At 55.2% G+C, this 461373-nt stretch carries 350 protein-coding genes and 1 tRNA gene (2 of these 351 only partly in view); 133 read left to right on the top strand and 218 right to left on the bottom strand.

Going from position 1 to position 461373, the window contains the following annotated elements:
- The 5 genes from ACQKLP_RS05845 to ACQKLP_RS05825 form a co-directional block, all read left to right on the top strand.
- On the top strand, positions 1-50 hold the 3' portion of the coding sequence (locus ACQKLP_RS05845; RefSeq protein ID WP_427320949.1) for an aminotransferase class IV. Its footprint begins 769 nt before the window's first position; 50 of the gene's 819 nt are visible here — the last part of the coding sequence; the start codon falls outside the window, past its left edge; it ends in the stop codon at positions 48-50.
- A 44-nt stretch (positions 51-94) separates the two neighbouring features.
- Positions 95-712, top strand: a complete 618-nt coding sequence (locus tag ACQKLP_RS05840) for an RNA polymerase sigma factor (protein ID WP_427320947.1) — start codon at positions 95-97, stop codon at positions 710-712.
- Between the two features lie 53 nt (positions 713-765).
- Positions 766-1995 (top strand): FecR domain-containing protein, encoded by a 1230-nt coding sequence (locus ACQKLP_RS05835; RefSeq protein WP_427320945.1) that lies wholly within the window; start codon positions 766-768, stop codon positions 1993-1995.
- 308 nt (positions 1996-2303) lie between these two features.
- Positions 2304-5576, top strand: coding sequence for a SusC/RagA family TonB-linked outer membrane protein (locus ACQKLP_RS05830; RefSeq protein WP_427320943.1), 3273 nt, complete (start codon positions 2304-2306; stop codon positions 5574-5576).
- Positions 5577-5600: 24 nt separating this feature from the next.
- On the top strand, positions 5601-7193 hold the full coding sequence (locus ACQKLP_RS05825) for a RagB/SusD family nutrient uptake outer membrane protein (protein WP_427320941.1): 1593 nt from the start codon (positions 5601-5603) through the stop codon (positions 7191-7193).
- Positions 7194-7243: 50 nt separating this feature from the next.
- Here ACQKLP_RS05825 and ACQKLP_RS05820 read toward each other — a convergent pair whose 3' ends face one another.
- Both ACQKLP_RS05820 and ACQKLP_RS05815 read right to left on the bottom strand, forming a co-directional pair.
- Entirely contained in the window at positions 7244-8080 is an 837-nt protein-coding gene (locus ACQKLP_RS05820) for a tetratricopeptide repeat protein (protein WP_427320939.1), read from the bottom strand.
- Positions 8081-8095: 15 nt separating this feature from the next.
- Positions 8096-9379, bottom strand: a complete 1284-nt coding sequence (locus tag ACQKLP_RS05815) for a hypothetical protein (protein WP_427320937.1) — start codon at positions 9377-9379, stop codon at positions 8096-8098.
- Positions 9380-9799: 420 nt separating this feature from the next.
- On the opposite strand from ACQKLP_RS05815, the gene ACQKLP_RS05810 reads away from it, so the two are divergent.
- The 4 genes from ACQKLP_RS05810 to ACQKLP_RS05795 are packed head-to-tail and all read left to right on the top strand — an operon-like array spanning position 9800 to position 18188.
- Entirely contained in the window at positions 9800-12814 is a 3015-nt protein-coding gene (locus ACQKLP_RS05810) for a SusC/RagA family TonB-linked outer membrane protein (RefSeq protein ID WP_427320935.1), read from the top strand.
- A gap of 22 nt (positions 12815-12836) precedes the next feature.
- Positions 12837-14519, top strand: a complete 1683-nt coding sequence (locus ACQKLP_RS05805; RefSeq protein ID WP_427320934.1) for a RagB/SusD family nutrient uptake outer membrane protein — start codon at positions 12837-12839, stop codon at positions 14517-14519.
- A gap of 41 nt (positions 14520-14560) precedes the next feature.
- Positions 14561-16939, top strand: a complete 2379-nt coding sequence (locus ACQKLP_RS05800) for a hypothetical protein (RefSeq protein WP_427320932.1) — start codon at positions 14561-14563, stop codon at positions 16937-16939.
- Between the two features lie 13 nt (positions 16940-16952).
- Entirely contained in the window at positions 16953-18188 is a 1236-nt protein-coding gene (locus tag ACQKLP_RS05795; RefSeq protein ID WP_427320930.1) for an MFS transporter, read from the top strand.
- A 40-nt stretch (positions 18189-18228) separates the two neighbouring features.
- Here ACQKLP_RS05795 and ACQKLP_RS05790 read toward each other — a convergent pair whose 3' ends face one another.
- Positions 18229-18597, bottom strand: coding sequence for a hypothetical protein (locus tag ACQKLP_RS05790; protein ID WP_427320928.1), 369 nt, complete (start codon positions 18595-18597; stop codon positions 18229-18231).
- 1 nt (position 18598) lies between these two features.
- Entirely contained in the window at positions 18599-18790 is a 192-nt protein-coding gene (locus ACQKLP_RS05785; RefSeq protein WP_341843108.1) for a hypothetical protein, read from the bottom strand.
- An 89-nt stretch (positions 18791-18879) separates the two neighbouring features.
- On the opposite strand from ACQKLP_RS05785, the gene ACQKLP_RS05780 reads away from it, so the two are divergent.
- On the top strand, positions 18880-19488 hold the full coding sequence (locus ACQKLP_RS05780) for a TetR/AcrR family transcriptional regulator (RefSeq protein ID WP_427320926.1): 609 nt from the start codon (positions 18880-18882) through the stop codon (positions 19486-19488).
- Here ACQKLP_RS05780 and ACQKLP_RS05775 read toward each other — a convergent pair.
- The 3 genes from ACQKLP_RS05775 to ACQKLP_RS05765 are packed head-to-tail and all read right to left on the bottom strand — an operon-like array spanning position 19480 to position 24059.
- Complete coding sequence (locus ACQKLP_RS05775) at positions 19480-20370, bottom strand: alpha/beta hydrolase (RefSeq protein WP_427320924.1); 891 nt, start codon at positions 20368-20370, stop codon at positions 19480-19482. The two genes, ACQKLP_RS05780 and ACQKLP_RS05775, sit on opposite strands and share 9 nt — an antisense overlap.
- A 20-nt stretch (positions 20371-20390) precedes the next feature.
- Positions 20391-23120: a family 78 glycoside hydrolase catalytic domain gene (locus ACQKLP_RS05770; RefSeq protein WP_427320922.1), complete on the bottom strand. Its 2730-nt coding sequence runs from the start codon at positions 23118-23120 to the stop codon at positions 20391-20393.
- A gap of 3 nt (positions 23121-23123) precedes the next feature.
- Complete coding sequence (locus ACQKLP_RS05765; protein ID WP_427320920.1) at positions 23124-24059, bottom strand: glycoside hydrolase family 43 protein; 936 nt, start codon at positions 24057-24059, stop codon at positions 23124-23126.
- 220 nt (positions 24060-24279) lie between these two features.
- Here ACQKLP_RS05765 and ACQKLP_RS05760 point away from each other — a divergent pair, with 220 nt between their 5' ends.
- Positions 24280-26118, top strand: coding sequence for a UbiD family decarboxylase (locus tag ACQKLP_RS05760; RefSeq protein WP_427320918.1), 1839 nt, complete (start codon positions 24280-24282; stop codon positions 26116-26118).
- 76 nt (positions 26119-26194) lie between these two features.
- Here ACQKLP_RS05760 and ACQKLP_RS05755 read toward each other — a convergent pair whose 3' ends face one another.
- The 5 genes from ACQKLP_RS05755 to ACQKLP_RS05735 are packed head-to-tail and all read right to left on the bottom strand — an operon-like array spanning position 26195 to position 33793.
- Complete coding sequence (locus tag ACQKLP_RS05755) at positions 26195-26809, bottom strand: hypothetical protein (protein WP_427320916.1); 615 nt, start codon at positions 26807-26809, stop codon at positions 26195-26197.
- 52 nt (positions 26810-26861) lie between these two features.
- Positions 26862-28139, bottom strand: a complete 1278-nt coding sequence (locus ACQKLP_RS05750; protein ID WP_427320914.1) for a DUF4302 domain-containing protein — start codon at positions 28137-28139, stop codon at positions 26862-26864.
- An 11-nt stretch (positions 28140-28150) separates the two neighbouring features.
- A complete protein-coding gene (locus ACQKLP_RS05745; protein WP_427320912.1) occupies positions 28151-29050 on the bottom strand; it encodes a zinc-binding metallopeptidase in 900 nt (299 codons plus the stop codon).
- 31 nt (positions 29051-29081) lie between these two features.
- A complete protein-coding gene (locus ACQKLP_RS05740; protein WP_427320911.1) occupies positions 29082-30539 on the bottom strand; it encodes a RagB/SusD family nutrient uptake outer membrane protein in 1458 nt (485 codons plus the stop codon).
- Positions 30540-30550: 11 nt separating this feature from the next.
- Entirely contained in the window at positions 30551-33793 is a 3243-nt protein-coding gene (locus ACQKLP_RS05735) for a SusC/RagA family TonB-linked outer membrane protein (protein ID WP_427320909.1), read from the bottom strand.
- Positions 33794-34407: 614 nt separating this feature from the next.
- Here ACQKLP_RS05735 and ACQKLP_RS05730 point away from each other — a divergent pair.
- Both ACQKLP_RS05730 and yiaA read left to right on the top strand, forming a co-directional pair.
- Positions 34408-34971, top strand: a complete 564-nt coding sequence (locus tag ACQKLP_RS05730; protein ID WP_427320907.1) for a Crp/Fnr family transcriptional regulator — start codon at positions 34408-34410, stop codon at positions 34969-34971.
- 82 nt (positions 34972-35053) lie between these two features.
- The gene (gene yiaA / locus ACQKLP_RS05725; protein ID WP_427320905.1) at positions 35054-35476 is read left to right on the top strand and encodes an inner membrane protein YiaA; all 423 of its coding nucleotides are present in this window, start codon (positions 35054-35056) and stop codon (positions 35474-35476) included.
- A 104-nt stretch (positions 35477-35580) separates the two neighbouring features.
- On the opposite strand, the gene ACQKLP_RS05720 is transcribed toward yiaA, so the two are convergent.
- The 6 genes from ACQKLP_RS05720 to ACQKLP_RS05695 all read right to left on the bottom strand — a co-directional run bounded on the left by ACQKLP_RS05720 (position 35581) and on the right by ACQKLP_RS05695 (position 45237).
- Positions 35581-37092, bottom strand: coding sequence for a redoxin domain-containing protein (locus ACQKLP_RS05720; protein ID WP_427320903.1), 1512 nt, complete (start codon positions 37090-37092; stop codon positions 35581-35583).
- Between the two features lie 37 nt (positions 37093-37129).
- Entirely contained in the window at positions 37130-38662 is a 1533-nt protein-coding gene (locus ACQKLP_RS05715) for a RagB/SusD family nutrient uptake outer membrane protein (protein WP_427320901.1), read from the bottom strand.
- A 31-nt stretch (positions 38663-38693) separates the two neighbouring features.
- Entirely contained in the window at positions 38694-42149 is a 3456-nt protein-coding gene (locus tag ACQKLP_RS05710; protein WP_427320899.1) for a SusC/RagA family TonB-linked outer membrane protein, read from the bottom strand.
- Positions 42150-42375: 226 nt separating this feature from the next.
- Positions 42376-43494, bottom strand: a complete 1119-nt coding sequence (locus tag ACQKLP_RS05705; RefSeq protein WP_427320897.1) for a FecR domain-containing protein — start codon at positions 43492-43494, stop codon at positions 42376-42378.
- A gap of 68 nt (positions 43495-43562) precedes the next feature.
- Positions 43563-44180 (bottom strand): RNA polymerase sigma factor, encoded by a 618-nt coding sequence (locus ACQKLP_RS05700; RefSeq protein WP_427320895.1) that lies wholly within the window; start codon positions 44178-44180, stop codon positions 43563-43565.
- Positions 44181-44340: 160 nt separating this feature from the next.
- Complete coding sequence (locus ACQKLP_RS05695; RefSeq protein WP_427320893.1) at positions 44341-45237, bottom strand: OmpA family protein; 897 nt, start codon at positions 45235-45237, stop codon at positions 44341-44343.
- Positions 45238-45423: 186 nt separating this feature from the next.
- On the opposite strand from ACQKLP_RS05695, the gene ACQKLP_RS05690 reads away from it, so the two are divergent.
- Positions 45424-45978, top strand: a complete 555-nt coding sequence (locus ACQKLP_RS05690) for an alpha-ketoglutarate-dependent dioxygenase AlkB (protein WP_427320891.1) — start codon at positions 45424-45426, stop codon at positions 45976-45978.
- Between the two features lie 5 nt (positions 45979-45983).
- Here ACQKLP_RS05690 and ACQKLP_RS05685 read toward each other — a convergent pair whose 3' ends face one another.
- The 7 genes from ACQKLP_RS05685 to ACQKLP_RS05655 all read right to left on the bottom strand — a co-directional run bounded on the left by ACQKLP_RS05685 (position 45984) and on the right by ACQKLP_RS05655 (position 54051).
- Positions 45984-46364: an STAS/SEC14 domain-containing protein gene (locus tag ACQKLP_RS05685; RefSeq protein WP_427320889.1), complete on the bottom strand. Its 381-nt coding sequence runs from the start codon at positions 46362-46364 to the stop codon at positions 45984-45986.
- Between the two features lie 255 nt (positions 46365-46619).
- Positions 46620-47420, bottom strand: a complete 801-nt coding sequence (locus ACQKLP_RS05680) for a hypothetical protein (RefSeq protein ID WP_427320887.1) — start codon at positions 47418-47420, stop codon at positions 46620-46622.
- An 11-nt stretch (positions 47421-47431) separates the two neighbouring features.
- Positions 47432-48211 carry a hypothetical protein gene (locus ACQKLP_RS05675; RefSeq protein ID WP_427320885.1) on the bottom strand — a complete coding sequence of 260 codons (780 nt, stop codon included), beginning with the start codon at positions 48209-48211 and terminating at the stop codon, positions 47432-47434.
- A 26-nt stretch (positions 48212-48237) separates the two neighbouring features.
- Positions 48238-51684, bottom strand: coding sequence for a TonB-dependent receptor domain-containing protein (locus tag ACQKLP_RS05670; RefSeq protein ID WP_427320883.1), 3447 nt, complete (start codon positions 51682-51684; stop codon positions 48238-48240).
- Positions 51685-51843: 159 nt separating this feature from the next.
- Positions 51844-52776, bottom strand: a complete 933-nt coding sequence (locus ACQKLP_RS05665; RefSeq protein ID WP_427320881.1) for a FecR family protein — start codon at positions 52774-52776, stop codon at positions 51844-51846.
- 80 nt (positions 52777-52856) lie between these two features.
- A complete protein-coding gene (locus ACQKLP_RS05660; protein ID WP_427320879.1) occupies positions 52857-53429 on the bottom strand; it encodes an RNA polymerase sigma factor in 573 nt (190 codons plus the stop codon).
- Positions 53430-53568: 139 nt separating this feature from the next.
- The gene (locus ACQKLP_RS05655) at positions 53569-54051 is read right to left on the bottom strand and encodes an LIC11966 family surface protein (protein WP_427320877.1); all 483 of its coding nucleotides are present in this window, start codon (positions 54049-54051) and stop codon (positions 53569-53571) included.
- Between the two features lie 123 nt (positions 54052-54174).
- On the opposite strand from ACQKLP_RS05655, the gene ACQKLP_RS05650 reads away from it, so the two are divergent.
- The 7 genes from ACQKLP_RS05650 to ACQKLP_RS05620 all read left to right on the top strand — a co-directional run bounded on the left by ACQKLP_RS05650 (position 54175) and on the right by ACQKLP_RS05620 (position 59670).
- On the top strand, positions 54175-56403 hold the full coding sequence (locus ACQKLP_RS05650; protein WP_427320875.1) for a sensor histidine kinase: 2229 nt from the start codon (positions 54175-54177) through the stop codon (positions 56401-56403).
- A gap of 4 nt (positions 56404-56407) precedes the next feature.
- Complete coding sequence (locus tag ACQKLP_RS05645; RefSeq protein WP_427320873.1) at positions 56408-57031, top strand: response regulator; 624 nt, start codon at positions 56408-56410, stop codon at positions 57029-57031.
- Between the two features lie 96 nt (positions 57032-57127).
- Positions 57128-57463: a DUF4870 domain-containing protein gene (locus ACQKLP_RS05640; RefSeq protein ID WP_427320871.1), complete on the top strand. Its 336-nt coding sequence runs from the start codon at positions 57128-57130 to the stop codon at positions 57461-57463.
- A 31-nt stretch (positions 57464-57494) separates the two neighbouring features.
- Complete coding sequence (locus ACQKLP_RS05635) at positions 57495-57686, top strand: hypothetical protein (RefSeq protein WP_341843079.1); 192 nt, start codon at positions 57495-57497, stop codon at positions 57684-57686.
- Positions 57687-57816: 130 nt separating this feature from the next.
- The gene (locus ACQKLP_RS05630) at positions 57817-58311 is read left to right on the top strand and encodes a MarR family winged helix-turn-helix transcriptional regulator (protein WP_427320869.1); all 495 of its coding nucleotides are present in this window, start codon (positions 57817-57819) and stop codon (positions 58309-58311) included.
- Positions 58308-59069 carry a hypothetical protein gene (locus ACQKLP_RS05625; protein ID WP_427320867.1) on the top strand — a complete coding sequence of 254 codons (762 nt, stop codon included), beginning with the start codon at positions 58308-58310 and terminating at the stop codon, positions 59067-59069. Before ACQKLP_RS05630 ends, ACQKLP_RS05625 begins: the two co-directional genes overlap by 4 nt.
- Positions 59070-59169: 100 nt before the next feature.
- Positions 59170-59670 carry a CPCC family cysteine-rich protein gene (locus ACQKLP_RS05620; RefSeq protein ID WP_427320865.1) on the top strand — a complete coding sequence of 167 codons (501 nt, stop codon included), beginning with the start codon at positions 59170-59172 and terminating at the stop codon, positions 59668-59670.
- A gap of 115 nt (positions 59671-59785) precedes the next feature.
- On the opposite strand, the gene ACQKLP_RS05615 is transcribed toward ACQKLP_RS05620, so the two are convergent.
- The 6 genes from ACQKLP_RS05615 to ACQKLP_RS05590 are packed head-to-tail and all read right to left on the bottom strand — an operon-like array spanning position 59786 to position 69550.
- A complete protein-coding gene (locus ACQKLP_RS05615; protein WP_427320863.1) occupies positions 59786-60634 on the bottom strand; it encodes an ROK family protein in 849 nt (282 codons plus the stop codon).
- A 10-nt stretch (positions 60635-60644) separates the two neighbouring features.
- Positions 60645-61973 (bottom strand): hypothetical protein, encoded by a 1329-nt coding sequence (locus tag ACQKLP_RS05610; RefSeq protein WP_427320861.1) that lies wholly within the window; start codon positions 61971-61973, stop codon positions 60645-60647.
- A gap of 48 nt (positions 61974-62021) precedes the next feature.
- Positions 62022-63218, bottom strand: a complete 1197-nt coding sequence (locus ACQKLP_RS05605) for a DUF4998 domain-containing protein (RefSeq protein ID WP_427320859.1) — start codon at positions 63216-63218, stop codon at positions 62022-62024.
- A gap of 25 nt (positions 63219-63243) precedes the next feature.
- Complete coding sequence (locus ACQKLP_RS05600) at positions 63244-64410, bottom strand: DUF5000 domain-containing lipoprotein (protein ID WP_427320857.1); 1167 nt, start codon at positions 64408-64410, stop codon at positions 63244-63246.
- 47 nt (positions 64411-64457) lie between these two features.
- On the bottom strand, positions 64458-66365 hold the full coding sequence (locus tag ACQKLP_RS05595; protein ID WP_427320855.1) for a RagB/SusD family nutrient uptake outer membrane protein: 1908 nt from the start codon (positions 66363-66365) through the stop codon (positions 64458-64460).
- A 44-nt stretch (positions 66366-66409) separates the two neighbouring features.
- Positions 66410-69550 carry a SusC/RagA family TonB-linked outer membrane protein gene (locus tag ACQKLP_RS05590; protein WP_427320853.1) on the bottom strand — a complete coding sequence of 1047 codons (3141 nt, stop codon included), beginning with the start codon at positions 69548-69550 and terminating at the stop codon, positions 66410-66412.
- A 256-nt stretch (positions 69551-69806) separates the two neighbouring features.
- Here ACQKLP_RS05590 and ACQKLP_RS05585 point away from each other — a divergent pair, with 256 nt between their 5' ends.
- The 3 genes from ACQKLP_RS05585 to ACQKLP_RS05575 all read left to right on the top strand — a co-directional run bounded on the left by ACQKLP_RS05585 (position 69807) and on the right by ACQKLP_RS05575 (position 73780).
- Entirely contained in the window at positions 69807-70541 is a 735-nt protein-coding gene (locus ACQKLP_RS05585; RefSeq protein ID WP_427320852.1) for a GntR family transcriptional regulator, read from the top strand.
- Between the two features lie 73 nt (positions 70542-70614).
- Entirely contained in the window at positions 70615-72420 is a 1806-nt protein-coding gene (locus ACQKLP_RS05580) for a class I mannose-6-phosphate isomerase (RefSeq protein ID WP_427320850.1), read from the top strand.
- A gap of 16 nt (positions 72421-72436) precedes the next feature.
- Positions 72437-73780 carry a sugar porter family MFS transporter gene (locus tag ACQKLP_RS05575; RefSeq protein WP_427320848.1) on the top strand — a complete coding sequence of 448 codons (1344 nt, stop codon included), beginning with the start codon at positions 72437-72439 and terminating at the stop codon, positions 73778-73780.
- Positions 73781-73878: 98 nt separating this feature from the next.
- Here ACQKLP_RS05575 and ACQKLP_RS05570 read toward each other — a convergent pair whose 3' ends face one another.
- On the bottom strand, positions 73879-75099 hold the full coding sequence (locus ACQKLP_RS05570) for a glycosyltransferase (RefSeq protein WP_427320846.1): 1221 nt from the start codon (positions 75097-75099) through the stop codon (positions 73879-73881).
- 376 nt (positions 75100-75475) lie between these two features.
- Here ACQKLP_RS05570 and ACQKLP_RS05565 point away from each other — a divergent pair, with 376 nt between their 5' ends.
- Positions 75476-77755, top strand: coding sequence for a hypothetical protein (locus ACQKLP_RS05565; protein WP_427320844.1), 2280 nt, complete (start codon positions 75476-75478; stop codon positions 77753-77755).
- Positions 77756-78061: 306 nt separating this feature from the next.
- Here ACQKLP_RS05565 and ACQKLP_RS05560 read toward each other — a convergent pair whose 3' ends face one another.
- Positions 78062-78331: a barstar family protein gene (locus ACQKLP_RS05560; RefSeq protein WP_427320842.1), complete on the bottom strand. Its 270-nt coding sequence runs from the start codon at positions 78329-78331 to the stop codon at positions 78062-78064.
- Between the two features lie 425 nt (positions 78332-78756).
- On the opposite strand from ACQKLP_RS05560, the gene ACQKLP_RS05555 reads away from it, so the two are divergent.
- Positions 78757-79332 (top strand): cupin domain-containing protein, encoded by a 576-nt coding sequence (locus tag ACQKLP_RS05555; protein WP_427320840.1) that lies wholly within the window; start codon positions 78757-78759, stop codon positions 79330-79332.
- A gap of 224 nt (positions 79333-79556) precedes the next feature.
- Here the strand turns inward: ACQKLP_RS05555 and ACQKLP_RS05550 are convergent, their stop codons facing one another.
- Positions 79557-80180 (bottom strand): response regulator, encoded by a 624-nt coding sequence (locus ACQKLP_RS05550; protein WP_427320838.1) that lies wholly within the window; start codon positions 80178-80180, stop codon positions 79557-79559.
- Positions 80181-80209: 29 nt separating this feature from the next.
- Positions 80210-82183 carry a tetratricopeptide repeat-containing sensor histidine kinase gene (locus tag ACQKLP_RS05545; protein WP_427320836.1) on the bottom strand — a complete coding sequence of 658 codons (1974 nt, stop codon included), beginning with the start codon at positions 82181-82183 and terminating at the stop codon, positions 80210-80212.
- A 269-nt stretch (positions 82184-82452) separates the two neighbouring features.
- Between ACQKLP_RS05545 and ACQKLP_RS05540 the strand changes: the two genes are divergently transcribed.
- The 10 genes from ACQKLP_RS05540 to ACQKLP_RS05495 all read left to right on the top strand — a co-directional run bounded on the left by ACQKLP_RS05540 (position 82453) and on the right by ACQKLP_RS05495 (position 91907).
- The gene (locus tag ACQKLP_RS05540; RefSeq protein WP_427320834.1) at positions 82453-84612 is read left to right on the top strand and encodes a hypothetical protein; all 2160 of its coding nucleotides are present in this window, start codon (positions 82453-82455) and stop codon (positions 84610-84612) included.
- 17 nt (positions 84613-84629) lie between these two features.
- The gene (locus tag ACQKLP_RS05535) at positions 84630-85934 is read left to right on the top strand and encodes a hypothetical protein (RefSeq protein ID WP_427320832.1); all 1305 of its coding nucleotides are present in this window, start codon (positions 84630-84632) and stop codon (positions 85932-85934) included.
- A gap of 53 nt (positions 85935-85987) precedes the next feature.
- On the top strand, positions 85988-87031 hold the full coding sequence (locus ACQKLP_RS05530) for a hypothetical protein (RefSeq protein WP_427320830.1): 1044 nt from the start codon (positions 85988-85990) through the stop codon (positions 87029-87031).
- Positions 87032-87402: 371 nt separating this feature from the next.
- Positions 87403-87915 carry a hypothetical protein gene (locus ACQKLP_RS05525; RefSeq protein ID WP_427320828.1) on the top strand — a complete coding sequence of 171 codons (513 nt, stop codon included), beginning with the start codon at positions 87403-87405 and terminating at the stop codon, positions 87913-87915.
- Positions 87916-87985: 70 nt separating this feature from the next.
- Positions 87986-88471, top strand: a complete 486-nt coding sequence (locus ACQKLP_RS05520) for a hypothetical protein (protein ID WP_427320827.1) — start codon at positions 87986-87988, stop codon at positions 88469-88471.
- 27 nt (positions 88472-88498) lie between these two features.
- On the top strand, positions 88499-89272 hold the full coding sequence (locus tag ACQKLP_RS05515; RefSeq protein WP_427320825.1) for a hypothetical protein: 774 nt from the start codon (positions 88499-88501) through the stop codon (positions 89270-89272).
- 481 nt (positions 89273-89753) lie between these two features.
- Entirely contained in the window at positions 89754-90209 is a 456-nt protein-coding gene (locus ACQKLP_RS05510; protein WP_427320823.1) for a hypothetical protein, read from the top strand.
- Entirely contained in the window at positions 90199-90993 is a 795-nt protein-coding gene (locus ACQKLP_RS05505) for an FRG domain-containing protein (RefSeq protein ID WP_427320821.1), read from the top strand. The genes ACQKLP_RS05510 and ACQKLP_RS05505 overlap by 11 nt, the downstream gene beginning before the upstream one ends.
- A gap of 58 nt (positions 90994-91051) precedes the next feature.
- Positions 91052-91612 (top strand): hypothetical protein, encoded by a 561-nt coding sequence (locus ACQKLP_RS05500; protein WP_427320819.1) that lies wholly within the window; start codon positions 91052-91054, stop codon positions 91610-91612.
- Positions 91613-91664: 52 nt separating this feature from the next.
- On the top strand, positions 91665-91907 hold the full coding sequence (locus ACQKLP_RS05495) for a hypothetical protein (RefSeq protein ID WP_427320817.1): 243 nt from the start codon (positions 91665-91667) through the stop codon (positions 91905-91907).
- 227 nt (positions 91908-92134) lie between these two features.
- Here the strand turns inward: ACQKLP_RS05495 and ACQKLP_RS05490 are convergent.
- Positions 92135-92208: transfer RNA gene (locus tag ACQKLP_RS05490), tRNA-Asp, on the bottom strand.
- A gap of 140 nt (positions 92209-92348) precedes the next feature.
- On the opposite strand from ACQKLP_RS05490, the gene ACQKLP_RS05485 reads away from it, so the two are divergent.
- From ACQKLP_RS05485 to ACQKLP_RS05470, 4 genes are all read left to right on the top strand, one after another.
- Positions 92349-92861, top strand: a complete 513-nt coding sequence (locus tag ACQKLP_RS05485; protein ID WP_427320815.1) for a hypothetical protein — start codon at positions 92349-92351, stop codon at positions 92859-92861.
- Between the two features lie 20 nt (positions 92862-92881).
- Complete coding sequence (locus tag ACQKLP_RS05480) at positions 92882-93397, top strand: class I SAM-dependent methyltransferase (protein WP_427320813.1); 516 nt, start codon at positions 92882-92884, stop codon at positions 93395-93397.
- A gap of 104 nt (positions 93398-93501) precedes the next feature.
- The gene (locus ACQKLP_RS05475) at positions 93502-94524 is read left to right on the top strand and encodes a hypothetical protein (protein ID WP_427320811.1); all 1023 of its coding nucleotides are present in this window, start codon (positions 93502-93504) and stop codon (positions 94522-94524) included.
- Complete coding sequence (locus tag ACQKLP_RS05470) at positions 94490-96823, top strand: hypothetical protein (protein WP_427320809.1); 2334 nt, start codon at positions 94490-94492, stop codon at positions 96821-96823. The genes ACQKLP_RS05475 and ACQKLP_RS05470 overlap by 35 nt, the downstream gene beginning before the upstream one ends.
- A 179-nt stretch (positions 96824-97002) precedes the next feature.
- Here the strand turns inward: ACQKLP_RS05470 and ACQKLP_RS05465 are convergent, their stop codons facing one another.
- Together ACQKLP_RS05465 and ACQKLP_RS05460 are read right to left on the bottom strand one after the other, a co-directional pair.
- Complete coding sequence (locus tag ACQKLP_RS05465) at positions 97003-98253, bottom strand: DUF2264 domain-containing protein (protein ID WP_427320807.1); 1251 nt, start codon at positions 98251-98253, stop codon at positions 97003-97005.
- Positions 98254-99441, bottom strand: coding sequence for a glycoside hydrolase family 88 protein (locus ACQKLP_RS05460; RefSeq protein ID WP_427320805.1), 1188 nt, complete (start codon positions 99439-99441; stop codon positions 98254-98256).
- A 209-nt stretch (positions 99442-99650) separates the two neighbouring features.
- Here ACQKLP_RS05460 and ACQKLP_RS05455 point away from each other — a divergent pair, with 209 nt between their 5' ends.
- Entirely contained in the window at positions 99651-100037 is a 387-nt protein-coding gene (locus ACQKLP_RS05455; RefSeq protein ID WP_427320803.1) for a thermonuclease family protein, read from the top strand.
- Between the two features lie 3 nt (positions 100038-100040).
- Positions 100041-100517, top strand: a complete 477-nt coding sequence (locus ACQKLP_RS05450; protein ID WP_427320801.1) for an acyl-CoA thioesterase — start codon at positions 100041-100043, stop codon at positions 100515-100517.
- Positions 100518-100520: 3 nt separating this feature from the next.
- On the opposite strand, the gene ACQKLP_RS05445 is transcribed toward ACQKLP_RS05450, so the two are convergent.
- Both ACQKLP_RS05445 and ACQKLP_RS05440 read right to left on the bottom strand, forming a co-directional pair.
- Positions 100521-101144: a redoxin domain-containing protein gene (locus tag ACQKLP_RS05445; RefSeq protein WP_427320799.1), complete on the bottom strand. Its 624-nt coding sequence runs from the start codon at positions 101142-101144 to the stop codon at positions 100521-100523.
- A gap of 150 nt (positions 101145-101294) precedes the next feature.
- On the bottom strand, positions 101295-101867 hold the full coding sequence (locus tag ACQKLP_RS05440) for a YceI family protein (protein WP_427320797.1): 573 nt from the start codon (positions 101865-101867) through the stop codon (positions 101295-101297).
- A 142-nt stretch (positions 101868-102009) separates the two neighbouring features.
- Between ACQKLP_RS05440 and ACQKLP_RS05435 the strand changes: the two genes are divergently transcribed.
- Positions 102010-102381, top strand: a complete 372-nt coding sequence (locus ACQKLP_RS05435; RefSeq protein WP_109693981.1) for a winged helix-turn-helix transcriptional regulator — start codon at positions 102010-102012, stop codon at positions 102379-102381.
- Here the strand turns inward: ACQKLP_RS05435 and ACQKLP_RS05430 are convergent.
- The gene (locus tag ACQKLP_RS05430) at positions 102378-102974 is read right to left on the bottom strand and encodes a hypothetical protein (RefSeq protein WP_427320795.1); all 597 of its coding nucleotides are present in this window, start codon (positions 102972-102974) and stop codon (positions 102378-102380) included. The two genes, ACQKLP_RS05435 and ACQKLP_RS05430, sit on opposite strands and share 4 nt — an antisense overlap.
- Before the next feature lie 582 nt (positions 102975-103556).
- Between ACQKLP_RS05430 and ACQKLP_RS05425 the strand changes: the two genes are divergently transcribed.
- The 3 genes from ACQKLP_RS05425 to ACQKLP_RS05415 all read left to right on the top strand — a co-directional run bounded on the left by ACQKLP_RS05425 (position 103557) and on the right by ACQKLP_RS05415 (position 105668).
- Positions 103557-104498, top strand: a complete 942-nt coding sequence (locus ACQKLP_RS05425) for a helix-turn-helix domain-containing protein (RefSeq protein ID WP_427320793.1) — start codon at positions 103557-103559, stop codon at positions 104496-104498.
- 194 nt (positions 104499-104692) lie between these two features.
- Complete coding sequence (locus ACQKLP_RS05420; protein ID WP_427320791.1) at positions 104693-105139, top strand: MauE/DoxX family redox-associated membrane protein; 447 nt, start codon at positions 104693-104695, stop codon at positions 105137-105139.
- 256 nt (positions 105140-105395) lie between these two features.
- Positions 105396-105668 carry a hypothetical protein gene (locus ACQKLP_RS05415; protein ID WP_427320789.1) on the top strand — a complete coding sequence of 91 codons (273 nt, stop codon included), beginning with the start codon at positions 105396-105398 and terminating at the stop codon, positions 105666-105668.
- Position 105669: 1 nt separating this feature from the next.
- Here ACQKLP_RS05415 and ACQKLP_RS05410 read toward each other — a convergent pair whose 3' ends face one another.
- The 5 genes from ACQKLP_RS05410 to ACQKLP_RS05390 form a co-directional block, all read right to left on the bottom strand.
- Positions 105670-107031 carry a RagB/SusD family nutrient uptake outer membrane protein gene (locus ACQKLP_RS05410; protein WP_427320787.1) on the bottom strand — a complete coding sequence of 454 codons (1362 nt, stop codon included), beginning with the start codon at positions 107029-107031 and terminating at the stop codon, positions 105670-105672.
- A 24-nt stretch (positions 107032-107055) separates the two neighbouring features.
- The gene (locus ACQKLP_RS05405) at positions 107056-110640 is read right to left on the bottom strand and encodes a SusC/RagA family TonB-linked outer membrane protein (protein WP_427320785.1); all 3585 of its coding nucleotides are present in this window, start codon (positions 110638-110640) and stop codon (positions 107056-107058) included.
- Positions 110641-110847: 207 nt separating this feature from the next.
- On the bottom strand, positions 110848-111321 hold the full coding sequence (locus tag ACQKLP_RS05400) for an RNA polymerase sigma factor (protein WP_427320783.1): 474 nt from the start codon (positions 111319-111321) through the stop codon (positions 110848-110850).
- A gap of 324 nt (positions 111322-111645) precedes the next feature.
- Entirely contained in the window at positions 111646-111849 is a 204-nt protein-coding gene (locus ACQKLP_RS05395; RefSeq protein ID WP_126245188.1) for a hypothetical protein, read from the bottom strand.
- 42 nt (positions 111850-111891) lie between these two features.
- Positions 111892-113040: a FecR family protein gene (locus tag ACQKLP_RS05390; protein ID WP_427320780.1), complete on the bottom strand. Its 1149-nt coding sequence runs from the start codon at positions 113038-113040 to the stop codon at positions 111892-111894.
- A 129-nt stretch (positions 113041-113169) separates the two neighbouring features.
- Here ACQKLP_RS05390 and ACQKLP_RS05385 point away from each other — a divergent pair, with 129 nt between their 5' ends.
- On the top strand, positions 113170-115488 hold the full coding sequence (locus ACQKLP_RS05385) for a GH92 family glycosyl hydrolase (protein WP_427320778.1): 2319 nt from the start codon (positions 113170-113172) through the stop codon (positions 115486-115488).
- An 88-nt stretch (positions 115489-115576) separates the two neighbouring features.
- On the opposite strand, the gene ACQKLP_RS05380 is transcribed toward ACQKLP_RS05385, so the two are convergent.
- The 14 genes from ACQKLP_RS05380 to kduI form a co-directional block, all read right to left on the bottom strand.
- Complete coding sequence (locus ACQKLP_RS05380) at positions 115577-117868, bottom strand: GH92 family glycosyl hydrolase (RefSeq protein ID WP_427320776.1); 2292 nt, start codon at positions 117866-117868, stop codon at positions 115577-115579.
- Positions 117869-117973: 105 nt separating this feature from the next.
- On the bottom strand, positions 117974-119608 hold the full coding sequence (locus tag ACQKLP_RS05375; RefSeq protein ID WP_427320774.1) for a RagB/SusD family nutrient uptake outer membrane protein: 1635 nt from the start codon (positions 119606-119608) through the stop codon (positions 117974-117976).
- Between the two features lie 23 nt (positions 119609-119631).
- Positions 119632-122562 (bottom strand): SusC/RagA family TonB-linked outer membrane protein, encoded by a 2931-nt coding sequence (locus ACQKLP_RS05370; protein WP_427320772.1) that lies wholly within the window; start codon positions 122560-122562, stop codon positions 119632-119634.
- Positions 122563-124068: 1506 nt separating this feature from the next.
- Positions 124069-125109, bottom strand: a complete 1041-nt coding sequence (locus tag ACQKLP_RS05365) for a LacI family DNA-binding transcriptional regulator (protein ID WP_427320770.1) — start codon at positions 125107-125109, stop codon at positions 124069-124071.
- Between the two features lie 151 nt (positions 125110-125260).
- A complete protein-coding gene (locus tag ACQKLP_RS05360; protein ID WP_341843036.1) occupies positions 125261-125506 on the bottom strand; it encodes a hypothetical protein in 246 nt (81 codons plus the stop codon).
- Positions 125507-125698: 192 nt separating this feature from the next.
- Positions 125699-126205, bottom strand: a complete 507-nt coding sequence (locus ACQKLP_RS05355; RefSeq protein WP_427320768.1) for a hypothetical protein — start codon at positions 126203-126205, stop codon at positions 125699-125701.
- A gap of 173 nt (positions 126206-126378) precedes the next feature.
- On the bottom strand, positions 126379-126588 hold the full coding sequence (locus ACQKLP_RS05350; RefSeq protein ID WP_341843034.1) for a heavy-metal-associated domain-containing protein: 210 nt from the start codon (positions 126586-126588) through the stop codon (positions 126379-126381).
- Positions 126589-126611: 23 nt separating this feature from the next.
- Complete coding sequence (locus ACQKLP_RS05345; RefSeq protein WP_427320765.1) at positions 126612-128828, bottom strand: heavy metal translocating P-type ATPase; 2217 nt, start codon at positions 128826-128828, stop codon at positions 126612-126614.
- An 84-nt stretch (positions 128829-128912) separates the two neighbouring features.
- Entirely contained in the window at positions 128913-131147 is a 2235-nt protein-coding gene (locus ACQKLP_RS05340) for a cation:proton antiporter (RefSeq protein WP_427320763.1), read from the bottom strand.
- A gap of 148 nt (positions 131148-131295) precedes the next feature.
- On the bottom strand, positions 131296-132483 hold the full coding sequence (locus tag ACQKLP_RS05335) for a glucuronyl hydrolase (RefSeq protein ID WP_427320761.1): 1188 nt from the start codon (positions 132481-132483) through the stop codon (positions 131296-131298).
- Between the two features lie 7 nt (positions 132484-132490).
- On the bottom strand, positions 132491-133534 hold the full coding sequence (locus tag ACQKLP_RS05330) for a LacI family DNA-binding transcriptional regulator (RefSeq protein ID WP_427320759.1): 1044 nt from the start codon (positions 133532-133534) through the stop codon (positions 132491-132493).
- Positions 133535-133547: 13 nt separating this feature from the next.
- On the bottom strand, positions 133548-134318 hold the full coding sequence (locus ACQKLP_RS05325; protein ID WP_427320757.1) for an SDR family oxidoreductase: 771 nt from the start codon (positions 134316-134318) through the stop codon (positions 133548-133550).
- A gap of 17 nt (positions 134319-134335) precedes the next feature.
- The gene (locus tag ACQKLP_RS05320) at positions 134336-136507 is read right to left on the bottom strand and encodes a glycoside hydrolase family 88 protein (RefSeq protein ID WP_427320755.1); all 2172 of its coding nucleotides are present in this window, start codon (positions 136505-136507) and stop codon (positions 134336-134338) included.
- A gap of 7 nt (positions 136508-136514) precedes the next feature.
- Positions 136515-137357 (bottom strand): 5-dehydro-4-deoxy-D-glucuronate isomerase, encoded by an 843-nt coding sequence (gene kduI / locus ACQKLP_RS05315; RefSeq protein WP_427320753.1) that lies wholly within the window; start codon positions 137355-137357, stop codon positions 136515-136517.
- Positions 137358-137591: 234 nt separating this feature from the next.
- Here kduI and ACQKLP_RS05310 point away from each other — a divergent pair, with 234 nt between their 5' ends.
- Positions 137592-139238: a UxaA family hydrolase gene (locus ACQKLP_RS05310; RefSeq protein ID WP_427320751.1), complete on the top strand. Its 1647-nt coding sequence runs from the start codon at positions 137592-137594 to the stop codon at positions 139236-139238.
- 77 nt (positions 139239-139315) lie between these two features.
- On the opposite strand, the gene ACQKLP_RS05305 is transcribed toward ACQKLP_RS05310, so the two are convergent.
- The 6 genes from ACQKLP_RS05305 to ACQKLP_RS05280 all read right to left on the bottom strand — a co-directional run bounded on the left by ACQKLP_RS05305 (position 139316) and on the right by ACQKLP_RS05280 (position 150189).
- On the bottom strand, positions 139316-144145 hold the full coding sequence (locus tag ACQKLP_RS05305) for a PKD domain-containing protein (RefSeq protein WP_427320749.1): 4830 nt from the start codon (positions 144143-144145) through the stop codon (positions 139316-139318).
- Positions 144146-144326: 181 nt separating this feature from the next.
- Positions 144327-145619 (bottom strand): MFS transporter, encoded by a 1293-nt coding sequence (locus ACQKLP_RS05300; protein WP_427320747.1) that lies wholly within the window; start codon positions 145617-145619, stop codon positions 144327-144329.
- Between the two features lie 35 nt (positions 145620-145654).
- The gene (gene eda / locus ACQKLP_RS05295) at positions 145655-146317 is read right to left on the bottom strand and encodes a bifunctional 4-hydroxy-2-oxoglutarate aldolase/2-dehydro-3-deoxy-phosphogluconate aldolase (protein ID WP_427320745.1); all 663 of its coding nucleotides are present in this window, start codon (positions 146315-146317) and stop codon (positions 145655-145657) included.
- A gap of 3 nt (positions 146318-146320) precedes the next feature.
- Entirely contained in the window at positions 146321-147319 is a 999-nt protein-coding gene (locus ACQKLP_RS05290; protein WP_427320743.1) for a PfkB family carbohydrate kinase, read from the bottom strand.
- Positions 147319-148713, bottom strand: coding sequence for a glucuronate isomerase (uxaC, locus tag ACQKLP_RS05285; protein WP_427320741.1), 1395 nt, complete (start codon positions 148711-148713; stop codon positions 147319-147321). The genes ACQKLP_RS05290 and uxaC overlap by 1 nt, the downstream gene beginning before the upstream one ends.
- A gap of 6 nt (positions 148714-148719) precedes the next feature.
- Positions 148720-150189: a tagaturonate reductase gene (locus ACQKLP_RS05280; protein WP_427320739.1), complete on the bottom strand. Its 1470-nt coding sequence runs from the start codon at positions 150187-150189 to the stop codon at positions 148720-148722.
- A gap of 276 nt (positions 150190-150465) precedes the next feature.
- Between ACQKLP_RS05280 and mnmA the strand changes: the two genes are divergently transcribed.
- Entirely contained in the window at positions 150466-151557 is a 1092-nt protein-coding gene (gene mnmA, locus ACQKLP_RS05275) for a tRNA 2-thiouridine(34) synthase MnmA (RefSeq protein WP_341843019.1), read from the top strand.
- Between the two features lie 55 nt (positions 151558-151612).
- Here the strand turns inward: mnmA and ACQKLP_RS05270 are convergent, their stop codons facing one another.
- Entirely contained in the window at positions 151613-152776 is a 1164-nt protein-coding gene (locus tag ACQKLP_RS05270) for an Fmu (Sun) domain-containing protein (RefSeq protein WP_427320737.1), read from the bottom strand.
- Positions 152777-152893: 117 nt separating this feature from the next.
- Here ACQKLP_RS05270 and ACQKLP_RS05265 point away from each other — a divergent pair, with 117 nt between their 5' ends.
- Entirely contained in the window at positions 152894-154303 is a 1410-nt protein-coding gene (locus ACQKLP_RS05265; protein WP_427320735.1) for a serine hydrolase domain-containing protein, read from the top strand.
- 166 nt (positions 154304-154469) lie between these two features.
- Positions 154470-155885, top strand: a complete 1416-nt coding sequence (locus ACQKLP_RS05260; RefSeq protein WP_427320733.1) for a serine hydrolase domain-containing protein — start codon at positions 154470-154472, stop codon at positions 155883-155885.
- A 58-nt stretch (positions 155886-155943) separates the two neighbouring features.
- Here the strand turns inward: ACQKLP_RS05260 and odhB are convergent, their stop codons facing one another.
- The gene (gene odhB / locus ACQKLP_RS05255) at positions 155944-157512 is read right to left on the bottom strand and encodes a 2-oxoglutarate dehydrogenase complex dihydrolipoyllysine-residue succinyltransferase (RefSeq protein WP_427320731.1); all 1569 of its coding nucleotides are present in this window, start codon (positions 157510-157512) and stop codon (positions 155944-155946) included.
- A 95-nt stretch (positions 157513-157607) separates the two neighbouring features.
- Positions 157608-160355: a 2-oxoglutarate dehydrogenase E1 component gene (locus ACQKLP_RS05250; protein ID WP_427320729.1), complete on the bottom strand. Its 2748-nt coding sequence runs from the start codon at positions 160353-160355 to the stop codon at positions 157608-157610.
- A gap of 274 nt (positions 160356-160629) precedes the next feature.
- Between ACQKLP_RS05250 and rpsT the strand changes: the two genes are divergently transcribed.
- The 4 genes from rpsT (at position 160630) to ACQKLP_RS05230 (ending at position 163756) form a co-directional block, all read left to right on the top strand.
- Positions 160630-160884, top strand: a complete 255-nt coding sequence (gene rpsT / locus ACQKLP_RS05245) for a 30S ribosomal protein S20 (RefSeq protein ID WP_126245164.1) — start codon at positions 160630-160632, stop codon at positions 160882-160884.
- 168 nt (positions 160885-161052) lie between these two features.
- Complete coding sequence (locus ACQKLP_RS05240) at positions 161053-162810, top strand: M14 family metallopeptidase (protein ID WP_427320726.1); 1758 nt, start codon at positions 161053-161055, stop codon at positions 162808-162810.
- 109 nt (positions 162811-162919) lie between these two features.
- Positions 162920-163294, top strand: a complete 375-nt coding sequence (locus ACQKLP_RS05235) for a hypothetical protein (RefSeq protein ID WP_427320724.1) — start codon at positions 162920-162922, stop codon at positions 163292-163294.
- Positions 163295-163495: 201 nt separating this feature from the next.
- Positions 163496-163756 (top strand): hypothetical protein, encoded by a 261-nt coding sequence (locus tag ACQKLP_RS05230; protein ID WP_427320722.1) that lies wholly within the window; start codon positions 163496-163498, stop codon positions 163754-163756.
- 199 nt (positions 163757-163955) lie between these two features.
- Here ACQKLP_RS05230 and ACQKLP_RS05225 read toward each other — a convergent pair whose 3' ends face one another.
- The 10 genes from ACQKLP_RS05225 to ACQKLP_RS05180 all read right to left on the bottom strand — a co-directional run bounded on the left by ACQKLP_RS05225 (position 163956) and on the right by ACQKLP_RS05180 (position 173086).
- Positions 163956-164972, bottom strand: a complete 1017-nt coding sequence (locus tag ACQKLP_RS05225) for a beta-ketoacyl synthase chain length factor (protein ID WP_427320720.1) — start codon at positions 164970-164972, stop codon at positions 163956-163958.
- Positions 164962-166176 (bottom strand): beta-ketoacyl-[acyl-carrier-protein] synthase family protein, encoded by a 1215-nt coding sequence (locus ACQKLP_RS05220; RefSeq protein WP_427320718.1) that lies wholly within the window; start codon positions 166174-166176, stop codon positions 164962-164964. The genes ACQKLP_RS05225 and ACQKLP_RS05220 overlap by 11 nt, the downstream gene beginning before the upstream one ends.
- Before the next feature lie 15 nt (positions 166177-166191).
- Positions 166192-166479 (bottom strand): phosphopantetheine-binding protein, encoded by a 288-nt coding sequence (locus ACQKLP_RS05215; RefSeq protein WP_262707067.1) that lies wholly within the window; start codon positions 166477-166479, stop codon positions 166192-166194.
- A 48-nt stretch (positions 166480-166527) separates the two neighbouring features.
- Positions 166528-167820 carry an ABC transporter permease gene (locus tag ACQKLP_RS05210; RefSeq protein WP_427320716.1) on the bottom strand — a complete coding sequence of 431 codons (1293 nt, stop codon included), beginning with the start codon at positions 167818-167820 and terminating at the stop codon, positions 166528-166530.
- A 12-nt stretch (positions 167821-167832) separates the two neighbouring features.
- Positions 167833-168579 carry an ABC transporter ATP-binding protein gene (locus tag ACQKLP_RS05205; protein ID WP_427320714.1) on the bottom strand — a complete coding sequence of 249 codons (747 nt, stop codon included), beginning with the start codon at positions 168577-168579 and terminating at the stop codon, positions 167833-167835.
- Positions 168580-168590: 11 nt separating this feature from the next.
- Positions 168591-169589 (bottom strand): BtrH N-terminal domain-containing protein, encoded by a 999-nt coding sequence (locus ACQKLP_RS05200; RefSeq protein ID WP_427320712.1) that lies wholly within the window; start codon positions 169587-169589, stop codon positions 168591-168593.
- Between the two features lie 9 nt (positions 169590-169598).
- Complete coding sequence (locus tag ACQKLP_RS05195) at positions 169599-170021, bottom strand: hypothetical protein (RefSeq protein WP_427320710.1); 423 nt, start codon at positions 170019-170021, stop codon at positions 169599-169601.
- 121 nt (positions 170022-170142) lie between these two features.
- Positions 170143-171279 (bottom strand): beta-ketoacyl-ACP synthase III, encoded by a 1137-nt coding sequence (locus ACQKLP_RS05190; protein WP_427320708.1) that lies wholly within the window; start codon positions 171277-171279, stop codon positions 170143-170145.
- A gap of 109 nt (positions 171280-171388) precedes the next feature.
- The gene (locus tag ACQKLP_RS05185) at positions 171389-172315 is read right to left on the bottom strand and encodes a hypothetical protein (protein ID WP_427320706.1); all 927 of its coding nucleotides are present in this window, start codon (positions 172313-172315) and stop codon (positions 171389-171391) included.
- A 57-nt stretch (positions 172316-172372) separates the two neighbouring features.
- On the bottom strand, positions 172373-173086 hold the full coding sequence (locus ACQKLP_RS05180; protein ID WP_427320704.1) for a head GIN domain-containing protein: 714 nt from the start codon (positions 173084-173086) through the stop codon (positions 172373-172375).
- Positions 173087-173221: 135 nt separating this feature from the next.
- Between ACQKLP_RS05180 and guaA the strand changes: the two genes are divergently transcribed.
- The 5 genes from guaA to ACQKLP_RS05155 all read left to right on the top strand — a co-directional run bounded on the left by guaA (position 173222) and on the right by ACQKLP_RS05155 (position 179967).
- Positions 173222-174760 (top strand): glutamine-hydrolyzing GMP synthase, encoded by a 1539-nt coding sequence (guaA, locus tag ACQKLP_RS05175; RefSeq protein WP_427320702.1) that lies wholly within the window; start codon positions 173222-173224, stop codon positions 174758-174760.
- A gap of 105 nt (positions 174761-174865) precedes the next feature.
- Complete coding sequence (locus ACQKLP_RS05170) at positions 174866-176191, top strand: ABC transporter substrate-binding protein (protein WP_427320700.1); 1326 nt, start codon at positions 174866-174868, stop codon at positions 176189-176191.
- Between the two features lie 104 nt (positions 176192-176295).
- Positions 176296-177303: a ligase-associated DNA damage response exonuclease gene (locus tag ACQKLP_RS05165; RefSeq protein ID WP_427320698.1), complete on the top strand. Its 1008-nt coding sequence runs from the start codon at positions 176296-176298 to the stop codon at positions 177301-177303.
- On the top strand, positions 177303-178901 hold the full coding sequence (locus tag ACQKLP_RS05160) for an ATP-dependent DNA ligase (protein ID WP_427320696.1): 1599 nt from the start codon (positions 177303-177305) through the stop codon (positions 178899-178901). Before ACQKLP_RS05165 ends, ACQKLP_RS05160 begins: the two co-directional genes overlap by 1 nt.
- Before the next feature lie 250 nt (positions 178902-179151).
- Complete coding sequence (locus ACQKLP_RS05155) at positions 179152-179967, top strand: sulfite exporter TauE/SafE family protein (RefSeq protein WP_427320694.1); 816 nt, start codon at positions 179152-179154, stop codon at positions 179965-179967.
- A 1052-nt stretch (positions 179968-181019) separates the two neighbouring features.
- Here the strand turns inward: ACQKLP_RS05155 and ACQKLP_RS05150 are convergent.
- Positions 181020-182339: an NCS2 family permease gene (locus ACQKLP_RS05150; protein ID WP_427320692.1), complete on the bottom strand. Its 1320-nt coding sequence runs from the start codon at positions 182337-182339 to the stop codon at positions 181020-181022.
- A 47-nt stretch (positions 182340-182386) separates the two neighbouring features.
- On the opposite strand from ACQKLP_RS05150, the gene ACQKLP_RS05145 reads away from it, so the two are divergent.
- Together ACQKLP_RS05145 and pdeM are read left to right on the top strand one after the other, a co-directional pair.
- The gene (locus ACQKLP_RS05145) at positions 182387-184831 is read left to right on the top strand and encodes a ligase-associated DNA damage response DEXH box helicase (protein WP_427320690.1); all 2445 of its coding nucleotides are present in this window, start codon (positions 182387-182389) and stop codon (positions 184829-184831) included.
- Between the two features lie 140 nt (positions 184832-184971).
- Positions 184972-185622: a ligase-associated DNA damage response endonuclease PdeM gene (gene pdeM, locus ACQKLP_RS05140; RefSeq protein ID WP_427320688.1), complete on the top strand. Its 651-nt coding sequence runs from the start codon at positions 184972-184974 to the stop codon at positions 185620-185622.
- Here the strand turns inward: pdeM and ACQKLP_RS05135 are convergent.
- Together ACQKLP_RS05135 and ACQKLP_RS05130 are read right to left on the bottom strand one after the other, a co-directional pair.
- The gene (locus ACQKLP_RS05135; RefSeq protein WP_427320686.1) at positions 185612-185995 is read right to left on the bottom strand and encodes a VOC family protein; all 384 of its coding nucleotides are present in this window, start codon (positions 185993-185995) and stop codon (positions 185612-185614) included. The genes pdeM and ACQKLP_RS05135 overlap by 11 nt on opposite strands.
- A gap of 647 nt (positions 185996-186642) precedes the next feature.
- On the bottom strand, positions 186643-187398 hold the full coding sequence (locus tag ACQKLP_RS05130; RefSeq protein ID WP_341842990.1) for an XRE family transcriptional regulator: 756 nt from the start codon (positions 187396-187398) through the stop codon (positions 186643-186645).
- A gap of 111 nt (positions 187399-187509) precedes the next feature.
- Here ACQKLP_RS05130 and ACQKLP_RS05125 point away from each other — a divergent pair, with 111 nt between their 5' ends.
- Positions 187510-187974, top strand: coding sequence for a hypothetical protein (locus ACQKLP_RS05125; RefSeq protein ID WP_427320684.1), 465 nt, complete (start codon positions 187510-187512; stop codon positions 187972-187974).
- Between the two features lie 98 nt (positions 187975-188072).
- Here the strand turns inward: ACQKLP_RS05125 and ACQKLP_RS05120 are convergent, their stop codons facing one another.
- Entirely contained in the window at positions 188073-188747 is a 675-nt protein-coding gene (locus tag ACQKLP_RS05120) for an SdpI family protein (protein ID WP_427320682.1), read from the bottom strand.
- A 128-nt stretch (positions 188748-188875) separates the two neighbouring features.
- Between ACQKLP_RS05120 and dinB the strand changes: the two genes are divergently transcribed.
- Both dinB and ACQKLP_RS05110 read left to right on the top strand, forming a co-directional pair.
- Entirely contained in the window at positions 188876-190102 is a 1227-nt protein-coding gene (dinB, locus tag ACQKLP_RS05115; RefSeq protein ID WP_427320680.1) for a DNA polymerase IV, read from the top strand.
- A gap of 1 nt (position 190103) precedes the next feature.
- On the top strand, positions 190104-193079 hold the full coding sequence (locus ACQKLP_RS05110; protein ID WP_427320678.1) for a DNA polymerase III subunit alpha: 2976 nt from the start codon (positions 190104-190106) through the stop codon (positions 193077-193079).
- A 239-nt stretch (positions 193080-193318) separates the two neighbouring features.
- Here ACQKLP_RS05110 and ACQKLP_RS05105 read toward each other — a convergent pair whose 3' ends face one another.
- From ACQKLP_RS05105 to trpS, 10 genes are all read right to left on the bottom strand, one after another.
- On the bottom strand, positions 193319-194641 hold the full coding sequence (locus ACQKLP_RS05105; RefSeq protein ID WP_427320676.1) for an aspartate kinase: 1323 nt from the start codon (positions 194639-194641) through the stop codon (positions 193319-193321).
- 20 nt (positions 194642-194661) lie between these two features.
- A complete protein-coding gene (locus ACQKLP_RS05100) occupies positions 194662-195738 on the bottom strand; it encodes an Ldh family oxidoreductase (RefSeq protein ID WP_126245139.1) in 1077 nt (358 codons plus the stop codon).
- A gap of 13 nt (positions 195739-195751) precedes the next feature.
- The gene (locus ACQKLP_RS05095) at positions 195752-196063 is read right to left on the bottom strand and encodes a DUF3467 domain-containing protein (protein WP_341842983.1); all 312 of its coding nucleotides are present in this window, start codon (positions 196061-196063) and stop codon (positions 195752-195754) included.
- 86 nt (positions 196064-196149) lie between these two features.
- A complete protein-coding gene (locus ACQKLP_RS05090; RefSeq protein ID WP_427320673.1) occupies positions 196150-197016 on the bottom strand; it encodes a BT_3044 domain-containing protein in 867 nt (288 codons plus the stop codon).
- A gap of 26 nt (positions 197017-197042) precedes the next feature.
- Positions 197043-198530, bottom strand: a complete 1488-nt coding sequence (locus ACQKLP_RS05085) for a SusD/RagB family nutrient-binding outer membrane lipoprotein (RefSeq protein WP_427320671.1) — start codon at positions 198528-198530, stop codon at positions 197043-197045.
- A gap of 11 nt (positions 198531-198541) precedes the next feature.
- A complete protein-coding gene (locus ACQKLP_RS05080) occupies positions 198542-201748 on the bottom strand; it encodes a SusC/RagA family TonB-linked outer membrane protein (protein ID WP_427320669.1) in 3207 nt (1068 codons plus the stop codon).
- Between the two features lie 430 nt (positions 201749-202178).
- Positions 202179-204179 carry a ComEA family DNA-binding protein gene (locus ACQKLP_RS05075; RefSeq protein ID WP_427320667.1) on the bottom strand — a complete coding sequence of 667 codons (2001 nt, stop codon included), beginning with the start codon at positions 204177-204179 and terminating at the stop codon, positions 202179-202181.
- Between the two features lie 1333 nt (positions 204180-205512).
- A complete protein-coding gene (locus ACQKLP_RS05070) occupies positions 205513-206223 on the bottom strand; it encodes a hypothetical protein (RefSeq protein ID WP_427320665.1) in 711 nt (236 codons plus the stop codon).
- Positions 206224-206346: 123 nt separating this feature from the next.
- Positions 206347-206979, bottom strand: a complete 633-nt coding sequence (locus ACQKLP_RS05065; protein ID WP_341842977.1) for a deoxynucleoside kinase — start codon at positions 206977-206979, stop codon at positions 206347-206349.
- Between the two features lie 33 nt (positions 206980-207012).
- The gene (trpS, locus tag ACQKLP_RS05060) at positions 207013-208017 is read right to left on the bottom strand and encodes a tryptophan--tRNA ligase (protein WP_427320663.1); all 1005 of its coding nucleotides are present in this window, start codon (positions 208015-208017) and stop codon (positions 207013-207015) included.
- Between the two features lie 148 nt (positions 208018-208165).
- Here trpS and gatC point away from each other — a divergent pair, with 148 nt between their 5' ends.
- The 4 genes from gatC (at position 208166) to tyrS (ending at position 211155) form a co-directional block, all read left to right on the top strand.
- Positions 208166-208456 carry an Asp-tRNA(Asn)/Glu-tRNA(Gln) amidotransferase subunit GatC gene (gene gatC, locus ACQKLP_RS05055; protein WP_341842975.1) on the top strand — a complete coding sequence of 97 codons (291 nt, stop codon included), beginning with the start codon at positions 208166-208168 and terminating at the stop codon, positions 208454-208456.
- 1 nt (position 208457) lies between these two features.
- Positions 208458-209168 carry an ABC transporter ATP-binding protein gene (locus ACQKLP_RS05050; protein ID WP_427320661.1) on the top strand — a complete coding sequence of 237 codons (711 nt, stop codon included), beginning with the start codon at positions 208458-208460 and terminating at the stop codon, positions 209166-209168.
- An 86-nt stretch (positions 209169-209254) separates the two neighbouring features.
- A complete protein-coding gene (locus tag ACQKLP_RS05045; RefSeq protein WP_427320659.1) occupies positions 209255-209815 on the top strand; it encodes a cob(I)yrinic acid a,c-diamide adenosyltransferase in 561 nt (186 codons plus the stop codon).
- Between the two features lie 59 nt (positions 209816-209874).
- A complete protein-coding gene (gene tyrS / locus ACQKLP_RS05040; RefSeq protein ID WP_427320657.1) occupies positions 209875-211155 on the top strand; it encodes a tyrosine--tRNA ligase in 1281 nt (426 codons plus the stop codon).
- Between the two features lie 67 nt (positions 211156-211222).
- On the opposite strand, the gene ACQKLP_RS05035 is transcribed toward tyrS, so the two are convergent.
- The 5 genes from ACQKLP_RS05035 to ACQKLP_RS05015 all read right to left on the bottom strand — a co-directional run bounded on the left by ACQKLP_RS05035 (position 211223) and on the right by ACQKLP_RS05015 (position 217117).
- A complete protein-coding gene (locus ACQKLP_RS05035; RefSeq protein WP_427320655.1) occupies positions 211223-211897 on the bottom strand; it encodes a hypothetical protein in 675 nt (224 codons plus the stop codon).
- Between the two features lie 35 nt (positions 211898-211932).
- Positions 211933-212172 carry a hypothetical protein gene (locus ACQKLP_RS05030; RefSeq protein WP_427320653.1) on the bottom strand — a complete coding sequence of 80 codons (240 nt, stop codon included), beginning with the start codon at positions 212170-212172 and terminating at the stop codon, positions 211933-211935.
- A 50-nt stretch (positions 212173-212222) separates the two neighbouring features.
- Positions 212223-212576 (bottom strand): rhodanese-like domain-containing protein, encoded by a 354-nt coding sequence (locus ACQKLP_RS05025; protein ID WP_427320651.1) that lies wholly within the window; start codon positions 212574-212576, stop codon positions 212223-212225.
- A gap of 127 nt (positions 212577-212703) precedes the next feature.
- Positions 212704-214008, bottom strand: coding sequence for an amidohydrolase family protein (locus tag ACQKLP_RS05020; RefSeq protein WP_427320649.1), 1305 nt, complete (start codon positions 214006-214008; stop codon positions 212704-212706).
- A gap of 1 nt (position 214009) precedes the next feature.
- Positions 214010-217117 carry an amidohydrolase family protein gene (locus tag ACQKLP_RS05015; protein ID WP_427320647.1) on the bottom strand — a complete coding sequence of 1036 codons (3108 nt, stop codon included), beginning with the start codon at positions 217115-217117 and terminating at the stop codon, positions 214010-214012.
- Positions 217118-217318: 201 nt separating this feature from the next.
- Here ACQKLP_RS05015 and ACQKLP_RS05010 point away from each other — a divergent pair, with 201 nt between their 5' ends.
- The 3 genes from ACQKLP_RS05010 (at position 217319) to uxuA (ending at position 220250) form a co-directional block, all read left to right on the top strand.
- Positions 217319-217744, top strand: coding sequence for a hypothetical protein (locus ACQKLP_RS05010; protein ID WP_427320645.1), 426 nt, complete (start codon positions 217319-217321; stop codon positions 217742-217744).
- A complete protein-coding gene (locus ACQKLP_RS05005) occupies positions 217741-219012 on the top strand; it encodes a glycerate kinase type-2 family protein (protein ID WP_427320643.1) in 1272 nt (423 codons plus the stop codon). Before ACQKLP_RS05010 ends, ACQKLP_RS05005 begins: the two co-directional genes overlap by 4 nt.
- Positions 219013-219086: 74 nt before the next feature.
- Positions 219087-220250 carry a mannonate dehydratase gene (gene uxuA / locus ACQKLP_RS05000; RefSeq protein ID WP_427320641.1) on the top strand — a complete coding sequence of 388 codons (1164 nt, stop codon included), beginning with the start codon at positions 219087-219089 and terminating at the stop codon, positions 220248-220250.
- 98 nt (positions 220251-220348) lie between these two features.
- Here uxuA and ACQKLP_RS04995 read toward each other — a convergent pair whose 3' ends face one another.
- Genes ACQKLP_RS04995 through ACQKLP_RS04985 form a run of 3 tightly spaced genes read right to left on the bottom strand, consistent with a single transcriptional unit; the run spans position 220349 to position 224271 of the window.
- Entirely contained in the window at positions 220349-221623 is a 1275-nt protein-coding gene (locus ACQKLP_RS04995; RefSeq protein ID WP_427320639.1) for a TolC family protein, read from the bottom strand.
- Positions 221624-221642: 19 nt separating this feature from the next.
- Positions 221643-223223 carry an MDR family MFS transporter gene (locus ACQKLP_RS04990; RefSeq protein ID WP_427320637.1) on the bottom strand — a complete coding sequence of 527 codons (1581 nt, stop codon included), beginning with the start codon at positions 223221-223223 and terminating at the stop codon, positions 221643-221645.
- Positions 223224-223227: 4 nt separating this feature from the next.
- On the bottom strand, positions 223228-224271 hold the full coding sequence (locus ACQKLP_RS04985) for an HlyD family secretion protein (protein WP_427320635.1): 1044 nt from the start codon (positions 224269-224271) through the stop codon (positions 223228-223230).
- Positions 224272-224414: 143 nt separating this feature from the next.
- On the opposite strand from ACQKLP_RS04985, the gene ACQKLP_RS04980 reads away from it, so the two are divergent.
- From ACQKLP_RS04980 to ACQKLP_RS04970, 3 genes are all read left to right on the top strand, one after another.
- A complete protein-coding gene (locus ACQKLP_RS04980) occupies positions 224415-224906 on the top strand; it encodes a MarR family winged helix-turn-helix transcriptional regulator (protein WP_427320633.1) in 492 nt (163 codons plus the stop codon).
- Between the two features lie 50 nt (positions 224907-224956).
- Positions 224957-225448 (top strand): tetratricopeptide repeat protein, encoded by a 492-nt coding sequence (locus ACQKLP_RS04975; protein ID WP_427320631.1) that lies wholly within the window; start codon positions 224957-224959, stop codon positions 225446-225448.
- 324 nt (positions 225449-225772) lie between these two features.
- Positions 225773-226216, top strand: a complete 444-nt coding sequence (locus ACQKLP_RS04970; RefSeq protein WP_427320629.1) for an Hsp20/alpha crystallin family protein — start codon at positions 225773-225775, stop codon at positions 226214-226216.
- A 444-nt stretch (positions 226217-226660) separates the two neighbouring features.
- On the opposite strand, the gene ACQKLP_RS04965 is transcribed toward ACQKLP_RS04970, so the two are convergent.
- The 8 genes from ACQKLP_RS04965 to ACQKLP_RS04930 all read right to left on the bottom strand — a co-directional run bounded on the left by ACQKLP_RS04965 (position 226661) and on the right by ACQKLP_RS04930 (position 241613).
- Positions 226661-227833, bottom strand: a complete 1173-nt coding sequence (locus ACQKLP_RS04965) for an alginate lyase family protein (protein ID WP_427320627.1) — start codon at positions 227831-227833, stop codon at positions 226661-226663.
- 38 nt (positions 227834-227871) lie between these two features.
- Positions 227872-229692 carry an alpha-L-fucosidase gene (locus ACQKLP_RS04960; protein ID WP_427320625.1) on the bottom strand — a complete coding sequence of 607 codons (1821 nt, stop codon included), beginning with the start codon at positions 229690-229692 and terminating at the stop codon, positions 227872-227874.
- Positions 229693-229715: 23 nt separating this feature from the next.
- Positions 229716-232265 (bottom strand): glycoside hydrolase family 95 protein, encoded by a 2550-nt coding sequence (locus ACQKLP_RS04955; protein ID WP_427320623.1) that lies wholly within the window; start codon positions 232263-232265, stop codon positions 229716-229718.
- 329 nt (positions 232266-232594) lie between these two features.
- Complete coding sequence (locus tag ACQKLP_RS04950; RefSeq protein WP_427320621.1) at positions 232595-233908, bottom strand: glucoamylase family protein; 1314 nt, start codon at positions 233906-233908, stop codon at positions 232595-232597.
- A 15-nt stretch (positions 233909-233923) separates the two neighbouring features.
- Positions 233924-235426 (bottom strand): RagB/SusD family nutrient uptake outer membrane protein, encoded by a 1503-nt coding sequence (locus tag ACQKLP_RS04945; RefSeq protein WP_427320619.1) that lies wholly within the window; start codon positions 235424-235426, stop codon positions 233924-233926.
- A 10-nt stretch (positions 235427-235436) separates the two neighbouring features.
- The gene (locus ACQKLP_RS04940; protein ID WP_427320617.1) at positions 235437-238478 is read right to left on the bottom strand and encodes a SusC/RagA family TonB-linked outer membrane protein; all 3042 of its coding nucleotides are present in this window, start codon (positions 238476-238478) and stop codon (positions 235437-235439) included.
- A gap of 209 nt (positions 238479-238687) precedes the next feature.
- On the bottom strand, positions 238688-240154 hold the full coding sequence (locus tag ACQKLP_RS04935) for a sulfatase family protein (protein ID WP_427320615.1): 1467 nt from the start codon (positions 240152-240154) through the stop codon (positions 238688-238690).
- An 85-nt stretch (positions 240155-240239) separates the two neighbouring features.
- The gene (locus ACQKLP_RS04930) at positions 240240-241613 is read right to left on the bottom strand and encodes an alpha-L-fucosidase (RefSeq protein WP_427320613.1); all 1374 of its coding nucleotides are present in this window, start codon (positions 241611-241613) and stop codon (positions 240240-240242) included.
- Positions 241614-242498: 885 nt separating this feature from the next.
- Between ACQKLP_RS04930 and ACQKLP_RS04925 the strand changes: the two genes are divergently transcribed.
- Positions 242499-242786, top strand: coding sequence for an HTH domain-containing protein (locus ACQKLP_RS04925; protein ID WP_341842951.1), 288 nt, complete (start codon positions 242499-242501; stop codon positions 242784-242786).
- Positions 242787-243134: 348 nt separating this feature from the next.
- Here the strand turns inward: ACQKLP_RS04925 and ACQKLP_RS04920 are convergent, their stop codons facing one another.
- Positions 243135-243707: a hypothetical protein gene (locus tag ACQKLP_RS04920; protein ID WP_427320611.1), complete on the bottom strand. Its 573-nt coding sequence runs from the start codon at positions 243705-243707 to the stop codon at positions 243135-243137.
- A 70-nt stretch (positions 243708-243777) separates the two neighbouring features.
- On the opposite strand from ACQKLP_RS04920, the gene ACQKLP_RS04915 reads away from it, so the two are divergent.
- The 8 genes from ACQKLP_RS04915 to ACQKLP_RS04880 all read left to right on the top strand — a co-directional run bounded on the left by ACQKLP_RS04915 (position 243778) and on the right by ACQKLP_RS04880 (position 254026).
- On the top strand, positions 243778-246201 hold the full coding sequence (locus tag ACQKLP_RS04915; protein ID WP_427320609.1) for a glycosyl hydrolase family 95 catalytic domain-containing protein: 2424 nt from the start codon (positions 243778-243780) through the stop codon (positions 246199-246201).
- A gap of 148 nt (positions 246202-246349) precedes the next feature.
- Positions 246350-247414, top strand: a complete 1065-nt coding sequence (locus ACQKLP_RS04910; protein ID WP_427320606.1) for a sensor histidine kinase — start codon at positions 246350-246352, stop codon at positions 247412-247414.
- A complete protein-coding gene (locus ACQKLP_RS04905) occupies positions 247411-248121 on the top strand; it encodes a LytR/AlgR family response regulator transcription factor (RefSeq protein ID WP_427320604.1) in 711 nt (236 codons plus the stop codon). Before ACQKLP_RS04910 ends, ACQKLP_RS04905 begins: the two co-directional genes overlap by 4 nt.
- Positions 248122-248151: 30 nt before the next feature.
- Entirely contained in the window at positions 248152-249351 is a 1200-nt protein-coding gene (locus tag ACQKLP_RS04900; RefSeq protein ID WP_427320602.1) for an erythromycin esterase family protein, read from the top strand.
- Between the two features lie 41 nt (positions 249352-249392).
- The gene (locus ACQKLP_RS04895) at positions 249393-250943 is read left to right on the top strand and encodes a mechanosensitive ion channel family protein (RefSeq protein ID WP_427320600.1); all 1551 of its coding nucleotides are present in this window, start codon (positions 249393-249395) and stop codon (positions 250941-250943) included.
- A 29-nt stretch (positions 250944-250972) separates the two neighbouring features.
- Positions 250973-251791, top strand: coding sequence for a prolyl oligopeptidase family serine peptidase (locus ACQKLP_RS04890; protein WP_427320598.1), 819 nt, complete (start codon positions 250973-250975; stop codon positions 251789-251791).
- A gap of 40 nt (positions 251792-251831) precedes the next feature.
- Positions 251832-252965 (top strand): sensor histidine kinase, encoded by a 1134-nt coding sequence (locus ACQKLP_RS04885; RefSeq protein ID WP_427320596.1) that lies wholly within the window; start codon positions 251832-251834, stop codon positions 252963-252965.
- Positions 252962-254026 carry a response regulator gene (locus ACQKLP_RS04880; RefSeq protein ID WP_427320594.1) on the top strand — a complete coding sequence of 355 codons (1065 nt, stop codon included), beginning with the start codon at positions 252962-252964 and terminating at the stop codon, positions 254024-254026. The genes ACQKLP_RS04885 and ACQKLP_RS04880 overlap by 4 nt, the downstream gene beginning before the upstream one ends.
- Here the strand turns inward: ACQKLP_RS04880 and bglX are convergent, their stop codons facing one another.
- The 6 genes from bglX to ACQKLP_RS04850 all read right to left on the bottom strand — a co-directional run bounded on the left by bglX (position 254027) and on the right by ACQKLP_RS04850 (position 264435).
- On the bottom strand, positions 254027-256246 hold the full coding sequence (gene bglX / locus ACQKLP_RS04875) for a beta-glucosidase BglX (protein WP_427320592.1): 2220 nt from the start codon (positions 256244-256246) through the stop codon (positions 254027-254029).
- Between the two features lie 85 nt (positions 256247-256331).
- On the bottom strand, positions 256332-257723 hold the full coding sequence (locus ACQKLP_RS04870; RefSeq protein ID WP_427320590.1) for a sialate O-acetylesterase: 1392 nt from the start codon (positions 257721-257723) through the stop codon (positions 256332-256334).
- Positions 257724-257873: 150 nt separating this feature from the next.
- Positions 257874-258785: a metallophosphoesterase family protein gene (locus ACQKLP_RS04865; protein WP_427320588.1), complete on the bottom strand. Its 912-nt coding sequence runs from the start codon at positions 258783-258785 to the stop codon at positions 257874-257876.
- 126 nt (positions 258786-258911) lie between these two features.
- Positions 258912-259298 carry a hypothetical protein gene (locus ACQKLP_RS04860; protein ID WP_427320586.1) on the bottom strand — a complete coding sequence of 129 codons (387 nt, stop codon included), beginning with the start codon at positions 259296-259298 and terminating at the stop codon, positions 258912-258914.
- Between the two features lie 34 nt (positions 259299-259332).
- Complete coding sequence (locus ACQKLP_RS04855) at positions 259333-261126, bottom strand: RagB/SusD family nutrient uptake outer membrane protein (RefSeq protein ID WP_427320584.1); 1794 nt, start codon at positions 261124-261126, stop codon at positions 259333-259335.
- A gap of 27 nt (positions 261127-261153) precedes the next feature.
- Positions 261154-264435 (bottom strand): SusC/RagA family TonB-linked outer membrane protein, encoded by a 3282-nt coding sequence (locus ACQKLP_RS04850; protein ID WP_427320582.1) that lies wholly within the window; start codon positions 264433-264435, stop codon positions 261154-261156.
- Positions 264436-265058: 623 nt separating this feature from the next.
- Here ACQKLP_RS04850 and ACQKLP_RS04845 point away from each other — a divergent pair.
- Positions 265059-265643 carry a TetR family transcriptional regulator gene (locus ACQKLP_RS04845; protein WP_427320580.1) on the top strand — a complete coding sequence of 195 codons (585 nt, stop codon included), beginning with the start codon at positions 265059-265061 and terminating at the stop codon, positions 265641-265643.
- On the opposite strand, the gene ACQKLP_RS04840 is transcribed toward ACQKLP_RS04845, so the two are convergent.
- The 4 genes from ACQKLP_RS04840 to ACQKLP_RS04825 form a co-directional block, all read right to left on the bottom strand.
- Positions 265627-266046 carry a CBU_0592 family membrane protein gene (locus ACQKLP_RS04840; protein WP_427320578.1) on the bottom strand — a complete coding sequence of 140 codons (420 nt, stop codon included), beginning with the start codon at positions 266044-266046 and terminating at the stop codon, positions 265627-265629. The two genes, ACQKLP_RS04845 and ACQKLP_RS04840, sit on opposite strands and share 17 nt — an antisense overlap.
- Before the next feature lie 103 nt (positions 266047-266149).
- A complete protein-coding gene (locus tag ACQKLP_RS04835; RefSeq protein ID WP_427320576.1) occupies positions 266150-267979 on the bottom strand; it encodes a hypothetical protein in 1830 nt (609 codons plus the stop codon).
- A gap of 191 nt (positions 267980-268170) precedes the next feature.
- On the bottom strand, positions 268171-270693 hold the full coding sequence (locus ACQKLP_RS04830) for a family 20 glycosylhydrolase (protein ID WP_427320574.1): 2523 nt from the start codon (positions 270691-270693) through the stop codon (positions 268171-268173).
- Between the two features lie 22 nt (positions 270694-270715).
- Entirely contained in the window at positions 270716-271858 is a 1143-nt protein-coding gene (locus ACQKLP_RS04825) for a glycoside hydrolase family 18 protein (protein ID WP_427320572.1), read from the bottom strand.
- 38 nt (positions 271859-271896) lie between these two features.
- Between ACQKLP_RS04825 and ACQKLP_RS04820 the strand changes: the two genes are divergently transcribed.
- Together ACQKLP_RS04820 and ACQKLP_RS04815 are read left to right on the top strand one after the other, a co-directional pair.
- Positions 271897-272616 (top strand): hypothetical protein, encoded by a 720-nt coding sequence (locus tag ACQKLP_RS04820; protein ID WP_427320570.1) that lies wholly within the window; start codon positions 271897-271899, stop codon positions 272614-272616.
- The gene (locus tag ACQKLP_RS04815) at positions 272613-273263 is read left to right on the top strand and encodes a DUF2306 domain-containing protein (RefSeq protein WP_427320568.1); all 651 of its coding nucleotides are present in this window, start codon (positions 272613-272615) and stop codon (positions 273261-273263) included. The genes ACQKLP_RS04820 and ACQKLP_RS04815 overlap by 4 nt, the downstream gene beginning before the upstream one ends.
- On the opposite strand, the gene ACQKLP_RS04810 is transcribed toward ACQKLP_RS04815, so the two are convergent.
- Positions 273229-274380: a TPR end-of-group domain-containing protein gene (locus tag ACQKLP_RS04810; protein WP_427320566.1), complete on the bottom strand. Its 1152-nt coding sequence runs from the start codon at positions 274378-274380 to the stop codon at positions 273229-273231. The genes ACQKLP_RS04815 and ACQKLP_RS04810 overlap by 35 nt on opposite strands.
- Before the next feature lie 107 nt (positions 274381-274487).
- Positions 274488-275318, bottom strand: a complete 831-nt coding sequence (locus ACQKLP_RS04805) for an energy transducer TonB (protein ID WP_427320564.1) — start codon at positions 275316-275318, stop codon at positions 274488-274490.
- Between the two features lie 144 nt (positions 275319-275462).
- Here ACQKLP_RS04805 and ACQKLP_RS04800 point away from each other — a divergent pair, with 144 nt between their 5' ends.
- The 3 genes from ACQKLP_RS04800 to ACQKLP_RS04790 are packed head-to-tail and all read left to right on the top strand — an operon-like array spanning position 275463 to position 281123.
- Positions 275463-276824: a TolC family protein gene (locus ACQKLP_RS04800; RefSeq protein ID WP_427320562.1), complete on the top strand. Its 1362-nt coding sequence runs from the start codon at positions 275463-275465 to the stop codon at positions 276822-276824.
- 10 nt (positions 276825-276834) lie between these two features.
- Complete coding sequence (locus tag ACQKLP_RS04795) at positions 276835-277935, top strand: efflux RND transporter periplasmic adaptor subunit (protein ID WP_427320560.1); 1101 nt, start codon at positions 276835-276837, stop codon at positions 277933-277935.
- An 8-nt stretch (positions 277936-277943) separates the two neighbouring features.
- Positions 277944-281123, top strand: a complete 3180-nt coding sequence (locus ACQKLP_RS04790) for an efflux RND transporter permease subunit (protein ID WP_427320558.1) — start codon at positions 277944-277946, stop codon at positions 281121-281123.
- Here ACQKLP_RS04790 and ACQKLP_RS04785 read toward each other — a convergent pair.
- The 7 genes from ACQKLP_RS04785 to ACQKLP_RS04755 form a co-directional block, all read right to left on the bottom strand.
- Positions 281120-282985 carry a monovalent cation:proton antiporter-2 (CPA2) family protein gene (locus ACQKLP_RS04785; protein ID WP_427320556.1) on the bottom strand — a complete coding sequence of 622 codons (1866 nt, stop codon included), beginning with the start codon at positions 282983-282985 and terminating at the stop codon, positions 281120-281122. The two genes, ACQKLP_RS04790 and ACQKLP_RS04785, sit on opposite strands and share 4 nt — an antisense overlap.
- An 18-nt stretch (positions 282986-283003) precedes the next feature.
- The gene (locus ACQKLP_RS04780) at positions 283004-283618 is read right to left on the bottom strand and encodes an NAD(P)H-dependent oxidoreductase (RefSeq protein WP_427320554.1); all 615 of its coding nucleotides are present in this window, start codon (positions 283616-283618) and stop codon (positions 283004-283006) included.
- 78 nt (positions 283619-283696) lie between these two features.
- Entirely contained in the window at positions 283697-284422 is a 726-nt protein-coding gene (pgl, locus tag ACQKLP_RS04775; RefSeq protein ID WP_427320552.1) for a 6-phosphogluconolactonase, read from the bottom strand.
- A 3-nt stretch (positions 284423-284425) separates the two neighbouring features.
- Positions 284426-285934, bottom strand: coding sequence for a glucose-6-phosphate dehydrogenase (zwf, locus tag ACQKLP_RS04770; protein ID WP_427320550.1), 1509 nt, complete (start codon positions 285932-285934; stop codon positions 284426-284428).
- Positions 285935-285949: 15 nt separating this feature from the next.
- Positions 285950-287365 carry an NADP-dependent phosphogluconate dehydrogenase gene (gndA, locus tag ACQKLP_RS04765; RefSeq protein WP_341842920.1) on the bottom strand — a complete coding sequence of 472 codons (1416 nt, stop codon included), beginning with the start codon at positions 287363-287365 and terminating at the stop codon, positions 285950-285952.
- A gap of 52 nt (positions 287366-287417) precedes the next feature.
- Positions 287418-287975: an NADPH-dependent FMN reductase gene (locus tag ACQKLP_RS04760; protein WP_126245084.1), complete on the bottom strand. Its 558-nt coding sequence runs from the start codon at positions 287973-287975 to the stop codon at positions 287418-287420.
- Between the two features lie 149 nt (positions 287976-288124).
- Positions 288125-288814 carry a DUF4397 domain-containing protein gene (locus ACQKLP_RS04755; protein WP_427320548.1) on the bottom strand — a complete coding sequence of 230 codons (690 nt, stop codon included), beginning with the start codon at positions 288812-288814 and terminating at the stop codon, positions 288125-288127.
- Between the two features lie 96 nt (positions 288815-288910).
- Between ACQKLP_RS04755 and ACQKLP_RS04750 the strand changes: the two genes are divergently transcribed.
- Complete coding sequence (locus tag ACQKLP_RS04750; protein WP_427320546.1) at positions 288911-289360, top strand: VOC family protein; 450 nt, start codon at positions 288911-288913, stop codon at positions 289358-289360.
- Between the two features lie 10 nt (positions 289361-289370).
- Here ACQKLP_RS04750 and ACQKLP_RS04745 read toward each other — a convergent pair whose 3' ends face one another.
- The 3 genes from ACQKLP_RS04745 to ACQKLP_RS04735 all read right to left on the bottom strand — a co-directional run bounded on the left by ACQKLP_RS04745 (position 289371) and on the right by ACQKLP_RS04735 (position 292290).
- Positions 289371-290696: an SGNH/GDSL hydrolase family protein gene (locus ACQKLP_RS04745; RefSeq protein WP_427320544.1), complete on the bottom strand. Its 1326-nt coding sequence runs from the start codon at positions 290694-290696 to the stop codon at positions 289371-289373.
- Between the two features lie 50 nt (positions 290697-290746).
- Positions 290747-291625 (bottom strand): alpha/beta fold hydrolase, encoded by an 879-nt coding sequence (locus tag ACQKLP_RS04740; RefSeq protein WP_427320542.1) that lies wholly within the window; start codon positions 291623-291625, stop codon positions 290747-290749.
- Between the two features lie 80 nt (positions 291626-291705).
- Positions 291706-292290, bottom strand: a complete 585-nt coding sequence (locus ACQKLP_RS04735; RefSeq protein ID WP_427320540.1) for a TetR/AcrR family transcriptional regulator — start codon at positions 292288-292290, stop codon at positions 291706-291708.
- A gap of 274 nt (positions 292291-292564) precedes the next feature.
- On the opposite strand from ACQKLP_RS04735, the gene ACQKLP_RS04730 reads away from it, so the two are divergent.
- Positions 292565-293698, top strand: a complete 1134-nt coding sequence (locus ACQKLP_RS04730; protein ID WP_427320538.1) for a glycoside hydrolase family 88/105 protein — start codon at positions 292565-292567, stop codon at positions 293696-293698.
- A gap of 136 nt (positions 293699-293834) precedes the next feature.
- On the opposite strand, the gene ACQKLP_RS04725 is transcribed toward ACQKLP_RS04730, so the two are convergent.
- Positions 293835-294551 carry a DUF4198 domain-containing protein gene (locus tag ACQKLP_RS04725; protein ID WP_427320536.1) on the bottom strand — a complete coding sequence of 239 codons (717 nt, stop codon included), beginning with the start codon at positions 294549-294551 and terminating at the stop codon, positions 293835-293837.
- A gap of 183 nt (positions 294552-294734) precedes the next feature.
- Between ACQKLP_RS04725 and ACQKLP_RS04720 the strand changes: the two genes are divergently transcribed.
- Complete coding sequence (locus tag ACQKLP_RS04720) at positions 294735-295835, top strand: hypothetical protein (protein WP_427320534.1); 1101 nt, start codon at positions 294735-294737, stop codon at positions 295833-295835.
- A 31-nt stretch (positions 295836-295866) separates the two neighbouring features.
- A complete protein-coding gene (locus ACQKLP_RS04715; RefSeq protein ID WP_427320532.1) occupies positions 295867-297249 on the top strand; it encodes a chloride channel protein in 1383 nt (460 codons plus the stop codon).
- A 67-nt stretch (positions 297250-297316) separates the two neighbouring features.
- Here ACQKLP_RS04715 and ACQKLP_RS04710 read toward each other — a convergent pair whose 3' ends face one another.
- The 21 genes from ACQKLP_RS04710 to ACQKLP_RS04610 all read right to left on the bottom strand — a co-directional run bounded on the left by ACQKLP_RS04710 (position 297317) and on the right by ACQKLP_RS04610 (position 335146).
- Positions 297317-303955 (bottom strand): LamG-like jellyroll fold domain-containing protein, encoded by a 6639-nt coding sequence (locus ACQKLP_RS04710; RefSeq protein WP_427320530.1) that lies wholly within the window; start codon positions 303953-303955, stop codon positions 297317-297319.
- A 374-nt stretch (positions 303956-304329) separates the two neighbouring features.
- The gene (locus ACQKLP_RS04705; protein ID WP_427320528.1) at positions 304330-305133 is read right to left on the bottom strand and encodes an NHL repeat-containing protein; all 804 of its coding nucleotides are present in this window, start codon (positions 305131-305133) and stop codon (positions 304330-304332) included.
- Positions 305134-305142: 9 nt separating this feature from the next.
- On the bottom strand, positions 305143-305643 hold the full coding sequence (locus ACQKLP_RS04700; RefSeq protein WP_427320526.1) for an IPT/TIG domain-containing protein: 501 nt from the start codon (positions 305641-305643) through the stop codon (positions 305143-305145).
- Between the two features lie 18 nt (positions 305644-305661).
- The gene (locus tag ACQKLP_RS04695; protein WP_427320524.1) at positions 305662-306573 is read right to left on the bottom strand and encodes a phosphodiester glycosidase family protein; all 912 of its coding nucleotides are present in this window, start codon (positions 306571-306573) and stop codon (positions 305662-305664) included.
- Between the two features lie 18 nt (positions 306574-306591).
- Positions 306592-307878: a RagB/SusD family nutrient uptake outer membrane protein gene (locus tag ACQKLP_RS04690; RefSeq protein ID WP_427320522.1), complete on the bottom strand. Its 1287-nt coding sequence runs from the start codon at positions 307876-307878 to the stop codon at positions 306592-306594.
- A gap of 21 nt (positions 307879-307899) precedes the next feature.
- The gene (locus ACQKLP_RS04685; RefSeq protein WP_427320520.1) at positions 307900-311268 is read right to left on the bottom strand and encodes a TonB-dependent receptor; all 3369 of its coding nucleotides are present in this window, start codon (positions 311266-311268) and stop codon (positions 307900-307902) included.
- 105 nt (positions 311269-311373) lie between these two features.
- A complete protein-coding gene (locus ACQKLP_RS04680) occupies positions 311374-312534 on the bottom strand; it encodes a FecR family protein (RefSeq protein ID WP_427320518.1) in 1161 nt (386 codons plus the stop codon).
- Positions 312535-312600: 66 nt separating this feature from the next.
- The gene (locus ACQKLP_RS04675) at positions 312601-313197 is read right to left on the bottom strand and encodes a sigma-70 family RNA polymerase sigma factor (protein WP_427320516.1); all 597 of its coding nucleotides are present in this window, start codon (positions 313195-313197) and stop codon (positions 312601-312603) included.
- 123 nt (positions 313198-313320) lie between these two features.
- Positions 313321-314676 carry an AraC family transcriptional regulator ligand-binding domain-containing protein gene (locus ACQKLP_RS04670; RefSeq protein ID WP_427320514.1) on the bottom strand — a complete coding sequence of 452 codons (1356 nt, stop codon included), beginning with the start codon at positions 314674-314676 and terminating at the stop codon, positions 313321-313323.
- Positions 314677-314828: 152 nt separating this feature from the next.
- Positions 314829-315197 (bottom strand): hypothetical protein, encoded by a 369-nt coding sequence (locus ACQKLP_RS04665; RefSeq protein ID WP_427320512.1) that lies wholly within the window; start codon positions 315195-315197, stop codon positions 314829-314831.
- 323 nt (positions 315198-315520) lie between these two features.
- On the bottom strand, positions 315521-316639 hold the full coding sequence (locus tag ACQKLP_RS04660) for an AAA family ATPase (RefSeq protein ID WP_427320510.1): 1119 nt from the start codon (positions 316637-316639) through the stop codon (positions 315521-315523).
- Positions 316623-317330: an RNA ligase family protein gene (locus ACQKLP_RS04655; protein ID WP_427320508.1), complete on the bottom strand. Its 708-nt coding sequence runs from the start codon at positions 317328-317330 to the stop codon at positions 316623-316625. The genes ACQKLP_RS04660 and ACQKLP_RS04655 overlap by 17 nt, the downstream gene beginning before the upstream one ends.
- Positions 317331-317557: 227 nt before the next feature.
- The gene (gene amaB, locus ACQKLP_RS04650; protein ID WP_427320506.1) at positions 317558-319081 is read right to left on the bottom strand and encodes an L-piperidine-6-carboxylate dehydrogenase; all 1524 of its coding nucleotides are present in this window, start codon (positions 319079-319081) and stop codon (positions 317558-317560) included.
- A complete protein-coding gene (locus ACQKLP_RS04645) occupies positions 319081-319974 on the bottom strand; it encodes a DUF1338 domain-containing protein (protein WP_427320504.1) in 894 nt (297 codons plus the stop codon). Before ACQKLP_RS04645 ends, amaB begins: the two co-directional genes overlap by 1 nt.
- An 11-nt stretch (positions 319975-319985) precedes the next feature.
- Positions 319986-322283, bottom strand: coding sequence for an aminotransferase class III-fold pyridoxal phosphate-dependent enzyme (locus ACQKLP_RS04640; RefSeq protein WP_427320502.1), 2298 nt, complete (start codon positions 322281-322283; stop codon positions 319986-319988).
- A 5-nt stretch (positions 322284-322288) separates the two neighbouring features.
- Positions 322289-324184 (bottom strand): MGH1-like glycoside hydrolase domain-containing protein, encoded by a 1896-nt coding sequence (locus ACQKLP_RS04635; RefSeq protein ID WP_427320500.1) that lies wholly within the window; start codon positions 324182-324184, stop codon positions 322289-322291.
- Positions 324181-327252, bottom strand: coding sequence for a glycoside hydrolase family 2 TIM barrel-domain containing protein (locus ACQKLP_RS04630; protein ID WP_427320498.1), 3072 nt, complete (start codon positions 327250-327252; stop codon positions 324181-324183). Before ACQKLP_RS04630 ends, ACQKLP_RS04635 begins: the two co-directional genes overlap by 4 nt.
- Positions 327253-327314: 62 nt before the next feature.
- Positions 327315-328838, bottom strand: a complete 1524-nt coding sequence (locus ACQKLP_RS04625; protein ID WP_427320496.1) for a RagB/SusD family nutrient uptake outer membrane protein — start codon at positions 328836-328838, stop codon at positions 327315-327317.
- A 21-nt stretch (positions 328839-328859) separates the two neighbouring features.
- Positions 328860-331940 (bottom strand): SusC/RagA family TonB-linked outer membrane protein, encoded by a 3081-nt coding sequence (locus ACQKLP_RS04620; RefSeq protein ID WP_427320494.1) that lies wholly within the window; start codon positions 331938-331940, stop codon positions 328860-328862.
- Positions 331941-332164: 224 nt separating this feature from the next.
- Complete coding sequence (locus ACQKLP_RS04615; protein WP_427320492.1) at positions 332165-333823, bottom strand: tetratricopeptide repeat protein; 1659 nt, start codon at positions 333821-333823, stop codon at positions 332165-332167.
- 138 nt (positions 333824-333961) lie between these two features.
- Complete coding sequence (locus tag ACQKLP_RS04610; protein ID WP_427320490.1) at positions 333962-335146, bottom strand: ROK family protein; 1185 nt, start codon at positions 335144-335146, stop codon at positions 333962-333964.
- Positions 335147-335243: 97 nt separating this feature from the next.
- Between ACQKLP_RS04610 and ACQKLP_RS04605 the strand changes: the two genes are divergently transcribed.
- The 4 genes from ACQKLP_RS04605 (at position 335244) to ACQKLP_RS04590 (ending at position 339679) form a co-directional block, all read left to right on the top strand.
- Positions 335244-335429 carry a hypothetical protein gene (locus ACQKLP_RS04605; RefSeq protein ID WP_427320488.1) on the top strand — a complete coding sequence of 62 codons (186 nt, stop codon included), beginning with the start codon at positions 335244-335246 and terminating at the stop codon, positions 335427-335429.
- Positions 335430-335513: 84 nt separating this feature from the next.
- Positions 335514-336575, top strand: a complete 1062-nt coding sequence (locus ACQKLP_RS04600) for a helix-turn-helix domain-containing protein (protein WP_427320486.1) — start codon at positions 335514-335516, stop codon at positions 336573-336575.
- A gap of 81 nt (positions 336576-336656) precedes the next feature.
- On the top strand, positions 336657-339047 hold the full coding sequence (locus tag ACQKLP_RS04595; RefSeq protein WP_427320484.1) for an outer membrane beta-barrel protein: 2391 nt from the start codon (positions 336657-336659) through the stop codon (positions 339045-339047).
- A 125-nt stretch (positions 339048-339172) separates the two neighbouring features.
- Positions 339173-339679, top strand: a complete 507-nt coding sequence (locus tag ACQKLP_RS04590; RefSeq protein ID WP_427320482.1) for a DinB family protein — start codon at positions 339173-339175, stop codon at positions 339677-339679.
- Between the two features lie 136 nt (positions 339680-339815).
- On the opposite strand, the gene ACQKLP_RS04585 is transcribed toward ACQKLP_RS04590, so the two are convergent.
- Positions 339816-340925 carry an acyltransferase family protein gene (locus ACQKLP_RS04585; RefSeq protein ID WP_427320480.1) on the bottom strand — a complete coding sequence of 370 codons (1110 nt, stop codon included), beginning with the start codon at positions 340923-340925 and terminating at the stop codon, positions 339816-339818.
- A gap of 126 nt (positions 340926-341051) precedes the next feature.
- Entirely contained in the window at positions 341052-341498 is a 447-nt protein-coding gene (locus ACQKLP_RS04580) for a hypothetical protein (RefSeq protein ID WP_427320478.1), read from the bottom strand.
- A 71-nt stretch (positions 341499-341569) separates the two neighbouring features.
- Between ACQKLP_RS04580 and ACQKLP_RS04575 the strand changes: the two genes are divergently transcribed.
- Positions 341570-342748 carry a prolyl oligopeptidase family serine peptidase gene (locus tag ACQKLP_RS04575; RefSeq protein ID WP_427320476.1) on the top strand — a complete coding sequence of 393 codons (1179 nt, stop codon included), beginning with the start codon at positions 341570-341572 and terminating at the stop codon, positions 342746-342748.
- A 6-nt stretch (positions 342749-342754) separates the two neighbouring features.
- The gene (locus ACQKLP_RS04570; protein ID WP_427320474.1) at positions 342755-344287 is read left to right on the top strand and encodes an ADP-ribosylglycohydrolase family protein; all 1533 of its coding nucleotides are present in this window, start codon (positions 342755-342757) and stop codon (positions 344285-344287) included.
- 35 nt (positions 344288-344322) lie between these two features.
- Here the strand turns inward: ACQKLP_RS04570 and ACQKLP_RS04565 are convergent, their stop codons facing one another.
- The 8 genes from ACQKLP_RS04565 to ACQKLP_RS04530 all read right to left on the bottom strand — a co-directional run bounded on the left by ACQKLP_RS04565 (position 344323) and on the right by ACQKLP_RS04530 (position 357178).
- Positions 344323-345057 carry a YggS family pyridoxal phosphate-dependent enzyme gene (locus ACQKLP_RS04565; RefSeq protein ID WP_427320472.1) on the bottom strand — a complete coding sequence of 245 codons (735 nt, stop codon included), beginning with the start codon at positions 345055-345057 and terminating at the stop codon, positions 344323-344325.
- Positions 345058-345443: 386 nt separating this feature from the next.
- Positions 345444-346685 carry a DUF4374 domain-containing protein gene (locus ACQKLP_RS04560; RefSeq protein ID WP_427320470.1) on the bottom strand — a complete coding sequence of 414 codons (1242 nt, stop codon included), beginning with the start codon at positions 346683-346685 and terminating at the stop codon, positions 345444-345446.
- Between the two features lie 23 nt (positions 346686-346708).
- Positions 346709-349102 carry a TonB-dependent receptor gene (locus ACQKLP_RS04555; protein WP_427320468.1) on the bottom strand — a complete coding sequence of 798 codons (2394 nt, stop codon included), beginning with the start codon at positions 349100-349102 and terminating at the stop codon, positions 346709-346711.
- A 235-nt stretch (positions 349103-349337) separates the two neighbouring features.
- Entirely contained in the window at positions 349338-350786 is a 1449-nt protein-coding gene (locus ACQKLP_RS04550; RefSeq protein WP_427320466.1) for a sulfatase-like hydrolase/transferase, read from the bottom strand.
- 144 nt (positions 350787-350930) lie between these two features.
- Positions 350931-352358, bottom strand: coding sequence for a TolC family protein (locus tag ACQKLP_RS04545; RefSeq protein ID WP_427320464.1), 1428 nt, complete (start codon positions 352356-352358; stop codon positions 350931-350933).
- Entirely contained in the window at positions 352351-355515 is a 3165-nt protein-coding gene (locus tag ACQKLP_RS04540) for an efflux RND transporter permease subunit (RefSeq protein WP_427320462.1), read from the bottom strand. The genes ACQKLP_RS04545 and ACQKLP_RS04540 overlap by 8 nt, the downstream gene beginning before the upstream one ends.
- A gap of 28 nt (positions 355516-355543) precedes the next feature.
- A complete protein-coding gene (locus tag ACQKLP_RS04535; protein WP_427320460.1) occupies positions 355544-356626 on the bottom strand; it encodes an efflux RND transporter periplasmic adaptor subunit in 1083 nt (360 codons plus the stop codon).
- Between the two features lie 141 nt (positions 356627-356767).
- Positions 356768-357178 carry a hypothetical protein gene (locus ACQKLP_RS04530; RefSeq protein WP_427320458.1) on the bottom strand — a complete coding sequence of 137 codons (411 nt, stop codon included), beginning with the start codon at positions 357176-357178 and terminating at the stop codon, positions 356768-356770.
- A gap of 273 nt (positions 357179-357451) precedes the next feature.
- Between ACQKLP_RS04530 and ACQKLP_RS04525 the strand changes: the two genes are divergently transcribed.
- A complete protein-coding gene (locus tag ACQKLP_RS04525; protein ID WP_427320456.1) occupies positions 357452-358648 on the top strand; it encodes a right-handed parallel beta-helix repeat-containing protein in 1197 nt (398 codons plus the stop codon).
- 69 nt (positions 358649-358717) lie between these two features.
- A complete protein-coding gene (locus ACQKLP_RS04520) occupies positions 358718-359074 on the top strand; it encodes a hypothetical protein (RefSeq protein ID WP_427320454.1) in 357 nt (118 codons plus the stop codon).
- Between the two features lie 64 nt (positions 359075-359138).
- Here ACQKLP_RS04520 and ACQKLP_RS04515 read toward each other — a convergent pair whose 3' ends face one another.
- Both ACQKLP_RS04515 and ACQKLP_RS04510 read right to left on the bottom strand, forming a co-directional pair.
- Positions 359139-359885, bottom strand: a complete 747-nt coding sequence (locus tag ACQKLP_RS04515) for a LytR/AlgR family response regulator transcription factor (RefSeq protein ID WP_427320452.1) — start codon at positions 359883-359885, stop codon at positions 359139-359141.
- A gap of 17 nt (positions 359886-359902) precedes the next feature.
- On the bottom strand, positions 359903-361765 hold the full coding sequence (locus tag ACQKLP_RS04510) for a histidine kinase (protein ID WP_427320450.1): 1863 nt from the start codon (positions 361763-361765) through the stop codon (positions 359903-359905).
- A gap of 332 nt (positions 361766-362097) precedes the next feature.
- Here ACQKLP_RS04510 and ACQKLP_RS04505 point away from each other — a divergent pair, with 332 nt between their 5' ends.
- Both ACQKLP_RS04505 and ACQKLP_RS04500 read left to right on the top strand, forming a co-directional pair.
- Positions 362098-362943, top strand: coding sequence for a GLPGLI family protein (locus tag ACQKLP_RS04505; protein WP_427320448.1), 846 nt, complete (start codon positions 362098-362100; stop codon positions 362941-362943).
- A 10-nt stretch (positions 362944-362953) separates the two neighbouring features.
- On the top strand, positions 362954-365629 hold the full coding sequence (locus tag ACQKLP_RS04500; protein ID WP_427320446.1) for a carboxypeptidase regulatory-like domain-containing protein: 2676 nt from the start codon (positions 362954-362956) through the stop codon (positions 365627-365629).
- Between the two features lie 4 nt (positions 365630-365633).
- On the opposite strand, the gene ACQKLP_RS04495 is transcribed toward ACQKLP_RS04500, so the two are convergent.
- Both ACQKLP_RS04495 and ACQKLP_RS04490 read right to left on the bottom strand, forming a co-directional pair.
- Entirely contained in the window at positions 365634-368012 is a 2379-nt protein-coding gene (locus ACQKLP_RS04495) for an ABC transporter permease (protein ID WP_427320444.1), read from the bottom strand.
- A gap of 232 nt (positions 368013-368244) precedes the next feature.
- A complete protein-coding gene (locus tag ACQKLP_RS04490) occupies positions 368245-368562 on the bottom strand; it encodes a hypothetical protein (protein WP_427320442.1) in 318 nt (105 codons plus the stop codon).
- Positions 368563-368875: 313 nt separating this feature from the next.
- On the opposite strand from ACQKLP_RS04490, the gene ACQKLP_RS04485 reads away from it, so the two are divergent.
- Positions 368876-369283: a DoxX family protein gene (locus ACQKLP_RS04485; RefSeq protein WP_427320440.1), complete on the top strand. Its 408-nt coding sequence runs from the start codon at positions 368876-368878 to the stop codon at positions 369281-369283.
- A gap of 94 nt (positions 369284-369377) precedes the next feature.
- Here the strand turns inward: ACQKLP_RS04485 and ACQKLP_RS04480 are convergent, their stop codons facing one another.
- The 11 genes from ACQKLP_RS04480 to ACQKLP_RS04430 all read right to left on the bottom strand — a co-directional run bounded on the left by ACQKLP_RS04480 (position 369378) and on the right by ACQKLP_RS04430 (position 383114).
- The gene (locus tag ACQKLP_RS04480) at positions 369378-369956 is read right to left on the bottom strand and encodes a hypothetical protein (RefSeq protein ID WP_427320438.1); all 579 of its coding nucleotides are present in this window, start codon (positions 369954-369956) and stop codon (positions 369378-369380) included.
- A 29-nt stretch (positions 369957-369985) separates the two neighbouring features.
- Positions 369986-372052, bottom strand: a complete 2067-nt coding sequence (locus tag ACQKLP_RS04475) for a hypothetical protein (protein ID WP_427320437.1) — start codon at positions 372050-372052, stop codon at positions 369986-369988.
- Between the two features lie 75 nt (positions 372053-372127).
- Complete coding sequence (locus ACQKLP_RS04470) at positions 372128-372907, bottom strand: LuxR C-terminal-related transcriptional regulator (RefSeq protein WP_427320435.1); 780 nt, start codon at positions 372905-372907, stop codon at positions 372128-372130.
- Between the two features lie 302 nt (positions 372908-373209).
- The gene (locus ACQKLP_RS04465) at positions 373210-373617 is read right to left on the bottom strand and encodes a hypothetical protein (protein WP_427320433.1); all 408 of its coding nucleotides are present in this window, start codon (positions 373615-373617) and stop codon (positions 373210-373212) included.
- A 609-nt stretch (positions 373618-374226) separates the two neighbouring features.
- Positions 374227-375450: an MFS transporter gene (locus ACQKLP_RS04460; protein ID WP_427320431.1), complete on the bottom strand. Its 1224-nt coding sequence runs from the start codon at positions 375448-375450 to the stop codon at positions 374227-374229.
- Positions 375451-375483: 33 nt separating this feature from the next.
- On the bottom strand, positions 375484-378699 hold the full coding sequence (locus ACQKLP_RS04455; protein ID WP_427320429.1) for a PVC-type heme-binding CxxCH protein: 3216 nt from the start codon (positions 378697-378699) through the stop codon (positions 375484-375486).
- 18 nt (positions 378700-378717) lie between these two features.
- A complete protein-coding gene (locus ACQKLP_RS04450; RefSeq protein ID WP_427320427.1) occupies positions 378718-379572 on the bottom strand; it encodes a ThuA domain-containing protein in 855 nt (284 codons plus the stop codon).
- A gap of 21 nt (positions 379573-379593) precedes the next feature.
- Positions 379594-380544 (bottom strand): 2-hydroxyacid dehydrogenase, encoded by a 951-nt coding sequence (locus ACQKLP_RS04445; RefSeq protein WP_427320425.1) that lies wholly within the window; start codon positions 380542-380544, stop codon positions 379594-379596.
- The gene (locus ACQKLP_RS04440; RefSeq protein ID WP_126245025.1) at positions 380541-381032 is read right to left on the bottom strand and encodes a VOC family protein; all 492 of its coding nucleotides are present in this window, start codon (positions 381030-381032) and stop codon (positions 380541-380543) included. Before ACQKLP_RS04440 ends, ACQKLP_RS04445 begins: the two co-directional genes overlap by 4 nt.
- A gap of 11 nt (positions 381033-381043) precedes the next feature.
- Complete coding sequence (locus tag ACQKLP_RS04435; RefSeq protein WP_427320423.1) at positions 381044-382210, bottom strand: mandelate racemase/muconate lactonizing enzyme family protein; 1167 nt, start codon at positions 382208-382210, stop codon at positions 381044-381046.
- A gap of 19 nt (positions 382211-382229) precedes the next feature.
- Positions 382230-383114 (bottom strand): sugar phosphate isomerase/epimerase family protein, encoded by an 885-nt coding sequence (locus ACQKLP_RS04430; protein WP_427320421.1) that lies wholly within the window; start codon positions 383112-383114, stop codon positions 382230-382232.
- A 195-nt stretch (positions 383115-383309) separates the two neighbouring features.
- Between ACQKLP_RS04430 and ACQKLP_RS04425 the strand changes: the two genes are divergently transcribed.
- A complete protein-coding gene (locus tag ACQKLP_RS04425) occupies positions 383310-384209 on the top strand; it encodes an AraC family transcriptional regulator (protein ID WP_427320419.1) in 900 nt (299 codons plus the stop codon).
- A 47-nt stretch (positions 384210-384256) separates the two neighbouring features.
- On the opposite strand, the gene rsgA is transcribed toward ACQKLP_RS04425, so the two are convergent.
- The 6 genes from rsgA to ACQKLP_RS04395 all read right to left on the bottom strand — a co-directional run bounded on the left by rsgA (position 384257) and on the right by ACQKLP_RS04395 (position 390365).
- Positions 384257-385318, bottom strand: coding sequence for a ribosome small subunit-dependent GTPase A (rsgA, locus tag ACQKLP_RS04420; RefSeq protein ID WP_427320417.1), 1062 nt, complete (start codon positions 385316-385318; stop codon positions 384257-384259).
- A 440-nt stretch (positions 385319-385758) separates the two neighbouring features.
- The gene (gene mnmE / locus ACQKLP_RS04415) at positions 385759-387141 is read right to left on the bottom strand and encodes a tRNA uridine-5-carboxymethylaminomethyl(34) synthesis GTPase MnmE (RefSeq protein ID WP_427320415.1); all 1383 of its coding nucleotides are present in this window, start codon (positions 387139-387141) and stop codon (positions 385759-385761) included.
- A gap of 115 nt (positions 387142-387256) precedes the next feature.
- Positions 387257-388093 carry a TonB family protein gene (locus tag ACQKLP_RS04410; RefSeq protein WP_341842838.1) on the bottom strand — a complete coding sequence of 279 codons (837 nt, stop codon included), beginning with the start codon at positions 388091-388093 and terminating at the stop codon, positions 387257-387259.
- A 45-nt stretch (positions 388094-388138) separates the two neighbouring features.
- Positions 388139-388720: an ExbD/TolR family protein gene (locus ACQKLP_RS04405; protein WP_427324356.1), complete on the bottom strand. Its 582-nt coding sequence runs from the start codon at positions 388718-388720 to the stop codon at positions 388139-388141.
- A 60-nt stretch (positions 388721-388780) separates the two neighbouring features.
- Complete coding sequence (locus ACQKLP_RS04400; protein ID WP_427320413.1) at positions 388781-389425, bottom strand: ExbD/TolR family protein; 645 nt, start codon at positions 389423-389425, stop codon at positions 388781-388783.
- Positions 389426-389510: 85 nt separating this feature from the next.
- A complete protein-coding gene (locus ACQKLP_RS04395; protein WP_427320411.1) occupies positions 389511-390365 on the bottom strand; it encodes a MotA/TolQ/ExbB proton channel family protein in 855 nt (284 codons plus the stop codon).
- A gap of 578 nt (positions 390366-390943) precedes the next feature.
- Between ACQKLP_RS04395 and ACQKLP_RS04390 the strand changes: the two genes are divergently transcribed.
- Positions 390944-393502, top strand: a complete 2559-nt coding sequence (locus ACQKLP_RS04390; protein WP_427320409.1) for a zinc-dependent metalloprotease — start codon at positions 390944-390946, stop codon at positions 393500-393502.
- A 177-nt stretch (positions 393503-393679) separates the two neighbouring features.
- Here ACQKLP_RS04390 and ACQKLP_RS04385 read toward each other — a convergent pair whose 3' ends face one another.
- Positions 393680-394243: an HPP family protein gene (locus tag ACQKLP_RS04385; protein ID WP_427320407.1), complete on the bottom strand. Its 564-nt coding sequence runs from the start codon at positions 394241-394243 to the stop codon at positions 393680-393682.
- Between the two features lie 63 nt (positions 394244-394306).
- Here ACQKLP_RS04385 and ACQKLP_RS04380 point away from each other — a divergent pair, with 63 nt between their 5' ends.
- The 4 genes from ACQKLP_RS04380 to ACQKLP_RS04365 all read left to right on the top strand — a co-directional run bounded on the left by ACQKLP_RS04380 (position 394307) and on the right by ACQKLP_RS04365 (position 397323).
- The gene (locus ACQKLP_RS04380; protein WP_427320405.1) at positions 394307-395338 is read left to right on the top strand and encodes a LacI family DNA-binding transcriptional regulator; all 1032 of its coding nucleotides are present in this window, start codon (positions 394307-394309) and stop codon (positions 395336-395338) included.
- 53 nt (positions 395339-395391) lie between these two features.
- Positions 395392-396195 carry a hypothetical protein gene (locus ACQKLP_RS04375; protein ID WP_427320403.1) on the top strand — a complete coding sequence of 268 codons (804 nt, stop codon included), beginning with the start codon at positions 395392-395394 and terminating at the stop codon, positions 396193-396195.
- 384 nt (positions 396196-396579) lie between these two features.
- Positions 396580-397089, top strand: a complete 510-nt coding sequence (locus ACQKLP_RS04370) for a DUF6934 family protein (protein ID WP_427320401.1) — start codon at positions 396580-396582, stop codon at positions 397087-397089.
- Positions 397090-397092: 3 nt separating this feature from the next.
- Complete coding sequence (locus ACQKLP_RS04365) at positions 397093-397323, top strand: hypothetical protein (protein WP_427320399.1); 231 nt, start codon at positions 397093-397095, stop codon at positions 397321-397323.
- Positions 397324-397359: 36 nt separating this feature from the next.
- On the opposite strand, the gene ACQKLP_RS04360 is transcribed toward ACQKLP_RS04365, so the two are convergent.
- Entirely contained in the window at positions 397360-398772 is a 1413-nt protein-coding gene (locus ACQKLP_RS04360) for an alpha-L-fucosidase (RefSeq protein WP_427320397.1), read from the bottom strand.
- 37 nt (positions 398773-398809) lie between these two features.
- Positions 398810-401359, bottom strand: coding sequence for a beta-mannosidase (locus ACQKLP_RS04355; protein ID WP_427320395.1), 2550 nt, complete (start codon positions 401357-401359; stop codon positions 398810-398812).
- Positions 401360-401438: 79 nt separating this feature from the next.
- Between ACQKLP_RS04355 and ACQKLP_RS04350 the strand changes: the two genes are divergently transcribed.
- A complete protein-coding gene (locus tag ACQKLP_RS04350; protein WP_427320393.1) occupies positions 401439-401615 on the top strand; it encodes a DUF6728 family protein in 177 nt (58 codons plus the stop codon).
- A gap of 858 nt (positions 401616-402473) precedes the next feature.
- Here ACQKLP_RS04350 and lpxB read toward each other — a convergent pair.
- The 7 genes from lpxB to metG all read right to left on the bottom strand — a co-directional run bounded on the left by lpxB (position 402474) and on the right by metG (position 411049).
- Positions 402474-403580, bottom strand: a complete 1107-nt coding sequence (lpxB, locus tag ACQKLP_RS04345) for a lipid-A-disaccharide synthase (protein ID WP_427320391.1) — start codon at positions 403578-403580, stop codon at positions 402474-402476.
- A 9-nt stretch (positions 403581-403589) separates the two neighbouring features.
- Positions 403590-403886 carry a hypothetical protein gene (locus tag ACQKLP_RS04340; protein WP_341842827.1) on the bottom strand — a complete coding sequence of 99 codons (297 nt, stop codon included), beginning with the start codon at positions 403884-403886 and terminating at the stop codon, positions 403590-403592.
- Between the two features lie 10 nt (positions 403887-403896).
- A complete protein-coding gene (gene surE, locus ACQKLP_RS04335; RefSeq protein WP_427320389.1) occupies positions 403897-404670 on the bottom strand; it encodes a 5'/3'-nucleotidase SurE in 774 nt (257 codons plus the stop codon).
- 75 nt (positions 404671-404745) lie between these two features.
- A complete protein-coding gene (locus ACQKLP_RS04330) occupies positions 404746-405525 on the bottom strand; it encodes an ABC transporter permease (protein WP_427320387.1) in 780 nt (259 codons plus the stop codon).
- A 9-nt stretch (positions 405526-405534) separates the two neighbouring features.
- Entirely contained in the window at positions 405535-406428 is an 894-nt protein-coding gene (locus ACQKLP_RS04325; protein ID WP_341842824.1) for an ABC transporter ATP-binding protein, read from the bottom strand.
- Positions 406429-406459: 31 nt separating this feature from the next.
- The gene (locus tag ACQKLP_RS04320) at positions 406460-408859 is read right to left on the bottom strand and encodes a 3-hydroxyacyl-CoA dehydrogenase/enoyl-CoA hydratase family protein (RefSeq protein WP_427320385.1); all 2400 of its coding nucleotides are present in this window, start codon (positions 408857-408859) and stop codon (positions 406460-406462) included.
- Positions 408860-408967: 108 nt separating this feature from the next.
- On the bottom strand, positions 408968-411049 hold the full coding sequence (gene metG, locus ACQKLP_RS04315) for a methionine--tRNA ligase (protein WP_427320383.1): 2082 nt from the start codon (positions 411047-411049) through the stop codon (positions 408968-408970).
- A gap of 109 nt (positions 411050-411158) precedes the next feature.
- On the opposite strand from metG, the gene ACQKLP_RS04310 reads away from it, so the two are divergent.
- A complete protein-coding gene (locus tag ACQKLP_RS04310) occupies positions 411159-412070 on the top strand; it encodes a S66 peptidase family protein (protein WP_427320381.1) in 912 nt (303 codons plus the stop codon).
- A 16-nt stretch (positions 412071-412086) separates the two neighbouring features.
- On the opposite strand, the gene ACQKLP_RS04305 is transcribed toward ACQKLP_RS04310, so the two are convergent.
- From ACQKLP_RS04305 to ACQKLP_RS04290, 4 genes are read right to left on the bottom strand one after another with little or no spacing between them, the layout of a single operon-like run.
- Positions 412087-412908: an alpha/beta hydrolase gene (locus ACQKLP_RS04305; RefSeq protein WP_427320379.1), complete on the bottom strand. Its 822-nt coding sequence runs from the start codon at positions 412906-412908 to the stop codon at positions 412087-412089.
- 12 nt (positions 412909-412920) lie between these two features.
- Positions 412921-413700 (bottom strand): alpha/beta hydrolase, encoded by a 780-nt coding sequence (locus ACQKLP_RS04300; protein ID WP_427320377.1) that lies wholly within the window; start codon positions 413698-413700, stop codon positions 412921-412923.
- A gap of 29 nt (positions 413701-413729) precedes the next feature.
- Complete coding sequence (locus ACQKLP_RS04295; RefSeq protein WP_427320375.1) at positions 413730-414536, bottom strand: HesA/MoeB/ThiF family protein; 807 nt, start codon at positions 414534-414536, stop codon at positions 413730-413732.
- A 36-nt stretch (positions 414537-414572) separates the two neighbouring features.
- On the bottom strand, positions 414573-415796 hold the full coding sequence (locus ACQKLP_RS04290; protein WP_427320373.1) for a sensor histidine kinase: 1224 nt from the start codon (positions 415794-415796) through the stop codon (positions 414573-414575).
- Positions 415797-416615: 819 nt separating this feature from the next.
- Here ACQKLP_RS04290 and ACQKLP_RS04285 point away from each other — a divergent pair.
- Both ACQKLP_RS04285 and ACQKLP_RS04280 read left to right on the top strand, forming a co-directional pair.
- Positions 416616-416900 (top strand): hypothetical protein, encoded by a 285-nt coding sequence (locus ACQKLP_RS04285; protein ID WP_427320371.1) that lies wholly within the window; start codon positions 416616-416618, stop codon positions 416898-416900.
- Positions 416901-416998: 98 nt separating this feature from the next.
- Positions 416999-417364, top strand: coding sequence for a hypothetical protein (locus tag ACQKLP_RS04280; RefSeq protein ID WP_427320369.1), 366 nt, complete (start codon positions 416999-417001; stop codon positions 417362-417364).
- Positions 417365-417527: 163 nt separating this feature from the next.
- On the opposite strand, the gene ACQKLP_RS04275 is transcribed toward ACQKLP_RS04280, so the two are convergent.
- The gene (locus ACQKLP_RS04275) at positions 417528-418346 is read right to left on the bottom strand and encodes an iron chaperone (RefSeq protein WP_427320368.1); all 819 of its coding nucleotides are present in this window, start codon (positions 418344-418346) and stop codon (positions 417528-417530) included.
- 180 nt (positions 418347-418526) lie between these two features.
- Here ACQKLP_RS04275 and ACQKLP_RS04270 point away from each other — a divergent pair, with 180 nt between their 5' ends.
- Complete coding sequence (locus ACQKLP_RS04270) at positions 418527-419078, top strand: YqgE/AlgH family protein (RefSeq protein WP_341842814.1); 552 nt, start codon at positions 418527-418529, stop codon at positions 419076-419078.
- A gap of 80 nt (positions 419079-419158) precedes the next feature.
- Here ACQKLP_RS04270 and atpC read toward each other — a convergent pair whose 3' ends face one another.
- Positions 419159-419410 carry an ATP synthase F1 subunit epsilon gene (atpC, locus tag ACQKLP_RS04265; protein ID WP_126244974.1) on the bottom strand — a complete coding sequence of 84 codons (252 nt, stop codon included), beginning with the start codon at positions 419408-419410 and terminating at the stop codon, positions 419159-419161.
- A 26-nt stretch (positions 419411-419436) separates the two neighbouring features.
- Positions 419437-420936: a F0F1 ATP synthase subunit beta gene (gene atpD, locus ACQKLP_RS04260; RefSeq protein WP_126244973.1), complete on the bottom strand. Its 1500-nt coding sequence runs from the start codon at positions 420934-420936 to the stop codon at positions 419437-419439.
- Between the two features lie 218 nt (positions 420937-421154).
- Between atpD and ACQKLP_RS04255 the strand changes: the two genes are divergently transcribed.
- Positions 421155-422396 carry a metallophosphoesterase gene (locus tag ACQKLP_RS04255; RefSeq protein WP_427320365.1) on the top strand — a complete coding sequence of 414 codons (1242 nt, stop codon included), beginning with the start codon at positions 421155-421157 and terminating at the stop codon, positions 422394-422396.
- A gap of 62 nt (positions 422397-422458) precedes the next feature.
- Here the strand turns inward: ACQKLP_RS04255 and ACQKLP_RS04250 are convergent, their stop codons facing one another.
- The 4 genes from ACQKLP_RS04250 to ACQKLP_RS04235 all read right to left on the bottom strand — a co-directional run bounded on the left by ACQKLP_RS04250 (position 422459) and on the right by ACQKLP_RS04235 (position 427227).
- Complete coding sequence (locus ACQKLP_RS04250) at positions 422459-423070, bottom strand: hypothetical protein (RefSeq protein WP_427320363.1); 612 nt, start codon at positions 423068-423070, stop codon at positions 422459-422461.
- A 94-nt stretch (positions 423071-423164) separates the two neighbouring features.
- Positions 423165-424634, bottom strand: coding sequence for a TolC family protein (locus ACQKLP_RS04245; protein ID WP_427320361.1), 1470 nt, complete (start codon positions 424632-424634; stop codon positions 423165-423167).
- A complete protein-coding gene (locus tag ACQKLP_RS04240) occupies positions 424627-425961 on the bottom strand; it encodes an ABC transporter permease (RefSeq protein WP_427320359.1) in 1335 nt (444 codons plus the stop codon). Before ACQKLP_RS04240 ends, ACQKLP_RS04245 begins: the two co-directional genes overlap by 8 nt.
- 18 nt (positions 425962-425979) lie before the next feature.
- A complete protein-coding gene (locus ACQKLP_RS04235) occupies positions 425980-427227 on the bottom strand; it encodes an efflux RND transporter periplasmic adaptor subunit (RefSeq protein WP_427320357.1) in 1248 nt (415 codons plus the stop codon).
- A gap of 278 nt (positions 427228-427505) precedes the next feature.
- On the opposite strand from ACQKLP_RS04235, the gene ACQKLP_RS04230 reads away from it, so the two are divergent.
- The 7 genes from ACQKLP_RS04230 to ACQKLP_RS04200 all read left to right on the top strand — a co-directional run bounded on the left by ACQKLP_RS04230 (position 427506) and on the right by ACQKLP_RS04200 (position 435183).
- Positions 427506-428681, top strand: coding sequence for a hypothetical protein (locus tag ACQKLP_RS04230; RefSeq protein ID WP_427320355.1), 1176 nt, complete (start codon positions 427506-427508; stop codon positions 428679-428681).
- A gap of 107 nt (positions 428682-428788) precedes the next feature.
- On the top strand, positions 428789-430651 hold the full coding sequence (locus tag ACQKLP_RS04225) for a DNA polymerase III subunit gamma/tau (protein WP_427320353.1): 1863 nt from the start codon (positions 428789-428791) through the stop codon (positions 430649-430651).
- A 106-nt stretch (positions 430652-430757) separates the two neighbouring features.
- Complete coding sequence (locus ACQKLP_RS04220; protein WP_427320351.1) at positions 430758-432401, top strand: pyruvate dehydrogenase complex dihydrolipoamide acetyltransferase; 1644 nt, start codon at positions 430758-430760, stop codon at positions 432399-432401.
- Between the two features lie 183 nt (positions 432402-432584).
- Positions 432585-433091 carry a GbsR/MarR family transcriptional regulator gene (locus ACQKLP_RS04215; protein WP_341842796.1) on the top strand — a complete coding sequence of 169 codons (507 nt, stop codon included), beginning with the start codon at positions 432585-432587 and terminating at the stop codon, positions 433089-433091.
- Positions 433092-433164: 73 nt separating this feature from the next.
- A complete protein-coding gene (locus ACQKLP_RS04210) occupies positions 433165-434115 on the top strand; it encodes a TIGR01777 family oxidoreductase (RefSeq protein WP_427320349.1) in 951 nt (316 codons plus the stop codon).
- Positions 434116-434164: 49 nt separating this feature from the next.
- Positions 434165-434533, top strand: a complete 369-nt coding sequence (locus tag ACQKLP_RS04205) for a CoA-binding protein (RefSeq protein WP_427320347.1) — start codon at positions 434165-434167, stop codon at positions 434531-434533.
- 176 nt (positions 434534-434709) lie between these two features.
- A complete protein-coding gene (locus ACQKLP_RS04200; protein WP_126244957.1) occupies positions 434710-435183 on the top strand; it encodes a ribonuclease H-like YkuK family protein in 474 nt (157 codons plus the stop codon).
- Here the strand turns inward: ACQKLP_RS04200 and yihA are convergent.
- A complete protein-coding gene (gene yihA / locus ACQKLP_RS04195) occupies positions 435180-435788 on the bottom strand; it encodes a ribosome biogenesis GTP-binding protein YihA/YsxC (RefSeq protein WP_427320345.1) in 609 nt (202 codons plus the stop codon). The genes ACQKLP_RS04200 and yihA overlap by 4 nt on opposite strands.
- Positions 435789-435829: 41 nt before the next feature.
- Between yihA and ubiE the strand changes: the two genes are divergently transcribed.
- The 5 genes from ubiE to ACQKLP_RS04170 all read left to right on the top strand — a co-directional run bounded on the left by ubiE (position 435830) and on the right by ACQKLP_RS04170 (position 441669).
- Positions 435830-436573: a bifunctional demethylmenaquinone methyltransferase/2-methoxy-6-polyprenyl-1,4-benzoquinol methylase UbiE gene (gene ubiE / locus ACQKLP_RS04190; protein ID WP_423736572.1), complete on the top strand. Its 744-nt coding sequence runs from the start codon at positions 435830-435832 to the stop codon at positions 436571-436573.
- Positions 436522-437241, top strand: a complete 720-nt coding sequence (locus ACQKLP_RS04185; RefSeq protein WP_427320342.1) for a porin family protein — start codon at positions 436522-436524, stop codon at positions 437239-437241. The genes ubiE and ACQKLP_RS04185 overlap by 52 nt, the downstream gene beginning before the upstream one ends.
- Positions 437242-437260: 19 nt before the next feature.
- The gene (locus ACQKLP_RS04180) at positions 437261-438598 is read left to right on the top strand and encodes a dihydroorotase (RefSeq protein WP_427320340.1); all 1338 of its coding nucleotides are present in this window, start codon (positions 437261-437263) and stop codon (positions 438596-438598) included.
- A 126-nt stretch (positions 438599-438724) separates the two neighbouring features.
- Positions 438725-440059, top strand: a complete 1335-nt coding sequence (locus ACQKLP_RS04175; RefSeq protein WP_427320338.1) for a MutS-related protein — start codon at positions 438725-438727, stop codon at positions 440057-440059.
- A 38-nt stretch (positions 440060-440097) separates the two neighbouring features.
- On the top strand, positions 440098-441669 hold the full coding sequence (locus ACQKLP_RS04170; protein WP_427320336.1) for a YifB family Mg chelatase-like AAA ATPase: 1572 nt from the start codon (positions 440098-440100) through the stop codon (positions 441667-441669).
- Between the two features lie 83 nt (positions 441670-441752).
- Here the strand turns inward: ACQKLP_RS04170 and ACQKLP_RS04165 are convergent, their stop codons facing one another.
- On the bottom strand, positions 441753-443891 hold the full coding sequence (locus ACQKLP_RS04165; protein ID WP_427320334.1) for an elongation factor G: 2139 nt from the start codon (positions 443889-443891) through the stop codon (positions 441753-441755).
- A gap of 210 nt (positions 443892-444101) precedes the next feature.
- Here ACQKLP_RS04165 and ACQKLP_RS04160 point away from each other — a divergent pair, with 210 nt between their 5' ends.
- The 3 genes from ACQKLP_RS04160 (at position 444102) to ACQKLP_RS04150 (ending at position 447894) form a co-directional block, all read left to right on the top strand.
- Positions 444102-445901, top strand: coding sequence for an ABC transporter ATP-binding protein (locus ACQKLP_RS04160; RefSeq protein ID WP_427320332.1), 1800 nt, complete (start codon positions 444102-444104; stop codon positions 445899-445901).
- Between the two features lie 24 nt (positions 445902-445925).
- Positions 445926-446363 (top strand): DUF983 domain-containing protein, encoded by a 438-nt coding sequence (locus ACQKLP_RS04155; protein WP_427320330.1) that lies wholly within the window; start codon positions 445926-445928, stop codon positions 446361-446363.
- 325 nt (positions 446364-446688) lie between these two features.
- Entirely contained in the window at positions 446689-447894 is a 1206-nt protein-coding gene (locus ACQKLP_RS04150; protein ID WP_427320328.1) for a YncE family protein, read from the top strand.
- Between the two features lie 75 nt (positions 447895-447969).
- On the opposite strand, the gene ACQKLP_RS04145 is transcribed toward ACQKLP_RS04150, so the two are convergent.
- From ACQKLP_RS04145 to ACQKLP_RS04100, 10 genes are all read right to left on the bottom strand, one after another.
- Positions 447970-448572 (bottom strand): hypothetical protein, encoded by a 603-nt coding sequence (locus ACQKLP_RS04145; protein WP_427320326.1) that lies wholly within the window; start codon positions 448570-448572, stop codon positions 447970-447972.
- A gap of 6 nt (positions 448573-448578) precedes the next feature.
- Positions 448579-450927, bottom strand: coding sequence for a TonB-dependent receptor (locus ACQKLP_RS04140; RefSeq protein ID WP_427320324.1), 2349 nt, complete (start codon positions 450925-450927; stop codon positions 448579-448581).
- A 79-nt stretch (positions 450928-451006) separates the two neighbouring features.
- Positions 451007-451342, bottom strand: a complete 336-nt coding sequence (locus ACQKLP_RS04135) for a hypothetical protein (RefSeq protein ID WP_427320322.1) — start codon at positions 451340-451342, stop codon at positions 451007-451009.
- Between the two features lie 61 nt (positions 451343-451403).
- Positions 451404-452981 (bottom strand): DUF1501 domain-containing protein, encoded by a 1578-nt coding sequence (locus ACQKLP_RS04130; protein ID WP_427320320.1) that lies wholly within the window; start codon positions 452979-452981, stop codon positions 451404-451406.
- A 19-nt stretch (positions 452982-453000) separates the two neighbouring features.
- The gene (locus tag ACQKLP_RS04125; RefSeq protein ID WP_427320318.1) at positions 453001-454653 is read right to left on the bottom strand and encodes a DUF1800 domain-containing protein; all 1653 of its coding nucleotides are present in this window, start codon (positions 454651-454653) and stop codon (positions 453001-453003) included.
- Positions 454654-454918: 265 nt separating this feature from the next.
- Positions 454919-456097: an acetyl-CoA C-acyltransferase gene (locus ACQKLP_RS04120; RefSeq protein ID WP_427320316.1), complete on the bottom strand. Its 1179-nt coding sequence runs from the start codon at positions 456095-456097 to the stop codon at positions 454919-454921.
- A gap of 48 nt (positions 456098-456145) precedes the next feature.
- Positions 456146-456991, bottom strand: coding sequence for a DUF4249 domain-containing protein (locus tag ACQKLP_RS04115; RefSeq protein WP_427320314.1), 846 nt, complete (start codon positions 456989-456991; stop codon positions 456146-456148).
- 1 nt (position 456992) lies between these two features.
- Entirely contained in the window at positions 456993-459647 is a 2655-nt protein-coding gene (locus ACQKLP_RS04110) for a TonB-dependent receptor domain-containing protein (protein ID WP_427320312.1), read from the bottom strand.
- A gap of 30 nt (positions 459648-459677) precedes the next feature.
- Entirely contained in the window at positions 459678-460637 is a 960-nt protein-coding gene (locus ACQKLP_RS04105; protein WP_427320310.1) for a FecR family protein, read from the bottom strand.
- Between the two features lie 67 nt (positions 460638-460704).
- Positions 460705-461211 (bottom strand): RNA polymerase sigma-70 factor, encoded by a 507-nt coding sequence (locus tag ACQKLP_RS04100; RefSeq protein ID WP_427320308.1) that lies wholly within the window; start codon positions 461209-461211, stop codon positions 460705-460707.
- An 82-nt stretch (positions 461212-461293) separates the two neighbouring features.
- On the opposite strand from ACQKLP_RS04100, the gene ACQKLP_RS04095 reads away from it, so the two are divergent.
- Positions 461294-461373, top strand: the 5' end (the start) of a protein-coding gene (locus ACQKLP_RS04095) for a quinone-dependent dihydroorotate dehydrogenase (protein ID WP_427320306.1). 952 nt of this gene lie beyond the right edge of the window; the window shows 80 of its 1032 coding nt (coding positions 1-80); the start codon lies at positions 461294-461296; the stop codon falls past the right edge of the window.

The following is a 461373-nucleotide window of genomic DNA, read 5'->3' as shown; positions in this document are numbered from 1 at the left end:
CCAAAGCCATTTTCGACCGGCTGCTGGGCATGCGGGGCGGGTATGAGTAGTTTCCAAAATATTACTACCTTTCCGCATCATCAGACTACTTTCCATGTTATCCGGACGTACCGACAGTGAACACCTTTCTCCCGGCGATGAGCGCACTTTGCTGCAACTGGCCACTGCCGGGGATATGGATGCGTTTACCCAACTGTACGTTCACTTTTACCCACGCCTTTACCGTTTTCTCTTTTTCATCACCCGACAGCACGAAGACGCGGAAGAGATCGTGCAGGACGTGTTCCTCAAAGTCTGGGACCGCCGCGAAAGCCTGGGCACCGTGCGCTCGCTGGAAGATTACCTTTTCCGGATGGCGAAAAACCGGACGACCGACCTCCTCCGCAGGAATAAAACCGGCATGAAGGTGATCCACAACCTCCAGCAGAAAGACCTTCCGCTGGACAGCCCTACCGAATCCGCCGTTGCCTACCGCGAATATCACCGCCTGGCCCGCGAGGCCATCACACAACTGCCGGAGCGCCGGCGCGAAGTGTTTCTCCTGAGCACCGAAGGCGGCCTTTCGCTGGACGAGATCGCCGCCACGCTGGGCATTTCCCGGTCGGCCGTCAAAAAGCACCTGGGCCTGGCCACCACGCAGGTAAAAGCGTACCTGCGGCAGCATGCGGAGTGGACGGCAGGGATGCTGGCGCTGATTTTTCTTTCCCGATAAAATTTTTTTGGTGGACGGGGTGTCCTTTTTTCCCGGTCGTTCGTCTTTAGCGCATGACAAGGGAAGCTATCATCTCCAGCCTGGAAAAATATGCCGCCGGCACGTTGACGCCGGAGGAGGAACGATCATTGTTCGCCTGGCTGGAAACGGCCCCGTCCCACGAGTTCCACGCCCTGCTCGATGCAGCCGGCGTTCCGGACGCCCTCAAATCGTACCCTATGCCTGCATCCGCCTCCGTGGCGGATTTCCGGCGGAAATTGGAACTGCGGAAGCCGGTGCCCGAGCGTACTTTCTGGCAAAAACTGACCGGAAAAGCGGCCTTTCATCGCCCGTTTGAACCCACCGAACCTGTACCTGCGCACCGCCTGCGCCCCACCTGGCGGAAGATCGCCGCTGCCGCAGCCGTGTTGCTGCTGGCCGGCGGAAGTTATTGGATGTTCACATCCACCCGCCAGCCCGGGAAAAACCACGTTGTTCAGCATGCCGTACCGCAGCCGGGCGGCAACAAAGCCACGCTCACCCTGGGCGACGGTTCCATCATTGCCCTCGACGACGCAGGTGCCGGCGCCCTTTCCCGGCAAGGCAATACGAAGATCGTGAAGCTGCAGGGCGGGCGGATCGTGTACGACCCGCAGGCGGATGGCGGAGAGCCTGTGTTCAACACTATCTCCACGCCAAAGGGCGGGCAATACCAGGTACAGCTGCCGGATGGAACGGTGGTATGGATGAATGCCGCGTCATCGCTGCGGTTCCCGTCTGCTTTTACAGGGAGCGAGCGCCTGGTGGAGCTTACAGGGGAAGGGTATTTTGAAGTGGCCGCCGATGTGGAAAAGCCGTTCAGGGTAGCGGTGAAAGACGTACGGGTGGAGGTGTTGGGCACGAAATTCAATATCAACGCATATCCGGAAGAATCCCAGGCAAGGGCGGCTTTGCTGGAAGGGTCGGTACGCGTGCGGAGGAAAGACGATGCGGTGAAGTTGGCGCCCGGTCAGGAAGCGCGCATCGGCCAGGAAGGGAAGATCGCCGTTTCGCCGGCAGACCTGGAGCAGGTGCTCGCCTGGAAGAACGGGTATTTCCAGTTCGAAGGGGCCACGCTGCCGGTGCTGCTGCGCCAGATCGGGCGGTGGTACGATGTGGAAGTGGTTTGGAAAGGCGAAGTGCCGGAGAAGGAATTTGCCGGACGGATCTCGCGGGAAGTATCGCTCCAGGCCATGGTGGAAGCCCTCCGGAGCAGCGGCGTGAACTGCAAAATAACGGGACGGACGCTCGAAGTGGCGCCGTAACTCATTCATACAACCTGACTATCAGATCAATATAACAATATCAACATAACTTGAGGTATCCAGACATTCAGAACGAACATCAAACCAAAATCGAAACATGAAAACGACCAGCTAATCGGATCGGTTAGCCCGTAAACAAAGCCAGGAGTGCGTCAACACTCCCGGCGGGATTGTTCGGGTTGGCCGGAAAAGCGCGCTTAAACACTATTTACATCACCAAACCCAAACTGTACAAAAGTATGAAACTACTTGTGTCCGGCAAAGCCATGCCACGTTTTCGGCTATTGCCCGCTAAATTATTACTCGTTATGAAATTAACGGCCATTTTGATGCTTGCCGCAGCCTTGCATGTAAGCGCCGCCGGATTCTCACAAACCATCACCCTCAGCCGCAAGAACGCGCCGCTGGGGCGGATTTTCAGTGAGATCCAGAAGCAGAGCGGCTATTCCCTGCTGTACGATATGAAACTCATCCGCAGCGCGGGCCCCGTGAGTATCGACGTGCAGAACGCCTCCGTGGCCGAAGTCCTGGAAAAATGCCTCCAGGGCCATAACCTCACCTTTGTGATCAATAACAATATCATCGTCATCCGTGAAAAAGCCGCCACTGCAGCCGTTCCTATGGCCGCTGTCATGACCGGTTCCGTGACCGACGATGCCGGCGCCCCCATCCCCGGCGCCTCCGTAGAACTGCGCGACCTCCGCAAAGGGACCGTCACCGACGCACAGGGCCGCTTCCGCTTCGCCGACGTTCCCGCCGGCCAGCACAGCCTGCGCGTGAGCTTCATCGGCTACGAAACCCTCGACACCGCCGTGCAAACCGGCAACGAAGCCTTCAACATCGCCATCGTCCTCAAACCGGCTGTGAACAAACTGAAAGAGCTGGTAGTGGTTACGGCCCTGGGGATCAGGAAACAGGCCCGCAGCGTTACCTACAACGTGCAGACCGTTTCCGGCGCCGAGCTGAACAACGTCAAAGACCCCAGCCTCGTCAACACCCTCGCCGGCAAAGTGGCCGGCATGGCCGTGAGCAATAGCTCCTCCGGCCCGGGAGGCGCCACCAAAGTGGTAATGCGCGGCAACAAATCGATTTATGGCAACAACAACGCGCTGTTCGTGGTAGATGGCATCCCCTTACCTGACCTCTTTACCCAACAAAAAACCGACGGATTTTCCGTGCCCGGCGGAAGCGACGGCATCGCCAACATCAACCCGGACGATATCGAAAGCGTTACCGCGCTCACCGGCGCATCGTCTGCCGCGCTTTACGGCAGCCAGGCCGCCAACGGCGTGATCCTGCTCACCACCAAAAAAGGCCGGTCGGGCAAACCCTCCGTCAACTATTCCTTCAACGCCAATTACAGCAAGCCCCTCCTGCTACCGGACTTCCAGAGCAGCTACGGCGCCACGCCCACGGCGGGATCTTTTTACAGCTGGGGCGATAAACAGGCCGCCAACGCGGATAACAAAAGCTTCTTCCAAACCGGGGACGCCTATACGCACGCCGTCAACGTGACCGCCGGTAACGACCATAGCCAGAACTATTTCTCCGCCGCCGCAGTGAACGCCAACGGCATCGTTCCCAAAAACAGCTACGCACGCTATAACTTCAACGCCCGCAACACCACCAGCCTCCTCAACGATCGCCTGAGCCTCGACGTGAACGCGCAATATGTGAACATGGAGCAGGACAATGTGCCTGTACAGGGACAATATTACAACCCGCTGGTGGGCGTTTACCTCTTTCCCCGGGAGCATGACTTCAACAGTTTCCGCCAGTTCGAACAGTACGACGTCAACCGTAACTTCAGCACCCAACGCTGGCCGTATTCCGACCCGGGCATGATGCTCCAGAACCCTTTCTGGGTGGTGAACCGCAACACCAACTCACTGCAGCGCAACCGCTTCATCGGCTCGGTGGCCGCCAAATACACGATCACGCCATGGCTCAGCGTTACCGGCCGCGCGAAGCAGGACAGGACCAACGATGTGTATGAAGCGCGCAGCTATGCGTCTACGCCCAAATTCCTCGCCGGCGACAATGGCCGGTACGACAAAACGCGTACTTCCATCCGGCAGACCTATGCAGACATCATGTTCACGGCGCAACAGCGGTTCGGGCAATTTTCGCTGCAAGCCAACGTGGGCAGCAGCATCCAGGATGTAGTGGATAACACGACGGGCTGGGCGAACGGGTATCTCCTGCAATTCGCCAACTTCTTTTCCTTCGCCAATATCGACTTTACACGATTCGCGCCGTTCGAGAAAAACGACCGGCTGCAAACCCAGGCCGTTTTCGGGACCGCACAGCTCGGTTTCCGCGATATGCTGTATGTAGACGTGACGGCCAGGAACGAATGGTCGTCGGCCCTGGCGTTCACGAAAAACCCTTCGTACTTCTATCCCTCCGTGGGCCTGTCGGCCGTGCTGAGCGAAATGGTGAAATTCCCCGAAGCCATATCCTTCGCGAAGCTGCGGGCGTCTTACAGTGAAGTGGCCAACTCCATCCCCATCTACATTTCCATGCCTACCATTACGCTGACCAATGGCGGTTCCATCCAGGCTATCCACGCCAAACCTTTCTCGGAAATGCAGCCCGAGCGCACCCGCTCTTTCGAAGTGGGCCTGGATTCCCGGTTCCTGAACGATAAACTTTCCTTCAACCTGACTTACTACAAATCTTCCACGCTGCATCAGTATTTCAAAGTGGAAGTTTCTCCGTCGGTGGGGTATAACGCCTATTACGTGAACGCCGGCAACATAGAAAACCGCGGCATCGAAGCGAGTTTGGGATATAACGGGAAGATCGGCCAGGTACAGTGGACGTCTACACTCAACTATGGGTTGAACAGAAATAAAGTGGTGGAAATGATGGATTATTCCGATCCGTTTACCGGCACGAGGAGAACGCAGGAAGAATTTGTGGTGTCCGACTTCGCGGGGTACCGGCTCATCGTGCGCAAGGGCGGCAGCTACGGCGACATCTACGCCAAAGACGTGAAACGCACGGCAGACGGCAGTGTTGCGCTGAACAACAAGGGCGTGCCCGAGATCGGCGATTACAAGAAAGTGGGGAACGCCAATCCGCGCTACCTCATGGGATGGAACAACAGCTTCAACTGGAAACAGTTCCAACTGTCTTTCCTGGTAGATGCGCGCATCGGTGGCGAAGTGGTGTCTACGACGGAAGCGATCATGGATAATTTCGGCGTGTCGCAACGCACCGCCGAAGCCCGCAATAACGGCGGCGTGAAGGTGGGCGACAAAACCGTTCCGGCGAAAGATTACTACCAGAGCATTACCGGCGCCACTTCTTCCGCCCTGGCACTGTACACTTACAGCGCCACGAACGTCCGCCTGCGCGAGCTTTCCCTCGGGTACAGCATTCCCGCGAAAGCACTGGGCAACAAGGTGCGGCAGCTGCAGGTTTCCCTGGTAGGGCGCAATCTCTGGCTGATCCACAAAAAAGCGCCGTACGATCCGGAAATCACAGCCTTTACGACGAACCAGTTCCAGGGGTACGACTATTTCGGCCTCCCCAGCCAGCGCAACCTCGGCGTAAACGTGAAAGTCACCTTCTAATGCTCACCGAAAACGGACATCAACATGAAAAAAATCACTTCCATATATAAACTCATCCCCGCAGCCGCGCTCACCCTGGCCATCGCCGGGCAAACCGCCTGCACGAAGAATTTCGAGTCGTTCAACACCAATCCCAACGAACTGACGGACTCGCTGCTGAAATACGATTACAAGTACGTAGGCGCCTTCATCCCTGGCATGCTCACCAGTATTTACAGCACGGTAGACTGGCAATACCAGCTCCAGCAAAACCTCAACGCCGACATTTATTCCGGGTTCATGGGCATCCCCACACCGTTCAACAGCGGGAAAAACAATTCCAATTATTTCATGATGGACTGGAACAACTGGGTGTTCAAGGTGCCGTACGATAATATCATGAGCGGATGGAAGCTCGTGCAGGAACGCGGCGCCAAAACGCGGCCCGACCTCTTTGCCGTGGCCACGATCGTGAAAGTGACGGCCATGCACCGCGTTACCGATGTGTTTGGCCCCATCCCCTACAGCAAATTCGGTGCGGGCGGCTTTTCCACGCCGTACGACAGCCAGGAGAGCGTGTACAACGCCTTCTTCACCGAGCTCGACCAGGCCATCGCCTCGCTCACCACGTTCGATAAAACGAACCCCGGCGGCAAGGCGCAGCTCAAACCCTTCGACCTCGTATACGGCGGAGAATACGCCAACTGGATCCGGCTCGCCAATTCGCTGAAACTGCGCCTGGCCGTGCGGCTCGCTTACATCAAGCCCGCACTGGCGAAGCAAAAGGCGGAAGAAGCCGTAGCCAACGAATACGGCGTTTTCACGAGCAACGCCCAAAACGCGACCGTCCATTCCGGCAACGGTATTACGGTGAGCAATTCCCTGTACGTGATCAGCCAGGAATACAACGATATCCGGATGGGCGCCACCATGGAATCGTTCCTCAAAGGGTACAACGATCCGCGGCTGCCGAAATATTTCCGCGCAGCTGCGCTCGCCGGGGGCGGATTCAAAGGCGTCCGCAACGGGATCGATATCAAGGTGAAAACCGATTACGAAACTTTCTCGCCCCTCAACATCGACCGCAGCACGCCCATCCGCGTGATGTCTGCTTCGGAAATGTACTTCCTGCGGGCGGAAGGCGCCATTCGCGGGTGGGACATGAAAGGGACGGCGAAAACACTGTATGAGGAAGGCATCCGCACATCGTTCGCGCAGTTCGACGCTGGAGATGCATCCGCCTATATCGCCAACGGCACCGCCAAACCCGCCACCTACACCGATCCCGTGAACGCAGACAACAACGTCACGGCGGCAGACAGCTACCTCAGCACCATGACCATCGCGTGGAACGAAGGAGACGGTTTTGAAAAGAAACTGGAAAGGATCGTGACCCAGAAATGGATCAGCCTGTTCCCCGATGGACAGGAAGCCTGGTCGGAGTTCCGGCGCACGGGGTACCCCAGGCTCTGGCCTGTGGTGGTGAACCTCAGCGGCGGTACGGTGACAGGCTTCATCAACCGCCTGCCTTTCCCGCCGGATGAATATAAAAACAACAAAGACGAAACCACCAAAGCCGCGGCCCTCCTGGGCGGACCGGATAACCCCGGCACCAAGCTCTGGTGGCAACGCCCATAATATGATCATGCTTGTGAAAACCCGAAGGAGCCGGCGAAAGCCGGCTTTTTTTATTGGCAATATTGACGGATGTAGTGCTCCGTCATATTCAGCCCTCCTTTATCTTTAGCCATTCGAAAAGCCTCACAGGCAAGGCCTTTCTTATCCTGTTTCAACAACAAAATACCTTTATTGCACCATGCGTAGGGGTTTTCGGGACGCAACCGCAGACTGGAATCGATATGCTGCATTCCTGTTTCCATATCTCCCGACATCCCCATGGAGTAGCCCATATTATTCAATAATGACGCCCTTATCTGCTCCTCTTTTACTTTTGCCAGGCCTTGCTTTGCATATTTAATTGCATCACTGTACATCCCCAATTCACCACAACTATAAGATAGGTTCACCAACGCCCCGCTATCCCCTGGCGCAACCTCCAACAGGCGAAGAGAATAACTGACTGCCAATTCATTTTCATTCGAAATGGCGGCGATATATCCCAAATTCTGTAAAGCGATGATACTTTTCGGGTTGATGGCCAGTGCGGAATCCAGGTCTTTTGCAGCCTGAACGAAATCTTGATTGTCCACATACTCCTGAGAGCGACAAATAAGCAACTCGGCATACATCGGATCGGATTTTTCCGTTACTGCAAATCCTTTCTGCAAAAAGCGCTTGATTTCTTCTTCCTTATGCAAGCGACCGGCAAGAAAAATAGCCTTAAAGCAATCCACAGGTGTAGGATGATCTTGTTGCATCCGGGCGCTGGCGGCAGGCCAGGATTGTTCGAAACCTGTTTTGGTCAGCTCTTCAATGATCGCTTCGGGCGTTAATTGATGTACGGAATGACGGGAACAACCGATCAGTGCAAGAAGAAGACTACACTTGAAAAAGAGGTATTTCATTGTATCAGGGTTTAATTATTTACTTCCATCCTCGAACACCACCGTACCATCGGGCTTCTTCAGGGATATTTGCTGGATGGAGCCGATGCCGGCGAAGTTAAAACGGATGCCGTACAACTTACCCACAGGCTCGTTGTAACCGATATCGTAAAGCGCCTTGCCGTTGATGGTAAGCCAGGCATGTTTGTCTTGTACGCGCAAGTGCACAGTGCCGCCGGATGTGAGGTCGGTACCCACGGGACTGAGGTCCGTTCTGCTGCCATGAATCCCCTTTTCAGAAAAAACGAGGTAAGCCCACGACACGCATCCCGGCTTCAGCAGCAACATTTCATGCTGCGATTTTTCGCCGTAGAGCGTGATCATCACCTGCGAACAGCGGATCCCCGGCCGCAGGCGCGAGGTGGTCAGCCGGGCCGTCAGCTCGATATCGTCGCCCGTAGCGTCCCACTCCTGCGTATTCACGAAATCCACATAAAACGTATGCAAGGTGTCTACTCCCGTTGCGTACACTTCTTTTGGCGTTACCAACATTCCTGTAGCACCAAATGCCGGCGTTTCCAGGGGATAAACGCGCGTGGTGTCCAGCTGAGAGTTGGCCGTGGCCGTCCACCCGTTGGTTTTCAGGTAAATGGGAAGGGTATCGACAGGTTGCGAATCGTATAATAGTTTAGCGTAAAAACGGCCGGGTTTTTCATAATAATGCGTGAGCACCGCGCCGGGAGAAATGGGCAAATCCCTTTCTCCATCGCCGAAAACGATGACGAATTTACTGCTGTCGCCCCGGAATCGGTCTGGCAGCAGCACACGGAAAACGGCGGAATGCGGGTTATCGCCCACAGGATTGGAACAGACGAGCTTTGCGCCGGCGGGGCGTTCCGGCGGGCGGTCGATATGTTTCAGCCATTGCCAGGCGAAGATAGCACAGGCGCCGGCCATTAAAATCAATGCGGGCCACCAGCTGATGCGCGGCGCTTTGGGCTGGGGGATTTTGGTGAGCGGGCCGGGCGCTTCGGTGGCCGCTGCGTCTCGGGGTTTCGCGGGGCGGGGGTGTTTGTCCACGAAATCGTCCCAATCCGCGAACCCCGCATATCGGGCGAGGCCGTCGCGGGTCGCTTTCTGGGGATAATAGCGCTCGGTCGTTTTCAACTTGCCGAAAATCCGCTTGAGCGTGCTCGGGCTCAGCTGGATTTCGGACGCGCGGCTCAATATCCCGCTCAGCCGGAGGTAATCGCCATTCGTCCACGAAGCGATTTCCGGATTGCCGAAGTTGCCGGCAACATACCGGCATACCAGGTCCAAATGATAAAATGATTCCTTGTTTTCGTGTTGTTCCATCCCGTTAGGTAGCCTCAGAAGACTTGCTGGTTACAGTTGGTTGATGGGCCGTGGCGCGCCCGTTGCGGCCAAAGATAATCCACTTTTCCAAAAATGGAACCTACCCCAAACTTAAATCGATTGTAATCGGCAGGCATGTGACAATGTTGCCGGCGATACATAATAATATATATGTGAAAAAGGGAAAACAATTGTTCATCTCAGGTGGATGGGCATTCACTACAAATTGACTATCAAACTATTAACCTGTTCAAACTTTTGGTCGGCGATTGATCAGCCCTAAACTTGGCGACGGGATGCCGTTGCTTTTACATTTGTTTCGATCGCTCAACCACGACTTTTCCGCCCGATGCGGAAATCACCAAAATCATTTATTCCAGGATTATGAAAAAGCAACTACTCTTCCTTTGCGCCGTGATGTTGCTGGCCGTAAGGCTGGCAGGCCAGGACCGGCAGGTCAAAGGCACGGTGACCGACGCCGCCGGCAAAACGCCGCTGCCGGGGGCCACCGTCTCCGTTCCGGGTACACCGGCCGGCACTACCACAGACAACAACGGTCATTTTACCCTCCGCCTTCCCACCGGCGCAGGCAAGATCACCGTTTCGATGCTCAACTATGCCTCCCAAACGCTGGATGTTACGCCCGGCCAGCCGGTCGAAGTTTCCCTCGTTACCAACACCCGCGAGCTGGATGAAACGGTGGTGGTGGGTTACGGCCGGCAAAAGAAAAAAGACCTCACCGGCGCGGTGGCCACCATCAGCGCCAAAGACGTGGGCGGCCGGCAGACGCTGAAAGTCTCCGATGCCCTGCAGGGCGCTATGGCCGGCGTGTCCGTCACCCGCAGCAGTGGCTCCCCCGGTGGAGGTTCCTCCATCCTCATCCGCGGCATCACTACCATCGGAACGAACGGCCCGCTGGTGATCGTAGACGGTGTGCCCGTTTCCAGCGTAGACAACGTAAACCCCAACGACGTGGAAAGCCTCTCTGTCCTCAAAGACGCGGCCTCCGCCTCCATCTACGGCTCCCGCGGCGCGGCCGGCGTGATCCTCATCACCACCAAACGCGCCGGCAACGGGCGCCCCAGCCTCGAATACAACTACGAATACGGTGCCCAGAAAGCGACGGCCATGCCCAAATACGTGGGCCCTCAGGATTATATGCGCTACTTCAATGAACAGGCCGTGAACGACGGCGCCGCTTCCGGCGCTTATGCACAGCCGTTCATCGATGCTTATCTCGACAGCAATCGCGTCAACCCGGACGAATTCCCCGTGACCGATTGGGAGAAAACGCTCCTTCGCCACCGCACTGCACCGCGGCAGCGCCATGAAGTCATTTTCACGTCGGGGACAGACAAACTCAAGACCAAAGCCTCCCTCAGCTACTCAAAAGCAGGCGCGTTTTACGACAACTATGATTTCGAAAGGTATTTGCTGCGCGTCAACAACGACCTGCAGATCAATTCGAAGCTTTCCGCCGGACTGGACATTTTCTACAAACGGACGGAAGAGAATTCCCCCAACACCGATCCCATCTACCTGAGCCGCATCATGCCCGGCATATACGACGATTATTACAGCGATGGGCGTTTCGCCATTTCCAAAGACGGCCGCAACCCCGTGGCGCAACTCTATGGCGGCGGGTCCAACCGCGACCGCTACAACCAGATCGGCGGGCGACTTCTGTTCAATTTCCGGCCGGTGGAAGGATTGACACTTACGGCCCAGGTGGCGCCAACGTTCGACATGGATAAATTCAAGAACTTTTCCGCCCAGATCAAATTCACGAACCCGAACGGCTCTCCCAGCACCGTGGTGAACCAGCCACGCACCACGCTCGGCGAATCGCGGAACGAAAACATTTCCATCAACGGGCAACTCCTCGCCAATTACGCCCGCAGTTTGCGCGGCGGCCACGACATCGATGTACTGGCGGGTTACGAAGAGAACTACAATAACTACGAATCACTGAGCGCGGGCCGCAGCGGGTTTCCGCTGACAGGGTACCCCTATCTCAACGCGGGGTCCATTGAGCTGCGCACGAATTCCGGCTCGGCCTCGGAATCTGCGCTCCGCTCGTTTTTCGGCAGGCTGAAATATGCGTATAAAGGGAAGTACCTGGTGCAGGGGAACCTCCGCTACGATAAATCATCCCGCTTCGGCAAAGCCTACCGCGGCGCGGTTTTCCCTTCCGTTTCGGCAGGATGGACGGTTTCCGAAGAATCGTTCCTGAAGGGCGCCAGCTGGCTGTCGTTCCTGAAAGTGCGCGGTAGCTGGGGCGAAGCCGGCAATGAAAGGATCGGCAATTACCCCTACCAGGCCACACTCGATTTCACAAACGCCCTTTTCTACCAAAACGGCGGCGTGGTGCCGCTGAGTGGCGCAGGCCAGCAGGTATATGCCGTCGAGAATATTTCCTGGGAAACCACCCGCACCTCAGACCTCGGTATCGACGCGGCGTTCCTCGACAGCCGGCTCAACGTTTCAGCTGGCTACTTCAAAAAATCGACTTTCGATATCCTCCTTCCGCTCGACATTCCTTTATACCTCGGCTACGACAAGCCCAATCAGAACGCCGGCACCCTGCATGTAAAAGGCTGGGAACTGGATGTGAACTGGAGAGACCTGATCGGGAAAGTCCGCTATTCCATCGGCGCCAACTTCTCCGACGCCCGCTCGCGCATCGGCGACCTGAAAGGCACCGAGTTCCGCGGCGATCAGATCATCCGCAACGGCTCGGAGTATAACGAGTGGTTCGGATATGTGTCGAACGGACTGTTCCAAACCGCGGAAGAAGTGACGGCCGGCCCCGTGATGGGCGCCAACACCAAACCCGGCGACGTTAGATATATAGACATGAACAAAGACGGGGTGATTACGCCGGACGACAAGATCCTTCTCGGCGGCGCGCTGCCCCGTTATCTCTATGGCGGCAACGTGCGGGCGGACTATATGGGTTTCGACGCGGGGCTTTCGTTCCAGGGCGTAGGGAAAAAACTGAGCCGTTTGGGGACAGATATCGTGCAACCGTTCGCAGAAGCTTTCGGGAACGTGCCGCAGGAAATGGTCGGCAAGTTCTGGAGCAAAAACAATACGGCGGAGCAAAACCTCCAGGCCACATATCCCCGCCTGTCGAGAACGTCTAACGGGAATAATTACACGCTGTCTGATTACTGGCTGAAAAGCGGCGCCTACTTCCGCCTGAAAAACGCGACGCTGGGCTACACTTTGCGGGAACATTTGCTGAAGACGGTTGGGGTGCAGTCGCTACGGGTGTACCTGTCCGCCAACGATTTCCTTTCCTTCAGCAAATTGCCCAAATACCTCGATCCCGAGGCCGGCAGTTACAGCTATCCCATAGTGGCCACATTTATGGTGGGCGCCATCGTCAAATTCTAAGTTCAACCAAAAAAGATTTCACGTGAAAAAGACATTATCCATCATATGCCTGGCCGCGGGGCTCGCATCCTGCGCCAAACTGGACCTTACACCACCGTCGGAACCCTCTACCGGCGGGTTCTATTCCAACCAGACCGAGCTGGAACTGGCCGTGAACGACCTGTATCGCCTGCCGTTCTGGGGGAACGACAATGAGCTGTTTACCGACAACGACTGGCACCGCGCGCAACTGACCAACGCCGTGATCGGCGGCACCATGAACGCGGAAGACGCCAGCGTGCAAACGTACTGGCTGAATGCCTACAAAGCCATCGCCCGGGCCAATTCCTACCTGGCGAATATGCAGCGCGCCGCCGCCACCACGCCCGCTGCGGTGATGACGCGGCTCGAAGCCGAAATGCGCCTCATCCGGGCTTATCAATACGCACGCCTCATCGCCAGGTTCGGTGACGTTCCGTTCATTACGAAGCCGCTGACGCTGGAGGAATCCGGCGGCATTACGCGCACTTCGCAAAATACCGTGCTCGATTTCGTGTTCGCGGAGCTGGATTGGGCGGCCGACAATCTGCCCGCCACATACGGAGCGGGCGAAGTGAAACGCCTGACGAAGGGCGCCGCGCTGGCCATCAAAGCCCGTACGGCATTGTATGCAGGGAAATGGGCAGAAGCGAAAACCGCGGCATACAAGGTGATGCAACTCGCCAATGCCGGTGTGTACACGCTGGAAGGGAAATACGACCAGCTTTTCCTGAAAGCCGGGGAAACCAGCAAAGAGATCATCCTTAGCATTCCCCGCGATGAAAAGCAGCAAGTATTCAACGGCGCGGGGTTCGTCCAGGATTATATCTGCCGGAATGCCGGCGGCTTCGGCGCATGGCTCCCCACACGAGACATCGTAGACGCTTATGAATGTACAGACGGCAAACCCATCGACGAATCGGCCTCCTATGATCCGCAGCATCCCTTCCAAAACCGCGATCCCCGGCTTACGATGACCATCGTCGAATTCGGGACGCCCTGGCTAGGGTTCTCCTATCAGCCGCACCCGGATTCACTTACGACCCGCAATTTCAAAACCGGCGGCATGGTCCCCAATTTCGACAACCGCGCCGTACGCCCCTTCGCCAGCTACACCGGCTTCCTCTGGAAAAAAGGGATCGATCAGACCTGGGCAGACAGGCTGGTGGAAGATAACGACGCCATCATTATCCGTTTCGCCGAAATACTGCTGACCTATGCAGAAGCCAAAATCGAGCTCGGCGAAGGCGACGCATCCGTCCGCGAGGCGATCAACCGCGTGAGGGCACGGGCTTACAGTGTAGCCGTTACCGATATATCGAACTATCCTTCCGTTACCACCGCCGATCTTGTAGAACTGAAAAAAATCGTGCGCAGGGAAAGAAGGGTGGAGCTGGTGAAGGAAGGCCTTCGCTACATGGACCTCATCCGCTGGCGGCTGGCGGAAAAAGTCCTGACCAGGCCGGTGATCGGCCTCCCCGATCCCGCCAATCAAAACCGCGCCAAATGGCCCTTCCCTGGCGTAACCCCGCTCGATAACGACGGAATCGCCGACTATTCCTCTTTTGGGGCAGACGTGAAAATACTGGTGGAAAGGAAATTCGATAAATCGAAACAATACCTCTGGCCCATACCCGCCGTAGAAAGACGCGTGAACCCGGCCATCACCCAGAACGAGCATTACTGATAAAAGTGAATATGAGACACATGAAGATATCAACAGTTTGTATGATGACAGTCCTCGCCGCGGGGCTCACCAACCTAGCGGCGGCCCAATCCGATAACGGCGGGGGGAAACCGCTGCAGATCAGCGGCGTGTACCCCCACCTCACCGTCTTCAACGAAGGCGGCGGCTATCCCTGCAAGGGCGACGGCGCAGAAGGTGGCATTGGCGCCATCACGCCCTGGGCGGGCCAGTTATGGATGGTAACCTATTCCCCGCATTGCCCCAACGGCAGTTCGGACAAGCTGTACAGCATCAGCAAAGACCTCCGCCTCACCACCCATCCGGAAAGCGTGGGCGGCACACCGGCCAACCGGCTCATCCACCGCGAATCCAACCAACTGATCACCGGTTCGTACTTCATAGACAGCAAGGGAAAAGTGCGCGTGATCCCGCTTTCGACCATGCCCGGCCGCATGACGGCCACGGCGCGCCACCTCACCGACCCCGCCAACAGCGTATATTTCTACGACATGGAAGGGATGGTGTATGAAGCGAATGTGCACACCCTGGCCGTGAAGAAACTCTTCCACAAGCCCGTTCCCGGATGGCACGGCAAAGGCGCCTACACCGCGCAGGGCCGGTTCATCATCGCCAACAACGGCGAGCACAAGGTTTTCGACATCAAAGCGACCGATCTCCAAACCGGCAGCGCACCGAAAAACAACGACGAAAAAGGCGTGCTGGCCGAATGGGACGGGAAGAAATGGACGATCGTGGAGCGGAAACAATTCACCGACATTACCGGCCCCGGCGGCATTTACGGTTCGCCCGACGATAAGGCGCCGGCCTGGAGCATCGGTTGGGACAAGCGCTCCGTCATCCTCAAACTCCTCGACAACGGGCAATGGTACACCTACCGTTTGCCCAAAGCTGCCCGCACCTACGACCATTGGGGCGGCTGGTATACCGAATGGCCGCGCATCCGCGAGATCGGGAACGGTAAAATGCTCATGGATATGCACGGTATGTTCTATGATTTCCCCAAAACCTTCACCAGGGCCAATAGCGGCGGCATTGCGCCCATCGGCAGCCACCTGCGCTACATTCCGGACTTCTGCGAATGGAACGGGCAGCTGGTCCTTTCGACAGACGAAACCACCATCCTCGAAAACCCTTACGCCGGACGGTCGCAGTCTAACCTCTGGTTCGGCACGCCCGAAGATTTGAAAACCTGGGGCCCCGCCTCTGGCTGGGGTGGCCCCTGGATGGGCGACTCCGTGAAAGCCGGTGTTCCCTCCGATCCCTACCTCGCTTCCGGAACGGGGAAGAAAGTGCTGCATCTCAGCCATGGAAACGGATCGCCGGTGGTTTTCACCATTGAAACGGACGAAAAAGGAAACAACGAATGGTCGGCTTATAAGAAAATAACGACCGGCAAAAACGGCTATGCTTTCTTCATTTTTCCGGACAGCTTCAACGCCAGCTGGGTGCGCATCCGGGCAAATAAAAACTGCGTGGCGACGGCTTTCTTCCACTACGGCGGCCAATTGCACGAGCAGGCCGATCCCATATTCGCTTCGCTGGCGGGCATCGAAGAAGACGGTGTATCCGGCGCACAGTTGATCCGGCCTTCGGCGGGGAACAAAAACCTGCAGGTATTGAACATCGAAGGTGGGAAAAAGCGGTACGCGGAGATCGGGGAAACCTTGCAGAATGTAGCTTCCGTGGGCGACAGTTCGGCTCAGATGGAAAAGATACTGGCGCTTGAACGGGATTTCGAGGTGGATGACGCCTCCGTGATCGTGACCGACAAAACCGGTACGTTCCGCCTGCCGAAAACTTCCGCGCGGTACGATCAGCCGATGGCATTCGGTTGGCCCCGCGGCGCGAGGGAACTGGAATCGGAAAGATACATGCTGAACGCGCATGGAACGTTTTATGAAATCGGCCGGGAGTCAGGACTCGCATCCATCCGTCCCGTTTCCACCCACAAAAGAAAGATCGCGGATTACTGCACCTGGCGTGGATTGCTGGTGATCAGCGGCACCCGCGGCGGCGCATCGCCCGACGGGCAATACTTCGATACCCAGGGGCCGGCCGGAGGATTATGGTTCGGCGCCATCGACGATCTCTGGAAACTAGGTAAGCCCGTGGGCGAAGGCGGCATGTGGAAAAACACAGCGGTAAAGGCGAACGATCCCTCCCTGCCGTTCCTCATGACGGGGTACGACAAAAAATCGGTAACCCTCCGATCCGACAAAACCGTGCAGATCACGCTGCAGGTGAATACCGACCTTACCGGCTGGCATACTTACAAAAACATCCGCGTTCCCGCCGGGCAAACCGTTCGCCACGTATTCCCCGAAGGCTACAATGCCCACTGGATAAGGGCTGTATCCGACAAAGACTGTACCGCCACCGTGTGGATGAAATATGAATAAAATGACGCAAACCATGCAAACAGAAAAACCTGCCCTCCGCGCGCTGTTTTCCGCACCCGTGATCGTAGCGGCGCTGGGATATTTCGTGGACATTTACGACCTGCTGCTGTTCGGCATTGTGCGCATCCCGAGCCTGCGCGACCTGGGGCTGAGCGAAGCCGCCATTTCCGGAGAAGGCGCATCCATCCTCAATTGGCAGATGACCGGGCTGCTGCTCGGCGGCATTCTCTGGGGTGTGCTCGGCGACCGGAAAGGCCGGCTGTCGGTGCTTTTCGGGTCGATCATCACCTATTCGCTGGCCAATTTCGCCTGCGGTTTTGTGCAGGACATACCGCAATACAAAATCCTCCGGTTCATTGCCGGTGTGGGATTGGCCGGAGAGCTCGGGGCGGGCATCACGCTCGTGTCCGAAAGCCTGCCGAAGCACCTGCGCGCACTGGGCGCTTCGCTGGTGGCGGGTGTGGGCCTACTTGGCGCAGTGGCAGCCTACTTTACCGTGGAGCTGTTCAGCTGGCGTAACGCGTATTTCGCAGGCGGTGCGCTCGGGGCGATGTTGTTGCTCCTGCGCATCGGGGTGTTCGAATCCGGTTTGTATGTGAACATGAAAGACATGACGGGCGTGCGGAAAGGGAGCTTCCTGTCGTTTTTCACGCGGAAAGACAGGCTGGTACGCTATCTGAAATGCATCGGGATCGGGTTGCCCACCTGGTACGTGATCGGCATACTTTCGACCTTCAGCAATGAATTCGGAAAAGCCCTTGGCATCGTGGAAGAAGTGAAACCGGGGCTGGCCGTAATGTGGTGTTACGTAGGCCTCGCCGGCGGCGACCTGCTCAGTGGCTACATTAGCTACCGGATGCAATCGCGGCGGAAAGCGGTGATGCTGTTGATGGGTTTTACTTTCGCGGGAAGCGTGATCTTCCTCTACGCCGGTATTAATACCGCCGCCATGCTCTACTTTGCCACGCTATGGCTGGGTTTCGGGATCGGGTACTGGGCGATGTTCGTGACCATCGGGGCGGAACAATTCGGCACCAATATTCGCGCTACGGCCGCCACCACCATTCCCAACATGGTACGGGGCACCGTTGTGGCGATGACCTTATCCTACGGATTCCTCAAACCGCTGGTGCATGAAGTGAACGCCGCGGCCATCGTGGGCGCCGTCTGCTTTGCGATCGGATTTTATTCCATCTTTACGATCGATGAAACCCATCACCGCGACCTCGATTTCGTGGAAGAACATTAATACGTTGACAGATATCGATACGATCCCACCGGGAGCCGGCTTATACCGGCTCCCCTTTATTTCTGGCAAAAACGGTTTTCCTTTTCATCCACAACTGGTAGCAAACCCCTCCCGCGAAATAAGCCGCCACATCGCCCCAATCTCCCGTATACCGCGGCGAAAACGCCGGCGCCAACACTTCCATCACCAAAGACACGTACGCCGCCACGAAAAGCACCCAGCCAAAAGGGAAAACGAAACCCGGATCGCGGGCCACGGTGCGCCGGATGATGAGCAACGCCAGATGCGCCATGGCAGGAACGGCCAGGAAATCGGTCAGGTAGCCGTTGAGAAAGGGCAACGGATGCCCGATGCCGCGGAAAAAGTGGATAAACGCCCATGCCGTGGCGAAACCGATCAGCAACCGCATGTCAGACCACCATTAAAATCACCCCCGCCAACGATACGCTGATGATCAGCGCCAGGGTGCCGAAGAGGTAAAATGCACTGTCTTTCAGGGTCCGGACCACCGGCCCATCGCCCGGCTTCAGAGGAAGGAACATCGCCCGGATGCCCTGGAACCAATTTTCATGCTGCTTTTGCTGTAAGCCGTCCTGTTCCATACATATCGATTTAGAACAAATGTACTAATCAATTAGAACAAAAGACCTAATTAAAATCAGTTTTCCGCAATAGCGGCTTATATTTGGGTATGGACACCAAATCCAGGATCCTCGAAACAGCACTGGCGCTGTATAACGAACAGGGCATACAAAGCGTCACCAGCAGGCACATTGCCGCGGAAATGGGCATCAGTCCGGGTAACCTGCATTATCATTTCCGGCACACGGACGATATCATCGTGGCCCTCTACGAGGCGCTTACTACGCAAATGGACGCGCTGGTACTTGAAATGGAGCGGATCGAAAACGCCAGGCCGGAAGCTTTGCTGGATTTCGCGGAGCGTACGTTCCCGGTGGTTTTCAAGTATCGCTTCATCTTCCTGCACTTCCCGGAAATCGGGCTGCGCGTGCCCTCCGTCAAGCAGCAATACACGGAACTGGTAAAACGCAGGGAAAAGGAGTTTTTATCGTTTTTCAAGGCCTGGCAGGAAAAAGGCATCTTCCGGAAAGACGTGCCCCCTCATATCCTGCAAACGCTCGTCACCCAGATATTTCTCGCGGGAGATTACTGGCTTTCCCATAACGAGCTCACCGCCCGGCTCAAAGGCAAAGAGGCCGCCAGGGCTTACCGGCAGGTTTTCGCGGGCCTGTTCTGGCCCTATCTCACCGAAAAAGGAAGGAAGAAATTCTCAATGTAACCAACCCGCCTGCCGCATCCAGAACAGGCAACGGCCGAACCATTCGTCGAACGGCGGTTCCTGCAGGAACCCATGTTCCCCTTTCTGGTAAATATGCAGCGATGCCGGGATTTTGTGCGCCCGGAGCGCCAGGTAAAACTGAATACTGTTCTGCTCGCCGACCACGGAATCGTCGCCCGCATGTACGAGAAACGCGGGCGGGGTGAGCCCATCCACCTGCAACTCATTCGAAAAGCTCTCTACCAAAGCGTTTGCCGGTGCATCGCCAAGCAAATTCCGCCGCGATCCGGCATGGCCGATACTATCCGTAAAACTGATGACAGGGTTCACGAGCAGCATGAAATCCGGCCGGACATTCACCGCATTCCCCTTGAAATGCGTACCCGCTGTGGCCGCTAAATGTCCACCGGCGGAAAAACCCATGATCCCGATCCTGGCGGGGTCGATCTTCCAATCCGCCGCCTTCGACCGAACGATGCGGATGGCTTCCTGCGCGTCCTGTAATGGCGCCTGCGCGGGCTCGGCGATGAGTTGGGCGCTGGGCAACCGGTATTTGAGCACGAATGCCGTGACACCCGCTTTCACAAAAGCCCTGGCCACATCGCGGCCTTCGCGGCCGAGCAGCAAGACGCCGTATCCGCCGCCCGGACAAATAATCACCGCCGTGCCGTTGGCTTTCCCTTTTTCCGGGGCAAATATTTCCAGCGACGGCCGGGTGATATTGGAAACGAGCAGTCCTACCGTTTTATCGGTTCGCACGTCCTCTTTCGCTGTTGCGGCGGCCGGCAGCATCCCGGGCACTTTTCCGCCGTAGAGCAAAATCGTTTCCTGGGCGGAAACCGTGCCGGTCAGCAGCGTCAGTCCCAAAGCCAACTTGAGCATACGTCAACTTTTTATGCATATTATTTCGATACCGTGAAAACATAATTCCCGGAACCCGTCGTGAATACGGCGTACCCGTTTTCCGTCCGTACCGGTTGCAGGGGCTTTCCGCTTTCCTTCACCACTGTTCCGAATTGCTGCGGGAGGTATACTTCTGCCGATGTATTCCCGGGAATCGTCGTTTTGAGGGTATAAACACCGTTCCTGATATTCCACTCACTGGCGATCTTTCCGTACATACTTTGGATATGCCCTTTCGCGAAAGTCAGATTCCCGGCGGGTTGCGGCTTGATGACGATCTTCCTGAAACCGGGCGCCGCGGCGTTGATCCCCAGCAGCGAACGGTAAAACCATTCGCCGATGGAGCCGAACATCGGATGGTTTTGGGAATAGGTATTGTCTGAATATTTCCAGGTTTCCCACAGCGTGGTAGCGCCGTTTTCGATCATATGCCCCCACCCCGGGAATGTTCGCTGGTCGGCGATTTTGTAGGCCACATCGTTCAAATCCCGCTCCCGCAGCACGTCGAACATCATCTTGGTACCGAAGATGCCGGTGGAAAGATGGAAATCCTTGTTTTCGATGGCCCGCAACAGCGCCTGTTGCGTTTTTCCATCGTCATCGCCCTGCGGAATACCCGCCCATAGCGCCATCGACTGGGCCGTCTGCGTTCCTTTCCGGAATTCTCCGGTAGCAGAATTAAAGAATTTCGACTGGATGGCCGATCGGATATCGTCGCGGAGTTTTGCGTATTCGGCGGCATCCTCCGTTTTGTTGAGCACGGCCGCGAATTCCGTCATCATTTTGGCGGTCAGATAGTAGAAAATGGATGCGGTGAGCGGCACCTCCCGGTCGTCGAGCCCTTCATGATCGCCGAGGTCTTCCTTCTCGAAAAGGTTCCCGATGGCACGTTCCCGGAGGAATTCGAGCTGCTTTTTCATCGCCGGGTAGCTTTCTTCCACGATCCCTTTATCGCCATAATGCTCGTACATTCTTTTGATGAGGAACGGAAAACCGGCCTGCCAGCCCATCGGGCCGGAACCGTCGCCGGGACCTGCGTCTGCGATGCCGACATAGGGCGCGGTTTCCGGAATGCCGCCCATCGGCCGCTGCGCGTCGATATGGTCGCGGATGGTTTTGACGTAAAAAGCGGGCATCCCGAAATGATGCATGAACGAACCCGCACTGCAAAGGATGTCGCCGGAATACGCGAGTTTTTCCCGCGCAGGGCAATCGGATTGAATGCTGAACACATTGCTGAGGAACGTCCACCGGATCACTTCATCCAGCCTGTCCAGCATTTTATTGGACGAGCTGAAACTCCCTGTAGCCGGGAGGTCGGCGCTCATCCGCAGTCCGTCGATATCCCCTGTCCCTGGTTTCCCCGGCCATCCGGAAATTTCCACGTACCTGAAGCCGTGGAAGGTAAACCGCGGGTGCCAGGTTTCGCGGCCGCCGCCTTTCAAAATGTAGCTGTCTTCCTGCCAGGCGATATGCGGCGCCCCGGGGCCGCCGTTCCCTCCCTTGATCTGGCCGGCAACAGCGGTCATCACGTTCAGTTGCCCATCTTTCAGAGTATCTTCCCCATACCGCAAAACGATCTCTTTCCCCGCAGGCCCCTGCACGCGCAGGCGCACGGCGCCGGCGAAATTCTGTCCCATGTCTGCGAGAAAAACGCCGGGCTTCACTTCTTTTATGCGGACGGGTTTCAGGATTTTCGTGATGCGGATGGGCGGCTGCCCCTGGGCTTCCATCCTGCCTTGCGGCCCGGTTGCCGGCACTGCGGCCTTCCAGGTCCCTGCGGGATTTAATGCCGCCCAGTTCCTGATTTCGCGGCGGGCATCGTACTGCTCCCCGAGGTATACATTGTTGCGGACCACGGGCCCGGGTGCGGTTTTCCAGGAGCCGTCGGTACCGATGGTCTCGGTTTTACCGTTCGCGTAGGTGATGCGGAGCATGGCGTTGGCGACAGGGCGGCCGGTCTGTAAAAAATCCCGCCAGTTCCGGGAGCCCCACATCCGCAGTGGCAGCGGATTGTACCATCCGTTGCCCAGCATGATGCCCATGACGTTTTCGCCGGACCGCAGCATCGGCGTAACGTCGTGCACGGCATAGAGGATTCGTTTGTTGTAGGTCGTCCATCCCGGATCGAGCAGCTGGTCGCCGACTCTCTTTCCGTTGACATAGGCTTCATAATAGCCAAGGCCCGTGATGTACAACCTGGCTGAAACGATTTTCCCGGATGCGGTGAATTGTTTTCTCAACAGCGGCATGGGATCTTCGGCGTAAAAATCCCGCGGATTTTCGGGAACGCCGCTGCCGTCCCCGATCCAGCTGGCCGACCAATCTTCCGGCCGCATCGCCGCCGTTTCGAACCAGGCCGGCTGGCTCCATGCGGATGCGCGGCCTTTGTCATCGAACACCCTTACTTTCCACCAATACCGCGTGAAGCTTCGCAAAGGCGCGCCTGCATAGAGGATATGGATGTTTTCGGTGGAAATGATTTTGCCGGAGCGCCATGCATCGCCATTTCCCTGCATATTCGTACTGACGATGATCTCATAAGCCGACTGCCGCAGATCGCGGCCATTCCCGCCGATCATCCAGCTCAGCCGGGGAGCGGGCGCGTCTATGCCGAGGGGATTGCTGCGGTATTCGCAACTCAGTTCCACGGCCGAAACCGCGGCAGATTGCGCGAACGTGATTTGGGCGCATAGCATCAGCGCCAGGAACATCCATTTCGATTGCATGGGCTATTGTATGATTTTCAGTTTTCCGTTTTCTTCCGTCACTTTATAGATCCTGACGCGCGTATGCGGCGCGCCGTTGGGAGCATGATAGGAAATGCGCAACTGGCCGCTGAAATCGCGGAACAGCATGGCATGGCCGCCGTCGTCGGCATTCAGCGGTCCGGGATCGTGTTTCCACGGGCCTTTCAGCTCGCCGCTCGCAGAGCGGGCAACGCCGATCGCATATTTCCCCGACTTCGTGAAACTGCTCCAGATCATGATCATTTCTCCGTTTTGCATCCGGTGGAAGAAAGGCCCGTCCGTCACGATGCCAGTCTTCCCTTCACCACTTACCGGGCCCGTCCATGGCGCATCTCCAGCCCGGGTCAACTCAATAGGCTTACCAACGGCGGATTTCAGGTCGCGGGAAAGGCGTTGGGCCATGATGCGCCCGTCTCCCACTTCCAGCCACTCCCAACACCAAACCAGCCAGGGCTTCCCGTCTTTTCCGGTATAGATGATCCCGTCGAGGCACATATTGGAATCCGGCGTGGACGGACCGTTTTTCAGCGGCGCGAAAGGCCCTGCGGGATGATCACCCACGAGGATGGAGGTGCCGCGCTTGCGGCCCGGTGCGCTGAAAGTGGCGAGCATATAAAATTTACCACGGTATTTGTAGACGTCCGGCGCCCAAAAGTCTTTCGTTCCCCAAAATCCGGCCGGCGGGTCGAAGGCGATGCCGGCTTTCTCCCAATTTTCGAGGTCCCGGCTTTTGTAGACCGCGATGCGCGGGTTTTCGTTGGCGTAGAGATAATAGGTACTGTCGGCCAGATTCGGGAACACGAACGGATCGCGTATGCGGAGGTCGGCCGTTTTGACCTGCGCCACCGCCAGCTGCGCGGCCATCAGCATGATCCCCACAAAAAATCGCCCGCATCGGGACGCGTTCTTTCTCAACATGGTTTTCTGATTTATGGCTGATCGATGTTCGACGGGATTTTCTTCATAACGTTCGTTCCGGGCAACGGGCTTCTTTCAAAAGTAGGCATGCCCCGGCGAAAATCCCAACAATGAAAAGGAATTTCGCCGTCAGAACTGTCCTGCCCCATCCTGACCGCCGGCCCGATTCTCCCCAAACTTGTTTAATTTTGGCGGGATTCAACATTACCGGCAATTACCAATGGGATATAAAAGTTTACAAGACTGCATTACGGACCTGGAAAAGCACGGGCATCTCGTGCGCATCAAACAGGAGGTGGACCCTTACCTCGAAATGGCCGCCATCCACCTGCGGGTATACGAGCACCAGGGGCCGGCATTGCTGTTCGAGAACATCAAAGGCAGCAAATTCCCCGCGGTATCCAACCTGTTCGGCACCCTCGACCGGTCGAAGTTCATGTTCCGCGACACGCTGGAAAAGATCAAAACGCTGGTAGATATCAAGGGAGACCCGATCAAAGCCGTCAAACATCCTTTCAGTTACCTGAACGTAGCCGCCACGGCGCTTTCCGCGCTGCCCATGAAAACCGGTAGCCGTGCGCCCATCAACTTCGGCCGCACCACCATCGGCGAATTGCCGCAGATCGTGAACTGGCCGATGGACGGCGGGCCTTTCGTGACCATGCCGCAAGTGTATACCGAAGACGCCGACAAGCCCGGCATCATGGGCGCCAACCTTGGCATGTACCGCATCCAGATGGGCGGGAACGAATATATCCAGGACAAGGAGATCGGGTTGCATTACCAGTTGCACCGCGGCATCGGGATCCACCAGGCCAAGGCCAACGCGAAAGGGCAACCGCTGAAAGTGAGCATTTTCGTGGGCGGACCGCCGGCTCACCCCCTTTCCGCCGTGATGCCGCTGCCCGAGGGATTGTCGGAAATGACGTTCGCCGGCGCACTGGGGAACCGCCGTTTCCGGTATTTCTACGACGATGAAGGCTATTGCATTTCCGCCGACGCGGACTTCGTCATCACGGGAACGGTGATGCCGCTGGAAAACAAGCCCGAAGGGCCTTTCGGCGACCACCTCGGTTACTACAGCCTTACCCATCCTTTTCCGCTCATGAAAGTGAGCCGCGTATATCACCGGAAAAACCCGGTTTGGTCGTTTACCGTTGTAGGCCGTCCTCCGCAGGAAGATACCAGCTTCGGTGCGCTGATCCACGAGATCACCGGTAATGCCATTCCAAAAGAGATTCCCGGTGTTCATGAAATCCATGCCGTAGATGCGGCGGGCGTACATCCGCTGTTGTTCGCCATCGGCAGCGAGCGGTATACGCCCTACCTGAAGGAACGCAAGCCCCAGGAAATCCTCACCATCGCCAACCACATCCTGGGCAGCAACCAGCTGAGCCTGGCCAAGTTCCTGTTCATTTGCGCGAAGGAAGACGATCCGCAGCTGCATACGCACGACATCGAGAAGTTCCTCCTGCATATGCTGGAGCGCATCGATCCCGCGCGCGACCTGCATTTTTATACCAACACCACCATCGATACGCTCGACTATACCGGCAGCGATCTCAACGCCGGCAGCAAGGTAGCCATCGCCGCGGCGGGCGAAAAACGCCGGGAGCTCTGGCGCGAACTGCCTGCAGGGTTCGATTTGCCACGCCCGTTCACGCAATTCAAAATGGCATTGCCGGGCGTACTGGCAGTGGAAGCGCCCGCTTTTACCGACGAGCACGAAACGGCGAAACAGATCGCCCAGCTCGACGAACATCTCAAAAACCGGCAGCTGGACGGCCTTCCGCTGATCGTGCTGTGCGACGATGCGGGCTTTACGGCGGAGAACATCAACAACTTCGTGTGGGTAACATTCACGCGGAGCAATCCCTCCCACGACGTGCATGGCATCAACCCCTTCATCCGGCACAAGCACTGGGGATGCACCGGCCCGCTTATCATCGACGCGCGCATCAAGCCGCATCACGCACCACCGCTCATTAAAGATGCTGCCGTGGAAGCGAAAGTGGACGAGCTGGGGAAGAAAGGCGGCGTACTGCACGGCATTATCTGATCACCCATCCCACGAAAAATAAAAAAACGGCTGATGCGCAACGCACCAGCCGTTTCCATTTGTATCCGGGTGAAGGTTAGTCTTTCAGGTTGAGGTACTTCTGCACGGATTTGTAATTGTTCCAGTCCACATCCGCACCGGCTGCTTTCCGCGCCGCAACGCCACCGGGGATGAGGATATACCGGTATTGCCAGACTTTCTCGTTCTGCGCGTTCAAACCGGTACCGGCATCGATATTGGAAACCAGGTTAACAGCGCCTACCGTGAACAATGGCGTGATGTTCACAAAAATGCCGAAAAACGCAAAATCCGCCACAGGCAAAGGCATCACCAGTGGATTGGCGGCCGTCCTGAAGTTGATGTATACTTTGATATCGCCTTTGGCAAGCATATCCGCGTCGATTTTCGGCGCATTCATACCACCATAGAAAGTAAAGATGGTGTCGCCTACTGCCACCACGTTCGTATCTATTTCGGGGAACCCGACGTCGAGCCAGTCCGAATAAATGACGTTGGCCGTTCCGGGATCGCCTTTCGGGCCGGCGGGGCCACCCGGGCCAGCGGCGCCACCAGGGCCGGCAGGACCTGCAGGGCCCGCGGGGCCCGGGTCTCCGTCTTTACCGCATGCGGCCACAAATAGCGCCAGTAAAAGCAATGGGACATATAAAACGCGGGGCATGTTCGTTTTCATAAAATCAGATTTTAGGTTATAAAATAGTTGCGTGATTGTAACGATTCAAAGCTTAGTACCAAACCATGTACGAAGTGGCGTCTGTTGCGTCTACCATGTCGAACTGGTGCGGGCCCGTCTGGATGAACCACCATCCGTCCGGGTTGATGAATTTGACGGCGGTTTTCAGGTACGCGTCCATCGCTTCCGGCGGTACATCGCCGAGCTCACCGAGCAGCGGAAAGACGGTTTTTCCACCAGTGAAATTGGGCGTATCGGTACCGAGCCCGAAATTCAATGCGAGGCCGCCCGATTCGAGGAAAACGAAACCGAAAACATCGTATTGGGAGCCGTATTGGAAGATGAGGAAGGCAAAATTCTCCAGCTTCCACAAACCGTAGGTATCCCACACGCCTTTGATGTTGAATGCCGTCCCGCGCCAGTAGGTTTGCTGGGAAGCCTGGTACCAGCGTCTTCCCGCGTTAACGTCTATCACCAGCGGAGCGATGGCCCCGGAGATGCTGCCTGCCGTAGCGCCGTTGACGCTCAGGTTGAGCGTGGTGCCGTTCCACGTCATGCCCGACAGCCGGGAAATGGTATTGGCACCGTCTTGCAGGGGCTCGGTGAGGACCAATCCATCTGCGGAGTAATTGTATTCCGTGGTGTGCGACTGCGGGTTTCCGCCGCCATCGCGCCAGGTGAAGGTGATGGTATGGAAGCTGGGATCGATGCGCACTTCGTATTGCCGGCCGCCGATGGTGAGGCGTTTGAAGTAGTTGAGGATCTTTTTCGAAAGGTCCGCGATCCGTGCGCCGCCTGCCCATTTACCGGATTGCCAGGCGTCCAGGTCGGCTGCGGAGGCCTTGCGCAGGGTCATTTTGGCGCCCTGCTGCCGGCCCGTCAGTTTGATGACGTCTGCCGTCACAGAATCCATCGAAAATTCGAAATCACCGTTCAGGCCCACGCCTTCCGGCCCGCCGGAAATCGAATCTGCCGGATCGGAGAGGATGTGGATATAGGAATAGCTGTCGAACAGGAGCGACGGCTGCTGCAACGCTTTGAGGCGGAAGCTGCTTTCCTTCCGTACGGACGATGACGTGCCGTCGAAATCGGAGAACATCTTCACGCGGTTGGCGTTGTCGAAGCTGAAGTGGAACCGGTAGGTGACGTTATTCTTGGTGGTCATTTCGCCATTCCAGCCATTGGCCGAAGCGGCGAGGGTAGCCTGGTATTCGTTTAGCACGCGGTTGATGCGCTGGTCGGCCGTTTCCGAAAAAACCGGGTCCGGTTCTTTCCGGCAGGCGGCGAGCGTAATGGCGGCCAGTATGATACAGGAGAAAATTCTCTTCATGACAGTTCTTTTTATTTGATCAAAGCTACCAGTGCCGCGCGGGTCCGGGATTGCAGGTTATAGAAATTGACGCCCCAGCTGTTGCGGTAATATTCCACCACCATGGCTTCCTTCTGGCGGAGCAGTGCGCGCGCCGCTGCGGGCTGGGTACCGTCGCCCCCGGCCACGGTCACGTTATTGACGAGCCGGTCGAAGCCGCTGCGGCCTTCCGTGAGCATCGTGGCTACGATTTCCACGAAATCCTCGTCGGGGCCGGACATGGAATAGGCGGTGATGAACCCGCGGCGGCGGGCTTCGTTATCCGTATAATTCACCCAGTTGGCGGTGTATTTGCCTACGGTGATGCGCTTGTAGTCGGGCGAGTAGGAAACCGTCTGGTTCAGGATATGCCCGAATTCGTGCTGGATGGTGTGGAACATCTGTTTCACATTGGCGGAGTCGCCCGGAACGAACCCCGGCATCCAGTTCACCCGGAAATCGTTCAGGGTATACAGTTCGATGGTGCGGCCGCCTTCGGCGGTACCGAGGGTGATGGTGCCGTCCATATTATATTGGGAACTGCCGACGAGCACGAAGTACTTGGGTGTATAGCGCTTCACGAACAGTGCGCCCATTTCATCTTCGAACGGCTTGATCCATCCGCGGCGGATGGTGCTGAGCACGGGGATGATCTTGGCTTCGTGCGGGGGCACCAGCGCCTTGGTAGGGTCCAGTTCGCCCTGTTCCCATTTATATTTCACGGTCATGTTGTAGGGCGTGGTCATGCTATCGATGATCCAGGTGTCTACGGGGCCTTTCGCCCAGTCGTCGCCCCCCAGCCCGGGGATGTTATCAACGTTGCCCGGGTCGTCGTCTTTCCGGCAACCGGCGAACAAGGCGAGCAACAGCAGTGATATCGTTAAATGCTTCATTTGCATAATGGTTCGGGATTGAATGATTTGGTTAACGGGGATTTTGCGGAACGCCCGATTCTCCGGCCGATTGCGGTATCTGGAACAACCTGCGGGGATCGTTGGCGGTCAGTCTATACGTTTTACCGTCGATCGTTTCGTGCACAACGGGGATGCGGTACCGGAGGATGTCGAACCAGCGCATGCCTTCCTGCATGAATTCCGCCTGTTTGAAATCCAGTACGGTCAAAATGATGCCATCGCGGTCGGAGACATTTCCGTAATAATTCTTGATTTTCGGTATGGTGAGCGCATCGGCCCCCGGATTGTAATTGTCGAAACGGGTGCTGCTGTAGGCGTTAAGGTCTTGCAGCGCACTGGCGGTATTATTGAGATACGCGTTCGCTTCTGCGCGGTTGAAGAGCACTTCTTCCGTCGTAAAAAGCGGCACCATCACATAACCCGAGCCGATTTCCGCGTTCACGCTCTGGCGCACGAAGTACTCGCTCACTTTCGGGAAAAAGACGCTGGTAGTGCCCCCGCTGCCGAGGTACGCCTGGTTCAGGAACGACCAGTCTGCCCCTACCACATTGAAGTTGAAGTAATAAGAGAACAGGTTACGGCTCAAGCCATACCGGCTGCTGCGAATGCCCCGTGCGTACCACGACGCCGTTTCGCACAACAGCAGGTTGGCAGCTTCGGTAGCCTTGGCATAGGTTACCATCATTTCCTGCGCGGTTAACTGCAGGTAGCGGGAATTCCAGGGCCGCAGCTTATCCACCACCGTTCCGTCCGAAAAAACGGCATTGGCGTGTTGCACCACTTTGGCGTAATCTTTCTTAAAGAGATAGAACCGTGCCGCGAAAGCATTGGCGGCCGCTTTGTTGAAATGGTAGCGGGGTACGGAATATGTTTTTTCATCGATCAGCGGCAATCCTGCCAGCAGGTCCTTTTCGATCATTTCATATACATACGCCACCGTTTTACGGTCGTATTGTTTCACCACTTCCTTTTCCGGTTCGGTTACGTACGGTATACCAGCTTTGGTCGCGGCGGTAGCGGGGTCGTAAATCTCGGAGAAGAAAGTCACCAGCATGAAGTGCGCATAGGCGCGGCAAAGGAGCGCTTCGCCTTTCTGGGCCATGTAGGCCGAGGGGTTCGGAGCCTTTTCGCAAACCTGTAATGCTTCGTTCGCCGCAGCGATGGCGGTATAGCAGGCATCCCAGTAAAATTCGGGGGAATCCTGCTGATCGCTGCGGACATCCGCAAAAGTAAACGGATCGAGAAATTCGTTATCCGTGCTTCCACCTCCCCTGTCGGTCACATTGTCTGACGACAATTCGGCAAACACGACGTAGCTCGCGCCGGGGTAAGCCGTGGCGAGGAGACGAGACACCTGTTCCGGCGTGTTCAGTACCGCCCGGTTATCCGGCGGCTGTTCCAGGAACTTCTTGCAGCCTGTTGTGGAGAGCAGGGCGAGGAGTGCGTATATTTTTAAATGCTTTTGCATGGTCATTTCTTTTAGATCCCAACTTTCAGGGAGAGCGTAAATTGTTTCTGCACGGGCTGCGCAACGCCGCCTGCGTTAAAGAATTCCGGGTCCTGGCCTCTCAGCTTCGGATCGGCGTAGATGAGCCAGGGGTTGATGGCAGCGGCGGTGACGCTGGCGCTGTTGAGGCCGAGGCGGTTCAGCAGCGAAGGGCTCACCTGGTAGGAAAGCGACACCGTTTTCAGCCGGACCATGTCTCCTTTGGCCACGCGCTCCGTGGAATAGTTGTAGTTATTATAAGGATACTCGCCGATCAGCTGGCTTTTTTCGAAGGCCCCGAGGATGGATGGCACCCGGGTATACTTCTCGTCGCCCGGCATCACCCAGCGGTCTTTGAACTCTTTCGGGGTGGCCGTAAGGTCTGAATAGTTTTCGCTGAATGCGGGGTACAGGCGGATGGTGTTGCCGGCCTGGTACGTCAGGAAGATGTTCAGCGATAACGATTTGTAGTTAAAGGTGTTGGAGAAACCGCCGGCGATGGTGGGGTCTACAGGCCCTTCATACTTCAGGAACCCGACGTTGTAATCCTGCAGGTAAACGGCTCCGGACACTTCGCCTTTTTCGTTGTTGAAAGTGGGCTTTCCTGTCCGCGGGTCGAGGCCGGCGAATGGGATGGAGAAGAGCCCCCGCGCAGGGTACCCTTCCTTCGCCCCGCCTTCCGCCACTACCAGGCCGAAGATATTGGGCCGGTTGCGCAGCCGTGTGATTTTCGTGGTGTTATATCCGAAGGTCAGATTCGTTTTCCAACCCCAATCCTGCTTCTTGATCACTTGTCCGCCGATGAGGAACTCGATCCCTTTCGCATCCATGTCTGCGTAGTTGGCCGCTTTGAGCGACTGCCCGCCGATGCCGGAAGTGCGTACGATACTGATCAGGTCGAAGCTCTGGCGCATATATGCATCGATGCTCACGTTCACTTTATTTTTGAACAGGCCGAAATCGAGCCCTGCGTTGGTGGTGTAAGCTTTCTCCCAGGTCAGGTCTTCGTTCTCCAGTTCCGCCAGCACGATCACCGATTCCATTTCGTTCAGGTAAGGCCGGTTGGTATTGATATTGCGCAGCACGATGGTGGAGTTGGTAGCCGGGCCCATACTCGCCGTAAGACCGTAAGAGGCGCGCACCGTCAGGTAATCGAGCCAGGTCACCTCTTTCATGAACGGCTCTGCGTCCGCGTTCCAGGAACCAGCCACGCTCCAGGTGGGGAGCCAGCGGGCGCGGGAGGAACTGCCCAGGCGGTTGGAGCCGTCGTACCGGCCGGTGGCCGTCAGGTTATATTTCTGGCGGTAGGAATAGCCGCCCGAGCCGTAGAATGCCACGAATCGGTCGTAATCCCTGCTCATACCATAATACGGGAAATTCGCCTCCAGGGTTTGCTTCACGATGCGATAGTCTACGAACGGCACCCCGCCGTTACCATATTGATAACCGAACCCGGTATTGCTGGCGTTCTGACGGTCGGTGGATTTCACCTGCATACCTGCCAGGAGATTCAGGGAATGCTTTTCGTTGATCGTTTTGATGTAGTTCAGGCTGGGACGGATGTCGTAGTTGACCATCTGGTCTTCCGTCCGGTTGTAAAAACCACCGTACGGCAGCACGACCACCGGTTCCGCTTCCGGATCTGCCGGGTCGCGGTAAAGGAATTTATTGTTGTTCCGGATAACGGAGGTGCTGGCGGCGCGATAGGCGTTGGCCATGTTCGAATTTTCCTTGATCTGGTGCTCCATCGACGATTTTACGTACCGCAGCGCACCCACGAAGTCCAGTTTCAGATCGTCGGTGATCTTGAAGGAAAAATCTCCCTGCAGCCGGAGGTCGGCCACGTTGATGTCGAGATAGTTGTTCTCCAGTTCGGTAAGGATATTGAATGGCGCGTAGTTCCGCTGGAAGTATTCCCGCTCGCCGTTCTCGTCGTACGGGGTCATCGTACGGCTGGCGTTGAGGGCGAAGCTGAACGGGTTGATGTCGAAATCGCGGTCCATCTGCCCCTGCACGGGGTTCGGATTGCGTTTGAGCGACCCCGGCGCGCGCTGCTGGCGAACGGAGGCCAGTGTGGAGAAGCCGACGGAAAAGCGGTCAGACAGTTTATAGTTGTTCCGGAAGTTCAGGGTGTAGCGGCTCACGCGGTCAGCGATCGTCCAGCCGTTGTCTCCATAATAACTGGTGGAGAAATACGACTGCGAGCGGTCGGTACCGAAGGAGATGCTGAGGGAATGCTCCTGGAGAAAATTATTCTTGAACAGTTCGTCGTACCAATCGGTATTGGCGGAAGCGTATCTTTTCAGGAAGTTCCGCCGGCCTTCGACGGTGTTGGGTACCTTGAAGTTCCCGTTGGCGTCGGCTTGCAGGCCCTGGTACATTTTCCCGTATACGCCCCAGTTGGCATCGTTGAGGCGCCCCACGTTCAGGAATCCTTTCCTTTCCAGTTCGGCCAGTACGGACATCTGGTCGCCGGAGTTCATGATACTGTATTCCCCATAAGAAGGCACGAGCTGCGTGCTGAAGTTGCCGGTGTAATTCACAACGGGCTTGCCGATGCGGCCTTTCTTCGTCGTGATCACCACAACCCCGTTCATGGCGCGGGCGCCGTACAGGGCGGTGGCCGCGGCGTCTTTCAGGATGGCGTAGCTTTCGATATCGTTCGGGTTGAGCCCAGCCACGGCGGAGCCGAGGAGCGTTGTGGGGTCGCCGGAAGAGAGCTGGTCGTTCGAGATATTCACCACATCTTCCAGTACCACGCCGTCTACCACCCAGAGCGGTTTGTTGTCGCCGTTGATGGAAGTGGCGCCGCGCACGCGGATTTTGGGAGCGGAACCGAAGGTGCTGGAAACGTTCTGGATGGTTACGCCTGCGGCGCGGCCTTCGAGCATTCGGCTGAGGTCGGCCACGCCCTCGATCTTCACGTCATCTGCTTTGAGCGTGGTGGCGGCGCCGGCGAACTTGCGCTTTTCCAGGTCCTGGAAACCGGTTACCACCACTTCGGAGAGCTGGCCTTCTTGTTTGCGAAGGCTGATATTTAGCGCCTGTCCACGGAAAATTGCTACCAGCGGCCGTTTGCCGAGGAAGGTAAACCGTAGGCTGTCGCCGTTGCGGGCGGCGAGCGCATAATAACCGTTGACATCGGAAAGCGTGCCCCTCCGGCTGACGAGGTTTTCGACGGTGACGCCGGGGAGGGGAAAATTTTCTTCCGCGTCCAGGACGCGGCCACGGGCCATGGGAATGGAGTCCTGGAAGAAGGACGAACACGGCGCGGCTTCAGCAGGTCTTGGTGCGACGGCTAGTAAAGGTAAAAGGAGAACTGCCGGGGACTTTTTCAGCCAATCCCGGACAATTGTATAGGAGTCCATCATATGCATGGGTGTACATGATTTTAAAAAATTTCGATCTGGTTGATATGTCAGTCGCTCAAATTTCTATCTGCCCGGGGTGCTTCGACACAATGAGTTTAACAGACAATCAGGGGCGGTACTACATCATTGCAGACATAAGTTACGCAAATATTGTCAGGAAACGGGAAAATGCGGCGGCTTTTTTAGCCCCCGGAAACGGAGCACGACACGTTATTTTATTTCAACATATAACTTATGGCCAGCGATGGGCGAAAGCCAGGGGGATCATACGTGAAACATGGTACCACGGAGGTATCGGGCGGGTTTTGCGAGGGACCGGGGACGGGATTTCTGCCATAGGGAATAATGGTTTAGGCGTGCAAGTTAGTGCCAAATGTCTGCCATGCAAAGCATCCATCGGAAAAATCGTTTTTGCATAAGCGGTGCATCGCTGTAATTTTATCGAGCCTGACCTTCGGCAGGTGTAAAATTGTATTTCGATGGAACAGTTATTCGCGCATCTTTCCCAGTACCACCCTATCAGCGACGCGGCCCGCCAGGCAGCGGCGGACTGCTTCCGGGAAGACGTTTACGCTAAAAACGACATGCTCATCACCCAGGGGCAAGTCTGCCGCCGGTTGTATTTCGTGGAAAAGGGCTGCCTGCGCGGGTATTACCATCTGGAAGACAAGGAAGTGACGCACTGGTTCGGCTTCGAGCGCGACTTTGTGACGTCGTTCCACAGTTTCACGACCGGCCAGCCTGCGGTGGAGAACATCCAGCTGATGGAGGGGGCGGTGCTTTGGTCGGTTTCGCGGGAAGACCTCCTGCGGCTGCTCGACACTTTCCACGAACTGGAGCGGCTGGTGCGCATTGCGTATGAAAAATACTACCTCCGGCTGGAAGAGCGCTATGTAAATTCGCAGTTCCGCACGGCGGCGGAGCGTTACGAGCAGCTGCTGGAACAGGCGCCCCACATCCTGGAGCGCGCGCCGCTGAGGTATGTGGCCTCTTACCTGGGCATTTCGCAGGAAACGCTGAGCCGGGTGCGGGGGCGCATTTAACATTTCCCGTGCCGTTTTTTGACGGATGTCAAAAGTCTGCCGGAACGGGCTCCTTACCTTGGTACCATAAATCAACACCTTTATGGAAACTAAACAACAACAGCCCTCCTCCGCATTCGTAGCCGCATCCTGGATAGCCCTGCTCGCCGGCATGGTAGCCTACAACATCGGTTTGTGGAATGCCGCCACCATGCAGCTCAACGAAAAAGGGTATTACTTCACCGTGCTGATGTTCGGCCTGTTCGCCGCCGTTTCCGTGCAAAAATCCGTGCGCGACCAAATGGAAGGCGTCCCCGTAACCGCGATATACTATGGCCTTTCGTGGTTCAGCACCATCCTTTGCATCGTGCTGCTGACCGTTGGGCTGTGGAACGCCGATCTCACCAAAAGCGAAAAAGGCTTCTACGCCATGTCTTTCGTACTGGCGGTTTTTGGCGCCATCGCCGTGCAGAAAAACACCCGCGACGCGAAGTTATTCCGCAATGAAGAAGAACCGAAACATTGATTGTTAATCCATATACACGGAAACCCGGTCTGAGACCGGGTTTCCTGCTACGTACGTTATAAGAATCAAAAAGCCTCCCGGTCCGGGAGGCTTTCTTAAGCTTGTTATTTATCCAGCAATTCGTTGATCATCAGTTCCAGCGTCCGGTGGTTGTGCTCGTCTGTCCGGAAGTTTGAGAAAACAATGTTCCCTTCCTTGTCGATGAGGTAATTCGTCGGAGCGCCGCGGGCCACGAGGTTTCCGCGTTTGGTGGGCTCGTCGCGCACGGGCGTGAACGAATAGCCGCTTTGATTGATGAAAGGCACCACGTAAGGGTCCTGCTCATGAGCGATGTTGATCCCGATGTACGCCAGCTGGTCTTTCCCGTATTTCCGGACTACCGCTTCGAAATGCGGGAATTCTCCGCGGCAGGGGCCGCATCCGGGGAACCAATACGTTACCAGCACCACTTTCCCTTTCAGATCGGCCAGCGAAGTTTTGCCGGCGGTCATGTAATTGTCCAGCGAAAAAGCGGTGGCGGGTTGGGCGGCCGACTTGCGCACCTTCCAGACGTCTGCCTGGATGGCGTCGTTGTTTTTGCCGATTTTGCCGCCGTACTTTTTCATGAGGGCGTAGATTTCGTCGGTCGGGTCAACGGCGTAATTTTTCAGCAGGCTGTCGTACGACCCGGCCGTATTGCCCATGGCGTCGTTGGCGAGGGCGATCTCCTTCAGCAGCACGGTTTGCGAACTGCTGTAGCGGATTTTCGGCGCGGCACTCAGCATTTCGATGGCTTCCGCGTAGTTCTTTTTGGCCATGAGTATGCGGCCTGCGAGAATTTTCTCGGCGACGGACCGGGCCTGCAGCCATTGTTTGTTTTCACGCAGGGAGTCGTTCTGCAGCATTTCGTTCGCCAGCTGCTGTGCCTTTTGCGCATCAATGGGAAGGAGATAGCTGAAGTAGCCGTTCATGGCGCCGGATGTCCAGGACGATTTCCCGGGATCATATTGTCGCCTGGATTTCTCCCATACCTGCATTTTCACGGCAGGGTTGGTGGAGCGCTGGGCCAGCCAGTAGAGCGCCTGTGCGCCTCTTTCGGTCCCGGGGAAACGGTCGGGCATGGACAGCATCAGGTCGTGATGTTTTGCTGAATCCACGTCTTCATGGGAGCTGGCGTAATAAAACGCGTAATTCGCGTTTTTGGGGTCCGATTCGGTGGCTTTGCGCAGGTATTCGCGGCCGGCGGCGAAATCGCCCCATCTTTCGGCGTCGATCCAAAGCATCTGATAAGCTTCCCCGTTTTTCGGATCGAGCTGGATGACTTTTTCGAGATAGGGTTTGGCGGCGGGGAGTTCCCCGTTATAAAGCGCCTGGGCAAAGGCAAAGGGGATTTCCACGGATTTCGGGTGCGATTTGATCCATTTGTCGTACTGTGCCTTCACTTCGGGGCTTTCCACGCCGGCGAGGTAGATGTATTCTTCATGTGCCTTCGCGTTTTTGAAATCCTTTTCCACTGCTTTCCGTGCTGCGGCGATTTCCGCGGGGGTGCCTTTCCCTTTTTTTACGATAGGCCCCTGGGCTTGTGCGTTGATGGTTTGAAGTCCGGCGATAGCCAGGAGGAGCAATAATTTTTTCATGATGATCGTGTTAGACCAGTTATGCAAAACGATAAGTTCAATATGTATTTTGTTGGATAACGCCGTTGCTGGAGATGATTTCCGTAGTCGGCACGGGCGCGGCGAACCGGCGGGAGCCTTTGGGCAGCGAATACGTTTTCACGGCCCCGCTGGTTTGCACAACGGCGGAATTATACGGGTAAAACTCGCGGCTGAGCGACACGTCATCGCCCGGATAGTCGTTATTGTTATACCGGCGTACATCGAACCAGCGCTGCGAGAAGGGCATTTCCCGGCGTCGCTCCTGCAGCACTTTGGCAATGGCATCGTCGTTGGACGTGGCGGCCAGGTTCACCCAGGCGCCAGGCTCCATCCGCTTGGCGCGCAACTGGTTCAGTGTGGCCATCGCATCTGCGGCCTTGCCCGTACGCGCCAGGCATTCGGCCTTGATCAGCAACATTTCGGCCACTGTGGGGCCGGAGGGAAGGCGATCTTTAAAGAAAAAGATATACCCGGGATGATCGAAACCGGGATTGATCATCCCCCTGTCATACGAATATCCTTCCACCATGTGGTACCGGAACCGGAGGTCATGGTCTTTATCATACAGCGCCAGCAGTTCCGCGCTCGGGACGTACCACCAACTGCTGTGGCTCAGCATCCTGTAGTACAGAAATTCCTTCCAGCCTACCATGTCGGTCTGATCGGTCTGGTTATCGTGGGTGTAAGGGTACTGCAGCACTACAGTTTTAACGTCCGGGGTGCCGGGGTTCACTACCAAGCTTTGCGAGCGGCCATAGCGCATGCCGGTATTGTAATCGACGAGGGTGCTGTATTCGTTCAGCGCGTTTTCCGCAAACTTCAGCGCTTCGGCGTAATTGCCGCGCGTGAGGTAATAACGCGCCGCGAAGCCGTTTACCGCCGCAGAGTTGGCGCGCCAGTGGCGGGCTACGCCGTTCTGCACCAGCGGCAGCTTGATTTTGAGCGCTTCGGCCAGGTCTGCTTCTATGCGTTGGTACACTTTTTCAAGGGACGCCCTTTCCATCGGCTCGTCGAACCGGATGGAGAGCTTGATAGGCACGCCGGGCTCGTTCCTGGTGGATGGGTTATACGGGAGGGCGTAAGTATTCACCAGCTGGAAATAACTGTACGCCCGCACGAAATAGGCGTCTGCCGTGAGGGCGGATTTCTGCTCCGCAGTGCCCGACACGGTACCTACCTGGCTCAGCACCATGTTGGCGGTAAAGATCTTCCTGTATTCGTTGGACCAGAACGTTTCGCTGACGTCGTCTGCCAGGTATTGCGCGTCCCAGGTGGCGAACTGGATGCCGGAAAGCACGAACGGAGTGGGTGTGGATTTGTACATCGCCGGGGTAATGCCGTAATCGTCCGTGCTGTATATCGCCGATCGGTTGGTTTCGGTGGCGAAGACGTTGATGTTGTTCAGGAGCGCTTCCAGTTGCGCCGCAGTAGTCACCTCCAGCGCGGAAGTCTTGCTGGGGCGCTCGTCCAAGAACTTATCGCAGGAAGCAAGGGCCAGTGTGCCGCACAGCAGCGCGGAACGGAATATATATTTGAATTGGATCGTCATGAAAAAAAAGTTTTGACTGGAAAAAACCGGGTTAGAGACTGCACTTGATGCCGAAGGTGACCGTGGGCTGCGGGCGCAAGCTATTCATCGGATATTCGGGATCTTCCTTGAAATCGTTGGCGTACACCGTAAACAGGTTGTTCCCCTGCGCAAATACCTGCACTTGCTGGAAGCCGATTTTCGCCAGCTTCGCCTTGTCGAGGTTGTAGGTAAGGTTTACTTCCTGCATGCGGATGTGATTGGCGCTCTCCACGAGGTAAGACATGTATTGGTGGAACCTGTCCCAAAAATAATAACGGTCTTCGACGTTGTTTTGCGGAAGCGGGATGATTTGCTGCATATCCCCGTTCAGCACTTCAGACAACCGGGCGTTTGGCAACACGCGCGTTGTCCACGTAGGCGGGTAATTGAAGCCCATGCGCTGGAAGACATGGCCGAACTTGCCGGTCACGATGAAAGAAAGATCGAAGTCATGCACCCGGAAGGTGTTCATGAAACCCAGCGTATAAGGCGCCACGGTGGTACCCATGTTTTGCAGGTAGTTCCGGCCGTCGCCGGGAGTGAAAGTAAAGAAGTTGTACAACTGTCCTTTTTCCCCATATACCATCGGCTGGCCATCGTGAACGCCGGCATAACGGTAACGCCATATGTCATTGGCGTTCGCACCCTGCACATACGAAGCGGAGCCGCCGCTCGTCAGCGAAGACGCGGCATAATTGGCCACGAACAGCTTTTCGATACGGTTCCTGTTGTAGGCGAAATTCACGTTCCCCTGCCAACTGATCCTGTGGGCGATGCGCTGCTGCGTACCGATTTCCAGCTCTATACCACGGTTGCTGATCTCCGCATTGTTGAGCTTTTGCGAAGTGGTGCCGTTAATGGCCGGGATGGATACCTGCGCGATCTGGTCTTTCCCGTATTTGCTATACAGGTCGATCTTGCCGAACAACACGTTGCCGAAAAGGCCGTAGTCTACCCCGATGTTCCAGGTGGCAGTTTTCTCCCATCGCAGCGACGGGTTGCCGAAGCTGGAAATGGTGGCGGTATTGTCGTTCGTGTAAGCATTCGGGACGGCGGAAACGGCGATCAGGGGCATGAAAGAGGTGGTACGGTCTTCGTTGCCGTTATACCCGTAAGTAGCACGCAGGTTCAGGCGGTTCAGGAAAGATGCGTTCCGGAGAAAGTCTTCGCGGTGCGCCGCCCAGGCCAGGCCTGCCGACCAGAACGGCGAATAGCGGTATTTGGGATCGTTGGCGATGATATTGGACGCATCCGTCCGGAAGCTTCCAGACGCGGTGTATTTACCCCGCCAGGTATAGGCCAGGTTGGCGAACGATGAAAAATAGCGGTTGGTCCGGTAGGCAAAAGTGTTGCCGTAAGGGATGAGAAAGTTGTTGCCCTGCCAGTCCTGGATCGTCTTGAACGTCCCGCCGGGGCCGTTGGGGAATATCCCTGAAGTGAGGGCTTCGTCGTTATACCCGTACGTGACCGGGCTGCCGAAGAATTCCAGCACCTGGTTAGCGATTTCCACCCCTGCGATCAAATTCACTTCGTGTTGGCGGCGGAAGATATTGTTGTAGCTCACCGAGTTACGCCAATTGTACCCCTGCGTACGATAGCGGTTCTGCTCCAGGATGCTGCCTTTGGGAATGTTGGGTAGCAACATGCCTGTAGTTTGGTTCCAGGAGGTCGCTTCGTTCACCCGCCTGCGCACGTAAAATGAATTTTCGTCGTAAAGCCCACGGATGAAGTTGTTGAAAAACTCGTACTGGAACTTGCTGTCCAGCGAAAGACCTTTCATCAGCTTGACCGTAAGCCCCGCCATCACCCGCGCGTTGAGCTGTGTACGGGTCAGCTTCCGGCTGTTTATTTCGCGGGCGGGATTGTATGTCCAGTCGGCGTACGGGAACCTGGCGGTGGGGACGGACCGCTTCAGGATGGGTACGTAATACTGCTGAATGTCAGTGAACGAACCGTCGGGGTTTTGCAGCATGTCGTACGGCGAAAGGCCCTGGATGTCGGCCAGCGTTATGCCGCTGCTGTCTGCCTTGTGGTAATTCAACATCCCGCCGATATTCAGGTCCAGCCATTTGGTGACGTTGGCGACAGATCGGAAGTTGAGAAGATATTTTTCGTAGCCCGTGTTTTTGAAGTTGGATTTGTTCTTTTCGAACAGCAGCGAAACCATATTGGTCATCCGACCGGAGGAGCCCGACAGGCTGAGGTTATACTGTTGCGTGGCGGGTTTGTTAAGCAGGAGGTCGCGGATCTGCTGCTTGTTGCTTTGGCGGCTTAAACCTGCGAGTACCGCATCTTTTTCCGCCGCGGTCATATATCCCAGGAAGTGTTCACTGAGAGCCACGGTGGCCGACGACCAGGCGTACTGGGAATACGGTATCGAACCGGGATTGGTGCGCGCGCTCCATTTGTTGAAGGAGCGCGTCTCGTAATCCACCGTTTCGGCCGAAGTGGCCCGCGGGTTTACGTAATCCAGGTCCATTTTGCCGCCCATTTTGGTGAAAGCGGAAAAATCGATCCGGAGCGGGGTGTTGCGTTGTCCTCTTTTCGTTACCACCACGATGACGCCGTTGGCGGAACGCGCACCCCAGATAGATGCGGCGGCCGCGTCTTTGAGGACGGTGATGCTTTCCACGTCGTTGGGGTTAATGGTGGAGAAATCGCCGTTGATGGGGAAACCGTCTACCACCACCAGCGGGGCTGCCGTGGCATAGAGGCTCGATTTGCCGCGGATCTCGAACGTGGGGTTGCCGTCTACGTCCAGCTTGGCCTGCACACCGGCCGTGGTGCCGATGATGCGGCTGCCGATGTTGGTGGAAGGCCGGGCCAGTTGTTCCTTGTCGATATACCCGAACGATCCCGTCGCACGTTCCTTGTTCAGTTGCTGGAAGCCGGTGTTCACCACGGTTACGGTACCCAACGTCCGCGCGCCTTTCATCACGACGCTGATCGTTTTGCGGCCGTTTACCGGTACCACCTGCGTTTCCAGGCCCACATAACTGAACACGAGATCCGAATTGCCGCTGGGAACGTTGAGGGCGAATTCACCGTTCCGACCGCTGAAAGTGCCACCGCTGGAACCTTTGACGGAAATGCTCACCCCTTCGAGCGGCTCCCCGGAAGCGTCTGTGACACGCCCTTCCACGCGGACCATCTGGCTGATCGCACGCCGGTCTGCCACCACGATCATATCGTTTTCCAGCATCCTGAAATCGAGCAGGGTACGGCCCAGCGCATGGCTCAACACTTCAGACACGGCAGTGTTCTGCACATCTATGCTAACCCGGTAATTGCGGGGAATGACGTCGTTCGAAAAAACGAACCGGTAATCCGTTTTCTTCTCGATCGAATTGAACAGTTGCTGAACGGAAACATCATTCAGTCTCAAAGTCACTTTAGTGTCCTGCGAATAAGTGTTCGCACTTACGTGAAGGCAAGCCATCACCATAAGGATAATGGTTAGTTTCATACACATCAACAATTTGACGGGGACCCATGGCGCCCCCTTTCCCCAGCCTGGAAGTTGGTTTTTTTGCATACTTTCGTACAGGTTTAAAGTGAATAAACAGGAAACAGGTTACCGCGTCAACAGTGTGCCTGTCTCCCAGCTTTTACCGGGGGGAATGCGTCACCATTCCCCTTTTTTTATGTCTTGATGCAGGGCAGCAGCGCGTCACCGCTCCTGACCTTCCATCCTATGGTTGCAATACCACGGTATGGTCGTCTTCGAACCGGAACCGGAAACCCCTCGATAACTGCAGCACTTCGAGCACCCGCTGCAGGGTTTCCTTGTTGAAATGCCCCGTGAAGTGGTACCCGCGCAGTTCTTCGGATTCGAACCGGATCTGCACGCCGTACCAGCGTTCCAGCTTCCGGGCGATGTCCCCGAAAGTGTCGTCGGCAAAAATCAGCCGGTTGTCGACCCATGATAGTTCAACAATTGCGCTGTCGTGTGGAATGTGTGTGAGAGAGTCGATAAGATAGTGGCTCCCGGCTTTCTTCATGTCTGCCTGCCGGGGCGTTAATGGTTGAATGTCCTGTATCTCCTTGTTCCTGGCGATCACCAGTTTTTCTTTCGGTTGGAGGTACACCTGGTGGCCGGCGCGCGTGTCTATCCGCACCCGCCCCCTGATCAGTGAAGTCTCCACCGTCTCGTCGTCTTTGTATGCTTTTACGTTAAAAGCCGTGCCCAGCACGGTAATATCCATGTCTTCGGTATGGATCACGAATGGCGAAGACGCGTCTTGCGCGATGTCGAAATACGCTTCGCCGTCCAGCGTGAGCGTGCGCTTCCCTTTCTGGAAACCATCGTCCAGCCACAGGGTACTGGCGGCATTGAGCACAACCTTCGTACCGTCCGGCAACTGGAAAGCCTTTCGCTCGCCGGGCTTGCTGGCGTAGGTAGCCGTTTTCCCGTCTGCCGCTCCCGCCGAAGGGGCAACTTTCCCGGCCTGCATCCACACCATCGTCAGCACCAGCCCCGTGAGCGTGGCCGCCACGGCGAGCGTGTACCACTTCCAGCCGTTGGCCCTGGTTACCGGCCGCAGCTGCGGCGCCTGCATCCCCGGCCTGATCCCTTCCGCCAGCAAGGCTTCCGTGAACCGGCGGTGATGGCCGGCGAATGTTTCCGCATCCAGCCCGCCGTTCAATCGCAAATAAATCACTTTGGCGGCCTGCACCAGCTCCCGCTTCTCGGGATGCGCGGCCAGCCACTGCTCCCAAAACCGCACTGCTGCCGGGTTCGTACCGGTGCAATACTGCTGGAAAGACTCATCCATCACCAGATCTTCCGCCTTATGCCGCAAGTAATTCATTCCGCTCTTTATCCTATAGAGAAGCAGATCACATCGATTTACTATGAAAATGTTAAATTTTTTTTCCGCTATTGCAAAATCAGCAGCATTGCCGCGGAAATGAGGGCTTCAATGGGCAACCCCGATTGCTGTACATGCCCCTTCAGCTCGTTTTTCAACTGCTTGAGGGCATCGTGTATAATATTATAGGCGGTCCGTTTCGTAATGCCGCAGGTGAGGGCGATGTGGTCGTAGTCGAGGTCTTCGAAGAATTTCATCCGCAAGAGCTGCTGCTGGCGCTGCGTGAGCCGGCGGAAAGCGTGGGAAAATGCCTGGGTGAACGCATCGTTCCCTTCGATGGCCGTGAGGTAATCTTCATGCGACCATTCGGGCTCCTGACCATCCGGAACGGCCAGGTGGCGCTCCTGCCGCTTCTTCCCGGAAGCGATCTCGTGCATGATCCGGCGATGCAGGCAGGTAATGAGGTAAGCACGCACATTGGCGACCTCAGGCAGCGTGTGGCGCTTTTCCCAAAGGTCGAGCAGCACGGCGGTAAAGCAATCGTTGGCGAGATCGCGGTCGCCGGTGAGTTTCACCCCGTAATTGATCAGTCCTATGTAATGCAGCTGGTATAAAGCGGACAATGCATCCGTGCTCCCGTCCCGTAGCTGGTTCCAGTACTCCTGCGTGTGCAAATTCCCATTCATGCTCGTTAGTTGGTTGATAAGGGGCGGATGAATCGCTTCGAAAAAGATGTTACCAAGGTAAGGCATTATGCCGGATTTTGCAACCGGGCCGCCGCCTGGCGCACGGAAATAAAAAAGCCCGCGCCATTGCGCGGGCCTGTAAAATGTTCGTTTACCGGGATCAGGAACCCGTTACCGGTTGGCCGGTCGGTGATACCGAATCCGCTTTTTCCGGCGCCTTGTCGATCAGCTCCATGAACTGGTCGAGCTTCGGCGTGATGATGATCTGGGTGCGGCGGTTGCGGGAACGTCCGTCTTCCGAGTCGTTAGACGCGATCGGGTTGTACTCGCCGCGGCCACCTGCGGTCAGCCGTTTGGGGTCTACACCATAAGTGGTCTGGAGTGCCTGTACAACGGACGAAGCGCGCAGGGCGCTGAGGTCCCAGTTGTTGCGGATGTTTTTCTGACTGATGGGCACATTGTCCGTATTACCCTCGATCAGCACTTCGTAATCGCGGTAATCGGTGATGATTTTCGCGATTTTGCTGAGCGTTTCGCCGGCGGCGGGAGAAATTTCGTAGCTGCCGGAGCGGTAAAGCATTTTGTCGGACAGTGAAATGTACACGACGCCTTTCAGCACCTGCACGTCCACATCACGCATTTCTTCGCGGCTGAGGGAGCGGGTCAGGTTGTTGGTGAGCACCATGTTGAGAGAGTCGCTCTTGTTCTTGGAGTTCACCAGCTGCTGGATGTAGCGGTTGGATGCGTTGATCTCGTCTACCAGTTTGGAGATATTCACATTCCCCTGGCTGGAGGAGTTCAGACATTTGTTCAGCGCATCCTGCAGGGAGCGCAGGCCGGCGCGCTGCTGCGCGATCTGCTCTTCCAGGCTGCGCACACGGGTGGTGGAGCCTGACATTTCGCGCTGGCAATCCTGGTACTTGTCGTTCAGTGCCTTGTAGTCGTTCTGTAATTCGCCGTAAGTGCCTTGCAATGCGGCGAACTTCTTGTTGCTGACGCAACTGCTGCCGAAGATGGCGATCGCCACGACCGCCGTCGATATTCCTATAATTTTCATACAAAAGGATTAAGATTCATATTGTTACAAAGGTTGTACCATACTCGCAGCAACCGCACACTTCACTAACAATCAGCCTGCAAGAAATATTCGACAGGCATAATGTGTTAGAAAACCGCGATATGTAGCCCCGGTTTCCGGGGTTTCGGCAAGGGCCGGTTGGCACGCGATTCGCCCCGAAAAAGCATGACAACCTTGTTCGACATACCGCCGTCGTTCCCGCCCGGCTTTTATTATTACCCTGAATTTTTAACGGGGGAAGAAGAAACGGGCTTGCTTGAAACAGTGCAACAGATCAACGTGTCGGATTTCACTTTCGAAGGGTACAAGGCAAAACGGAGAACGGCCAGTTTCGGGTTCGATTATCATTTCGACAGCGGTGAACTGACGGAAGGCCTGCCTATTCCGTCCGCCTTCCGGGCGCTGACTGAAAAAGTGAGCGGCCTTGCCGGCGTAAACCCGGACGATTTCAAGGAGCTGCTCGTAACCCAATATCCGCCGGGCTCGGTCATCAACTGGCACCGCGATGCGTCGCCGTTCCGGCTGATAGCGGGCGTATCGCTGCAGGCGGGCTGCAGGTTCCGGCTGCGGCCGTATGGTGCGCGTAAGCCCTTGCTCACTTTCCCGGTGGAGCAGCGCTCGCTGTACGTGATGGAGGGAGAAGTGCGGAGCGCGTGGCAGCATAGCATCCTGCCCGTTGCGTCGGAACGGTATTCCATTACTTTGAGAACGTTGTATTAACCTATTCAGTCACCCGTTTTCATTGGGCCGCTTACCCAGGCCTTTGCCTCCAGGAAACCGGTCAGCGGGTATGTCCTGATTTCGCCGTGCACCAGCGAACTGAGGATCTTGTACGCCGTACGTACCCACTTTTCATCGGTCACGATGGCCATCCGCTCCCATTTCAGAAAATGTTCGAAGCTCACCTTGAGGTATTCGAGAAACGCCCCGATGCTATAATTCCCCATATCGGTTTCGAGGCGGACGAGGAAGTTGATATGGCCATAACGCTTCGCCACTTCATCTACCCTACGCATCACCACCGAGCGATATTCCTCCTTGCTCACGGCTCCGCGCGCGGCGTATGCGGCCACATGGCCGGGGAAATCATTCAACAGCTCTACCATGGTCCTTTTCCTGAAAACGGTGCCATTATTGTGCCGGTAATACGGCCGTTTCAAAAATCCTCCGCGACCGCGAATCGGGCTTCATCATGCGTGCGCATTATCTGAAAATTTATGCGTGATCCAGTTCAATGCCAATCATGGCCGCACTTAATACCAATGCGGCTTCATCCAAACATAATCAAATCCACATTCGCTGCTTTCCAACAAAAAAAGCCGCCTCGCGGCGGCTCCTTTCGGGATATATAGGAAACAGTGTTACCGGGTCCTGTCCGGGACGAAAAACATCCGCGAAACCTCCAGCGCCCACGGTCCCGGGGTGAAGAAATACTGCTGCACCAGGCCTTTTTCGCCGGCCAGCGGCAGAAACAGCCCCGCGGCGCCCACGCGGCTCCGGGTTTCATCGTTTTGGAAGGCCCACTGGTCGGTGGTGCCGGCTTTCGCGAAACAAATGAACGCCTTGTCGTGCATACCTTTGGTGGTAAACTGCTCCGCCGCCAGGTAATCGACGTACGTCCAGCTATTGGGCCGCACGTTTTTAGCGAGGTAGGCGCGGTGCTCGGTACCGCCCTCTTCCACCCGGTAGAGGAAGATGTCGATCGGCTCGTTACTGCCCGGGTTGCGCGCGAAGAAACCCAGTTTGTTGGTGTTGGGATCGGCCGCAGGCGGTTGCGAAGGCACTTCCTTCCCGTCGATATACACGAAATTGAAATGCGCCCTGGAGCCGGACTCGGGAAGCACCTGGCGGAAGATCACCGCTTTCGTCACGGTATCCGTGATCACGAGGGTTTTGTTCTTCCGGCGCAGCGGATAGTTGTACATCGCGTAGAAATGCAGCAAGGAAGCGGGTTTAACGATATAATCGCCATTTTTGACGCTCACGTCGAAAACGGTGGTGTCAATGGAAAACTGCAAGGCATGGTCAGACCCGTTGTACCCCGTCACCATGACCTGCATGGCCCTTTCCATTTCCATATCGTCTTTGTTGCAGGAAGCCATCGCAAATGGCGCCAATGCCAGTAGCAGGACGAAAATTCTATTCTTGATTAACGTTTGCATGATGTTCGGTTTTATATTTCCAGGTTCTTCACGAATGCCATGAGCGCGCCTGACGGGTTCTCCGAGAAAATGTACATCCTCGACGAAGCCACGTTGGCGGCGGGTTTCGGCGCGGTAGTGGTAATGCTCCAATTATATCCGGTACCGTTTGTATAAAACTCATTGGTACCGGCTTTGTAGATGTAGATGACGAACAGCACCGGGGTGGGCTGCCCGTTGTAGGTTTGCCCCGCTGTCGGGAAGGGATCGATGGAGATCGTTTCACAGAATTCGCCTGGCTTTACGTTTTTCACACGGGCCAGCTCTTCGAACACTTTCGGTATGAAATACAATTTGCCCACGGCGATGTCTACCGGGCCGGTATATTTCGTCTGTATCGGCATCCACATGTACTTCAGCTTGATTTTCCCTTCTTCGAACGGCGGCGGCGAGGGCATGTCGCCCACCTGTCCGTTCAGGTAAAAGAAACTGAGCCTGAAAGTGCCCTCTTCTTTCTTCACTTCCTTTTCCAGTACCACTTTCCCTGTCTTCTCCCTCACCGTCATATGCACGGTACTTTTACCTTCAGGAAACGTATAAGCCGCATTGGCATTGAATTTCCCGTTGGAGAGATAAAACTTTTTCTGGAGGGTGTCGATCTGTACTTCGAGCTCCTGGCCGCTGCCGTTGTAGCCAGACAAGGCGAAAGACAGCATTTCTTCCTTGTACAGAAAATCGTCCCCTTTATCACAGGCCGCCGCAAAGACCGCCATGGCCGCCAGCAGGATAAAACCGATATATTTCGTTTTCATGATTTGCGTTTTGTTGCGCGAAAAAATTAGAATGTATAGCCGACAGACAGGCTGAACGAGGTGCCCACTTTCCGGATGAAAGTGTCCTGGTCGCCGATCCTCCGTTTCCGCTTTCCGTCTTCCGTCATTTCCAGGTAGCCGGCTTCATATTTCTGCGAGAAGCCGTATTTCCATTCATAGATCTCGTTCCAATCGGTGGCGTTGATGGCCGAGACGGGCATGCCCTTCCATTTGTCGAGAAACTTGTAGGTATCGTCGCTATTGATGTAAAAACGGTACGCGCTGTTGGTAAGGTTGCTCATATTGAGCCTTACCATCAGTTTTTTGTTTTTGAGGAAGGCGTAGCTCACTTGCGCGTCCAGCTGGTCGCGGGGGCGTTCGTACTCCACGATATTAGGGGTAATCCCGGTGGTGAAGGTTTTGTAGCCCATGTGGTTAAAGGCCAGGTTGGCGCCGAGGCGTTTGCCTGCGTATTGCATGGCGATGTTGTAGAGGACGGGCACCTGGCCGTAAAGCGGCCGTTTCTCCTTCAGTTGCTGCTTGGTGCGGTAGCGGTATTCGTAGCCGTATTTGTTGGTAATGAGGGATTGTCCACCGAATTGTGCCGCCTGCACGGTAGAGTTTTGCAGCGTGAAATTGCCGCTGAGGTAAAAATCCTGGAGGAATTTCCATTGCGGGTACACGAACCCGAGGCTCTTGCGGATATCGAATTCCCAGCCGTGCACTTTGGCCCATTCGGAGTTGTTGGTTTTGACATAAATCCGGCCGGTAGCGTCGGGCTGGTCGCGGTAGATTTCCACGGGCTTGTCGAAATATTTATAGAAATAGCCGAAGGAAATCACTTCGCCGGGCCTGGGGTACCATTCGAGGCGGAGGTCGTAGTGGTCGATGAGGGTCGACAAAACACCTTCGTTCATGCGATAGGCCGCGACGGCGGGGTCGTAGCGGACCATGCGGGAGTTTTCGATCAGCGAGGGGCGCACCACCGTTTGCGCGTATGCGGCGCGGATGTTGAAATCCCTGGTGGGGTTGATCGTCAGGCTGGCCGACGGCAGATATCGCCAGGCTTTTTCTTCGTTGACAGGATCGGCGAAGGCGCTTACGACTTTACCGGTTTCGGGGTCGATGTACCGCACCCTTTCCCCTTCGAGGATGAGGTTGTTGATCTGCTGGTCGTTAGCCCCGTTCCTGATCCTTTCGTAATTATAATATTCTGCGCGCAGCCCCCATACCAGGCGCATCCAGTCCGTAAACCGGTTATCGAGCATGAGGTAACCGGCCTTATTGGTGTTCTTGCCCTCGTAACCGCTGCGCGAGAACGCGGCGGGGTAATACAGCAGATCGTTCAGCGGGTCTTTGTATTCCAGGAACCTGTTCCATTCCTGCACGGGCGCATAGGCATACAGTCCGTTGGACGACTGCAGCGCGCCGATGGGCAACACCATCCAGTCATAATAACCATGCCTGTCCATATATTGCACACCTGCCTTTGCGATCTGCTTCTGGCCGAACAGTTGGGTCTGATAGCTGAGGGCGCCTTCGGCGATGCGGTTGGTTTCTTCGTAGAGATATTGCGCGCGGTTGAAGGTGCCGGTCCCCGGGTTCGTGATAGCCGTGGGCAGTACATTGTACATCATCCCGTTGAGGGTGTGGATGGGCTTGAGCCAGGCTTCCACCGCGTCTTTCTCGCGGTTGGTGACCTTATTGCGCGCTACGTTCCATTCAAACCGGAATTTCCCGAAGTTATGGTCGCCGTTGATGCGCTGCTGTACCATATCGAGGAACTTCGGTCTATCGTACTCCCTTACCGCAGGCAGCTCGCCGTACCCGATCTCGTTCCCCCAGCCCACGAGCCGGGAAAACTGATTATTGAACACGCGTGAGTAGAAATTGCGCACCGTGATCTTGTGGTGCTTCGCGCTCCAACCGGCATTCAGCAACGCGCCCCAGGCCGTGCTGAAATTGTAGTAGTGCGCATAGGTAGGCTCTTCTTCCTCACCGGTAACGGCATTGTACACCCGGTTGTTCAATTTCTCCCAGTTCCCCCGCTCGAAGTGGGAAACATCGTCGATCGACTGCTCATTGCGGTAGCTCACGGAGCCCACGAACCCGATGCGGCTGTTCTTCACGTTATAGCTCCGCCCTAAACTGAACTGGTATTGTTGTCCCGGAGCGGCAGTGTATTTGCGGGTGCCCAGGCGCTCCAGGCCTCCGATCCTTTTGTTCTGCTCGGCCACCATAGCCGGTGTAATGAGCGTTACTCCGGGCGCCGGCGTGGCGTTGGGGTTGGCGGGGTCGTAATTCCGGCCGTCGAACAGGATCATGTTGTCGGGGAAGTGCTCGCGGCTGCCGTCGTCGAAGCCGAGATAATCGTTTTTCCCGCGGCCGTACCCGAGAAATTCCTTCCCGGTAACGCCGGAGATGTATTTGCTGCCGATGCTGACCGTCGTGAAATTCTCGTGGGGAATGGCGAAGGTATTGATCTGCACCAGTCCGCCACCGAACCCGAAGCTCATGTCCGGCGTCGCGGTTTTGGAAACAACGACGTTATCGATGAGGTTGCTGGGAATGATGTCGAACTCGAAATCCCGGATCTGCACGTCTGTACTGGGAAGAATGGCGCCGTCCATCATCGCCAGGTTGTACCGTTCCGCGATGCCGCGGATCACCACCCGTCGGTTGTCGTTGGTGCTGACGCCGGAAATGCGTTTCAACGTTTCGCCGACGTTCTTGTCTGGCAGCGCCGAAATCTGCTCCCGGCTCATCCCGTTCGAAATACCGGCTTCGTTCTTCTGCCGCGCGTACAGCGACGCTACGGATTCCTTTCCCGCGGAAGATGTTACCACCACCCCGCTCAGCGTGCTTTTCTGGCGTTTCAGCGTGGCGTTCAGCTCGAAGGTTTGTCCATCCTTCACTTCGATCCCCGTTACGCGCTTGGTGCCGTACCCGATGGAGGAAATCTCCACTTCGTATGTTCCCGGGGGCAGGCTGAGCACGAAGGAACCGTCGATTTTGGTGGTTGTCCCTTTGCTGCCGATGCGTACCGTCACGAAAGGCAAGGGCTCACCGTTCGACTCGTCGATGATCTTCCCGGAAATGCGCCCGTCTGCCCGAACCGCCGCGGCCGCAGATGCCGGCGTTTCAGGAAGCGCACCGGGCCGGAGGATCACGGCGCCCATGTCGCTGGTGCTATGCGTAATGCCCAGCGTGGTTTGCAGGGTTTGGAGGACTTCCTTCACCGAAGGGCTCGCACTGCGGAAATGGACAGGTTTCTCCAGCCGCCCGCTCACTTCCTTCCCGAACGTGAACTGTACGGATTCGGACCGCTCGATCAGGGCGATCACTTCCCGCCCTTTCAATTCCTGCTTCGGAAGCGGGATCAGTTTGGCCATATCCTGGGCCCGGAGCTGGGAATTGCCAGGAAATATCAAAGGGATAATAAATGCAGCGATACAAAGTATCCTGTTTTGCATAATTTTATGGATTAAATGTTGCAGACTCATGTTAGTACTGTGCGTTTAGCCGCTGTACGGGTGGTGAGATACCCTTGCGGCATGGACCGGACTGTTCGCGCAGGCCGGTTTTTTCTTTGGTAGATGTTAAAGCATGCGGTTGATCGGTGTTTTGAGCGGTTAGTAAATGATGATCCTGTCGTTTTCGTTTTTATACCGGAAGCCCAGCGTTTCGGACAGCAGGGCGATGGCTTCCGTGCAGGTCTGGCGGCGGATGCGGATGGTGACGGTTTCCTGCTGCCAGCGGGCGTTGCGGATTTCCACCGGAACGTTGTACCAGTCGGAAATCGACTGTACGACTTCGGCGAGCGGCGCCTGGTTGAACACCATCCCCCGGTCCCACCATTCACACAGCAGAGCCGCGTCTACCGTATCCACCGCAAAATCGCGCTGCTGAGTATTGTAGCGCAAACGCTTGCCGGGCGTGAGGTTGGCCAGGTGCTTGCCGTCGAATGCCACGCCCACCTTCCCCGTGCGTACGATCACGGAAGCGGAGCCGCTGTCGGTCGATTTCACTTCGAAAGAGGTGCCCAGCACCTGCGTGGTGAGTTTACCCGCCCGCACGAAAAACGGCCGGGAAGGGTTTTCCTTCACTTCGAAGAAGCCCCTTCCGCTCAGCGCAATGCGGCGGTCTGTTGCATTATAGTTATCGGGTATGGTGAGCGTGGCGCCGGGAAAGAGGTGCGCAACGCTGCTATCGGGCAGGTACACGGTTTTGGGCGAACCGGGCTGGGTGATGATCGTTTGGACGAATGCGGCGGGAGGCGCTTGCCTGGACAGCAGCATCCAGGTACCGCAGGCTAACAGCAAAGCCACGGCTGCGGCGTATGCCAGCCATTTCCGGGAATTGCCGGCGTGGCGGAGCGGGAGGTCCGCTTTCCGGGAAACGGATTGCCAAAGGGCGGCCTGGACCGCCCGCCGGTGACGGGGCTCCAGGGCATGGTGGTCTTCCGGCCGCTCCTGCAGCCACTTCCCGATCCATTCCCTTTCTTCCGCCGATGCCGTACCGGCGAGGTACCTTTCAAACGCTGCTCCGAGTTGTTCTACGTTCATATCGTTACGGGAATTTTCCGTCCCCAACTATATGCGTATCCAACCATCGATTTCAACCATCATGGAATGTTACCAAATTATTACCAAAGGAAAATGGCGCTGAGGATGGCCTCCCTGAGCTGTTTGCGGAGTTTCTGGTAGCTGGTGTTCAGCTGGTTGCGGACGGTTTGTTCCGACACGCCTAGCATGCCGGCGATCTCTTTCACCGAATAATGTTCTTCCTGCCGCAGGCGGTACACCTGCCGCATTTTTTCCGGCAGCCGTGCGATCTCCTGTTGCGCCAGCGCCTGGAGCTCTTTATACCGCAATGGATCGGCAAAGGCGGCGATGTCCGGCAAAATGCTTTGTTCCAGTTCGCTGTTGCGCCCCGCGGTTTTGGCCGCGCGGGCCACCTGTGCGATGGTCTCGTATTGGACGGCCGCGTGGAGATAGGCCGCCAGTGTGGTTTCTATGGCAATGGAAGCACGGCGCGTCCAGACACGGACCATCACATCCTGCACCACGTCCTGCGCGTCGGCTTCAGACTTGATCCGGTTGAGGGCATACACGTAGAGGCGCTCCCAGTAACGGTCGAACAGCTGCCTGAACGCCGCACCATCGTCTTGCCTGACCCGGCCCCATAATTCCATATCCGTGAGTTCGCATGTTTCCATTGAGCAAGGGCATGGACGCCCGGTGTAAAATTAAGCGGGTTTGCGGGATGCGGGGGTTATGGTTTCTTTAATTTTTGACGGCACGAAAAAAGGGAGCCATGGCGGCTCCCCTGTTCTAACCTATAGGGACATGGCTGTACTACTGCTTGTTCACCTGCTTCTCGAACGCGTCGGATGCCTTGTTGATATTGCCGCCGATGGTTTCGAAAGTAGTATTGATCTTGTCGAGCGTGGTCTGGATCTGCGCCTGCACGGTGGTATCGCCGCCTTTTTCCTTCGTGCGCAGTTCGATGAGCTGTTTGTAGGATTCATCGGCGATCTGTTTGTATCCTTTCAAACCTTCGGTTACCGCGGTTTTCAGTCCGCCGTCTTCTTTAATGGCGCCCAGTTTCTCCACTTCGCCGATCGATTTGCCGAGTTGTTCCGACCAGGTTTTGCGGACGGTTTCGGCTTTGGCGTAATCGTCGCCGGTCATGGCCGCGTTCATGGCGTTCATGTGTTTTTCGTTTTCGTTCATCACGGTCATCAGTTTGTTGTTGTATTCAACGGGGTTGGGAGTGCTGCCGCAGCTGGCGAAAAAGAGCGATCCGAAAAGGGCCATCATTGTCGTGAGTTTTTTCATGTTCCGGTTTTTTTTCGTGATTTGATAGCACAAAAGTAGCCGCGGAAGCTCCCTGGGAATATCCCTGAAACCAGCCATTTTTAAACCGCATACTATAGTAAATTTGCACCTGAACCCGGAACCATGCGATTTTTATACAATATCATATATACTTTGCTACTCACCGTGCTGTCTGCCGCCGGATACGCGCAGGTGGTGGAAGACTCGCTGCGGAAGATCGTTTCGCAGCCCCGCCTGCCGCTGGAGCAGCGGATAGACGCCATGGACCGCCTCGGCCAGGTGGTATTTTTCAATAAGGGATGGAACGAAGGACTGGAAGTGCTGCGCAACTCCATCGCCCTGTCTGCCCCCATGAAAGACGGCCGCTACCGCGCGCGCACCTACGGCATGATGGCCGCATCCTGCTTCATCGCCGGAGAATCGCAGGCCGCATACCGGTATCTGGACAGCGCGCAGTTGTACATCCGCCGGTCGAACAGCGGCCTCATCAAAGGCTATGTGCTCTATATGAAAGGCTGGATGGAAAGCCGGGACCATAAGGAAACCGACGCCATCCGCACCCTCCAACAGGCGCTCGACGTATTGGAAAAAGAACCCGAAGGACTGAAATACCGCCAGGCCGTATACTCCGAACTGGCCGGCGTGTACTTCAAATGGTACGATCTGCTGAACGTGGAGAAGTATACGAGATTGTCGCTGGAAGCGGCCCTCCGGATGAAAGAGCTCGAGAAAATGATCAGCGCCACACAGGAACGGGGAGGGTATTTCCTGAATCTTTACCGGACAGATGAGTCCCGCAAACCCGCCCTCGATTCCGCCCTCTTCTACATGCAGCATTCCCTGAACCTGGCGCGCAGCAACCGAGACAGGCTCGTCACGCCCAGTAATATCCCCTTTTCCGCCATCGGCATCGCCAACATCTTCCTCGATCATTTCCCCGCAACGGCGGCCAATAAAGACAGCGTTAATTATTACAACAACATCGCGCTGGAAGAAAGCCGCAAAACACGGCAGTTCACCGTGGAAGCGGGCGTGTACAACACCCTGGCCAATATCGCCATGGACCGGGGCGACTATAACGATGCCATCGCGCACCTCCACAGCGCCATCGCTACCAGCATGAAAGACCCCCTGTTCGACAAATTCAATCTTTCCCAGTCGTACCTCGTGCTGGCAAACGCGTACGAGCTGAAACGAGATACCGCTATGGCCCTGTTCAATTACAAGCAGTACATGGACCTCTACCGCGAACTGTTCGAAGTCGAAAAGATGAACAAAGCCAAAGACCTGGAAGCCCGGTACGAAATGGCCCACAAAGAGCGAGCGCTGCTGGAAGTAAAGCTGCTGGCCGAACAGCGGAACCGCGAGCTCATCCAGGCCAGGTACCTTTCCGGCATTAAAGACAAACAGCTGCTGGAAGCGCAATACGCCGCCGTCGTGAAAGATAAAGCCCTGCTCAACGCGAAATACGCATCCGAAGTACAGCAAAAAGCCCTCGACAGTGCCAATTTCAAAACCACGCAACGCGAACAGGAGCTTAAGACCATCGGCGAACGTTTCGCCTACAACCGCAAACTGAATAAAATCTACGCCGTGCTCACGGTGGCGCTGCTGCTGGCGGCCGCTTTCCTGTACTACGCTTTCCAGCAACGGTCGAAAGCCCTGCGGCAACGGCAGCAACTGCATAACCTGGAGCTGGACCGCATCAGCCAGGAACACCGGATGACCGTGCTTTCCGCCATGCTCGAAGGCCAGGAACAGGAACGCACGCGACTGGCGCGCGATTTGCACGACGGGCTCGGCGGACTGCTGTCTGGCGTGAAGATCGAGCTGTCTGCCATCCATCAACCTGCCACTACCACGCCGCAGCAGGCGGTGGTCCAAAAAACGATGGGGCATCTCGATAACGCCGTGGAAGAGCTCCGCCGCATCGCCAGGAGCATGATGCCGGAGGTGTTGCTGAACTACGGCCTGGGAGAAGCGATCCGGGAATTCTGCAACGGACTGAAAAAATCCGGCGTGCCCGTTTCCTGCCAGGTGTTTAATTACCGTGACGACATGAGCCCCAGCCGGCAGGTGACGTTGTACCGCATCATGCAGGAATTGGTCAACAACGCCGTGAAACACGCCGCGGCTAAGGAAATCCTCGTCCAGCTGCAGCAGCGCGGCAACCGGATTTTCCTGGTGGTGGAAGACGATGGGAAAGGGTTCGACACCGCGCAAATGCATGCGCTCAAAGGCGCGGGACTGGCCAATATACAGTCGCGCGTGGAAATATTACAGGGAACTTTGGAAGTGGAATCCTCACCCGGCACGGGTTCCACTTTTACGATAGAATGTGCCGTAAACTGATGATATGATACAAGTTTTGTTGATAGACGATCACCCGATCGTCATGGAAGGATTGAAGAACCTGCTTTCCCGGCAGGAAGATTTTACCATCGCCGGATGTTGCGCCACCGGGCAGGAAGGCCTTGCCGCTATTTCGGAACTCTCGCCAGACGTGGTGTTGCTGGACATTAACCTGCCAGACGTAAGCGGCATCGATATCTGCCGGCAGGTCCGCAAGCAAGACAAAGACATCCGCATCATCGCGCTGAGCGTGCATAACGAACGGCCCGTGATCAAAAACCTCCTGGCCAGCGGTGCCAACGGGTATGTGCTGAAGAATTCGGTAGGGGAAGAAATCATCACTGCCATCAATTCCGCGCTGAACGGAGAAACCTACCTCTGCCGCGCCGCGCGCGATATCCTCAGCACCATCCAGGAAGGCGAACTGGCGGAAATCCCCAAGATCACGCGGCGGGAAAAGGAGATCATGCTGCTTGTGAGCAAGGGGCTGACGACCACGCAGATCGCCGAGCAATTGTTCATCAGCTCCCATACCGTAGAAAGCCACCGGAAAAACCTCATCGAAAAATTCGACGCAGGCACGATGACGGCCGTCATCAAACTGGCGACCCAATACGGTTTGATGTAAGCCCGGGTAAAAAATGGCGGTTTTCAGGGATATCGGCCCCCTGCTCCCCGGCGTAGTTTTGTGGAAACAAATATTCACCATCAAAACGAAACCAGTATGGACAGAAAAACCGTCGCGATCATTTCCTACATCAGCATCATCGGCTGGCTCATCGCGTATTTCCAGTACAAAGACAAGCCCCGCGATCCTTTCGTGGCCTATCATCTGAAGCAGGCATTGGGCATCGCGGTCATCAGCATCATCCTGGGCGTGGCCATCAATGTGGTGGTGCGGATCGTGCCGGCACTGTCTGTAGTCGTATATGCCAACATCGCGATCCTCGTGCTGTGGGTGCTGGGCATCATCAACGCCGGGAACGGCCTGCAGAAGCCCGTTCCCGTTGTGGGCGCGATGTTCGAGCGGCAATTCCCCTTCCTCGATGCTAAAGCGTAACCCCTTCCATCAACTCCCAAACATAAATTTTATGCAAAAAATCGGCTCCTTCCTCGTCATTATCGGCCTTTTATCCATTGCCGCCGGCTACTTCGACCGTGTTCCCAAAATCCTCATGTGGATCTACCAGTGGGGCGATGTGGTGGCCTGGTCCATCAAGATCGGCATCGTTGTACTGGGCGCGGCGCTGTTCCTGCTCGCTCCCAGGAAGCAAACTACCTAGTGTTTTGTACGCCCGGATAGAAAAAAGGTCTCCTTGTCATGAGGAGGCCTTTTTCATTCTTAAAATTTTTATATAGACAACTATATAATTAACTATATAGTTGTACATTCGCTGATAAACAGGCAAAGCCATGCAGATGGATTTCATAAAAGAACTGGGTTACAAGGCGCTGGACAGCCGGCTGAAGCGCATCAGCGACCGCATCGCGCACGATGTCAGGAAGTTCTACAAGGAACAGGGGCTGGACATCGAACCGAACTGGTACCTCGTGTTCATGCTGCTACGCCACGGTGAAGCGGTCCCTATCGCCGCTATCGCCGAACGGTTGGGATATGCGCACCCGTCGGTCGTGGTCCTGGTACGGAAAATGGCGGAAAAGAAATACCTGCAGGTGAAGCAGGACAGCAAAGACAGGCGCCAGCAGCTGGTTTCCCTATCCCCCAAAGCCATAAAACTGCTCCCGCAGCTGGAAATGATCTGGAACAGCTGCGAAAAAGCCATCCTGCAGGTGCTGTCAGACGATCTCGCCATCCTCCGCCACCTCGACCGGATCGACGCTGCATTGAAAACACGGTCTTTCCACGACCGCTTCCAGCAAGCTTACTTAGATTCCAATATATCATGAAGACACTTACATTATTTTTTGCACTGCTCCTGCCCTTCGCGGCTTCCGCCATCGAAACCAAAGTGATGGTGCGGGCCAAAGCGCGGGACGCCAAATTCATCGGCAGCTCCCTCGGCGGCGCTTACATTATTATCCGCAACAAGGCCAACCAGCGCATCCTCGCTGAAGGGAAAACCACCGGTACGCCCGGGAACACGCAGCTGATCATGAAAAAACCCGTGGCCAGGGGTACCGCTATCAGCGACGATCAAACGGCGGGATTCTTAGCGACCATCGATATCGACGAGCCCACGTTCGTCAACATCGAAGTGATCGCACCGTTCAACCAGAAGCAGGCCCAAACGATCGTCAGCACGGAGCGCTGGCTCCTTCCCGGCAAAAACGTGCTGGGCGACGGCATCATCCTCGAAATCCCCGGGTTTATCGTAGACATCCTCAGGCCCCGCACACATCAGTTCATTTCGTTGAAAACCGTGAAAGACAAACCCTTCCAGTTCCAGGCGAACATCGTCATGATGTGCGGGTGCGTGATCGACAAGGGCGGGCTCTGGAATTCCGATGAAATGGAAGTGAAAGGCGTACTGAAGAAAGACGGGAAAGTGATTCGGGAAGTAAATTTTACGCTCGTTTCGCCGAACCTTTTCGAAGGGGATTGCCCCATCACGCAAACCGGGAATTACGAACTGGTGCTGTATGCATGGCATGAAAAAACCGGGAATGCAGGGGTCGACAAGATGAATTTTGTGCTGTACGAATAAAAACCATTCTTCTCCGATCGAATGAAAAACCCGTGCGCCGCGCGGGTTTTTCGCTTTTCCGGGAAACCTCCGTTCCGGATATTTATGGTATTTTTAAGGGATGGACGACGTAGAGATCATAGCGGCTTTCCGTGCCCGCAGGGCACATTACGACACCTGGCTGCAGGCGAACGATGTTCCCTTTTGTACCTGTCCGGGCTGTGGGTTCCCGACGCTGCAAGAACGCTGCGACTTCGAGATCTGCGCCGTGTGTAATTGGGAAGACGACGGGCAGGACGACCATTCCGGCAGCATCCTGGACGAATTGCAGGTTTCGGGCATCAAGGTTTCCGGCCCCAACGGCCACCTTACCCTCACGGAAAACCGGATCAACATCGGCCGGAAAATTGAAGTGTATGCCGATTTGATACAGGGCGAAGTGGATACCGATACCGGCCGCGTGATCCAGAAAATCGCATTTTACCGGCAACGTAAATCCGACATTGCAGACCGGATGACGGGCGACGAGCACATCCAGGACCATATCTGGATCGAATGGAAAGAAGTTTCCAAAGACCTGCTGATGGAATTGATGGTGCCGAAGGAAACCGGTCCCGAATAAGAAAAAAGAAACCCGCGGCAGGCGCGGGTCTCTTAAAAATCCACGGGCCCAGAAGGGCCCGTGCGTACCAAATCAAGATTTGCTTGAACTAACCAAGATCTTTATAGCCATTTTCTTATCGTTCCGAACCTACCGGCTCCTTCTCCAGCAAAGCGGCCGCGCCCAGCAAAATGCCTTCTTCGCCGAGTGCGGACACCTGGAACCGGTATTGCCGCTTAGCCGCGGCCAGTCCCGCTTCCAGCGCATCCCCGAACAAGGGGTACGCCCTGGCGATATTGCCGCCCAGCAGGATGGTATCTACTTCCGGCGCGGCTTCCGACAGAAAACCTGCCAGGTTCGCGCCGAATTTCCGGAACACTTCGCCGCTGTTTTCGCGGGTAGCCAGTTCCCACACCGAAGTCAGCTTTTCTCCGCCCTGCGCCGCGAATGCATGCAGGAGCCAGCGGGAAGAAAAGTAATCGTCGGCCAGGGAGTCCCCGAAAGACCGGCACCAGTAATCCGGCGAAAAATATCCTTCACCAGACCGGACCACCGATCCAAAACCCGTTCCCAGCGTCAGTCCCAATACGTTTTCGTTTTCCTGGAAACAACCCGCGAAGTAATGTCCGCGCAGGAAACAGGTGGCGTCGTTATCGAATTGGATGTTACCGGCATCGATCTGTAATCTTTCCGCCAGCGCGTCCTTGACATTCACACCGTAGAGTGCGTCGAACTTCGACTGGCCGCGGACCCGGCAAACGCCCGACGCGTAATCGAACGGCCCCGGCATTGCCACCGCGAACTGCGTCCCCCCATGCGTTTCCGCGCACCGGGCGATGGCGGCGGCCCAGCAATCGAGGATTTCGCCTGCCGGGCTCCGGGAATCCACCAGCATCCGGGAACCTCCGTTGCATGTCCTGCTTTCCATATCCACGGCCGCTACGGTAATGTGCGAGCCGCCAATGTCCACCGCTGTGATCTTCATTTTCTTTTAATTATTGGTTTTTTGCCGCCCATTTGCGCAGCAGCTGGATCGCATCATACAATACGCCCGCTTCTCCCCGGAAATCGCCGGAGCCGGAAGGTTTACCGGAACGCACTTCGTACCACTCGTGGAACCCGTGCTGGATCACACGGTCGAGCATGGGGCTCACTTCTGCGTAGGCCTCATTGTTGAAGCCATTGAGGTGCAGCGCATGGATCATGCGGCCGCCGAACCAGGTCCAGTCGCCGGCGTTCTGGTAATGGTACGCCGCCATGTTGGGAAATACTTCCACCGGGTAGGGCGGGTACACCGTCATCCCGATGGTCGCGAATTTCTCTTTCTCCGCCGCGCTCAGGAACTGGTCGTTGATGGCGCGGATCTCGGATTTGGAGTGCAGCCCGGCCAGGATCGCGCAGGCGGTACCGCCGGTATAGAGGATCTCGTTTTCGTTGAAATCCGCTGGGAAGGGGCTTCCGTCGAGATAAATATGCGGGATGTACTTTTTCTTTTCCGCGTCCCAGAGGTGCTTGCGGACGTTCTTTTTAATATCGCCGGCCGTCTGTTCCCATTTTTTACGCATGTCCCCTTTCGGCAACAAGCTCATGAAATCGTTCAGGGCGATGATGAACATCGCGTTGTCATAGATATCGATGGTCCATTTGGTTTTATCGTTGAGCGCAACGCCCCAGCCTTTTTCGGGCTGCACATCCCCCCAGTCGATGGTGGTGGCGCCTTTGATGAGGCCGTAATCCGCGGCCCAGCGTTCCTTCAGGAGAAAGTTCATCGCGGCTTCCATGCGGAGGAGCACGGTTTGCGCGCCCACTTTTTCATCGAGGATGGATTTATCGCCGGTGGCGTCGATGTATTTGCGGACGGCCTGGATGAGGGAGGTTTCCTGGTCGGTTTCCACGGTATTCTTGTGGCTCGCCCATCCCGGGGCGAGATCGGTGCTGGCGTATTTGTAAGCCAGCGCGGCATCTTTCTTGGCGATGGCGCCGTCGGGGATGTTGCCGTCTGCCCCCTGGAGCTTGAAGAACAGGAGCAGCGCCTCTTTCACGTCCTTTTTATCGCGCACCTGGAGCGAGCCGGTGATGAAGGTATTGAGGTCGCGGATCCAGATCTCTCCGTATCCGTTACCGGCGTTGAACCCGTTGAGGATCCGCAGGGCGCGGGTTTCCACGGTATCCAGCCGGCTGTCGCTCAATATCTGCCTGGCCAATGCGCGCTTCCCGATGCTTTCTTCTATCCTTCCCGGATAAGACACCAGTTTCAAATCCCCCGTCTGCGCAAATGATGCCGCCGAAGTGAATAAAAAGCTTAAAAAAATCAAACGTTTCATGCTACTTGTTTGTGGTTCCTGTTGATTGTTGCTATATCCAGACCGGCATTACCGGTCGTGCGTGAATAACGATATTTCTCCCATGGTAAAAAATGCACTGTTCCCCCAGTTGGTGAGCAGTTTAAAGCGGTAATACCGGAATTTGGCGGTGCCTGCAGCAACGGCGAAATCTTCTCCCGCCAGCGCGTAATCCACGTCTTCCTGCGTATTCTCCCCGACCGGCTTGCCCGACGGCTTTACCGACGCGAAGGAACCGATTTTGGTCCAGCTGTCCCAACTGCCGTCGCCCGCCGGACTGTTGCTCCCGTAAACCTCGAACGTTTTCACGTTCTCGATCCTGTACAGCCTGTCCGTAGCCTGCCAGTATTTGATGCGGCTCAGCGCGGCCGATTGCCCCGCGTCGATGGTGAACCACGCCGGTACCTGGTTGGCCGTGGCGAAGCCTGAATTGATGTTGCCATCCCACAGGTAAGGCATCAGCCAGCCGTGATTGCTTTTGATATCGGTCGGCAGTTCCAGCACACTGAACCCGGATTTCGCCAGTTGCCGCTCAAAAACGGGCAGCGTGGCGGAAGAAAGGGGCGGATAGAAAAACTCGAACGCCATGGTATCGGGCTTGTATTGCGAACGGTACGTCAATTGCGAACGGCTTTCGTAATCTGGCAATGTGGTCACCGATTCGGTAGCCGGAACGGTGATGGTCTTTTCCACCCCGTCGGCGCCTTTATATTTCACTTCCGTGCCCAGTTCCCCGCCGGCCGGTTCTCCCCAGTTCAGGAGCACCTGGCTCCCGTCGGCCGACTGCTCCACCGAGCGCAGCGTACGGTTTACCAGCGAACTGGTGTAATTCTGCCCGTATGCCACGCCAAAAGCGTTGACCATGATGGAAACATGACCTTCATCGTCGTACGTATACACGGCGAAGTTATAATTCCCTTCCTTCAGGTTTGGCACCAGCACGTCGATGGTATCAATACCGGAAGTGCGTTTTACGGGCACAGTGACCGAATCGGCGTTATTGCTCCAGAACACGCGCAGCTGGCTCACCAGCGGATCGTTCCCCAAAACTACGGACAATTTGATCCGGTTGAGGCCCGGTTTCACGAGCACGGTATCTGCACGGCCGGGATAGATGATTTCCCCGCCTTTCATAAAGTCTTTGTATGCGTCGCGCTTGTCTTTGGAGCAGGATGCGGCGGCCAGAACGATCATCCCGATTAACAGTGAAATGCGTAAATCTTTCATGATTTTGATTGGTTAATGGGATGGATTAATGCGTATCTCCGTACATTTTGATCTCGTGGAAATTCACGTACGTACCGTTCGACCAGTTCTTCAGCGTTTTGAAGCGGATGTACCGCACTTTCGGCGAATTGACCGGGAAGGTGACGGTGTGCCCCAGCAGCGCGGCTTCCTGGTCGGCCTGGGAAAGCTGGCCTTCGGGCAGGCCGGAAGGTTTGGTCTGCGTAGACCGGGCCAGCAGCACCCAGCTATCGTCGAAGCTGCCGTTGGGATTGGGGTTGTTGCTGCCCCAGATCTCCACTTCCTTCGGGTTGTGCAGGCTGAAGAAGAACCCCGGGCGCATGAACCACACCAGCCGGCTCAGTTTGGCGGTAACGCCCATGTCGTAGGTGAACCATTGCGGCATCCGCGCATCGTCTGACGAGTGATAGAAACCAGCCTGCGTGTTGCCGTCGAACAGGCCGGCGATGGAGCCGAGGTGCCCGATGGGCGCATCTCCGGGCAATACCACCCCGTTCATTTTCGTACGGTCGAGCTGCTCTTCGAAAAGCGGGGTGAGCTCGGTGAGGAGGGTGTCTGACAGGTTGCCCCAGCGGTCGCGTACGTATACGCCGAACCGGGTGGGCTTGTTGGGCATGTTCCGGGTGGAGAAATCGCCTTTCTTCAGTTTGGTATATTGTGTGGCGCGGGGCGAAAACTGGCCCAGCGAATCGATCGACAAAACCACGATGGCGAGATCTTTCTCTTCTTCGTTTTCAAAGGAAACGTTCACGCCGCCGAAGTCGGGAATAATCCCCAGCGATCTGCGGACGATCCGGACAGGCGGCTCCAGGGGCTTGACGGTGATTTCCGTTGGTGCGGAAACGTTCTCGCTCTTGTCTACCGCAAACAGCGTAACGGTGTAGGCATTCGTATCGCCGAACCCTTCCATGAGGAGGCTCCGGTTGAAACGGCTCACGCGGGTTTCGCGCACCGTGCCTCCCGGGGCGGTGTAGCGGGCTTTGATGTACTGGAGGTCTTTATCCCCGGGCAATTCGAAGCTGATCCTTGCCGCGCCGTGGAGGTTTTCCACGGTGAGGTTGCGGACGGCGCCCGGAGGCGTTCCGTCCTTTTCCACAGGGCCGGCCTCGTCCCTTTTGCAGGCGCCCGCCGCCAGTAAAACGGCCAATGCGGCGAGGGTGAATTTGTTTGGCATACCGATATTTTTAAACTGCTTTCGCAAATGTTATCATGAATTTTTCGTTACCATCCGGGGTTTTGCACCAGGTTGGGATTGATCTGCAGGTTCCCTTCGGCGATGGGCCAGAAGTAATCGCGCGGGGCGATGAACTGCGGGCTGTACAGGAGCACGCGGCGGTTGTAGTCTTCGTAAGTGGTCTGAATAATATCCCAACCGTAAATCGCTTTGCTCAGTTCCTGCGGCGCGGTTTTCCAGCGGCGGAGGTCCCAGAACCGGCTGCCTTCGAACGCCATTTCGATGGTGCGCTCCTGGCGTACGATCTCCCGCAGACCGGCTTGGGTAGTGTATTTGGCAGGATTGGTGGAATAGGTGGCCCAGGCGCTTTCCACGGATTTCAAGCCGGCCCTTTCGCGGACCATGTTCAGGTAGCGCAGCGCGCCGGCAGCATCACCGGTTTCGTTCAGCGCTTCGGCATACAGCAGGTACAGATCGGTGAGGCGGATAACCGGCCAGGGATAAGACTCAACGGTAAGACTGGTTTTGTCGAACACGAGGTTCCAGTTCACGATTTTTTTCGTGTAATAGCCAGTGATGGAGTAAATACGGCTTTGCTTTTTGCCGGCCCATTGTTCGGATTTGCTCTGGATCTTGAATTCCCCGTTGCGCATGAACCATTTGGAACCGTCGAAAGCGATGTCTGCATAGAAACGGGGCTCGCGGTCGAAATGAAGCCCTACCGACTTATACCCTTCCTGGATACCGGAATCGAGCGCGGTGGCCGTGCGCAGTTTGAAACGATTGGCGTGGTCCCAGGTTTTGTCTTCGGTGATGGGCACGCCGTTCTTCGTGTAGAACAGCTCCGCGATCTTCATGGGCGGGGCCAGTTTTGCTTTCAGGGCAATGTTGAAGTTGTTGGGATCGAGCTGGGGGCAGGCATAGGTCTGGAGCCAGTAGGTAGGCGCTCCGCCGGAAGTGTTCCCCCAGATCAGCTCGCTGTTCCATTTCTCGCCAACGGCGTTGCGGATATTGAGCTCCGTGCGGGTGAAATTATTGACTTCCACCACGGCCGAATTGAAATAATACAACTTCAGGCCCGCTGCCGCAGCCATGTCGATAGCCGCTTTGCAGGCCTCGCGCGCACGCACCCATTTCTGATCGTCGGCCTGCGCGTTGAACAGCAACTGCCCGTTATTGTTCTTGAAATTTGCAAAATCGTTATTGCCATTGAACAAAGGACTGGCGGCCGTAACGAGTACCCGCGCCTTTACGGCCAGGGCGGCTGCTTTGGTAACGCGCCCCAGTTCGGTGGTAACGCTGGTAATTTTCATGGGCAACGCTTCGCCGGCGGCGGCATCGTCGAGCGTCTGCACGATATAGTTCACGACGGAATCGACCGGCTGGCGGTACACTTTCATGGCTGCCGGCGGCGCATCGATCGGGAGGTTTTTATCCATGATGGGGATAGGCCCGTACATCCGGAAAAGGTACCAGTGCATGTAAGCCTTCAGGAACTTGGCTTCCGCGATCCAGCGGTCCCTTTCGTAAGGCTGCAGATCGTACACCTTGCCCACGTTCTCCAGGAAGATATTGCAAATGCGGATTCCCTGCCAGAGCGACTTCCCATCGTACCCGTCCCAATAATTCATATACGGCGAAGCCTTTTGCTGGTTGCCGCGGGCGATGTTGTAGGGATCGAGGTAAAAGTAATCTTCCTGCATGGGCCAATACGTCCACGCCTCGTCTCCGCCGCTGAAAGCGGGATTCTTGTCGGGATGGCCTTCCTGCGGAAGAAAGGAATAGCAGGTGAAAAGATATTTTTCGGCTTCGAGACGGTTGGCGAAAGCGTGGTCCAGCGTGGGCACGTTGTCTGGCACCATATCGAGGAACCCTTTCATACAGGACCCCAGCATCGCCGCAACTCCCAGCAGCACCACGGCCACCATCCGGCCCTTTAATATTCTGACTGACATGTAATTATAATGTTTCAGGTGATTGAAATGTATGGCGCGGGCGATTACAACTGTACGTTGATGCCCATGTTGAACGTCCGCTGGACGGGGTATCCCAGCCCGTTGCCGCCTTGTTCGGGATCCCAGAGCTTGAAGGCGCTGATCACGAAAAGGTTGACGGCGTTCGCATAAATGCGCAGCCCGTTGATGCGGTATCTTTTCAAACCCTTGTCGCCGATGTTGTACCCGATCTCGGCGCTTTTCATCCGGAGGAAAGCGCCGTCGCGCATCCACCAGCTCGACACCTTATTATTATTGGCGTTCTGCGTCATTCCCAACCTTGGCCAGAAAGCGTAGATATTGCGGTTGTCTTCAGACCAGTGGTCGTCTGCGATCGCTTTGAGCAAACCGTTTTCGTTGGGCCCGTCGGCCACGAAAGGCGAGATCTTGGCCGGGTCGATGTAGAACGAAGAACGCGCCGATCCCTGGAAGAAAGTGCTGATGTCGAAATTTTTGTAGCCGAACGAGAAACCGAACCCGTAAATGATTTCCGGGGTAACGGGATAGCTCAGCCCGTTGATCATGTCCAGGTCGGTGATCTGGCCGTCGCCGTTCAGGTCGCGGTATTTGATATCGCCGCCGCGGGTTTCGCCGAAATGCTGCTTGGGGGAGTTTTTCACGTCTTCATCGTCTACGAACAATCTTTCCGCCACCAAACCGTAAGCGAGGCCAACCGAGTGGCCCACGCGGGAGAGGTACTTCATGTTGGCCGCATATTCCGGCTCTTCGTTCACCAGGATTTCGCTGGTGGCGTAGGTGAACGTACCGCGGGCCTGCAGCCAGGCTTTCCCGAAGGTTTTGTTGTAATCGGCCTGCAGCTCAAACCCGCGCCCTTCGGCCACGCCCACATTGGCAGACACCGGCGCCGTTAAGCCCATGGTGGTGGGAACGTAAGCCCGTTGCATGAGGATGCTGTTGCGGCGCTCCTTGTAAGCGTCTATGGTAAAGTTCACCGAGTTCCAGAGGCTGAGGTCCATGCCCACGTTCGCCTTGAGCGCACGTTCCCAGGTGATCAGCTCGTTGGGATAGCGGGAGATCAGTACCCCCGGCCGGCCATACCCGTAATTCTCGCCAAACGTTGCCCCGTAAGGATTGTAGTTCAGGTTCACGTTGGAAAGGTAGAAGAACCGGTCTTCCGCCCGCCCGATCTGGTCGTTGCCGGCCAGACCATACGTGGCGCGGAGTTTCAGGCGGGAAACGGTGTTGGATAAATCGGAAAAGAAATCCTCGCTGCTCACGTTCCAGGCCACGCCCACAGAGGGAAAGAACCCGAACCGGTTCCTTTTCGCGAAACGCTCGGAACCATTGTAACCGAAATTGCCTTCAAACATGTAGCGGTCGTCGTACCCGTAAGTCACGCGCCCGGAAACGCCCTGGTTGCGGAAAGGGAGCGATTGCTGCAGGTCGGTGGAATTGCCGTTCAGATAGTTCCGGCGGATACCGATCAGCAAACCGCCGACATTGTGCACCTTATTGAACGTGCGGTTGTACATGACGGCCGCTTCCGCGTAGGTGGTGGTGTTGACGATCTTGGCGCCGGGGTTGTAGCTGAGGTACTCCGTCCCGGTTTTCTCGTTCAGGAGCGACAGCGTATAACCGCCTGGTGCCTCGAGCGAGGGGTTGGCGGAATAATAGAACGGTGAGAACTGGCGCGACAGGCTGAAGCTCGAATACCGTTTCGTATAGATCATCATGCGGGCCGTGAGGCCGGGCGTCAGGAAGTTGAAGTCCTGCTTCAGCTCCAGCTGCACGTTCAGCGTGGAGGTATTGTATTGCTGGAATCCGGAGACCATGTTGGCGTAAGGGTTCGTGTACACTTCGCCGTCGGTGCCGCGGGCGGCGTTGCCGAAAAGCGGGTGCTTTACCTGCGGGCGGTCGCTGGCCGGGAAAATGGCGGGGAAGCGGACGGGGTTGGCGTTGAGTACGCTGCCGAAGATGGCGCCGCCGCCGCCGATGGGGCCGTTATAGTCGTCGAAGTTGCCCGTGGTACGGAAAATGGCTTCTGTGGTTTTGGTGAGTTGGAGGTTCACGTTGGAGCGCACCTCGTAGCTGCGCAGCTTGATGTTGCTGTTGAAGCCGCTGCCGCTTTGGGATTTGAGGATACCGTTGTCCTGGTTCACGGTGGCGGCCACGTAATACTGTGCTTTGGGGGTGCCGCCGCTGAGGTTGAGATTGAGCCGCTGGTTGTTCGTGTTCTTTTTGATCATTTGCTCTATCCAGTTGTTGTTCGGATAGAGGTAAGGATTGTCGCCCGCCACGGTGTGGTCGATCTTGTTCTGCGAATACGGGAGCACGCCGAGCGGGTCGCGGGTGAGCATGGCTTCGTTGGCCAGGCGCATGTAGGTGATATTGTCTGCCAGCTTGAAGTTGCGGGTGTTCGACGTCATGGAGTTCTCCAGCCGCACGTTCATTTTGGTAGCGCCGCTTTTCCCGGATTTGGTGTTGACGAGGATCACCCCGTTGGCGCCGCGGGCGCCGTAGAGCGACGATGCGGCGGCGTCTTTGAGCACGGAAAACCCTGCGATATCGTCGGGCTGGATGCGCGCCAGTTCGGTAGCCGTGGATTCCATGCCGTCGATGAGGATGAGCGGGTCGATTTTACCGGACCCGAAAGAGGTGATGCCGCGGATGAAGAACTGGGCGTTGTCTGCCCCGGGCTCGCCGCTGCGCTGGTAGGAGATCATGCCGGAAATACGGCCGGCGAGCATGGTAGTCAGGTTACTGGTGGGGCCTTTCAGCTCTTTGGGGTTGATGGTGGTGATGGAGCTCACCATGCTTTGTTTTTTCTGATGGCCGTAAGCTACGATCACCACATCGTCGAGATCATTTTTATCCTCCAGCAGGGTTACGTTGACGGTGCTCCGGACGCCGGGCACGATTTCCTGGGACTGGAATCCGACGAAGGAGAACACGAGTGTGTCTGCGGCGGATTTCAGCTGGAGGGTAAATTTGCCGTCGGGCGTGGTGACGGTGCCGGACTGGGTGTGTTTGATGCGAATGTTTACGCCGGGAATGGCTTGTCCTTTCGTATCGGTCACACTGCCGGATATTTTCGGTGCCTGTCCGACGGCTGCGTTGGCGAGCAACAGGAGCAGCCACAGGAAGAGGTACCGCTTTCTACATAACATCGGGTAGTTCTTCTTCATAGTGAACGGGAATGTGAATATGTTTTAATTGTGTGTACATATTTACATATAAACCCGGGAAACTACAAACATTTTGACCGGAAAAATTTTAACATTTTCATAATGATTTGATAATATGAACATTACGAATGATTATTCATTCTGTTGAATGATGCTTTATTTGCATCATTCAGACATTCGGGAGGAATCTGCCGGTGGGATGGGGTGGCTACGGATTTTATTTTCTAATTTGCAGGTAAGTTATGTTTATACATGTATGCGATTAAAGATTGACCATCAAAGTGCCGTTCCGCTGCATATCCAGGCGGAGAACCTGTTACGGGAGCTTATCAAGCAGCCCGAGTACCAGGCCGGAAAGCTGTTGCCCAACGAAGTAGAGCTCGCCAAACGGCTGGCCATATCCCGCACCACCTTGCGCCAGGCCATCAACAAGCTGGTGTATGAAGAACTGCTGGTGCGCAAGAAACGCCTCGGCACCAAAGTGGCCAACGCCAAGATGAGCTCCAAATCCATGAACTGGCTTAGCTTTTCGCAGGAAATGCAGGCCCGGGGGATCGTCATCAAAAACTACGAGCTCCACATCAGCTGGGTGTTCCCCGATGAAACCGTGGCCGGCTTCTTCGATATCAAAACCGACCAGAAAGTCCTCAAGCTCGAACGCCTGAGAGGCAATACCCAGGAGCCTTTCGTCTACTTCATCTCCTACTTCCACCCACGGGTGGGGCTCACCGGCGACGAAGACTTCAAAATGCCCCTCTACGAAATGCTTGAACAGGAACACTTCGTCATCGCCACCCTGTCCAAGGAAGAAATCAGCGCCCGGCTCGCCGATAAGCTCATCGCCCAAAAGCTGGAAGTGGATGTAGACAGCGCCATCCTCCTCCGGAAACGCTTCGTGTTCGACCAGGCCGACCGCCCCATCGAATACAACCTCGGCTATTACAAAGCCGAAAGCTTCATCTACACCGTCGAAAGCCGGCGCTCTTCCTGATCCATCCTTCCCCCTGGTTTGGAATTTAATTTGATTTGGTATATGTTTGTACATTACTACATTTATATACCTTATGTCTACCATTAATCCAGCACAAACCCAACAGCAACACCGGTTCAGGGCCACAGAACAATTCCTGGCGCCCCCTACCAAGGAAAAACGGGAACAGGCAGGCTATGACATTTATCCCTGCTTCACCGCAACAGGCCCCATCCACGCAGGGTTCGACTCCCTCCTCACCTGGATCCTCCAACGCCGCGCCAACATCATCATCGACGGATACGTAGGCGTTCAATGGGAAGATTTCATTTCCGCCCTCCAAACCCGCCTCGCCGCCCTTCAAACCAATGCCCGCTTCGTCAACGTCAACACCGCACTCATCCCCGCTGCAGACCGCGATGCGCTCGTTGCGTCCAGCCTCGGCAACGGCGATCCCCTCTTCGGAAAAGTCTTCGACGGCCAGCTGAGCGATTTCTTTTCCCCGGAAAAACTCCGCGACATCCGGCCCGAAAACGGCCAGTTGAATATCCTCTACGGCTGCGGCGCCTCGCTGTGTGGCTGGGACGGCGCACTCCTCTATATCGATCTCCCCAAAAACGAGATCCAGTTCCGGTCCCGCGCAGGACAAGTCTGCAACATCGGCCACCACAGCATTTCCGGCGATGCGCGCCAGCAATACAAATCGTTCTATTTCGTAGACTGGCCCGTGCTGAACCGCCATAAAAAAGCCCTGCTGCCTTCCGTAGAACTGTTCATCGACGAGCAGCGCCTCAGCGAGATCACCTGGTGCGAAGGCGATACGCTCCGCAATACGCTCCGCGAAATGTCGCGCAACATGTTCCGCGCGCGGCCCTGGTTCGAGCCGGGCGTATGGGGCGGCCACTGGATCCGGGAAAACATCGCGGAGCTTAATCCCAACGTCGTGAATTATGCCTGGTCGTTCGAACTGATCGCACCGGAAAACGGCATCCTTCTCGAACATGAAGGCCTGCTCCAGGAAATTTCGCTGGATACGATGCTCATGCTCGATAACACCGCCGTGCTCGGCAAAGCCGCGCCCCGCTTCGGCAACACCTTCCCCATCCGTTTCGATTTCCTCGATACGTTCGACGGCGGCAACCTCTCCATCCAGTGCCACCCCAGCGTTCCCTATACCCGCGACAATTTCGGTGAGCCGTTCACGCAAGACGAAACCTATTACATCCTCGACGCCAAACCCGGCGCCAAAGTATATCTCGGCTTCCGGGACGATATCGATGCCACCGCTTTCAGAAGCGCGCTCGAAAACAGTGTGGAACAACACCAGGCCGTCGACATCGAAAAATTCGTTCAGGTATTCCCGTCCCATCGCCACGACCTTTTCCTCATTCCCAACGGTACCGTGCATAGTTCCGGGAAAGACAACCTGGTACTGGAAATCAGCGCCACGCCCTACATATACACCTTCAAAATGTACGACTGGATGCGCACCGACCTCAACGGCCGGCCGCGTACCCTGAACATCGCACGGGCGTTCGAGAACCTTGATTTTGACCGGAAGGGCGATGTGGTAAGGGAAACCCTGCTGTCGGCCCCGGTTACCATCCAACAGGGGCCCGACTGGCGCCTGCTCCACCTGCCCACCCATCCCCAGCATTTCTACCGCATCGAGCGGGTGGAATTTTCATCCGCCGTTCAGCTCGAAACCGGCAACCAATGCCATGTGCTGAGCCTCGTGGAAGGCGAGCGCATCCGCGTGCTGACGAACGGCCGGGAGCAGGTGGTGCATTATGCGGAAACCTTCATCATCCCCGCCGCCGCCGGCGCTTATACGCTCCTCAACGACAGCGGCGAGGAAGTGAAAGTTGTCAGGGCTTTCGTGAAAGAAGAATGCTGCTAATCTCTATACCGATAATATGGATCAATCCGCAAAGTATGTAGGTCTTGCCACTTTTACCGCCGCGCTCGGCGGGCTCCTTTTCGGCTTCGACATGGCCGTTATTTCAGGGGCGCTGCTTTTCGTCAAAGACCAGTTCCAGTTGACAGATGCCGTTCAGGGCTGGTTCGTATCGTCTGCCCTCGTGGGTTGCATTGCCGGCGTCGCGTTTTCCGGCGTGCTGAGCGACCGTTTGGGAAGAAAGAAGATGCTCGCCGCCGCGGCGGTGCTGTTTCTGCTGTCGGCCGCCGTCAGCGCGCTTTCCCCGGGCTTTACGATTTTGGTGCTGGCGCGCATCGCAGGTGGCGTGGGCGTGGGCATCGCGTCTATCGTGGCGCCATTGTACATTTCAGAGATCGCGCCGGCGCATATCCGCGGGCGGCTGGTTACATTGTACCAGCTGGCCATCACCGCGGGCATCCTCCTCGCGTATCTGACGAACGCGGCCGTTCTCCAATATGCGCAAAAGGCGCCTGCCGCCCATTGGCTCGTTGCCGAGCCATGGCGCGCCATGATCGGCATCGGTGGTATTCCTTCGCTGCTGTTTATCATCTGTATCGCGTTTATCCCGGAAAGTCCGCGCTGGTTGCTGCAAACGGGGCGTACGGCCGAAGGGATGGCCATCCTGCAGAAAATGAACACCAGCATAGACGTTGCCGCCGCGCCCGCCGTGGCTTCCCGGGGCTCTTTCCGGGAGCTGTTTTCGCCAGCGTTGCGCAAACCCATGCTGATCGGCATTTTGCTGCCTTTGTTTTCCCAGTTCAGCGGCATCAACGCAGTGATTTATTACGGCCCCCGCATCCTGAACGAAGCAGGGATCAATATTTCGAACGCATTGCTGAGCCAGACGATTTTCGGGATCGCCAATTTCGTGTTCACGCTCATCGCTATCTGGAAGGTAGACAGTATGGGACGGCGTCCACTGTATATGGTGGGATCGCTGGGTGCCGCCGCCAGCCTCCTTTTCGCCGGATATTGCACGCATACCGGGGCTACGGGGAACCTGGCGCTGGTAGTGGCGATCATCCTGTTTCTCGCCTGCTTCGCGTTTTCGCTGGGGCCACTGAAGTTCGTCATCGCCGCGGAAATTTACCCCACGCATATCCGCGGCCAGGCCATGGCCGTGAGCCTGATGACCATGTGGGTCGCAGATTCCATCGTGGGGCAGCTCACGCCGGTGTTGCTGGGGAGATTCGGGGGCGCAACCACTTTCTGGTTCTTCGCCTGCTGTTGCCTCCTCGCCTTCTGGACCGTTCTGCGGATGGTCCCGGAAACAAAGGGGCGCTCGCTGGAAGCGATGGACGACGTTTTCAAGGCGCACTGATCCGCCGCTATTTATCCTCTCCCGATGCCATTCGGAACATATGCCAGATGAAAAGGCTTCCTCCCGGGGAAGCCTTTTTTCTTTTCCGGCGCCTGCCGTTACGGGTGCTGCCAGTTCCGGTCGAACAGTACATTGTCCACGCCCGTTTTATGATGCGGTGTATGAATGAACGCGCTGTTGGCTTTCCGGTTCCTGAAAACGAGCACCAGCATGAGGAACATAGCCCAGGGGAGGTACAAGACCGCCCGCAACAGGAAGCGGGTGTAGAACTTCACCGGCAATGGCAGCAACAGGCTGCCGCAGCACATGCTCAGTAACGCGATCCAGCAATGGTAGGGAATAGCCAGATAAGCGTTAAAAAGCAGGTAGATCACGGAAAGCAATAGGGTGGCCGCCAGCAACAGGAGCCGTGGCAGCAGGAGGTTCTGCCATATGGAAATATACCAGTAATCGATGTTCCCGTTCAGCAGCTCCAGGTTCCCTTTCCACCAGTTTTGCCGCAGGCAGTACAGCTGGCCGAACAGCCAGCGTTTCCGCTGGTTTTCGAACGCGCGGGCGTTGGAGACCTTTTCATCATAGATCAGCGCCTCTTCCAGGTAATGGATGCGGTGCCCTCTTTCCACGATCAATTGTTGCAGCACTTTATCTTCCCCGAACCCGCCGATGGCAACGGCCTGCTGCATCGTTTCCCGGATGAGCCGAAATTCGGCCGCAATGCCAGAACCCGCCAGGGACGCGGAAAGCCGGAATGCATTAGCGCCCTTGCGGTGGATGTGGTTGGCGATCATCTCGTTGGCCGCATCCAATATCGCAAACGGCATATCCAGGTTCTTTGCTACCCGCTGCGCCTGGATGACCGGGTGGCCCTGGCGGAAAGCACGATTCACTTTCAGGAGAAAATCCCTTTCCAACACGTTATCCGCATCACAAACCAGCGCGATATCATACACCGGCGGCAGGCGCTCCAATGCCGCATGCAGGGCTTTCGCTTTCGTGCTCACGGTGAATTGTACCGGCAGCACGTACAGGCCTTCCTGCAACAGCTTCGAAATCGTTCCGGGCTGTAGCGAATCGGCGATCACCACCACATCATAGCTCGCCCGCGGATAATTCAGGCTATCGTAGCTTTTCGCTGTATTTACGATTACGTTGTCTTCCTTGTAAGCCGGTATTAATACCACGATGCGGCAACAGGGCGCTCCTTCGTCCAGCCCCGCGGCGGGCGCGGCAGCCCAAAAACGGCCGGCCACCGAAAAGGCGAAGTTGTAGCAGACGCATGCAGCCAGGTAGACGATGACGAGTAGTTCAGCAACGATCATGGTAACCATTTTTGAGGAATTCGGGATGTATAGGTACTTTGGGCAATTTCAGGTATGATCATCATTACAACGGTACGGGATAGTGTTATCGCGTTGAAGTTAAATACTGATGGGCTTTACTAAAATCGGCCGGTCCGTATGAAATAAGGTAGCAGTGGCGGGCCGGAGGCTGCAAATAAAGCATTACAAAAGATCAATTTACCGGTTGCAGTCCCCTGATATTTCATGAAAATTTACCGTTCCGGAATTCCGGCACCGGATGTCGTCCGCAGGACCGGGTTATGGACATGGACGATCATTCGGGGCAAATTCGTAAATTAAAACATGCGGCACCCGGCCAGGCGATCTGCCGGCGGGGCCGCTTCGCATCATTTATATGAGAACGATAATCAAAAAAAGTATTTTCCTGCTCCTGGCTACCGTGTTGGCCGGCGGCGTACGCGCGCAGCACGATTTCCAAACGGATTATTTCAGGATCCACATCAATAACAAGGGGTGGATCACCAGCATGAAAAACATCACCGTTCAGCCGAACCGTGAATTCAGTCCGAAAGACAAGCCATCGCCCCTCCTGAGCCTGTACGACAGTAAAAAGAAGCAGTATTACCAGCCTGTAAAGGCCACCTATGCGAAAGGGAACAATACCCTGGCGCTGCAGTACCCGAACGGCTCGGTGGCTACCATCAGCATCCAGCCGCAGCAGCGGTACTTCAGGCTCGTGTTGCGCTCCCTTTCTCCCCGCAAAGGGATAGACGCGGTGCAATGGGGCTCCATCCACACCAATATCACCAACCTCATGGGCGAGATCATCGGCGTGAGCCGCGATACCAGCGATGCGGTCAATTTTGCGATCGGGATGCTGGCGCTGAACGATAATACCCTCGGCGGAACGGCCGAAACCATCGGCGACGCCGCCCCCTTCCAGTACATCATTCACACGCCGGACGCGAAGCGGTTCCCCTTACCGGATTCCCTTCACGAAGGACAGGTTTTCACCCTCGGCGGCAATGGCATCAGCGATGTGGCGTTTTACGCGCATAAGGAGCCATGGTTCCGGATCATGTACGGAAATGCCGCCATGGTAGACGCAAAAGGCAGGATATCCATCGCCTACCAATCCCGCGACCGGACGATCGAACGGGAAGTCTACTTTTCCCTCATTCCCAACATGGCCGCCAACACGCCTAACCATTTGCAGGTACAACCCTTGCCCGGCGTGGATTACATCGGCTCCTCCGTGGCGTTGTGGGGCAGCCCTGACAGCACCGCGCTGCTGGACGTTATCCAAAAAATCGTTCTGGCAGAAAAGCTGCCCTACCCGACCATCAACGGCAAATGGGTGAAAGACCCCTCCGCCTACGTTCCCGACGCCATCACCGCGGGCGGGTTGTACGACAGCATTATTTCCTATACGGCGAGGCTCGGATTCAAAACGATCAGCCTGTACGACCAGGGGTTCCTGCGGCCCGACAGGGGAAATGCAGGTTACATCGACGGAAGGAACTTCGAGCATAAGCCCCTCAAGCTCACGAGCGGGAACCTGTCGCATAAAGAATTCGCCGATATCGCCGCCCGGCAAGGCATTACCATCGGCCGGACGCCCATCACCAACTCCCTCGCCCCGGGCACCCTCGATGCCAGCCCGGTGCCCAGCGACAGCCTCTGCTACCAGCAAAAGCGCCTGCTGACCAAAGGCATCGGCGCCACAGATACCATTATCCTCGTAGACGATCCCAGGTACCTGGAAGAGATCGCCAGTTGGGAAGGGCATTGCGCCAATCTGAACATGATAAAAATCGGCAAGGAGCTCATTCATTACATGGGCGTTTCCACCACGAAGCCTTACCGGCTCCTGCAGGTAAAACGCGGTTACTGGAAAACCACGCCGGCGGCACATGCTGCCGGGGATGTGATTTACAAGTTACAGGTAACGGTGAATTACGGGTACGACGGGCTCATCCCGAACATGGAGCTGCAAGACGAAATCGCCGCGCACTACGCGGATGTGTGCGCCATCAACGGACTTCGCTATTACGATTTCGACGGGCAGGAATTCCTCTTCAACAACGGGCATGGCTATTATTCCGCCAAGCGTTTCTTCCGGAAGATGTTCGAGAGGGCGGAACGGTCGGGCGTTGGTACGATCCGGTTTACGGGGGCTACCCTGTCTGAGGGCTCGTGGCATTACCAGAGCATCTGGAACGTGGGCGGCGGGAAAAACCTCTACGATACCGACACCCGGGAATGGGGAAGCGCCACCAGCCAGGGAAAAGACCTCCGCGACGTCACCTATGCCAACTTCTTCCCGGTGGGCATGGGCGGCAATTTCCCCATCAAGGCGAATTCGAAAGCTACCGACTACGAGCATGTGCAGGCCATATCGGTGGGCGTGGGCACAACCTATAGCCTCACGCTGAATCAAAAGGACGTGGAAAGCTGTCCGGAGAAGGAAAAGATCTTCACCGTTATCAGGACCTGGGAGAACGCAAGGGCGGCCAACGCTTTCCCGCGGTGGGTAAAAAAAGAACTGATGGACGCAACGCAGTCGTTCCACCTGGAAGAAACAGACGGCAACAACTGGAACCTATACAAGACAAACCGCGATGGCTCGGCGCCGCGGTTGTTCGTGAAATTGAGCAGCGGCATGGGGAAGTGACGGGAGATATCCTATAAAGAACCACAAAAAGGGGACGATCATTTGTAAAATGATGTCCCCTTTTTTAGTTTCCATGAGTTTAGCGGTAATTGGCTGGATTCATCTTTTAATGTAAATAAGCGTGCTGTTGGGTTAAACATTGCAATCTGCCAGAAAGAAAGCACGTTAAAATTTCCGGCAGGGATTGGGCGGGATGATAATAGGTGTTTAAAGAATCTTGACAGTCCAGCTCGACTAAAACATCCCCGTATATTACGGGTCTCTGAACAATTGTGCGGCCTGTGAGGGACGATTATCGATTTGTATTTAACTACATTCAAACTTAAACCCCTCAAGCACCTTCACTGTTTCATCAAATATCAGCTTAGCCTTAACCGCAAATTCCCCTAAGTACATTTTACTGAATTCAAAATCTCTCCAAATAACCTTGGCAGGTGGATCTATCCATCCCGTCATACAATCCCAAAGCGCGTCAAGATTGTTTCCATAGTAGACCGGAAACTTCAATTGCTGACTGATTGCTTTGTGAAAATCTTCAACTGTCCTTAATGCAGTCCCTTCCAATACTGCTATCATCTTAGTTTAATATTATTTGTGTAAATGATTCATAATGAAACAATGCTTCCTGGTTCAATCTGTCTTTGGAGCAAATGCAAGACACCAGACAAAAATAGAATTTATATCAAAATATCTATGGCTGATCAACAGAGCGGTCATTGAATGCATATTTTCAATTCAGGCAGAATTGGTACCTTTAGGCAAGCCCAATAGTCATATTCATGCTGCATCAGGCTTATTTGCGCTGAAGAAATCGTACGGAATTGCAATAATGCCGGCAAAGTTAATTTAGCATACAGAAAAGAATTCCGATAATCCCGCCAATAATTCCTCTTATTCAGCCATTGTTTGACATCAGCGGATTGCTTTAATAGGAAACATCAATTGGATAACTGATCCAGACAGCTCAACTTCTTATATTCCTGAACTCCAAAACAGATACTATGAAACGCAGTACTTTCTTAAAGCTTGGGGCTGTTATGGGAGCCCTGTTTGCTGTTCCATTCAACCTGCTTGCAAAATTAAGTTCAAAACCCGGGAATGAAAAAGGCTTTAAGGTTGAAGCCGGGAAAGATCGCGCCGGAAAAAGTATCTCTCCGTTTGAAGGAGACGTTTTTTATACAAAAGTCTCGGCTAAAGACACCGATGGCGGGATGTATGTTTTCGAATCTACCCGTATCAAAGAAGGCGGGCCCATCCTGCATACGCATTATGAAACTGATGAATGGTGGTATGTGCTGCAGGGTGAGTTCCTTATCAGAGTGGGCGACACAACTTACAATGCCAAAGCAGGCGATTTGGTATTTGGGCCCCGGATGGTGCCTCACACTTTCGCAAAAATCGGAAACGGCGAAGCCAGGGTCATGATAACCCACCAGCCCGCGGGAAAAATGGAAGCGTACTTCAGGAAACTCAGTGAAGGCGTAGCCAGAAATATGACGGAGGAAGAAAGGAATGAACTTAGAAAAGCGCACGGATTCGAGAAGGTAGGCCCGCCGATAACTTATTTGAAGCAGTGAAGCGCACGTTTTTTTTACGGAAATGTGAACCGGCCAAATACCAAAAATGGGTCAATTAGTTTTTAGACGCTATAATGCATTCAGCGCCGCTTTATTTCCGCTACCTACTTCTATAGAACGCCGGTCGAAGAAAAAAACTACCCGCTGTGAAACCCATGTAAAGAATTGATGGTAAATTAAGGGTGTCATTTTAAAGCACTTGGGGGAAGGAGGCAATCGCCTCCCTACTCCACATTAATCAGCCCCATCTTCGCAGCCTTTCCAATTAGGATCGCTGTATTCTTTGCGTTAAACTTTTCGAGCAGGCTTTTGCGGTGCGTATTGACCGTAGGTATGCTGATAAACAGTTTTTCTGCGATGGCCGCATTGGTAAGGCCGGCGGCGATAAGTTTCAGTATTTCATTTTCCCTTCGGGTGATGACGGGGATTTGATGGGCAGAATCTTTCAAACTGGTGCTGGCTTCGTGGCTCATATAGGTTTTACCCCTGGCGGCGAGTTGAATGGCTTCCATCAGCTCCTGCTTGCCGGCGTTCTTTAGGAGATAACCGGAAGCGCCGTTGTCGATCATATCCCGGATAACCGCGTGCTGGTTGAATGTACTTAGACCGAGCACATTGCAGCCGGGATACTTGCTCCGTACTTCCCGGCAAAGCTCGATGCCGCTCTTGTCGGGCAGATTGATGTCCATCAAAATCACGTCGGGCTGCTGCTGTGCTAAAAAACTGATACAGCTCGCCGCGTTGGTAGCATGCCCCAGCCACTCTATCGAAGGCTCCTGCTGCAAGAGCGAACGGATGCCTTCAATTACCATGTAATGGTCGTCTACGATAAACAGTTTAATTTTCATGCAAGCCTTGAATTAAGCCAGCGGTGGCGCTAAACATTTATTTCTATCAATACCGATGTGCCTTTGCCGGGCCCGGTGCTGATATCTATTCTTCCCTTCAAAAAATCGACCCGGTTCTGGATATTATGCCATCCCATGCCCCTGGCACTCTTCAGCGACTGTACATCAAAACCGCGGCCATCGTCTTCCACCGTTAGCGCAAAAAGTCTATCCTGCAATGCAAAGTTGGTTTGCACCAGCAGGTTTTGCGCATTCCCATGCTTCACGGCGTTGCCGATCAGCTCCTGGGCGATACGGTAAATGGTCACGGCCGTGGTATGATCTGCCGAAAAACCGGTCATGCCGATGGATTGATAGTTGACCTTCAAGACCCCGCTGTTGTCTATTTCGCTGCAGTAATCTTTAAGCGCCGTGTCCAGCCCATACTTCACCAAAATTTCAGGCATCATATTGTGCGCCACCCTTCTCATTTCGCTGATAGACGAGTCGAGCATATCGAGACTGCGCTCAAATGCCCGGGCATTTTCGGGTGTCATTATTAAGTTCCCTCTCATACTGCTTAATGAATGTTTAATGCCGCTGAGCATGCCCCCCAACCCATCATGGAGGTCTTTGGCAAGGCGGCTTCGCTCCTGTTCTTCTCCTTTCAGCACAGCTTCGGTAGCGGTGAGTTGTTTTTCGGTTTCGAGTTCATCGATCTTCGCCTGCTGCAGTTTCTGCCGGTTACGGTAATTCCGGTAGCCAAGGCTGGAAATCGCCAATAAAGCCGCAGTGCCGGCAATAAGCATGTAATTGAGGATATTTTTCTGGCGAAGCTGAAGATTATGGATCTCCCTTTCTTTTTGTAGCGATTGAATCTCCCGGTCTTTCCCGGCAACCTTAAAGCGGGTTTCCATCATCGCGGTTTGCGCCTTCATTTCATCCGACATGATGGTGTCTGACAACAGCAGTTTCTTATTCAGGTATTCGTTCGCGCTTTTCCAATCCGAATTATTCTGATGCCAGGCAGCCAGCAAACTGTAAGCGTCCAACCTGTAGGTCTTCATTTGGTAGGAGATCGATTTGTCCAGCAGCGTATCCATATACCGCTTGGCCTCCGCCAGCTGTCCTGCGTCCTGGAGGCATTGCGCCAGTGGGCCGAGTATGACAAGCTGCTGGTACTTGTCGTCGATCGCCAGCGCAATTTCCCTGGCTTGCTTGAGGTAGGAGACCGCTTCCACGAATAGTTTCCTTTCCTGATAAATCATCCCTTTGCTTTCATAAAAAAGGAAAAGGTGGATAGGCTTGTTGTTATTCCTGACAACGGGCTCGATTTTGTTCAATAACGCCTCTGCCTCGCCGAATTGTTTATTGCCGAGCAGCCGGGTGATATAGTTCAGGCTTCTGCCGGCCACCGCGGTTTGCACACCGGACTTTTCGGCGGAAGCGATGGCTTTTTTATCATATTCCACCGACTTTTCGTGTTGCGATATTTTATAATACACTTCCGCCATGCCATCGTATACGACAGATACCACCTGGGGTTTATAGACCTCCAAAACCGCGGCGGCCTCCGTATAATGATGGATGGCCTGGTCATAGTCGCCGATCTTGAAGCAATCCATACCCACGTTATGGTGGAGAAATGCCTTTTCGATGATCGCTGCCCGGGAGGTGTCTCCCTGAAAGGCCAGGAACGCGGAGTCGGCGTATAAAAAAGCCATGGGAAAATCGCCCCGGTCGGCATAGTAGATCTCCTGGGTGCTATAAGCGATTTGCAGTCCCCTTTGATATTGCCTTTCCTTGCTGATATCGATCATTTCGGCGATATAGGGCAGCAGCAGGGTAGTATTCTCGTTAACAGCGTTCTGCGTGTATTGATGGATGAGGCGGACGCGCGTGGTATCCCTGGCCGGATGCTTGTCGATTTCCGACCGCAGGCTGTCCAGATATCGGGTCTGCGCCAATAACCCGGCACCGCACGAAGCTTGCAAAGCAATCAGTATCAGTAGAAATTTTCCCATACGCCCAATTTACATTATTCCGTAGCTACAAATAACGGAAAAGGAAAATAGTTGCCGCTCGTCCTTTTTAATGATTTTTTGACGGCTGGCAAAATCATGCTTTTTAATGATAAGGGGAACCGCCATCCGAAGCTACTTTTATATCGCAAAAACGCCAATCGTTTAACAAAATGCCGCAGTATGAACGTGCTTTCACGCCGATCCCTGCCGGGCACCCCGAAGCTGAATGTCCTTGACCGGTATAACATCTACAACCTCAAACGCGCATTATGAAATACAAAAAGCAATTCCTGATCCTGCAACTGGCCCTGTTCGCAAGTATTGCGGCCATGGCGCAGCGGCCATCCAAAGCGCAGATGGAAGCCGACAAAAAGCAACTGGCGGAAGCGAAGAAAAACCTCGCCGACCAATTGGCCAAAATGGACCCCGCCGCCAAAAAAGGCTACGATAGCATATTGAGCGTATTCGGCGCAGGTACGAAAATGAATGACGCCCTGCAGCAGGTAGAAAATAATGCGGCAACGGCAGGTAAACCGTCCGGGCTCGCGCTGGACAAAAGCAATACATCGAAAGCCCCCATCGCCGCCACCCCTGCTACCGCCGGCATGCGCGCCTTTATAAGCACCGGCAACAAAGCCGTATTCTCCGCGATGTTGCCCGCCGCAAAAAACAAGGCCGGCGAAATCTACAAAGCATTGCAACAAAAAGGCGCCGACAACGATGAAATCGGCAATGCGGCAACGGCTTTGTGGATGACGGGCCGCACCCAAACAGCGCTATGCCTCATGGCGCAGGCTTGCAGCAACGACGCCAACAACATAGACAACCTCAGCAATTACGCCTCCATGCTCACCATGTCTGGAGCCCCCGAGATAGCCATCCCCATTTTAAACAACCTGAACGGCAGGTTCAGGAAAAATACCACCATACTGAACAATCTCGGGCAGGCCTGGTTTGCGGTTGGCGATATGGATAAAGCCAATAAATACCTCGACAGCACGCTGGCACTGAACGCCGGCCATGCGCAGGCCAACGAAACCAAATGCCTGATCCTTGCCGGGAAAGGCAATAAAACCGCCGCAGTGGCACATGCCAAAGCCGCGTTCAAACAGGGTGCCACCCAGGAGCGGAAAGATAATTTAAAGCAACTGGGCTACGCCGTTTCCGGGAACGACTACAACAATTTCCCACCCTCCAATCAAAGCGACGACCTCCTGCAGCTGGGCGGCTTCTCCATGCCGCCGTTCCCGAAATCGGTCGCGGAAAGCAAGGCCCTGGAGCCGGTTTGGAAGCAATTCAGGAAAGACATCGATCTACAAATCAAACCCCTGCAGCAACTAACGGAAGAATCCAACAAGCTGATGGTCAAGCAACTGGAAGCACAGCAAAAGCAATTCATGAAGGCCATGAGCAGCGCCGTGAGCAATCCCGGATCAGTAAGCCAGAGCGGAGCCCTCGCCATTGCCGGGGTACCTATGTTTGCCGAAGAAATGAATGCGCGGCAAAACATCGTGTTGCAGCACCTCCAAAAGAAAAAGCAGGTGGTATTAAAAAAGATGTCGGAGTTCGTGAACGGCGAAGGCGCGGCCATGCGGAAAAAGTACCAGGAGGCCATGAACAAAATAAACGAGCAGTGGAAAGATGTGGGACAGGGCGGCTCGGCCAACAGCGAAGTACTTTGCAGCAATGCCGTCAAAGCGTCCAACGAATTCCTGCTGCCTTACAACGGCAAAATGGAGGAACTGTACAAGGAATATCTGGCGGCCGACAAGCAGTTGCTGAACGAGCTGTCTTATTCCGCGCTGTATACATCCTATCCCGAAATGATACCGGGCGTGAATGCCGGGTTGAAAATGCAGTGGCTGCGGGATTTGTCACTTACCTTGAACGGTTTCAATTTTGAATCCGTTACCCAGTACGATTGTGTAGATGCGGGCGACGGCAAAGGCGGCAAACTGACGGCGTTCAAAGATCCCCGTTGCAATATCAACAGCGAATTCAGCCGGTCGCTGGGCATCGCGAACCTGGGATTCAGTATCAAGCTCGACTGCAGCGGCCTCAGCACTTCGATCAGCCTGCTGGCGATCGGGGTTACCCTCAACCAGGACCTGGACCATGCCGGATTCGGCGACTCATTTAAAAGCTGCACGGTAAGCATTGGCCCCAAAGTAAGCGCCGGTAGCAAAATCGGGCCGCTGGAAGCCAGTGCGAACGTGGGCGGCGGCGTCGACGTAGAAATAGACAGGACCGGCGTAAAAGACGTAATCGTAAAAGCCGGCGCAGAAATCGAGTCGGGCCTGCATAATCCCGGGATTCCCGAAACCGGGGCGTTGGGTACGGCGGCCTCGGGGTCTGTTGGCGTGGAGGGGCGGGTTAGCCTTAATACCGGTGCGGGATCTATCCAGGGAACAGGCATGTTGGGCAAATAAATGAACCAATCACTATTATGAGCATACATCCACTGAAATTATTGGCAATTCTTTATGCGTTCCTGATGGGATGCCAGTACGCATCCGCGCAGAACAGGCCGAAGCTGACGGCGCCGCAAGTACCTTGCAACGGAACGGCAGACGCGGTTGCGGGGATTTATACAGACCATACCCAGACAAAGTACCCCCTCACGATAAAAGGTACGGCGGCCGAAAAGGCGATGATCATGAAAAATATGATCGCCATCGAAAAGCTTGAGGAATCCAGCCGCTCGGGCTTCAAGCTCACAGGATGCGCCGCCAGGGTAAGTTTTGCCAGGTTTGGCACCAGCGAGTATGGAAAAATCAAGGCCGTCAGGTACGGTTATCAGCTAGGCGTGTATAAATATGCTTGCCATGTTACCGAGCATGTTCCCAAAATCGTAGATGAGTACAGGACCGTTTTCCGGGTGGATATCAACCCTTACATTTTTAAAGGAGCCAAAGCCGGTGGTACCGGCGATTTTTCCGTCACCGGTAATTTAAGTTACGAAATTCCGATAGAAGCCAGGAATGGGCCCGATTTCGATCAAGAAAGCAAGAACAGACCCAGCAAAGTTTCTCAATATATTACGGAAGCAACCATGCTTACCAACCGATCGAACGATTACAGGAACAAGCACGCCGAATTCCTTAAAATCATCAACGGAGAAGGTTACACGGAAAACTGGATGAGTGGCGACAGGTACGATCAACGCAGGCCGGACAGTTACAAATGGATAGACCGGCACTACATGATTACCCGGCCCGGCGTGCCGCTGCTGGTCCCTGTCAGCAGAAAGCAATACCTGGAAGATATGCTGGAGTACCTGGAGATAGAAAAGTTCAACTTCGACTACAGCCATGCCGCCAAGCTGAAGGATATTGCAAACGAGAATGCCGATTGGGCGAAGAAGCAGCGCGCTGTTTTGGAAGCGGACAAACTTGCCTATCCCAACATCTACGAAGCCAAAAAGGCAAAGCTGCAAGCACTGCTCGCTACCCAAAAAGCCGATTGGCTGCAAAAGCCTGCTGTAGTAGACAACAACAACAAAACCTACAATGCCGGCAAGCGCCTGGAGAGCCTTGGGAAGTTCTATGATGCCGAAGACGAATACATGTCCGCTTTGTACATCTTAAATCCTGCGTACTTCAATTCCGGCAATGCGCCATTAACGAAACCGATATTCATGGAAGTACAGTTTCGCTATGAACTCGGGAATGACGTGGGTTTTTCCACAAGGATCTTCCAGAATTTCCTGGAAAATTTCGATATGGCAGCGTTGCGGAAAATGCTCGAGTAAGCGGAAACCATGCTGCAGGTACATATTATTCTTTATTCTACAAAACAAAACATATGAGAAAGGCGCTCGTTTTTACAATGATCATACTCACTTGCACAAGGGTTGTTGCACAACAACAAAGTTTTGACGTGGTCTCCTACACGGCTCCCCAGGGTTGGCAGCAACAGCGGACCGAAGGTGGCGTTCAACTATCTGTTTCAGACAAGCAATCTGGCGCCTATGCGGTCGCAGTTATCGTGAAAGCTAAGGATGCTGATGCGGACCCAAAATCAAATTTCGACATCGAGTGGGCGAAACTGGTGAAAGGCACGGTACAGGTGAATGAAGCGCCTGCCATGTTGAGCCCGGAAAAAGAAAAGGGCTGGGAAATCATTTCCGGAACGGCACATTACACTGACGGCGGCCAAAAGGGCCTGGTTACGTTAATGACGGCAACCGGCGGCGGGAAAATGGCCAGTGTGGTATTAATGACAAATACAGACCGGTATCAGGATGAATTACTTGCGTTTCTTCATTCATTAGGTCTTTCCGACATTCCCCAAAACGGGGCCGCAGTAAATGAGCAAGGGAGCAACGGCGCTTCCATTGCGGGATTGTGGGTCCGCTATACGATTGAAACAAGCGGTTATGCCAATGGATTCCCGCAGCCGTCGGGCGGCTATTTCAGGAAAGAATATGCTTTTTATGACGATGGCACTTATTTGTTCCGGATGAAGAATTGGGCGGTGTATGTAAAAGAGATACAGTATGTATATGAATCCGGCACCTGGAGACTGAATGGCAATCAACTAACTATTACGCCCCGGGAAGGAAATGGCGGCTGGTGGGCCAAGGCGAAAAGCGGGAAAACCAGCGGATGGGGAGGCCTGGCCCAAAGCGGCAGCTGGAAACTGGAGCCGGTAACTTACACGATTGACCTGCATTACTATTCAGGATCGAACGAAACGCACCTGGTCCTTCAATCCCCTTCGCCAACCGAAAGGGAAGGCAAGTTGGAAGATAATAAAGAAACTTATAGTCCGCGTGCGATCGGCCATTCATTGATTGATAATCCACCGGGGATCAGAACGGGGTTTGAGGGCAAGGGGATGAGGTAGTTTTATGGATGGGATCGGGGAACGGTGGAACGAGGGGCTACAGCGGGATGTGGCAGAAAACGAAAAAGGGGACAATCACTTTTTACATGATTTGTCCCCTTCTGCGGGCTGGGAGGGACGATTATCGAACTTACTTATTACCTGAAAACAATATGGATACCCAATCCAGTTAATTTTTACAAAATTACGTCACGCATTAATTCGCCCTTTTCGGGAAATAACATATCTTAATTTTAGCAATTGCGTCAAACAACATTTTACACAATATCAATATATGATAGAAGTGAACGAACAATTCGGCTTTTCTTCAAATCAAGAGCTAACTGTAACCGTATCAAAATTAGCCTTTGAATACCCTTAATTTAGTCATCATGAAATTAAAGTTCGTAATTATTGTTAGTGTAATAGTGATTGCTATATTACTCTATTTATTCTCTATGAAATGCTACAAAAAACTACCCGAAGTAACAAGCTATAGAATTGTTAGCAACACTGGTCAATCAATACCCGCAAAATTATATTTAAGAACTAAAACAGATAATAAAGAGCAGGTTATTAACGAACTAATTCTATGTTTTAATGATTCCATTGTCTCAAGTGAATTGAACATATCAGGTGAAGATGCAGTTTATAAATATCTCGTTATCGTTCCTGATTATAAGTTGATTGGATTGGTAGAACAAATGGGATCCCTCGAAGAAAAGGAGGGATATATCTGTCAAACAAACGATGCTGCAAATAAAATTACTCCAATCAACAACAATTTTGTTTTTTTTACTAATCCACCAATAAAGGATGCAAGTTTTACTGCTAAAAATACCACATTTAATACATACGGCATTTTAAAACAATTTGGAGATAGTGTAATTATTGAGGTGAAATAAAAATGTTTCGTCAACAGGTTCGTGACGCTGGATTGGTAAAACAGCGCCATTGAGAAATCCAGGCTCATGTATGTCTACACCCGCATTCGTTCTTATATTAATTTGTACGGCCCAAGTTTCACTTGCCCAAAACGCTATCCGTCTTGATGTCCTCAAGAAATCGCAAATTGGAAAGAAATATTGTTATGACTCTACCACTAGCGACAATCAAGGAAACAAAGTTTACATTACATATCTTGGGAGAATTACTTCCAATTCGGGAGATGTTATTAAGGTACTTACGTGGTCAAGAGTATGGGGCCCAAACAACCATACGACCGGGACTATTTACCTTTTTGACAAGTTCAATAAATATCGTGGGAAATATGAGCTAGGTGATCAATGGGATCTACCAACGAAAATTGAAAAACAGCAATTGGTTTTTATCCGTAAGAATAGCAATTGTACTCCAGGGCTTACTTCAAAAGCTGATTTTAGTCAAGGAATACCTAGAAAGTTATTTATTCGGTGTAAAGGTGAAAGTGGGGATTTATATAATTACTCTACAAGAAAATGAATGATGATGTCGCAAAAATAAAAGGAAATGTGGACTCCTCCGAAATTAGCAATTATTCTGTCAATCACTATTTTCTGTACTGCATGCAGTATCAGCTCCCAAAAACGAACAAAGGTAATACCGATAGTAAGGAACCCGGTACTTGACTCGCTATACAAAGATGCTAAATTATATGGCGTCGAATTTATTTCAGCTTTTAACTGTTCTAACGAATTCAAAAAAGCAACAAATCAAATCACAACGAATTGCGTTAGCACTATTCGCGGCAATACATTCGGTTATTCTATCAAAATGACGGATACGACCAACAATTTTGATAGTGCCGATTACACGCCTACTGATCAATTTAGGTTTGATAGTGCCTATATCCACTTTAATTCAAAAGTTGCTAATATTACGCTTCTGCCATATTTTAATACTGAGGAGCAATCTGCTCCAGTCATCGTATGGCATGAACGTTCATTTGGTCCCTGTGCACAATTTTATCAATTATCCGACAGAAAAGTATTGCTCGTCCGAGGCCTAAATTTCTATTGTAATGGATCTAATTGTACAAACTTCAAAATCATTTTGATCCAAGAAACAAAAGGAATGGAAACATCGGCTGCAATTCTGGATTTCCCTGGATTATACCCATTTGATTTCGAGAACATTCGTCTTTTTGGCCATAAATTATACGAATCGCCGTCAATATACATTGTAAAAAGAGGAATGAACGGTATTCAAACAAGCGATTTTGAAATTATAAAACTTGATGATTTATTTGCCAATTCTAGAAAAATCTTGAAACTATATGAGTAAGTTAATGTTAAAATACCAAACAACCCGTACTTAGGACTGGCAAGGAGAGTGCTGTCGGAAGGTATTATTAAATTTTAATTGCTCACATGTCTGTTTACGGTCACGACCTGTACACAATCTACTAATGATCTAGTCGATTGTAGATACATATGGAAAAGGCTGTTAAAGCTATTCAACCCATAGACTAACGAAATTTTCCAGCGAACCATTGTCGGTAAATCATTCATTTCTCAAAGGTCTGGTTAAGCCAATGGGCATTTTATTACTTAATTAGATTGCTTGCCCTTATTTATGAAAATGCCAGGTAACAATATCGAACCTGGAAGAGAAGGTAAAATCAGTGGTTGAATTTTGCTCCAGATTGCCTACCACATGGCTTTAGTTAAGTAAAAATAAAGCAATTCAAGTTTTGTTGACAAACCGTTAACCACCAAATTAGATCTATTTCAATATTTTTATATACAGACCAGATATAATGCATATGTTGCCAATAAAAAAACACTATAAGATAAGACACAAAATTCTTGAGACATTGTACTTACTTGATAACGAGACTACTTGTGCAAAGGAGATTCACTTTAATGAAATCTACAAAAGATTACCTCACACGGATAAAATATACTTGTTAGATAATTTGCAATTTCTTATTGATGCTAAGGAAATAACCTGTAACAAAAAATATGATGACTCTTTATTTCTAATACTAGGTAATGGAAGAAGCGCCTTCATAGAAAGAAAGTACTTAATCGAAGGACGAAAAAAAAGCTTGGAACATATTTACGACAACCTAAAAGTAGTAAGTACTGCAGTACTTTTGATAATTGCGGTAAGTACATTCCTTGTTAATATAATGCAAACTCAAGAAAATAAAAACCAAATTAATCAAGTAAAAACCCGTATTGATTCCCTTAAAATGAATTTCGACAATGGAAAATAATATTGCATTAGAAAGGCAAATGAAAACGCGTGAAGTCAATACGCTAAGCGAATTTTTAGACCTTTGCATATCAAATTATAACTGTGGTCATTATGTTTTTCGAGGTGTTACAAACAAAGATGAACACAAACTAATTCCAACAATCGCACGAGCATACTCGATAGATCACGAAGAAAATATTAGTCAATTTGAAGAAGAAATATTTAGTAGATTTAAACTTCGAGCAAGGTCTGAATTGAATTTTACGCCTGCGAACGACTGGGAATGGCTTGCTTTAGCTCAACACTATGGACTACCTACTAGGTTGCTTGATTGGACCACCTCTCCATTGGTAGCCGCTTACTTCGCAACTAAACCCCAATTATCTAGCTCAGGAAAGTTAAATCCATGTAATGATTCTGGTGCGGCAATATATGTAATGCATACATGCAATTATGTGAATATCGCTGAAGCTGACTCTCCACTTAAATATGAATGCCACGGGCTGTTCTATCCACCACATGTTAGCCCTAGAATTTCCGGCCAGTTCGGGCTATTCTCAATACAGCCAGATCCCAAGAATGAATTTCAGATTGGTTTTCTTGATTCTGCTTATGAAGCAAATGAGCTTTATAAAATAGAGTTTTCTGCAAGTGTCGCGCAAGAGATACAAAGGGCTTTATTTCTACTGGGAGTAAGGCATGAGAGTATCTTTCCAGATCTAGACGGTTTCTCATTTGATTTGAAAGTAAAGTTTAATCTGGCATCGAATCACACATGCGAAATCGCAAGGATGAAAAGTTGATTATAAAAATCGGCTGCGGGCCTAAGTATTATTAATTTATACATAAATTTCCGATATCATGGATTACATTCCTGAAAGGGCAAGAAGATTTTTACAAACATACTTTAGGGATATCGATAATCACGAATCGATTATCTCCGCAATCTCAGAGGAACTGGAAGTTATATTTGAAAAATCAGAAAAGGTAAAGTTCATCAATCTTATACTCGAAGAAAACAATTCCAAGTATGTCGCCCATAAATCAGTATGTAAAAAACCAGACACTTGTGTATTGAATTATAGTCATGAAAGTATTAATTATTTCTTGACAGGTCGCCTTCGTAGCTTGGATATTCAAATACCAGAAGATGCATTCACTGTAAAAGAGAAGCATGCTGCCGAGGATAGGTTAGATTATATTTTAGAAGATCTAAGTAAGATTAAAGCAGGTCAACAAGTATTATATGAAGAGTTCAAAAAAGAAATTGAAGAATTGCGGGGCTTGTTTTATTTGGGTAAAAAGAATTGGCGACAACTGTTATTAGGAAAAAGTATGGAAATGGTTGCGGGCGGAATAATTAGCGAGACGGTGTCAAAACAAGTTATCGAATCATTTAGTGACTGCATATTATTAATTTAACACAAGTCGAAAAACGATCTACGAAATTTATTTTTCTTATAAAATTCGAATTATGTATAACTATTTTTCTAGAACTATTCAGTCTCCAGAAGGTGAGAAAAACGCCACGTTCTCACCTACTTATTATGGTGATGTATTGTATTATTCAGTAAAGATTGATAATGTTGACCAATTTAGAATGACTCGCGATGATAGCTCTCAGTGGAAAATTGCCGCACAAGTGCTTCCTATTTGGGTACATGAAAAGGAGTTAGAACTACATGATATGATCGAGGAGGAAGCTGAAAATAGTTGAGGTTTTGCCAGTTTAACCATGAGATGTTCAAAATTGCTACGCGATCGCGAAATTCACCTTAGCATATTAAAGCATCAATTCACCTTGGATAGGTTTAAAATATCCATTAAATTGAATACTAGGCGTGTTAACCTCCATAATGATCATTGAAAACAAAAGGGAACTCGACTAAATACTCGACTAAAAACAGAAAACCCGCGCCTAGCGCGGGTCTCTTCTAAATCGTGCGGACCGGACGGGACTCGAACCCGCGACCTCCGCCGTGACAGGGCGGCATTCTAACCGACTGAACTACCGATCCATTCCCTACAAAAAAACCCGAAGGCTGTTCCGTTTTGGGATTGCAAAGATAAGGACAAAATTCCCATAAACGCAAATCTTTTCCCTGAATTTTTTTTCGGCCGGAATTAGCTAATTTCATTCATGCTCAACCCGTGATATATGAAAAACCTCCTCCCCATAACCCTCCTCGCCATTTTCACGTCCTGCAACCAGGCCGTAAAGCCCCCCGCACAAGACTCCTCCATCGTCGATGACGTCAAAGACCTCGTGCCCGTGGCCCCTCCCCCTTCCATCAACGTCACCACCGCCCAAATACAAGCACCCGACTCCGTGTTCGACGACGGCTCCGTCCCCTCCAGCTGGGAAACCGCCGGGTTCGACGACCCCGCAGATTTCAAACTATTTATCGCCCGGTTTAAATCCTGGGTACAAAAAGACCAGGCAGACAGCATCGCCGCCGTCATCCGGTTCCCCCTGCGCCTCTACCCCTCCTCCACCGATTTCATCTCCCAATATCAACAGGTTTTCGACCCCTCCCTCAAAAAAGCCATCGACACCCTCCGGCTCGACCGCATCTTCCGCAACTCCCAGGGCGCCATGATCGCCGGCGGACGCATCTGGTTCGCACCCCTCCCCGAAGGCTACCGCATCATCGCCATCAATCCGAAATAACCCTTCCACCCAACGCCAACATGACCGCTGAAGAAGCCCTCCGTCTCATCCGGCTCCCATTTCCCGCCACCAGCGCACCACAAACCTGGGCCGACCTCGGCGCCGGACAAGGCCTGTTTTCCCGGGCCCTCCTCCGCCAACTCCCCGCCAACAGCCAGGTATACGCCGTAGACCGCGACACCACGCCGCCAACATCTCCCGGCATCGTGCCGCACATCTTGGATTTCGTGACCGGAGAATGGCCCTTCCCGCCCCTCAACGGCATCCTCATAGCCAATTCACTGCATTTCGTACAAGACCAGCATGCGTTTCTCCGTCGCGCGGCGGAGCATTTGCTGCCGGGAGGCATTTTCCTCTTCGTGGAATACGATACCGATACGCCCAATCCCTGGGTGCCCTTTCCCCTCAGTTTCTCCTCCTTGCAGGCGCTGCTGCGTGATCTGGACATGCATCCACTGCAAAAAATCCACACCATGCCGTCGAAATTCGGGCGGGCACAACTGTACTCGGCCTGGCATGAATACGCCCGCCAATAATCCCAAACGCCAAAACTCAACCGCTTCCCATTGAGCGCACGATTACAGAATATCCCTGATCCCACTGATTTTATTCTATGGCTGTTTTCCGATATTTGCAGCTGATGCCGATACACCGATATATATGGTTGCCCCTACTGATCGCAGCCCTCGCCTGCCATCAACCCCGCGAAACGCACCGCGCGTTCTATCACTGGAAACAGCGGTACGAGCCCGCCCCCGGCGAATCGCAGGCGTTGCAAAAACTCGGCGTTACCAGGCTGTATGTGAAATGCTTCGACATCGACCGGCAAGCGGATAACGCCGTGCCGGTGGCCATCACGGACCTTCGCACCCCGTTTCCGGACAGCGCGCTCATCATCCCCGTCGTGTTTATCATGAACGAAGTCTGGCAACGGCAAGACAGTAGCTGGACCACCGAAATCGCGCGGCGGACCGCGGAGCTTCTCGAACAGGTATGCCGCAACATCCCGCAGGATCGCATCCCGGAAATCCAGCTCGATTGCGACTGGACCCGCAGCACCCGCGAGCCGTATTTCGCTTTCCTGCGCGCCATCCGCCGGGAACCTTTCTTCCGGAACCGCCTGCTGTCGGCCACCATCCGCCTCCACCAGGTGAAATACTCCACCGGCAGCGGAGTGCCGCCTGCAGATAAAGGCTTGCTGATGTGCTACAACATGGGCGACCTCCGCAAACCCGGCGACCATAACTCCATCATCGATCTCAACAACTTACGCGCCTATACCGGTAAAGACCGCATCTCCACCTATCCGCTGCCGCTCGACTTCGCGCTGCCGCTTTTCGAATGGGACGTGCTTTTCCGGAAAGGGCAATACGCCGGTCTCACGCGCAACATGCCCCTGCAAAACGAACAGGTGTTCCGGCCCGCGGGCAACTTCAGCTACACCGTTGTGAAAGACACGGCCATCGGCGGCGTACGGTTGCATCCCGGCGATGTGGTGAGGCACGAAGACAGTCCGCCGGATGTATTGAAAAAGGCCGCCAGGCAGCTATCTGACCAGCGCCAGCCCGGCGTGCCCACCATCATATTCTATCATCTCGAACCTGGAATTCTCAAAAAATATGACCTCCATGAACTGGAAACGATTTACCGTCTATTCGGGTAGCGCCCTGGCGATGACGCTGGCTGGCGCGGCCTATGTATGGTCGTGCGGCGGAGAAGCCGACCCCTACGATTACTACACCTCGATGTTCAACCCCAACCTGGCGGAAAAGCCGGGCTTCGAGCCATTTTATTACACGGCGCTCACGGATTATTATTCCGCGGAAACACCGGAACAAACACTGAACCTGCAGGAATGGGGAACGTTTTTCAACGGGAAAGTCTCGAAAGACGACCTGACGGAATTCATCTACACCTATTCCCGGCCGCAGATGAGCACGCTGTACAACCACATCGAAAAAAATCAGCCCCTGCAACTGCCGGACAGCGTACAGAAAAACGGGCTGACGAAATATTTCCTGGAATCGAAAGACCGCGAAACGCTCGGCTACTTCATGTACGCCAAGCAATGTGAAGCCAATTCCGGTTCCGACAACCCCTGGGAAGAGCCCAAGCGCGACTCCGCCGCCATGCTGCGCCTGGCGAAGAACGGGATGCAATTATACCGCGCCGCGCAAAACCCGCAGATCCGCGAGCGATACGCTTTCCAATCGGTGCGCATGGCCCACTTCGCGAAGAACTACAGCCAGGCGCTCCAATATTACGATTCCCTCGCAGCCCCGCTGAAAAGCGAATCGCTCATCCATTACCGCACCCTGGCCCTGAAAGCCGGCGCCCTCATGCGCACGGGCAAGAAAGCGCAGAGCGCCTACCTCTTTTCCCAGATTTTCGACAAAGTGCCGAGCCAGCGCAGGCTTGCGTTCCTGAACATGAAATGGGCCGGCGTCTACGAAAACAGCGTGCTGCAACTTTGCAAAACCCCGTACGAAAGAGGCACCGTCACAGCCATTTACGCCATGCGGCAAACGGATTATTATCCGCAGGGATTGGAACAAACCTACGCCCACGACCCGAAACACCCGCTGCTGGACGTGCTCCTCAGCCGGGAGATCGCGAAGCTGGAAGAGAATTACCTGACCGCCGCCCTCGGCAAGGAAAGCGGTATGTTCCAAAACTATTATGAATCGTCCGAATACGCCCCCGATAAAGTGGAAAACCTCCGCGACGTAGTAAACCGCATCGCGAAAGAAGGTAAAGTGAAGGAAACCTCGCTGTACCATATTTCCAGCGCGTACCTGTCTTACATCATGCACGATTACAAATCGGCCCGCGCCAGCCTCGCCACCGCACAAAGCCTGCCGGCGCGGCCTGCGGTGAAAGATCAGTTCGAAGTGGTGAAACTGTTGCTGACCATCGCGGAACAACCCAGGCTGGATGCGCCCTTTGAGCAGGCCCTCCTCCCTTCCCTCCGCTGGCTCGATACCAAACTGCCCAAACAAACCGATCGCGAATACTGGTACGACCCCGCGCCCGAATCGCTCGACGGTGATTTCTATTCCCGGCTGTACCGCAACCTGATGGACTTCATCATCGCCCCGCGATACGCCAAACAGGGCGACCCCGTCCGCCAGGCACTCGCCCTTTCCGTCCGCGACCGCGTGAAACAATATCAATACTACTGGACGTTCGTTTCCGCCAAAAGCTATATCACAGACAGCCTCAGCACCAACGCCATGATTTCGCTATACAATGGCCGGAAAGCCAGGAACCAGTCGCCCTACGAAGCGTATCTCTACCAAAGCCTGAAACTGTCGGAAAAGGAGCTCGGCGAAGCCATCGCCATCAGCTATGTGCGCAACCACCAGTTCTCCGACGCGGTAGAATGGTTCAAACGCAGCGGCAGCAGCCGGAAAACGGAACTGACGCTCCGCCCGCAGTTGCAGGATTATGGCTACACGGACCCGGATTCGCTGGCAGCGCCTGTAACGGAATTGCAGTTCGCGGAAAAAATGGTGTCGCTGGAAAAGGAGATGAAGAAATCGAAAGTCAACCCCGAAACGTATTTCGAATACGCCAACGGACTGTTCAGCTTCTCCTACTACGGCGCAGCATACCACCTTGCCGCGGATTACCGCCCCAGCACCGACTGGTGGCAGCCGGAGTACGACAAAACGCCCTGGCTGAAAGAATATTACGGTTGCTACCGCGCGGAAGAATATTATAAAAAAGCGGCAGACGCGTCAAACGATCCGGAATTCAAGGCGAAGGCCCTGTTCCTGGCCGCCCGCTGCGCCCAAAAGCACCTGCCTTATTCCGAGCAGCTGGAATGGCATATGCAGGCCATCCGCCAAAATCCGTATTTCCCCGCATTGCAGGCAGATTACAGGAACACGCGCTTCTACCAGGACATCATCAAGGAATGCGGCTACCTCCGCGATTTCGCGAAAGCCCAAAAGCCATGATCATCCTGATAATCAACACATAAAAAAGGGGCTGGTATGAAAATACCAGCCCTAGTTTTTTTTCATCATTACTACTAAATAAACAATGCAAAACGGCGGCACGATGAGGCGCTCGCCATTCTACACCCAATATAACACATTTCAGCCATTAAAAGTTTCGATTAGGCGTAACCGTGACATTAAAAATTTATGGCGTGATCGATCCCGAACGCTTCGCCCTTCCAGGCCTTGCGCATCGTCCAGTCAGCGAAAGGTGCCGCCCAGAACGGGTGGCTCGCCGGAAGCCCTAAAGGCAAAAGCGCCACCGCAGCCAGGTACATGCTTCCAGAGTTGGAATAATAATCCGCCACGCCCGGCTGATGGCCGATCACGCCCAACGTGAGCCAGCCTTTCCGGTCGAAGGTGCCCGGGTGGTTGAACTGGCGCTTCATCACCGCCGTCATACCGCAGCGTACCTGCGCAGGCGTTAGCTCCTCCGGCAGTTCGCCCGTGAGCGCGAGCTGCGCCAGCGGCTGAAAAACCGCCGCCCGGTATGTGGCAGAACGGCCCACGATCGGGTAAGTGCCCTCCGGGGAAATCTGGCGCTCCAGGATCACGGCGTACCGCTGCATCCGGCGAAGCGCCAGGTCGTACGCCTTGCCGTAAGCCTCGTCTTTACCGGCCATCACCTTCAAAATATCCACATACATCGGCTGGATCACGAACGCGTTGTAATAATCGAAGTGGAAAGACGGGCCGTCGCCGTACTGGCTGTCGCCCTTGTACCACGACGCCGTTTTGTCCAGCGCCTCATCGATCCGGTCTTTCCGGTATGCTTCCCCGATATGGCACAAAAACGCCTCCACAATACCCGCAAACAAAGTCCAGTTATTTTTGAACCCTCCCAGGCGGCGGAACTGCTGTAATTCCTTCACGAACCTTGCCTTTGTGGTGGCAGAAAGCGGCTCCCACAGGGCTTTTGGCGCGCGCAGGAAACCATGGACGAGGAACGCGGCGTCTACCAGCGGTTGCCCGCCGACGGACCAGTTCATGTAATCCGGGCTGGAGGGGTCTACGCAGTGGTCGAGGCTTTGGAGCATTTGCGCGCGCAGGGCGCTGCGCAGTTTGCCTTCGGCGGATGCATCGTCCGGAAGGGCGAGCCATGGCGCAATCCCGGCCGTCAGCCGGCCGAACGCCTCCAGCCAGGCGGATGATTTTTCACGGTCGCCCCATTGCGGCGCGTATTCCATCTCCCAGTTCTTGCGGAGCGTTCCTGCGCTGAGGTTCCCCAGCACCGGCACCGCCATCTTCCGCAGCAGCTCCACCCAAAAAGCACGATCGCCTGCCGGTGCCGGTGATAATTCGGGCGCAATGCCCATGGCCGCAGCACCCGGCACAGCGGCCGCCGCACCGAAAAGCGATGTCCACTTCAAAAAATTCCTTCTCTCCATTTACAAATACCATTTTTTATAGCGCAAAAGGCCTTCCACAAAATAATAATCCGCGTATGTCAGCGGCACGTCCACTTCCCCGTTGGCGAGGAAATGCCCGACGCTGTTCTTCAAAATGAATCCCCCGTTTTCGCCCAGCTTCGCCCGGTAGGCCGGCGACGCGAGCGACCGCAGCATCGTGGCCGCCGCGGCAACATATTCCTGTTGTTCCTTCTTATCGACATACTGGCCCAGTTCCAGCAGCGCGGATGCGGCGATGGCGCCGGCGGAAGCATCGCGGGAAGTAGGGATCTGCGGCGCGTTGTAGTCCCAGTACGGGATTTTATCGGCCGGCAGGTTGGGGTGATGCAGGATGAACTTCGCCACATGGCGCGCCTGCTCGAGATATTTTTGGTCCCGGGTAAAACGGTACATGATCGTCCAGCCATACAATCCCCAGGCCTGGCCGCGGCTCCAGGCAGAGGTGTCGTGCGCGCCCTGGCCATTCACTTTCTGGATCACTGTGCCTTTCTCCAGGTCATAATCCACGATGTGGAACGTGCTATGGTCTGGGCGGTAGTGGTTTTGCAGCGTGGTGTTGGCGTGGGTGACGGCGATGTCGGCAAAACGTTTGTCGCCGCCCTGTTGCGATACCCAGAGCAATTGTTCGAGGTTCATCATGTTGTCGATGATCACCGGACAGTTGAGGCGCTTGCTTTTGTTCCACGACTGGATAGACCGGATGGAAGGGCGATAGCGGGTGATCTGATAAACCGCCGCCGTGTCTACCACGTCTTTATATTTTTTATCGCCGGTGATGCGATAGGCATTGCCGAAGGAGCAGAAGATCATGAAGCCGATGTCGTGATTGCCGGTGTAGCGTTTTTCCTTTTCGAGGATGGCGAGGCGGCGTTCGGCTTCGGCCTTCACTTTGGCGTCTTTGGAATATTCGTACAGGTACCAGAGCGTGCCGGGATAAAAACCGCTGCACCACCATTCGGTGTCGGAGGTGACGGAGCGGCCGTGCTGAAAGGTGCGCGGCATGCGGTCTGCCGGTGTACTGTCTTGCAGCACCCGGTACTGTTGAACGGCGAAGTCGAGATTATCGGCGATGAGCCGGCGCATGTCGTTTTTCGACTGGGCGGCAACGGCGGCGGGCATAACGAGGAATGCCAGTGCGGAGGCCCATTTCCCAAAGGTGGAAATCATGGATAACAATTTAAACTGTAAACGCGTAAACGGATCTGAAAACGTGCAAACGTTTGCATAAAAATAGCAAGCCATCCGGATTATCCAAGGATTTTTTACATATTGCATCCATGCGATTTGTTTTATTATTCTTTTTAATATTTACTGGCTGCGCAACCAACGCACAAACGGGGAAAGTAATTTCGGTAAAGGATGGCGATACGATTGAAATGCTGATAAACGGCAAGGCGGTGCGCATCCGGCTTTTTGGGGTGGATGCGCCGGAGAAGGGGCAGCCTTTCGGGGAGAAATCGCGGCAATACACGGCCGGTCTTTGTTTCGGGAAAACCGTACGTATGGAGAGGAAAGATAAGGACCAGTACGGGAGGATCGTGGCGGAAATTTACCTGCCAGATGGCACTTCGCTGAACCATCGCCTCGTGGCGGCGGGGTTTGCCTGGCATTATGCCCAGTTCAGCAAAAACCCCGACCTGGCGCGCGCCCAGCAAAAAGCGCGGACCGAACGGAAAGGGCTCTGGGCAGAGCCCCAGCCCATGGCCCCCTGGAACTGGCGGAAGCAACACCGCCGCACATCACAGTTTCACGCTCAATTATAATATATGGAAACATCATCCCCCCACACCGTAACCCTCCGCTTCCTCGCCGAGCCCTCCGATGTCAACTTCGGCGGCAAAGTGCACGGGGGTTCCGTGATGAAATGGATCGACCAGGCCGGGTTCACCTGCGCCGCCAACTGGAGCGGACAATACTGCGTGACCGTTTACGTGGGCGGCATCCGGTTCTACAAGCCCATCGCCATCGGCGACCTCGTAGAGATCGATGCCTCCATCATCTACACCGGCAACACCAGCATGCATATTTCCATTCATGTGTATGCCGGCAGCCCGCGTCAAAAGGAAAAAGTAAAAACGACCCATTGCATCATGGTGTTCGCCGCGATCGACGAAAAGGGCCAGACCGTGCAAGTCCCGAAATGGACGCCGCGCACGGAGCAAGAGAAAAGTATGGAGGAATACGCCCACCGGCTGATGAACCTCCGCAAGAACATCGAAGATGAAATGAAACCCTACCTCTAGGCCTTACGCGATGGCCCGGCTGAGCGCCTGGGCCTGGCCGGCGGTATAAACGGCCGTGAGCAGTTCGCGGCGGGGAATGCGCTGGTCGAACAGGGGGTCGGTAAACGCCCAGGCGATGCGCTGGCTCTGGCCGAGCACGTAAGTTGCCGGCAAAGGCGCATTTTCCTCGAAACCGGACAGGCGCGCCCACAGCGGGTCCGTTTCCGCATAAATCCCCGCGCTCTTCGCGATGGCGTAATCTTTGTCGTACGCCAGCGGGAACTTGGCGCCAAGGGCTTTCAGCTCTTCCACCGCATCACCCGAAACTACCAGCAACTGCCCTCCCATCACCTGGATATCCGCATACAAATCTTCCAACTGCCGTACAAAATCAGGCGCATACCCGTTCCAGTGGCGGGAATAAAAAGCCAGCACGAGCGGCTGGTTCAGCAGTTCGCTGCCCGGAACGTAAGCGCCTTCCGCGCCCAGGAACGAAAATGGTACGATGAAATCTTCCCGCTGCAAATGGGAAAGCGGCACAACCGATCCTTCGGATGCGGGCTGGATGGGGGTACGGTCTTTGGGACGGGTCGAAATGATCTCGTAACGGAAGGGGAGCAAATCTGCATAGCGGTTGGTGGTGTACATAATCGTAGGTTGGTTTTTGATGCTGATTTTCTGATGACGATACAAAGATAGGGAGAAAATCTATTAGTCGACCACATTTGTAGACTTTTATTTTAGAAAAAAGAAAACCCGCCGTAGTGGCGGGTTTTGAATATCTGGAAGGGAAATTCCTTATTGTTTTACGAATTCGCCGTCGGCATAGATGGCGATATCGTCGCTCAGCATTTGTGCGGGGAATTTGGCGCCGATGCCGAAATCGCTGCGTTTGATGCTGCCGGTTACGCGGAAACCTGCGGTGGGCTTCTTGCTCATCGGGTTTTCGATGGTGCCGCGGTACCAGAGCTCGAGGGTCACGGGTTTGGTCACGCCATGGAGGGTGAGGTCGCCGGTGATGGTATATTTATTATTACCCGCGCTTTTCAGGGAAGTGCTCTTGAAAGTGAGGGTGGTGTTGGTAGCTGCGTCGAAGAAATCGGGGGATTTCAGGTGGTTGTCGCGCTGTTCGATGCCGGTATTGATAGAACCCGTTTCTGCGGTGAGGGTGAATTGTCCATCGCTGAAATCCGCTTTGGATGCGGTAACAGCTGCTTCGAACTTGGTGAAGGAACCGGATACGGTGGAGAGGCCCAGGTGCTGCACATCGAATTTCAGTTGGGAGTGCGCTGCGTCGGATTTCCAGGTGGATTGTGCGAAGGCGCCAACAGATACGGTGACTGCCAGCAGGAGGCTCATTACTTTTTTCATATTGTGTGCTGTTTGGTTATTAACAGGATTGCAAACTTATGTACATTTGCTTTCAACTTGTTAGTAGTTACCTAAAGGTAAGTGGTTACTTTGAGGTAAGTTCGACAATGTTACCCGATTAGATATAAAGATCAACCCGGTTATGTTAAAGTTACAAACAATTTCGGCAGAATGGGAAACCTGTACGGCTTTATCGGCGGTGCAGGATGCGTTGTACGTGTTGCACGGAAAATGGAAGCTGCCGATCATCGTGGCCCTCAGTTCGGGCAACAAGCGTTTCAACGAGTTGCAGAAAACCGTACCGGGCATTGCGGCGAAAGTGCTCTCCCACGAATTGAAAGAGCTGGAACTGAACGGGTTCGTGACCCGGCGGGTCCACGATACCACGCCCGTACTGGTAGAATACTGCATCACCGACTACAGCAATACCCTCGGCGAAGTGGTGGACGCCCTTCGCAAATGGGGCACCCAGCACAAGGAAAACATCCGCCGGCAGTTGAAGAAAGCCGATTAGTCGAGCCGCTGGCGGAGGTAATTCCCCAGCTCCTTCCCTGCTTTGGCATAGGCCGCACCGATCCGGGGGCCGCCGGTACCATTATCTTCCTTATTGCTTTCGCCCGAGGCTTCGTCGATCTGGATTTTCACAAGCGGTTTGGCCGGGTTTTGGGTATCGATGACGGTGATGGTGCCTTTCAGTTTGGCCGATTTCCGGATGAGGCCGCTTTGGCCCGGCTCGATGTAGGTGGAGCTGAGCACCAGTTGGTAGCGGGTGCCGGGATGGTCGCCGATCTCTTTTTCCGAGAATTTCCGGATGGCTTCCAGGAACTGGGGCTCGTAATATTTCGACCGGTCGCCGATCCACATTTCTTCCCAGGCGTACCCGCTGCCGGGGGCCCTTTTTTCGGCATCGGCCTTCTTCTTCCGGATATAATTCGATTCTCTCCCTAAATCCCCCACCATCAGTTTATCGTATTTATATATGATCTGAAAAGTATCGATGCCTTTCAGCGCTTCGATCTTGCCGGAGGAAACGTCTATTTTCTGGGCGGAAGCAAGGGCGCTCAGCGCCAGGAGCGGGAACAGGAAAAATAAAGTACGGGATCTCATGGTTTTCGGTTATGCCGATAAATATAAATCTTTTCGATCAGCTGCCGCATGAAAAAAGGGCATCCCCGAAGGATGCCCCATATGGCTGCTTTTTTGCGAATGTGTCGGTTGATTTTCGTTTACGTGAACGGGTGTTTCGCCCGTCCGAACAATATAGTGTAGCATCTTACGGCTTTGGGCCTTTGCGGGTTTTCACTATAGATCGGATAGCTTCGCACAAGATACTCACCACCGGAAGCAACGCGAACGGCTTCCGCAGAAATCTGAACAGCGGATGACATTGCGCCGCCGGCCGGAAGCGGTCCATCCGCCGGAAATGAACAAATCCACCTTTACAGCCTTCATCAGGCCAGCTTTTTGAACACACCGCAGCGGAAAACAGGAGAACCCGGGCAGAAAGGCCCCGCTCCGGCTGACGAACCAATGACATACTAATTTGGGTCAAGACACAACATTTCCCACTGCGGTATTGTTTCAGTAGAAGTTTCATCCATCGCTCCAAAAAAACGATCAAGCTATCTGTCGCGCACAACCATATCACGACACCTATTTCATTACCAAAAAGTACATTTTTCCATGCCAATGAAAACAACCGCAGGCATCCTGCACGGGGCCAACTATGATTTTACCATGCAGATTCCGCCGAACTACCGTGAATGCCTCATCGAAGAAGCCATCGCCAATCACAACAGCAACGCAGGCGGAGAGATCCTCACCCAGTATTTTTCAGACCAGTACCTGCATACGTGGGTATACGAAACCCGGCAGTCGGAAACCCAAATGCTGTCGGTCCTCCTTGCCACTACCGCCACCGTGGCCATGTACAACCTCAACGGTACCGCGTGGCTGCATACCCGTGGCCGGGGCGCGCTGGAACTGGAGCCCGACAGCTTCCAGATCTTCAACCTGCAGCCCGGCACGCACCAGCTGGAATTGCCCGAAGGCGCACATCGTTTTCTTTTCCTGTTCTTTTCACCGGCCATGCAATCGCTCGTGAATGAAGAATCCATCGCGCTGCCGCACGAGGGGCCAGACCGCGTGCTCCTCGGGCCATCAGACCTGGAGCAGCTCCAGGGCCTTTACCAGCGCGGGATGGAGGGTAATATCTGGCGATTGAAGCGCCAGGTGCTGCTGCTCGACCTGTTGTTCCGTTCGCTCGGCAAGGCGGGTGTTAGTTTCCGGGCGGAAGATCTGGCGGTATACCATCGCGATTACCAAACGCTTAACAAAGTGAAGCGCTACATCGCCGAGAACATCGATAAGAAGTTGTCGATACAGCACCTGGCAAAGCGTTTCGAGATTCAGCCCACGCAATTGCGGCGTGGATATTACAAAGTGTTCCACCAGCATTTGTGCGATTACATCCGTGACTTGCGGTTAGACAAGGCACGCAAATTGCTGACGCAGACGGGGCTTCCGGTCCAGGAGATCGCGTGGGAAGTGGGATATGAGTCAGCAGCGGGGTTTTCGCGGGTGTTCGCGCATTATTATCAGCAGCCGCCGATGAATGTTCGAAAGGAATAAAAATCGAACGATTGAAAAAAATGCAAAGAAATCCGTCAATTTGGTAGTTGGAAAATAAAATTAGTAGAGTAGATTTACATTAGAAGCATGAACGACATGAGAATGCACAACAGACCAACACGATTCATGCTCCGCTAAATAATGTCTACACAAGAGGGAACTAGCATCTGATAACCGTCGTTAATTACGTATCTATGAAGCACAAGAGGCTGCTTGAGGGTATTATATTTTTCCTGTTTTTATTCTGGATATATGCCGCCGTGGTGAAATTGGCGGACATTAGTTTATGGAGGTTCCGGTTACTGGAACAGCCGTTCAGCGATGCGTTCGCGGAGCCGCTGGCCTGGGGGCTGCCTTTGCTCGAATTTGTTATTGCCGCGTTAATGATTTCCGGAAGAACGGTGAAGTGGGGTTTGTACGCCGGAGCCGGGCTGCTGGCTGTTTTCAGCGGGTATATCGGAATGATTTTGTTAAATGTGTTTTCGCACGTACCTTGCAGCTGTGCCGGCATTGTGAAGCGCTTCGGCTGGACGGACCATCTCATTTTCAACATTGCCATCTTGACAGTTACTATATATACCATCTTTCAGGTTAACAAGCCGCAAAGTGATATAACTTCTTCGGAGGTACAGCTATCCTGAAGCTACACACATTTTCTCCTTTCTGTTTTCGCCAACTTTCCCCTTCCCTTTAACATTTTATCGCAGCGTCTGAAGCTGACAGACTATGACAATGGTCTGCGCTTTTAGTATCGTTTTTCTGTTACTTAATGATTCTTGACTCTTGTTTAATCGCGTAATGTTAATTGTCTCTTTTCTTAATCACGTATTGTATTGTCTTTTATTACTAGCATCTAAATTTTAAAAAATCGTATTGATCTCACAAAACCGTTTTATTATGAAAAAGCTCAAAATTGGCTTAATTGCAATTGCGTTATTAATTGGTGGTGTTCAGGCTTATGGGGGAAGGTATAGTCAAACTTATTATTGCCTTGCGGGTACGGGTCTTGATGCATCAAGCTTTCAAGTAGCAGCGACGAGCCCTGCTTTCTCTTGCTTCGGGGGACAAGTGGCTCCTTATGTTTGCACATTCAGCGCTGCTAACGGGCTTCCCAATGGATATAATGTTATTGCCGCACAGGCTAATATTCTCACAACATATAGTAATTGATTTATCTTGGATTTTGATCAATTCCCGATAATTCTATTTCATCTTGCGGAAACGGATATACATATTTAGGATCGTTAGGTTGTAAGTATATTATTCTTTCCGCAATTTTTCTTATTAGAATCGTACTCCGTTTATTATCCAGATTCAGTCTCTTCAAATCCTGCCATCTTAGTTGTCCAGTCATTGGGAATTCTTTCCTTCTTTCCAATAATATCATATTGAGTAGCGAATCTGCATCCGTCACATCAATTGGATTGAACTTACCCTTTTTAAAACGCTTCACCAAAATTGAATTTAAGGTACTTAAAGCGCCCTCCACCTCACCCAATCTGGCCATGCATTCGGCTTTAATAAAATACACTTCATTCAAGCCAATTCCAGCAAAATTTGTAGCGTTCCCTGTGTAACTCCCCAAAAACTTAATAGTATTCGAATAAAGCTCAGAGTAGAAGAATAATTTCCTTAGGTCCTCATTATGATAAGTTCTATAAAGGCTTGTATCTACTAGCCCATAATTTGGATTATCATTTGGCGCTAACAATGCATATCTTGTTCCTTGACCATAAAACAAAATTTCTCGGTTGCCCGCTTTAAAATCGGGAAATCGGAATGTCAATGTAAGTTTAGGCTCTATGTTAAAATCTATCAATTCACTCCTCTTTTCCAAGACCGAATCTGCGAAATCCTTAGCTCTTTTATAATCTCCCATATTTAATGCAATCCTTGCAATAAATGCGAAAAGCGCGATTCTATTTGGCTGAGTGGAAAAATTGGAAGTTAGGGGCAATAAATCTTTTGCTTTATAAGCATCTTGCATTATTCTATCATAGGTTTCCTGCAGCGACGATCGTTTTACAATTGCATTAATGTCTGCGCCTAATTTTAAACAGAGTCCTCTTTCGGCATTTGCGCTGCTTTTTTCATATTGTTTGCAATAAATACTGGCCAGCTCATGAAAGTAATATGCCCTAAAAAACAATGCCTGGCCTATTATGTTCATCTTCAATTCATGCTCATATGGTTTAATTTCAATACCATCTATGAGTTCCAATATAACGTTTGAATAATTTATTGCTTGATAAGCAAAGAGATACTCAGGAGAACTTTTACTATCATAAATATTCTTTTCCCATAAATATGCGTTTTTCTCAACGGCGGTCACTTTGCTTAAATTAGCGTCTTTTACATAATAGTTATCAGTACCAAGTTGCCCAACCATCGGGAAGGTTTGATTAAAAACCTTAGTGTTGTTTAACAAGTCCTGGAAATCCTTCAACGACTCTAATTGCAAATCGTTCTTGGACTTGGGAACATCTAACCAATCATTTTGCTTTTTACAGCTAATTGCTAAGAAGATTGCCAATATTAGTATTGAAGACCGCATGAGTTACAATTTTAACATTACACCTCCAGAAATAGAAAATGGAATGGGATACGCATCGAATATGGTTGCATGGCTTACATCTGGATCAATTCCCTCTCTATTGGCCCGCCACAGTATCCCCAGGTTTGTCATATAAACATAGAATTCACAAAACTTAACCGATTTTTTCTCACGCGGTTTATCTATCAGGGCATATGAAACTCTGACATCCTGCATTCGAACATGATCGCCTCTTAACACCATGATTTCTGATTTCTGATAAAATTGATTCCGAAAATCGTTGCTGGGATATACTATGGACGGCACTGAAGTCTTCAATTCGTCTTCCGGGCTTTGCCACCGTAAATTGTAATCTTTATGCATTCTGTAGGTCAACAACTCCGCATAATTAGTTGATACGCCATTTTTTCTAAAAAAATAGCCCAATTTAAATCCAATAGTTGCCGATAAAGTAAGTCTCTTATAAACCAAGTCATTTCTGATAGAGCCGAAATAAGTTGGCACCGCCGAGCCGTGGTAAACCAGACTATCAGGATGAAAAGTGTTTAGTATCGCACTGTAATCCTTACTTATCGCACCGTTTAAGTAGCCTTGAGGATCTCCCGTTTTAGGATCGAGACCAGACCATTTATAGCTGAAAATGCCCTTCAATGAATATCCAGGCACTCGAAGTTGATCAAAATATGGATTAGTCAATATAATCGTTTGTCGGCTTGGCTTTGGATCATACTTATTCAATCTGTCCTTGAGATGATTCAAAACTAACCGACTCCCCCACTTTATCTTGTTAAATTTAAAACTGCTATTTAACGTTAGCTCGTAACCTCTTGTCTGGCTTTCTGCAGAGTTTGTCATGGCATTCAAGTAGCCTGTCTGAGGTGCAACATTAGTTCTTTGCACTAAATCCAGGCTCTTCTTGAAGAAATAGTCAACAGTACCTGATATGCGATAATTAAGGATCGCGAAGTCCATCCCTACATTAGACATCCGGATACGCTCCCATTTCAGATCCTTATTGGGAGCATTGGAAATAGAATTACTCGGTAATCCTGTGAGTGGGTCTATATCTCTAAAGATCGTCAAATATGCCGATCCAAAATATACGTTACCATTTTCTCCTAATGAGGTCCGCAGCTTTAACGTATTTACCCATGGAACCTTAAAAAATTCTTCCTTGTATATCGACCATCCGGCCCCAATCGACCAAAATGGAGAAAACGTTCTATTGGTGGCGATTCCAAATAAGTTCGCACCATCCCTTCTTGCACTGAGACTCATTTCATACTTCCCCATATAATTATAATCTAGAATAGAGAAATAAGAAATGTATCGATTAACCAGTCCTACCGGCGCTCCATTTAACCCTATTTTTTCACTTAGACGGGATTCTCCAAATGGAATTGTGGGGTAGAGGATATTAGGATTTATGTTGGTTACAGGAACCCCGTTGATGTTCTCATAACCAACTGATGCTTTTTCAATCCCGTCAGCCGTTAAATCCCGAGCTTCACCACCCAGCAGCATTCTTGCGCTATGATCCTTTATCTTCCGCTCATAGCTTACAGTTGTCCTTAAGTTGTTCGCCTTCCAATCATAGTCGCCAATGTTCATAATGCCGCCTACTGGGAGGTTATTGGTAAGTTTTCCGGTGACTGGATTGTACGTCGTAAAGGTATTGACCAAATCTCGAGCATAATACGAATCCTTAGACCAGAACATCTTACTATAAATAATCTGTCTTTGATTTTGATAGTTCACTTCAACCGTCCAGTTCTTAAAGAACTTATATTTAATAGCTAATCTCAATATTAGATTCTGGAAGGATGTGCTATTAACCTTACTTCCTATTTCGTCCAAAGGCCGGAATTTCCAGTCCAGATACCCAAGCCGGTTTAAACTGTCCGTATAATTGGCACTTAAGTCTTTAGCTATGGGAACTGGATTTCCATTATTATCAGTAAATCTGGCATAGGGATATAAGTCTGTAAACTTACCAGCTCTGCTTTGAATCCCTCTAAAGACCATTTCATTCCCCTCATCAGTATTTTGTAGTGCATAGTTGATAAAGCCATTAATCTCCATATTCTTCAATGGTGAAAAAGTGCTCGATGATATCAACGTTGTGCGTGTTCGGCCATTTCTTACTGTTTCAGATTGATTTCGGTCATGCCCTAACGACAAATAGTAACCCAGATCTTTAGTTCCGCCCCGGATACTAACAGCATATTGCTGATTCACAGAATTTCGATAGGAGTATTTACTTAAATCCCTCCTGACATCATTTTGGGCCAATTCCTTTAACTGTTCGTTTAAATATTCCTCAGAAATTGACCCTTTCTTACGTTTATTCAATAAATCTACAACTGGGGATATTGGAGGGTAAGAAAATCGATCATTTATATCATTTTCAAAATAGCCGAGATCAAACAGTTTTCTTTCAACATCAATATAATCGGAGGCTTCCAGGAAATTGGGATCATAGAACAAGTTGGGTTTTAACCCTACCGTTAAACTTGAATTGACGTCAATTCTCATTTTCTCATTGTACCGCCCCTTCTTTGTAGTCATTACAATTACGCCATTTCCACTTCTGGCACCCCAGATACTGGAGGAGGCGGCATCTTTTAGAACGGTAATCGTTTCTATATCGTTCGGATTAATATTTTTCGGATCTCCCTCGTACGGAAAATTATCAAGTACTATTAAGGGATTGGGATTAACTCTGTTTGGCGAGACCGAACTAAATCCCCTGATATAAAATCCATAGTCGACTCCATCCGGCATCTTTGAAATATACCTGATCGCGCCTTGGGATCTAAATGCTAACAAGCCTCCCGTAACCCCTTCAAGTCTATCCAAGATATTGGGAGTTACCGGCCGGTTTATCAAAGCACTATCAATCACCACCACCGCCCCGGGCGTCTCCTTCTTCTTCAGCACCTGGTACCCCGTGTTCGCAGTTATCTCCACCGGCTCGATCTGCGAAACCGCCGGTTCCAGGATGAACGTCACTTTCCGCTCGCCGTCTAACCGGTACTGCCGGCTCAGGAACCCGATGGAATTGATCACCAATGTGGATTTCGGCAACACCTTCTCGATCCGGAACCGCCCTTCCCCGTTAGTTACCCCGCCCTTCTGTTCCCCCTTTACCATGATCGTGACGCCCGGCAACACCACCCCGTCCTTATCCATCACGAGCCCCGTCACGGTGATGGTCTCCTCCTTCAACCGGACCGGGTTGGCGCTGGGGAATAACACAATATCGAGCCCGGTGATCATCCAGTCGATGGGCAGATCCCCCAATACTTTATCCATCACCTCGCGGATAGACGTACTGCGGAAATGCACCGTCAGCTTCCGGGTGAAATCGATGATGGCATGATTGCGGTTGACGTAAATATTGGTCTGCCGGTGCAACTGGTCGAAAATCTCCCCGACGGTAAAGGTGCCCGATAACGTGAAGGTCAGCTCTTTGGGAACGTCTTGCGGGGGCGGAGGCGGCACCTGTTGGGCGCGTGACGGACTGCCCACGCTCAAAAACATGGTAATGAATAAGGTGTGGACCAGAATCGCTGCAATTTTCCCCATGCGAATCATTTACAAATTTTGGTTGTTTGTACTTCGTTCGTTCTGGCAGCAGACTCCGGGGTACTGAACATGGAGATGGGCCATGTGGGAAACCGGGGGTTGTCTCATAATATGAACAAAAATCCTATTGTCAAAAATAGGATTTTTGTTTTTGTCCAAGCATGCTAACAAGTTTGTGTAGATGATAGGCCCAACCATAAGGGCGATTTATCGCAGGTGTTTGAGGCGATCGCGCAGGTTTTTCAACGCGATCTTGATGTGGCTTTTCACCGTTTCCAGTTTCAGCTCCATTTCTATGGCCACTTGCCGGTGCGGTTTCCCCTCCAGGTACGTTTTCTCGAACGCCAACCGCCTTTGCTCCGGTAATGCTTTCACCGCGTCGCGTAAACGCTGACGCGTATCCCAGGCCTCCAGCATCTCGCCGGGCTCAAACCTGGGCTCCGTTTCCTCGAAACGGTCTTTCTTCCGCTTATCCGCCACCGCCTTCCGCTGCGTGCTCAAACAATTGTTGCGCACCGCACGGTACAGGTAAGCATGGTATTTATCCGGCTCCACCTTGCTCAGGTGGCCGCCTTTCAATATCACTTCGAACGTATCCTGCACCACATCTTCCGCCTCCCAGATATTTTTCAGGATAAGCGTAGCCTCCACAATCAACGCCTTACGGTGTTGTGCGAACAAATCACGGACCAATGCCAGCATTGCTCCAGACGCATGATCCTGATGTGATGAGAACGATTCTTCCGGCATATTAATTACGCATCTATGTTTTTGGTCTGTTAAAAACCACCCGCCCGTATCCCCGAACATCTATTTTCCGGGAATCGCCGCAGATGTATCAATCATATGCTTATACGGAAAATTTCTTCACTGAAGTTAGTGAAAAAACAGCATGCTAAAAAAAGCGAAAATGTTAATCTCGCGTTAATGGACACCGGTCATGTCTAACATGCACCCCCGTAAAACAAATATAATGGTTAACTCAGGGAATAACTAACAATCAGGTCAGAGAATATGCTCATTGTTCTTGATGATCTCCAGGTGGTAGCCGATCCTGGACAATAACTCGCTGGACTCCTCCAGCAAATCCAGCAGCTCCTCCCGCAAGTTCGAACCATTCTCCCCCGCACGATGTACGAAATCGTCCCAACTGAGGTTATCCGTCAGGAAAATGTACTGCAATCGGTTCGTCAAATATGAATTTTCCATAATGAAAAAATTAATATATGGTCGTGATTCGCGTGAAATACATTAGAAAATGTGCAGCTCCTTCCCCTCGATCCGGTAATCCAACCCGTTCATGACCTTCAAAATGTTCATGAACTCATCGATCGATTTGTTTTTATCCATCCTGACATCGAACTTCAGCGCCGCCAGCTCCGGTTTATCCACCACCAGCTCCAGCTTATACCAACGCTCCACCATCTTGGCGATCTCCCCGAAATCAGCCGCCTTGAAATAATACACCCCCTGCATCCACGACAGCTTGTCCCGCTGCTCGAACCGCACCACTTCCAGGGGTTTATTCTCCGTCCACACCGCTTCCTGCCCCGGCTTCAAAACAGCCGTACCGCCGTGCCCCGCCGCGCGAACGCTTCCGCTCACCAGCGAAGTCACCACCTTACCGGGCTCATAGGTGTTCACGTTGAAACTCGTTCCCAATACCTGCACTTCCCCCTGCGGCGTCAGCACCACGAATGGCTTGCCGGCATCTGGGGATACATTGAAATATGCCTCGCCCGTTACCTCCACTTCCCGCCTGTTGCCGGTAAACGTGAACGGAAAACGGATCGAGCTCCGGGAATTCAGCCACACTTCAGTGCCGTCAGACAGCACCAGCCTGCAATCCAGCCGCTGTGGCACCTCCAGCTGGTTCCAGCCGTCGGCCTGCCCGGTCGGGTCTTCATATTTGATGGATTTGTCGCCCTCCATCCGCAATTTCACCCGCGACACCAGGCGCGACGAATTGGGGGACAAGGGTATCCGGTCGCCGCCGGCCATTTTGATCGTCACCTCATCGGAAGCGTATTCCGGGGAGAGGCGGGCCATTTCCCGGATTTCGGGCTGCGGATGATGGATGTACCGGGTATAAACGACCGCCCCGATCATCAGCACAACGGAAGCCGCGGCCACGTACCGGAAAATCCGGATCGTCCGCCCGGCACGCCCGGCGCTTTCCATCGCCTGCGCCGCCAGCTCGTCCCACCGCTTATTGGTGGGCCGCTCCCGTAACAGCTCCCTCATTTCGGGCGACTCATAGAGTTCGTCCAGCTCGTCGCACATTTTCCGGATCCGGGGATCGGTCAATGCCGCGGCCAGTTCGGCATCCTCACTTTCGGTGGTAGCTCCTGCCAGTTTCTGGAGGTACAACTGCCTTATATGATCTAAATTTTCTGCCATAGACTCAGTGGTGTTACATTAATAGATGGAATTTGCATCCCCGCAGGGTGTATCGTCCGAAAAAAAAATTCAACCGGTAATCTAACAAAACATCTGCAATCCGCATGAATTATCGGTGCAAAAACGATTTTGTTATCTTTGGCTACAATAATCAATCCTTCCTTACTCATGCGTTTATTCATTACCAGCCTGGCATTGCTGGCCCCCACGCTCCTGCCTGCGCAGGACCCGGCCCGGTACGTCAGGCCCATTATCGGGACCGCCAAAATGGGGCACACCTATCCCGGCGCCACCGTCCCCTTCGGCATGGTGCAGCTCAGCCCGGACACAGACACCATCCCGTACGAAATGAACGGGAAATACAACCCGGACGTGTACCGTTATTGTGCCGGCTACCAGTACCAGGACCCTACCATCACCGGGTTTTCCCACACCCATTTCAGCGGCACCGGCCATTCCGACCTGGGCGATTTCCTCATCATGCCCGCCAACGGCCCCGTACAGCTCAATCCCGGAACGGCAGACCATCCTGAAAACGGCTACCGGTCGAGGTTCTCCCATCAAAACGAAACCGCCGGACCGGCTTACTACAAAGTGCTGCTCGACGAAAGCCGCATCACCGCCGAGCTCACCGCCACCAACCGCACCGGCATGCACCGGTACACCTTTGCGTCGGGCGATAACCCGCATATCGTGCTCGACCTCATGGCCAACCTCTACAACTACTCAAACAAGAATGTGTGGACGTTCGTACGGGTGGAAAACGACACCCTCGTGACCGGTTACCGCCAAACCAACGGCTGGGCCCGCACGCGGACGCTCTATTTCGCCATGACCTTTTCCAAACCCATCCGCCGCTACGGTCATCAAAACCTGGCCAGCGACGTATACAAAGGGTTCTGGCGCAAATTCAACCAGACGGAGAACTTCCCCGAAATGGCCGGCCGCCAGATCCGCGCCTGGTTCGGGTTCGACGCGCAGCCCGGCGAAGCGGTGACCGTGAAAATGGCCCTTTCGCCCGTGAGCACGGAAGGTGCGCTGAACAACCTCCACGCGGAGAATCCCGGCTGGGACTTTGACGCCGTTCGCCGCCAGGGCCGCGACGCCTGGAACCGCGAGCTGTCCAAAGTGAAGGCAGACATGCTGAAGGAAGACGATCTCGTCAACTTTTACACCGCATTGTACCATACGTATCTCGGTCCTACCACTTACGCCGACGCAGACGGCACCTACCGCGGCATCGACCAGAACAACCATCGCGCCGAGGGCTGGACGAACTACAGTACTTTCTCGCTGTGGGACACCTATCGCGCCCTTCATCCCCTTTTCAACATCCTTCAACCCGGCCGGAATGCCGACATGGTGAAATCGATGCTGGAACATTATAACCAAAGTGTGCACAAAATGTTGCCCGTCTGGAGCCACCAGGGCAACGAAAACTGGTGCATGATCGGTTATCACAGCGTTTCGGTGATCGCGGATGCCATCATGAAAGGCAATATCAAAGGGTACGACGCCCTGCAGGCGCTCGAAGCCTGCGCCGCCACCGCCCGCTACAAACCTTACGACGGCATCGGTTATTATATGGAACTGGGCTATGTACCGGAGGATAAGAACAGCTCTTCCGTTTCCAAAACCCTCGAATATGCGTACGACGACTGGTGCATTGCACAGGTCGCGAAAAAACTCGGCCGGAACGACCTTTACACGGAATTCTCCAAACGCGCGGAAAATTACCGCAACGTGTTCGACGGCACCACCGGCTTCATGCGCCCGCGCCTCAGCAACGGCACGTTCCGCAAGGATTTCGACGTACTGAGCACCCACGGGCAAGGCTATATCGAAGGGAACGCCTGGAACTACAGTCTGTATGTACCGCATGCGCCCGCCACGATGATCGATATGATGGGCGGGAAGAAACAGTTCACCGGCCACCTCGACTCGCTGTTCACCATGCACCTGCCCGACGCGTTCTTCGCCGAAACGGAAGACATTACCCGCGAGGGTATTATCGGCAACTACGTTCACGGCAACGAGCCCGCCCATCACGCGGCCTATCTGTACAACTGGACGGACGCGCCATGGAAAACGCAGGAACGCGTGCGGATGATCATCGAAAAAATGTACAAACCCGCGCCAGACGGCCTTGGCGGCAACGACGACTGCGGGCAGATGAGCGCCTGGTACCTCTTCACCGCGCTGGGCTTCTACCCTGTTTGCCCCGGCTCCACGGAATACGCACTGGGCAGCCCGACCGTTGTTTCCGCGGAGATCCGACTGGAAAACGGCCGCACTTTCAACGTCAAAACCGTTAACCAGGGCGCGAAAAACGTGTACGTGAAGAAAGCCGAACTGAACGGCAAAGTGTTGGACCGCTTTATCTCCCACGACGACATCATGAACGGCGGCACGCTGGTGTTCCACATGAGCGCGAAACCGGCGAAGTAGGGACAAAAAAAACATCCCGGAGAACCGGGATGCGAAATTTACAGTGAACAATGAAATAGCATAGATTGCTACTATTCCAGGATCTTGATTATTTTCCAGTTGTTGTGAACGAATAAGGATAGGCAGACTCGTTTGTGCCCCGTTGTTTATTAGGGCTGGCCCCCATCGACACTTTCATCACGCCGCCCTGCTGGATCGCCGAATGGCTGATCCAGTTGGCGTTGAGCGGTTTCCCGTTCAGCGTAACGTTTTGGGCATACACGTTCGTTTTGCTGTTGCCCGGCGCTTCGATCACGAATTTCTTACCGTTTTGCAGCGTTACCGTCATTTTCGGGAACAGGGGCGCGCCTAACACGTACTGGTCTGTTCCGGGACATACGGGATAGAAGCCCATTGCCGAGAACACGTACCAGGCGGATGTTTGACCGTTGTCTTCATCGCCACAGTAGCCATCGGCGCCGGAATGGTAGAGGCGGTCCATCACCTGGCGCACCCAGTACTGGGTTTTCCAGGGTTGGCCGGCGTAGTTGTAGAGGTAGATCATGTGCTGGATGGGCTGGTTGCCGTGAGCGTACTGGCCCATGTTGGCGATCTGCATTTCGCGGATTTCGTGGATCACGGAGCCATAGTAGCTTTCATCGTAGACCGGCGCCATCACGAACACGGAGTCGAGCATCTGCGCAAATTGCGGGCGGCCGCCCATAAGGCGCGCGAGGCCTTCCACGTCGTGGAACACGGACCAGGTGTAGTGCCAGCTGTTGCCTTCGGTGAAGGCGTCGCCCCATTTGAAGGGGTTGAAAGGCGCCTGGAACTTCCCGTCCTGGTTCTTCCCGCGCATGAGTCTGGTTTCGGGATCGAAGAGGTTACGGTAGTTCTGGCTGCGTTTTTTGAACCGTTCGATCTCTTCCTGCGGGCGTTTCAGGGCTACGGCGAGTTTATAGATGGCGAAATCGTCGTACGCATATTCGAGCGTGCGGGCGGCGTTTTCGTTGACGTCTACGTCGTAGGGCACATATCCCAGGCTGTTATAGTATTTCACGCCTTTGCGGCCTACGGAGCTGAGGGGGCCTTCGTTCTCGGAATTCTTCAGCAGCGCCTGGTACAGCGTTTCGATGTCGTACCCGCGGATGCCTTTGAGATAGCTGTCGGCGATGAGGGATGCCGAGTTGGAGCCGATCATGCAGTCGCGATGCCCGGGGCTGGCCCATTCCGGCAGCCAACCGCTTTCCTTATAGGTGTTGGCGAGGCCTTCCATGATCTGGCCGTTCAGTTCCGGGTACATGAGGGTGAAGAAGGGGAATACGGCGCGGAAGGTGTCCCAGAACCCGTTGTCGGTGAACATGTAGCCGGGGAGTACCTGGCCGTTGTACGGGCTGTAATGTACGATCTGGTTTTTTGCGTCGAATTCGTAGAATTTGCGGGGGAAGAGCAGGGTGCGGTAGAGGCAGGAATAGAAGGTGCGCACCTGGTCGGAGGTGCCTCCTTCCGGAACGATACGGCCCAGTTCCTTGTTCCATGCCTGTTTGGCTTTCTGTTTGGTGGCCTCGAAGCTGTCTGCCCCTACTTCGCGCTGGAGGTTGAGGGCGGCCTGTTCGTGGCTGATGAAGGAGGAGGCGGCTTTTACGTGCACTTTTTCCCCTTTCGAGGTGGCGAAGCCGATGATGGCGCCGGCGTTGCCAGCTTTGAGCTCGAGCGTGTCTTTGGCCAGGCGGTTGCCGTCCCAGGTGTGGGCGAGGGCAAAGGGCTTATCGAACACGAGCACGAAATAATTTTTAAAATTCTCCGGAACGCCGCCGCTGTTACGGGTGGAGTAACCGATAATTTTCTTTTCGGAGGGGATGATCTTGATATAGCTGCCCCGGTCGAAAGCGTCTACCACGATGAAAGCGCTATCGGTTTTGGGGAAGGTGAACCGGAATTGCGCGGCTCTTTCGGTGGGGGCGATCTCGGTGGTGACGTCGGCGTCGGCGAGATAAACGCTATAATAATAAGGTTTGGCGGTTTCCGCTTTGTGGGAGAACCAGCTGGCGCGTTCGTCTTGCGAGAATTTCATGCGGCCGGTGACGGGCATGAGGGAGAACTGGCCATAATCGTTGATCCAGGGGGAGGGCTGATGGGTTTGTTTGAACCCGCGGATTTTGTCGGCGCTGTATTGATAGGCCCATCCGTTCCCGTTCTGGTTGGTTTGCGGCATCCAGAAGTTCATGCCCCAGGGGGTGGCGATGGCGGGATAGGTGTTACCGTTAGACAGGCTGCCTTTCGAATCTGTGCCCATGAGGGGGTTGACCCACTCCACGGGATCTGTGATCTTTGTTACGGTCTGAGCGTTTGCGTGAAAGCCTGCACATAATGCGACAAGGCACCAGCGAAATGTATTCATGTTGCAAAATCGATTTTGTAAAAGAAAGGGGCCGGCCCAGGAATGGGCCAGCCGTTAGATGCTACTCTTTATTGTTTGTATGATAAGCACATATTCATTCAACGCCTATTTGTAGCCTTCATGTTGTTCCAGATTGGGGTTTAGCCTGATCTGGCGGCCCGGTATCGGAAATAATTCGGCTTTGGCGCTCGTCGCAGCATGGTCCCACCACGTTGCGGTCGTAAATTTACCAAACCTAATCAAATCTTGGCGTCTTTTCCCTTCAAAAATAAATTCCCTTCCGCGTTCTGCCAAAAGTTCGTCCAAAGTTAATGTTGCGGTTGTATAAGCCGCTGAAGGCCAATCAGTTGCCGTAAACGCTCTTTGACGCACCGAATTCACCAGCGCCACAGCCTCCGCATTTGCGGCCCCGCCGTTCTTCCGCATGATGGCTTCCGCCTTGTTCAAAATGATCTCCGCCAGGCGGTACAGCACGAAATCGTTGTTCCAGTATTCGGCGTCGTCTTTGGCGCCGGGAAGGTATTTCGAGAAGCGCGCACCGCTGTTCTCCTCCCCTCTCGTCATGCCACCGGCGCCGGTTTCGCCTTCCGAATTGCGGCGGATCTCCTTGACGAACACCAGCGGCTTGTTTTTATACTCTTCTGTCGCCATCACCACCGAATCCGCTACGTTGGCGCGCACAGACGGGTGTTTCTTCAGCGTGTCGATCAACATCCACTGCTTTTTCCGGAGGTCGTTATCCGCAAACGCGTCGAACGCCGTAGGGATCACCACAATGCCGTTATTCCCCCGCTCGGTGGCGTTGTATGCCTGCCGCTGCTCGTAATGCCAAAGGTCGCCGTTCCAACCGAAACGGAATTTGCCGACTGTAAAGTTATAGGCAATCTGGAATAGGTTTTCGGGTGAATTGTGATTGACATTATTGAAAGGTTTCATGATATCGGTCTCCAGTGCAGGCGCCGCACCTTTCAGGCTGCCCCCGTCCCCATTGAGGATTTTGTTGCAGACGGCCACACATTCGTCCCACTTCGTTACTCCCGCCCATTTCTCCGCGTTCAGGTACAATTCCGCCAGCATGGCGTATCCAGCGGCCTTGCTCACCCGTCCTACCATCGAAGGCCCCAGCGGCTGCAGCTGCTCCACGTTTTCCCGGATCTCCTTTTCGATGAACGCCCAGACTTCCTTCCGCGGCGCCACTTTCGGCTGAGCCGGCACGCCCACTTCCGTCACAATGGGAATGTTCCCGTAAAGGTCCATGAGGCGGAGGTAATGCCAGGCGCGCAGCACTTTCGTTTCCGCGATGATCGACACTTTGTCTGCCTCCGTCATGCCGATCTTGGTGAAATCGACTTTCTGCAGGTCGCCGATGGTGCTGTTGCAAAACCCGAGCCCCCAGTACATGAGCCGCCAGGGGTTCCAAACCACATCGTCGTCTACCGTCCAGGTATGATTATGAAGCCGGATCCATTGCCCGCCGTCGAACCCATGGATACCTTTCTGCGGCCAGGCCAGCTGGTCGCCGGAAAGCTCGCTCACGCGCCAGTACCCTACCTGCCCCGTGGGCGAGGCCCAGGCATTGGCGTGGGTGAATGGGCGCAGCACGGCGGTCATTACTTCGGTGCGGTTTTTATAGTAATTGTCCGCAACCAGCTCGGAATATACTTTTTCGTCGAGGTTGGTGCAGGAAGCCGCTCCGCACAACAGCGCGGTCAGCCCCAGCACGATATGTTTCTTTTGCATAAGATTTCTTCGGTTTCGGTGAATTAAAAGCCCAGGTTAAGGCCGACGGTGAACGAACGGGTGCGCGGATAGAACCCGCGGTTGTCGATACCGGTGGTCATCCCGTTGTCTTGCAGCTCGGGGTCGAGGCCGGAATATTTGGTGATGGTTGCCAGGTTCCTGCCGGAAACATATGCCCTGAGTTGGCGGATCACGCCGGATTTCACGGGGAATTTGTAACCGATGGTGACGTTGTCGAGCTTCACGAACCCGCCCGGTTCCAGGTAATAATCGGAATATTGCGGGGGTACTTTCACCTGTGCATGTTTCGTCAGCGCTACCATGAGCAGGTTATTCGGCAGCCAGCTGCGGTTGCCGAAGTACATGTCTTGCAGGTTCAGCAGGTCCACGCCCAGCTTCCCACGCCAGAATATGGTGAGGTCCCAGTTCTTGTAACGGAGGTTGTTGTTCCAGGAGATCATCATCTTCGGAACACCGTTCCCGATCACGGAAAGGTCTTCTTCCTTGATATCGCCCGCCTTGCCGGTGGAGCCGTCTTTTTTGTAGAAGAGGAAGTCCCCTTCGGCGGTGAACCCGGCGAAACGTTTTCCGTAGAAATTGCCCAAGGCACTGCCTTCCACCACGCGGATCGCAGGCCCGAGGTTACCCGGAGAGGGCAATCCCCCGAAAGTCAGCATTTCGATCCGGTAACCAGGGCCTGAAATTTTGGTCATGGTGTTGTTCTGCCGGTTGAACGTGATGTCGGTACTGTAAGTGAAATTCTTTTTCTGCACCGGAACGGCGTTCAACACGATCTCGAAACCCTTGTTCCGGATACTGCCCAGGTTATACCACATTTTATCGTTCACGTTGGAGGGCAACGGCACGTCGTAGTTGCCGAGCAGCGCGCCGGTCGTTCTCCTGTACACGTCGAACGAGCCGCCCAGCCTGTTATCGAAGAGTGAGAAATCGAGCCCGAAGTTCCATTCCGCCTTCGTTTCCCAGCCCAGCTTCGGGTTGGGGTTGCGGGAAAGGCCAACGGTTTCAGGATAACGCCCGTCCAGCGGATAAGCGCCGCCGGTGCTCATCAGCGTCAGCGAATTGTAGTTCGCGAAGCCGGAGTTGCCCGTTTCACCATATCCCACACGCAGTTTCAGCTGGTCCACCCAGCCGGCCGTTTTAATAAAATCTTCTTCATGCAGGTTCCAACCGGCAGAAATGGAGGGGAACTTCGCCCATTTGTTGTCTTTCCCGAAACGGGTAGACCCCTCATACCGGAAAATGGCCTGCGCGAAATATTTATCGTTGAAAGCGTAGTTGGCGCGGGCAAAGAACGCCACCAGCGAATGTTCGGCCTTGTAGCTGCCCATTCCGGCCTTGCCTTCGCGGAGGAAGAGGCCGTTGCCCATGTTCCAGTCCTGGAAACCGTCTGTCAGGAAACCAGAGTTGTTCATGTTGAACGTTTCGTAAGTGCTGTTGAAGTAGCTGTAACCCGCTACTGCCGTCACCTGGTGCTTGTCGATCCGCTTGAAGTAGTCGAGCGTCACGTCCAGGGTTTTGTCTAGCGACAGGTAATTGCCTTTATAAGCATACCCGCGGCCTTCGTAGGAGTCTACGGACGACTTCGAGTCTTTGGTACGGAACTGCCGGTCGTTGTAGGTGTTGCGGGAAATGCCGCCGAACACGCTGGCGCGGAGGTCCTTGATCACTTCGAAGCTCAGTTTGGCATCGCCCTGCAGCGTTTGCTGGTCGCGGTAATACAGTTCCTGTTCCAGCCGCGCGATGGGGTTGTATACGTTGAAACCGTTCGGGTTAACGTATTTGCCGTCTTTCATGAGCGGGGAAGTTGGATTACGTTGCACGGCCTGTTCGAAGTCGCCGTTGTTACCGCCGAGAAGGTCGGCTTTGTTGAAGTTCACGGAGAGGTTCGATTGCAGGACCAGCCTGCCGTTGACGCCCGTCTGGTTGACGTTGATACGGCCGCCGTATTGGTCGCGGTAGTTGCGTTTGGCGATGCCTTCTCCTTTGTTGTAATACACGGCCGCGCGGTAGTTGGACTTTTCATTGCCGCCGGTGGCGCTGAGCGTGTAATACTGCGAAAGGTTGTCTTTGTTGAGGAGCATGTCGTACACATCGGTGCTTCCGCCTTCATCGGCATTCGGCGCGATTTTGCGGAATTCGTCGGCGGTGAGGAAGCGGGGCTTTTTGGCTACGTAGTCGCGCTGTACGAAGGTGGCCAGGTTGAACTGGGGAGCGCCGCCGCGGCCTTTTTTGGTGGTAATGAGGATCACGCCGCCATTGCCGCGGGTGCCGTAGATAGCGGCGGCGGAGCCGTCGCGGAGCACGTCTACGGAGGCGATGTCTTCCTGTTGGAGAAGGTCGAGGTTACCGCCGGGGACGCCGTCGATAACGATGAGGGGTTCCTGGGAACCGTTGAGGGAGGTGATGCCGCGCATCTGGAAAGTGGCGCCACCGTTGGGGTTGGTGCCGTTGGCGCGGGTGATGGAAAGCCCGGGCACTTTACCCTGGATAAGATCGAGCGGGCTGCGGGCCACGCCGGCGTTAAAGTTTTCGGGTCTGAGGGATGTAACGGCGTTGGTGATTTCCTTTTTCTTGAGGGTGCCGTATCCGACCACCACTACGTCTTCCAGGTTTTTGGAAGAAAGGGGGAGCCCTACGTCGAGGGTGCCGCTGGCGCCGGCGGGGAGGGTGAGCGTTTCATAGCCGATGAAGCTGAATTCCAGCCGCGAGCTGGCGGAGGGAACGGAGATGGAATAGGTGCCATCTGTGCCGGTGACCGTTCCGGCGGCGGCGTTGACGATTTTCACGGTAACGCCGGGGAGCGGCGTGTTGTCCCTGGCGTCTGTCACTTTCCCCCTGATGGTACGGGATTGGGAGAAAGCCACGGAGCAGACGAGCGCGAGCAAGACGCTCATCCAACCTACACGCCTGGAAAACGTGGATGCGGTGTTCATTGCAAATTATTGATTTGGTTAAGAAAATACAGGCATAGGATGTCCTGGCCCCTGCGGACAGGGATTTTTACTTTTGCTAAATGATCGGTGTGCGCGGGCTTGCGGCCCGGGCGGTCTGTTTATCGCCTTGCAGGCTTTCTGTCACGGCAAATGCTACAACTATTTACGGGCCTGCCTTCGGGCAGAAAGTTCGTCACATTATTATGCATGTTTCCAGTCACTACATTCAAGACAAATTCTACCATGCAGGATGCTCATCGTTGCAATTCACTACCGGTCATGCTTTCAGTCGCTGCAATCACCACAACTCTTTCCCGGTAATACTTTGCGCCAGAATCATCATCACTTCGACGCTACATTCGTCACAATTCATTACCGCACAATCCTCCGTCGATGCCATCATTGCAGGTCATTACCGGCCATGTTTTCTGACGCTGCAATCACCGCAACGCTATACCGTTATGACTTTGGGCCGGAACGATCATCACTTCGGCATTACATTCTTCACAATTCATTTACCATGCAGGGTTCCAACGAGCCATTCTTTGCGATTCATTACCGGTCATGCTTTCAGCAGCTGCAATCACCGCAACGCTATGCCGGTATGACTTTTGGCCGGAACCATCATCACTTCGGCAATACATTCATCACAATTCATTTCCCATGCAGGATTCTCATCATTTCAACTCACTACTGGCTTTACTTTCAGTCGCTGTAAACCCTGCAACTATTCACCGGTTAGAAATTCCATCGAAACTGAAAGGCAATAAAAACCCAGGCCCCGGCATTTCGTCGAAGCGGTAAAGGCAATAGTGTTCCGTATGCGGACGATCCGTCGAAGCGGGCAAGGGCAAAAAATTCCTGTGCGCAGACTTCCGGTCCGAACAAATTGGGCAGCAAACCGCCATGCTCCTGGCGCTCGGCCAGACGCAAAATCGATTTAGCTAAATGGTTTTAAAAGGCGTCTTGGTTTTTGGGAAGGCATCCTGGATGCCGTTGGCTAGTTCGTCATCGATAAGTGTAATTGAGTTTTACAATGGGAGATCGCCCTGGATGTGTGTAGCAAATCTTCCTGTGTGTTACAAAAAATCAAGCTGTTTTTCGATAAAAGCTTTTCCTTGTCAGCAAATGTTTACGGACAGGCATCGCCCATCCCTTCATAACCGATCGTAGAATTTGGTACGGGAATAAAGCGGTATAGCACTCCATCCCCCGACTGTTACATTCATTGTCAGGTCCCACCCCGCCATCTCCGCTCCTTCTAACTCATTGCTAAACAGCAAAATCGATTTAGCAAAGGGTTTAAAAAAAAGCCTTGATGAAGAGGCGTGACGTAAATGTAGAATTAATTTATCGATTCCAAAAATTTTTGGAAGGAAAAATGACGAACGGGAACTGCTGCCAGACAGCAGCGAAATTGTTACGTCCGCCTGATCATTTAATCCGTTACATCGTAACAGAAAGATGTAACGGTATCAGCATTTCAAATATAGAAAGCAGTCACTATCAGGTAGATCCCCGCTTGATGAACTTGCCCGGCAATTCCAGCTTTGTTTTCCGCAGCGCACGCTGACTTTTATCTAACTGGTTCATCAGCAACTGCATCGCCGTTTTCGCGATCTCCTCTATCGGCTGCTGCACCACCGTAATGCCAGGCGGGTACAGCCGGAAAATATCGTGATCGTCGAAACACACCACCGCTATATCATCGGGAATTTTCAGGTTCAGTCCTGCCAGGGCTTCCAACCCAAGAATCCCCAGGTAGTTCGTCGCGAAAAACAACGCATCGATCCCCTTGTTCGATTGAATGAACTGGCGGATCCTGCGGACGGATTCGTCTTTATCGCCATTATAGGGCAGCTCCAGCACGAGCTTGTTCTTCACGGGGATCCCATGATTGCGCAGCGTTTCGCGGTAGCCTTTGATGCGCTCCTGCATCTGCACCAGTTCCATGTCCACCGTCACGAAACCGATCTGCTTCGCGCCACGGTCTACCAGGTGCTCGATGCCCTGCTTCACACCGGCATAATTATCGATCAACACATGCGGCGCCTGCACTTCGGGGAAGTAGCTGTCCATCAACACAAGCGGCCGTTTGTGGGCGATCAGTTGCTGGATGTCTTTCTCCATGCCGGCGGCGGGCGTGATCAGGTAGCCGTCTACCTGCTGACGACTGAGCATTTTGATCAGCTCTCCGCCTTTCTGCGCATTATTTTCCGTACTGCAATACACGATATGATAGCCGTAGCGGTCGGCTTCCGACTCGATGACCCGGGCCAGGGCGGCGAAGAAGCTTCCGGAGATGCTTTCCACCATCAGACCGAGGGTTTTGGACTGGCCTGTCCGGAGGTTGACGGCCACGGAATGGGGTTGATAGCCGGTCTTTTTCACCACAGCCATCACTTTTTCGGCCAGTTCTTCGCTGATGCGCATCTGCCGGGCCTTTCCGTTGAGAACGAACGACACGGTAGAAGGAGCAACGCCCGCCATGCGCGCCACATCTTTCAGGGATAATCTTTTCATTTCCTGGCCTTTCTGTTCTTTCATTTTTTAGTGCGGTTTGACCGGGTAACCATCCGGCAAGAGGTTGATAATATGCTTACAGCTGGGAAATTAAGGTAAAAAGCGGATTTCCGTATCAGATTCATGACAATTCCGTGCCGGCAGGGCCGGCGACGCCAGGAAAGGAGGGGAAGGGCTATATGCCCACCGAGTTATCGACCCGGCGATAGTTCATCCGCCACAGGATGTTGGCGAGCCTGCGGGCGGTGTTGGTGATAAAGGTTTCGCTTTTTTCGGGAAAATATACGTGCAAAGATTCGTGGAGGGCCACTTCGAGATGTTTGCGCCCCTTCAGCCTGCTGTCTATCACAATCGTATTTGAGCCGTAGTCCGAAAGACCGAAAGCCTTTTCGCGCCCCAGTTTCTTATATATGACTTTCATACGCCCGTAATTTGATGGAATTAAAGATACGAAGATGCCCGGCGCCCTTACGGCACTACGTGTACCCGTTGCCTGCGGCGGATTTCCCGTCAAAACGCCCCAAAAGGAACCACCAGCCCGCGTTCCCCGCTGCAATTCCCGGAGAAGCGCCATGACGGAGATTCCAGGCCTGAAATCCCCCATCGAACGGCCCTATGCCTCCCCGTTAACGGAAAAACGGTACAACCGGCCGTTATCCACATCCACCCAAACCTGCCAGTATAAATTCCCCCCATCCTTCATCCCGGTCCATCCCTTATCTCCCGGCTGATCGTCCCACACGGCGTTGATGTGCAGGTGCAAATGGCCGTCGTTATCCCGGAAACCTTTGTATTGCCGGACGTACCGGTGCAACTTCCAGCGAACGGGAGGCGCCGGATAAGTGATTACCGTATCCAGCAAAGGCAGCTGCGTACGGAGGATGTGTTCCGCCATCAACACGTCTGTCAACAGCAAATTCGTTGCCTGGGACTCTATCCCCGCCGGATATACGAAGCCCTTCAGCCCGGGGGCCGTTACTTTCCATATGCCATTTTCCGCCTCGTATTCGGCGACCCGGCGGTTCCAGGTGTCTATTTTCCGTTGCATCCGCCAGTCGGCGATCTTGCCACAGGAGCAGCATAAAAGCGTAACCCCCAACAGGGCCGGCCGTGCAATCAAATCCATCCATTTTATCATAGCGTGATCATCATGGTTCTCGCTGTAAGATGCGGCTAAGATCGGATTTCCATATCCATCGCCTGCAAAATGCGGTCCTTTCCACAAAACGAAAACCGGCTACGGCCCGAAGGCCGCAACCGGTCTGATGTCACACTATACACTAAGCGTTTCCGTTAGATCTTCTCTGCTTTAAATCCTGCCTTTTTCACCGTTTCTTCCACTTCTTCCGCCGTAAGCGTGCTGGTGGAAACGGTCAGTATTTTATCGGGATTGTTGGTATCTACTTCCCAGTGTGCGATTTCCTTTTCGCCGTTCAGCGCAGGGCTAACACCTTTAACACAGCCACTGCAATTGATATTCGTCTTGAATTTGAGCGTTTGCATGATTCGATCAATTTATTGTTTGATTAAATAGTTGATAATTTAAGCCGGAGACTGTTGCTCACTACCGATACGGAACTCAGTGCCATGGCCGCTCCGGCCAGCATGGGATCGAGCGCGAATCCGGTAATCGGGATGAGGACGCCTGCCGCCACCGGGATGCCGATGACGTTGTAAATGAAGGCCCAGAAAAGGTTCTGGCGGATGGTGCGCACCGTTTTCCGCGAGAGGCGGACCGCTTTCGGGATCTGCCGGAGGTCGGAAGAGATGAGCGTCATCATGGCCACGTCCATCGCGATGTCTGTCCCTTTTCCCATGGCGATGCTCACATCGGCCTGCGCCAGGGCGTGACTGTCGTTGATCCCGTCTCCCACCATCGCTACTACTTTGCTCTGCCGTTGCAGTTCCTGGACGAAGGCGGCCTTTCCATCGGGCATGAGCCCGGCCTTCACGTTGCGGATCCCGGTCTGTGCGGCCACTGCGGCGGCGGTGCGGGCATTGTCGCCCGTGAGCATGTATACTTCGATGCCCATGTCCTGCAACTGTCGGATGGCTTCGGGCGAGCCGTCTTTTATTTTATCGGCGATGGCGATCACGGCCAGTGCTTTCTGTGTGTCGGCGAACCAGATCACGGTGTAAGCGGCGTTCAGCCATTCGTCGGATTTTTCTTTGAGGGCACCGGCGATGCGGATGCCGTTTTCTTCCAGGAGTTGCTGGTTGCCGGCGAAGAACCCTTTGCCCAGGGCGCTTCCTTTCACGCCACGCCCGGTAATGCTTTCGAAGTGCTGCAGCTTTTCCGGCGTGATGCCCTGCAACTGTTTCACTACTGCTTCGGCCAGCGGATGTTCGGATTCGCGCTCCAGCGCCAGGAAAGCGCCGGAATACATGAGACGGTCCTCTTCCGACAGCCAGGCTTCTCCGGTTACCGCGGGTTTCCCTTCGGTAATGGTGCCGGTCTTGTCGAGGATCAGCGCCTGGATGCGATAGGCTTTTTCGAGGCTTTCCGCGTCTTTGATAAGAATCCCGTTTTCAGCGCCTTTGCCCATGCCTACCATGATGGCGGTCGGCGTTGCGAGCCCCAGCGCACAGGGGCATGCGATCACCAGAACGGTCACCAGCGCCAGGAGGCCCTGGGTCAGCCCGTTGGCCCCGCCCCAGATGAGCCACGAAGCGAAGGCCAGCAATGCGATGCCGATCACCACCGGTACGAAGATCCCGGCTACTTTGTCGACGAGCTTCTGCACGGGGGCTTTCGATCCCTGGGCTTCCTGCACCTTGCGGATGATCTGCGCCAGCAATGTGGCGCCGCCTACCTGCGCGGCTTCCAGCCGGAAACTGCCTTTCTGGTTCAACGTACCCGCAAACACCTCGGAACCGGGCTCTTTCGCTACGGCCACCGGCTCGCCGGTGATCATGCTTTCGTCTACATAAGATTTTCCGCCCACCAGTTTTCCATCTACCGGCACCTGCTCCCCGGGCTTCACGAGCAGCACGTCGCCCACCTGCACTTCGGCGAGGGGCACTACGGTTTCCCGTCCGTCGGCGGCGATGCGCACTACGGTGTTGGGTTGCAGGCCCATGAGTTTTTTGATGGCAGACGAAGTGGAGGCTTTGGCCCTTTCTTCGAGGAGCTTGCCGAGAAGGATGAATGCGATCACCACTGCGGCGGCCTCGAAATACACGTGGGGGTGCAGGCCGCGGCTATGCCAGAATCCGGGGTTTAAAGTATTGAAGACGCTGAAAGCATAAGCGATCCCGGTACTGAGTGCCACCAGGGTATCCATGTTGGCCTTGCCGTTGCGGGCCTGCTTCCAGGCGTTGATGAAGAAATGACGGCCGAGCACGAGCACCACGGGCGTGGAAAGGGCCCACATGATCCAGTTGGCGTAGGGCATGTTCATGAAAAACATCCCGATCACCACCAGGGGCACGGAGAACAGTACGGCCCAGATGGTGCGTTTTTTCAGTTGTGCGTAATGGGCGCGCTGGTGATCTTCCAGCCCGGTTTCCATATTTTCGGTGAGGAGGTCGTACCCTACCGACTGGATCGCTTTTTTCCATTCGGCCGGGTTGGCTTTACCGGGAGCGTATTCCACCAGCACGGAACTGCTGGCGAAGTTGACGGCAGCGGAGATAATGTCCGGCTGCGCCTGCAGCATGCTTTCCACGGAACCGGCGCAAGCTGCGCAGCTCATGCCGGTTACCGGGAAGTTCGTTTTTACCGTTTGTTCCAATGTTTCCATCTTGTGTTTCCTTTGAGGATACAAAGATCAGCAGGAACGGCCGGCGGGGCATTATAGAATTCAGGGAAAGATTTACATCATTTGCTAGGCCTTCTGTTTTTCGCCTTTTACGCGGAAAAGGGCGGTGGTGCGGCGAGGGTCTCCCACGATCCAGACTACGTCCCCGGTTACCAGCCGCATATCGGAAATGGGGTTGAGGATGCGCTCTTCCCCTCTTTCCACCCCAACTACCATGCTATGCGCCATTTCGCGGATGCCGGATTCGCGGATGGATTTTCCGTTAACGCCTGATCCGTCCAGCACTTCGTACCGCCGGAGCTGGACCTGCGACCGCGAAAACTGGGGATGCGGCTCGTGGTGCTCGATGAAATGGCGGAACGCTTCGATCTGCTGGTCGGTCCCGATCACCTGGAGCCGGTCTCCCGGGAACAGGCGCTCGCTTTTCGCCGGAATGGGGATCAGCCGTTCGCCCCTTTCGATCACCGCGATGTTGACCCCGTACTTTTCCCGGAGGCCCAGCTGCTCGAGGGTTTTGCCCACGCCATCCCAGTCGGCATGCACATGGAACGCGGCCAGGTGGGCATCCCAGGGCGCCAGCACGGGGCGGCGGGCGGCTTCGGCGGTTTCGCGGGCATTGTAATTAGACAGGAAGCGCGCTTCCAGGCGGTCGTAAAACGTCTGTATTTTCCGGTTCAGCAGTAGCAGGATGCCGGTAATGAGCACCGTAGCCGTGAGCGCCACGGTGAAGGAGAAAAAACGGTCGAGCATGAAACCCACCAGGAACACGGCCAGCGCGATGCGGACGGTCCGGAACAGCGTCAGCGGCCCCTTATAACGGTTTTGCGCCCAGAGATTGGCGAAGGCTTTCGGCTGGATTTGCCGTACGGCCAACGCCCAGAGGAAAGGCAGCATGAAAAGGAAAGTGAGCGCCGCGGTCACGATCTTGCCCCATTTATCGCCGATGAGATCGTCAATGAAAGGCAATACATATATGTTCGACAGCAAACCCAACGCAACGACGATCACACTGAAAACCACCGCGTTCAACACATATCCCTTGAACAGCACCTGCCAGTCGGACGCCTGCGAGATCGTCTGCGCGCCGCTGCTGTATCGGTCGAGCGAATTTTTCCATTTCTGGGGGATGTATTTATCGAGCCAGTTGTAAAACGGATCGGCTACTTTGATCATGTATGGCGTGGTGAAGGTAGTGACGGCCGACACCGCCACGGCGATGGGGTACAGGAAATCGCTCGTCACTTTCAGATCGCGGCCGAGAATGGCGATGATGAACGAGAACTCCCCGATCTGCGCCAGGCTCATCCCCGCTTTCACGGAAGTTTTCAGGGGCTGGCCGGAAATCACCGCGCCGAGGGTGGTACTGAATGTTTTACCGAATACCGTCAACAGCGTGATGATCACTACCGGAACGATATAGATCTGGAGCATTTTCGGATCGATGAGCATGCCGATCGAAACGAAGAAAATAGCGCCGAACAGGTCTTTTACGGATTTCACGAGATGTTCGATCTTTTCAGCCTGGGTCGTTTCCGCGAGGATCGAGCCCATGATGAAAGCGCCCAAAGCCGGGGAGAACCCTACTTTCACGGCCAACACTACCATGAGCAGGCACAGCGCGATGGAGGTCACGAGGAGCGTCTCCTCCCCCATGAGCTTCTTCGTTTTCTTCAGTAAAGTCGGGATGAAAAAGATACCGCCGATGAACCACAGCACCAGGAAGAACACGAGCTTCACCACGGCCATCAGCATTTCCGTTCCGGCGAACTGCTGGCTTACCGCGAGGGTAGACAGCAATACCAGCAGCACAATGGCGATCAAATCCTCCACCACCAAAATCCCGAACACCAATCCCGCGAACTTCTGTCCCTTCACGCCCAGTTCCTCGAACGCACGGATGATGATGGTGGTCGACGAAACGGACAATACGCCGCCGAGGAAGATGGAATCCATGGTGCTCCAGCCCATGAACTGGCCGGCCACGTACCCGAACCCGAGCATGACGGCCACTTCCACCACCGCCGTGATCCCTGCGCTGCCGCCCACTTTCATGAGTTTCTTGAAACTGAATTCAAGCCCCAGGCTGAACAGGAGGAAGATCACCCCGATTTCCGACCAAACCTTGATGTTGCCTTCTTCCTGCACCGTGGGGAAGAGGTGGAAGTACGGCCCCACGAGGATCCCGGCGATGAGGTACCCCAGCACCAGTGGCTGCTTCAAAGCTTTGAAAATTAATGTCGTTACCGCCGCAGCTCCCAATATCAAGGCCAGGTCTACAATCAGGTTCGGAAAATGCCCCATACGCTCAGTCTTATGTTAGTTTCTTTTGTTATTCGATTATGGCTAAAATAAGTAAAAAAGACGGCAGTTCGGGGCGAAATGGAACGGGGAACGCGCCGCTATGGCCACATTCCCCGTCCAGAAAAGGATTTCACCAACAAAATTAATATCAGCGGCCGCTCCACTTTTTATACCGGAGCAGCGCCTCGAGATAGTAATAGTCGGCGTACGACAACGGCACATCGATTTCCGAATTGCCCGGCATCGAGCCTGTGCTGTGCATGAGGATAAAATGATTATTGGCGCCTTCCTTTGCGCGGTAAGCATCGCCGCTGAGGCTGGCGAGGGCGTCTGCGCCGGCGTTCCAGTATTTTTTCGCTTCGGTTTTATCGACATACCGGCTCAGTTCCAGCAGCGCGGAAGCCATCACCGCCCCCGCCGATGCATCGCGGATGGCGTTGGGGATTTCCGGCGCGTCGTAATCATAATACGGAACGAGATCGGCCGGCATGTTGGGATGATTGAGCATGAACTCCGCGATATGGCGCGCCTGGTCGAGGTACGTGCGGTCTTTAGTTTCGCGGTACATCATGGTATAACCGTACAGTCCCCAGGCCTGCCCGCGGCTCCATGCCGAAGCGTCGGAATGGCCCTGGTGGGTCTTTTTAGCGAGCACCTGCCCGGTTGCGGTATCGTAATCGATCACATGGTAGGAGCTGTAATCGTCGCGGAAATGATTTTTGATAGTGGTATTGGCGTGGTTGACGGCGATCTTCGCGAATTGGGGGTCTTTGCTTTCCCTGGCTGCCCACATGAGCATTTCGAGGTTCATCATGTTGTCGATAATGACGGGGCATTTCCAGCCGGCGTGGTCCCAGGAACGGATGGCGCCGATAGTGGGCTTATACCGTTTGATGAGCGATGCCGAGCTGGTGAGCAGGATGCGGCGGGCGGCGGTATCGCCGGTCAGTCGGAGATCGTTGCCGAAGCTGCAGTACATGAGGAACCCGAGGTCGTGCGTGTTGGTCCGGAATTGATTAGGCAGCAGGTTCCCCTGGCGTTTTTCGGCTTCCGTGCGGAAAGCGGGGTCTCCCGTGGCTTCGAAGAGGTACCAGCAGGAGCCGGGGTAAAAGCCGGCGGTCCACCAGTTGAACTTCGCGGTCATAAGGCTGCCGTCTTTGTTGGTGGAACGGGGGAAAAGGGAGTCCGGCACTGCGGTCATCATCCCTTTATATTGCCGCGCGGAGAATGCGAGGCTTTCGGCCACGAGGGCCTTCATGTCCTTTTTGCTCAGTTTCGTTTGTGCGAAAGTGGCCGTGGAAGCGGACAGAAGTAATGCTAAGACAAGTCGTTTCATAAGTGGATCATTTTTTCTTTTTCGGCGATCCCGCGCTGGAATCCCGTACCACGAGCTGTGTGGGCACAATTTCCTGCGGGTGCCGGTAACCGGCGGGATGCCGGGTCTGGATAAGGTCCATCAGCGCGGAAACCACCCTTTCGCCCATAGTGGCGGGGAACTGGTCGACCGAAGTGATGGAGGGCGTCACGATTTCGGTGCGCGGATCGTTGGAATAGCCGACGATCTTTACATCTTCCGGCACGCGGATCCCGTGTTCGCGGCAATATTGCAGGAGCGTGATGGCCGTGGTGTCGTTGGTGGCGAAAATCCCGTCGGGGTAAGGCTGCTGGGCGAAGATCTTTTCGGCCGTGGCCAGTGCGTTCTCGCGCGTAAGCTCATGGAAAAAGACGCGTTGTTTTTTAAACGGGACCTTATGTTGCTGGAGGGCGCTTTTGTATCCGGCGAGCCTTTCCACATACAGGTTACAGGTCAGCGGACCGGAAATATGCACGATATCCCGGCAGCCCTGTTCGATGAGGTGCTCCGTAGCGGTGAGCCCGCCCACGAAATCGTCTCCCTTGATCACTTTCGCCTGGTAATCTTTGGGCGTACGGTCGAAGAAAACGACGGGGATATTGTGCTGTTTGAAGATGTCGAAATGGGAGAAGTCCGTCGTGGAAAGCGTGGCGGAAACGGCCAGTCCGTCTACCCGGGCGGAGTACAGCGTGTTGACCAGCTGTTGTTCCTGTTCGAGGGAGTCGTTGCTCTGGCAGATGATGAGGTGGTACCCGTATTCCTGGAGTTTATTCTGGACCACGGTGGTGATGGCGGCGGGGAAGAACATGGAAATCCTCGGGATGATGAGCCCGATGGTCTTGCTTTTGTTGTTCCGCAAACCGGCTGCCATGGCGTTAGGTCGGTAGCCGAGCTTCCGGGCCATTTTCCTCACTTTTTCCTTCGTCTTGGCGCTGATGTTGGGATGATCGTTGAGCGCGCGGGAAACGGTGGACACGGAGAGCCCCAGCTCTTCGGCGATATCCACGATTGTTTTTTCAGAACGTACGGACATAATTTGTATTGGTTTATCGGCCCATCCAGCCCCCGTCTACCGTCATCACCGTTCCGTGCATATAGGCGGAAGCGGCGGATGCCAGGAAAACGACGGGCCCCTTGAAATCTTCCGGTTCGCCCCAGCGGCCGGCGGGGATGCGTTCCAGGATGCCCTGGCTGCGCTTCTCGTCTGCCCGCAACGCGGCGGTATTATCGGTGGAAATATACCCCGGCGCAATGGCGTTCACATTCACGCCACGGCCGGCCCACTCGTTGGCGAACGCTTTCGTCAGCTGCCCCACCGCGCCCTTGCTGGCCGCATATCCCGGCACGTTGATGCCGCCCTGGAAAGTGAGGAGCGATGCGGTGAAGATCACCTTTCCGCTGCCCCGCTCCAGCATTTGCTTGCCGATCTCCCGCGTGAGGATGAATTGCGCCGTCTGGTTGATGGCGATCACTTCGTCCCAAAACGCGTCGGGATGCTCGGCTGCCGGCTTGCGCATGATGGTGCCTGCATTGTTCACGAGTATGTCGATAACCGGGAAATCCTGCTGGACTGCCGCAATAAATGTATACAAAGCCGCGCGGTTCCCAAAATCGCATTGGTAAGCCTTGAATTTCCGGCCGGTGGCGGTCACTGCTTTTTCCACCTCGCTGCCCGAAAGCTCCAGCGAAGCCGATACGCCGATCACGTCTGCGCCCGCTTCCGCCAGCGCCTCGGCCATCGCCTTCCCGATCCCGCGCTTGCAGCCCGTTACGAGGGCCGTTTTGCCTTTGAGGCTGAATTTGTCGAATATGGACATAAATCTGTATTTCGAAATTAGTAAATCCTTACCTGGACAGGCTTTCGCAGCTTCTGCGCTTCCTGCCGGAGATAATTGAACCACTCGCCGGAGTTGGTGATCAGGCCCGCCTTGTCCCAGGCGCCGCCGGTATAATACACCACTTTATTGCCTTCGGCCGTGGGAACGATAGACAGCAGATGCCCCTTTTCCATGGCCATTTCCTTTACGGGCGTCACCATTACCACGCCGATGCCGGTGGTACCGTCTTTCGGCGAAGCGGGCTCCCAGTAGCCCATCACCCCGTCCTGCTCCCCGAAATATTCCGTACCGGGCGCGTTGCGCTTCACGATCCCCACGGCGGCCGTGAGCGGCGCGGTGTAGGTGATTTCCATGCGGGAAAGCTGGCTGTGCGCATCGATCGACACGCGTTTTACCACGCTCACCTGTTTGCCATCCGCGTTCCAGGGCTCGTATTGCAGCTCGAAGGTGGTGCGGAGCGCGCCGCTGTCGAGCATGCGGTGGCCGGTGTAATTGCGGGAGTACCAGATGCTGTCTTTCGTGTACGGCGCAATGCCGCCCGCGCCCAGCGTGAAACCTACGCTGTAACCGTCCAGTCCCTCGCCTTCGTCTTTATGATAATTGGTGCGTTTGTACCAACTGTTGACGATCATTTTTTCGGTCCGTTTGTTCCAGAAATCCACGCCATACGCATTATGCTTGGGTTGCGATTCCAGCGCGCGGCCGTACATGCGGAACGCCACGCGGTCGTTTTCCCAGGCGTAATCGTCGAGCCGCTCGGCGATGTACCGGCCGTAAGTTTTCGGCTCCACGGGCGCGGGAACGCCTTCCGCGAAAGTGAGGACCGCGCGACCGCCGGGCGCCAGGGGCGCGTCGACCAGGATTTTAACCGGTTGTTTGCCGCCTTCGGTGATCAGCTGGTAAGCCACTTCCTTGCCGGTAACTGTGTTGATGATTTTGTATGGACCCTTGCGCAGGGGTTTCCATTTGGCGGCCACCGCGGCGTAATCCAGCTCGGAAAGCGGGGCTACGGCGCCTGCAGGATTATATACCTCAACAGTGACCGGGAATTGCTGTTCGGCCAGGGCCATTTTCAGCAATTCGGTGCCGGCGAGGAGAAACGCCCCTACACCATATACCTCCGTATCGTCGAACGTGGTTTTGCCGGGCGAATCGGCGATCTTCTGCACGAATCCCAGCTTGCCGTCTGCATGCACGCTCTGCTGCAGCGCGTTCCAGCCTTTGACGAGCACGGGCCGGAAGTCTTTCTTCGGCAGCAAGCCATTATTGACGCCCCATGCCATAGCATAAATGAAAAAGCCCGTGCCGCTGGTTTCTTTGGAAGGGTAACTGTCCATATCCAGCAAAGCCGCGTGCCAGGTGCCGTCTGCATACTGCAAACCCGCCAGCCGCGTGGCCATTTCTTTAAACTGCTTTTCGAACGCGGGGCGCGACGGGTGATTGGCCGGCATGTTGGCGAGCATCCTCACCAATCCGCCCATTACCCAGCCATTTCCGCGGCTCCAGAATACGTTGGCGCCGTTGCTTTCCTTTTTGTCGAAATAACGGGCGTCGCGGTAATAGAGGCGTTCGGATTTGTTGTAGAGGAAATCGGAGGTTTTCCACCATAGTTTCACGGCCGTTTCCAGGTAAGATGGGTCGTTGGTGGCGGTGGAAAGGTACGCCAGCGCCGGGGGGCCCATGAACAGGGCATCGCACCAGGCCCATTCGCGCATGTGGATACCGTTCTTCCAGTCGAGCGGCTCATCGTGCGGTAATTTGCCGATACTGTCCGCCAGCGAGCGCCAGCGGCGGATCATGGGCTCTTCTCCGTATACGCGGTACAGTTGGGAGTAGAGCTGGCCCACGCAGTAATCGTCCGCGAAAAGCCTCCGTGGCCCTGTGTTCCAGCCGTTGTCTTCCGAAATCCGCAGCAGCCGTTCGAAGTTCGCCGGATCATTGGCGATCTCGGCGTAAGCGTAGGCGCCGGCATACAGGGCGCCGTTCGTCCAGTCCCATTTTTGCCAGGTCCAGCCTTTGCGTTCCAGGTTTTTGAACTGCCAGTCGTTCACCTTTTTCATATAGGTGAAAATCGTGTCGGCTTGCAGCCGTTCCTGTGCCGTGGCGGGCAGCGCCAGCGATGCGGCGGCGATGCCTGCGAGGCACCATTTTTTCCAAGTATAGAACATATGCAGACTATCTTAAATCGGTGATGGCGCAATGGTCCATGTCGCCGTAATCGAGGTTTTCGCCGGCCATGCCCCAGATAAAGGTGTAGTTGCTGGTGCCGGATCCGGAGTGGATAGACCAGGGCGGGGAAATGACGGCCTGGTTGTTTTGCATCCAGATGTGCCGGGTTTCCTGCGGCTGGCCCCAGAAGTGGCAAACCGATTGGCCCTGGGGCACTTCGAAATAGAAATAAACTTCCATGCGGCGGTCGTGCGTATGCGCCGGCATGGTGTTCCAGGTGTTGCCGGGCTTGAGTTCCGTCATGCCCATCTGGAGTTGGCAGGTGGGGATGACGGAGTTGACGAGCAACTTGTTGATCGTCCGGTGATTGGCGGTTTCCTGGGCGCCGAGGGTTACCACTTCCGCTTCGGCTTTGGTGACGCGGCGGGTGGGGTAGGTCATGTGCGCGGGGGTGGAATTGAGATAGAACATCGCCGGAGCGGCTGCGCTGGCGGATGCGAAAGTTACGCTGCGCTTGCCTTTGCCGATATAGAGCGCTTCCTTGTGCCCCAGTTCGAACGCTTCGCCGTCTACGGTTACGGTGCCGGGGGCGCCCACGTTGATGATGCCCAGTTCGCGGCGCTCGAGGAAGCATTCAGCCTTGAGGGCGTCGGGTGCCTCGAGGGTGAGCGTGCCGGCTACGGGCATGGCGCCGCCGGTGATGAACCGGTCGTAATGACTGTATACGAGGCGAACGGCGTCTGCCTCGAAGAGCGACGGTATCAGCAGGGCTTCACGGGCCTGGGCGGTGTCCCAGGATTTGGCTTCGGCCGGACTGCTTGCGTACCTGGTTTCGATATGCGTGCTCATCAATTAGGATGTTTTTTTAGATGTATGCGAAATGGTAATGAAATAATACCGTGGAACGGGAGCCGGAAGTTATAAATAATCAACGAAATCTGCAAACGTTTGCATAAAGATTAACAGGCCATTGGCGCGCGATGGCGGGAGGAATCGGTAACTTTGCGGGTGCGTTAATATTAAATCATGAATACAGTGGATAGTATTAACGCAACTTCAGCAAATGGTCTATTTTAGCATATCATGAACACCTTTCTTCAGATTCACCCGAAAGACAATGTGCTGGTGGCTTTACAGGATCTTCCGGCAGGCCGGCAGATCGAGTTCAACGGCACTTCGATCCAATTGACGCACAACGTTCCCGCCAAACATAAATTTCCGTTCGCGCCCCTTCATTCCGGCGATCCCGTGCTGATGTACGGCGTTCTGGTAGGGAAAGCCGTGACAGACATCGCCGCCGGCGAGCCCATCACCGTAAAGAACCTCCAGCACGACGCCGACGCTTTCCATGAAAAAGATGCCTCCATCCAATGGCAGGCACCCGACGTGAGCAAATGGAAGGACAAGACTTTCAACGGTTTCCACCGGGCAGACGGGCAAGTGGGCACCCGCAATTACTGGCTCGTGATACCGATGGTATTTTGCGAGAACAGGAACGTGGGCGTGATCAAAACCGCCTTCGAAAAAGGGCTCGGCTTCGCGCCGCCCGAAGTATATAACCAACAGGTGAACGACCTGGTAAGCCTCTACAAATCCGGGGACCTCGACGCCATTAAGAATTATAAAGCAGCGGAAGCCGATCAGACAAGCACCCGCAGCACCATCTTCCCGAATATCGACGGCGTGAAATTCCTCATCCACGAAGGCGGATGCGGCGGCACCCGGCAAGATTCCGACGCGCTCTGCGCCCTCCTTGCCGGTTACATCCACCATCCCAACGTGGCCGGCGCCACCGTGCTCAGCCTCGGCTGCCAGCACGCGCAGGTATCCATCCTCCAGGAATCGCTCAAAAAACTGAATCCCGATTTCAATAAGCCCGTCCTCGTTTACGAACAGCAAACCAGCGGCTCGGAATTCAATATGCTCAGCAACGCCATCCGCGACACCTTCCTCGCACTCGTGGAAGCCAATAAACAGGAACGCAAACCCGCGCCCCTGTCCAAAATCACGATCGGCCTGGAATGCGGCGGCTCCGACGGCTTCAGCGGCATTTCCGCCAACCCGGCCATCGGCCATACGTCCGACCTCCTGGTCGCACTCGGCGGCACCACCATCCTTTCCGAATTCCCCGAGCTGTGCGGGGTGGAACAGGAACTGATCAACCGTTGCGAAGAAGAAGCGACCGCAGATAAGTTCATCACCATCATGCGCGCATACGAGAACCAGGCGCAATCCGTTGGTTCCGGGTTCTACATGAACCCTTCGCCGGGCAATATCAAAGACGGCCTCATCACCGACGCCATCAAATCGGCCGGCGCAGCCAAAAAAGGCGGCACCTCCCCCGTCCGCGATGTACTGGACTATACGGAATATGTGACCAAACCGGGCCTCAACCTGCTTTGCACTCCAGGCAACGACGTAGAGTCTACCTCTGCGGAAGTGGGCTCCGGCGCGAATGTGGTCCTCTTCACCACCGGCCTCGGCACGCCTACCGGCAACCCCATCGCGCCTGTCGTGAAACTGGCTACCAACAGCCGCCTCGCACAGCGCATGCCCGACATTATCGACATCGATACCGGCAGCATCATCAGCGGACAAAAAACCATCGAACAAATGGGTGAAGATATCCTCGATTACGTGATCAGACTGGCCAGCGGCGAAGAGATCACCAAAGCGGAACGCCTCCACCAGGACGATTTCATTCCCTGGAAACGCGGCGTGAGCCTTTAATCACAAAAAATGTAGATGAAAAATAGAAAAGCGGCGGAGCAAGTGCTTCGCCGCTTTCATTTTATGGATAAGTTAGCTTACCGGATCACGGTCACCGTTCCCCGGAAAATGAATGTGCTGCCATCTTCGCACACGGTTTCGATCGCGTAGACGTACGTTCCGTAAGGCGAGGTTTTGTTTTTCCAGCTACCGTTCCAGCCCGCCGCCGGATCGTTCAGCTGGAAGTGCGCGTTCTCGAATACCAGTCCACCCCATCTGTCGTAAATCCGCATCCAGCTTACTTCCTTGATGCCGCGCCCTTTGGGATAGAACCATTCGTTGATGCCGTCTTTATTGGGGGTGATGGCGTTAGGCATGAAAACGCTGCCCTGGTCGCAGCCTACCGTCACCAGCACATCGTCGATCGCTTTGCACCCGAACCGGTTTTCCACTTCCAGTTTATAACGGGTGGTAAGGTCGGGAAGCGCGCTAGGAGCGGGACAGGTAGGGCAATCCAGGTATTTTGGCGGCGTCCAGGTCCATTTAACGATGTCGGAGCTGCCCTGTCCGCCCAGCACCACCGGGATCCCGGACATCACCACGCGATCGGGCCCTGCGTTGCTTGTAGGCGCGGGATGCACGTCTACCCGAACGGTGGCATCGTCCGTGAAACATCCGTCGGCATCGAAGCCGGTTACTTCATACGTGTAATTGCCGGTGGATTTGATGGTGGCGCGCGGAAGGGGAACATCCGTCTTATCCAGCCCCTCCCCTTTCCACAGATAATGGTCTGCACCGGAAACCCGCAGCGGAAGCACGTGCCCCAGGCACAAAGTGGTATCGGGCATGGTTTGGATATGGAACGGCTGCGCTACGCGAATGCTGACTTCGTCAGAATTGGTGCATCCGTTGGCGTCCGTCACCGTCACCTTATAATCTGTGTTTACGTCAGGAGCCGCCACCGGCGTGGGAGACGAAGGATCGTCCAGCCCTTCCACCGGCGCCCACCGGTAGCTGATGCCTCCGCCTGCGCTCAGCGCCGTGCTGTTGCCAAGGCAAACGAAAGACGCAGCGGATGCGGCATTCACCACCGGCGTTGGCGTGATATTGATCTGATGGACGGCGGTATCGTTACATCCGTCTTTGCTGGAAACGATGAGTTGCACGTCCGTGAGCCCGGGCCTTGAAAACGCCTGTCCGCCGGGTTGTTGTGCGGTGCTGGAACTTCCGTTGGCGAAGTCCCATTTCCAGGTCACATCGTTTACCACGCTTACCGCGCCGCTGAACGTTACCTGCGCGTCCTGGCAAGCCTGCAGCGGCGCCGTGATGGCCGAAACCGGCCGGGGGAACACGTGTACGGTCTTGTTCACTGTTTGGGAACATCCGTAAGCGGTGGTGGTGGTAAGAGTGAAAGTGAAATCCTTCTGCTGATCGAGGTAGAAACGGGGCTGGGCGGTGGTTTCGTCCTGAACGGTCAGTCCCGCGTCGAACGTCCATTTGTAATCCGCCGCTTCTTTTAGCTCGTCGATGGAATAGCTGTTGAATTCAGGCTTGAAATCGATCCAGCCATTATCGCACAGGAAATCCGGCGTGGTGTTCAGTTTTACGTCCAGTTTATCGATCACGATCGGATCTTTGAGGAATGCGGTGCCTTTGCATCCGGCCTGGTCAGACAGGATGAGGCGCGGTTTGTACACACCTGGATCTTTAAAGGTATGCTTGATGGAAGCGGCCGTTGTTTCCGTTACTTCCCCGTCCGTAAAATCCCATGCAAAATTCACGGCATTCACCGCATCCACCTTAAACTCGATCTCTTTCGTGAGGCAACCGCCCGTGGCGGAAGTGGTGATCGTGGCATAGGGACCTTTCACTTCCACTTCCTGTTCAAATTCGTCTTCCGTTCCCGCATCACCCACTACTTTCAGTTTCACTTTGTATTTGCCGGCGTAGGTGTAGGTGTGGGAAGGATTATCCAGCGTGGAGAAGCTTCCGTCGCCAAAATCCCAATACGAGCTGCTGTAATTGAGCGAAACATTCGTGAATTTGGCAATCACCGGTGGGCAGCCGCTGTTGTTGACGAACGTAGTCGTAAATGTAAAATCCGCGCTCACGCTCGACACCTTGATCTGTTTTTTTATACTGTCGGTACACCCGTTATTATCCCTTACCAGCAGCTTCACGGTATATAAACCTTTGTCGGGGTACATTTTGTTCGGGCTGTAATCGGTGGAAGTGGTCCCGTCCCCGAAATCCCACTCATACGTTGCATAGCCGCCCGTTTCGCTGGTATTGTTATAGAACCAGACATCGCCGCCCGGCCGGATCAGGTTGGCGCTGGGCGTAAAATCGGCGTTGGGGCCGTTTACCTGGAGGTAGCTCCCGTCTGCCGAATTGCTGCATCCGTCTTCGTCGGTAACGGTCAGCCTCGGATAGAAGTACCCGGATTTATGGTAGGTATATTTGAACGGGGGCGCCGTGAATATTTTGGGCCCGGAACCGTCGCCGAAGTCCCAGGACCAGGTCTTGATGGGTTTGCCTTTCGAGATATCGGTCTGGTCAACGAAATTCAGTTCCGTTCCGCGGCATTCCAGCACGTCGGGTGATTTGAATTTGGCCAGCGGGCCGCGCACGTTCACTTCCACTTTGTTACTGGAATCGAGGCATCCCTGGTGGTTGACCGCCAGGAAGTGGATGGTATTTTTACCGGGCTTCAGGTTGGTGTAGCTTACCTTTTCGTAGTTGTAGTTGTCCCACTGCGGCGAGGAGCCTTCCGAAGAAATCCAGCTGTAATAGTAATAGGAATAATACAGCGACCGGTCGATGGTCAGCAGCGTGGCTTTGAGGGTTTCGTTGCCGCAAAGGTCCGATTTATCGGCGCTGATGGTGATGGTGCCCGGCGCGTATACGTCGATGGTGGCGGAATCGGTGCTGGTGCAGGTGCCGTCGGAAACGGTGAGTTTCACGAGATATTGGCCGGTTTTGTCGTATTTATGGGAAGGATGGGTTTTGGTGGTAAAGGCATCTTCCTTTCCATCGCCCCAGCTCCACTTCCAGCTGGTGATCGTTCCGATGGATTGATCTTCGAAGCTGATGGTTGTCCGGTTATTGCAGTCGATATCTTTCCTGGCGAACCTGGGGAAAGGGTTGACGGCTTTGATGAAGGCCGTTTTGGTGATGGTGGTCGCACATCCATTGTTAGACACGGTCAGCGACACGTCGTACGTTCCGGGCTCGCGATAGCTGTGTTGCGTATGTTGGCTGGAGCCGCCGTAATAATCCCCGAAGTTCCAGCTGAAGGAAGTGCCCACATCCGTAGTGGCGTTGAATGTCACCCAATTGTTCCCGCAGATCTGTGGGGCCTGAGGAGAAGTGAAATCCGGCGTTGGTTTTTTATACACGCTGATCTGGTAGAAGGAATACAAGCTTGCGGTGCCTTTGCAGCCGTTGGCCGTGGTATAATTCAGTTTTACGACGTAGTTGCCGGCTTTGTTGTAAGTGTGTGTGGGCGTGGCTTCGGAGGATTTGGGGCTCCCGTCCCCGAAATCCCATTCATAGCTTGCGATATCGTCTCCGGTGGTACTGCTGGCGCTGAATGCAGGGGAAATCCCTTCACAGCCCGCCGCAATGTTGGTGTAGGCGTAGATTTCCGGTTTCTGGACATGGATGTACCGTTCCGCAGTGCTGGAGCAGCCCTGTGCATTGGTGGCGGTCTGTTTGATCCAGTAATATCCCAGGCTGGTGTAGGTGACGGTGGGGTTCCGCTGCGTGGAGGTTTGGCCATCCCCGAAAGTCCAGCTCCAGCTCGTAGCGCCGGTCGAATTATCGGTCAGTTTCACGGTGGCGGGCACGTCGCAGATCGCCGCCTGATCGATAGAGAAACCGGCCTGTGGCGCGGGTTTCACCACATAGTCTTTGGTAATGGTTTCGCGGCAGGTGCCGTAATCGGCCGTCATGGTCACTTTTACGGTACCGGCGCCGGCGGGCGAATAATAAGCGGAGCCGCCCCAGTAACTGATATATCCCTTATCGACGCTCCAGGTCACGTTATCGGCCTGCGGCGAATTGCTGGCGGTGAAATTGGTGCTGCTGTTTTCACAAATGCTGGCGGGCAGATCGAAGTTCGTTTTATAATTGGCGACGTTGATCTCTTCCGAAGTTTTGGACGCCACGCATCCCCTGTCGTTGGATACGGTGAGGGTGATTTTATACACACCTCTCGCGGTGTACGTATGCGAGCCCGGATTGGCGCCGGTAGCGGTTTTCCCGTCGCCGAAGTCCCATTTGTAAGTGAGGGCTCCCGGGCCGGAGGAGGCGTTGGTGATCGTCACCGTTCCCGGAGCCGAACAAATAAACCGGTCAGACACGCTGAAATCGGCCGTGAGCGTGGCACCGGCATCCACGATGTTGGAGATGACCTTAGACGCCGTACATCCGTTGCTGTTGGTGACGGTAAGGGTCACGGCGGCTTTCAGGACGTTGTTGTAGGTGTGGACCGGGCTGCTGCCGGAGCCGGTGGTGCCGTCGCCGAAATCCCAGCTTTGTGTGCTGATGGTGCCGTTGACGGGATTGGATTTGTCGGTAAAGGTAACGTCGAACGGGATGCAGCCTTTCACCGGACTGGCCGCGAAATCGGGTTTGGGATTGGCCCAGACGGTGACGGTCTTTTCGGTGGAATGAGTATTGCCGGCGGCGTCTTTCACCGTGAGCGTCACTTTGTAAGTGCCGGGCGAAGTGTAGGACGCGCTGGGGCTTTGGGCCGTTGATACGGACCCGTTGCCGAGGTTCCACTGCCAGGAAACGGGGTTCCCGGTAGAATTGTCGTTGAATTTAGTGATGAGGCTTTCGCAATCGCTGGATTTACTGGGTGTGAAATCGGCCCTCAGCTGCGCTTTGGCGGAAATGCCAGCCCAACTGAGCAGGATAAACAAAATGGTACAGGTTACTGCAAGTTTCGGGATAACCCTGGTGATTAGGGACATATGCTGCTGTTGGCCCGAAAATTACGCAAAATTACTTATATCAGTAGGGTAGCACGGAACTGGCTGGTTATCAAAAAGAAACGGCGCAACCGGTGAAAGTTGCGCCGTAAACTATGATACATCGTAAAATCTATGCTGCTGCAATTTCCACCTGCTCCATTTTAGGAGCGAAGATGTGCATCATGATCCAGGCGAGCAGGTACATCACGCCGCAGATCAGGAAAAGGATATTGTATCCCGCATTGATGTTGCCCAGGGCTTTGTAGTGGTCGAGCAGCGCGCCGACCACGATGGGGAACAGCATCCCGCCCAGCGAACCGGCCATACCGCCGATCCCTACCACGGAGCTCAACGCGAACCGCGGGAACATGTCGGACGCGGTGGTGAAGATATTGGCAGACCAGGCCTGGTGCGCAGCCGCAGCCAGACTGATGAGCGCCACCGCTACCCACATATTATCGGTAAATCTCGCCGTCATGATCGGCAATACACAGATCGCGAAGATGAACATGGCGGTTTTGCGCGCTTTGAATACCGGCATACCGCGCTTGATGAACCAGCTCGACAGGTATCCGCCGCCAATGCTGCCAACGGTTGTAGCCGTGTACACGATGATCAGCGGCAAGCCGAGGTTTTTCATATCGAGTTTGAAAGTGGTCGAGAAGTAGGAAGGCAGCCAGAAGAGGAAAAACCACCAGATCGGGTCTGTCAGCAGCTTTCCGAACACGAAAGCCCAGGTTTGGCGGATGCCGAACAGTTTCAGCCAGGGCACTTTCTGCTTGGTGCCAGAATCGTCTACCTGGTCGCTGTGAATGTATTCATATTCCGCTTTGGTGATTTTCTTGTGGCGGGCGGGGATTTCGTACATCACGATCCAGAAGATCAGCCAGATGAAGCCTACAACGCCCGTCCAGATAAACGCTTCCTGCCAGCCGTACGCGTTGGCGAGCCAGGGCACAACTGCCGGCGCCAGTACGGCCCCGATGTTTGCGCCGGAGTTAAAAATCCCCGTTGCGAAAGCGCGCTCCTTCTTCGGGAACCATTCCGCAACGGATTTGATCGCCACGGGAAAATTCCCCGCTTCGCCCAATCCCAAAACTGCACGGGCAGCGCCGAAACCGAAGGTGGATTTCGCCAGGGCATGTGCCATGGCGGCTATGCTCCAGATAATGATCGACACACTGTAACCTACTTTGGTGCCTACCTTGTCCACAAACCGCCCGAATATGAGCAGGCCGAATGCATAACAGGCGGAAAAAACCATTACGATCTCGCCATATTGGCTCTCCGTCCAGTTAAACTCTTTCTCCAGTACGGGTTTTAAAATACCGATGACCTGCCGGTCGATGTAGTTGATAGTGGTAGCAAAAAACAACAAGGCGCATATTCGCCAGCGGTACCGGCCAATTACAGTGGAATTCATGTCAGTTGAGTTGTTTAAGGTATGATCATTACAAATTACTGCAATGACCGCAATAATGCAAACGTTTGCTTAATTTTCTCTCCGAGGCTTTCCCAATCGCGGTTTGCAAGGATTTCTTTTGGTATCAGATTGGAACCCATCCCTACGCAGGCCACACCGGCGCCGAACCACGCTTTCAGGTTGGCGGCCTCCGGTTCCACGCCGCCGGTGGGCATGAACTTCAGTCCGGGGAACAGCGGTTTGATGGCTTTTACGAATTCGGGGCCGAGGGCGCTCCCGGGAAAGAGCTTCACCAAAGCCGCACCGTTCTTCTCCGCCACGGATATTTCCGTAGGCGTCATACAGCCCGGGATCCAAAGGATGCCGGCCCTTTGGCAATACGTCGCCGTTTCGGGGTCCACCACGGGGCATACGATGAAATCGGCCCCCATATCGGTGAATGTACGCGCATCGGCCACGTTCTTGATGGTACCGATGCCCAACTGCATATCGGGCATGGACGCGGCTTTCAGATCGCGCAGGTGAGCAAAGTTCTGCCGGGCCTGCTCTCCGCGGTTGGTAAATTCGAAAACGCGGATGCCGCCTGCATAACAGGCTTTCATCACTTCGGCGCACACTTCCGGATCTTCATGATAAAAAACCGGGATCACTTTCGTGCTTTCGAATGCTTGTAAGATTATTGCTGGTTGCGTTGTCATTTGCTACATCATTTGGGTGATCGTTTCGCGGGGCGTGAGGTTGAAATCCCCCGTCCTGAAAAGCTTCGTATAAGCCGATGCGGCGGCAAAACCGATGGTCTGCTGCGGATCGAGCCCATGCAGGTTCGCATGTATCAATCCCGCCATAAAACTATCGCCGCTGCCTACACGGTCTATCACATCGTTCGTTTCATATTGCCGGCTCACGTACAGCTCGCCCCCGGTATAATACACGGCATAATACAAATTGTGCGTGGGCCCGTCCGAAAACCGGAACGTAAATGCCACCCGGTCGCATTTCGGGAATTGCGCGGTGATGGCCGCCGCAGATGCGCGCGCTGCCTGCAAATACCCGTCTTTCGTATTCCCGGCAATAGCTTCCTGGTTGATGGGCACGCCCAGCATCATGTCTGCCGCCCAGATATTGCCCATGATCACATGGCAATATTGCGCGAGCGCCGGCATAACGTCCCGCGGCGATTTGCCGTATTGCCACAGTTTGCTGCGGTAATTGAGGTCGGTGGAAATGGTCATCCCCTTCCGGGTAGCCGCTTCCAATACTTCCCGGCAAATCTCCGCCGCGTTGGCGTTGAGCGCGGGCGAGATGGCGCTCCAGTGGAACCAGTCCGCCCCGTCCAGCAGCGCGTCCCAATCCACCGTTCCCGGCACGATCTCACTGAAGCTGGAATATTTCCGGTCGTACACCACTTCGGCGTTTTTCAGATCGGCGCCCTGCTGCAGGTAATACGCCCCGATGCGGTCACCTCCCCAAAGCATCCTGTCTGTCCGGATGTTCGCGGCTTCCAGCTGTGCCATGGCCTGGCGGCTGAGCCCGTTGTCGGGCGCTTTGCTGATATACGCCACGCTATCGCCCCAGGTGCCCAGGGCGGCGGCTACATTGGCTTCTGCGCCGCCCACGTACATGGCCGCGCGGTGGTTGGCCCATTCGGGCGAAAGCCGGAATAATATTTCTCCGAAAGTGATGACTGATACTGGTTGCATTAAAAATTAAAATACGCCTTGGCGTTGTTATAGCATATATCCTGCACCATTTTGCCCATCCAGGGAATGTCGGCGGGCAATTCTCCGTTCTCTGCGTCGTTGCCGAACAAATTACACAATATTCTCCTGAAATACTCATGGCGGCTATACGACAAAAAGCTGCGCGAATCGGTCAGCATGCCCACGAACCGGCTGATGAGGCCCATATTGCTGAGCGCGTTCATCTGTTTTTCCATGCCGTCTTTCTGATCGAGGAACCACCATCCGGAGCCGAACTGCATTTTACCAGCTACGCTTCCGTCCTGGAAATTGCCCACCATGGTGGCGAAAACTTCGTTGTAGGAAGGGTTCAGGTTATACACGATCGTTTTGGCCAGCTGATCGTTGGCGTCCAGCCGGTCGAAGAACCTGCTCATCGCTTCTGCCATGGCCCAATCGCCGATGGAGTCCACGCCTGCGTCTGCCCCCAGTTTTTTCAGCAGCCGGCTGTTGTTGTTCCGGATCGCGCCAACATGGAATTGCTGCGCCCAGCCTTTCTCGTGGTTCCACTGGCAGATGAAGTGCAGCGTCGCGGATTTGAACATCGCGGTGGCGGCGGCATCCAGCTGGCGCCCGGAGAATACTTGCTGGAAAGCCTTTTCCAGCGCGGATTCCGTAAAATCGCTGTAAATGAAGTAATTCAGGCCGTGGTCAGACAGGCGGCCTCCCGCTTCATGGAAGTAATCGTGCCGTTTTTTCAGCGCCTCGATGAGGGAATGGTAGCTGTGGATCTCGATCCCCGCAGCGGCGCCCAGCTTGTCCAGGTAGGCTTTGAATGCCTGTGGGTCTTCCACCGCCATGGCCTTGTCTGGCCGGAAAGTGGGCAGCACCTTGACACCGAAGCCCTCGGCCGCCAAAGCCTTGTGATGCTCCAGCGGGTCCGCCGGATCGTCGGTGGTGCAGAGCGCCTTCACGTTGAAATGCTGCAACAGGCTGCGGGTGGAATATTGCGGAAGCTGTGCGTTACAGGTTTCATAAATCTTCGCGGCATTGTTGCCGTTGAGCGTTTCGCGGATGCCGAACGGGTTCGCCAGTTCCATGGCGCTCCAGTGGTAGAGCGGGTTCCGGGCGGTGAAGGGCACGGTTTCCGCCCACATGCGGAACTTCGTGAAATCGTCTGCCCCGCCGGTAATGAGGTCTTCGGATACACCGTTGGCCCGCATGGCGCGCCATTTATAGTGGTCGCCCTTCAGCCAAACCTCCGTCATGTTCGCGAAGGTCTTGTTCTGCGCGATCTCGTCGGGCGGCAGGTGGTTATGATAATCGATCACCGGCATGTCTTTCGCATAATCGAAATACAGGCGACGGGCCGTTTCGGTTTGCAACAGGAAGTCTTCGGACAGAAATTGTTTCATATGCGATTATAAAACCTTGGAATGGTGGATGATATATTCCTTTACCCCGTTCTGCATCATGCCGATCAAATGATCGGTAACGGTATCGGCGAAGCCGGGCAGTTGATTGAGATCGGTTTGCCAGAGGCGGTCGTCCCCGCAAATTTCGCGCACCATGGCGGATATTTCGGGATACCCCATTTTCGCAACCGATTTCCAGTAGGCAGCGAAAATAGCGGCGTTCTCGTCGGTGATATCGTAGAACTGATCGCCGCGCTGGCCCTGGAATTTACCGTCGTGCTCGCGCGCGGGCTTCAGGAAAAGCAGGGTGCACGCGAACCCGAGCAGCATCATTTCCGGCAGCAATCCTTTGCTTTCGCGGTAGCGGAGCATGGTCTGCACGTTCCGCGCGTTCATTTTGCTGCTTTGCTGGAAAGTGATGGAAATAAGTTTGTGCTCGATAGACGGGTTGTCGAACCGGTCGAGCACGTCGGCGGCGAATGTGGCCACCTGGGGACCGAGGTTTTCGAGCGTGGGGAGGATTTCGGCCTTCACCACGGTTTCGAAGAACCGCCGCATATGAGGGTCTTGCATGCACTCGTAGACGGTGTTCAGCCCGGAAAGGTAGCCGAGGGTCACTGCGGCGGTGTGACTGCCGTTGAGGATGCGGAGCTTTTGTTCGCGGTACGGGGTAATGCTGGGGGCAATGAGCATGCGGTCGTCTGTCTGGTGAAAAGCCAGTTTCTGCGCCACGCCCGCGTCTCCTTCGATGGCCCAGAGGAGGAAGGGTTCCGAATCGATCCAGAGCTCATCTTCATATCCGGCTTCTTTCCAGCAATCGGCCAGGTTTTTCGGGCGGCCGGGCACGATACGGTCTACCAGCGAACTGCAAAAGCGGTTGCCCTGGCTGATCCATTGGATGAACTGTTCCGGCATTTGGTTGAATGCCGCCAGTTTGAGGACGATCGAACGGAGCAGTTCCCCGTTATCCACCACCAGTTCGGTAGGGATGATGACGAAGCCAGGGAGCTTCCTGCGGTAGCGCTCGAACAGGATGGCGAGCAGCTTGCCGGGGAAAGACGCGGGCACCCCGGCGCCCACGTTCTCTTCCACATATTGTATCCCCACTTCCGTCGTATTCGAAACGATGATCTCCATGGAAGGCTGACATGCCGCCTCCAGCACCGCCTCCCAATCTGCATTCGATTGCAATACACGGCTAACAGAAGCGTTGATGAGGTATTGATCGATGGGCTTGCCCTGCGATACGCCTTTGATGTGGGTGGTAAACAGTCCATCCTGCGCGTGGAACGCTCCCGCGTCTCCACCGTCGGTGCTTTTCACGATGGCGATGCGCCCGTTGAACACGCCCTGTTTGTTGGCGTTATCCACGAGGTAGTCCACCAGCCCGCGCAACAGCACGCCGGTCCCGAACTGCAATATTTTTTCCGGTAACTGAAAATGGTCCGATGTAATGCCCCACTCGGGGTGATTCATAACGTGTGGCCTATTCAAACGAGGTAGCATGCATTCAAATTTTATAATATGTCAGGCTAATTTCCGATAAATATAAAATTAGCCGGTGACTTTTTTGACGAATAGTTAAAGAATTTAGACAAAAATGGGATATCAATCGTTGTAAATCCCTCGATATTGAATTTTTTCCATCCGGCGGCATCGGGCTTCCGCCTATGGGCTATCAGCGATATCTATAGGCCCGGCCCCCTCGTTCCGGGGATTTTCAGTAATTTTGCACGCTAAACCGTTAGGAAAATGAGCAAGCATGGAAAAGTGCTGGTAGCCATGAGCGGTGGGATCGACAGTACCGTGACCGCCCTTATGCTCCATGAGCAGGGATACGAAGTAGTGGGCATCACCATGAAAACCTGGGATTACGCTTCCGCCGGAACTTCCAAAAAGGAAACCGGCTGCTGCAACCTGGATTCTTTCAACGACGCCCGCGCCGCCGCCGTGCACCATGGCTTCCCGCACTTCATACTCGATATACGCGACGAATTCGGCGATTTCGTCATCAATAATTTCGTGGACGAATACCTCGCAGGCCGCACCCCCAACCCCTGCGTGCTATGCAATACCCACATCAAATGGCGCGCCCTCATGAAACGGGCAGACGCCATGGACTGCGCCTTCATCGCCACCGGCCACTACGGCCGCATCCGCGAGGAAAACGGCCGCGGCGTCATCAGCAAGGGGGTAGACGAAACCAAAGACCAAAGCTACGTGCTCTGGGGCCTGGAGCAAGACGTGATCAAACGCACACTCCTCCCCCTCGGCGGCTACCGTAAAACGGAAATCCGCCAGATGGCATTCGATTTCGGGTACCCGGAACTGGCCAAAAAAGCGGAAAGCTATGAAATCTGCTTCGTGCCCGACAACGATTACCGCGGGTTCCTCAAACGCAAGGTGGAAGGGCTCGAAGAACGGGTAGACGGCGGCAATTTCGTGCTGGCAGACGGCACCATCGTCGGCAAGCACAAAGGCTATCCCTTCTACACCATCGGCCAGCGCAAAGGGCTCGACATCGCCCTCGGACGCCCCATCTTCGTCACCGAGATCATCCCCGAAACCAATACCGTGGTGCTGGGCGACGAAGTGGAGCTCAACCGTTCGGAAATGAATGTGGGCGGCATCAACCTCGTGAAATACGACCAGCTTTCCGAAGGCATGGAAGCTGTCGTAAAGGTGCGGTATAAAGACAAGGGCACCCTCGCCAACCTCTATCAGGGCGAGGACGGCCTTACCAAAGTGCATTTCTACGAACAGGTGAAAGGCATCGCGCCCGGACAAAGCGCCGTTTTCTATGAAGGGGACGATGTGCTGGGAGGCGGTATCATCCGCAGATAAGGAAAAAACTTCCGTAAAATATGAGGCCCCTCCGAGCGGAGGGGCCTTTTTATTATCATTTGTCCCGTTGCGCCACGGTCACGAACATGGAATCCGCGAACCGCCGGAACCCTTCCACCACCGTACTTTCCACGATCCGGAGCCCGCAATCCCGCGCCAGGAAAGCGGCCGCGTCTTCGTTCTCTTCCTGGAACACCGAACAGGTAATGTAAACAAGCGTTCCACCCGGCGCCAGGAACTTCGACACGTTCTTCGCGATCTTCTTCTGCAATGCAGCGTACTCCGCGATTTTCGCCGCTTCGAAAAAATACAGGTTCTCCGGAGACCGGCCCCAGGTACCGGAACCGGTACACGGCGCATCGAGGATGATACCGTTGAAAGATGTATGCGGCAAATGGCCGCCCAGCCCGGGACTGGTAAGATCGAGCGTGCGCGACGCATAATCCCGAATACCCGCTTCAGCAAAGCGTTTGCGGAGGTTATCGAGGATTGAAGAACGGACGTCGCTCACCAGCAGGCGGATATCCGGCTCCTGATCGTGCAGGAGGATGGATTTGCCCCCGCTGGCGGCACAGCAGTCCCACCAATATTCTTTCGCTTTGGGATGGAACCGCAGCCCGGTTTCCTGGGAAGAGAGGTCCTGTATCTCGTACCAGCTTTTCTCCGGCAGGATAGCTTCGGTTTTGGTACCGTTGGGAAGGGCGATGGCGTCTGTCCCGACGGTCGCGTATACGACGCCGGCCTGTTCCAACTGTTTGATGATCGCTTTCTTTTTACCGGGGCGTGCGCGGATGAAGAGGCGGGGTTGCTGGAAGAAGGATCGGGTGAATGCATCTGCCTCTATGGAAGGCGACAAGTGAGCCTGGAAGGGGAATACGGCGGCGGGGTCCCAGTCCAGCTGCGCGATGGCCAGTTTTTCGGCCAATGGCGACGAAATGTGTTTGGCGAATTCCGGGCGCAGGGATTCCAGCATGGCGTCTGGGGCCGTTTCACAGAGGAAGGTGGCCAGCAGGAGGCGGTCTTCCACCGGCATATCCGTTTGCCAGCGGCCCAGGCGGTAATAGCGGTAAACCAGCTGCTGGACGGTTTTACGGTCGCGGCTACCCATTTGGGGCCTCGATTTGAAGAATTGCTTCAGAAAATGGTGCAGCGGCACGCTGCCATCGTATTCTTCCAGCACGGCTGCGGCCGACCGGAGGTAATTTTCCCATCGCGTCATGGGCGCAAAGATAAACCTATCCCGCGAAAGCCGCATTTCGAAACCGCCCTTCTCCGGTTGATCACACTGCCGTCATTCGTATAGTGAAAACCGTAATTTTAGGAAAAATCCCCTTCCATGCAACTTTTCAAAACCCTGCTTTGCCTCCTGCTTCCCCTGGGCGCATTTGCGCAAAACGCCCGGGAAAACCAGCGTCGGGTAGAAAACAACCTCATGCCCTGGGTACGGTTCGAAGGCCGGGCACCCATGCGATTCAACATCGAAGAAAGATTGAAGGCGCTCGAAATCGTCGGCGTAAGCATCGCCGTAATCCGGAATTATAAAGTGGAATGGGCGAAAGGATATGGATATGCCGACAAGGAAGAAAATCGCCCCGTCACCACCGAAACCCTTTTCCAGGCCGCTTCCATCAGCAAATCCGTGAACGCCGTCGGCCAGCTGAAACTGGTACAGCAAGGGAAAGTGGACCTGGACGAAGATATCAACGTTTACCTGAAAACCTGGCACCCGGATACCAGCCGCGGAAAGATCACCCTGGCGCACCTCCTGAGCCACACCGCCGGCCTCAGCGTACACGGTTTCCCCGGATATGAAGCCGGCCAGCCACGGCCTACGGTGGAACAGATTTTACAGGGCAAAGCGCCCGCCAACACGCAAAAAGTAACGCCGCTGTTCGCACCTGGCGAGAAACTCGAGTATTCCGGCGGAGGTACCACCGTTTCCCAACTCATCCTCACCACCGTTACCGGCGAACCGTACGACCAATTCATGCAGCGCGAAGTGCTGGACCCCATGGGTATGACATCCAGCACCTACCGCCAGCCGCCTGGCCCGGAAAAGGCGAAACAATTGTCCAGCGGCTATTACCGCGACCGCAAACGTGTTCCGGGAAAATATCATATCTACCCCGAACAGGCCGCCGCTGGCTTGTGGACCAACCCGCTCGACCTGTCCAGATTCATCATCGAAACCCAATTGTCGAAAGAAGGAAAATCGGCTAAAGTATTATCGCAGGCCATGACGCAAAAGCGCCTGACGCCGTACCTCAATGAAGAAGGGGCGCTCGGCGTTTTTTATACGCCGGAAAAGAAGTGGTTCGCGCACTCCGGCGATAACGAAGGCTTTTCCTGCACTTACTATGGCAGCGTGGAAGGCGGGAACGGACTCGTGATCATGACCAATTCCGACAATTCGCTCATTATCGACGAGATCGTCCGCAGCATCGGGGAGGTGTATGGCTGGACGGACCTTATGCCGCATGAAACCCTACAACCAGCCGTGCCTTCAGACAGTGTAAAAACCTCCTGCCCTGGAACTTATAAAATGAACGACCAACAACTGAAGATCCAGCCGTCCGGTGATGGGCTCGTCATTACGTTCGAGCAAAGCCCGGCCTGCAAAATCTATTTTACCTCGCCCAACACTTTTGTCATCACTGAATTGCCGGCCATGTTCGTGGTGGAGAAAGACGCCGTGGTCCTGAAGTTCCGGGGGCGCGAATTCCGGCACGTCCGCCAGAAAGATTGATCCGTATGCTCAGAAATATAGGAAGGGCGGCCGTTTGTGCCGCCCTTTTTGATGTACACTCAGAACAAGCCCCAGGCATCCCGCTTCCCTTCCTCACCTTATCAAGCGGATCAAACTGCGGCCGATCGTGTAATGAAAACCGTAATTTCAAGGAAAATCCCCCATCATGCAATTCCTCAAAACCCTGTTATGTCTCCTGCCGTTGGGCGCATTCGCACAAAGCGCACAGGAAAACCAGCGCCGCGTGGAAAACAGCCTCAGCCCCTGGGTTACGTTCGAAGGCCAGCAACCCTTGCGGTTCAATATCGAAGACCGGCTCAAAGCCCTCGAAATCCCCGGTGTCAGCGTCGCTGTCATCAGAAACTACAAAGTGGAATGGGCAAAGGGATATGGATATGCCGACAAGGAAGAAAAACGCCCCGTCACCACCGAAACCCTCTTCCAGGCCGCTTCTATCAGTAAATCGCTCAACGGTGTGGCGATCCTGAAATTGGTGCAGGACGGTAAGCTCAAGCTGGACGAGGATATCAACACTTATCTCAAAACCTGGCATCCCGATCCCAATAAGGGTACCATTACCCTGGCGCACCTGCTGAGCCACACGGCGGGGCTTACCATCCACGGTTTCCCGGGATACGAAACCACGGACAAATTGCCCACGCCCGAACAGGTCCTCCTGGGCAAGAAACCCGCCAACACGAGCGAAGTCAAGCCTTTTGCCGCGCCCGGTGAAAAAATGCAATACTCGGGCGGCGGTACCGTTGTGACCCAGCTGATCCTGCAAACCGTTACCGGCGAGCCTTACGAACGATATCTCCAGCGCGAAGTGCTCAACCCCATGGGCATGACGCAGAGCTTCTTCAACCAGCCGCCGCCTGCAGACAAGGCCGCGCTTTTAGCCACGGCGTACGAGCGCGACGGAAAGCCCGTCAAAGGGAAATACCATGTGTATCCCGAGCAGGGCGCCGCCGGCCTGTGGACCAACCCTACCGATCTGGCGAAATACATCATCGAAACACAATTGTCCAAAGAAGGGAAATCGGCGAAAGTATTGTCGCAGACCATGACGCAAAAACGCCTCACGCCGTACCTGGACAAAAGTTCCGGTCTCGGCATCTTCCTTAAATTCAACGATCGCTGGTTCAACCACAACGGCGGCAACTGGGGATTTGCCAGTATGTATTACGGTACGATGGAAGGCGGCAACGGATTCGTGATCATGACCAATTGCAATAATTATCTCATCATGGACGAAATCGCGAAGGCCGTGGCGGAAGTGTATGGCTGGAAGGATTTCCAGATCGCGGAAAACTATCCCCTCCTCCAGTCGATACCTGATAGCCTCATGGCGAAATATACCGGGCAGTTCAGGAGCGAAAGCGGGAATACCAACATCGTGATCAGCAGGACGGGGAACGCGCTTTCGGCCGCATTCAATAATGGGCCGGCGTGTAAAATGTATTTCACTAAACCGGAAACGTTCGTTATCACCGAAGATGCGGCCACGTACACATTTTCCGGGGATACGCTGAAACTGTGGACGGGCAGGCCTCCGGCGGTCAATTTCCTACGGAAGAAATGATCCAAATAAAAAGGGCGGCCATAGCGGTCGCCCTTTTTTCGATATACAATTACGGTAATTATACTTTCAGCAGCGCTTTCACGGGATCCTTGCCGAACAGGAGCTGTTCGGGATTTTCGAGCATGTCTTTCACGCGAACGAGGAAGCTCACGGATTCGCGGCCGTCGATGATGCGGTGGTCATAGCTGAGGGCAACGTACATCATGGGGCGGATCACGACCTGGCCGTTAACGGCCATGGGGCGTTCCTGGATTTTGTGCATGCCGAGGATGGCGGATTGCGGGATGTTGATGATGGGCGTGCTCATGAGGGAGCCGAACACACCACCGTTGGTGATGGTGAAGGTACCGCCGGTCATCTCGTCCATGGTCAGTTTGCTGTCGCGCGCTTTGGTAGCGAGTTCCACCACTTTCTTCTCGATGTCTGCCATGCCGAGGCTTTCGGCGTTGCGGATCACCGGTACCACGAGGCCTTTGGGGGCGGATACGGCGATGGAAACGTCGCAATAGTCGTGGTAAATGATCTCATCGCCATCGATGTAAGCGTTCACCGCGGGGAATTCCTGCAGGGCGAAGCAAACGGCTTTGGTGAAGAAGCTCATGAAACCGAGGTTCACACCGTGGGCGGTTTTGAAGGTTTCTTTGTATTTGGAGCGGATCGCCATGATGTTGGTCATGTCTACCTCGTTGAACGTGGTGAGCATGGCCGTGGTGTTTTTGGCTTCCACGAGGCGGCGCGAAACGGTTTTGCGGAGGTTGCTCATTTTCTCGCGGCGGTCTGCGCGGGAGAACAATTCCTGGCCGATGGCCACGCCGGGGTTCTGGAGGGCGGCGAACACGTCGTCTTTCATGATCTTGCCATGGGCGCCGGAGCCTTTGATGCTGGCGGGGTCCACTTTTTTGTCGGCGAGCACGGCGGCGGCAACGGGACTGGCTTTCACATCGTTGGGGATGGAAGTGACCGGGGCCTGTTGCGCGGCGGGAGCGGCTTTCGGCGCTGCAGGGGCGGCCTGGGGCGCGGGAGCCTTGCCGGCCGGGCGGGCGGCGGATGTATCGATCTGGCAGGCTACGTCGCCGATGAGCAGCGTATCGCCTTCTTTCGCGATGGTTTTGAGGACACCGGCTTCTTCGGCATTCAGCTCGAAGGTGGCTTTTTCGGATTCCAGCTCGCAGAGTACTTCATCCCTTTCCACATAATCGCCGGTTTGTTTGATCCATTTGATGAGGGTTACTTCACTGATGGACTCCCCAACGGTAGGGACCTTGATATCGATCGTGCCTTTGTTGGACGCGGGCGCGGCCGGTGCGGCGGCTTCGGGCGCCGGTGCAGGGGCGGCTGCGGCGGGCGCTGCTGCTGCCGGGGCGGCAGGTTGCGGCGTTACGCCTTCCGTAGCGTCTGTGTCGATGGTGGCGGCTACGTCACCGATGTTGATGGTGGCACCTTCTTCGGCCACGATCTTCAGCACGCCGGATTTTTCGGCGGTCAGTTCCAGTGTGGCTTTTTCGGACTCCATCTCGCAGAGCACGTCGTCCTGGTGTACGAATTCGCCGTTCTTCTTCAGCCATTTAGCGATGGTAACTTCGCTGATCGATTCTCCTACCTGAGGTATTTTAACTTCGATAATCATGTGTATAACCCTCCCGTAAAATGTAACGTTAAAAATTCATGGGTAAAATTAAGGGGATTCCGGTTAGCGCGGCTTCCTTTTCTTTTACTTTATGCTTAAATGTTGAATGCGGTGTCGATGATTTCCTGTTGCTCCTGGGCGTGGACCTTGCCGTAACCCGTTGCCGTGGCGGCGCTGGGGTTGCGGGAGATAACGCCGTAGTTGAACTGTTTGAGGTTCATCTGCAGGAATCCGGCGGCGCCCATGTTCAGGGGCTCTTCCTGCACCCAGAACCACGTTGCGCCCTTGTACTTCTGCTGGATGGCCTCCAGTTGCGCGATCGGCAGCGGGTACAGCTGCTCCAGGCGAACTACCGCCACATCCTTCCGGTCTTCCTTCATTTGCTTTTCGCTCAGGTCGAAATACATCTTGCCGGTGCAAAGCAGTACTTTCTTCACCCGCGCCGGTTCGGTGATGAACGGATCGTCCAGCACCTCCTTAAAACCGCCCTGCGTGAAATCGGTAACGGGGCTGTAGCTCCGGACGTGGCGCAGGTTGGCTTTGGGCGAGAAGTTGATCATCGGCTTGCGGAACGGCAGCGCGAGCTGGCGGCGCAGGGCATGGAAGAAGCTGGCCGATGTGGTACAGTTGGTAATGAAAATATTGTATTCGGCGCATTGCTGCAGGAAACGCTCCAGGCGGGCGCTCGAGTGCTCGGGGCCCTGCCCTTCGTAACCATGCGGCAAGAGCATCACCAGCCCGCTCTGCTTCTGCCATTTGGTTTCGGCGGAAGTGATGAACTGATCGATGAGCGTTTGCGCACCGTTCATGAAGTCGCCGAACTGTGCTTCCCAAATGGTCAGCGCATTAGGCGTGGCGATGGAATATCCGTATTCGAAGCCCAGCACGGCGAACTCGCTCAGCAGGGAATTATAGATGCGGAACTTGCCCTGGTTGTCGCCGATACGGCTCAGGCGGCTGTATTCCTCGTCGTTTTCCTCGCTGCGGAGCACGGCGTGGCGGTGCGAGAAAGTGCCGCGCTTCACGTCTTGCCCGCTGAGGCGCACGTCCTTACCGGATTGCAGGATGCTCGCGTAAGCCAGCAATTCGCCCGAAGCCCAGTCCAGCAGCCCCTGTTCGGCGAACAGTTTCTGTTTGTCCTTGAGCAGTTTGTCCACCTTGCGAAGCGTTTTGAACCCTTCGGGGATGGCCATAATGTCTGCGAACAGTTTGTCGAGGTCGGCTTTGGAAATGGCGGTGTCGGGGGATTTGACGAAATCTTCCGGTGTGGATTTCCGCAGTTCCTGCCACCAGACCTCCGGGGCCTGGTACTTATAGGGAAGCGGGTGTTGCTTTACATTATCGAGCCGCTCCTGCAGGTCTTTCCAGAAAGCTTTTTCCATTTCCTGCGCGATGGCCGCGTCTACGTCGCCGTTGGCGATGAGCTCGCGGGAATAGATTTCGCGGGGATTGGGGTGTTTTTCGATGGCTTCGTACAGCTTGGGCTGGGTGAACTTGGGATCGTCTCCCTCGTTGTGCCCGTGCTTGCGGTAGCACACCATATCAATATAAATGTCGGAATTGAATTCCTGACGGTAGCGCGTGGCGATCTCGGCTACTTTCACGGTGGCTTCCACATCGTCGCCGTTCACGTGAAAAACGGGCGCCTGCACGATGGAGGCTACGCTGGTGCAGTAGTCGGACGAGCGGGCGTCTTCGAAATCGGTGGTGAAGCCGATCTGGTTATTGATGACGAAGTGCATGGTGCCGCCGGTGTAATATCCGCGGAGCTTGCTCATCTGCGCCACTTCGTATACCACGCCCTGCCCTGCGATGGCCGCGTCTCCGTGGAGGAGGATGGGGAGGATCTGGTCGTAGTCGCTGTTATAGATGACATCGGCTTTGGAGCGGGCGAAGCCGACAACAACGGGGTCTACCACTTCCAGGTGAGACGGGTTGGGCGTCAGCTGCACGTTCACTTCCTTACCGGCCGGCGTCTGGATGCTGGCGCGGAAGCCGAGGTGGTATTTTACGTCGCCCGAGCCCATGGTGGTGTCGGGGATGGCGGTGCCTTCGAATTCGGAGAAGATCTGTTCGTACGTTTTGCCGAGGATGTTGGCGAGCACGTTGAGGCGGCCGCGGTGGGCCATGCCGATCACGGCTTCTTTCACGCCGTATTCTGCGGCGGTGTTGATCATGGCGTCGAGCGCGGGGATGGTGGTTTCACCGCCTTCGAGGGAGAAGCGTTTCTGGCCGATGTACTTGGTGTGCAGGAACTGCTCGAACATCACGCCCTGGTTCAGTTTGGTGAGCACGCGCTTCTTCTGGTCGGCCGCGAGGGGTTTGCGGAGGGTGGTCTCCATTTCCTTCTGCAGCCATTCGATCTTTTTCAGATCGTTGATATAGGTGAACTCGATGCCGACTTTTCCGGCATAGATCTCTTTTACATGTTGAACGATTTTTTCGAGGGGGGCTTTGCCGAGGCCAACGATCTGGCCGGCGAAGAACTCCGTTTTGAGGTCGGCGTCGGTGAGGCCGAAATGCGCGAGGTCAAGATTGGCTTGCCGGTCTTTTCTTTCGCGGATGGGATTGGTTTTGGCGATGAGGTGGCCTTTTTTGCGATAGGCCTGGATCAGGCGGTAAACGCCCAGTTCCTTCGTCAGCTGTTCGTTCGATACTCCCAGCGCAGTGGTGCCGGTTGCCGCCGCACCCGCTTTCCCGTTCACGTTGCTTACCGCAAAGTCGAATCCTTCAAAAAATTTGATCCATTCCGGGTCTACCGAGGCCGGATCCTCGCGGTACGCATTGTACAGCGATTCTATGTACGCCGGGTGCGAGTTGGTGACAAACGAAAAGTCCTTCATTTACAACGAATTTAAGCTTGGTCTTTAATTCTGCTTTAACCTATAACAAGAAAAAAGTGTTACGGGATTGCAAATATCGCTAAAGATTTGGGATTTTATGGGCTTTTTACCGGATTTACAGGGCGGAAAACGTGACCCGGATTTCACTTTTTTTTAACATCTTTGCAGCACAAAGGAAAGGGGAAGTCTGTCCAAATCCCGAATTCCCGGTTTTTATTTTTGTTTATCCAAAGATAAAACATACCTTTGCCGTCCGAAACTTGAAATTTATACAATGGCAAACCATAAAGCAACGAAAAAAGACGTACGTCAGAGCAGAGCGCGTAATGAACGTAACCGTTACTACGGGAAAACTACCCGTAATGCCATGCGGGATCTGAAGAAGCTGACCGACAAGGCAGCCGCTACCGAGAACCTCCCGGAAGTGCTGTCAATGATTGACAAGCTGGCTAAACGCAACGTTATCCACAAGAACAAAGCAGCTAACCTGAAAAGCAAGCTTACCCTGAAGGTAAACGCGCTCGCTTAATTATCAGGCTGTTAAACTTATAAATCAGCTCTTCCCTGCAATACGGGAAGGGCTTTTTTCATTTCCTGTATTCCCCGCGCCCCTGTTCAAATATCCACCCCGCCCCTGAAGGAATCCCCCTATTGCCGTATATTTACACCACCTTCCTAACAATCAAATCATTAACCATTGATTTTCAACAGTCTAAACCGCAAATGGCGCCCCCTCGCCCTGGCAGCCCTTTTGGCCGCATCGTTCCAAACCGCTCAGGCTCAAGACCTTACCACAAAATATGAACGCTCCGGCGCCCGGGAAACCGTCACCTACGCCGAATGCATCGATTACTGGAAGATGCTCGTCCGCCGGTTCCCGCAGCTCCATATCCGCGAAATCGGGTCTACAGACGCCGGGTTCCCCCTGCACCTGGTTACCCTGTCCCCCGACCGCGACTTCGATTATGCGAGCCTGCACCGCAAAAACCGGCGCATCATCCTCATCAACAACGGCATCCATCCCGGCGAGCCCGATGGCATAGACGCCACCATGATGCTCGCGCGCGACATCTGCCTGGGCAAAAAAAAGCTCCCCGCCAACGTGACCCTCGCCATCATCCCGCTATATAACATCGGCGGATCGCTCAACCGCTCGGAATTTTACCGGGTAGACCAGAACGGCCCGGACGCCTTCGGCTCCCGCGGAAACGCCCAGAACCTCGATCTCAACCGGGATTTCATCAAAGCGGATTCCCGTAACGCCAGGACTTTCCACCAAATCTACCATCTCACCGATCCGGACGTATTCGTAGACAATCACGTCAGCAATGGGGCTGATTATCAGCACATTATGACATTACTGTCTACCCAGCACGGCAAACTCGGCGGGCCCATGGGCGCCTGGCTCCACGATACCTTCGAACCGGCGCTGTACAAAATGATGCAGGAAAAAGGGTACGATCTGCTGCCGTACGTGAACCATTTCGGGCCAACGCCCGACAGCGGGTGGACCGCCTTCGCCGACGGGCCCCGTTATTCCAGCGGCTACACGACCCTGTTCCATACTTTCGGTTTTGTGCCCGAAACGCATATGCTGAAACCTTACAAACAGCGCGTGGAGGCCACTTACGCCCTCATGGAGTGTTTCATCCGGTTTACGTCGGAAAACAGCGCCAGGATCAAGGCTCTCCGAGACGCCACGAAAGCCGCGGTCAAAACGCAGGAAAAGTTCCCCCTGAGCTGGGAGCCCGATATGAATACGCCGCAGTGGTACACCTTCAAAGGGTTCGAGGCAGGATATAAACCGAGCGAAGTGTCCGGTTTACCGCGCCTGTTTTACGACAGATCGAAGCCCTACGAAAAGCAGATCCGCATTTTCAATCACTTTGAGCCCGGCAATTTCGTGACGCGGCCGGAAGCATATCTCATCCCGCAGGGATGGTGGGCCGTGATCGAGCTGCTGCAGGGGAACCAGGTGAAGATGCGCCGTTTGCAGCGAGACACCACGATCGAAGTGGAGACGTATACCATCAAGGATTTTAAAACGGTGACGTCACCGTACGAAAAGCATTATCTGCATTTCGGGGTGAAGACGGAAACGTCGAGACAGCGGATCGCGTTCAGGAAGGGGGATTGGTATATTCCCATGGACCAAGCCGCCAACCGGTATTTGGTGGAGACGCTGGAACCGGGGGGCGCGGATTCCTTCCTGGCCTGGAATTTTTTCGACGCCATATTGGGACAGAAGGAAGGGTATTCGTCTTATGTGTTTGAAGACACGGCAGGCGAATATTTACGGTCGCACCCGGAAGTGAAGAAGGCGTTGGAAGAGCGCCGTGCCGGGGATTCCACGTTCGCAAAAAGCGGTTCCGCGCAGCTGAATTTCGTGTATCGCCAATCGCCCTGGAACGAGCCGGGATTCATGCGGTACCCGGTGTTCAGGGTGGTGAAATGATGGGTTGTGAGAATTTCGTTTCCAGAATTTTTTGAAAATAGTGCCGGAAAAATTTTTCAGTATCGAAAAAATTTACCTTGCTTCCATTGATAACTAAAACAGAAAAAAGATGGAAGTACAACAAAGCCAGATGGTCCTCGAAGCCGTAAAATCACTGGAATCCACATTCAATGGAAGAATTGATGCACTGGAGTCCAGGTTCGATGGGCGAATTGATGCACTGGGGTCCAAGCTCGATGGGCGAATTGATGCACTGGAGTCCAGGTTCGATGGACGAATTGATGCACTAGTTCTCCAGGTTGAAAAACAATTCGAAGAAGTCGGCGAGCAATTCAAAAAGATCAATTTCCGGATTGATTTGTTGCATCTTCGTATGGGAAGTATTGAGTGCATTTATAAATCAGTACTAAACCGGCTTGGCCGCGCAAATGAACATTTTGAAAAAATCGAATCGAGGCTAGGCATGAAGCTTGGCAAAATTTAGTTTCCTTTCCTGTAATGGCTGGTTCGTTGATACCTACTTAAATAGATACCGAAAGCCGTACCTCATTTAGGTGCGGCTTTTTCACTTTTCAAAAATATCTTTCAAAAAATTCGCCTTCAACTTAACATAAATCAGGTTCAAAAAAGTTTGATCTTGTTGGAGAAATTATATTCGCTGCATTCGTTTACAAATGGAATTAGTATGAAAGATCAAAATTTGACATCACTTTTAGCAGCAATTCAAGCAATTGACACGAAGTATAATGAACAAATGCAGATGAGCAATTTCCTGCTTTGTGAACTGAACAATAAAATATCAACATTAACTTCTAATTCCAGTTCTATGGCATCGAAATTTGATGAATTAGGTAAAAAATTTAAGGCCTTGGAAACGCGAATAGGTTTGCTTGATGCTGTATTAGATAAGCATTACAAGGAGATGCCCAGAGTATATTATCCCTGAATGCGCATTTTGAAAAGCTTTCGAAATTGAAATTCTCAGTCCGCTCCTAAGATCTTCGGAGCGGACTTCCCTGGTACATGAAAGCGAAACGAGCCTGAGATGGGAGCCAACCGGCGCCTGGGAACAATTTCCCCCGCAATAAAAAAGCCGCTGCGATGCAGGATCGATGCGGCTTTCAATGTGTTTACATCAGGAAGGGTCAATGCTTTTGCAACAGGATGAACGTATGCTGTTCTCCGTAGAAATGGTTATACACCAGCGCAGTTTTGTGACGGCCGGAAATCAGCTCCTGTTGGGCGGTCCACATGCCGAAGGCGCCCGCGGTATCGTATTCCCCGCAATATTGTTTGAAGGAGATATTCGAAACGGAAGCTGGAAGTATGTTTGCTACAACATCGTAGAAATGATCGAAACGCGTATCGCCGTTGCGGCCGCTGACGAGCAAATCCACGTCTCCAGCTCTCACACCCTGTTTTTGCAGGAACTGTGCGAGCGCGGAAACCACCTGTTCAGGCGCAGGTTTGTAGAGCATCTGCATGCCTTTCACTTCGACCGGCGCAGGCTGCGTGCCGACGAGGAAAAACACGGCGCCTTCTCCGGCAATGGTACCCGGCGTTTGGGACGCCAGCATATCCATCGGCTGGGTGAGCGCTGATTTCCAGTAGCCGATGCGGCTTTTGATGAAGAAATGCTCCACCGTCATTTCGTCGAAACCTCCTGCCAGCACGCTTTCCGCATTCCCCTCCTGGATCTGCAGAAGGCTGTCGAGCAGGGCGTGCTCGAAGGAGAAGCCCCTATGCACGAACGTATTGTTATAGTCCGTGCATTGCTGTTGCAGGGCGATGAGGCCATTGACGGAGTTATAGGTGGACTGGATGAACGGCGTGGGATTGAGCGCGGTTTCTTCGTAAGTGCGGATATCGTGGAGGAACTTCTCCGTGTCTTGCAGGCTGCCGCGGCCCGTTCCCGTGATGATGGCGCCGGGTATGGGGGCGTTGGCGTTCCGCAGGCATTGCAAAGCCGCCGTGAGCCCCATTTTGAGCAGCCGGCTCATACGGCGCAGGCTGTTGGGCGGAATGAACCCCGCGTACCCCGGCTCCTGCGCGCGCAGGAGGTTCCGCTCTTCGAGCGGGAGGAACTGCGGTGTATAATCCCCCGAAAAGCTCTGTTGCGGGGAAATCGCCGCACTGGCCTGTATGTAGCACTTAATTTCCATATTTACTGATCACGAGTGATGCATTGTTGCCGCCGAACCCGAAGGAGTTAGACACCACGTTCCTCACAGGCGATTCTTCCAGCAGGCGCGTTTCCGGCGAGATGCGCAGCTCTTCCATGCGCGTCGTAAAGTTGAGGTTCGGCCAGATCATCTGCCGGTTGATCGCCAGCACGGAATAGATCGCCTCGATGGCCCCGGCCGCCGCAAGGGTATGGCCGGTAAAGGGCTTAGTGGAACTGAACGCCGGCACCTCGTCACCGAAGAGCCTTTCCAGCGCCCGGCCTTCCGACACGTCGTTGTTCAGCGTAGCCGTGCCGTGCACATTCACGTACTGCACGTCTGCCGGCGTAAGCCCGCCCATTGCCAGGGCTTTCCGCATGGCCTCGTAGGCACCGTCGCCCTCGGGCGAGGGAGAGGTGGGATGGAAGGCTTCGTTGGTATTGCACCACCCGCTCAGTTCGGCCATGGGCCTGGCTTTGCGGCGCTGTGCGAAACTTTCCGATTCCAGCACGAGATACGCCGCGCCTTCGCCCAGGTTCAGACCGTTACGATCATTGTCGAACGGCAGGCAATGCCTTTTATCGATATTCTTGAGGGAATTGAAACCATTGATGGTAAACCGCGTGAGCGCTTCGGTCCCGCCGCACACCGCCCTGTCTACAAGCCCCGCGCGGATGAGCCGCGCGCCGTACATGAGCGCGTTGGCCGACGAGGAGCAGGCGGTACTGATGGTGGTGACATAGGCCGTAAGACCCGTTTCATCGGCGATCCGCTGGGTACAGTCCGCACAATCGAGGGTATCGATGAGCTGGAGGAAGGTACCTTCCTTTTGGGGGTCGAGGATATCGAAATAGATTTTCTCGGTGTCGCACATGCCGCCAACGGTGGATGCGTTGATGAAGGCGGTCGGGGTTTCGGCGGCATTGCTGATGCCGGCGGAGCGCAGGGCTTCCTGCATGGCAACGAGCCCGAGGAGCGTGGTGCGGGTGAAGCCTGTGGTATCGGGGAGGCCGGCCATCTTCGCCAATTCTTCCGACGAACACTTCACTTCTCCCACCGGAAGCACGTTACGGTAAATGGTATCCACGAACTGTGAATAGCCGATGCCGCTCCGTTGCGCCCGGAGGCTGCGGAAATTCTCCTCCACGTTATTCCCGATGGCGGAGATCATACCCATCCCTGTTATCAGCACACGTTCTGCCATACGGTCTATGCGGGATCAGGCCGCCTGTTTGCTCATAATGAATTCTGCCATGGATTGAACGCTCTGAAGGATTTTACGGCCTTCGCGAGGGTCTTCCACTTTGATTTTGTAGTTCCTTTCCAGCAACACCATCAGTTCCAGCGAATCGATGCTATCGAGCCCGAGGCCTTCACCAAACAGGGGGGCATTGTCGTCAATGTCTTCCGGTTTGGTATCCTGCAGGTTCAGGGCTTCGATGATCTGCTGTTTGAGTTTCAGTTTTAATGCTTCCATGTTGTTGTAGGTTTTACGCCCACGGCGTATTCCAGGGGGGTAAAATTAATTGTTTTACCGTTGTTAAGAAAATGTTCTTTATCCGATCCTGCGCTGCTCCACCACCGCCGCCGCTACCAGCATGGCCCCGCCGCATCCCAGCAGCTTGGCGATATCGGGCAGCACGAACGGGATATGGCCGTTGCGCAGGTAAATATCATTGATGGCGTCCAGCCCCCAGCTCAGGGGCGACAACCGTCCTATCAGCTGCATCGATTCCGGCATGATCTCCAGCGGGATCCAGATGCCGCCGATGGCGCTGAGGATCACGATGCTCACCGCCCCGAAGTTCAGCGCCTGGTTGGGCGTTTTGAAGATCGTGCCGATGAGGATGCCATATGCCGTGGCCGTTACGCCGATGCTCGCCGCCACGAGGAATCCCGCCGCATGGTCTACACCCAGCTGCAGCTTCGGAAGGCCCAGCATTGGCAGTAAATACAATCCCACCATGATCATCCCGTAAAACTGCACAACACATATGCCGACGAAAAACAGCAGTTTCCCCGTGAGCACAGACAAGTAATTCCCGGGGATGAGCTTCATCCTTACCAGGCTCCCGTCTTCCCGCTCGCGGATCATATTCCCGGCGATGGGGATCACGATGAAAAACATGGCGAAAATGCTCCAGGCGGGCACGTTGTGCTGTACGGAATTGGAAATGACGTCGATCTGCTTCCCCTCCCCCAGGCTCGTTTCCCGGAGCGCCACGGCTTTGAGGCGGATGGCTGGGAAAGTGTCCTGGCTAAGGCTGTCGCGGCTGCGGAGCTGCAACTGGATACGCTCCAGCAGCAGATCGGTCTCCACCTGGGTGAGAAAATTGTCCAACGCCTGGTGGATGGCGCTTTTGAAGGCTTTCTTGGCCGCGGGGTCGAAATACAGCTGTACGGCGAGGGAGTCGTTGGAAAGGGCTTTTACCGGCAATTGCGACGGCAGGCCCATCCGCTTCGAAATATCGTTCACGATCTTGTTGGCATTGCTGACGATTTCCGCCGTAGCGCCTTTGGGAACGGTGATGCTGATCTTGTATCTGCCTTCGGCGACCATTTTTTTCGCCGCCGCTTCCGACAGCGGCTGGCCGTTGATGGAATCGACGACGTTGAATTGCCCGCTTTCCTGCAAGCCTTCGCGGATGTACCGTCCAAGCCGGCCATGGTCGTTATCCACCGCAAGAATATCGAACTTCACTTCCTGGTAATCGCGGAAAGGCGCGTCCTGGATGAGGGCCATCACGGTAATCAGCACCAGCGGCATGGCAAAAAGCAGCGCCAGCCCGGCTTTGTCGCGCCGCAGCAATAACCATTCTTTCCGTATCGTGGCGATGATCCTTAACATGATTGCTTTTGTTTAATCCCGCACGGCATGGCCGGTATAGTGGAGGAACACGTCTTCCAGGTTGCGGCAATGGCCGTGGCGGCCAACGAGGTCTTTCGGCGTGCCCTGCACCACCAATGTCCCTTCGTCGATAATGGCCACCTCGTCGCAGATCTGTTCGGCTTCGTCGAGCAGGTGCGAGGTGTAGATGACGCTGTTGCCTTTCGCGTTATAATCCCGCAGGAATTGCAGGATCATGCTGCGCGATTGCACATCAACGCCGGCGGTGGGCTCGTCGAGCACGAGGAGCCTGGGCTCGTGGAGGATCGACGCGATGATGTTGGCGCGCCGTTTCATCCCGCCCGAAAATTTCCCGGTTTCTTTATGTGCGGCCTTTTCCAGCCCAAAAGCTTCGAGGTGCTGCATGATTTTTTCGCGGAGGGGCTTGCCGCTGAAGCCGTAGAGGTTCCCGAAATACCGGAGGTTCTCGAAAGCCGTCAGTTGCGGAAAGAGGGCGATGCGCTGGGGCACCACACCGATGACCCTTTTGATGGCTTCGCGGTTGGCAGGCACCTGTGGCATGCCGAAGATTTCCGTGCTGCCGCCGGTGGCTTCCACCAGTCCGCAGAGGATGGAGATCGTCGTGGTCTTCCCGGCGCCGTTGGGCCCGAGGAGCCCGGCGATCGTTCCTTCGGCGAAGGTGCACGAAAGCCCGCGGAGACTGGGTATCAGTGCTCCGGCGTAGGTTTTCTCCAGGTCTTTCACGGCAATGCTGTTCATGTCGCTTTTCCTCAGAGTTTAACGGTAGACAGGCGGCGGAATACTTTTTCTTCCATATCGGCGATCTGCAGGAGCATTTTGCTCAGTTCGCCGTAAGAAACGTTGTCGGCCGAGCGCGCTTTGCAGACGCGGCCTGCATGGGCGGCAAAGTTACGCCAGGCGTCGCCCACCTGCGTCAGCTCGCGGCCCACGTCTTTCAGCTCGGGCTTGTCCAGCAGCGAACCGGCTTCCTGGAGGAAGGCGGCATACATGAACCGGAACCCTGCGCCGCCGGTCCCGATCTCTTCCTGCATGCGGATCACATTGCCGAGGTAAAGCGCGGCTTTGCGGTCGCCCACTTTGGCGGGGTAATCTTTCATCCGCTTGGCGAGGAACCGGATGCCTTTCACGCCGAACATAGGCACGGGGATCTTGAGCATATAATGGCAGGCCTGGTCGATGCCGGCTTTCACCGGTTCGCGGAAATCCACTTCCTGCGGCACGTTCACGGGGTAATACATTTTGCCTTTCGGCGCGGGGAACCCTTTGGCGAAACGGGCGCGGATGAGGTTTTCGGTATCGATGCGGGTAACGGTGTCCATGATGGGGTCGGAAACGAGGTAATCGTCCCCGTCTTTACCATATACCACGAGGTTGTGCGCGTTGAAATGGAAGCGGTACGATTCCGGGAAATACGGAAGGTAGTACACGCTGGACTGCAATCCGACCGGCACGCCGTCTTCGACCAGTTGGTCGAGGGTTTTCATGGCGCTGTCTACGTTGCTGAACTTGCGGGATTCCATCGTAACGCCGAGCCGTTTGCAGGCGCGGGAAAAGATGGCGCCGGGCCAGATGCGGTAGGTGGTGCCTGGCACGCCGTTCACTTTCACGAAAGGCAGGTGGCCGAAAAAGATGCCGGCCCCGATCCCGAAGGCCATGGGCTCGCTGATCTGGAGACCGTGATGACCGAAGAGGTTGGATATTACGCCGCTTTCACAGTGGGCGGTTTGCGTGTGGCTGAATTGTGTCATGTCTGTTCGTTATGCTGGGCGCTTGAATGGAAGCAGTTCGCCGCTGCGGAGGGCCTGGGCGGGGATGCCGAAAATATCCGCGTAGCGGTCGATCATCTTGCCTGACAGGCCTTTGAATACCTGGGGTTTCATGTGCCGTTTCACCTGCCACTGGAATTTACCGGCTTTGAGGGCCAGCAGCGGAAGGTCGAGCAGGGTACGTTCCATGTAGTAGGCGACGGGGCTCAATATCCCCGCTTCCACCTGCGATTTCGTATCGGCCACACGCTGTTCCACTTCATCCCAGGCCTGGCTGAGCGCAACGTTCTCCGGTTCCCAGCCGATGCTGGTGGCCGTCGTGTAATCGCCCTGCTGGTCTACTGCGTAGAAAAGTTGCTTGAACGTACCGTGATGCAGGTTGTCGCCGTCCTGCGGAACTTCATCTTTTTTCATGGTGTGCAGTTTTTTCGTTGATGAGGGATCAGCTCCCTGATATTATTTGAAATGCAGCAGGCACCGGATTTTCCGGCGGCTGCTGCATGGTAGTTCGATCATTATCGGCCGTTAAAAAGGCTTAGACAACGGTGATGCCGGCGTAGGCATACGAGAAGCGTGCGCTTTCGGGCACCATCATCACGATCGTATCGCCTTTTTTCAGCATGCCCTGGTTCAGCAGTTCTTCCAGCATGAAATACGGGGAAGCCGTGCCTACGTTGCCCACGCGGGTCAGGTTGGTGAACCATTTTTCCTGCGGGATGTGCACGCCCAGCCGCGCGATCTCTTCATCGATCTTGAAACGGAAGAATTCGGAAGAGAGGTGCGGCAGGAACCAGGTGAGCTTATCGATATCGATGTTATATTTTTCGACGAGGTCTTTCCACATCTGCGCGCCGGAAGGCACGATGTTCTTACCGAGCAAACGGGTGTCCTGTTTAAAGGAGAACACGCTGTTGGCAGCCCATTCTTCGGGCGTCATGTCTGTCCAGCCTTTGGTGGAGCCGTCTTCATTCTTCACGGCACCTGCGTACATGCAGGTTTCCAGCTCATGCGCGTACGAGGCGATCTCCACCCAGTCTACCCGCAGGCTGAGCCCTTCTTCGTTGGGCTTGTCCTGGAACAGGGCGGCGCTGGCGCCGTCAGACAGCATCCAGCGGAGAAAATCTTTTTCGAAAGCGATGATGGGATTTTCGGTGAGGTGCTTCAGGTTTTCCGTTTCCGGCTCAAAGTTGCGGGACAGCAGCCAGGCGGAGAATTTCTCGGAACCGGTGCTCACGGCGTTGGCCGTGTTGCCGCATTTTACCGACATCCAGGCGTATTTGAAAGCCTGCATACCGGCCGCGCAGGCGCCGGTGGCGGCGATCAGTTCCACGGGCTGGCATTTGAGGATGCCGTGCACCATGGCTGCATGGTTGGGCAGCAGCTGGTCGGGGCTGGTAGTGCCGCAGGCCAGCAGTTGCATTTGGGTAATGGGAAATTTATCGTCGAACAGGCTGGCCACGGCGCTGGCGGTCATTTCCGCGTTGGTGTGCGTGCTTTGCCCGTCTTTGTTTTGCGCGTAATAGCGCGTTTTGATCTTGTTGTTTCCCAGGATGATGTTCCTTGCCCGGGAAGGTTTTCCATCCACCATACCGAGGATGCTTTCCATTTCTTCATTCGCTACCGGCTCGTTCGGCAAAAATTTGGAGAGCCTCGTTATATATACTTCTTTCATCGCAGTGAATTGTCCGTTTTTTACTCGATCTGAATAGTCGGCACCGGGGTACCGGAATCATTTCAGGGTTGTTGTTAATTGATTAAGCGGCCGTAAATATAGAATTTATTCAGTTTTCGCGGAGTTGTATTCCTTTGTAATACGTAACGTCCTCGTTAAGTTTCTTTCTGCCGATCGTGAGCTGTAGCCAACTGGCAATGGTGGTGAAAGGGCTGAGGATGGGAATGGCGGCGAGGAGGATTACGCGGTACATGGTAACGCGGCCCTGGCGGGCGGGGCTCCCCGGTTCGCCGGCCTTGCTGATGTAATTGGCCCAGAACCGGAACGGCTTTACGCCGCGCATTTCGAGGACGATGAGCCCCGGGTCTACCTCCACGCTGTTCAGCGCCAGGAGGTGTTGGTGCAGGTCGCCGAATTCCTTCCTGGCCAGCGCGTTGCCGATGGGCGCCGCGAAGCGGGACGATTCCACGATTTCCTTTTCCTGTACGCCTGCGGGCGGGAAAATGAAGAATGCGTCTTTCTTTCCCTTGGTGGCCCAGCGGAGGATGGTGATGAGCGATACGAGGTTCGGGTGCTTGTCTACCAGCGCGATGTGCCCGGCCAGTTGGGCGCCGGCGGCGTGCAGGTAGCGTTTTACTTTCTCCTGTGCGTTGATCCACATGTTGCGGCAGCCGAGCAGTGTCACTACGGGCTTGCCTTTCAGGAGGCGCTTCCCTTCTTCGCTTTGCAGGAAAGCGGCGATGGGCTGTGAGGGAGAAAGGAACCAGGGCTGGTATGCCAGCAACACCAGGTCGAAATGCTCGTCCGGGTTAATTTTCAGGGGTTGGATGGGCTGGGGTTTGCCCAACACCGTTTCCGGCATGGTATCGAAAAAACGCTGTTTGGGCCAGGGGAATGGAAAATCCTTCACCGGCGCGATCTCCTCGAACTGTATCTCGGCCTTGCCCTGCAATGGCGCTAACACATGATCAATGATTCTCTTCAGCTGGCCCGTTTGGGTGTAGTACACCACTAATATCTTCGGAAGTTGACTCATATACGGCGGTCGTATGTTCCTAAAAAAACAGCAAACATACAAAAGTTTTTCAATTTGTTACTGCTTGTGGACGCCTCCGGAGCCCATTTTGTTCACGTTCATGGAAGGCTCTCCTTTATAATATATATCGCCCGAGCCGAGGATGGAAGCCTTGAGCGTCCGGCTGGCGTGCAGCTTGATGTTTCCGCTGCCGGCGATGTTCACTTCCGCCGTTTCGGACATGAGGTCGAACGCGTTGCAGTTGCCGCTGCCGGCGATATCTACGCTCATGTCGCGGGTTTCGCCCTTCAGGTCGATGTCTCCCGCACCGGCGATGCTCAGTCTGATCTCGGGAGCGCTGAAAGCCGCTTCCATGTCGCCGCTGCCGGCAATGCTCAGGCGAACGGGGCGGTCGGCCGTGAAGTGGCTGCCGATCTTGATATCTCCCGATCCCGCCAGTTCCACATCGGTCAGTTGGTCGGTGGCGAGTTCCACTTTCACATCTTTATGTGTACGGATATTGACGTTATTCCTGAATTTTATCCTGAGTTTATCCCCATCTTCTATTAACTCGATGAGCGGGAGAATATTGTCTTCGGCTTCGAGCGTGGCCGAACCGCCGGCGCCCTTGGTGATATAAACGTCCATGCTTCCCTGTACTTCGAGGCGGGAAAAAGGTTTGACATTGCGGGTTTCAGTGGCTACGCGGCCGCTGCCGCTGACCTGGTCGCAGGCCGACAGGAAGGGCAGGGCGACGAGGAGGATCGCCATCAGGGAGAATTGCGTTTTCATACAGCAGTTGATTTAGAATCAGGGTATTGGGCGAAAAATACGATAAAATATCCAGATACGGGACTATGGCAATTTCGGGCGAATCTGCGGGAAAGCAAAATCCGAAGTCCGAAATTCCTTTATCTTTGCACCACCATGACAGAAAAGATCCTGATCCTCGATTTCGGGTCCCAGTATACGCAGCTGATCGCACGTTGCATCCGGGAACTGAATACTTATTGTGAAATACAGCCATGTAACAAGCCCATTGAATGGGAAGACAGTATTAAAGGCATTATTCTTTCCGGCTCTCCTTTTTCCGTGAACGACCCGCAGGCGCCTGTGGTAGACATTGCCTCCATGGCGGCGCGTGTGCCCGTGCTGGGGGTTTGCTACGGCGCCCAGCTGATGGCCAAGGTTTTCGGCGGCGAGGTGGCCAAGAGCAGCACCCGTGAATACGGCCGTGCGTTCCTGGAACATTCCAACAAGGAAGAGCCCCTTTTCTACGACGTAAACCTGAAAAGCCAGGTGTGGATGAGCCATGCAGACACGATCGTTCGCCTGCCCGAAGTGTTCACCCCCATCGCGCATACAGACAACATCCCGGTGGCGGCCTTCAAAAGCCTCACCCTCGCCAAATACCCCGTGCATGCCGTGCAGTTCCACCCCGAAGTGACGCACTCCATCGAAGGGAAACAGATCATCCGCAACTTCCTCGTCCATATCTGCGGTATGCAGCAGGACTGGACGCCGGCGGCTTTCGTACAGGAAACCGTAGCCCGTATCAAGGCACAAGTGGGCGACAGCAAAGTGGTAATGGCGCTCAGCGGCGGGGTAGACTCTACCGTGGCTGCCGAGCTGATCCACAAAGCCATCGGGCAGAACCTGTATTGCGTGTTCGTAGACAACGGGCTGCTGCGCAAAGACGAGTTCGAGACCGTGCTGGATTCTTATAAACACATGGGCCTCAACGTAAAAGGCGTAGATGCGAAAGAGCTGTTCTACGGCGAGCTGAAAGGCGTTTCCGATCCCGAAACCAAGCGCAAGATCATCGGCCGCCTCTTCATCGAGGTGTTCCAACAGGAATCTAAAGCGTTGAAAGACATTAAGTTCCTCGGTCAGGGTACCATTTACCCCGACGTGATCGAGTCGGTTTCCGTGAACGGCCCGTCGGCCACCATCAAATCCCACCACAACGTGGGCGGCCTGCCGGAAAAGATGAACATGGGCCTGGTGGAACCGCTCCGCTTCCTCTTTAAAGACGAAGTCCGCCGCGTAGGCAAGGAAATCGGCATCAGCGACATCTTCCTCGCCCGCCATCCCTTCCCCGGCCCCGGCCTGGCCATCCGCATCCTCGGAGAGATCACCCCCGAAAAGGTGCACATGCTCCAGGAAGCAGACGCCATCTACATCGAACTGCTCCGCGAAATGGAACTTTATAACCAGGTATGGCAGGCAGGCACCATCCTCCTCCCCGTACAAAGCGTAGGCGTAATGGGCGACGAACGTACTTACGAGTTCACCGTTGCCCTCCGTGCCGTTACGTCGACCGACGGGATGACGGCAGACTGGGCGCACCTCCCCTACGAGTTCCTCGCCAAAGTATCGAACGACATTATTAATAAGGTAAAAGGTATCAACCGCGTGGTGTACGACATCAGCTCCAAACCGCCGGCTACCATCGAATGGGAATAATTCCCTTCAACGAATGAGCAGTTACGAATTACGGATGAACATTTTTTTTCATTTGTAATTCGTAACTGTTTTTATCCATGGAATGATTTTTGCAAATTTGGCCTCATGAACCGAACGAACAACCTGGGCAGACTGGCCCTCACCATGTCTTTCGCCCTCCTGCTTTCCGCCTGTAGCATCTTCCGCCAGGCGCCTCAGAAAACGGACGGCCCGCCTCCCGAACTGAGCAAGCCGGAAAAGGAAGAGCCCAAAAAACCGGTTGAAGAGAAACCCGCCGCCAGGGCGCCCTTCAACGTTCCCGCATTCGCAAAGGAAGTGAAGAAAGACGCCTATAACGTCGCCATCTTCGCGCCCCTGTACCTCGATTCCGTTTTCGCCAACAGCCTCGAAATCCCCGGTCGCACCATGCCCCGCTACGTGCTCGCCGGCCTCGAATTCTACGAAGGCGCCCAACTCGCGCTCGATTCCCTTTCCCGCCTCGGCGTGAAACTCAATGTCCAGATATTCGACAGCAAATCCCGGACGAACGACGCGGCCAGCCTCATCCGCAGCCGCCGGCTCGATAATACCGACCTCATCATCGGCTCCGTTTCCGCTCCCGAGATCAAAGTGATCAGCGATTTCGCGAAACAGAAGGAGATCAACTTCGTTTCCGCCACCTATCCCAACGATGGCGGCATTTCCGGCAACCCCTTCTTCCTCATCACCAACAGCACGCTTCGCTCCAACGTGGAAGCCGTGCATGATTACGTGCAAAGAGGGTTCGCCAACAAAAACATCGTGGTGGTCCGCCGCAATACGCCCTTCGAAGCTGGCATTTTCAACAATATCAAGGCTGCGTACGACAAGTTGAACTACGACAAAAAGTCCCGCGTCCGCGAGCTCATCTGGAGCGATGCCACCTCAGAATCGCAGATCTCGCAACTGCTGCTGGCCGACCGGCCGAATGTGCTCATCGTGACCGCGCTCGACGAAGCCGGCGCCAAGAACATCCTCCGCAAGTTGTCTGCCCAACGCGCCACTTACCCCATGCATGTTTTCGGCATGCCGACCTGGGACGTGATGAAATTCAAGGAACCCGAGTTCGAGGGGATGACGATGTATTACACTTCGCCTTACTACAACGATAAGACCGATGTGTACTCGAAATACCTGACAGACGCGTTCCGCCATAAGTATAAATCCCGCCCGTCGGACATGGCTTTCAAAGGGTTCGAGGCCACCTGGTATTTCGTGAAGGCGCTCGCGCAGGATGGGGTATATTTCAACAAAGACCTCAACAAACCGGGCAACCGCCTCTTCACAACGTTCAATTATCAACCGGTTTACCTCCAGGAAAACGCCGAAATGCCGGATTACTTCGAAAACAAGAACATCTATATCATCCAGAAAGGCGATAGCGCAGACTTCAAAATGAATGCTATCAACTGATTGATACATAAATGATTACAGAAAAAGACCGGTTTCCCCGGTCTTTTTTTATGCCCCGATCTCCCAACCCGGCGGACCGGTTTTTGTTGTAGATTCAGGTATCCATGCAACCCGTTCTCACATTCACCGAAGGCGGCATTTATTGTCCAGCGGGCGGTTTTTACATCGACCCCTGGAAGCCCGCAGACCGTGCCGTGATCACCCACGCGCACTCCGACCACGCCCGTTTGGGCAGCCGGCATTACCTCTGTACGAACGATTCCGTGCCTTTGCTGCAATTGCGGCTGGGAAAGGATATTTCCGTGCAGGGCGTGGGTTGGGGCGAGACGGTGAGGATCGGTGGCGCAGAAGTTTCGTTCCATCCCGCCGGCCACATGATCGGTTCGGCGCAGGTGAAAGTGACGGTGGACGGGCAGGCCTGGGTGGCCAGCGGCGATTATAAAACGGAAAACGACGGTATTTCCGGCGCGTTCGAGCCCGTGAAATGCCATACGTTCATCACCGAAAGCACTTTCGGCCTGCCCATCTACCGCTGGCGGCCGCAGACGGCGATTTTCAGCGATATCGAAGGCTGGATGCGGGAGAACGAAGCTGCGGGAAAACAAAGCATCCTGGTGGCGTACAGCCTCGGAAAGGCGCAGCGGCTGCTATACAATCTGGCACATACGGGAAAACGGTTCTTTGTGCATGGAGCGATCTATAACGCGCAGCAGACGCTGCTTTCAGCCGGATGGCCCCTCCCGCCGGTGGAACTGATCACCCCGGAAACGAACAAAAGCGAAATGAAAAACCAGCTCATCATCGCACCGCCATCCGCAGCAGATTCTGCGTGGATGAAGAAATTCTCGCCCTATTCGCTCGGCGTCTGCAGCGGATGGATGCAGGTACGCGGGAACACCCGGAGAATGAACGCCGATGCGGGTTTCGCGATTTCCGACCACGCCGATTGGCCCGGATTGCTGCAAACGATCAGGTACACCGGCGCGGAAAAAGTGTTCGTCACCCATGGGTTCAGCAGTGTGCTGGCGCGCTACCTCCAGGAAAACGACATACCCGCGGAAGCCGTGCGCACGGCGTTCGGCGGCGAAGAAGAAACCGAAACCACCGCCTGATGCACCAGTTCTCCCAACTCATATCAGACCTTTCGCACAGCACCAAAACGAACGAAAAACTGGAGCTGCTCAGCCGCTATTTCTCCACGGCCGACGAGCGCGATGCCGCCTGGGTGCTTGCGCTTTTTACCGGACGGAAACCCAGGCGCACCGTCAATTCCGCACAGTTGCGCCTGTGGTGCCGCGAAGCGGCGGGCCTTCCCGAATGGTTGTTCAACGAATGCTACCATACCGTGGGCGACCTGGCCGAAACCATCGCGTTGCTGTTGCCGCCGCCGGAAAAGCGGGACGGCCCCATGCCGCTGCATTTCTGGATGGAGGCGTTGATTTCGCTGGAAAAGGCGCCCGAAGCGGAGAAATCCGCATTCATCCGAAGCGCCTGGGAGCAGCTGCAGCCGGGCGAAAGATTCGTTTTCAACAAGCTGATCACGGGCGGTTTCAGGATCGGGGTGTCGCAGGGCACGATCGTCAATGCCATTGCGAAGGCATTCGGTATGGAGGGCGCGGTGGTCAGCCATATGATCGGCGGGAATTGGGATCCCCGCGAAACCACGCTGCCACAGCTGTTGCACGACAGCCACAGCAACCCGGACGATTCGCGGCCATATCCTTTCTTCCTGGCGCATGCGCTGGAAGGAAGTCCCTCGGGCCTGGGGGCGCCGGCCGACTGGCAGGCCGAATGGAAATGGGACGGCATCCGCGGGCAGCTGATCCGCCGGAACGGACAGGTATTTTTGTGGTCGAGGGGCGAAGAACTGATCACCGACAAATTCCCCGAAATCGCCGGTCTGCTCGATTATTTGCCCGACGGAACGGTCGTTGACGGGGAAATTTTGGCCTGGGATGTAGTACTACAGCGCCCGCTGCCCTTTCAAAACCTGCAAACCCGCATCGGTCGAAAGAATCTCACGAAAAAGCAGCTGCAAGACGCGCCGGTGGTGCTTCTGGCGTATGATCTGATGGAATGGGACGGACAGGACATCCGGCCGCTGCCGCTCCGCGAGCGCCGGGCGTTGCTGGAAACGCTGGTGAAATCCGTGGACCGGCCGGCGTTGAGGATTTCTCCGTTGATCGGATACGGGGATTGGGAGGAACTGGCGGTGCTTCGCGAACAGAGCCGGGGCAACAACAGCGAGGGCGTGATGCTGAAAAACGCGGGATCGGTGTATCAGGTGGGCCGGCGGCGTGGTGATTGGTGGAAATGGAAGATCGATCCGTTTACGGTGGATGCGGTGATGGTGTATGCCCAGAAAGGCCATGGCCGCCGTTCGAACCTGTATACCGATTATACTTTCGCCGTTCGCAACGGCGATCAGCTCGTGCCTTTCGCGAAGGCTTATTCCGGGTTGACGGATGCGGAAATCGGGGAAGTGGACGCGTGGGTGAAACGGCATGCGGTGGAGAAGTTCGGGCCTGTCCGCACGGTGAAGCCCGAGCTGGTGTTCGAGATTGCTTTCGAAGGGATCGCGGCGAGCAACCGGCACAAATCCGGCATCGCGCTGCGTTTCCCCCGGATCCACCGTTGGCGGAGAGACAAGCCGGTGTCGGAGATCAATACGCTGGACGACCTCAAACAACTTCTGGCGACGCAGACCTGACCTCCCCTGAGATTACCCTTTTAGTCTACAGAATATGTGTTGAAGTGATGTACTACCTTTGATTTGCGGGGGTTAACACCCTGCCGCCAAAACATCCCTGGACCGTAATAGACGGAAGGAAAAAAGGACCAATCATTCGACGACCAACATTAAAAAAACGCAATTGTACCTACCATTGCCGGACCATTGGCTTTTCTACCGTTATGCGCAAAGGATGCAATATTCACACGTGAAAATCATTTAACGCCAGATGGACTTGCAGGCTGCATTGTTGCTAGTATTGATAGGATTTGGGATCGGAACCTTCGGGACCCTGATCGGGGCCGGGGGAGGCTTTATCCTCATGCCTTTATTGCTGTTGATGTACCCGGACATGGCGCCCGACGTACTGACGAGCATTTCGCTGGCGGTGGTTTGCCTGAACGCGACCTCCGGATCGGTGGCGTATGCCCGTAAAAAGCGGATCGATTACCGTTCTGCGGCCATTTTCGCGATCGCAACGTTGCCGGGTGCCATACTCGGGGCCATGGCCACGAGTGTTATTTCGCGGCATGTATTTAACCTGATCCTGGGAGGGTTGCTGATCGTGATCGCGCTCTTCCTGATCGCCAAACCCAACCGGGGGGCATATGCGCAGGGTTCGCTTAAAGGAAAATGTGTAGACCGCGACCTCACGGAGCGAAGCGGCGAGCATCATCAATACCGGTTTAATATCTGGTACGGTATTCTGATCAGTTTCGCCGTGGGCTTCATCAGCAGCTTGCTGGGCATCGGCGGCGGCATCATCCATGTTCCGGCACTGATCAGCGTATTGAATTTTCCTATCCACATCGCCACGGCTACGAGTCACTTCATCCTCGCCATCATGTCTTTGGCGGGAACGATCGTGCACATGGTCCAGGGCAGTTTCTGGGAAGGTTGGCAAACAGCCCTTTCCATAGGGATCGGGGTGGTGATCGGTGCGCAGCTGGGTGCGGGGCTTTCCAGCAAAGTGAAGCCCAAAGGTATCATGATCGCCCTTGCTGGCGCCCTGCTCATTGTAGGTGTCCGGCTCCTCTTCACCTGATTTTTCCATATGCATACAATAGTACATGCCGGTTGAACGATCAACCGGCATTTTTTATCGATGAACTTTTCGATAATTACTGCAGCATAAAACTCTGCTCGAACAGCACGGAAAGCACATAAATTACCGGGCTGATCTCGCGGCATTTCCGTTTAAGACCATTAGCAAAACATAAGACAGCATCCCGAAAACGAATATTAATTGCCGGTTGAACTTTCAAACCACATTTTTTATCGCTGAATTTATTGAAAATTATTGCAGCATAAAAATCAGCACAAACAGCACTGAAAGTACGTGCATCACCGGGACAATCTCGCGGTACTTCCCAGTAAAGACCTTCAGCAAAACATAGGACTGCATGCCAAAACGAATAGTAAATGACGGTTGTACGATCAACGACAATTTTATCACAGAACTTTTTGTCGATTATGCTACATAAAACCCAGCACCAACAGTACTACAATAGCCAATGCCGGCGGAACGATTAACCCACATTTTTTATCGCTGAACTTATTGACAATTACTGTAACATAAAACTCAGCACGAACAGCACCGAAAGCACATACATTACCGGGCTGATCTCGCCGTATGTTCCGGTGAAGACCTTCAGCAATACATAAGTATGCCCAAAACGAATAGTAAATGACGGTTGAACGATCAACGACAATTTTATCACGGAACTTTTTGTCAGCTTATTGCTACATACTACCCAGCACCAACAGTACTACAATAGCAAATGCCGGCTGCACGATTAACCCACATTTTTTATCGCTGAACTTATTGAAAATTATTGTAACATAAAATCAGCACGAACAGCACCGAAAGCGCATACATTACCGGGCTGATTTCACGGTATTTTCCGGTGAAGACCTTCAGCAATACATATGACAGCGTCCCGAAAACGAATAGTAAATGACGGTTGAACGATCAACGACAATTTTATCACGGAACTTTTTGTCGATTATGCTACATAAAACCAGCACCAACAGTACTACATAGCCAATGCCGGCTGAACGTTTAACCACATTTTTTATCGCTGAACTTATTGATAATTACTGTAACATAAAACTCAGCACGAACAGCACCGAAAGCACATACATTACCGGGCTGATCTCGCGGTATTTTCCGGTGAAGACCTTCAGCAAAACATAAGACAGCATGCCAAAAACGATCCCTTCCGCAATGCTGTAGGTATATGGCATCATGACAATGGCCAGGAACGCGGGGATCGCTTCCGTCACGTCATCGAAATTGATTTTTACGACCGCCCCCATCATCAGCATCCCTACGATGATGAGCGCAGGTGCAGTGGCCGCGGCGGGGATCATGGCGAAAAGCGGAGCGAAAAACAGCGCCAGGAGGAACATACCGGCAACCGTCACGGCCGTTAATCCCGTTCTCCCGCCCGAAGCGATGCCACTGGCGCTTTCCACATACGCCGTAACGACGCTGGTCCCCAATAACGCACCCGCTGTGGTACCCACCGCATCGGCGAACAGGGCTTGTTTGGCCCGGGGGATGCGGCCCCGGCTGTCGAGCAACCCCGCTTTGCTGCAGAGGCCAATGAGTGTTCCCACCGTATCGAACAGATTGACCATCAACAAAGTAAACAAGATAACGACCATATCCATCGAAAAAATCTTGTCGAATTCCAGCTGGAAGGCGATCGGTGAAATACTCGGCGGCAAGCTCATGATGCCGTGTTCCGGCCAGATGGTCAAACCCAGCGGGATACCGGCCAGTGTGGCGATGAGGATACCCAGCAACAACGCCGCATTGACTTTTTTGTACATTAATACGGCACTGACGATCAGCCCCAATAAGGCAATGAGTGGCCCCGCGCTCGTAATGTGCCCCATTTTCAGGATGACCCCGTCCAGCTTGCCATCTCCCACATGCCGCATGCCCGTTTCGATGATTCCGGCATTGGCCATCCCGATCAGCGCGATCAATAGTCCAATCCCCACAGATATTGCGTGCTTGAGGTTCTCGGGGATCGTATTGATGATCGCTTCCCGGATGTGAAAGAGCGACAGGAAAATGAAAATGATGCCTTCCAGGAAAACGGCCGTTAGCGCAAATTGCCAACTGTAGCCCATTCCCAGTACAATGGTGTAGGCGAAGAAGGCATTGAGCCCCATACCCGGCGCAAGCCCCACCGGTAACCGCGCATACAGCCCCATTACCAGCGTGCCGATGGCGGCGGCGAGGGCGGTGGCGGTGATGAGTGCGTTGAAATCCATCCCGGTTTTAGACAGGATCATGGGGTTGACGGCCAGGATATACGCCATGGTCGAAAAAGTAGTCAAACCCGCCAGCAGTTCCTGCCTGACAGTTGTACCGTGTTCGTGTAAACGAAAGAAATCGCGCATACGGCAAAGGTAGGCCATGCGGGAATTTTTCCTAATTTCATTGTCTGATGAAACAAACACCCGGCTGGCAAGCGATCGAACAGTGGCTGGGAGCGAAAGGACTGGCGCCTTTCGCCTTCCAGGAAGAAGCATGGGAACATTACCTCCAGGGCCGCTCCGGCCTGGTAAATGCCCCCACGGGCTTCGGCAAGACTTTTTCCTTATTCCTCGGCACCGTTATCCGCTGGATCAATGAGCATCCGGAAGATTACCGGTCCCGCACCGGCAATGGCCTCCGCCTCATGTGGATCACCCCCTTGCGGGCGCTGGCCAAAGACATTGGCCGTGCCATGGAAGAAGCCCTCCGGGAGCTCGGCGTACCCTGGGCCGTAGGGATCCGAAGTGGCGATACGCCCCTCAGCGTCCGGGAAAAACAGAAGCGCAACATGCCCGAAGTGCTCATTATCACGCCGGAATCCCTCCACATCCTCATCGCCCAGAAAGAATATCCCAAGCGGTTCGAATATCTCGAAACCATCGTGGCCGACGAATGGCATGAGCTCCTGGGCAGTAAGCGCGGCGTGATGACCGAGCTCGGCATCAGCCGGCTCCGCGGCCTCCGCCCCGATCTCCGCATCTGGGGCATTTCCGCGACTATCGGCAACCTCGACGAGGCGCTGGACGTACTGCTCGGCAACCTCCCCGGCGAACGGGTTATCGTTCGGGCAGACGTGCGCAAGGCCATCGAAGTGGAATCCATATTGCCCGACGAGATCGAAAAATACCCCTGGGCCGGGCATATGGGACTGCGGCTCCTCCACAAAGTGATCCCCGTCATCATGGAAAGCAATACCACACTGCTTTTCACCAATACCCGCGGACAGTCGGAAATATGGTACCACCAAATCCTCAAGGAATGCCCTGAGCTGGCAGGCGCCATCGCGCTGCACCATGGCTCAATCGACGCAGAGCTTCGCATCTGGGTGGAAGAAGCCCTACACACAGGGATCCTCAAACTGGTGGTATGCACCTCCAGCCTCGACCTCGGGGTAGACTTCCGCCCGGTAGACACCGTCATCCAGGTCGGCAGTCCGAAAGGCGTGGCGCGATTCCTGCAACGCGCCGGCCGAAGCGGCCACCGGCCCGATGCCGTCAGCCGGATCTGGTTCCTCCCTACCCACTCCCTCGAGCTGGTGGAGGCGGCTGCGTTGAAAGACGCCATGGCGCAAAATCTCATCGAAAGCCGGATGCCGGTCGTGCTGGCCTACGATGTGCTGCTGCAATACCTCATGACCCTCGGCGTGTCGGAGGGATTCAACCCGGATGAGATCAAAAACGAGGTGTTATCCACATTCTGCTTCCGGGACATGACGGAAGAGGAATGGAACTGGAGCCTGTCGTTCCTCGTATCCGGCGGCGAAGCACTCCAGGTCTACGACGAATACCATAAACTCCACCTCGTTGGTGATCGCTACTACTGCACAAGCAAGCAACAGGCTATGCGCCATCGCCTGCACATCGGCACCATCGTGAGCGACGCCATGTTGAAAGTCCGCTACCTCGCGGGCGGTTATGTCGGCGTCATCGAAGAATATTTCATTTCGCGGCTCACTCCCGGCGATAGCTTCCGGCTGAGCGGACATAACCTGGAGTTCGTCATGATCAAAGACATGACGGTCCTGGTACGCAAATCGAAATCGAAAAAAAGCATCGTCCCCAGCTGGAACGGGGGCCGGATGCCACTTTCCGCCAATTTGGGCAAAATGCTCCGCCGGAAATTCCACGAAGCCATGTCGGGCCAGGCACACGAGCCCGAAATCACGATACTTCAGCCCTTGTTCGAACTTCAGCAGTTACTTTCGCACATTCCGCGCGAGAATGAGCTGCTTATGGAACAAATCCAGACGGAAGACGGATACCATCTTTTCGTGTATCCGTTCGAAGGGCGGCTGGTCCATGAAGTGATGGCCATGTTGCTGGCCTGGCGGATCAGCCAGCGGCATCCCATCACTTTTTCCATCGCGATGAACGACTATGGTTTCGAACTGCTGAGCGACCAGCCGATACCTGTCGACGACAGTAATGCGGACGAGCTTTTCTCCGCCGACAATCTTACGGTAGATTTACAAAGCAGCGTGAATGCCACCGAAATGGCGCGCCGCAAGTTCCGCGACATTTCGGTGATCGCCGGGCTCGTGTTCCAGGGGTATCCCGGAAAATCAAAAGCCAACCGGCATTTGCAATCGTCCGCCTCCTTGCTGTTCAAGGTTTTCGAAGATTATGATGCGCAGAATATCCTCGTTCGGCAAGCCTACAACGAAGCGTTTTTCTACCAGATGGAAGAGGCCCGCTTGCGGGAAACCCTGGAACGGATACGGAACGGCAACATCGTGATCACGTTTCCTCAGCGACTGACGCCTTTCTGCTTCCCCATCAAGGTGGATAGCCTTCGTGAGGAGCTGACAAGCGAAAAACTGGAGGACCGCATTAAAAAAATGACACTCTGGCAATAGGGGATGCTGCCTGAGGAAGCTGCTATGAGGTTTGCGCAAACCGCCATAAAACAGCTACATATATAAGGCATTCATGCTGGCGAAACGGGTGAATGGAAAATAAAAAATCCTGGCAACGGTCCAGATAAAATAAACGAAAATTGGAAGACATTCGGTACGAGTTCAAGGGCGGACACTGGCGGCTTTCCGCCGGAAAAGCATTGTATTGGGAAGAAGAGCGGGCGCTGATCGTGGCAGACCTGCATGTGGGAAAGGCGGCGCATTTCCGGAAAGCGGGCATTGGTGTGCCGGCGAACATCGTGCAGGAAGATCTTTACCGTTTGCAGCAGCTGATCACGAAATACAATCCCGAGCGGTTGATCGTAGTGGGCGATATGTTCCACAGTTCGGCAAATAATGAAGTGCAGTATTTCCGTATTTGGCGAAACCAGTTTCCACACATCCGGTTCGAGCTGGTGACGGGTAACCATGATATTATGGACCCGGGGGTCTATGCTTCATTAGGGATCGATTTGATGGAGTCGCTGCAGGTAGATGGAATTTATTTCGTGCACGATCCGAAGGACAGGCTGCCAGATAACGGGGAAACGTATGCAGTTTCGGGGCATATACACCCGGGGGTCTGGATGGTGGGATACGGCAGGCAGCGGCTACGGCTGCCCTGTTTTTATTTCGGGCCGGAGGGCGCGATCCTGCCGGCGTTCAGCGTATTCACGGGATTGTATTCCCTGGAGCCTGCGGAGGTCGCAGCGGTTTTCGTGATCGGAGGAAATGGGATTTTCAAGGTTTGACGGCCGGTTCGTTCTCGGGAACGATACTTTTTCCGAAAGCGAGGATATTTCCGTCCGGGTCTTTGACGGCAAAGTCGCGGACACCATAGGGCCTGTCAGCCGGCGGGATGAAAGCATCGGCTCCTTTCGCTGCGATCTCCGTGAAATAATCGTCCACTTCGTCGCAAAAGATGTAGATATGTCCTTCGCCTATCGCCTTTTTGTTCCCATGTGATGCAGGGCCGGAGAGATGAATGAACACATTTCCGTGATGCAGCCCCACTACGCTGCCGAATTCAAAATCCAGGGTAAACCCCAGCGTTTCGGTGTAAAACACGGTGGCGGCCGCGAGTTCGCTGACATGGAAAATGGTAGCTGCGCATTCGGTTGTCATGATCCTGAATTTTTTGTAGACAGTTAAATGTACGTTTTTCCAGATAAGCGGGTGATCTCGAAAAGATCCCCCGCAATAATCCCAACAACTACGGCCCCCAGCCAATTCCATCCATCAAAAAATGCCGGAGGAACCTCCGGCATTGTCAATGGTTAACATGGGGTTTGCACAAGGATGAATTCCCTTGCATATGTCATAAGGCATTCTTCTATGTCAAAGCATTTGCAAATCAGCTGTAACCCTGATTCTGGGGAATAAAATCACTTCATGGGCCTGAAATGGCAACGTGCGTCATGGCTTATTAACAGGGCCAACGCAATTTATCCATCCAGCGATTTTACTTTCCCGATTCAAACACTAACATATTTGCACCAATCAAGGGCCAACGCAAATTTATCCCTCCACCGATTTTACTTTCCCGGTTCAAACACTAACATTTTTGCACCGATCAAGTGCCAACGCAAACTTATCCATCCAGGCGAGACAGTTCTTTCCCGGGACGAATACGAACATTTTTGCCCCGATTAGGGCGAACGCAATCTTACTCATCCAGGCATGATGTTACTTTCCCGGAACGGGCACAGATTTAACGCCGATCCATTTCCAGAAAGGGTGAAATGCTGCACCCATCCTCGATCAAAGCCGAATCAATTCTTCATCTGCTTTTTCAGCATGCTCACCTGCTCCTGCAACTGGTTTACCATACCGGCGAGGTGGTTCACGCTCATTTTGTGCTGCTGGCCCATTTTCTGGATCACCGCATCCGCCGCCCAGATTTCCAATACTTCGTCCATATTCACGGAATACGGATCGTACATGGGGTTGTCGGACGCCAGGGTCACCTTCGCTTTCGAACGGTTGCTCTTCAACACCCGCTTGTATACGATGCCCTCGCGGTTCGTCACCACGATATACGCCTCGTTATTACGGATATCTTCCCAACCATCCACTTTGTGGCAAACCACTACCGACCCCGAAGGCGTCGGCAACATCGAATCGCCCGCGATCTCGAACGCACGGTACTGGCCCGCACCCAACATGGGCAACGTAAACGTATTCAACTCCTCGATGAACTCCTCATCGTTAAAGCCCGCCAGGTAACCCGCGGCCGCTTTTACCGGAACGAACACCACATTCTGACGGCTGGTACCACCCAACTTCTGCTGGCGCCTGCGCTCCAGGAAAGTTTCCTTCTGGGAACTCAGATCGCGCCGCAACAGATCGTCGATCGATACACGAAACATATCGCTCACCTGCTCCAACACTTCCGTCCGCGGCTCCGCCCGCTCTTCCTCATATGCCCCCAATAACGAACGCTTGATGTTGAGACGGTCCGCGAATTCCTGCTGCGTCCAGCCCTTTTGCTTGCGCAGGTATTTAAGATTTCGGCAAACAGTAGACATCCCTAAATTATTTAGTACAACAATGCTAACAAAATTAGCAAATATTTTTTGTAATAAAAAAATTTATCTGTGACTCAACGCTTATTTTTGCCCCGGACAAACTCAAACAATATGAACGCTTTGTTAGACATTCACTCGTACGTGCGCTGGCTCATCGTGATTTTCGGCGCCCTCGCCGTTATTCGCGCCATCGCCGGTGTTGCCGGTAAAAAGCCCTACGGCGCAGGCGATGCCAAGGCAGGCCTCTTCTTCATGATCTTCCTGGACATCCAGCTGCTCATCGGCCTCGTGCTCATGTTCACCAGCTCCCTCACTAAATCCGCTTTCGGCAATATGGGCGCCGCTATGGGCGATAAAGTGCTCCGCTTCTTCACCGTAGAGCACACCCTTCTCGCCATCGTGGCCATCGCCATGGTCCACATCGGCCGCTCCAAGATCAAAAAAGCAGATTCCGATGCCAAAAAACAGAAGACCGCCCTCATCTTCTTCAGCATCGCCCTCGTGCTCCTCCTCGCCCTCATTCCCTGGCCCGGCCGCGAACTGATCGGCAGAGCACTCCTCCCTTCCCTCCGCTAATGGTTTATATACCATAAAAAAAAGTAAGAACAGGTTTTCCCGTTCTTACTTTTTTTTGCCCGGAGGTCGCTTGCCATGAGCTCCGTGCGTTCGACGATTCAGCCCTGGGTTTTATAAAACAGCCGGTAAGAATAAATGTAAGGCAGCGCCGCCAGCGCCATTGCCGCGAAAATAAACAGGAACACCCCGCTGATCACCGGCAGGAACATTCCCGCCACCATGATCACGATCCCCGCGTACAGCCACAAACGCCCCGCCATATGGTGCGTTTCCGTCCAGATCGCATCGCTCGCCAGCGTCCACGGCGTGCGCACCCCCACGAAATAATTCGGTTTCAGGTGCCGCAAAAAGACGCCCAGCGCCGCAATCAGCAATCCAACCCCCACAAACACCCATTTTTCCACGAAAATCTCCTTGCCGCGCGAAATGAGGAAGATCACGATCGCCGTAAACACCGCCAGATATATATGTATCCGGAACCGGATGCGGTAATATTCACCCATATACGCCTTGAACTCGGCGGGCGTCTCGTCCCACGTCTCCCGCTTCGGAATATAACGGAACAGCGCGTACAGCAGCCCGTTCGTAAAAAAGAGGAAAATCATCAGGAGCAAAAACTCGCTTTTTCTCACCACACCATCGGCCTCGCCATTTATATTGAAATTGGTGGGTATGCTGGCGGGAAGCTGGTTCCAGATCAGTGCCAGGTAAACCATCGGCCCTAACAACAGTGCCAGCAGCAGGAACTCTTTGACATAATCCGTGTGTTTCATAACGAAATGGATTAGTACATCTATTTAAACAAACGCCGGATGCCTTTGGTTTATTTTTCTTTTTTCTTTGCCAACAACATTAGTAATACTAATTTTTTTAGTATTTTTGGATGCAAAGACACGATTTTATGTTGTTAGACGGCCAACGAACGATCGCGCATTTCGACCTGGACTGCTTTTTCGTATCGGTCGAATGCCTGAAGGACCATAGCCTCAAAGGCAAGCCCCTGCTGGTGGGCGGTAAGAGCGACCGCGCCGTGGTGGCGGCTTGCAGCTATGAAGCCCGTACGTTCGGCATCCACTCCGCCATGCCCATGAAAATGGCCTTGCGGCTTTGTCCGCACGCGATCGTCCGCAGCGGGGACTTTGAAGAATACAGCCATTTTTCGCGGGAAGTGACCGATATCATCGCCGGCTCCGCACCGTTGTACGAAAAATCGTCGATCGATGAATTTTACCTGGACCTGACAGGGATGGACAAATATTTCGGCTCCCTCAAATGGACGTCCGAGCTCCGCCAGCAGATCATGCACAAAACCCGCCTGCCCATTTCCCTGGGCCTGGCGTCGAATAAAATGGTGTCGAAAGTGGCGACCAACGAAGCCAAGCCCAACGGACAGCTTTCCATCCCCTTCGGACAGGAAAAAGGTTTCCTGGCGCCCATGCCCGTCGAAAAAATCCCCATGGTGGGCAAGGAAACGGCGGCACAATTGCGGCGGCGCGGGGTGGAAACGGTAAAAACGCTCAGCGAGATCCCGGTAGGATTGCTGGAGGCGTGGATGGGAAAAAACGGCATTTCACTGTGGAACAAGGCCAATGGGATCGATGAATCGCCCGTAGTGCCATTCCATGAACAGAAATCCATCTCCACGGAATCGACGTTCCCGCAAGACACGATCGACCTGGGGTTCATGCACGGCGAACTGGTGCGGATGACGGAGAAGATCGGGTTCGAGCTCCGGCAGCAAAACCGGCTCACGGGCTGCGTTACGGTCAAAATCCGGTATTCGGACTTCGAAACGGTGACCAAACAATTGAGCATACCGTATTCGTCCAGCGATCACGTGCTGCTGGGCCACGTCAAACAACTGTTCACCAAGCTGTACGACCGGCGGTTGTTGGTACGGCTTATAGGGATCCGGTTCAGCAACCTCGTGTCGGGGAATTACCAGATCAGTCTTTTCGACGATACGGCGGATATGATATCGCTGTACCAGGCGATCGACAGTATCAAATCGCAATTCGGATGGCAATACCTGATGCGCGGCAGTAGCAGCAGCGGCAATTTTGAGCAGCAGCTACAACCGTTCCAGAAAGAAACATTTATTATGAAACGACGATATCCCGGACACTGATATGTACCTGAATTGCAAATCCTGGTTCAGCCTGCGGTACGGCACGATCCGTACGGACGAGCTCGTATCCGTGGCCAAAGCGCACGGCATCACATCGCTGGCGCTCACGAACATCAATGCCACCACCGATGCATGGATGTTCGTGCAGGAATGCATGCAGCAGGACATCAAGCCCGTCCTGGGACTGGAATGCCGCAACGGCACGGCGTTCCGGTATATTTTACTGGCGCAGGACATGGAAGGATGGATGGCCATTAACCGGTTTTTATCGCGCCATTTGCAGACCGGCGAACCCTATCCGGACCGCGCGCCATATCTGCCAAGCACCTTCGTCATCTATGCCTGGGGAGCGTTTCCGCTGACATCCCTGGCAGCACACGAACTGATGGGGGTCCGTCCGCGGGAGCTGAACCGGCTCTTCCGTACGGATACCCGTCAACATGCCGGAAAGCTCGTTATTCTCCAACCCCTTAGCTTTCAAAATGAAGAATCCCAGCGGTTGCACCGCGTGCTCCGGGCGGTAGACAACAACTTGCTGATCAGCCAGTTGCCGCCGGAAGAAGTAGCCGGAACGGACGAGTGTTTCATCCCGCCGTTCCAGCTGCTGGAGCATTTCAAGGAATTCCCGCACATCGTCCGCAACACCCTCAGGGTAATGGAGGAATGCCAGCTGCACTTCACGTTCGGCCAGCATTTGAATAAAAAACGGTTTACGCATAGCCGGGACGGCGACCGCCAGCTGCTCCGCGATCTTGCTTACGAAGGGATGGAATACCGGTACGGGATGGGGAATGCGGAGGCGAAGCAGCGGATCGACAAAGAACTCCTGATCGTCGACCAACAGGATTTCAATGCGTATTTCCTTATTACCTGGGACATTGTGCGGTACGCGCGGCACCGGGATTTTTTCCATGTGGGCCGGGGAAGCGGCGCCAATTCCATCATTGCGTATTGCCTGGGCATTACGAATGTAGACCCCATCGCGCTGGACCTTTATTTCGAGCGGTTCCTTAATCCGCACCGCACATCGCCCCCGGATTTCGATATCGATTTTTCGTGGCGCGACCGCGACGAGATCTTCGATTACATCTTCAGGAAATATACTTCGGAACACACGGCACTATTGGGAACGGTAGCTACTTTCCAAACGAACGCCATTGTGCGGGAATTGGGGAAAGTATACGGATTGCCGAAAGGCGAAATCGATAAAATCCTCGAAAACCCATACCAGGTGAAGCTCGGGGAAGACAGTACCCACCTGCGCATTATCAGGTACGGCCGCATGCTCGACCGTTTCCCGAACCATCTGAGCATACATGCGGGCGGGGTCCTGATCAGCGAAGCACCCATCCATCAATACTGCGCTACGCATATGCCCCCGAAAGGACTGAGCACCGCGCAGCTGGACATGCACCTGGCCGAGGCGATCGGGCTGCACAAGTTCGATATCCTCAGTCAACGCGGCCTCGGCCATATCCGTGATACGCTGGATATTATCAAAGAAAACCGGGGTGTGGAGATCGATATCCACGACGTGAAAACCTTTATGGAAGATACGCGCGTCCGGGACGCGCTGCGAAATGTGCAGACGATCGGGTGTTTTTATATCGAATCGCCCGCTATGCGGCAACTGCTGCGCAAGTTGCGTTGCGACGATTACATCACGCTGGTAGCAGCCAGTTCCATTATCCGGCCGGGCGTGGCGCAGGCCGGGATGATGCGGCAATATGTATTGAATTTTCACCGGCCGGAGGAAGTGGAATACCTTCACCCCATCATGAAAACCTTGCTGGGAGAGACCTACGGCGTGATGGTCTACCAGGAAGACGTGATCAAGGTAGCGCATCACTACGCCAATCTCGACCTGGCAGACGCGGATACTTTGCGGCGCGCCATGGCAGGGAAGTACCGCGGCCAGCAGAATTTCGAAAAGATCAAAAACCTTTTTTTCGACAATTGTGAAAAGCTCGGCCGGCCGAGGGCCGTCAGCGAAGAAGTCTGGCGGCAGATCGCGAGCTTTGCGAATTTTTCATTTTCCAAAGCACATTCGGCCAGTTTTGCGGTGGAAAGTTACCAGAGCTTATACCTCAAAACTTATTTCCCGGCAGAGTTCATGGTGGCCGTGATCAACAATTTCGGCGGATTTTACAACCGCGAGCTGTATTTCCGGGAGCTCCGGAAAACGGGCGCCCGCATCCATCCGCCCTGCGTCAATCAAAGTGATTACCTGACCAATATCAAGGGGAACGATGTGCATGTCGGGTTCATCCATGTGGAGAAGCTGGAACAATCCTGGATGGAATCGGTGCTGGAAGAGCGGCGGATGAACGGGCGGTTCGCAGGGATGGAGGATTTCGTAAACCGGACGCAGCCGGGCGCCGCGCAACTGGAAATCCTCGTTCGTATCGGAGCATTTCATTTCACGAAAGAAACGAAGAAAAACCTCTTGTGGAAAAGTGCGGCATTACTCCGCAAGGAAACGCTCGACCCCGCGCGGCCAGGGCTTTTCCAGGAACCTTCGCGCAACTGGGCGCTGCCGGCGCTTTCGTACCACGAGCATGAAGATGCGTTCGACGAGATCGAATTGCTGGGATTCCCGCTCTCCTCTCCTTTCGACGTGCTGCAGCACGATCAGCGTGCATACACGCCCGTGGCGGAACTGGAAAATCATCTCGGTCAAAATGTAACCATGCTCGGCAACCTCGTAACGCTGAAACATGTGTATACATCGAAGCAGGAGCCCATGTGCTTCGGCACTTTCCTCGACCGTAACGGCGATTTCCTGGACACGGTGCATTTCCCCGACAGCCTGCGGCGGTACCCGTTCCAGAAAAGCGGGTTCTATATCCTGGAAGGAAAGGTGATCGAGGAATTCGGCGTGTATTCGCTGGACGTTTTCCGGATGCGGAAGATCGGTTACTTCGAAGGCAAAGCGAAGGAAACCGGGACCGCCGGTGTGCAATTGCGCTCCGCGTGATGCATCATCCGCCCGTACCTGCTCCTGAAAGCGGATGTTCGGCGAATAACATTTCCCGTCATTTTGATGCCGGGTTCCGGAGAAAAAGTATTCCGCCGGACGTCCATTCAAATCCGGCTGTTGCGCTACCGGAACGCACGGCCCCTACCATTTAACCTGTCTCTTTCCGCCTCTCATCCCAATAAAAAAGGCTGAAGCAACATCTGCTTCAGCCTGTATCGTCGATCAACATCCGTCAACTATTCCAGCCCGAACAGGCCTTTGTTCAGCAGCTGGAGTGTTTTCTCCTTGTGCTGACCGCCTACGAGGATGGAAATGTTATGCCTGCTGCCGCCGTAAGAAATCATGCGGAGGGGCACTTCGTTGAGGGAATCGAACAGTTTTTTGAGGATGGACGGAGTAGCCGCCACTTCGTTGCCCACGATGGAAACGATGGCCTGGTGATGGTCCAGCTCAACGGTACCAAAGGGTTGCAGTTCCTTGAGGATCTGGTCGAGATGGCGCTGATCGTCGATCGTAATGGAAACGGCCACTTCGGAAGTGGTGATCATATCGATCGGGGTGCGGTATTTCTCGAAGATCTCGAAGATTTTGCGGAGGAAGCCGTAAGCGAGGAGCATGCGGCTGGATTTGATTTTGATGGCGATGATGCCGTCTTTCGCAGCGATGGCTTTCACGCCGTTGCCGTTGGGCATTTCGGTGATGATGGTGCCTTTGGCTTCGGGCTGCATGGTGTTCAGCAGTTTCACGGGAATGTTGAAATGCTGTGCGGGCCAGATAGACGCGGGATGGAGGATTTTTGCACCGAAATATGCCAGCTCGGCCGCTTCGTCGAACGACAGTTGCTCGATGGGGAAGGTTTTTTTCACGACACGGGGATCGTTGTTGTGCATCCCGTCGATGTCCGTCCAGATTTGAACTTCCTTTGCCTGGATCGCAGCGCCGATGAGGGAAGCGGAATAATCGCTGCCGCCGCGTTTCAGATTGTCCACTTCTCCGCGCGCGTTGCGGCAGATATAGCCTTGCGTGATGAAAGTGGTTTCGCCTTTATGCTGTTCGAGGAGCTGGTTGAGTTTTACTTTGATGCGCGGAATCTCGGGCTCTTCGAACTCGTCGATGCTCATGAACTCGAGTGCGGGCAGCAATACGGATTTCACGCCCGCTTCCGCCAGGTAGGCGCCGAACAGTTTGGTAGACAGCAGTTCGCCCTGGGCGAGGATGTCTTTGTTCAGTGCTTCGTTGAAGGAAATGCGGAGGATGATATTGAGAAACTCGAAATGTTCGTCTACGATGACTTTGGCGGCGTCCCGTCCGGCATCGGTCTTCACCAGTTCCAGGCAGAAGGAACGATAGTGGCTTTCCAGTTTGTCGATCAGCTGTTTCGCTTCGGCCTTTTTTCCTTCGGCGAGCGAATTACCGATTTCGACAAGTGCATTGGTAGTTCCGGAGAGAGCGGACAGTACCACGATTTTGGCATCAGCGTCTGCTGTGATCAACTGCGCCACGGAATGCATACGTTCCGGTTTGCCAACCGAGGTTCCGCCAAATTTTAAGACTTTCATTTGTTTGTGGTATATATTACTTAAAAATTGATTTTAAATTTCGATGCTACTTCGCCGAGGTCTTTGACGACGGGGGCGAGTATTGGGATGCCGGCTTCGAGCCGGTGGGCCTGCATTTCGCGTTCGGGATCGCCAGGGATGAGGACTTTTTCCTCGCCGGGAACGGTTTGCGCGCTGCGGAAGCGATTGATCCAGGTGTCCATGTGCGCCTTGAATTCGTCTGCCGGGCGGAATGCGTCGGTGCGCATGGCGCCGAAGAAATGCCCGAGCCCTTTGCCCACGGGGTCTGGGGGAAGCGGGAGGAAACTGACGAACGGAGGTGCCCATGGGCCGTAGTTGGCGCCGGAAAGCACGGCCGAAAATATATCAACGATCGCACCCAGGCAATAGCCTTTATGGCTTCCATGTTCGCGGTCGCCGCCAAGGGGCAGCAGGGCGCCGCCGCTTTTGAGCTCGTTCGGGTTGGTGCTGGGATTGCCGTTTTTGTCCTGCACCCAGCCTTCGGGGGCTTCCTGTTCCTTGCGCTGGAGGATCTCCAGCTTACCGTTCGCCGCCGTGGTGGTGGCGAAATCGGCTACGAAAGGCGGTTGCTCCCCTGCCGGGATCGCCACGGCGATCGGATTGGTGCCCAACATCCGTTCGGTAGCGAAGGTAGGTGCTACCAGCGGGCTGGCGTTCGTCATCGCCATTCCGATCATATCCTGTTCCAGCGCCATCATGGCATGGTAGCCGGCTATCCCGAAGTGGTTGGAATGCCGTACGCTCACCCATCCCGTGCCTGCGACCTTAGCTTTGTCGATCGCTACCTGCATGGCAAAAGGAGCCACCACCAGCCCGAGACCTCCATCACCGTCCACTACCGCCGTAGAAGGCGTTTCATGAACGATCCGGATATCGGGCGTAGGGTTGATGCGGCCCGCTTCCCAAAGGCGAACGTACCCGCTTAAACGCGCAACCCCATGAGAATCAATCCCTCTAAGGTCGGCCGACAATAAAACGGTGGCTGCGAGATCGGCATGTCCGGCAGAACAGCCCATTTTCAGGAAAACATCACGGGTGAAATCCCGCAAATGCCCGTACGAAAAAATTTGCTCCATTCTCGTGGTTCGGTTATGCCTGGGCGGTGGGACCGCCGAAGTTCATCGGTAAGGAAACCGGCTCCTGGTCCTGGATCGTACCATGGGCGGATTCATATTTCTTTACATTGTCTGCCAGTGCTTTCATAAGGCGCTTGGCATGCTGCGGCGTCAAAATGATCCTTGACTTCACCCGGGCCTTCGGCAAACCGGGCATTACGTTGATAAAATCCACTACAAACTCTGACGGAGAATGCGTGATGATCGCCAGGTTGGCATACGTTCCGTCTGCTACTTCCTCGCTCAGTTCAATGTTCAGCTGTTGCTGCTCGTCTTGATTTTCCATTATTATGTGGATTAGAAAGCACAAAAATAAAAAACAGCCTCCGCATTTGGAGGCTGTTTTTAAAATAGAACTAACAAAGCAAAGACTTATTTGCGGGTGATCGTTTCCCGGACGATGCGGGGAGCCGCCGTATTATAGGCATAATTCAGCGTAAACGCCTTAGTAGCAGGGTCATACTTATTCACACCATAGTTCATGTCCACGTTGGGCGTGGCTCCGGCGGGCGTGATGGTCACGGAATTATCCGCATTGATCGTCAGCACCATCTGGTAACCGTTGGCACCGAGGTCGCCCAGGTTGCAAATCACCGAATTCGGGCCGGCGGTCACCAGGTCTTTATCCTCGTCGATGGCGCGCGGACCGTTTACCGGGTGGTAGAAAGTCCCTTTCGCCGCATACTTCCCGTCCCACTGGTTTTTAATGATCACCTGTACCAGTGCGGTATTGGGGCCTTTTGTGATAACCCCGTTCACGGCTTCGGTGAGGACGAAAGGCATCGCATACGACTTGGTGAGGTCGAGCAGGCTGGTATTAATGTTTATCTTGATGTACTGCGCGATTTCCCCCGATCCAAAACGAACTTCGTAGAGCCCGTTAACCTGTTTCACGGACGCGTCGAGGCTCCATGCGTTGGCGGGCAGCGCTTCAAAGTGCACGTGCCGGCTGTTGTTGATCTTGGTGATGAGCGCCGGGTCCGGCTTCACTTTCACGATGGTTTCCCCGTTCAAAACGCCTGCGCTGTGCGGCGCCCGGCTAATTTCGAGAATATTGACCGCCTGGGCGGTGGCCTTGTAATCGACCCCGAAAACGATCACCGTATCATCGGAACCCGGTATGCGCACCAGCGTCTGCCCTGCGCCGCCGAGTCCGTCGCTATCCTTCTGGCACGCTGCTGCAAGCAGCATTACGCCGCCGGAGATCATGATATTTTTGAGATGCTTTATAGTAAACATGCTAATTCGTTTATATATGAAATGAGTTATTGTTTGTCCCACCATACGCGGCCATCGTGGGTGTCGCCTCCGGAGATGCGCGCCGCGGCTTCGCCGTAATTCGCCTTGTTGAGGGTAATTTCGTTGGTAGGATAGCCGTAGCGGCGGGGGATTTTCTTGCTGACGTTAACAGCATACGGAGTAGGCTTGATAAAGGGCCAGCCGATCCGGCGCCATTCCGCCCAACCCTGCCAGGAGCTCGGGTACAGCGCGATCCATTTCTGGGTGCCGATTTTGCGAATTACTTCGCCGCCGGCGAACGATACTTTCGCATCGGCGATGTAGTTGTCATAGGCTGTTTGTTCGAACACGCCCCATTGCTCCCAGGAAGCTTTAATAGCCTCGTTGTAAAGTGTTTGGGCGTTTTCGGCCGTCCAGCCCATGGAAGCCGCTTCTGCACGGGAAAGCAGGATTTGGGCAGCGGTGATGATGTAATCGGGCGCATTTTCCGCTGTAATTTCCGGGCCGATTTTGGAAAAATCCGGATTGGCGGCCGTCCACGTAATGAGCAGTTCGCGGGTAAGGCCGTAAGGCACGCCTTTCACGACGCCACTATGCGGCTCACCGTATTTCGACGCCCGCGGGTCGGCGTATTTCTTCAGGGTATCGGCCATCGTTGCACTGATAGCGTAGTCGGTACGGCCATCGTACATCTGGTACCAGGGGTTCTTGTAGGAACCGCCGGGCCAGGGCATGATCGCGTTTTCGCTGTTCTGGTCGATAAGTCCGGCGGGGCTGGCCAGCGTTTCTGCGAAAGTGGTCTTGCCGAGGTTGCCGATCTCGCCATCGCGTTTGGACAGCCGCAGTGCGAGGATCATGCGCAGCGAGTTGGCGAAGCGTTTCCATTTCGCGGGGTCGCCCTCGAAAAGAATATCGCCTTTGACGTTAGCACCGCCGTCGAACTGGCCGATCGCTTCCTTCAATTCTTTCAGAAGATCGGTATAAATATCTTTTTGCGTGTCGTATTTGGGCGTCACCATCCCGGAAAGGGCTTCCTTGTAAGGCACATCGCCCCACAGATCGGTCACCTGCGCGAAAAAGTACGCTTTAAGGATGCGGGCAACGGCCAGCTGGTTCGCATTGGACCCTCCGGAAGTAACGGTCGGTTCGTTCTTCTTGTCGGCGTCGGTATTGTATTGAATGATCTTGTGCAGATCTTCCAGCGGGCCGGCGAAGTACTGCGACCATCCCCTGGCCGTCACCGAATACTGGGACTCGTCGGGGTACTGGGTCTGGGAAGTGTATTGCACGTACATGGCGCCTTCGTTGAGGAAACGCACGTCGAACGCGTAATTGACGTTCATGGAATTGCCACTTCCGAGATAAACCTGCACACCTGTCAGCAACGCAGACGTAACCGGCGATTCGCTCGCGTTGGGAGATTTGTTCAGGTCACCGAAATCTTTACAGCTTTCAGCGGTGAACAGGATCGATAGCAGCAGGCTGATGGAAATTTTATTGAAATGTCTTTTCATGATCTGATTTTTTAGAAACCGAGTTTCAGGTTAACACCGAAGGAACGAACGCCGGGCATTTGTCCGTTTTCACCGAAACGGCCAGACAGCTCGGAGGGATCGAATCCTTTTTCATCTGCATAGATCAGCCACACGTTGCGGGCCACCACGGAGATGTTGGCCTGTGTGAAAATCTTGGGTGCCCATTTTTTCACCGGCAGGTTGTATCCGAGGCTCACTTCGCGCAGCTTCACGTAGGAAGCGTCGTAGATGGACATGTCTGCGATGTTGCTGTTCGTACGGAACTGGTGCCAGTATGTCTGCGCATCTACGTAAGTCTTCACGGGCTTGCCGTCTGCATCAACACCGGAAACGTTCACGCCGCCGCCGTCTTCAACCGGGTCCCGAACGGGAATTCCTTTATCGTTGAGAACAGCGGTTTTGGCGTACAGCCCGGAGAATGATCCCCAGAAATCAGACAGGGAAAAATATTTACCGCCTTTCTGAAAATCGAGGGAAGCGGTCAGCGTAATGTCCTTGTAAGTGAACTGGTTGAACCATCCGCCCATGAAATCGGGCAGCACGGAACCGAAGTAAAGGTTTTGCTCCATGGCGTAAGTACCATCTGCATTCAGCACCGGCTGGCCGTTGATGCGCTTGATACCGTTGCCGCGCAGCTGGCCCCAGTCTTCACCTTCCGCGTGCACTACAGTTGCCACGCCAAAAGAAACGGCAGCACCTCCGCGGTCGGAGTTAGGCAGGGTGTAGGTTTTCACGTCTTCCGTGAGCTCTTTCACGACAGATTTGCTCTTGGAGAAATTGACGGTGGTTTCCCAATTGAAGTCGGCGGTCTTAACCGGCGTTGCATCCAGCTGCAGCTCGATACCATTACGCACCAGGCTGCCCGCGTTGATCACTTTGGAAAGGAAACCGCTGGCGTTGGATACGTTCACCGTCAGGATCTCGTTTTTCTTATTTTCCCGATAGTATGTGAAGCTGAGGCCCACGCGGTTTTGCAGGAACTTCAGGTCGGTACCCGCTTCGAACGAAGACGACAACGATGGCTCGATCGCGTTGTTCGGCAGCGTGTTCCGGGTGAACATCGGGGAGTTCTTGTTGAACTGCGTCGGCTCCAGCGAGTAGTTCAGCTCCAGCTGGTAAGGGTCCAGGTCGGAACCGATCTGCGCCCAACCCGCGCGGAGCTTACCGAACGAGAGGAAGGGAAGCGATTCTTTCAGGTATTCGCTGAACATGATGCTACCGCCGACGGACGGATACCAGTATGAGTTGTTGTCTTTCGGAAGCGCGGAGCTGATGTCGTTACGGATAGATGCGTCCACGAAGAAGATGTCTTTCCATCCGAGCGTGGTTCTGGCATAGGCGCTGCGCACAGTTTTGTAGAAGCGATCGTTGCTGTAGGTGATCGGGTCTTTAGAGTTCGACAGTGTGAACAGGTCGGGAACGGTTAGGCCGTTGACGGTGGAAGCGCTGATGAACGACGAAGCGTTTTTGCGGATGTTGCCGCCGAGGTTGAAATCGAAGCTCAGCGAGCGGTCGAAGAACTGGTTGGTGTAAGTGGCCAGACCTTCGTAGTTATCTTCCCTAACCCAGTCCTGTCGGGTGAAGTACCCTTGTTTCACGCCGGTTTGGGTGGCGCTGGTTTCGAGGATATACGGTGTTTTTTCTTCGCGGTTAACATTGAGTTCATTTCTCCGGATGAAAGCGGCTACTTTGAAGTGATCATTTAGTTTGTAGGTGAGGTTGATGTCACCGAAAACGCGGTTACGTTTCGCGAAGTTGTCGATGTTATCGAAGTAGGAGAAGAAATTGTACCAGTAGTTGGCGCCGTAGAATTTGAGCGGATTTGCGCCGCTGTAGAGTTCCGGGTTATTGTGGTTCCAGCTGGCGAGGGCGCCCTGCGGGGATTTGAGGCCGCGGAGCTCTTTAAGTTTGCCAAGATCCAGGTCGCGGTGGAACCATTGGTTGAACGAGCCGGACGAGTTATTGGAATAGCCGTCGTTGAATTCACCTTTCAGGTTTTCGGTCACGTAGTAGACGTTGGCGCCCACGGTGAAGTGGCTGCCCATGTCGAAGCTGGCCTGGGTGGAAAACGAGTTCTTGTCGAGACTGGAATTGGGGATAACGCCTTCACGTTGCAGGTTGGTGAAAGATACGCGGACGTTGTACCCTTCGCCAGCTTTTACGAAGTTGACATTGTTGTTGAACGAAAGGCCGGTGCGGTAAAAGTCGCGGACGTTATCCGGCTGCGCTTCGAGCTTGGCGGTTTTGCCGAAGTTAGCGCCGGGATACCAGGCGTACCAGGGGATATATTCCTGGCCTACCATTCGGGGGCCCCAGCTGGCGTCATCGGAATAATCGTGATAGAACTTTCCGTCCATCGCTTTCCATTCTTCGGGCTGACCTGCCTGCCAATTGTAGCGCATGAGGTTGCTGACCCCGCCGCCTGCGTATTCGTTTTGATAGTCGGGGAGGATGTAGACTTTATCGAAGGTGGTGGTTTGGTTGAGTTGGAGCCCGATACCGGGGTTGAGGCGGCCTTTTTTGGATGTGACTACAACTACCCCTGCGTCTGCGCGTTGGCCGTAGAGCGCGGTGGCGTTGGGGCCTTTGAGGACGGAGATGTTTTCCACATCGTCCATGTTGATATCGTCTGGGCTGACGGGCGTTCCGTCGAGGACGAAGAGTGGGTTTTTATCCGAGAGGGAGCCTGCGCCGCGGAGGCGGACAACTGCACCCTGGCCGATTTTGGCGCCCGACTGTCCCTGGATCTGGACGCCTGCTACTTTACCGGCGAGTGTGGAGCTGATGTTGGTTTCCCGGGTTTGGGTGAGCCTGGCGGCGTCCACTTGCTGAACGGCGTAGGGGACGGATTTCTGGGAGCGTTTGATGTTGAGGGCGGTAACCACTACTTCATCGAGGTTCGTGTTGTCGGTTTGAAGGACGACATCGAAGGTGGCGTTGGTGCCGGCGGGGATTTCCCTGTTGAGGTATCCCAGGCTACGGACGATGAGGACCGTGTTGTTTCCGGGGATGCTGAGCCGGAAGTTGCCGGATTGGTCGGTGGTGGTGCCTGTGGTGGTGCCTTTTATCTGGATGGTGGCGAAGGGGATGGGAGCTCCATCGTCTCCTCTGACCTTCCCCGTAATCTGGCGCTGTTGAGCATAAGCCAGACTACTGCTCACCACGGCAGTGGCGAGAAAAAGTAGAGCCTTTTTCATAGATGATTTAGATTTTGGTTGACACCCGCAAAATAGGTAGTTTTTTGAATCCGCAAAAATTTTAAGTTAAAACTTTGTTAAGGCTTATTAACGGTTCACTGCAACGGATATGCGGCGATTACTAGATAAGTTGTTGACTTTCAAATCCTCCTCCAACTTTTCATGATACCCTCAAATTTGTTTGAAAAAGAGCAAAGTTTTTTGGGATTGGGCATAAAAAAGCCGGTTTCCGAAGAAACCGGCGGATTGATGATCAGTTGGTGTCAATCAAAATCTAAATCATCAAAGAGGTAAGGCTTTACTTGTTCAACAAGCGATGCAAGATACTATGTAAAACTGCAATCGCATAGTGTTTTTTTGGATGAAAGTCTGAAATTATAACGCGGGAAAGTCGATTTCGTTTAACTAAATGCCAGGAAAGGGCTGGGAATTATTCATGCCGCCCCCATTCGTACTGTACCTGCAATTGAACGGTGCTCCTTCCCGCTATCAGCGTTCCCTTCCGCCATTCCGCTAAAGTCTGGACGGGGGCCCTGTTCCGTGAGTACTGCCAACTGCACCATGCGCTCCAGCGATCGCCGAAGTTGCGTTGCGCCTGGCATCGGAAATACCAACCCGAACCGCTGAAACGCGCAACCGTCCCATCTCCCGGAAACCCCAGCCCCGAGAGGTACATGCCCAATCCCGCGCCGCCGTCGTACCAGGCATGAGTCCAGCCCCCCTTCCATTTCCCCGACCGCCAGTTCCATTGCTGCATGGCGATCCAGGTACCGGACGACTCCAACAACTGGCATTGCGCCCTTGCCCGCCAGGTCAAGACCGGCGACAATGGAAATTCACAACGCAACTGCACCTGGTGCGCGCGCTGCCGTATGACAGCTTTCTCCATGGCGCCCTCCGATTCCACATCCTGCATTTTCTCCGTGTACCGGTAGGTGCCTTGTACCATAGCGTGCCGCGACGGATTCCACTGCAGGGAAATCAGGGCATCCGTTCCTTTGGAAGGAGCGCTTACCCGGTAGCGCAACCACTGAAAACCAAACACATCCACATAGCCGGCGGCTATTAATGCAGGATGTACCCGCCATTGCAGGGCGCCATAACAGCCCTTTTCGTTCCCCGCCAAACCGGTAGCCCCGAACGGCGCACCGTACATTCCCACGAACCCCGGAGTCCCGGTGCGCCAGACCATGCCCGCATCCACTGCGGATGACAAAGCAGCCAGCCATCCTTGCGTCACAGCCCAATGGCCCGTGCTGCCCCGCGCAGCTTCACCGAAAAAATGAACATTCCTCCAGTTAAACGCATGGTCGATACTGGCTTCCAGCAAGCGGTCTCCCTGGAAGCGGAACAACCGGTACCCATCATCGCCCCTTTGCAGCGGAACGGAGAAATGCAGGCCCTGGGCATTGAAGGCTACATGTCCCGCCCGCCAGCGCCGCTTCCAGATCGCGCCGGCCGTAAATTGCTTGATATTCCCCCGGGCCTCCAGTTCCGATAGGTTTCGATGGTACCCTGCGGAAAGGATCGAACCGGACGTTTCAGCGGTATCTTCATCCGCAGGTTTTAATCTGCCGTCGAGGGTGCGGGCAGATAGCCAGGTGGTGATTTCAGACTTGCGGAAAGCCAATGTTGACGCGACTCCCCGGTAAAAATAAAACTCCCCCACACCTGCATACGGTCGCAAAGATTCGCCTTCCCTTTTGAAGTATAGGACGGAGGAACCTTTGCCAGGCGCCATCCCATGCCATTGTATGAGCCCTTGCCCGATATTGATGGTATAGTCTCCCAATACTAACGTCTTCAATAGCCCCGGGCGCCGTACCACCCAATGAAACCCGGCGTGGTCCGGCAATGGAACAGCGCTTTTCCGCAACCAGGACTCACCCGCGTCTTTCTCCAGCACGAGCCCCCAGCCCATGTGGCGGCCCATTGAATAGCGGTACCGCAGGGTCAGTTTGTCGGGGCCACCAATATATGCCGGCGGTTTTTCCGTGGCAGGGAACAGCGATCTGCCGGGCCCATCCCAGGTTCTGGCATAACGTAATTGCAGGGAATGTTTGCCTTCGGACCAGTAGTTACGGAAGGGGATCTGCTCAACAAAGGCGTCTCCTGCTGAGACGTATGGCAACAACCGCCGGATCGTCGGTATATCGAACCCTTTTATCGCCTGCAATTCATAAATCGCGATGAGCGGGCCGAGTACTTTCCGGTGCTCCAATAGTTGGGAGATTTGCTCCGGCAGCAAAATCCCTAACTCCTGCAATTCTTCTGCCGTGGCTGTGTTCAGGTTCAACGGACGGCGGAGGTATCGCTGCAGCAAGGTCCACTGCTCATCGTTCTCCCGCATTTCTTCAGGAGCCGATCCAGCTTGTTGTTCCTGCCACTCTTCGACATGCTGAGGCACTTCCTGGCAGGCAAATCCTTGCATTGTACCGCAATACATACAGTACACGAAGAACATCCATTGCACAATAGTTCGCGTGCCCCATCTGGATATTCCAAATCGGAAAGACTTATTACTCAAACCCATGATTCATTATTCCGAGGTCAACATTTTGCTTTCAGACGACCTGACTTGCATATCCATACAGCATCGCGCAACAGTCCACGCGCCACATCTGGATATTTCAAATCGGAAAGACTTTTTATTCAATTCTATGATTCATTTTTCCGAGGTCAACATTTTGCTTTCAGACGACCTGACTTGCATATCCATACAGCATCGCGCAACAGTCCACGCGCCACATCTGGATATTTCAAATCGGAAAGACTTTTTATTCAATTCTATGATTCATTTTTCCGAGGTCAACAATTTGCTTTCAGACGACCTGACTTGCATATCCATACAGCATCGCGCAACAATCCACGCGCCACATGTGGATATTTCAAATCGGAAAGACTTTTTATTCAATTCTATGATTCATTTTTCCGAGGTCAACAATCTGCTTTCAGACTTCCTGACTCCCATATACATGCAGCATTGCTGCAACAGTTCACGTGCCCCCATCTGGATATCCAAATCGGAAAGACTTATTACTCAAACCCATGATTCATTATTCCGAGGTCAACAATCTGCTTTCAGACGACCTGACTTGCATATCGATACAGCATCGCGCAACAGTCCACGCGCCACATCTGGATATTTCAAATCGGAAAGACTTTTTATTCAATTCTATGATTCATTTTCCCGAGGTCAACAATTTGCTTTCAGACTTCCTGACTTGCTTTTACATGCAGCATTGCTGCAACAGTTCACGTGCCCCATCTGGATACTCCAAATCGGAAAGACTTTTTATTCAATTCCATGATTAATTATTTTAAGGTCAACTTTTAATATAGAAAATCAAACGCACGTATCCCTCTATCAAGCTACAAAACATACAACTTGTGATCAGCGTCCATCCCGCAACAACCCGCCTCTTCCATCTGGATTTTCCCAAATAGCAACACATCAATTACTCAAACGCATGATCCATTATTCTGAGGCCAACGACCTGCTTTCAGACTAATTAATATGCGCTTCCTTTTATCACACTGCAAAACATGCAAAATGTGTTAACTAATTAAAAACTCAGCCTGTTCTACTGCCGTGCAATACATGCGCTGCGCGGAAAATATCCCTGGCACAATAGTCCGACAGTTCCCTCCGGATGATCCAATTGGATAGCATGATTTGCCAGGAGCACATGATAGATTACGCTGCCGTCAACAATCACCTTCCAGTTAATTTAGTAAGCATATCGCTTCCCCTTCCTCATCCGTCAATCCCTGCGCTTTCCATTCCAACCGATCAAGATTCCAGGCGAAATCCCCAGATAAGGATGCCACCGCCCCACTACCCCCATCTTCCACCAACCGGCCATCCAACCTACGCCCACATAGGGAAACAATGGCCCGGCAGCATATCCGCCCACGATCAGCAACCGGTCCACCGGCCGGTAAAGCACCTGCGCCCGCCCAGACACTGCCTGTCCTGCCGCCTTACCAGCAGCCAGCTCGATCTCAACCGGCCCCGGCGCGCCGAACGTCACCGAAACACCGCCGTACTCCGCTCCGGAAGCCCCCATCCCGCATTGCATCCCAATCCTGCATCGCTGCCCCGTTTCCCAGACCGTCCCCAACTCCGCAGCTGCCTTCCCTGAGTTCAAACCGAACCCTGCCGCGGCCATCACCGACTTTCCCAAACGCAGTCCATACATCAGGCTGGCCTGCGTTTCCGCATACGGACGTATGCCTGCATGCAGCACCTTCACGCCCGCCACGCCCCCACCCGCAGGAAAAGCCACCGCCAACGCATGTACGTTCCATCCTTCGATCATGAATCTTTTCTCGGAATACACGCCCGCCGAAACCCGCCGAAGCGCAGCCAGCCGCCCCGGCTCGTTCCAGGACTCAAAAACCTCCAGCAACGGAGGGATAGGAAATAATTGCAGCAACACCCATTGCAGGGCCAAAGAACAAACAATGATCATAAAAAAACGGGTTCTTCAAACAATATCCCAAAACTAATGGCATGCTGCATTCGCTCCAAAAAAAATATCTCCGAAAAACGGAGATTACCGTTTGACGGAGATAGATATTATCGCTTCAAAAACCTAGAAAAGCCCGTACAGCTCTGAGTCTACTCGTGAAATAATTTCACCGAGATCTTCCTCGTTTTCCGGGAATTTATTTTTGTCGACGTCGATGATCAGCAACGGACCATCCTTATATTTTTCGATCCAGCTGTTGTAATATTCGTTGAGGCGTTTCAGATAGTCGAGCCGGATATTTTCCTCATACTCACGGCCGCGCTTCTGGATCTGCGCCACCAGCGTAGGCACGGATGCCTGCAAATAAATCAGCAAATCCGGCGGCTTTACCATCGATTTCAACGTCTCGAAGAAATTGAAGTAGTTATCGAAATCGCGTTTCGTCATCAAGCCCATCTCGTACAGGTTGGGCGCAAAAATGTGCGCATCTTCGTAGATGGTGCGGTCCTGGATCACGGTATCTTTACCATGCTGGATATCAACCAGTTGCTTGAGGCGACTGTGCAGAAAATATACCTGCAGGTTGAACGACCAGCGCGGCATATCGTCATAAAAATCAGTCAGATATGGATTATGCTCTACGTCCTCGAACTGCGGCACCCATTTGTAATGCTTCGATAGCATTTCCGTGAGGGTGGTTTTTCCGGCGCCGATATTGCCGGCTACCGCGATATGCTTGATTTTATTTTTTGCCATGCATTGGGGGTATGATTCAAATAGAAAAATAGATCAATAGAAATTGAGGCCCATGAGCTTGCGCGCCTCGGCCAGCGTGGCGGCGGCGGACTCGCGGGATTTCTCGGCCCCCTGGCGCATGATGCGGTGCAGGTAGGCATGGTCTTGCTGGATCGCTTCGGCCTTCTCGCGGATCGGGCGGATGAAGTTCACCATATCCTCGCCCAGCTGCTTTTTCATATCGCCGTAGCGGATGCTGCAACCGTTGAAGGCGTCTTCGAAGAACTGCACGGTGTCGGGTGTAGAAACCAGCTTCATCAGCGTGAAGAGGTTCTCGATATAATCGGGCTTGGCGGAATTGGGCGCTTGCGGGCCGCTGTCCGTCTTTGCCTTCTTGATTTTGGCGCGGATGGAATCATCGCTGTCATTGAGGTACAGCGTGGAATTCTCGTTCTCGCTTTTGCTCATTTTACCGTTGCCATCGAGGCTCATGATGCGCACGAGATCGTCGCCGTAATTGAACGGGTACGGATCGGGGAAAAGCTCTCCATAGCGCTCGTTGAAGCGCTGCGCAAAGTTGCGGCTCATTTCGAGGTGCTGCTCCTGATCTTTGCCGACGGGTACTTTAACAGCACGGTGGATAAGGATATCTGCAGACATGAGGACGGGGTACGTCAGCAGCCCGGCGTTCACGTTATTGGGGTTCTGGCGTACTTTATCTTTGAAGGTAGGCACTCTTTCCAGTTCTCCTTTATACGCCATCATATTGAGCAACAGGTAAAGTTCCGCGATCTCCGGAATATCGCTCTGTACGTACAAGGTAACTTTATCGGGATCGAGGCCGGAGGCGATGTTCTCGGCGAGCACCCGGTACACGTTGCCGCGCAGGCTGGTAGGGTCAGGATGCGTGGTGAGGGCGTGCCAGTCGGCCACGAAAAAATAACAGTTGAATTCTTCCTGCATCCGGATGTAATTACGGATGGCACCAAAATAGTTCCCGAGGTGCAAAATGCCTGTAGAGCGGATGCCGCTCACTACGATTTCTTTTTCCTTAGCCATATCGGGCCGCAAAATAAGAAATTTTAACAAGGCTTTTGGGAAAGGATACATCCACATCCCGCCCAATAATCCCTATTTTTGTACGACCGATCACATTTATCGGTTATATGAATAGATTTTATTAGCTTTAAATCGTTAATTTAAACACATGGAAGTGAATGACGCCCTGATCCGGCAGCTGGCTACGCTGGCAAGACTGGAAATCGGCCAGGAAGAAGGGGAAACCATCCGGCAGGACCTCCAGCGGATGATCACCTTTGTGGAGAAACTGAACGAACTGGACACGACAGATGTGAAACCACTGCTGCACATGACCCGCGATGCCAACGTTTTCCGCGAAGACGCTGTGCTGCCGGCCATTACCCGGGAAGAAGGGCTTCGCAACGCACCCGTCCACACAGACGAATATTTCAGCGTTCCCAAAGTAATCAAGAAATAATATGACCCAATCCGTTATCCACCTGCAAGGCATCCGGAAAAGCTATTTCATCGGCAAAAACGAGCTGCCTGTCCTCAAAGGCGTAAGCCTGGACATTGGCCGCAACGAATATGTAGCCCTCATGGGCCCTTCCGGTTCCGGCAAATCCACCCTGATGAACATCCTCGGCGCGCTGGACACACCCACCGCCGGCAGCTATATCCTCAGCGGGCACGATGTAAGCAGGATGGAGGATAACGAACTGGCCCGGATCCGGAACCAGGAGATCGGGTTCGTATTTCAGCAGTTCAACCTCATGCCCCGGCTCACCGCACTCGAAAATGTGGCCGTTCCCCTCATTTACGCCGGCATCAGCAAGCGGGAACGGGAAGACAAAGCCCGCGCCATGCTCGAAAAGGTTGGTCTGGGCGAAAGATATAAACACAAGCCCAACGAGCTTTCCGGCGGCCAATGCCAACGCGTGGCCATCGCCCGGGCACTGGTAAACGACCCCTCGCTTATCCTGGCCGACGAGCCCACCGGTAACCTGGACACCAAAACCTCCATAGAAATCATGGACATTTTCGGGAAAATCCACGCCGGCGGCAACACCGTAGTGCTGGTTACGCACGAGGAAGACATCGCCGAACACGCCCGCCGCATCATCCGCCTGCGCGACGGCCTCGTGGAATCCGACAAAATGAACCCCGTAAGGGAAGCCGTAGCCAGATAACCCGGCTTTTCTTCAAGATATCGATAGCGGCCCCGGTCAACCACCGGGGCCGCTTTTTTCAGTACATTCGCCCAAAACCCTGCATTATGGCTTTCAGAATATATACCAAAACGGGCGACAAAGGCAAAACCTCCCTCATCGGGGGCACCAAAGTCTCCAAAGGGCATCTCCGCATCGAAACTTACGGCACCGTAGACGAACTGAACTCCTGGATCGGCCTCGTCAACGACCATATGACCGACCCCGGCGTGCGCGCCATGCTCCGCGAATCGCAGGACCGGCTGTTCACCATCGGCGCCTCCCTGGCCACTGATCCGGAGAAGGAATCCAAAATGAAACGGCCCGACCTCCACGACGAAGACGTTAAAATGCTGGAAGACGCGATGGACAAAATGGACGCGATCCTGCCGGAAATGAAACATTTCATCCTGCCGGGCGGCCACGTAGCCGTATCGCATTGCCACATTGCCCGGTGCGTTTGCCGGCGGGCCGAAAGGCTGTGCGTGGCACTGATGGACGAAGGACAGCCGGTAGAGCCGCTCGTGCTGCAATACATCAACCGGCTGAGCGATTACCTGTTTATGCTGGCGCGTTATGTAGGGCATCAGTTGCAGGTGGAAGAACTCCCCTGGCGGCCCCGGATGTGATAAAAAGGGCGATTATTCGTCGATATAAACGTAACTTTGCAAAAATTTTTCACCATTTCATGAATCTAATATCGGAATTGCGCTGGCGCGGTATGATACAGGATATCAAGCCAGGCACGGAAGAACAGCTGGAAAAGGAAATGACGACCGCCTACGTGGGATTTGACCCGACGGCGGACTCGCTGCATGTGGGCAACCTCGTTCCCATCATGCTGCTCAAACACCTGCAGCGCGCCGGCCACAAGCCGCTCGCACTCGTAGGCGGCGCCACCGGCATGGTGGGCGACCCTTCCTTCAAAGCCGAAGAACGCAAAATGCTCGACCTGGACACATTGCAGCACAACCTGAGCAGCATCAAAGCCCAGCTGGAGAAATACCTGGACTTCGACCCGTCGAAACCCAATTATGCGGAAATGGTGAACAACTACGACTGGTTCAAAGACATTTCGTTCCTCAGCTTCATCCGCGACGTAGGCAAACACATCACCGTCAATTACATGATGGCGAAAGATTCCGTAAAGAAACGCCTCGAAGGCGACAGCGGCATGTCGTTCACGGAGTTTTCCTACCAGATGATCCAGGGGTACGACTTCTATCATTTATATAAGACGAAGAACTGCAAGATGCAGATGGGTGGCTCCGACCAGTGGGGCAATATCGTTACCGGAACGGAACTCGTCCGCCGTATGGGCGGCGGCGAGGGATACGCCTTCACCTGTCCGCTGATCAAAAAGAAAGACGGTACCAAATTCGGCAAATCCGAAAGCGGGAATATCTGGCTCGATGCGGCAAAGACCAGTCCGTACGAATTTTACCAGTTCTGGCTGCGTTCCGATGATGACGATGCGGAAAATTACATCAGGATCTTCACCTTCCTTGAAGAAGCTACCATCAACGACCTGATCGCCGAACACCGGCGGGACGCGAGCAAACGCGTGCTGCAAAAGAAACTCGCGCAGGAAGTGACGAGCTTCATACATGGCGAAGAAGAATACCTGAACGCTGTTAAAACGACTGATAAGCTCTTCAACACTTCCATCGATTCGTTACGCGAGCTTTCTGAAGAAGAGCTGATGCAGGTGTTTACTGGTGTAGTAAAGTTTGAAATGCCCGCAGCCGTGTTGGAAGCAGGAAAAGATGTGGTTACTTTCCTCGCGGAAGCTGGCGTGTTCCCCAGCAAAGGCGAAGCGCGCAAAACGATTCAGGGCGGAGGAGTGAGCATGAACGGCTCAAAGCTGACCGCAATCGACCTGAAGATCGACGGATCGTCGCTGCTGAACGCCAATAGCATTCTTTTCCAAAAGGGGAAGAAGAATTATTACCTGGTGAAGATCATTTAGTTTTTTTTTTTCGATAAGTGAGGTTCGTTATTGACCCCGGAGGCTTTAGGGCTCCGGGGTTTTATTTTCAGAAAGCACGAAGCAACACACCGTCATCCCGCACTTCCAATCCGGGCAAATCATCGAAACCATCCGCCCGCGGCTTGAAAAACCCCACGATGCATTCAGGATTGCGGATACAAATCTGGATGTGGGATTTACTATAAATCCCGGACCCGTCAAAAACCGGTTGCCCCTCAATAAACAAACCCCTTACTGAATCGAATGGCTTCGTTTCGCAGCCGAAATTATCCGGGGTGCCAAATCGGCTCAGCCATTCCATTTCCTCATGCATATGCTCGATCGCAGCACAATCAAGGTTCCTGGCAACAATATCTTTTGGCAAAGTACCTTTTGGTGCGAAATTGACAGGCATATCCCGTCCTCGTATCGCCCGGTCTTCCTTCATATTCCCATGATACGATCTGATCAGGTTTAAATATCGCTGATCTGAAAAATCGCAGCAATTCCTCAAATTGAGCAATGCCCCTATCACAGCCGGCTTTCTGATAAGCTGTCTCTCAAACTTCAGATTTGCCCACTCCATTCCACGTCTCAAATTGTTTTCCCAGAAATACATCCCATGTCCCAACCACTCATGTTCCCGGTCACTAACGAAAAATTTCCTGTGATCATTTAATAACAATTCCGCGATATCCATATCACAGCCATGGTACCCGATGGCAAAATTTCCAATTCCCATTTTTCAACGATTTGGGTTAACAAAACTATCTGTAGTCATCTATTCCGGTTCCAATATTCCTCAAGCGTCCGCCAACGGCTGGTATCGGCCCATCGCATGGAGGGACTTCCATCTTCTTCGATGAAACCGTTCTTGATCATCCGCTCCCGTTTTGCCCTTCGGGTATTGAAATGGTTTAATATACGCTGTATCAGCGCGCCCTTTTGTTGCTCAAGTGCTCCCATTTCAAGTTTGATGGCTTTTAATTCCTCTTCGTTTAAATAATGTTCTTCCATAAAACAAGTTTTGCGTTCAAAGTAATTTTTCTCCGAACACAAAACTTTTTTCAGGCTTTTTCTATCGGAAATTCTTTTTTCAACCATTGGGAAATCCCCTCGGTCATGACGTACACATGTTCAAACCCCATGTTCCGCGCGCGCTTCGCGGCATATGGCGCCGCTCCGCACAAGGCATCCGAACAGTAAAAAACGATCGTATCCTCCTTCCCGCATTCCAGATCCCCCGCCCCATAATCCCCCGGGTCCAAATGCCGCGCACCGGGAATATGGTGCCGCTTGAAAGACGCGCACGGATTATTGTCCACCATCCGGAATCCCGGCTCCCCCAGGCGCCGGAGCACCTCCTCCGGCGTAATGTCTTCCAGCCCGAAAAGACGGGCCATTGTTATCTGCTGTCTCATCTTTTTTCCACAAATCTCAACCCGCCCTATGACAAGGGTATGTCAGCAGCACCCGACGATTTTTCCAGGACATAAAAAAAGCCGCCCGCTGGCGCGGACGGCTTGCATCAATTCATTGCAAATCAATCTATTGCAACTGATACTTATGCTTATATCTTTCAAACAGCTGTTTATGCTTGTCTGTCAGGTCGATTTCCCGGCCCTGGATGTACGCCCGCGTGATCACGCTCGACTTCATATCCAGGATATCGCCCGTGCTCACCACGATATTGGCGTCCTTTCCCACTTCCAGCGAACCGGTCTTATCCGCGATCCCGAGGATTTTGGCGGCATTGAGGGTGATCGCGCTGAGGGCTTCTTCCCTGCTCAAACCATACGCTCCGGCCGTTCCGGCGTTGAAAGGAAGGTTCCGCTGCTGCCAGAACCCCTCGTTCGAAATGCTGAACAGCACACCGGCTTTCTGCAGGAGCGCAGGGGTTTTGTAAGGCTGGTCCACGTCATCGTCCTGCATCACCGGCAAACTGTGCGGCTGCGACAGGATCACCGGGATGCCGTTCTTCTTCAGCATATCGGCGATCATCCAGCTGTCCGTTCCACCAACGATCACCACATCCAGCCCGAATTCCTGTTTCATATCCGCGGCGATCACCATTTCCTTCATGAGATCGCAGTGGACGAAGAACTTCTGGCTTCCGTCGAACAGGCCTTTCACCGCTTCGTATTTCAGGTTGGTGCCATTCTTTTTGGTACCGCCATCCAGATATGCTTTGGCATCTCGCAGGAAATCCTTCACCTGGCCGATCTTTTCCATGGCCGCTTTCACTGCATCGCTTCCCGGCCCGCGGGCTTCCGCACCGAAAGGATTGGCGCGCGGCATGAGGCGGGGCATGTAAAAATGGATGCCGTTATCGGTTTTGTAGGCCGCGTCTTCCCAATTCCAGGCGTCGAGCTGTACTACCGACGAGCTGCCGGTCAGCAGCCCGCCTTCCGGCACTACCTGCGCCAGGAGGATCCCGTTGGTCCGCAGGGTATTGATGATCTTGGAATCGGTATTGTAAGACACGATGGAACGGATGGACGGATTGATCTCCCCCACTTCGCTGTAGTCGTTGGTGGCGCGCACGCTTTCCACTTCGGTGAGGCCGAGGTTACTGTCTGTCACGATCAGGCCGGGATAAATGTGCTGGCCCTGCACGTCGAACACGCGTACATCGTCTGCCGGGATGGCCACATTTGCGCCCACCGCAATAATTTTTCCGTTGCTGAACCCGATGGTCCCGCGTTCAATGACCTGGCCGGCGCCGGTATGAATGGTGGCGTTTTTGAGGAACACCAGTCCTTTCTGCGGCCCTGCCGGGTACACCGTTTCCTGCGCCCGCAGCGTGGCCAGGGAGGCGGTAAGCCCTATGATGGAGAGGAATATTTTTTTCATGTTAGTGTTTGTTTGCGTGGTCGTGATCTTCCACATCGTTCAGAATATGATGCTGATGGCCGGCCTGCAGGTCTTCGCAATGATAGATCTCCTCCCGCGAGGGCACTGCTTTCTGGGTAGGGCCTCCTTTCTTTTTCTCGCCTATCATTTTGGCGATCAGCCGGTTACGTTCACCTGCGATCCGGGCGCGCAGCTCGAGGTCGCGGGAACGGTCGAAGTAAACGATACCGTCTACGATCGTTTGCTCGGCTTTGGCGTAAATGCTGAGGGGATGATCGCTCCAGAGCACCACATCCGCGTCCTTACCGGTTTTGATACTGCCGATGCGGTCGGAAACGTGAAGCAGCTGCGCGGGATGCAGCGTCACCATTTTCAGGGCGAGCTCTTCTTCCATCCCACCGTATTTCACGCTTTTGGCAGCTTCCTGGTTGAGACGGCGGGCCATTTCCGCGTCGTCGGAATTGATGGCAGTGGTAACGCCCACCCGTTGCATAATGGTGGCATTCTGCGGGATGGCGTCTATCACTTCCATCTTATACGCCCACCAGTCGGCGAAAGTAGAACCTCCGGCCCCGTGCGCCTTCATCTTGTCGGCCACTTTATAACCTTCCAGGATGTGCGTGAAAGTATTGATGTTGAAGTGGAAGCGATCGGCCACTTTCATCAGCATATTGATCTCGCTCTGAACATAAGAGTGGCAGGTCACGAAACGTTTTTTGTTGAGGATTTCCACGAGCGCGTCCAGCTCGAGGTCGCGGCGCTTGTTGGGACCGGCTTTCTCGTAATCCCTGGCGCGGGTGAACGCATCCACCAGCACCTGTTCCACCCCCATGCGCGTCTGCGGGAAACGCACACGGGCCGGGAGGTTCCAGTTCGACTGCTTCACGTTCTCGCCCAGTGCGAATTTGATGAAACCGTCGGTCCCTGCGAACTTGAGGTCTTCCGCGTTCGCGCCCCAGCGCAGCTTGATCAACTGGCTCTGGCCGCCGATGGTATTGGCGGAACCATGCAGCAGGTGAGAGGCCGTTACGCCGCCTGACAACTGGCGGTAGATATTCACATCGTCCGGGTTCACCACGTCTGCGATGCGCACTTCCGCGGTAACGGATTGCGTTCCTTCGTTCACACCGCGACTGATCGCGATATGCGAGTGCTCGTCCAGAATGCCGGGCGTAAGATGTTTGCCGGTACCGTCGATGACACGGGCGCTTCCGGCGGTGAGGCCTTTACCGATCTGCGCGATCTTGCCGTTACGGATCAGCACGTCCGTCCCTTCGATCTTTCCTTCTTTTTCGTTCGTCCAAACCGTGGCGTTGCGGATGAGCAGATCCTGCTGCTTCGGCATTTCTTCGAATCCATATCCCACGAACGGATAGTAAATTTTACCCGGTGCTTCCGGCGTTTTCTTTTTGGCCGTATCCGCCTTTGCAACGTAGGTGGAAGTTTGAACGGCCTCCCAGTTCACGGGCACGCCTTTGTCGTCCACGCCCGAGCCGCGCATGGTGACCATTGCGCCCTGCATGAATCGGATAGCGCCACTGAGGCGGATCTGGCGGGTATTGTCTTTCGTATTGTTGAGCACGATCGTCACCAGCGGGCCCGCCACGTCGATCTTTCCGGGAATGGTGTCTTTGTTGACGATAGACGGCGCAGCCGGCGATCCCTTGATTTCGGCGGGATACGTTGCGGAACTGTTGGGATACGAGAGCACGATGTTGTATTTCCCGCGGATGTCGCTCCAGCCTTCGTCTTTCAGCTGGTATTTATTCCCTTGCACCCAGTTTTGGTACAGGATGGTGCTTTCGTCGAAAATGGGCCCCGAGGCGATGAGGAAGTTGGCCAGTTTGCCGGCGTCGAGCGAGCCGATTTTGTCGGACGCTTTGAGGATGGCGGCGGGCGTTTGCGTGAGGGCTTCCAGGGCTTTCTGTTCGGACAGGCCGTTGTCGATCGCTTTGCGGAGATTGGTGAAGAAGGATTTCGCGTCTTTCAGGTCGGCAGCCGTCAGTGCGAACGGTATGCCTGCTTTTTCGAATGCGGCGGGGTTGGTGGATGCCAGTTCCCAGTGCTTCATATCGGCCAGCGCCACGAAGCGCGCGTCTGCCGGGTCTTCCACATCCATGGCGGCGGGGAAGTTCAGCGGCAGGATGAACTGCGCTTTGGACGCGATCATTTCCGGAATGCGTTGATATTCATTGCCGCCGGCCTTGATCACGTATTGCACGCCGAATTCGTCACCGATTTTGTCGGCCCGGAGCGCATTCCATTTATCTCCGGCATCGAATATCTGGACGAGCTGCTGCTGGTCGTTCCAGGCCTGGAGGCTCAGATTGACGCCTTCTGCGGCGGGGTTGCCCTTGTACCATTGCGCGTCGAGGTACTGCTGACGCAGCAGCGCGATGGCGCCCATGAGGGAACTGGGGTAATCCTGCGTGGAGGAGCCTTTCTCGAAGGAGTAATGCGAAGAAACTTTCTCGCGGATGATGGTTTTGTTTTCGCGGTCGGAAGCGAGGCTCACGAGCGCGCCGGTACCGCGGGCGATCCCATCTTGCTGATGGGTAAGGACAGCGCCGAACCCTTGTCCACGGAGCGTTTCGGCTTTACCGGCATCCGCCCCGAAAAGCTGTGCGGCGTTCACTTCCGGTTTGATGGACTGGTTCCAGTTATAGGCGCCTTTGGTAGCGGAGATGAATTGCTGCGACCCGCGGCCGGAACCGCCCCGCTGGTTGGAGGGCATCCCGTAATCGCTGTAGATGTCGATGAACGAGGGATAGATGAACTTCCCCCGGCAATCGACCACCACGGCGTCTTTCGGGACCGCGGCACCGGGGCCGGCGGCCACGATCTTTCCGTCGCGGATAACGAGGGTTGCGTCTTTCAAAGTCGTTTTCGCGTCTTTAACGATGGTGGCATGGGTGAAGGCGTAACAGCCTTCCCGGGGCTCGGCCACGCCGTTGACGGGGAAGGTCTGCTGGCCCAGTGCGCCCGTGGCCGGGAATAAAGCCGACAGGCCGCATACTGCGCCGACGGCCCACCGCGTTAAAAGGTGGCGGCGATGCTGCATCCCCGGCTCCGGCATGGGTGCGCCGGCAGGAAATTTACTTGCTTTCATGGCAGGTTGATTAAGATACGTTTAGATGATGGCTGAATACGACACGCGCCGGCACAGGATAGATCTGGAAAAAGCACGGCGACCAGGTAACAATACAGCTACAAGTGTTAAATTTAATAAATGATTGACCGCGGAACCTACTATTTTGGAATAAATTTTTACGAGCGGTATCTTTCAGGTATCAACACACGGCATCACTATATGAAAAACAAGATTTGGCTCATGACGGTACTGTTTGCGGCGCTTACATTCGCCGCACAGGCCCAGGATTCGACGCACGCCCGCGGCCACCGCTGGGACGCTGCAGGCAAGGCAGACAAGATGAGCGACAAGCTCTACCGCGAACTGGACCTCACCAAAGACCAGCGGAAGGCCATTTACGACATCAACGAAGACGTTGCCCGGAAACGGGATGCCGCCAGGAAAAACACTACGCTCAGCGCCCGCCAGCGCATGCAGCGGTACCAGGAGCTCGACAGCGACCGTAACCGCCGCTTCCGGGAAGTGCTCAGTCCATCGCAATACAAAAAATGGAACGATTGGGAATTGAAGAAGAAAGCGGATATGGAAAAGAAGATGGACCGAAAGCAAGACAAGAAAGAGGCGCGCAAAACCTCCGCCGGATGAGTGCCGCCGCAAGACGCGACGCCGAAATCATTTTTCTCCATGCCGTAGCGGCCGTTCAGCCGCGGCACTTCGTTCCCCTCCACCTGCCCTCCCCGTCTCCGGGCGACGGCCGCATTTTCCTGCTGGCCGCCGGCAAAGCCGCCGCAGCTATGGCATTCGAGGCCGAGCGCATCCTGGGGGAGCGGCTGGACCGGGGTTTCGCCGTATCCAGCCATTCGCCGGACATTCCCCTGCAAAAAACCGGGCTCATCGTTGCGGGGCATCCCGTCCCGGATATCAACAGCCTCATCGCCGGCACCACCATGCTGCAACTTGCGGCGGGCCTGAAACCGGATGACCATGTGGTTTTCCTGCTGTCCGGCGGTGCCTCCGCCCTGCTGGCCGATGTGCCGCCCGGCGCTTCGATGGAAGAGCTGCAACATGCCTTCCAGCTCCTGCTGAACAGCGGGGCCGATATCGCGGAGATGAACACCGTCCGCAAACACCTTTCCGCTATCAAGGGCGGCCAGCTGGCCAGGGCCATCCATCCCGCCAGCGTGCATTCCATCCTGTTATCTGACGTGCCGGGCAACGACCCCGCGGTGATCGGTTCCGGGCCTACCGTGGCCGACCACACTACGTTTGCCGATGCGCTGGCCATCATCGACAAATATCAGCTCCGCGACCGCGTGGCATCCGGCATCCTGGCGCATCTGGAGCAGGGAGAAGCCGGCCTCATCCCCGAAACCGCGCGCCCGGCCGAATTGCCGAACGCCACGCACGTACTGGCCGCCAGCAACCGTATCGCGCTGGAAGCTGCGGCCCAAAAAGCGGACGCGCTCGGCTATCATGCCCATATCCTCACCGACCACGCCACCGGTAAAGCCCGCGACCTGGCAGCCGAACTGGTGAATGCCGCGTTATCGTACAAAGGCCCTTTCCCAGCGTGCCTCCTGGCCGGCGGAGAATCGACCGTGCAGGTGACCGGCAACGGGCTTGGCGGCCGCAACCAGGAACTGGCGCTGGCAGCGGGCCTGCTGATCAAAAACCATCCGCGGATCACTTTCCTTTCAGCCGGTACGGACGGGGTCGACGGGCCCACGGATGCGGCAGGCGCCGTCATCGACGCGGAAACCCTCGCGCAGGGGCCCGACCCTTTGCCTTTCCTGGAGAACAACGACAGCTGGCATTACTTCCATCAAACCCATACCCACATCCGGACCGGCCCCACCAATACCAATGTGATGGACCTCGCCATCATTCTCGTACAAGGCACTGCAAACGATTGACAATTTCCTCGCCGGAAATTTGCTTATCTGGTTCGTAATGCTAATTTTGGGAAACTAAAAAAAATCGAAAGTTTATGCTGAGAATGGAACAGACCTGGCGGTGGTTCGGCCCCAAAGATCCGGTGAGCCTTTCAGACATCCGGCAAGCCGGCGCCACAGGTATCGTTACGGCCCTTCATCACATACCCAACGGCACTGTATGGTCCAAAGAAGAGATCATGCAGCGCAAACAGGAAATCGAAGCCGCTGGCCTCACCTGGTCTGTAGTGGAAAGCGTACCTGTGCACGAAGACATCAAAACACAAACCGGGCGCTTCAAAGACTATATCAAAAACTACCAGCAATCCATCCGCAACCTCGCGGCATGCGGTATTTACACCGTTACATATAACTTCATGCCCGTGCTGGACTGGACCCGCACCGACCTGGCCTATACCCTCGAAGACGGTTCCAAGGCGCTCCGGTTCGATAAAGCCCAGTTCATGGCGTTCGACCTCTTCATGCTCCAACGCCCCGGCGCCGAAAACGATTATCCCGAAGAGGAAATCTCCCGCGCCAAAGAGCAGTTCGACAGCATGACGGAAGACGAAAAAGCCCTCCTGCAACGCAATATCATCGCCGGGCTCCCCGGTTCGGAAGAAAGCTTCACCCTCGAACAGTTCCAGCAGGCGCTGGACAAATACAAAGACATCGACGCCATCAAGCTCAAGCTTCACCTCTTCTATTTCCTCCAGCAAATCGTGCCGGTAGCGGAAGAAGTGGGCGTGAAACTGGCCATCCATCCAGACGATCCCCCGTATGCCATCCTCGGACTGCCCCGCGTGGTGAGCACCGAACAGGATGCGCGCGAACTGCTGGCCACCATCGTGTCTCCCTCCAACGGACTTTGCTTCTGCACCGGTTCCTACGGCGTGCGGCCGGATAACGACCTGCCCGGCATGATCGACCGCCTCGGCGAGCACATCCACTTCCTCCATCTCCGCTCCACCAAGCGCGACGCGCTCGGCAATTTCTACGAAGCCAATCACCTCGAAGGCGATGTAGACATGTACAGCGTCGTGAAAAGCATTCTCGGCGTGATGAAGCGCAGGGGCGTCTCCATCCCCATGCGGCCAGACCATGGCCACCAGATGCTGGACGACCTCAACAAGAAAACCAATCCCGGATACAGCGCCATCGGCCGCCTCCGCGGGCTCGCGGAACTGCGCGGCCTCGAAATGGGCATCGCGGGAAAGTGATCCGATATCCGTTTTCCGAATAAAAAAATAGCCCGGTCTGCGAAAGACCGGGCCTTTTTTATTTAAACACACACTACGAAAACAAAACCAGTCAATGGTTATTGTTTCCAAAATTCTTGTCCGCTGAGGTGCATCAGCTCCAGCCCCGCCAGCGATAACTGGTACTGGTATTGGATCTTGGAGAGTTGCGCTTCGAGGAGCGAGGTTTGTGCGTTTTGCAGATCGAGGTAAGTGATGACGCCGTTGCGATAACGGCTTTGCGCCAGCGTGAGGGCTTTGTTCGCCTGCTCCAGCAGCACTTCGGCCGTTTGCAGCCTGTCGCGCCCCGCCGAAATATCCGCATTTTGCTGGGCGGCTTCCTTTTGCAGGACTTCTTTCACATCCTGCGTGTTCAGTTTCGCGATTTCCGCTTCCGTGGCGGCGATATGTTCCTGCGTGCGGAGTTTTTTACCGTTATAGATCGGCACCGAAAGGCTCACGCCTGCATAGTAATTGAATTTGGGCGTGGTGATCTCGGGCAGGTAGCCGTTTTTGAAACCCGTTCCCGCATTTAGGAACAGGCTCGGTTTGTATTGCGCCTTCGCCAGTTCGATCCCCGTTTCCGCTACTTTTTCCTTTTCCAGCGACGTGCGCACGGCAGCGTTGTGCTCGAAATCGCCCGCGGCGGGCGGAACGGCCCAGGCGAAATCGGAATGCACCGAATCCTGCAAATGCTCGCCGGTCAGGTATTCGAGCGTGGCGATCTGTTTCTGGAGGGAATTGGTGAAATCGACTTTTTTATTGCGGTAGGATTCGAGTTTCACGCGGGTGTTAATGAGGTCGAGATCGATGGCGTCCCCGTGTTTCAGCTTGTTTTCCACCATGGTCTCGGTTTCTTCGAGCAGGCGGATGTTGGCTTCCTGCACGGCGATATTGTCTTGCAGGAACGCGATGTTCATATAAACGTTCGCCACCTGGTACGCCAGCTCTTCGCGGGCTTCGGCGGTTTGGACGCCGAGGAGGCCGGCCTGTGCGGTGGATTTTTTGATCTGGCTGCCGGATTTGCCGAAATCGAGCAGCAATTGCCGCGCTTCCACGCCGGCGTTGATGTTTTCGGACGGCACCGGCTGGAATTTGAAATCGCTGCCGGGCAGTTGCACCTTGGGAACGGGGTACACGTGGCTGTAACTGGCGCTGCCGCTCACTTCGGGCAGGCGGTTGGCTTTTGCGAGCGTGGTCTGGTCGGCCGCGATGCGCTGCTGCGTTTCCATCGCCTTGATTTGTGTGAAATGGCTGAACGACTGCTGGACGAGCGACTTCAGCTCCGCGGGCGCCGACTGTGCGAAAGCCCCCGTGGCCGTGCAACTCAATATAATGATCAGTGCTTTTTTCATGACTTGTGTGTTTTTTAAATCAATGCGCATGTTCCGCCGCTTCCTTCATGGCGTCTGCGCTGAGGTTCCTTTTCTTGACGAACAGCATCAGCGGGAGCACACATACGAAGAAGATGCCCACGATGCGGAATGCGTCGAGGTATGTTAAGATGTAAGCCTGCTTGGTCACAACGGCGTCGAGCAGGGAAAGACTGGCGTGTTTGGCCTGGTCGAGCGTCATGCCTTTGGCTACCATGGCGTTGCTCATTTGCTGGAGGCGCTCCGTGGCGGTGGCGCTTTCCGGCCCTACGTACGGCAGCAGTTGCGTGCGGTGCTCCATGTACTGGCGCGCCACGTAAGTGTTCATGAACGCGATGCCGAAGGAGCCGCCCAGCTGGCGGAGCATGTTGTTGATGGCGATGCCCTGCGGCATTTCTTTGGGCGACAGCCCCGAAACGGCCTGGTTCGTCAGCGGTACGCTCAGCATGGCGGAGCCGATCCCCCTCAGCAACAGCGGCACGAAGAAGAACATCTCGCCCGCGTCCGGACTGGCGGTCGACATCCAGAAGCAGAAAATCGCGAAGATCAGGAAGCCGCCCGTGATGAGATATTTCGGCGGAACGCCGCGCTGGATCGCCTTTCCGACCATCGGCATCATAATAGCCGCCATGATGGCCCCCGGGAAGAGGCTTTCACCGGTAAGCGTAGGCGTATAGCCGTTCACACGTTGCATCCAGACCGGGTACACGAACATCGAACAGTAAATCCCCATCCCCATGATGAAGGTCAATAGCGTGGTGATGGCCAGCGTCCGGTTTTTCAGCACCTGCAGGTTGACGGCCGGCGCATCCGTCCGCAGCTCCCACCAGATGAACAGCACGAAAGCCACGGCCGCGGCCACGGTCAGCACCACGATGTGCGTGGCCGCAAACCAGTCTTCCGACTGCCCTTTCTCCAGGATGTATTGCAAACTGCCGACCCAGACGCATAGCAGGAAAATGCCGAGATAATCGATCTTGATGGCTTTCCGGTTGATATTGTATTCGTTGGGCTGCTTGTCTATGAACGAGAATACGAGGAACGCGGCGATGATGCCGATGGGAACGTTGAGGTCGAAGATGAGCGACCAGTGGAAGTTATCCACGATGATCCCGCCCAGCGTTGGCCCCACCGTAGGCCCGATGATCACGCCCATACCGAAGATGGCGGATGCCGTAGGCCTTTCGTAAATCTCGAAGGTGTCGAAGAGGATGGACTGCGAAGTGCTCAGCAGCGCACCGCCCCCCACGCCCTGGATGAAGCGCCAGGCTACGAGCTCCCACAATCCGCCCGACTGTCCGCACATGTAGGATGCGAACGTAAATATGAGGATGGAAGTGAGATAATAGTTTTTGCGCCCGAAATAGGAAGCAAGGAACCCGGTCATGGGGATCACGATCACGTTGGCGATGGCGTACGCGGTGATGACCCAGGAGGCGTCTTCGATCGTGGCGCCGAGGTTGCCGCTGATCTGCGACAGCGCCACGTTCACGATCGTGGTATCTATCAGCTCCAGCATGGTAGCGGAGATGACCGTGGCCACGATGATCCATTTGGCGAGCCCTTTTGGTTTCGCTGTCATTGCCTTAGTATTTTAAAGCCACTTCCACGCTCAGGCCGGCGCGCAGGCGGTCGAGGTATTGGTCGGCGTTGTCAATGGAAATTTTAACGGGAACGCGTTGCACGATCTTCACGAAGTTGCCGGTGGCATTGTCGGGCGGCAGCAGGGAGAATTTAGCGCCTGTAGCGCGGGAAATGGCGATCACATGCCCTTTGAGGTGCAGGTCGCTGAAACCGTCCACTTCAATCTCAGCTTCCTGGCCCACGGCGATGTGTGCCAGCTGCGTTTCCTTGAAGTTGGCCACGATGTAAAAACCGTTTTCGTCGACGATGGTGAAAAGGCTCTGCCCGGCCTGTACGAACTGGCCCGGCTCCACGTTCTTTTTACCGATGCGGCCCGCGATGTTGGCGGTTACGTTGGTATAACCGAGTTTCAGCTTCGCCTGTTCAACCGCTGCCTGTTTGCTGGCCAGCAAGGCTTCGGCCTGCTGAACCTTGGCGGCGGCTACCTGGACAGCCGAGCGCGCCAGTGTAATATTGTCCTGCGCGGCCTGGAACTGTTTGTCGTTGGTGAGGCTGTTGGCCTTGGTGTCGTCGAGCTGGCGGTTGGTGATGGCATGGTCGTCGAACAGGGCCTGGTCGCGGCGGAGGTCGGCGGTAGATTTGTCTTTCCGTACCAGCGCCACCTGCGCGTTGGATTGCGCTACGGCGATGCCGGCGCTGGCATTGGCGAGATTGGCGCGTGCGGTGGCCAGGTCGGCCGCGGCCTGCTGCGCGTCTGCTTCGGACTGTTGCAGCGCGATGCGGTATTCTTCGTCGTCGATCGTGACGAGCGTATCGCGCAGCTTCACGTTACCGTAATCCTGGACGTTCAGTCCTTTCACGTACCCTGCCACCCGGGCGATCACGGGGGCGGAGTGCCCCTCTACCTGGGCGTTGTCGGTAGTTTCGTGATGGCGGGCATATAACCATTGTTTAATGCCGAATATGGCGCCGAGAATGAGGATGGCGATGAAGATGATCCTCGCCACGAGTTTGCCCTTGCGGGGACTTGCCTGTGCAGTTTCCATTGTGTGTGTTTTTCGAAATCGGCATCAAAGGTAAACCAAGCTTACCAAATGGACAAATAAGTTGACCTTTTTAAATTTTTATTATCTTTGTATGACAAAAGGGGATATTTTAGCCCCTTCATCCAAAACTGGCCGCACCGATTATGACTACAACTGATAAGGACCAACAATTAGCGGATATTATTTCCCAACGGCCGAAGCTGCTCATCCGGCTATTGAGCATCGTGAAGAAGGATTTCGACGCGCGGCTCACGGAGCATTTGCAGCAGAACGGCTACGCCGATTTCAAGATCGGCGACATGGTGCTGATGGCGAACATTTCTACGGAAGGGACGATCAACAATGAGCTGGCCAAGAAGGCCCGCATTACCAAACAGGCCATGAGCAAGGTGGTGAAAAACCTCGAGGCGATAGGCTATATCATCACCCGCAAGCACGAAACCGACAATCGCGCCACGGTCATTTTCCTGAGCGAAAAGGGGAAACAGCTGATGATCGATATGTTCAGCGCCGTGAAGGGGATCCAGGAATATTACACCGGCATTATTGGGGAAAAAGACGCGGACCTGCTGCGCGACATCCTGTTCAAGCTCGCGTCCGAGCTGCATCCCACGCTCGTGGACCCGAGCCGGTAAGCGAACATTTTCCCGCGGAGTTTTGTAACGTAATAGGTAAACCTGCCTCCATGCGTTCCTTCAGCACATTTCTCATTACGGTTGCGGCCATTGCGCTGCTGATTTCGGCGCTGCTCTACCTGAGCCCCTGGCGCAAGGAGCTGTATGAGGAATATGCCGTGCGCGAAATGGTGCCGCCCAACCGGCGGGAAACGGTGGCGGATTCGTTGCTCGCCGCAGCCACGCGGCATTTCAATCATCATAAGTACGAAAAAGCCGCAGCGGAGCTGGACAAAGTGGTGGCGCTGGAGCCGGACATGGAGTATGCCCGATATTACCGCGGCCTGGCGCAGCTGGAAAACAACCGGTTGGCGGAGGCGCGGGCCGATCTCGAGGCTTTATGGAAAGAGGGGTCGCATTACAAACACAGCTGCGCGTTCTTCATCGCCCTTTCTTACCTCAAAGGGAAAAACGGCGCCGAAGCGCGCTTGTGGCTCAACCGCATCCCCGAAGGCGCGCCGGAATACCCGAAAGCGCAGCGATTGTTACAGGAAATGAAATGATGGGGCCGGCTTTTTCTCCTTTCTCAACCGCCGTTGCGTCGCACACTGCAACGTATATTTTCCCATCACCCAGGCTTCAGCCCGTACATCCACCCCAAACTTCATCCCCTCCCCCTCCCCGGAATATGAAATTTTGTCAACACCTTCCGCCCGGTCCCACTGAAAAAATTTCCGTCTACTTGAAAATCTGTCAGCGCCCCGGCACATGAATTTATAGGGAATCGTTTGGCATGCGCGTTGATAGGAAAATCCTGCAAAGGCAATATACCTGTAGCCTGATGAGTATTCAAATCTTATTGTTTAACCGTCAAAACGAAGGTCACTATGTCTATCATCAAAAGAACACGGGATTCGTTCCCTTCTTTCGCCAACATGTTCGACGATTTCTTCAATCGCGAACTCTACAACTGGGGTCTTTCCAATTTTTCGCCCGGCGGCACAACCGTACCGGCGGTAAATATCAAGGAAACGCCAGACCACTTCGAAGTGGAAGTTGCGGCGCCAGGTATGGATAAACAGGATTTCAAGGTGCAGCTGGACGGGAACACGCTGACCATCTCATCGGAGAAAGTCCACCGCGACGACGACTCGAATTACAGCCGTAAGGAATTCAGCTATCAATCATTCCAGCGTACGCTCACACTTCCGAAAGACGTGGTGGATGAAAGCAAAATCTCCGCGCGGTACGAGAGCGGTCTGTTGCGGCTGGTGATCCCGAAGCGCGAGGAGGTCAAACAAAAGCCGCCGCGCCTGATCAATATCGACTGATGCGCTGCAAATGCGCCAGTCCCACTTTTCCCCTTAAAGGTTCATTATATAAAAATCCGGCGGGAAGCGGCACCTCATCCGGGGCTGCTTCTCCAGCCGGTCTAATTCTCCATGTGGCTCATTTAATACCGAAAGGTTCAGTATATAAAAATCCGGCGGGAAGCGGCACCTAAACTGGGGCTGCTTCTCAAGCCGGTCTAATTCTCCATGTGGCTCATTCAATACCGAAAGGTTCAGTATATAAAAATCCGGCGGGAAGCGGCACCTGATCCGGGGCTGCTTCTCTGGCCGGTACAATTCTCCATGTGGCCAGCAAGTGCATGGAGGCGCATGATGCTGTAAGACGGACAAGGTAAAAAAAGATGCCGGCTCAGACGAGACCGGCGTTATCATATTCCACGTCTACAGTAAAAAATTTAATCACTTTACATTATTAATTACAAACTACAGTTTAACTAACCATATTTCAGGATTGCGCACGGGCAGGTTGCGCAACACTTCTTCCACTTCCGAACCGTGCGGCAAACGCTCCCACAGCCGGAAATACGCTTCCTTCCCATAGGCCGCGGCCGCAAACAGGAGAAAGGGGTGCGCCATCGGCCATTCGTCCCAATACATCACGTCTTTCGCATATGGCCACGAATTTTTTTGCTGAACAAAAGGGTACATAAAGGAAATGCCTTTGCCGATCGACTTCCTTGCAGCGTCTTCGAATTGCCAAAGGTCCGCGCCGGGCTTGCTGAGGATCTGGCAGATAGTGCTCATGGCATCCAGGTTGAATAACGCATAACCGTAAGGTTTTGTTCGTCTCAATTCCAGCGGAAAACTGCCGTCGGCGGCCATTTGCGCGGGAAGCAAAATCTCCTTGTACCGGCGTTCGCAGAAATTCATCCACGCCGTGTCTTTCAAAAACGAGGAAAACGCCGCCACCTGCATCACCCAGCATGTGCCATGGTTGTTCTTCGCGTTCATTTCGTCTTTTCCGTAGGGATGCTCCGTCATCCACCGTAAATAATCCCTGAACCAGCGGCGCACGGCTTCCAGTTCCACACCTCTCAACACCCCGGCTTTTTCCATGATCCGCAATGCCTGCGCCACTTCCAGCAGATGAATGGTATCGATGATCCCGATCCCCCGGCCCGTGGCCCTCCCTTTGATCGCCTGCGCATACAGCAGATGCGGATGCATAAGGGTGGCGGTATCCGCGAACCAGGCGAGGATGTGTTTTTTCGCATGTTCCAGCCGTTCCTTCTTCCCGTCTGCTACATATGCCGCGGCCAACGCCCCCACCACCCTGCTGAAGCGAACCATCGCCTGGCGGTGCGCCACGAAGTTTTGGGGATTGGTCTGGCCGTCGCGCTGCACGTACGGACTATCCGGATGCTTCGGGTCCGGCCACCAGTAATCCCCTTCGGAGTAAAAATCGTGCTTGCCGCCGGCACTCCGGTCGCAGGAAGCCGCCGTTACGGTAACGGGCAGCTGTTGCATGGCCCACGCGGCTTCCGTGCGGACCTGATCGCGCCGTACGGCCAGTGCGCGTTTCAGCCAGCCATCGTCTGTTGCGGCGGCGGTTTGCAGCCACGCCAGGCCCAGGATTACGAATGCCGTTTTCTTCATGTGCTGTATAATTTCTTCGATCGTTTTTTTAACGTTTTTCATCCAGGCAGGCGCCACTCCATCTGCCGGAATTTCAGTGGTGTTTCGCCCGGTTGCAGCAGTTCCAGTTTCAGTTCGGCCGTCGTTCCATCCCGCAATTCCACTTCTCCGAGTTCTCCACCCGGCCCCGGCGTACCTTCGAGCAAGGTGTTGTCGGCACTGAGCCGGAAACGGGTGCCCCTGGGCGGCGCATCTTCGGCGAAGCGCAATACCACCTTATATTTCGCGGTCGCCTTTTGCCGGATTTTCCAGGTGAGGAACTGCGATCCGTTATTCCACTGCTGCGCGTAATCCTTGCCGGCCTTCCCGTCGCCATAGCTCCAGCCCTGGCCGTGCAGTTCGGCGTCGAAGGCGTGGAAGGTTTGCGGGACGCGGGGCTCCAGCAACCGGTGATCACCGGTTCTCATTTCGCCCTTCACGTCCAGGGCGATCACCGTGGCGGCAGTATCTTTCAATGTACCGTCAAGCCTTATCATTACGTCTTCCGGCCTGGTCCTGACCGTCTTCAGCTCCTTGCCATCGGCCAGCATCGTGGCTTTCCCGATTTCCGACCGCAATCCCGCCACTATGAGCCCGCCACCCGGCGGCGCCTGGAAAACATGGAGGTACAGGCGGTTACCCTTGCGCGTCACTTCGCCCCAGGATTGCACTGGGAGCGGCGAGGGCTGCGATCCATAAATGCTTTCGCCGTTCGTTTCCAGCCATTCACCGATCGCTTTGATGATCCGCACGTCCCGGGGATCGATGACGCCGTTGCCCATGGGCCCGATGTTCATCAAAAGGTTCCCGTTGCGCGCGGCAGCCTTGCTCAACAGGCGGATGAAAAACGCAGGCGGCTTGTGGCTTTCGTCGAACCGCGAATACCCGTAAGATTCGTTGGTAGTGGGAATCGCTTCCCAGTCACCTTCCACGGGATAAAACGCAGCGGGACGGTCGGCCGTATTCTTATAATCGCCGAAGGAAACGGCTGCACTGCGCGCCAGCCTGCCGTTCACCACCACCGCCGTATCCGTTTCCCGGATCGCGCGGAGGATACGGATGTTTTCGGAGAGGGGCAATTTATGCGGCGTATCGAACCAGAGAATATCCGGATGATAGCGTTGCAGCAATTCCTTTATCTGCGGGACCGATTTTTCGTTGACGTACTTCACCGCCTTCGGCAATAGCTCCGGGTGATGATCGTACCAATTGGTGCCGCCGAAAAGATTTTTATCGCCGCCGGGATTGTTGTAGTCCCAGTCGTTCCCCGGCGCATCGGGATGCTCCCAGTCGAAGGCGTGCGAATAATAAAACCCGAACCTGATCCCGTACTTCCTGCAAGCGTCCGCCAGTTCCTGCATGGGATCCCGCTGGAAGGCGGACTGCCGGAGGGTATAATCCCCGATCGCGGAGGGGTACATGGCCACGCCGTCGTGGTGCTTGGCCGTGATGATGAGGTATTTCATCCCCGCGTCGCGGATCGTTTTCACCCAGGTTTCGGCGTCGAACCCGGTGGGATTGAAAGGCTTCAGCAATTGTTCGGCGTATTCGGCGCGGGAGATTTTTTCTTTCCGCATGAGGTGTTCCGCATATCCGCCCACTTTTTTTCCTTTCCATAATCCGCCGGGAACGGAATAGACGCCCCAGTGGATGAAGCATCCGAAGCGCGCTTCGCGCCACCAGGCGATGCGCTGATCGTGCCCGGCCATGGAAGCCGTCCACCAGCCGTCCACCGCTTCGGCGATGGCCGCGCTGTCTCTCCTGGCGGCCTTTTGCATGAGGATGCCTTCGTCGTCTCCGGCGTACTGGGCCGTTGCCTGCAGGCTCCATGCGAGCCCCAATCCCGTGATCTAGGCCGTTCTTCTCATTTCGCTACGATCGTTGTTTTACCTTTTCTGATATGCACCGCCTGATCGGTCACCGCCGGCAGACGCAGTTCCGGGAGCTTGTCCGGTGCGGCGATGCGCTTGTTGACGGGGAACCCGTAATCTTTCAGGCCGCCGCTGGCTTCTTTAGCGGCCACCGGGGCTTCGATCTGTACGGGAACGTTCGTCCGGATGATCCTTCCGCCAGCGTCATTTGCCGAACGGATCTGCGCACTGGCGAGTTGCCCGTTTTTCCATTCGATATCCACTTCCATCCCACCTTTCACTTTCAATCCCTTCACACTGCCCGCCGGCCATGCGGATGGCAATGCGGGTAAGAGATGGATCACGCCGTCGTGGCTTTGCACGAGCATTTCCGTGATGCCAGACACCACCCCGAAATTCCCGTCGATCTGGAACGGCGGATGCGCATCGAACAGGTTGGCATAAGAACCGCCGCTGTTGTCGGCTACGCTGATGGAGTCGGTTTCGGCGAGGAACAATTGTTTATTGAGCATCGTATAGGCGTGGTCGCCATCTTCCAGGCGCGCCCACCAGTTGATCTTCCAGGCTTTCGACCATCCCGTTCCGCCATCTCCGCGCAACTCCAGGCTGCGTTTGGCCGCCGCGGCGAGACCGGGCTCACGCCGCGGCGTGATGGCATTTCCCGGGAAAAGGCCGTAGAGGTGGGAAAGGTGACGGTGCTTGTCTTTGGGATCGTCCCAATCGAGGTACCATTCCTGCAACTGACCGTACTGCCCGGCCTGGAAAGGATATAAATGCTTCAGTTTCTGTTTGATGCCCGACACCAGTTCCTTATCCCGCTTCAGCAGCGTGGCGGCCTGCGCGGTGCGGTTGAGCAGATCGTGGATGATGGACATATCCATCGTGGAAGCGATGCTCACGGAACCTTTGCGCGCGCCGGCGATGAGGAAATTGTTCTCCGGGGAGGTCGACGGGTTGGTCACCCAATTCCCGGCAGTGTCTTTCACGAGCCAGCCGAGCATGAATTCGGTGGCGCCTTTCATGAGCGGATAAGCTGTTTTTTCGAGGAAAACGCTGTCGCCCGTATAGGCATAATGTTCCCAAAGGTGCCGGCAGAGCCATGCGCCGGCCATGGGCCAGATGCCCCAACGCGGGTCGCCGCGCGGATCGCGCCAGTCGAAGCCGCCGGAAGGCGCGGTAATGGCCCAGATGTCGGCGTTATGGTGGACGGTCCAACCCTCCAGCCCGTAATTCACTTTCGCGGTCTTTTTCCCGTTTTCGGCGAGCTGCCCGATGAAATCGAACAGGGGCGCGGTGCATTCGGAAAGGTTGGCCGTTTCCGCCGGCCAGTAATTCATTTCGGTATTGATGTTCGTCGTATAGTTGGAGCCCCACGGCGGCTGCACTTTATCGTTCCAGATGCCCTGCAGGTTCATGGCCGGACCGCCCTTCCTTGAGCCGGCGATCATGAGATAGCGCCCGAATTGGTACAGCAATGTGGTGAGCTGCGGATCACGGTTGCCGCCGGCGCGGGTGTATTCCACGAGCCGCGTGTCTGTAGGCTTGCGGGCAGAAGAATCCACGCCCAGGTGAAGCTGGACGCGGCGGAACAGCGGTTGGTAATCTGCGAGGTGCCTTTGCAGCAGCGCCCCATATGCCAGGCCTTCCACTTTTTTCAGGGGCGCCAGCGCGGCGGAGTCCGCCCGCCGGCCATGCTTCACGGGATCTACGTTCGGACCGTTGAAGCCCGTGCCCATGGAAACGAGCAGCGTCACTTCCGTGGCGCCTTCGATGCGCAAACGGTCGCCGTCGGCAACGGAACGGCCGCCGGTGAGGCGCGCCTTTACGTGTACTTCATAAGGAATCCCGATGGCAGGATCGTATTCGATGGTGCGCTTTTCATATGGCCGGTGCGGCACGTACGAGGGGCATTGCCCTTTCATGACAAGATGATCGGCGGCGGATGCTGCAACCGTTGCCTTCATGGGGTTCCTGAACCCTGCCGTGAAGCTGAGCATACCTTTCCGGCTGCTTTTCCAGCGGATGACGAGCAATTGGTCTGGCCAGGAAACGAACATCTCCCGCGTGTATACGACGCCGTTAATAGTATAGGAAACTCTCGCCTGCGCCGAATTGAGGTCGAGCGAACGTTCATATTGGGTTGCAGGTGCGGTGTGGGAAGGCTTGAGGAACAGTCCGCCGAGTGTGAGGTACCTGGCGGAATAGGGCCCGAGCATGAGCCGGCTGAGCGAATCTGCTTTGAGGTATTCTCCGTTCCAGAGGGCCTGGCGAACGAGCGGGAGGGTATTATAGGCACCGGGATTGTTGCCTACGCCGGGGCCGCCGCTCCACAGGAACGCTTCGTTCAGCTGCAGTTGTTCTTCTTCCACGCCACCGAACACCATGGCCCCGATGCGCCCGTTGCCGATCGGCAGCGCCTGGTTCCAGTTGGCCGCGGGCTGGCGGTACCAAAGTTTCAGCAATGGGTCTTGCTGCTGCGCCGAAGCCGCCAGCGCGGCGAGGCACAACACACCTGTCATCCAGCCTTTCAATCTAATTATCATATCGTTGATACACTCATTTTTATCGCCGGGAAAAACCGCGAGCCACAGGCGTACGGCCAAAAAATACGTACAGCCCGTGAGCTCACGGATTACTTGAATGGATTGGAAAAGTACATGATACTACTTTTCATAACGCGGTGCCTTGCAGGGCATATAATAAAACGCTTTTTGTGCTTGTTTGCGCGACGTGTCTTTACATTTAAGCAAACGTTTGCAGGCATACAGGGAACATACATCAATGCGCTTCACTGCAAACGTGTCCCGAAATTATGCAATCGGTTGCATACAACAAAGCAGTTTTTTAACGGATACTGATACTGGATTCACATTCATAACGCGGGACTACTGAACCCCAATCGCCTCAACCCCGTTTTCACTTCCGGGCAACTCATGAAAAGCCGCCACAGCAGCCCGCTCCGGTAATTCTCGATCATCACTACGATCGGGCCCTGGTCGATGGCGAGATACTGATAGTCAAACCAGTTTACCGTTTCGTTGAAGGCATCGTAAAATCCGTATTCGCCCCAAAGCCGGTCGCCCAGCTTGTCGTAGAAATATCGCATGGCCTGCATGGAATATTCCGGTGTATAGGGAAACGATGATAAAGCCGCCGTAGGCGTGATCACACCGAGATCGTTCGTCGGGCTGTGCGCGTTGTAAAACTCATGGTTGTCGCTCGCGGTAAGGCCCCAGCAATCCGGCCCGTAGCCTTTGAATTGCTTTGGATTGTCGATGCAATATTGCCGGTTGATGAGCGTATGCGCTTTATTCTGTTCCCAGTAATCCGCGTATTGGTCTTTCAGGCCGCGCGGATCGAGGCCGAGGAAAGAATAATGTGCGAAGAACAGCGGCCCGCCGTACGGAAACCCCAGCGGCAACGTGATCCCGTAATATTGCCGTCCGTTCAGGAAATAATTGCTGACCGCCCAACCCTGGTGATACACCCGCGGCGAAACGGGGTACGTGGGCGAAGAAGCCGCCAGCACATACGCGATCAGACATTCGTTATAACCCCGCACCGCGTGGTTCATGGCCCATCCCTGGTTGGGCGACCAATGCCAGTACAGCACATCCTGCCCGCCCTGCGTGTACCAGCTCCACTCGGCTTCGCTCCACATCCATCCGATCTTGTCGCGCAGCTCGCGCTCTTTGGGAACATCGCGGTCGAAATACTGTCGAACGCACAGCAGGCCCTGCCACATGAAGGCCGATTCCACCAGGTCGCCGCCATCATCGCGGCGGGAGAAAGGCACCGTTTTCCCCGTGGCGCCATGCATCCAGTGCGGCCATATCCCGTGATAATGATCGGCTTTCAGGAGGAAGTTGACGATTTTGAGCATCCTGTCCAGCCCTTCATCGCGCGTGATGAATTTCCGCTCGATCCCCACCAGTATCGCCATCACCCCGAACCCCGAGCCGCCGATGGTCACGGTATCTGGCGTGGTGGTGCGCTCAGGCGCAAGACCGGACACGGGATGCGCGAATTTCCAGAAGTAACCGAACGTGCGCTGCTGCACGAGCGTCACCAAAGCAGTATCCCCCAGCTGCTGCCGGGGGATTTTTTTCTTTTGCTGCGCGCTCATCGCCAGGGGCGCCAACATCGCCGCGCATCCTATCAAAACACATCGGATATTCATCTTCATAACCTGCGTATTTCATCAATTATAACCCGGGTTCTGCGTCAGCCGGTTGCCGGAAAGCACGATCTGTTCCTGCGGGATGGGAAACAATTCGTTCTTGTTGTCCTGGAACGCTTTCCCGTGAGCCCGCAACACCTGCCCCGCGCGGCCGGTCCGCACCAGATCCCAGAACCGGTCGTGCTCCATCGCCAGCTCCACTCTCCGCTCCTTCCAGATTTTCTGCCGCAGGTCTGCCTGTCCCCCGTTCGTTGCCGGCGGAAGCCCGGCCCTTTTGCGGACGATGTTCAATTTGGCGAGCGCTTCCGCCCCGTTCCCCAGTTCGTTCGCCGCTTCGGCATATTGCAGGAGCAATTCGCCGAAACGCAATACGCGCAGGTTTTTCGGTGTACGGTCGGGACTGCCGCAATAGGGTTCCTGCGTGCGGCTGTGATACGCTTTGTAGTTGTAACGGTCGTTTTCCACGGAGTCGCGGCCGGGCACCCGGAACCCGTCCCACAACACGGTGCCGTTAGGCCGGATCGTGATGATGGTCGCGTCTTTGCGCTTATCCCCGGGCTCATAGGCCGCAGCCAGATCGGCCGTGGGATTGTTGAACCCGAACCCGAAATCCGTCCATCCCTTCCGCGCGCGGATGCCCTGGGAGTTGGCATACAGCTCGATGGCGGCGTTGCATGCGGCGTTGGTACCCGTCTGCACTTCAAAAATGGATTCGATGGAATTGGCGCCTTTCGCCCGCCAGATATCCGCGTAATTCGACAACGTATCGTACAGCCCCGAATTGATCACGGCCTGCGACAGTGTAAACGCTTTTTGCCAATCCTTCCGGTACAGGTATACCTTCCCGAGCAACATCTGCGCCGCGCCTTTGGTGACGCGCCCCGTTTGCGTGGCGCCTTTCACCGGCACGTTATCCACGGCGAACTGGAGATCGCCGATGATCAGCTGGTAAATTTCTTCGGCGGATGCGCGCGTCTGGAACTGGTCGGAATTCGCTTCGTCGGGCGTAGGCACGCGATCGAGCTTGGGAACGCCGCCGTAAGTGCGCACGAGGTTGAAGTAAAAATATCCGCGCAAAAACCGCACTTCGCCGATGAGCCGGTTTTTATCGGCGTCGGGCAACGGGCTCAGCGGCAGCTTGTCCAGCGCCTGGTTGCACCTGGCGATGCCCTGGTAAAGCCCGGTCCAGTAGTTCTGGATGATAGGATTGGTGGGCGTGAAAGTGAAATTATCGATCTGGAGCGCAGGCTCGTAATCCTGCGGGGTGCTGCCTTTATCGGCGTCGTCGCTGGAGATGCTCGTGAGGGTGATGAACTGCAGGCCGTGGATGTCTGGCCCGAACCCGCCGAGCCACATCACGTTATACACGCCATTCACAAGGTCTACCGCGGCGGTGGGATTGGTACGGATCTCTTCCTCCGTAACCCTGCCCTGCGGCGGGATATCGAGGAAGCTCTTTCCGCACGCGGTGTAGAGGATCCAGCAGCCGGTCAGCACAATGGGAATATAGATGAGTTTTTTCATGTCGCCGTTTTTAGAAGGTGATGTTCAGGCCCAGCGCAAAGGTGCGCGTGGTAGGGTACGGACTGAGCTCGATACCGGCTTCCAGCGGACTGCTGCTGTTTTGCAGGCTGAGGAAGCCGTCTTGCTTCGGATTGCTGGAAATCATTTCGGGGCTGAATCCGGAGAAGCGTTTGATGGTGAAAAGATTTTGCGAAGTGAGGTATACGCGGACCCTTTCGATCTTGATGTTATCGAGCAGGCTTTTCGGTAATTCGTACCCGAGCGTCACGTTGTTCAGCCGGAAGAAATTCCCCGATTCCACGAAGTAGGTGGATGCGGGCGTGTTGCCGTACAGCACGCGGGGATCGGTTGCAGACGGGCGGCTGGCGGTCCACCGGCGATCGGCGTATTTTGCTTCCACGTTGTCGGTCACTTCGTACCGGAACGCTTTTTTGCCGTTGTAGATTTTGTTGCCGGAGTTGCCGTAGAAATCGAGCCCGACGTCGAATCCTTTATATTTCAATCCTGCGTTGATGCCGTAATACAGCTTCGGCTGATAGGAACCGGCGTAGATGCGGTCCAGGTCGTTGATGCTGCCGTTGCCATCCACATCGCGGTATTGCAGATCGCCGGGCTGCGCGTTCGGTTGTATCTTTTGTCCGTTCTTATCGACATATGCGTCGATGGCGGCCTGATCGGGGAAAACGCCCATCGCGTCCAGCACAAAAAAGCTGCCGATCGCCTGGCCATTGTCCGTTTTGGTGATATTGCCCTGTTGCCCTACGCCGCCGCGGAAAAGCGGCTGGCCCTGGTTGAGGCCGGTCACTTCATTATGGTTGAGCGTGAGGTTGCCGCCGATGTTGTAGCTGAAATCTTCGGTGATATTATCTTTCCATCCCAGCGTGAATTCCCAGCCGCGGTTCACGAAGGAGCCGGCGTTGGTGGTGTATTCGTTGTCGGGATCGCCCAGCAGGCCGGGGATTTTCACGGTCACGAGCGCGTCTTTGGTCTTCTTGTTATAATAATTGACTTCGCCCGTGAGCCGGCTGTCGAGGAACGCGAATTCCAGTCCGAAGTCGTATTCTTCCGTGGTCTCCCATTTCAGGTTACGGTCTTTGATATCGGCGAGATTGGTGCCCAGCGTGGCGGCGCCGTTAAAGAAATACAGCAGGCCGGAATTGGCGGTGAGGATGTAGAGGTTGGACGCGATGTTGTCGTTCCCGATGCGCCCCCAGCTGCCGCGGAGCTTGAGGAAACTCAGCGCGCCGCCTTTCGGCATCCAGTCTTCCTCCGAAATCACCCATCCCGCGCCTACCGCCGGAAAATAACCGTTCCGGTTGGCGGAAGGGAAGCGCGACGACGCATCGTTACGGAACGAAACCGTCAACAGGTATTTGTCCGCATAACTGTAATTGACGCGCCCGAGCCACGACCGGCGGGCGTATTTATCGCCGTCGGCGGTGTTGGTGGAAGTGTTCGGATCGCCGGCGATGAGATACCACATATCCGGGCTGTTCGGCACATTCCTGCGCAAGCCTTCGAGGTAATTCCCTTCATATTCCTGCGACGTAAAGCCGGCCAGCACGGTAAGATCGTGCCGGTCGAACTTTTGCTGGAACGTGACCGTGTTATCCCAGATCCATTCCGTGCCTTCTTCCTTCACCATCGTGAGCTGGCTTTCCGGGCGCTGCTGGTTGCCGCCGGCCACGATGAACGTGGATTCGTTGTTGAGGAACGTCGCGTTGTAGCGCCGCCGGTTCTGGAAGCCCTGGTTGGCGCTGATGGAAGAGCGGAGCTTCAGGAATTCCCATGGACTGTATTCCAGGTACCCCGTTCCCTGCAGTCGGTTTTCCTTGTACCGGTCGTTGACTTTATCGATGGAAAGGATGGGATTGCCCACGTTCTGGAAAGCGGAAGTATTGCCGTATTTACCGTCGCGCTGAATGGGGATCACGGGCGCGGCGCGGTAGGTGTTGTTATAGACTTCGGCGAGGTTTACGTTTTGCGTGGTGTTGTGCATGTACGACGCCTGCATGACGAATTTCAGGTTGCTGGCGATGTTCCATTCGTTATTGGAACGGATGGTGAAGCGGTCGTATTTGTTTTGGCGGACGATCCCTTCATCGGTGAGATAGCCCGCGTTGAAATAATAAAGGAATTTTTCCGTGCCGCCGGAAAGCGACACGTTATGCGTTTGCTGGAGGCCCTTGCGCAGGAGCGCGCCGTACCAGTCGCTGTCTGCATTGTAATCCGGAATGGTGACGTTGGGGCCCGCGTCTTTCAGATAATCCGCGTATTGCGATGCATTGGCCATTTTCACGGGGTTAGACACTTCGCGCCAGCCCACCGTCATGTTGTAACTCACTTCCATCTTGCCTGCGCGGCCGCGCTTGGTGGTGATGATGATGACGCCGTTTGCGGCGCGCACACCGTAGATCGCGGAGGCGGACGCGTCTTTGAGCACGTCCATCGTGAGGATGTCTGCCGTGTTGATATTACGGATATCGTTCGTGAGCACGCCGTCCACTACATACAGCGGTTCCGCGCCCGCGAGCATGCTACCTGTACCGCGCACGCGCACCTGGGGCTGCGAGCCTGGGGCGCCGGAACTGACGATCTGCACGCCCGCCAGTTTGCCCTGAACGCCTTGCGTGGCGGTGTTGACGGGTTGTGCGGCGATGGCTTCGCCGCTGAGGCTGCCTACCGAACCGGTGAGGTCGCGCTTGCGGCGGGTACCGTATCCGACCACTACTACCTGGTTCAATTCACTGGCAGACGCTTCCAGCACCACGTCTATCACCGCGCGCCCGCCGAGCGGTATTTCCTGCGGCGTGTACCCGATATAACTGAATACCAGCACGGATGCCGGATCGGTGACATTGAGGGTGTAGGTGCCGTCTGGCTGCGTAACCGTGCCCTGGCTGGTGCCTTTGATCTGGATGGTGACCCCGGGCAAGGGGTTGCCGTCTTTGTCGCGCACCGTTCCCTTCACGGGGTCTGCCGGCGGACCGGCAAGGCCGGCCGTGGAAAGCAACAACAGCACTGCCACAAACATGTGTAAGCCTGGTTTCATACATCAATGTGTTTTGAATGTCAGAAAAATGGGTGATACAGCAGGAAAAGGGCTAAACAGGGCTGTACAGGGAGAAATAAGGTTGCATATAAATTACAATCGACTGTAAGTGAAAGTTCAATGCTGTTGGCCGTTTCAAGCATTCCGGCAACAAAAAGCCCTCCCGGTACCACGGTCCGGGAGGGCTTCACAAAGTAGTTTGAAATTCGTTACGGTTGCACGCGTGCCGCCGGCCTGCGTTCCGTTCCGGGCATTTTGCGGAGTTCGTCGCCGAGGGTTTGGCGGTAGCTATCGGCAATCGACTCGAGGTCTTTTACGACGTCGGGGAAAACCTTGCTCACGTCGGTCGTTTCACCGGGATCGATGCTCAGGTCGTACAATCCGCCGGCAATGTCCACATCTGGCTGTGCACCGGGGAAGCCGTCGTACCCGGGCGTATTGAGGCGGTAGGTGCGGCCCCTGTGCGGGAACACGAGCTTGTAATTGCCTTTGCGCACGGCTTCCAGGTTATTGACGTTGTAGTAATAAACGAAATATTCGCGCGGATTGGCGCCCGGTTCGTTTTTCAGCAGCGGGAGGATGCTGAGGCCGTCGATCTTCCTTTTCGGCAGACCGGCGCCGCAAACGGCGGCCACGGTGGGGAGGATGTCGATCGCCGCGGCTACTTTATTGCACACGGTGCCCGCCGGGATTTTACCGGGCCATTGCATGATGCAGGGCACGCGCTGGCCGCCTTCCCAACTGGTGCCTTTGCCTTCGCGGAGGCCGGCGGTGTTGCCGGCGTGGTTGCCGTAATTCAGCCATGGACCATTGTCGCTGGTGAAGATGACGAGCGTATTCTTATCGAGACCGTTTTCTTCCAGTGTCTGTAAAACTTTGCCGATGGATGCGTCGAGCTCGGTCATGAGGTCGCCGAAGAGGCCGGCGCCGCTTTTCCCGCGGAAGGCTTTCGATACGGCGATGGGCACATGCGGCATGCTGTGGGCCATGTAGAGGAAGAAAGGTTCTTTTTTGTGTTTGCGGATGAATTCGCACGCGCGATCGGTGTAGATACCGGTCAATTCCGACTGGTCTTCCAGGTTGCGGATGATGCGGCGGGTTTCATTCCCTTCGATGAGGGGCAGCGGCGGATAGCGGGCTCGCCAGGTTTTTGCGGTGTCGGGATATGGTTTTCCGTCGTAATGAACGGGCCACATATCGTTGGAATACGGCAGGCCGAGGTATTCGTTGAAGCCGTGCTGCAGGGGCAGGAAGGGCACTTTGGCGCCGAGGTGCCATTTGCCGACCATGCCGGTGGCGTAACCCTTGTCTTTCAATATTTCGGCGATGGTTTCCTCTTCTCCGTTCAGGGCGATTTTTGCATCGGGGTTCAGTGCGTTGTGGATGCCGATGCGGTTGGGATAGCAGCCCGTGAGCAGGCCCGCCCGCGACGCAGAGCATACGGCCTGGGCCGCGTAGAAATGGGTGAAGCGCATGCCCCTGGCGGCCATCCGGTCGAGGTTGGGCGTAGTGTAAGGGCCGCCGCCATAGCACGAAGGGTCCCCATATCCCATATCATCCATGAAAATGATGATGACATTCGGTTTGGCGGGCGGTTGCGGCTCCGCCGGAACGAAGCTCGCGATACCGAGCCCTGCCGCGGCCAGCAAAAGGCCACTGGCAATTTTCTTCAACATGTGTGATGATTTTGGTTTTTCGGAAAAGGAACGCCGCGCGGGAGGACCAACGCGGCGTTCCGGCTTATTGGCAAAATACGATTTATCAGTCGGCCAGTATCAGTTCAATTACCGGAATTTCCACACCGGGTTTGATGACGGGAAGACTAAGGTTCAGATCGTCTGCCCCCACTTCATTCTTGATCCAGTGGCCGGCGGGCGCGCTGAAACGGATCTCGGAACCGTCGTGCAGGAATTGCGCGTACCTGATCTTACCTTTATAACCGGGCAGCGTGAAGTTTTGCAGCGGGTAATCGAGGAGGTGAACGTACAGGCGTTTGGTAGTTGGATTATACGTCAGCAGCGTGTTTTCAGGCTTTTTGAAATGATCGGGCGCCTGGGTGCAACCGTAAATCGACCGGCTGTTCAGTTCCATCCACTGCCCCATTCCATCCAGCGCCTTGTCTGCCCGCGCATCGAACTTGCCGCGGGCGGTGGGACCAACATTGAGGAGGAGATTGCCGCCTTTGCTTACGGTTTCGATGAGCAGGCCGAGGAGTTGTTTATTGTCTTTCCAGGTGTTTTCGTCGCGGTAATATCCCCACGATCCGGAGAAGGTCTGGCAGGTTTCCCAAGGCACGCGCTGGCCGTTGTGCGTGGGCCAGGCGGCCACCTTGAACTGTTCGGGCGTCACGAAATCGCCGCCGTCGGCATATTCCTTCAGATCGAGACGGTCGTTGACGATGATCCCCGGCTGGAGTTTGCGCACCAGTTTGATGAGATCTTCCGAGCCCCAGTCTTCGCGGCCTTTCCCGCGTTTGCCGGGGTAAGAGAAATCGAGCCAGAGGATGTCGACCTTACCGTAGTTCGAGAGCAGTTCGCGCACCTGGTTTTGCAGGTAGGTGCGGTATTTGGACATATCCCGGCCTTTGTTGAGGGCATCATAATCGGCGTCGTTTTGCGGCCGGTTGGGGTGCGTGCCGTCGATGGTGAAATCGGGATGGTGCCAGTCGATGAGGGAATAATAAAACCCGATCTTGAGGCCTTCGGCGCGGAAAGCGTCTACCCATTCGCGGAGGAGGTCTCGTTTGGCGGGCGATTTAACGGCGGTGTAATCGGTGTATTTGGAATCGAAGAGGCAGAACCCTTCGTGGTGTTTGGTGGTGATGACGGCGTATTTCATGCCGGCGGCTTTGGCTTTGCGGGCCCATTCGCGGGGGTTGTAGAGGTCCGGATTGAAGAGGTCGAAATATTTCCGGTAGGCGGAGTCGGTGATCTGTTCCCGGTTCTGGACCCATTCGTGGCGGGCGGGGAGCGCATAGAGGCCCCAGTGGATGAACATGCCGAAGCGGTCGTTGGTCCACCAGGCGAGGCGTTTCTCCTTTTGCGCCGGCGTTTCGGCGAAGAGGCGTTTTTCCTGGGCAGCCGCGCAGAAGTGCAGGATGGCGCAGAGGAGGGTGAGGAAGATGGATCGTTTCATGGTAACGGCTGATTTTGAATGAATTGGCAAGATAGTTTGTGGGAATTGCGGGGGATGGTAGTTTTTTGTCATTGATTGGGAGGATTTGAAGTTGGCGGAAATCGGGGTGGTTGGAGGATGGGGAATGCTTTGCCGGTTTGACTCCCCCATTCAATCGGGGTGGCGTTGGGTTAAAGCCCAGCGATTTGTTAAACAATCAATTATTAACATCTGATTAACAATTATACAATCGAATCGACAGTAACATTGCTGAAAATATTCACTTCCCGGTCGATAAAAGTGTACGATTTGTGCCTCCGGGCCTCTGGTTTACCTTAAGCAAAATAGCCGTCAGCTTCGTCATCGCTGGCGGTTTTTCTTTTATGGAAGGTGCAGCTGCGGCGGGTTTCCAGGAAACGGGGCGATCGGAAGGGCGGGCCGAAAGGCAGGGAAACGAGGGAGGCGGGCAACCGCCGGCCGAAGGCAGGGATGCGGGTCGTGGAGTGGCGGGCAGGCTACCCAAAAGCTACCCCTTCTATTTGTTAATAAAAATCAAAATATGACATTTTTATAACATGGCGTTAACATGCCTGAAAACGGCTGTAACGTAATATTGATGCATGATTCACGCTCCAAGTTAACCAGACTGAAGGCAACCTCACCAAAGAGGTTGCCTTTTCAAATAGTTTAGCTGGTGCGGTAATAATGCAGGCCTGCGGCGTAATTTCGGATAGAATCCTATCAAAGCAAAGCAGTACTGTATTCGTTAACCTTTAAAACAAATTTCCCGCGAATGATGTAAATTTTTAAAAGACAAAAAGACACAGACACAGTGAAGCTCCATTCCGTCCAGAACACATTCGTTAACAACATTTACAATTTAGCTATTAAACCCCCTGTTGATCCATGCCAAAGCGTTATTTCGAAAGACTACAGACCATCGATTACCTGATCCGTATCAAAGGCACCGGAAAGCCCGCCCAGCTGGCCAAACGCCTGCGGATCTCGGAAAGGACCTTGTACGAGTTCCTCAAGCTCATGAAAGACCTGGGAGCCCCTATCGAGTACGATAGATACAAGGAAAGCTATTATTACGGGGAAAAAGGTGGATTCAATATCAAATTCACCAAACTGCTCGCGGGTCTTACCTCCGCCGTTCCCTTCCTGCTGCTCTGCTATACGCAAACGAGTTAGCATTAATTTTTTATTACCAAGGCGCCGGTTAACAAAATATTAACAGGCGCAAGCCCGGCTTAAAGCTATTTTGTTGTCGTAATCACAAATCGGCACCAGAATAGCTTTTGCCGTTTTGACTACCTCCGTCTGACATCCGAATTTTTTACATCCAGCAGGTGCGAGCCCCATCACTAATTGCACGAGCGGGTTTCTGTCCAGTTACCGGCCTGCAATTTTTATAACGGCCGCGCCGGCCCTGTGATACATCGATTTATTTATAACGCGGTTAAGATCGAAACGATCTATTTTAGATGCTAAGACGATGCAGGTTTCTTTTCAGTCACCTGCCCCTTAACCCATCCGCCGTCATTTTCCCCATACCTGTCCGCTTTCGTGCCATTCCGAACCTGGTTTCCAGGCGGGTCCTTTCGCATAGGAGAAACGTCCATTGCTACCGCTCAGCCGCAGCACGGCTTTCTTGTCGGCCGCAAAGTGCCAGAGGTATTGGTCCCTCTCGCCCCCATCCCCTTTCTTCACAGGCCGCAACTTCAATTCCAGCAGCTCTTCCGTTTCCCACAGCTCCAGCTCCATCCCCCATTCCGGCATGCCCTTCATCTCCACCGCCAGCACGAAATCCTTCCCATACCGCATGGGAAAGCCCTCCGTCCGCGGCCGGTGCGCCGGCGCCAGGCAATTGTTCACCTCCGCACTGTCTTGCAGCACATACACATTGAACTCCCCGCCGCCCAGCGTATCCGAATAAGCCGGGCTGCCGCAGGGCGGGAAATAACGGTAGTCGTCGATCGGAACGTAAGACGTAGCCTGGGGCTGCTTCGGGCCGGAGAACGCTCCGCATCCGGCCAGCGCCCACAACAATGGTAAAAACACGCGCATCCGGTAATTTACGAAGAAGCCGGCATTCTCCTGAATTGATGTCATTTTACCTTTTCCCAACGCTCGTTTCGCACCTGCTCGTTTTTTATGCCGATTCCGGTTATTTTTAATCATTATGCATCACCACGTTCTACTCTCAGCCATGATGGCCGTTGCTACCGTTGCAGCATCCGCACAGCAGCGGCCCGATCACACGCTCTATTTTGATAAGCCCGCCTCCCATTACGAAGAAGCCCTGCCCATCGGCAACGGTACCCTCGGCGCCCTCGTTTACGGCAATCCCGTGCACGACCGGTTCGTGCTCAACGAAATCAGCCTCTGGTCGGGCGGCCCGCAAAACGCCGACAACGACACGGCCTACCGCGTGCTCCCCCGCATCCGCGAAGCCCTGCTGGCAGGCCGCAACAAGGAAGCGCAAGACATCCTCCAGCAGTATTTCATCTGCACCGGCCAGGGCTCCGGCCACGGCAACGGCGCCAACGTCCCCTTCGGATGCTTCCAGGTTTTCGGCGATCTTACGCTCGATTGGAAAGACACGCTGGCTCCTTATCAAAATTACCGCCGCACGCTCGATTTCACCACCGCTACCGCCCGCACCACCTGGAGCCGTAACGGCATCGAATACACGCAGGAGGCCTGGGTAAGCCAGCCCGCCAACCTCCTGGCCATCCGCATCTCCGCCAACCGCAAGGGGGCCATCTCCTTCACCGCCGCGCTTTCCCGCCGCGAAAGGGCCAACACCCGCGCGGAAAACGGGAACCTCATCATGGAAGGCGTCATGAACAACGCCGGCCAACCCGGGATGAAATTCGCCGGCATGCTGGCCCCGCAGTTATCCGGCGGCAAATCCATCGCCACGGCAAACGGCATCGTGGTGGAAAATGCGGACGCGGTGATCCTTTACTTTACCGCGGCTACCGACTACAACGATAAAGACTTCCGGCAAAAGGGGCCCGATCCCCTCCCGCTGGTAAAAAGCAGGCTGGCCGCGGCCAAAAAGCCGTACGCCGCGCTGCAAAAAGCCCAGCAGCAGGCGCATCAAACCTATTACAACCGCAACTCCTTTACCCTGGCCGCCAATTCCGCAACCGGCCAGCTCACCACCCCGGAAAGGCTCAAGCGTTATTACGAAGGCCAGCCAGACCCGCAGTTGCCCGTTCTCTATTACAACTACGGCCGCTACCTGCTGATCGGCTCCTCGCGCCCGGGGCATCTCCCCGCCAACCTGCAGGGCCTCTGGGCGCCGGAGTACCAAACTCCCTGGAACGGCGACTACCACATCGATATCAACCTCCAGATGAACTACTGGCTCGCGCCGGTCACCGGCCTCGACGATCTCGCAGAGCCGCTCCACCGCTACATCCGCCTGCTTTCCAAAGAAGGGGAGCGCACCGCCAAAGCATATTATAACGCACCGGGATGGGTGGCCCACGTGATCGCCAACCCCTGGGGCTTTACCTCGCCCGGGGAAGGCGCAGGATGGGGCTCCACGCTCACCGGTGGCGCATGGCTCGCAGAACACATCTGGGAACATTTCCGCTTCACGCGCGACACGGCTTTCCTCCGTGAATATTATCCCGTGCTGAAAGGCTCGTCCGATTTCCTGCGCGCCATCCTCATCCGCGAACCGCAACATGGATGGCTGGTTACAGCACCTTCCAACTCGCCGGAGCACAGCTACATCATGCCCGACGGCACCAGCGGCAACACGGTGATGGGCCCTGCTATCGACATGCAGATCTGCCGCGAGATTTTCGGTGCCACCATCGAATCGGGCCGTATCCTGGGCATTGATGCCGCATGGAGAAAAGAGATGGACAGCGTGCGCGCGCAGCTCGCACCCAACCAGATCGGGAAAGACGGCGACATCAACGAATGGCTGCACGACTGGAAAGACGGCGAGCCCCATCACCGCCACGTTTCGCACGCATACGCGCTGCACCCCTACGACGAAATCACACCCTGGCAAACGCCCGAACTGGCCGCCGCCATGCGCGAAACCCTCCGCCAGCGCGGCGACGATGGCACCGGATGGTCTTTGGCATGGAAGATCAACTTCTGGGCACGGCTGCAAGACGGCGACCACGCCCTGCAACTGATCAAAAAACTCCTTCGCCCGGTAGACCCCGCCAAGCCCCGCGGCGGCGGCGTGTACCCCAACCTGTTCTGCGCTCACCCGCCCTTCCAGATCGACGGGAACTTCGGTGGTACGGCGGGCATCGCCGAAATGCTGCTGCAAAGCCACGGCGAAGGCACCGTCATCCGCCTGCTGCCGGCATTGCCCACCGAAGCCGGATGGCAACAGGGCAGTGTAAAAGGCATGCGCGCCCGGGGCGGATTTTCGGTCGACATGAACTGGCAAAACGGCGCCATCACCACCGCGAAAGTGCGGTCGTTGAAAGGTGAGCCCTGCGCCATCGTGGTACCGGCGGGCAAATCGGTGTACGACGCGAAAGGGAAAGCCCTCTTCCAATCCGGCGCCGCAGCGAAACAAGCTTTGTTCCCGACGGTAAAAGGTGGTGTATATACCATTAGATAAATTACCAGTAAACTGATGATAGTGCAAGAGCGCCCCGGCACCGGGGCGCTCTTTCCATAACGGGCGATCTCCCGCCATTCGCCGCCATTTTCTGCCGTCTGCCGGATTGGATTTCCACACCTGCTCCGCAACGCCTAGATTTGACCTCATGAAAATTCGTTACCGATACTGGATCGCACAAATACTCGGCTGGGGACTGTTCACCTACCTGTGGAACAACATCCGCACGGACGGGTTCGGCCTGCGTGGCGACGTGTTCTCCGATTACGATTTCTATTTCCACATCGCCAACGGCGTAGTCTGCACCCATTTGCTGGACGTGTTCATCCGCTGGCAGAAGCTGGAGCGCATGCGGTTCGGGGCCGTGTTCACCAAGCTGTGGCTCGCGGTGATCGGCGTTTCCATATTGATGGTCGTGAACCTTGCCATCATGGCCATATGGGAATCCGGGGGCTGGAACGCGTTTATCAGCCCGGTCTCGAAACACAATGATCTCTCGCCCACCACGATGATGGTCATCATCTTCATCATCGCCGTGTTTTTATGGCATTTGCTGTTGTGGGGATGGGTGGCGATTTACTTCGCCCTGGCGCAGGGCCGCGTGAAACGGCAGGAACTGGAAAGCGAGAACCGGTTGAAGCAGGCTGAGCTCGACAACCTGAAAACGCGCCTCAATCCGCATTTCCTCTTCAATTCCCTCAGCAGCATCCGCAGCCTGATCGCCGAAAACCCGGAACGGGCGCAGCGGGCGGTGGGCGAACTGGCGGAAGTGCTGCGCAGCGCCATGTTGTCTGAACACCAGCAACTGATCCGGTTCGACCGGGAGCTGGAAGTGGTGAAACATTATCTCGCCATCGAAAAGATCCGTTTCGAAGAGCGCCTGCAGGTGGCATTCAACATCGGAGAGGGATCGGACGGTCAGACCATCCCGCCTATGCTCCTGCAAACCCTCGTGGAAAACGCCATCAAGCACGGCATCTCCAAACGCAGTGCCGGCGGGGATATCCGCATATCGGCGGCCTGTTCGGGTAAGCATTTCGTCATCCAGGTCGATAATACGGGCAGGATGGAAAATGCCGCTTCGGATGAGGGATTCGGCATCAACGGTACCATCCGCCGGTTGGAGCTCCTCTATGGCGGCGAAGCGAAATTCTATATCTGCAATCTTGAAAACGACACCGTGCGCGCCACGGTCAAAATACCCGCAGCATGATCCAGGCGATGATCATAGACGACGAAAGGCTTGCCCGCAACGATCTCCGCGGCGTGCTCAAATCCTTTCCGCAAGTGGAGATCACGGGAGAGGCCGCCAACATCCGGGAGGCGGAAAGGCTCATCGGGGAGCTCCGCCCGCAGTTGCTTTTCCTCGACATCGAAATGCCGGAAGGCACCGGTTTCCAACTGCTGGAAAACCTCGATGTCATCCCGCACGTCATCTTCACGACAGCCTACGATGCCCATGCCATCCGCGCCTTCGAGATCAATGCGCTCGATTACCTGCTGAAGCCCGTCACCGAAAAGCGACTACAGGAAGCCCTCGCGCGCATACCTGCCGTTCCTCCCGCAACGCCCGCCACCGCTTATCTTCCCATCCACGAAAAAATATTCGTGAAAGACGGCGACCGCTGCTGGTTCATCCCTCTTGCTGACATCCGGCTGCTGGAAGCGGCCGACGACTATGTACGCCTCCGTTTCGGGAAACACACGGCCCTGCTGGCCCGCAGCCTGCAATCGTTCGAGCCCAGGCTCGACCCGCAGCATTTCTTCCGCGCCAGCCGCCGCCATATCGTGAACCTGCAGCATGTGCAGTCGGTTTCCCTCCTGCCTTCGCAATTGCTGCAGCTGGAAATGAGCGATGGTTCACTCGTTCCGCTGAGCCGCAGGCAGACCGCCCTTTTCCGGGAACTGCGCGGTATATAAACCTGAACATCCCATCTTAAACATCATCACATGAAACGCATCTACCTGCCGTTACTGGCATTGCTATGCCTGTGCGCGAACGTTTCCGCACAAAAGCCCATCACCCTTTCCTCGACCGATCCGGCGGCGGATTACGCCGACCTCCTTCCGCTGAAAAATCAATTGTCGCACGCCACTGTGATCGGCGCGGGGGAAGGGACGCATGGCTCGCGGGAGTTTTTCCGGATGAAGCACCGGCTGTTCAGGTTCCTCGCCGAAGAAATGGGGTTCACGGTGTTCGCCATGGAAGACAGTCCGATAGGCGCCGCCCTCATCCAGCAATTCATCGACACCGGCGACGGCAATCCCGTCGCCATTATCCGCGAGCATTTCCACAAAGTGTACCAGGTGAGGGAACTCTCGGACCTCGTGTACTGGATGCGGGATTACAACCTGCATCACGACAAAAAACTCCGCTTCGCGGGATTCGACTGCCAGCAGATGCATTATTTCCATCAACAACTGACCGAGCTATCCACGCGGTACCAACTGCAATGTTTCGCCCCCTTGCTGAATTACACGGCCGATACGGGCATCTCGTTCAGCAAAGCCATGGAGCCCATCATCCGCATTTCCGACAGTCTCACCCGCGTGCTGCCCGTGCGCATGAGCGGTGTCCCGGAAACCGACTGGAAGCTCGCGCGCTTTTGCCTGAGCAATATCCTCGCCGGCGCGCAGGAATTCCGTATGCAGGAAGACGACTGGGAACAGTCCTTCAACACCCGCGATTCCATGATGGCCAACAACATTTTCTGGCTCGCGGAGAAATACAAAGGGGAAAAGATGATGCTCTGGGCGCATAATTCCCATCTCGGCAACGTGTATTCCGATTCCGCGTTCACTTTCCGGCCTATGGGCGAACATCTGCGCAAGGCGTACGGCCAGCGTTACCAGAACATCGCTATGCTGACGGGGTCCGGCACTTATCGCGCGCAGCCGGACCATCATGTGGAGCCCGATACCGCCCACGCCATCGTGCCCCCCATCGCGGGATCGGCGGAAGCGCAGCTCCAGGCTTACAAAATCCCTATGTTCATGCTTCCCCTGCATTATTCCGGTATCCGCGGCCGTATGCGGACTGTCGGGTCCATTGCGTCGGAATACCAGTTCACCTTGTGGCCCGTGGCTTTGCGCGAGCGGTTCGATTGGGTGGTGTACCTGGAAAAAACATCGTCTGCCGCAACGCTCTGATTTACCGGCAATTCGTTAAATTACGTACAAACGCTGTTTGTATGCACCGATGGAAATATTACGGGCTCGTCCTGTGCCTCCTGACCACAATGGCTGCCGGGGCGCAGGACAGCCTTCTTTCCGTACCTGTCCTTTTCCGGAGCGACACGCTCTTCCTCCTGCAAACCGCCCCGCACAACATCAGCGTCAGTGAAAGGGCGGCGCTGATAGAAGGAAGGATTTCCTCGATATATGCCCAGCACGACTTCCGGCCGGATTCGCTGGTGTTGACGGAAGACTCACTGGCATCGCGCATCTTGTACAAAGGGCAGGTGGTGATGACCGTTACTTCGGCCGACGCGGCGGTTTCAGATCTCGACAGGCCAACGTTGGCGCGGAATTACCTGACATTGATCCGGGAAAAGACCGGCAACCTGCAATCCTTCTCGAGCATGCAGCAGGTGCTGCTGTTCGCCGCGGAGGCGCTCGCTGTGATCGCCGGGCTCGTGTTGCTGATCTGGCTGCTGAACAAACTGTACCGGCGCGTGAAATTCCGGTATGCGCGCCGCAGTTACAAACCGTTCGTGGCGGGCTCGTATACCCTGCTTTCCGGCGAGCGCGTGCGGGGGCTGTGGCTCAAAACGCTGGCCATCATCCGGCTGGCCGTGTTCCTTATCATCTTTTACCTGGCGCTTCCGGTGTTGTTCAGCATCTTTCCCTGGACGGAGAAGCTGGCCGACCGGCTGCTGACCTACGTGCTCGATCCGTTGAAGGATATTTTCCGGAACATAGCCGCGTACATACCGAACCTGCTCACGATACTCGTGATCTGGCTGTTTACCCGCTACATCATCAAACTGGTCAAATTCATGGCGGGCGAGATCGAAAGAGGGGTTTTGCAGATCAGGGGTTTTTACCCGGATTGGGCGCAGCCGACCTATAACATCGTTAAAGTACTGTTGTACCTTTTCATGTTCGTAGCGATCTATCCGTACCTGCCGGGCTCGGGATCGCGGGTGTTCCAGGGCGTTTCGGTATTCCTGGGATTGCTCATCTCGATCGGTTCTTCTTCCGCCATCGGCAATATGGTGGCCGGCATCGTGATCACCTACATGCGGCCGTTCAGGATCGGGGAAAGGATCAGGGTGGGCGATGTGACGGGCGACGTCATCGAAAAAAACCTGCTCGTCACCCGTATCCGCACCATCAAAAACGAAGATGTGACGATCCCCAATGCCGTGATCCTCGGCGGGCAAACGATCAACTACTCATCCTGCGCGCAGCAACAGGGGCTGATCCTCCATGTGGAAGTGACGATCGGCTACGATTCCCCCTGGCCGCACATCCACAAGCTCCTGCTGGCATCCGCCGCCAAAACGGAAGGCCTGCTCTCCGAGCCCAGGCCTTTCGTGCTGCAGACGGCCCTGAGCGATTATTACGTCAATTACCAGCTGAACGCCTACACCCACGAGCCGGAGCGTATGGCGGTCATTTATTCGGAGCTCTATAAAAACATCCTCGACACCTTCCATGATGCGGGGCAGGAGATCATGTCGCCCGCCTACCATGCTTACCGCGACGGCAGTTCGCCGGCCATCCCGAAAAAAGAATAAAGCCGCCGGATTTCGTATTTTAACCGGGTATGAAAAAGCTGTTTACTTTCCTGCTACTGACCATAGCGCTGCAGGCTTCGGCGCAGAACGAGCTGGCCCGGCCGCTACCATTCCTTGACAAGATCACCGATTTCTGCGGGTTCACCTGCTACGAAGGCCGCTTCGAAGGGCGCGCCGCGAAGATCGTGGTGCCGCACGGGGAACCTGCGGCGGGGAAGCCCTGGGTCTGGCGTGCCCGGTTTTGGGGGCACGAGCCGCAGGCCGACAGCGTTTTGCTGGCCCGCGGGTTCCATGTCGTGTATTGCGATGTGGCGGAAATGTTCGCCAACGAGAAGTGCCTGGGCATCTGGGACCGTTTCTATAAAGCCCTCCGGTCTGCCGGTTTCTCGCAGAAAGCCGCGATGTTCGGGTTCAGCCGGGGCGGGTTTTACGTGTACCGCTGGGCCGCGCGTTACCCCGAACGGGTAGCCTGTGTATATGCAGACGCGCCCGTGCTCGATATCCGCTCCTGGCCGCTCGGGGAAGGCGCCGGGCCGGGAGACGCCAAAACCTGGCAGACGTTCCTCAACGATTTCGGCTATACGTCCGAAAAGGCCGCCAAACGCTTCCGCGGCAACCCGGTAGACCTGGTTGCGGAGATCGTCCGCGGGAAATACCCCATGCTACACGTTTGCGGCGAGGCAGACGAAGTGGTGCCCATGGCCGAAAACACCGATATTTTCGAGCAGAAGGTAAAAGCCAGGGGCGGCAACATCCGCGTGATCCGCAAGCCGGGCGTGGGCCACCACCCACACAGCCTGAAAGACCCAACGGAAATAGTGACTTTCGTCATGTCGGCCTGCCAATAGGGCCGCATTGGTTATATTTGCAGTTAACGAAATGCAGAATATGTTCCACTTCGGCCAACGGCAAACGCTCGTCATCTCCATCTTCATCATGCTGGTGACCGCGTGCCTGCTGGTATGGCGGCCAGACTACAACTTCTTCGACGGGGGGCTCATCACGGCGATCCTCCTCACTATCTTCATCAAGAGAGATGCGCCCACCCGGTTCATGGGCATCGCGTGCACGGTGCTGGTAGTGGTGATCGCCTGCCTGCCGCACAAGAATCCCAACCTGGCGGAAGTGTTCATCGAGCACTTCTTTTCCCTCATCCTCGTCATCAGCTCCACGCTGCTCGTGCTCTTCCTGAAACGGCTGTACCGCACCATGCAGGAACTGAACCAGGCGCTCGAAAAGGAAGTGGAAAAAAGGACCGCCAACCTCGAGCTCGCCCTTTCCCATCTCGCCTCTTCGCAGGCGGAACTGAAAGAAGCGCTGGAGAAGGAAAAGGAACTTAACGAGATCAAATCCCGGTTCGTGTCTATGGCCTCGCACGAATTCCGCACCCCGCTCAGCGCCATCCTTTCCTCCGCCGCGCTGATCGCCAAGTATCCCAATACGGACGACCAGCCCCGCCGGGAAAAACACGTGGGCAAGATCCGCGAGTCCGTCATCCACCTCAACGAATTGCTGGAAGACACCCTCTCCCTGGGCCGCATCGAAGAAGGGAAAGTGCACGTCCATCCCGAAAAAATTTCCCTGTCCGCCTTTGCGCAGGAAACGGCCGACGAAGTGCAGGGCCTCCTCAAACCCGGGCAGATGCTGCAACCAGACGTGCAGGCCAACCTGGAAGTGATATCCGACAAGCGATTACTCAAACATATTTTCGTGAACCTCCTCACCAATGCCATCAAGTTCTCGCCGGCCGGCACCGCCATCGGATGGAAGCTACGCGAAGAGAACGGGCGTATTCTCGCCGAAGTGGCAGACCAGGGCATGGGGATTCCCGAAGAAGACAAAGCCTATCTGTTCAGCAGCTTCTTCCGCGCCCGCAACGTGACCAACATACAGGGCACCGGCCTCGGCCTGCACATTGTGAAACGATATGTAGACATGCTCCACGGCGAAATCGGCGTGGAAAGCGAACTGAACAGGGGCACCACCATTTCCATCAATTTCCCAAACCTTCCTTCAATATGATAGCGACGATCCTGGTAGTAGACGATCACCCCGGCATTCGGGAAAACGTAGCCGAAATCCTCACGCTCGCAGGGTACAAAGCCCTCGAAGCCGAAAACGGCAAACAGGCCGTCGAAATGGCCCGCGATCACCGGCCAGATCTCATCATCTGCGATATTATGATGCCCGAGCTCGATGGCTACGGCGTTTTGCACATGCTCCGCAAATACCCCGAAACCGAGCACATCCCGTTCATCTTCGTGACCGCGAAAACCGACCGGAGCGACTGGCGGAAAGGAATGGAAATGGGGGCAGACGATTACATCACCAAACCGTTCGAAGATGTGGAACTGCTGACGGCCATCGAAACACGCCTCAAAAAACAACAGTTCCTCCAGGAAAAATTCGCCGCGGCCAGAACACAGTCCATCGGCACGATGCTCCAGGACTGGCAGGCTTCCGGCCTCCTCCAGCTCGATCTGGACAGTTTCGACGTAGTGCCCTACGCCAAGAAACAACCCGTTTACCGCGAAGGCAAACACCCGCAGTTCCTTTACTATGTGAAAAGCGGGAAAGTGAAAGCCTTCCGCCTCAACGACGACGGGAAAGAATACATCACCAACCTGTTCGGGCAGGGCGATTATTTCGGTTATGTGCCGCTGCTCGAAGACCATGTCTACGATGAAAACGCCGAAGCCCTCGATCAGACGGAGCTTGTGCAAATCCCGAAAGAAGTTTTCCTCGAACAGTTGCTGAACGATATCAGCGTGGCGCGCACCTTCATCAAGCGCATCGCGCAGGAAGTAAAGGAAAAGGAAGACCGGCTGCTGCAGCTCGCCTACGATTCGTTGCGCAAGCGCGTGGCCAACGGCTTGCTGGCCATTCACGACAAGCTCCATCTGGAACAGCAGCCCGACGCGCTCATCGAGCTTTCCCGCGACGATATCGCGCGATTCGTGGGCACGGCAACGGAATCGCTCATCCGTACGCTCAGCGATTTCAAATCGGAAAAACTGATCGAAATGCAGGGCACGCGCATCCGTATCGTTCAACCCGAATTGCTGCGCAAACTGCTGTACTGATCAGGGTTTCAGTTCGAAAGACATCTCCTGCACATCCCGGCTGTTGGGGCCGATCTGTACCCGGAACTCACCGGGCTCGGCCACGTATTGCATATTGCGGTCGTAGAATTTGAGGTCGTTAACGGATATTTCGAAACGCACTTCCCGCCGCTCCCCCTTCCGCAGAAAAATCTTCCTGAACCCGCGCAGTTCCTGCAACGGGCGGTTGACGCTGGCGGTGACGTCGCGCAGATAGAGCTGCACGGTTTCGTGACCGTCGAAATTCCCGGTGTTGGACACAGTGACGGTAGCGCTGAGCGTTCCGTTCATGGCCATGGATTTGGCGCTGAGGGAAACGGGGCCGTATTCGAAAGTGGTGTAGCTGAGACCGAAGCCGAAGGGAAAGAGCGGGCCGTTGGGTACGTCGAGGTATTTTGACGTGTATTTATTGTTGGCATCCATCGGGCGGCCGGTGTTTTTACGGTTGTAGTAGATGGGGATCTGACCGGTGTTCTGGGGAAAGGTCATGGTCAGTTTGCCGGAAGGATTGAATTTCCCGAGGAGCACATCCGCGATGGCGTGTCCGGCCTGCGTGCCACCGAACCAGGTTTCGAGGATGGCGGGAATGTGGGCGTTCTCCCATTCGAGCGTCATGGGGCGGCCGTTGAAGAGCGCCAGCACTACGGGTTTCCCGGTTTGCAACACGGCTTCCATCAGGCGTTTCTGCGCATCGGGGATCCCGATATCCGAACGGCTCGCGGCTTCCCCGCTCATCCCCTGCGACTCTCCCAGCGCCAGCACTACCACGTCCGCCGCACGCGCCGCTTCCAATGCTTCCTGCAGCAACTTGTCCGCATCGCCCGGCTGCAGTCCCAATTTTGCCATCAATTGCGCATCCGCTGAAATGTCGGCGCCCTGGGCGTAGGAGACGTTTACGCCCGCCGCTTTCAACCCCTGCAGCAGCGTCACTGCCTTTTTAAAATCGCCCGCGGCCGACCAGTTTCCGATCATGTCCCGTTGCGCATCGCCCAGTGGACCGATGAGCGCTATTTTCTGATCGGGTTTCAACGGCAGCAACTGTCCTTCGTTCTTCAGTAACACGATACTTTTCTGCGCCGTTTCCCGCGCGGCCTGCAAAAATTCCGGGTTCATGATCACCCTTGCCGCGCGCTGTGTATCGCAGTAGCGGTAAGGGTCCTGGAAAAGTCCGAGCTTGTATTTCGCTTCGAGGATGCGCATGACGGCATCGTCGATCAGTTTGACCGGGACTTTCCCGGCTTCGACGAGTTTTTTGAGCTGCGTGGCATAGACGCTTCCCTGCATATCCATGTCCACACCGGCTTTGAGGGCCAGCTCCCCGGCTTCGTACTCGTTTTTCACGATGCCGTGCGGGACCATTTCGTTGATAGACGTGTAATCCGTAACCACGAACCCTTTGAAGCCCCATTCCTTCCGCAGCAGATCGGTGAGCAGCCAATGGTTGCCGGTGGCGGGGATGCCGTCCACCTCGTTGAAGGAAGTCATCACCGTTGCGGCGCCCGCCTGCACGGCGGCTTTGTACGGCGGTAGGTAAAACTGGTACATCTGCCGCCGGCTCATATCCACCGTGTTATAATCCCTTCCCGCTTCGATAGCGCCGTACAGCGCAAAATGCTTTACGCAGGCCAGGATGGTGTTGGGGGCGGAAAGATCTGCGCCCTGGTACCCGCGCACTTTCGCTTTCGCCACCTGCTCGCCGAACCAGGTGTCTTCTCCCACGCCTTCCGCCACGCGCCCCCAGCGGGGGTCCCGGGCAATATCAACCATGGGCGAGTACGTCCAGTGGAGGCCGTCTGCGCTCGCTTCTTCGGCGGCGATGCGCGCCGTTTTTTCCATCAGTTCCATATCCCAGGTGCAGGCTTCGCCAAGGGGAATGGGAAAGATGGTCTTATGACCGTGGATAACGTCGTAACCGAACAGCAGCGGGATTTTGAGGCGGGTCTTCATCGCCATGTCCTGCAGCATGCGGGTATACTGCGGCGTGTATGCGTTGAAAATGGCGCCACATGCGCCGCTGAGGATGTCTTGCTTGTAGTTTTCCTTCATGAACGGGCCGGTCACGTCCATATCGCTCGTGAGGAGGTTGAGCTGTCCAATCTTTTCTTCCAGCGTCATGCGCTGCAGGAGCGCGGTGAGGAAGCGTTGCTGCTGCGCCTGGGCGGCGCTGGCGATCAACAGGAAAAGGGCGAGGATGGGTTTCATAAAAAAAGCGGCGTTGATATGCTAAATCAACGCCGCGGTCCCTGCTTTGTTCAGTGCGGCACAGGCGCCGCCGCCATACGGCTGATTATTGTTCGGGCCAGTTGTCTGTCCGGAACGGGCCGACCGGCAGGCCTTCTTTACTGAAGATGTTGCCGATCGCGGCATTATTGAACGAGAAACGGACCGCTTCGGGCTGTGCGATCCCTTTACCAGACACGACTACGGTATTCCCCTTGATCTTTACGTCTGCCGGCACGAATTTCCTGTCGGCCCCGGCGATGTACCATTCCTTCGCCGCGCCTTTCAGCACCAGCCCATTGTCTGCATGCTTGAAATGGATGACGATCTGGTTGTTTTTCGTTTCCATATGATCGTAAAGCGGGCTTTTGAAGGCAGTCACTTTCTGACCGTAATGGTCTCCCAGCGCCAGGTTCGCCAGCCGAAGGCCTACGTCGTGCTTGTTAATGGGATGGATATTGTTGGTATCTGCCACCAGATCCGTGATAACGGCCATGGCGGTTTTGGGGTACGACAGCGTTTGGGTTTGCGCTTCCCGCAGCAATGATCCCCGCAGCGTGCCGGGCCCGTGCTTGAACGGCGCGATCTGTACGTAATAGAATGGAAAATCGATCCCCCAGGCCTTGCGCCACGCGCCGATGAGGGTTTCCATGAGCGGTTTGTAGGTGGATGCGGTGCCCGCGTTGCTTTCGCCCTGGTACCAGATGGCGCCGGCGATGCGGAAATTGGTGAGCGGAGCGATCATGGCGTTGAACGTTTTACCGGCAACTACCGGCCACCAGGGATTGGCGTTCAGCTTTGCCGCGGCGGCCGCCAGTTCAGGCACACCGGTCACCAGTTCGGCCGGGGTCCAGACTTCGGCGGGGGTGCCGCCCCAACTGGCGTTGATGAGGGCCACGGGAACGCCGAGTTTTTTGCGCAGCTCCTTTCCGAAGAAATAACCGACCGCGCTGAAAGGCTTGAGGGTATTGGAATCGCAGGAAGTCCACCGGCCGGGGACATAATCCTGCGGATGATCTGAAGTGGTTTTGCGCACCTGGAAGAAGCGCAGCTGATCGTCTGCGCAAACGGGCAGTTCCGCCTTTATGTCAGGCAAGCCGTGGTTGCCGCTCCATTCCATGTTGGATTGGCCGCTGCACAGCCAGACTTCGCCGATGAGGATGTTCTTCAGTTCTACCGTGTTGCTGCCGCGCAATGTGATGGTGTAGGGGCCGCCGGCTTCCGGGGTTTTGATCTTCACGCTCCAGACGGCGTTGGCCGTAGCCACGGCGGAATCGGGCGTCGATTTCCACCCGGTGCGGACCATGATCTTCTCGCCCGGTGAGGCCCATCCCCAGAGGGTAGCCGTGTCATTGCGCTGCAACACCATGTTGTCGGAAAGCACGTCCGGCAGGCGGACCTGTGCGCTGGCAACAACGTGGAACCCGGCCAGCACGGTCATTATAAAATATCGAAGCATTGTCTTGCAAGGGTTTTATCCCTTTAAAATATACAAACGCATCGATATTTTCTTATTTGTGTGACCGGCGGAATGCCCTGATACAAACAAAACCGGCCGCCACAAAAGATGGCGGCCGGTCTGGACTGAGTTATCTGAAGAAGGAATGTGTTACGCTTCGTGCGGGATGTATTTGCTTTCCACCGTTCCGTCCTTGTATAATTTCAGGATGGCGTAGCCCGGCGGCGTTTCCTGGTAGAAGTACGGGCCCGCGGATTTCTCGTCCCCTTTCCCCCACCAGAAACCACTCATCGCGCCGTTGCAGGCATAGGTGATTCCGTTGTACATCGTATTGTCCGACAAATGGTTATGCCCGCTGAGCGCCAGCCGCACCCGGTCGGTTTTGAAGAAAAGGTCTTTCAACTGCTTGAAGTCGGAATGGCCGCCGCCTTCGAGCAACTGCGTAGTGCCGAGGATGGGATAGTGAGACATCACCACCGCAAAATCTCCTTTCGGCAGCGCCTCCAGCTTGGCTTTCAGCCAGTCGAACTGTTCGGGGTCGAGGGAAATGCCTTTGTTGTTGCCGTCGAGCATAAAGAAATGCCAGTTGCCTTTCTGGACGGTATAGTAACGGTGCGGCGTTCCCAAACGCTTTACCACGTATGCTTTCCCGTACATCTCGTCTTCTTTCGAAGGCGCTTTCCACCACATGTCGTGATTACCGAGGCAGGAATGCATTTCGTATTTGCCGATGGTTTTCACACATTCGTCCCACAGCGCCCACTGGCTCGTCACCTGTTCGCGCACAACATTGTCGTAAGACGCATCGTGGATGGAATCGCCGGTATTGAGGAAGAAATCGGGTTTATGCTGGTCGATGATATTGCGGAGCACTTTTTTGAACCGTGCGGGCGCATCGTCGCCTTCGCGGATGTGCACGTCGGTGATGTGGGCCACGGTGAAGAGGGGCTTTTCCTTTTTGGCCGCCATTTCACGTTCCTGTCCGTCGCCCGAAAGGAGGTTCCCGGTGAGGGAGCCGCCGGCCAGCAATCCGATGCTGGATAAAAAATCTTGTCTGTTCATATACCGGGTTTGAATTTCAAATATACATTTGTTTAGTCCGAATAAACAAATCGCAAACGTTACCAATTTCTAAATAAATTGGCGGCGACGGTCAGCCACCATCGCCGCCAGGGTGCAATTCCATCTCTACAGATTCACTTCGAAACGGCGGTAATCGATCCACGTGCCGTTATCGTTGTAATAAACGTCTACATAGCGGGTGGTACCGCAATCCCCTTTGAACATCACGCCGAGCACGTTCTCATGCACCGTTCCGGCGGTCCCGGAATAGGTGTAGATAGTGCAGCCGTCTGCGCTTTCCACTTTGAATTTGGCGCCCACGAAAGAACCGTTGTACTTGAACTGGACGGATTTCACGTAGGGCGACGGCGGGGCGGGCGCGTCGAGCATGGTGATGGTACCGCCGCCGAGGGCGATTGCTTTCGCTACGGGTGCCTTGGTGGTCCCGGGCTGCATGCCGTTCATTCCGAAAAGGCCCATGATAGCGGCTAACGCTGCGATTTTGATCATCATAATGAAAGGGTTTTTATGGTGTTTTAGATAGTAATCAGTCCCATCCGAACAGCTGTTTCAGGTTCGGGTTCATGCTGGTTTCCGCGTAGGGCACAGGATAATAGTAGTACTTCGGCTCCACGAAGGTGCGGGTGGATTTTCCGGTCAGGATCCTGCCGCCGGCGTCCCCGTTTTCGAGATAGATATCCACGCTGGCATCTCCGTAATTGCCCACTTTGTTATAGATCAGCGTAACGCCGAGGGAGTTTTTGATCCGCTGGGCATCCGGCGGAATGGTGGTGGATTTGGACACCAGGAGCACATCGGCTACGCCGTCGCCGGTAAGGTCGTATTGTCCCAATCCGGGGAAGTACATACCGAAGGCATGCTTTTCCAGGCTTTTACCTGCATACCAGCGCATCACATCGTCGTACCGCAGCCCTTCCATCGCCATTTCCACCCTTCTTTCCCTGCGTATTTCCAGGATCAGGCCTTTATTGGCGCCCTGTACCCCGGGGTATTTCGCGGCAAGCAGCGCATCCGGCGCGGCGTTGGCGGCGGCCATATTCAGCGGCGGCATGCCTACGCGGGAGCGGAGCAGCCCGATCGTGTTGTCGATGTCCGTTTGCGTAGCGGTCCCCATTTCGGCAACGGCTTCGGCATAGGTCAGCAGGATTTCCGCATAGCGGATGGAGGGCACGTCTGTACTGCCTGTAATCTGCGCATCGGTGCTGAAGTTGAAATAGCCTTTCAGCTGATGGTAGCCGGTGAAATTATTGGCGAACTGTTGCACGTAAGGCAGTGTAGCCGGCCGTTTCACGAATCCCGGAGGCACGATGGTCATCGACAGGCGCGGATCGCGGTCGGTAAATTCCTGCACGAACTGGAACTGTTCGTAGCCGGGCTTGTCCGTATACCGGGAACCGTCTTTCATGAGGTAGGTCTGAATCAGGTCGCGGGAAGGCGATTGCTCGTAATCCCCGAACATGTAACCGTTGTTGTTGGAGCTGGAACCGCCTCTTTTGGTGACATCGTACGGGCAGTTCAGGATCACTTCCTTGTTGCCCGAAAGGTCGGCACTGTTGAAGAGCTCGGTGTAACTGTTGGCCAGCTTGAATTTCCCGGAGCTGATGATGTCCTGCGCCTGTTTCCGGGCGGAGTCCAGGAACCTGTTGGCGGTGGCGGCGAGGTTCAGTTCGGGATGATATTTCCTGAAAGTGCCTTCGTACAGTGCGATGCGTGCGTAAGCGGCTTTCACGGACCAGCGCCCGGGGGTACCATCGGGAACGCTTTCCTTCACATTTGCAGCGGCAAACACCAGGTCGGCGATCACACTGTCCACCACCTGCGCGCGCGGTGTGCGGGCGGCGTACAGCAACGCGGTGTCTGTCGGGTTGAGGGTACGGCCGTACCAGGGCACGTCGGAGAAAGTGCGGATCTTATCCATGTAAAACATGGCCCGGTAATAACGGGCGATCCCGGCGTAGTGGGCCTTCACCTCTTCGGCCACCCTGGCCTGCTGGTAATTTTCCAGGAAGTAGTTGATGCTGCGCAGCCGGCTCCATCCCCATGCGTTGGGCATGTTCCTGGAATTGGGGCTGCCGGTCATCATGGTGATGATGGTCTGGCCGCCGGTAGTGGCGCAGTTGTCGGTCGACTGTTCGGCGGAATAGATACCTGCGCCGGGATGGTTCAGCAAACCGTAGACGTACATGCTCAGATCGCTTTCCGATTTGAAGAACAGTTGCGGCGAAATCTCCGTGGTAGGATAACGGTCGAGGAAGCCCTTCTTGCAGGCACTCCCTGCAACGGCTCCTGCGGCGAGTATGGCGAGGATGATTTTTTTCATTGGAAGATTTTTTCGGATTGGAATGGATTAAAGCGTTACGTTGATACCCATGGAATATTTCCTTTGGAAGGGATAGTTCCAGCCGTTGCCCGAAGTGATCGCTTCCGGATCGATGTATTGTTTGATGGATGAAAATTCGTACAGGTTTTCGCCGGTGAAGAAGATCCTTGCGCGGGAAAGCCCTGTTCTGCCGATCACCGATTGCGGAAGGCTATAACCGATGGTGAGGTTTTTCAGGCGGAGGTACGCGGCGCTCTGCAGGTAATTGGTCTGCGGAATGGCGAGCCCCTGGCCGGTGCGCTGGTCTGCCAGCCAGGCCTGCAACGCAGGATAGCGCGGGTTCAGGTTGGCGTCTGCCAGGCCGGCGTCGATGTAGGCTTTGGGGTAAGTAGCGCGCTCAGCATCGGTTGCCGCGGCGCCACGGTAGAAGTCCAGGTTCCAGGAATAGATATTGGCGTAAGGCTGCTGGTACGGGCCCCAGAAAAGATAGTTCTGCGGATAGTAATCCATCTTGCCGATGCCCTGGAAGAATACGGAGAAATCGATGTTGTTCCATCCGAGATCGATGTTGAAACCGTACTGGTAACGGGGACTGGTGTTCCCGATCACGCTGAGGTCTTTCGGATCGGTTTTGCTGTTGCCGGTCTCGATCTTCCCGTTGCCATCGCGGTCGAGATATTTCGGCCATCCCGGTACGATTTTCAGGGAATTCCAGGGGATGATGGCGGATTGGTCCAGCTTGTCGATCTCGCCCTGGTCTTTAAACAGTCCGTCGCTGGTGAGGCCCCAGATCTCGCCGATCTCCTGTCCTTCGCGATAACCGGAGAAGAAGCCCTGGGGATTTTTATACTTCGTGATGGTACTGCGGCCGTCCCACACCCGGCCGCGCACGGCGAAATTAAAGGGCTTCCTGCCGAGGTTGACGGTGTTTTCATATCCCATCGCCAGCTCCCAGCCTTTCGTCTGCATATCGGCCGCGTTCTGCTGCGGCGCGGAAGTACCGAGCACGCCGGGCAGCACGGTTTCCGGCGCCAGCATGCCTTTGGTGTTGCGGATGTAATAATCGAAGTTGACGGTGAGGCGGTTTTTCAGGAAACCCAGGTCTGCACCGAAGTTGGGGCCGGATACGTTTTCCCAGGTATAATTCGTGGGGTCCACGTTCAACCGGGGCGCACCTGAAATCACCAGCGGGAAATTGCCGTTTACGAGATAGCCGCTCTGCGACGTCCGAAGGGTCTGGATGTAACCATAATAATCGACGGACTGGTTGCCGAGCGTACTGTACGCCGCTCTCAGCTTGAATGTGGGCAACACCGGCTCCATCGCTTTCCAGAAGTTCTCGCGGCTCACGATCCATGCGCCGGAAAAGGAGGGGTACGACGACCAGCGGTCGCTCGGCGGGAAGCGCGAAGATCCATCTGCACGCTGCGTATACTTCAGGATATATTTCCCTTTGAACGTATAATCCACACGGCCGAAATAACTCCGGATCGCGTAGTCGTAATAGCCATTATTGTCTACGGTCATATCTCCCGTAGCCAGGCTGATATGCGGCAGGGAAGCGGAAATAAGGCTGCCGCGGCTGGCCGAGACCGGCGCCCATTGGTAATATTCCTGGTTGTATCCCAGCGTAACGTTGAATTCGTGCTCGCCCAGCTTTTTATGGTAGTTGGCGAAAAGGTCGTAGATATTCTGATTTACCGTACCGTTCGTTTCCGTCACGGAACCCGGGCCGTTGATCTCGCGCACGTCGCCGGGCCCGTAGCCGATCCGCACGGGCAGCCTTTCGGTATGGTATTTCCAAAGCTCCCGCTTGATGCTCGCCGAGCCCGTGATGGTGAGGTCGCCGTTGAGGGCGGTGGCGATGCCGCGCACGAGGTTCTGGAACCCGAAGCGCGTCTGGTTGTTCCGCCCGCCGTCTTTCAGCTGCGCCGCCAGTACGCCCGCCGTGGTGTTGGCCCAGGTGCCGTCGGGGTTCTTGTCTACGTTGATGGGCTGCGTGTAATAGACGTCGAGGATGTTGTACGTAGGCTGGTCCTGCACGAGTTGGTAAATGTTGAAATTATTCTCTACAGACAGCCATTTCAGCGGTTTGATGCCGATGTTGGCGCGCATGCCGTAGCGGTTCCAGTCGTCTTTCGCGAGTTTGTTCAGCCCGTTTTCCTTGGTATAATCTGCGGAAAGCAGGTAGTTGACAGGGGTTTTCCCGGAGGAGGAGCCGCTGATCGACAGGTTATGATATTGCGAGAAGTTCGCTTTCGCGAAGAAGTAATCGTTCCAGTCGGTGTTTCCCATGTACGCCCATTTGGAGGGATCGTTGGGGTCGGTTTTGACTGCGGGAACGGAGGGGTCTTCCGAACGCTGTTTCCCCCAGTCGTATTGCCAGGAAGCGAAGGTGGCGTAGTGCCAGGGCGTATTGTCGGCCGACAGCTGCATCACTTTCATGAAAATGAACGGGTCGGTGATGGGGTCTGGCGTGAGGGTGCGGCGCGATTTGGCGAAATAGTTATTATAGGAGATCGTCTGTTTGCCTTCTTTCCCTTTTTTGGTGTTGATGAGCAGCACGCCGAAAGCGGCGCGGGCGCCATAGATAGCGGCGGAGCTACCGTCGCGGAGGGTGGTGATGGACTCGATGTCGGACGGGGTGAGGCGCAGCAGGTCGTCGTTGGTAGACGCGATCCCGTCGATGAGGATGAGCGGTGCGCTGCCGCTGGAGCTGATCGTGCCCATCCCGCGGATGTTGAGATTGGGCAGTGCGCCGGGGCGGCCGCCGCTATAGGTGATGTTGAGGCCCGGGGAGGCGCCCTGCAATCCCTGGAAAACGTTGGCGATGGGGCGTTCGGCGAGTTTGGCGCCGCTGATCTGGTCTACCGCGCCGGTAACGTCGATTTTCTTTTGCGTACCATAGCCCACCACAACTACTTCGTTCATGCTGGAGCTGGAAGGTTGCAGGGTGATGGCGGCCAGCGTATTATCGCCGGCTTTGAGGGAAAGGGCCTGTGTCACGGGGTCGAAGCCGATAGACGTGATCCGCAGGGTGTAGTTCCCGCCGGGCTCGATGTTGGCGAAGGAGAAAGAGCCGTCTGCATTTGTGACGGCACCTGCTTTGAAGGCCGGTTTATCGGCGGAGATGACGATGGTGGCGCCGGGGATGGAGGCGCCTTTATCGTCCTGCACAACGCCTTTTAGCGCGGCTTTCCTGTTTTGGCCCTGGGCGGAGGCGGCCCAGGCGATGGCGAGGCACCACAGCAGGAGGAGGCTGCCGCAATGTTTGGCCGAGGCGCGTAAACGGCGCACTGTCTGTTTCATAATAAGTGTTTTACAGTAAAGGAGATAACGTGATGGCAAGGCATGGCCTGGGCAGATCGCGCGTTCGCACGCCCGCTTCGGCCACTTGTATCGTGGTGCATGTAAAGCTATTGATCAGTTGAGCGGTAGTGTTTTCATTTCCCGGCATACCTTCCCCATTCCGGCCACAGATGCGGCCCGGCAGGCGGTACATTCCGGCAACAGTTCCCCTCGCCGCATGCTGCAGCAAAACGTGGCGGAAAACTGCCGTCTGGCTTGTTTTTAAAAAGTTGACCTAATTATTCTATCGTAATGCTTATCGTCACAACCCGCTGTAGTGCCGGCGGGCTTTTCGTTCCTGTCTAATAATTTCCCGGGGGACAAATATAGATTGAATGTTCATTCAATAAAATATCCATTCTGATTGATAACGGTTACGTAACATACACATCGTCCCTACAAATATAAAATTGAAATCGAAATAAAAAAATATATTGAATGACCATTCAATTAATTTATTTTCCTTCATGGCGGAAGCTTGTACAGAAACGTTAAATCTTCAGGGATTTTGGGGGAATTAGTCGGTAATATCCCGGCTAACCGCTAGATTTACATCCAACCTAATCACCAGTTTTTGCGAACAAATGGGAAGAAAGAGTTTAAAAGAGCCCCGGCAGAAAGAGATCATCAAGGCGTTCTATAAGATTGTCAAGAAAGACGGGCTGGAAAACGCATCCATTCAAAAAATAGCGGAAAGTATCCAGATCAATCCGAGCCTCATCATGCACTACTTCCGCTCGCGCGAGCACCTCGTCTACGGCCTCGTGGAATTCATCCTCGACCGCTGGCTCCTTATCTTCGACGTCAAAGACGCCGAAGATCCCCGCGATGCGCTCGATAAAGTGCTGGATAACATCTTTTCCAAGAAATGGAATTCCCTGTTCGATGACGGCACTTCCTACTCCCTCTATTCCCTCGCGTTCCGCAACAAAACTATTCGGCAGCGCTACAAGCACCTGCTCGATTCCCTCCGCCAGCGCCTCGCCGAAATGATCGAAGCCTGCAACGAATCGAAATCACTCGCCGTAAAAGACCCCGTGGCCGCGGCCGATATCATTTTCGTATTGGTAGACGGCGCCTATTATTACCTGTCGCTGGTAGACGATAAGGCGGAATACGACCGGAGGCTGGCCGTATACAAAAAACACGCGCTCAACGTGCTTTCCTGACCTCGCGCCGCCTGCGCAATAGGAGCCACACAATGGCGCCCAGGGCTATCACCAGCCATATGAAATTGACGACGAAACTGGGGTAATCGCTCAGGTAGAGCGCATTGGCGATAAGGCCCAACGCACCGAGCGCGTTCAGCCAATGGTATATTTTCTGGTCGGATTTGATCTTGCCCATCGTTAGCAGCACATAACCCAATACGTAAAAAAACGTACCCGCCCATCCCGGAATGTCCATCCATGAAATCCCCCCTTCCTTCACGCTTTCCTCGCTCCGCGCCGCTGCCTGCTGGCCATGCCCCGCAGTAACCGCCGCCAGCGCCTGCTGACGGCCGCGGCCGCCGATCTGAAAGGCTCCGCACAAGATAAGCAGGGCCAGGCTCAACATTACGAATTTTCCCATGGATGGTTTTGTAAGGGTGTATGAAATGATTTCCGGGCCGCGACGGGCGGCAGCGTATTTGTTCGCACTAACATACAAAAAATTTCTACCGCTGCGTGTTATCCTATTGAAACCTCAAAAAGGCGGGCGCCTTCAGGCCGTAAATATCGAACCGGAAATCGACGATGGTCGTTATTTCGAAAAAGAGGTTGTTCACACCGGGCGTTTTCCTGGGATAGTACGCCGCGCTCATCTGCAGCGTATTGAGCGACAGGTTTTCGTTCTTGATCCGCACCGCCAGCCCGAAACCCGGGTACACGGGGTTCTTCAACAAATAATTGTTCTTCCACGACACCTGTCCCGCTTCCACCGTTCCCACGAAATTGAATTTGAACCCATACACTTTCCAGGGGCTGTACAAAATACTTTCCGAGCGCAGCAACAACCGGTGGTAACCGTTCATCTTCGAGCGCCGCCATCCCCAGAATCCCGTACCGAAATCACGGTTCAGGCTCAGCGGGCGATAAAAGAAATTATTGGGCGTGCCGAGATAATCGAGATACACGAATTCGCGGAAATACCACTTCTTCCCGAGCTGCATCAACCGGCTGAAATAACTTACGTTGGAATGGATCACCAGGTCTTCCGAGGTACTGCCCTGCCAGAAGCCCCCCACGCCCAGGTTCACGCTCAGCAGCCCGTTATGCAGCGTAGGCCAGTATTTCTGACCCTCGATGGCCGTGTACAGCCGCCTCCTGTCCATCCAGTTCTCCCGGCCTACCGACAGCGCTGCGGAATAACCGTAGGGAATATCCTCCGTTCGCCCGAACCCGAAGAACCGCTGGCTTTTGAAGAAGTCCTGCTTGAACACGGCGATCTGGCCAAGGTAATAATGGCGGTCGTTGTAGAGCGGGTCTTGGTCGTACTTTTCCTGCGCCGGCTTCTCGTCGAACGCCACGTTCGAATACCGGAAAAGCAATGCCACGTTGGGCTTATCGTCGAAATGCCCGTCGGACCCGAACCGGTTCCGGAAGTTCCAGCCCGACCAGACGTCGACCAGTTTATAGGAATAATTCCGCCAAAGGGAATCGGGCTCGCCCCACACGCGGATGCTGTAATTCTTCGCCAACGAAATACCGCCCGTGATTTTGGCGGAAGTCCGGTACAGCGGCCGTTCCAGGCGGATGTAGTACGACCCTTCGTAAACGCCGGTATCGAGTTGTGAATTGGTGTTGAGATGGGTATACCCGACGGAAACGTCGATAAAACTGCCGAGCAGGTTATATTTCGTGTAGCGGGCTTCGGTGCCCCATGGCCGGGAGTAACTGCTTTTCCACCGGAACCCGAACTGCACGCCCTGCGCGGCGCCGAAAAGATTGTCGTTGGAAATTTTGGCCCCCACGCCGCTGGGCGCCAGCTCACGCAGGTCGAAGCCATATTCGAACACGTCTTTAGTGATCACGAGCACGTCCACCGTGTCCTGGCTGGCGGTTTCGAGTGTGATGATGCGGGCGTCCTGGAGGAAGGGGCGGTTACGGAGATACCGTTCGTTGTCGGCGAACGCATAGGCGTTCACGGTATCACCGGGCCGGAAAAAGAGCATTTGCCGGATCGCCCATTCCTGCGAATCGAAATGCAGTTTGTTGGCGAGATGGATGAGCTTCATGCTGGTGGTGAAAGCGGTATCGTTGATGCTCCGCGGACCGAACACTTTTACCTTTCGGAAATGGACACGGCGGACCGTTCTGCCGGAATGCGGCAAAAATCCCTGCTCAGACCTGGTCATCCGGCCGTCGTCCTCGATCGGGGGAGGATCGTTGTGCCGGGAAATGTCTTTCAGTACGGAATCCCGGAAACGCCGGCTTTTCAATGAATCCACGTAGTTGTTGAACTTCGTGAACCAGCGTTTCTTGTGTGCGGCCGGGATCGTATCCGATTGCGCGTTGGCGTTCACCGGACAACAGCATATGAACAGGTAACAGCTAAGGATAGCTAACAGGTGTATTTTACCCAACCGCTTCAATAATTGCAATTGATCTGTAACAACAATACAAATTTTTAACCAATATGCATGGCGGTGCAAAAAAAAGGAAGGGCACCGATCCGTTCAGTACCCTTCCTTATGGAAAGTTTAATGATTGAATATCAATATTGTACCGTCACGGTCCTGCCGCCTCTTCCGGTTTGATCGAACACCCGGAACCGGAGGGTCCCTTTCGCATCTATCGGGCCGCTCCACGCGGGACTTTTAGCGGAAGGCTCCTTTCCGTCGGTAGTATAACGAACGATCAGTCCGGGAAGTTGTACGTTGGTTAAAACTTTTCCATTGTCGTTTTTCACGCCGGGCGTGGGAATACGGTAGTTGTAACCGCCGTTGAGCGTGGCGAGGCGCGGGATTTCGCGTTGCCCCACCACATTGGCGAATTTATTCCACGCTTCGTTGTATTGGCCCAGATCCTGCGTCCAGGAAGGGTCGGGCGCCCAGGCGCGTTCCGCCATGCCGAGGAGCTTGGGCAGCACCATGTATTCCAACCGCTGGGGGGATTTCACCGTTTCGCTCCACAGCGCGGACTGGATGCCCACGATGTTCGACGCACCGTATTCCGTCAACCGGTCTTTCCCGACAAACGTGGAAGCGGGCAGCGGATTGCCGGCGTCGTCTTCCTTGGCGTTTTTGTATAAATCGAGGGGAATGAAGTAGAAGGGTTTATCGATGTCGACATATCCGCCCCAGTAAAATCCGGGCTCGTCGTAATCGCGCGCATAGGCCATGTCGAAATAATAATTCGCCACGCCGGAAAGTACCACTTTATATCCGCCGTTGGCCAGCCGGTAGCTCAGGTCTTCCATCCCGCCGCCCATGACGTTATTCCAGACATCCACCTGGAAGTTACGGTTGCCGAACACGGGGTTCACGATCATGACGCCCTGCCCGTCGCGCTTCGTACGGCGCATCCCGGCTTCTTCCCAGCCGTACAGCTGCATTCCTTGTTTATTCACGATCTGGGCCACCTTATCGTAGAAATAAATCCAGAGATCGTCTACATGGTCCAGTTCCGCGCTTTCGGCCAGCAGTTTTTGGCAGGCGGGGGATTTTTCCCACACGCCGCCGGGCGTTTCGTCGCCGCCCATGTGGATAATATCAAGAGGAACGCCGGCTTCGCGATGCATCGCTGCCAGTTCGGCCGTTACTTTTTCGATGAATTTGTAGGTGGAAGGAAGGGCGGGATTCATCACATTATCCTTCCACTCCTGCACGGAGCGGTATTGGCTTTTATCTTCCGGATCGCTGAGGCGGTATTCGTTGGCGTTGGGATCGCCGGCCTTGGCGAGCTTCGCCGAACGGGCGTCCATGGCCTTGATGGCGGCGCGCCCGTGGCCGGGCATTTCGATTTCCGGGACCACTTTGATATGACGGGCGTTCGCGTAACGGAGGATCTCGATGTAATCCGCGCGGCTATACCAGCCGGTACCGGTGGCGTTGTTCACATCGGGGCCGGAGCCGTACGACGGCTGGATGCATTCCATCTCGTCGAGCGTATGGCCACGGCGGCCGCCCACCTGCGTCAGTTCCGGCAGTCCGGCGATTTCCACGCGCCATCCTTCGTCGTCGCTCATGTGCAGGTGCAGTGTGTTCACTTTATATACCGACATCACGTCCAGCATCCGCAGCACCTGGGCTTTGGAGTGGAAGTTGCGTGCCACGTCGAGGCTGAAAGAGCGGAAAGCGAAGCGGGGCTCGTCTTTCACGAGTACCGCCGGCAGCGTGGCCGTTCCTTTGGCGGTCAGCGGCAACAACTGGCGGAGGGATTGTATCCCGTAAAAAATCCCGGTGTTCGTTCCGGCGAAGATGCGCACGCCCTGCTGATCGGTTTCGAGGCGATAGGCTTCTTTCCCTTTGATGGATGCGTCTTTCATGAGGCGGACCGCCGCCTTCCCGGTGGTGCCCTGTGCCGTGAGCACCGGTTTCCCGAAAACGTTGCCCATCAGCAGCGCCAGGTAGTCGGCCTCGGCGCGGAACTCCGGTTCGTACATGATGCCCTCTTTCGGATCGAGCACAACGGTTGCCCCGGATTCCACAATGGATGCGGGCGTAGGCAAAATCTTCGGCAGCTCGGAAGCGGGCAGCAATCGGAGCGCCTCGTTGCGGCGGTACACATCTTCCGGGGAAGTCCGCACTTTCGTTTCGCCTGCCGTACGGCGCAATTGTTTATCGCTGGAAGAAGGGACCACGGCGAAGTCGGCGATGGATTGCCCTTTCGCGGGATCGGAATCCCACACGATGTACGGGCCCGTCGGCGCATCGGTAAAATGCGTCACCCAGGCGGAGGAAACGATGTTCAGCTTCACCGAATCCCCGGGCTTCAGTCCCCCGAATCCCGCCGAAGGTGTAAACCGGAACAGGTCCCCGTTCACATGCCCCGCAACGATCCCCGGCGCAACTTCGCCGGGCGTCACGAAACGGATGAAGTTGAAATAGATCGTCCACCCGCCGGCCGGGAACGCCTGTTTGGTACGGTTCACCAGCGTGAATGTCGACAAGGTCTGCGCCTTCCCCTGGTAGCCGTTTTCCACCACTTCCCAGCGGAGCTGCAAGCCCTTTGCCGGGAACTGCGCCATGGCGGCGCAGGATAACACAAGGAATAAAAATGTAAGTCTGTATCGCATATAGTTGAGATAGTCTTGGCGTTTAAAAAGCTTTGTTGATCGCGTCCAGCAAATACCCTTTCGGATCGCTGGAATATTCCCAGAACATCACGCCCGCGAGGTCGTGCTTTTTCACGTAGCGGCATTTCTCCTTCACCGAACGTTCGTCGTCGAACGAAATGAACACCTGCTGCCCGGGGTGCCAAAGATAAGGCGCTTTAGCCCGTTTATCCCAATGCCGCTCGAATCCTTTGGCGGGCAGGCTGTCTTTGATGAATGTATACCCGCCGCCCCGGTACCCGCCGGTAGCCTGGCGGTTCAGTCCGCGGGCGGTATCGCTCCCCACTTTCCATCCGCGGCCGTAAAAAGCGATGCCCATAACGATCTTTTCCGCCGGAACGCCCGCGTCGAGGAAAAGCCCGACAGACCGGTGGGCCGACGATTCCTCCGGGTTATCCGTAGTCCCGAACAGGTTGGTATGGTGGCCGGCGATGCCGTTGGGATTGGTTTTGTAATCGTAAGACATGATGTTCACGAAATCGAGGTATTTCGCTGCTTCGGCCATTTCGGTATGCTCCACGAAATATTTACCGCCGCCCACCGCCGTGGTGAGCAGTTTTTTGACGCCGGTCTCCTTTTCCAGGGAATCGAGCGAGGCGCGGATGGCCTGGAACATCAGGGTATAATTTTGTTTGTCTTCGGGCCGGAACACATTCCCCTCTTCCCCGGCAACGCCGGGATACTCCCAGTCGATGTCTACCCCGTCCAGCCCGTATTTGCGGATAATATCCACAGATGTGTGGGCGAACAGTTTCCGGCCGGCATCGGTGAGCACGGCGTCGGAGAAATTCTCGCTCCACGACCAGCCGCCGATGGAGATGAGGATTTTCAGGTCGGGATTGCGGGATTTGAGGGCGTTGAGTTGCCGGAAATTGACCGTGTCCGTTGCCAAATTGGTAAGCCAGGCTTCGCCGCGCTGCACGTCCACGAACGCGTAGTTGATGTGTGTAAGCTTTTCCACGGCGATGGATGCCGGATCGGGGATCAGTCCGCGGAAACCGCCCACATAAGCGATGACGACGGGTTTGGGACGGAACGGGCGCGCGGCGGACAGTGCCGCGGCTGCGCCGGTGAGGAGGAGGAGCGCCGCAGCGGCGGCGCGCATGGGTTTGGAGAATAGACGCATGTTTAAAAATAGTATATTTACAACCTAAATTCAACCCTTTGAAATACATCTGCTCCCTGCTCGCCTTGAGCATCGCGGCAGCCGCCTGTAACAGTAGCGGCACAACTTCCGGTTCCGATTCCGGTGTAGTCAAAACCGATTCCGCCCCTCCGCCGAGCTTTAGCCCCACGGGTATTTATACCGGCGATTTCGGCGGAAGCCCCATTTATATCAGCATCAACTTCGCCCGCGGCAACAACATCGCGGGATACAACACCCATAAAGGCCTTCGCCGCAACCTCCACGGCCAGATGTCGGAAGACGCCAACGGCTGGAAGATCCGGCTCGAAGAACCGGGAGACCATGTGTACGACGGCGTGTTCGAAATACACCTGTCCAAAGACCGGCAAACCATGGAAGGCACCTGGAGCCCCCTGAACAAGGATTCCGCATCCGCCAAAAAGTTCACCCTCAAGCTGATCAACAGCGACCATCAAGAAGTGTACATGGCTAACGAAAACGCCAATATCCAGTTTCTTGAAGACGGCTCATGCAAGCTGGAGTACTATCCGGCCGACAGTATTTCTACCGGCCAGGTGGAAATCGTGCGCGGCACCTGGTCGCGGAACAGGGATACTTTCAACGTAAGCTGGAAAAACAACGCCCATTTCGGTAAAAATGGCAGCCAGTTCGTGATGTATATGTCGGCAGATGCAGACGGCGGCAGTTATCCGGACAGTCTTACCGGCGAAGGATTCACATTCTACCAGCTCCCATGAGGCTGATACTCCGCATCGCGGCCGTGGCGGCCATTCTGTACGCGTCGTGGCTCATGGTGCTGCTGAGCTTGCCTTACATTTCCTTCGAGCCGTATGTGGATTTCCTCTTTACCAAGCAGCTGGTGTATAAGATACATCATTGGCGCTGGAGTTTCTATATACACGTGTTCGTGAGCACGGCGGTGCTCGTGGCAGGACTGTTCCAGTTCAGCCGCTTGCTGTTGCAACGTTTTCCGAAAGTCCACAGGGCGGCGGGGTACGTGTATGCGGTAACGGTGATTGCGCTGAGCGGGCCCAGCGGACTGGTAATGGGGTATTATGCGAACGGGGGCGTTTGGGCGAAGATCAGTTTTATGATTTTGGCCGTTTTGTGGATCGGGTTTACCATCGCCGCGATGTACGCCATCTATAGAAAAGACTGGAAAAAACATGCGGACATGATGACGCGCAGCTACGCGCTCACGCTATCTGCGGTCACGTTGCGGTTTTACGCTTATATGATCGATGTGCTGGATATTTCCCTGTCTCCCCGCGCGGCCTACATCTGGATCGCGTGGCTGAGCTGGACGCTGAACCTCATACTGGCGGAGTATCTCATCCGCAGGCGGGTGTTTACTTCATGGCGAGCGGAGCGGATTTCGGCGTGATGTGGCCGTCTGCCGAAATGGCGAAATACTCCACGCCCACTTCGTTCATTTCTTCCATTTTATTTTCCGCGTAGCCGCTGGTGGCGGGGTCTTTCTCATACCGCACCGCAAATTTCTTCACTTCCACATCGCCGTTCGCCGTGATCTTTCCCACACGGAAAGGCTCGTCGAGGATACGGTGGCCGCCTACGATCAGTTTATCGAGCAGTTTGCCGTTGGGGTCGAAGCTGGCGAGGTAATAGCATAAAGGAGCGGCTTCGTCCATCATCACGTCTTTCACGGCATAGGTCACTACGGTGTAAAGCGGGGTGGACTGCACACTGCCGATGTAGTAGAATTCGCTGCCAACGTCGCGCGAGAATTTACCATCGCGCATTTCGGGGATGAATTTCTCGAAATCGTAGGTGACGTCGTCGAAGGTTTTGTCTTCCCCATATTTCAGATCGAATACCACGGGCAGTTCGAGCGGCTGAAACTCGCGGGAGAACAGTTTCCAGAGTAGGCGGTCGGGATCGCTGGCGCCGGAAAGGGCGGTAGTGATCTCGTTATCGAAACGCCAGCGGTGTGCGCGGAGTTTGGCGAGATCCTGGTCTTTGTAGATCTGGTCGGTATTCGTGTACCCGAATTCGATGGCCGATACGAGGTAGTGGAAGGCGCTGTCTTCCTGTTCCATTTTCGCATAAATGCAGGCGGTGTTGTAGAGCAGTTTGGACAGGGGCTTGTATCCCAGCAGATCCGCAATGTGATATGCCTGCAGGGCTTGTTTGGTACTCATATCCGACTGGAGCGACTTATCCCCGTTGCCCAGGTCAGACAGTGCGTTGCCGTATTCGAAGAAAGCCGCTGCGCGGGGGGCTTTGAGGATGGATTGGCGGAAGAGCGGTAAGGCGCCGGCGGGGTCTTTTTTATTGCGGTACTTGTCGATGGCCTGGCGGAAAAGGCGGTCGGCTTCCGCTTCCGGAAGGTCTTTCCGGGCCGCGAAGCGAAATACGCTGTCGGCATCCAGGTGATATTGTTCGGTTAGCGTGTATGCGCCGGCGTTGTAGGTGGATTTACCTCCGCCCTCATTGCAGGCGGTGGCGGCGAAGAACATGGCGATAAGCGGGATGTAACGCATAGGGGATGAATTTGCGGCCCAAATATACGGTTATTCCGCAGAAAAAGGGTTCCCCCCGGGCAGCGGCGGGGGCCGCTGCCCGGGGGGACCGGGTTAACGAAAATGGATTACTGGTTGAGATGGAAGCGGAACGGCATATTGAACCATACGGGTACGTTGCGTCCGTTCTGGCGGCCGGCTTTCCATTTCGGCATTTTCTTAATGACACGGATCGCTTCTTCTTCAAGCCCTGCGCCCAGCTTGCGCCCGGAGACTTCCACGTTGGAAATGGTACCATCAGTGCCCACTACGAACTTCAGGTAAACCGTTCCTTCGATTCCGTTTTCCGATGCCATGGCGGGATAGCGGGTATGGTTGTTCAGGAAATCGTACATCGCCTTTTCTCCTCCGGGGAATTCCGGCATCACTTCCACGAAGGTCAGCGGAGCATCCAGCTCTTTCACTTTGGGCGCTTCCACCACACCAGGCGTACCGCCTTCGCCATCGAAAGGGTTCTCAAAATCACCGGGTTTCCCGGCCATGTCTTTGGTGCCGATTGCTACTTCTTTCGTCAATTCGTCCATCTTTTTCACTTCATCTGCCGGATCTACTTTATCGTCTTCAACGATCCTGACGGTCACGTGCCTCACGGAAGCCACGGCGGCAGGGGGTTCCACCGTGCGCGGGGGCGGCGGAATGAATTTTTCTTCGGGTGGTAATTCCACCGTTTTGAGTTCGATGGGAGGAACGTAAGGTTTCAGTACCACCTCGCCTGCTTTCGATTGGGTAGCCCAGAGGTAGGAACCTACCGAAACAATTACCAATCCCGCCATACTGGCCACGGCGTTGCGGACGCGGCGGTCGTACCTGCGGCGGAGATCGTAGGCGCCGTAATCTTTGTTGCGGGAATTGAAGAGGATGTCGAGGAAGTCGGGTTTAGGCATTTGGGAGGTATTCATGGCGATTGTGTTTAACAGGAAGATGTGGGACTTACATTTTTCCATAAACTTTTTCCCGATGCGGCTTTAACATATTGAACCTTTTCACGTTACGATTGTTCTTCTGAAATGTACCCGCTGCTGTTAAACGGATACGAACCCTGTATGAGTAGCTGTTTCCCGAACATAATAAGGCGGATGGTCTGCGTGACCGCTGTGCTGACCACCGTTGCCGGGAGCGCCCCCGCCCAGCAGGGCGCCGCGGCCGGGGGGCCTGCGTTCTCGCTGGAACAATGCGTGCAGTATGCCCTCCGCAACCAGACCAATGTCGTTAACGCCCGGCTGTCGCGCCAGATGTCTACCGAAAAAATCCGCGAAACCCGGGGCAAACTGCTCCCCCATGCCAACGTGACGGGCAACTTCACAGACAATCTCAAACTACAGACCTCCCTCATCCCCGACTTCACCGGCGATCCCAACAACAAAATCCCCGTGCAGTTCGGCACCAAATATACCTCCGGCGTAACCGGGGAAGTCACCCAAACCCTCATCAACAGCGATTACTTCCTCGGCCTCAAAGCCGCCAGGGTTTACGACGAACTGGCCGTCCGCGATTATCAGCGCACCGCGATAGACACCCGCGTGCAGGTAAGCGTCGCCTACTTCAACGTGCTCGTTTCCCAGGAAAGCATCCGCCTGGTAGACGCCAATCTCGCCCAGTTCGGCAAAACGCTGAAAGACACACGGGCACGGTACGACGAAGGCGTCGGCGAAAGGATCGATGTAGACAGGATTCAGACTTCCTACAACAATGTCGAGACCCAGCGCGCCAACCTCCAGCGGCAACTGGATTACACTTACGACGTCCTCAAATTCCAGATGGGCATGCCCGTAGATTCGGCCATCACCCTCACGGAAGACATCCGCTCGTTTACCGACGATTTGCCCGACAGCATGAACTACAAATTCTCGGACCGCCCGGAATACGCCATGCAGCGCGTACAGGTGGAACTGGACCGGCTGAACCTCAAAAGCAAAAAACTGGAGATCATTCCCACCCTCAACGCATTCGTCAATTATGGCTTCAACTGGTTCTCCGAAGATTTCGGGGACCTGTATAAAAAAGGGTTCGGTACCTCCGCCCTCGGCGTCCGCCTCACCTGGCCGATCTTCACCGGAACGGAAAGGATCTACGCCGCCAGGCAACGCGAGATCACGCTGCAGCAAAGCCAGAACTCGCTGAATTACCTGGCGCAGCAGATCCAGCTGGAAGTGCGTAACAACTGGACGCAATACCGCAACAACCTCGCTTCGCTCAACACCCAGCAAAAAAACATGGAACTCACGCAGGGCGTGTACGACCGCGTGGTGCTGAAATACGAGGAAGGCGTGGCCACGAGCCTCGACGTGCTGTCGGCCGACAGCGAGCTGAAAGCGGCGCAAAACGATTACATCAATGCATTGATCAATACCCTCATCAGTAAAGTGCAACTGGATCAGGCGATGGGTAAAATAAAAGTGGAATAAACTCCTTGTTATGCAACCTTACCGGAACCTTTATATCTTGCTGATCCCTGTGCTGGCGGCGGCCTGCAAGGGCAAACAGGCCCAGCAGCAAATGGCGGGCGGCAGGCCCAAAGTGCCCGTCACCGTTTTCGAAGTCAAATCCGCCAGCTATACCGTCACCGAAAGCTTCCCCGCCGTGCTCACCGGCAACAACACCATCGATATCCGGTCTGACGTGACAGGGTTCCTCCAGAAAATACACGCCAAAGACGGCAGCACCGTTTCGAAAGGACAGGCGCTGTACGAAGTCGATAAAAGCCGCAGCCAGGCCGCCTACGACCAGGCCAATGCCGCCGTCATCCAGGCGGAGGCAGACCTGGCGCTGAAGAAGCGCGACCTGGAACGCTATACCAACCTGCTCAAAAAAGACGCGATTTCCAAACAGACCGTAGACCAGGCCACTACGGCCGTCCAAACTTCGGAAGCCTTGCTGGCACAGGCCCGCGCCACGCGCGCCCGCTCGGGGACCGACATCAGCCACGCCGTTCTGCGCGCGCCCATCGCCGGAAAGATCGGCATCGCGCAGCTGCGCATCGGCGACCTGGTGACCGCCGGCTCCACCGTCGTGAACACCCTCGTCAACGAAGATCCCATCTTCGCCGATATCGACATCCCGCAAACGCGGTACAACGAATTCCGTAAAGACGCCGGCGATAAAGGGAGCGATCATCAATACTACCTCACCTTCCCCGGCGGCGAGCCTTATCCCGAACCGGGAAGGATACTGCTGGTAAACAACGTGGTAGACGCCCAAACGGGTACGATCCGCGTCAGGCTTACATTCCCCAACAAAAGCGGACAACTGAAATCGGGCATGACGGCGTCGCTGCAAATGCAATTCAAGACCGGCGAAAACCAGGTGGCCATTCCCGCCAAATCCATCATCGAATTGCTGAGCGAGGTGAAAGTCTATACGCTCGGGCCCGGGAATGTGGTGGAATCGAAACCCGTACAGAAAGGTTCCCTCCTCGATAGCCTGCAGATCATCAACAGCGGCCTCCAGCCCGGCGACAAGGTGATCACGGACGGCCTGCAGAAGATACGCCCGGGCGATACCGTCATTGTTAAATAAAAGGCACCATGATTGCGAAAACGTTCATAGAAAGGAAGAATACAACGATCGTGATCGCCATCATTATGGTGATCGTCGGCCTCATCTGCATGGTCAACCTCCCGGTAGCCCAGTTGCCCGACATCGCGCCGCCCACCGTTTCCGTGAGCGCCAGCTACATCGGCGCCAACTCCACCACCGTGGAAGAAACCGTGACCACCCCCATCGAAAACCAGGTGAACGGTACCCCCGGCGCCATGTACCTCCAGTCGGCCAGCGCCAACGACGGCTCCATGAGCATCACCGTCACTTTCGAGATCGGCACCGATCCCGACATTTCCACCCTCGACGTGCAGAACCGCGTGAGCATCGCCTCTCCCAGCGTGCCGGACGATGTCCGCCGCGTGGGCATCACCACCAAGAAGCGCTCCAACGACATGCTTATGGTGGTGGCGCTGCTTTCGCCCAACGGCACCCACTCCAAAGCGTTCCTCGACAATTACCTGAATATCTATCTCAAACCTGAAATTTCGCGCGTGAACGGCGTGGGCGACGTACAGGCCTTCTCCAACGACTACTCCATGCGCATCTGGCTCGATCCGCAGAAGATGGCCAACCTCGGCCTCACGCCGGCCATCGTGGCCGCGGCGATCCGGGAACAGAACACCCAGGCGCCGGCCGGCATCATCGGCGCACCGCCCGCCAATCGCGACCAGGCTTTCGAATACACCGTGAAAGTCCGCGGCCGTTTGCTCACATCCGAAGAATTCGGTGACATCATCGTATCCAGCAACCCGAACACCGGATCGCTGGTGCGTTTGAAAGATATCTCCCGGCAGGAACTCGGCTCGTTCAGCTACGCGATCGATGTAAAGGCCGACGGCAAAACCGGTACCGGGATGGGGATTTACCTCACGCCCGGCGCCAACGCGCTCGATGTGGCCGAACGTGTGGAAGCGCGCATGGCGGAGCTGCATAAAACATTCCCGTCGGATGTAGACTGGATGGTGCCTTTCGAGACCGTTTCCTTCGTTCGTATATCCATCAGCGAAGTGATCCAGACTTTCCTGGAAGCGCTGGCGCTCGTGGTGATCGTGGTTTACATCTTCCTGCAAAGCTGGCGCGCCACGCTCATCCCCATCCTCGTTATCCCTGTATCACTGATCGGTACATTCATATTTTTCCAGCTGCTGGGCTTCTCCATCAACACGCTGACGCTGTTCGGTTTCGTGCTGGCGATCGGGATCGTGGTGGATGATGCGATCGTGGTGGTGGAAGCGGTCCAACATCACATCGATGCCAATGGCATGTCTCCGCGCGACGCTACGTTCAAGGCCATGGAGGAAGTGTCGGCCCCGGTGATCGCCATCGGGCTGATCCTCGCGGCAGTATTCGTTCCCGTGGCGTTCATCCCCGGCGTGAGCGGCAAGCTGTACCAGCAGTTCGCGCTGACGATCGCGTTTTCCGTGATCCTTTCGGCATTCCTCGCGCTGAGCCTTACCCCGGCGCTGTGCGCGGTGATGATGCGCCCGTCCAAGCTCGACGACAAGGCGAAAGGATTGAGCAAGCTACATTACAAATTCAACGTCTGGTTCGAAAAATTCACGCACCGTTATACCAATGGCGTTCGCCGGGCCATCAAGCAGACGGCTTTCGTGCTGGTCCTGATGGGCATCCTTTTCGGCGCGGCCTTCCTCCTGTTCAGGAAAGTGCCTTCCACGTTCGTGCCGCAGGAAGACATGGGCGCGATGTTCCTCGCGCTCGACCTGCCGGACGCGTCGTCGTCCATGCGTACACGGGAACTGGCGCTGAAAGTGAATAAAATGCTGTCCGACGACCCGGCGGTGCAACATTACATGGGCGTAACGGGCATCAACTTCATCGGCGGCGGCGCGGTGAAACCCAGTTCGGCCACGTGGTTCGTGAACCTCAAGCCCTGGGAAGAACGCTACGCCAAAGGGGAGAATATGAATGTGGTGTCTGCCAGGATACAGGGAAAGCTGGCCCAGATCACGGAAGCCACGGCGCTGGCCATTCCGGCACCTACGCTGCGGGGGCTCGGCACTTCGTCCGGCTTCTCGTATGTGCTGGAGCAGCGGTCGGGAGACGATATCACCGAATTTGCGCGGGTGTTGCAAAACGTGCTCATCGCCGCCAACAAACGGCCGGAAATCCAGATGGCGTATGCATTCTTCAGCGCATCCACCCCGGAATACGACGTGGAAGTAGACCGGGAACGGTGCAAGCAGATGGGCGTAGCCATCAACGACGTGTTCACTGCGCTGCAAACGTTCCTCGGCGGCATGTACGTGAACGATTTTACACGGTTCGGCAGAAGCTTCCGCGTGGTATTGCAGGCAGATACCACCTATCGCAAAAACATCAGTCAGTTACAATATTATTATGTCCGGAATGCGGCGGGCACCATGGTGCCTTTAAGCACGCTCATCAAATATAAAATGGGAGCGGGCGCGCCTGTCATCAACCACTTCAACCTTTACCGTTCCGCCGAGATCAGCGGCACGAGCAAGGCCGGCTATTCTTCGGGAGACGCCATCAAGGCCATGGAAGAGGTTTCCAAAGAGGTGCTGCCAGCCAATTTCGGATACGATTGGTCGAACATATCCCGGCAGGAGATCGAAGCGGGCAACAAGAGTTTTCTCATTTTCATGTTGTCCATCCTTTTCGTATTCCTCCTGCTGACTGCCTTATATGAAAGTTGGTCTGTCCCATTTTCGGTACTCCTGGCCGTCCCTGTAGCCTTATTTGGAAGCATTCTTGCACTTTGGCTTACCGGGCAAGCCAACAGCGTGTATTCCCAGATCGGGTTGATCACGTTGATTGGTTTGTCCGCCAAGAATGCCATCCTGATCGTGGAATTCTGCAAGGAGCGGGTAGACAGGGGGATGCCGCTGCTGCAGGCCACGCTGGAAGCGGTGAGCCTTCGTTTCCGGCCCATCCTCATGACTTCCTTCGCGTTCATTCTCGGCGTGATGCCGCTCGTGTTCTCACAGGGCGCGGGCGCGGCTTCGCGCGTGAACATCGGCTTTACGGTGGTTGGCGGGATGCTGGCGGCCACTTTGCTGGGGATCTTCACCGTTCCGGTGCTGTACGTGCTCATCACAAGGATGGCGTACGGCAAGAAGAAACTGGCGCAGCTGGAACAGGAAGGCAAGGATCATGCGGATTCCGGCAACGGCGGACATTAATTCCGTTCTTCCGCATTGTCGCGCTCCCATCCGGTGTCCCGGATCATCATGTTGGTATAGGCATCCGCCTGTATCATTTTCTGTAATTCTTCTATTCTTTCCTTCGCGGCATTGACGTATTGCTTGTCGTCGCGGAAGGCGGAAAGGCCTTTGAGCGATTTTTCGTCGAACCGGCGGAACATCCTGGCGGCGCGTTGCGACTGGTAAGCCCTTCGGCCCAGTAGCTTCAGCACGTCCGTTCCCAGGCGCAGCGAGGTATCGATGGTTTCGCGGTAGATATTCAGCACGCCGGCGTTCATCAGTTCGAATGCGTCGGCATTGTCGACCGCGCGTACGAGCATGCGCAGGTGCGGGAAATGTTTCTTGACGGCCTCCACCACTTCCAGGTTCTTTTCCGGCGTGGCCATGGCGATCACGATGATGGCGGCCTGTTCCGCCCCGGCGGATTTCAGCAGCTCGAACCTCGACGCGTCTCCATAATGCACTTTCAGCCCCATCCGCCGCAGGAGGTCTACGCGGTCGGAATCGAGGTCGAGCACCGTTGCCGGCACGCCGCTGGCACGCAGGAAGCGCCCTATCACCGTACCGAAATGATCGAACCCGGCGATGATCACGGCGTGGCGCTCGTCGATACTGTCGGCCTCGCGCTCCTCTTCATCCGAATTATTGCTGAACCGGGGTTGGATGAATTTCTCGAAAGCCAGCATCACCATCGGCGTGAGCGCCATGGAAATCGCCACCACGGCCATCATCATATCCACCAATTGCTGCGGCAGCAGCTTCGCGCCGGCGGAAAAAGAGAACAGTACGAAAGCGAATTCGCCCACCTGCGGCAGCGCGAAAGAGAAAAGTAAATTCTGGTCGCGGCTGAGGCGGAAGAGTTTACCGAGAGCCGCCAGCACGAGGAATTTCACGATCATGATGCCCACAACCAACCCGGCAACGATCCACGGCGACTGTTCGATCAATCCGAAATTGATGGTAGCGCCGACGCCGATAAAAAACAATCCCAGCAGCAATCCCTTGAACGGTTCGATATCGCTCTCCAGCTCGTGGCGGTATTCGCTGTTGGCGAGCAGTACTCCGCCGAGAAATGCGCCCAGTGCCGGGCTCAGCCCTACCAACGTCATCAGCACGGCGATCGCGACAACGAGCAGCAGCGCGGACGCCGTGAAAAGTTCCCGCAGGCGGGTGCGCGCCACGATGTGGAGTACCGGCTTCACGACGTACCGTCCGCCGATCACCAGTCCGAACACTGCGCCCAACACAACGATGGTTTTGACCCAGGCCGGCTGGTTGGCAATGAGCGAGCCGCTTTCTTCCGCTGTCACCGTAGTACCGGCAGGCGCCAGCAGCGGGAAGATCGCCAGCATGGGGATCACGGCGATGTCCTGGAACAGCAGCACGGAAAAGGCGCTCTGCCCTGCGGCGGAGCCCATCTGTCCCTTTTCGGTCAATATCTGCAGTACGATGGCCGTGGAGGAAAGGGAAAGGATCATCCCGACGACGAGCGCTTCGTTCCACGGCAGCCCGCACAACATGGCGAGCCCGCCGATCAGGAAAGCCGTTACCACCACCTGCAAACCGCCCAGCCCGAGGATCGGCGCGCGCAGCTTCCAGAGCAGCGACGGCTCCAGCTCCATCCCTATCAGGAACAGCATCATCACCACCCCGAATTCCGCGAAATGCATGAGGTCTTGCCCGCTCTGACCGATGAGCCCCAGCAGGGCCGGGCCGATAATGATCCCCCCGAGCAGGTATCCCAACACGGAACCGAGGTTCAATTTTTTGGCCAGCGGTACGAACACGACCATGGTCGCCAAATACACGAGTGCCTGGTAGAAAAAGGATTCGTTCGACATATTTCGGATTTACAGGGTTCAGGAGAAACGCGCCGGCAGTTGCCCCGGCATGCCGCCGGGGGCATTGGCTTCGGCTTCGCGCATGAGGGCTTTCAGATCGGCGGTGCCGGCGGAAAGACTTTGCAGCAGCTGCACGTAGCCGTCTGCATACCTTCCGAGCTCCGCCTCGTCGATGTGGGCGGAGCCAGGCACCACGTATGGCGGCAGGTATTCCATGTGGCAGAGCGCGGCCGTTTGCCGGAAAGGCAGCAGGAAATCATACACCGCGTGGCCGTGGTGGCCTTCGGGAGAATAGGCATGCGCATTGCCGCCGGTGGAGATCACCTGCATGAGGTATTTCCCTTTCAGGGCCGTGCCGTCTTTCCCGTACGCCCAGCCATGTTCCAGCACAAGGTCCATCCACTGTTTCAGCAGCGCCGGGCCGCTATACCAGTAAAACGGGTGCTGGAGGATGACGAGATCGAATTGTTCGAGCAGGGGCTGCTCCAGTTTGGGCAGCACATCAAAGTCAGGATATTCTTCGTAAAGATCACGCAGGGTGATACCCGGCAGCGTACGCACTGCCTTGATGAGCCGCGCATGCACACGCGACCGCTCGAATGCCGGATGGGCGAACAGGATCAGAATCTTCAATCGGGTAAAAATTACAAATGTGCATTGAAGTTAAGATTTTAATCAACTCCAATGCACATTCGCAATCGTAAGGTATCCTTATATCTGCAGGGCCCCGGCCGCAGCCTCGTCTACGAACCAGTGCAACTGGCCGTTTTCGGGGCGGATGAGCTGGGAAGGATATTTGTCGGGATCGGGATCGCCGTCGATCACGCTCTTGAGCGTCAGCGCCTTTCCTTCGCCCGTGGCCATGAATACCACACAGGATGCGAGGTTGGTAACGGGCGCGGTGAGGGTGATGCGGTACATGTCCTGCGCTTCGAGCCAAAAGGCTTTCACCCAGGCTTTCTTTTCATGGACGATGGGCAGGCCGGGGAAGAGCGAGAGCGTATGCCCGTCGTCGCCCATACCGAGGAGCACCAGGTCGAAGGTGTTTTCCTTTCCGTCGAAATATTCGTGCAGTGTTTTTTCGTATGCCTTCGCGGAAGCTTCGGGCTCGATGTCTGTCCGCATCACGTGGATGTTTTCGGGAAGGGCGCCTACTTTATCGAGGAGCACGTCGTACGCCATGCGGGCGTTGTTGCGGGCGTCTTCGAAAGGAACGGCGCGCTCGTCGCCCCAGAAGAAATGTACCCGCCGCCATTCGATCATGTTGCTGTACGGTTCTTTGGCGAGCAGGGCGTAGAGGGCTTTCGGCGTATTGCCGCCGGAAAGCGCGAAGGTATAGATCTCCTGTTTCAGCAGCGTTTCCTGGATATGCTGCGTGATGAACGCGGCCAGGTTTTCGCTCAGTTGCTGCGGGCTATTGGCGATGTGTAATTCCATGCTTTACTTTTTTTCCGGTGGCAGATTGATCCAGGCGTGGCCGTCGCGGGCGATGAGGGCATCGGCGTCTTCGGGGCCCCAGGAATCCGGAACGTAATTCGGGAAATCGACCGGGTGGCGGTTTTCCCAGGTTTCCAGGATGGGCATGATCACTTTCCAGGCAGATTCTACCTGGTCGGCGCGCATGAAGAGCGTGGCGTCACCTTCCATCACGTCGAGCAGCAGGGTTTCATAAGCCTCGGGCGTATGATCGTCGCTATTGTCGTACGTAAAGGTCATGTTCACCGGGTCGAGGCTCATCGTCTGCCCCGGGCGCTTGGCCTGGAAGCGGATGCGGATGTCCATTTCGGGCTGGATGCTGATCGTCAGCCTGTTGCTGCGCCAGGATTCGGCCGCTTCAGACGGGAACGCGAAGGTGGGCGCGTCTTTGAACTGGATGGTGATGTGGGTCGATTTCTGGTGCATGAGCTTGCCGGTGCGCACGTAGAACGGCACGCCCTGCCAGCGCCAGTTATCGATGAAGAACTTTACCGCCGCATAGGTTTCGGTGGGCGATTGCGGGTTCACGCCTTTTTCTTCGCGGTAGCCCGTCACCTGTTTGCCTTTCATCCAGCCGGCACCGTATTGGCCGCGAACGGCGTATTCGTGCACGTCTTCCTTTTTGATGGGGCGGATGGCGTTGAGCACGTCCACTTTTTTATTGCGGATCTCGTTGGCGTCGAAGGAAACGGGGGCTTCCATGGCCACCATGCACATGAGTTGCAGGATGTGGTTCTGGACCATGTCGCGCAGGGCGCCGGAATGTTCGTAATATCCGCCGCGGCCTTCCAAGCCTACGCTTTCGGCGGCGGTGATCTGGATGTGGTCGATGTAATGACGGTTCCAGACCGGTTCGAAGAGCGCGTTGGCGAAGCGGAGCGCCAGGATGTTCTGTACGGTTTCCTTACCGAGATAGTGGTCGATCCGGAAGATCTGCTCTTCGGCGAAGAGGCCGGTCAGCAGATCGTTCAGTTCATGTGCGCTTTCGAGATCGTGGCCGAAGGGTTTTTCGATCACGATGCGGGTGGTATTTTTCTCCTTGCAGAGGTTCAGCGTGCCCAGTTCCTGCGCGATAGACGGCACCAACTGGGGCGCCACGGCGAGGTAGAAGATCACGTTGGGATGAACGCCCCATTCTTCTTCCTTTTTGCACACGTAATCAGCGATACGCTGGTACGAGGCGATGTCGCCCGCGTCGAGCTGCAGGTAATTCACATGCTGGAAGAATTCCTGGTAATGGCTGTCGGTTTCCGCTTTGCGGCGGGAAAACTTGTCGAGCCCTTCCTGGAGGTGGCCACGGTATTTCTCGTCGGAGTACTCCGTACGGCCGATGCCTACGATGGCGAACTGGTCCGGCATCCACTCGTCGAGGAAGAGGTTGTAGAGCGCGGGGGTCAGTTTCCGGTAGTTCAGGTCGCCGCTGCCGCCGAAAATGAAAAGGATGGAAGCAGGTGGGCGCTTATGTTGTTGCATAAAAAAAGTAAAATATTAATGGTGTTGCCAGTTGGTGTGAAAACTGCCTGGCATGTCTATACGCTGGTAAGTATGTGCGCCGAAGTAATCGCGTTGTGCCTGCACCAGGTTGGTGGGCATGGTCTCACAGCGGTACGCGTCGAAATACGACAGGGCCGCCATGAATCCCGCGGCCGGCAGACCCGCCTGTGCGGCCTGCACGATCACGGCGCGCATGTTATGTTCCTTCGATTTGACAATTTCGGCCACTGCTTTGTTCAATAACAGGTTGGGAACTTCCGGGGCGGACTTGAGCGCCTCGTAGAAAGTGCCCAGCAGCAGGGAACGGATGATGCATCCGCCGCGCCAAACCTTAACGGCTTCGGCCAGCGGGATATCCATGTTGTGCGCCGAAGATGCGGTGTGCAGCATGGCCATGCCCTGTGCGTAGCACATCACGGTGGCGAACTGGAGCGCGTCTTTCACCTGGTCGATGAACAGTTTGGTTTCGGCGGAAACGGGAAGCTTCGGCTCGGCGTACACCTTCGAAGCATCTACCCTTTCGTCTTTGTAAGCGGAAATACTGCGCATGGAAACGGCCGTATCGATGATGGTTACCGGTACGGCGAGGTCCATCGCTTCCTGGGACGTCCATTTGCCGGTGCCTTTGGAGCCGGCTTTGTCGAGGATGACGTCGATGAGGCGCTTGCCCGACTTGTCATCGTCTTGCAGGAAAATATCCGCGGTGATCTCGATGAGGAAGGATTGGAGCTCCCCTTCGTTCCAGGATTTATATACCTGGTGAAGCTGGTCGTTATTGAGACCGGCGGCCTGGAGCATCCGGTAGCTTTCGCTGATGAGCTGCATGATGGCGTATTCGATGCCGTTGTGGACCATTTTCACGTAATGGCCGGCGGCGCCCTTGCCCAGGTAAGCCACGCAGGGCTCCCCGTTCACTTTGGCGGCGATGGCTTCCAGCATGGGTTTCACATGGCTGTAAGCTTCCTGGTCGCCACCGGGCATGATGCTCGGGCCGGTGCGTGCGCCCTGCTCACCGCCGGAAACGCCTACGCCCATGAAATGAAATCCTGCCGCCTTCATGCCGTCTACCCGGCGAAGGGTGTCCGTGAAGTGGGAGTTGCCGCCGTCGATCACGATGTCTCCCGGTTCCAGCAGCGGGCGCAGCGATTCGAGCACATCGTCGACCGGCTTGCCGGCGGGCACGAGCATCATGATCCTGCGGGGGCGCTGGAGCTGGCCCACCATTTCTTCCAGAGATACCACCCCTTTCACGCGGGTGCCGGCGGTGGCGGAGGTTTCGAGGGCCTTGGCCTTCTCCGTGTCCTTGTCGAAGCCGATCACGGCAAATCCATGGTCTGCCATGTTGAGCAACAGGTTACGCCCCATTACGCCCAGGCCGATCATGCCGAATTCATACAAGCTGTTTGACATATATTCAGTTATCTGTATTGAAGGGGCGAATTTAGCCAATTGCCCCCATTAATTATTTGCGGAGTTGCAACGTGAGATCGCGGAGGGCTTCCAGCGCACGGTGCGCCAGTTCCTTCACCTTCTCGTCTGTCAGGTTGCCGTTTTCGTCGAATTTGGAAGGCGCCTGCGCCACTAAAACTTCCGGCTTGGCGATCTGCTTCATGTCCAGAAACTGGAAAACGGGCTTGAAAGCCAGCTGCATCCGCACCGTTCCCCACATGCCCGGCGTGGCGCCCATGAGGGCCACGGGTTTGTGCATCAGGGGCGCGTCGGTCCCGCGGCTGGCCCAGTCGATCGCGTTCTTCAATCCACCGGGAATGGAATAATTATACTCGGGAGATACGATCAGATAAGCATCCGCCCGCGCCAGGGCCTCGCGCATCGCCACCACCGAAGGCGGCCGCTCGCCCGTGTCCAGGTCGGAATTATATAACGGGACTTCATCAAATGTAACGATCTCGGAAGTCATCCCCGACGGGAGATTGGCCAGGGCGGCGCGTAACAGCGCCGTGTTGTAAGAGCCTTTCCGGAGGCTGCCGGAAAGACCCGCAATATGTACGTTGGTACTCATGAGATTTGCAGTTCGAACATCAACGCCGCAAAAATAGGTACAAAAAAGCAGGAGGCGAAGGAAAAAACGGCCGCATATAGGTACCGTACAACGAAAACCGGCCACCAGACAAGCCGGCAGCCGGTATTGGGGGGCGATGGATCAAAAATCTACCGGTTGGTCACCACCTTCAGGGTAACGGGGTGGGTGGGCACATCGCCGGAAATGAACAGGGTATATGCCTTTCCCTCCGCCAGCTGCACGTTGGCCTGCGTCAACTGCACCACGCCTCCGGGGCTCAGCCGCACCTGGAAAGAATGCGAGCCGGCGTCTATGGGAATAAAATTGTCGTAATTCTCGGCCGTGGCCTGGGTTTCGAACGCCCGGTTCGGGAAAATGGGCTGATACGCCGCCCCCACCAGGTAATTCACGTCAACGGCCGCCAAACCGTTGGCGAGATGGAAGAAACGGATGAAGGCCTTGCCCGTCTGGGCGTTGGGAAAATCGTCTTCCACCACGAATTTCACGAAGCTGGTGGATTGGTCGGCAAAAAAGATGCTGTAGCGGCGGTTTACGCCAAACTGGATATTTTCCCGGAGGAGGGTTTCGCCCGTTCCGTTGCGGTTCACGCGGAACATCCGGTTGCCGGGAATGGCGTCAAAATACCCGACGGTAGAGCCATACGGCATCGCTGAATTATTCAACTTATTGGGTTCCAGGTACATATCAGCGGAAGTAGTGCGGGCGGATGCCTGGTAAGCCATCGCAGCGGCCACGGGGAGCGGGTTATCGTCATCTTTGTCCCGGCTACAGGAAGCAAACAGGAACAGCGTGGCGCACAGTGTCAGCAGGTTTCTCATAACCAAAATTTTTGGGTGGAAGGATGGATATGGGAAAATGGACAGCAGTAGTATTACAACTCCCGTGCCGCAGAATTCTTTATCTTGTCTTCCATTATGAAAAAAGCGCTCCTGACCTGCCTGCTGGCAGCTTCCGCTACGGCTGTTTCCGCCCAGCAAAGAACGAAAGCCACCCTCAACCACCTAGCCCTGTATGTGCAGGACCTGGAAAAGGCGACGGTTTTCTACCGCGACCTCGTAGGCCTCGACACCATCCCCGAACCGTTCCACGACGGCAAGCACACCTGGTTCTCGGTAGGCCCGAAAAGCCATTTGCACCTCATCGCCGGGGCAACCGGGCCGCATACGGGCGACCGCAACTCGCATATCTGCTTCAGCGTGCCTTCGGTAGAAAGCTTCATCGAAAAACTGGCGAAAGCCGGCATCCCGTTCATCAACTGGGCCGGCGAAAAAGGGAAAGTCACCAAACGGGTAGACGGCGTGCAGCAAATCTACCTCCAGGACCCCGACGGGTACTGGGTGGAAGTGAACGACGCGAAGGAGTAAGGGAGCTCCCCTACTGCTTCACGAGCCTGAACTGGTGCGCCACCGGCGTCCGCAATGCTGCCGGAATCAACGATGCGCGCTCGAATGCCGCGCGGATCTCGGATTCGCGGGGTTTGCTTTGCTGGTAGGCCAGCGACCGTTTGATATTGGTGGAATCCAGCCCGGATGCGGCGGGGTTCGCGGTATATGCTTCCAGTTCCTTCATGAAACGGTGCTCTACGAGCCGGATGTCGCGGAGCTGCTTTTCGAGCTTCCAGGCTTCGGCCATATGTTTTTGTATTTCCTGTGCCTGCTTGTATTGCGGCGTGTTCTCGTACAGCCCGAGGTTCAGGCCCCTTTCCAGTTCCCCCGAAAACCAGGTCCCGATTTTTTCATCATCGATATATAAGGTGTAGTCGCCCGGCTCGAGGTAATGGACAAACAGCATTTCCCGGCTGATCTGAGTGAGCACGTCGGTGATGAGCTGCGCGGGCTTCTGATCTTCGCGGAGCGGGAACGGCAGCGCATTTTCCAGCATGGTGAACGAAATTTCGCTTTCACCGCGCTTCAATCCGCTGATCTTGCAGAATTTGCTTTTCGCCTGGCTTTTTTCGGTAGTTTGATCGATGACCATGTACGAAACGAAAGGTTCCGCCTTCATCGTTTTCAGCCATTCCAGCCCCATGAGCAGATGTCCCGGCCCGGCGGGGTGCACACGGTCCTTGCTCACGATCGTGGCGGTGGAATCGGTCGCTTGCGCGAGTTTGTTCGATTCTACCATCATCGTCCAGTAATCGACAACGGGGATATTGTGTTTTTTACCGAGTATTTTGATGAATTCGCCGCATTCCTTCAGCGCGTCGTTCACGCCAAAAAGATTAATGCCGGCCATTTTCGAGGTTTGATCGTAAATGGAAGGCGTTTGCAGGATGACTTTCACTTTGGCGGCGAGGAGCAGCGTCACGAGGCTGTCCACATTTCTTTTATAGGCGCTGATGGCGTCGAGCTGCTTCTGGCGGATGCCGGGCTCGTCTTTTCTGCGGGCGTCGTAAAGCGGGCGGTTCACGTCGTTCATCCCGATCATCACCACCACATGCGTGGGTTTGTGGATGAGGATATCATCGTTCAACCGGCGGATCATGCCCGAAGCCACGTCGCCGCTGATCCCCCCGTTAAAAAACCGGACCTGTGTGGAAGGGAACCGGGTGGCGTGGTACAGGGCCACGTTGTGCCAGTAATCGCCGTTGTGGGTGATGCTGTTGCCGGAAAAGACCACCCGGTCCCCGAACTTGAATATTTGTGCGGAAGCTGCCTGGCATGCAAGCAGCAGGAAGAGGATCAAATAACGTGTGCGCATGGTAGATCGATAAGGTTTGCCGATAAATATACGCACCCATTCTTCAATTTTCAGGCCCGATTGTATTTCGGCGCCACTTCCCGTTCCATAAACCCGTCGATCAGCGTGGCGATCTCGTCCAGGTGTGTCTCCAGCGCAAAGTGGCCCGTATCCAGCAGGTGGAAATCAACGTTCTGCAGGTCGAGTTTGTAGGGATGGGCGCCGGCTTCCACGAAAATCTGGTCGTTTTTCCCCCAAACCACCAGCGCGGGCGGCTGCCAGGCCCGGAAATACGCCTGCCATCCGGGGTACAGGGGCGGGTTGGTAGCATAATCGAGGAAGAGCGCCAGCTGGATGTCGCGGTTGCCGGGGCGGTCGAGCAGCGCCTGGTCGTGCAGCCAGGTGTCGGGGCTCACGAGCGACAAATCCTTCACGCCATCCTGGTACTGCCAGCGGGTGGCGGGGAGCGTGACCAGGCCGGCAACGCCTTCAATAGCCGCTGGGTCTTGGGGAGCCGCCCAGAATTTTTTGATGGGGTCCCAGAACCCTGCCATCCCTTCTACATACGCATTCCCGTTCTGGATGATGAGGCCCTCCACTTTTTCCGGATGCCTGGCCGCGATGCGGAAACCCACCGGCGCGCCGTAATCCATCACATACAGCGAATATCTTTCCAGGCCGATGGCGCCGATGAACGCGTCTATCGTGTTCGACAGGTTCCCGAACGTATACTCGTATTCATTAACGGCCGGCATGCTGCTTTCACCGAAGCCCGGGAAGTCGGGCGCCACGAGGTAATACTTGTCTTCCAGCGCGGGAATGAGGTTGCGGAACATGAAAGACGATGTCGGAAAGCCGTGCAGGAGCAGGATAGCGGGGTTGCGGCGATCGCCGGCTTCACGGTAAAAGATGTCCTGTCCGTTGATGGAAACGGTGTGATGATGTGTCATAAAATGCGGATTTTAATTTTGTACTAAATGGTCAAATATTGGTGATAAAAAGACGGCATTTGCATGCCGTGCATTATTTTTCAGGGGGCGATGAGCGACAACTGCATGTCTACCAGGTCTTCCAGCGCTTTCCGGTTGTACATCCTGCGGGAGATGCTCATGCCGTTCCACATGTTGGTCAGGAATCTGGCCATCAGCTCGGGCGCCACTTCTTTTCGGACCTGTCCGTTTTTCACGCCTTTGCGGAGATATTTAAGGTAGATCGTTTCGATGTCGAGCAGATGGTTGCGCGCCATGGTGGCCAGTTCTTCGTCTAATCCGCACATTTCGCCGAGGGTGTTGACGAGGAAGCACCCTTTCGCATGGTCTTTCAGGTCTGCCGGCCGCGTTACCGACCGGAAGATTTCGCGGATACCGTCGATCGGGTTGTCGTGCGCTTCGAACTTCCGCGTCATGTCGGTCACCGCGGATTTGAAGAACCGGTCCAGCACGCGGACGAACAGTTCGCGTTTGTTCCCGAAGGTGTTGTACATGCTGCCCTTGTTGATGTCCATCGCGGTGAGGAGATCTTCCATCGAGGCGGATTCGTAGCCTTGTGACCAGAATACTTCCGTGGCTGCGTTCAGCGCCGTTTCCTCATCGAATTCCTTGTGCCTTCCTGCCATGTGCTCGTTGCTTTACACGACAAAGATAGTATTTTGTACCATATGGTCAAATTTATTTTAAAAAGAAAGCACATCCGGGGGAGATGCGCTTTCGCAGAGGGGATTAGGGGAAAACAAACAGTAGTTATCAGACTAGCGATTACAAAAGTAGGTCCCGCCGGTAAGAAAAACACGAGTGAAACTGCTGATTCGGGAAAAAGCGTAGTTCTACGCAAGACCGCTTGCCATTTTGCAAACGTTTGCATAAATTAGCGGTATTCAAATTCCGCATGTTATGAAAACTGGATTCCTGCAGGCCTGCGCGGCATTGCTCCTGCTGCCCGCCGCCCTCTCCGCGCAGTCGGGCAAAAACGCGCTGCGCAACTTCCCTCCCGGCGCCACACCGGAAGAAATCGGCCGCAAAGTGGCGGCGCGTTTCGTGGCTTCACCGCATACCAATTTCGGCCGGCCCGTTCCGCCGCGGGTCATCACCTACCCGGAAACCTGCACCTGGTACGGCGCGCTCACTTTTGCACAGGTAACGGGCGACGATCGGCTCCGCCAGCAACTGAAAGACCGCTTCGAACCGCTTTTCGGCGCACGGGACACGCTCATACCCATCCCCGACCACGTAGATTACACCGTTTTCGGCTGCGTTCCCCTGGAGCTGTACCTCCAAACGAAAGAAGACCGCTACCTCCGGCTCGGGAAAGGCATCGCCGATAAACAGTGGGGACCGCCCGAAGGCAAGCGCGTCGTCCCCGCCAGCCACCGTTTCTACAATCAGGGCTATACCTGGCAAACGCGCCTCTGGATCGACGATATGTTCATGATCACCGCGGTGCAATCGCAGGCCACCCGCGCCACGGGCGACCGTAGCTACATCGACCGGGCGGCCAACGAAATGGTCCTGTACCTCGATTCGCTCCAGCAGCCCAACGGCCTGTTTTACCACGCCCCTTCCGCGCCTTTCTTCTGGGGCCGCGGCAATGGCTGGATGGCGGCGGGCATGTCCGAACTGCTGCGGTCCGTCCCGAAAGACAATCCCAACCGCCCGCGCATCCTGAAGGCTTACCAGACCATGATGGCTTCGCTGCTGAAATACCAGGCGGATGACGGGATGTGGCATCAATTGATAGACGATCCGCAGTCGTGGGAAGAAACCTCCTGCACGGGGATGTTCGCTTTCGCCATGATCTCCGGCGTCAAAAACGGCTGGCTCGACGCCAAAACGTACGGCCCCGCCGCCAGGAAGGCCTGGCTGTCGCTCATCACGTACCTCGACGAAAATTCCGACATCCGTAACGTTTGCGAAGGCACGAACATGAAAAACGATCATCAATATTATCTCGACCGCAAGCGCCTCACCGGCGATCTCCACGGACAGGCTCCCCTGCTGTGGTGCGCCACGGCGCTGCTGCGGCCCTGATCCATATCCAGCACTCCAACGCTCAACGCCGGGACCGACCAGTCCCGGCGTTTCGTTTTCCCATAAAAAAAACCTCCCGGACGCGGGGTCCGGGAGGTTTGGGGCACAAACATGGAATCTGTACGACGCTCTTGAATTATTTAGTGACTTCGATGCAATAGGTAGCGCAACGCCAGATCTTTTCGTAAGGCTTGCCATTGTGGTCGCCTTTTTCTTCCGCCGTGCCGGCCACTTCCACCATATAACGGCCGGGCCAGAGCGGGGTGAAGGAAGATTTGCCGGTGCTGTCTGCCCAGAACTTCTTGCCCCAGCCGTTCGGCGCGAATATTTCGACTTCCTGTCCTCCGGCGGGTTTGAGATTTTTAAGCGTATAGAAATCAATGCTTTGGCCCACTTTGAGCGATGCATCGGGCGCGGTATGAACGCTCAGTACGTTCTGATTGGCGGCGGGATCGATGGTGGCGGCTGCACCAACGCGTACCACGGCGCTGGAATGATAATCCAGGCGGCTGCCGTGATAGAGGTCTTTCACGATATGTTTCATCACAACGGTATATACACCGTCTTTTTCAGGCGTGAAGAAAGCTTTGTAGTGATCTTTGCCGGGCGCGCTTTGCAGCGGCACCACTTTACCGTCGGGCAACACCACGGAAAGGGAATAGGATTTGGTGTCGGAGAACCATTTGTCGAGCGGCGAAATGTCTTTATCGGCGAATTCGCCCCAAAACACCCTCACTTCCTGGGCCTGGCCTTTTTTACCGACCGGGCTGGTCTCTATCCAAAGCGCGTGGCCGGAAGCGTTAATGGCGGTCATGATCGCCAGGGCCAGCGTACAAGTAAAACGGAGTAACATGGGCTTTTTGTTTTGAAGGCATAAAATTAGGGTTGGAAAGACCGGGGGGATGATCGGATCGGAAAATTGATTTACGCATCCGGGAAAAATCGCGGGCATGTATTTTGCGCGGTGATAGGGATATTTCCATAATTTAGTGACAATGATATGCGTTATACACGCACAGCCCATAAACTTACCTGCATGAAACGGTTTTTCATACTGCTCGTACTCGCCTTCCCCCTTGCCGCCTCCGCCCAGAAGCTGACGGAATCCGCCATAGACGATATTTCGACTAAAATGGCCGCTACTTTCCTCAAACTCAACGATCCTGCGCTGGTGTTCGTAACGGAACAGATGAGCCGGTCGGGCGCGGGCGGGCTGGAAGTGGACAAAACCATGCAGGACCTGAAGAAAGACCCCGCCACCCTGGACGCCGCGCTGAAATTCCTGTACCAGTACAGCGATTGCAACCGGCAGACCTTCATCGCCAATCTCAAAGCGATGAACATCAACAGCAGCAACGTTTTTCCCATAGCTACCTACACCGTTAATAAATATAAGAACGAAGCCAAGGAACTGACCGACGAGAAAGCCGCGCTCTACAAAGCCAATGCGATCCCCAAGGCCATCACCCTCATGGTGGCGCCACCGGCCAATACCAACCAGGCTTCCACCGCTGCGCTGGACGGCCCCGCGCCTGCCAACGCCACATCCGGCCAGCAGCCCGCCACCACTTCCGCTCCGGCCACCATCAATACCACGGCCGCCGGCATCGAATCGGCGGATACGCGGAACTGGGACGTCCGCCTCGTTTTCGGCATGACCAAGCCCGACCAGCTGCTGGACCTTTACGGCAAAGACAACGTAGAGCTCCGCGACGCCACCGATTTCGACGGGAACGATGCCGGCAAGGCATGGGTCGTGTACCCGGACACGGAAAACGAAATGGCGGTGGTGTTCTATAAAGACTCCACCAAAACGATCACTTTCGCGGGAGAAAACGCGAAATGGCGGGCGCCTTTCGGCATCAAACCGGGCGACCCCATCGAGAAAGTACAGAAAGTGAACGGCAGAGGGTTCAAAATCAATGGTTTTGAATGGACGAACGGAGGAACGGTGGACAGCTTCGAAGGCGGGCAGCTCGATAAAAAGGGCGTGAACCTGCTGTTCAAGGCGCTCAATACCGGCGATCCCAAACTCTACGACCAGTTTACCGGCGAAAAAACCTTCCGGTCGGATGCCGGGGGCGTGAAAAAGCTTGGCGTGATCGTCGAAAAAGTCGAATTCCGGACCTCAAAATGACGATTCTTCCCGGTTTCCTTAATTTAGCCGCATGGAAGGCACCGGAAACAAGTACTACAGGCTATTGGTCAAACTGGGAAATGTAAGAACGAAATATACTTCCCACCGCAACTTTTTAATCCTGATCAGTTTCATCGTCGGCGTGATAGCGGCCCTGGCCGCCGTTGTGCTGAAGGTGTCAGTAGCGTTTTTCGAGCACAGGGCCGAGGCGATGAACGACTGGATGGGAAGCAACTGGCTTTCCGCGATTTTCCCGTTGATCGGGACGGGCCTCTCCCTGCTGGTGCTCACCCGTTTTTTCCAGGGGCGCCTGAGCCGGGGGATCGGGTTCATCATCCAGAACATCGTCGGGAACAAGGGGCGCATCGATAAAAGGCATACTTACGGCCACATCCTCACGGCCGCGCTCACAACGGGCTTCGGGGGCAGCGTGGGGCTGGAAGCGCCCATCGTGGCCACCGGCGCCGCCATCGGCTCCAATACCGGCCGCGATCTGCGGCTTTCCTCGAAAGATACCATCCTCCTACTCGCCTGCGGCACGGCCAGCGGTATCGCCGCGGTGTTCAACAGTCCGTTTGCGGGCATCATTTTCGTCCTGGAGATCTTCCTGCTCGATTTCAGCATCCCGTTTTTCATCCCCCTGCTGATTTCCACCGCCACGGCCACCGTCGTTTCACAACTCATCTATCCCGGGAAATTCATTTTCACGGCCAGCGAAAGCTGGAATATCCAGGCCATACCCTTCTACATCTGCCTCGGCATCGCCTGCGGCATGGTATCTGTTTACGTTACGCATATGGTGGAATGGATCGAAGGCTACTTCCATAAGCGCCGGATGACCTGGAAAACCTGGCTGCTGGCAGGCATCCCGCTTTGCACCATCATCTTCTTCCTGCCGCCGCTGTATGGCGAAGGCTATTCCACCATCACGCAATTGCTGGCCGGCAACAGCGCGGCCGTCACCTCACATTCGCTGCTCCAGGGCTATAGCTCCGAAGTCTGGGCGATCATCCTCATGGCGGTATTGCTCATCACCTTTAAAATCGTTTGTGCCGCGCTGACGATGTCTGCGGGCGGCAACGGCGGGGTTTTCGCACCATCGATGATCACCGGCGGGATCACCGGGTTCCTGTTCGCCTATCTCGTCAATGCGTCGGGGCTGTACCAACTCAACACGCCCAACTTTATCATCACGGCCATGGCTGGCGTACTGGCCGGCGTCATGCACGCTCCGCTCACCGCTATCTTTTTGCTGGCGGAGATTTCAGGCGGCTACAAACTCTTCGTTCCCCTCATGATCGTAACGGCTATTTCGTACTTCATCACCCGTAAATACATCAAATATTCGGTGTACCATAAATCGCTGGTGGAGAAAAAGATCCTGTCCGACGATTATCTTCCCGATCACTTCTGATCCATCAAAATAAAACAGCCCCCGGCGCAGCGAGCACCGGGGGCTGTTCGTTTTCAGGCGGTCAGGATCAGATTTTCACCAGGGTGATGGTGTAAACCTTCGTGCCGATGATCACCTGTACATAATAAATCCCCGACGGCCGGCCGGTAATATCGATCCGTTTGGAAGAGGGCGCCGGGTTGGCGGCCACGTTTTCCTGCCAGATCACCGAACCGGTGGGCGTAATCACACGAAGCACCGCGGTGGCGGTCAGCTTTGGAAGCGTGGTATACACAACGCCCGCCGTTGGATTGGGATACACGATGATGCCGTTGCGCGCGGCTTCGAGGCCGTTATGCACATCGGTGGCCGTGCCTTTTTTGCGGACCGTAACGGTTACCGGCTGCGAAGAGCCGGTAAGCCCATTGTTGTCCGTAGCCACGGCCGTGAGCGTGTAAGTGCCGATGGCGGCGGGGCTCCAGGTCAGCTGATACGGCAGGCTGTCCGTTTCCCCGATCTTCAAGCCGCCTGCGTAAAGCGCCACTTTGCCGATGAACCCATCCGCGTCCTGCGCGGTCATGGCCACCGAAATGGCGCCACTGTCGAGGTATGCGTATGGGACGGGACTGGTAATCGCCGCCTGGGGCGCGCTGTTCGGCGCTTCCGTCACCATCCATTGGCGGCTGCCCGTTCCGTTCACATGATGGAATATGATCCCGCCGTTTTGTTGCACGGCAGCGATGGGGTTGCTCCAGCTGCCGCTGCCGTTGAAGGTGCGGAACTGGCCGGCGAAGCGCCGGGTGCTATCGGCACCGGGGATCATGATCGTCCGCAGGGCTTGCAATTGCTGCGGGGTTTCGTACTGGTGCAAAATCCAGTAACCAGATCCGTGCACCGTTCCCTGGGCGCTGTCCGGAATAGCGTGGAGCCTGCTGGCGGTAATGACGCCCGCGGCGCTGTCTAGGCCAAGGGTGATGCCGAGGCTGCCAAAATCGGTCACCGCAGCGGCCGGCAGCGTCTGGCTTTCGCCTTTCGCCACGGGAGCCGTGGAATTCACCGTGCTGACGCCGCCGATGAGCGTCACGTTATAATGATCCGGGCCCAGGTCGGTGAGATTACCGTTTTCGGCGCCGTGGCCCTGGATGTAAACTTTCAGGCCGGGTTCCTGTCCGGTGAGCGTGTGGTGCATGCTTTCGCGGACTTGCTGATCCGTCCGGGCTACAGACCAGATGCGGAATTCGTCGAGGTCCCCGTCGATCGTGTTGCCGTCTGGCGAACCGATGCGGAAGGTACTCCAGGTTTGCGGCATCGCCGAAGCGGTGTTGGCGCCCATCAAAATACCGTCGCGGTAAATGCGGGAAGCACCGTTATTGAAAGTATACGCGTAATGATGCCATTGCCCCGGGTTTTTGAAGGCGTTCGCCACATAGATCCGCGATGCGGAAGACGCGCTGATGCCAACGTACATCGAGCTGTCATCGTTCGCATGCGCCAGGAAGCGGCCCCATCCGTTGCCCACATACTGGTTGTAGTTGCGGGCGGAATTGGCTTTGATCCACCATTCCACGGTGAACTCGGTGGGTTTCCAGTTGAGGTCTTCCACTTCCAGGAAGGCGCTGCTACCGTCGAAGCGGAAGGCTTTCCCGGCCAGGGAATCCGCCTGCAGCGCACGTTGCACCGACACGGCGAATTGGCCGGCGGCATTCCACGGCGTTGCGGGATCGGGCGTAATCACCAGGCGGCCGTTCTGTGCCACGATGTTCGTGGTCTTGAGGGCCCAGGTGCTGCCGAAATCGTTGGACCTGCGGCCATAAGCCTTGTAGTAACCGGCGTTTTGCACACTGTCGATCACCACGGCCGAAAGACCCGTATAATTCTTATCCGCACCGAAATTGTTCAGCACATAATAATATCCGCCTACCGTAGCAGGACGAACACTCGTATCCGGTACGGCTTTCAGGCGGGAAATCACGACATCGCCGCCGGGCAGCGTACCATTTCCGAATTGCAGTTCCACGCCGGTTTGTACGAATGCGTAGTTGCCGGAAGCGTTGACCGCCTTCGTTTCGCTGACGCCCTGCGCCACGGGCACGCTCGATCTGCTCCGTACCGGGTTGCCTGCCATCCGCACGGGATAAGCGTTTGCGGACAGGTCTGCCACGCCGTTCAGGTTGTCCTGGAACTGGAGGTAGACCTTCAGTCCCGGTTCGGCGCCGGTCAATGTGAGGTGCATGTTCTCGCGGATGTCGGATTGCGTTCTGGCCACGCTCCACATGCGGAATTCATTCATCTCCCCGTCTATCGTATTGCCGTCTCCGGAACCAATGCGGAAAGACGCCCATTTCGGCGGATAGCTCGATGCGGTTTTACTGTCTTCCAGCACACCGTCGCGGTAGAGTTTGGCCTCGCCGTTTTTGAACGTATAAGCGTAATGGTGCCAAACGTTCAATTCGGCCAGTCCGCCCGTGATCTTCATGCGGCTGGCCGTGTTATTGGCGACGCCGATGTTGAAGTTTTTATCTCCGTCGGCATGTACCAGGAACGAGCCCCAGCCGTTGCCGATGGATTGGTTGTAATTCTTGGTGGACCGGTATTTCGCCCACCATTCGATGGTGAACTCCGTAGGTTGCCAGTTGAGGTTTTCGATGTTGAGGTTATCGCCCGTGCCATCGAAATTCATGGCTTTTCCGGCGGCCGTTTCCACGGCAACGCCCTCCTGTCTCACCCAAACAACGGCGCCGGCGCTGTCGCCTTTCATAAAACGGATGGTGCCGCTGAAAATGCCGGCCGACAGTGGTTTGAAACGTGCGTAAACGATCGCTTTGGACAGGAACCCGTTTTGCGGAACGAGCCCGAGCGCCGTCGAGTACGCGCTATCCGCGAACAGCGACACTTCAAACCCTTCAGGCGCGAGTACCCGAACGGTATCGTTGAGGTTCACGCCGGAAACGGTCATGGCGGCGGCGGTGGTTTTGGCACCGGGGCGCACGTCGTACAAACGCAGCGTATCGAAGTTGACGGAAACGAACGAGCTGTTGGTATGTATCGGGAGGAACTGCTCATACGCCGATGCCGCAGAGAAACGCAGTTCACCGCTCAAAGTGGCGCTGGTGGTAGTGCCGATGAAATTCCATTTTCCGGTGGAAAGCTGGTTGCGGCCCATCAGGAGAATGTGCCCAGGCACGGTATCTGCCGCCGTCATGGCACGGTCTGCCTGGAGAACAGGCAGGAAACTGAGGTTTCCCGTCCCGTAGCGATGCCCGATCTTGTAGCCGGAAGTGTACGGCACAAAATCATCGGGCAGCCCGCGGGTATCGTAATTGGCCAGCACGATGTTGCTCATGGAAGCCGCCGCGCCGTTTTGCTGCGTGTATTCGGCTTTCACGCCGGTGTTGGTGAAGTTCACCGTTCCGGCGATCTCCGTGGCCGTGGCCGTTACGCCTTCGCCGAAAGGATACCTGGCGGCGGATTTCGGAATATTGACATCGAAGGTTTTACGTTGTACGAGCTCATAGCTTTCGGTTTCGGGGTTGTCGAAATTGGCGTAATACACCAGTCCTGCTTCGTTCCCGTTCAGCGGATGATGCATCATTTTACGCACCTGGTCGGCGGAAAGGGCCGTGTTCCAGACGCTCACCTCATCCAGCGATCCTTTCAACCGCTTCCCGTTCCAAACGCCCAGCTGGAAAGTATTGGTGGCAGTCACCAGCGCCGCGTTCCAGGTGGCCTGCAGCGCGCCGTCGTAATAGAAGGCCAGCTGCGTGCCGTTGTAAGTGAGGGCGTAATGGTGCCATTCGCCTTTACTATCGGGCAGGGTGAAATCGCGGTTGTTGTTCCAGAACTGTGCACGCCAGGTATTGTCGGCCGTGAGGGTTTTGAAAGAGAATTCGCTGTACGTGGTGCCGGTGGAGCCGGTCATGAACAGGCCGCCTTCATCGAACACGTCCGCTTTCGCCCACATGGCCACCGTCCGCGGCTTGGCGCCGTCGATAGCATTATTGGGCCCCACGGTGATGGATTGTTCGCCGTTGAAATCGGCTGCCAGTCCGGGCGAAGGCAGGAACTGCGCATCGCCGCTGTAAACGGTTTGCCCGTTCACCGTAGCCCGCATCCTGAAATGCCAGGACTCCCCGCCTGTGAGCGCCACGGCCGCCAGTTGGTTCACCGGGATATCGTCTGCGCCCGTAAATGTTCCCGGAACGGAGACCTGCTGGCCGTACGCGGTGGTAGGGCCGTATTCGAACACGAGATCAGTTACCGCCAACCGGTGCGGGTTCACCGTTCCTGCCAGCACCACGCTGTCTTTCCGGACGCGTAATGCCGCGGAAGTCTGCAGGTAATCGCAACGGAACGTCCCTTTCTGTTTCATGATCGCCAGGCTGCGGAGGCCTTGTTCCCCGTTAGCCCCGATCGCGCGGACGGCGAACCATTCTTCCCGCGCGCTGTCGGCATGCAGGGTAATCACGGTGTCGGCGGTTTGGAGAACGGGTTCCATGTATTGCTGCCCCAACCGGAAAACTTCGTATCCCGATGTACCGGGCGTACTGTTCCAGCGAAGCTGCATCGCCGTATCGCATACCCAATCGATCTTGAAATTCGCCGGAACGGGGAAGATGCTGAAGGTGGACGAAGTATCTGCCAGCGCGCCACGCGTGACGCGGACTAGATATTTCCCCGCCGCAGCCGGCATTTTCCATTTGTAGGCCCGTGAGCCGCCGGCGATGCCCGTGGCGATGGGCGACCAGCTGGAACCGTTGTCTGTAGAGTAATGCAGATCGAAAGGCGTTGCGGAGCCGAGCGCATCCCAGCGCACATAGATCTCGTTGCCGGGGATGAGCGATTCGCCGCCGATGGGGAACGCCATGTTCACTTCATCGCGGACGAGCTCGTAAGTGATAAAATATTCCTGTACGCCCTGCGGTACCTGGTACCCGGCGATGTTCACCGTATACTCGCCCGCAGCAGGATCGTCGATCGTGATCTGTTCGGTATTGTTGAGGTGATCGGCGTTGCGCGTGGGCGGAAGGTTCAGGTTGACGGGGTTCGCCGTCGTATCGAGCACCCAGGGAAGGGAGACACTGCCTCCCGGCGCGGCCAGCGTCATGTCGAGATCGTTCACGAGCGCCTTCGCAGTGCCTGCCGTGGCTTCATAATCCGACCAGTACAGCATCACGCGCAATTGCTTCGTTCCAGCAGGCACCTGTATGGCGAAATTCTTTTGCCCGCCCTGCTGCATACTATCGATGATGAATAAACGCTGTTTGATGACTTCATACGCCCGCCGCATATTCGGACGGCCATACCCCGTTTTAAAATCGATGCCGGGGTTGTGGATATCGTCCGCCGTGTTCATCATGATCGCTTTGATCAAGGCCGCTTTCAGCGAAGTGGCGCCCGTTTCTCCCTTAAATGCGTCGTATAAAATGGCCATCATCCCCGCCACTTTCGGTGCGGCGAAAGAGGTCCCTTCAGAACCTTCGATCGACAGCTCGGGTTTCACGCGGCCGTCGAACGCCGGGCCCTTGCAGGTCCAGTCGTAAAACACGTCTTCGTAGTTGGTACCGCTCACCACCAGGAGGTTCTTCGCATGTTTGGGATTCCCCGTGAGGTTGCCCCAACCCGCGATGCCATTGTATTTCCCGCCGTTGGTGACGTTTCCGCCCGAGTTGCCCGACGAATACACGAGCATGAATTCGGGCAGCTGGCGGATGGTGCGGTCGTGGCTCACGGATTCCCCGTTGTATCCGGCGTCTGTCCCCCAACCGTACGACATGTTCACGATCCGCAGCTTCGTGGCGGAATCGGCGTAGGCGGAATAATAGTCGAGCCCGCCGGTGGAAATGATCCGCGCGCCCCAGGCGTTGGACCGCAGCGAGGGGTCTGTATTGCCCGCATGCCCGAGCCGGTTGGCGCAGCCCGTAGCGTGGCTGCCGGGGCCTTCCGGGCCGAGGTTCCGGATATCGAGCCGTCCGGCAAAATCGATATTATCGTTCACCGCATCGCCCTCTTTTACCATCGTCGTAATGCCTTTGCCATTGTAAAGCACGCCGCCGTTGCCGCTGTTGATGACGTTGGAGCGGCCGAAGTTGTTCTGATCGAATTCCGGGACGGGGTCGCCGGCGCTCACGCTGATGAACTGGATTTCCTTTTCCGCCACCAGCGCCTGCAATAACAGCAGCGGCACTTTCACGCGGAGGAGGCGGCTCCCCTGCGGCAGGGTTTCTACCAGCGCGCCCGAGCGGATGAGCCGGTCGCGCAGCGCGGGAACGTCCGTTCGCTCGTAAGGCGTCACGTCCAGTTTGATGTAGCCGTTTTCCCAGGCAGATGGCGGGACCTGGTTCCCGAATAACTCGGGCGACAGCTTGAACTGCCCGTCTACCGTGAGTACCGCCCTGATTTTAAGGGCTTGGATGCTGGAGGGTTTCACGTCTTTGCCGAACCAGGCGTAATACGCGAAATTCGGCAAATATCCCTGCAGCTCGATGCCATGCGCCAACAGCTGCGCTTTTTCGGCGGCTGTGGGAATGTCATAAAACTGGAGGAGGTAATAATTGTTGCCGGCCCATGGGGCGGTGCGCGCCGAAGCGGACCGGGCAAAATCCGGCGGGGCCTTCTTCCCGTTCACGTGAAGGATGCCGTAATCCTTTTGTGAAGGGGGCGACTGGGCCCACGCCTCTCCGTTCATCGCTGCGCACAGGATGGACATGAAGAGTAGCTTTTTCTTCATTTGCGTCGATTTTGGTTAAAAAAGAAATTGGTTTGCTTACCTCGGGTCAACTACGGTTATTGGGCAAAAATCACAGGGTTCAGGTTTTTCATGCGTAGCATCGATCGTGGTGGAAAGAAAAATAGATAAATAGCAGCGGGAAAAATTGTACGGGATTTCAAAGTTGACAAAAGTATGTCAAACCTGTAGGTTATATGTGCAAACACACAATTCCCACTGAAACAGGACCGCTGCGCGATGCGGTGATGCCTTGGGAAGCGGGATTTTCAACCTTACAATCGGATGACAAACACATAAACATGATTGTGATTAAAACAGGAAACCGCGCAGGCCAGGGCCCGCGCGGTTACAAATAGGGATAAGACAGTAACGTTCTATTTTCTCGTCAGTTTACGGATAGCATGATTTGCCTGGTCGGCCACGTACACGTTGCCGTCGCGGTCTACGCACACATCGGTGGGTGAGTTGAGCTGCGCGCCCGCTCCGAGCCCGTCGGCGAAACCGCGCGCCCCTCCTGCGATGGACACTACTTTTCCATCGGTAGTCAACTTCCTGATCTTATGATTGTTCAGGTCGGCCACGAAGATATTGCCCGCCGCGTCTGCCGTAATACCATACGGATCGGCGAAACGCGCGCCGGCAGCATCGCCGTCGAGGTAACCGGAGTTACCGTCTCCCGCCACGGTGGTGGCTACTCCGGCCTGCGTCACTTTACGGATGCGATGGTTCAGCCTGTCCGCCACCAGGATATTCCCGTCTTTGTCCAGCTCCAAACCGCTGGGGTTGCGGAACTGCGCGGCCAAACCGGTACCATTCGCGAAACCGGCCGTACCGTTCCCTGCAAGGGTAGTTACCTGTCCGTCGGTACCGATCTTCCGGATGCGGTGATTTAGGTTATCGGCCACATAGAGGTTCCCGGCCGCGTCTACCACAATGTCCAGCGGCTGGTTGAACTGCGCCGTCGCCAAGGGGCCATCCGCGAACCCGGCGGTGCCCGTTCCGGCCACGGTGCTCACAACGCCCGCCGGTGTGATCTTGCGGATGGCGTGGTTATCGCGGTCGGCCACGAAAATGTTCCCCTGCGCATCTTCCACGGCGCGCCAGGGCAGGCGGAACCGCGCAGCCGCGCCTGTGCCTTCCGTGTAACCGGCAGTGGTAGCGCCTGCGATGGGCGTCACGTTCCCCGCCTAGATCCGGCGGATGCGGTTGTTGCCGCGGTCGGTCACGATGATGGAGCCATCCGCCCCGATCGCTACGCCCTGCACCGTTTTGAACAGCGAAGCAGCGACGGGCCCGTCCACCGATCCGGCCGTTCCATCGCCGGCGAGCGTGGTTACCGTATATTCTTCCAGCGGGGGAAGATAGGTGAAAATACCGCCGGTCGCGGAACCTTTCGGGGTGGCAACGGTTACCGGGCCGGTGGAGCCATCGGCCGGCGCCACTACCTGCAACGCCGTTTCGGACGCCTCTATCACGATGGCGGCTTTGCCGTTGAATTGTACTTTATTGTCCTGGCGGACCGTACTGAAATGCTTCCCCTTGATCGTGATGATCATATCCGGAAGGCCAGCCGAAGGATAAACCGCCGCGATCGCAGGCGTTGCCGGCTTTTCCGCATCGTCGTCTTTATCACAGGCCGCCAGCAATGCGAATGCAGGCAGCAGGATGTATGTCCATATTTTTTTCATACTGAAATGGGATTCGGGTTATCGGGAAATGATCATCCAGGCGTTGCCGACTGCGCGGTTGGTGCCGTCGCTGGGACGGTTGCGAACTTGCCAGACATCGGCCAGGGGATGTTTGATCATGAACGTGCTGCTGCCGCCGCCGTCTACGTTCACGGCGATCGTGGAGCCGCAGGCTTTGAGCATCTGGCCCAGTTGGGTGATCGTGCAACCGTTGGAATAGTAGAAACTGCGGCCGTCCACCACGATGAAGTACATTTTCCCCTGTTCGTTCATGCCTACGCCGGTGCGGGGCTCCACGGAAAGGTCGGTTTGCGTGAGCACCTGGTTGTTGCGCACCAGCATGGGGCCGCCGCCCAGGGCGTCTTCCAGGTCATTTTGCTTCGCCACGAAATCTTCGCGGTCGCCGATGTAGGGTTTCCCGTTTTTCAGCACGCCGATGAACGTTGCGCTGCGCGCGTTGGCCCAGGTGGTTTTGAGGACTTTCCCGTCTTTCACGTAAATGCCGCGCGGCTCGCCGGTAGAGGTGTTGAAGAAGTCCGCGTTCACGGCCGCCATCACGCGGTAGTCGGGTTTTTCCATGTACTTCGCCATGTCCGGAACGGTTTGCATGGCGTAGGCCGTGGCGTTGTACGGCGTTCCCGCCTGCAGGAGGATGTTCGGATGGTTGACGTCGACCTCCAGAATGAACGCGCGCATGGAATAGCCTTCGCGGGAAAGGTAGTGGATGTCGGTTTCTTTGATACCGGGGCTCACTTCGAACAGCGTGTCGCTGAACACCTGCGCCATGACGCCGGCGCTGTCGAGGAGGCGTTGGGTGAGGGGGCTTTTCAGGGTAACCGGTGCCTGAGCCGCGGCTTCGTCTTTCTTGCAGCCGATGAGCAGGGCGTAAACCAGCGTCATCGCCCACACCATTTTATATTTATTCAGCATAAAAATCATGTTTCAGGATTAGTAATCGTCGTTTTGTTCGAGGTTGCCGTTGAGTGCAAGCTCGTTCATGGGCAGGGGATATTTCACTTCCCGGTCCATGATCCCGAGCGTAGACACCGCTTTCCCGGTGCGCACGAGATCGTACCACCTGAACCCTTCACCCAGCAATTCCTTCCTCCGCTCGAGCAATACCGCATCCAGGTAGGCGGCTTCGCCGGAAGGGTTAACAGGATTCAGTCCACGCGCGGCCCGCAGCTCGTTAAGCCTCCCGAGCCCCGCGAGCCCCTGCGCTTCCGCGCTGATGAGGTACATTTCGCCAAGTCGTGCCACCACGATGGGATCGGTCCCGGACTGGCCGCTGGGATACTTATTGATGACGCGCAATCCCTGGAAGGTTTCCACGGAAATGGCGGTGCGCTTATCATCCGCCGAAAACATATCCATCGTTTCCTGCGTGGGCCGGTATACATAGCTGCCTTTCACGCTGTGGGCGTAGGTGTAGAAAAGCGTGCTCACGCGGATCGAGGATTCGATGGTCAGGTTCCTGAAGGAAAAAATCTCCTCGGTGTTGGCCGTGGCGCGGAAGATCTTCTCGAACGCGTCCAGCGCAAACAATCCGCTGCCGATCACTTCCTCTGCCAGCGCCGCCGCTTCCGTTTTCTTGCCTTGCGCCAGCTTCACCCGCGCCATCAACGCCTTTGCGGCCATATTGGTCACTTTGTAATAGCCGCCCGAAGTATACGCCGGCGCTTGCGCGATGGCGATTTCCAGTTCCTTTTCGATAAACGCCCAGGTTTGCGCTTCGGTGTTGCGCGTTACTTTCTCGGAAGTATTTTTTTCCAGCACCGGCACGCCGCCCCAGCGGGTTACGAGGTTGTAATAGATGAGCCCGCGGAAGAAGTGCACGACCCCTTCAATTTCCGTTTTGCGGGTGGAAGGGCTCATCCGGCCGAGGGTTTCCAGCAGGTTGTTCACCTGGTACAGCGAGGAATAATACCCGTTCCAGGCGGCGGACATCAACCCGTTCTCGGGCCGCAACACGTTGCTGATAAAGGTATTCAGCCCCCCGTCGCTAGTAGCGCCGGAGTTGATGAGGTTACCGCCCACGATGTCGAACGAAATGTACGACTCCGATCCGGGTGCGTTCTGCACCCTGTTGTACACGCCTGTCAAAAAGGCTTCCACGTCGGCTTCCGACAAGGAATTAGTGGCTACCGCCGAATGCGATTTCACGTCCAGCATTTTGCTGCAGGATGCAACCGCGAGGCTGCCCATGATCAGTGCCGGTATCAATATTCTTTTCATGACGATGTTTGCTTCGGTTGTTTAAAAATGCAGGTTGATGCCGAAATTGAAGGAGCGCGGTTGCGGCAGCACGAGGTTGTCTTCCCCGAGGAAACGCGGGTCCAGGTCTGACGATACTTCCGGATCGAGGCCGGAATATTTCGTCCACAGCGCCAGGTTGTCCGCCTGTGCGTATACGCGCAAACGCTTGATGTGCGCACGTTGCAGCCAGGATTGCGGCAGTTCGTACCCCAATGAAACGGTCCGCACGCGCAGGAAACTCCCGTCTTCCAGCCACCGCGACGAGTTCGCCAGGTTATGCGCCTGGTTGTAGATCGCTCGGGGAACGGTGTTGCTCGTGCCCGGCCCCGTCCAGCGGGATTCGGCGATGCGCTTGAAATTGTTCGTCCCGTTCTGCCCCAGCCTTTCGACCATGATGCGCGACGTGGCATACACATCGCCGCCGTAGGTATAGTTGAGGAAAACCGTCAGGTCGAAATTCCTGTAGCGGAACGTATTGTTCCATCCGCCGAAGAAATCGGGATTGGAGCTGCCTACCACCTGGCGGTCGTTGATATCGATGACGCCGTCGCCGTTGAGGTCTTCGTAATGCACGTCGCCCGCGCGAACACCGGTTTTGTACTGCGGTTCGGGCACTTCCTTATCGTCCTGGAAAATGCCGAGCATCCTGTACACCCAGATGCTGCCGATATCCTTCCCTACCTGCAGGCCGCGGTTGTTGCCGACGGAAAGCAGGTCGGTATTGCCGATGAGGGAAGTGATGCGGTTGCGGATGAAGGAGATGTTGAAATCCGACTGCCATTGCAGCTCGCCAAACCGGTAATTGGCGCTCACAGCGGCTTCCAGGCCATTGTTGCGCATGGAGCCGATATTGCTCGTGATGCTGGTGAAGCCGGATGTGGCGTGAATGGGCATGTTGTACAGGAGGTTCGTCGTGTTTTTCACGAAGTAATCCACCGTGAAGTTGAGCGCACCTTTCCACAGGGCGATTTCTACGCCGGCATCGAACTGGTTGGCCTTTTCCCAGGTGAGGGCATCGTTGCCGAACCCGGTGATGGCGATCCCGCTTTTACCGTCGTAGTTAAATCCGCCGCCGGTCAAAGCCTGGTACGCGTAGTTGCTCACGCCTTCCTGGTTGCCGGTAGCGCCGTAGCTCATACGCAGTTTCAGGTCGGTAGCGGGCATCTGCCACCACGGCTCTTTAGACACCTGCCATCCCGCCGAAACGGAAGGAAAATATCCGTAACGGTTTTCCGGCGAAAAGCGCGACGACCCGTCCGTTCTGATGGAAGCGCCCAGCAAATACCGCTCCCGGAACGCCACGTTCGCACGCCCGAAATAGGATTCCATCGCATTCCCATACAGGTTGGTAGTAGCGCTGTTGATGACGGAAGCCGCGTCCAGCACGTCGAACGAAGGCGCGGGGAACCCGTTGCCGTCGATGCCGCTGGTAGACGTCATCACCCGCTGGAACGAATGTCCGCCGAGCACGTCCAGCTTCAGCTGACCGAAAAGTTTGGAGTAGGTAAGGGTATTTTCGAGGAGGATGTTCGTCATCCAGCGGCGGTTATCCGCGATCCGACCGTTGCCCGTTCCGTAGGGATGTTTGGCGTTGTAGTACACGTAATCGTTGGTAAGGCCGAGATCCGTACCGAAGGACGTTTTGTACGTCAGTCCGGGCAGGAGCCGCAGTTCCGCGAAGGCATTGCCGATCATACGGTAGCTCTGCAATTGCGCCACTTCTTCTTTCAGGATCTGGATGGGATTGTGGTACACCAGGTCGGAAGTGCCTCCCACATAATAAGAACCATCTGGCTTGTAGGGCCGGTCGAACGGCCGCTGCGGCAAGCTTCGCCCCATTACCGTGGAGCCGAGGTTGGAACCGGGCACGCGGTTGTTGTCCGAAAAGCTGAAGCTCAGGTTCACACCGGTGCGTAGCCAGCTGAGGGGCTCGCTGGCCAGGTTGATGCGGCCCGTGTATTTTTTCAGGTCGTTATGGATGATGGTGCCCTGCTGGTTGAGGAAACCACCTGAAATGTAATACGTGGTTTTATCGTTCCCGCCGGAAACGGACAGGTCCACGTTCTGCGACCAGGCTTTCCGCAGCACCAGGTCCATCCAGTCGGTATCGGGCAATCCGGGATAGGGATGGTCGATTCCCTGGATGAATTTGCTGTTGCCCGGCTCGTAGCCGTATTGTTTGTTGTAATTATCGATCGCTTCGTTGGCGACTTCGAGGTACAACTTCGAATCCGCCATTTTGATCTTGTGCAGGTTCATCACTTCCGACATGCCCGTCCAGGCGTTGAGGCTCAGCTGTCCGCTGCCTTTCTTTCCGCTCTTGGTGGTGATGAGCACTACGCCGTTGGTGGCGCGGGAACCGTAAATGGCGGCCGATGCGGCGTCTTTCAGCACTTCCACGGAGGCGATGTCTTGCGGGTTCAACTGCGAGAGCGGGTTCATCCGTCCACCGAAATTGAACATCCCGGCGTCGTGCGGAATGATGGGCACACCGTCGATCACGTACAGCGGCTCGTTGCTGGCGCTCAGCGATCCCGTTCCACGCACGCTCACGCGCAGGCCTGCCCCGGGCATCCCCGAAGCGGAAGAAATATTCACGCCCGGCATGCGCCCCTGCAACATTTGGTCGGGCCCCAGCACCGGCCGCGCGTTCAGTTCGTCGGGCCGGAAAGTGCTGATGGAACCGGTGAGCTCCGTTTTCTTCTGGGTGCCATATCCCACCACCACTACCTGCTGGATGTTGCGGGTTTCGCGCTGGAGGAAGACCTGCACGGGCTTTTCGTCCGTAACCGTTATGGTTTTGGAAGTATAGCCGATGAAAGTGAATACCAGCGTGGCCGGAAGGTCTGCGTTCTGGACGGCGAAGCGCCCGTTGGCATCGGTTACCGTTCCCCCGGGGGCGCCTTTCAGGGCTACAGACACCCCGGGCAAAGGTTCCCTGCTGTCGGCATCGGTCACCACACCTGCCAGTTTCACGGCGGCTTTCGCCGGCTCGTCGCGGCTCATGAGGATGACGGTCTTATCGACGATGCGGTACGTGAGCGGCGAGCCGTCGAGGCATTTGTCCATCACTTCCCGGATCGATGCGTTCTGCATTTGCAGGGTGATGCGGCTGTTGAGGCGCGCGAGGTTCTCGTCTTTGAAAATAAAAAGGTAATCGCTTTGCTGGCGGATGATCTTGATGATGGTTTCCAGCCCGGCGTCGCGCACCTGGACGTTCAGCGGAATGTCTTGTACGCGAACGGCCGCTACAGACCGCATTCCGGCAAAGAGCGCCAGCAGTAGCAAAAGGTGCAGGGCCGGAGGGGCTTTCCGCCTCCGGATGCCCGCGCCACCGGTCCGCGCCGCGGGATTCATGCGTTTCTTCATAACAAGTCGTGTGTTTTAATAATGCTAAAGTATGCTTCCGGGCATGGCATGGGCAGCACGGAAGGCGTCCCCTCCGATCGGCCACAGGCCAGCTTTTCAACTATTTTATCGGGATACTTTGACCGTGCGCCCTTCCACCGTAAAGCGGACGCCGGCCGTCAATTCCAGAATTTTCAGCGCCTCGGCCAGGTGTTCCTGTTTCCGCATGGCGCCCGTTACATGAATTTCCTTATCGAGCCCCGGTTCGTAGGCGACGTCCACATCGTACCACCGCCCCAGGTCGCGCATGACGGCAGACAATTCGTCGTTCCTGAAAGTGATGATACCGTTCTTCCAGGCCACCGCGCTTTCCATATCGCCGTCGTATTGCTTCAGCGATCCGGAATTGGGCGAAAACGCAGACTCCTGGCCCGGCCTGAGCGTCACCTGCCGTCCGCCGCCCGTCACCCGCACCGCGCCTTCGAGCAGAGCGGTCGTGAATTGCTTTTCTTCCGTATATGCGTTAACGTTAAACTTCGTTCCAAGTACCTGCACTTTCATCCCGTCCACCATCACAAAAAACGGCCGCTGCACATCCGCCGCCACTTCGAAATAAGCTTCGCCGGTGAGGGAAACCAGTCGTTCCTTTCCGCTGAACGCTACCGGGTACTCCAGGCGGCTGGCGGCGTTGAGCCAGACCTTCGTGCCGTCAGACAACCGCACGCGGTATTGACCGCCGCGCGGCGTGATGAGGGTATTGCTTCCACCATCGCTTCCTTCCCCCGATGCATACAGCAGTTCCGCATCTTTCTTTTCTACATTGCCTTCGCCGATTTGTCCGTCTGCGGTTTGGTCGAGCACCACGGTCTTCCCGTTGCGCAATACCAGCCGGGCTTTGTTGCCGCCCGGCGCGATGTCGCCGTTCATTTCCTCCGGAATATGCACATCCGCTTTGGCGACCGGTTTCATGGGCTGCGGCTGGCGCATCCACAACGCCCCTCCCGCCAGTACCACCGCTATTCCGCCAACGGCCGCGGCGGCGCGCCACCAGCCCATCCGGCGAACGGGCGTTGCCGGCTGCATCCGGGCGTGGATGCCGGCCAGCAGGGATTCCTGCAGCGCGGGATCGTACGCGGGGATGTTCCTTTCGCGGAACGCTTCCAGCAACAGCGTTTTCAGTTCCGTTGCGGGCGTATGTTCCAGGTAATGCAGCAACCAGCGGCGTTCATCGTCCGTCCAGTCCGGTTTGGCGAGCAGCTCCCGGAGATAATGTAATGGATCCTCCAATGGCGGTCAGGTTTATGGTAAATACGCAGAAATTGAAAAAAGGGGGGTTGGGGGAAGAATTTTTTTTTAGCCCAGCAGGTGCGCAACGAGTGGCGCCCCCAGCGCCAGGGCCTGCCATTCCGGTTGCAGCCGCACGTATTCGCGGATGAAATGGCTGGCTTTCTGGATATGTTCCTTCACGGTATAGTGGGAAATCTGCAGTTCTGAAGCCGCTTCGGCATAAGTGCGGCCCTGCACCTTACAGAGCAAAAACACTTTTTTCCGTTGCGGCGGCAATTGTTCAATGGCTTTTTCCAGCATTTCCAACTGCAGCGAGGTATGGTCCCATCCGGGCTCGCCAGGCAGGTCGGGCAGGGATTCCAGGCCTTCCACGCGCAGTTTTTCGCGGAGGTCTTTCCGCAGCCAGGAAACGGAGCGGTTGTAACTCACTACGAACAACCAGTTGCCTGCGGGCTGGCCGGGTTTCAGCTGATGGCGCTTCTCCCAGAGGCGGATGAATACTTCCTGCACGATGTCCTGCGCGGCGGAGGGCTCGCGCACCAGCCGGCAGATATTGGCGTACACAGACGGGAAATACGCACGGTACAGCGCATCGAAAGCTTCGGTGCTGTTGTTGCGCAGAGCGTCTACCCATAATATTTCATCAGACTCCTTCCAGGTCATGCGATCCCTGTTTAATGGTAATGATGCCGGAACATGGCCCGGTTCGGCGCGCAAATTTTAGGCTTTTGGTTGATCGGTCATAAGGCCTGCCGGCAAATTAATAATAAAATAATACAAATCGCATTATTCGCGGACGAGGTGCGCCTGCAGGGAAGGGATCACCAGCGTTACGGCGGTGCCGGCGCCGGCGCGGCCGTCCCATTCGATGGTGCCGCCGAGGCCGGACACGTTCTGGCGGAGGATGTCGAGCCCTGAGCCGGGGCGCATCCTGTCTGCCGAAAACCCGATGCCATCGTCTTCGATCGTCAGCGAAATATCGGGCGCGACGAATTGCAGTTGTACGATGATGCTCGTTGCCTGTGCATGTTTCACGGCGTTTTGTATCAGTTCCTGCGCGATGCGGTACACCGTCAGCTCCACACCGGGATCGAACCGGAAAGGGTCGCCGAAACTGTAATAATTGATCTGCGCAGGACAGCAGGGCGCGAGGTTGCGGCAATGCGTACCGAGCGCTTCGTGGAGACCGTAATGTTGGAGCGTTTCCGGCATGAGGCTGTGGGCCGTTTTGCGGACTTCGCGGGTGGCTTCGTCGAGCAGGGCGAGGGTTTGCAGAAAATCCGCTTGCTGCTGGGCCGGCAGTTGGTTTTGGAGGGCGCCGAGATGCAGGCGCACCGCGGCCAGGGTGCCGCAAACGCCGTCGTGAAGGCTCCTGGCGATGCGGCTCCGTTCCTTTTCTTCCACATTCATGATGAGCAATGCCTTCTGGAGGTCGTTGCTGGACCATGGGCCCATTTGCATCCCCGCTTCCGCACCGGCTTCCAACGCTTTCAGTAAAACCGGGTTGTAGAAAAAGTTCGGGATATCGGCATCGCCGCGGCGATATAGCAATTGGGTATAGTCGCGGCCGCCGGAAACCGGGCAGTTGAAAATGGTCGCGTAATAATCTTCTTCTTCCGGCGACAGCTTCCAGGAAAAATGCACTTCGAACGGCAGCAGGTCTATCTGCGAAGCGTACTGCGTGCCGTGTTTGCAATAAGCCATGGCCAGTTCCACGAACTGCCGGGAAACGAATGCGGCTTCGGGCATATGGTGCCGGGGTGTCATGACCACGCGGGCCGCGTCGTCACTTTCCACGAGGTTGAAATCGAAAACGGTATGGAGGATGGGAAGATAACGCTGGATACGGAACATTCCTTCCCGCACGTTTTTGCTGTAACGGTACAGTTGCCCCACGATCCCCAGTGCGTCGAGGTTCGAGACATGGCCGATGTGCAACCCGATATGCGCATCGCCGGTGACGCGCACAGCCGATTCAAAAAAACCGGACAACATCCGCAAGGTAACCGGGTGCTGGAAAATCTCCAGCGTTTCCGGATCGATCCCCGCATCGCGGACGATCTGGTCTACCGGCCACCCGAGCTTTTCGCAGTAAATCAGGAGGATGTTCAACGCCTCAACGGTGGTTACCTGCGTGTCCATGCATTATTTGGATTTGGAAATTTTAGCTGCTGCCTGGGAATACGTATGCTGCAATGCAATAAAAATAGGCAATCTTTTCTTAAAAGCCCGCGCCCGGAAGCGCATTGCTTCCGGGCGACGAACAAAAATCAGAATGGCGGGCGTTGAGCGGATCAGTTCTTATCGAGCTTCTGCAGGATCGTGAGCGTATTTTCTGCGAAGCGCACTACTTTAAAACCGGTTTTGTTTTCCAGGGTGATGATGTAGGTATTGATACCTTCGGCCTGGAACTCGCGGATGTAGCGGATCTCGTGGTCGGGGCATTTCTTCATCAGCTTTTTGATCGCGGGCAGCGGCAGCGATGCATCGGTCACGAAGCGGGAAGTGGCGAGCAGGTTACCGGAAGCGTCATAATAAGACTTCTCTCCCATGATGCTGTAAGCAGCTTTATACATGAGGCCGGTCCCGGGAGTAGCGGCGTTGGCAGTGGAAGCACCGAAAGAAACGATTACTGAGGCAAGAATGGCGATGAAAGTTTTCATGTGAGTAATTTTTATGTGATTAACGTTGTTGTTTGTTTGATGATCCAAAAGTATGAACGGTTTCAAACATCCTAAAACGAATAGTTATCAGCGGATGAACGGCAAATCAAAACACCTCAAGTGTCCGCTTTTGTACAAATCGGACAAAGCGGGGAATTTGCATCAAACCCTTGACAGCAGCGGATCTCAACGAAAAAGCCCGTCAGATCGACGGGCTTCCGGGCCCAAAAGCCTTCAAAACCGGCTTAGGGCTAACTGGTTTTGGCTATACGCCGTTTTTTAAAACCGGACGACCGGCGCCCGGAATCGGACATCCCGACCGGTCAAATAGCCGGATCAGCGGAAAACCAGGAGACCTGGTGGGCTTCCCAGGCCGCGGGAACTTCCAGTTTCGCCGCGAGCTTTTCCAATACCCCCGCGGGCACTACGGCTTCGCGGCTTCCGTTTTGACGGGCGAGCTGCCGCCACGGGACTTCGACATACACTATCCGCACCTGCGCACCATAACTATAGAACAGCTCCAGCAATTGCGTCCGCATCTGCCGCGTGGTGTTGGTGGCGTTCCAGACGAAACCCTCGCCCCGCCTGAGAAATGCCCGCGCCCGCTCCTTCGCCGCCTGTATCACGCGACCGTTGCCGGCCGCGTCCGTCGGCGCTACGTCCATCTCGTGCCGAAGCCCGTCCAGCGATACGAGCGGCAGTTCCGGGAAGTGCTTCCGGATGAAGGTATCCTTCCCCGCCCCCGGCAACCCGCTCATCACCACTACTTCCGCGATGGGCGTGTTGAACGGGACATAATCCGGATGCGTGTTTTCACCGAGCAGGTAATGCATCCGCGCATGGGGCGTGGCAAATGCCCGTGAAGTGCCCCAGCATCCCTGCTCCTGGCAAAACGCTTCGAAGCAATCGATCCGGTACAGCAATTCGTCGCGGTCGCCACAGATGCGGCCCATCACATCGGCCCTGGCGAGGATCGCCAGCAGCCGGGTATCCGCTTCCAAACTTACTTTCACCAGTTCCTTCACGGGGTCGCGGCGCTCCAGGGCCCACAGCGGGAAGCCGTGGTACCGTACAAGCGCCACCACCTGCTCGCGGATGGCGAACGGCGCGGGGATGTCGCGGTAAAGGATGTTGCGGGCCGTGAGCGCGCCTTTGCGGGCATGGCCGGGCGAGGAAATGCTTCCGTCCGCATCTATAATAGTCGTACTGCGTTTCTCCACATCGTGCAGCAGCGCCGCCGCCCAGAGCACTTCCTGCTCCTGCGGCAGCAGCGCCAGGAAAGCCGCGTCTGCGCAAAGCGCCTCCAGTACCATGCGCGTATGCACGGCCACATCGCCTTCGGCGTGGTGCGCGGGGTCCTGGGGCGTTGCGGCCATATCGCGTACCCAGGCGAACGTGTGTTCGAGATGTTCCCAGGATTTGTTGTTACTGAGGGTCCACATAATTACCTCCTTCATATTGAAGGGCTGCGCGCTTCCAGGTTTTCGTCCAGTGGACGCCCGTCTGCACATGCCCTTTTCTTACATATTTAAATACATTCTCCGCGAATTCACCGGTCGTATATCCGCCGGCGTTGCGCGTCACGATCCCTTCCATCGTTGCAGGGCGGCCGGTGGCCGCATCGTGCGGACAAAAAGCACCGGCGCCGCCAGCTGCGGAAATAATCGCTTTTTCGAAAGCCTCCCGGGCCGTGATCCGGGGAATGCTGATTTCGGGCACCACCGGCAAATCGAGCAGGCGGGCGTAAAATTTCGTTTCTTCCCAACTCAGCCATCTATCTTCCTCCCGCACCGCGAACACATAAAAATGATGATCGAGGCGGCGGTATTCGATGGAATGAACGGCATAGAGATTTTCAAGGAAGATCTCCAGCGGCCCGAGGTCGCGCTTCACCAGCTGCCAGAACCGGCGCAGGCTCTCCGTCCACGGAGAAACCGCAGGCGCCGCGTGCGACCTGGCGAAAACGCCGTACCGCGAAAGACAATTGTTTTCCCCGTCGAGCTTTTCAGTATGTACCAGTTCGGGAATGGCGCCGATGTGCTGCCAGTAATCGTAATTGATACGATCGTCGCTGCCGGTGCCGGGCGAAAACGGGAAATGATAGGTACGGCCGTATTTTGATGAAATAGCCATGTTTGTAGTTTTACTTCCAGCAATAAGGTTCCTGGCGCCCGGGCGGGCGCCTTGTCAAGGTTTAATATGTGGGAGCAATTACATGGCGCAAGGCTTGTATCGTTTGCGATTGGAGGCAAAGGTACGTCAAATCACCGTCCGACGAATTGCGTTCGTCAATTGGCTATGCTGAAAATAAAACAGCCCGCGGCCGGAAGACCGCAGGCTGTGCTATGTATGATTCATCCTTACATATCGAATTTGATGCCCTGTGCCAGCGGCAGCTTCTTTCCATAATTAATGGTGTTGGTCTGGCGGCGCATATAGGCCTTCCAGGCATCGCTACCGCTTTCCCGGCCGCCGCCCGTTTCCTTTTCGCCCCCGAACGCCCCGCCGATCTCGGCGCCGCTCGTGCCGATGTTGACGTTGGCGATACCGCAGTCGCTGCCGGCGCAGGAAAGGAATTGTTCCGCTTCGCGGAGGTTGAGCGTCATGATGGCAGACGACAATCCCTGCGGCACGTTATTCTGTATCTCGATCGCTTCATCGATCGTGGAGAACGGCATGATATAAAGAATAGGCGCGAAGGTTTCGGTTTGCACGATCGGAAAATCGGGCCGTACTTCGGCGATGCAGGGCTTCACGTAGCAGCCGCTTTCGAAGCCGGGGCCTTCCAATACACCGCCTTCCACGATAAACCGGCCGCCCTGTTCCCTGCAGGCGGCGATGGCCTGGAGGTAGGTTTCCACGGCGGCTTTGTCGATCAGCGGGCCCACGTGGTACTGTTCGTCGAGCGGGTTGCCGATGCGCAGCTGGCCGTAGGCTTTGACGAGTTTTTCGCGGAAGCGTTCGTATACGTCTTTGTGGACGATGAGCCGCCGGGTGGTGGTGCAACGCTGGCCTGCGGTGCCGGCTGCGCCGAACACGGTGCCGATGAGCGCCATGTCGAGGTCTGCGTCTTTGGAAATGATGACCGCGTTGTTGCCGCCCAGTTCCAGCAGGCTGCGGCCGAAGCGCCCGGCCACGGTAGCGGCTACGGATTGCCCCATCCTGGAGGAGCCGGTGGCGGAAACGAGGGGTACGCGCCCGTCTGCCGACATCCACATGCCGGCTTCGCGGCCGCCGGAAAGGAGGCAGCTCACGCCTTCGGGGACGTCGTTCCTTTCGAATACTTCCGCTACGATGCGTTGGCAGGCAACGGCCGACAGCGGTGTTTTCTCGCTGGGCTTCCAGATGCACACGTCGCCGCAAACCCAGGCAAGCGCAGCGTTCCAGCTCCAGACCGCCACCGGGAAGTTGAACGCGGAAATGATCCCCACGATCCCCAGCGGATGCCATTGCTCGTACATGCGGTGCTGCGGGCGCTCGCTGTGCATGGTGAGGCCATATAACTGGCGGCTCAATCCCACCGCGAATTCGCAGATATCGATCATCTCCTGCACTTCACCCAAACCTTCCTGCAGACTTTTCCCCATTTCATAGCTGACCAGCCTTCCCAGCGCCTGCTTCTTCTCGCGCAACGCATCCCCGATCTGCCGCACCACTTCGCCGCGGCGGGGAGCAGGTACTTCGCGCCACTTGCGGAAGGCGGCTTCTGCCGTTTTCACCAGGTATTCATATTCCGCCGCCGATGCGCCGGTTACCGTGGCGATGAGCTTGCCGTCTACCGGCGAATGCGAAGCGATATCGGCCCCTTCGCCCGTTTGCCATTTGGTGCCGGTGCTTACGCCCGACTGCCGCGTCAATATCCCTGTTTCCTGTAAAAAGTCCATTAGTGTTTATTGGTTTGTGAAGAATAGGTGCTTTCGAAGATCCGGTTGGCGTTGGCGGCTTCGAACCCCTCGCGCCGGTGCACCCTTTGAATTTCGGAAGTGGACAGGTGCGCGAAAGCCGGCAACACCCTGCGCTCGGCAAATTCCACGTACGACCCCGCGATGCGGGCCGTTTCCCCGTTCGCGAATGCCGCGTCGATCATGCCCGCTACGGTGGAGCTTTGGAGGAGCAGTCCATCCGGGCTTTCCTTGTACTTCCCGCCGGAATCGTTCAGCACGAGACCGTGTTTTTCCAGGAATGCGTTGAACCGGCCGATGTCGTTATACCCATCCGGCAGATTATGCACGCTGATGGTAAAATGGTTCAGGTAATAGCGATTGTAAATCGCCCAGGACGCATACTCGCTTTCAGCCGCCAGCGCGCGGAAATCTTCCAGCGAAGGCAGGCGCCAGAGGCCGCTGTGGAGGAATGCATCGACGGCGGAGGCGCTGTCCAGGTCGAGGGAAAGCACCGGGTCGGCGGTCACCTCGCTGGTATAGCTATGAATGATCTCCTGCACGCGCTCAGACAGATCGCCCACCCGCAGTTCGCTGATGAAAATGCGCGGCAGCGCGGGATCGGGCGGGGCATACCAGTAAGCGTTGAGCTTCTTTTCCGCGAAATGGTAATAATCGCGGCGGGTATAGCCGTGGTGGAGGAAGATCCTTTCGAGCGACTGTATCCCCAGATTCGGTACGCCCATCGTGCGGAAAGCGATATGATCGTTCTCGATGTCGTTGCCGTGGCGGATAATGCCTTCGGCGATCATGGCGGATATAACTTTATCCACATCCGGAACACGTTCCCGATAGCGGCGCATGAGGCCGTCGAGGATGAGCTGGAGGGTTTGCATGTTGCGTGTTTTTAAAGTGATAATTCGGTTAAGGCTTCGTCGAGATGGCGGACCATATCCGCGGCGTTCTGTTTGCTAAAAACCAGTGGTGGCTTGATCTTAAGCACGTTGTACAACGGCCCGTCTGTACTGAGGAGAAACCCTCTTTCCTTCATGCTTTCCACGAGGGCGTTGATTTCCGCGACGGCGGGCTCTTTGGTCTGGCGGTCTTTCACCATTTCCGCGCCCACGAACAATCCATGACCGCGAACGTCGCTGATGACGGGGTGTTTATCCATCAGGCCGCGCAATCCTTCCATCAAAAAGTTCCCCGTTTCCAGCGCGTGCTGCTGCATATTTTCGGACTGGATGACGTTCAGTACCGCGCGCCCCGTAGCCATGGATACGGGATTGCCGCCGAAAGTGTTGAAATATTCCATACCGTTATTGAACGCATCCGCGATTTCTTCGGTAACTACCACGGCCGCCAGCGGATGGCCGTTGCCGATGGGCTTGCCCAGCACCACGATATCCGGCTCCACGTTCTGCAGCTCGAATCCCCAGAACTTCTCGCCCACTCTTCCGAAACCCACCTGCACTTCGTCGGCGATGCAGAGGCCGCCCGCTTCGCGGACGAGACGGTAGACTTCCTGGAGGTAGCCGTCGGGCAGGGGGATTTGTCCGCCCACGCCCAGCAGCGTTTCGCAGATGAAGGCGGATATTTTGCCGGGGTTTTCCGCCAGTATTTTCTTCACGCTTTCCGCGTATTTCACACCGGCCTGTGGATCGTTGTAGCCGAACGGGCCGCGGTACAGATCGGGCGAATCGGCTTTATGGATGTAGGGCATCTGTCCGAAGCCGCCTTTCCCGTCGAATTTATACGGGCTCATTTCGATGGCTACGGTAGAAGTGCCGTGATAGGCGTGATCGAGCACCATGACGTCTTTCCGCTTCGTGAAATGCCGGCTCATGCGGATGGCCAGGTCGTTGGCTTCGCTGCCGGAATTCGTAAAGTAGCAGACTTTCAGTTTGGACGGCAGCGTGCGGGTCAGCTCTTTCCCGAATTCCACCAAATGATCATTCAGGTAGCGGGTGTTGGTATTGAGCGTGGCGATCTGGCGCTGCATCGCTTTTACCACCACGGGATGGCAATGGCCTACGTGGCTCACATTGTTCACGCAGTCGATATAGGTATCGCCTTTATCGTCGTACAGATATTGCAAAGCGCCTTTGACGATCTTCAGCGGTTTTTTATAGCTGATGCTGAGGTTGCGGCCGATGAACCGGTGGCGCTCTTTCAGCAGCGGACTGTAATCCACATCCGGCTTCACCAGCGCCGGCATGCCGCAGGATTTGCGGAATACGTCGGCCGCTTTCACGGGATTGATGCGGATGAGCTTTTCCAGCAGCTCCCAGGCGTGGCGCTCCGTGACGAAGTGGTGGCCGTTGTCCGATCCGTTAGCCGCCTGCTTGGCCGATTCCGTGACGCTGATGCAAAGCCGCGCGGCGATGAGGTAATAGATCAAATCCACTTCCTGTTCGGTGAGCGGATAGGCGGAATGGTACCCTTCCACCACCCAGGCCGCGGCCTGCAGCGGATCTTCCGTGTTCAACATGGCGTAGGTGCAGGCGATGGCCACGTTGTTGACGAGGGCGGAATAGACCATGTCCCCCAGATCGATCAAACCACTGACTTCACCGTTTTTCACCAATACGTTGTAATCGTTGGCGTCGTTATGAATGCAGGCATGCCGCAGGGCGCTGAGCACGGGCAGCACTTCCGTTTCGAACGCCAGGAGAAAATATCCCGCGATGCGGCGCTTCTCCGGGTCGGTAATGCAATGAAGCTGCCGGTTGGCATCTGCGGCGGTGTTCACGTCCCACACATACGGGCGGTGGAGCGCGTCGTGCTGGAAGTCCTGCAGCGATTCGTCGGTTTTGCCGAGAAACTGGCCGAGGCCGATGTAGAGGGATTTCGGTTTATCTTTCACATGCACCCAGCAATCGCCGTCGAGCCAGGTGAGGATGCGGACGTTGTATTGTTTGCCGTTATTGAAAACGGGCGTGAGCTCCTGGCGGTTTTTATTCCGGAGGATTTGCTGAAACTTCATGACCACAGGGCTCACGGTAAGGTGATCGAGCAGGCGGAGCTGGGCGTCGAGGAAGGAATACGGCTTCTCTTCGCCCGTGATCTTGAGGATGAACTTCCGGCCAGACGCATCGGTGATTTTATAATTGTACTCGTCGTACCCCTGGAGTGTCTCCACTTCCACCGCAAGCAGGTAGTTCTTCTGCACCAGCTGCTGCACTTCGTTTGCTGTGAATTGCATGTTCGTTACTTGTTTTTCAATATCATTAAGAGATGCGCCGCCGACCAGCTGAAATTCCTGGCATTCAGTCCTTTTCCGGATAGCGGGTGATAGTTTTCATATATCGGCTGATCTGCCAGCAACCCTTCGGCGCCGGTCAGCAACTTCGTTTCGAGCGTTGCGGCCAGTTTGCGGTAGCCGTACCGGCGGAGGCCTTCCGTTCCGAAAGCGAACTGATCGAGCCACACGGGCCCGCGCCAGTAGCCGTCTTCGGGGTCGAATGCGGGATGGTCGATGGAAAGGGTGGGCAGCGGCACGCGGCTGTTGAATTTCTTCGCGTCCTCCATTTTCGATTTAACGGCAGCGGCCTGCGCGGGCGTGGCGATCCCCGCCCACAGCGGTATCCATCCTTCCGGCCCGTCTACCGGCACATGCTTCGGCGCCCCCAGCATCCGGTCGCGGAAATACCCGGCCGGCGCGTCGTAGAAGCGGTCGCCGATCAGGCGCTTCAATTCCCGGGCCGCTTCCGTGAAATGATTCCGCTCCCCGGCCACGGCGCCCAGTTTGGCGAGGTACACCTTCTCGGCATAGAGGTAAGCATTCAGGTCGACGCTTTCCTGGTTGAGCGACCATGCCGCAGCATTATTCTTCAACATCACGGCACTGTCGAACCGGACGGCGTTGTCCATCCCGCTTTCCCAGGCGGCGGCGATGCGCGTACCGTCGGTGGAACCATATTCGCACAAGCCGTTCCCATCGTGATCGCGGTGTTTATACCACCATTCGTGGTAACGGACGAGCTTCGGCCACATTTCACGGACGAAAGCCGTGTCTCCCGACGCACGGAACACTTCCCACACGCCCCATGCGGCCAGCGGCGGCTTGGTATCGCGCCAGTTGTTCTCGGATTTATCGGCGTAAATACAATCGGCGATCATCCCATATTCATCCTGGTAATCGAACATGCTGCGGATGTTGTTTTTCGCCAGACCAGGGAAGAACGTGGCAATGCCGGCGGCCTGTTTCCAGCTGTCCCAGCTCCACACGCCGTAAAAGCCCTGATAGTTGACAGACGGGAAAACGCCATCATGCAAAATATCCTTGGATGCGCTGCGCCAGTTGGTCATGAGCGTAACGATGCCTTTTACGGCGAGGCGTTTTTCCTCGTTGGACAGGCGCTTCGTGCCTGCAAAGTACTTCGACAGGTAACCATTCCAACGGGCGGCGTTCTTCTTCAGTTCGGTATTAAAATCGTATTGATTATTGGGATGATTTCCATCCGGCGCGTACGAGTGGCGCTGGGTTTGAGCGAAAGTCGCCCCCGGCCGGAGGCTCGCTTTCCAAACCGCGGCGTACCCAAGACTATCGGCGTATGTGGAATCGGTGGCGGGCCATGTGATGGAGAACCGCTGTCCTTCCAAACCCGAATTTTTCACTTCCATTCCTTTCACGCGGCCGAAATATTTTATCCGCAACTGTACCGGATTCCCGCCGTGGTTGCGGATGTGCGTGTGCAGCAGGGCTTCCCGTCCGGATACGAAAATGAGTTGCTGGCGAACGGAAATATCTTTCCAGACAAACGACTGCTCCAGCATCCCCGGGTAATAATGAATATCGGCCTTCGCTCCCGCGAAATCGCGCTGCCGGCCGTTTACCTCCAGCGACAGCCGGGAAACGGCGTCGGAAAGCCAGCGGCCGTTCATGTCCATCACCAGCGGCCCCGTGAAAGCGCCATAGTCTTTCGGCTGCAACGGCAATGCGTACGCATGCCAGGCGCCCATGTCGCTGAAAACGTTCTGTTCGATGCGCTTGCCTTCCGGCGGATCGGCACGGAGATCGAGCACGTCGGGAAAAAGGGCGCGCTGTCCGAACGCGCCCGGTACTACACCTATCGTCAATATGAAGAAAAATATCTTTTTCATTGGGCGGCCGGTCGAAGAATGAACGAATATTGATAATCGCGGTACGGCAGCATGTATTCCGCGTGCGGCGTGGCGCCCCAGGAATTGTCGCCGCCTACGCCCGACTGTTTGTAATCGATATTCCACCACACCAGGTCGTCGTTGGTCATGGAGCCGCCGTGCACATTTTCCGGTGCGTGCCGGTCAAATTCGAGGCGGTCCATATCGAAATGCAGCACACCCGTGCAGATGAGCGGCAAGCCGTATGCCGTGAGCCCATGGCCCTGCGCATCGGTGAGCGAAATATTGCGAACGTCTGTCCGGTAGCCGCTTTCCTGCGCCCGGGCGTACGGGTGGAAGAGGCTATCGGCCTTCATCCGGTACAGCCCGACGGCGGCGGCGGTTTTGCGGTCTTCGTAGTTATCGAACGGCCCGCGCCCGAACCACGACACGTTATCGAATTTCCCTTTCAGCAACATGCGCATGCCGAAACGGGGCAGCTCGGGCTGGAAGGATTTCCCGGCTTTCATCGCCACATCCACCCGTACGGAACCGTCGTCCATCACGCGGTATTGCGACTGATATACCGCATCCACCGCGGGGAGGCGATGTTGCACGCTGACTACCGTTGCGCCCGCAGCATCTTTTTCCACGCGGATGAATTCAGTTACTGCGGATTGCAAAACGTCTTTCCACACCGCGCACCGCATCTGCTGGCTGTTGCCGATATCGTTATCCGTGGCGGCGCGCCAGAAATGCGGCTCCAGGGGCGACAGCAACATTTCCTCGCCACGCAGCACATATTGGTGCAGCCAACCGGATTTTTTATCGAAGGCAATAGCAAAATCCTTCCCGCTGAAGCGGATGGTTTGCTCGTTTTCTGTATAGGTTGCGGACTGGCCGTTCAATTTCGGCGCCTGGAAATCTTTCGGACCCAGCGGCAATTGCTCCCAGGCCGCGAGGTGCCCCGCGGGCACGAGGGGTGCGGCTTTCCGGGTGCGGGCTTCCACCGTCAGGAAATATTCGGAAGTACCGTCCATCGGCGGCAGGGGGAAAGAAAGGGTTTTCGTGGAGCGGGGCGCCACATCCACCGGCCCCCACTTCCCTTCCGCGATCTTTTCACCATTGCGTGTTACGGACCAGGAAAAATCGAATGCATCGAGGTGAGTGAAATCGAGGCGATTGGTCAGCTGGATGGAATTGGCAGCCATCGGCACCGGCGCGAACGTCACCGGCTGTATTACTTTTTTGAATTCGAAAGCCTGCGGATGCGGCGTGCGGTCGGCAGCGAAAAGCCCGTCGGCACAGAAGCTCGTATCGCTGGTAGCGCCTACGTTCCCCATATCGCGGCCATAGGCCCATATATCGCGCCCCTGTTTATCTTTCGTTTTAAAGGTCTGATCGGAAAAATCCCAGATGAACCCGCCCTGCAATTGCGCATGTTTGTAAATGAGGTCCCAATAATCCTGGAGATTACCGCCGCCATTGCCCATCATGTGCGCGTATTCGCACTGGATGTACGGCCTGTCGCGCCAGCGGCGCACATACTCCAGCATGGTGGCGGTAGACTTGTACATCGGGCAGATGATATCGGTGTACGCATTGCGCTCGGCGGCTTCGTACTGCACGGGGCGCGTATCGTCTTTCGATTTCAGGTATTGATAGGTGGCGATGAAATTCTCCCCGAAGCCGCTTTCGTTGCCGAGGCTCCAGGTAATGATGGATGCATGGTTCTTGTTCGCCTCGAACATCCTGCGGGTGCGGTGCAGGTAGGCTTCTTTCCATTCCGGTTTGTCGGACAGCGTTTTGGAAGGATGGAAATACATCCCGTCGCATTCGATGTTCGCTTCATCCACCACGTACAAACCGTATTCGTCGCACAGCCGGTACCAGTCGGGACTATTGGGATAGTGGCTCGAACGCACCGCATTGACGTTGTATTGTTTCATCAGGCGGATATCGTTGACCATGCTTTGTACCGTAATCACTTTCCCGGTGTGCATATCGTGCTCATGGCGGTTCACGCCTTTGATCTTCACGGCCACGCCGTTGACGAGCAGGAGCCCGCCGCGGATTTCTACCGTCCGGAATCCCGTTTTATGCGCGATGCTTTCCACGGTCCGGCCATTTTTATCGAACTGGGTAATGAGCAGTGTATAAAGATGGGGATGCTCCGCATTCCAGCTTTTTACATGGCGCAGGCCGGTTTCGAAATGGTACCGGGTTTGTTGATGCAGCGGTTGTTGTTGACGGAAGACGGGCTTCCCGTCTGCATCGAGCAGCTTCACTTCCAGCCGGCCTCCGGGTGCGGGGGCGTTCATCGACACATCCAGTTGAAAAATCCCGTTTTGATACGTGCTGTCCAGCAGCGATTTCACGAAAAAATCCTGCACGGCCGCCTGCGGTCTTGCGATCAGTTCCACGCTCCGCTCGATGCCCGACAATTTCCACATGTCCTGCCCTTCGAGATACGTGGCATCGCTGAACCGGAATACCTGGATGGCGATCGTATTTTCGCCTTTGCGGAGGAATTTCGTGACGTCGAATTCTGCGGCGGTTTTGCTGTCTTTGCTCAGGCCTACGTACTTTCCGTTCATCCAGCAATAAAAGAACGAATTCACGGCGCCGAGCCGCAGCACGATGCGTTTGCCTTTCCAGTTGTCCGGCACCTGGAAGCTCCGGCGGTAGGAGCCCACGGGATTATCGTTTTCAGGCGGGAACGGCGGGTTGACGGGAATGGGGTATTCCACGTCCGTGAAAATGAACCGGTCGAAGCCTTCCGTTTGCCAATGCGCCGGCACTTTGATTTCCTTCCAGTTTTTCACGTCGAAGGCGTCGGAGAAAAAGCTGTCTGGCCGCTGCGCGGGATTGGGGGAAAGATGGAAGCGCCACATGCCGTCGAGCGATAATACGTTCGGCGAAGCTTTCCGCGCGATGGCGTCTGCTTCGGAAGCGGCCGGAATGAACGAGGCGTGCGGTGCCAGGGTGTTTTCGGTTTGAACGGCCGGGTTTTGCCAGGGTTGTTGCGCCCTGGCGGCCGATAAAAGGAAGCAAATCATGCCGATGCTCCATCCGATGCGATATTTCATGCTTTCCGTGCTAATGGTGAAAAAGGCGCCGGCGCGGGTGAATGCGCGCCGGCGCGGGAGGATCAATACAGGTGATTTTGCTTTAACAGCGGGTTTACGCTGATTTCCTTCAGTGGTATAGGGTAACGGATGTGTTTATCTTCTACATATTCTTTGGCGCCAGGTTTGCCATGGGCCGTCATGATGTTTTTGATATTCATTTTCGCGGTGTTGCCACGGCCCCAGCGGATGAGGTCGAACCAGCGGATGCCCCATTCCATCGACAGTTCCACCGGGCGTTCCACGTTGCGGATATGCTCGCGGAGCTGTTCCTTATTCATGCCGGCGATGGGCGCAGCTTTACTGCGGACCCGCACTTCATTCACGAAACCGATCGCTTCGCCGGTTTTGCCGTTTTCGTTCGCGGCTTCGGCGAGCATGAGCAGCACGTCTGCATAACGGATGATGGAGATGTTGTACCCGACATAAGCGCCGGAACGGTCGTTGGGATAAGCATATTTGTTGAAATACACCTGGCGGACCATGGAACCTTTTACATCGGCATACGGAATTTTCGACGCAGGCACGCCGAGGTCCCACATATAGGAATTCGGATCATCGAAGAAGATGGTGCCGTACACGCGGTCGCTGTATCCGCCGCCGGGCGTTTTATCGGTCTTCAGCGTGGTTACCAGCCAGTCGGAAGGGTACATCAGCTCCCAGCCGTCGAGCGCACCGGGGCGCACTTCGAAGTTGAAGGGATGGCGTTCGTCAGACACGGAGCGGTCTCCGCTCCATTGGATCTCGAAGATCGATTCGGGGCCGTTTTCCTTGGTGCCGTTGAAGTTGTCGACATAATTGGCGTTGAGGGAATACTTGCCATAGATCTCGCGGAACTTGGCTTCGGCCTGCGCCCATTTTTCCTGGAACAGGAACATTTTGCCGAGCATGGCCGTTGCGGCGCCTTTCGTGACGCGGCCAACATATTCGCTGCTATACGAGGGCGGCAATACGGCTTCCGCTTCGGTGAGGTCTTTTTCGATCTGGGCCCAAACGGCTTCTTTGGCAGCTTGCGGCACCTGGAGCTTGGCCAGGTCTTTTTCGAAAGCGAGCACCAGCGGTACGTTCTCGAAACCGTTCACGAGGAGGAAGTAGTTGTAGGCGCGGAGGAATTTGGCTTCAGCCACGATCTGGTTCCGCTCGTTCTCCGGCATCACGCTGATGCCCGGTACTTTGGCGATCACCTGGTTGGCGCGGCCGATGCCGGTGTAGCAGGTAGCCCACAGGCTCCAGGAGCCCGCGTCTTCGGCACTGTTCACGAATGCTGCGAGGTTTTTCCCGTAGGGTTCGTTTTTATTGTTGTCGATATCGTCCCCTTTATAATTGAGGGTAGTGTATACCGATTCGAACCAGGTCCATTTGGAGCCGTCGTACCCCTGCAAAGCTGCGTATGTGGCGGTGATGCCCTGCATGGCGTGCTGGCGGGTAGACCAGAAAGTGTTCTCCGTAAGGTTTTGCTTGTCGTCCAGTTCCAGGAACTTGTCGGAACACGCCGTGAAGAGCGTGCTGGCAGAAAGGAAACAGAGAGCGGCTATTTTCAATTTCATGATGTTCGTTTTTTGTTGCGGTTAGAAGCCTACGTTAATACCTGCCACATAAGAGCGGCTCATGGGATAATATCCACGGTCTACCCCGCGGCTGAAGATGGCGGAGTTGGTCAGGTCCGGGTCGAAGCCGGAGTACTTCGTGAAGGTGAGCAGATTGTACGCGCCGGCGTAAATGCGAAGGCGGTTGATGAACGCTTTTTTGGTCAGTTCGGACGGGAAGGTATAGCCGAGCTGGAGGTTCCGCAGGCGGAGGAACGACGCGTCTTCCAGGAAGTAGTCAGACACGCGGAGGTTCTCGTTCTTGTCGGCATCGCTCAGGCGGTACACGTCGGAGTTCGGGTTGGCCGGAGACCATGCGTTTACCAGGTCTGCCGAGCGGTAGAAGCGGTACAGGAACATCTTGGCGCCGTTGTACATCTTCTGGCCCTGCTTCCCGTTCAGGAACACCATCAGGTCGAAGTTTTTGTAACGGGCGTTGAAAGTAAGGCCGTAATCCAGTTTCGGGAGCCCGTTGCCCATGATGAGCTTGTCGTCGTCGTTCAGCTCACCGTCGCCATTGGTATCCACGAAGCGCAGATCGCCGGGAGCGGCGTTGGGCTGGAGTTTTTCGCCTTTACCGTTCACGTGCGCGTCTACTTCGGCCTGCGAGCGGAAAATCCCGTTCGATTTATACAGGTAGAACGATGCGAGCGATTCGCCTTTGCGGGTGATGGTGCTGGCGCGGTTCGAATAATCCACATATCCGTCGGCGATCATTCCTTCGTCGTAACCGAGGCGGATGATCTTGTTGGTGCTGTGCGAGAGGTTTGCGGTCACATCCCAGGAGAATTCTCTTTCCGCCTTGTTGCGGTAGCTTACCGAAAGTTCCCAGCCTTTGTTTTCCATGTCGGCGATATTGGTCAGCGGCATGGTGATGATACCAGACGATGCAGGGATCGGCGTTTCGGCGAGCATGTCGGAAGTGCGGCTGCGGAAATAATCCAGGTTACCGCTGATGGCGCCTTTCAGGAAACTGAAGCTGACACCGGCGTTGAACATGGCCGTCTGCTCCCACTTGATGTCGTTGTTGGCCAGGGCGGTCGTAATAGCGCCCACGAGCACTTTTTGCGATGTAGCCGAACCGAAAGGATAGTTCAGGTATTCGCTGGAGCCCTGGAGGAAGATCTTCGCGAGGTACTGGAAGTTGGCGATGTTCTGGTTGCCAACAATACCGTAGCTCACGCGGGGCTTCAGCTCGGAAATCCAGGGAACGGAGAAGAAACGCTCGTTATGCAGGTTCCAGCCGGCAGATGCAGACCAGAATGTACCGTAACGGTGCGAAGGCCCAAAGCGGGAAGAACCATCGCGGCGGAGGCTTCCCTGCAGGAAATACCGGTCGTCGTAGTTATAGGAAGCACGGCCGAAATAAGACTGGAGCGAGTTGGAATAGTTCCAGCCGTTGGCGCGGATGAGATCGTTCGGGCCGTCGATGATGAGGCCGGAAAGCGATTCGATGAGCGCGCTCGACAGGTGGTTGCCCGATGCCGTGGTGCCCTGTGCAACGGATTTCTCGCGGGAGAAGCCGTACATCGCTTTCACATTGTGGCGGCCGAAGGTCTGCTCGTAATTCAGCAAATGCGTGAACACCTGGTACTCCGTGCGGCCCCGGCTTTCGGAACGGCTCGGGTTTTCCACGAGCGCCAGCGCACCGAAGTCGTAAGGAGGCGTTTGCGAGAAGCTGAAAGAGTTGATAATGTTACGGGCCGCGCTGAAATTATAGGAAAAACCTTTCCAGAGCTTCAGGTCGGCAGCGATGTTGAACTGAAGATGATCGTCGGCCGTGCGGCTGTTGGTCAGCATCTGCTGGCCCACCATGTTGCCGGAACCCAATTCGGGCTCAGGTTTGGCATAACCGTTCAGCGAGTTGGGATCGTAGATCCGCTTGTGCGGCGGCGTTTTGTAAAGGTCCATGATGGCGGAGAAACCCGCATCGCCGTCGCCGGTCACATCCCCGAAATTCTTGTTATTGAAACGGGTATAGGCAAGAATAGGCGTCACTTTCAAACGATCTTTCAGCAGCCTGATCTCGGTATTGAGGCGGAGGTTGTCGCGCTTGGAACCGGAATTGATGATGTTCCCGGTATGTTCCCAATGGCCGAGCGAAAGGCGGTACGACAATTTCTCGGAAGCCCCCGACACATCGAGGTCATGCTTCTGCTCCACGCCTTTTTTCATATAAGCGCCCACCCAGTCGGAGTTCGCATACTTGCTGTCGTCCATCACGTAAATCGGCGGCGCGCTGCCTGGACCGTCGTTCGCGAACGCTTCCTTCACCACTTTGTTCATTTCCACCTTCCCCATCAGCGGGATGTTATTGTTGAGGGTGTGCCGGGAAACGTAGGAGCTGAAATTGATCCTCGGTTCGCCGCTTTTCCCTTTTTTGGTGGTAATGATGATCACACCTCCCGCAGCCCGGGCACCATAAATGGTAGCGGCGGATGCATCCTTCAGCACGGAAGCCGACTCGATGTCGTTCGGGTTCAGGTCGTACGCATAAGTCTGCGGGATCCCGTCTATCACATACAATGGGTTATCGTTGTTGATGCTGTTCATCCCGCGAACGAGCACGGTGGGGCTGGCGGCGGGGTTGCCGGTGCCCGAGCTTACGATCACACCGGCGGCCTGGCCCTGGAGCATGGCGCCGATATTGCCGGTGGGCTGTTTTTCGAGGTTTTTGGTGTTGACGGTGGAGATGGCCGCGGTAACGTCGCCCTTCTTCTGGGTGCCATATCCCACCACTACCACTTCATCCAGCCCTTTCGAGCTTTCTTCCAGCACGATGGAGAGCACGCTTTTACCGGCTACGGGTACTTCTTTGGTGGTGAACCCGATGGCCGAGATCACCAGCGTGGCATCGGGAGATACCGTAATGGTGAATTCACCGGTGGCATTGCTGGCCGTTCCCTGCGAGGTCCCCTTCACGGCAACGCTCACCCCGGGCAGGGCCTCCCCCTTCACGTCTGTAATTTTACCTTTGAGGGGCTTCCCGGTCTGGGCCATCGCCGCAAACCCGGTCAATAAAAGGACCAGCAACAGTCCGTTCCCTCGGAATAGTTTCCACATACGCATTTTGGTTTTTTAGTTTTTAAGAATAACATGGACGCGTTCCCGGGAACCGCTCGCATAGGTTTTTTAGTAGCGGACGAACGTGAAATCGCGGCTCACGGGATGCATTCGTAAAGTAGACCGGAAAAACCAGCGCAGCAGGAAACGGAGCCTCTATACGTGCCTTACAGTCACCTCTACAAGACCCCTACATGGAGGTTAACTAATTGTAAATAAATGTGTTAGAAATTTTTCAGGAAGTCAGACAGGCTGTCTTTATGCTCGAGATTAAACACTTTCCGCAGCCGATACCGGGCCATTTCCACGGATTTAACGGAGATATTATTGAGGGAGGCGATGTCTTTTATCGACAGGTTCAGCCGGATTTGCGCGCATAACCGGCGCTCGTTTTCGGTGAGATTGGGGAATTGCTGGAGGAGGTTGAAGAAGAAATCTTTGTGGATTTCGTTGACGGACAGGTTGAAGTCCTGCGCGTCTTTATTTATGTCCAGGTCGTGCTGGAACTTGTTCACCATTTTATTGAACCGGGCGATATTTTCCTTTTTGGCGTCGGAATGGATATCGAGGCTGGTAAGCTCGTCTATGAAATGCCGGATCATCTCGTTGCGCTGGGAAATGTACAACGCATAGTTTTTCAGGTCGTTATCGCGGAATTCGAGTTTATTGTTGAGGGCTTCCTTTTCCATGAGGGCGCCTTCCAGTTCCTGTTTGATGAGCGCGCGCTTCACTTCTTCCAGCTCCTTTTCCTTCTTCTGCTTCTGTTTCAGTTTGGAATAAAGGAGGAAACCTATAATAATAAGGAGTACCACACCGGCGGCGAGGGCGTTCCGTTGGAACGACCGGAGCTCTTTCTGGGCCACGAGGGTAATGATGCGGGTCTGGTTTTCGTCGGCCTCGCGCTTGAGCTTGAGGGCGGAAATGGCTTCGCTTTTACTTTTGGACAGGATTTCGTTGCGGACGCGGGTGTATTCCTGCAGTTCCGTGAACGCGGTCTTGTATTCGCCGAGCTGCTGGTAGAGGAGCACGGAATTGGTGAGGTTGTCGAGGAGTTTTTCTTTGCGGGTGTTGGAATTGCTTTGGTTGATAAGTGCGCGCGCCTGGGCCAGGAGCTCCCCGGCCTGGGGGTACTCCTTCAGCATGATGCGGGAATAGGCCATCTGGTTCAGCACTTCGGCGTGCGACAACTCATCGCCTCCCTTCAGCATGGCCAGCGCCTGGTTGAAATCCGCGATGGCATCGTTATACCTGCCGAACTCGTTTTCGCAGATGCCGCGGTTGCTGAGGGCCGTGGCAACCATGCCGCCGAGCCCGCGGTCGCGGGCGAGCTGCAGGGTGCTGTCGAAATATTTGCGGGCGGTGGCGAACTCGTCTTTCTGGAGATACACGAGCCCGAGGGCGTTGAGGCTCAGGGCAATCTTCCGCGGATCGCCGAGGCGGCGGTAGATATCGTAAGCCTGCTGGTGGTATTGCTGGGAGAAATGGGCGTTTTCGGTATCGTAAAAGATCCAGCCGAGGAAAGTGAAGCACCGGGCGCGGGCGCTGTCGGTTTCCACGAGGTCGAGCGCCGTATAGGCGTAATTGAGGGCCTGGTCGTATTGGTCGTTATATAAATATCCTTCCGAAAGGTTGAGGAGCGAAGCGGCCTGGAGTTCGCGGTTTTCTTCCCGGAGGGCGAGCAGGTACGCTTCGTTGGCCCAAACGAGGGCGGTGTTGGTAGAGTCCTTATTATAATGTGCGGCGAGCTGGTTGAGCGTGCGGATGCGCTCGGAGGCCGACATCGATTTGTCTGCCAGCCGTGCGGCGAGGCTGTCGGCATTCGTTTGCGCAGCGGCGGTTGCGGCGTGGAAACATGCCATCAAGATCCATAACCATTTCCTCATGCGGGAAAAATAACAAATTTCCCCGGATCGGTGTGCGTGGTACATAACAAGAAAAGTAGCATAAAAAAAACCGACCCTTTAATAGGGCCGGTTTCCTTGTTCACTGTATTTCAATTTTTCCTTTAAAACAGGTTGGTTCTATGGTGTTGCGTAATTTTCCATGACGAGTGCGGCGGAGCCAAGCAGTTCGGCATCATAGCCGAGCGTTGAGACATCTACCACCGTTTGGGTGGCCAGCCGCGGGATGCAATGTTCGTTGAGCGCCTGCTGAACAGGGGCGAGCCATAACTTTCCGGCGAGCGAGCCCCGGCCGCTGAGCACTACCGACCGCGGATTGAGCAAATGGATCAGGATGGCCACGCCACGCCCGATATGATACCCGATATCCTTGATCAGTTCGATACAGAATTTATCCCCGCTGGCTGCGGCATCCATGATCATCTCGCAGTCTTTTTCGATTTCGCCCGTGGGGAAGTGGCCTTGCAGCGAGGAGGTTTCTCCGTTGCGGAGGCCTTTCACGGCTTTGTCGATGAGCACGAGCAGGGAAGTTTCCGTTTCGAGGCAACCGCTCTTTCCGCAGCTGCACAGTTTATTGTTATTGAACAGCGGGATGTGGGAGAATTCTCCGGCAAACCCGTTGTTGCCCCGGAAGAGGGAGCCATTGAGGATCATCCCCAAACCCACGCCCCATCCGATATTGACGACCATGCTGTTGGCAGCTTTCCGGGCGTTGCCGAACCGGTATTCCGCCAGGGCAATGAGGCTGGAGTCGTTGTCGATATGGACCGGCAGGCCGGTAGCCGTTGCCAGGTATTCCACGATCGTTTGCTGCTCCGTACCGTCTTGCATGGGGAAACTGTAATTCTCCCCGCGCATCCCGTCGATGAACCCGGGCATCCCGATCCCGATCCCGAGGATCCGCCCACGGTCGATTTTCGACTGTTCGATGGCGTCCACCAGGAGGCTGGCCAGCGTTTTGAGCGCGACGGGATTGTTCTTGAGCGGCAGTTCGTGCCGGTTGATGCCGCCTACATGGCCGTTGGTAAGGTCCATCAGGGAGATGCGCGTTACCAGCTGGTCCATGGAGACCGACAAAATATAAAGTGCCTTTTTATTGATGGTGTATGTGATGGGGCGCCGTCCTCCGCTGGAGGGAGCGTAGCCTGAAGGTTCCAGGACTTTCTCTTTTACAAGATGATTGACCGTCCGGATCGTCAGGGGTAAACTCTTTCCGATGCGTTCGCTCAATTCTGTGGCAGATAACGTATTCGCATAGTAAATCTCCCTCAGTATCAAGCGTTTATATTGTTCGTCTTTTTTCATGCAGGGAAAGAATCCTCCTCAAGATAATAATTAATTTAGAATGAAAGCAAAACTTCCTAACTTTTTTAGAAAGTAATTATCAAGTTTTTGTATCGGATTGATTGTAAATCGCTTCCAACTGCATCCTTCCGTCAACCGCCACGTCACTTTCATCGACAAGGGCCGCGACATGTATTTTGAAAAAGGGAACGCCGGCCGCCCGTTCTTCATCGGTTCGGCGGTCTTTTGCGGGCTCGCGGTGGCGGGGCTTTACGTACTGAAAGCCCTGGGCAGGATCCGGTAGTTCCTGCCGTCCATCCCGCCCTGCTTTTCTTGATCCCGAACGGCGCTCGTCCCCATCGAATTTTCGTTATTTTCGGTACTATCTATGAATACCGGGCAGCAACTTCTCCTGACGATCAGCGCCCTCGGCGCCTGTAACGGCCTCATCCTCGGTCTGTACCTGCTTTTCAACCGGAAAGGCCGGCCGCTGTGGACGTTTTTCATGGGCCTCATGTTACTGATGATCAGCCTGCGCGTTGCCAAATCCGTATTCTATTACTTCAATCCCGACCTGCCGAAATCCTGCCTCCAAACAGGCCTGAGCGCCTGCTTCCTCATCGGGCCTTCCTTATATTATATGCTGCTGTCGGCCAGGAACAACGGAAACCCCGTCCCGAAAAGCTGGAAAGCAGCCTGGGGCGTGCTTTTGACGATAATTATCCTCGGCGGCACCCTCATTTCCTATGAAGCGTACCCTAAAATCTGGAATAAGGTGATCGCATATATTATTTATGCGCAATGGTTTTTATACCTGATCGCATCGGTGTACGTTATGCGGGGCGAGATCGGGAAAATTTTCGGCGGAAAGGTGACCGTGCTGGAAAGGCAGATGCTTTCCGTGCTGGCGGGGAACCTCATCCTTTACCTTTTCTACGCCCTCGCGCTTTTCCGTTTCATGCCCGCGGTGTACATCGCGGCGGCGGTTTCTTTCACGTTCATCCTGTACGTCACCATTTTCGTTTTCTTTTACGGCGCCGGTTCGAAATCCGCCAATCCACAGCCACCCAAGCGCAAGATCCCCGATGCCGACGCGCAATCGCTCCTCGAAAAATTGTCTGCCGCCATGGCCGTCCCGGATGTTTATAAAGACCCCAACCTCAAACTGGGCGACCTCGCCCAGCGCCTCCACGTCACCCCGCACCTCCTTTCCCAGCTCCTGAACGATAACCTGGGCAAAAGTTTCTCCGCTTTCGTGAACGAGTACCGGATCGGCGAAGCGTGCCGGCTCATCACCACCAACGACCACCTCACATTCGAAGCCATCGGGTACGAAGTGGGCTTCAATTCCAAATCCACATTCTACGCCGCCTTCCGCAAAGTGACCGGCACCACGCCCGCCCTGTTCCGCGAGAACCTGGCCCAAAGCGCCGCCAGGCAAAGGTCCTGAATTATAAAACCGTACGCCGGAATTCCCGCGTCCGGACGCCGGCAGCCGTTTCGCGCCCTAGGTTTGTGAAAAAAGGACCACATGCCGAACCTGGTGCAACGAGCTTTGCTGACATGCTTATTCCTGCTTTCCCTTACTTCTCTTTCCGCCCAAATACGAATCGCCGGGCGGGCGACCGATAAAACCACCGGCGCCGGGATTCCCTTCGCCGCGGTAAAAATCCTTTCGCCCGATTCGGTGCTGGTGACAGGACAAATGGCTGATTCCGCGGGAAGTTTCTCGTTCACCGGGCTTCGGCCTGCGGCTTACCTGCTGGAATTATCGGCCCTGGGGTACGAAACCCTCCACACGCCCGTCCCGCCCGGCAACGCCTGGTCCGCCGGCAACCTCGCCCTCACACCCGCTGCCAGCATACTCGCGGAAGTGACCGTTGGCGGCGGGCGACCGGCCATCCAGCGGCATGCAGACCGAATCTCCGTACAGATCACCGGCAACCCCATGTTCCGCGCCGCCGCCAATGCGTTCGACGTGCTCCGGAAAGTGCCCGGTCTGGAGGTAGACGGTGAAGGCGGCATCCTCATCTCCGGCCGCAACGTTCCCGTGCTGTTCATAGACGGGCGCCCCGCGCAGATGAGCGCGGAAGAAATCCGGCAATACCTCCGCAGCCTACGGCCCGACCAGATCGCGTCCATCGACGTCATCACGCAACCTTCCGCCAGGTACGACGCGGAATTCAAAGCCATCATCGACCTGAAGCTCCGGCGCGACCAGTCGCTCGGTTGGACGGGGCAGCTGTCTTCCTCACTTCAGCAGAATCAGTACACCCAATCAGACAACTCCCTCGTGATGCATTACCGCACCCGGCAATTGACGTGGTCTGCCCGCATGGGGTACGTTGGCGGATATACGATTTACCGGTACGGTGCCTTGCAGCATCTGTCGGATAAAAACATCCAGCGCACGCGCACCAGCGTACCCACGCGGCACGACAATTACACGTTCCACCTCGGTGCGGAATACCGGTTGAACGACAACCAACGTCTGGAAGCGGTTTTCCGGGGATTCCGGTCCAACCGGAGAACGTTCACCGACAATACCATCCATACCGTTACGCCTGCTGAGATCCCCGGGCCGGTGGCGTTTACGCGGTTCCGCAACAACGGGCACCCGGTACAAAACAATCTCACGGCCGATCTCCGCTATGCCGGTAATTTCCGCAAGTGGCAACTCGAGCTCGCCGCCGCCGCTTTCGACATCGGTAACCGCCAAACGGAAGACATCCTGTACAGCGACGATTACGACGCCCGCCTCCCCGGCCATTGGAAAACCGCACTGGAAAACGATGTCCATATCCGCACCGCGCAGGCGGACGCTACCATCCCCGCCGGCAACGGGAAATGGAATACCGGCATCCGGGCAGCGTTCAATTCTACCCCGAACGATCTCCGGTACGATACGCTCGGCGCCGCACAATCGTTTCTTCCCGACAGCAGCCGTTCCAACAATTTCAAGTACGACGAACGCATTGTTGCAGCATACGTTTCCAGGAACGGGACCTGGCATAAAACGCAATATTCGATCGGGTTGCGGCTGGAAAGAACGCATACCATCGCCCGGTCGGAACAGGGACTGCAAACCACCGAACGCCGCTACCTGAGCTGGTTGCCGGATTTCAGCCTTATGCATCCGCTGTCTGCCGATCAGCAACTGCAATTAAGTTTTACACGGCGCATGACGCGGCCCAACTTCTCGCAATTGAACCCGTTCCGGTTTTATTATAGCCCGCTGAATTACTGGGTCGGCAATCCGCAGCTGAAACCCTCCATCACCAACACGCTCAGCATCGGTTATACCATCCGCACGCTGTCGCTGACGTTGCAGGCCGGGCGGGAAGAAGACCCCATGGCCAGGTACCCCGAATACAACCGCGAAACGCATGTACTGGAGTACCTCGGCAAAAACCTCCCCTATAACGATTTTGCAACTTTCGAAGCGGCATTCCCGGTCCGTGTCCGGCCATGGTGGCGGATGCAGAGCAACTTCGGATTGTATTACACGCGCGAGATCAATCCCTATCACGGCGTCACTTATAAAATCCCCATTCTCCAGTGGACCGTTTCGGGAAGCCAGGTATTTACACTCCCGGCGGGCATTACAGCAGACATTTCCTACAATTACCGGTCGAAAGGCGGCAACGGGCTGTACCGGTCGAAGCATATTTACAAGATCGACGCGGGATTGCAGAAAAGCTGGCTGAAAGGGAAATTGCAATCGGGATTGAACGTGTATGATATGTTCGACACCTATCGCGTGGTGTATATCTTCCGTGAAAAACAGATCATCGATAACCAGCTGAATCACTGGTTCGGGACGCGCCGGGTAGTTGCGTCGCTTTCGTGGCGTTTCGGCCAGTCGACCTACAAAGCCGACCAGCGGAAAAAGCAGGAAGAGGAAAACCGGGTGTCGATGTAGATTCAGGACGGGACTCGACGGAAAATAGTGGATCCCGTTGTCACAAAAGCCCCGCAAGATTGTCCCGTATGCACAGTTTGGGGGAATGGATGGTGGATTACATTTGAAGTCTAAAATCCACTGGCATGACTACCCAATCCTACATATCCGAATTCAACCAGTCTACCACCGAGCTACTCGATGCGCTGGGCCATTTTTCGCAGGAACAGCTGAACCGCGTTCCCTTCGCCGGCAGCTGGACGCCGGGGCAGGTGGGGCAACATCTGCTGATATCCGAATCCGGCGTTCCGGAGCTTTTGCGCGGCAACACCAGGCCAACAGATCGCAATCCCGAAGCCCTGGCGCCGGCGCTCCGCTCCATTTTCCTCGATTTCACCACAAAATTCGAAGCCATGGAATCCATCCGGCCCGACGATTCGCCCAAAGACCGCGAACAGCTGATGCAAGCCCTCAAATCCAACCGCGAGGATATTTTGCAACTCGTTGCCGGCACCGATCCAAACCTCCTCCTCCTGGATTTCCCTTTCCCGCAACTGGGCGAGCTCACCATCCGCGAATGGCTGACGTTCCTCACCGTCCATTCCCGCCGCCACATACATCAACTGAAAAAAATGGTGCCGTTCCTGGATTGAAAAAGGGGACGCAGCTTTCGCCACATCCCCTTTCCAATGGAAATATAATGGGTCAGTACTGTACCACTGCGCCGATATTGAACGCCGCGCCTTTTCCTTTCGAATGGAATCCCGGGATCTATTTTTGTGGGAAGAACTACAGTTTGAAGAAGATTTTTTTCCGGTACAGCCAGTAGCACAGCCCCCAGTACAACCCGAGCGTTACAAGCGCAGATGCTACGTTCATCCAGTCTTCGGTCATGCCCGTCCATCCCAGGAACCCCGTCACGAAGATGGCTACCGCACCATTCAGCCATTGGTGGCCTACGGTTTCGAACACCAGGTAAATGAAAATCGGGTTCATGCCCACCACAACCGGGACCCACGCGCCGCCGTTCCGCTTTTTGACGTCGATGAACCAGAACAGGAAAGCTGCCGTCCATAACACCCAGCCACCGGACGCCAGCACGAACGAGCTGGTAGCGATCCGTTTGATGATCGGGGTAACGCCTGCCCAGTCTAGCCCGTATCCCACGGCCAGCGAGATGGCGCCTGCGGCGAAGAGGACCGTCACTTTTCGTTGTTGGGTAATATTCCCGTCGATAAGGATTTTTCCGATGAGCACGCCCCAGATGGTATGCGCCGCCGTGGGAATGCAATTGATGGTCACCCATCCGCCGGAATTCATCTTTCCCATCAGCAACAAATCCACCCAGTTGCCAAAGTTATGCTGGTCTGTAAAAGGCTGATCGAAACCGGGGATGCCGGTGGTACGGTAACAGAGCTCCGTAAGCACCAGCAGCGCCACAGATACGATGATCTGGAAACGTACCGATTTTTGAATGATGGCATAAGCGATGATGGTGGTGACAGACAATTGCGTCAAGACGTTCCACAATTCCCACACGAGCCGGCCCTGGTAGATGCAATGCAACCCCACGCCGCAAACCAACAGCCGGAGGCTTCTTCGCAGCACATGCGGCCAGTTGGCGCTCCAGGCAACGCCTTTCCGCGTAAATGCGATGTACATCGCAACGCCGGCGATCGTCATGAAGGCCGGCTGTACGAGGTCCCAAAATCGGAGCCCGTTCCAGGCATGATGGAAAAACTGGCGAACGATCCCTTCCGCCCAGGAATCTTTGGCCAGCGGGCGGAGCGAACGGTAAAGCTGGGCGCTTTCAGCCGCCAGCAGGATCATGATCCAGCCACGCATAACGTCCAGCGAAAGAAGGCGCTTGGAAGGGGATGAAGGCACAGGTGTTTTCATATATTATTCCGTCTTGACGATGAAAAACGAAACACGGCGAACGTGGAGGGCGCCGGGATGTAGAAATATACGATTTGCCTTCGTAATTGTCATTCGCTTTTTTGCAGCCGGGCCACCCGCCAACAATCAACAATCGTTATACCGGTAATTCGTATGATCGAGCGCATCGAGATAGAATTCCTCCTTTTCTTTGGGGATGTCCTTTTTCCGGAGGGTTACTTTGCGGAGGGTTTTGCCGTCGGGCGATATCCAGGTGCCGGAGAAGCCTTCGCCGGTTTTCTGGAGGATCAGCACGCCGGACACGCCGGTTTCCACCATGATGAACTGGCCCTTGTCGTTGTAATCGACGGACAGCAGGAGCCATTTGGAGCGGTCGAGCTGCTTGTTGTAGGTATAAATACCCTGGTACTGCTCTTCCGGTTTGCAGGGATTCGGCGTGGCCTGGAGGAACAGCGTCACGGGGATTTTGCCGTCGATATCGCCGGTATAAAGGGAATTGACGGGTTTGTCCTGCGCGGAAGTACGGAGGGAAACGATCAGCAGGGCCACGATGGCGAGGAAACGGATATGCATGCAGGTGATTTTTGGGTTCGGTGGATGCAAATGTCTGAAAATTTGCCGTATCTTTTTTCGCACATTCCACCATGAAAACGATTACTTTTCTCACGGCCCTGCTCGTTTCCGCTACCACGTTCGCGCAGAATTACGACGAAGCGCTCGTTCCCGCTTACACCCTCCCCGACCCGCTCGTGCTGCTGAACGGCCAGCCGGTTAGTGATGCGAAAACCTGGAAAACGGCGCGCCGCCCGGAAATCCTCCGGCTGTTCGAGAACAACGTGTACGGGGTGATGCCTAAAGACATGGATTCCACCCGTTTCGAAACCCTCCGGCAAAACGCCTCCGCCATGAACGGACGCGCCATCCTCAAAGAAACCCGCATCACCGTGTTCCGCAACGGCCAATCGGTCGCCATCGGGCTGACGCTCTTCGTCCCGAAGAATGCTTCAAAGCCAGCCCCCGTTTTCCTCCTCATCAACAACCGCCCGAAAAGCAATACCGATCCCGACAGAAACATCAAAAGCCCCTTCTGGCCCGCTGAAATGGCGATCAACAGCGGATATGCCATCGCCGCGTTCCAGGTGGGCGACCTCGCGCCGGACGACAAAACAAAGTTCTCCGAAGGCGTGCTCCGCCTATATCCCGACCATCTGCGCATGGAAAACGGCATGAAAGCCATCGGCGCCTGGGCATGGGGCGCCTCCCGTGTAATGGACTATTTCGAGAAAGAACCGCTGGTAGATGCGAAGAAAGTGGCGCTGGTGGGCCATTCCAGGGGAGGGAAAACGTCGTTGTGGGCCGCCGCGCAAGACGAACGCTTCGCCATCGCCATTTCCAACTGCTCGGGAAACACCGGCGCCGCGCTCGCCCGCCGGCAATTCGGCGAACGCATCCGCGTCATCAACACCCGCTTCCCACACTGGTTCAACGATAACTACAAACAATTCAACGACCGCGAAAACGATCTGCCCGTAGACCAGCATATGCTCATCGCGCTGATCGCACCGCGGCCGGTATATGCCACCAACGCCACGAAAGACCTCTGGGCCGATCCCACCGGCACTTTCCTCGCCCTGAAGAATGCGGAAAAAACCTATGCGCTATTCAAGCGCAAATCGGCACTTCCCGCGTCTCCTCCACCCGTCAACAAGGCCATCGAACGTTCCGTAATCGGTTACCACAACCGCGAAGGCGAGCACGATATGACGGAATCCGACTGGCAACATTTTATCCAATTCGCGAACTATCATTTCAAGCAGAAATAAAATTCCATGCGTAAAATCATCCTCTCCGGCCTCGTACTGGCCGCTATCGCCACAGTTGTAATGGCCTTCCGGAACAAAAGTTCCCACATCCCTCCACCCAAAACGAAACTTTCCCGCGCCACGCTACAAGACAAGATCAGGGGCGGATGGGCCGGCCAAACCATCGGCTGCACCTACGGCGGACATTTCGAATTCAGGTACAACGGCATCATGGTCCCCGATAACATCCCCGTACATTGGGACAACGGAAGTATTCAACATTGGTACGACAGCTTCCCCGGCCTGTACGACGATGTGTATATGGACCTCACCTTCGTGGAAGTCTTCGATAAATACGGCCTGAAAGCTCCGGTGGATTCCTTCGCCAACGCAGTTGCCCATGCATCGTACCCGCTGTGGCACGCCAATCAGGCCGCCCGCTATAACGTGCTCAACGGCATCAAAGCGCCGGCAAGCGGGCACTGGATGAACAATCCGCATGCAGACGATATCGATTTCCAGATCGAAGCGGATTTTGCAGGGCTTATGTCGCCTGGAATGCCCAACACCTCCAGCATCATTTGCGACAGCATCGGCCACATCATGAATTATGGCGACGGATGGTATGGCGGCGTGTACGTGGCGGCCATGTATTCGCTGGCGTTCGTATCGGACGACATTCAGTGGATCGTGACCGAGGCGCTGAAAACCATTCCCGCACAAAGCAAATACCGCAAGTGCATGGAAGCCGTGATCGCCACGCACAAAAAGCATCCCGACGACTGGAAGCAGGCCTGGGCCGAAGTAGCGCGCAACTGGAACGAAGACCTCTATTGCCCGGACGGGTACCAGTCCGACTTCAACATCGATGCCACGGTGAATTCCGCGTACATCCTCATCGGATTACTGTATGGCGGCGGAGATTTCACCAAAACGATGGACATTTCCATGCGGTGCGGGCAGGATGCGGATTGCAATCCCGCCTCCGCAGCGGGGATCCTGGGCACGATGATCGGGTACAGCAACATCCCGGAGAAATACCTGCAGGCGCTGAAAGTGGTGGAAGACAGGGATTTCGTGTACACGACCGCATCGCTCAACGATCTCTATAAAATGAGCTACGAACATGCGCTGCAGGTGATCCGGGCCAATAAAGGGAAAGTTGGGGAAGATGCCGTCACGATCTCTTACCAGTCGCCCAAAGCGGTAAGGCTCGAACAGGGTTTCAACAGCCATCATCCCACCCAAAAAATCGCCGTCCATAAACTGCTGCAACATACGGAGCCGATACGGTTCGATGGGAAAGGGATCGTTGTCAAGGGATATGTGGAAGGCGATCAAAACTATGCCGCGGAAGTGGAATTGCTCATCGACGGGAAAGTAGCGAAATCCGTCAGCCTCCCCGCCAGTCTCACCACCCGCCGCAACGAAGTGGCCCACGCTTTCACGTTGCCGGCAGGAAACCACACGGCTACCCTTCGCTGGAAGAACCCGGCAGACGGCGTCAAAGTCAATGTGACGGAGGTGTTGGTGTTCTCCCATCCACCGGCTAAAAACTAAATTCACGCGGCGCCAATTCGGCGCCGCTTTTTATTTCAAGCTGTATTTTCATTCCAGTAAAAACTATCCGGCGTAGGCCGCTGCCCGAAAATGGCCGTACCCACCCGCACGATGGTGGCGCCCTCCGCGATGGCGATTTCCAGGTCGCCGCTCATGCCCATCGACAGTTCGCTCATATCCACCCCATCGATCCCCTGCGCGCGGATGCTGTTGCGCAGGTTCCGCAGCAGCCGGAAACAGGCCTGCACTTTTCCGGCTTCGGCGCTGAGCAGCCCGATCGTCATCAATCCCTTTATCCGCAACGTTCCCAGTTGCGCCACGCTCCTGACGAGATCGAGCGCCAGGGCGGGCTCCACGCCGAATTTGCTGGCCTCGCCGGAAGTGTTGACCTGGATGAGCACGTCCATCGTCCTGTTTTCGGATCGCAGGCGCTGGTGGAGCTTTTCGGCAAGGTCCGGCCGGTCGAGCGACTGCAGGCACGACACGTTGTATTTCAGCAAATCCTTGATCTTGTTGGTCTGGAGATGGCCGATGAAATGATTTTCGTGGGGAATGTCTTCCAGCGCCGCGAATTTCTCCTTCAGCTCCTGGATCTTATTCTCGGCGATCAATGTCCGGCCCGCTTCCAGCGCCACGCGGATGCGTTCGGGCGGAACGGTTTTGGTAGCGAGGAGCAGGCGTACGTCCTGCGGGTCTCTGCCGGCAGCCACGCAGGCATCGGCGATACGTTTTTCGATGATGGCGATCTGATGGAGGATATCTTCTTTCATGCCGGTACAAGCTGTAAACGGCCGAAGCCCGATCTGCGACCGGGACTTCAGCGATGAGGAAATATCAGTACTGCCCTGAATTGTATAGCTATCGGGCAGCATGCATCACACCACAAATGTACACCGCTTCTGGACGCATCTACCGGTCCAGATCTGAAAATTGAAGTAGTCCAGATGATTATTTACAATTCGCCTTTAATTCCTCCATCGCTTCTTTAACTCCCAAATTGGCGGCCGGTTGGAACACGGTGCAAGCGAGGCCGGTTTTGTTGCAGGCAATACAGGGAATATTTCGCAAAATCCGATATACGAAAAAGCACCCGGGCCGCGGCGATGTGCCGCGGCCCGGGTGCTCCATTATTATATATCGACCGGTGTGAAAAATGCTATTTCGTCATTTTGAAAAGGCCCATCACCGCTTTACCCTGCACCTTGGCGCCTTTCGTGCCTTTGGCCGTAGCGAGGTCCACTTTATAAATGTAGATGCCGTCCGCATTCTGGACATGCAGGTAAGCCAGGCCCTTGTCGATCACGCAGCCGTATTGAAGGCCGCCGCCGGTGTGGAGGGGAACGTCTGTTACGTTGGTGATGGTTTTGGCGGTGAGGTCGATGATGGCGAGGCGGCAGTCGCGGTTCGTCCATTTATCGCCGGCAACGTGGTCTTTGAAGCTGAAGATCTGCGCGAGGGCTTTGCCGCCGCCGATGTATTTCATGCCGCAGAGCTTGTAGCCGCCCGTGGCCGTTTCGATGTTGAAGAAGTAATCCTTGTCGAAATCGGTGGTGCCGTTTTTGATGCGCAGAATACCGGAGGGTTTGGCGGAAGGCACGCTTCCCGCGGCGATGGCGCCCGCGGCGGAATAAGTGTACACGTCACCGCTTTCCGTAATGCTCAGTACATCGTTGCTGGCGTAGCGGCCCAGCGTGCCGGTGCGCTCGTCCTTGATCACTTTTTCCAGTTTCAGGTCAGGATAGGAGAAAATGGCGAGGTAAGCGGAATCTGCGTATTGCGTATCGAATCCGGAGTTTTTGATCTGGAAGAACGGCGCGAACACTTTTCCGCCGACCATCCGCACATCATTGAAATACGCCCATTCTTTCCAGTTGTTGGCGGTCTGGAAAACGTTGATCTTCGCCTGACGGGCCACGCTCATGCTGGTGGCGTTGATCTCGTAGAAAGTGGCTTCGGCCGATCCGTCGCGCGGACAAAACATGCCGAACATCCTGTCCTGGTCTACCACACCGCGGGCGTGGAGGCGGAGGATAGAGAATTCGCCGTTCTTTTTGGAAAGGATGCCTTTATCGTTGAGCGCGTATCCCGGCACTACGTTGGTGCCCTGGTAAGTGATGCTCAGCAGGGTTTTGCCCACCACTTCGTACATGCGGTAGCTTTTCTGCTCGATGCCCTGCCCCACCGGCGTGATCACGCCCGTCATGAGGTCTTTGCTCTGTAATATGTAATCGGTGGCTTCGGAAGAACTGCCTTCCGCCGTAACGGCGATCACGAAGGTGCTGTTGTCCGGGTTCACCAGGTCGTCCGGGTTCACGTTCTTGTCGCTTTTGGAGCACGACGAGCCGGCAATGGTCATGGCGGCCGCCAGGGCCGGCATCAAAAGTTGTACTTTTCTCATGTTTTGATGGTCTATATGTTAGATTAATATTTGCTGAGGAAGTAGCGGAGTTTCATGTAGAAAGCGCGTCCGGGCTTTTGCATGAGGAAGTTGTCGTACAGGCGCTCATCTGTCAGGTTGCGGCATTCGAGCGATACGTTGTACTTCCCGTTTTTGAGGGTGTAGGTGGCGGAAACGTCGTGCGAAAGCTGCTGCGGCACTTCGTTCTTCTCCCAGCTGTAACCCAGGCTGGGCCATTTGAGATAATAAGCGTGCACGTAGTTCAGGTGATAATTTACCCCGAGCCGGGCGTGCGAAAATCCAACCTTTTTGAATTTCACGCCGAGGTCCAGGTTGCCGAAGAGGTACGGGATGTTAGGGATCTGGTCTTTGTAGATGGCGCTTTCCACATTGCTGCCGGGCGTTTCGAAGCGGGTGGTGTTGATGAGGTGTTGATAAGTGGCGTTGGCGGCGGCGGTAAACACATCCTTCCAGGCGTATTTGATATCCGCATCCACGCCCGTATTCCGGACGCCGCGCACGTTTACGGACTGCGTGCGGGTATCCACGAGGTCAACGCGGATGAAGTCTTCCGCGTCGCGCAGCACGAAATTGCCTTCCACCATCAGCCGGTGGCGCTCACCTAACTTCCGGGTGAACACGGCGCCGAAATTCACATTATCGCTGCTTTCCGGGCGAAGGTTCTTATTCGCGACATGGTTGATGCCGTCCCCGAACATTTCGTCGCCTTCCGGCAGCCGGTATGTTTTTTCATAGGAAAGCTTCAGCTGGAGCGAAGGGATCAAATAATACGCCGAAGCCACGCCATAGCCGGTTTTGGACAGATCGCTGTAGATAGGCTCCCAATGCGGATTGGTGTAAATATCCACCCGCTGTGCGGATTCCCCTTTCACGAAGTATTCCTTGACGAACACCGAAGTAGACCACCTGTCTTTATAATCATACTTATATCCCAGGCCCAGCACCGATTTGCGGAGCTTTTGCGGTGTTTCGTAGGCTTCTTCGTTGGGCTTGAGCGGATCGTGGCCTTCGCGGTCGAAGTTGGTGAACGTGTAATTGACGCCGGCCGAATGCCCGCCGCCGATGTTGTAACCCAGGCTGGCATTGGCGATGGCGAGATTGTTGGAGAATTTGTACAGGCTCCGGCTGTTTTCGCCGCCGGGCACGTACTGGCCTTGTTCGTTGAAGGTATTGTCTTTATACTCGCCGGCCCAGTTATAGACGCGGTTCAGCGTGTCTACGTTGCGCGTGCTGCCGAAATTGTAGCTGCCGTAGAGATTGAAATCGAGCCCCTTCACGAAAAGGTCCGTCTTTTTATACTTCAGCGTGGGCATGATGGTGTAGCTCCGCTGGTTCCAGCCGCCAAACACTTTCGACATCTGCGCAGCTGTCTGTATCTGGCGGTCGTTTTGCGACAGGATGATGCCGAGCATCAATTTATCGGCATACCGCTTCCCGGTGACGCCCATTTCCACCTGCGCGGTTTCCGATTTGTATCGGTCGTGGAACCTGCGGAAGCGCTGCTCCGGGCCGATGATCAGCGTGTTGAGGTCGGTAACGCCGGTATGGACCCGGTAATTGTTATCGGAATAGTTCTGGAAGAAGTTCCCCAGCACCGTAAACCCCGTTTTCTCCCCGGTATACCCCGCGCTCACGGCGCTGCGGTGGGTATTGAACGATCCGTAGGAATAGGACACGTCGAGATAGCGTTGCGTTTTGGCATTGGTGACCACGTTCACCGCGCCACCCAGCGCATCCGCACCCAGCCAGATCGGCACTACGCCTTTATATACTTCGATCCGGTCGGCGAGGTTGATGGGAATATTGTTCAGCGTGAGGGAAGAACCGAAATTGTCCATAGGGATGCCGTCGAGGAAGAGCTTAACCTGCCGGCCGGAAAACCCGTTGAGGGAAAAGTTGAAACTGGAGCCCAGTCCGCCGTCTTCCCGCACCCGTACGCCGGCCGTTTTGCCGAGCACCTGGTTGAGGTCTTGCGAGCTGTTGTGCAGGGGCTTTGCGTCGATGGAAGTAACGGCGTACGCCTGGCGGTTCACCTGCTGGTTGGCGGTAAGCCCCGTTACATTCACTTCTTTCACCTGCGCCGCCTTGCGGTCCAGTACCACATCCAGCACAGCGTTTTCACCGGCCTTCAACGTTACCGTTTTTTCAACCCGCGAAAACCCGACTGCCGAGAACTCCAATGTATAGTTGCCGGGCTTGAGATCGGGAAGCAACCAGGCTCCCGTATTGTTTGCAGATGTACCCAGACGGGAACCGCTTATTCTGACAGACGCGGCCGCAACCGGCGCCCCGCCATTGTCTTTCACCGTTCCCGAAACGGACGCGGATTGCTGCGCCCACAGGCTGAAAACGGACAGGCATAGCAGACCCGTTAACAATATTTGCTTATATTGCATTGCTTGAAATTTGATCGATTGAAAGCTCCGCCGAAAGGTGGATAGCCGTACAGTTGGCGCTGTGCGGCTTTTTTTATGCTTTAGTTTGAAGGGGCAAAGTTGCGCAAGGAAAACCTTAACATATGATCGAAATAGGAAAACTATTTGCGCGATGCGGAAATCCCGTTCTCACGGCCACGCATTCACGAAAAAGGGCCGTCCCGGAAGACAGCCCTCAAACTGGTTAATAATGTTCTTACGGGTTGATCCGTTTCGCATCTTCCCATTTCAATTTCCCCGGCCATCCCCATCCTGCTTTCGAAAAATCGCAGAAGTCCCCGTATCGCTGCATTTCGCTTTGCAGTAACGCGCGCAGTCCGGCGACTTTCTTTTGATGCGTTTTCGCATCCGCCAGGTTATTCTTTTCCAGCGGATCTTTTTTCAGGTCGAACAGCTGAACGGGATGTTGCCCGTTCACATTATACACGATGAGCTTCATCCCGTCTTTCACGATCGCGCGCTGAAGATTGGAGTAAGTGATGAACAGCCGGTCGCGGCCGGTAAAGCGGGAAGGCGTAAACGCCTTGTCCAGCGAAATCCCTTCCACCGTTGCGGGCTGCGGCAAGCCGGCGAGTTGGCACAAAGTCGGGAACACATCCGTCAGGTAGCAATACGCATCCACGCGCTTGTTCGCCGGAATGCCCGGCCCGGCGAAGATCAGCGGCACGCGCATGGAATGGTCGTACAGGTTCTGTTTGCCCAGCAACCCGTGCTGCCCCACGGCCAGCCCGTTGTCTCCCGCCAGCACGATGATGGTATTTTCGTACTGCCCGCTCGCCTTCAACGCATCCAGCACCCGCCCGATCTCATGGTCTACCTCGCTGATCATGGCGTAATATTTCGCGATTTCCAGCTTCACTTCTGCAGGATTGCGGGGTGTAGACAGCAGCATTTCATCGCGGACGGTCAGTTCACCGTTATCGAAAGGATGTTTTGCCATGAAGTTGCCCGGCAGACTGATTTTCGCCGTATCGTACAGGCGGAGGAACGCTTCCGGCGGGGTCCTCGGATCGTGGGGCGCAGTAAACGCGACGTACATGAGGAACGGCTCCTGCCGCGGCTTCCGGATGAATTCGATCGCCGCATTGGCGTAGCAAACGGAAGAAAAATCGTTGCCGGTAAATGGAGATTTGTACGTCCCGGTAGGATCGTAATGATGAAGTTTCGGCTTCCAGTGGCCGCCTTCCTTTTCCGTATGCATGCCGCCGAAGAAGATATTATCGCCCGAAGCGAAAGAACGGTTGAAGGAAGCGTGATCGCTATGCCATTTGCCCGTTGAAAAAGTCTCGTAGCCGGATTCGCGGAACACTTCGGCGAAGGTTTTCTCCGAAGCCGGTATCACGCCTCCATCCTCATGCACGCTGAAGACCGGCCGCGACGTGAGGAGCATGGCCCTGCTGGGCGCGCAAACCGCCCCGCCCAACGATCCCATGATGTGCGCCTGTGTGAACACGGTACCGCTTTTCACGAGCCGGTCCATATTCGGCGTGTGGATTTCCGCGTTCCCCAGCGCCCGGATCGTATTGAACCGCTGATCGTCCGTCAATAACACCAATACATTTAACCGCTTGGGCGACTGCGCGCGCAGCCCCGTCCCCGTCAACAATAAAACCGCCAGCAGAAGGCGGGAAAACCCTGAAACCATGGCTACAATTTACCGTCAAACTATTCAAGAAGCACGAAACATCATAATAATATCTTCCCCTGGTCCGGTAATTTCTTGTCCGCCCCCAACAAAACAGGCCCCGCACAACCGCGCGGAGCCTGTTTACCGGGTTTTTCAAGCTTATTATTTCCAACCGCCACCCAGCGCGCGGTAAACGCCCACCAGCGCCTGCATTTGCTGCAGTTGCGTTTCGATCAGCTCGAATTTGGACTCCAGTGCGTCGCGCTGGGTCAGGAGCACTTCCATGTAATCCGCACGGGCGGAGGTGAAAAGGCTGTTCGATATCTCGATGGATTGTGTGAGCGCATCCACCTGTTTGGCCTGCAACTCGAATCGCTTATCGAGATTACCGATTTTCGACAGCTGGTTGACCACTTCCACGTATGCGTTCAAGATCGTTTTCTCGTATTCGTATACCGACTGTACCTGCTTCGCATTGGCATTGAGGTACGCCGCTTTGATACCGTTCCTGTTCACCAGCGGCGCCACCAGGTCTCCCGCGATCGAATACAGGAGCGATTCCGGCGTTTTGACGAGGTACGATGGATTGAAGGCCCTGTACCCCACGCCCGCCGTAATGCCCAGGGAAGGGTAAAACTGCGCGCGGGCGGATTTTACGTCGAGCTTCGCGGCGGCCAGGTTCAGTTCCGCCCGCCGGATGTCGGGCCGGTTGGCCAACAGATCGGCCGGAAGGCCGGCGGCCACCTTGGCGGAGGCCGTTCCGAATGCCGCGTCGTTCCTGCGCACCGGCTGCGGAAATCGCCCGCAAAGGAAGTTGATCTTGTTTTCGGTTTCGGTGATGCGCTGGAGGATATCGAACCGGAGGCTCTGCGTCCGCAGCACTTCCGCTTCAAACTTCCGCACCGCCAGTTCCGTTACGCGGGTGGCTTCCTTCTGGAGCTTCACGATGTTGAGGGCATTGCTCTGGATGGCGATGTTCTGGTCGAGGATTTCCAGTTGTTTGTCGAGCGCCAGCAGTTCGTAGTACGAAGCGGCGATTTCGGCGATGAGGTTCGTCACCACGAAGTTCCGGCCTTCCACAGACGCCAGGTACCGCGCTGCCGCGGCATCTTTTGCGTTGCGGAGCTTATGCCAGATATCCACCTCCCAGCTGGCGAACGCGCCCACGAGGAAGTCGCCCAGGGGCTCGGGCATTTCCTTTCCTTCCTTGATCTCGGTATTGGCATCGTTGGCGCCCTGGCTGGTGTAGCGGCCCACTTTTTCCACGCCGGCCCCGGCGCGCAGCGCCACGGATGGCAGGTATTCGCCTTTCCGGGCACGCACTTCGTTGCGCGAAATCTCGATTTCCTGCAGCACGATGTTCAGTTCCTGGTTGCGCTGCAGCGCGGTATCGATGAGGGCCGACAATTCCGCATCGGCAAAAAATTCTTTCCACTGCACCGCCGCGCTGCTGGTGCCGGGCGCGCTATCGAAGGCCGCCGGCATGTTCTTGTCTGCCTCCTTCCCCGTGATGGCGGGGATCTTGCAGGCCGTGTAGCCCAGGCTAGCGCAGCCGATGGCGATATATGTGATGGTTCTGCGATTAAACATTGTGTTCGAGTTCTTCTGTTAATGGATTTTCTTCTTCGTCGCGGATGAGCTTGCGCTTTTCGGCGATCCGGCCGAAGATGTAATACAGTCCGGGTATGACGAGCACCCCACCGATGGTACCGATCAGCATCCCGCCGGCCGAAGCCGCGCCGATGGTCCGGTTACCGATGGCGCCGGGGCCCGTGGCAAATACCAGCGGGATCAAACCGGCGATGAATGCCAGCGAGGTCATGAGGATGGGGCGGAAACGCACCCGCGCCCCTTCGATCGCCGCGTCCAGCACCGTCATGCCGGAACGGTGTTTCTGCACGGCAAATTCCACGATCAGCACCGCGTTCTTGCCCAACAGGCCCACCAGCATCACCAACCCTACCTGCGCATAAATGTCGTTGGCCAGGCCCATCATCTTCACGAGGAAAAACGCGCCGAACACGCCCGCGGGGAGCGACAGCACCACCGCCAGCGGCAAAATGAAGCTCTCGTATTGCGCGGCCAGGATCAGGTATACGAACGCCAGTACGATGAGGAAAATGTACAGCGCCTCGTTCCCGCGCTCGGATTCATCTTTCGACAACCCTTCCCAGTCGATATCGTACCCGCGCGGCAACACCTGCGCCGCCACTTCCTGGATCGCCTTGATGGCCTCGCCGGAACTGTAGCCCGCCGCAGGCTCGCCGCGGATGGCAGACGACGTGTACATGTTATACCGCGTGATCTCGTTCAGGCCGTGCGTTTTCCGGATCGACATGAATGCCGAATACGGCACCATTTCGTCGTGGTCGTTCTTCACGTACAGCTTCATCAAGTCGTCGGGCAATGCGCGGTATTCCGGCGAAGCCTGGACGTATACTTTCAATGCCGTACCGAATCGCACGAAACCCAGTTCGTACGTACTACCGATCAGGATCGAGAGGTTATCCATGGCCTTGCCGATGGAAACGCCCTTCTGCATGGCGGCTTTGTTATCGATCTGCAGCTCGTATTGCGGATAGTTGGCGCTGAAGAATGTGAACAGACCCGTCAGCTCCTTGCGCTTGCCGAGGGCTTCCATGAACTGGTCGTTCACTTTTTCGAGCTCCTTGTAGTCGTCGTTGTTGGTCTTGTCGAGCAACCGCATGGCGAAACCGCCCGCAGCACCGTATCCCGGAACGGCCGGCGGACCGAAGAATTCGATCGTGGCGCCGGGGATTTCCTTCGCTTTTTCTTCCAGTTCCTCGATGATCTCGGTGACGTTGTGTTTACGTTCCGACCAGTCTTTCAGGTTGATCAGGCAGGTACCGGCGTTGGAGCCGCGCCCTTCCGTCAACACTTCATAACCAGCCAGTGCGGAAACGGAGCGGATGCCGTCCACTTTTTCGGCGATCTCCTGGAGCTTCCGTGCGATCTCGTTGGTACGCTCGAGCGTGGAGCCGGGAGGCGTCTGGATGATGGCGTAAATCATGCCCTGGTCTTCGTTCGGGATGAAGCCGGAAGGCAGTTTCCGCGAAATCCCGAAAATGCCCGCGCAGCACGCAATCAGCACCGCCCATGTGATAACGCGGCGGCTCACGATAGCGCGGAGCAGTTTTTCGTAACGTCCGGTCAGCTTGCCGAACAACCGGTTGAAACCGTCGATGAACAGATCGATCGGGTTTTTCTTCTTCGGTTTGCCATGGTTGTTTTTGAGGATCATCGCACAAAGCACCGGCGTCAGCGTCAGCGCCACTACGCCCGACAGTACGATAGACGTGGCCATGGTGATGGCGAACTGCCGGTAGAAAATCCCCACCGGGCCAGACATGAACGCCACGGGAATAAATACCGCCGCCATCACGAACGTAATGGCCACGATGGCGCCGCTGATCTCGTGCACAACTTTATATGTGGCCGCGTACGGCGACAGATTTTCTTCCTCCATCTTGGCGTGTACCGCCTCGATCACCACGATGGCGTTATCCACCACGATCCCGATCGCCAGTACCAGCGCGAAGAGCGTGATGAGGTTGATGGTGAGGCCGAACACCTGCATAAAGAAGAATGCGCCCACCAGCGATACGGGTACCGCCAGCGTGGGAATGAGCGTGGAACGCCAGTCGCCCAAAAAGATGAACACCACGATGGCTACGAGGATGAACGCCTCGCCGAGGGTATGCAGCACTTTTTCGATGGAGGCATCGAGGAAGGAGGATACGTCGTAGCTGATCTCATAATCCATGCCCGGCGGGAAATCGCCTTTGATGGACTCCAGTTTCGCTTTGATGTCCTTGATCACTTCGCTGGCGTTGCTGCCGTACGTCTGCTTCAGCACGATCGCCGCGGAGGGATGGTTGTTCAGGTTGGAGTAGATATCGTAGAACTCGCTCCCGAATTCCACGTCAGCGATGTCTTTCAGATACAGCAGCTTTCCTTCCGAGCTGGCACGGATGATCACGTCCTGGTACTGTTCCGGTTTGTTGTAGCGGCCCTGATAGGTGAGCACGTATTCCAGCGCTTCGGAACGCTTGCCATCGCTTCGGCCGAGACGGCCGGGCGAGCCGATGATGCTTTGGGTAGACAGGGCTTCCATCACTTCTTCGGTAGACACGTTGTAGGCGCGCATCCTGTCGGGCTTGAGCCAGATGCGCATGGCGTACTGGCGGCTGCCGAGGATCTGGGCGCTACCGATCCCTTTTACCCTCCGCAATTCCTGGAGGATGTTGATGTTGGCGTAGTTGTAGAGGAAGTTTTCGTCGGCCTTGGGATCCTTGCTGTACACGTTCACGTACATGAGCATGTTGGGCTGGAGGATGTTGACGATGATGCCTTCGCGCTGTACGAGCTCCGGCAACCTGCTGGTTACCTGCTCGATACGGTTTTTCACGTTTACCACGGCCTGGTTGGGATCGGTACCGAGGTCGAACACCACCTGGATGTTGGCTTCACCGGCGCTCACGGCGTCGGAGGTCATGTATTTCATCCCGGGAACGCCGTTCACGGCTTTCTCCATGGGGATGAGGACCGACTGCACGAGCACGTCGGCACTGGCGCCCGGGTAGGCCACGCTCACGATCACGCGCGGCGGCGCGATGGAGGGGAACTGCGACGTGGGCAGGGTATTGATGGCCAGTACTCCGAGAAAGATGATGAATACGGAGATGACGATCGCGAAGACCGGCCTTTTCATGAATATGTTGAACATTCGATTCGCGGTTTTAAAAGTCTATGGATTATTCAGACGGCAGCACTAACTGCGAGATCACGGAGCGGGGGTTTTCGAATTCGAACGCGATCTTGTCGTTGTTCTTCACCTTCCGCAACCCTTCGAGCAGGATTTTTTCGTTGCCTTTCAAACCGTCGCTCACCACGAACAGGTCGGGCATTTCTGCGCCGATGGTCACGGGTTTCAGCTGAACGGTATTGCTGTTGTCTACCACATAGACGTATTTGCGGTCCATGATCTCGAGCGTGGCTTTCTGCGGGATGATCACCGCGTTTTTCAATTGCTCGCGCACGAGGATGGTGCCGGTTTCCCCATGGCGGAGGAGCCCCTCCGAATTCGGGAAAGTAGCCCTGAAGGCGATATTACCGGTTTCGTTGTTGAATTCGGCTTCGATGGTTTCCACCACGCCGGGGTGCTGGAACACATTCTTGTTGGCCATCCGGAGCTGCACCTGTGATTTTTCCCTGGATTTGGCGCTGGATGCGTAGTTCAGGTATTCCGCTTCGGATACGTTATAATATACCCACATCTTGCTGTTGTCTGACAGGCTCGTGAGCAGGTCGCCCTCTTCCACGAGGCTGCCGAGCTTCATGTCGAGGTGGTTGATGATCCCGTCGAACGGCGCGCGGATCTCCGTAAATGCGAGGTGCACCTTGGCGAGGGCGAGCTCGGCATTGGCTTTTTTCAGTTTGGCGTTGGCCATGGCCAGCTCGTTTTTCGACACCACGTTCTTATCGGCGAGCGATTTGGTGTTCTGCACTTCGATTTCCGCCGCCTGCGCTTCGGCTTCCGCCTTCAGCAGCTCGGCTTCGTACAATTTCGGCATGATGCGGAACAGCAACTGGCCGGCGCGCACATGCTGACCTTCGTCTACCAGCACTTCCTGGAGGTATCCCTTTTCCTGGGCCCTCACTTCGATGTTGCGGATGGATTTGATCTGGCAAACGAACTCACGGGTAATGGTGGTGTCTGTCGTCAGCGGACTGGTCACGAGCAATTTTGCATTTTCTTCGTGATGTTCTTCTTTCGGATGGCAGCCGGTATGGCACAGGAGGGCGCATAAGCCCGACAATATGAGGATCTGCTTCATATAAAAAAATGGATCTGGGTACGTTTTTATGGAATAAAGCTTCCGATCGGGCACGCAAAATGCCCGTCCGCATGGCGGCGTCGTGTTACGGAAGTGAATGAACGGAGGACGTCCCGGCCGCAAGTAGCCGGCGGGTCAGGATCAGATCCTGATCACGCGCTGCACGATGAATTTATCGGCGGATGCGTAGGAGAAATGCTGGCAAAAAGGTAATGGGAGTTGGGGAGAGATGGAAGGGAGGCGGTTGACGTCCGTGAAGATGGCGGTGATGAGGATTTTGCAGAAAAGCTGTTGTTTACGGAAGTTCTGCGCGTCTTCATCTTCCTGGATCTCCACTGCCTTCGTTTTTTCGAAACCCTCGCGCGCGTCTGGCGGGGCGGCTGGGGTGAACTGGTCTTCTTCGCAGTGTGTGTCTGCCGGTATGTCGTCGGCGGTGAGGTTCTGAAAATATTTTCCGGGGGAGAAACGGGTGGCCTGGCAGCACGAATGCGAATATCCTCCCAACAGGAGCATATACGCAGTAAGCATGAATCCGATCAACAATCGTGTCATTAGACTATTTATTGCCGTGCCAGTTTGATGAATCCCGCCCGGGACCAAAATCGGTTTTTGGGCGAACGGGTGTAAAATTAATAGGATTGCCGGCAAACTGCAAACTGTTTTCCCCAAATCCACATTAATTTTTCCTTAAAAATGCCTTAAACGATACATTTTCATATTTTTAATATGTTTAAAATGTTATCCACACGCTTATTTGAAACGGGTGTTTTTTGGATTATTTTTAGTTGATCCGGATTTATTATGCGTTTGATATTTTGTCTGTTGATGACCGTTGCGATGCAGGAATCCCCTGCCGCGGTGCTCCACACGGGGCATGGGCAGCGTTTTGCGCAGCTGGCGGATGCGGCGGCGGCGGCCCTTCCGGGAGACACCATTTTCATCCATAACGGCGTATACCCGGGCGATGTGGACCTTGGCGGTTTGAAGGGCTCCCCGGGCCGGTGGGTCTGCATCCTGGCCGAAAGCCCCGGCAAAGTGATCTTCCGCGGCGGTACTTCCGCCTGGCATGCCAGCAGCATCGCGTGGCTCCGCGTAGAAGGGATCGTATTTTCACACCAAACCGGCAACGGCGTCAACTTCGACGACGGCGCCCGGCCCGATTCCCCGGCGCATCACCTCCACTTCCGGCACTGCGTTTTCCGCGACATCGCAGCACAAGGCAACAACGATCTCCTCAAACTATCCGGCGTCCGGGATTTCACGATAGAGGACTGTGAATTTGAAAACGGCGCCCGGGGCGGCAGCGGCGTCGATATGGTAGGCTGCCACGATGGACGGATCGTCCGATCCCGGTTCGCCGACCTCGGCGCCAACGCGCTCCAGATGAAAGGCGGCAGCAGCCATATTACGGTGGAAGCCTGTCGCTTCAGGAATGCGGGCAGCAGGGCCATCAATCTCGGCGGCAGCACGGGCGCCGCTTTCTTCAGGCCCGCCGGCGCAGCGTCCGAGGCCACGCGGCTGTCCGTCCGGGCATGCGTGTTCGAGGGGTCGGACGCTCCCGTGGCGTTTGTGGGATGTACCGATTCGGAAGTCGTTCAAAATACCATTTATCTACCGCGCCGCTGGGCCATCCGCATCCTCCAGGAAAACAAAGACACCGTCCGCTTTGCGAAATGCGCCCGGAATGTGTTCCGCAACAATATCATTTACGTAGACGATCAGCTGCGCACCGCCTGCAGCACCGGCGCCGGCACATCCCCCGAAACTTTCGTCTTTTCCCACAACCTCTGGTTCCATGCAACCGACCGCCAATGGCAAGGCCCGCAACTGCCCGCGCCCGAGCCCGGCGGCATGTACGGAAAAGATCCGCAGTTCGCGCATCCCCTGTCCGGCGATTTCTCCATCCTCCCCACGAGCCCCGCCGCCGGCGCGGGCGCCGCCAATCCTTCGCCATTGTCCGACCACCGGGGCAACGCTTTCCGGACTGCCCCTTCAGTCGGCGCTTTCGAGGTAAAGCCTTAGTTAACGTCTGTCCGGCACTTCTCATTCAGTAAGAATTCCCTTAACTTCGACCTACAAGAACGCTTTTTTATGAATTACGAAGACATGGTGAAAAACCAGGCCGGCGAAATGGTAGAAAACCTCATCGCGGAAACGCTTGGTAAAAAAACATTCGACATCCGTTACGATTACAACGACAGCGAACAGTGGTCCGTCATCTCCACCCACACCGACGAAGACAATGAGATTTCCCTCCGTGCCTACGGCGCCGACGATTATTTCCTGTACTTCGGTTATTACGATGAAGACGATGATTTCCACGAACTGCTGCAACAGCTGTCCCCCGAAATCAAAAATTCCATTCCCAAACCGCTGCAAAACGCTATGGAAAAAGTGCTGAACGATGAGCAGGGCATGCGGCTGCCAGGGAATTTCCTTTCGAAATAACCCAACGAACGATAATGAAAAGGCCCGCTTTTTACGGCGGGCCTTTTTTATTTCAGGACAAGACTTACGAAATATTCTCCAAAAACTTCAGCACTTCCTCCCGCTTGCGGCTGCTCACGGGGATCTGCTCGTTGTTTTCCATCTGCAGATACCCTTCGCGGTAATACTTTTTCACGAACTGAAAATTGACGAGCCAGGATTGATGGCAGCGTAAAAAACCCGCCGGCCCCAGGATACTTTCATATTCGATCAACCCCTTCGACACGAGGATTTCCCGCTTGCCGGTCAGGTAGAAAGTCGTGTAACCCTTGTCGCTCTTGCAATACATGATATCTTCCACCGACACGATCTCCATATACTCCACCCGCTTCAGCGCCAGCCGCTTCACATTCCCCGCCCCCTGCGCCCCGTAATGCTGCCGCGCGATCTCCAGCTGCTGGCGGTCGAACTGCTCCTGCTGGCGGTGCTGGGAACATTTGTCCAGCATGGCAGACAGCGCATTTTCATCGATCGGTTTGAGCAAATACCCGAAAGCCCCCATGTTCAGCGCCTGGATGGCGTACTGGTCGTATGCCGTCAGGAAGATCACCTGGAAACCGGTGTCGCCGATCTCGTGGAAAAGGCGGAAACTATCCCCGTCTTTCAGCCGGATGTCGGCTAGAATGATGTCGGGCTTCAGCGCGGGAATTTCCTTCGCCGCGGTGGCATTATCCGCCGCATGGCCCACTACCTGGACATTCGGGTTTTTCTGCACCACCTGCAGAAGGTGTTGCAGAATGCGGACTTCATCTTCGAGTATGTACAATTTCATGCGCATGGTGGTTGGATTTAGTCCCTGATCTCGGGAATGAGGATGTGGACCGAAACGCCGCGCCCGCCGGCATCTGACTTATTTTCCACATCGAACCGCGCCCGCTGGCAATCTGTCGTGAACAGCGCCTGGAACCGTTCTTTCAGAATGGTTTGGGCGAGCGACTGTTTCTTCTGTTCGCCGGGGCTTTTTTCGGTGATGCCTTTTCCGTTGTCGTTCACGGTGATGTTCAGTTTACCGTCGCGCAGCGCGAACCCGATCGTCAGCATCCCTTTGTATTGAATATTCCGGAACCCGTGCTCGATCGAATTTTCCACGAACGGTTGAATGATCATAGGCGGGATGAGCAGTTCTTCCGGGCAGGTGCCTTCCGCCAGTTCCACTTTATATTCAAACAGCCCCGGATACCGCATTTGTTGCAGTTGCAGGTAGTTTTCCAGTGAAAAAATCTCTTCTTCGAGCGAAATGAAATCTTTCCGGCTTTGTTCCAGCACATTGCGCAGGAGGCCGGAGAAAACACTCAGGTAGCGGACGGATTCCCGGGTATCGCCGGAAGCCACGAGGCTTTGCAGGTTGGCGATGGAATTGAAAATGAAATGCGGGTTCAGCTGGGCCTGCAGTAATTTTTGCTCCATGATGAGCCGGTGGTTTTCCGACTCGAGGCGTTTATTTCTTTCGGTCAGCTTGGTTTGCCGGTAGAGGAAAAACAGGAACCCGATGCCGCCGAGGAACGCGACGGTCCCCAGGCCGAGGATCCATCTTTGCTGGCGGATGACGCTTTCGTTGAGGGCGTTGCGGCTGCTCAGCTCGGCGATGTTGCGGTCTTTTTTCTCGGTTTCGTATTTTTCGTGGATCTCGGCAAACTTGACCGCTTCGATCTTTTTAAGATTGCGCACCTCGATGCCATACGCCGAATCCAGGGCCATTACCGCATTCTTCATATCGCCCTTCATCCTGTAAGCTTCCACGAGACCTTTATAATACAACGGCGTCTGCCGGCTGTTGTTCATCGCTTTTGCCATGGCCATGGCTTTGTTGTAATACAGGATGGCGGAATCGGGCTGGCCATTGTGATTGAAGCTGGTGGCGAGGTTGTTGTATGCGACCTCGTGGGATCGGCCCGTCCTTTCGAGGAAATCCACATAAATCCTGCTGCAGGCGAGCGATTTGGCGAATTCCCCCCGCTTGCTGAGCACCTGCGCTTCGCTGTCGTACGTGCGCACGATGGCCAGGCTGTCGCCGATGTGGAGCGCCAGTTTGCGGGACAGCGCGTTGTACAGCATCATTTTATCGAAATCGTCCATCCGGTACGCGAGCAGGAACGACACGTCGTAGTGCCGCTGCATGATCACGGGATGGCTATTGTAGGGATGCGATTTGAAATGGCGCTCGGCGTATTCGAGGGATTCGCTTTCGTTCCCATTCTGATAATACGCTTTGGCCATGAGGTCGTAGAACCTGAAAGTGAGCGGACTGTGGAGGCGCTCGGCTTTCTTCATCGCCGCCAGGATTTTCTGCATCAGTTCCGCTTCCACCATCATGCCGCCGCGGCTTTCATAGTCGAGGATGGTGTGGTCCCGGAGCAGGGAAATATCGTCATCCGCCCCGTTCCCTTTCATTTTGGCGAATTGGGCCATGGCGCTGTCGCGGAATTCCTGCTTGAAAAGCCGGCGCCCGCGGAAATAGTGAAAAAACGGGTTGGCGGTACTGTCTGGCCGTTTGGACAGGAGACTATCCTCCCGGAAAACTACTTTCCAGAATGGGTCAGACGCGAGTGTGTCCATACCGATAACGAGAGAAAGGTAATCCTTGTCTTCCGGTACCGCGGCCGGCTGCGGGGCTTTCCGCTGCGCGGTCCGCTCTCCGCAGGATGCGGTCATGAACAAGGCGATTATCCCGAAGACAGCCAATGCCGGTCTTACATTCATCTTCAAAAATTTGCTCAGCTAAAAACATAAAAATACGATCCGTTCCCTATATGCGGAACGGTTAGATCGCATAACAATATAAATGTACCTATCAGGGGGGATATGCGGGGTGCCGGTTCCATATCCGCGGGGTTCCGGTCCAAATCCGCCGTTTTTCGCCGGATTCCTGCGCCGGGGAGTTCCGCCTGGTTCAAATATGGGCCGAAAAGCTTCGAATATGGATTTCAATCCGCCGGATATCGGTTTGCCGTTGCCGGGGCTGCGATTGGGGGCGAGATTTGAATATGACTTCATTATTTAAATACCTCTTACCTGCGCTGCTGCTTTCCGCACTGTTCTCCTTCCGCCAGCAAGACGATTCACCGCTTGAAGGGCGCGCCGGCATTGCATACTATCATTTCTCGCATGTGCGCGACACCATACGCCCCTCACGCATCTGGGAAGAAGATTTCCAGCTGGCGTTCGGGCCGGAGCAGAGCGTGTACTTCAGCGCCACCAAGCGCCGGCAAGATTCCGCGCACCGCGCGGCCTTCGAGGAAGCCGAGCGCACCAACAGTTCCACGGTGAACATGGGCGCCTGGAGGCCGGTCACCGAAGAATCCATCTACATCAACGGGCAAGCCCTGCTGGTTAACCGGAATTTCCGCCAGGCGAATTACCTCATTAAAGAACCCTTCGAAAAAACCGACTGGCAAATTACTACCGAAACGAAACAAATCCTTGGCCACACCTGCCAGAAAGCCACCGGCACCGTGAAAGGCAGAACCTATACCGCCTGGTTCACGACCGACGTTCCCGCCAGCTTCGGCCCGTGGAAACTGCACGGCCTGCCCGGCCTCATCCTCGAAGCAAACGATAACGCCAACCGCATCCGCTTCACCTGCACCCGTATCGAAACGGACGCCGCGCTGCCTGCCGGGGTTTCGCTCGAACCGCCGGCAGACGCCACCAGTACCACCAACACCGCTTTTCTCCGGATGGAAGCCGCCTACCGCGAAGGGCTCTCGGCCAATGCCGGAAGCACCGACGATATTCGGGTCGAAAGCGCAACGGTGAACGGCCAGCAGCTGAACGCGCCCAATAACAAGCCCCGGTTCAATTATCCCCTCGAGCTCCCATTAACCAAATAAAAATACCGGATTGCGCACGAAACCGCTGTTGCTGATATTGCCCCTGCTTTCCTTAGTCCTGCAAACCCTGGCGCAAAACGCCTCCCCGGTGAACGGCATGGTGAAAGACAGTACCGGCCGGCCAATCGCGGCAGCTTCCGTGACGATCGTCAACGCATCCGGCGCCGGCGTCCATTTTACGAAAACGGATGCCAACGGCGCCTTCGACTGTAAAATCCCTTCCCCGGGCGACGGACTGTCGCTCAAGGTGACCGCCCTGGGCTTCCGGCCTTTCATCCAAACCATTTCCAGCGGCAGGTCTCCGTTCCTCGTTACCCTTTCCCCGCTACCTACCGCGCTGGCGGAGGTTACCGTAAAATCAAAAACCGGCATCCAGGCTTCCGGCGATACGCTGAATTATCGGGTAGCCGCTTTCAAAGACAAGAACGACCGGGTGATCGGCGACCTGATCGCCCGGCTGCCCGGGATCGAAGTGGACGAAAAGGGCACGATCAGCTACAACGGCAAACGCATTTCGAATGTCTATATCGACGGAGAAAACCTCCTCAACGGGCGCTACGGCATCGCTACGAACAACGTACCGGTAGATGCGGTGGAGCAGGTGCAGGTGCTGGAACGCGATCAACCGGTGAAAGTCCTGAGCGGATACGTTCCGGCAGACAATGTTTCCCTCAACCTCCGCCTGTCTGCCAAAGCCCGCGCCACTACGATCAATACCGGCGAAGCGGGCGCCGGGAACGACGTTTACCTCCTTTCCTTCAGCAACCTGATCCTGCAGCAACGCGTCAAGAGCATTAACTATGTGAAATCCAACAACGCGGGCAGTAACCTGCAGCGGGAAACCGCCGACCTCGGGGTTTCTTCCGCCAACGGCGCCACGCCGCCCCCGCAACCCCACGCCTATCTTTCCATGACGGGCGACAACCTGCCTGCCGTAGACGAGAATTATTATCTCCGCAACACCGATCACGCCGTCAACGCCAACGCATTGTTCAAGCTCCCGGCAGAATGGGCGCTCCGCCTGAACCTTTCCGCCCTCGACCTGAAGCGCAGATACCAGTTTTCGCAGTCGGTACAGTATTTTCTGCCGCAGGGAGACACCATCGGCTACCACGAATCCCAGTTCAACACAGACCGCCACCGCGAATGGCAGGTGCAGGCGCAATTCGAGAAAAACAGTACCGGCGCTTTCGTGAAATCTTCCACCCAATTGAAAATCCCCAGCGCCACCGAACGGGGAGACGCCTGGCAGAACGGCCAGTTCATGCAGCAGCGCCTGCCCTTCCGCCAGCAAGGCGCGGGCAACGAAACGCAGATCGTGAAAGCACTCGGCGGCAAGCATTTGCTGCAATACAATTCGGTGTTGCAATACGATCATGTGGAAGAAAATCTGTACATCCTCCCGGGGCTTCATGAAAACCTGGTTAACGACAGCGTCGACTTTCTGCAACTCGGCCAACGCGTGCGGACGGAGCAGGTTTACGTGCATCAGTACACCGCGTTCAGGATCAGGCGGGGGCGAATGGTGTGGTCGTTTTCCGCGGGGGGCAATTATGAAAGGAACCATCTCCGCTCCGGCCTCCAGGTGACGGACAGCGCCGGGAAGCTCACCAGCGCGGGAGACCGGTTCTCCAACAACGTCACCTTCGAAAACCTGGGATTATTCGCCAGCGCCAACGCCACCTGGATGCTGCCGCGGGGCGTGATCGTTGCGGAAGCGAAGCCGGCAATGCATTTCATCGGGTATGGCTTGCAGGGAGAAAGCGGGGCCCGCAGGCAGGAGTACTTCCTGTTGAACCCCACGCTCGAATTCAGAAAGAACCTGGGCAGATATGGTGAATTGCAGATCCGGTACGGCGGACAAACCTCGTTCGGGCACGTCAACGATATTTATCCCGGGACTATCCTCGTCAATTACCGGCAATTCAACGCCAACGCGGCACCGCTTCCCAAAACGGGTGTCCATTCCGCGATGGGCCGATTCTCTTTCCGCAAGCCCATCCAGATGATGTTTTGGCAGATCACGGTTTCGGCGGAACAGACCCGGCAGAATTTCCTGCAGGCTTACACGGTAGATAGCGGCATCACACGCATCACGGCCATGAATTACGACAACCGTCAATCGAAGTATTCCGCCGGCGGGAATTATTCGAAATACATCTTCGCCTTGTCGCTTCAGTTGTCGGCCGCCGCTAAGGGCAGCCTGCAAACCGGGAACATGTGGTATAACGGCGACATATCGCCCTTCCACTCCCATCAATTCAGTTTGAGCATGGCCCTGCAAAAGAAACTGCCTTTCGGCGCGAAGATCTCGGTGTCTGGGGAAGCGGGCAAACAGGAGTACCGGCTGCAGCCACGAAAAGGCTTTGCAGCGCCCAATATCACGGAATCGGTGAAGGCGAAGGCGGAATGGCAGCAACAGCTGACCGGGAGGCTTTCCATCACGCCGGCGTATCAATTTACCTCTTACCACCCGTCCGGACAATCCGGTATCCGCCAGCATTTCCTCGATGTGCAGGCGCGATTCGCCGTTCTGAAATGGAAAAGCACGTTCGAGTTGAGCGGGATTAATTTACTGGGGCAGGAAAAATACCGGCAGATCGTGACCACGGCCAACCAGTTATCCATCCTGGAAATGCCGTTGCGCGGCAGAACGTTGATGGTGAAGTATTTTTTTGGGTTCTGATCCCTTATTCCCCCAAACTTTTTACCGGGTTCACGAGCGCCGCGCGAACGGATTGGAGCCCTACGGTTACGAGGGCCACTACCAGGATCGAGCTTCCGGCGAGTGTGTAAATCCACCAGGGCATTTGTGCCCGCACCGCGAAATCCTGCAGCCAGCGGTGCCCCAGCCAGGCAGCCAGGGGCAAACCTGCCAGCATGGCCATAGCCGCGAGTTTTACATAATCTTTCGCGAAGAGGCGCACGATTTCGGCGGCACTAGCGCCAAGTACCTTGCGGATCCCGATCTCCCGCGTGCGCCGCGCGATGCTATGCGCCGTGAGGCCCAGTAAACCCAGACAGGTGATAAAAACGGTGAATGCGGTGAAAACGCCCACGATCGACCCGAAACGTTGGTCTGCACGGAATTGCTGGTCGTATTGCTGATCGAGGAAAAAGTAATCGAATGCCCGCCCGGGTTGATGCGCGCGCCAGATTTTCTCCACCGCTGCGATGGTTCCGGCGGCTTTATCCGTCTGCAACCGCACGGAAATATATTGCGAGAACTGCGCATGGCTGGAAATGATCATGGGAACGGCGGCGTCTTTCACCGATCGCTGCGCGAAATTCTTCAGTACGCCCACCACCTGCGTTCCTCCGAGATAGGATATTCTCCCGCCGATCGCTTTTTCCGCAGATGCGAAACCCAATACCCGAACGGCTTCTTCGTTGAGCAAAACGTCGCGGTCACTACCGCCGGTTTCATAAAAATTCCTTCCCGCGATCACCTCGATGCCCATCAGCGGCACGAAATACGGATCTACCGGGTAGTTGTAAAAGTTGTAGCCGTTCTGGGGCGCGCCTTCGCGGTGGACGTTATTGGTGGTATTGACATCGTTCACGTCCGAGCCGGGCAGCGAATAGGAGCGCGCCACTTCCTTGACGCCGGGCAATTGGAGCAGGGATTCCCGCATGGCCAGCTGGCGGCTCTGGCGGAGGGAGTCGACCGTACCGTCGGGCAGATCTTTGACCACAAGTACCTGTTCCAGCTTCACGCCTTTATCCTGTTCCCGCATGAAGCGCAACTGGCGATGGATGATCAGGATAAAAGAAATAACGACCACCGCTACCGTAAACTGCGCCACCACCAATACTTTCCGCAAAGCGCCGCCCTTCACGCCGCCCCGCCCCGTCGTTCTCGCCAACACCGAAACCGGCTTTACGGCAGACATCATGAAAGCGGGCTGCAAACCGGAAAGGAGGCAGTTGACGGCGAACAGTATGCCGCAAAGCCACCAGAAACCCGGCGCGCCGATGACCGACAGGTGCATGGGCTTATCGACCAGTTGAAGATATACCGGTGTTAATACCACGATCATGACCAACGCCAGCAGGAACGCCGCGAGGTTGATGATCATGGATTCCAGGAGGAACTGGCGGATGAGCGCGCCCCGCGAGGCGCCCATTACTTTCCGTATGCCGGCTTCCTTCCAGCGTTCCGACGCGCGGGCGGTAGAAAGGTTGACGTAGTTGATGGCGCCTATCAGCAGGATCAGGATGCCGATGACCAGCATGAAATTCACGGTATCGATGCTGCCCGGCGGTTCGGGCTCGTAGCTGCGGGTGGAATGGAGGTGGATGTCGCGGATCGGGGCGGCAACGAGGACTTCGCTGCGCAGCCGCTCTTTCGACAGGCGGTACAACTTTTGGTTGAAACCCTCCAGCGAAGCGCCTTTCTCCAGTTCCACATATGTGTAGTTATTATTATTGTTCCACTGGTCCAGCGCAGGATCGGTTTTGGTGACGCGCTGGAAAGGCAGGAGCATATCGAATTTGAGGTGGGTATTTTCGGGGATGTCTTTAAATACCCCGGTGATGGTGAGCGGTTGCCGGGCGATGGTGATCACCTGGCCCAGGGCGTCTTTCCCGCCGAAAAGCTGCGCCGCGGTAGATGCACTGATCACGGCCTCGTTCGGCCCCGTCAGCGCGCGTGCCTTCACGCCCTGAACGAATTCGATGTCGAACATGGAAAAATACTGCGAATCCGCCGCAAACACCCTTTTCACGATATGCCCTTCGCTGCCCACGCCCACTTCGGTATTACCGACATGCTCCACGCGCACATAACTTTTCACTTCAGGAAAATCGCGCAGGAGCCGGGGGCCCAGCACGGGGTACGTTTCGCAATCCGTCACCACGAACTCCCCTCCGTTGTACATATCGAGCGTTATGCGGTAAATTCCGTCGGCTTTCGAATGCACGTTTTCATAGCTATATTCCAGCCTTACGTAATGAAGGATAAACAGGAATACGGTAACGGCCAGTGCGAGCCCGGCGATGTTGAGACTGCTATAGGATTTATCTTTCCAGAGGTTCCTGCAGGCGATCCTGATCTGGTTATACTGCATATGCGGGGGATTTCTGGGGAACCAGGGCCGCAGGAATCAGGCCAGACGATAACGAATTGATTTTCAATACGATTATTTCACCTAACCGTCCGAATGTGGACAGCGGGCGTCCGGGTATGGGCAATCAAAAAGGGCAACCCGGTGGATTGCCCTTTGGTGTAAGCCTGGATATTGAAATACCGGGGTCGCCGGCTTTGGGGTCTGGCTCGGATCACCTCATGTCTAATGGAAATTACCCGTTGAAGCAACCGTTGGAATCCAGGTGCTGGGATACGTAAGTAATAGCACAATCGTACATAGACAGCCAGGTGGAATTGTTCGGGCCGGATACGTACACGATGATGTGGTTACCGCAGAGGTCCTGCGTCAGGATCTGGCGCTGGATGCGGAACTGGCCCACTTCCTGTTTTTTCGTGCTCACCACGATGTCGTTGTTATTGGCGGTTTTTACCGTTACTTTTCCGGTAGCCGGTTTCGCGGTTTTAGCATCGGCTGCAAATGCGCCTGCGCCCAGTGCGAGGCAGAAAGTAGCGAGAAATAAACGTTTCATTCTTTTTGATTTAATTGTTAACAAATGTGTATTCGGAATAGAGGATGACCGGATTGCTGCGGGTGGAAATGCTTTCCGGCAGTAAAAATCGGGATTAACGACCGCCGAATCGGCGCGCTTGTATATTCGTGATCGCCGGATTGATATTCGTACCGATTCCGGGGAAATTCGCGGGAAGGGACGGGAAACGCAGCGCCATGAAATTATCCTGTAGGTGGATTATGGCTGAAAATGAAATTTTTGGAATGACAGCGAAAGAAATAAATATTCTACTTACTTTTGATGTGTACTCAACCTAAATGCGAGCATCTTTATGAAAAACAGTATCCTCAGCACACAACCGCTCAGTACCGACCTTGCCGCGCTTTTATTGCGCCTTATCGTTGGTGGACTTTTCATCTATCACGGCTACGGCAAGCTGGCTAACTACGAAACCATGCTGCAGATGTTTACCGACATCATCGGCATCGGTGTGAAACCCACAGTGATCCTGGTGATCTTCGCGGAGTTTTTCTGCGGGATCTTCGTGGTGCTCGGGCTCTTTACCCGCCTGTCGATCATCCCGATCTTCATCACCATGATCGTTGCATTTTTCATCGCGCACGCCAAAGATCCTTTCCAGACCAAGGAACTGGCTTTCGCCTACCTGCTCCTGAGCGTTGTGATTTTCGTGCTCGGAAGCGGGCGCTTCTCGCTGGACGCCGCTTTCCGGAAAAAATAATGCCCGGTTTCCCGGTAACGAAAAGAGCGGCCGATGTGCCGCTCTTTTCTTTTTATGAAAAGTGAAATGAACGAAGACGCGCTCCGGTTGCCCCCTATTCTTTCCCCGCCGACACTTCTCCCACCACGTTATACACCACTTTACTGATGACCAGTTTATCTGGCGCCGGCGTCACCACCAGGTATCCAAATACGGGCGCGCTGCTGTTCAGCGTGAATTTAACCGGTATATAAGCCGTTTCATTGAATTTGACGGCAGATTCGTAATAGGTATAATTGCCGGTGCTTACGGGATTGGTGGTGGAGAACAAAAAGCCCGTAGGCGTTTCGGGGATGAAGATGGCGCCCGTTACCTGCGTTCCCATATCCGATTTTTTGATGTAGGAAGTGGAGTTGACGTATTTGTGGGAAAACGTCCCCGCGCCGTTTTGCAGGGCTAACAGGCAATTCCGGTATTCCGTGGAACCGGAAACGGCGAACATATTCTTGACGAACAGGTTGCAGGCGGAACCGTTGACCGTCATGGTTACGGTTTTCTCCTGTCCTTTTCCGACCTCGGCGTTCAGCGCCACCACGGTAGGTTTTGTGGCGATGAGCCCTTCGATCTGCGATTCCTCCGAACAGGAAACGGTAAATAAGGCAACGAATGCGGATAATATAAGGTAAGATTTCATGGTGCAAGTGTTTTCGGTTAAGCGCAAAATCAGTTCAGTCGGCCCTGGCGGATGATCTTCACCGCGAAATAGTTCACATCCTTCCTTTCGAGGGTGGAAGGGTAATGCAATTCTCCGGGGATGAACGTTTTGGGCGTATAGGTAAAGTCGAGCAGGATGGCGCTGTAAACATTGACCTGGAGGTTCATGCTTAAAACCGGCTTCACGGCGCTTGTGAAAAACGACGGCTTTTCATAGAAAGCCCCCGGCCGGAGGTACGTTTCTTTCCCCTGCCCTTTATCGATCCACCGCAGCATAAACCCGCCGCCATACCGCAACTTGCTGAACGACATATTCCCTTCCCGCACATCGTCTGTAGCCGTATTGTTCTGCGCATCGGCATCGTACTTGAACGTGCCGCTGTAGCGCATCCAGCCGCCTTCGCCGAAGACGCTGAATTTCGCGTGGGGCTTCACCGCCAGCTGCAGTACCGCGGCCCCTCCGTAACTGAAATACCCGCCGCTCACGCCAGATACCAGCGCGCTCATGCCCAGGTTCATTTCCGGTTTCAGGTAAATCGATACAGGTTTATTGTTCAGCACGCCCAACGAGAAGCCCGTGTGGAACGTCAGCAGATTGCGCTCCTCGATCCAGGATTTCGCGGCGGCAAATTCGCCGGTGCCGTTGCTCAGGATCGGCGAATGCTCGTACCCCAATCCCAACAGGAATTTCCCGGCAAAGCCCTTTCCACTGTACCCATCCTTCAGGAAGGCCATGGCGCCGGCGGCAGCGGTGGCCATGCTGCCATAAGCGATATTCTCGTCCTTGTCCCGGATGTTCGCCTGCTCCACCCGCACTTCGCGGTCGGCCGTCTTCTTCGCCTCCAAAGCCGCGTTGTAGCTGTTGGCGGCCCTTGCGCGGTCGTTGGCGTCTGTGGTGCTGTTCTGGGCAGCCTGGTAATAACTCATCGCGGCGGGGTAATTCCGGTTATTCATCGCCGCGTCGCCCTTCTGCATTTTATCGTCGAATGCGGCCTTTTCCGAGGCCATCTTCCGTTCCTGTTCTTCCTGTTTGCGCTGCTCTTCGGCCAGGCGCTGTTCTTCCGCTTTCTGTTTTTGTTCTTCGTTGAAGCGTGCGTGTTGCGCATTGGCGTTGTTCTGCCAGTCTTGGGTTTTCTTGATGGATTCATGGAGCTGTTTGAGCCCGTCGCGCGCCCGTATCAGGACGTTGATATATCCTTCTTCGGTGATTTTCGTATCCTTCCGGGCATATTCGATGTCCTGGAGATAATGTTTTTTCCTGGGGTTGTCGTCCGGGATCTTGACGGCGTAGCCATTGATCTCCAGCATCAAATCCCTTTCAGACTCGCCGGGATTCTTCGTGCCATCGTCGTCGCAGGATAGGCTTCTGCCCGTTTGCGCGTTCTTCACTTCGGTAATGCGGATGCTTTCGATGATGCGGCCGCTCATTTTATGGACGAACTCCTGCTGCTCGCCGGGCCGGAGGGTGTGCACGTCGCCGAAATGCATCTTGCCGTTTTTGTCGTACAACCCGAACACAAAAGTTACCGGCACTTTAAAATTCGATTTGACCTGGAAGTACATATGGACCTGGTAATTCCAGTCGTACCCTTCCAATGTTTTATTCCGGTATTGGAGATTGGCGCAAGCGGTGTTACGCCACTCGTTCCAGTCGGGTTTCGGGGCGGGTTGGGTGGTGGACGTGGGATTGTTCGTTTTGGGCCTCGACCTGCTGCCGGAAGCGATGGTATAGAGCGTTTTTTCCTGTCCGCCCCTGAACATGGCCTGCGACCGGGCTTCCCGCAGCGCGGACTCGTCAGAATCGAAGCCGGCGGCAGCGCCAAAGACCCTTTTCCCCTGGTCGTTCTGCCCGCCCACGATGGCAAAATAACCGGGGCCGTTGTTGGTGAGCATCAACACCGGGAATTTCCCGCCCCGCTCTTTACAATGCTGATAGGCGTTATTGTCGCGCGGGGGATTTTCCAGTCCGACGCTCCATCCGATTTCATTGGTTTCGGAGCAATGGTAAACGCTGAGTTGACCGAACGAGGCGGTGGCTTGCAATACAAGTGCAACGAGCAGTAGGCGACTTTTCATGGTAAGGTGCATTCTTGCTGACAAAGCTACCGGCTTCGGAAAAACGAAAAAATACCTACCGCTAGTTATTTTATATCAAACCCAACCTTCTCCGATGGCTTTGGTAACCAGCTCGAGCGGCGTGTTGACTTCCGCTTTCCGCAGGATGTTTTTCCGGTGAACGTTGACGGTGTTGAGGCTGATGCAAAGCTCATCTGCGAGCATTTTGCTGGATTTTCCTTCCACGATCCCTTTGAGAATGACCCTTTCCTGTTTGGTGAACCGGTCAAACGACTTGGTGAACACCTGCGCGTCCTGGATATTGTAGTAAGAGGGTTCGCCATCGAGGCCGATGAGGGAGAAGCAGGGCTTGCCTTCGGGCTTGATGTGGGAGATGTCTGTTTCCAGGCAAAGCGTGCGGTAGAAATTCTGTTCGTCGAAATCGATTTGAACGGCCTGGTGCAGCAGGCGGACGTACCGCCCGTCTTTGGCCTTGATCCGGAAATCGTACTGCACCTTGTAGCAGTGGATTTTTTCGAACGGAAGGCCTTTGAAGAATTCGACGACTTTGTGCTCGAAATTGAGGAAATAGGGCTTATCGTCCGGGTGGATGCAATCCATCAGGAACGAAATCGACATTTCTTCAGGTGCGTACCCCAACATGGTGGTAACGGCGGGGCTCATGAGGTCTGTTTCCCCCGTATACATATTAAAAACAAAATGGAAGTAGTTCCCGGCCTGGAACACGTTGAGGAGTTTTTTATGGATTTCGATCTGCTGGTGCAATGTGGCGGGATCGGCGTCGGTCTCTATGTCTACGACCGTTTTCCAGAACTTTTTGGCCGTCAGGTAATACTTGGAAGGCGTGTTTTTCATACAAAACTGCTTGCGTACGGGGATATGATTTGCTCTTTGTTAAATAAATCGGCTCTTACTGATTTTGGCCCGGTAAATCCGGCGTGCATTTTAATTGCGGACGTTTGTTCACATGTCAGAATATACGATAGTTAGGAATGCGAAATTGCTATGGACTCGTTAATGTACGATTTTTCGGGATTTCCGCAATTGGTAAGGGGTGACGGAGTGCATAAAAAAAGGCAGCATCCGCTGTTGAGGCGAGATACTGCCGGAATATGATTGCTGCGCAGCGGCTGTGGCTCACAGCGCCTGGCGGGGAATTACTGTGCCGAGGGAACGAGCACGATCTTGAACTTGATCGGGCCGGTGGGCCGGGAACCCGCTCCGCCGTTAGCGCCCTGGACGGAAATGGTCAGGAAGCCGGGAGAGTAAAAGAACGTGTAGCTGAAACCGTCATACACCTGCGGCAAGGCTTCGTAATTGACGTTGTCGAACATTGCTGCCACCACTACCCCGTCGTTGTCGAAAGACACATTGTCGATTTCGGGCATTTTTATGACCGCCGTATACGTGCCGTCTGCCTGGTTGAGGGTCCAATCCGCAACTACAACCGTATGCACCACGGTGAAATTGGGTACCGTTTCATTCGTAATATATTCCTTTTTGCAAGCCGAAGTGGTGAAAAGCACAATGCCTAACAGGAGGAACAGGAGGGGCAATTTCTTCATATGGGTTGTTTTAATGAGAAGAAGCAAAAGGTGTACCGAATCCGGGAAATCCGCCGCTGAAAACATAACAAGGAAACATGAAGATGGTTTTACGCCTGCCGGGCCGTTTGGATTTTTGCCGAAAAAGGATGTAAACTGCCCAATCCAAACAACAATAAAACAAATTATATGATATTAATTATCAATTAATTATGTCAAGTCAAGCTGCTTTGAAATGGAAAGATTGACACTTGGTTGGATGCCGGCGCCGTCTTTGGAACCGGATTGCGGCCCGATCGGCCTGGAGGCTGCTGTCTTTCGGCATGTTCTTATCCACGTCCAGCTTATCTTTCAACTGATTGTGATAATTATTCAGGAAGGCATCCTTGTCGAAATTGGTCCGGCAAACGTTGTGGTAATTAAATGAATGGTTGAGGTAATCCTGATGCATGAACATCACGTTGAGCGGGATTTTCGCGATGGCCACCGAACCATTGCTCTCGAGGGGTATTGAGGAAATGATAGCCACTTGTAAAAAAGGCAACGACCAGGGAAGTCACTTCCTCCCGAATCGTTGCCTGTTGTATATTTTTCCGCATCTTCCAGTTAGGGAAGATGAAGTGTGTCAAATCAATGTGCGGGTTGACCTACAGCTTGCGCGGGTTTGCGTTTCACCCAGAACCAGAGCAATGCGAAGAGCACGATCAACACCCCGGGGAAGATGATCATGAGTTTCATGGTTTCCTGTCCGGCGGCGAGCTCCAGCTCAGCTCCCGTCAAACCGTTCGCTGCGGCTTTTACGCGGCTTTCATCGATCCAGCGGCCGATCACGGGGTTCCACATGGAAGTGGAGAACATCCCCATCGCACCTACGATAGACATGCCCAGGGCGCCGCTTTTCGGAATTTTTTCGGCAACGAACCCGATCATGTTGGGCCAGAAATAACATACGCCGATCGCGAAGAAAATGGCGGCTACATAAGCCATTCCGCCGGTTTGTGTGCTGAACAGGTAAATGCCGATGGTGGCGAATACCGCCGATCCCAGCAACACGCCGGTCTGGTCGAATTTCCCGACGATGCTTCCGCCGAAATATCTCCCTACGGCCATCAAACCCGTTACCAGCGCCAATATTACCATGGGCTCGGCGCCGCTTGCGGCCATGATGATGCCGGTCCACTGTTGCGGCCCGAATTCACTGATGGCGGTGAGCGTCATGCAAAGGGCGATGAATATGAAAAGCGGTGTGGCCATCGCCTTCAGGTTTTCTACAACGGAAACGCTTTCCTGGTGCTGTGGTTTCGGGAATTCCTGTTTGTAGAACAGGAAAGCGTACACCAGCGTCGGCAACAGGATGATCCATATTTGTGCTTCCCAGCCGAGTTTGAGGTGCGTCATGCCCAGGCTCACGAGGCTGCCGATGACGATTCCGCCGGGGAACCACATGTGGAAACGGTTTAGCAGCGTGTTCATCTGCTTGCCGGAATAACTGTCGGCGATCATGGGGTTACAGGCCGCTTCCGTGCAACCGTTCCCCAAACCCAGTAGCAGCGTGGAAATCAACAGGCCCGTATATCCCCCGGAATAAATCGTCAGGAGAATGCCCAGCGTATGCGCGAAAAATGCGAAGGTCATGATCCGCTTCGGCCCGATCTGGTAATAAAACAGCCCGCCGATCACCATGGAAATCGGGAAACCCAGGAACCACATGGAATTGATGAATCCCAGTTGCGTGGCGCTCAGCTGGAAAGTTTCAGCCAGCTGCGGAAGAATGCCCGCCCTGATGCTGAACGAAAATGCAGTTGTGATCAGTGCAAAACAACTGCCATAAAACAATCTCAGTTTGTTGTTCATGACGTAGAATTTTAGATTTGGCCCAACGCCTAATTACTTCATAGGGTGTTCTTTCAGTAATTGATCCGTTGAATATAAATCTTTTTTATTTTCTGTGGCCTTTCTAATTTTCTTTACTTTTTCAGGGGAAATGGCGGCACCGTTGTTCCCGAACGAATTCCGGACATACGTCAACACCGCTGCCACCTCTTCATCATTTAACAAACCGCCGAAAGGCGTCATGGGTACCTGGCCGGGGTATTTTTTCCCGTTCACTTCGATGGGTCCCACCAACCCCTTGAGCACCAGTTTGATCAGCCGCTCGTCGTTCCCGTTCACCCAGGCATTCCCGGATAACGGCGGGAATCCCGCGGCCAGCAGGCCCTTCCCGTCTGCCTGGTGGCAGGTTTTACAATATCCTTCCTTATTATAGATGAGCTTACCCTGGTTGAACAACGCGAGCTCAGGCCCTTGCAGGGTGGTTTTCTTTTTCGTTTCGGGTTCAGTTTCCTTTTCCACGTCCACGCCTTTCAAATGCGCCAGTGCGGTTTTATAGGCGTGGACGGTCCATTTGTCCATGGGGTACTTGCCCGCCGCGGCGAGCACCTGCAGCCCGGTTTCCTTCTTCATCCACGAAGCGGCCACGATGGCCGAAAGCCGCACACGGCTGTTTTTGTCCCGGGCAGCCACCAGTAGCTGCGCGGCCTGGTCGGGCACTTCCGGCCCGGCGTACCGCAATACCTGTACGGCCGCGGCACGAACGTGGTAATCCTTCGCTTTCAGGACCTGTTTCAACAGCTGCGGGTCTGCTTTCCCCGTGCCCTGGCTCACCCAAAGCGCCTCCAGCAAATGGTGCTCCCTCCGCGCATCGGCGGTATCCAGCTGGGCGGCCCAGGTTTTGACTTTCGCCATCACCTCTTTGGCGTCCCTCCCCCTCAGTTCCCTGCGGGTCCGGTAACGGGTACGGTATTCGGGCAGTTTCAGGTTCTCCAGCAGCTCGTCGATCCCCGCACCGGCGATGTTCGCCGGCTTCACCAGCGAACGGGCAGGATAGGTAACGCGATAGATCCTGCCGTGGGTATGGTCGCGCAGGGGGTCGCGGGCATTGTGCTGCATGTGGCCGATGAGGACGTTGTGCCAATCCACCACGTACAGGGAGCCATCGGGCGCAAACTCCAGGTCTACCGGCCGGAAGTTCGGATCGTCGCTGCGCAGCAAGTCCATGTGAAAATGGCTTTTGTATCCGGTACCGGCGTCTTCCATGGTATGCTGCTTGATACCCAGGAACCCGATGGTATTGTTGATCAGCAGATCGCCCTGCACATCGTCGGGGAAATGCCGGCTGGAAACGAACTCGATGCCGGAAGTGGGCCGCACCAGGTGTTTCGGTTCCACCAGCTGTTCGGATTTGTGCGTTGCCCGGCCATATCGCGGCATCACCATTCCCGGGAGCATCCAGCGCACGTCGGGCGAAGAAGTTTCGGCGAAGAAAGGCTGGCCCCAGTCGTCGAACGTAATGCCCCAGGGATTGGGAATGTCCAGCTGCGCGGTACGCTCCAGTTTCATGCGCCGCGGATCGAACCGGTAAAAACCGCCGTTGGTGGCGTAAACCGGGCCGTACGACGTTTCGATATTGGAACGGAGGAATACGCCTTCGCCCGAAAAAATTGCCCCGGAACCGTCTGCCGTAAAGGCATGATTGCTGTGATGCGAATCATGATCGTCGAACCCGCTCAGCAGGATTTCCTTTTGGTCCGCCTTTCCATCGCCATCCGTGTCTTTGAGCAGCACCAGGTCGATCCCCTGCGAAACATACACGCCTTCCGGCGCTATTTCAAATCCCAGCGGCAAATGCAGGCCCTCCGCGAACACCGTTTGTTTATCGGCCTTTCCGTCCTGGTCGGTATCTTCCAGGATGATGATCTTATCGTTGGGCTTCGGATCGCCAGGCCTGTATTGCGGATACGTGGGCATGGTAGCCACCCATAAACGGCCTTTATTGTCGAACGAAAGCTGTACGGGCTTGGCGAGGTAACTGAATTCCGACTCCGATGCAAAAAGCTCCGCTTTGTAGCCCGGTGGCAGTTTCAGGCTGTGTTCCGCCTCCTGTCCGTACAGATATTTCAGGTTTCCGTTTTTGCGGTTTTCGGTGTAGTTGGTCTGAATGTCGGGCAGCACGGTGGTATTTTTATCCGCCGCCGCCAGGTCCATGATCTCTCCTTTCGATGCGGCCAGCCAGATCGCGGTGTCGCGGATGTCGGTCAGCTCGCGGACCTTCCTGATTTCCGCTGGAAAGTTATCGGGCCCGTAAGGCTTGTACCTCCGGCCGTACACATGCACGCTGTTCGGGACTTTATAATCGTACAGCCACATCCAGTTTTTTTCCAGCACCGCGTCGTTCACCAGTTTCCGGTCGGTTTGCGCCTGCGTCATCCCTTCCCCGAAAATCTGATCGGCGAGCAACACGCTGAGTTTCCGGTAACCGGCTTCGTTCAGCTGGGAGCCGTCGATCGTCAATGGCGCGGCGGATTCGTTGTACCATTTCATGGAGGGATTGAACGCATCCACGAAAAGGACTTTATGCTGCGCGGCCACCTCTTTCATGGCGTTGGCGTATAATTGCAGGTTGCGGTTTTCTTTGCGGCCGTCGGGCAGATCGCGGGTGTCCGACAGATTTTCGAAAGCGATCGGGGACACGACGACGAGCTGCGGGGCGGAGGTGCCGTTGTATTTTTGCTGGAGCGTCCATTTGATGAAGGCGCCCAGTTCGGCTTTGAAGTTGGGCAGACCGGCCTCTCCGGCGAAAGATTCGTTGTAGCCGAAGAACGCGATGATCACGTCGGTTTTGAGCCGGGTGAGCCATTCATCGGGCGTTTCAAAAAATCCCTCCGCGGGATCGTTTTCGTCCAGCATCAGTTTGGCGGGATCGGTTTTGCTTCTGATGAGATTGGCGCGCTCCACCGAAAACTTTTCCGCGCCGGGGAAAGCCCAGGGCGTGGTGCGGCCCGCGTGCGGCCGGAACCCCGGCGTTTCTCCGGGGTCGCACATATTGCGGATAAAAAGTTGATACGTTGGAAAGCGCACCTGGAGCTCGGTTTCCAGGTTATCGTAATGGATCATCCTCGACCCCAGGTTATTGCCGATCATGGCGATGCGCGCGCCTTTGACGAGCGTCAGCGGCGGCGGGTCTTTGGCCCTGAAGGCGTTCAATAGCAGTATTGCCGGCGCAACTGCAAATATCAGCAGCCCGCCAAACGTGGTTAATCTCATGATCTCCGGTAATTTATTCTAATTAGCTACACGGTAAGGAACGTTGATATCGATCTTGCCTTTCCATTTCTTCGGTACCTTGAGTCCAAGCTCGTAATGAACCGCATTGATCAGCAGCCGCTGGAAAGCTTCCACCCTGAAATCTTCGGGATGACCGAGCGTGGTCATGAATACTTTTCCGCCGAAGGAGTTGGTGCCGGTCCAGGCCACGGGATTTTCCACTGCCGGCCTTTCCGGGTTTACCGCTTTGCCCGTCAGCAGCCACGTCGAGCCTTTGATGGGGTAATCGGGCACTACGTGATAAAGCCAGGAGCGCACGTGCCAGTCTTTCGCAACGCCCGTCAGTATAGGGTTTGCGGCTTGCGCAGGGATCACGCTCACGTCGGTGCTGCTGCTGTGGCCATAGTGCGTATGTTTGGCTTTACCGCCCCAGCCCGGAGGCGCGTTCAGGGCAAATTCGCCGAATGCGTTCCATTTTTCGCTGGCGTGGCCGGCAGGGAAATTAAATGCGTGGGTGGTAGTACGGAAGCCCATCACCGGTTTCCCGGATTTCAGGTAGGCCTCGATATGTGCCAGCTGATCGGCAGGCAACCTGCGCCAGCGGAGGTAAAAAACGGCCAGGTCCGCATCCTTCAAGGCTTCCAGCCCGGGGATGTTTTCTTCGCTGTTATGGTCAGGGGAAGATTTGAGCACGATCGTCCGCATGCCGTAATTCTTTTCCAGCTCCGCTGCCAGGATCGGCAGGGTCGCTTCGCCACTGTATTCATGGTCTCCGCACACGAAAACGACCAGCGGCTTTTTCGCCTTTTGAGGAGACTGGGTACAGAACAAACCTCCTAGTGTCAATAATAAACCGAAACAAAAAGTATTCATTTTAACAGGGATTTGTGATGATCATACAAACGAGTTTCTATTGAAAACGCTTTCCTGCTCCGGCTCGCGGCCGGTCAGCAATGCTACCACATTGTTGATGGTGTAAACGCACATTTTCCGGTACGTAGTGGCGGTGAGGCTGGCGGAATGCGGCGTCACGAGCGCACGGGGGTGCTGCACCAGCGACAGGCTCTGTACCGGCGGCTCGTCGGGCAGTACATCCGCGGCAAAACCCGCGATGGTACCTTCGTTGAGCGCATCCAGCAATGCTGCGTGATCGATCAGTGCGCCTCTTGCCGTATTGATGAGCAGCGATCCTGGTTTCATCATCGCCAGCTCCGCTTTCCCGATCAGATTTTCCATGCCTTTCGCCAATGGAAGATGCAGGCTGACGATATCGGATCGTTGCAGTACTTCCTGCATCGGCAAATATTTATAAGGCAGTTCCTGTTCCGAACGGCTCCAGTACACCACGTTCAACCCGAACGCTTCGGCCAGGCGCGCCACGCGTTTGCCGATGTTGCCCATGCCGAGGATGCCCAGGGTTTTGCCGCCCAGCTCATCGCCGGCGTATTGGTTGCGCCAGTTCCAGTCTTCCTTTTTCACATGGTCGATGGAAGCAAAAAGATCGCGCATCCCCATCAGCATGAGGCCCAGCGTATGTTCTGCGATGGTGCCGGCGTTGCTGCCCGGTGCATTCACCACCCTGATCTTCCTTGCCGAAGCGGCCGCCACGTCCACATTGTCGAGCCCCACGCCGCAGCGTGCCACCACTTCGAGTTGAGGGCACGCGGCCATAAGCGCGTCATCGACTTTCATTTTTCCCCGCGTGATCACGGCATGGATTTCGGTGGATGCCAGCACCGATTCCTGGCTGGCGGCATCATAGCCGGTAAAAACATGCACGTGTTCCTTGAGCACGGCCAAAGCCTCGTCGGCAATGGTTTCCAGCAGCATTACGTTTTTCTTCATGGCTTGTTATGGTATAATGTGGCGTCGTCTGAGCGGTCTCCGCGGAAGTCGTTCCGGCCGGAAACATATAATCCTTCTTCGTAAAATTCATCTTCCAGGATACGCGGATCGATCGGTGCACCGGGGGCGGACGACAGTTCCACCAGGTTGCCCGCCGGGTCTCTCACGAACATCTGCATGGCGCCATCGGGCAGTTTGCGCACCTTGCCCCAAGGGGCAACGTCGATCACGCCGAGCTCCTTCATGCGGAAAAATATCGTATTGAAATCGTCTACCTGCACGCAGATGTGGCCGCGGAAAGAAGTGCGGTCGTCCCATTCCGAGAGATGCAATTGCTGTTCGGCGTTGAACCGGAAAAACATCACCGGGTAATCGAACCGGAAGGCGGGCAGCGGCTCGAGGCCGAGCTCGTTCTTATAGAATTCGCCTGCTTTTTCCAGGTTGTCCACTATTAATGTTACGTGGTTGATTTTAATCGCTTTAGCCATAATTACTTTTTTTAAACACCTTGTTTAAATTCCCTGACAAAATCCCAATCCGGCGTCATTCCCAATCCGGGAGCTGTGGGCGCGGCGATGGAGCCGTTGGTTACCGTAATTTTTTCTTTCACGAGGTCGTACATCATCGGGTTGCCGCCCAGCGAAAATTCGATGATGGTGGCGGATGGGGAGGCAAATGCCACCGTAAGCCCGGCCATAAAGGAGAACGCGGACCCCCAGCAATGCGGGGCCATTTCCACCTGGTGCGCACAGGCAAGATGCCCTGCCCGCATGGCTTCCGATATGCCGCCGATGATGGCCGCATCCGGCTGGATTACGTCCACCGCCCGGAGCTGTAAAAGTTCGTGTATGTCGAAACTGGTGAATTCGCTTTCGCCGGCCGCGATAGGGATGCAGGTGGCCGCCCTTACTTCTGCGGTGCCGGGCTTGTTGTCCGGGCTGATCGGTTCTTCGAACCAATAGATATTACTGTCTTCCACGCCGCGGCAAAACTGTTTGGCTTCCGGCACGCTGAATGTGCCGTGTGCGTCCACCATCAATTTTACGTCCGGCTTGAGTACCGCCCTTGCGGCTTTTACCCGGTCGATGCTTTTCTGCACGCTATCGTCCATCACCCCCACCCGCATTTTCACTCCTCTGAAGCCCTTATCCACATAGCCTTTTACCTGTGCGCCGATGTTATTGACGTCCGCCCAGCCGCCGCTTGCGTAGGCGGGCATATGGTCGCGGCAGGCGCCGCCGAGGAGGTCGAGCACGGGCACGTTGAGGATCTTACCTTTCAGGTCCCACAGGGCCGTATCGATCCCGCTCATGGCGGAGATGGTGAGGCCGCGCCGGCCGAGGATGGGGAACTTCCGGCCTCTCGACAGGGCATAATGATCGCGGGTGCCGTTGTACATTTCTTCCCACAGGCGGGTGATGTTGCTGACAGACTTACCTACCAGCAAGGGTTTCAGTTCGTTTTCGATACAGTTGACGATGGATGCGCATACGCCGGACGAGCCCACGGCGGCTTTCGCTTCGCCGAAGCCCTGCAGCCCGCTGTCTGTCGTAATTACGACCAAAGTCATATCAAAATTCGTCAGCAAGCCATAATCCGAGGCATGCTGTTTTTCTTTCGGGATGGGGCAGCGTAACCAAAACGCTTCTACGTTCGAGATTTTCATTTACTGAAGTTGACCGCTTTTAGATAAGTTTAGATAAGGTATTATAGGATTCACGGGTGAGCATGGAATAGAATTCCTCCGTAACGGAAGAGCTGCCATGGTCTACCAGGAATTTTTCCTGTTCGGGCGAAAGGTTTTCCGGCGCTTCGTCGATCGAGCCGGGATAAGGATTGGCTGGCGTCCGGTCGAGCGGGGCGCAGAATTCTACGGACAGCACTTTGTCGTAGCCGACTTCGCGAAGGGTGCCCACGATCTTTTGCCAGTCGAGATTCCCCATTCCCGGGGCCATCCGGTTATTGTCGGCCACATGGAAACCGGCCAGTTTGCTGCCGGCCCTGCGGATGGCGGCAAACATATCCGTTTCTTCGATGTTCATGTGGAAGGTGTCGAGACACACGCCGCAATTGGGCCCAACGGCAGCGGCGAGCGCCAGCGCCTGGTCGGCCCGGTTGATGAAATACGTTTCGAACCGGTTGATGGGCTCTATCCCCAGCACGATCCCGGCGGCTTCACTGTAGGCGTAGATTTCCTTCATGGCGTCTACGGCCCATTGCCATTCTTCCTCCGGGCGGCCGTCGGGCACGAGTTTTCCAACGGTACCGGGGACCACGGAAACCATATGTCCGTCCAGTTCCTTCACCATTTTCACGACATCTTTTACGTATTGAACGGATGCGGCGCGCTGCGCTTCGTTCCGGGCGAGCAGGTTCCGCTCTCCCAACATGAGGGTAACGGATCCCCAGCATTTGACGCCGTACTCCTTCAAAGTTTTCCGTACTTCAGCGGTGTCGTATTGTTCCGGGCTTCCGGCAATTTCGAACCGGGTGTACCCTTGTGCGGCAATTCTCCGTATCGTGGTAGTGACTGTCTCGGAGCGCATCCAATTGTGTATCGCGAGTTCCATATCGGGCTGTATATAAAGTGAAATTGATGATCAGGTCGGTATGCAAGGTAGACTTCCTCTCGTGAAGCTGATGTTACAAACTTATTCAGGTTACCGTTGAAATAAAAGTACACCATTTGCCGATTTTCAATACTATATTTACCTAAATCCGATTTCCAGCCGCCGGAAAACAATTATTGTACTAAAATTGGCCGCATGAAAGTTTCTTACCGACATATTTCCACTTCGGAGGATGCCAGTTTTGCCATCAAGGAATTCTGCCAGCCGCACTTCACCAACACTTTCCATTTCCACCGGGGATATGAAGTGACGCTGATCGTGAAAAGCGCGGGACAGGTATACGTGGGCAATAAAGTGGTGAATTATGATGAGGGGGAGATATTTATGTTCGGGCCGGGACTGGTGCATTGTTTTTCCAACGACAACCTTTCCGTCGGGAAAAACGAAAACGTGCATGCGGTGGTGGTGCAGTTTGAAGCGGATTTCATGGGGAAGGATTTTTTCGAGACGCTCGAACTGAGGAATATCAAGCAGCTCCTGCAGCGGTCTGCCTACGGCATCAAGTTCGGCAACAATCATGCTTCCCTCCACCAGCTATTTTTCCAGTTCCAGCCCAACCAGCAGATGAAAAACCTCATCGTGCTATTGCAGATCCTGGAAGAATTATGCCAGTTCAATAAGGAAGACGGGTCCATCATTACCGACGACAGCCGCAAGATCCAATACAAGGAAAGCGACGCGGAGAAACTGTCGTCTATTTTCAACTATGTGCTCGAGAATTACCATCATGATGTCGACATCCGGACGGCGGCATCGCTCGCCTGTATGAACGAAGCGGCGTTTTGCCGTTTTTTCAAACGGAACACGCATAAAACATTTTCACAATTCGTCAATGAAATCAGGATCAGTCACGCCACGCGGCTGCTGATCGGGAAAGACGACAATATCACCGACATCTGTTATGCCTGCGGGTTCGATAACGTATCCTATTTCAACCGGCAGTTCAAGATCCACCAGGGTATTACGCCGCGGGAGTACCGGAAGGTGTTCGTTGTCAGCAATGCCGGGACGCCGCTGTTGCGGGTGGTGGATTAAAAAACACCAAGGCGCAAGCGGGTGCCTGCCCTTTGGTGTTGGTTGCATTAATACTTCCTGTCTTTCCGGTGTTTGGAAACCTGTTTGGCGATCTTCCCGAACTGCTTGCCCATCCGCCGTTTATCCGCTTCGCTCGCCTGGAAATGGTTTTGTTCGCGCAGCAGCTTCTGGTAGCTGCGATAAACGATCTCCGGCAACTCCCCGTTTTCCACGGCGTTCACGACGGCGCAACCGGGCTCGTGCTGATGGGTGCAATCCCCAAACCGGCATTGGGGCGCGAGTGCGTCGATCATTGGGTGATGAATGCCTTCGTCCCCATCTTCCGAAGTAAGGCCAAATTCACGCATTCCCGGCACGTCGATGATCATGCTTCCGTTGGGAAGCTGCACGAGCTGCCGGGTGGTGGTGGTATGTTTTCCTTTGCTGTTGGCCGAGCTCGTGGTGCCGGTTTGCTGCAGATCGTAGCCCAGCAAACTGTTGAGCAGTGTGCTTTTCCCGACGCCCGACGAGCCCAGGAGAATATAAGTGTGCCCGGGCAGCAGGTGATGGTTTGTCCAGGTCCTTTGTTGCGCGTTGTCCAGCGCGCTGGTAAGGATAACCGGACAATCATATCCCAGTTCGCCTACTTGCCGCCGGTAATTTTCCGGATCGGGTACCAGGTCTGTTTTGTTGAGGACCACAACCGGCCGGATATTGCATTGCGCGATCTGCTGGAGGTATCGTTGCAGGCGCATGAGGTTGAAATCCCGGTCGAGCCCCTGAACGATCAGCGCTGCATCGATGTTTGCGGCGAGTACTTGCCGGGCGCTTTGGGTACCGGGCATTTTCCGGCTGAGCTCGTTGATACGGGGCAGGATGTCGATAATGATACCTTCTTCGTCGTAGCGTTTTACGAGTACCCAGTCGCCCGTTTTGGGGAGGGATTCGGGTTCGCGGCTATTGATGAGGCTCCCGGCGAGCAGGGCATTTAGGTTGCCTTCGGCGGTGACGAGGAGGTGTTTGAAACCCTGGATCGACAGTACTCTGGCTGCTTCGAGGTTTTGATGTGGGTTTGTTTCGGAATGGTGCATGAAATGCGCATTCCATCCGTACGACTGTAATGTCGACATGATAACATAATTCTTGCCTTGCGGACGCGCGAAAGCGCCGCAGAGCGGTTACAATAAATCATTTCAAGACGTCAAACGCAGGTAAAAGGGGGTGCTTTTGGGGCCTGCGTCAGGCTGCAATGATCTGCAAGCGATTATATGTGGAGATGCGTGTCATAAAGTGCGAAGGTACGGATTTTTGGGGGATTGGGGTGGGATGGTGGATGGAGGCAGCGATTAAAAAGGCCTTCCGCTGGATAATTGGAATTTAGCTGGACGGTACCTTCTTAATCATTGGCGAGCGGTTCCCGGACCAACAATCGCCGGGTAGTATTCACCAGGGAGCCTGGTTGAAAAGTAAGTGCGTTATCGAAGTTGATTTGATATTCATTTTCGGCGGATTTTTTTTACCGGAAGTATATGGATGTACGGTTGCTTGACTGAGTGGGGACTTTGGCCTCTTACTTCCCGATACAAAACTTCGAAAAAATATAATCCAACCTATCCTCATTCGTCACTTCCCCGGCAATATCCGCCAGGTAATGCAGGCACCGGCGAATGTCCAGCGCGAGGAGATCCCCCGGCAGCCCGTTATCCATTCCTCCCTTTACATCCTTCAACGATGAAAGCACTTCCTGCAGCGCCGAGTAATGGCGAACGTTCGTAATAATGGTATTTTCGGTGTTGATGGCCCCTCCCATTACCCTGTGCACCAGCTGGTCTTTCAGCTCCGTGATCTGGGAATGGTCGCGTGCGGAAATGAAAATGATACCGGGAATGAAACTGAATTTGGCGCGCACTTCTTCGGCCCCCAGCACGTCGGATTTATTGCCGACCAACAGGTACGAAATCCCTTCATGATCGAACTCCTTCACTTGTTCCAGCAAATCATCCACCGTCAGCTCAGACACATCAAACAGGTAAACCACGATGCCCGCTTCGCGCATCTTCTCCAGCGACTTCTGTACCCCGATGCTCTCAATAGCATCGTTGCTCTCCCGGATGCCCGCCGTATCGATGAGCCGGAACAGGATGCCGCCGATGTTGAGCACTTCTTCGATGGTGTCGCGCGTGGTGCCGGCGATGTCGCTTACGATGGCGCGGTTTTCATTGAGCAGCGTGTTGAGCAGGGTGGATTTTCCGGCGTTCGGGCGACCAATGATCGCCGTATTCACACCGTTTTTGATAACGTTGCCCACTTTGAACGAAGCAATAAGCCGCGAAACTTCCGAAATGGATTCGTTTACCAGTTCATACAGGGCGGTGCGGTCTGCGAATTCAACGTCTTCCTGGCTGAAATCGAGCTCAAGCTCTATGAGTGCGGAAAATTTAATGAGTTGCTCACGGAGGGCGAACAGCTCGCGCGAAAAGCCGCCGCGCATTTGCTGGAGCGCCGTTTGATGTGAGGCGGCTGTGTTGCTGGCGATCAGGTCGGCGACGGATTCGGCCTGCGTGAGATCGAGCTTGCCATTGAGGAACGCCCGCTGGGTGAACTCTCCCGGCCGCGCCAGCCGCGCGCCTTCAGCGATACAGGCTTCCACGATCTGCTGCTGGATGAAAGGCGAACCATGACAGGAAATCTCCACCACTTCTTCGCCGGTATAAGATTTCGGCGCGCGGTAAAGCGAAACCACCACCTCGTCCACAAGGCGCCCCTGGAAATGGAGGCCGCCGAAATGGAGGGTGTGGGTGGGTTGCGAAGCCAGGTCTTTCGAGGGGAACAGCCGGTCGGTGATGGCTACGGCCGCTTTGCCGCTCAGCCGGATCACGGCAATGGCGCCAACGCCCGGCGCGGTTGCGATGGCCACGATGGTGTCGTCGTGCCCGCCAAGTTTTCCTATCATGGCCCGAAATTAAAGAAAATCTCCATGCCGGCGGGGCGACGGCGCTGGCCCAAATAAAAAATCCCCCCGGTAAACCAGGGGGATTTAGTATGTACTACTAGCTTGAGACTAAATACTACTCTTGGAGGGTGAAGCGGATGGGCAGGTTGAACTGCACAGATACCTGGCGTCCGTTCTGCTTACCGGGTTTCCATTTCGGCATTTTCTTCACCACGCGGATGGCCTCTTCTTCGAGACCGCCGCCTTTGGCTTGCCCTACAGTTTTCACATCCTTGATGTTACCTTCCGAGTCTACCACGAATGATACGAACACGGTACCCTGGATGCCGTTTTCAGTGGCCAGGTGGGGGTAACGGATGTTGTTGCTGAGGAATTTGTTGAGCGCTTCGTCACCACCGGGGAAGGTCGGAGGTTGCTCCACGAAGGTGAAGATCTCCTCTTTCGGGGGCGGCGGGGGCGCGTCAACCACGCCTGTACCTTTGGAATCATTGATCAGGCCCGGGTCGATACCGTTGGGATCGCCTTCTACGGTTTTGGTAGAAACGGCCTTGTCTTTGATGTCTTCCAGTTTTACCAGTTCTTCCTCAGCTTTCACCTCTTCGTCTTTCTTGATCACCGGAGGGGTGAACTGAACAGACGGCTTCACCGGCGGGGGCGGAGCGGGCGGCGGAGGGGGCGGGGGCGGAGTTTTCGGATCGTCCGGCAACTTCACGTCCTCCAGTTTAATATCCTCGATGACGGGCTTGGTGTTTTTGTCTGTATTGTCTGCTTTCAGGTTCAGGTAGATGAAGTAAGAGCCGACAATCAGCAACGCCATGGCAGCCGTTCCCAGGATAGAGTTCCGAACGCGCTTGTCGTACTTCTTGCGAAGCTCGTAAGCACCGTAGTTCTTGTTCCTGTCTTCGAACAGGATGTCAAGAAAGTCGGACTTGAGAATTTTAGCTGTATCCATTGTTACACGTTTATTGATGGATGCAAAAAATGATTGTTTTCCATACTACTGGATGCCGTTGCTGGCTTCAGTAGTTTTGATCCATTGCTTGTCCTGGTCGCTGATATCCACCGTAGCATAACGCTGGATACGGTTGATGGCCATTTCATCCAATAAATCTACAAAGTTCTTGTACGTAGAGCCATCGTCAGCTTTGATGATGACAACCACGTCTTCAGGCTCTCCCTTGCTGTTCCGGAGGCGGGCCACTTCGTCACGTTTTTTGATGATGACGTCGCGGATGCCGTTGGTGTTGGCGAAGGTGGTTGCTTTGAAGAAATCCGGGTTGCTGGAGGCATTCGGATCCTGTGCCAACCCTTCGTAGTAGTAAACCTGGTCTTTTTTACCCAACAGGATGGTAAGAGCGGTGGATTCTTTCACCTTGTTCTGCTCTTCCTGCTTCTCTGTGTCTTTGGGCATGATCAGGTCCATGGTCTTGGGCTTAGACATGGTCGTGGTAAGCATGAAGAAGGTGATCAGGAGAAACCCGAGATCCACCATCGGAGTCATGTCCACACGGGTAGAAAGTTTTTTCCCCTTCTTGACGCCGTGTTTCTTCTTACCACCACCAGAACTACTGGTATCCATTTCAGCCATGGTAGCAATATTTTTTAGTTACTTAATGTTGTTTACTGACAGGAGGGCCTTTTAATGGGCTTTATCCTGGTTTTGCTCTTCGTACAGCGCAGCCGCGGAGCCTGCCGGTTTGGCCTCAAGGTTGGTCACCAGGTTCAGTTTCTGGATTTTCTTTTCCTTGAAGGTGTCCAGCACCCGTTTGATCACGGGGTAGGGCGTCTCGTTGTCGGCCTTGATGCAATACTTCAGCTTGTTGTTGTTCCCTTGCGCGGCACGGGCATACTCGATCCAGATCGCCAGCTCGTTGTTGGTGGAATCCATGGGGATGCCTTTCTCAACATTACCGTGCTTGCGTTGGTCGGCCGTAAGGTTCAATACCTGTTTCAGGCTTTTGAAATCCGTACCTACGCTGGAGCCGATCATGAAGTTCCGGATATCCTTATCTTCCAGGCCAAGCTTGAAGTTGGTATTCAGATCTTCGATGAGTTGTTTTCTCTTGGGCTGACCGTCCATGCTGAAAAACACTCTTCCGTCCTTGTCCACTGTCAGCAGGATCACGTCCGCGTCCGGCAGCAGCTGGGTATTGATGGAGGAGGGAGTCACCACCGCAACCGGTTCGTCCGGTTTGAATTTGGTGGCGAGCATGAAGAAGGTCAGCAGCAGGAAAGCCACGTCGCACATCGCCGTCATGTCGATGAGGGTGCTTTTCCTTGGCATTTTTACCTTTGGCATCTTACACTCCTTTTGTTTGGTTCACTTAATTAGATTCAGTTCGCGGTAAATTCCACAATAATTTACGAAATTATTTGTGGTTGGCAGCGAAAGACTGTGTCAAAGTAAAGCCAGATTCGTCGATAGCGTAGGTGATGCTGTCGATATTGGTAGTGAAGTAGTTATACATGATGATCGCGATGGCGGAGGTACCGATACCCAGGGCCGTGTTGATGAGGGCCTCAGAAATACCGAGTGCCAGTGCGGAGGAGTCAGGAGCGCCGCTGGAAGACATGGCGGAGAACGCCTTGATCATCCCGAGTACGGTACCGAACAGACCCAGCAGGGTAGCTACGGAAGCGATAGTGGACAGGAACACGAGGTTCTTTTCCATCATCGGCAGTTCCAGCGCGGTAGTTTCTTCGATTTCGTTTTTGATGGTCAGGATCTTCTGATCTGTGTCCAGCTCAGTGTTGTTGATCATTTCCTTGTACTTTTTCAGACCGGCTTTCAGCACGTTGCCTACGGAACCTTTCTGTTTGTCGCACTCAGCCAGTGCAGCGTCCACATTCTTGTTAGCCAGGTGATACTGAACTTTACGAACCAGTTCGGAACCGCTGAATTTGCCCTTTGCTTTAGCCAGGTACAGGAAACGCTCGATTACGAAAGTTACGCAGATCAACAGGGTAGAGATCAGGATGGGAACGATGGCGCCACCTTTGTGCACGGTACCAAACCATTTGCCAATACCAGATTCTACGGGATGGTTGTCAGGATTGCCACCCTGGAAGTTGGCAGGATTACCTAATACGAAAATGTAAAAGATGTAACCGATGGCGATACAGATGGGTACAGCCAGGATCGCAAATAAATTGGACGATTTTTTGGCTTGATGAGAAGTCGTTTTGGCAGCAGCTGCAGTCACAGTTGTTTTAGTCTCAGCCATGTTGATTGAATTTTAGTGTTAAAAATTAAACTGTTTGTTTGTTAGTAATTAAAAAGTTCAGATCGCAATTTCAATATTCACACGGGTAACCCGCTTATAATCAGTGATTCGCAAAGTTATAAGCCTTCCTCAAAAAAACAAGTGTCACCCAAAAAATTTAACCACACTTCACAAAAGCCCCACCATAGGGCATTCCACTCCCCTTCACATTAATTGAGCAAACACTTAGATAGAAAAAATAAATAATGTTATTCTTACTGTCCTCTCCCAACTTAGCTCTACCGACACAGCGGAATCGATTGATTTTTTTTCAAAGTTGGACGCACAATTTAAGAAAATTTCCAAATGATCCAACAGAAATTTTAAATACTTACGATTCGCTTTTCATGGTTCCCCCTGCATTCCCATCGCAGCAACGCTCCCGTTGCAGGGAATGCCTTCGGGCAATTTACTGATTTTTAATTTCCGCTCTTACTGCATTTTTTGTCTTTTATGGATTTTAACGATTTATTATGACTTTCTTACCCTTCTTTTGTCTCCGCTTATTATTTACCACACAAAAACCAATCACCACGCACATGCAACTACAGCGCACCTTTGCCGCTGCCGTAGCCGGCGTATTGTGCACAGCCCTGCTGATGCCGTCCGCCACTCACGCCCAGCGCAGGAAGAAAGATGAAAAAACTCCTGCCGCCGCGTCCCCGGCCAAAGACACGACCGCCCGGCCCACCGGCCCCCAAAGGCCCTCCGGACCGCCCAAACCGCAACCCAAGAAGTTCACCGAAGTCATCAACGCCAACGCAGTAGCTGACTCCGGCCTGTTTAACATCTATAAACAGGAAGACCGCTTCTTCGCCGAAATCCCTGATGCCCTCCTCGGCAGAGACATCCTCGTGGTAAGCCGCCTCTCCAAGTCCGCCGCCGGCCTCCGCGCCCAGATGATGGGCTTCGCCGGCGACCAGATCAATGAATCCGTTATCCGCTTCGAAAAAGGCCCTAACCACCGCATCTTCTTAAAGAGCATCTCCTTCTCGGAACGCTCCAAAGACTCCACACAGCCCATGTTCGTGGCAGTGATGAACTCCAACGTTCAGCCTATCGTTGCTTCGTTCGACGTGAAAGCGTATTCCAAAAGCGGCAAAGGCTCCGTAGTAGATCTCACCGATTACATCAACAGTGACAATGACGTCCTTTTCTTCGACAACAGCGTTAAAAGCGCGCTGAAACTCGGCGCTCCCCAGGGCGACAAGTCCTACATCGACGACGTCCGCGCGTATCCCGAGAACCTCGAGATCAAAACGGTGAAAACCTATACCAAGCAAGGCTCTTCCCCCATGCCGGGCATGCCTCCGATGGGTGGCGGCTTCGCAACCGTGGAGCTGAACAGCTCGCTGGTACTGTTACCTGCCGTGCCCATGGAACCCCGCTACTTCGACCCCCGCGTCGGATACTTCGCCACCGGCCTCACCGACTACGATGCTGATCCGCAAGGCGTGAAAAGACTGTCCATGATCACCCGCTGGCGCCTTGAGCCCAAAGCGGAAGACATGGAAAAATTCCGTCGCGGCGAACTGGTGGAGCCCAAAAAGCCCATCATTTTCTACATCGATCCCGCTACCCCGGAAAAATGGCGTAAATACCTCATCATGGGCGTAAACGACTGGCAGGCCGCCTTCGAGCAGGCCGGCTTTAAAAACGCCATTTATGCCCGTATGGCCCCCACCCGCGCCGAAGACTCCACCTGGAGCCTCGAAGACGCGCGCTACAGCGCCATCGTATACAAGCCGTCAGACGTGCCCAATGCCTCCGGCCCCCACGTACACGATCCCCGCTCCGGAGAGATCCTGGAAAGCCACATCAACTGGTACCACAACGTCATGAGCCTGCTCCGCAACTGGTACATGATCCAGGCCGCGCCCAACGACGAGCGTGCCCGTAAAATGGAATTCGACGACGCGCTGATGGGCGAGCTCATCCGCTTCGTTTCCAGCCACGAAGTGGGCCATACCCTCGGCCTTCGTCACAACTTCGGCTCCAGCTCTACCTACCCCGTGGAAAAGCTCCGCGATAAAAACTGGGTGAAAGAGCACGGCCACGCCGCTTCCATCATGGACTACGCCCGCTTCAACTATGTGGCGCAGCCCGGTGACGGCATCTCCGGCGCCGACCTCTATCCCCGCATCAACTATTACGACAAATGGGCCATCGAATGGGGTTACAAAGCCATTCCCGGCACCAATGCCGATACGGAGAAAGCCACCCTCAACAAATGGGTGATCAACCGCCTGCAGGACAAACGCTACTGGTTCGGTACCGAAATGAACCCCGACGATCCGCGGAGCCAGAACGAAGACCTCGGTGATAACGCCATGAAAGCCAGCGAATACGGCATCAAGAACCTCCAGCGCATCCTGCCTAATCTCATGGCCTGGACCCGCACTGAGAACGAAGGCTATTCCAACCTGGCCACCATGTACCAGGAACTCCTGGGCCAGTTCGGCCGCTACAACGGCCACGTTGCCAAAAACATCGCCGGCATCTACGAAACGCCGAAAACCGTTGAACAATCCGGTGCCGTGTACGAGCCCGTTGCCAAAGCCACCCAGCAGGAAGCCCTGAAATTCCTCCAGGCCCAGCTGTTCACCACGCCGAACTGGCTGCTCGACAAGGAAATCCTGGCCCGCGTAGGCGGCAACGCCCCCACCCTCATCCTCGGCCAGCAGGAGCGCGTGCTCGCCCGTCTGCTCAGCACCAACACCTTTGTGAAACTGCTGAACAACGAAGCCGTGAACCCCGCTGCCTATAAGGCGATCGACTACGCTACCGACCTGAAAAAAGGCATCTTCTCCGAGATCTACACGGGTAAGTCTGTAGACATCTACCGTCGTAACCTCCAGAAATCCTACATCGCGCAGTTGTCCAAACTGGTGAAGGAGCCTGAGGCCTCCCAGAACCCGATGATGGGCCGTAGCCCCAACCCCATGACATCCGACGCGGCCAGCATTGCCCGCGCACAACTGACCGCGCTCCGCGGCGAAGTGCGCACGGCAGCGGCAGGAGCGCCCGACGCCATGACCCGCTTCCATTTGCAGGACCTTGCCGAGCGCATCGGCCAGGCCCTGAACCCGAAGTCCTGATCCGGCACAGATGAAAAATTGATAAGTCGCGGAAGCCGCATCCTTTACCGGGTGCGGCTTTTCGCATAAAAAAAGGACCGCCCATGAGTAGGCGGTCCTGTCATTTTCCCTATACTAATAAAAGTACAGGGTCAAAATTAGGTATGCGGTATGCATTGTATCTGCGCAGTGAATTTTTTACCACCATTTTCCCCTGGCAGGATAATTCCGATTACCGGGGATGTTGTTGACGATATACGCCACAATCAATAGCAAAGCCACGCCGGTGGCCACTGGCGTGAGGACGTACAGGTACCCCAGCGCCCGGATCTTTGCGCTGCCGGCGATGGCCAGCAAGGCCGTGGCGCCTCCGGGCGGATGCACCGTTTTCGTCATTTGCATCACTACGATGGAACAGGCCACGGCCAGCGCGCCGGCCAGCCACTCCCATTCGGGGGAAGAGATCAGCAAACCTATCGTGACGCCGGTGGCGGCGCTGAGCACGTGACCGCCGAAGACGTTGCGCGGCTGGGCCAGCGGACTTTGGGTATGCCCGTAAATCAGGACGGCGGAGGCGCCGAAGGAGCCCAGCACAAAGAGGTTGTCGCGCGCGGGCAGGTAAAAATGATTGATCATCCCGATCAGTCCCACGCCGAGCAGGGCCCCGAGGAAAGACCAGGCCATATCTTTGCTATCGATCAGCGTTTCCCGGTAAATTACGTACTTCGCTATACGGTAAGTCCGTTTCATATGTCTCTTCATCGGGTGCAAAAATACACCTATCAATAAATTTTCTTAATATCGCCCTAAATTGACTGCCACCCCGTGAAAGAACGTCCTAACACCAACAAGATCACGATCTATGACATCGCCCAGGCGTTGGGGCTCAGCGCTTCCACGGTATCGCGCGCGTTGCAGAACAACCCGCTGATCAACGAAGAAACCCGCACCAAAGTGCAGGACGCGGCCACGAACATGGGGTACGTGCCCAACTGGATCGCGTCGAGCCTGCGCAAGAAAAGGTCCAACATCCTGGGGCTCATCGTGCCCCGCACCAGCATGTATTTCCAGAGCACCGCCATCAGCGGCATCCAGCACGAAGCCCACAAGTACGGATTCAGCATCGTGATCGGCCAGTCTGACGAAACGGTAGCCATGGAAAAAGAGCTGGCACACACCTTCTTTTCCTTGCGGGTAGACGGGTTGCTGGCGGCTTCGTCCATGTTCACGACCAATATCGACCACTTCTCCCCGTTCATAAAGAATAATATCCCGCTCGTGTTTTACGACCGCGTACCGCTGGACTTTCCCGGTTACACGATCACGGGCGACGATTTCAAGGGAGGGTTCCTTGCTACGGAGCATCTTATCAAGCAGGGATGCAAAAAGATCGCGCATTTTTCCGGCCAGCTGACCTGCAACCTTTACCAGCAGCGCCTGGCAGGATATAAGGCCGCTTTGGCCAAATATAAGATCCCGTACGACGAATCGCTGCTGTACGTCCACAACCTCACGCTGGACGCGGGCGCCGAAGCGGCACGGCAGATTTTTGCGGGAAAAGAGTTGCCTGACGGGCTTTTCGCGGCCAACGACGCTTCTGCCGTCGCGTTTATACAGGAGGCGCGGAAAGTGGGGATCGACATCCCCGGGAAAATCAAGGTGGTAGGGTATTCCAACGACCTTTCCTCCCGCATTATCAGTCCTTCCCTCACCACTATCGAACAATCGGGTTATAAAATGGGGGAAAAGGCGGTGGAAACGCTCGTCCAGCTCATCAACAAGGAAGAAAAGATCAAGATCGTGAAGAATTACGTCTTCGAAGTGGAACTGATCCCGCGCGAATCGTCTGCCCTGTAACCTAAACCGTATCATATCCGTTTAATAGCCGATCAACCTACAACAACTTTAGTATGAAGAAATTCTACCTGTTTCTGCTGGCTCCCGCCATGGCATTATTCGCCTGTAACAGAAACGTTTACGTCCCCAATCAGATCAATGTTCCCCTGCTGAAGGAAAAGGGCGAGGTGAAAGCCTCCGTTTCACTGTCTGACTGGCAGGCGGCCTATGCCGTGACCGATAATTTCGCCATCATGGCCAACGGTCAATATATTTCCCGCCTGCTCACAGTGGAGGGCGATGGGGTCGACGATGACCCGATCGTAGACCCCAATACCCGTGGCGGATTGATCGAATTGGGCGCGGGTTATACCAAGGCGCTGGGCGTTTCGAAGAAAGCCGTTTTCGAAGTGTATGGCGGTTATGGCTATGGAGGGTTCAGAACATTGGAGGAATCTTACCTGTATAAGCCCGATTCCGTGCGCGGGTACGACGATTACCGGCTTCGCACGAAGTTTCACAAGTTCTTTATCCAGCCGTCGTTCGGATTGTCGCACAAGGTGGTGGAAGTCGCAGTTTCCACACGGTTTTCGCTGGTGAATTTCAACAATGTTTCCAGCGGTTCGCTGACCTGGGACGGCGATCCCAATATGAGAATGGATTTCCAGCGGCTGGACGGCAAGCTGGTCGGTTTCATGGAGCCGGCGGCTACGGTGCGCGTGGGCTTTAAAAACATCAAATGGTTCTGGCAGCTGCGCGCCTCCGTTCCCCTGCGTTCGGACGGTGTGGAAGCGGGCCCGACCCTGAACAATTACTTCCAGCCTTTCTCTTTCAATACCGGCATTTCCGTGAATTTCGGGAACTGGCTGAAGGATTAATGAACTGCCGGTAGTCCGGCTGCATTTTTACAAACGGTCTGCACCAGGAAAGGCATTGAATGCCGCCGGTTGCAGACCGTTTTATTTGTGGAAGCGGTTTGTAACTTTTGATGCGGACTTCCTTTTCGCTGCCGCCGGATGATGCCAGTGTTGCCTAAAAAATGGCTCGCTAACGTGAGCCTTTTTTTATTCTCCCTTTCAGCAGGTGTATAAACCCGGCACTTAAATTGAATAAAATGGCAAACAAAAAATCACTTACCTCTGCATAACGATCGGTTTCGCATCGATCCCCATTATTTGTTAACCCGAATTCACATATCGACCATCTATGATCCGAATAGATTTCGAGGATACCTATGCAGTGACGATTGCGACGAAGAACTGATGAGCGCTACGTTTGTTGCAGAGCTGGTGAATGAAGACATCGCAGTGATGAGAATCTGTTTTGATCAACATGAAACAGGTCTTGCATTTGATGTTTTCAATTTAACGTTTGGCCCGGTCAATAGTAGTGGCGCAATCAATATCCTGGCGAAGATCCGGCATGAACATCTTAACAGGCTGTTCTCGACGATCCTCCTGCAGATTGTACATTTCCTGCAGCGGCACCCGGGTGCTACCGTAGGCATGGACGGATCAACCGAGGGGCGGGCCTACTTGTATCACCGGATATTTCTGACGAACGAATCTTATATCAACAGGTATTGCGAAGCGTTAGGAATGGATTGGTATGTGAGATGGTTAAGATCGGGTGAATTTGCAAGGCATGGAGATGGCTATTATCACATGCGCCCAATCGTCGAAAACATACCATCCGAAAGGAAGGCGACCGATATGTACAGGTATTATCTCGTGCGGTTAAAAGATCATATTCATTCACCTTTTATAAAATAGAAAATGGCAGACATCGAAACCGTAGAAAAAAACTTTGCAGCAGCAAAGGCTGCATTTACGAAATGGCTGGATGAAAATCCGGTTCGACTTGTACCTCGTCGGGGCCCGAATTTTTGCTACATAAAAGTAATGAAGCCCAGGAAAGAGAATCCGGAAGAATTCGTTGAGGCGTATGAAATTCCATTGTATGTCCCGATGGGACAGAAAATCGAAATAGAAAAAGCGGGCCGTTAAACCCGCTTTTCCGAATATTCGAATCCGTTCGATAATTTATTGCAGTTTGATGGCTGCAGCATGCCGGAAACCTTTTTGCTGTGCAGCGGCCGGGATGTTGATCTCCACGGCGCCATTCTGCTCCTTCCAGCTCAACTTACCCTTGTAGCCAAGGAGTTGCATTTTCGCGCCTTTCTTAAGCTTTAAACCGTTAAAACGGATCACGGCGGGGAGCTTTTCACCTTCTTTCAGCAGATAGATCGCATAAATGCCGCCATCGCGCTTTTGGGTGAAGCAGACATTTCCGTCTTTGTAAGGCGCAATGGAGCGGGTGCCGTAAATCGCATCGCCGTTCAGTTGCATCCAGTTGCCGATGCTGTCGAGCTTGCGGTAGGCTTCGTCGTGCCAGGTGCCATCGGGGCCGGGGCCGATATTGAGCAGATAGTTTCCGCCTTTGGCTACGATATCTACCAGGTTATGGATGATCGTGTTGGTGGATTTGTATTGATCGTTGGGTACGTAGCTCCAGGAGCCGCCCATGGTCATACAGGTTTCCCAGGGATAATCGAGGGGTTTGTCGGGAATGGTTTGTTCGGGCGTACGGTAGTTTTCGTACGGGCCGTGAACGCTGCGGTCTACCACAATGAGGCCTGGCTGGTTCTTACGCGCCATGGCAGCGATTCCGGGCATATCGATATCCTGGTCCTGTGCCGGCGTTTTGTTCCACGACAGGGATTCTTTGGTATGCATGCTGAGCGGGCGCACCCAGCCGCCATCGAGCCAAAGGATGTCGACCTTGCCATAGCCTGTCATCAGTTCCTGGATCTGGTTGAACGTGAATTTTTTGAAAGCGTTCCAGCGTTCGGGGTATTTGGACAGTTCGTAGCTCGGGTTACGGTCTTTCGGCGGGAAATAGCGCCACCAGTAGGAATCTACATGCCAGTCAGGCTTGGAGAAGTAAGCTCCGATGTGAATGCCTTCTTTGCGGAAAGCGTTGAAGACTTCTTTGGTGACATCTGCCCGGGGATCCTTGCTGAAAGGCACATTGGGCGCGGTAATCTTATAATCCGACTGCTTGGTATCGAACATATTGAAGCCGTCGTGGTGCTTGGTGGTGAAGACCATGTACTTCATCCCGGCTTTTTTAGCCGCGGCGGCCCATTTTGCGGGGTCGAAATTTACGGGATTGAAAGTATTGGGCAGTGCTTCGTACTTCTTCACGTACTCGTAATAAGGTACGCCGGCGGGTTGCCGTTGGGTCCAGCCTTCGTCTTCAGGACAAAGGCTCCAGGACTCCACGATCCCCCACTGGGAGTAGGTGCCCCAGTGCATCATCAGGCCGAACTTCCAATCCTGCCATGCTTCGAGTTTTTCGAGCACCAGCGGGTCCGTTTCTTTCACGTATGGCTCGTGCTGCGCCTGGGCGGAAATACCCGCCAGCAGGCAGCCGGCCCATATCAAATGCTTCATCTTCATGGTTTTGTTCACTGTTTTTAATTGTTCACTGTTATGGTTTGGTAACGCTTCCAACATGCCAGGCCTGCAATTGCGAACGCACCGCTTCCAGTCCGAGGTTTGTTTCCACCTCCACCGTACGGCTCATGCCCGGCAACAGATCGAAGTAGTTATCCGAAAAATGCGATTGGTCGTCTTTGTCCAGCAGCAGCCAGACGTTTTTCGCCAGCTTTTGCGAGCGGAGGGTCACCCGTTTCTTTCCGCCCGATTCCGTCACTTCCAGTTGTATGCCCGGCTCCGGAAGCTCCAGTTCCCGGGGTGCGACAAAGTAAAACACATTCTCAGAGAGGGTTTGACGTTCATTTACCACTTTGGCATACAATATTACCTTCCGTGGATCGGCGCCCTGCAACAACGCGGCCCGCTCCATCCGCCAGGCGATTTCCGAAGTATTAGCCTTCGCCGTGACCGGCTCGGAAAACGAACGGACCACCTTCCCTTCCATATCCATCAACGTCAATTCCAGTTTCGCTTTTTCGTCTTTCCAAAGATCGTTCACGATATATGCCCTCACTTGCCCCTCTTCGGCCGACAAGCTTACCAGCACTGGTGTGAACGCCTTCTGCGCGAAGTATTGCAATGCCTTCCAGCGACCGAAATAGTCGATACTGCTCCAGGAGGCCCCGGGCCAGGTATCGTTCAGCTGCCAGTAAAGCGTGCCCATGCAGAATGGCATCTTGCGGCGGTGCGCTTCCAGCCCGATTTTCATCCCTTCCGCCTGCAATACCTGGCTCATATAGAGGAATCCGGCGAAATCTTTCGGGCGATGGTAATAATGGTCCATATAAGTCTGGATCGCCGCATTACCGCGGGTAAAAGATTTTTGGTGCGATTGCATCACGAAGGAATGGATATCCCACTGCGTAGAATCCGCGAACCGGCGAACGGTATGCAGGTCGGGGAACGACTGGAAACCGAATTCGCTCATGAACCGGGGAACGTGCGAGGTAAAAGCTTCAAACCATTCCATGCCATGCCAGACGCCCCAGTAGTGGTTATCTCCATGTCGAAAATCTTCCGCGCGCCCCCAGTTGCTAATGGGCGACGAGGGGAAGTAGAACCTCCCGGGATCGTGCGCCTTCACTTCGTCGCGCAGCAGTTCCTGAAAAAGGGTTTCGTATCCTTTCAGCATGGTGGCCCATTGCTGGTCGGAATAAGCGTAACCATCTTTCCAGCCCCAGTTCCTGATCGCCACGGCAACCTCGTTGTTGCCGCACCACAGTGCCAGCGAAGGATGATTCCGCAATCTGCGGATATTGTAGGCCGATTCTTCCTTCACCTGCGCCAGGAACGCGGGATCGGACGGGTAAAGCGTGCAGGCGAACATAAAGTCCTGCCATACCAGTATCCCTTTTTCATCCGCCAGGTCGTAGAAAATATCGTTTTCATAAATGCCGCCGCCCCAGATCCGGACCATGTTGAAATGGCTGATTTCCATATCATGGAACATTTTGCGATAACGTTCATCGGTAACACGCGGCAGGAAGTTGTCGGACGGAATGTAGTTCGCACCCTTCATGAAAACGGGTTTACCATTTACTTTCACGAAAAAGGAGGTACCGTCCTTATCGGGCGCATTCACTACTTCCACCGTTCGCAATCCGATGCGGCGGGTCGTTTGCTGGATGGTATCTTTTCCGTGGAGGATCGAAACGGTTACCGGGTACAGATAGGCCTCCCCCAATCCATTGGGCCACCAGCGTTTCGGTTGACGAATGGAGAACGGAACGGTAACCGTCTGAGTACCGGCCTGCAGGGATGTTTGCAGTTTTTGTGCTGAAAAAGCCTTGTTGCCGCTATGTACTACGGCGGTATAATCCCCTGCTTGCTGAACGTCCAGCGTAATCGTGGCATCGAGGGTAGCAGCGGCATCGGAAAGTTGCTGCTGGCGCACCCAGGCGTCTTTCAGCTGCAATTTGTTCCAGGCACGGAGGAACACAGGCCGCCAGATGCCGCTGGTCACGTACCTCGGGCCCCAGTCCCATCCGTAATGGTAGGGCGCTTTCCGGGCATGAACGCTGAGGGGAATATCGCTGTCATCGTTGCCGGCGGGGTAAACGAGCCGGTCGTTGAGGAACTTCGGCATGTCGTAGGCGATCGGGCTGTGGAACAGGATACGTAAAGCGTTTCCCCGCTCCCGGGCGATGCCTTTTATGGTCACCTGTTTACCCACGAACATGTTCCGGGCTTGCAGGATGAGGGAATCGTTGAGGTAGACGTCTGCGTATGTATCCAGGCCGGTGAAATCCAGCGCGATGGCGTCCTGCGAGATCATGGAAGCCGGAATATCGAAGATGGTGCGGTATTCCCAGTCCTTTTTATCGATCCATTGCAGTCCTTTTTCGTTGGCGCCGGCAAAGGGATCGGGAATGAGCCGGTGGGCAAGCAGGTCGGTGTGGACGGTCCCCGGAACGGTGGCCCGCCGCCAGATGTTTTCGTCCGTCCGGCGGAATTCCCAGCCGGAGCCCAATTCCTGTTGTTGCTGCGCCAGGACCGGCATCGACAAGATCGCCAGTCCCAAAATCCCGATAATTCTCCTCATAACTGTCTGAAAAATGGTTAAATACCGGGTAAAAATAACAGTTTATGAAGAATCGGCGGGCATTTCGGATATTTGGGGCATGAAAAGCATCTGGAACCAGATATTGCAGTATCTCTACATCCGCAAACGCGACAAATCGGAGCCGCTAAACACCAATACGAAATTGATGCACGGCATGAACAGGATCTCCATCCTGATGTTCCTCATTGCGCTGCTGATCCTTTTATATCGGGTGTTCTTTCATAAGTCGCATTAGGGGATTTTTCCGGCAAAAATTATCAGTAATTGGTAGTTTTTAAGTTGCCGACTTTCGGGTCGGTGGGACGGAATGCTTTTCTGCGATGGATGTATAGGGCGTTTTATGAAAATTTGCATTAACCAATAGCGCCATGGTATACTATCGATAATAGGCAGCTAGTCAATTACTGACATTCGGTTTGGTGGGGCGGAAGACTTTTCTGCGATCTATGTAAAAAGCGTTCTTTGATTCATTAATCTAACGGATTTCGCCATCGTATACTATCACTAATAGGCGCCAGTCAATTACTGACATTCGGTTTAGTGGAGCGGAAGACTTTTCTGCGATCGATGTAAAAGCGTTCTTTGATGCATTACACTAACGGTTTTCGCCATCGTTTACAATCACTAATAGGCGCCAGTCAATTACTGACATTCGGTTTGGTGGAGCGGAAGACTTTTCTGCGATGGATACAGAAGGCGTTCTATGATTAATTACACTAACGGTATTCCCTATCGTATACTATCACTAATAGGCGTCGGGTACATAATGCCTTTCTTCGATGGATGTATTGGGCGTTCTATGATAAGTTGCATTTCGAATGAAAATTGATAAAAGTGTTTTCATTGGGAAGTTTGACGACAACCTCCATCAACCACATCCCAAACCCTCACGCAAAACTTCCAACCATGGCCATTTCCATTGTAATCGCATTCAATAAAAATGCGGATGATGTGTCAGCAATTTCATACTGACAATACCGCCATTTTAAAGTACCAACTGCCATTCTGAATGCCCCCTTTCTCTATCCACCGCTAAAAAAAATATGCGACCAGGAGCTCCCGACCGCACATCCCATCTTTTCCACAACAAAGCTCACTTCCCGTGAACCATCTTCACAATTTCGCCCGCAGCTTTCTCCGACGCCGTACCATCGCCCAGAAGGGTCCAAAGGGTAGCGTAGTCGGCTTTCATCTGTTGATGGCGGGCGGTATCCTTCAATATCAACGTCAATTCTTTCAGGAGATTCTCTTCCGTCAGGTCGTGCTGGATCAGTTCTTTCACCACCAGCTTGTCCATGATCAGGTTCACCAGCGAAATATACTTCACCTTGATCAGCCGCTTGGCGAAGAAATACGAAACCGGGCTCCCTTTATAACAAACCACCTCCGGCACACCAAAGAGCGCCGTTTCGAGGGTGGCCGTTCCGCTCGTCACCAGCGCAGCCGTAGATTGCAACAGCAATGGATACGTCTGGTTCTTCACCGTGGAAACGTTCGGATAAGCATCCGTAAACTGACGAAGGAACGAATCGTCCAGACTGGGAGCCTGTGCCACGATGAACTGGTATTCCGGAAAATACTTTGCTACGGAAAGCATCACGGGCAACTTCTTCAACACTTCCTGCTTACGGCTGCCGGGCAGCAGCGCGATGATCGGTTTGTCGGAAAACGGCGGCAACGGCGGTGCCTGCTGCGCCGCCTTCACAGCTTCGATCAGCGGATGCCCCACATACGTCACCTCGAAATTCCACTTCTTATAAAAATCCTGCTCAAACGGCAGGATCACCAGCATTTTGTCCACCACCTCACGAATCTTCTTCACCCGCCCTTCCTTCCAGGCCCAGACCTGCGGACTGATATAGTAAACCGTCCGGATGCCCTGTTGTTTCGCCCATTCGGCGATGCGCAGGTTAAACCCGGGATAATCGATCAGGATGAGCACATCGGGCTGCCAGGCGGCGATGTCCTGTTTACAGTAATCGAGGTTTTTAAGAATGGTGCGCAGGTTCATGATCACTTCGGCAAAACCCATGAATGCCAGGTCGCGGTAATGCTTCACCACGGTGGCACCGGCTTTCTGCATGAGATCGCCGCCCCAGCAGCGGATATCGGCCGAGGGGTCCTGTTTTTTGAGTTGAAGGATCAGGTTGCTTCCGTGCAGGTCGCCGGAGGCCTCTCCTGCAATGATGTAATACTTCATGCCCCGTTCTTAGATGATTTTAAGCAGCAAGATAACGATTGCATATAACAATGTGATCAGGAATATCCCGCGGGCCGTGAGGTCGCGGCGTTTGCGGGTGTACAGGTAAAACACGATCCCGTTCGCCAGCAGGCAAATGCTGATGATTTTTGGGATGAGGAACCGGTTGTCGCCTAACATCTTGATGAATTCCCCCAGCCCCTGGCCTTTCGGGTAAAAAACACCTAAATAATATAGCAGGAAGGCGATAATGGGAGTCAGGAGCCCCAGCAAAATGCCCAGCGATAGTTTGTCTTGTTTCAACATGGTCATAGGATTATCGGAAATGCCATTCGGCTTCCAGTTGTTGTTTCAGGCGGTAGTTGGTAAGGTCGAACTGCACCGGCACGAGCGAAGTATAGTTGTTCTCGAGCGCCCAAACGTCCGTATCGTCGCCACTGTCCTGGTTCTTGAACGCGCCGGTAAGCCAGTAGTATTTTTTGCCGTGAGGGTCTCTCCGCTCGTCGAACTCCTCCTGCCACTTGGCGTTTGCCTGCCGGCAGATACGGATACCTTTATATTCTTTCTCCGGAACGGCCGGAATATTCACGTTAAACAGGGTGTGCGCCGGCAGCGGGGTTTCCAGCATTTTGCGCGTCACTTCATGCGCCACCTTCCGGGGAATGGACATATCCGCATCATAAGCATAGTCCAGGAACGAAAACCCTACCGACGGAATTCCCTCGATAGCCGCTTCCATGGCTGCCGACATGGTGCCGGAATAAATAATGTTGATGGAATGGTTCGCACCGTGGTTGATGCCGCTCACGCAAACATCGGGCGCACGGTCCAGGATCTTGTCGCGGGCGAGCTTTACACAATCGACCGGCGTACCGGAACATTGCCAGGCCTCAATACCCTCGAAGATATCCACTGAATTCAGCCGGAGGGGAAACCCCAGCGTAATGGCGTGGCCTTTGCCGGACTGCGGACTGTCGGGCGCTACCACCACCACCTGCCCCAGGGGCCGTACGGCTTCGATCAGGTTGCGGATGCCCGGGGCGGTTATCCCGTCGTCGTTCGTCACCAGTATCAATTTTTCCTGCTTCACCTTTTTACTTTTATCAACAAATGTACATGCACCGGCCCACAATTCCTGCGGCCGTTCGGAATATTAACGATGAGATCAAAGATCGGATCGCTTGATTCTCCGGTAAGCGAGGAAGCCGAACAACAGAATATACCCGATAGCGATCAGCTGCAGCGTCGATTGCTCGAACGGCTGAATCCCCTGAGAGGCCAGCTGGTTCACGAGTTTTGTTTCCCCGGGGATCATCCTGTCGGTACATTCCAGCGGAAAAAGCGCACCCAGATGGGCCCTCACTTTAAAATCCACTAGCCGGCTGATGAAAAACTCGAATACATAGGCATACATCACGTAAATAGCGATCGCCACACCGGCACGGCGCATGAACACACCGAGGAACATCGCCAACGCCAGATAATCCATCGACTGTACAAATATCAGCCAGATCATTCCCATCCCATCGCCCGGGCTTCCATTGCCAGACCGCAATCCGAAAAATACGGCGCATGCGGTGATCACGAGCGTCATAAACAACGCCATGGTGATCATCACACCGAATTTGGCCAGGATATACTGGTCTCTGCTCCACCCGTCGATGATATTCTGGCGGCTGGTCCGGAAGTTATTTTCGTTCGTCAGGAAGATGATGAGCAGGATGCCCATGATCGGGTACATCATACTCCCGATCCAGGCGGTTGTTTCCCAGGCTTTCGGGAAGCTGAACGCGCCGAGGAAAGTGGCCATCTGGCTGTTGTTTTTCAGGATCAGCTCGTACGACCATAAAATCAATGGCACGATCACGAGGAACAGTCCGGACAGGAGCCAGAATGTGCGATAGGCTTTAACTTTCAGCCATTCTATTTTCAAAAGTTCGGTCATGGCGGGGGATTAATTGGTCAGTTCAATGAAACGCGCTTCCAGGCTCTTTTTGCGCAATGCGAGATAGTTGAGGGCGACGCCTTGCTCAAAGCAATAACGGTTCACCTGCTCTGCAGTTTGCCCGTTATCGAAAACGGCCTGGAAACCGCCGTTATGCCGGCGCAGGGAGCGCAGGCCGGGCATGGCGTTCAACACCTGTTCCAGTTTGTTGCCATCGGCCGAATTCACCTCGATCATATCTTCACTCGCCAGTACTTCGTCTACATGCCCGGAAGTGAGGAGCGTCCCCATTTTCAGGATCGCCACGTGGGTGCAGACTTTCTCCACTTCATCGAGGAGGTGGCTGGCCATGATGACGGTAGTGCCCTGGCGCCCCAGCTCCCGGATCAGCTCACGGATCTCGGCGATACCGGCAGGGTCGAGGCCGTTGGTGGGCTCGTCCAGCAGCAGGACTTCCGGGTTGCCCAGCAATGCACTGGCAATGGCGAGGCGCTGTTTCATCCCCAGCGAAAACGTACTGAACTTCGAATCTTTCCTGGCCCAGAGACCACAGATCTTCAGCACGCGCTCGATGTCGTCGTGCCCGCGCTGCTTAATGGCTGCGGCGATCTCCAGGTTACGGACCGCGGAATAATAATGGTAGAAATTGGGTGTTTCCAGCAGCGTGCCGATGCGGCGGCGAAGGGAATGATGCGGCGGCTGGCCGAACCAGGCATAAGTGCCCGAATCAGCCTTCAGCACGTCCATCACGATCCCCAGCAACGTCGTTTTACCGCTGCCGTTAGGGCCCAGTACTCCGAAAACGCTGCCCGCGGGCACGTCGAAAGAAACGCCTTTCAACGCCTGGACAGGGCCATAGCGCTTGGAGAGCTGGTGCAGGGATAGCATGTGTGTGTTTTCCAAGTTGACAGATTTGAATGGCGAAAATATAAAATCAGTTTCGGATCGGCTTGCCCGTTTTCAGCACGCTCTGCAGCCTTTCCAGGGTTTTACGCTCGCCGCAAAGGCTGAGGAACGCTTCCCTTTCGAGGTCGAGGAGATACTGCTCGCTGACAAGCGCGGGCTCAGACAGGTCGCCGCCGCACATCACGTACGCCAGCTTCCCGGCGATCTTGCCGTCGTGCTCCGAAATATAGTTGGCGAATTTCATGGCATTGATGCCGGTGAGCATCGCGCCTAGGGCGCCACGCCCCAGCACCCGGATGTCTGTCCGCTCGATCGGCCGGACGTATCCCGCATCGGCCAGTTCCACGGCTTTCTGCTTGGCGTCCGCGATGATCCGGCTGTGGTTGAGGCTCACGGCATCCGTTCCGTGCCGCAGGATCCCCAGTTCGAACGCCTCCGCGGCCGACGTGGCCACTTTCGCCTGCGCGATGGTCAGGAAGCGGTCCTGCAAAATCGGGTTCTCGATCTGTCCCTCCCGGTATTCGTCGGACGCGCGCAGCGCAAATTCCTTGGTACCGCCGCCGCCGGGGATCAATCCCACCCCCAGTTCTACCAGGCCGATATACGTTTCCGCACCGGCCTGCACCGCATCCGCATGGAGGCTCATCTCGCATCCTCCGCCCAACGTCAGCCCGTGCGGCGCCACCACAACCGGGATGGAAGAATACCGCAGCCGCATCGTGCTCCGCTGGAACAGGCGGATGGCCATATCCAGCTCGTCGTACTCCTGCTCCGCCGCAAACATGAAGATCATGCCCACGTTGGCGCCGGCCGAGAAATTGGCCGCGTCGTTGGCGAGCACCAGGCCGCGGAAGTCTTTCTCCGCACGGTCGATGGATTTGTGTACACCTTCCAGTACCTCGCCGCCGATGGTATTCATCTTGGTCTTCCACTCGAGCGACAAAATCCCGTCGCCCAAATCGTACAGGTTGCAGGCGCTGTTTTTCCAGACGATGTTGTTGGAAATATTTTCGAGGATGATGAACGCATCCGCGCCGGGGACCGGTTTATAGGATTTCGATGCCAGGTCGTAATAGAATTTCTTCCCGCCATCGATCTTGTAAAAGCTTTTCGCGCCCGAAGCGAGCATTTCCTCCACCCAGGGAGCCACTGTCCGGCCTTTGTCTTTAATGGTTTTAATACCGTTTTCCACGCCGAGCAGGTCCCAGGTCTCGAACGCCCCGATCTCCCATCCGAACCCGGCTTTCATGGCGTCGTCCACTTTGTAGAGGTCATCGGCGATTTCGGGAATGCGGTGGGAAATGTAGGAGAACAGGTAAGCATGGAAGTTTTTGTAGAACTCGCCCGCTTTGTCGCTGGCGCCTGCCAGCATTTTGATACGTTGCTTAAGGTCTTCCACGGGCTTCGCCGCGTCGATGGACGCGAATTTCGCGCGCTGCTTCGGACCGTATTCCATGGTCTGAAGGTTGAGGGTAAGGATTTCCTTCCCGCCTTCGCCTTTCGTTTTCTTGTAAAAGCCCTGGCCGGTTTTATCGCCGAGCCAGTTATTCTCCACCACTTTCTGCAGGAACGGCGGAATGTCCATGATGGCGCGCGCTTCGTCGTTCGGCGCGTTCTCGGCCACGCCTTTGGCCACTTTCACGAGTGTGTCGATGCCAACCACGTCTGCGGTGCGGAAAGTGGCGGACTTGGGCCGGCCGATGATGGGGCCCGTCAGTGCGTCGATCTCATCGATCCCCAACCCCATTTCCTGCATGATGTGGAATATGGCCATGATGGAGAAAACGCCCACGCGGTTGGCGATGAACGCCGGCGTGTCTTTACACAGCACGGTGGTTTTGCCGAGGTACAGGTCGCCGTAATGCATGAGGAAATCCGTCACGGCCGGGTCTGTATGCGGCGTGGGGATGATTTCCAACAGGCGGAGATAGCGGGGCGGGTTGAAGAAGTGCGTACCGCAGAAATGTTTTTGAAAGTCTTCGCTGCGCCCTTCCGTCATAAGATGGATGGGAATGCCGGAAGTATTGGAAGTGATGAGGGTGCCGGGCGTACGGAATTTCTCCACCTGTTCGAACACCTTTTTCTTGATATCGAGATTTTCTACCACCACTTCGATGATCCAGTCGCAGCCGGCGATGGATTTCATATCGTCGTCGAAATTGCCGGTGGAGATGTGATTGGCGGCTTCTTTGGTATAAAGCGGGGAAGGATTGGATTTGATGGCGGCCTGGAGCGCGTCGTTCACGATGCGGTTGCGCACGGCTTTGCTTTCCAGCGTGAGGCCTTTGGCTTTTTCCTTGTCGTTCGGTTCTTTCGGCACGATATCGAGCAGTAAAACCTTCACGCCTACACCGGCGAAGTGGCACGCGATCCGCGAGCCCATTACACCAGAGCCCAGCACAGCAACTTTATTGATCCTTCTTTGCATAATTTCCAGCTTTAGAGCAATGAATTTAGCATTTTTTACGGTTGAAAACTTGTGTAAACAGAAAAAGGCCGGCGAATCCGCCGGCCTTTTAACATTATTTTCTCACGATCAGCTGATCCCGCTTCCCGGGGCCACGGTGGCGTCCGGGTTCACGAATACGAGCTTGCCGTTATCTTCCGCCATGAGGATCATGCCCTGGCTTTCGATGCCGCGCATTTTGCGGGGGGCCAGGTTGGCGACGAGCGTCACCTGTTTGCCGATGATGGCTTCCGGCGCGTAATGCTCCGCGATCCCCGACACCACGGTCCGCTGTTCGCTGCCGAGGTCTACGGTGAGTTTCAACAGTTTATCCGCTTTCGGTACTTTCTCGGCATGCGTGATGGTACCGGCGCGCAGGTCCAGCTTCGCGAAATCGTCGTACTGGATCTCAGCCTTCGCGGGCTTCGCTTCCGGCGCGGGCGCAGCTGCAGCAGCAGCCGCCGCGGCAGACTTTTTCAGTCCGGCGTGGAGCTTCTCCACCTGTGCCGTTACCTGTTCGTCCTCGATCTTCTTGAACAGCAGTTCGGGCGCGCGCAGCGAGTATCCTACGCTTACGAGCTTCATGCTGCCGGCGTTTTCCCAATCCAGCATCCTGTCTACCACTTTCAGCATATGGCAGATTTTCTGCGCGGTGAACGGCAGGAAGGGATTGATGAAAATGGCGAGATTGGCCGTCAGCTGCAGGCACACGTGCATGCAGTTGTCGATCTTTTCCTGGTTGGCGGCCTGCAGTTCCGGCGTTTTCGCCAGGATCCAGGGTTGTTTTTCCTGGAGGTAGCGGTTGCCTTCGCGGGCTACGTTCATCACTTCGGCGAGGGCGTCCCGGAAACGGAAGTTCTCGAGGTTCTCGGAGATCTTCAGTTTCGCGTCCTGCAACATCGCAAAAATGGCGTCGTCGGCCGCATCTTTCACGGAAGCGTGCATTTGAGGCACTTTCCCGCCGCAAAGCTTGTGCATCAATACCATGGTACGGTTCACGAAGTTGCCGAGGTTAGCGACCAGCTCGTTGTTATTCCTGTCCTGGAAATCCTTCCAGGTGAAGTCGTTGTCTTTCGTTTCCGGCGCCGTGGAGCAGAGCACGTAGCGGAGCACGTCCTGCTGGTCCGGGAAGTCCTGGATATAATCGTGTACCCACACGGCCCAGTTGCGGGAAGTGGATACTTTTTCGCCTTCGATGTTGAGGAATTCGTTAGCCGGCACGTTGTCGGGAACGATAAATCCACCATGCCCTTTCAGCATCGCGGGGAAGATGATGCAGTGGAACACGATGTTGTCTTTCCCGATGAAATGCACCAGGCGCGTATCTTCCTTGCACCAGTAATCGGCCCAGTTTTCGGTGAGCTCCTTGGTGGCGGAGATGTATCCGATCGGCGCGTCGAACCAAACGTACAGCACTTTCCCTTCGGCGTCCGGCAGCGGCACCTTGATGCCCCAATTGCTGTCGCGCGTCATGGCGCGGCTTTGCAGGCCATTGTCCAGCCAGCTTTTACACTGTCCGAACACGTTATTTTTCCATTCCTTGTGGTCTTCGAGGATCCATTGTTTCAGCCAGGGCTCGTATTGCTGGAGGGGCATGTACCAGTGTTTGGTCTTGCGCTTCACCGGCACCGCGTCGCTGAGGGCGGAGCGGGGGTTGATGAGCTCGTCGGGACTGAGGGAACTGCCGCAGCGCTCGCACTGGTCGCCGTAAGCACGGTCGTTACCGCATTTCGGGCAGGTGCCGATGATGTATCGGTCTGCGAGGAACACCTGTTTGATCTCGTCGAAATATTGTTCTGATTCCCGTTCTTCGAACAGGCCTTTATCATACATCTCCTTGAAGAACGCCGCGGCCGTTTCATGGTGGACCTGGCGGGAGGTGCGGGAAAATATATCGAAAGAAATGCCCATGGCCGCGAAGCTGTCGCGGATGACGGCGTAGTATTTATCGACGATGTCTTGCGGGCTCACGTTTTCCTGCATGGCTTTGATCGTGATAGGCACTCCATGCTCGTCTGTCCCGCAGACGAATTTTACATCCATTTTCCTGGCCCTGAGATACCGCACGTAAATATCGGACGGCAGATAGCAGCCGGCCAGGTGCCCGATGTGCACCGGTCCGTTGGCATAGGGTAAAGCCGCCGTCACCAGGTATCTGTTAAATTTTTCCATTGGCGTATTCTCCGTTAAAAAATTGAAAATAACACTTACTTTGGTCACCCGAAGCAGGTTATTTGTGAATTTATTACTAATCTGCAAAGGTAAACTAAAGCGACGACGAATGAGCAAAATTCCGCCCTATCTTAAAAAAGGCGACCTTATAGGCATTATGTGCCCCAGCAGTAAAATGGAGCTCCAGGCGGCCGAGTTTGCGGCAGACGTACTGCGGTCCTGGGGGTACCGGGTGCACCTCGGGATTACGGTAGGTACGAGTTTCCATAACTTTTCCGCGCCCGACGAGCTCCGGCTCGAGGAATTACAGGATATGATGGACGATCCGGAGATCAAGGCGATCCTTTTCGGCCGCGGCGGCTACGGCCTCGTGTGCATCCTCGACCGGATCAACTTTTCCCGCTTCCGCCGCCATCCCAAATGGCTTTGCGGGTATAGCGACATCACGGTGCTGCATACCCATCTCCAGGAACAATTTAAGATCGCCAGCCTCCACACCCTCATGTGCAGCGGCATCACCCCGTCCACCCAGGACAATAACTATGTAGCCAGCCTCCGCGACGCCCTTTCCGGCAAACGGAGCCGGTATACCGCCGATCCCCACCAAATGAACCGTACCGGCAAAGCCGCCGGCAAACTGGTGGGCGGCAACCTGACCCTCCTTTCCAACGTTTCCGGCACCGCATCCCAGCCCAATACCAAAGGGAAAATCCTCGTCCTGGAAGACATCGGCGAATACCGCTATAACGTAGACCGCATGATGTACAACCTCAAACGGGCAGGCTGGCTCAACAACCTGGCCGGCCTCGTGGTGGGCTCGTTCGCCGATCCCCGGGAAACGGAAACCCCGTTCGGACAAACCGAGTTCGAGATCATCCGCAATCTGGTGGCGGAATACGATTATCCCGTGTGCTACAACTTCCCCGTCGGGCATCAGGACGAGAACTACGCCCTCAAAATGGGCGTGCCGCACGAGCTGAAAGTGACGCCCCGCGGCGTTTCGCTGACGGAGGTGCGCTAAATTCGCAGGCGCCCTGTCAAAGCTGCAGGATGGAATCGAGTTTCTGGTGGTAGAAGGGGTAATCCCCGAGGTTATTATGCTCCCCGCCCTTGATGGTAAACAACGTATCGCCCGGCTTGAAGAAGGTTTTCAGCTTCTCGCCGGAGGCGTAAGGCACCGTTTCGTCGTCCGTTCCGTGGAACATCACGACGGGTGCGGTCACTTTGGGGAGATATTCGTAAGTGGGCAGCTTGAAATCGAGCATGAGGCTGTAAGGATAGATGGGCGCCGCTTCGGCTGCCACGTCGTGGATGCTGTAGTAGGGCGTTTCGAGGATGAGGCGCCTGCAATCGCGGACAGACGCCAATTCCGTAGCGATCCCCGTGCCGAGGGATTTCCCGTAAATCACGATCTGGTGGGGCGCGTAGCGGGTGCGGGCCACCTTGTACATGAGGAGCGCATCCTCATACAACGCTTCTTCCGTCAACCTGCCCGTACTTTTCCCGAATTCCCGGTAATCCATGATCAGCACTTCGTACCCGTTCCGCGTAAAATCGGGCATATACTTCGCGTACCGGTTAATGTTAGCGGTATTCCCGTGGAAGTAAAGTACCATCCCCCGGGGCTTCTCCGCCTTGAACAAAACCGCGCTCAGCTTCACTTTCTTATTGACGGGGATCAGCATTTCCTGGAAAGGCACGTCGAACTTGTACTGGTAATTGACCGGCAAAACTTCCGGGTGAAACAGCAGCTTATCCTGCAGGAAATACAATATCACCCCGGCCAGGAGGTACGCGGCGATGGCCCACAGGGCGATCTTTTTCAGATATTTGCGGATGGTAGACGGCTGCTGCTCCATAATTCGAGAACTTTATTCCTGCAGGATGTCGCGGATGAAAGTATGATACTCCGGGAAAGACGGCAGATTGTTGTGCCCGCCGCCCTGGATGCGGATCAGCGTCACTTTCGCGGGATTGAGCGCGCGGAGGGCTTCGCTGTGGCGGATAGGGATCAACCTGTCTTTCGTTCCATGCAGGATGTAGGTGTGGCAATTCACTTTCCGGATCCACTGATCGGCGCGAAGGTGGTACCGCAACACCCAGGTTACCGGTAAAATAGGCAAAAATCGCTTGACGACGCGGGTAAAACTGTAATATGGCGCATGCAGGATGCAGTACCGTGGCCGGTTATCGCAGGCCAGCTTCACCGCAAACCCGCTCCCCATGCTCCTTCCGTAGACCAAAATGTGACTTTCGGGGTATTTTTCCAACTGCACGTCGTACACGAACTGCGCATCTTTCAGTAACTGCGGTTCCGACCGCTTTCCCGTGCTTTTCCCGAACCCGCGGTAGTCCACCATGAGCACATCGTAGCCATGCCGGGTGTAGTCGCGGGCGTATTTGCCCCAACCCTTGATACTGCGGGTATTCCCATGAAAATACAGCAAAAGCCCCCTCGGCTCCGGCACCTTGAAATGCAGCCCGTTCAGCCGCACGCCCGGTTCGGGATCGAAGAATAGCTCCTCGAAAGGCTGATCGTACCGGAAAGTGAAGTCAGGATGCAGTTTCTCCGGCTTCCAGATGAAGCGGTCCTGGATGACGAAGGCCAGCACGATGAGAACGATATAACCGGCGAGGATGTAGTAAACCATACAGGACCGGGACTTTGGGTGAAAACGGGTCAGTCTTCCACATCCGGCACGATCTCCATGCCGTAATCGTCCGCCGTCAGCAGCCCCTGGTCCTTCACGCCCTGGATTCTGGACGCGTCGGAATGGAGGTCGCGCACGTCGAACTGGTGATGCAGGTAATTGAAGGTATGCAATTTTCCTGCAAGTCCCGGTACGCCCGCGAGGTATTTGATGATCTCGTTCACCATGAGCAGGGCGGTGGCGCCATGCGTGGCGCCCATGGCGCCGGCGTCGAAATTGCGGAAATCGTCGAGGAGGAATTCGTTGCAGCGGTACGAAGCGGCGGGCGCTCCGCTGGCGGGCATCATGTTGAACCCGCCCCACCAGGCCGTCCAGTTATGGACTTCGCCCATGACGAAGGGTTTGTTATCGAGGATGCAGGCGTCGTTGGTCACGAGGTGCGTGGGGCGATGCTGCGAGCAGTCCACGATGAGGTCGAATCCCTGGAAAACCTGCCGGGCATTTTCCGGTTTTACCTGTATGAGAAAAGGGTAATGCTTGTTCCAGGGGTTGAGGGAAAAGAGGCGACTGGCGGCCATTTTGGCCTTGTGCTTGCGCACGTCCTGCATGTTGAAGAGGGGCTGGCGATGGAGGTCTTCCTCCAGAATCACCCCATAATCCGCGATGCCGATCACGCCAATGCCCGCGGCGCTGAGGTATTGGGCAACGGGGCTTCCCAATCCGCCCGCGCCGATAATGAGAATGCGCGCTTTCTTCAATTGCTCCTGCATCTGCACGCCCATTCCGGGTACCGCGATGGGATGTTTATATCTGTTCAGTTCTTTTTCTGACAACATGTTATGCTTCGGTCTGATTTCCTCCGCAAAGATAACCTACTCCTGCGGAAACTCCATCGTGAAACGGCTGCCTTTACCGATAACGCTTTCCACGCGGATCTTTCCCTTGTGCGCGTCTACGATGGCTTTCACGTACGTAAGCCCCAGCCCGAAGCCTTTCACGTTATGCACGTTCCCGGTATGCGCGCGGTAGAATTTCTCGAATATGCGCGACACCGTGTCACGGCTCATCCCGATGCCGTTGTCGGCGATCGAGATCACGAGGTTTTTGCGGGTATTGGAAGTGGCGATGCGGATCTCGAGGTTGTCTTTCGAATACTTGATCGCGTTATCGAGCAGGTTGAAGATGAGGTTGGAGAAATGCACTTCGTCGGCCTTCAGGATGGGCTGAATGGCGTTCAGCTGCAGTTCCACCCGGCCGTTCTTGCCGTCGAGCTGCAGGCGGAGGTTGTCGATGGTATGGGTGATGAGCTGGTGAACGTCGATGGGTTGGAGGTTGAGGGTCAGTTCCTCTTTTTCCATGAGGGCGGATTGGAGGATGGATTCCACCTGTTTGTTCATCCGTTTGTTTTCCTCTTTGATGATACCTGAAAAGTACCTGATTTTCTCCTTGTTTTCCATGACGCGTTCGTTGCCGATGGCGTCTATGGCGAGGGAGATGGTGGCGAGCGGTGTTTTCAGCTCGTGGGTCATGTTATTGATGAAATCGCTCTTGATCTCGGAGAGTTTTTTCTGGCCGAGCATGGTGCGGATGGTGAGGGCGAAAGCGGTGACGATGATGATGGTGAAAACGATGCTGCCGAAGATCATCCATCCGAGCGATTTGAATACTGTGAAACTGCTTTGCGGGACGAATACGTGGAGCACTTCCATGGTGGGCGATGTGAGGTTATCGGCGAGCGGGACGATGATTTCCTGGTAAAGTGCGGAGTCGACGTCGCGCCGGCGGAGGCGTTCCACGAAATTGCGGGAGCTGAGCTGGATGTTGATGCCGTGCGGCGTGGGCGATTCGACGCCGAACTCGAAGATGGTGTCGAGCTTGCGTTCCTTCATGGATTTGCGGAGCGCGGCCGACACTTCATTGATATCTACCTGTGCGGAGATCGGTATAACCTGTTTGATGTTGTTATCTGAAAAGGGATCGAGCATGAATTTGCCGAGTACGCCGTCGGGCTTGTTCCGGTCGATCTGGATGCGGGTGACGGGTGTGACGGATTTGCTGAGGATGTCGTTGCCGGCGGCGAGAACGGCCTCTTCCATTTTATGTTCTTTCTCTTCTTTTTTGATATGGGCGGCATTACGAATCCAGCTAAACTGTATATAAATGATACCCAAGAGGGAAAGTGAAATCAGTGCAATTAGAACAGGAAATATCTTCTTTAACGGCAGCATTTTGTAAGACTATGAAACGATAAATATAGCGAAAAAAGTGGCGTACGCCGGTAATTGCTACAGCAACTATGATACAAAATTATAGGGGTGGGTAGTATAAAAAGGGGCACTGCTGTTAAAAAACACCACTTTAACGTAATTTTAACGGAGAAATTGCGCGGTTATTATGTGTTCTTTACATACCTTTGTTCTGTCATCTGGTACCAAATTTGCTACTGGATAACAGACACAAATAAGCGAATAAACTTTCTACATACATCGACGTGGATTCGTTCCATAAGCGATTTAGATTTTGGTTGATAAAATGGTAAGGGATCTTTCTAGGTCCCTTTTTTTATTTGCTTCTTTTCCATCTATAATTAATTGTCTTACAGCTGTTTGGAGTCCTGCCTTTTGCTTGCCTGCCGGTTTGTGCCGGCCGGAGGGAATAACGCGGGGACCGGGGGGCGTATTGTGTTTGCGGGGACGGGCGTGTGGCGGGGTGTGAAAAAACAGCCGTGGCTGGGGTGAGAATTTCTCAGTTTTCCGGAGATCAGGGGTTTGTTGGGGAATCCGGAGGGGCGGGGTGCCGGGGGCTTTCCGAGGAAATCGGGCCCAAATCGGATTTTCTTGCATCTCCGAATTGCGGAGGTGGTAATTTTTGAATGGATTTTTCGTGTAGATTGCCCGCCGATAAACGATTCCATTATGAATGTAACTATTGTTGACCTCGTTATTATGGCTTTACTGCTTACCGCCTTATATGCATTTATTACCGTATTCCTGGTAGTGGGAAGATCATTACCATTTTCGCCATGGTACAATGCACTTGTCTTCCGGCATCCGGACAGCCGGTATAAAATGAAGGGGCCTATTTCCGGCAAAACGGTTTGGCTATATGTTCACCGGAAAAATTCCGATGAAGCGATGAGGCAGGCACTGGCCATCCTAAATGAGTTAAAGTATTACGCGGCCCGTCTGCGGGGGCATTAATAAAACCTGTAACATTGTTTGAACCCAATCATTTTCATCAACGAGATCAATTCTCGCCGAACCGGTTTGGCCATGCGATTTGCGGTATTTTTTGCGGCGTGCTGTTTATCTTCCTGTCCGAAAAATGCGGGTGGGACGATAACGTGACCGGCAAAGTGGTTCATTATCTGACCCCGCTCTTCACCATGGCCACGGCAGCTTTCTTTCCCTGGATTGCCAGGAAAATGTTCCGCTGGTATTTGCAGCACAACATTTCAAAATACAGCTCGCGCATGTCTGCCCACATTTCGCAGGCGGCAGACAGGCAGGCCATTACCGGCGATCATGAAGCATACCTGAAATCACAACGTTTTCATGCAGACAAAACGTTGATCGAGACGTACAGGTCGTTGCTGGATGCTACAACGGCGAAGTTCAAAAAGCATTTCGGCGACCCGGGTGGGAAGCAGGAGGAAAATCGTTAGCCGCCGCAAGCCTGCCTGGCATGATGCGTTTTTGTGCAATGTAGTACCGCCGACCCACTTCTGGTAAACTTCAACTTCACATAGAACACCACTGCGCAGGTCTTTTTGCGGCATCTTTGTAGGTAGCAGGAACAGGCAGATCCGCTTTTCACCCTGGATAATGCTACTTTTTCTTTGCTGCGGGCGCCGGCTTGGCCTTGGAGGCTGCTGTAGTTGCTTTTCTCGCTGCGACTTTGGGTTTCGCAGGTGTTGACGGTTTGGGTGCTGCACTAGCTTTTCTCGCGGCGGCTTTAGGTTTCGCGGGCGTTGACGGTTTGGGTACCGGGCTGGATGTTTTCGCTGCGGCTTTAGGTTTCGCGGTTGTAGATGGCTTGGCTTTAGCCGCGGCAGTACTGGCGTTTTTCGCTGCTGCTTTAGGTTTCGCGGATTCTGTCGGTTTGGGTGCTGCCGCGCTGGCTTTTTCCGCCGAGGCTTTGGGTTTCGCTGGTATTGCCGGTTTGGCCTTGGGGGCGGCGGAGTTGGCTTTCTTCGTCGCGGTTTGGGATTTCGCCGGGGCGGCAGGTTTGGATTTGGAGGAAGCTCCGTCAGCCCTTTTCGCAGCGGGCTTGGGTTTCAATTTGGACGAATGCTTCGCTTCCTCGAGCCGGAACTTCACCATGCGCCCGATAAGGTCCAGCGGCAGCGGGGAACTTTTGGGCAACTGCACCACGCTTTTCGATTGCTTGTAAGGTGCCAGTTCTTTGGCGAACACTTCAAAAACGGTGAACGGCGGAGGAAACGCAAGGGAGTAATGCTCCTTGAAGCCCGAAAAGTAAATAACGTACCCGTTTTCCTTATAGGCCGGGATCTGGTAACTGATCACCTCTTCCGCATTGGGCGCAGCTTTGCGGATCGCCTGCCGGATTTTCGTCAGCGCCGCCTGATCCGCCGCGTCGAACGTGGAAATGTACTGGTCGATGGTTTTGAAGTCGGTCTTAGCCATGGTATGAAAGGGTTTTGTGTGGACCAAAAATACCGACGGCCATACTTTTTCATACGTGCCGGAAGCGACAAATAAAGGGCAAAATGCGTCGAAAAGAAGATCCCCTTCAAAAAAGTCACCTTCTATTGCCGATAGTTGCCCGGAGTTGGTTAAATTTGGTTAGAGCATGTGGAATAAGGTATGGAACAACTTGCGCCTGGAATATTGCTGATTGCGGACCCTTTCCTGAAAGATCCGAATTTCGCCAGAACGGTGGTCCTCTTATGCGAACACCAGGAAGAAGGCAGCTTCGGGTTCGTGGTAAACCGCCCGTTCGATCATAAACTCGACGAGCTCATTCCCGCCGTCGTTACCCCCAATATTCCCGTCTTTTACGGCGGTCCCGTCCAGCTCGACACCATTCATTTCATACACCAACTCCCCGACCAGATCGAAGGCGGCTTCGAAGTTTTTCCCGGGCTTTTCTGGGGCGGCGACTTCGCCACCGTTGTGGAGCTCATTAACCGCGGCGAGCTGGATTTGCAGAAAATCAAATTCTTCATCGGCTACTCCGGCTGGAGCAGTGGCCAGCTCGAAGGCGAACTGAACGAGAAAAGCTGGATCCTTTCCCGCATCACCCCTCCGCTCCTTTTCAGCGGCAACGAAGAAGAAATCTGGAAGCAATCCCTCCAGAAACTGGGCAACAACTTCGCCATGATGGCCAATTTCCCCATAGACCCCTCGCTCAACTGATCTGAACGATCCCGGCATCATACACCCATAAAAAAAGCCGGGCATCGCTGCCCGGCCTTAATATATTGCCTGTGAGGAGATTACTGGGCGGTGGCGCCTTCTACCAGCACCGTCGCCTTGTTATTCAGCACCTCTACGAAACCACCTTCGATGGAGTAATGATCCGCATGGCTCTTATCTTTCAGCACCTTCATCTTGCCTTTACCCAGGGCGGCGATCAGCGGAGCGTGCCGGTCCAGCACTTCAAAGGAACCGTCTACGCCCGGCAACTGGATGCCATATACTTCTCCTGTGTACAGCTTTCTTTCCGGTGTCAATATTTCCAATAACATGTTAATCGGTTTAGTGGTGTGTGGCCTTATTTAGCAGCCGCAAGCAGTTTCTTGCCTTTCTCGATGGCATCGTCGATCGTACCAACCAGGTTGAACGCAGCTTCCGGATATTCGTCCACTTCGCCGTCCATGATCATGTTGAAGCCGCGGATGGTTTCCTCGATGGGAACCAGTACGCCTTTCAAACCGGTGAACTGCTCTGCTACGTGGAAAGGCTGAGACAGGAAGCGTTCCACGCGGCGGGCGCGGGATACGGTCAGCTTGTCGTCGTCGCTCAGCTCGTCCATACCGAGGATCGCGATGATGTCCTGCAGTTCTTTATAGCGCTGGAGGATCATTTTCACGCGTTGAGCGGTATTGTAGTGAGATTCGCCTACGATAGCGGGGGAAAGGATACGGCTGGTAGAATCCAGGGGGTCCACAGCGGGATAGATGCCCTTATCCGCGATCTTACGGGAAAGTACGGTAGTAGCGTCAAGGTGGGAGAAAGTAGTAGCCGGAGCGGGGTCGGTCAAGTCATCCGCCGGTACATATACCGCCTGTACGGAGGTAATGGAACCGTTTTTGGTGGACGTGATACGCTCCTGCATCAGGCCCATTTCAGTGGCCAGGGTGGGCTGGTAACCTACTGCGGAAGGCATACGGCCCAGCAGTGCGGATACTTCGGAACCTGCCTGGGTGAAACGGAAGATGTTATCTACGAAGAAGAGGATGTCACGACCGCTGCCGGCAGTGCCGTCGCCATCACGGAAGTATTCCGCCATGGTGAGACCGGAGAGGGCCACACGGGCACGGGCTCCGGGAGGTTCGTTCATCTGGCCGAACACGAAAGTAGCCTGGGAGTTTTTCAGTTCTTCCTGGTCTACAGCGGAGAGGTCCCAACCGCCATGTTCCATGGATTCCTTGAATTTATCGCCGTAACGCACGATGTTCGCTTCGATCATCTCGCGCATCAGGTCGTTCCCCTCACGGGTACGCTCACCTACGCCTGCGAATACGGACAGACCGGCGTGGCCTTTCGCGATGTTGTTGATCAGCTCCTGGATCAGTACGGTTTTACCTACACCCGCACCGCCGAACAGACCAATTTTACCACCTTTCGCGTAAGGCTCGATCAGGTCGATTACCTTGATACCGGTAAACAGCACTTCGGTGTCGGTTGCCAGGTCCTCGAAACGGGGAGGCATCCGGTGGATCGGGGCGCCGTTGGTAGCGTCCAGCTGGCCGAGACCGTCGATAGCCTCGCCCACCACGTTGAACAGACGGCCTTTAATGGCATCGCCGGTCGGCATTTTAATGGGACCGCCCTTGTCGGTCACATTCATACCACGAACCAGGCCCTCGGTAGAGTCCATAGCCACGGTACGCACGCTATCTTCGCCCAGGTGCTGCTGCACCTCCAGAATTACCTTCTGGCCGTTATCACGGGTGAGTTCAAGCGCGTTATAAATTTCCGGCAATTTTCCTTCAAAATGCACGTCCACAACGGGACCGATGATTTGTTTGATCTTACCTGTATTAGGCATATTTGTTAGTTGTTTATAGTACGCAAGTAAAATGTGCTAATGCAAAATTTCGCGCAAAGGTAACGATTGAAGCCAGAAAACCCAAAATTCCGGGAATTTGATTTGGGGTGATTTTCGTCAGTTTTCCACACCGGGCATCAAATATATATTAATTATAGTCAATAAGTTGGCATTTCCCGGCCGGGGATATTATTTTTAGCGGCATAACACTCTTTATAATGATGCAAAACGATAAGCCCGCACCATCCCGCCGTAAATTCCTCGGCAATCTTACGAAAGCCGGATTATTCGGCGCCGCCACCCTGGCACCCGGAGCCCGCACCGCAGCCGCGGCCGTTTCCAACGCCGTTCCGGAAGCCGCCCCCGCGGCAGAAGCCCACGCCTTCCTCTGCCAACCCTACCTCCAGCACCCCATGCCAGACGGCATGACGGTCATGTGGCTCAGCAACAAGCCCACCTACAGCTGGGTGGAATACGGCGAAACCGAAGCCCTCGGCTCCAAAGCCCAGCATAGCAACGCCGGCGTCGTCGACTCGTACAACACCCTCCACAAAATCCGCCTCAGCCACCTTAAACCCGGCACCACCTATCACTACCGGGTACACTCAAAGGAGATCGCGGAATTCCAACCATATAAACTGACTTATGGAGACACCCTCGTCTCCGAAATATACTCCTTCACCACTCCCGCCCTCAAGCCCACGGAGGTTTCCTGGCTCGTTATCAACGACATCCACGACCGCCCGCAATCCATCCCCCACCTCACCGGCCTGAACAATGACCCGTACGATTTCGTGTTCTTTAACGGCGATGTGTTTGATTACCAGGAAGATGAGAAGCAAATCATCGATCACCTCCTCGCCCCCGCCGGCAAAGCCTTCGCCTCCAATAAACCGTTCATCTTCACCCGCGGCAACCACGAAACCCGGGGCAAATACCGCCGCGAACTGGCCAATTACTTCGACGGCGAATACATCTTCGACCGCACCTGGGGCCCCGTTCACTTCACCGTGCTCGACACCGGCGAAGACAAACCCGACGACCACCCCGTATACGCCGGCATCGTGAACTTCGACGAATACCGCCGCCAGCAGGCCGAAACCCTGAAAAAAATCGTGGCCACCCCGGCATTCAAAAAGGCGAAATTCCGCGTGGTGATGATGCATATCCCGCATTATTACTCGGGCGACTGGCACGGCCCCATGCATTGCCGCGAAATGTTTGCCGACACCTTCGACAAATCGGGCATCGACCTCTTCATCGCCGGGCACACCCACAAAATGGGCATTTACCAGCCGGTGAAAGGACAGCATTCTTACCCCATCGTGATCGGTGGCGGGCCGAAAGACGGCAACCGCACGCTCATCAAGGTGAAAGCCACGGAAAAAGACCTGCAGCTCGTCATGCTGAAAGACGATGGGTCCGAATTCGGGAAAGTGGAGCTGAAAAGCAAACGCTAAGTTGCATAACCCGCATAAAAAAACGGCCCCGGCAATACCGGGGCCGTTTCATATATGAAGGTTTAACGGTGCAGCGAATCCGCCGGTTTGGCCCTGGGAACGCAGGCCCAGGGGTCTTCATCCCCCGGCGCCACCCGCTTGTCGGCCGACCAGCAGAAGTTCATCGGCTGGCTCGTGACGCTCACCAGGCGGATGTTCACCTTCGTCCCTTTCCGGGAATTGCTGGCCTGGATGGTGCGGCTCCCTTTTTCGGGGATGTTATGGATGGTGTATGGCTCGGATTTGAAGACGGCGCCGTTCCCGCGGAGGTATTCCACGATCACCACGGCATTGTCCAGCGGGTATTCCGTCTGGTTGCGGAGCGTGATTTCCAGGTTGCGGATGCCGCCCAGGAAGCCGGTTTTGTAATCTCCGGTATGCAAGGTGATGTACTGTTTCCAGTTCCGGCGGAAATATTCGCGCCGGTCCACGAAAGTGGCCTGCATTTGCAACTGCATGTCTTTCCGGTCGGCAATCTGCTGGGTGGTGCGGTTGCTGAGGGTAAGCCTGTCTTTCAGTTCCTGGTTTTCACGGATCAGGCCCGCGTTCACCCGCAACAGTTTGCGGGCGCGTTGCTGGTCGGCACAGGATTTAATCCCGAATGCCACCACCAGCACGGATAATACGGCGATCATAATCCAATTGGGACGCATATCCTGCCCTACAGAAAAAATAATGCCGGATTTTCAAAGTAGAAAACCCGGCACCGTCTGGTATATGGCTCCGTTTTTATGGTTCGTCGTATTCGTACCTGATCTTCTCGTTTTTCTCGAAATCGAAAAGCGTCAGGCGGCGGAGGGTATAATAATTGTTCCAGAAGCTGCGCAGGGCGCTGATGTACGATTGCGTGGCCTGGTCTTTTTCCTGCTGCGCGAGGTTGAGGTCGGTGATGCTGATCTTCCCGATGAGATACCGCTGCTTCGTGATCTCATACCGCAAACGGGCGATAGTATCTGCCTTCGCGGCGCTGGACAGCACCCGTTTCTGGATGTTGAATTGCTGGGTCTGGAGATACACTTCCTGCTCGAATTTCCTTTCTTCCTGCTGCACGTCTATCTCGATGAGGTCGCGGTTGGCCTTTGCCTGGCGGACCCTGTTGCGGGCGCGCCCCCAGTCCATGATCGGGATGCCCACGCCTACGCTCAGGTTCTGCTGCACTTCGCCGCCGGAATAAGCTTTCCGCAGTTTTTCGTCGTTGTTCCGCTGGCCAAGCTGCGCCTGCAGGTTGAACTCATAGCCGCTGTACGCCTTGGCCGCCGCCACATCGCGGTTGGCCTCCAGCCGCCGGCGCCGGAATTCCAGCACGCTCTGCCGGTTGCTCGACGCTTCGGCCACGGCCTTATCCAGCGGCACTTCGAACTGGGGCACCGCGTCGGGCATGGCCAGGGAAATTTCCGCGTCTTTCGGCATATTGAGGAACCGCTTCAGTTCCTGGTAAGCCATTTCTTTCTGGAGGGTCGACTGCTCGAGGGTGTTGCGGGCATTAAGCAAACTCAATTCGATCTGCAGCAATTCGTTCTCTGCGATCTTCCCCAGGTCGAACCGGCCTTTGGAAATTTTGTACAGGGTGTCCGTGTTGTCGACGTTCTGCTGGTAGATCTTCACCTGTACCTGCGCATTGAGAGCGGCGAAGAAATACGAAGCGCCGTCGAGCCCCACCACTTCCAGGTCTTCCACATACTGGCGCTTGCTTTCATCGTACATGATGGGGGCGATCATGCGCTCCCAGCGGAAAGGGTTGTACACGACCGACGGCTGGTTGTAGTTGATGGAAAACGGCGTGGCCAGGTAGTTTTGGGACGACAGGTCGCCGAACACATCGAACCGGCTGAGGTCCGACCTTACGGAAAAAGAGCCCCCGGTCCAGGGCACATTCTGGCGCAAACCGAGCCCCAGCGAGGTGTTGGAGGTCTTCCTCCGGATGTATTCTATCTTCCCGTCCGGCTGCAGCACTTCCACCGTTTCACCGAGCAAACTGCTGCTGTTGTTGAAGTTCAGCGCCAGCTGCGGCATTTGGCCCGATTTGAAATACCGGTAGGCATACAGCGAGTTGAGTGCGCGGCTCTGCGCGCGATAGAACGAGGGCGAGTTGCGCTGTGCCAGGGAAATAACGTCTTTGAGGTGCAACGATTGCTGCGCACGGGCCGCAGGTATAAGGGCCGCCGCCACCACGGCGGAAAGGATCAGTTTTTTAAGCATGGCGTAAACATTCAATTGGGTTCTGGTTAGCGGCCTTCCGTGCCGGGGAGATCCCGAAGATCAATCCTACGGACGACGCCAGCACAAAGGATAACAGGATGGAAATGGCGGAAATGATGGTCTTGATGTCGGCCACTTTGTCCACGAAATAAGCACCGGCCACGCCGAGCAGTATCCCGATGATGCCGCCGCAAAGACTGATGAGCACGGCTTCGAAGAGGAATTGCATGACGATGTCCCGCTTCTGCGCGCCCAGCGCCATGCGGATCCCGATCTCTTTGGTCCGCTCCAATACCGATGCCAGCATGATGTTCATGATGCCGATACCGCCCACCAGCAGCGAAATCCCCGCGATGGCGCTCAGTACGATATTGAACACGTCTTTCGTTTTCTGCTGCTGCTTGAGGAGCTGTTCCGGGATCGTTACTTCGAAATCCTCCACTTCGGAATGCCGCCGTTTCAGCATCCGGCTGATGATGCCGGCCGATTCGGTGAGCTGCTCCGGGTCATGGACTTTCACGATGAGCTGGTCGAGCTGGTGCGCCGGAGGCGGATTTTCATCTCTTTCCCAACGGTTTTCCGAAATCCGGAACGCGGGGTTGCGGTAGCGGAGCAGGGCCGTCTGGATGGGGATGTAGACATCCATGTTGTAGTCGCGGATGCCGAGGTTTTCTTTCGTGGCGCTGCTGATGAGCTTTTCGTCGGTCACCCCGATCACGCGGAGCCATTGCTGGCCGATCTTGATGTCTTTGCCGACGGGGTCTTCCGACAAAAAGAACTTCCGTTTCACGCCGGCGCCGATGATGCACACGCCTTCGCCCCGGCCCAGTTGCTGCTCGTTGAACATCTTTCCTTCGGCCAGCCCGATGTTGTTGAGGGCGAAAAACGACGGCTCCACGCCCACCGTTTTCAGCTTTTTGCTTTTGCTTTTATAGATAATGTCCTGTTCGAGGATCATCTCTGCGCTGATGGCTTCCACGGTGGGCACCATTTTCAGGATGGAATGCGCGTCGGCCAGGCTGAGGCCTTTGGAGAACTTCTGCTTCGTTTCCTGTCCGGCGGGCTTTTTCTGTTCCGTACCTTCCTTCTCTTCTTCTTCCTTTTTTTCGGTGACGGGCTTGATGACGATATTGTTGACCCCGACCAGTTTCATCTGGTTCATGATCTCTTCCTTCGCGCCGCGGCCGATGGCGAGCATGGCGATCACGGCGCCTACGCCGAAGATGATGCCCAGCGCGGTGAGGAACGATCGCAGCCGGTTGGCCACGAGGGAATCCAGCGCGATGCGCAGGTTATTGGAATTACGGGTACCCCATAATTGCTGCATGTGTGGCGGTTTTAGGGGTTATTTGATGGGTACGATGGCGTTTTCCTTGGCGGATGCCGGTTCCGACATGAAGATCTCGTCTCCCGCCGCCAGGCCTTTTTCCACGATCACGACTTCGTCGTTGCTCTTGCCCAGCGACACTTCGCGCTTTTCGATGGCGTTGCCTTTGCGCAGGTACACGTAGCTTTTCGATTTCTCGCTGAATACGCTTTCCAGGGGGATGGTCAGTTTGCCCGGGACTTCGTTGATGAGGATATTGTTGGAAGTGGTCATCCCCGGTTTGAGGATCGAATCCACTTTTTCGAGCTTGATCATCACCTCAAACACCTTTGCGTTCGATCCCGGCCTGTTTTCGCCGATGTTGGCGACGGAGGATACGATGCCGGTGAGTTTCACTTCCGGGAAGGCATCGAGGCCCATGGTCACTTTCTGTCCTTTTTTGATCTTGCTGATATCGACTTCGTTGATGTAGGTTTTGGAAAGCATGCTGGAGAGATCGGGGAGCATGGCGAGGTTGGGGTCCCAGCTGCGGATGGAGGAGCCGGATTTTTTCTTCCCGCCCTGCGACCAATCGTTCACATAAACCAGCAGTCCGTTTTTCGGGGCTTTGATGGTGAATTTGCCTTTCAGTTCCTCGAGGTTGGCGAGGTTCTTTTGATGGCGGGCCACATCGCGCTGGGCCTGTTCCATTTTGGCGATGCTTTGCCGTTCCTTGATCTTGTGTTTTTCTTCGAGCTGCTGGAGGTCGCGGCGGGCTTTGTCGAGATCGAGCTCCGCCTGGCGGATGGTGGCGGGCGGTTCGAATTTGCTCAGTTGCAGGGCGATCTGTTTCTGTTCCAGGCCAAACACCTGGTTGGTGATGGCATCGCGCGATTCGCGGAGCTGAAGCGTAGTGTCGAGCGCGGTTTGGGACAGGGTGGTATTGGCGCGGTCGAGCTCCATGGTCACGTCGCCGATTTTCTTATTGACCACCGCGGGGTCGAGGGTGGCGATGTAATCGCCTTCCTTCACGGTGATGCCTTCCGCAACCATGTCCTGGATCTTGACGTCTTCATAGATCTGGTTGGCCTGGAGCGGGGGGCCCTGGATGTAAACGGTGTTTTCCGCCATGAGCTCGCCGGGGCTGGCCACGATGTCGCGGAACATATCTTTTTTCACGGTAGCGCGGGCGCCGGGGCCTTCCGCCTTCTTCCCGAACATGAAAAAGCCTATCAAGGCACAAACAAACAGGAGGGTAGCAATGAGCCACCATTTCTTTTTTAACATAACAGAACGGTGTGTGGTATGAATCAAGGGTATGTCGGAATGTATTTTTCAGGTCTCAACTGCGTAAACCACCATGGGGCGGTATAAACGGGATGCACGGGTTCAGTTATTCCATAAAAATAGTAGGGGAAAGCTAAACGAAACGTTAATTGTGGCGGATGGATAAGTTCGCATTTCAAACGGGATTTTTATGGGGCGAAATATGATTTCCATTACTTTGCATTCCTAAAATCCGCCCGGATGAATAACGGATTCCAATATATTTTATTTTTGCACCTATGTCCCAGATGAAAATAAAACCGGTAAACGACGAAACCACAGCACGGGCATTCCTCCAGGTACATGTAACGCTGAACCAGGACAAGGAAGGCTGGATCCAACCGCTCGATAAAGACATCGAGGATGTTTTCAACCCGGAAAAAAACAAGGCATTCCGGTCCGGGGAAGCCATCCGCTGGGTGATGGAAGACGAACAGGGAAGGCTCACCGGCCGCATCGCCGCGTTCGTGAACAAGCGATATAAAACCATGGGAGACGATTTCCCCGTCGGCGGCGTCGGCTTTTTCGACTGCGTCAATGACCAGGCAGCGGCCGATCTTTTGTTCGATACCGCCAAGGCCTGGCTGGCCGAAAGAGGGATGGAGGCGATGGACGGGCCCATCAATTTCGGGGACCGCGACCGATGGTGGGGCTTGCAGGTGGAAGGGTTCGTGGAACCGCCTTTCGGCATGGCGTACAATCCCCCGTACTACAAAACCCTGTTTGAAAATTATGGCTTTTTGCCATTTTTCAACCAGATCTGCTTCGGGCTCGACGTGCAGGGGACCACATTAAAAAACAAGTTCCATGCCCGCCACGCAGCCGTCGCGGCAGACCCGGCCTTCGAGGCAAGGCATCTCCGGAAAGACCAGCTGGATAAATTCGCCGGCGATTTCGTGACCGTCTACAACAAAGCCTGGGCCGGTCATGGCGGCAATAAGGAAATGAGCCGGGAACAGGCCGTCCTCATCTTCCGGAAAATGAAACCGGTGATGGACGAGGAGATCGTCTGGTTCGTGTATCATAACAACGAGCCCGTTGCCTGCTGGCTCAACCTCCCCGACCTCAACCAGTACTTCAAGCATATGCACGGCAAATTCGGCCTGTTGCAGAAATTGCAGTTCCTCTGGCTGAAGATGACGGGCGCCTGCCGGAAATTTACCGGGCTGGTGTTTGGCGTGGTACCGGAGTTCCAGGGCAAAGGGGTCGATTCCTATATGATCGTGGAAGGCGCCAAACGCATCCAGCCCCGGAAGCGGTACGATCAATATGAAATGCAATGGATCGGCGACTGGAACCCTAAAATGCTCAATGTGGCCGAAAGCCTGGGCGGCTTCCACAGCCGGAAACTGACCACTTTCCGGTACCTGTTCGACCGGCAGCGGGAGTTTAAACGGCACCCCATCGTCCAGTAAGGGAAGATATTACGAAAACCGGCCTCCATGGCCGGTTTTCGTTTTCCAACTTTTTACTTCCTATTTTTTGCGTTACTTTCGACTTTTGGAAAGGAGCGACGCCCATCATGGAAAATTTTATCGTATCGGCCCGTAAGTACCGCCCACAGAACTTCTCGACGGTAGTAGGCCAGGCCCACATCACCACCACTCTCAAGAATGCCATCCGCAATAACCAGCTGGCGCATGCCTTCCTGTTTTGCGGGCCCAGGGGCGTGGGTAAAACCACCTGCGCCAGGATCCTCGCCAAGACGATCAACTGCGAGAACCTCCAGGCAGACGGCGAAGCGTGTAACGAATGCAATTCCTGCCGCACGTTCAACGAAGGCAGCTCTTTCAACATCCATGAGCTCGACGCCGCGTCCAATAACTCGGTAGACGATATCCGGACCCTGGTAGACCAGGTGCGCTTTGCCCCCCAGGCCGGTAAATACAAGATATATATCATAGATGAGGTGCACATGCTCAGCTCGTCGGCCTTCAACGCGTTCCTGAAAACGCTCGAAGAACCGCCGTCTTACGCCATCTTCATCCTCGCCACCACCGAAAAGCACAAAATCCTGCCCACCATCCTGTCCCGCTGCCAGATTTTCGACTTCCGGCGGATCACGATCCAGGACACGGTAGACCATCTGCAGGAGATCGTAAATAAAGAACAGCTTTCCGCAGAGGGAGACGCCCTGCACCTCATCGCCCAGAAAACGGACGGCTGCATGCGCGATTCGCTCAGTACGCTGGACAAGATCGTGAGCTTTACCGGCGGGCAGCTTACCTATCAAAATACCCTCGAGCACCTCAATATCCTCGATTACGACTACTTCTTCCGGATCATGGAAGGGGTACTGAACCAGGATATCGCGGGCTCGCTGCTGATATTCGACGAAATCCTGCAAAAGGGTTTCGAGGGCGACAACTTCCTGGGCGGCCTGGCCGAGTTCCTGCGCAACTTATTGGTTTGCAAGGATGAAAAGGTGCTCCACCTCATGGAAGTGTCTGCCAACCTGAAAGACCGCTACCGCCAGATGAGCGGCCGCCTGAGCGCGCCTTTCATCGTAACGGCCCTGCAATTGCTGAACGATACCGAAATCGGGTACCGGATGGCGCGAAACAAGCGCCTGCATGTGGAAATGGCCCTTATCCGGCTGTGTTACCTCCAGCAGGCGGTGACGCTCGTGAGCAATGAACAGACGGGCGAAGTGGTAAAAAAAAACTTGATTCCTGAAGGGGCTCCCCAGCGCCTGAGGGCCCCGCTCCCCACGCCGATCTACGGCAAACCGGCCACCAGCAAAACGATCACGCCGCAGGAGCCCAAGCTCACCATCGAGTCTGGCGCGGCAAAGCCCGCACAACCCGTGCCGCCCGTTCAGGCACCGGCCCCCACGCCGCCAGCCCCGAAACCCGCGCCCGCGCCCACCCCGGTTGCGGCTACGCCCCCGCCCGCAGCGGGGAATGGCGCGCCGAAGCCCAAACTGACCGGGCTCGCCGCCATGAAGGAAGCCCTGGCCGCCAAACAGCAGCAAAACGCCAACGCCGCCGTAAAAGAAGCCATCCCCCTTACCGCCGGCGCCGTTGCCGTGTATTGGGACGAATTCATCGACCGGTTCAGGCAAGCCAATAAAATGACCGTGGTAGGCAACCTCCAGCTGGCCCAAACCGAGCTGAAAGGCCCTGAAGAGATCAATATCACCAGCAGGAACATCGTTCAGTACCGATTCATGGAAGAGGAAAAACTCGAAATTTCCGAGTTTTTCAAGCAGAAATTCCGGAATAAGGACCTCATTCTGACCCTTTCGCTCGACGAAACGCGCCAGTCTGAAGAAGATACCGGCCCGGTACCGCTCTCCAGCAAGGAACAATTTGTACGTATGATGGAAAAATACCCCCTGGTAAAGGAACTGCGCGAACGTCTCAACATGGAACTCGATTTTTAACGTAACATCCCAATTGGGAACGACTATTTTTAAACTCCCTTACACTGCATCCTTTGCGTTTTTGCGCAAAAACTTGTAGGTTTGGGCAAAATTTCGAAGAAACACTATGGCAGAAGTTATCAGAATGCCCCTTTTAAGTGATACGATGACAGAAGGGGTGATCGCGGAATGGCATAAAAAGGTAGGCGATACCGTAAAATCGGACGATGTAATTGCCGAAGTGGAAACCGACAAGGCGACCATGGAGGTTATGCCATACGTGGACGGAACCGTATTATACATCGGCGTGGAAAAAGGGAAAGCCGCTAAGGTGAACGAGATCATCGCCATCATCGGCAAACCGGGAGAAGATTTCAAATCGCTCCTCGACGGAGGCGCTGCTCCTGCAGCCCAGGCCGCCGCTCCCGCTCCCAAGGCCGAAGCAGCCGCTCCTGCCGCCGCAGCTCCCGCTGCTGATAAAGGCGCGCTGGACGAAGCCCTCAAAAACGCTACCGTGATCCGCATGCCGCTCCTGAGCGATACCATGACGGAAGGCAAGATCGTAGCCTGGAATAAAAAAGTGGGCGATACCGTAAAATCTGACGACGTGCTCGCCGAAGTGGAAACCGACAAGGCGACCATGGAAGTGATCGGGTATGCAGATGGTACGCTTCTCCATATCGGCATCCCCGAAGGGAATGTCGCCAAAGTAAACGGCATCATCGCCATCGTCGGCAAGAAAGGCACCAATGTGGACGCCATCCTCGCCGCCGAGCAATCCGGTGGTGCAGCGCCCGCCGCCCCCGCCCAAACCGCAGCCGCTCCCGCAGCAGCATCGGCCCCTGCAGCTTCCGCTCCCGCCGCAACATCTGCGGATGGCCGCGTGAAAGCTTCTCCCCTGGCCCGCAAGCTGGCAGAAGAAAAAGGGATCGATATCAACCAGGTACCCGGTTCCGGCGACAATGGCCGTATCGTTAAACGCGACGTAGACAGCTTCGTGCCCGGTAAAGCAGCTCCCGCTGCACCTGCCGCCGCGCCCGCAGCCGGTGCCCCCGCTCCGCAGGTGGCCGCCTTCGCCGCCATCGGTGAAGAAAGCTTCAACGAAGTGCCCGTTAGCCAGATGCGCAAAGCCATCGCACGCCGCCTGAGCGAAAGCAAATTCCAGGCGCCGCACTTCTACCTGACCATGGAAATCAACATGGACAACGCCATGGCAGCCCGCGAAGCCATCAATAAAATCTCCCCCGCCAAGGTTTCCTTCAACGATATGGTCATCAAGGCCTGCGCCATGGCCCTCCGCCAGCATCCTGACGTAAACAGCAGCTGGAGAGGAGACGTGATCCGCTACAACCAGCACATCCACGTAGGTTCCGCCGTTGCCGTGGATGAAGGCCTGATCGTTCCCGTGATCCGCTTCGCCGACCAGAAAAGCTTCTCCCAGATCGCTGCGGAAGCCAAATCCCTGGCCGATAAAGCCAAAAACAAGAAACTCCAGCCCAACGATTACTCCGGCAATACCTTCACGGTGTCTAACCTGGGTATGATGGGCATCGAATCGTTCACCGCCATCATCAACTCCCCCGATTCCGCCATCCTCGCAGTTGGCGCCATCAAGGAGATCGTGGTTGCCGATAAAGGACAGTTCAAAACCACCAACGTGATGAAAGTTACCCTCAGCTGCGACCACCGTACGGTAGACGGCGCTGTAGGTTCCCGCTTCCTCGTTACCGTGAAGAACTTCCTCGAGAACCCGGTGAACATGCTGGTATAACCAAAGCAACAATCATCTGCCATACAGCGCCTCCCCAGCGGGAGGCGCTTTTTTATTGCCAGTGCGGATTCCCCCTTATGGCCTCCCCGATGGGAAACACCTTTCCAATATCGTTCCCGTTCCCACACCCATTTAATTTTCAAAAAGTTTTGAAAGTTCAATAACTTACCCTACATTTGATATATGAAATTGCCAGAAGCCAAAGCGCAGTTCATCCAGACATGGGGATTGTTGGGCGCCCAGTGGGGCGTGAACCGCACCATGGCCCAGATCCACGCGCTGCTGCTGATCGCTCCCGAGCCCCTGAGCGCCGAAGACATTATGACCGGCCTCGATATCTCGCGCGGGAACGTCAACATGAACGTGCGGGAACTGATGAACTGGGGAATCGTGGAAAAAGTACTCGTGCCCGGCGAAAGAAAAGAATTCTTCGTCGCCGAAAAAGATATCTGGAAAGTAGGGACCGCCATCGCCAGGGAAAGGAAAAAACGCGAGCTCGACCCCATCCTGAAAGTCCTCCTCCAACTCAGTAAAGTGGAAGGGGACCCGAAAGACAAAAACGTCCGCGCCTTCCGCGACACGATGCAGAATATCCAGAAATTCGCCCACCAGACAGACGCCGCTCTCAACGCGTTCATCAAGTCGGAAGAAAACTGGTTCTACAGCACCCTCATGAAAGTGATCCGCTGATTTATTAAGGACATTCCAAAGATGGATACTCATCTGATCGTATATTTCAATTGTTTCTGAATTTTCAATCATCATGAAAAATAAAAGAATTGTCATCGCCGGCGGCGCCGGTTTCATCGGGAAAGGACTGGTGGAGGAATGGGGAGTGAACAACTTCATCGTTATCCTGACCCGCAGCCAACCGGCGCCCCCGGCGCATGGCAATGTTACCTACCTCCATTGGGACGGCGCCACTTTGGGCGATTGGGCTACTGCGCTCGACGGCGCCGACCTGCTCCTCAATCTCTGCGGCAAAAGCGTCAACTGCCGGTACACTGCTGCCAATAAGAACGAGATTTTCGACAGCAGGACCCGCAGCACCGAAGCGCTGGGCGAGGCCGTCCGCCGCTGCGGCAAACCGCCGGCCTTATGGGTAAATGCCGCATCCGCCACGATTTACCGGCATGCCGAAGACCGGCCCATGGACGAATATACCGGCGAATTCCACAGCGACTTCTCCGTACAGGTATGCCAGCGCTGGGAAAGCGTTTTCAACCGGCAGGAAACGCCCGGCACGCGGAAAGTGATCCTCCGCATGGCGATCGTGATCGGTGCACAGGGCGGTGTGATGGAACCTTACCTTAACCTTCTGAAATTCGGACTGGGCGGGCATCAGGGCAGCGGCAAACAGAAATTCAGCTGGGTGCATATCGCCGATGTAGCGGGGATGCTGGAATTTTTCATGGAACACGGGGAATGCAACGGGGTGTATAATTGCAGTTCTCCGCAGCCGACAGACAACCGGGGCTTTACGGCCATTTTGCGGAAAGTCTGCGGACATCATTTCGGGTTGCCCGCACCTGCCTGGATGTTACACATCGGCGCGGCACTGATCGGGACGGAAACGGAGCTTTTGCTGAAAAGCAGGTGGGTATTGCCCGTCCGTGCACTGGAGGCCGGTTATGCGTTCAGGTATCCCGGGCTGGAGGGGGCGTTGCAGCAGGTGAAGGGCGCCTTACCCCGCAAACGGTACCATCTTTTCTAAGGGTGGTATAACTTTTGCGCGCCATTCCCCGGAACCTTAACTTTACAGTATGGATACACCTAAACACACGGTTGTGCTCGGCGCTTCGCCCAATCCCGAACGATACGGATATCTGGCCGTTACGCGCCTCCGGGCGCATGGCCACCCGGTTACGGCCATCGGCAAGCGCGCCGGTTCCATCGGCGATACGCCGATTACAGACGAACATCCGGCGCTGAGCGGTGTGGATACGGTGACGCTGTACCTCAATCCCCTGAACCAGGTGCAGTATTACGATTACATCCTCAGCCTCCATCCGAAAAGGATCATCTTCAACCCCGGCACCGAAAACCCGGAACTCGAAACCCTGGCCCGGGAAAACGGTATCATCCCCCAACAGGCCTGCACCCTTGTGCTGCTGAGCACCGGGCAATTCTGACCTTCACAATCCACACGATTTCCCCAAACCGCACCCCTCGCTGCCGGACACGATCACGCTGCAGTTAAATTTCGTATATTCGAATAATTCCAAATACAAAGGCTTAACCCAGGAGACCGGCACAAAGACTATCAGCAAGGCACATCGTTTACGCATCACCGTTAAAACATTCCTGTATGAAATGGAGAAGATTCAATGGTGAACCCATTCACCTGCCCATTAAGGAGGAAGTGCGGCGTGCCATCGTCCGGGAAACCGGTCGTGGGCACAAATTAAAGGTCTGCATCGGTACGGATTCGCAGGTCAAGGGCCTGGAAACCGAATTCGCCACCGTGATCGTCTTCCTGCGCGAAGGCCATGGCGGGTTCATGTTCATCCACAACGAAAAAACGCGGGACGTTTATTCCATCAAGGAGCGGATGCTCGTGGAAGTGGCCCGCAGCATCGAGATCGCCTATGAACTGTGCGACCTGTTCACCGATTATGATGTGGACATGGAAGTGCATGCGGACATCAACACCAATCCGCAGTTCAAGAGCAACCTGGCGCTACGCGAGGCCATGGGCTACATCCTGGGGATGGGCTTCGCCTTCAAGGCCAAGCCGGAAGCCTTCGCCAGCAGTTCCTGCGCCAACAAGATCGTGAATTAGGCGATTCCCTGGAAACGCGCGTTCATTTCCTCGATAAACGCCAGGATCTGATCGCGGCCCGTCTTTTTTACAGTAGAAGTGACATAGCTTGCGGGCAGGAACTGCCATGTTTCGCGCAGCTTGTTGAGAAATGCTTTCGTATTACGGCTGGTTTCCAGCTGCGTATTTTTGTCTGCCTTCGTGAACACCAGCTGGAACGGAATGTTCCACTCCCCGAGCTGGTTGATGAAATCGATATCGATCTTCTGCGGCGTATGCCGGCTGTCTATCAGCACGAACACATTCATGAGGTTCGGTCTTTTCCGCAAATAATCCTCGATCATCCGCTCCCACGATTTCCGCTGCCCCTGCGATACCTTGGCGAAGCCATATCCCGGCAAATCCACCAGGTACCATTGATTATTGATCAGGAAGTGGTTGATCAGCTGCGTTTTGCCCGGCGTACCCGAGGTTTTCGCCAGTTTTTCCCTGCTGGTCAGCAAGTTGATCAGGCTCGATTTCCCGACGTTGGAACGGCCGATGAAGGCGTATTCCGGTTTGTCGGCCACAGGGCATTTTTGCCAGTCGACGTTACTGATGAGGTATTCTGCAGATTTGATCACCATAATTTTTCCATTTGCGGCCCCTCTGTTACCTTTGCCCCATTATGACGAGCAAAGACGTACAGAAAGTGGTTCCTTTTGAAGGGTCAAAATTAAGCAAGAAGGAGCAGATGGCCAGCATGTTCAACGATATTGCCGGCCGCTACGATTTCATGAACCATTTCATGAGCCTCGGGATCGACGTCTGGTGGCGGAAAGTAGCCCTCCGGAAACTGAAGCCCCTGGCCCCCAAATCCCTGCTCGACGTAGCCACCGGCACCGGTGATGTGGCCATCATGGCCCAACGGATGCTCGCCCCCGACCATATCACCGGCATCGATATTTCAGAAGGCATGCTCGAGATCGGCCGGGAAAAAGTAGCGAAAGCCGGTTTCAGCGATAAAATCACCCTGCAAACGGGCGACTCCGAAACAATAAGTTTTCCCGATGCAACGTTTGATGCCATAACGGCGGCTTTCGGCGTCCGGAACTTCGAAAACCTGGCCAAAGGCCTCGGCGAAATGTGCCGCGTCCTCAAACCAGGCGGCATGGCCGTTATCCTCGAATTCTCCAACCCGACAGCTTTCCCCGTCAAACAATTATATAATTTTTATTTTCGTTATATTACACCGACGATCGGGAAGCTCGTAGCCCGCAACAAAGCGGCCTATTCGTACCTCCCGAGTTCCGTGAAAGAGATGCCGCAAGGCCAGGAGATGTGCGATATCCTTAAAAAAGTTGGTTTTCAAGACGTTACATGCAAAACGCTTACTTTCGGGATCTGTTCCGTTTACTGCGCCACCCGCTGACACTGGCCGTTTTCTTCCTGGCAGCACTGCCCGCCAGGGCGCAGCTCAATATGGAAGAGCACGACGGCAAACCCTATTATTTCGGCATCACCCTCGCGGTGAACCAAAGCCACCTGCGCCTCACCCACAGCGATATTTTCCTGCGCCAGGATTCCATCATGGTTGCCGAGCCCCTCAAGACCATCGGCTTCAACGTTGGCCTGCTGGCGAACCTCCGGTTCAACCACCGGTTCGACCTCCGCTTCAATCCGCAACTGTTCTTCGCCAATAAAAACCTCTATTACAAGGAAAACTATCCCGAACGGTCCACCGAAAAGAAAGTGGAATCCATCACCGCTTCCTTCCCCCTCCAGATCAAATTCAAATCCGACCGCATCGGCAACCTCCGCGTATACACGATCGCCGGGATGAAGCTCGATTACGACCTGGCATCCAACAAAGGGCTCCGCCGGGCGGAGGATCTCGTGAAAATCAACAAGACCGCCTACGGATACGAAGTGGGCGCCGGCTTCGAGATTTACTTCCCCTCCTTCATCTTCACCCCCGAATTCAAGATCAGCAACGGTTTGAACAATGTGCACGTGAAAGACCCGAACCTCCGCTACTCCCGCGTCCTCGACCAGCTCAATACCCGCACCATCGTGTTTTCCATCCATCTGCAAGGGTAAAAATATTTACCTTTGCGGCATGCAAAACACCATCATCAAGAATATATCCATCGTTAACGAAGGGTCCACCACCGTGGGCGACGTCCTCATCCGCAACGGCCGCATCGAAAAAATTGCGCCGCAGATCGGGGAAACCGGCCGCGAAATCGACGGAACGGGCAAACACCTCCTGCCCGGCGTCATCGACGACCAGGTGCATTTCCGCGAGCCCGGCCTCACCCATAAGGCAGACATCCGCCACGAAGCCAGGGCCGCCGTGGCCGGGGGCACCACTTCCTTCATGGAAATGCCCAACACCAAGCCCGAAGCCGTTACCCAGGAACGCCTCGAAGAAAAATACGACATCGCCGCCCGCACTTCCCTCGCCAACTACAGCTTTTTCATGGGCGTAGCCAACGACAATGCCGAGGAAGTACTGAAAACCAACGCCAAGAAAGACCGCGTTTGCGGCGTGAAAATATTCATGGGCTCGTCTACCGGCAACATGCTCGTCGACAATTTCCTTACCCTGGAGAAAATATTCGGCGGAACGGAGCTCCTCATCGCCACGCATTGCGAAGACGAAAAGATCATCCGCCACAACATGGAGGAATTCAAAAAAGCGAAAGGCGACCAGCTCACCGCGGCCGACCATCCGCTGATCCGCAACGAGGAAGCCTGCTTTGAATCGTCGCTCGTAGCCGTTCAGTTCGCCATGAAGCACAACTCGCGGCTGCACATCCTTCATATTTCCACCGAAAAGGAGCTGCAGCTTTTCAGCAACATGAAACCGCTGTCCGAAAAACGGATCACGGCGGAAGTATGCGTGCATCACCTCTGGTTTTCGGCCGACGATTATGCGCAATACGGCAACCTCATCAAATGCAACCCCGCCATCAAAGCCGCCAGCAACCGCGAAGCCCTGTGGAAAGGCTTGCTGGACGACCGGCTGGACATTATCGCCACCGATCATGCGCCGCATACTTGGGATGAGAAACAACAGCCCTACCTGCAGGCGCCTTCCGGCGTTCCCCTCGTGCAGCACAGCCTGCTCATGATGCTGGAACAGGTGAAGGCAGGGCGTTTTACCATCGAGCAGCTCGTGCGCAAGATGAGCCACGCGCCGGCAGAATGTTTCCGCATCCGCGAAAGAGGATTTTTGCGCGAAGGGTATTGGGCCGATGCCGTGATCGTGGATTTGAACGCCGCCACCAATGTTTCCAAAGACAACATTTACTACAAATGCGGCTGGAGCCCCTTCGAAGGGCATGCCTTCCCCGCAGCCGTGACCCATACTTTCGTGAGCGGGCACCTCGCCTACGAAAACGGGACGTTCAACGAACAACAGTGCGGCCAACGCCTGTTATTCAACGCCTAAGCGGATCTCAACCCATCCATACACGAAGCGCCCCGGCATCGGCGGCGCTTTTTTTTATGGAAAATTCCGGGGCCGGCATCTTTCCCGTTAGATTGATTCATTGTAATTTCACGAAAACGCCTGTGCATGGAGCTGGACAAAACAACCTACCTCGACCTTTCGATCTTCAACCGTGAAGACGAATACTCGCTATTCCACAAACTGGATTTCACCACCACTGCCGGCGGGCGGGAATACCTGCGCAAACTGTTCGGCCAGCCGCTGAAAGACATCGCCTCCATCCACAACCGCCAGCAAATGCTGCAATACCTGCTGGAGAACGAGAAAGCCTGGCCCAAAGCCATCAGCAACGGCACCATCGTGGTAGTGGAGAATTACCTGAACGCGGATATCGAGCCGATCTCGAGCAGCGGCGGACTGGCCTTGTACATCAACACCATCGTCACCAAAACGATCTACGCGCCGGATTTCGGGTTCATCAAATTCTCGTTCGAACAACTGCTCAACCTCATCCGCGGGTTCCGTTCGCTCACGGAGGAAATCGATATCGAAACGGCGCCCACCAATCTCCGCATGTTGCTGGAAAGGGCGCGCGTGCTCATCAACAAAGACGAATTCCACGCCATCGTGCAGCTGGACGACGACGGGGCGCTCAATTCCCGCGAGATCCTTAGGTACGACCGTGCCATCCGCAAGAAGTATAAAAAAGTATTGTGGGAGCTGACGGAAATCTATACGCAGCTGGATGCGTACCAGAGCATGGCGCAGGCCATCCTGCGGTTCGGATTGCATTTCCCCTCGTTCACGGAAGAGATCAAACCGCACATCGCCATCAAACAATTGTATCATCTCATTCTGCCGCAGCCCGTGGCGTACGATGTAACGATGGAGCCGGACAGAGGGTTTATATTCCTTACCGGTGCGAATATGGCGGGCAAGACGACGTTCATCAAGGCCGTGGGGATTTCCGTGTTCCTGGCGCACCTGGGCATGGGGGTACCGGCACAGTCCATGACCCTGAGCTTCTTCCACGGCATCCTGTCGAACATCGACGTGAAAGACAACATCTTCAAGGGCGAAAGTTATTTCTACAACGAAGTTCAGCGCATCAAAAATACCATCATCAAAATCAGCGACGGCAAAAACTGGCTGATCCTGATCGATGAAATGTTCAAGGGCACGAACGTGGAAGACGCGAAAAACTGTTCCCTCGCCGTGATCCGCGGATTGCTCCAGAACCGGCGCTGCCTCTACATTCTATCGACCCACCTCTACGAAATCGCGGAAGAGTTGCGGGAAGAGCCGAAGATCATTTTCAAGTATTTCCAGTCGGAAGTCATCGACGACAACCTGCATTTTACTTACGAGCTGCGCGATGGCATCGCGAAAGAAAAGATCGGTTACCTCATTTTGAAAAAAGAAAAAGTAATCGAATTGCTGAACAACATGAAGATGGATTAATCCCTATCTTCATGTTTCACTAACATTGTTTGTTCCCAATGCTCGTCAGAATTTTTGGCAGCGCCATTCACGGCGTGGATGCCATTACCATTACAATTGAAGTCAATGTAGGCCAGGGCACGCGGTTTTGCCTGGTGGGCCTGCCAGACAATGCCGTCAAGGAAAGCGAATACCGGATCGAGACGGTGATCAAGAACACCGGTTACCGGATGCCCCGTTTGCGGACGGTGGTGAACATGGCGCCGGCGGATATCCGCAAGGCAGGTGCTGCGTATGATCTGCCCATTGCGCTGGGGATTTTGGCGGCATCCGAACAGGCGGTTTTCCAGCAGCCGGTGGAACGGTTCGTCATCATGGGGGAATTGGGGCTGGACGGGACGTTGCGCCCTGTGCGCGGGGCTTTGCCGATGGCCATGCGCGCCCGGCAGGAAGGGTTCTCCGGCATGATACTGCCCTGTCAAAATGCGCTGGAAGCCGCGATGGTGGAAGGGATCGATGTGTACGGCATGGCGCATGTGCGGGAGGTGCTGGCTTTTCTGGAAGGAAAGGAATCGCGAAGTCCCGAGCCGCCGACCGCTTACCAGCCGGGCTTTCCGGAGGGGCTCGATTTTTCGGAAGTGAAAGGGCAGGAAACGATCAAGCGGGCGATGGAGATCGCCGCGGCGGGCGGCCATAACATCCTGCTGGTGGGGCCTCCCGGCGCAGGCAAGACGATGCTGGCACGAAGGCTCCCTACTATTCTGCCGCCACTCACACTCGCCGAAGCCCTCGAAACCACGCGCATCCATTCCGTAGCGGGGAAACTAAACGCTACGGACGGCGTGCTCACTTCCCGCCCCTTCCGTTCCCCGCATCACACCATCAGCGAAATGGCGATGGTGGGCGGCGGGAGCATTCCCCAGCCCGGAGAGATCTCGCTGGCGCAACACGGCATCCTTTTCCTCGACGAACTGCCAGAGTACCGGCGCTCCGTGCTCGAAGTGCTGCGGCAGCCCATGGAAGAAAGGTGCGTCAGTATTTCGAGGGCGCGCCAGGCGATGGAGTTTCCGGCTACGTTCCAGTTGGTCGCAAGTTGTAACCCATGTCCCTGCGGCTTCCTGAATCACAGGGAGAAGGCGTGTACATGCCATCCGACCGCTGTCAGAAAATACTTCAACCGCATTTCCGGGCCTTTGCTCGACAGGATCGATCTGCACGTGGAAGTAATGCCCGTCGCGCCTTCCGCACTGGCAGATTCTCCGCCGCCGGAATCCAGCGCCGACATACGCGGCCGGGTGGTGGCTGCGCGGCAACTGCAATCCAAACGTTTCAGGAGCCTGGAAATTTCATTCTCGCCCGGTGATAAAAAACAACATCCGGACGCATACTGCAATGCGCAGATGAACAAGGCGCAGCTGGAGAGATTTTGTAACCTGGTGCCTGAGGCACGGCAACTGCTGTCTACCGCCATGAACAGGCTGCAACTGAGCGCACGTGCTTATGACCGCATCCTCAAAGTTGCGCGGACGATCGCCGACCTGGAAGCATGCGAGCATATCGCGCCGCGCCATATCGCCGACGCAATCCAATACCGCACGCTGGACCGCGCGAGTTGGGGCCATTCATTTTGAGAATTGGGACATGACCCACGGTACAGCGGTATTGCCGGACGCTTGCACCGGGGCATAGCGCTGGCGTCCGGGGATAATCCGGATCAGTGCTGGCCGTTCTGCTGTTCCACTTTCCGGTAGTCTTCGCTGAGTTTTTTCTGGACATCCGCCGGAACGGGTGCGTATTCCGCGAAGCTTACTTTCACCTTCGCTTTTCCCTGCGTAACGTTGCGCAGGGCGGCATACAGGTGATCCAGTTCCGCCTGCGGCGTTCGCGCCTTGATGACCTGTTTGGCGTTACCCGAATCCATGCCTGTAATGATGCTGCGATGGCTTTGCAGCTCGCTCATGATATCGCCCATCATGACGTCGGGCGCGGAGGCCTCTATGTCGTACACCGGCTCCAGCAGCTGGGGCGCAGCCTGGTGGAACGCTTCGCGGAACGCCATCATACCGGCGATCTTGAAGGAAATATCGTTACTGTCGACCGGGTGCATCTTGCCGTCGTACACACTTACGCGCACATCGCGCACGTAAGAGCCGGTGAGCGGGCCTTCATGCATTTTTTCCATCACCCCTTTGAGGATCGATGGCAGGAAGCGCGCGTCTATCGCACCGCCCACGATGCAATTGTTGAACACGAGCTTTCCGCCCCAGCTGAGCGCGATCTCTTCCGTATCGCGCACCGGGAACTCCTTGAGGGCCGGCATGCCGTCGAACCAGGGCTCGATCTTCATGAAAACCTCGCCGAACTGGCCCGCGCCGCCCGATTGTTTTTTGTGCCGGTACGTTGCCTGCGCCGCCTTCTGGATCGTTTCCCGGTAAGGAATGCGCGCCGGCAGGTAATCCACCTGCATGCCATACACATGCTCCAGCCGCCATTTGGTGACGGCAAGATGCAGCTCTCCCTGGCCGTGGAGGATGACCTGCTTCAGTTCGCGGTTGTACTCCACTTCGAGCGTAGGGTCTTCCATGTGGATCTCGTTCAGCACTTCACCGAGCTTTTCATCGTCTGCCTTGTTTTTGGCGACGATGGCCGTGCGGACGCGCGGCGCCGGGAAGTGGACGGGATCGATCTGGGCGTTGAATTTCGGATCGTTGAGGGTATGATTGGTGAAGGTGTTTTTCAGTTTGAGGGTGCAGCCGATATCGCCGGAACGGAGGCGGTCAACGGGCTGTCGGTTCTTTCCGTCTGCGATGAACAGCTGGTTCAGCCGTTCCGACGTACTGCCTTTTTCGTTGTAGAATTCCTGTCCGGCTTTCACTTCGCCGCTCATTACCTTAAAAAAGGAAAGCTTGCCGATGTGGGGCTCCAGGAGGGTTTTGAAAACGAAAAGACAGGCGGGCCCGGCGGGGTCGCAGGGCACTTCGCGGCCGTCTTCCGTGACTTCCGGGGGCATTTCCACGGCGGAAGGGGCTACGTTATCGATGAACCCCATCAGCCTGCCGCTGCCCATATTCCGGAGGGCGCTGAGGCAGAATACGGGGAACACCTGGTGTTTCATCATCCCGATCTTCAGGCCTTGCCGCAACTCGTCCTCATCCAAACTGCCTTTTTCGAAGTACAGTTCCATGAGGGCGTCGTCGTTTTCGGCGGCTTTTTCGACGAGGGCGTTATGCCATTCGTCTGCCTGCGCTTTTTCGTCGTCGGGGATGGGGAGTTTTTCGGGTTTGCCGCCACCTTCGGGGAAGCGGTACATGGTCATTTTGAGGAGGTCGATGATGGCGTTGAAGCCGGGCCCCTGGTTCACGGGGTATTGCATAAGGGTAACGGCCGGCCCGAAGAACTGCCGGGCCTGCTCCAGCACCTGCTGGTAGTTGGCGTTTTCATGGTCGAGCTGGTTGATGGCCAGGATGGTGGGCTTGCCGTAGCGGTCTACATAATCCCAGATCTGCTCTGTGCCCACTTCCACGCCGTTGTAGGCATGCAGCAGCATCACGGCGGTGTCGCACACCCGGATGGAGGAAGCCACTTCGCCCATGAAGTCTTCCAGGCCCGGGGTGTCGATGATGTTGATCTTGTAATCCCGCCACTCGGTGTGCAGCGTGGTGGCGTACACGGAGTTGCCCCGGGCGTGCTCTACTTCGTGGTAGTCCGACACGGTGTTCCGCTCCTCCACGGAGCCGCGTTTTGGGATAATGCCGGCCTCGAAGAGCATGTCTTCGGCCAGCGTCGTTTTGCCGCTCTTGGCAGCGCCAATGAGCACAACGTTTTTGATGTGTTTTTCGTCATACGTTTTCATACGGCAATTGTTTTGCGGTGAGGCGCCGGGGCGAGTGGGTTTGCCGTTCTGCGGGGAAATATCAGTTTGCGAGGCTCATAACATGCTGGTGGATGACCTTCCCGGCCGGATATTAATTTACGCAATTTTTAGGGTAAATACCGTGATTAGTACAGTTTAAAATCGATGTCGCAACACCGTTAGGGTAACAAATAACGCTAACTTTGCCCCATGAAATTATTACTGCAGTACCTCAAAAACTATAAATGGCTGGTAGTGGCCGCCCTCGGGCTTGCGACCGTCAACCAGGTCTTTTCCCTCATGGACCCCTGGATCTTCGGTGAGATCGTAGACAAGTTCGCCGATCATCCCACCACGTTTTCCGCCAAAAATGCAGTTGAAACCATTCCGCGGACCGAAAGCCAGTACCTGAGCGGAGTGTTGCTGTTGCTGCTGGCTTCCATCGGCGTGGCCATGGTATCGCGCATTGCCAAGGCGTTCCAGGATTATTTCGTGAGCGCCATCACCCAGCGCCTCGGGGCCAAAATGTACACAGACGGGCTCCGCCACTCCATGCGGCTGCCTTACCAGGAGTTCGAGGACCAGCGTTCCGGCGAAACCCTCGCCGTGCTCCAGAAAGTGCGCCTCGACACGGAAAAATTCATTTCCCAGTTCATCAATATCCTTTTCACCACCCTCGTAGGCGTCGTGTTCGTGATGATTTTCGCGTTCAGGGTCCACTGGTCGCTGGTGTTCGTATATTTCGGCGGCTCCATCCTCCTGGGCTGGCTCATGAACGTGCTGAGCAAGCGCATCAAGGCCATCCAGAAGAACATCGTGAAAGAGACCACCGTGCTGGCGGGCGCCACCACGGAATCTTTGCGCAACATCGAACTGGTGAAAAGCCTCGGCCTTACCAACCAGGAAATCCGCCGGCTGAACGCCAATACCATGAAGATCCTGCTGCTGGAGCTCACCAAAGTGAAACGCGTCCGCAGTATCGCGTTCGTCCAGGGCACGTTCGTGAACCTCCTCCGCTCCTCGATCCTCTTCCTGCTGCTGTACCTGCTGTATGGGGACGTGGTGACGGTAGGCCAGCTGTTCTCCCTCCAGCTTTATTCCTTCTTCCTGTTCGGCCCCCTGCAGGAGCTGGGCAACATCATCCTCGCCTACCGCGAAGCCCAGGTCTCGCTCGATAACTTCCAGCGGATCTTGCAGACGCCGGTGGAGGAAACGCCCGCATCGCCGGCGAAACTTTCGCTGGTGAACGAACTGGCGTTCCGGGATGTGAGCTTCCAGCATATCACCGCCAAAAGCAAGGCGCTCGACGATATCACGTTCACGGTAAAAACCGGGGAAACCATCGCATTCGTAGGCCCTTCGGGAAGCGGCAAAACGACGCTGGTGAAATTGCTCGTGGGCTTGTATAAGCCCGGCGAAGGGCATATCCAGTACAACGGCATCGATTCCAATGCGCTGGACATCGAAGAACTGCGGCACCAGCTGGGCTTCGTGACGCAGGATACGCAACTGTTTTCGGGAACGATCCGCGAGAACCTCGCATTCGTGAACCCAAAGGCCACCGAAGAAGACATGATGAGCGCGCTCCAAAGGGCATCGGCCTACAGCCTCCTGGCGCGTGCGGAAAAAGGGATCGATACGGTGATCGGTGAAGGCGGGATCAAGATCTCGGGCGGCGAAAAACAACGTCTCTCCATCGCCAGGGCCCTGCTGCGGCAACCGAGGCTCCTGGTGTTCGACGAAGCCACCTCGGCGCTCGATTCCATCACGGAAGAAGAAATCACCCAAACCGTGCGCCACGTCACGTCCAGCAAGGAACACATCACCGTAATGATCGCGCATCGCCTGTCTACCATCATGCATGCCGACCGTATATACGTGCTCGAAAAAGGAAAGATCGTGGAAACCGGCGCGCATCACGACCTGCTCACGGAAAAAGGACTGTATTACGCCATGTGGCGCCAGCAGATCGGCGAACGCAAAACCACCGAAGTACCGGCAGCATCCTGAAATTAAATCGTATTTTTGCGCACCATGAGCAACAGACCGAATTATTTCCTCAGCATGCTGAAGATGAAATGCCCGCACTGCCGGAGAGGCGATATGTTCAAAAACAAAAATCCCTTCCAGCTGCGCTTCTCGAAAATCTTCGAGATGTACGACAGATGCCCCGTGTGCAATCAGAAATACGAACTGGAAACCGGGTTCTGGTTCGGGACGGGATATGTAAGCTACGCCCTCGGCATCGCCCTGTCTGTCTTCAACCTCATCTGGTACTGGTTTTTCTTCGGAATGAGCTGGGACGATAACAGCATTTTCTGGTGGCTCGGCGTTAACGGCGTCATTCTCATCGCGCTGCAACCCTGGCTGATGCGCATTTCCCGCGTCATCTACCTCTACTTCTTCGTGTACTACGACGAAGATACCGCCCAACTCCCCGATCCCGGGCATGGGCACGATCATTCCCACTGATTATTAATTCCTTATTTAATACACAAGGGCCGTGAAAACGGCCCTTTTTTGCTTTTCATCCAAAATCTGAGCAGTATGTCAGATCATCTTTAGTATGTTGAATGATGTTTTATTCCGGTGAATCGGACGGAGATCCATCCATCCTCAAATATATCTTATCATTTTCATTACGCCCCATTTTTTTCTCTCCCGACTGCGTGTAACACAAGCCCGGCGCGACTTACTTATCTCCCCGAAAATCGTTTTCAATAAATCGCTCCATTAATTTGCAACATTGATGCATTTTTATAGATTTGCAACTTTGTTGCACTTTAATAAACCTAACATGAAAAAACTCTTGCTCCCGGCCATTTTCGCCGGATTGTTCCTGGCAGCCTGCCGGAAAAACGACCAACCTGCCGTTCCCGGAGAACCCTCCAAACCGGAAGCCGCCTTTCTCCGCCTGATCGTCAGCGATGTAGACCAGGCGCGGATTTCAGTGGTCGACCCCCTGAAGAAAACCACGGTAAATTACCCCGTCACTTCCGCCCAGCCTTCGCTGTACGCCACCAGCACCGGCCAATTTGCTACCATCATCAGCCGCGCGGCGGGAAAAGTGGAATTCTTCAACACGGGCGTGGAAAAACATGGCGGGCATCTGCACATCCATAAAGCGGAAATGTCACCCGTCAAGTTCTCCGAAGCCGGGCCCACACATTTCTTCGGTCATGCCGGATTGAACGCGATCTTCAACGACGGCACCGGTTCGCTCAGCCTCTTTAAAGACGGCGACCTCGAAGGCGATGGCGGCACCGTGCTCCCCGTTGCGCAACCGCATCATGGCGCCATGGTCATCTTCGACGATTTCACCATCGCCGTAACGCAAAAAGACGGGTCCGTTTCCGGGACATTGCCGGAAAAAGTGAAGATCATCGACCGCTTCGGGAAAACGCTGCATGAGGCGAAAATCGCCACCAAAGGGATCCATGGCGATGCGGGCAACGGCAAGCTGGCCGCGTTCGGCAGTGCAGACGGCATCCTCATCGTGTCGCAGACCGGCGAGCAATCGCTCATCCCCTATCCTTCCAGCTTCGGTACCGCGTGGATCGGTACGGTATTGGGCAACAAGGCGCTGCCGCATTTCTTCGGGTACGTTTCGCTGGGGCTTTTCAAGATCGATCCCGCCAGCAAGCAAATCACGGAAGTTCTCAAAAACGATAACAACATCCATCAATACCTGCTCGACAGCGATGGCAAAAACCTCTACGTGCTGCTTACAGACGGAACGTTGAAAATCTTCGATGCGGTGACCGCCCAGCTCAAAAAAGAAGGGAAGATCACAACGGCCATTCCCGCAGGCGCCACCGCGGCGCAGAAGCCGTATTTCGCCGTGTCGCGCCGCGCGCTTTACATTACCGACCAGGCCGAAGCGGCGATACGTATGCTCGATCTGGCTACGCTGCAGCAAACGGCGAGCATCCCCGTGGGCGGGAAGCCGTTCAAGCTCATTGTAGCCGGCGACCAGGAAGGCCTCGAAGCCGGAGAACATTAAACCAGCCATCGTATACATCAGAAGGGGGACCAGCAATTGCCAGTCCCCCTTTCCTTTTGCCTGTCACGACTATTTTTACTTGATCTCGATCGGGAATTCTGCCTGTGCATCGGAGCTGCCGGGGCCGTAGGTACCATCTTTCCCGATGGGCTGATGGCGTACCACCATGCGGAAGTAACCTTTGAAACCCGCTTTGGTGGCCACATGCACCTGGAGGCCGACCGGAAGGTTCTTCCCGTCTTTGTCCAGCGGCGTTACCGTTGCGGCGGTGGTTACCGAATCGGTCACCTGCGCGTTGGCATTCACGAAAAACAGGTGAAAGATGCGATGTTCGCCGGCCTCTTTTTCGATTTCTTCGGTCACGTTATCTGCCGGGTTCTTGCGCTCGTCGAGCAGTTCGGTGGCCAGCAGGTAAGCAGTGTTGGCTTTCAGGTTGATGGGCGTGATCTGCGGCGCGGCGCCACCGGTGCCGTCCATGTCTTTCCAGGTCGCGATCACTTTTTCCGCCGGCGTGGCGGCATTGGTGAAGGTGAGCTTCACGGTGGTGATCTCTTCGTTCTCGTTTTCGTGCTCATGCTCATGATCGTCGTGTTTCTCCTTTTTGCAGGCGGAAAATGCGAGCACGGCGGCAGCGGCGAAAAATGCGATATAGTTGCGGGAAGTGAATATTTTTTTCATGATGGATCAGGAGGATTTTTTGCCGAAAATGAGCGGCAGTTTGAGTTTAAGGTAAATGTTGGCACCCGGCTCGTCTGCATAATACCGGAAGAGGTTCATGTAGTCGCGGTAACGGGTGTTGAGAATGTTGGTAGCGCCGAGGATGACAGACAGGGGTTGCCTGCCGAAATGCACGGTGCTGCCGGCTTCCAGGTTTAGCAGGTTATATGCGTCTGGCGGCGGGACGAGGTCTTGCCCGGCCGGATTGAATGGATTTTTCGGATCGGCAGGAATGCGCGTTTGCTTCGTCACGTTTTGCATGCTGATGGCGAAATAGTTGTCTTTCAGGCGTTTGGTGTTGCCGGGAAAGAAACTGATCTCGTGTTCGAAACGGTCGGAAGGCATGCTGATGAGCCAATCGTTGATATCCTCGTTCCAGGCGCGGAGCACGGATGCTTTCGTGGTGAGTTGCCATTTGGGAAGGAAGCGCCAGCGCAACTGGGCGTCCATTCCTTTGGTGGTGGCATCGGCGCTGGTATAGTACATGAACGGGAACGATCCGCGGATCGACACCACGATACTATCCGTCGGCTGCAGGAAGATGAAGTTGGAAAACTTGTTGTAATACAGGTTCACATCGGCTTCGAGTTTATCGCCCAGATCGTAGTGCAGCCCGAGGTTGAACTTGTTGGCGGCTTCTGCTTTCAGCCCTGCATTGCCCAGTTCGAACGTACCGGTACCGTGATGAAGCCCGTATGCATAAAGCTCGTTCACGCCGGCCGGGCGCCATGCCCGCGCGTAATTCACCGATGCGTGGAAGTTGTCCGTCATGCGGAACTGCGCGCCCACAGATCCGGAAAAGCTGCCGTACGTCTGTGTTTCATAGGCGATATCGTTCGTATTGTCGTTGATGTTATAGTACTCCTTGTTATCGTACCGCACACCGCCTTCGAGCAGCCATTTATTGTCGGGGCTCTCCCATTTTTCCGTCCAGAACAGGCCCCACTGGCGGCTTTCATAATTGGGTATGAAAAGCCTGCGCTGATAGCTGTTCTTCTGGTACATGCCACTGGCGCCGATGGTGCCCCGCAGGCCGTTCCAGGATTTGTGGTCCCAGAGCAGCTCGCCCGTCCACGTAGTGAGGAAGAGGTTCATCCGGTTTACGGAAAGGGCGGAATTGTAATCCAGTTCTTCGCGCTCGTTGAACTGCCGCGACACCACGAGGTTCAGTTTCCCCGCGTTGCCCGTGTTCACATATCCTTTCACCTTGAACAGTTCGTGTGCCACGTGCTGGTACGGCCGGTCGATGTTGTAGGAGAACCCTTCCGTGTATTGCGCCAGCGGACGGCCCTGTTTGATGGCCTGTTCCAGGTCGGTACGGTTGCCGATGTGGGCGCCTTCGAAAACGCCGAGGTTGGTGTTGAACTGCGAATAGAAAAGCTCCAATCCATAGTTCTTCTTTTTATACCCTGCGGCTGCGGAGAAATTGTATTCTTCCACGCCTGTGTTATCGAGCCAATAGCCGGGCGTTCTGGTGTTGCCCCCTTTGCGGAGGGTACCTTGCAGCCGCCAGCTGAGCCCCGGCACCGCGGGCACCTGTTGCTCGATGATGGCGCTCAGCGCGCCCAGGCGGTTGTTGGAAAAGGCGGACATATTCACTTCGCCAGCCAAGCCCGGCTTCACGGGCAAATCCCGCGGTTCCACGAGCACCACGCCGCCGATGGCATCGCCACCGTACCGGAGTGCGCCGGCGCCTTTCACGACCACGAGCTTATTGGCCAGGAAGGGGTCCACTTCCGGCGCGTGTTCCGATCCCCACTGCTGGCCTTCCTGGCGGATGCCGTTGTTGAGGACGAGCACGCGGTTGCTGTGCAGGCCGTTGATGACGGGTTTGGAAACGTTGGGACCGGTGGTCATGGCGGTTACGCCGTTCACCCGCTTGAGGGCTTCGCCGAGGGTGAGGCCCCGTGTTTTTTCCAGCTCCCGGCCGCTGAGCGATTCCACCGGTGCGGTGGTCACTTCCTTGGCGGCATGGCCGGTAATGGCGACTTCCTGCAACTGGGTAACGCTGTGCGGCAGCTCGATGTTCCGCCGCTCGTCTCCGCTTACCTGCCAGGAAAGCTCCACCGGCAAACAACCGATATGACTGATGTGAACGGTATAATTTCCGGGGCAAAGCCCGTCTATGGTGAATTGTCCTTTTTCGTTGCTCTTCGCGATATGGCCGTTTTCTTTCACGACGATGGTGGCGCCAGACAGCGGTTTCTTCGTTTCGCTGTCGGTGACCGATCCGCCGATGCGGATGGTGCATTGTGCCATCGCCGGTGCCGTCCACGCGAATGCGAGGAGCCCGCACAGCCATGCGCGTAATCTCAAATTTCTCATCTGGTTACAATACGTCGGGGGCAGTAAGCAAAACTGCCGGTGATAAATGCGATGTGGGAGGATGAAGGGGTTAAGCGGCAGGAGGCGCCCTGAGCGAGCAATAGAGCACCGGCGCTACCGGTACGGGAACGGGCTGCACGGATGGCAGCTCGGCGAAGATAAAAGGCACCGAAGCCAGGTGCACGCTATGCTCCGGGAGAAAAGACTCCATGGCGCCATGCAACCAGTCGCAGTGCTGGTGAACGGTGGAAATGACCGGCCCGTGCGCATAAATGGCACTGCAGGCAGGCTCGTCTACCGTGTCCTCGTGGCCGGAAAAATGATGCAGGTACTCCCGGGGCGTCAGGTAAATACTGAAGACGCCCAGGAGGAGAAAAACGCTGATTTGTAGCAAACGCTGTTTCAATGTACCCGGTTTATCCCGCCAAAGATAACCTTTTTCTTACAATTGCAACATTGTTGCATGATTAACGGACTTTCATCATGGTACGCACCTGCTGGGCCGCACCATTCTGGAAGCGCACGTAATACATCCCGGACGGAAGATGCTCCCCGTCGAACGTATGCGTGTAATTGCCTGCGGCATGCTGGCGGTCTACCGGCTTGGCGATCAGCCTGCCCATGGTGTCGAACACCTGGATCAGCGTATGCCCGCCGCGGGTTTTGTAGCTGAGTACCGTTTTGGTGGAGAAAGGATTGGGATAATTGGTGATGAGCGTTTCATCGTCGCCCACGCCGGGGATGCCCGTCACCACGCTACAGGCCAGCCCGTTGACGAGCGGCAGGCTCTGGTAGTTGTTCAACATGATCTTGTTCAGTTCGGAAGAAGGCACGCAGAACCACTGTTCGAGCAACGAGGCATACACCGAACGGAAATCGTATTGCATGGGCACATTGTCTACCGGCGACGCCGCATCGGGCATGGTCGGGTTGTTGCCCAGGATCTGCTGGTTCACGTAATCGCCGAAAACGATCATGGGCGCGGAGTTGCCGTGGTCGGTTCCCATACTGCCGTTGGATTTGATCCTTCTGCCGAATTCGGAGAACGTCATCCCCACCACGCGCTGCGATTTCTTCTGCTGCTCCAGGTCTTTCATGAAGGCATGGATGGAGGAAGACACCATGTCCAGCAAATGCGCGTGGGTACCGGTGGTGGTATCGCCGCTGTTGGTCTGGCTGGCGTGCGTATCGAAACCGCCGATGCCCACCATGTACAGCCGGGTCTTGAGCCCGCCCGCCACCAGCCTGGCCACGATCTTCAGCTGCGCGGCGAGGTGATTGTCCGGATAAGCCCGCTGGTTGGTCACTTTCGAAGCCGCCGCCTTGATGACGTCTGCATAGCGGTTGGTTTGCCGCTGGATCTGGCGGATATATTTCAATTCCTTTCCGGCCCGGGTGTTGGGCACGGTTTCTTCGATATTTTCAAGGAGGTTGTAGAAGTCTGTAGGGCTGGTGACCGCCATCCCAAAGTTGCCGCCCGCGCCCACGAAAGACGGGGAAACGATCGATCCGATCTGGATGGCCGGCGGATCGGGCATTTCGGCGTTCGGGTAACCTGTGGGGTAGCCGGGGTATTCGGTATCGAGGAAACGCCCGCCCCAACCGGTTTCCAGCACCACGTTCGCATCCGAGCCCGTGAGCCAGATATCGGTAGCGCGGAAGTGGGAAAAGTTCGGGGAAGGATAGCCGACCGACTGGATAATGGACACATGGCCTTCATTATACAAATCCCGGATGCCGGTCATGGAAGGATGGATGCCGGTTTTGGTCTGTCCGGCGAGGCGCAGCACGCTGCCTTCGGGGATAGCGATATTGGAGCGTGCGGCGCTGTATTTGCCGTACTGGTCCAGCGGGATCACCATGTTCAATCCATCATTCCCCCCATTCAGCTGGATCATCACCAACACGTGATCATTGTCGAGCGCCGTCTTTTCCAGCGCCGCCAGGAACGGGGACGCGGCAAAAGCCTTGATGGAAAAGCCGTTGATAAAGGAGGGCAGGATAGTTGCCGGGGCGGTATATCGGAGGAAATCTCTGCGTTTCATAATTAGGTTTTCAACGTGATCAGGCCAGGTGATATTCTGACAGGTTCATGATGGTTTTGTAAAGGGCTTTCAGCATGTCTACGACCAGTGCTTTGTTCATCGCGTCAGACGGGTCGGAGATATAGATATTCCAGACCTGCGTCCAATAATAATCCTGTTGTTGCCCTTTGAGCAGGATATCGTTTTTGAGATAGGCTTTCATAGCGTCAGACAAATCCATCCGGTACAGGATCGCCAGTGCGTCGTTGATGAGCAGCACGGGGTTGGAAGGGTCTGGCAACTGTTGCGTGAACACGAGGGGATCGATGCGCAACGTCTGGCCCATGGAAATATACCCGGTGGTGATCATCTGGTCGGCCAGGAAGTTCCGTTTCGGCAGGGTATCGGTATTGATCCACAGCTCGTGGAATTGGGGGGCGAGGTAATACGCGTCCCACCCGGAAACGCCCGGCGGATCGCCTATATTCTGCTGCATGTTGCCTGCGGCCGATTGCAGGGAACGCCATTGCGCGTAGGCTTTCATGTAATCTGAAGCCGGCGCGAATTGTACGCCGAACTCGCGGCACATGCCTACGGTATAGTCTACCGGGCTTTTGATGAGGCACGACATATTCGCCGGATCGTAGAAATGTTCGCTTTTGAAAAGTGCGGAAAGCACCGGTCGGATATCGTAATTGGCGGCGCGGAAAATATCGGCCAGCGGGGAGATCACGTCGTTTTCAGCGGCGGAGTCGATTTCGTAGTAGATGAAAAACTGGTAGAGTTTGCGGCAGATGAATTTCGCCACTTCATGCTGTGCGAAGATGATGGTGAGCAGATCGTCCAGCTCGGTAGTGCCGTTGGGCCCGGTTTTGCCGGTGATGACCTTGTTGGAGAACCAGCTGGAGAACTGTTTATTCTGATAATCGTGTTTCGTGGGATCGAAGTAGCTGGTGATGTTCGTTTTGTCGACCTTATACCCGGTGAGCACGTGTGCGATGGCGCGAACGTCTTCTTCCTGGTACAGGGAATCGGGGCCTTTGCCGCAGGTGAAGAGCTCGAGGAGCTCGCGGGCATAGTTTTCGTCGGCCGCGGTGGCTTCGTTGAGATAACCGTTGAGGTAGACGAGCATGCCGGGATCGATGGTGACCGCTTTGGTGAGGGCTTTGAAGTTCCCCAGGGCGTGTGCGCGAAGGGTAACGTTGTGGGCGTACATGAAGCGGGCATCCTGGATGGTTTGTGTTTCGGTGGCGAAGTGGTTATGCCAGAACAGCACCATTTTTTCGTGGATAGACCGTTGCTGGTTGAGCATGAGGCCGGTCCACCAGGCTTTGTAGCTATACCGCCGGTGATCGTTGAGGTCTTCATCTCCTTCGGGGGCCGTTACCCAGGGTGCTCCGGGGACCACGCCGGTGGGGTCTACATAGCCGCCGGTCTGGTAGCTGTTGACGGGGGGCGTGGGAACGGAGGCGTTGGGCACGAGCAGGGCATCCACCGCCTGGTTGAGGCTCATGGCGCCGAAGTGCTTGACGTCTGCCGGCGCGGCGCCGAACATGGCGCGTTTCAGCAGATGCACCACCTGCGCGGTGCCCCAGGGGCCTGAATAGGGCGCTATGCCGGTGAAAGTCCGGGCAGCTTTGGCTGGAGCGGCTTTGCGGGAGGAGTTGAGTGTGAGGAACGATCTGCGGTCCATCGGGGATACGGTTAAAAGGCGGTCAAAATTTTGAGTTGATAGACTGCCGGGAAGACCCGCTGCAGCCGAATTCCGCAACCAAATTAGTAAAAAGTTTAATTCAATTGTATTATTTTATATGTTTGGCGGTGTTTTACGCAAAGCAAGAAGCGAACGATATACCGGAAGCGAAAGCTGATAAAGGAAAAAGCCGCCGAAGTGAGTGACACAACGGCGGCTGATAGTTGATGACAAGCTGGCTTTAAAAAAATCTTTCCGGAAAAGATCACGCGAGGTTTTCGATGATGCCCGCGATGCCTTGTCCACCGCCGACGCAGGCGGTTACAATACCATATTTTTTGTTGAGTCGCTGCATATCGTTCAGCAACTGTACCGTCAGTTTTGTGCCCGTGCAGCCCAGCGGGTGCCCCAGTGCGATGGCGCCCCCGTTGATGTTCACGATGTCGGGGTCCATGCCCAGCTCACGGATCACGGCGATGGATTGGGAAGCGAACGCCTCGTTGAGTTCCACGAGATCGATGTCGCCGAGCGATTTGCCGGCCTGGCGCAGCACTTTCGGCACTGCGGCCACGGGCCCGATGCCCATGATGCGCGGATGAACGCCGGCAGATGCGCAGGCCACCAGGCGGCCGATGGGTTGTAGGTTCAGTTCTTTCACCATTTTTTCGCCCATCACGATCACGAAAGCGGCGCCGTCGCTCGTTTGGGAAGAGTTGCCCGCCGTTACCGAGCCACCGGCTGCAAATACCGGTTTCAGTTTGGCGAGTGCATCGATAGAGGTGTCGGCACGCGGCCCTTCGTCCGTATCCACGACCCAGGATTTGGTCTGTTTCTTCCCTTTTTCGTTCACGAACACGTCTTCCACGGTAATGGGAAGGATGCCGGGCTTGAAATAGCCGTTCTGGATGGCGTTGATGGCTTTGAGATGGGATTGCAGGCTGAACTGGTCCTGCTCTTCGCGGCTCACTTTATATTCTTTGGCTACCGCTTCGGCGGTGAGGCCCATGCTGAGGTAATAATCGGGATTGGTGGTGGCCACGCTGTAAGCGGGAACGGTTTTCCAGCCTGCAGTGGGCACGAGGCTCATGCTTTCCGTACCGCCGGCGATGATGCAATCCGCTTGTCCGCTGCGGATCTTAGCCGTGGCGATGGCGATGGTTTCGAGACCGGAGGCGCAATACCGGTTCACGGTCATGCCCGGCACGTCGATCCCCAATGCGCGGACGCTGATCATCCGGCCGATCTGGAGGCCCTGTTCGGCTTCCGGCACCGCGTTCCCCACGATCAGATCGTCTACCCGGTTCGGGTCCAGCTGCGGAACGGAACCCAACAAACCCTTGATCACATCTACGGCCAGATCGTCGGGCCGGTAAAACCTGAGCCCGCCTTTCTTCGATTTCGTCACCGCCGTTCTGTATCCTGCTACGATATATGCGTCTTGCATGGTTATCTCCTTTTGTTTGGTATTCTCCAAATTTAAGGAATTCCAGCCTTATTTGATCGGTATCTCCATCCAGGCGGAAGAAACCCCGGCAAATATCCCGTAACCCTTGTCCACATTGGAATAGACGATAGCCGGGTCTACGAAAAGATTGCCGTCGCCGGAGCTTTGGAGCTGGAGCGACTTCAAATATTGCCAGCTGGCGGAAGTGAGGCCGGTCACCTCCAGCAGCAGCACTTCATCTTTCACCAGCACCTGCCGCGTCTGGAGCACCACGAGGATGTCGCGCCCGTCGAAACGCTCGTCGGGGATGAGGGAAAATTCGTGGTAGGTTTCGGTGATGAGGTCGGTGAAACTATTGTTGTACGAGGGATCGAAGCGGTATTCTTTCCGCGATACGGGCACATATGTCCCGCCTGCCCCTTTTTTCGCCGCAAACAGCCTGATCCGGTACCGGTCTGCGCCAGGCCGATCGTCGAGGTACACTTTCACGCGGTTGCCGCCCGCCTGGGCGAAGGGGTCGTGGAGCCGGGGCCGCCGGGGCAGCGTGTCTTCCGCTTTCACGCCGGGCAATCCGGCGGCGGTCACTTCGATCCGGTAAGGTTTTCCGGCAGCCACGGTTGTGGCAGACACGTAATATCCCTTGCCGTTGATTTCGCGGAACTGCATCGTCATGGGCGCATCGCCGGCGGTCAGTTTGATGGTGGCGTTTTTTATTTCCGGGAAAGCCGTGGCGCCGGGGGGCTGCGAGCGGGTAAGGCGGAGGTAGACGACACTGTCTTCCTGCACGAGGCTGTTCACGACGATCCTGTCGCCTTCATACGGCACCGGGATATCCGCACTTTGTTCGCAGGCCGCGAGCGCTGTGATGGCGAGGAGATAAGCTGCTTTTTTCATATCAAAACCTGACTGACCACGAAACGCTGGGCAGCACGGGCAGGATGCTCAGCATCGTGAGCTCGCGCTTTTGCGAATCGGGATTGTGTTTATAATAGTAGAAAAACGGGTTCTTGCGATTGTAGGTATTGTACAGCCCGAAACTGAGCATGTACCGCGCTTTCTTGCGCTGTTTGGTATAAGTGGCGCCAAGGTCGAGGCGGTGCACGTCGTGCATGCGAACGGTATATTGATCGCGGTACACATCCACCGGCTGCGAGCCCGGTTCGAATTCCGGCGGGGGCATGTGGGGCGATGGCTCCGTGATGTTCTCATAGCTCGCCACGGGCAGCGTGAGCGGTAATCCGCTGGCGTATTGCCATTGGGCGGAAACTTCCCATCGTTTGCCCAACTGGTGCGTCAGCACCACTTCCAGCTCGTGCCGCCGGTCGTATTTGTAGGGGAAAACCCTGCCCTGGTTGATGTTCGGGAAAGCACGGCGGCTCCAGGCGAGCGTGTATCCGATCCATCCCTTGAACCGGTCCTGCTTTTTCTGCAAAAGCACTTCGGTGCCGTAGCTCCATCCACGGCCCACCACCACCAGGTCTTCCCAGCTTTTGGTAGCCGAACTGAAATCCGCGTTCTGCTCCTGGTACTGGATGACGTTTTCCATCCGCTTGTAATAACCTTCCACCGACAATTCGTACCGGTTATCGTTCGTCGTTTTCGCCAGGCCCAGCGCCAGTTGCTGCGCGTGCATAGGCGGCACCTTGTCTGTAGCGGCCACCCAAAGGTCGGTAGGCAGGAATGTGGCGGCGTTGTTGGTGAGCAGGTGGATGTATTGCGTCATCACCGTGTACGACATTTTCAGCGCCCATCTCCGCGGCAGCATGTACCGGAAGCCGAGGCGCGGCTGTATGGACGTGTACGCCCTTCCCTCCACCAAAAAAGCCGACGCGTGTACGCCGAGGTTGAGGTGCATGGAGTCGCGGATCTTCCAGTCGTTCTCGAAATACAACGACAGCTCCACGCCGCCATGCGTCTGGTCGTTGTAAGTGGTATCGGCCAGTTGCTGGTCGTCGGAAACATTATTGAACGCCGTGATCCCCGGCCTGAACACATGCCAGGTCCCCTGCGCGCCGAAACGCACGACATGGCTGGGGTTCGGCCGGTAATCGAAATCGATCTTCGCGCCGAGATTGTCCACTTTCGAATAATACCTGCCGAAAGCGTTGTCGTTTTCGCGCAGCCGCGGCGTATCGAGCGCCATGTATTTGTAAGTGTAATTGGTATTGAAACGGAACTGGGAATAATTGACGGTGACGTTGGAAAACAGCTGCGGATTGAAGATATGGTTCCAGCGGAGCGCATAGGCCTGGTTGCCCCATCCCAGCCGGAATTTCATCTCTTCATGGTATCTTTTCGGCGCGCCCTGCACCGAATCGAACACTTCGTTGCGGTGCATCGTGAGATTGTCTTCCCCGCCATAAGCGCTGAGGTAAAGGCGGTCTTTCGGGGAAAAGATGTGGTTGATCTTGAGGTTCGCATCATAGAAGTACGCCCAGAATTCCCCCTGTTCGCCCAACTTCAGTTCCTTGTTGGCCGCATCCTGCAGGAGCAGATCGGCATACGTCCGCCGCGCGGTGAGGATGTAGGAAGTTTTCCCTTTGACGATCGGCCCTTCGGCCGCCATGCGCGACGCGAGCAGCCCGATCGACAGCTCGCCGTGATGGTTGTACATATCGCCGTCTTTCATGGAAATGTCCACGACGGAAGACAGCCGTCCGCCGTACCTCGCCGGGAACGCGCCTTTATACAGGTCCACATTTTTAATGACGTCCGGGTTGAAGACGGAAAACACCCCGAACAGGTGCGTCGAATTATAGACCGGCGTACCATCCAGCAGGATGAGGTTCTGGTCGGGGCTTCCACCCCTGACGTGTATGCCGCTCGTTCCTTCCATCCCGCCGCTCACGCCGGGCATGGCCTGTATCGACCGCAAAACGTCCGCTTCTCCCAAAATACGCGGCATCGTTTTCGTTTGCGACATATTAACGTTCACCTTGCTCATCTGCGTCTGGTCCTGCAGCCGCGGCAAGGCTTCCGAGACTTCCACTTCCCTGAGGGTGTTGGACGGGCGCAGCTTGAAATTGAGCTGTTTGCTGTCGCGCTCGCGGACGGGTACCTGCATGGCGTTGTATCCGGTGTAGGACACGAAAAGCGACAATGTGTCGCGGAGCGTGGTGAAGCTGTAGAACCCGTAATTATTGGTGACGGTGCCGGCTTTGAGATGCGGGGCGTAAACGGTGGCGCCGATGAGCTTTTCGCCGGTGGCCGCATCTTCCACATATCCGCTGATGGTGCGCTGGAAGGGCTGTTTGGCGGCCAGTACCAGTAATCCTCCGATGCGGCGGTACTGGATGCCGTTGTCGGCGAAGAGCTGATCGAGCACTTCGCGCAGGGGCATATCGCGGACGCGGAGGGTCATGCGGCGGTTGAGATTGACAACGTCGCGGCTATAGGAAAACGGAATGCCGTAAGTTTTTTCCAGATGGTCACAATACACGTAAAGGGGCTGATCTTCCAGGGAGACCGAGATCCGGGTGCGCCAGTTCCATGCGAACACCTGCAGGGGGAGTATTGCCAGCAGCAATAATCCCGGCAGGACTTTCTTCATTTGCAAGCAATTGACTTTGACGAATAATTGTTACAGCGGCTGCAGCCTGTATGTGCCCGGCGCGGGTGTTTCCACCGATGCGGAAACCATAAACGCCAGGGCGTCCATCACTTCTTCCACCGATTCTCCGGAAAAGCGGGTGGTGATCCGTTTTTCCAGTATCGCGGGGTCGGCGACGGTGATTTTGACATGATATTCTTTTTGGACCGCTTCCACTACCTGGGCGAAAGGCACGTCTTCGAAGCTCAGGCCTTGTTCTCCTTTCACTTCGAATTTCCCGTTGGCGTCGTTGCGCCGGAGGGTCATCCCTTCGGTCATCACCACAGGCTTGCCGAGATCGGGGTCGGTCACCTGTATTTTCCCGCTTTCGACGCGGATGAACAGAGAGGTGTCCCACTCCACGGTGAACTTCGTGCCCAGCACCTGGATTTCCGTTTCACCTGCCTCCACGATGAAGGGTTTGCCGGCGGCGGGGGCGATGTCGAAGCTGGCTTTACCTTTTACGCGAACGCGCCGTTCCTTTTCTCCAAAATCCTCATCCACGGTCAGTTTCCCGTTTCCGGCGAGCTGGATGCGGCTGCCGTCGTGCAGATCGGCGGTTTGTCCGCCGGAAAACGACTGTTCACCGTTCCCTGCGCGTTTCACGCCCCAAATCCCCGCTACCACGAGCAGGGCTATGGCGGCGGCGGCCATCCATACCCTGTTTTTCCGGCGCATGGGCACCACTTCCGTTTCGGGAGCGGGCGTGGCCGGCTGGGCGGTGATGCTGGCACGGAGGCGTTCCCAGCTGCTGTCTGTACTGATGCCGAAGGAGGGGTCTCCGGGACGGGGGGCTTCCAGCAACTGGCGGACCGCACCGAGCGCGGCTTCGTTGGCCGGCTGGTCTTTCCGCCATGCTTCCACCCACGCGCGCTCGGGGGCTTCCGCCTCGCCCAGCAGGTATTTGCACAGCAAAGAATATAATGCCTCGTCTGGTTGCAGATGGCTCATGAACAGTTGTAAATATTAACTAGACGGAAAGAAGACGCGCGCCGGAGCGCCCATCCCCTATCCCGTATCAAAAAAACAGGTGCAGGTAATCCCGCAGTTCCTCATGGAGGATCCGCAGGGCCTTTCCCATCTGGTTCTCGACGGTTTTAACGGAAATATTCATCACAGTGGCGATCTCGGCGTATTTGAGCTGCTCTTTCCGGCTCAGGACGAACACTTCCCGGCATCGCTCGGGCAGTTTCCCGAGGGCCATCTCCAGCCGCCCCTCCAATTCGCGCGCCTGTACCGACAGCTGAACGGAATCGTCCTGCATCTTTCCGAAGGCGACTTCCTTTTCGGTCCGCACCTGCTGCTTCCGCCACTGGCTGATGGCCATATTCCGGATAGCGGTGAACAGGTACGACCGCTCCGATCCGGAAATACGGATATTTTCCCGCTTTTCCCATAACTGGGAGAAGACGAGCTGCACCACTTCCTCCGCCTCCCAGGGGTCTCCCGTGTAGTGCACGGCAAAGGCAAGACAGTGGCTGTGATGCTCGCGGAAGAGCTTTTCAAATGCGGCGAGGTCCAACATGATCGATGCGGCAAAATTAGGCGGCGGGGGCACATAAACCAAATAGTGCAGGGGTCTGGGCAATTTTATATCTTTGCGCGACATGTACGGTTTTATCAAAAAAATACTGTTCGGCTTCCCCCCGGAGCGCATACACTACGGTGTGATGCGCGGGCTGAAAGT

Source organism: Chitinophaga sp. NPDC101104, from assembly GCF_050277495.1.
GTDB lineage: Bacteria > Bacteroidota > Bacteroidia > Chitinophagales > Chitinophagaceae > Chitinophaga.
Note: the sequence above shows the minus strand (reverse complement) of the source record. Positions and strands in the feature narration are given on the sequence as shown.

Bases quoted from the DNA above. Each gene is read 5' to 3' on its own strand.
- ACQKLP_RS05840 (WP_427320947.1), top strand. From the start codon at position 95: ATGTTATCCGGACGTACCGACAGTGAACACCTTTCTCCCGGCGATGAG.
- ACQKLP_RS05835 (WP_427320945.1), top strand. From the start codon at position 766: ATGACAAGGGAAGCTATCATCTCCAGCCTGGAAAAATATGCCGCCGGC.
- ACQKLP_RS05830 (WP_427320943.1), top strand. From the start codon at position 2,304: ATGAAATTAACGGCCATTTTGATGCTTGCCGCAGCCTTGCATGTAAGC.
- ACQKLP_RS05825 (WP_427320941.1), top strand. From the start codon at position 5,601: ATGAAAAAAATCACTTCCATATATAAACTCATCCCCGCAGCCGCGCTC.
- ACQKLP_RS05820 (WP_427320939.1), bottom strand. From the start codon at position 8,080: ATGAAATACCTCTTTTTCAAGTGTAGTCTTCTTCTTGCACTGATCGGT.
- ACQKLP_RS05810 (WP_427320935.1), top strand. From the start codon at position 9,800: ATGAAAAAGCAACTACTCTTCCTTTGCGCCGTGATGTTGCTGGCCGTA.
- ACQKLP_RS05800 (WP_427320932.1), top strand. From the start codon at position 14,561: ATGATGACAGTCCTCGCCGCGGGGCTCACCAACCTAGCGGCGGCCCAA.
- ACQKLP_RS05795 (WP_427320930.1), top strand. From the start codon at position 16,953: ATGCAAACAGAAAAACCTGCCCTCCGCGCGCTGTTTTCCGCACCCGTG.
- ACQKLP_RS05790 (WP_427320928.1), bottom strand. From the start codon at position 18,597: ATGCGGTTGCTGATCGGTTTCGCCACGGCATGGGCGTTTATCCACTTT.
- ACQKLP_RS05785 (WP_341843108.1), bottom strand. From the start codon at position 18,790: ATGGAACAGGACGGCTTACAGCAAAAGCAGCATGAAAATTGGTTCCAG.
- ACQKLP_RS05780 (WP_427320926.1), top strand. From the start codon at position 18,880: ATGGACACCAAATCCAGGATCCTCGAAACAGCACTGGCGCTGTATAAC.
- ACQKLP_RS05775 (WP_427320924.1), bottom strand. From the start codon at position 20,370: ATGCTCAAGTTGGCTTTGGGACTGACGCTGCTGACCGGCACGGTTTCC.
- ACQKLP_RS05770 (WP_427320922.1), bottom strand. From the start codon at position 23,120: ATGCAATCGAAATGGATGTTCCTGGCGCTGATGCTATGCGCCCAAATC.
- ACQKLP_RS05765 (WP_427320920.1), bottom strand. From the start codon at position 24,059: ATGTTGAGAAAGAACGCGTCCCGATGCGGGCGATTTTTTGTGGGGATC.
- ACQKLP_RS05760 (WP_427320918.1), top strand. From the start codon at position 24,280: ATGGGATATAAAAGTTTACAAGACTGCATTACGGACCTGGAAAAGCAC.
- ACQKLP_RS05755 (WP_427320916.1), bottom strand. From the start codon at position 26,809: ATGAAAACGAACATGCCCCGCGTTTTATATGTCCCATTGCTTTTACTG.
- ACQKLP_RS05750 (WP_427320914.1), bottom strand. From the start codon at position 28,139: ATGAAGAGAATTTTCTCCTGTATCATACTGGCCGCCATTACGCTCGCC.
- ACQKLP_RS05745 (WP_427320912.1), bottom strand. From the start codon at position 29,050: ATGAAGCATTTAACGATATCACTGCTGTTGCTCGCCTTGTTCGCCGGT.
- ACQKLP_RS05740 (WP_427320911.1), bottom strand. From the start codon at position 30,539: ATGCAAAAGCATTTAAAAATATACGCACTCCTCGCCCTGCTCTCCACA.
- ACQKLP_RS05735 (WP_427320909.1), bottom strand. From the start codon at position 33,793: ATGGCCCGTGGCCGCGTCCTGGACGCGGAAGAAAATTTTCCCCTCCCC.
- ACQKLP_RS05730 (WP_427320907.1), top strand. From the start codon at position 34,408: ATGGAACAGTTATTCGCGCATCTTTCCCAGTACCACCCTATCAGCGAC.
- yiaA (WP_427320905.1), top strand. From the start codon at position 35,054: ATGGAAACTAAACAACAACAGCCCTCCTCCGCATTCGTAGCCGCATCC.
- ACQKLP_RS05720 (WP_427320903.1), bottom strand. From the start codon at position 37,092: ATGAAAAAATTATTGCTCCTCCTGGCTATCGCCGGACTTCAAACCATC.
- ACQKLP_RS05715 (WP_427320901.1), bottom strand. From the start codon at position 38,662: ATGACGATCCAATTCAAATATATATTCCGTTCCGCGCTGCTGTGCGGC.
- ACQKLP_RS05710 (WP_427320899.1), bottom strand. From the start codon at position 42,149: ATGAAACTAACCATTATCCTTATGGTGATGGCTTGCCTTCACGTAAGT.
- ACQKLP_RS05705 (WP_427320897.1), bottom strand. From the start codon at position 43,494: ATGAATTACTTGCGGCATAAGGCGGAAGATCTGGTGATGGATGAGTCT.
- ACQKLP_RS05700 (WP_427320895.1), bottom strand. From the start codon at position 44,180: ATGAATGGGAATTTGCACACGCAGGAGTACTGGAACCAGCTACGGGAC.
- ACQKLP_RS05695 (WP_427320893.1), bottom strand. From the start codon at position 45,237: ATGAAAATTATAGGAATATCGACGGCGGTCGTGGCGATCGCCATCTTC.
- ACQKLP_RS05690 (WP_427320891.1), top strand. From the start codon at position 45,424: ATGACAACCTTGTTCGACATACCGCCGTCGTTCCCGCCCGGCTTTTAT.
- ACQKLP_RS05685 (WP_427320889.1), bottom strand. From the start codon at position 46,364: ATGGTAGAGCTGTTGAATGATTTCCCCGGCCATGTGGCCGCATACGCC.
- ACQKLP_RS05680 (WP_427320887.1), bottom strand. From the start codon at position 47,420: ATGCAAACGTTAATCAAGAATAGAATTTTCGTCCTGCTACTGGCATTG.
- ACQKLP_RS05675 (WP_427320885.1), bottom strand. From the start codon at position 48,211: ATGAAAACGAAATATATCGGTTTTATCCTGCTGGCGGCCATGGCGGTC.
- ACQKLP_RS05670 (WP_427320883.1), bottom strand. From the start codon at position 51,684: ATGCAAAACAGGATACTTTGTATCGCTGCATTTATTATCCCTTTGATA.
- ACQKLP_RS05665 (WP_427320881.1), bottom strand. From the start codon at position 52,776: ATGAACGTAGAACAACTCGGAGCAGCGTTTGAAAGGTACCTCGCCGGT.
- ACQKLP_RS05660 (WP_427320879.1), bottom strand. From the start codon at position 53,429: ATGGAAACATGCGAACTCACGGATATGGAATTATGGGGCCGGGTCAGG.
- ACQKLP_RS05655 (WP_427320877.1), bottom strand. From the start codon at position 54,051: ATGAAAAAACTCACGACAATGATGGCCCTTTTCGGATCGCTCTTTTTC.
- ACQKLP_RS05650 (WP_427320875.1), top strand. From the start codon at position 54,175: ATGCGATTTTTATACAATATCATATATACTTTGCTACTCACCGTGCTG.
- ACQKLP_RS05645 (WP_427320873.1), top strand. From the start codon at position 56,408: ATGATACAAGTTTTGTTGATAGACGATCACCCGATCGTCATGGAAGGA.
- ACQKLP_RS05640 (WP_427320871.1), top strand. From the start codon at position 57,128: ATGGACAGAAAAACCGTCGCGATCATTTCCTACATCAGCATCATCGGC.
- ACQKLP_RS05635 (WP_341843079.1), top strand. From the start codon at position 57,495: ATGCAAAAAATCGGCTCCTTCCTCGTCATTATCGGCCTTTTATCCATT.
- ACQKLP_RS05630 (WP_427320869.1), top strand. From the start codon at position 57,817: ATGCAGATGGATTTCATAAAAGAACTGGGTTACAAGGCGCTGGACAGC.
- ACQKLP_RS05625 (WP_427320867.1), top strand. From the start codon at position 58,308: ATGAAGACACTTACATTATTTTTTGCACTGCTCCTGCCCTTCGCGGCT.
- ACQKLP_RS05620 (WP_427320865.1), top strand. From the start codon at position 59,170: ATGGACGACGTAGAGATCATAGCGGCTTTCCGTGCCCGCAGGGCACAT.
- ACQKLP_RS05615 (WP_427320863.1), bottom strand. From the start codon at position 60,634: ATGAAGATCACAGCGGTGGACATTGGCGGCTCGCACATTACCGTAGCG.
- ACQKLP_RS05610 (WP_427320861.1), bottom strand. From the start codon at position 61,973: ATGAAACGTTTGATTTTTTTAAGCTTTTTATTCACTTCGGCGGCATCA.
- ACQKLP_RS05605 (WP_427320859.1), bottom strand. From the start codon at position 63,218: ATGAAAGATTTACGCATTTCACTGTTAATCGGGATGATCGTTCTGGCC.
- ACQKLP_RS05600 (WP_427320857.1), bottom strand. From the start codon at position 64,410: ATGCCAAACAAATTCACCCTCGCCGCATTGGCCGTTTTACTGGCGGCG.
- ACQKLP_RS05595 (WP_427320855.1), bottom strand. From the start codon at position 66,365: ATGTCAGTCAGAATATTAAAGGGCCGGATGGTGGCCGTGGTGCTGCTG.
- ACQKLP_RS05590 (WP_427320853.1), bottom strand. From the start codon at position 69,550: ATGAAGAAGAACTACCCGATGTTATGTAGAAAGCGGTACCTCTTCCTG.
- ACQKLP_RS05585 (WP_427320852.1), top strand. From the start codon at position 69,807: ATGCGATTAAAGATTGACCATCAAAGTGCCGTTCCGCTGCATATCCAG.
- ACQKLP_RS05580 (WP_427320850.1), top strand. From the start codon at position 70,615: ATGTCTACCATTAATCCAGCACAAACCCAACAGCAACACCGGTTCAGG.
- ACQKLP_RS05575 (WP_427320848.1), top strand. From the start codon at position 72,437: ATGGATCAATCCGCAAAGTATGTAGGTCTTGCCACTTTTACCGCCGCG.
- ACQKLP_RS05570 (WP_427320846.1), bottom strand. From the start codon at position 75,099: ATGATCGTTGCTGAACTACTCGTCATCGTCTACCTGGCTGCATGCGTC.
- ACQKLP_RS05565 (WP_427320844.1), top strand. From the start codon at position 75,476: ATGAGAACGATAATCAAAAAAAGTATTTTCCTGCTCCTGGCTACCGTG.
- ACQKLP_RS05560 (WP_427320842.1), bottom strand. From the start codon at position 78,331: ATGATAGCAGTATTGGAAGGGACTGCATTAAGGACAGTTGAAGATTTT.
- ACQKLP_RS05555 (WP_427320840.1), top strand. From the start codon at position 78,757: ATGAAACGCAGTACTTTCTTAAAGCTTGGGGCTGTTATGGGAGCCCTG.
- ACQKLP_RS05550 (WP_427320838.1), bottom strand. From the start codon at position 80,180: ATGAAAATTAAACTGTTTATCGTAGACGACCATTACATGGTAATTGAA.
- ACQKLP_RS05545 (WP_427320836.1), bottom strand. From the start codon at position 82,183: ATGGGAAAATTTCTACTGATACTGATTGCTTTGCAAGCTTCGTGCGGT.
- ACQKLP_RS05540 (WP_427320834.1), top strand. From the start codon at position 82,453: ATGAAATACAAAAAGCAATTCCTGATCCTGCAACTGGCCCTGTTCGCA.
- ACQKLP_RS05535 (WP_427320832.1), top strand. From the start codon at position 84,630: ATGAGCATACATCCACTGAAATTATTGGCAATTCTTTATGCGTTCCTG.
- ACQKLP_RS05530 (WP_427320830.1), top strand. From the start codon at position 85,988: ATGAGAAAGGCGCTCGTTTTTACAATGATCATACTCACTTGCACAAGG.
- ACQKLP_RS05525 (WP_427320828.1), top strand. From the start codon at position 87,403: ATGAAATTAAAGTTCGTAATTATTGTTAGTGTAATAGTGATTGCTATA.
- ACQKLP_RS05520 (WP_427320827.1), top strand. From the start codon at position 87,986: ATGTCTACACCCGCATTCGTTCTTATATTAATTTGTACGGCCCAAGTT.
- ACQKLP_RS05515 (WP_427320825.1), top strand. From the start codon at position 88,499: ATGTGGACTCCTCCGAAATTAGCAATTATTCTGTCAATCACTATTTTC.
- ACQKLP_RS05510 (WP_427320823.1), top strand. From the start codon at position 89,754: ATGTTGCCAATAAAAAAACACTATAAGATAAGACACAAAATTCTTGAG.
- ACQKLP_RS05505 (WP_427320821.1), top strand. From the start codon at position 90,199: ATGGAAAATAATATTGCATTAGAAAGGCAAATGAAAACGCGTGAAGTC.
- ACQKLP_RS05500 (WP_427320819.1), top strand. From the start codon at position 91,052: ATGGATTACATTCCTGAAAGGGCAAGAAGATTTTTACAAACATACTTT.
- ACQKLP_RS05495 (WP_427320817.1), top strand. From the start codon at position 91,665: ATGTATAACTATTTTTCTAGAACTATTCAGTCTCCAGAAGGTGAGAAA.
- ACQKLP_RS05485 (WP_427320815.1), top strand. From the start codon at position 92,349: ATGAAAAACCTCCTCCCCATAACCCTCCTCGCCATTTTCACGTCCTGC.
- ACQKLP_RS05480 (WP_427320813.1), top strand. From the start codon at position 92,882: ATGACCGCTGAAGAAGCCCTCCGTCTCATCCGGCTCCCATTTCCCGCC.
- ACQKLP_RS05475 (WP_427320811.1), top strand. From the start codon at position 93,502: ATGCCGATACACCGATATATATGGTTGCCCCTACTGATCGCAGCCCTC.
- ACQKLP_RS05470 (WP_427320809.1), top strand. From the start codon at position 94,490: ATGAACTGGAAACGATTTACCGTCTATTCGGGTAGCGCCCTGGCGATG.
- ACQKLP_RS05465 (WP_427320807.1), bottom strand. From the start codon at position 98,253: ATGGAGAGAAGGAATTTTTTGAAGTGGACATCGCTTTTCGGTGCGGCG.
- ACQKLP_RS05460 (WP_427320805.1), bottom strand. From the start codon at position 99,441: ATGATTTCCACCTTTGGGAAATGGGCCTCCGCACTGGCATTCCTCGTT.
- ACQKLP_RS05455 (WP_427320803.1), top strand. From the start codon at position 99,651: ATGCTGATAAACGGCAAGGCGGTGCGCATCCGGCTTTTTGGGGTGGAT.
- ACQKLP_RS05450 (WP_427320801.1), top strand. From the start codon at position 100,041: ATGGAAACATCATCCCCCCACACCGTAACCCTCCGCTTCCTCGCCGAG.
- ACQKLP_RS05445 (WP_427320799.1), bottom strand. From the start codon at position 101,144: ATGTACACCACCAACCGCTATGCAGATTTGCTCCCCTTCCGTTACGAG.
- ACQKLP_RS05440 (WP_427320797.1), bottom strand. From the start codon at position 101,867: ATGAAAAAAGTAATGAGCCTCCTGCTGGCAGTCACCGTATCTGTTGGC.
- ACQKLP_RS05435 (WP_109693981.1), top strand. From the start codon at position 102,010: ATGTTAAAGTTACAAACAATTTCGGCAGAATGGGAAACCTGTACGGCT.
- ACQKLP_RS05430 (WP_427320795.1), bottom strand. From the start codon at position 102,974: ATGAGATCCCGTACTTTATTTTTCCTGTTCCCGCTCCTGGCGCTGAGC.
- ACQKLP_RS05425 (WP_427320793.1), top strand. From the start codon at position 103,557: ATGAAAACAACCGCAGGCATCCTGCACGGGGCCAACTATGATTTTACC.
- ACQKLP_RS05420 (WP_427320791.1), top strand. From the start codon at position 104,693: ATGAAGCACAAGAGGCTGCTTGAGGGTATTATATTTTTCCTGTTTTTA.
- ACQKLP_RS05415 (WP_427320789.1), top strand. From the start codon at position 105,396: ATGAAAAAGCTCAAAATTGGCTTAATTGCAATTGCGTTATTAATTGGT.
- ACQKLP_RS05405 (WP_427320785.1), bottom strand. From the start codon at position 110,640: ATGGGGAAAATTGCAGCGATTCTGGTCCACACCTTATTCATTACCATG.
- ACQKLP_RS05395 (WP_126245188.1), bottom strand. From the start codon at position 111,849: ATGGAAAATTCATATTTGACGAACCGATTGCAGTACATTTTCCTGACG.
- ACQKLP_RS05390 (WP_427320780.1), bottom strand. From the start codon at position 113,040: ATGGCAGAAAATTTAGATCATATAAGGCAGTTGTACCTCCAGAAACTG.
- ACQKLP_RS05380 (WP_427320776.1), bottom strand. From the start codon at position 117,868: ATGAATACATTTCGCTGGTGCCTTGTCGCATTATGTGCAGGCTTTCAC.
- ACQKLP_RS05375 (WP_427320774.1), bottom strand. From the start codon at position 119,608: ATGCAAAAGAAACATATCGTGCTGGGGCTGACCGCGCTGTTGTGCGGA.
- ACQKLP_RS05370 (WP_427320772.1), bottom strand. From the start codon at position 122,562: ATGAACACCGCATCCACGTTTTCCAGGCGTGTAGGTTGGATGAGCGTC.
- ACQKLP_RS05365 (WP_427320770.1), bottom strand. From the start codon at position 125,109: ATGAAAGAACAGAAAGGCCAGGAAATGAAAAGATTATCCCTGAAAGAT.
- ACQKLP_RS05360 (WP_341843036.1), bottom strand. From the start codon at position 125,506: ATGAAAGTCATATATAAGAAACTGGGGCGCGAAAAGGCTTTCGGTCTT.
- ACQKLP_RS05350 (WP_341843034.1), bottom strand. From the start codon at position 126,588: ATGCAAACGCTCAAATTCAAGACGAATATCAATTGCAGTGGCTGTGTT.
- ACQKLP_RS05345 (WP_427320765.1), bottom strand. From the start codon at position 128,828: ATGGAAACATTGGAACAAACGGTAAAAACGAACTTCCCGGTAACCGGC.
- ACQKLP_RS05340 (WP_427320763.1), bottom strand. From the start codon at position 131,147: ATGGGGCATTTTCCGAACCTGATTGTAGACCTGGCCTTGATATTGGGA.
- ACQKLP_RS05335 (WP_427320761.1), bottom strand. From the start codon at position 132,483: ATGAAACGACTTGTCTTAGCATTACTTCTGTCCGCTTCCACGGCCACT.
- ACQKLP_RS05330 (WP_427320759.1), bottom strand. From the start codon at position 133,534: ATGTCCGTACGTTCTGAAAAAACAATCGTGGATATCGCCGAAGAGCTG.
- ACQKLP_RS05325 (WP_427320757.1), bottom strand. From the start codon at position 134,318: ATGTCCATATTCGACAAATTCAGCCTCAAAGGCAAAACGGCCCTCGTA.
- ACQKLP_RS05320 (WP_427320755.1), bottom strand. From the start codon at position 136,507: ATGTTCTATACTTGGAAAAAATGGTGCCTCGCAGGCATCGCCGCCGCA.
- kduI (WP_427320753.1), bottom strand. From the start codon at position 137,357: ATGAGCACGCATATCGAAACCAGGTACGCAAGCAGTCCGGCCGAAGCC.
- ACQKLP_RS05310 (WP_427320751.1), top strand. From the start codon at position 137,592: ATGAACACCTTTCTTCAGATTCACCCGAAAGACAATGTGCTGGTGGCT.
- ACQKLP_RS05300 (WP_427320747.1), bottom strand. From the start codon at position 145,619: ATGAATTCCACTGTAATTGGCCGGTACCGCTGGCGAATATGCGCCTTG.
- eda (WP_427320745.1), bottom strand. From the start codon at position 146,317: ATGACAACGCAACCAGCAATAATCTTACAAGCATTCGAAAGCACGAAA.
- ACQKLP_RS05290 (WP_427320743.1), bottom strand. From the start codon at position 147,319: ATGCAACCAGTATCAGTCATCACTTTCGGAGAAATATTATTCCGGCTT.
- uxaC (WP_427320741.1), bottom strand. From the start codon at position 148,713: ATGAAACAATTTCTGTCCGAAGACTTCCTGTTGCAAACCGAAACGGCC.
- ACQKLP_RS05280 (WP_427320739.1), bottom strand. From the start codon at position 150,189: ATGAATCACCCCGAGTGGGGCATTACATCGGACCATTTTCAGTTACCG.
- mnmA (WP_341843019.1), top strand. From the start codon at position 150,466: ATGAGCAAGCATGGAAAAGTGCTGGTAGCCATGAGCGGTGGGATCGAC.
- ACQKLP_RS05270 (WP_427320737.1), bottom strand. From the start codon at position 152,776: ATGACGCGATGGGAAAATTACCTCCGGTCGGCCGCAGCCGTGCTGGAA.
- ACQKLP_RS05265 (WP_427320735.1), top strand. From the start codon at position 152,894: ATGCAACTTTTCAAAACCCTGCTTTGCCTCCTGCTTCCCCTGGGCGCA.
- ACQKLP_RS05260 (WP_427320733.1), top strand. From the start codon at position 154,470: ATGCAATTCCTCAAAACCCTGTTATGTCTCCTGCCGTTGGGCGCATTC.
- odhB (WP_427320731.1), bottom strand. From the start codon at position 157,512: ATGATTATCGAAGTTAAAATACCTCAGGTAGGAGAATCGATCAGCGAA.
- ACQKLP_RS05250 (WP_427320729.1), bottom strand. From the start codon at position 160,355: ATGAAGGACTTTTCGTTTGTCACCAACTCGCACCCGGCGTACATAGAA.
- rpsT (WP_126245164.1), top strand. From the start codon at position 160,630: ATGGCAAACCATAAAGCAACGAAAAAAGACGTACGTCAGAGCAGAGCG.
- ACQKLP_RS05235 (WP_427320724.1), top strand. From the start codon at position 162,920: ATGGAAGTACAACAAAGCCAGATGGTCCTCGAAGCCGTAAAATCACTG.
- ACQKLP_RS05230 (WP_427320722.1), top strand. From the start codon at position 163,496: ATGAAAGATCAAAATTTGACATCACTTTTAGCAGCAATTCAAGCAATT.
- ACQKLP_RS05225 (WP_427320720.1), bottom strand. From the start codon at position 164,972: ATGGAAATTAAGTGCTACATACAGGCCAGTGCGGCGATTTCCCCGCAA.
- ACQKLP_RS05220 (WP_427320718.1), bottom strand. From the start codon at position 166,176: ATGGCAGAACGTGTGCTGATAACAGGGATGGGTATGATCTCCGCCATC.
- ACQKLP_RS05210 (WP_427320716.1), bottom strand. From the start codon at position 167,820: ATGTTAAGGATCATCGCCACGATACGGAAAGAATGGTTATTGCTGCGG.
- ACQKLP_RS05205 (WP_427320714.1), bottom strand. From the start codon at position 168,579: ATGAACAGCATTGCCGTGAAAGACCTGGAGAAAACCTACGCCGGAGCA.
- ACQKLP_RS05200 (WP_427320712.1), bottom strand. From the start codon at position 169,589: ATGACACAATTCAGCCACACGCAAACCGCCCACTGTGAAAGCGGCGTA.
- ACQKLP_RS05195 (WP_427320710.1), bottom strand. From the start codon at position 170,021: ATGAAAAAAGATGAAGTTCCGCAGGACGGCGACAACCTGCATCACGGT.
- ACQKLP_RS05190 (WP_427320708.1), bottom strand. From the start codon at position 171,279: ATGAAAGAAGTATATATAACGAGGCTCTCCAAATTTTTGCCGAACGAG.
- ACQKLP_RS05185 (WP_427320706.1), bottom strand. From the start codon at position 172,315: ATGAGTCAACTTCCGAAGATATTAGTGGTGTACTACACCCAAACGGGC.
- ACQKLP_RS05180 (WP_427320704.1), bottom strand. From the start codon at position 173,086: ATGAAAACGCAATTCTCCCTGATGGCGATCCTCCTCGTCGCCCTGCCC.
- guaA (WP_427320702.1), top strand. From the start codon at position 173,222: ATGACAGAAAAGATCCTGATCCTCGATTTCGGGTCCCAGTATACGCAG.
- ACQKLP_RS05170 (WP_427320700.1), top strand. From the start codon at position 174,866: ATGAACCGAACGAACAACCTGGGCAGACTGGCCCTCACCATGTCTTTC.
- ACQKLP_RS05165 (WP_427320698.1), top strand. From the start codon at position 176,296: ATGCAACCCGTTCTCACATTCACCGAAGGCGGCATTTATTGTCCAGCG.
- ACQKLP_RS05160 (WP_427320696.1), top strand. From the start codon at position 177,303: ATGCACCAGTTCTCCCAACTCATATCAGACCTTTCGCACAGCACCAAA.
- ACQKLP_RS05155 (WP_427320694.1), top strand. From the start codon at position 179,152: ATGGACTTGCAGGCTGCATTGTTGCTAGTATTGATAGGATTTGGGATC.
- ACQKLP_RS05150 (WP_427320692.1), bottom strand. From the start codon at position 182,339: ATGCGCGATTTCTTTCGTTTACACGAACACGGTACAACTGTCAGGCAG.
- ACQKLP_RS05145 (WP_427320690.1), top strand. From the start codon at position 182,387: ATGAAACAAACACCCGGCTGGCAAGCGATCGAACAGTGGCTGGGAGCG.
- ACQKLP_RS05135 (WP_427320686.1), bottom strand. From the start codon at position 185,995: ATGACAACCGAATGCGCAGCTACCATTTTCCATGTCAGCGAACTCGCG.
- ACQKLP_RS05130 (WP_341842990.1), bottom strand. From the start codon at position 187,398: ATGTCTACTGTTTGCCGAAATCTTAAATACCTGCGCAAGCAAAAGGGC.
- ACQKLP_RS05125 (WP_427320684.1), top strand. From the start codon at position 187,510: ATGAACGCTTTGTTAGACATTCACTCGTACGTGCGCTGGCTCATCGTG.
- ACQKLP_RS05120 (WP_427320682.1), bottom strand. From the start codon at position 188,747: ATGAAACACACGGATTATGTCAAAGAGTTCCTGCTGCTGGCACTGTTG.
- dinB (WP_427320680.1), top strand. From the start codon at position 188,876: ATGTTGTTAGACGGCCAACGAACGATCGCGCATTTCGACCTGGACTGC.
- ACQKLP_RS05110 (WP_427320678.1), top strand. From the start codon at position 190,104: ATGTACCTGAATTGCAAATCCTGGTTCAGCCTGCGGTACGGCACGATC.
- ACQKLP_RS05105 (WP_427320676.1), bottom strand. From the start codon at position 194,641: ATGAAAGTCTTAAAATTTGGCGGAACCTCGGTTGGCAAACCGGAACGT.
- ACQKLP_RS05100 (WP_126245139.1), bottom strand. From the start codon at position 195,738: ATGGAGCAAATTTTTTCGTACGGGCATTTGCGGGATTTCACCCGTGAT.
- ACQKLP_RS05095 (WP_341842983.1), bottom strand. From the start codon at position 196,063: ATGGAAAATCAAGACGAGCAGCAACAGCTGAACATTGAACTGAGCGAG.
- ACQKLP_RS05090 (WP_427320673.1), bottom strand. From the start codon at position 197,016: ATGTTTACTATAAAGCATCTCAAAAATATCATGATCTCCGGCGGCGTA.
- ACQKLP_RS05085 (WP_427320671.1), bottom strand. From the start codon at position 198,530: ATGAAAAGACATTTCAATAAAATTTCCATCAGCCTGCTGCTATCGATC.
- ACQKLP_RS05080 (WP_427320669.1), bottom strand. From the start codon at position 201,748: ATGAAAAAGGCTCTACTTTTTCTCGCCACTGCCGTGGTGAGCAGTAGT.
- ACQKLP_RS05075 (WP_427320667.1), bottom strand. From the start codon at position 204,179: ATGCAAGGATTTGCCTGCCAGGAAGTGCCTCAGCATGTCGAAGAGTGG.
- ACQKLP_RS05070 (WP_427320665.1), bottom strand. From the start codon at position 206,223: ATGATCATTGTTTGTTCTTTGGCCCTGCAATGGGTGTTGCTGCAATTA.
- ACQKLP_RS05065 (WP_341842977.1), bottom strand. From the start codon at position 206,979: ATGGCAAAAAATAAAATCAAGCATATCGCGGTAGCCGGCAATATCGGC.
- trpS (WP_427320663.1), bottom strand. From the start codon at position 208,017: ATGGCTAAGGAAAAAGAAATCGTAGTGAGCGGCATCCGCTCTACAGGC.
- gatC (WP_341842975.1), top strand. From the start codon at position 208,166: ATGGAAGTGAATGACGCCCTGATCCGGCAGCTGGCTACGCTGGCAAGA.
- ACQKLP_RS05050 (WP_427320661.1), top strand. From the start codon at position 208,458: ATGACCCAATCCGTTATCCACCTGCAAGGCATCCGGAAAAGCTATTTC.
- ACQKLP_RS05045 (WP_427320659.1), top strand. From the start codon at position 209,255: ATGGCTTTCAGAATATATACCAAAACGGGCGACAAAGGCAAAACCTCC.
- tyrS (WP_427320657.1), top strand. From the start codon at position 209,875: ATGAATCTAATATCGGAATTGCGCTGGCGCGGTATGATACAGGATATC.
- ACQKLP_RS05035 (WP_427320655.1), bottom strand. From the start codon at position 211,897: ATGGGAATTGGAAATTTTGCCATCGGGTACCATGGCTGTGATATGGAT.
- ACQKLP_RS05030 (WP_427320653.1), bottom strand. From the start codon at position 212,172: ATGGAAGAACATTATTTAAACGAAGAGGAATTAAAAGCCATCAAACTT.
- ACQKLP_RS05025 (WP_427320651.1), bottom strand. From the start codon at position 212,576: ATGAGACAGCAGATAACAATGGCCCGTCTTTTCGGGCTGGAAGACATT.
- ACQKLP_RS05020 (WP_427320649.1), bottom strand. From the start codon at position 214,008: ATGAAAAAAATATTCCTCTCCATCATAGGGCTTACCGCCTCCCTGGCC.
- ACQKLP_RS05015 (WP_427320647.1), bottom strand. From the start codon at position 217,117: ATGAAAGCAAGTAAATTTCCTGCCGGCGCACCCATGCCGGAGCCGGGG.
- ACQKLP_RS05010 (WP_427320645.1), top strand. From the start codon at position 217,319: ATGAAAAACAAGATTTGGCTCATGACGGTACTGTTTGCGGCGCTTACA.
- ACQKLP_RS05005 (WP_427320643.1), top strand. From the start codon at position 217,741: ATGAGTGCCGCCGCAAGACGCGACGCCGAAATCATTTTTCTCCATGCC.
- uxuA (WP_427320641.1), top strand. From the start codon at position 219,087: ATGCTGAGAATGGAACAGACCTGGCGGTGGTTCGGCCCCAAAGATCCG.
- ACQKLP_RS04995 (WP_427320639.1), bottom strand. From the start codon at position 221,623: ATGAAAAAAGCACTGATCATTATATTGAGTTGCACGGCCACGGGGGCT.
- ACQKLP_RS04990 (WP_427320637.1), bottom strand. From the start codon at position 223,223: ATGACAGCGAAACCAAAAGGGCTCGCCAAATGGATCATCGTGGCCACG.
- ACQKLP_RS04985 (WP_427320635.1), bottom strand. From the start codon at position 224,271: ATGGAAACTGCACAGGCAAGTCCCCGCAAGGGCAAACTCGTGGCGAGG.
- ACQKLP_RS04980 (WP_427320633.1), top strand. From the start codon at position 224,415: ATGACTACAACTGATAAGGACCAACAATTAGCGGATATTATTTCCCAA.
- ACQKLP_RS04975 (WP_427320631.1), top strand. From the start codon at position 224,957: ATGCGTTCCTTCAGCACATTTCTCATTACGGTTGCGGCCATTGCGCTG.
- ACQKLP_RS04970 (WP_427320629.1), top strand. From the start codon at position 225,773: ATGTCTATCATCAAAAGAACACGGGATTCGTTCCCTTCTTTCGCCAAC.
- ACQKLP_RS04965 (WP_427320627.1), bottom strand. From the start codon at position 227,833: ATGAAGAAAACGGCATTCGTAATCCTGGGCCTGGCGTGGCTGCAAACC.
- ACQKLP_RS04955 (WP_427320623.1), bottom strand. From the start codon at position 232,265: ATGATAATTAGATTGAAAGGCTGGATGACAGGTGTGTTGTGCCTCGCC.
- ACQKLP_RS04950 (WP_427320621.1), bottom strand. From the start codon at position 233,908: ATGAAGATGAATATCCGATGTGTTTTGATAGGATGCGCGGCGATGTTG.
- ACQKLP_RS04945 (WP_427320619.1), bottom strand. From the start codon at position 235,426: ATGAAAAAACTCATCTATATTCCCATTGTGCTGACCGGCTGCTGGATC.
- ACQKLP_RS04940 (WP_427320617.1), bottom strand. From the start codon at position 238,478: ATGAAACCAGGCTTACACATGTTTGTGGCAGTGCTGTTGTTGCTTTCC.
- ACQKLP_RS04935 (WP_427320615.1), bottom strand. From the start codon at position 240,154: ATGTTGAAGAAAATTGCCAGTGGCCTTTTGCTGGCCGCGGCAGGGCTC.
- ACQKLP_RS04930 (WP_427320613.1), bottom strand. From the start codon at position 241,613: ATGAAACGATCCATCTTCCTCACCCTCCTCTGCGCCATCCTGCACTTC.
- ACQKLP_RS04925 (WP_341842951.1), top strand. From the start codon at position 242,499: ATGCCAAAGCGTTATTTCGAAAGACTACAGACCATCGATTACCTGATC.
- ACQKLP_RS04920 (WP_427320611.1), bottom strand. From the start codon at position 243,707: ATGACATCAATTCAGGAGAATGCCGGCTTCTTCGTAAATTACCGGATG.
- ACQKLP_RS04915 (WP_427320609.1), top strand. From the start codon at position 243,778: ATGCATCACCACGTTCTACTCTCAGCCATGATGGCCGTTGCTACCGTT.
- ACQKLP_RS04910 (WP_427320606.1), top strand. From the start codon at position 246,350: ATGAAAATTCGTTACCGATACTGGATCGCACAAATACTCGGCTGGGGA.
- ACQKLP_RS04905 (WP_427320604.1), top strand. From the start codon at position 247,411: ATGATCCAGGCGATGATCATAGACGACGAAAGGCTTGCCCGCAACGAT.
- ACQKLP_RS04900 (WP_427320602.1), top strand. From the start codon at position 248,152: ATGAAACGCATCTACCTGCCGTTACTGGCATTGCTATGCCTGTGCGCG.
- ACQKLP_RS04895 (WP_427320600.1), top strand. From the start codon at position 249,393: ATGCACCGATGGAAATATTACGGGCTCGTCCTGTGCCTCCTGACCACA.
- ACQKLP_RS04890 (WP_427320598.1), top strand. From the start codon at position 250,973: ATGAAAAAGCTGTTTACTTTCCTGCTACTGACCATAGCGCTGCAGGCT.
- ACQKLP_RS04885 (WP_427320596.1), top strand. From the start codon at position 251,832: ATGTTCCACTTCGGCCAACGGCAAACGCTCGTCATCTCCATCTTCATC.
- ACQKLP_RS04880 (WP_427320594.1), top strand. From the start codon at position 252,962: ATGATAGCGACGATCCTGGTAGTAGACGATCACCCCGGCATTCGGGAA.
- bglX (WP_427320592.1), bottom strand. From the start codon at position 256,246: ATGAAACCCATCCTCGCCCTTTTCCTGTTGATCGCCAGCGCCGCCCAG.
- ACQKLP_RS04870 (WP_427320590.1), bottom strand. From the start codon at position 257,723: ATGCTTCGATATTTTATAATGACCGTGCTGGCCGGGTTCCACGTTGTT.
- ACQKLP_RS04865 (WP_427320588.1), bottom strand. From the start codon at position 258,785: ATGAACAGACAAGATTTTTTATCCAGCATCGGATTGCTGGCCGGCGGC.
- ACQKLP_RS04860 (WP_427320586.1), bottom strand. From the start codon at position 259,298: ATGATGATCAAAATCGCAGCGTTAGCCGCTATCATGGGCCTTTTCGGA.
- ACQKLP_RS04855 (WP_427320584.1), bottom strand. From the start codon at position 261,126: ATGAAAAAAATCATCCTCGCCATACTCGCCGCAGGAGCCGTTGCAGGG.
- ACQKLP_RS04850 (WP_427320582.1), bottom strand. From the start codon at position 264,435: ATGAAACAGACAGTGCGCCGTTTACGCGCCTCGGCCAAACATTGCGGC.
- ACQKLP_RS04845 (WP_427320580.1), top strand. From the start codon at position 265,059: ATGGGAAGAAAGAGTTTAAAAGAGCCCCGGCAGAAAGAGATCATCAAG.
- ACQKLP_RS04840 (WP_427320578.1), bottom strand. From the start codon at position 266,046: ATGGGAAAATTCGTAATGTTGAGCCTGGCCCTGCTTATCTTGTGCGGA.
- ACQKLP_RS04830 (WP_427320574.1), bottom strand. From the start codon at position 270,693: ATGCGATACAGACTTACATTTTTATTCCTTGTGTTATCCTGCGCCGCC.
- ACQKLP_RS04825 (WP_427320572.1), bottom strand. From the start codon at position 271,858: ATGCGTCTATTCTCCAAACCCATGCGCGCCGCCGCTGCGGCGCTCCTC.
- ACQKLP_RS04815 (WP_427320568.1), top strand. From the start codon at position 272,613: ATGAGGCTGATACTCCGCATCGCGGCCGTGGCGGCCATTCTGTACGCG.
- ACQKLP_RS04810 (WP_427320566.1), bottom strand. From the start codon at position 274,380: ATGCGTTACATCCCGCTTATCGCCATGTTCTTCGCCGCCACCGCCTGC.
- ACQKLP_RS04805 (WP_427320564.1), bottom strand. From the start codon at position 275,318: ATGAATACCTCCCAAATGCCTAAACCCGACTTCCTCGACATCCTCTTC.
- ACQKLP_RS04800 (WP_427320562.1), top strand. From the start codon at position 275,463: ATGAGTAGCTGTTTCCCGAACATAATAAGGCGGATGGTCTGCGTGACC.
- ACQKLP_RS04795 (WP_427320560.1), top strand. From the start codon at position 276,835: ATGCAACCTTACCGGAACCTTTATATCTTGCTGATCCCTGTGCTGGCG.
- ACQKLP_RS04790 (WP_427320558.1), top strand. From the start codon at position 277,944: ATGATTGCGAAAACGTTCATAGAAAGGAAGAATACAACGATCGTGATC.
- ACQKLP_RS04785 (WP_427320556.1), bottom strand. From the start codon at position 282,985: ATGTCGAACGAATCCTTTTTCTACCAGGCACTCGTGTATTTGGCGACC.
- pgl (WP_427320552.1), bottom strand. From the start codon at position 284,422: ATGGAATTACACATCGCCAATAGCCCGCAGCAACTGAGCGAAAACCTG.
- zwf (WP_427320550.1), bottom strand. From the start codon at position 285,934: ATGCAACAACATAAGCGCCCACCTGCTTCCATCCTTTTCATTTTCGGC.
- gndA (WP_341842920.1), bottom strand. From the start codon at position 287,365: ATGTCAAACAGCTTGTATGAATTCGGCATGATCGGCCTGGGCGTAATG.
- ACQKLP_RS04760 (WP_126245084.1), bottom strand. From the start codon at position 287,975: ATGAGTACCAACGTACATATTGCGGGTCTTTCCGGCAGCCTCCGGAAA.
- ACQKLP_RS04755 (WP_427320548.1), bottom strand. From the start codon at position 288,814: ATGAGAAACCTGCTGACACTGTGCGCCACGCTGTTCCTGTTTGCTTCC.
- ACQKLP_RS04750 (WP_427320546.1), top strand. From the start codon at position 288,911: ATGAAAAAAGCGCTCCTGACCTGCCTGCTGGCAGCTTCCGCTACGGCT.
- ACQKLP_RS04745 (WP_427320544.1), bottom strand. From the start codon at position 290,696: ATGCGCACACGTTATTTGATCCTCTTCCTGCTGCTTGCATGCCAGGCA.
- ACQKLP_RS04740 (WP_427320542.1), bottom strand. From the start codon at position 291,625: ATGACACATCATCACACCGTTTCCATCAACGGACAGGACATCTTTTAC.
- ACQKLP_RS04735 (WP_427320540.1), bottom strand. From the start codon at position 292,290: ATGGCAGGAAGGCACAAGGAATTCGATGAGGAAACGGCGCTGAACGCA.
- ACQKLP_RS04730 (WP_427320538.1), top strand. From the start codon at position 292,565: ATGAAAACTGGATTCCTGCAGGCCTGCGCGGCATTGCTCCTGCTGCCC.
- ACQKLP_RS04725 (WP_427320536.1), bottom strand. From the start codon at position 294,551: ATGTTACTCCGTTTTACTTGTACGCTGGCCCTGGCGATCATGACCGCC.
- ACQKLP_RS04720 (WP_427320534.1), top strand. From the start codon at position 294,735: ATGAAACGGTTTTTCATACTGCTCGTACTCGCCTTCCCCCTTGCCGCC.
- ACQKLP_RS04715 (WP_427320532.1), top strand. From the start codon at position 295,867: ATGGAAGGCACCGGAAACAAGTACTACAGGCTATTGGTCAAACTGGGA.
- ACQKLP_RS04710 (WP_427320530.1), bottom strand. From the start codon at position 303,955: ATGAAGAAAAAGCTACTCTTCATGTCCATCCTGTGCGCAGCGATGAAC.
- ACQKLP_RS04700 (WP_427320526.1), bottom strand. From the start codon at position 305,643: ATGAAAAAAATATGGACATACATCCTGCTGCCTGCATTCGCATTGCTG.
- ACQKLP_RS04695 (WP_427320524.1), bottom strand. From the start codon at position 306,573: ATGCTGAATAAATATAAAATGGTGTGGGCGATGACGCTGGTTTACGCC.
- ACQKLP_RS04690 (WP_427320522.1), bottom strand. From the start codon at position 307,878: ATGAAAAGAATATTGATACCGGCACTGATCATGGGCAGCCTCGCGGTT.
- ACQKLP_RS04685 (WP_427320520.1), bottom strand. From the start codon at position 311,268: ATGAAGAAACGCATGAATCCCGCGGCGCGGACCGGTGGCGCGGGCATC.
- ACQKLP_RS04675 (WP_427320516.1), bottom strand. From the start codon at position 313,197: ATGACCTGGAAGGAGTCTGATGAAATATTATGGGTAGACGCTCTGCGC.
- ACQKLP_RS04670 (WP_427320514.1), bottom strand. From the start codon at position 314,676: ATGGACACGCAGGTAACCACCGTTGAGGCGTTGAACATCCTCCTGATT.
- ACQKLP_RS04665 (WP_427320512.1), bottom strand. From the start codon at position 315,197: ATGAAAACTTTCATCGCCATTCTTGCCTCAGTAATCGTTTCTTTCGGT.
- ACQKLP_RS04660 (WP_427320510.1), bottom strand. From the start codon at position 316,639: ATGTGGACCCTCAGTAACAACAAATCCTGGGAACATCTCGAACACACG.
- ACQKLP_RS04655 (WP_427320508.1), bottom strand. From the start codon at position 317,330: ATGGCTATTTCATCAAAATACGGCCGTACCTATCATTTCCCGTTTTCG.
- amaB (WP_427320506.1), bottom strand. From the start codon at position 319,081: ATGGACTTTTTACAGGAAACAGGGATATTGACGCGGCAGTCGGGCGTA.
- ACQKLP_RS04645 (WP_427320504.1), bottom strand. From the start codon at position 319,974: ATGCAAACCCTCCAGCTCATCCTCGACGGCCTCATGCGCCGCTATCGG.
- ACQKLP_RS04640 (WP_427320502.1), bottom strand. From the start codon at position 322,283: ATGCAATTCACAGCAAACGAAGTGCAGCAGCTGGTGCAGAAGAACTAC.
- ACQKLP_RS04635 (WP_427320500.1), bottom strand. From the start codon at position 324,184: ATGAAAAAGATATTTTTCTTCATATTGACGATAGGTGTAGTACCGGGC.
- ACQKLP_RS04630 (WP_427320498.1), bottom strand. From the start codon at position 327,252: ATGAAATATCGCATCGGATGGAGCATCGGCATGATTTGCTTCCTTTTA.
- ACQKLP_RS04625 (WP_427320496.1), bottom strand. From the start codon at position 328,838: ATGAAATTGAAAATAGCCGCTCTCTGTTTCCTTTCTGCCAGCACGCTC.
- ACQKLP_RS04620 (WP_427320494.1), bottom strand. From the start codon at position 331,940: ATGTGGAAACTATTCCGAGGGAACGGACTGTTGCTGGTCCTTTTATTG.
- ACQKLP_RS04615 (WP_427320492.1), bottom strand. From the start codon at position 333,823: ATGAGGAAATGGTTATGGATCTTGATGGCATGTTTCCACGCCGCAACC.
- ACQKLP_RS04610 (WP_427320490.1), bottom strand. From the start codon at position 335,146: ATGAAAAAAGACGAACAATATAAACGCTTGATACTGAGGGAGATTTAC.
- ACQKLP_RS04600 (WP_427320486.1), top strand. From the start codon at position 335,514: ATGAATACCGGGCAGCAACTTCTCCTGACGATCAGCGCCCTCGGCGCC.
- ACQKLP_RS04595 (WP_427320484.1), top strand. From the start codon at position 336,657: ATGCCGAACCTGGTGCAACGAGCTTTGCTGACATGCTTATTCCTGCTT.
- ACQKLP_RS04590 (WP_427320482.1), top strand. From the start codon at position 339,173: ATGACTACCCAATCCTACATATCCGAATTCAACCAGTCTACCACCGAG.
- ACQKLP_RS04585 (WP_427320480.1), bottom strand. From the start codon at position 340,925: ATGAAAACACCTGTGCCTTCATCCCCTTCCAAGCGCCTTCTTTCGCTG.
- ACQKLP_RS04580 (WP_427320478.1), bottom strand. From the start codon at position 341,498: ATGCATATCCGTTTCCTCGCCATCGTGGCCCTGCTGATCGTTTCCCTC.
- ACQKLP_RS04575 (WP_427320476.1), top strand. From the start codon at position 341,570: ATGAAAACGATTACTTTTCTCACGGCCCTGCTCGTTTCCGCTACCACG.
- ACQKLP_RS04570 (WP_427320474.1), top strand. From the start codon at position 342,755: ATGCGTAAAATCATCCTCTCCGGCCTCGTACTGGCCGCTATCGCCACA.
- ACQKLP_RS04565 (WP_427320472.1), bottom strand. From the start codon at position 345,057: ATGAAAGAAGATATCCTCCATCAGATCGCCATCATCGAAAAACGTATC.
- ACQKLP_RS04560 (WP_427320470.1), bottom strand. From the start codon at position 346,685: ATGAGAAAAGTACAACTTTTGATGCCGGCCCTGGCGGCCGCCATGACC.
- ACQKLP_RS04555 (WP_427320468.1), bottom strand. From the start codon at position 349,102: ATGCAATATAAGCAAATATTGTTAACGGGTCTGCTATGCCTGTCCGTT.
- ACQKLP_RS04550 (WP_427320466.1), bottom strand. From the start codon at position 350,786: ATGGTTTCAGGGTTTTCCCGCCTTCTGCTGGCGGTTTTATTGTTGACG.
- ACQKLP_RS04545 (WP_427320464.1), bottom strand. From the start codon at position 352,358: ATGTTTAATCGCAGAACCATCACATATATCGCCATCGGCTGCGCTAGC.
- ACQKLP_RS04540 (WP_427320462.1), bottom strand. From the start codon at position 355,515: ATGTTCAACATATTCATGAAAAGGCCGGTCTTCGCGATCGTCATCTCC.
- ACQKLP_RS04535 (WP_427320460.1), bottom strand. From the start codon at position 356,626: ATGAAGCAGATCCTCATATTGTCGGGCTTATGCGCCCTCCTGTGCCAT.
- ACQKLP_RS04530 (WP_427320458.1), bottom strand. From the start codon at position 357,178: ATGACACGATTGTTGATCGGATTCATGCTTACTGCGTATATGCTCCTG.
- ACQKLP_RS04525 (WP_427320456.1), top strand. From the start codon at position 357,452: ATGACCGTTGCGATGCAGGAATCCCCTGCCGCGGTGCTCCACACGGGG.
- ACQKLP_RS04520 (WP_427320454.1), top strand. From the start codon at position 358,718: ATGAATTACGAAGACATGGTGAAAAACCAGGCCGGCGAAATGGTAGAA.
- ACQKLP_RS04515 (WP_427320452.1), bottom strand. From the start codon at position 359,885: ATGAAATTGTACATACTCGAAGATGAAGTCCGCATTCTGCAACACCTT.
- ACQKLP_RS04510 (WP_427320450.1), bottom strand. From the start codon at position 361,765: ATGACCGCATCCTGCGGAGAGCGGACCGCGCAGCGGAAAGCCCCGCAG.
- ACQKLP_RS04505 (WP_427320448.1), top strand. From the start codon at position 362,098: ATGACTTCATTATTTAAATACCTCTTACCTGCGCTGCTGCTTTCCGCA.
- ACQKLP_RS04495 (WP_427320444.1), bottom strand. From the start codon at position 368,012: ATGCAGTATAACCAGATCAGGATCGCCTGCAGGAACCTCTGGAAAGAT.
- ACQKLP_RS04490 (WP_427320442.1), bottom strand. From the start codon at position 368,562: ATGAAACGTTTATTTCTCGCTACTTTCTGCCTCGCACTGGGCGCAGGC.
- ACQKLP_RS04485 (WP_427320440.1), top strand. From the start codon at position 368,876: ATGAAAAACAGTATCCTCAGCACACAACCGCTCAGTACCGACCTTGCC.
- ACQKLP_RS04480 (WP_427320438.1), bottom strand. From the start codon at position 369,956: ATGAAATCTTACCTTATATTATCCGCATTCGTTGCCTTATTTACCGTT.
- ACQKLP_RS04475 (WP_427320437.1), bottom strand. From the start codon at position 372,052: ATGAAAAGTCGCCTACTGCTCGTTGCACTTGTATTGCAAGCCACCGCC.
- ACQKLP_RS04470 (WP_427320435.1), bottom strand. From the start codon at position 372,907: ATGAAAAACACGCCTTCCAAGTATTACCTGACGGCCAAAAAGTTCTGG.
- ACQKLP_RS04465 (WP_427320433.1), bottom strand. From the start codon at position 373,617: ATGAAGAAATTGCCCCTCCTGTTCCTCCTGTTAGGCATTGTGCTTTTC.
- ACQKLP_RS04460 (WP_427320431.1), bottom strand. From the start codon at position 375,450: ATGAACAACAAACTGAGATTGTTTTATGGCAGTTGTTTTGCACTGATC.
- ACQKLP_RS04455 (WP_427320429.1), bottom strand. From the start codon at position 378,699: ATGAGATTAACCACGTTTGGCGGGCTGCTGATATTTGCAGTTGCGCCG.
- ACQKLP_RS04450 (WP_427320427.1), bottom strand. From the start codon at position 379,572: ATGAATACTTTTTGTTTCGGTTTATTATTGACACTAGGAGGTTTGTTC.
- ACQKLP_RS04445 (WP_427320425.1), bottom strand. From the start codon at position 380,544: ATGAAGAAAAACGTAATGCTGCTGGAAACCATTGCCGACGAGGCTTTG.
- ACQKLP_RS04440 (WP_126245025.1), bottom strand. From the start codon at position 381,032: ATGGCTAAAGCGATTAAAATCAACCACGTAACATTAATAGTGGACAAC.
- ACQKLP_RS04435 (WP_427320423.1), bottom strand. From the start codon at position 382,210: ATGAAAATCTCGAACGTAGAAGCGTTTTGGTTACGCTGCCCCATCCCG.
- ACQKLP_RS04430 (WP_427320421.1), bottom strand. From the start codon at position 383,114: ATGGAACTCGCGATACACAATTGGATGCGCTCCGAGACAGTCACTACC.
- ACQKLP_RS04425 (WP_427320419.1), top strand. From the start codon at position 383,310: ATGAAAGTTTCTTACCGACATATTTCCACTTCGGAGGATGCCAGTTTT.
- rsgA (WP_427320417.1), bottom strand. From the start codon at position 385,318: ATGTCGACATTACAGTCGTACGGATGGAATGCGCATTTCATGCACCAT.
- mnmE (WP_427320415.1), bottom strand. From the start codon at position 387,141: ATGATAGGAAAACTTGGCGGGCACGACGACACCATCGTGGCCATCGCA.
- ACQKLP_RS04410 (WP_341842838.1), bottom strand. From the start codon at position 388,093: ATGGATACAGCTAAAATTCTCAAGTCCGACTTTCTTGACATCCTGTTC.
- ACQKLP_RS04405 (WP_427324356.1), bottom strand. From the start codon at position 388,720: ATGGATACCAGTAGTTCTGGTGGTGGTAAGAAGAAACACGGCGTCAAG.
- ACQKLP_RS04400 (WP_427320413.1), bottom strand. From the start codon at position 389,425: ATGCCAAGGAAAAGCACCCTCATCGACATGACGGCGATGTGCGACGTG.
- ACQKLP_RS04395 (WP_427320411.1), bottom strand. From the start codon at position 390,365: ATGGCTGAGACTAAAACAACTGTGACTGCAGCTGCTGCCAAAACGACT.
- ACQKLP_RS04390 (WP_427320409.1), top strand. From the start codon at position 390,944: ATGCAACTACAGCGCACCTTTGCCGCTGCCGTAGCCGGCGTATTGTGC.
- ACQKLP_RS04385 (WP_427320407.1), bottom strand. From the start codon at position 394,243: ATGAAGAGACATATGAAACGGACTTACCGTATAGCGAAGTACGTAATT.
- ACQKLP_RS04375 (WP_427320403.1), top strand. From the start codon at position 395,392: ATGAAGAAATTCTACCTGTTTCTGCTGGCTCCCGCCATGGCATTATTC.
- ACQKLP_RS04370 (WP_427320401.1), top strand. From the start codon at position 396,580: ATGAGCGCTACGTTTGTTGCAGAGCTGGTGAATGAAGACATCGCAGTG.
- ACQKLP_RS04365 (WP_427320399.1), top strand. From the start codon at position 397,093: ATGGCAGACATCGAAACCGTAGAAAAAAACTTTGCAGCAGCAAAGGCT.
- ACQKLP_RS04360 (WP_427320397.1), bottom strand. From the start codon at position 398,772: ATGAAGCATTTGATATGGGCCGGCTGCCTGCTGGCGGGTATTTCCGCC.
- ACQKLP_RS04355 (WP_427320395.1), bottom strand. From the start codon at position 401,359: ATGAGGAGAATTATCGGGATTTTGGGACTGGCGATCTTGTCGATGCCG.
- ACQKLP_RS04350 (WP_427320393.1), top strand. From the start codon at position 401,439: ATGAAAAGCATCTGGAACCAGATATTGCAGTATCTCTACATCCGCAAA.
- lpxB (WP_427320391.1), bottom strand. From the start codon at position 403,580: ATGAAGTATTACATCATTGCAGGAGAGGCCTCCGGCGACCTGCACGGA.
- ACQKLP_RS04340 (WP_341842827.1), bottom strand. From the start codon at position 403,886: ATGTTGAAACAAGACAAACTATCGCTGGGCATTTTGCTGGGGCTCCTG.
- ACQKLP_RS04330 (WP_427320387.1), bottom strand. From the start codon at position 405,525: ATGACCGAACTTTTGAAAATAGAATGGCTGAAAGTTAAAGCCTATCGC.
- ACQKLP_RS04320 (WP_427320385.1), bottom strand. From the start codon at position 408,859: ATGCAAAGAAGGATCAATAAAGTTGCTGTGCTGGGCTCTGGTGTAATG.
- metG (WP_427320383.1), bottom strand. From the start codon at position 411,049: ATGGAAAAATTTAACAGATACCTGGTGACGGCGGCTTTACCCTATGCC.
- ACQKLP_RS04310 (WP_427320381.1), top strand. From the start codon at position 411,159: ATGAGCAAAATTCCGCCCTATCTTAAAAAAGGCGACCTTATAGGCATT.
- ACQKLP_RS04305 (WP_427320379.1), bottom strand. From the start codon at position 412,908: ATGGAGCAGCAGCCGTCTACCATCCGCAAATATCTGAAAAAGATCGCC.
- ACQKLP_RS04300 (WP_427320377.1), bottom strand. From the start codon at position 413,700: ATGGTTTACTACATCCTCGCCGGTTATATCGTTCTCATCGTGCTGGCC.
- ACQKLP_RS04295 (WP_427320375.1), bottom strand. From the start codon at position 414,536: ATGTTGTCAGAAAAAGAACTGAACAGATATAAACATCCCATCGCGGTA.
- ACQKLP_RS04290 (WP_427320373.1), bottom strand. From the start codon at position 415,796: ATGGAAGAGGCCGTTCTCGCCGCCGGCAACGACATCCTCAGCAAATCC.
- ACQKLP_RS04285 (WP_427320371.1), top strand. From the start codon at position 416,616: ATGAATGTAACTATTGTTGACCTCGTTATTATGGCTTTACTGCTTACC.
- ACQKLP_RS04275 (WP_427320368.1), bottom strand. From the start codon at position 418,346: ATGGCTAAGACCGACTTCAAAACCATCGACCAGTACATTTCCACGTTC.
- ACQKLP_RS04270 (WP_341842814.1), top strand. From the start codon at position 418,527: ATGGAACAACTTGCGCCTGGAATATTGCTGATTGCGGACCCTTTCCTG.
- atpC (WP_126244974.1), bottom strand. From the start codon at position 419,410: ATGTTATTGGAAATATTGACACCGGAAAGAAAGCTGTACACAGGAGAA.
- atpD (WP_126244973.1), bottom strand. From the start codon at position 420,936: ATGCCTAATACAGGTAAGATCAAACAAATCATCGGTCCCGTTGTGGAC.
- ACQKLP_RS04255 (WP_427320365.1), top strand. From the start codon at position 421,155: ATGATGCAAAACGATAAGCCCGCACCATCCCGCCGTAAATTCCTCGGC.
- ACQKLP_RS04250 (WP_427320363.1), bottom strand. From the start codon at position 423,070: ATGATCGCCGTATTATCCGTGCTGGTGGTGGCATTCGGGATTAAATCC.
- ACQKLP_RS04245 (WP_427320361.1), bottom strand. From the start codon at position 424,634: ATGCTTAAAAAACTGATCCTTTCCGCCGTGGTGGCGGCGGCCCTTATA.
- ACQKLP_RS04240 (WP_427320359.1), bottom strand. From the start codon at position 425,961: ATGCAGCAATTATGGGGTACCCGTAATTCCAATAACCTGCGCATCGCG.
- ACQKLP_RS04235 (WP_427320357.1), bottom strand. From the start codon at position 427,227: ATGTTAAAAAAGAAATGGTGGCTCATTGCTACCCTCCTGTTTGTTTGT.
- ACQKLP_RS04230 (WP_427320355.1), top strand. From the start codon at position 427,506: ATGTCCCAGATGAAAATAAAACCGGTAAACGACGAAACCACAGCACGG.
- ACQKLP_RS04225 (WP_427320353.1), top strand. From the start codon at position 428,789: ATGGAAAATTTTATCGTATCGGCCCGTAAGTACCGCCCACAGAACTTC.
- ACQKLP_RS04220 (WP_427320351.1), top strand. From the start codon at position 430,758: ATGGCAGAAGTTATCAGAATGCCCCTTTTAAGTGATACGATGACAGAA.
- ACQKLP_RS04215 (WP_341842796.1), top strand. From the start codon at position 432,585: ATGAAATTGCCAGAAGCCAAAGCGCAGTTCATCCAGACATGGGGATTG.
- ACQKLP_RS04210 (WP_427320349.1), top strand. From the start codon at position 433,165: ATGAAAAATAAAAGAATTGTCATCGCCGGCGGCGCCGGTTTCATCGGG.
- ACQKLP_RS04205 (WP_427320347.1), top strand. From the start codon at position 434,165: ATGGATACACCTAAACACACGGTTGTGCTCGGCGCTTCGCCCAATCCC.
- ACQKLP_RS04200 (WP_126244957.1), top strand. From the start codon at position 434,710: ATGAAATGGAGAAGATTCAATGGTGAACCCATTCACCTGCCCATTAAG.
- yihA (WP_427320345.1), bottom strand. From the start codon at position 435,788: ATGGTGATCAAATCTGCAGAATACCTCATCAGTAACGTCGACTGGCAA.
- ubiE (WP_423736572.1), top strand. From the start codon at position 435,830: ATGACGAGCAAAGACGTACAGAAAGTGGTTCCTTTTGAAGGGTCAAAA.
- ACQKLP_RS04185 (WP_427320342.1), top strand. From the start codon at position 436,522: ATGCAAAACGCTTACTTTCGGGATCTGTTCCGTTTACTGCGCCACCCG.
- ACQKLP_RS04180 (WP_427320340.1), top strand. From the start codon at position 437,261: ATGCAAAACACCATCATCAAGAATATATCCATCGTTAACGAAGGGTCC.
- ACQKLP_RS04175 (WP_427320338.1), top strand. From the start codon at position 438,725: ATGGAGCTGGACAAAACAACCTACCTCGACCTTTCGATCTTCAACCGT.
- ACQKLP_RS04170 (WP_427320336.1), top strand. From the start codon at position 440,098: ATGCTCGTCAGAATTTTTGGCAGCGCCATTCACGGCGTGGATGCCATT.
- ACQKLP_RS04165 (WP_427320334.1), bottom strand. From the start codon at position 443,891: ATGAAAACGTATGACGAAAAACACATCAAAAACGTTGTGCTCATTGGC.
- ACQKLP_RS04160 (WP_427320332.1), top strand. From the start codon at position 444,102: ATGAAATTATTACTGCAGTACCTCAAAAACTATAAATGGCTGGTAGTG.
- ACQKLP_RS04155 (WP_427320330.1), top strand. From the start codon at position 445,926: ATGAGCAACAGACCGAATTATTTCCTCAGCATGCTGAAGATGAAATGC.
- ACQKLP_RS04150 (WP_427320328.1), top strand. From the start codon at position 446,689: ATGAAAAAACTCTTGCTCCCGGCCATTTTCGCCGGATTGTTCCTGGCA.
- ACQKLP_RS04145 (WP_427320326.1), bottom strand. From the start codon at position 448,572: ATGAAAAAAATATTCACTTCCCGCAACTATATCGCATTTTTCGCCGCT.
- ACQKLP_RS04130 (WP_427320320.1), bottom strand. From the start codon at position 452,981: ATGAAACGCAGAGATTTCCTCCGATATACCGCCCCGGCAACTATCCTG.
- ACQKLP_RS04125 (WP_427320318.1), bottom strand. From the start codon at position 454,653: ATGGACCGCAGATCGTTCCTCACACTCAACTCCTCCCGCAAAGCCGCT.
- ACQKLP_RS04120 (WP_427320316.1), bottom strand. From the start codon at position 456,097: ATGCAAGACGCATATATCGTAGCAGGATACAGAACGGCGGTGACGAAA.
- ACQKLP_RS04115 (WP_427320314.1), bottom strand. From the start codon at position 456,991: ATGAAAAAAGCAGCTTATCTCCTCGCCATCACAGCGCTCGCGGCCTGC.
- ACQKLP_RS04110 (WP_427320312.1), bottom strand. From the start codon at position 459,647: ATGAAGAAAGTCCTGCCGGGATTATTGCTGCTGGCAATACTCCCCCTG.
- ACQKLP_RS04105 (WP_427320310.1), bottom strand. From the start codon at position 460,637: ATGAGCCATCTGCAACCAGACGAGGCATTATATTCTTTGCTGTGCAAA.
- ACQKLP_RS04100 (WP_427320308.1), bottom strand. From the start codon at position 461,211: ATGTTGGACCTCGCCGCATTTGAAAAGCTCTTCCGCGAGCATCACAGC.